The 461373-nt window shown below is 65.9% G+C and carries 389 protein-coding genes, 3 tRNA genes, 2 rRNA genes, 6 pseudogenes and 2 riboswitches (2 of these 402 only partly in view); of the genes and pseudogenes, 193 read left to right on the top strand and 207 right to left on the bottom strand.

Annotated features, from left to right (window positions below; genetic code table 11):
* Both E2E30_RS06255 and E2E30_RS06250 read right to left on the bottom strand, forming a co-directional pair.
* Positions 1-100 carry the 5' end (the start) of a family 43 glycosylhydrolase gene (locus E2E30_RS06255; protein WP_133188237.1) on the bottom strand. The gene continues 1499 nt to the left of window position 1, outside the view, so 100 of the gene's 1599 nt are visible here — the first part of the coding sequence; its start codon is at positions 98-100; its stop codon lies off the left edge, out of view.
* 113 nt (positions 101-213) lie between these two features.
* Positions 214-1905, bottom strand: a complete 1692-nt coding sequence (locus E2E30_RS06250; RefSeq protein ID WP_206365651.1) for a hypothetical protein — start codon at positions 1903-1905, stop codon at positions 214-216.
* Between the two features lie 262 nt (positions 1906-2167).
* On the opposite strand from E2E30_RS06250, the gene E2E30_RS06245 reads away from it, so the two are divergent.
* A complete protein-coding gene (locus E2E30_RS06245) occupies positions 2168-5425 on the top strand; it encodes a TonB-dependent receptor (protein WP_133188235.1) in 3258 nt (1085 codons plus the stop codon).
* Between the two features lie 26 nt (positions 5426-5451).
* Positions 5452-6732, top strand: a complete 1281-nt coding sequence (locus E2E30_RS06240; RefSeq protein WP_133188233.1) for a glycoside hydrolase family 28 protein — start codon at positions 5452-5454, stop codon at positions 6730-6732.
* Positions 6733-6773: 41 nt separating this feature from the next.
* Here E2E30_RS06240 and E2E30_RS20990 read toward each other — a convergent pair whose 3' ends face one another.
* Complete coding sequence (locus E2E30_RS20990; RefSeq protein WP_240699053.1) at positions 6774-6923, bottom strand: hypothetical protein; 150 nt, start codon at positions 6921-6923, stop codon at positions 6774-6776.
* A gap of 291 nt (positions 6924-7214) precedes the next feature.
* Here E2E30_RS20990 and E2E30_RS06230 point away from each other — a divergent pair, with 291 nt between their 5' ends.
* Entirely contained in the window at positions 7215-8681 is a 1467-nt protein-coding gene (locus E2E30_RS06230) for a deoxyribodipyrimidine photo-lyase (RefSeq protein WP_133188229.1), read from the top strand.
* A 337-nt stretch (positions 8682-9018) separates the two neighbouring features.
* Here the strand turns inward: E2E30_RS06230 and E2E30_RS06225 are convergent.
* Positions 9019-9108: transfer RNA gene (locus tag E2E30_RS06225), tRNA-Ser, on the bottom strand.
* A gap of 122 nt (positions 9109-9230) precedes the next feature.
* On the opposite strand from E2E30_RS06225, the gene E2E30_RS06220 reads away from it, so the two are divergent.
* The 11 genes from E2E30_RS06220 to mazG all read left to right on the top strand — a co-directional run bounded on the left by E2E30_RS06220 (position 9231) and on the right by mazG (position 19148).
* The gene (locus E2E30_RS06220) at positions 9231-10277 is read left to right on the top strand and encodes a lytic murein transglycosylase (RefSeq protein ID WP_240699052.1); all 1047 of its coding nucleotides are present in this window, start codon (positions 9231-9233) and stop codon (positions 10275-10277) included.
* Between the two features lie 4 nt (positions 10278-10281).
* The gene (locus tag E2E30_RS06215) at positions 10282-11184 is read left to right on the top strand and encodes an SPOR domain-containing protein (protein ID WP_133188227.1); all 903 of its coding nucleotides are present in this window, start codon (positions 10282-10284) and stop codon (positions 11182-11184) included.
* 18 nt (positions 11185-11202) lie between these two features.
* Complete coding sequence (locus E2E30_RS06210) at positions 11203-12372, top strand: D-alanyl-D-alanine carboxypeptidase family protein (RefSeq protein ID WP_133188225.1); 1170 nt, start codon at positions 11203-11205, stop codon at positions 12370-12372.
* Positions 12369-12995: a dTMP kinase gene (gene tmk / locus E2E30_RS06205; RefSeq protein ID WP_133188223.1), complete on the top strand. Its 627-nt coding sequence runs from the start codon at positions 12369-12371 to the stop codon at positions 12993-12995. The genes E2E30_RS06210 and tmk overlap by 4 nt, the downstream gene beginning before the upstream one ends.
* Positions 12992-13969, top strand: a complete 978-nt coding sequence (locus tag E2E30_RS06200; protein ID WP_133188221.1) for a DNA polymerase III subunit delta' — start codon at positions 12992-12994, stop codon at positions 13967-13969. The genes tmk and E2E30_RS06200 overlap by 4 nt, the downstream gene beginning before the upstream one ends.
* 55 nt (positions 13970-14024) lie before the next feature.
* Positions 14025-15566, top strand: coding sequence for a methionine--tRNA ligase (gene metG, locus E2E30_RS06195; RefSeq protein WP_133188219.1), 1542 nt, complete (start codon positions 14025-14027; stop codon positions 15564-15566).
* Positions 15566-16342 carry a TatD family hydrolase gene (locus tag E2E30_RS06190; protein WP_133188217.1) on the top strand — a complete coding sequence of 259 codons (777 nt, stop codon included), beginning with the start codon at positions 15566-15568 and terminating at the stop codon, positions 16340-16342. The genes metG and E2E30_RS06190 overlap by 1 nt, the downstream gene beginning before the upstream one ends.
* Positions 16339-17103, top strand: coding sequence for an MBL fold metallo-hydrolase (locus tag E2E30_RS06185; protein ID WP_133188215.1), 765 nt, complete (start codon positions 16339-16341; stop codon positions 17101-17103). The genes E2E30_RS06190 and E2E30_RS06185 overlap by 4 nt, the downstream gene beginning before the upstream one ends.
* On the top strand, positions 17100-17282 hold the full coding sequence (locus tag E2E30_RS06180) for a hypothetical protein (RefSeq protein ID WP_133188213.1): 183 nt from the start codon (positions 17100-17102) through the stop codon (positions 17280-17282). Before E2E30_RS06185 ends, E2E30_RS06180 begins: the two co-directional genes overlap by 4 nt.
* 254 nt (positions 17283-17536) lie before the next feature.
* The gene (locus E2E30_RS06175) at positions 17537-18217 is read left to right on the top strand and encodes an RBBP9/YdeN family alpha/beta hydrolase (RefSeq protein ID WP_133188211.1); all 681 of its coding nucleotides are present in this window, start codon (positions 17537-17539) and stop codon (positions 18215-18217) included.
* A 208-nt stretch (positions 18218-18425) separates the two neighbouring features.
* Positions 18426-19148: a nucleoside triphosphate pyrophosphohydrolase gene (mazG, locus tag E2E30_RS06170; protein ID WP_240699094.1), complete on the top strand. Its 723-nt coding sequence runs from the start codon at positions 18426-18428 to the stop codon at positions 19146-19148.
* On the opposite strand, the gene E2E30_RS06165 is transcribed toward mazG, so the two are convergent.
* The 9 genes from E2E30_RS06165 to dusB all read right to left on the bottom strand — a co-directional run bounded on the left by E2E30_RS06165 (position 19126) and on the right by dusB (position 29944).
* Positions 19126-19782, bottom strand: a complete 657-nt coding sequence (locus tag E2E30_RS06165; protein ID WP_133188207.1) for a GNAT family N-acetyltransferase — start codon at positions 19780-19782, stop codon at positions 19126-19128. The genes mazG and E2E30_RS06165 overlap by 23 nt on opposite strands.
* A complete protein-coding gene (hflX, locus tag E2E30_RS06160; protein ID WP_133188205.1) occupies positions 19760-21046 on the bottom strand; it encodes a GTPase HflX in 1287 nt (428 codons plus the stop codon). The genes E2E30_RS06165 and hflX overlap by 23 nt, the downstream gene beginning before the upstream one ends.
* Complete coding sequence (hfq, locus tag E2E30_RS06155; protein ID WP_133188203.1) at positions 21043-21534, bottom strand: RNA chaperone Hfq; 492 nt, start codon at positions 21532-21534, stop codon at positions 21043-21045. The genes hflX and hfq overlap by 4 nt, the downstream gene beginning before the upstream one ends.
* A gap of 149 nt (positions 21535-21683) precedes the next feature.
* Complete coding sequence (locus E2E30_RS06150) at positions 21684-22514, bottom strand: 23S rRNA (adenine(2030)-N(6))-methyltransferase RlmJ (protein ID WP_133188201.1); 831 nt, start codon at positions 22512-22514, stop codon at positions 21684-21686.
* A gap of 253 nt (positions 22515-22767) precedes the next feature.
* The gene (ntrX, locus tag E2E30_RS06145) at positions 22768-24141 is read right to left on the bottom strand and encodes a nitrogen assimilation response regulator NtrX (RefSeq protein WP_133188199.1); all 1374 of its coding nucleotides are present in this window, start codon (positions 24139-24141) and stop codon (positions 22768-22770) included.
* A 3-nt stretch (positions 24142-24144) separates the two neighbouring features.
* The gene (locus E2E30_RS06140; RefSeq protein WP_133188197.1) at positions 24145-26364 is read right to left on the bottom strand and encodes a sensor histidine kinase; all 2220 of its coding nucleotides are present in this window, start codon (positions 26362-26364) and stop codon (positions 24145-24147) included.
* Positions 26365-26469: 105 nt separating this feature from the next.
* A complete protein-coding gene (gene ntrC, locus E2E30_RS06135) occupies positions 26470-27888 on the bottom strand; it encodes a nitrogen regulation protein NR(I) (protein ID WP_133188195.1) in 1419 nt (472 codons plus the stop codon).
* Positions 27885-28967, bottom strand: coding sequence for a two-component system sensor histidine kinase NtrB (locus tag E2E30_RS06130; protein WP_133188193.1), 1083 nt, complete (start codon positions 28965-28967; stop codon positions 27885-27887). Before E2E30_RS06130 ends, ntrC begins: the two co-directional genes overlap by 4 nt.
* Positions 28943-29944, bottom strand: coding sequence for a tRNA dihydrouridine synthase DusB (gene dusB, locus E2E30_RS06125; protein WP_133188191.1), 1002 nt, complete (start codon positions 29942-29944; stop codon positions 28943-28945). Before dusB ends, E2E30_RS06130 begins: the two co-directional genes overlap by 25 nt.
* 111 nt (positions 29945-30055) lie before the next feature.
* On the opposite strand from dusB, the gene ispF reads away from it, so the two are divergent.
* From ispF to E2E30_RS06110, 3 genes are read left to right on the top strand one after another with little or no spacing between them, the layout of a single operon-like run.
* Positions 30056-31303 carry a 2-C-methyl-D-erythritol 2,4-cyclodiphosphate synthase gene (ispF, locus tag E2E30_RS06120; RefSeq protein ID WP_133188189.1) on the top strand — a complete coding sequence of 416 codons (1248 nt, stop codon included), beginning with the start codon at positions 30056-30058 and terminating at the stop codon, positions 31301-31303.
* Positions 31300-31821, top strand: a complete 522-nt coding sequence (locus E2E30_RS06115) for a hypothetical protein (RefSeq protein WP_133188187.1) — start codon at positions 31300-31302, stop codon at positions 31819-31821. Before ispF ends, E2E30_RS06115 begins: the two co-directional genes overlap by 4 nt.
* Positions 31814-32344: a CinA family protein gene (locus E2E30_RS06110; protein ID WP_133188185.1), complete on the top strand. Its 531-nt coding sequence runs from the start codon at positions 31814-31816 to the stop codon at positions 32342-32344. Before E2E30_RS06115 ends, E2E30_RS06110 begins: the two co-directional genes overlap by 8 nt.
* Here E2E30_RS06110 and E2E30_RS06105 read toward each other — a convergent pair.
* Both E2E30_RS06105 and lipA read right to left on the bottom strand, forming a co-directional pair.
* Positions 32284-32763, bottom strand: coding sequence for a type II toxin-antitoxin system RatA family toxin (locus E2E30_RS06105; RefSeq protein ID WP_133188183.1), 480 nt, complete (start codon positions 32761-32763; stop codon positions 32284-32286). The two genes, E2E30_RS06110 and E2E30_RS06105, sit on opposite strands and share 61 nt — an antisense overlap.
* Entirely contained in the window at positions 32763-33683 is a 921-nt protein-coding gene (gene lipA / locus E2E30_RS06100; RefSeq protein ID WP_133188181.1) for a lipoyl synthase, read from the bottom strand. Before lipA ends, E2E30_RS06105 begins: the two co-directional genes overlap by 1 nt.
* A gap of 66 nt (positions 33684-33749) precedes the next feature.
* Here lipA and E2E30_RS06095 point away from each other — a divergent pair, with 66 nt between their 5' ends.
* A complete protein-coding gene (locus tag E2E30_RS06095) occupies positions 33750-34379 on the top strand; it encodes a carbonic anhydrase (protein ID WP_133188179.1) in 630 nt (209 codons plus the stop codon).
* A gap of 45 nt (positions 34380-34424) precedes the next feature.
* Positions 34425-34871, top strand: a complete 447-nt coding sequence (locus tag E2E30_RS06090) for a hypothetical protein (protein ID WP_133188177.1) — start codon at positions 34425-34427, stop codon at positions 34869-34871.
* A gap of 26 nt (positions 34872-34897) precedes the next feature.
* Here E2E30_RS06090 and E2E30_RS06085 read toward each other — a convergent pair whose 3' ends face one another.
* Together E2E30_RS06085 and aspS are read right to left on the bottom strand one after the other, a co-directional pair.
* Positions 34898-35677, bottom strand: coding sequence for a polyphosphate kinase 2 family protein (locus E2E30_RS06085; RefSeq protein ID WP_133188175.1), 780 nt, complete (start codon positions 35675-35677; stop codon positions 34898-34900).
* Between the two features lie 176 nt (positions 35678-35853).
* On the bottom strand, positions 35854-37677 hold the full coding sequence (aspS, locus tag E2E30_RS06080) for an aspartate--tRNA ligase (protein WP_133188173.1): 1824 nt from the start codon (positions 37675-37677) through the stop codon (positions 35854-35856).
* Between the two features lie 173 nt (positions 37678-37850).
* Here aspS and rnd point away from each other — a divergent pair, with 173 nt between their 5' ends.
* Positions 37851-39029, top strand: a complete 1179-nt coding sequence (gene rnd, locus E2E30_RS06075; RefSeq protein WP_133188171.1) for a ribonuclease D — start codon at positions 37851-37853, stop codon at positions 39027-39029.
* A gap of 128 nt (positions 39030-39157) precedes the next feature.
* Here rnd and E2E30_RS06070 read toward each other — a convergent pair whose 3' ends face one another.
* Genes E2E30_RS06070 through E2E30_RS06055 form a run of 4 tightly spaced genes read right to left on the bottom strand, consistent with a single transcriptional unit; the run spans position 39158 to position 44801 of the window.
* Complete coding sequence (locus E2E30_RS06070) at positions 39158-40696, bottom strand: Ppx/GppA family phosphatase (RefSeq protein WP_240699051.1); 1539 nt, start codon at positions 40694-40696, stop codon at positions 39158-39160.
* 4 nt (positions 40697-40700) lie between these two features.
* A complete protein-coding gene (locus tag E2E30_RS06065) occupies positions 40701-42878 on the bottom strand; it encodes an RNA degradosome polyphosphate kinase (protein WP_133188169.1) in 2178 nt (725 codons plus the stop codon).
* Positions 42875-43510, bottom strand: a complete 636-nt coding sequence (locus tag E2E30_RS06060; RefSeq protein WP_133191952.1) for an HdaA/DnaA family protein — start codon at positions 43508-43510, stop codon at positions 42875-42877. The genes E2E30_RS06065 and E2E30_RS06060 overlap by 4 nt, the downstream gene beginning before the upstream one ends.
* Positions 43511-43529: 19 nt before the next feature.
* On the bottom strand, positions 43530-44801 hold the full coding sequence (locus E2E30_RS06055) for a heavy-metal-associated domain-containing protein (RefSeq protein WP_133188167.1): 1272 nt from the start codon (positions 44799-44801) through the stop codon (positions 43530-43532).
* 62 nt (positions 44802-44863) lie between these two features.
* Between E2E30_RS06055 and purM the strand changes: the two genes are divergently transcribed.
* The 4 genes from purM to E2E30_RS06035 all read left to right on the top strand — a co-directional run bounded on the left by purM (position 44864) and on the right by E2E30_RS06035 (position 47663).
* Positions 44864-45973: a phosphoribosylformylglycinamidine cyclo-ligase gene (gene purM / locus E2E30_RS06050; protein WP_133188165.1), complete on the top strand. Its 1110-nt coding sequence runs from the start codon at positions 44864-44866 to the stop codon at positions 45971-45973.
* A 165-nt stretch (positions 45974-46138) separates the two neighbouring features.
* On the top strand, positions 46139-46648 hold the full coding sequence (purN, locus tag E2E30_RS06045; RefSeq protein WP_133191951.1) for a phosphoribosylglycinamide formyltransferase: 510 nt from the start codon (positions 46139-46141) through the stop codon (positions 46646-46648).
* On the top strand, positions 46645-47022 hold the full coding sequence (locus E2E30_RS06040) for an MmcQ/YjbR family DNA-binding protein (protein ID WP_133188163.1): 378 nt from the start codon (positions 46645-46647) through the stop codon (positions 47020-47022). Before purN ends, E2E30_RS06040 begins: the two co-directional genes overlap by 4 nt.
* Positions 47019-47663 (top strand): hypothetical protein, encoded by a 645-nt coding sequence (locus E2E30_RS06035; RefSeq protein ID WP_133188161.1) that lies wholly within the window; start codon positions 47019-47021, stop codon positions 47661-47663. Before E2E30_RS06040 ends, E2E30_RS06035 begins: the two co-directional genes overlap by 4 nt.
* Positions 47664-47681: 18 nt before the next feature.
* On the opposite strand, the gene E2E30_RS06030 is transcribed toward E2E30_RS06035, so the two are convergent.
* From E2E30_RS06030 to E2E30_RS06015, 4 genes are all read right to left on the bottom strand, one after another.
* A complete protein-coding gene (locus E2E30_RS06030) occupies positions 47682-48203 on the bottom strand; it encodes a GNAT family N-acetyltransferase (RefSeq protein ID WP_133188159.1) in 522 nt (173 codons plus the stop codon).
* Positions 48203-48625: a nucleoside-diphosphate kinase gene (gene ndk, locus E2E30_RS06025; protein WP_133188157.1), complete on the bottom strand. Its 423-nt coding sequence runs from the start codon at positions 48623-48625 to the stop codon at positions 48203-48205. The genes E2E30_RS06030 and ndk overlap by 1 nt, the downstream gene beginning before the upstream one ends.
* 77 nt (positions 48626-48702) lie before the next feature.
* Positions 48703-49143 carry a DNA polymerase III subunit chi gene (locus E2E30_RS06020; protein WP_133188155.1) on the bottom strand — a complete coding sequence of 147 codons (441 nt, stop codon included), beginning with the start codon at positions 49141-49143 and terminating at the stop codon, positions 48703-48705.
* A 99-nt stretch (positions 49144-49242) separates the two neighbouring features.
* Positions 49243-50718: a leucyl aminopeptidase gene (locus E2E30_RS06015; protein ID WP_133188153.1), complete on the bottom strand. Its 1476-nt coding sequence runs from the start codon at positions 50716-50718 to the stop codon at positions 49243-49245.
* Between the two features lie 210 nt (positions 50719-50928).
* Here E2E30_RS06015 and E2E30_RS06010 point away from each other — a divergent pair, with 210 nt between their 5' ends.
* The 4 genes from E2E30_RS06010 to rsmA all read left to right on the top strand — a co-directional run bounded on the left by E2E30_RS06010 (position 50929) and on the right by rsmA (position 56512).
* Positions 50929-53166 carry an LPS-assembly protein LptD gene (locus E2E30_RS06010; RefSeq protein ID WP_133188151.1) on the top strand — a complete coding sequence of 746 codons (2238 nt, stop codon included), beginning with the start codon at positions 50929-50931 and terminating at the stop codon, positions 53164-53166.
* A gap of 112 nt (positions 53167-53278) precedes the next feature.
* Entirely contained in the window at positions 53279-54682 is a 1404-nt protein-coding gene (locus E2E30_RS06005) for a peptidylprolyl isomerase (RefSeq protein WP_133188149.1), read from the top strand.
* A 16-nt stretch (positions 54683-54698) separates the two neighbouring features.
* Positions 54699-55694, top strand: coding sequence for a 4-hydroxythreonine-4-phosphate dehydrogenase PdxA (gene pdxA, locus E2E30_RS06000; RefSeq protein ID WP_133188147.1), 996 nt, complete (start codon positions 54699-54701; stop codon positions 55692-55694).
* Positions 55691-56512 carry a 16S rRNA (adenine(1518)-N(6)/adenine(1519)-N(6))-dimethyltransferase RsmA gene (gene rsmA / locus E2E30_RS05995; RefSeq protein WP_133188145.1) on the top strand — a complete coding sequence of 274 codons (822 nt, stop codon included), beginning with the start codon at positions 55691-55693 and terminating at the stop codon, positions 56510-56512. The genes pdxA and rsmA overlap by 4 nt, the downstream gene beginning before the upstream one ends.
* Before the next feature lie 91 nt (positions 56513-56603).
* On the opposite strand, the gene E2E30_RS05990 is transcribed toward rsmA, so the two are convergent.
* The 3 genes from E2E30_RS05990 to guaB all read right to left on the bottom strand — a co-directional run bounded on the left by E2E30_RS05990 (position 56604) and on the right by guaB (position 59917).
* On the bottom strand, positions 56604-57110 hold the full coding sequence (locus tag E2E30_RS05990; protein ID WP_206365650.1) for a tetratricopeptide repeat protein: 507 nt from the start codon (positions 57108-57110) through the stop codon (positions 56604-56606).
* Between the two features lie 34 nt (positions 57111-57144).
* Positions 57145-58317, bottom strand: coding sequence for an RsmB/NOP family class I SAM-dependent RNA methyltransferase (locus tag E2E30_RS05985; RefSeq protein WP_133188141.1), 1173 nt, complete (start codon positions 58315-58317; stop codon positions 57145-57147).
* Positions 58318-58459: 142 nt separating this feature from the next.
* The gene (gene guaB / locus E2E30_RS05980; protein WP_133188139.1) at positions 58460-59917 is read right to left on the bottom strand and encodes an IMP dehydrogenase; all 1458 of its coding nucleotides are present in this window, start codon (positions 59915-59917) and stop codon (positions 58460-58462) included.
* Between the two features lie 599 nt (positions 59918-60516).
* Here guaB and E2E30_RS05975 point away from each other — a divergent pair.
* The 3 genes from E2E30_RS05975 to E2E30_RS05965 all read left to right on the top strand — a co-directional run bounded on the left by E2E30_RS05975 (position 60517) and on the right by E2E30_RS05965 (position 62503).
* On the top strand, positions 60517-60978 hold the full coding sequence (locus E2E30_RS05975; RefSeq protein WP_133188137.1) for a hypothetical protein: 462 nt from the start codon (positions 60517-60519) through the stop codon (positions 60976-60978).
* A gap of 98 nt (positions 60979-61076) precedes the next feature.
* Positions 61077-62057, top strand: coding sequence for an SPFH domain-containing protein (locus E2E30_RS05970; protein WP_133188135.1), 981 nt, complete (start codon positions 61077-61079; stop codon positions 62055-62057).
* The gene (locus E2E30_RS05965; RefSeq protein ID WP_133191950.1) at positions 62057-62503 is read left to right on the top strand and encodes an NfeD family protein; all 447 of its coding nucleotides are present in this window, start codon (positions 62057-62059) and stop codon (positions 62501-62503) included. The genes E2E30_RS05970 and E2E30_RS05965 overlap by 1 nt, the downstream gene beginning before the upstream one ends.
* Positions 62504-62813: 310 nt before the next feature.
* Here the strand turns inward: E2E30_RS05965 and E2E30_RS05960 are convergent, their stop codons facing one another.
* From E2E30_RS05960 to E2E30_RS05945, 4 genes are all read right to left on the bottom strand, one after another.
* Positions 62814-63458 (bottom strand): hypothetical protein, encoded by a 645-nt coding sequence (locus E2E30_RS05960; RefSeq protein ID WP_133188133.1) that lies wholly within the window; start codon positions 63456-63458, stop codon positions 62814-62816.
* Between the two features lie 87 nt (positions 63459-63545).
* A complete protein-coding gene (locus E2E30_RS05955; RefSeq protein ID WP_133188131.1) occupies positions 63546-63860 on the bottom strand; it encodes a hypothetical protein in 315 nt (104 codons plus the stop codon).
* 41 nt (positions 63861-63901) lie between these two features.
* The gene (locus tag E2E30_RS05950; RefSeq protein WP_133188129.1) at positions 63902-64354 is read right to left on the bottom strand and encodes a hypothetical protein; all 453 of its coding nucleotides are present in this window, start codon (positions 64352-64354) and stop codon (positions 63902-63904) included.
* 45 nt (positions 64355-64399) lie between these two features.
* Positions 64400-66007 (bottom strand): phosphoenolpyruvate carboxykinase, encoded by a 1608-nt coding sequence (locus E2E30_RS05945; RefSeq protein ID WP_133188128.1) that lies wholly within the window; start codon positions 66005-66007, stop codon positions 64400-64402.
* 166 nt (positions 66008-66173) lie between these two features.
* Here E2E30_RS05945 and E2E30_RS05940 point away from each other — a divergent pair, with 166 nt between their 5' ends.
* From E2E30_RS05940 to E2E30_RS05910, 7 genes are all read left to right on the top strand, one after another.
* Complete coding sequence (locus E2E30_RS05940) at positions 66174-66881, top strand: response regulator transcription factor (protein WP_133188126.1); 708 nt, start codon at positions 66174-66176, stop codon at positions 66879-66881.
* Positions 66882-66897: 16 nt separating this feature from the next.
* Positions 66898-68466 carry a sensor histidine kinase gene (locus E2E30_RS05935; RefSeq protein WP_165954469.1) on the top strand — a complete coding sequence of 523 codons (1569 nt, stop codon included), beginning with the start codon at positions 66898-66900 and terminating at the stop codon, positions 68464-68466.
* The gene (locus E2E30_RS05930; protein WP_133188122.1) at positions 68463-68885 is read left to right on the top strand and encodes an HPr kinase/phosphorylase; all 423 of its coding nucleotides are present in this window, start codon (positions 68463-68465) and stop codon (positions 68883-68885) included. The genes E2E30_RS05935 and E2E30_RS05930 overlap by 4 nt, the downstream gene beginning before the upstream one ends.
* Positions 68882-69847, top strand: a complete 966-nt coding sequence (rapZ, locus tag E2E30_RS05925; protein WP_133188120.1) for an RNase adapter RapZ — start codon at positions 68882-68884, stop codon at positions 69845-69847. The genes E2E30_RS05930 and rapZ overlap by 4 nt, the downstream gene beginning before the upstream one ends.
* Before the next feature lie 13 nt (positions 69848-69860).
* On the top strand, positions 69861-70268 hold the full coding sequence (locus tag E2E30_RS05920) for a PTS sugar transporter subunit IIA (RefSeq protein ID WP_133188118.1): 408 nt from the start codon (positions 69861-69863) through the stop codon (positions 70266-70268).
* Positions 70268-70540 (top strand): HPr family phosphocarrier protein, encoded by a 273-nt coding sequence (locus E2E30_RS05915; protein ID WP_133188116.1) that lies wholly within the window; start codon positions 70268-70270, stop codon positions 70538-70540. Before E2E30_RS05920 ends, E2E30_RS05915 begins: the two co-directional genes overlap by 1 nt.
* Before the next feature lie 131 nt (positions 70541-70671).
* Positions 70672-71478: a TrmH family RNA methyltransferase gene (locus E2E30_RS05910; RefSeq protein ID WP_133188114.1), complete on the top strand. Its 807-nt coding sequence runs from the start codon at positions 70672-70674 to the stop codon at positions 71476-71478.
* Here the strand turns inward: E2E30_RS05910 and E2E30_RS05905 are convergent.
* Positions 71475-72167 (bottom strand): tetratricopeptide repeat protein, encoded by a 693-nt coding sequence (locus E2E30_RS05905; RefSeq protein WP_133188112.1) that lies wholly within the window; start codon positions 72165-72167, stop codon positions 71475-71477. The two genes, E2E30_RS05910 and E2E30_RS05905, sit on opposite strands and share 4 nt — an antisense overlap.
* A gap of 23 nt (positions 72168-72190) precedes the next feature.
* Complete coding sequence (locus E2E30_RS05900; RefSeq protein WP_133188110.1) at positions 72191-73735, bottom strand: DNA recombination protein RmuC; 1545 nt, start codon at positions 73733-73735, stop codon at positions 72191-72193.
* A 152-nt stretch (positions 73736-73887) separates the two neighbouring features.
* On the opposite strand from E2E30_RS05900, the gene E2E30_RS05895 reads away from it, so the two are divergent.
* The gene (locus E2E30_RS05895) at positions 73888-75549 is read left to right on the top strand and encodes a formate--tetrahydrofolate ligase (protein WP_133188108.1); all 1662 of its coding nucleotides are present in this window, start codon (positions 73888-73890) and stop codon (positions 75547-75549) included.
* Between the two features lie 130 nt (positions 75550-75679).
* Here E2E30_RS05895 and def read toward each other — a convergent pair whose 3' ends face one another.
* Together def and recR are read right to left on the bottom strand one after the other, a co-directional pair.
* A complete protein-coding gene (gene def / locus E2E30_RS05890; RefSeq protein WP_133188106.1) occupies positions 75680-76210 on the bottom strand; it encodes a peptide deformylase in 531 nt (176 codons plus the stop codon).
* A gap of 299 nt (positions 76211-76509) precedes the next feature.
* Positions 76510-77106, bottom strand: coding sequence for a recombination mediator RecR (gene recR / locus E2E30_RS05885; protein WP_133188104.1), 597 nt, complete (start codon positions 77104-77106; stop codon positions 76510-76512).
* A 136-nt stretch (positions 77107-77242) separates the two neighbouring features.
* Between recR and fmt the strand changes: the two genes are divergently transcribed.
* Both fmt and truA read left to right on the top strand, forming a co-directional pair.
* Entirely contained in the window at positions 77243-78220 is a 978-nt protein-coding gene (fmt, locus tag E2E30_RS05880) for a methionyl-tRNA formyltransferase (RefSeq protein ID WP_133188102.1), read from the top strand.
* Positions 78217-78957 (top strand): tRNA pseudouridine(38-40) synthase TruA, encoded by a 741-nt coding sequence (gene truA, locus E2E30_RS05875; protein ID WP_133188100.1) that lies wholly within the window; start codon positions 78217-78219, stop codon positions 78955-78957. The genes fmt and truA overlap by 4 nt, the downstream gene beginning before the upstream one ends.
* Here truA and E2E30_RS05870 read toward each other — a convergent pair.
* The 7 genes from E2E30_RS05870 to E2E30_RS05840 form a co-directional block, all read right to left on the bottom strand.
* Positions 78948-80132 carry a class I SAM-dependent RNA methyltransferase gene (locus E2E30_RS05870; protein ID WP_133188098.1) on the bottom strand — a complete coding sequence of 395 codons (1185 nt, stop codon included), beginning with the start codon at positions 80130-80132 and terminating at the stop codon, positions 78948-78950. The two genes, truA and E2E30_RS05870, sit on opposite strands and share 10 nt — an antisense overlap.
* Entirely contained in the window at positions 80129-81553 is a 1425-nt protein-coding gene (locus E2E30_RS05865) for an NAD(P)H-hydrate dehydratase (protein ID WP_133188096.1), read from the bottom strand. The genes E2E30_RS05870 and E2E30_RS05865 overlap by 4 nt, the downstream gene beginning before the upstream one ends.
* Positions 81550-81930, bottom strand: coding sequence for a hypothetical protein (locus E2E30_RS05860; RefSeq protein ID WP_240699050.1), 381 nt, complete (start codon positions 81928-81930; stop codon positions 81550-81552). The genes E2E30_RS05865 and E2E30_RS05860 overlap by 4 nt, the downstream gene beginning before the upstream one ends.
* Before the next feature lie 7 nt (positions 81931-81937).
* Positions 81938-83659 carry a dihydroxy-acid dehydratase gene (ilvD, locus tag E2E30_RS05855; RefSeq protein WP_133188092.1) on the bottom strand — a complete coding sequence of 574 codons (1722 nt, stop codon included), beginning with the start codon at positions 83657-83659 and terminating at the stop codon, positions 81938-81940.
* 8 nt (positions 83660-83667) lie between these two features.
* On the bottom strand, positions 83668-84402 hold the full coding sequence (locus E2E30_RS05850; RefSeq protein ID WP_133188090.1) for an N-formylglutamate amidohydrolase: 735 nt from the start codon (positions 84400-84402) through the stop codon (positions 83668-83670).
* Positions 84403-84608: 206 nt separating this feature from the next.
* Positions 84609-85433 carry a 4-(cytidine 5'-diphospho)-2-C-methyl-D-erythritol kinase gene (locus tag E2E30_RS05845; protein ID WP_133188088.1) on the bottom strand — a complete coding sequence of 275 codons (825 nt, stop codon included), beginning with the start codon at positions 85431-85433 and terminating at the stop codon, positions 84609-84611.
* A gap of 120 nt (positions 85434-85553) precedes the next feature.
* Positions 85554-87197 (bottom strand): electron transfer flavoprotein-ubiquinone oxidoreductase, encoded by a 1644-nt coding sequence (locus tag E2E30_RS05840; protein ID WP_133191949.1) that lies wholly within the window; start codon positions 87195-87197, stop codon positions 85554-85556.
* A 147-nt stretch (positions 87198-87344) separates the two neighbouring features.
* Here E2E30_RS05840 and E2E30_RS05835 point away from each other — a divergent pair, with 147 nt between their 5' ends.
* Genes E2E30_RS05835 through moaB form a run of 3 tightly spaced genes read left to right on the top strand, consistent with a single transcriptional unit; the run spans position 87345 to position 90413 of the window.
* Positions 87345-88097: a uracil-DNA glycosylase gene (locus tag E2E30_RS05835; protein WP_133188086.1), complete on the top strand. Its 753-nt coding sequence runs from the start codon at positions 87345-87347 to the stop codon at positions 88095-88097.
* The gene (locus E2E30_RS05830; protein WP_133188084.1) at positions 88094-89896 is read left to right on the top strand and encodes a lytic transglycosylase domain-containing protein; all 1803 of its coding nucleotides are present in this window, start codon (positions 88094-88096) and stop codon (positions 89894-89896) included. The genes E2E30_RS05835 and E2E30_RS05830 overlap by 4 nt, the downstream gene beginning before the upstream one ends.
* The gene (gene moaB, locus E2E30_RS05825) at positions 89886-90413 is read left to right on the top strand and encodes a molybdenum cofactor biosynthesis protein B (RefSeq protein ID WP_133188082.1); all 528 of its coding nucleotides are present in this window, start codon (positions 89886-89888) and stop codon (positions 90411-90413) included. The genes E2E30_RS05830 and moaB overlap by 11 nt, the downstream gene beginning before the upstream one ends.
* Positions 90414-90486: 73 nt before the next feature.
* Here moaB and E2E30_RS05820 read toward each other — a convergent pair whose 3' ends face one another.
* Positions 90487-90825 (bottom strand): VOC family protein, encoded by a 339-nt coding sequence (locus E2E30_RS05820; RefSeq protein ID WP_133188080.1) that lies wholly within the window; start codon positions 90823-90825, stop codon positions 90487-90489.
* A 56-nt stretch (positions 90826-90881) separates the two neighbouring features.
* Between E2E30_RS05820 and E2E30_RS05815 the strand changes: the two genes are divergently transcribed.
* A complete protein-coding gene (locus tag E2E30_RS05815; protein ID WP_133188078.1) occupies positions 90882-91955 on the top strand; it encodes a PA0069 family radical SAM protein in 1074 nt (357 codons plus the stop codon).
* On the top strand, positions 91952-92245 hold the full coding sequence (locus E2E30_RS05810) for a DUF167 domain-containing protein (protein ID WP_133188076.1): 294 nt from the start codon (positions 91952-91954) through the stop codon (positions 92243-92245). The genes E2E30_RS05815 and E2E30_RS05810 overlap by 4 nt, the downstream gene beginning before the upstream one ends.
* 163 nt (positions 92246-92408) lie before the next feature.
* Here E2E30_RS05810 and E2E30_RS05805 read toward each other — a convergent pair whose 3' ends face one another.
* The 7 genes from E2E30_RS05805 to E2E30_RS05775 form a co-directional block, all read right to left on the bottom strand.
* A complete protein-coding gene (locus E2E30_RS05805; RefSeq protein WP_133188074.1) occupies positions 92409-93989 on the bottom strand; it encodes a long-chain fatty acid--CoA ligase in 1581 nt (526 codons plus the stop codon).
* A gap of 128 nt (positions 93990-94117) precedes the next feature.
* Positions 94118-97735: a DNA polymerase III subunit alpha gene (gene dnaE / locus E2E30_RS05800; protein WP_133188072.1), complete on the bottom strand. Its 3618-nt coding sequence runs from the start codon at positions 97733-97735 to the stop codon at positions 94118-94120.
* Positions 97736-97962: 227 nt separating this feature from the next.
* The gene (locus E2E30_RS05795; RefSeq protein WP_133188070.1) at positions 97963-98442 is read right to left on the bottom strand and encodes a glutathione peroxidase; all 480 of its coding nucleotides are present in this window, start codon (positions 98440-98442) and stop codon (positions 97963-97965) included.
* Complete coding sequence (locus E2E30_RS05790; protein ID WP_133188068.1) at positions 98439-99038, bottom strand: GNAT family N-acetyltransferase; 600 nt, start codon at positions 99036-99038, stop codon at positions 98439-98441. Before E2E30_RS05790 ends, E2E30_RS05795 begins: the two co-directional genes overlap by 4 nt.
* Entirely contained in the window at positions 99035-99709 is a 675-nt protein-coding gene (locus E2E30_RS05785) for an ABC transporter ATP-binding protein (RefSeq protein ID WP_133188066.1), read from the bottom strand. The genes E2E30_RS05790 and E2E30_RS05785 overlap by 4 nt, the downstream gene beginning before the upstream one ends.
* Entirely contained in the window at positions 99702-100952 is a 1251-nt protein-coding gene (locus E2E30_RS05780) for a lipoprotein-releasing ABC transporter permease subunit (protein ID WP_133188064.1), read from the bottom strand. Before E2E30_RS05780 ends, E2E30_RS05785 begins: the two co-directional genes overlap by 8 nt.
* Before the next feature lie 554 nt (positions 100953-101506).
* On the bottom strand, positions 101507-103987 hold the full coding sequence (locus tag E2E30_RS05775) for a TonB-dependent receptor (protein WP_133188062.1): 2481 nt from the start codon (positions 103985-103987) through the stop codon (positions 101507-101509).
* A gap of 261 nt (positions 103988-104248) precedes the next feature.
* On the opposite strand from E2E30_RS05775, the gene E2E30_RS05770 reads away from it, so the two are divergent.
* Both E2E30_RS05770 and E2E30_RS05765 read left to right on the top strand, forming a co-directional pair.
* The gene (locus E2E30_RS05770; RefSeq protein ID WP_133188060.1) at positions 104249-104719 is read left to right on the top strand and encodes an Hsp20 family protein; all 471 of its coding nucleotides are present in this window, start codon (positions 104249-104251) and stop codon (positions 104717-104719) included.
* Positions 104720-104882: 163 nt separating this feature from the next.
* On the top strand, positions 104883-106031 hold the full coding sequence (locus tag E2E30_RS05765) for an aspartyl/asparaginyl beta-hydroxylase domain-containing protein (RefSeq protein ID WP_133188058.1): 1149 nt from the start codon (positions 104883-104885) through the stop codon (positions 106029-106031).
* A gap of 27 nt (positions 106032-106058) precedes the next feature.
* On the opposite strand, the gene E2E30_RS05760 is transcribed toward E2E30_RS05765, so the two are convergent.
* On the bottom strand, positions 106059-107693 hold the full coding sequence (locus E2E30_RS05760; RefSeq protein ID WP_133188056.1) for a CTP synthase: 1635 nt from the start codon (positions 107691-107693) through the stop codon (positions 106059-106061).
* 107 nt (positions 107694-107800) lie between these two features.
* The gene (secG, locus tag E2E30_RS05755; RefSeq protein ID WP_133188054.1) at positions 107801-108205 is read right to left on the bottom strand and encodes a preprotein translocase subunit SecG; all 405 of its coding nucleotides are present in this window, start codon (positions 108203-108205) and stop codon (positions 107801-107803) included.
* A 247-nt stretch (positions 108206-108452) separates the two neighbouring features.
* On the opposite strand from secG, the gene E2E30_RS05750 reads away from it, so the two are divergent.
* The 8 genes from E2E30_RS05750 (at position 108453) to eda (ending at position 115952) form a co-directional block, all read left to right on the top strand.
* Positions 108453-108788: a MarR family transcriptional regulator gene (locus tag E2E30_RS05750; RefSeq protein ID WP_029625324.1), complete on the top strand. Its 336-nt coding sequence runs from the start codon at positions 108453-108455 to the stop codon at positions 108786-108788.
* Complete coding sequence (locus E2E30_RS20715) at positions 108709-109101, top strand: SH3 domain-containing protein (RefSeq protein WP_165954468.1); 393 nt, start codon at positions 108709-108711, stop codon at positions 109099-109101. The genes E2E30_RS05750 and E2E30_RS20715 overlap by 80 nt, the downstream gene beginning before the upstream one ends.
* Entirely contained in the window at positions 109098-110027 is a 930-nt protein-coding gene (gene argC / locus E2E30_RS05745) for an N-acetyl-gamma-glutamyl-phosphate reductase (protein WP_133188052.1), read from the top strand. Before E2E30_RS20715 ends, argC begins: the two co-directional genes overlap by 4 nt.
* Positions 110028-110098: 71 nt before the next feature.
* Positions 110099-111565, top strand: coding sequence for a glucose-6-phosphate dehydrogenase (gene zwf, locus E2E30_RS05740; RefSeq protein ID WP_133188050.1), 1467 nt, complete (start codon positions 110099-110101; stop codon positions 111563-111565).
* A gap of 178 nt (positions 111566-111743) precedes the next feature.
* Positions 111744-112460, top strand: a complete 717-nt coding sequence (gene pgl, locus E2E30_RS05735) for a 6-phosphogluconolactonase (RefSeq protein ID WP_133188048.1) — start codon at positions 111744-111746, stop codon at positions 112458-112460.
* A gap of 28 nt (positions 112461-112488) precedes the next feature.
* Positions 112489-114309, top strand: coding sequence for a phosphogluconate dehydratase (edd, locus tag E2E30_RS05730; protein ID WP_133188046.1), 1821 nt, complete (start codon positions 112489-112491; stop codon positions 114307-114309).
* 66 nt (positions 114310-114375) lie between these two features.
* Entirely contained in the window at positions 114376-115344 is a 969-nt protein-coding gene (glk, locus tag E2E30_RS05725) for a glucokinase (RefSeq protein ID WP_133188044.1), read from the top strand.
* Positions 115341-115952, top strand: coding sequence for a bifunctional 4-hydroxy-2-oxoglutarate aldolase/2-dehydro-3-deoxy-phosphogluconate aldolase (gene eda, locus E2E30_RS05720; protein ID WP_133188042.1), 612 nt, complete (start codon positions 115341-115343; stop codon positions 115950-115952). Before glk ends, eda begins: the two co-directional genes overlap by 4 nt.
* 160 nt (positions 115953-116112) lie before the next feature.
* Here the strand turns inward: eda and mltG are convergent, their stop codons facing one another.
* The 6 genes from mltG to fabD form a co-directional block, all read right to left on the bottom strand.
* Positions 116113-117078: an endolytic transglycosylase MltG gene (mltG, locus tag E2E30_RS05715; protein ID WP_133188040.1), complete on the bottom strand. Its 966-nt coding sequence runs from the start codon at positions 117076-117078 to the stop codon at positions 116113-116115.
* A gap of 75 nt (positions 117079-117153) precedes the next feature.
* Positions 117154-118413, bottom strand: a complete 1260-nt coding sequence (gene fabF, locus E2E30_RS05710) for a beta-ketoacyl-ACP synthase II (protein ID WP_133188038.1) — start codon at positions 118411-118413, stop codon at positions 117154-117156.
* Between the two features lie 123 nt (positions 118414-118536).
* Complete coding sequence (locus E2E30_RS05705; RefSeq protein WP_010186338.1) at positions 118537-118773, bottom strand: acyl carrier protein; 237 nt, start codon at positions 118771-118773, stop codon at positions 118537-118539.
* 94 nt (positions 118774-118867) lie between these two features.
* Positions 118868-119608 (bottom strand): 3-oxoacyl-[acyl-carrier-protein] reductase, encoded by a 741-nt coding sequence (fabG, locus tag E2E30_RS05700; RefSeq protein ID WP_133188036.1) that lies wholly within the window; start codon positions 119606-119608, stop codon positions 118868-118870.
* Between the two features lie 3 nt (positions 119609-119611).
* Positions 119612-120046 carry a GxxExxY protein gene (locus E2E30_RS05695; protein ID WP_133188034.1) on the bottom strand — a complete coding sequence of 145 codons (435 nt, stop codon included), beginning with the start codon at positions 120044-120046 and terminating at the stop codon, positions 119612-119614.
* A gap of 42 nt (positions 120047-120088) precedes the next feature.
* On the bottom strand, positions 120089-121024 hold the full coding sequence (gene fabD / locus E2E30_RS05690; RefSeq protein WP_133188032.1) for an ACP S-malonyltransferase: 936 nt from the start codon (positions 121022-121024) through the stop codon (positions 120089-120091).
* A gap of 219 nt (positions 121025-121243) precedes the next feature.
* Between fabD and E2E30_RS05685 the strand changes: the two genes are divergently transcribed.
* From E2E30_RS05685 to rplI, 4 genes are all read left to right on the top strand, one after another.
* Complete coding sequence (locus E2E30_RS05685; protein WP_133188030.1) at positions 121244-121615, top strand: RcnB family protein; 372 nt, start codon at positions 121244-121246, stop codon at positions 121613-121615.
* A gap of 186 nt (positions 121616-121801) precedes the next feature.
* Positions 121802-122236 carry a 30S ribosomal protein S6 gene (gene rpsF / locus E2E30_RS05680; protein ID WP_133188028.1) on the top strand — a complete coding sequence of 145 codons (435 nt, stop codon included), beginning with the start codon at positions 121802-121804 and terminating at the stop codon, positions 122234-122236.
* Between the two features lie 14 nt (positions 122237-122250).
* Positions 122251-122475, top strand: coding sequence for a 30S ribosomal protein S18 (gene rpsR / locus E2E30_RS05675; RefSeq protein ID WP_010186331.1), 225 nt, complete (start codon positions 122251-122253; stop codon positions 122473-122475).
* Positions 122476-122487: 12 nt separating this feature from the next.
* Positions 122488-123087 (top strand): 50S ribosomal protein L9, encoded by a 600-nt coding sequence (rplI, locus tag E2E30_RS05670; protein ID WP_133188026.1) that lies wholly within the window; start codon positions 122488-122490, stop codon positions 123085-123087.
* 274 nt (positions 123088-123361) lie between these two features.
* Here the strand turns inward: rplI and E2E30_RS05665 are convergent, their stop codons facing one another.
* Together E2E30_RS05665 and mutL are read right to left on the bottom strand one after the other, a co-directional pair.
* Complete coding sequence (locus tag E2E30_RS05665) at positions 123362-123742, bottom strand: hypothetical protein (protein WP_133188024.1); 381 nt, start codon at positions 123740-123742, stop codon at positions 123362-123364.
* 69 nt (positions 123743-123811) lie between these two features.
* Positions 123812-125647 carry a DNA mismatch repair endonuclease MutL gene (gene mutL, locus E2E30_RS05660; protein WP_133188022.1) on the bottom strand — a complete coding sequence of 612 codons (1836 nt, stop codon included), beginning with the start codon at positions 125645-125647 and terminating at the stop codon, positions 123812-123814.
* A 160-nt stretch (positions 125648-125807) separates the two neighbouring features.
* Between mutL and E2E30_RS05655 the strand changes: the two genes are divergently transcribed.
* From E2E30_RS05655 to E2E30_RS05630, 6 genes are all read left to right on the top strand, one after another.
* Entirely contained in the window at positions 125808-126854 is a 1047-nt protein-coding gene (locus E2E30_RS05655; protein ID WP_010186326.1) for a rod shape-determining protein, read from the top strand.
* A 120-nt stretch (positions 126855-126974) separates the two neighbouring features.
* Positions 126975-127892 (top strand): rod shape-determining protein MreC, encoded by a 918-nt coding sequence (mreC, locus tag E2E30_RS05650; protein WP_133188020.1) that lies wholly within the window; start codon positions 126975-126977, stop codon positions 127890-127892.
* A 7-nt stretch (positions 127893-127899) separates the two neighbouring features.
* Positions 127900-128409, top strand: a complete 510-nt coding sequence (mreD, locus tag E2E30_RS05645) for a rod shape-determining protein MreD (RefSeq protein ID WP_133188018.1) — start codon at positions 127900-127902, stop codon at positions 128407-128409.
* Positions 128410-128486: 77 nt separating this feature from the next.
* On the top strand, positions 128487-130511 hold the full coding sequence (mrdA, locus tag E2E30_RS05640) for a penicillin-binding protein 2 (RefSeq protein WP_443018400.1): 2025 nt from the start codon (positions 128487-128489) through the stop codon (positions 130509-130511).
* Positions 130508-131626, top strand: a complete 1119-nt coding sequence (rodA, locus tag E2E30_RS05635) for a rod shape-determining protein RodA (RefSeq protein ID WP_133188014.1) — start codon at positions 130508-130510, stop codon at positions 131624-131626. Before mrdA ends, rodA begins: the two co-directional genes overlap by 4 nt.
* Before the next feature lie 109 nt (positions 131627-131735).
* Positions 131736-131811, top strand: a tRNA-Lys gene (locus E2E30_RS05630).
* Between the two features lie 384 nt (positions 131812-132195).
* Here E2E30_RS05630 and E2E30_RS05625 read toward each other — a convergent pair.
* The 4 genes and pseudogenes from E2E30_RS05625 to E2E30_RS05610 form a co-directional block, all read right to left on the bottom strand.
* The gene (locus E2E30_RS05625) at positions 132196-133170 is read right to left on the bottom strand and encodes a DUF2891 domain-containing protein (RefSeq protein WP_133188012.1); all 975 of its coding nucleotides are present in this window, start codon (positions 133168-133170) and stop codon (positions 132196-132198) included.
* The gene (locus E2E30_RS05620) at positions 133170-134111 is read right to left on the bottom strand and encodes a DUF979 domain-containing protein (protein ID WP_133188010.1); all 942 of its coding nucleotides are present in this window, start codon (positions 134109-134111) and stop codon (positions 133170-133172) included. The genes E2E30_RS05625 and E2E30_RS05620 overlap by 1 nt, the downstream gene beginning before the upstream one ends.
* Positions 134108-134761 (bottom strand): DUF969 domain-containing protein, encoded by a 654-nt coding sequence (locus tag E2E30_RS05615; RefSeq protein ID WP_133188008.1) that lies wholly within the window; start codon positions 134759-134761, stop codon positions 134108-134110. The genes E2E30_RS05620 and E2E30_RS05615 overlap by 4 nt, the downstream gene beginning before the upstream one ends.
* A pseudogene (locus E2E30_RS05610) lies at positions 134762-135640 on the bottom strand (hydantoinase B/oxoprolinase family protein); the annotation flags it as partial.
* 29 nt (positions 135641-135669) lie between these two features.
* On the opposite strand from E2E30_RS05610, the gene E2E30_RS05605 reads away from it, so the two are divergent.
* Positions 135670-137190, top strand: a complete 1521-nt coding sequence (locus E2E30_RS05605) for a putative bifunctional diguanylate cyclase/phosphodiesterase (RefSeq protein WP_240699049.1) — start codon at positions 135670-135672, stop codon at positions 137188-137190.
* A 240-nt stretch (positions 137191-137430) separates the two neighbouring features.
* On the opposite strand, the gene E2E30_RS05600 is transcribed toward E2E30_RS05605, so the two are convergent.
* The 6 genes from E2E30_RS05600 to E2E30_RS20710 form a co-directional block, all read right to left on the bottom strand.
* Entirely contained in the window at positions 137431-137808 is a 378-nt protein-coding gene (locus tag E2E30_RS05600) for a hypothetical protein (protein WP_133188006.1), read from the bottom strand.
* Positions 137783-138394, bottom strand: coding sequence for a hypothetical protein (locus E2E30_RS05595; protein WP_133188004.1), 612 nt, complete (start codon positions 138392-138394; stop codon positions 137783-137785). Before E2E30_RS05595 ends, E2E30_RS05600 begins: the two co-directional genes overlap by 26 nt.
* Positions 138395-138533: 139 nt before the next feature.
* Complete coding sequence (locus E2E30_RS05590) at positions 138534-139574, bottom strand: DUF2332 domain-containing protein (RefSeq protein ID WP_133188002.1); 1041 nt, start codon at positions 139572-139574, stop codon at positions 138534-138536.
* A gap of 52 nt (positions 139575-139626) precedes the next feature.
* Entirely contained in the window at positions 139627-141477 is a 1851-nt protein-coding gene (locus E2E30_RS05585; RefSeq protein ID WP_133188000.1) for a methyl-accepting chemotaxis protein, read from the bottom strand.
* Between the two features lie 120 nt (positions 141478-141597).
* On the bottom strand, positions 141598-144111 hold the full coding sequence (locus tag E2E30_RS05580; RefSeq protein WP_335925465.1) for a TonB-dependent receptor domain-containing protein: 2514 nt from the start codon (positions 144109-144111) through the stop codon (positions 141598-141600).
* Between the two features lie 320 nt (positions 144112-144431).
* The gene (locus E2E30_RS20710) at positions 144432-144593 is read right to left on the bottom strand and encodes a hypothetical protein (RefSeq protein ID WP_165954467.1); all 162 of its coding nucleotides are present in this window, start codon (positions 144591-144593) and stop codon (positions 144432-144434) included.
* Between the two features lie 145 nt (positions 144594-144738).
* On the opposite strand from E2E30_RS20710, the gene E2E30_RS05575 reads away from it, so the two are divergent.
* Positions 144739-147198 carry a TonB-dependent receptor gene (locus tag E2E30_RS05575; protein ID WP_133187998.1) on the top strand — a complete coding sequence of 820 codons (2460 nt, stop codon included), beginning with the start codon at positions 144739-144741 and terminating at the stop codon, positions 147196-147198.
* A 216-nt stretch (positions 147199-147414) separates the two neighbouring features.
* Here the strand turns inward: E2E30_RS05575 and E2E30_RS05570 are convergent, their stop codons facing one another.
* Positions 147415-147999: a cysteine hydrolase family protein gene (locus E2E30_RS05570; RefSeq protein WP_133187996.1), complete on the bottom strand. Its 585-nt coding sequence runs from the start codon at positions 147997-147999 to the stop codon at positions 147415-147417.
* 76 nt (positions 148000-148075) lie between these two features.
* Between E2E30_RS05570 and E2E30_RS05565 the strand changes: the two genes are divergently transcribed.
* From E2E30_RS05565 to E2E30_RS05545, 5 genes are all read left to right on the top strand, one after another.
* A complete protein-coding gene (locus tag E2E30_RS05565; protein WP_133187994.1) occupies positions 148076-148816 on the top strand; it encodes an NUDIX hydrolase in 741 nt (246 codons plus the stop codon).
* Positions 148813-150117 carry a nicotinate phosphoribosyltransferase gene (gene pncB / locus E2E30_RS05560; RefSeq protein WP_133187992.1) on the top strand — a complete coding sequence of 435 codons (1305 nt, stop codon included), beginning with the start codon at positions 148813-148815 and terminating at the stop codon, positions 150115-150117. Before E2E30_RS05565 ends, pncB begins: the two co-directional genes overlap by 4 nt.
* 299 nt (positions 150118-150416) lie before the next feature.
* Positions 150417-151910 carry a L,D-transpeptidase family protein gene (locus E2E30_RS05555; protein ID WP_133187990.1) on the top strand — a complete coding sequence of 498 codons (1494 nt, stop codon included), beginning with the start codon at positions 150417-150419 and terminating at the stop codon, positions 151908-151910.
* 13 nt (positions 151911-151923) lie between these two features.
* Positions 151924-152274, top strand: coding sequence for a hypothetical protein (locus E2E30_RS05550; RefSeq protein WP_133187988.1), 351 nt, complete (start codon positions 151924-151926; stop codon positions 152272-152274).
* A gap of 152 nt (positions 152275-152426) precedes the next feature.
* Entirely contained in the window at positions 152427-153179 is a 753-nt protein-coding gene (locus E2E30_RS05545) for a 3'-5' exonuclease (RefSeq protein ID WP_133187986.1), read from the top strand.
* Positions 153180-153262: 83 nt separating this feature from the next.
* Here the strand turns inward: E2E30_RS05545 and E2E30_RS05540 are convergent, their stop codons facing one another.
* Complete coding sequence (locus tag E2E30_RS05540; protein ID WP_240699048.1) at positions 153263-154159, bottom strand: serine hydrolase; 897 nt, start codon at positions 154157-154159, stop codon at positions 153263-153265.
* 369 nt (positions 154160-154528) lie between these two features.
* Positions 154529-154936 carry a nuclear transport factor 2 family protein gene (locus tag E2E30_RS05535; protein WP_133187984.1) on the bottom strand — a complete coding sequence of 136 codons (408 nt, stop codon included), beginning with the start codon at positions 154934-154936 and terminating at the stop codon, positions 154529-154531.
* A 113-nt stretch (positions 154937-155049) separates the two neighbouring features.
* Between E2E30_RS05535 and E2E30_RS05530 the strand changes: the two genes are divergently transcribed.
* Together E2E30_RS05530 and E2E30_RS05525 are read left to right on the top strand one after the other, a co-directional pair.
* Positions 155050-156177: a cobalamin-independent methionine synthase II family protein gene (locus tag E2E30_RS05530; protein WP_133187982.1), complete on the top strand. Its 1128-nt coding sequence runs from the start codon at positions 155050-155052 to the stop codon at positions 156175-156177.
* 36 nt (positions 156178-156213) lie between these two features.
* Positions 156214-156957: an IclR family transcriptional regulator gene (locus E2E30_RS05525; RefSeq protein ID WP_133187980.1), complete on the top strand. Its 744-nt coding sequence runs from the start codon at positions 156214-156216 to the stop codon at positions 156955-156957.
* 48 nt (positions 156958-157005) lie between these two features.
* Here E2E30_RS05525 and desA read toward each other — a convergent pair whose 3' ends face one another.
* Complete coding sequence (desA, locus tag E2E30_RS05520; RefSeq protein ID WP_133187978.1) at positions 157006-158403, bottom strand: syringate O-demethylase; 1398 nt, start codon at positions 158401-158403, stop codon at positions 157006-157008.
* A 36-nt stretch (positions 158404-158439) separates the two neighbouring features.
* Complete coding sequence (locus E2E30_RS05515) at positions 158440-159132, bottom strand: alpha/beta fold hydrolase (protein WP_335925464.1); 693 nt, start codon at positions 159130-159132, stop codon at positions 158440-158442.
* A gap of 127 nt (positions 159133-159259) precedes the next feature.
* On the opposite strand from E2E30_RS05515, the gene E2E30_RS05510 reads away from it, so the two are divergent.
* The 5 genes from E2E30_RS05510 (at position 159260) to E2E30_RS05490 (ending at position 164994) form a co-directional block, all read left to right on the top strand.
* Entirely contained in the window at positions 159260-160138 is an 879-nt protein-coding gene (locus E2E30_RS05510; protein ID WP_133187976.1) for a methylenetetrahydrofolate reductase, read from the top strand.
* On the top strand, positions 160131-160979 hold the full coding sequence (purU, locus tag E2E30_RS05505; RefSeq protein ID WP_133187974.1) for a formyltetrahydrofolate deformylase: 849 nt from the start codon (positions 160131-160133) through the stop codon (positions 160977-160979). Before E2E30_RS05510 ends, purU begins: the two co-directional genes overlap by 8 nt.
* A gap of 27 nt (positions 160980-161006) precedes the next feature.
* Entirely contained in the window at positions 161007-161459 is a 453-nt protein-coding gene (ligA, locus tag E2E30_RS05500; protein ID WP_133187972.1) for a protocatechuate 4,5-dioxygenase subunit alpha, read from the top strand.
* Between the two features lies 1 nt (position 161460).
* Entirely contained in the window at positions 161461-162357 is an 897-nt protein-coding gene (locus E2E30_RS05495; protein ID WP_133187970.1) for a class III extradiol dioxygenase subunit beta, read from the top strand.
* Between the two features lie 273 nt (positions 162358-162630).
* On the top strand, positions 162631-164994 hold the full coding sequence (locus E2E30_RS05490; RefSeq protein WP_133187968.1) for a TonB-dependent receptor: 2364 nt from the start codon (positions 162631-162633) through the stop codon (positions 164992-164994).
* Between the two features lie 239 nt (positions 164995-165233).
* Here E2E30_RS05490 and E2E30_RS05485 read toward each other — a convergent pair whose 3' ends face one another.
* The 6 genes from E2E30_RS05485 to E2E30_RS05460 all read right to left on the bottom strand — a co-directional run bounded on the left by E2E30_RS05485 (position 165234) and on the right by E2E30_RS05460 (position 172809).
* The gene (locus E2E30_RS05485; RefSeq protein WP_133187966.1) at positions 165234-166199 is read right to left on the bottom strand and encodes a fumarylacetoacetate hydrolase family protein; all 966 of its coding nucleotides are present in this window, start codon (positions 166197-166199) and stop codon (positions 165234-165236) included.
* A 34-nt stretch (positions 166200-166233) separates the two neighbouring features.
* Positions 166234-167013, bottom strand: a complete 780-nt coding sequence (locus E2E30_RS05480) for a cyclase family protein (protein ID WP_133187964.1) — start codon at positions 167011-167013, stop codon at positions 166234-166236.
* Complete coding sequence (locus E2E30_RS05475; protein ID WP_133187962.1) at positions 167010-168167, bottom strand: alpha/beta hydrolase family protein; 1158 nt, start codon at positions 168165-168167, stop codon at positions 167010-167012. The genes E2E30_RS05480 and E2E30_RS05475 overlap by 4 nt, the downstream gene beginning before the upstream one ends.
* Positions 168168-168170: 3 nt before the next feature.
* Positions 168171-169073 carry a VOC family protein gene (locus E2E30_RS05470; protein WP_133187960.1) on the bottom strand — a complete coding sequence of 301 codons (903 nt, stop codon included), beginning with the start codon at positions 169071-169073 and terminating at the stop codon, positions 168171-168173.
* A gap of 28 nt (positions 169074-169101) precedes the next feature.
* Complete coding sequence (locus E2E30_RS05465; protein WP_133187958.1) at positions 169102-170217, bottom strand: FAD-dependent oxidoreductase; 1116 nt, start codon at positions 170215-170217, stop codon at positions 169102-169104.
* Between the two features lie 162 nt (positions 170218-170379).
* Positions 170380-172809 carry a TonB-dependent receptor gene (locus E2E30_RS05460; RefSeq protein WP_240699047.1) on the bottom strand — a complete coding sequence of 810 codons (2430 nt, stop codon included), beginning with the start codon at positions 172807-172809 and terminating at the stop codon, positions 170380-170382.
* Between the two features lie 129 nt (positions 172810-172938).
* Between E2E30_RS05460 and E2E30_RS05455 the strand changes: the two genes are divergently transcribed.
* The 3 genes from E2E30_RS05455 (at position 172939) to E2E30_RS05445 (ending at position 176549) form a co-directional block, all read left to right on the top strand.
* Complete coding sequence (locus E2E30_RS05455; RefSeq protein ID WP_133187956.1) at positions 172939-173847, top strand: LysR family transcriptional regulator; 909 nt, start codon at positions 172939-172941, stop codon at positions 173845-173847.
* Between the two features lie 415 nt (positions 173848-174262).
* Positions 174263-174661, top strand: coding sequence for a hypothetical protein (locus tag E2E30_RS05450; protein ID WP_133187954.1), 399 nt, complete (start codon positions 174263-174265; stop codon positions 174659-174661).
* A 274-nt stretch (positions 174662-174935) separates the two neighbouring features.
* Entirely contained in the window at positions 174936-176549 is a 1614-nt protein-coding gene (locus E2E30_RS05445) for a M28 family peptidase (RefSeq protein ID WP_133187952.1), read from the top strand.
* 387 nt (positions 176550-176936) lie between these two features.
* On the opposite strand, the gene E2E30_RS05440 is transcribed toward E2E30_RS05445, so the two are convergent.
* A complete protein-coding gene (locus E2E30_RS05440) occupies positions 176937-179279 on the bottom strand; it encodes a glycoside hydrolase family 31 protein (RefSeq protein WP_133187950.1) in 2343 nt (780 codons plus the stop codon).
* Positions 179280-180009: 730 nt separating this feature from the next.
* Here E2E30_RS05440 and E2E30_RS05435 point away from each other — a divergent pair.
* From E2E30_RS05435 to E2E30_RS05415, 5 genes are all read left to right on the top strand, one after another.
* Entirely contained in the window at positions 180010-182262 is a 2253-nt protein-coding gene (locus E2E30_RS05435) for a TonB-dependent receptor (RefSeq protein ID WP_133187948.1), read from the top strand.
* Positions 182263-182334: 72 nt separating this feature from the next.
* Complete coding sequence (locus E2E30_RS05430; RefSeq protein WP_133187946.1) at positions 182335-183675, top strand: alpha/beta hydrolase family protein; 1341 nt, start codon at positions 182335-182337, stop codon at positions 183673-183675.
* Positions 183676-183734: 59 nt separating this feature from the next.
* Positions 183735-184937 carry a mannonate dehydratase gene (gene uxuA, locus E2E30_RS05425; protein WP_133187944.1) on the top strand — a complete coding sequence of 401 codons (1203 nt, stop codon included), beginning with the start codon at positions 183735-183737 and terminating at the stop codon, positions 184935-184937.
* 7 nt (positions 184938-184944) lie between these two features.
* Positions 184945-186843, top strand: a complete 1899-nt coding sequence (locus tag E2E30_RS05420; RefSeq protein ID WP_133191944.1) for a glycoside hydrolase family 2 protein — start codon at positions 184945-184947, stop codon at positions 186841-186843.
* 37 nt (positions 186844-186880) lie between these two features.
* Positions 186881-189418, top strand: a complete 2538-nt coding sequence (locus E2E30_RS05415; RefSeq protein WP_206365648.1) for a beta-glucosidase family protein — start codon at positions 186881-186883, stop codon at positions 189416-189418.
* A 69-nt stretch (positions 189419-189487) separates the two neighbouring features.
* On the opposite strand, the gene E2E30_RS05410 is transcribed toward E2E30_RS05415, so the two are convergent.
* Both E2E30_RS05410 and E2E30_RS05405 read right to left on the bottom strand, forming a co-directional pair.
* Positions 189488-191596, bottom strand: a complete 2109-nt coding sequence (locus tag E2E30_RS05410) for a M3 family metallopeptidase (RefSeq protein WP_133187942.1) — start codon at positions 191594-191596, stop codon at positions 189488-189490.
* A gap of 83 nt (positions 191597-191679) precedes the next feature.
* Positions 191680-193095: a M20/M25/M40 family metallo-hydrolase gene (locus E2E30_RS05405; RefSeq protein ID WP_133187940.1), complete on the bottom strand. Its 1416-nt coding sequence runs from the start codon at positions 193093-193095 to the stop codon at positions 191680-191682.
* A gap of 297 nt (positions 193096-193392) precedes the next feature.
* On the opposite strand from E2E30_RS05405, the gene E2E30_RS05400 reads away from it, so the two are divergent.
* The 6 genes from E2E30_RS05400 to E2E30_RS05375 all read left to right on the top strand — a co-directional run bounded on the left by E2E30_RS05400 (position 193393) and on the right by E2E30_RS05375 (position 198194).
* On the top strand, positions 193393-194580 hold the full coding sequence (locus tag E2E30_RS05400; RefSeq protein WP_133191942.1) for a DUF2252 family protein: 1188 nt from the start codon (positions 193393-193395) through the stop codon (positions 194578-194580).
* Positions 194581-194629: 49 nt separating this feature from the next.
* On the top strand, positions 194630-195124 hold the full coding sequence (locus E2E30_RS05395) for a nucleoside deaminase (RefSeq protein WP_133187938.1): 495 nt from the start codon (positions 194630-194632) through the stop codon (positions 195122-195124).
* Entirely contained in the window at positions 195121-195327 is a 207-nt protein-coding gene (locus E2E30_RS05390) for a helix-hairpin-helix domain-containing protein (RefSeq protein WP_133187936.1), read from the top strand. The genes E2E30_RS05395 and E2E30_RS05390 overlap by 4 nt, the downstream gene beginning before the upstream one ends.
* Positions 195328-195541: 214 nt before the next feature.
* Positions 195542-196933 (top strand): phospholipase D-like domain-containing protein, encoded by a 1392-nt coding sequence (locus E2E30_RS05385; protein WP_133187934.1) that lies wholly within the window; start codon positions 195542-195544, stop codon positions 196931-196933.
* A 118-nt stretch (positions 196934-197051) separates the two neighbouring features.
* The gene (locus tag E2E30_RS05380; RefSeq protein ID WP_133187932.1) at positions 197052-197729 is read left to right on the top strand and encodes a nitroreductase; all 678 of its coding nucleotides are present in this window, start codon (positions 197052-197054) and stop codon (positions 197727-197729) included.
* A 189-nt stretch (positions 197730-197918) separates the two neighbouring features.
* The gene (locus tag E2E30_RS05375) at positions 197919-198194 is read left to right on the top strand and encodes an HU family DNA-binding protein (protein ID WP_133187930.1); all 276 of its coding nucleotides are present in this window, start codon (positions 197919-197921) and stop codon (positions 198192-198194) included.
* 138 nt (positions 198195-198332) lie between these two features.
* On the opposite strand, the gene E2E30_RS05370 is transcribed toward E2E30_RS05375, so the two are convergent.
* The 6 genes from E2E30_RS05370 to E2E30_RS05345 form a co-directional block, all read right to left on the bottom strand.
* A complete protein-coding gene (locus E2E30_RS05370; RefSeq protein WP_133187928.1) occupies positions 198333-200036 on the bottom strand; it encodes a cation acetate symporter in 1704 nt (567 codons plus the stop codon).
* Positions 200033-200359, bottom strand: coding sequence for a DUF485 domain-containing protein (locus E2E30_RS05365; RefSeq protein WP_133187926.1), 327 nt, complete (start codon positions 200357-200359; stop codon positions 200033-200035). The genes E2E30_RS05370 and E2E30_RS05365 overlap by 4 nt, the downstream gene beginning before the upstream one ends.
* A gap of 63 nt (positions 200360-200422) precedes the next feature.
* Positions 200423-201487, bottom strand: coding sequence for a lipocalin-like domain-containing protein (locus E2E30_RS05360; protein WP_133187924.1), 1065 nt, complete (start codon positions 201485-201487; stop codon positions 200423-200425).
* A complete protein-coding gene (locus E2E30_RS05355) occupies positions 201487-204015 on the bottom strand; it encodes an ABC transporter permease (RefSeq protein ID WP_133187922.1) in 2529 nt (842 codons plus the stop codon). The genes E2E30_RS05360 and E2E30_RS05355 overlap by 1 nt, the downstream gene beginning before the upstream one ends.
* Positions 204005-204685 carry an ABC transporter ATP-binding protein gene (locus tag E2E30_RS05350; protein ID WP_133187920.1) on the bottom strand — a complete coding sequence of 227 codons (681 nt, stop codon included), beginning with the start codon at positions 204683-204685 and terminating at the stop codon, positions 204005-204007. The genes E2E30_RS05355 and E2E30_RS05350 overlap by 11 nt, the downstream gene beginning before the upstream one ends.
* A 69-nt stretch (positions 204686-204754) precedes the next feature.
* Positions 204755-207646: a TonB-dependent receptor domain-containing protein gene (locus E2E30_RS05345; RefSeq protein WP_133187918.1), complete on the bottom strand. Its 2892-nt coding sequence runs from the start codon at positions 207644-207646 to the stop codon at positions 204755-204757.
* A gap of 290 nt (positions 207647-207936) precedes the next feature.
* On the opposite strand from E2E30_RS05345, the gene E2E30_RS05340 reads away from it, so the two are divergent.
* On the top strand, positions 207937-209595 hold the full coding sequence (locus E2E30_RS05340; protein WP_133187916.1) for a M28 family metallopeptidase: 1659 nt from the start codon (positions 207937-207939) through the stop codon (positions 209593-209595).
* 173 nt (positions 209596-209768) lie between these two features.
* On the opposite strand, the gene E2E30_RS05335 is transcribed toward E2E30_RS05340, so the two are convergent.
* A complete protein-coding gene (locus E2E30_RS05335; RefSeq protein ID WP_240699046.1) occupies positions 209769-211031 on the bottom strand; it encodes a YihY/virulence factor BrkB family protein in 1263 nt (420 codons plus the stop codon).
* Positions 211032-211332: 301 nt separating this feature from the next.
* Here E2E30_RS05335 and E2E30_RS05330 point away from each other — a divergent pair, with 301 nt between their 5' ends.
* The 14 genes and pseudogenes from E2E30_RS05330 (at position 211333) to E2E30_RS05265 (ending at position 228075) form a co-directional block, all read left to right on the top strand.
* Positions 211333-212271 carry a DUF808 domain-containing protein gene (locus tag E2E30_RS05330; protein ID WP_133187914.1) on the top strand — a complete coding sequence of 313 codons (939 nt, stop codon included), beginning with the start codon at positions 211333-211335 and terminating at the stop codon, positions 212269-212271.
* A gap of 166 nt (positions 212272-212437) precedes the next feature.
* The gene (locus E2E30_RS05325; protein WP_240699045.1) at positions 212438-213499 is read left to right on the top strand and encodes an AI-2E family transporter; all 1062 of its coding nucleotides are present in this window, start codon (positions 212438-212440) and stop codon (positions 213497-213499) included.
* A gap of 122 nt (positions 213500-213621) precedes the next feature.
* Positions 213622-214527, top strand: a complete 906-nt coding sequence (locus tag E2E30_RS05320; RefSeq protein WP_133187912.1) for a diacylglycerol/lipid kinase family protein — start codon at positions 213622-213624, stop codon at positions 214525-214527.
* A 24-nt stretch (positions 214528-214551) separates the two neighbouring features.
* Positions 214552-215079: a peptide-methionine (S)-S-oxide reductase gene (locus E2E30_RS05315; RefSeq protein ID WP_133187910.1), complete on the top strand. Its 528-nt coding sequence runs from the start codon at positions 214552-214554 to the stop codon at positions 215077-215079.
* A 216-nt stretch (positions 215080-215295) separates the two neighbouring features.
* On the top strand, positions 215296-215568 hold the full coding sequence (locus tag E2E30_RS05310; RefSeq protein ID WP_240699044.1) for a hypothetical protein: 273 nt from the start codon (positions 215296-215298) through the stop codon (positions 215566-215568).
* A 125-nt stretch (positions 215569-215693) separates the two neighbouring features.
* Complete coding sequence (locus E2E30_RS05305) at positions 215694-216509, top strand: universal stress protein (protein WP_133187908.1); 816 nt, start codon at positions 215694-215696, stop codon at positions 216507-216509.
* Between the two features lie 86 nt (positions 216510-216595).
* A complete protein-coding gene (locus E2E30_RS05300) occupies positions 216596-219142 on the top strand; it encodes a cation-translocating P-type ATPase (protein WP_133187906.1) in 2547 nt (848 codons plus the stop codon).
* Positions 219143-219285: 143 nt separating this feature from the next.
* On the top strand, positions 219286-219624 hold the full coding sequence (locus E2E30_RS05295) for a hypothetical protein (protein WP_133187904.1): 339 nt from the start codon (positions 219286-219288) through the stop codon (positions 219622-219624).
* A gap of 238 nt (positions 219625-219862) precedes the next feature.
* Positions 219863-221638 (top strand): SLC13 family permease, encoded by a 1776-nt coding sequence (locus E2E30_RS05290; RefSeq protein WP_133187902.1) that lies wholly within the window; start codon positions 219863-219865, stop codon positions 221636-221638.
* A gap of 68 nt (positions 221639-221706) precedes the next feature.
* On the top strand, positions 221707-224433 hold the full coding sequence (locus E2E30_RS05285; protein ID WP_206365647.1) for a hybrid sensor histidine kinase/response regulator: 2727 nt from the start codon (positions 221707-221709) through the stop codon (positions 224431-224433).
* Positions 224433-224705 (top strand): hypothetical protein, encoded by a 273-nt coding sequence (locus E2E30_RS05280; protein ID WP_133187900.1) that lies wholly within the window; start codon positions 224433-224435, stop codon positions 224703-224705. Before E2E30_RS05285 ends, E2E30_RS05280 begins: the two co-directional genes overlap by 1 nt.
* A gap of 114 nt (positions 224706-224819) precedes the next feature.
* Positions 224820-226250 (top strand): phospholipase D-like domain-containing protein, encoded by a 1431-nt coding sequence (locus tag E2E30_RS05275; RefSeq protein WP_133187898.1) that lies wholly within the window; start codon positions 224820-224822, stop codon positions 226248-226250.
* Positions 226251-226402: 152 nt separating this feature from the next.
* Positions 226403-226831: pseudogene (locus tag E2E30_RS05270) on the top strand (MFS transporter); the annotation flags it as partial.
* A 29-nt stretch (positions 226832-226860) separates the two neighbouring features.
* Positions 226861-228075: an SGNH/GDSL hydrolase family protein gene (locus E2E30_RS05265; RefSeq protein ID WP_133187896.1), complete on the top strand. Its 1215-nt coding sequence runs from the start codon at positions 226861-226863 to the stop codon at positions 228073-228075.
* 223 nt (positions 228076-228298) lie between these two features.
* Here the strand turns inward: E2E30_RS05265 and E2E30_RS05260 are convergent, their stop codons facing one another.
* From E2E30_RS05260 to E2E30_RS05225, 8 genes are all read right to left on the bottom strand, one after another.
* Positions 228299-229966 carry a GGDEF and EAL domain-containing protein gene (locus tag E2E30_RS05260; protein WP_133187894.1) on the bottom strand — a complete coding sequence of 556 codons (1668 nt, stop codon included), beginning with the start codon at positions 229964-229966 and terminating at the stop codon, positions 228299-228301.
* A 209-nt stretch (positions 229967-230175) separates the two neighbouring features.
* On the bottom strand, positions 230176-231390 hold the full coding sequence (locus tag E2E30_RS05255) for an MFS transporter (protein WP_133187892.1): 1215 nt from the start codon (positions 231388-231390) through the stop codon (positions 230176-230178).
* Between the two features lie 52 nt (positions 231391-231442).
* Positions 231443-232489 carry a LacI family DNA-binding transcriptional regulator gene (locus tag E2E30_RS05250; RefSeq protein ID WP_206365646.1) on the bottom strand — a complete coding sequence of 349 codons (1047 nt, stop codon included), beginning with the start codon at positions 232487-232489 and terminating at the stop codon, positions 231443-231445.
* A gap of 5 nt (positions 232490-232494) precedes the next feature.
* Positions 232495-233973 carry a tryptophan halogenase family protein gene (locus tag E2E30_RS05245; protein ID WP_133187888.1) on the bottom strand — a complete coding sequence of 493 codons (1479 nt, stop codon included), beginning with the start codon at positions 233971-233973 and terminating at the stop codon, positions 232495-232497.
* Positions 233970-235001, bottom strand: a complete 1032-nt coding sequence (locus E2E30_RS05240; RefSeq protein ID WP_133187886.1) for a cupin-like domain-containing protein — start codon at positions 234999-235001, stop codon at positions 233970-233972. Before E2E30_RS05240 ends, E2E30_RS05245 begins: the two co-directional genes overlap by 4 nt.
* A complete protein-coding gene (locus E2E30_RS05235) occupies positions 234994-235716 on the bottom strand; it encodes a SapC family protein (RefSeq protein WP_133187884.1) in 723 nt (240 codons plus the stop codon). Before E2E30_RS05235 ends, E2E30_RS05240 begins: the two co-directional genes overlap by 8 nt.
* Entirely contained in the window at positions 235716-237239 is a 1524-nt protein-coding gene (locus E2E30_RS05230; protein ID WP_133187882.1) for a tryptophan halogenase family protein, read from the bottom strand. The genes E2E30_RS05235 and E2E30_RS05230 overlap by 1 nt, the downstream gene beginning before the upstream one ends.
* A gap of 106 nt (positions 237240-237345) precedes the next feature.
* Positions 237346-240417 carry a TonB-dependent receptor gene (locus tag E2E30_RS05225; RefSeq protein WP_206365645.1) on the bottom strand — a complete coding sequence of 1024 codons (3072 nt, stop codon included), beginning with the start codon at positions 240415-240417 and terminating at the stop codon, positions 237346-237348.
* Positions 240418-240635: 218 nt separating this feature from the next.
* Here E2E30_RS05225 and E2E30_RS05220 point away from each other — a divergent pair, with 218 nt between their 5' ends.
* Positions 240636-242888 (top strand): beta-glucosidase family protein, encoded by a 2253-nt coding sequence (locus E2E30_RS05220; RefSeq protein ID WP_165954465.1) that lies wholly within the window; start codon positions 240636-240638, stop codon positions 242886-242888.
* Here E2E30_RS05220 and E2E30_RS05215 read toward each other — a convergent pair.
* The 13 genes from E2E30_RS05215 to E2E30_RS05155 all read right to left on the bottom strand — a co-directional run bounded on the left by E2E30_RS05215 (position 242885) and on the right by E2E30_RS05155 (position 255217).
* Complete coding sequence (locus tag E2E30_RS05215; RefSeq protein WP_240699043.1) at positions 242885-243562, bottom strand: DUF6445 family protein; 678 nt, start codon at positions 243560-243562, stop codon at positions 242885-242887. The two genes, E2E30_RS05220 and E2E30_RS05215, sit on opposite strands and share 4 nt — an antisense overlap.
* Positions 243559-244371, bottom strand: coding sequence for a glycoside hydrolase family 16 protein (locus tag E2E30_RS05210; RefSeq protein WP_133187878.1), 813 nt, complete (start codon positions 244369-244371; stop codon positions 243559-243561). Before E2E30_RS05210 ends, E2E30_RS05215 begins: the two co-directional genes overlap by 4 nt.
* A gap of 109 nt (positions 244372-244480) precedes the next feature.
* Positions 244481-245041: a YkgJ family cysteine cluster protein gene (locus tag E2E30_RS05205; protein WP_133187876.1), complete on the bottom strand. Its 561-nt coding sequence runs from the start codon at positions 245039-245041 to the stop codon at positions 244481-244483.
* Positions 245042-245201: 160 nt separating this feature from the next.
* Positions 245202-246878, bottom strand: a complete 1677-nt coding sequence (locus E2E30_RS05200) for a chloride channel protein (protein WP_133187874.1) — start codon at positions 246876-246878, stop codon at positions 245202-245204.
* Between the two features lie 121 nt (positions 246879-246999).
* Entirely contained in the window at positions 247000-247521 is a 522-nt protein-coding gene (locus E2E30_RS05195) for a DUF1993 domain-containing protein (protein WP_133187872.1), read from the bottom strand.
* Positions 247522-247603: 82 nt separating this feature from the next.
* Positions 247604-248782: a 4-hydroxybenzoate 3-monooxygenase gene (pobA, locus tag E2E30_RS05190; RefSeq protein ID WP_133187870.1), complete on the bottom strand. Its 1179-nt coding sequence runs from the start codon at positions 248780-248782 to the stop codon at positions 247604-247606.
* Positions 248779-249720 carry a Gfo/Idh/MocA family oxidoreductase gene (locus E2E30_RS05185; protein WP_133187868.1) on the bottom strand — a complete coding sequence of 314 codons (942 nt, stop codon included), beginning with the start codon at positions 249718-249720 and terminating at the stop codon, positions 248779-248781. Before E2E30_RS05185 ends, pobA begins: the two co-directional genes overlap by 4 nt.
* Positions 249717-250559: a class III extradiol dioxygenase subunit beta gene (locus E2E30_RS05180; protein WP_133187866.1), complete on the bottom strand. Its 843-nt coding sequence runs from the start codon at positions 250557-250559 to the stop codon at positions 249717-249719. Before E2E30_RS05180 ends, E2E30_RS05185 begins: the two co-directional genes overlap by 4 nt.
* Before the next feature lies 1 nt (position 250560).
* The gene (gene ligA, locus E2E30_RS05175) at positions 250561-251031 is read right to left on the bottom strand and encodes a protocatechuate 4,5-dioxygenase subunit alpha (RefSeq protein ID WP_133187864.1); all 471 of its coding nucleotides are present in this window, start codon (positions 251029-251031) and stop codon (positions 250561-250563) included.
* Positions 251028-252059, bottom strand: a complete 1032-nt coding sequence (locus E2E30_RS05170; RefSeq protein ID WP_133187862.1) for an aromatic ring-hydroxylating dioxygenase subunit alpha — start codon at positions 252057-252059, stop codon at positions 251028-251030. Before E2E30_RS05170 ends, ligA (E2E30_RS05175) begins: the two co-directional genes overlap by 4 nt.
* Positions 252056-253081: an amidohydrolase family protein gene (locus tag E2E30_RS05165; RefSeq protein ID WP_133187860.1), complete on the bottom strand. Its 1026-nt coding sequence runs from the start codon at positions 253079-253081 to the stop codon at positions 252056-252058. Before E2E30_RS05165 ends, E2E30_RS05170 begins: the two co-directional genes overlap by 4 nt.
* The gene (locus E2E30_RS05160) at positions 253078-253956 is read right to left on the bottom strand and encodes an NAD(P)-dependent oxidoreductase (protein ID WP_133187858.1); all 879 of its coding nucleotides are present in this window, start codon (positions 253954-253956) and stop codon (positions 253078-253080) included. Before E2E30_RS05160 ends, E2E30_RS05165 begins: the two co-directional genes overlap by 4 nt.
* Positions 253957-254008: 52 nt before the next feature.
* Positions 254009-255217, bottom strand: coding sequence for a LysR family transcriptional regulator (locus tag E2E30_RS05155; RefSeq protein WP_133187856.1), 1209 nt, complete (start codon positions 255215-255217; stop codon positions 254009-254011).
* A 93-nt stretch (positions 255218-255310) separates the two neighbouring features.
* On the opposite strand from E2E30_RS05155, the gene E2E30_RS05150 reads away from it, so the two are divergent.
* The 10 genes from E2E30_RS05150 (at position 255311) to cobJ (ending at position 266960) form a co-directional block, all read left to right on the top strand.
* Complete coding sequence (locus E2E30_RS05150) at positions 255311-255985, top strand: 4-carboxy-4-hydroxy-2-oxoadipate aldolase/oxaloacetate decarboxylase (RefSeq protein ID WP_133187854.1); 675 nt, start codon at positions 255311-255313, stop codon at positions 255983-255985.
* Positions 255978-257045: a 4-oxalomesaconate tautomerase gene (locus tag E2E30_RS05145; RefSeq protein WP_272482942.1), complete on the top strand. Its 1068-nt coding sequence runs from the start codon at positions 255978-255980 to the stop codon at positions 257043-257045. Before E2E30_RS05150 ends, E2E30_RS05145 begins: the two co-directional genes overlap by 8 nt.
* Positions 257042-257920 carry an amidohydrolase family protein gene (locus tag E2E30_RS05140; protein WP_133187852.1) on the top strand — a complete coding sequence of 293 codons (879 nt, stop codon included), beginning with the start codon at positions 257042-257044 and terminating at the stop codon, positions 257918-257920. The genes E2E30_RS05145 and E2E30_RS05140 overlap by 4 nt, the downstream gene beginning before the upstream one ends.
* Positions 257921-257945: 25 nt before the next feature.
* The gene (locus E2E30_RS05135; RefSeq protein WP_133187850.1) at positions 257946-258956 is read left to right on the top strand and encodes an aldo/keto reductase; all 1011 of its coding nucleotides are present in this window, start codon (positions 257946-257948) and stop codon (positions 258954-258956) included.
* Between the two features lie 99 nt (positions 258957-259055).
* Positions 259056-259282: riboswitch (cobalamin riboswitch) on the top strand.
* A 169-nt stretch (positions 259283-259451) separates the two neighbouring features.
* Complete coding sequence (gene cobW / locus E2E30_RS05130; protein ID WP_133187848.1) at positions 259452-260489, top strand: cobalamin biosynthesis protein CobW; 1038 nt, start codon at positions 259452-259454, stop codon at positions 260487-260489.
* Positions 260490-260496: 7 nt separating this feature from the next.
* A complete protein-coding gene (gene cobN / locus E2E30_RS05125) occupies positions 260497-263769 on the top strand; it encodes a cobaltochelatase subunit CobN (RefSeq protein WP_133187839.1) in 3273 nt (1090 codons plus the stop codon).
* Positions 263766-264869: a cobalamin biosynthesis protein CobG gene (locus E2E30_RS05120; protein ID WP_133187837.1), complete on the top strand. Its 1104-nt coding sequence runs from the start codon at positions 263766-263768 to the stop codon at positions 264867-264869. Before cobN ends, E2E30_RS05120 begins: the two co-directional genes overlap by 4 nt.
* Positions 264869-265498 carry a precorrin-8X methylmutase gene (locus tag E2E30_RS05115; protein ID WP_133187835.1) on the top strand — a complete coding sequence of 210 codons (630 nt, stop codon included), beginning with the start codon at positions 264869-264871 and terminating at the stop codon, positions 265496-265498. The genes E2E30_RS05120 and E2E30_RS05115 overlap by 1 nt, the downstream gene beginning before the upstream one ends.
* Positions 265495-266220, top strand: a complete 726-nt coding sequence (cobI, locus tag E2E30_RS05110; RefSeq protein ID WP_133187833.1) for a precorrin-2 C(20)-methyltransferase — start codon at positions 265495-265497, stop codon at positions 266218-266220. Before E2E30_RS05115 ends, cobI begins: the two co-directional genes overlap by 4 nt.
* Entirely contained in the window at positions 266217-266960 is a 744-nt protein-coding gene (gene cobJ, locus E2E30_RS05105; RefSeq protein ID WP_133187831.1) for a precorrin-3B C(17)-methyltransferase, read from the top strand. Before cobI ends, cobJ begins: the two co-directional genes overlap by 4 nt.
* On the opposite strand, the gene E2E30_RS05100 is transcribed toward cobJ, so the two are convergent.
* Complete coding sequence (locus E2E30_RS05100; RefSeq protein WP_133187829.1) at positions 266936-267685, bottom strand: cobalt-precorrin-6A reductase; 750 nt, start codon at positions 267683-267685, stop codon at positions 266936-266938. The genes cobJ and E2E30_RS05100 overlap by 25 nt on opposite strands.
* On the opposite strand from E2E30_RS05100, the gene cbiE reads away from it, so the two are divergent.
* The 8 genes from cbiE to E2E30_RS05060 all read left to right on the top strand — a co-directional run bounded on the left by cbiE (position 267684) and on the right by E2E30_RS05060 (position 275062).
* Complete coding sequence (cbiE, locus tag E2E30_RS05095; protein WP_133187827.1) at positions 267684-268892, top strand: precorrin-6y C5,15-methyltransferase (decarboxylating) subunit CbiE; 1209 nt, start codon at positions 267684-267686, stop codon at positions 268890-268892. The genes E2E30_RS05100 and cbiE overlap by 2 nt on opposite strands.
* The gene (locus tag E2E30_RS05090; RefSeq protein ID WP_133187825.1) at positions 268874-269254 is read left to right on the top strand and encodes a cobalamin biosynthesis protein; all 381 of its coding nucleotides are present in this window, start codon (positions 268874-268876) and stop codon (positions 269252-269254) included. Before cbiE ends, E2E30_RS05090 begins: the two co-directional genes overlap by 19 nt.
* Positions 269251-270036: a precorrin-4 C(11)-methyltransferase gene (gene cobM / locus E2E30_RS05085; protein ID WP_133187823.1), complete on the top strand. Its 786-nt coding sequence runs from the start codon at positions 269251-269253 to the stop codon at positions 270034-270036. The genes E2E30_RS05090 and cobM overlap by 4 nt, the downstream gene beginning before the upstream one ends.
* Positions 270033-271340, top strand: coding sequence for a cobyrinate a,c-diamide synthase (locus tag E2E30_RS05080; protein WP_133187821.1), 1308 nt, complete (start codon positions 270033-270035; stop codon positions 271338-271340). The genes cobM and E2E30_RS05080 overlap by 4 nt, the downstream gene beginning before the upstream one ends.
* Entirely contained in the window at positions 271337-272065 is a 729-nt protein-coding gene (gene cobA / locus E2E30_RS05075; RefSeq protein WP_133187819.1) for a uroporphyrinogen-III C-methyltransferase, read from the top strand. The genes E2E30_RS05080 and cobA overlap by 4 nt, the downstream gene beginning before the upstream one ends.
* The gene (gene cobF, locus E2E30_RS05070; protein ID WP_133187817.1) at positions 272062-272820 is read left to right on the top strand and encodes a precorrin-6A synthase (deacetylating); all 759 of its coding nucleotides are present in this window, start codon (positions 272062-272064) and stop codon (positions 272818-272820) included. Before cobA ends, cobF begins: the two co-directional genes overlap by 4 nt.
* Positions 272817-273458, top strand: coding sequence for a 5,6-dimethylbenzimidazole synthase (gene bluB, locus E2E30_RS05065; RefSeq protein WP_133187815.1), 642 nt, complete (start codon positions 272817-272819; stop codon positions 273456-273458). Before cobF ends, bluB begins: the two co-directional genes overlap by 4 nt.
* A gap of 70 nt (positions 273459-273528) precedes the next feature.
* A riboswitch (cobalamin riboswitch) is annotated at positions 273529-273766 on the top strand.
* A 234-nt stretch (positions 273767-274000) separates the two neighbouring features.
* Positions 274001-275062 (top strand): HoxN/HupN/NixA family nickel/cobalt transporter, encoded by a 1062-nt coding sequence (locus E2E30_RS05060; RefSeq protein WP_133187813.1) that lies wholly within the window; start codon positions 274001-274003, stop codon positions 275060-275062.
* 7 nt (positions 275063-275069) lie between these two features.
* Here the strand turns inward: E2E30_RS05060 and lysA are convergent.
* The 4 genes and pseudogenes from lysA to E2E30_RS05040 all read right to left on the bottom strand — a co-directional run bounded on the left by lysA (position 275070) and on the right by E2E30_RS05040 (position 277492).
* Positions 275070-276360: pseudogene (lysA, locus tag E2E30_RS05055) on the bottom strand (diaminopimelate decarboxylase).
* Positions 276361-276400: 40 nt separating this feature from the next.
* Entirely contained in the window at positions 276401-276661 is a 261-nt protein-coding gene (locus tag E2E30_RS05050) for a hypothetical protein (protein WP_133187811.1), read from the bottom strand.
* Positions 276658-277176 (bottom strand): SAM-dependent methyltransferase, encoded by a 519-nt coding sequence (locus E2E30_RS05045; RefSeq protein ID WP_133187809.1) that lies wholly within the window; start codon positions 277174-277176, stop codon positions 276658-276660. The genes E2E30_RS05050 and E2E30_RS05045 overlap by 4 nt, the downstream gene beginning before the upstream one ends.
* A gap of 43 nt (positions 277177-277219) precedes the next feature.
* Positions 277220-277492 (bottom strand): hypothetical protein, encoded by a 273-nt coding sequence (locus tag E2E30_RS05040; RefSeq protein WP_133187807.1) that lies wholly within the window; start codon positions 277490-277492, stop codon positions 277220-277222.
* Positions 277493-277989: 497 nt separating this feature from the next.
* Here E2E30_RS05040 and E2E30_RS05035 point away from each other — a divergent pair, with 497 nt between their 5' ends.
* The 4 genes from E2E30_RS05035 (at position 277990) to crtI (ending at position 282193) form a co-directional block, all read left to right on the top strand.
* On the top strand, positions 277990-278613 hold the full coding sequence (locus tag E2E30_RS05035; RefSeq protein WP_133191934.1) for a LuxR C-terminal-related transcriptional regulator: 624 nt from the start codon (positions 277990-277992) through the stop codon (positions 278611-278613).
* Between the two features lie 256 nt (positions 278614-278869).
* The gene (locus tag E2E30_RS05030) at positions 278870-279637 is read left to right on the top strand and encodes a bacteriorhodopsin-like (RefSeq protein WP_133187805.1); all 768 of its coding nucleotides are present in this window, start codon (positions 278870-278872) and stop codon (positions 279635-279637) included.
* On the top strand, positions 279627-280574 hold the full coding sequence (locus E2E30_RS05025) for a Brp/Blh family beta-carotene 15,15'-dioxygenase (protein WP_240699041.1): 948 nt from the start codon (positions 279627-279629) through the stop codon (positions 280572-280574). Before E2E30_RS05030 ends, E2E30_RS05025 begins: the two co-directional genes overlap by 11 nt.
* A complete protein-coding gene (gene crtI / locus E2E30_RS05020) occupies positions 280571-282193 on the top strand; it encodes a phytoene desaturase family protein (RefSeq protein ID WP_133187801.1) in 1623 nt (540 codons plus the stop codon). Before E2E30_RS05025 ends, crtI begins: the two co-directional genes overlap by 4 nt.
* Here the strand turns inward: crtI and E2E30_RS05015 are convergent.
* The 3 genes from E2E30_RS05015 to E2E30_RS05005 form a co-directional block, all read right to left on the bottom strand.
* Positions 282190-283119 (bottom strand): NAD(P)/FAD-dependent oxidoreductase, encoded by a 930-nt coding sequence (locus E2E30_RS05015; RefSeq protein ID WP_133187799.1) that lies wholly within the window; start codon positions 283117-283119, stop codon positions 282190-282192. The two genes, crtI and E2E30_RS05015, sit on opposite strands and share 4 nt — an antisense overlap.
* 75 nt (positions 283120-283194) lie before the next feature.
* The gene (locus tag E2E30_RS05010) at positions 283195-283620 is read right to left on the bottom strand and encodes a fasciclin domain-containing protein (RefSeq protein ID WP_133187797.1); all 426 of its coding nucleotides are present in this window, start codon (positions 283618-283620) and stop codon (positions 283195-283197) included.
* Positions 283621-283985: 365 nt separating this feature from the next.
* Complete coding sequence (locus tag E2E30_RS05005; RefSeq protein ID WP_206365644.1) at positions 283986-286025, bottom strand: M3 family metallopeptidase; 2040 nt, start codon at positions 286023-286025, stop codon at positions 283986-283988.
* A gap of 145 nt (positions 286026-286170) precedes the next feature.
* Between E2E30_RS05005 and E2E30_RS05000 the strand changes: the two genes are divergently transcribed.
* Complete coding sequence (locus E2E30_RS05000; protein WP_240699040.1) at positions 286171-287316, top strand: glycosyltransferase; 1146 nt, start codon at positions 286171-286173, stop codon at positions 287314-287316.
* Here the strand turns inward: E2E30_RS05000 and E2E30_RS04995 are convergent.
* From E2E30_RS04995 to E2E30_RS04985, 3 genes are read right to left on the bottom strand one after another with little or no spacing between them, the layout of a single operon-like run.
* Positions 287250-288161: a galactosyltransferase-related protein gene (locus E2E30_RS04995; protein ID WP_133187793.1), complete on the bottom strand. Its 912-nt coding sequence runs from the start codon at positions 288159-288161 to the stop codon at positions 287250-287252. The two genes, E2E30_RS05000 and E2E30_RS04995, sit on opposite strands and share 67 nt — an antisense overlap.
* The gene (locus E2E30_RS04990; RefSeq protein ID WP_133187791.1) at positions 288158-289318 is read right to left on the bottom strand and encodes a glycosyltransferase; all 1161 of its coding nucleotides are present in this window, start codon (positions 289316-289318) and stop codon (positions 288158-288160) included. The genes E2E30_RS04995 and E2E30_RS04990 overlap by 4 nt, the downstream gene beginning before the upstream one ends.
* Complete coding sequence (locus E2E30_RS04985) at positions 289315-291336, bottom strand: HAD-IIB family hydrolase (protein ID WP_133187789.1); 2022 nt, start codon at positions 291334-291336, stop codon at positions 289315-289317. The genes E2E30_RS04990 and E2E30_RS04985 overlap by 4 nt, the downstream gene beginning before the upstream one ends.
* Positions 291337-291699: 363 nt before the next feature.
* Between E2E30_RS04985 and E2E30_RS04980 the strand changes: the two genes are divergently transcribed.
* From E2E30_RS04980 to E2E30_RS04960, 5 genes are all read left to right on the top strand, one after another.
* Positions 291700-292635 (top strand): glycosyltransferase family 2 protein, encoded by a 936-nt coding sequence (locus tag E2E30_RS04980; RefSeq protein WP_133187787.1) that lies wholly within the window; start codon positions 291700-291702, stop codon positions 292633-292635.
* Positions 292632-293843 carry a bifunctional PIG-L family deacetylase/class I SAM-dependent methyltransferase gene (locus E2E30_RS04975; protein WP_133187785.1) on the top strand — a complete coding sequence of 404 codons (1212 nt, stop codon included), beginning with the start codon at positions 292632-292634 and terminating at the stop codon, positions 293841-293843. Before E2E30_RS04980 ends, E2E30_RS04975 begins: the two co-directional genes overlap by 4 nt.
* On the top strand, positions 293840-294802 hold the full coding sequence (locus tag E2E30_RS04970; RefSeq protein ID WP_133187783.1) for a glycosyltransferase: 963 nt from the start codon (positions 293840-293842) through the stop codon (positions 294800-294802). The genes E2E30_RS04975 and E2E30_RS04970 overlap by 4 nt, the downstream gene beginning before the upstream one ends.
* Positions 294795-295859 carry an acyl-CoA dehydrogenase family protein gene (locus E2E30_RS04965; protein ID WP_133187781.1) on the top strand — a complete coding sequence of 355 codons (1065 nt, stop codon included), beginning with the start codon at positions 294795-294797 and terminating at the stop codon, positions 295857-295859. Before E2E30_RS04970 ends, E2E30_RS04965 begins: the two co-directional genes overlap by 8 nt.
* A gap of 260 nt (positions 295860-296119) precedes the next feature.
* Positions 296120-296782: a TenA family protein gene (locus tag E2E30_RS04960; protein ID WP_133187779.1), complete on the top strand. Its 663-nt coding sequence runs from the start codon at positions 296120-296122 to the stop codon at positions 296780-296782.
* Positions 296783-296927: 145 nt separating this feature from the next.
* Here the strand turns inward: E2E30_RS04960 and E2E30_RS04955 are convergent, their stop codons facing one another.
* Both E2E30_RS04955 and E2E30_RS04950 read right to left on the bottom strand, forming a co-directional pair.
* Positions 296928-297320, bottom strand: coding sequence for a DUF1622 domain-containing protein (locus E2E30_RS04955; RefSeq protein WP_133187777.1), 393 nt, complete (start codon positions 297318-297320; stop codon positions 296928-296930).
* A 52-nt stretch (positions 297321-297372) separates the two neighbouring features.
* Complete coding sequence (locus E2E30_RS04950) at positions 297373-298788, bottom strand: helix-turn-helix transcriptional regulator (protein WP_240699039.1); 1416 nt, start codon at positions 298786-298788, stop codon at positions 297373-297375.
* A gap of 229 nt (positions 298789-299017) precedes the next feature.
* Between E2E30_RS04950 and E2E30_RS04945 the strand changes: the two genes are divergently transcribed.
* The 7 genes from E2E30_RS04945 (at position 299018) to E2E30_RS04915 (ending at position 309203) form a co-directional block, all read left to right on the top strand.
* A complete protein-coding gene (locus tag E2E30_RS04945; RefSeq protein WP_133187773.1) occupies positions 299018-299287 on the top strand; it encodes a GlsB/YeaQ/YmgE family stress response membrane protein in 270 nt (89 codons plus the stop codon).
* Positions 299288-299371: 84 nt separating this feature from the next.
* Positions 299372-299680 carry a hypothetical protein gene (locus E2E30_RS04940; protein WP_133187771.1) on the top strand — a complete coding sequence of 103 codons (309 nt, stop codon included), beginning with the start codon at positions 299372-299374 and terminating at the stop codon, positions 299678-299680.
* 23 nt (positions 299681-299703) lie between these two features.
* A complete protein-coding gene (locus E2E30_RS04935; RefSeq protein ID WP_133187769.1) occupies positions 299704-300330 on the top strand; it encodes a general stress protein in 627 nt (208 codons plus the stop codon).
* A 315-nt stretch (positions 300331-300645) separates the two neighbouring features.
* Positions 300646-302367 carry a DUF1800 domain-containing protein gene (locus E2E30_RS04930; RefSeq protein ID WP_240699038.1) on the top strand — a complete coding sequence of 574 codons (1722 nt, stop codon included), beginning with the start codon at positions 300646-300648 and terminating at the stop codon, positions 302365-302367.
* Position 302368: 1 nt separating this feature from the next.
* Positions 302369-303754 carry a DUF1501 domain-containing protein gene (locus tag E2E30_RS04925; RefSeq protein WP_133187765.1) on the top strand — a complete coding sequence of 462 codons (1386 nt, stop codon included), beginning with the start codon at positions 302369-302371 and terminating at the stop codon, positions 303752-303754.
* Between the two features lie 308 nt (positions 303755-304062).
* Positions 304063-305940: an ABC transporter ATP-binding protein gene (locus E2E30_RS04920; protein ID WP_133187763.1), complete on the top strand. Its 1878-nt coding sequence runs from the start codon at positions 304063-304065 to the stop codon at positions 305938-305940.
* A gap of 452 nt (positions 305941-306392) precedes the next feature.
* Positions 306393-309203, top strand: coding sequence for an MHYT domain-containing protein (locus E2E30_RS04915; protein ID WP_165954464.1), 2811 nt, complete (start codon positions 306393-306395; stop codon positions 309201-309203).
* Positions 309204-310091: 888 nt separating this feature from the next.
* Here the strand turns inward: E2E30_RS04915 and E2E30_RS04910 are convergent.
* The 8 genes from E2E30_RS04910 to E2E30_RS04875 all read right to left on the bottom strand — a co-directional run bounded on the left by E2E30_RS04910 (position 310092) and on the right by E2E30_RS04875 (position 317978).
* Positions 310092-312146, bottom strand: a complete 2055-nt coding sequence (locus E2E30_RS04910) for a helix-hairpin-helix domain-containing protein (protein WP_206365643.1) — start codon at positions 312144-312146, stop codon at positions 310092-310094.
* Positions 312143-312898 (bottom strand): PP2C family serine/threonine-protein phosphatase, encoded by a 756-nt coding sequence (locus E2E30_RS04905; protein WP_133187757.1) that lies wholly within the window; start codon positions 312896-312898, stop codon positions 312143-312145. Before E2E30_RS04905 ends, E2E30_RS04910 begins: the two co-directional genes overlap by 4 nt.
* 2 nt (positions 312899-312900) lie before the next feature.
* Complete coding sequence (locus E2E30_RS04900) at positions 312901-313599, bottom strand: vWA domain-containing protein (RefSeq protein WP_133187755.1); 699 nt, start codon at positions 313597-313599, stop codon at positions 312901-312903.
* A gap of 119 nt (positions 313600-313718) precedes the next feature.
* Entirely contained in the window at positions 313719-314408 is a 690-nt protein-coding gene (locus tag E2E30_RS04895) for a hypothetical protein (protein WP_133187753.1), read from the bottom strand.
* A gap of 71 nt (positions 314409-314479) precedes the next feature.
* On the bottom strand, positions 314480-314959 hold the full coding sequence (locus tag E2E30_RS04890) for a hypothetical protein (protein ID WP_133187751.1): 480 nt from the start codon (positions 314957-314959) through the stop codon (positions 314480-314482).
* Positions 314960-315106: 147 nt separating this feature from the next.
* Positions 315107-316828, bottom strand: a complete 1722-nt coding sequence (locus E2E30_RS04885) for a hypothetical protein (RefSeq protein WP_133187749.1) — start codon at positions 316826-316828, stop codon at positions 315107-315109.
* Complete coding sequence (locus tag E2E30_RS04880; protein WP_133187746.1) at positions 316828-317169, bottom strand: hypothetical protein; 342 nt, start codon at positions 317167-317169, stop codon at positions 316828-316830. Before E2E30_RS04880 ends, E2E30_RS04885 begins: the two co-directional genes overlap by 1 nt.
* Entirely contained in the window at positions 317166-317978 is an 813-nt protein-coding gene (locus tag E2E30_RS04875) for a hypothetical protein (protein ID WP_133187744.1), read from the bottom strand. The genes E2E30_RS04880 and E2E30_RS04875 overlap by 4 nt, the downstream gene beginning before the upstream one ends.
* Before the next feature lie 140 nt (positions 317979-318118).
* Here E2E30_RS04875 and E2E30_RS04870 point away from each other — a divergent pair, with 140 nt between their 5' ends.
* The 5 genes from E2E30_RS04870 (at position 318119) to E2E30_RS04850 (ending at position 323463) form a co-directional block, all read left to right on the top strand.
* A complete protein-coding gene (locus E2E30_RS04870; protein ID WP_165954463.1) occupies positions 318119-320830 on the top strand; it encodes a hypothetical protein in 2712 nt (903 codons plus the stop codon).
* 108 nt (positions 320831-320938) lie between these two features.
* On the top strand, positions 320939-321202 hold the full coding sequence (locus tag E2E30_RS04865) for a hypothetical protein (protein ID WP_133187740.1): 264 nt from the start codon (positions 320939-320941) through the stop codon (positions 321200-321202).
* A 46-nt stretch (positions 321203-321248) separates the two neighbouring features.
* The gene (locus tag E2E30_RS04860) at positions 321249-321899 is read left to right on the top strand and encodes a hypothetical protein (RefSeq protein WP_133187738.1); all 651 of its coding nucleotides are present in this window, start codon (positions 321249-321251) and stop codon (positions 321897-321899) included.
* A gap of 98 nt (positions 321900-321997) precedes the next feature.
* Complete coding sequence (locus tag E2E30_RS04855) at positions 321998-322639, top strand: hypothetical protein (protein WP_240699037.1); 642 nt, start codon at positions 321998-322000, stop codon at positions 322637-322639.
* Between the two features lie 110 nt (positions 322640-322749).
* The gene (locus E2E30_RS04850; RefSeq protein ID WP_133187735.1) at positions 322750-323463 is read left to right on the top strand and encodes a MobA/MobL family protein; all 714 of its coding nucleotides are present in this window, start codon (positions 322750-322752) and stop codon (positions 323461-323463) included.
* Positions 323464-323934: 471 nt separating this feature from the next.
* On the opposite strand, the gene E2E30_RS04845 is transcribed toward E2E30_RS04850, so the two are convergent.
* The 14 genes from E2E30_RS04845 to E2E30_RS04780 all read right to left on the bottom strand — a co-directional run bounded on the left by E2E30_RS04845 (position 323935) and on the right by E2E30_RS04780 (position 339961).
* On the bottom strand, positions 323935-324549 hold the full coding sequence (locus E2E30_RS04845; RefSeq protein ID WP_133187733.1) for a CerR family C-terminal domain-containing protein: 615 nt from the start codon (positions 324547-324549) through the stop codon (positions 323935-323937).
* 17 nt (positions 324550-324566) lie between these two features.
* Positions 324567-325223 carry a 3-oxoacid CoA-transferase subunit B gene (locus tag E2E30_RS04840; protein WP_133187731.1) on the bottom strand — a complete coding sequence of 219 codons (657 nt, stop codon included), beginning with the start codon at positions 325221-325223 and terminating at the stop codon, positions 324567-324569.
* Positions 325223-325930 (bottom strand): CoA transferase subunit A, encoded by a 708-nt coding sequence (locus tag E2E30_RS04835; RefSeq protein WP_133187729.1) that lies wholly within the window; start codon positions 325928-325930, stop codon positions 325223-325225. The genes E2E30_RS04840 and E2E30_RS04835 overlap by 1 nt, the downstream gene beginning before the upstream one ends.
* The gene (locus E2E30_RS04830) at positions 325930-326517 is read right to left on the bottom strand and encodes a malonic semialdehyde reductase (protein WP_133187727.1); all 588 of its coding nucleotides are present in this window, start codon (positions 326515-326517) and stop codon (positions 325930-325932) included. The genes E2E30_RS04835 and E2E30_RS04830 overlap by 1 nt, the downstream gene beginning before the upstream one ends.
* A 12-nt stretch (positions 326518-326529) precedes the next feature.
* Positions 326530-327600, bottom strand: coding sequence for a CobW family GTP-binding protein (locus tag E2E30_RS04825; RefSeq protein ID WP_133187725.1), 1071 nt, complete (start codon positions 327598-327600; stop codon positions 326530-326532).
* Positions 327587-328807: an amidohydrolase family protein gene (locus E2E30_RS04820; RefSeq protein ID WP_133187723.1), complete on the bottom strand. Its 1221-nt coding sequence runs from the start codon at positions 328805-328807 to the stop codon at positions 327587-327589. Before E2E30_RS04820 ends, E2E30_RS04825 begins: the two co-directional genes overlap by 14 nt.
* Positions 328808-328823: 16 nt before the next feature.
* The gene (locus tag E2E30_RS04815) at positions 328824-329723 is read right to left on the bottom strand and encodes a VOC family protein (RefSeq protein WP_133187721.1); all 900 of its coding nucleotides are present in this window, start codon (positions 329721-329723) and stop codon (positions 328824-328826) included.
* A 50-nt stretch (positions 329724-329773) separates the two neighbouring features.
* Positions 329774-331489 (bottom strand): acyl-CoA dehydrogenase, encoded by a 1716-nt coding sequence (locus tag E2E30_RS04810; protein ID WP_133187719.1) that lies wholly within the window; start codon positions 331487-331489, stop codon positions 329774-329776.
* A 39-nt stretch (positions 331490-331528) separates the two neighbouring features.
* Positions 331529-332458 carry a 3-keto-5-aminohexanoate cleavage protein gene (locus E2E30_RS04805; RefSeq protein WP_133187717.1) on the bottom strand — a complete coding sequence of 310 codons (930 nt, stop codon included), beginning with the start codon at positions 332456-332458 and terminating at the stop codon, positions 331529-331531.
* An 18-nt stretch (positions 332459-332476) separates the two neighbouring features.
* Complete coding sequence (locus E2E30_RS04800; RefSeq protein WP_133187715.1) at positions 332477-333805, bottom strand: MFS transporter; 1329 nt, start codon at positions 333803-333805, stop codon at positions 332477-332479.
* A 183-nt stretch (positions 333806-333988) separates the two neighbouring features.
* Positions 333989-335338 carry an MFS transporter gene (locus E2E30_RS04795; protein ID WP_165954462.1) on the bottom strand — a complete coding sequence of 450 codons (1350 nt, stop codon included), beginning with the start codon at positions 335336-335338 and terminating at the stop codon, positions 333989-333991.
* A gap of 46 nt (positions 335339-335384) precedes the next feature.
* On the bottom strand, positions 335385-336251 hold the full coding sequence (locus tag E2E30_RS04790; protein WP_133187711.1) for a fumarylacetoacetate hydrolase family protein: 867 nt from the start codon (positions 336249-336251) through the stop codon (positions 335385-335387).
* Positions 336252-336314: 63 nt separating this feature from the next.
* Positions 336315-338780 carry a TonB-dependent receptor gene (locus tag E2E30_RS04785; RefSeq protein WP_133187709.1) on the bottom strand — a complete coding sequence of 822 codons (2466 nt, stop codon included), beginning with the start codon at positions 338778-338780 and terminating at the stop codon, positions 336315-336317.
* A gap of 263 nt (positions 338781-339043) precedes the next feature.
* Positions 339044-339961: a LysR family transcriptional regulator gene (locus tag E2E30_RS04780; RefSeq protein WP_133187707.1), complete on the bottom strand. Its 918-nt coding sequence runs from the start codon at positions 339959-339961 to the stop codon at positions 339044-339046.
* Between the two features lie 188 nt (positions 339962-340149).
* On the opposite strand from E2E30_RS04780, the gene E2E30_RS04775 reads away from it, so the two are divergent.
* From E2E30_RS04775 to E2E30_RS04760, 4 genes are read left to right on the top strand one after another with little or no spacing between them, the layout of a single operon-like run.
* On the top strand, positions 340150-340812 hold the full coding sequence (locus tag E2E30_RS04775) for a nuclear transport factor 2 family protein (protein WP_133187705.1): 663 nt from the start codon (positions 340150-340152) through the stop codon (positions 340810-340812).
* Positions 340813-340864: 52 nt separating this feature from the next.
* Positions 340865-341584 (top strand): MBL fold metallo-hydrolase, encoded by a 720-nt coding sequence (locus tag E2E30_RS04770; RefSeq protein ID WP_165954461.1) that lies wholly within the window; start codon positions 340865-340867, stop codon positions 341582-341584.
* A gap of 3 nt (positions 341585-341587) precedes the next feature.
* Positions 341588-342718, top strand: a complete 1131-nt coding sequence (locus tag E2E30_RS04765) for an FAD-dependent monooxygenase (protein ID WP_133187701.1) — start codon at positions 341588-341590, stop codon at positions 342716-342718.
* The gene (locus E2E30_RS04760) at positions 342718-344319 is read left to right on the top strand and encodes an FAD-dependent oxidoreductase (RefSeq protein WP_133187699.1); all 1602 of its coding nucleotides are present in this window, start codon (positions 342718-342720) and stop codon (positions 344317-344319) included. The genes E2E30_RS04765 and E2E30_RS04760 overlap by 1 nt, the downstream gene beginning before the upstream one ends.
* 226 nt (positions 344320-344545) lie before the next feature.
* On the opposite strand, the gene E2E30_RS04755 is transcribed toward E2E30_RS04760, so the two are convergent.
* A protein-coding gene (locus E2E30_RS04755) for an IS3 family transposase (RefSeq protein WP_133186548.1) occupies positions 344546-345717 on the bottom strand; the annotation gives its coding sequence in 2 pieces (ribosomal slippage) (positions 344546-345453 and positions 345453-345717; 1173 coding nt in all).
* A 643-nt stretch (positions 345718-346360) separates the two neighbouring features.
* Between E2E30_RS04755 and E2E30_RS04750 the strand changes: the two genes are divergently transcribed.
* Positions 346361-347395, top strand: coding sequence for an NAD(P)H-binding protein (locus E2E30_RS04750; RefSeq protein WP_335925463.1), 1035 nt, complete (start codon positions 346361-346363; stop codon positions 347393-347395).
* Between the two features lie 429 nt (positions 347396-347824).
* Here the strand turns inward: E2E30_RS04750 and E2E30_RS20985 are convergent, their stop codons facing one another.
* Complete coding sequence (locus E2E30_RS20985) at positions 347825-348076, bottom strand: DCC1-like thiol-disulfide oxidoreductase family protein (RefSeq protein ID WP_443018379.1); 252 nt, start codon at positions 348074-348076, stop codon at positions 347825-347827.
* Between the two features lie 321 nt (positions 348077-348397).
* Between E2E30_RS20985 and E2E30_RS20705 the strand changes: the two genes are divergently transcribed.
* Positions 348398-348556, top strand: a complete 159-nt coding sequence (locus tag E2E30_RS20705; RefSeq protein WP_165954459.1) for a hypothetical protein — start codon at positions 348398-348400, stop codon at positions 348554-348556.
* A 222-nt stretch (positions 348557-348778) separates the two neighbouring features.
* On the opposite strand, the pseudogene E2E30_RS20980 reads toward E2E30_RS20705, so the two are convergent.
* The 11 genes and pseudogenes from E2E30_RS20980 to E2E30_RS04695 all read right to left on the bottom strand — a co-directional run.
* Positions 348779-349012, bottom strand: a pseudogene (locus E2E30_RS20980) (transposase); the annotation flags it as partial.
* A 205-nt stretch (positions 349013-349217) separates the two neighbouring features.
* Positions 349218-349424: pseudogene (locus E2E30_RS21215) on the bottom strand (transposase); the annotation flags it as partial.
* A gap of 163 nt (positions 349425-349587) precedes the next feature.
* Positions 349588-350817 (bottom strand): annotated as a pseudogene (locus E2E30_RS04735) (IS701 family transposase).
* 237 nt (positions 350818-351054) lie between these two features.
* On the bottom strand, positions 351055-352158 hold the full coding sequence (locus E2E30_RS04730; protein WP_165954457.1) for an alpha/beta hydrolase fold domain-containing protein: 1104 nt from the start codon (positions 352156-352158) through the stop codon (positions 351055-351057).
* Positions 352159-352241: 83 nt separating this feature from the next.
* Positions 352242-353636 (bottom strand): LLM class flavin-dependent oxidoreductase, encoded by a 1395-nt coding sequence (locus E2E30_RS04725; RefSeq protein ID WP_133187691.1) that lies wholly within the window; start codon positions 353634-353636, stop codon positions 352242-352244.
* Positions 353637-353659: 23 nt separating this feature from the next.
* Complete coding sequence (locus tag E2E30_RS04720; protein WP_133187689.1) at positions 353660-355147, bottom strand: carboxylesterase/lipase family protein; 1488 nt, start codon at positions 355145-355147, stop codon at positions 353660-353662.
* The gene (locus tag E2E30_RS04715; protein ID WP_133187687.1) at positions 355141-356013 is read right to left on the bottom strand and encodes an alpha/beta fold hydrolase; all 873 of its coding nucleotides are present in this window, start codon (positions 356011-356013) and stop codon (positions 355141-355143) included. The genes E2E30_RS04720 and E2E30_RS04715 overlap by 7 nt, the downstream gene beginning before the upstream one ends.
* Positions 356010-357443 (bottom strand): MFS transporter, encoded by a 1434-nt coding sequence (locus E2E30_RS04710; RefSeq protein ID WP_133187685.1) that lies wholly within the window; start codon positions 357441-357443, stop codon positions 356010-356012. The genes E2E30_RS04715 and E2E30_RS04710 overlap by 4 nt, the downstream gene beginning before the upstream one ends.
* Positions 357444-357447: 4 nt before the next feature.
* Positions 357448-358569 (bottom strand): class I SAM-dependent methyltransferase, encoded by a 1122-nt coding sequence (locus E2E30_RS04705; RefSeq protein ID WP_133187683.1) that lies wholly within the window; start codon positions 358567-358569, stop codon positions 357448-357450.
* Positions 358570-358572: 3 nt separating this feature from the next.
* Complete coding sequence (locus E2E30_RS04700; RefSeq protein WP_133187681.1) at positions 358573-358848, bottom strand: hypothetical protein; 276 nt, start codon at positions 358846-358848, stop codon at positions 358573-358575.
* Positions 358845-360239, bottom strand: coding sequence for an MFS transporter (locus E2E30_RS04695; protein ID WP_133187679.1), 1395 nt, complete (start codon positions 360237-360239; stop codon positions 358845-358847). Before E2E30_RS04695 ends, E2E30_RS04700 begins: the two co-directional genes overlap by 4 nt.
* Positions 360240-360407: 168 nt before the next feature.
* On the opposite strand from E2E30_RS04695, the gene E2E30_RS04690 reads away from it, so the two are divergent.
* Positions 360408-361700: a M24 family metallopeptidase gene (locus tag E2E30_RS04690; protein ID WP_133187677.1), complete on the top strand. Its 1293-nt coding sequence runs from the start codon at positions 360408-360410 to the stop codon at positions 361698-361700.
* Here the strand turns inward: E2E30_RS04690 and E2E30_RS04685 are convergent.
* Positions 361697-362692, bottom strand: coding sequence for an SMP-30/gluconolactonase/LRE family protein (locus E2E30_RS04685; RefSeq protein ID WP_206365642.1), 996 nt, complete (start codon positions 362690-362692; stop codon positions 361697-361699). The genes E2E30_RS04690 and E2E30_RS04685 overlap by 4 nt on opposite strands.
* A 22-nt stretch (positions 362693-362714) precedes the next feature.
* Positions 362715-363515 carry an alpha/beta fold hydrolase gene (locus E2E30_RS04680; protein WP_165954456.1) on the bottom strand — a complete coding sequence of 267 codons (801 nt, stop codon included), beginning with the start codon at positions 363513-363515 and terminating at the stop codon, positions 362715-362717.
* A 137-nt stretch (positions 363516-363652) separates the two neighbouring features.
* Between E2E30_RS04680 and E2E30_RS04675 the strand changes: the two genes are divergently transcribed.
* Complete coding sequence (locus E2E30_RS04675) at positions 363653-364915, top strand: M24 family metallopeptidase (protein ID WP_133187673.1); 1263 nt, start codon at positions 363653-363655, stop codon at positions 364913-364915.
* A gap of 37 nt (positions 364916-364952) precedes the next feature.
* Here the strand turns inward: E2E30_RS04675 and E2E30_RS04670 are convergent, their stop codons facing one another.
* From E2E30_RS04670 to E2E30_RS04645, 6 genes are all read right to left on the bottom strand, one after another.
* On the bottom strand, positions 364953-365846 hold the full coding sequence (locus E2E30_RS04670; RefSeq protein WP_133187671.1) for an alpha/beta fold hydrolase: 894 nt from the start codon (positions 365844-365846) through the stop codon (positions 364953-364955).
* A gap of 18 nt (positions 365847-365864) precedes the next feature.
* On the bottom strand, positions 365865-367262 hold the full coding sequence (locus E2E30_RS04665; protein WP_165954455.1) for an MFS transporter: 1398 nt from the start codon (positions 367260-367262) through the stop codon (positions 365865-365867).
* A gap of 175 nt (positions 367263-367437) precedes the next feature.
* Positions 367438-369831 carry a TonB-dependent receptor gene (locus E2E30_RS04660; RefSeq protein WP_133187667.1) on the bottom strand — a complete coding sequence of 798 codons (2394 nt, stop codon included), beginning with the start codon at positions 369829-369831 and terminating at the stop codon, positions 367438-367440.
* A 245-nt stretch (positions 369832-370076) separates the two neighbouring features.
* On the bottom strand, positions 370077-371444 hold the full coding sequence (locus E2E30_RS04655) for an FAD-dependent oxidoreductase (RefSeq protein WP_133187665.1): 1368 nt from the start codon (positions 371442-371444) through the stop codon (positions 370077-370079).
* A gap of 10 nt (positions 371445-371454) precedes the next feature.
* Positions 371455-372048 (bottom strand): 3-isopropylmalate dehydratase small subunit, encoded by a 594-nt coding sequence (gene leuD / locus E2E30_RS04650; protein WP_133187663.1) that lies wholly within the window; start codon positions 372046-372048, stop codon positions 371455-371457.
* Positions 372048-373436 carry a 3-isopropylmalate dehydratase large subunit gene (locus E2E30_RS04645; protein WP_240699034.1) on the bottom strand — a complete coding sequence of 463 codons (1389 nt, stop codon included), beginning with the start codon at positions 373434-373436 and terminating at the stop codon, positions 372048-372050. Before E2E30_RS04645 ends, leuD begins: the two co-directional genes overlap by 1 nt.
* A gap of 92 nt (positions 373437-373528) precedes the next feature.
* Here E2E30_RS04645 and E2E30_RS04640 point away from each other — a divergent pair, with 92 nt between their 5' ends.
* Complete coding sequence (locus tag E2E30_RS04640) at positions 373529-374290, top strand: GntR family transcriptional regulator (RefSeq protein WP_133187661.1); 762 nt, start codon at positions 373529-373531, stop codon at positions 374288-374290.
* Between the two features lie 2 nt (positions 374291-374292).
* Here E2E30_RS04640 and E2E30_RS04635 read toward each other — a convergent pair whose 3' ends face one another.
* On the bottom strand, positions 374293-375465 hold the full coding sequence (locus E2E30_RS04635; protein WP_272482941.1) for a CaiB/BaiF CoA transferase family protein: 1173 nt from the start codon (positions 375463-375465) through the stop codon (positions 374293-374295).
* A gap of 85 nt (positions 375466-375550) precedes the next feature.
* Here E2E30_RS04635 and E2E30_RS04630 point away from each other — a divergent pair, with 85 nt between their 5' ends.
* The 5 genes from E2E30_RS04630 to E2E30_RS04610 all read left to right on the top strand — a co-directional run bounded on the left by E2E30_RS04630 (position 375551) and on the right by E2E30_RS04610 (position 379873).
* Positions 375551-376477 (top strand): hydroxymethylglutaryl-CoA lyase, encoded by a 927-nt coding sequence (locus tag E2E30_RS04630; RefSeq protein ID WP_133187657.1) that lies wholly within the window; start codon positions 375551-375553, stop codon positions 376475-376477.
* Positions 376478-376488: 11 nt separating this feature from the next.
* Positions 376489-377178, top strand: a complete 690-nt coding sequence (locus E2E30_RS04625) for an isochorismatase family protein (RefSeq protein WP_206365641.1) — start codon at positions 376489-376491, stop codon at positions 377176-377178.
* Positions 377171-378097 (top strand): polysaccharide deacetylase family protein, encoded by a 927-nt coding sequence (locus E2E30_RS04620; protein ID WP_133187655.1) that lies wholly within the window; start codon positions 377171-377173, stop codon positions 378095-378097. The genes E2E30_RS04625 and E2E30_RS04620 overlap by 8 nt, the downstream gene beginning before the upstream one ends.
* Positions 378094-379014, top strand: coding sequence for a polysaccharide deacetylase family protein (locus tag E2E30_RS04615; protein ID WP_133187653.1), 921 nt, complete (start codon positions 378094-378096; stop codon positions 379012-379014). Before E2E30_RS04620 ends, E2E30_RS04615 begins: the two co-directional genes overlap by 4 nt.
* Before the next feature lie 85 nt (positions 379015-379099).
* Positions 379100-379873, top strand: coding sequence for a helix-turn-helix domain-containing protein (locus E2E30_RS04610; protein WP_133187651.1), 774 nt, complete (start codon positions 379100-379102; stop codon positions 379871-379873).
* Positions 379874-379949: 76 nt separating this feature from the next.
* On the opposite strand, the gene E2E30_RS04605 is transcribed toward E2E30_RS04610, so the two are convergent.
* Both E2E30_RS04605 and E2E30_RS04600 read right to left on the bottom strand, forming a co-directional pair.
* Positions 379950-381152 carry an FAD-dependent oxidoreductase gene (locus E2E30_RS04605; RefSeq protein ID WP_133187649.1) on the bottom strand — a complete coding sequence of 401 codons (1203 nt, stop codon included), beginning with the start codon at positions 381150-381152 and terminating at the stop codon, positions 379950-379952.
* Positions 381153-381193: 41 nt separating this feature from the next.
* The gene (locus E2E30_RS04600) at positions 381194-381484 is read right to left on the bottom strand and encodes a DUF1330 domain-containing protein (RefSeq protein WP_133187647.1); all 291 of its coding nucleotides are present in this window, start codon (positions 381482-381484) and stop codon (positions 381194-381196) included.
* Between the two features lie 2 nt (positions 381485-381486).
* On the opposite strand from E2E30_RS04600, the gene E2E30_RS04595 reads away from it, so the two are divergent.
* The 4 genes from E2E30_RS04595 to E2E30_RS04580 are packed head-to-tail and all read left to right on the top strand — an operon-like array spanning position 381487 to position 384824.
* A complete protein-coding gene (locus tag E2E30_RS04595) occupies positions 381487-382407 on the top strand; it encodes a maleate cis-trans isomerase family protein (RefSeq protein ID WP_206365640.1) in 921 nt (306 codons plus the stop codon).
* Positions 382408-382421: 14 nt separating this feature from the next.
* Positions 382422-383336, top strand: a complete 915-nt coding sequence (locus E2E30_RS04590; RefSeq protein ID WP_133187645.1) for a polysaccharide deacetylase — start codon at positions 382422-382424, stop codon at positions 383334-383336.
* A complete protein-coding gene (locus E2E30_RS04585; RefSeq protein WP_133187643.1) occupies positions 383333-384205 on the top strand; it encodes an isocitrate lyase/PEP mutase family protein in 873 nt (290 codons plus the stop codon). The genes E2E30_RS04590 and E2E30_RS04585 overlap by 4 nt, the downstream gene beginning before the upstream one ends.
* Positions 384195-384824, top strand: a complete 630-nt coding sequence (locus tag E2E30_RS04580) for an isochorismatase family protein (protein WP_133187641.1) — start codon at positions 384195-384197, stop codon at positions 384822-384824. Before E2E30_RS04585 ends, E2E30_RS04580 begins: the two co-directional genes overlap by 11 nt.
* Here E2E30_RS04580 and E2E30_RS04575 read toward each other — a convergent pair.
* Together E2E30_RS04575 and E2E30_RS04570 are read right to left on the bottom strand one after the other, a co-directional pair.
* The gene (locus E2E30_RS04575; protein ID WP_133187639.1) at positions 384799-385068 is read right to left on the bottom strand and encodes a hypothetical protein; all 270 of its coding nucleotides are present in this window, start codon (positions 385066-385068) and stop codon (positions 384799-384801) included. The two genes, E2E30_RS04580 and E2E30_RS04575, sit on opposite strands and share 26 nt — an antisense overlap.
* A complete protein-coding gene (locus E2E30_RS04570) occupies positions 385061-386122 on the bottom strand; it encodes a class I SAM-dependent methyltransferase (protein WP_133187637.1) in 1062 nt (353 codons plus the stop codon). The genes E2E30_RS04575 and E2E30_RS04570 overlap by 8 nt, the downstream gene beginning before the upstream one ends.
* 640 nt (positions 386123-386762) lie before the next feature.
* On the opposite strand from E2E30_RS04570, the gene E2E30_RS04565 reads away from it, so the two are divergent.
* A complete protein-coding gene (locus E2E30_RS04565) occupies positions 386763-387395 on the top strand; it encodes a tyrosine-type recombinase/integrase (protein WP_133187635.1) in 633 nt (210 codons plus the stop codon).
* 178 nt (positions 387396-387573) lie between these two features.
* Here the strand turns inward: E2E30_RS04565 and E2E30_RS04560 are convergent, their stop codons facing one another.
* Positions 387574-388467 carry a LysR family transcriptional regulator gene (locus tag E2E30_RS04560; protein WP_133187633.1) on the bottom strand — a complete coding sequence of 298 codons (894 nt, stop codon included), beginning with the start codon at positions 388465-388467 and terminating at the stop codon, positions 387574-387576.
* A gap of 97 nt (positions 388468-388564) precedes the next feature.
* Between E2E30_RS04560 and E2E30_RS04555 the strand changes: the two genes are divergently transcribed.
* Positions 388565-389299 (top strand): SDR family oxidoreductase, encoded by a 735-nt coding sequence (locus E2E30_RS04555; protein ID WP_133187631.1) that lies wholly within the window; start codon positions 388565-388567, stop codon positions 389297-389299.
* 185 nt (positions 389300-389484) lie between these two features.
* Here the strand turns inward: E2E30_RS04555 and E2E30_RS04550 are convergent, their stop codons facing one another.
* The gene (locus tag E2E30_RS04550; protein WP_133187629.1) at positions 389485-389976 is read right to left on the bottom strand and encodes a hypothetical protein; all 492 of its coding nucleotides are present in this window, start codon (positions 389974-389976) and stop codon (positions 389485-389487) included.
* Between the two features lie 264 nt (positions 389977-390240).
* On the opposite strand from E2E30_RS04550, the gene E2E30_RS04545 reads away from it, so the two are divergent.
* Entirely contained in the window at positions 390241-390873 is a 633-nt protein-coding gene (locus E2E30_RS04545; RefSeq protein WP_133187627.1) for a tyrosine-type recombinase/integrase, read from the top strand.
* 371 nt (positions 390874-391244) lie between these two features.
* On the opposite strand, the gene E2E30_RS04540 is transcribed toward E2E30_RS04545, so the two are convergent.
* From E2E30_RS04540 to E2E30_RS04525, 4 genes are all read right to left on the bottom strand, one after another.
* Positions 391245-392141: an ROK family protein gene (locus E2E30_RS04540; RefSeq protein WP_240699033.1), complete on the bottom strand. Its 897-nt coding sequence runs from the start codon at positions 392139-392141 to the stop codon at positions 391245-391247.
* Between the two features lie 88 nt (positions 392142-392229).
* Complete coding sequence (locus E2E30_RS04535) at positions 392230-393507, bottom strand: ROK family transcriptional regulator (RefSeq protein WP_133187623.1); 1278 nt, start codon at positions 393505-393507, stop codon at positions 392230-392232.
* A gap of 85 nt (positions 393508-393592) precedes the next feature.
* Entirely contained in the window at positions 393593-395125 is a 1533-nt protein-coding gene (locus tag E2E30_RS04530) for a tryptophan halogenase family protein (RefSeq protein WP_133187621.1), read from the bottom strand.
* A gap of 109 nt (positions 395126-395234) precedes the next feature.
* Positions 395235-398408, bottom strand: coding sequence for a TonB-dependent receptor (locus E2E30_RS04525; protein ID WP_133187619.1), 3174 nt, complete (start codon positions 398406-398408; stop codon positions 395235-395237).
* Between the two features lie 459 nt (positions 398409-398867).
* On the opposite strand from E2E30_RS04525, the gene E2E30_RS04520 reads away from it, so the two are divergent.
* The 4 genes from E2E30_RS04520 to E2E30_RS04505 are packed head-to-tail and all read left to right on the top strand — an operon-like array spanning position 398868 to position 405830.
* Complete coding sequence (locus E2E30_RS04520) at positions 398868-402278, top strand: glycosyl hydrolase 2 galactose-binding domain-containing protein (RefSeq protein ID WP_240699032.1); 3411 nt, start codon at positions 398868-398870, stop codon at positions 402276-402278.
* Positions 402275-403597, top strand: coding sequence for a sugar porter family MFS transporter (locus tag E2E30_RS04515; RefSeq protein WP_133187615.1), 1323 nt, complete (start codon positions 402275-402277; stop codon positions 403595-403597). Before E2E30_RS04520 ends, E2E30_RS04515 begins: the two co-directional genes overlap by 4 nt.
* Positions 403597-404349: a GDSL-type esterase/lipase family protein gene (locus E2E30_RS04510; protein WP_133187613.1), complete on the top strand. Its 753-nt coding sequence runs from the start codon at positions 403597-403599 to the stop codon at positions 404347-404349. The genes E2E30_RS04515 and E2E30_RS04510 overlap by 1 nt, the downstream gene beginning before the upstream one ends.
* Entirely contained in the window at positions 404346-405830 is a 1485-nt protein-coding gene (locus tag E2E30_RS04505) for a carboxylesterase/lipase family protein (RefSeq protein WP_133187611.1), read from the top strand. Before E2E30_RS04510 ends, E2E30_RS04505 begins: the two co-directional genes overlap by 4 nt.
* 399 nt (positions 405831-406229) lie before the next feature.
* On the opposite strand, the gene E2E30_RS04500 is transcribed toward E2E30_RS04505, so the two are convergent.
* Entirely contained in the window at positions 406230-406787 is a 558-nt protein-coding gene (locus tag E2E30_RS04500; protein WP_010406400.1) for a rhodanese-like domain-containing protein, read from the bottom strand.
* A gap of 84 nt (positions 406788-406871) precedes the next feature.
* Here E2E30_RS04500 and E2E30_RS04495 point away from each other — a divergent pair, with 84 nt between their 5' ends.
* Positions 406872-407672 (top strand): quinoprotein dehydrogenase-associated SoxYZ-like carrier, encoded by an 801-nt coding sequence (locus E2E30_RS04495; protein ID WP_206365639.1) that lies wholly within the window; start codon positions 406872-406874, stop codon positions 407670-407672.
* Positions 407673-408620 (top strand): quinoprotein relay system zinc metallohydrolase 1, encoded by a 948-nt coding sequence (locus E2E30_RS04490; protein WP_133187609.1) that lies wholly within the window; start codon positions 407673-407675, stop codon positions 408618-408620.
* 102 nt (positions 408621-408722) lie between these two features.
* Here E2E30_RS04490 and acs read toward each other — a convergent pair whose 3' ends face one another.
* The 4 genes from acs to E2E30_RS04470 all read right to left on the bottom strand — a co-directional run bounded on the left by acs (position 408723) and on the right by E2E30_RS04470 (position 415269).
* Entirely contained in the window at positions 408723-410675 is a 1953-nt protein-coding gene (acs, locus tag E2E30_RS04485; protein ID WP_443018378.1) for an acetate--CoA ligase, read from the bottom strand.
* A complete protein-coding gene (locus E2E30_RS04480; RefSeq protein ID WP_133187605.1) occupies positions 410672-412684 on the bottom strand; it encodes a TonB-dependent receptor in 2013 nt (670 codons plus the stop codon). The genes acs and E2E30_RS04480 overlap by 4 nt, the downstream gene beginning before the upstream one ends.
* Positions 412685-412765: 81 nt before the next feature.
* Positions 412766-414181: a porin gene (locus E2E30_RS04475; RefSeq protein ID WP_133187603.1), complete on the bottom strand. Its 1416-nt coding sequence runs from the start codon at positions 414179-414181 to the stop codon at positions 412766-412768.
* Between the two features lie 122 nt (positions 414182-414303).
* Positions 414304-415269 (bottom strand): PQQ-dependent catabolism-associated beta-propeller protein, encoded by a 966-nt coding sequence (locus E2E30_RS04470; protein WP_029622827.1) that lies wholly within the window; start codon positions 415267-415269, stop codon positions 414304-414306.
* 147 nt (positions 415270-415416) lie between these two features.
* Between E2E30_RS04470 and pedF the strand changes: the two genes are divergently transcribed.
* The 4 genes from pedF (at position 415417) to E2E30_RS04450 (ending at position 419378) form a co-directional block, all read left to right on the top strand.
* Positions 415417-415830, top strand: a complete 414-nt coding sequence (gene pedF / locus E2E30_RS04465; protein WP_133191926.1) for a cytochrome c-550 PedF — start codon at positions 415417-415419, stop codon at positions 415828-415830.
* A gap of 3 nt (positions 415831-415833) precedes the next feature.
* On the top strand, positions 415834-416688 hold the full coding sequence (locus tag E2E30_RS04460; protein WP_133187601.1) for a substrate-binding periplasmic protein: 855 nt from the start codon (positions 415834-415836) through the stop codon (positions 416686-416688).
* A 168-nt stretch (positions 416689-416856) separates the two neighbouring features.
* Entirely contained in the window at positions 416857-418605 is a 1749-nt protein-coding gene (locus E2E30_RS04455) for a methanol/ethanol family PQQ-dependent dehydrogenase (protein ID WP_040602088.1), read from the top strand.
* Positions 418606-418736: 131 nt separating this feature from the next.
* A complete protein-coding gene (locus E2E30_RS04450; RefSeq protein WP_029622822.1) occupies positions 418737-419378 on the top strand; it encodes a response regulator in 642 nt (213 codons plus the stop codon).
* 2 nt (positions 419379-419380) lie between these two features.
* On the opposite strand, the gene E2E30_RS04445 is transcribed toward E2E30_RS04450, so the two are convergent.
* The 4 genes from E2E30_RS04445 to adh form a co-directional block, all read right to left on the bottom strand.
* Positions 419381-421636 carry a hybrid sensor histidine kinase/response regulator gene (locus tag E2E30_RS04445; protein WP_133187599.1) on the bottom strand — a complete coding sequence of 752 codons (2256 nt, stop codon included), beginning with the start codon at positions 421634-421636 and terminating at the stop codon, positions 419381-419383.
* Positions 421636-422814, bottom strand: coding sequence for an FIST N-terminal domain-containing protein (locus tag E2E30_RS04440; protein ID WP_010406373.1), 1179 nt, complete (start codon positions 422812-422814; stop codon positions 421636-421638). Before E2E30_RS04440 ends, E2E30_RS04445 begins: the two co-directional genes overlap by 1 nt.
* A 34-nt stretch (positions 422815-422848) precedes the next feature.
* Positions 422849-423196 (bottom strand): DUF779 domain-containing protein, encoded by a 348-nt coding sequence (locus tag E2E30_RS04435; RefSeq protein WP_050810992.1) that lies wholly within the window; start codon positions 423194-423196, stop codon positions 422849-422851.
* Positions 423197-423332: 136 nt separating this feature from the next.
* The gene (gene adh / locus E2E30_RS04430; RefSeq protein ID WP_010406369.1) at positions 423333-424853 is read right to left on the bottom strand and encodes an aldehyde dehydrogenase; all 1521 of its coding nucleotides are present in this window, start codon (positions 424851-424853) and stop codon (positions 423333-423335) included.
* Positions 424854-425049: 196 nt separating this feature from the next.
* Here adh and E2E30_RS04425 point away from each other — a divergent pair, with 196 nt between their 5' ends.
* From E2E30_RS04425 to E2E30_RS04410, 4 genes are all read left to right on the top strand, one after another.
* The gene (locus E2E30_RS04425; RefSeq protein WP_010406366.1) at positions 425050-425529 is read left to right on the top strand and encodes a pseudoazurin; all 480 of its coding nucleotides are present in this window, start codon (positions 425050-425052) and stop codon (positions 425527-425529) included.
* A 1-nt stretch (position 425530) separates the two neighbouring features.
* Complete coding sequence (locus tag E2E30_RS04420) at positions 425531-425830, top strand: EthD family reductase (RefSeq protein ID WP_010406364.1); 300 nt, start codon at positions 425531-425533, stop codon at positions 425828-425830.
* 73 nt (positions 425831-425903) lie between these two features.
* Positions 425904-428396, top strand: coding sequence for a TonB-dependent receptor (locus tag E2E30_RS04415; RefSeq protein WP_133187597.1), 2493 nt, complete (start codon positions 425904-425906; stop codon positions 428394-428396).
* A gap of 52 nt (positions 428397-428448) precedes the next feature.
* Positions 428449-429099 carry a cytochrome b gene (locus E2E30_RS04410; protein WP_165954454.1) on the top strand — a complete coding sequence of 217 codons (651 nt, stop codon included), beginning with the start codon at positions 428449-428451 and terminating at the stop codon, positions 429097-429099.
* 633 nt (positions 429100-429732) lie between these two features.
* Here E2E30_RS04410 and E2E30_RS04400 read toward each other — a convergent pair.
* Positions 429733-430662 (bottom strand): electron transfer flavoprotein subunit alpha/FixB family protein, encoded by a 930-nt coding sequence (locus E2E30_RS04400; protein WP_133187593.1) that lies wholly within the window; start codon positions 430660-430662, stop codon positions 429733-429735.
* Positions 430659-431417 (bottom strand): electron transfer flavoprotein subunit beta/FixA family protein, encoded by a 759-nt coding sequence (locus E2E30_RS04395; protein ID WP_133187591.1) that lies wholly within the window; start codon positions 431415-431417, stop codon positions 430659-430661. Before E2E30_RS04395 ends, E2E30_RS04400 begins: the two co-directional genes overlap by 4 nt.
* A gap of 128 nt (positions 431418-431545) precedes the next feature.
* Between E2E30_RS04395 and E2E30_RS04390 the strand changes: the two genes are divergently transcribed.
* Together E2E30_RS04390 and E2E30_RS04385 are read left to right on the top strand one after the other, a co-directional pair.
* On the top strand, positions 431546-432286 hold the full coding sequence (locus tag E2E30_RS04390) for a FadR/GntR family transcriptional regulator (protein WP_240699030.1): 741 nt from the start codon (positions 431546-431548) through the stop codon (positions 432284-432286).
* A gap of 113 nt (positions 432287-432399) precedes the next feature.
* Complete coding sequence (locus E2E30_RS04385) at positions 432400-433545, top strand: CaiB/BaiF CoA transferase family protein (protein WP_272482940.1); 1146 nt, start codon at positions 432400-432402, stop codon at positions 433543-433545.
* 275 nt (positions 433546-433820) lie between these two features.
* On the opposite strand, the gene E2E30_RS04380 is transcribed toward E2E30_RS04385, so the two are convergent.
* Complete coding sequence (locus E2E30_RS04380; protein WP_133187589.1) at positions 433821-434960, bottom strand: acyl-CoA dehydrogenase family protein; 1140 nt, start codon at positions 434958-434960, stop codon at positions 433821-433823.
* Positions 434961-435109: 149 nt separating this feature from the next.
* Here E2E30_RS04380 and E2E30_RS04375 point away from each other — a divergent pair, with 149 nt between their 5' ends.
* Entirely contained in the window at positions 435110-436336 is a 1227-nt protein-coding gene (locus E2E30_RS04375) for a LysR family transcriptional regulator (protein WP_133187587.1), read from the top strand.
* Here E2E30_RS04375 and E2E30_RS04370 read toward each other — a convergent pair whose 3' ends face one another.
* From E2E30_RS04370 to E2E30_RS04350, 5 genes are all read right to left on the bottom strand, one after another.
* Positions 436337-437818, bottom strand: a complete 1482-nt coding sequence (locus tag E2E30_RS04370) for an aldehyde dehydrogenase family protein (protein ID WP_133187585.1) — start codon at positions 437816-437818, stop codon at positions 436337-436339. It lies immediately after the preceding gene.
* Positions 437819-437838: 20 nt separating this feature from the next.
* Complete coding sequence (locus E2E30_RS04365) at positions 437839-439467, bottom strand: GMC family oxidoreductase (RefSeq protein ID WP_133187583.1); 1629 nt, start codon at positions 439465-439467, stop codon at positions 437839-437841.
* Positions 439464-440801 (bottom strand): MFS transporter, encoded by a 1338-nt coding sequence (locus E2E30_RS04360; protein WP_133187581.1) that lies wholly within the window; start codon positions 440799-440801, stop codon positions 439464-439466. Before E2E30_RS04360 ends, E2E30_RS04365 begins: the two co-directional genes overlap by 4 nt.
* A 250-nt stretch (positions 440802-441051) precedes the next feature.
* A complete protein-coding gene (locus E2E30_RS04355; RefSeq protein ID WP_133187579.1) occupies positions 441052-441984 on the bottom strand; it encodes a PDR/VanB family oxidoreductase in 933 nt (310 codons plus the stop codon).
* A 142-nt stretch (positions 441985-442126) separates the two neighbouring features.
* Positions 442127-443392 carry a Rieske 2Fe-2S domain-containing protein gene (locus E2E30_RS04350; protein WP_240699028.1) on the bottom strand — a complete coding sequence of 422 codons (1266 nt, stop codon included), beginning with the start codon at positions 443390-443392 and terminating at the stop codon, positions 442127-442129.
* Positions 443393-443719: 327 nt separating this feature from the next.
* Between E2E30_RS04350 and E2E30_RS04345 the strand changes: the two genes are divergently transcribed.
* The 3 genes from E2E30_RS04345 (at position 443720) to E2E30_RS04335 (ending at position 448048) form a co-directional block, all read left to right on the top strand.
* Positions 443720-446020, top strand: a complete 2301-nt coding sequence (locus E2E30_RS04345) for a TonB-dependent receptor (protein WP_133187575.1) — start codon at positions 443720-443722, stop codon at positions 446018-446020.
* 50 nt (positions 446021-446070) lie between these two features.
* Positions 446071-446850: an SDR family NAD(P)-dependent oxidoreductase gene (locus E2E30_RS04340; RefSeq protein ID WP_133187573.1), complete on the top strand. Its 780-nt coding sequence runs from the start codon at positions 446071-446073 to the stop codon at positions 446848-446850.
* A 148-nt stretch (positions 446851-446998) separates the two neighbouring features.
* Positions 446999-448048 (top strand): aromatic ring-hydroxylating dioxygenase subunit alpha, encoded by a 1050-nt coding sequence (locus E2E30_RS04335; protein ID WP_133187571.1) that lies wholly within the window; start codon positions 446999-447001, stop codon positions 448046-448048.
* Positions 448049-448324: 276 nt separating this feature from the next.
* On the opposite strand, the gene E2E30_RS04330 is transcribed toward E2E30_RS04335, so the two are convergent.
* The 3 genes from E2E30_RS04330 to E2E30_RS04320 all read right to left on the bottom strand — a co-directional run bounded on the left by E2E30_RS04330 (position 448325) and on the right by E2E30_RS04320 (position 453570).
* Positions 448325-449740, bottom strand: a complete 1416-nt coding sequence (locus E2E30_RS04330; protein WP_133187569.1) for an aldehyde dehydrogenase family protein — start codon at positions 449738-449740, stop codon at positions 448325-448327.
* Positions 449741-449799: 59 nt separating this feature from the next.
* A complete protein-coding gene (locus E2E30_RS04325) occupies positions 449800-452202 on the bottom strand; it encodes a TonB-dependent receptor (protein WP_133187567.1) in 2403 nt (800 codons plus the stop codon).
* 66 nt (positions 452203-452268) lie between these two features.
* A complete protein-coding gene (locus E2E30_RS04320) occupies positions 452269-453570 on the bottom strand; it encodes a cytochrome P450 (RefSeq protein WP_133187565.1) in 1302 nt (433 codons plus the stop codon).
* 125 nt (positions 453571-453695) lie between these two features.
* On the opposite strand from E2E30_RS04320, the gene E2E30_RS04315 reads away from it, so the two are divergent.
* Complete coding sequence (locus tag E2E30_RS04315; RefSeq protein ID WP_240699027.1) at positions 453696-454826, top strand: NAD(P)-dependent alcohol dehydrogenase; 1131 nt, start codon at positions 453696-453698, stop codon at positions 454824-454826.
* On the opposite strand, the gene E2E30_RS04310 is transcribed toward E2E30_RS04315, so the two are convergent.
* The 4 genes from E2E30_RS04310 to E2E30_RS04295 form a co-directional block, all read right to left on the bottom strand.
* A complete protein-coding gene (locus E2E30_RS04310) occupies positions 454765-455628 on the bottom strand; it encodes a MerR family transcriptional regulator (RefSeq protein ID WP_206365637.1) in 864 nt (287 codons plus the stop codon). The two genes, E2E30_RS04315 and E2E30_RS04310, sit on opposite strands and share 62 nt — an antisense overlap.
* A 414-nt stretch (positions 455629-456042) precedes the next feature.
* Positions 456043-456540, bottom strand: a complete 498-nt coding sequence (locus E2E30_RS04305) for a MucR family transcriptional regulator (protein WP_029622811.1) — start codon at positions 456538-456540, stop codon at positions 456043-456045.
* Positions 456541-456722: 182 nt separating this feature from the next.
* Complete coding sequence (locus E2E30_RS04300) at positions 456723-457343, bottom strand: type II toxin-antitoxin system HipA family toxin (protein ID WP_133187563.1); 621 nt, start codon at positions 457341-457343, stop codon at positions 456723-456725.
* Positions 457271-457900, bottom strand: coding sequence for a helix-turn-helix transcriptional regulator (locus E2E30_RS04295; protein WP_165954453.1), 630 nt, complete (start codon positions 457898-457900; stop codon positions 457271-457273). Before E2E30_RS04295 ends, E2E30_RS04300 begins: the two co-directional genes overlap by 73 nt.
* 463 nt (positions 457901-458363) lie before the next feature.
* On the opposite strand from E2E30_RS04295, the gene E2E30_RS21210 reads away from it, so the two are divergent.
* Positions 458364-460082, top strand: coding sequence for a recombinase family protein (locus E2E30_RS21210; protein WP_443018399.1), 1719 nt, complete (start codon positions 458364-458366; stop codon positions 460080-460082).
* On the opposite strand, the gene E2E30_RS04275 is transcribed toward E2E30_RS21210, so the two are convergent.
* The 3 genes from E2E30_RS04275 to E2E30_RS04265 all read right to left on the bottom strand — a co-directional run.
* Positions 460039-460115, bottom strand: a tRNA-Met gene (locus tag E2E30_RS04275). The two genes, E2E30_RS21210 and E2E30_RS04275, sit on opposite strands and share 44 nt — an antisense overlap.
* Before the next feature lie 104 nt (positions 460116-460219).
* A 5S ribosomal RNA gene (gene rrf / locus E2E30_RS04270) occupies positions 460220-460334 on the bottom strand.
* Positions 460335-460519: 185 nt separating this feature from the next.
* A 23S ribosomal RNA gene (locus E2E30_RS04265) occupies positions 460520-461373 on the bottom strand; it runs 1942 nt beyond the window's last position.

The following is a 461373-nucleotide window of genomic DNA, read 5'->3' as shown; positions in this document are numbered from 1 at the left end:
GCGCTCCCGATCCGGGCGGTACGGCGGCGGCCGGTTCGGTGGCCAGGGCAGCGGTGCCGGCCAGCGCCAGACCGAAGGCATCGCGACGGCTGATTTCCATATCGGTGTCCTAAGCGGGATTTGGGTAGGGACAAAGCCACCCCGCCGGCCGGGGCAAGCGGGGTGGAGGCTCCCGGTGGGGACTTTAAACGCGCATGCCGGGAATACCGGCGCTCATGGCTGGGGATTCCAGCCGGCATTGCCGTTCCATTGCGCAAAGACCTTCGCGCGGGTGTCGAGCGAGGACAGATCGGCGGTACTGCTGGCATAGCGCGTTTCGCGCCCGGACAGCGGCAGCGTCGCGCCGCCCGGCGTCAGCGATCCGCTTTCGCGCCAGCCCTCGCGCGCCGTCGGCAACAGATTGGGGACCGGGTTGATGAACCAGCCCGCGGGCGCGATATGTGGGCCCATCTTGACGCCGATATAGGCGACCGAGTCACAATATTGGGTGGCATTGCCCGCCGAGCCGCCGCCGAGCGCGAGCATCGTCGTGCAGAACCCCTGCGCCTGCGTCGAGCCGCCCGAGCGCGCGAGATAGGCCGATCCGTCGGGCACGCCGCCCGCCGCGGTCAGCGCCCCGCCGAGCACGACGAAGCCGGGATAGCCCTTGGCCGCGCGCGACTGGAAGAGGTAGCCGCCCGACCCCGGCGTCGTCGGATCGAAGACAGTGCGAAGTTCGGAATTCTCGATCACTTCGGCGAAGGGATAGCCCCACAGGAAATCGACATCGCCGGTGATCAGGCTGTTGTAGATCCACACCCAGCCTTTCATCTGCAAGGTATCCTGCGTGCCGAGGAAGTTCATGTCGGTGGCGATGAAGCGCGATCCGTTGAGCGTCGCCGAATTGTAGTAGATCACCTCGGCCTGGCTGTTCTGCGTGGCATCCTTCACGTGCGTGTTGGCGAAGGTGAAGTTGCTCAGCTTGAGCAGATCGCCGCCCTCGACCAGCAGCACCGCGCGCCCGCCGCCGAGCGACAGGCGCGTGCCGAGCGTGGCGGCGCCGCCGATGTTGCTGAAGGTGGTGTTCGGGGTCGCGCGGCTGCCGCCGGTGCCGGGATTGAACGCTTCCCAATTGCTGTTGCGCACGATCGTCCCGGCGCGGCTCTCCCCGAGGATCGTCAGATTGCTCACGTTGCGCAGGAACAGTTGCTCGTCATAGGTCCCGTTCTTGAGCGTGATCGTCTTCGGGCTGGCGGCGCTCGGGCACGACAGGCAGCCCGTCGCCATGACATAATCGAGCGCGCCCTGCAGCGAGCGGAAGTCGGCCGGTCCATCGTCGTCGACGATGAGATTGGTGGTCGAGGTCGGCGCGGACTTGGTGCGGAAGGTCCAGGCGGTGGCGCCGCCGATCCCCGGGAAGCTGCCTGCGCCGCCGAACGGGCCGTTGAACACCGACTGGTCGACCTGAACGTAATACGCTGTGTCATACGCCAGCACGCCGTCGTGGAGCTTGATCGTCGCGACATTGCCCGCGACGCTGACGGGCCGATAATAGGTGTAGCGATATTGCGTGAGGCTCGCCACGCCGTTGCCGATCTTGTCGATCTCGGTATTCGCGGCGCCGAGTGCGCTTTGCGTTTCGCCGCCGGCGGTGACGATGTTCGCCGAAGTGTCGATCGTGTCGACCAGCGTTCCGTCGCTGCGATAGACGCGGATCGTGCCCGAGCCGGTGATCACTGGCGGGCCATCGAAGGTCAGCCGTAGCAGCGTGTCCTTGAACGCGGCGGTGTCGCCCGTCGTTGGCGAGACCGTCAGCGGTGCGGCGGTCGCGCTCGGTGCGGGGGTCGGCGTACTGCCGCCATCTTGGCCGCACCCGCCGGTCAACACCAGCATGGCCGTCAGCGACAGCCCGATCCGCACCTTCATTGCCATCTCCCGTATTCGATGCCGGATGGTTCGATCTCCCGCATTCTCAGCTTATCTTGATACCGGTGTCATTACTCGTCAAGGGTCGATACTGACCAATATGGGAGGTAGATCAGACACTTTCGAAGAGTCTACTGAGCGGGATCAATTCGCAGGTGCAAAATTCGTCGATCCAACGCCGCTGACTTATTGACACCGGTGACATCGGCAAATCATAAGAGCCGCCAGGCCGTCCGCAGAGGCGTCAACCGGGGAGAGGGTCATGCTGAAGGTCGATATGCGTCACGGCGCATCGCTTGCTGTCGTCGCGTTCTGCGGGCTTGTCGCTGTCGCTCCCGCGAGCGCCCAGAATGCTCCAGCGACGCCGGATACCGGCCGGGTCGCCGACGACACCGCGCAGGATATCGTCGTCACCGGATTTCGCGCGAGCCTGTCCAACGCGGTCAACCAGAAGCGGCGCGCCAACCAGATCATCGATGCGATCACGGCCGAGGATATCGCCGATTTTCCCGACGCCAACCTCGCCGAATCGATCCAGCGCCTGCCGGGTGTCTCGATCGACCGCGACAATGGCGAAGGGCGCTCGATCACGGTGCGCGGGCTGGGCGGGGACTTCCAGCAGACGCGCTTGAACGGCGCAGACGCGCTGAGCGTCACCGGCGGCGGCAACGATCCCTCGGGGGCCAACCGCACGCGCGGTTTCGATTTCAACACCTTCGCGTCCGAACTGTTCGGCGGCGTGACGATCACCAAGACCACGTCGGCGGCGAACGACGAGGGATCGCTCGGCGCGATCATCGATCTCACCACGGGCCGACCGCTCGCCAACAAGAAGGATCGCTACGCGCTCGGGCTCGAGGGCGAATATCGCGAAAACGGCAAGACGGTGAACCCGCGGCTGACCGCTTTGGTATCGAAGCATATCACCCCGACGCTCGGCATCCTCGGCTCGATCGCCTATCAGGACCAGCGCCAGCAGATCGATTCGTACCAGCGCAGCATCGGGCAGTTCGATTATGCGTATCGCTCGTCGCAGCACAACGGCGTGACGCCCAACACCTATGGCTTCGCGCGGCCGTCGAACCAGGGGACTGGCGCGACATTCGGCTCGGATCCGGCGGCCTATGCGCTGATCACGCCAACCACGCTGATCCCGGCGCTGCCGTCGATCAACCGGCAGGACCTGCACTATAAGCGGCTCGGCGCGACCGCGACGCTGCAGTGGAAACCCACGACGCATACCGAGGTGACGCTCGACGGCGTCTTCTCGAAGTACGACCAGGATTCGACGATCGCGGGGATCACCACGATCGGGCTCAACCGCAACGGCACCAATGCGCGCGCGGCGCAGACTGGCGCCAACGGCCTGCGCGCCGCCGGCACCGCCAACGGCTATGCCGACCGCGTCGCGCTCTATCCGAACTGCACCCCGTCGGCGGCGCTCGACTGCCAGGGGACGCAGGGCAGCGCGACGGTGCTGCCGGGCTACTTCAACAGCCAGAACCCCAACAATCTCAATCCGTTCGATTATTACAACAACCCGGCGTCGCCCGGCTATGTCGCGACCGCCAACCAGACCGGCTTCTACAACGAGCTGATCGGCCGCCCCAACACCAAGATTCGCGCCGCCAACGTCAATGCGGCGGGGCAGGCCGACTATCTCGTGCTCGACGATGTCGACTGGCGCAGCTCGACGCAGCGCGTGTCGGGGACGACCAAGTTCTGGCAGGGGACGCTCAATCTCAAGCAGGATATCGGCGAGCGGCTGCATTTCGTCGGCACCGCAGGCTATTCGCGGTCGGAGTATAAGGGCACGACGCTGCTCGCCGAGTTCAACGCGATCGACAAGGACAATTACGTCTTCGACGGGCGCGGCAGCGGCAAGATGCCCGTGTTCAGCCCCGGCTTCGACGTCGCCAATCCGCAGAACTGGACGCTGGTGAAGGGCCTGTCGACGATCCGCTATCTGACCGACGATATCGTCAACAGCTTCCGCGTCGCGCGAGGTAGCCTGATCTGGGACGTCAACGACCTGTTCAAGGTCCAGGGCGGGCTCACCTACAAGCGCTTCAGCTATTCGAGCTTGCAGGGGCGGCGCAACAGCGACATCGAGGCGATCAATCCGACGCTCGCCGAAGCCAAGCTCGCGATCACGGATCTCGGGCGCTCGTATGATTTCGGTCGTGGCCTCCAGGTCCCGGCGGGGACGCCGACCAGTTTCTACGCCCCTGACATCGACAAGTTCAGCAACGCGTTCGGCATCGATTGCAACTGCATCAACAAATTCGGCGATTTCCGTGCCCAGGCCGATGCGCGCCAGGCCAATCGCGTCACCGAAAACGACCTTTCGGGCTATCTCGAATTCGACTGGGACGGAACGCTGTTCGGCAAGCCGTTCCGCGGCAATGCCGGAACGCGCATCGCCAAGACGATCGTGCGCGGGACAGGGTCGGTCGGCGGCGCCGCCAATGGCGTGGCGGGCGTGCTCGTCACCGCGCGTAACGAATATACCGACTATCTGCCAGCCTTCAACGCGGCGTGGGAGTTCCTCCCCAACACGCTGCTGCGGCTCGCCTCGGCCAAGGTCATCGCGCGACCCCAGCTCGCCGCGCTGACGCCCGGGACGACGTCCTTCCCGACCGGGCTCAACGCGACGACCGCCCCGCAGATCACCGTCGGCAATCCCTATCTCAACCCGTATCGCGCGACCAATTACGACGTCGCGCTCGAACATTATTTCGGTCGCGGCGGGCTGATCTCGGTCGGGTTCTTCATGAAGAATCTCGAAACCTTTCCGCAGCAGATCGCCGGCGAATATGCGCTCCAGTCGATCTACGACGCCGCCACGCTGGAATCGATCTATGCGAGCATCACCAGCCCGACCTTGCTCGCCTACACCCAGCAAGGCGGGGTCTTTGCGGTGCGCCAGTACAATGACGCGCCGGGCGGCAAGATCCGTGGCGTCGAGGTCAACGTCCAGTCGCAATTCTTCTTCCTGCCGGGGTTCCTCAAGAATTTCGGCATCACCGCCAACTACACGCACATCTCGTCGAAGCTCAATTATCTGACGAGCGCACAGCTGGCGACGACGCGCACGCAGACCGGGACCGCGGTCAACGTCTATGCGCAGGGGCCATTCCTCAACACCTCGCCCGACGCGTTCAACGCGACGCTCTATTACGAGGACGCCAAATTCTCGGCGCGCGTCTCGGGCGCGTACCGCACGCAATATGTCACGCGCTTCCCGCTCGCGTCGGGAACGTGCGCGGTCGGCCTGACGACCAACAACGGCGCGGTGTGCAACTCGCCGGTGGTCTCCGATTTCGGCTATCGCGCGAGCCAGTTCAATGTCGATGCGGCGATGTCCTATGCGCTGACCAGCTATGCGCGGCTGACGCTCGAGGGCCGCAACCTGACCAACGCGGCCAGCTATGCGACCGAATATCAGGCCGACCCGGTCGCGCAGAACTACCAAAGCACCGGGCGGGTCATCACCGCCGGCGTGCGGTTCGTCTTCTGATGGTTTCCAGCGTAAAGGACGCAGCGATGCGCTATTCGATTCTTGCCGCGACGAGCCTGATCCTCGCAGCTCCCGCCACCGCACAGGATCGCCGCACGGTGACCGAGCCGCGTCTGCCCGCGACTGCGTGCGAGACGCTGACGCCCAAAGCGGGCAACCGCGCCGCCGAGCTGCAGGCCGCGCTCAAGCGCTGTGCGGGGCAGGCGGTGCGGCTGAGCGCAGGGCGCTACGACAGCGGGCCGCTCGAGCTGCCGATGCGGACGACGCTGTGGCTCGATCGCGCTGCCGTGCTCGCCGCGATCCCCGACCCGGCGCTGTTCGACACTGGCGAGCACGCTTGCGGGAAGATCGACCAGCGCGGCAAGGGGTGTCGCCCGCTGTTGCACATCGCCGATGCGACCGACGTCGCGATCGTGGGCGACGGCACGATCGAGGGCAATGGCGGCCAGCCGATGGCCGGCGGGAGCGAAACCTGGTGGCAGCTCGCGCGCCGCGCGCAGGTCGAGAAGGGCAATCAGAACGTCCCGCGCCTGATCGTCGCCGATCGCGGCCGCAACTTCACGCTGTACCGGGTGCGCCTGGCGAACTCGCCCAATTTCCATGTCGTCGCCAATCGCCTGCAGGGCTTCACCGCGTGGGGCGTGATCGTCGACACGCCCGCCGACGCGCGCAACACCGACGGGATCGATCCCGGCGCGAGCGAGGACGTGACGATCACCAGGACGTTCATCCGCACCGGCGACGACAATGTCGCGATCAAGGCGGGCAAGACCGGCGGCACGCGCTACGTCTCGATCCTCGACAACCATTTCTACTCTGGCCACGGCATGTCGATCGGCAGCGAGACCAATGGCGGCGTCGCGCATGTGTTGGTCAAGGGGCTGACGCTCGACGGCACCACTTCGGGTTTGCGCATCAAGAGCGATGCGAGCCGCGGCGGGCTGGTCGAGGATGTGCATTACGAGGACGTCTGCATTCGCGGCAGCAAACGACCGATCGACATCTACACTGCCTATGACAAGGAGGCGCGCGGCGACCTGATCCCGGTCTATCGCGGCATCGTGCTGCGGCGGGTTTATGGCGATGGCGGGCGGCTGATCGCCAATGGCTATGACGCCGCGCACACGATCGAGCTCGCGCTCGACGACGTGCGGTTCACGGCGATCCCGCGATGGGAAACCGTGCACGCCCGCTTCCTGATCGGCAAAGGCGGCGCGGTGCCCGATCCTACCGGTCAAGCGACCGAGCAGGCTTCCATTGCCGCGCGGTGCGATGCCGCATGGCGTACGTTTCCGGAAAAGCCGTAGCGCAGCGTGATGTCGCGTCGCGGTATTGGCCAAGGGCGTGGTCACTCCTGCCGCGCCGCGCGCTTGTTGTTGCGATCGCCATAGACCCGGCGCAGCGCCGCGACTTGCCAATGAACCGCGGCCGTGGACTGGAAACCCATCGCGGTGTGGCCATAGCCCGATAGGATGCGGAACGTTTCGCAGGTCGACACGCCTCCAGCGCTCGGGGGAAGTGCCGAAACGACGGGATAGGCGATCGGCGTCAGTTCGCGTCTCGGCCGGTGGCGGCAATCAGTCCAGGCGCCTTGGCGAGATCGGTCCGTACCGATCGCGCTTGCTCGGGCGGGGTGCAGCGTGGCCGAAACGTGGAGGCGGGACCTCGGCGATGCGGACGCTTCGAAACGAACGTTCGCTTATTTTGGCGACTATCTTCGCCGCTGGCGCCAGGATGTGCATAACAAGACCGCGTTGGCCACGGGGCATCAACGTGGCCGGAGTTTGTGATGGCACTATCTGGACGGCTTGCTGAACTTTCCGACTGGCACCAGGCACCGCGCGTTCGGCCGCTGAACGACCGATTGCCAGCGCAGGGCGGTCGATACGTCCTGTGCTGGCTCCAGCAGGCGCTGCGCGCTTGCGACAACCCCGTTATCGACGCAGCCGTCCGCCTCGGCAACGCGTTGCACCTGCCGGTGCTGGTCTATCACGGTGTCCGCGAGGACTATCCGTATGCGTCCGACCGGCTGCACCACTTCATCCTGAGAGCGAGCATCGATCTCGCGGAGGGATGTCGCCGGCGCGGGCTGGCTTGCGTCCAGCACGTCGAGCGTGGCGAGCGACGGGAAAAGGGTCTGGTCTACCGGCTGGGTGTCGCGGCGGCGGCGATCGTCGTGGAAGACCAGCCGACCTTCGTTGCGCGGTGGCAGTCGGAACGCGTGGCGGCACGGGTCGATGTGCCCGTTCTTGCGGTGAATGCCGCCTGTCTGGTGCCACCGGCGGTCATCGGCCGCGACGTGCAGGGGCGGACCGCTTTCCTGCGTCGCCATGAGCCAGCGCGGGCCGCTTGGGCGGCCTGGGACGAGGAAATCGCAGACGTTGCCGCGTATACCGGCGCGTTGCCGTTCACGCCTGACACGCTCCGCGCGGACGAGCTGGGCACCCTGATTGCCGGCCTCGACATCGACCATTCGGTCCCGGTCACCCCGATTCATCCAGCGGGTCGGAACGCGGCGGAGGCGCGGCTCACACGCTTGGTCGCAGACGTGCTGCCCGGCTACGCGTCCAACCGGAACGATGCCACGCATCTCGACAGCGCGAGCGGTCTTTCGCCTTATCTGCACTTTGGCGTGCTTGGCCCGCGCGAGGTCATGGCGGCAATGAACGGCGCTGCCGCAGGTGGACAGCACAAGCGCAAGTTCGCCGACGAGTTGCTCGGCTGGCGGGAGTGGTTCCACTATCAAGCGCGGCATCTCGACGCGCCCGAACGGTACGACCGGATCGCCCCCTGGGCGCGCCAGACACTCACCGACCATGCCGGCGACCTCCGCCCCGACCAAGAGACGCTTTCAGCCATGCTGAGGGGCGAGACACGCGACGAGACGTGGAATGCGTGTCAGCGCCAGTTCCTGGCCGAGGGCTGGATGCACAACAACCTGCGGATGTACTGGAGCAAACGCATCATCGCGATGACGCCCAGTCCGGAAGCGGCATGGGCGACCGCTTGCTATCTCAATGATCGCCTGAGCCTCGATGGCCGTGACCCAAGTACCTACGGCAACATCGCCATGATGTTCGCCGGGGCGCCCACGGATCGTGAGGGTCCGGTCTATGGGCGTGTGGCGACGCGGGGTGACGGCTCCACCCGTCATCGGGCGGGCGGGGACGCGTGGCTGGCAACGGCTGCGTCTCGGCCTGTTCCTGTTGTGTCTGTCCCTGAATTTCCACCGGTAGACCCGTATCTCGCGAGCTAGACAGATATCGCTTCGGTCGGCCTAACGGCGTGGACGAGCCGCTGCTTTTAGGCGCCGGGTGAGCGCCGTTCGTATTTGGGCAATGCCCGACGTGGAGCTTGCGAAGCGCGATCAGCGGGTACGGTGAGCCAGGTCGGTTCCACGCCGACGCGGTTGGAAGATCCTGCGCAGTCGCCGTGCCCGCTGCGTCGATCATTTAGTGCAGCCATGGGGAGTGCCACCCGGTGGACGGCACGATTGATGCGGTGTCGCTGCCACCGCCAGATGCCGAGGCAGACAGAACGCCGTAAACACCGGTCCCGATCCAGCACGTGCATCGAAGGTCGACGGTGCGACGTGGCGGAGAGAGTGGGATTCGAACCCACGGTGAGCTTGCACCCACGGCGGTTTTCAAGACCGCTGCCTTAAACCACTCGGCCATCTCTCCGCGCTGTCGCTCGCATAGCGACCCGACGCGGCATCATGCAAGGGCCACCGCGTGCAAGGTTTGTGACGGGCTGCAGGCCTTTGGGGGTTCATGTGCGCGGGCGGCTGTGCCACTGTTGGCTCATGCGGGATAAACATACATTACGGGCGCGGATCGCCCTTGGACTGACGGCGGCTGCGCTCTGCCTCGGGGTCGGCGGCGCCGCCTGCGCGCAGGACGATTCCGGTTTCCAGAGCTATCTGACGACGCTGCGCGCCAAGGCCGAAGCGAAGGGCGTCAGCCGCGCGACGCTCGACGCGGTGATGCCGACGCTGACGCTCAATCCACGCGTGATCGAGCTCGATCGTGCGCAGCCCGGCGCCAATCCCAACGCGGGGATCCCTGATTTCGCGCCGTATCAGGCCCAACATCTGAGCAGCGCGATCATCGCCAACGGCCGCAGCGCCTATCAAGCCGAGCGCTGGCGCTTGCGCCGGATCGAGCAGCAGACCGGCGTTCCCGAATCGATCATGGTCGCGATCTGGGGGCATGAGACGAGCTATGGCCGCGTGATGGGCGGGTTCGACCTGCCGCGCGCGCTCGCCTCGCTCGCCTATGAGGGGCGGCGGCGCGACCTGTTCGCCGACGAGTTCATCGCCTCGATGCAGATGATGGACCGCGGCGTGACGCGCTCGCAACTCGTCGGGAGCTGGGCGGGGGCGACGGGCGGGCCGCAATTCCTGCCGTCGATCTATCTGCGGCTCGCGCGCGACGGCGATGGCGACGGGCGCGCCGATATCTGGTCGAGCCATGCCGATACGCTGGCGTCGATCGGCAATTATTTCGCCAATGCCGGCTGGCGTCCGGGCCAGCCATGGGGGCTGGCGGTATCGGTGCCGGCGAGCTTCGACCGCAGCCAGGTCACCAATCGCTTGCTGTCGCCGCGCTGTCTCAAGGTGTTCGCGCGCCACAGTGGTTGGAAGACGATGGCCGAATGGCGCGCGCTTGGCGTCACGCCCGTGTCGCGCAACTGGCCCGGCGATTCGGTGCTCGCGACGCTGATCGAACCCGATGGCGTCGGGCGGACCGCCTACCTCCTGACCGGGAATTACCGCGTGATCCTCGATTACAACTGCTCGAACTTCTACGCGCTGTCGGTCGGGTTGCTCGCCGACGCGGTCGAGCAATAAGCGCGTGACGCTGTTGCTTGGCTTGGCGCTGTTTGGCGTCGTGGCGTCGCCCGCTACCGTGGCGCAGCGCGATCTGCGTGACCCGACCCTGCCGTCCGACAGCGCGCGGCCGCCGCAGGATCTGCCGCCCGAAGTCGCGCAAGGGGCCGGCCCGCGCGGGACGTCGGGAGAAGCCCGTGAGGACGGCGTCGGCTATGCAAAGCTGCTTACCGCGCCACCCGAAGGGCGCTGGGCGACGGTAGGGATCGGCGTGGGGCATCCGACGCTCGCGCCCGGCACGCCGGTCGAGCTGACCGCGCTCGACAGCGGGCGGACGATCATCGCGTTGGTCGTCGCACAGAGCAGCGGCGCGGTCGTCGCCTTGTCGCCGGGTGCGGCGCAGGCGCTCGGTGTGGGTGATCATGGCGGCATCCGCGTCCGCACCGTCATCGTCTCGCCGCAGGATCTGCGCGCGCTGCAAGCGGGGCAAGCGGCTTCGCCCCGGCTCGACGCGCCGCCGACCTTGCTCGTGGCGCTTCGGCGCAAACTGCCTGCCGAGCGCGTCGCGCCCGCGCCGCGCTCGCCCAGTCGGCCGGCGGCGGTCGGCACGACCCGCCCGGCTCCCGCGCCGCAGCGGAGTGCGCCCGTGAAGCCGCACCCGGCACCCGAGATCGAGGCGCCCGCTCGCGCAAAGCCTGCGCCTACGCCAGCGGCGACGCGCGGCGGCCTCATGGTCCAGGTCGCGGCGCTGTCGTCCGCCGAGCGCGCGGCCGCACTCGCCAAGCAGCTCGGCGGCCGCGTCGTCCCGCTCGGGAAGCTCTACCGCGTCCAGCTTGGCCCCTTCGCCGATTCCGCCGCTGCGCAGCGCGCACGTGACGGCGCCGCACGACGCGGCTATGCTGACGCACGCATTTTCCACACCGACTGAAAAACGAGACCGAACCGCATGTCCTCGCGCCAGAAACTGCTCGCCGCCGCCGTCGTCGCCATCGCCGCGACGTGCCCGGCGGTTGCCGCCCCCGAATTCCAGACCCCCGCGCCGGTCGCCTATCTGCAGGATCTGTCGTCGGGTGCGATCCTGTATCAGAAGGACGCCGATCGCCGCATGCCGCCCGCCTCGATGGCAAAGATGATGACGGTCTATGTCGCGTTCGAGATGATCAAGTCGGGCGAATTTAAGCTCGACCAGAAATTCCCCGTCCGCCCCGAGACGTGGCGCGCGTGGCACTCGCAAGGATCGACGATGTTCCTGTCGTCGGGCGAGGAAGTCAGCGTCGAGGATCTGCTCAAGGGCATCGTCACGCTGTCTGGCAACGACGCCTGCGTCGTGCTCGCCGAGGGCATTTCGGGGACCGAGAGCGCGTTCACCGAGCGGATGAACCGCGCGGCGACCAAGCTCGGCCTGGCGAACAGCCATTTCGGCACGGCTAACGGCTGGCCCGACAATGGCGTGACCTATGTCACAGCGCGCGATCTCGCCAAGCTCGCCTCGGCGACGATCCAGACCTATCCCGATCTCTACAAGCGCTTCTATTCGCTGCGCAGCTTCACCTGGGGCAAGACGCTCGGCGGCGAGAAGCCGATCGATCAGGCCAATCGCGATCCGTTGCTCGGGCGCGTGTCGGGTGCAGATGGCTTGAAGACCGGGCACACCGACGAGGCCGGCTATGGCTTCACCGGGTCGGCGATGCAGAACGGCCGCCGTCTCGTGCTCGTCATGGCGGGGCTCGGCACTTCGGGCCAGCGCGCCGAGGAATCGGTCAAGTTCATGGAATGGGGCTTCCGTGCGTGGCAGGCCAAGCCGATCCTCGCCAAGGGCAAGCAGATCGAGACCGCCGAAGTCCAGCTCGGCAGCGCGAACAGCGTCGGCCTCGTCGCCGCCAACGATCTGAGCGCAACCGTTCCCGCTGGCACGGCAGGCGAGATGAAGCTCAGCGTGCAATATGACGGCCCGATCAAGGCGCCGATCAAGGCTGGCCAGCACATCGCCGATCTCGTCGTGGTGACGCCCGGCATGCCCGCCGAGCGCCTGCCGCTGGTCGCCGCCAACGACGTCAGCGAAGCCGGCTTTTTCGGGCGCGCCTGGGCGGGGCTAATGGGGCTGTTCGGCGGGTGATCGGACGCTTCATCTCGCTTGAGGGCGGGGAGGGGGCGGGCAAGTCGACTCAAGCGAAACGGCTTGCTGCCGCGCTCGCCGAGCGTGGAATCGATGCGCTCGTCACGCGCGAACCCGGCGGCAGCGAGGGCGCGGAGGCGATCCGTGCGCTGCTGATGCAGGGCGATGTCGCGCGCTGGAGCGCGCACAGCGAAGCCTTGCTGTTCGCCGCGGCGCGGGCCGATCATGTCGAGAAGACGATCCGGCCCACGATTGGCGCTGGCCGGTGGGTGATCTGTGACCGGTTCCTCGACAGCAGCCGGGCGTATCAGGGCGTTGCCGGCGGGATCGACGATGCCGCGGTGCTTGCGCTGCACGCTTTCGGTTCGCGTGGACTGCTGCCCGATCGCACGCTCGTGCTCGAGCTGTCGCCCGAGCAGGGGAGCGCGCGCGCCGCGCTGCGCGACGGCGACGCGTCCGATCGCTTCGCGGCTCGGGGCCCTGAGTTCCATGCCGACGTTGCCGCGGCGTTCCGGCGTTTCGCGGCGAACGAGCCCGCGCGCTTCCGTCTGATCGATGCCGCAGCCGGGATCGAAGAGGTCGCCGGCTCGGTCCTCGTGGCGGTCGCGGACTTGCTTCCATGACGCTACCGCTCGGCAATGATGCCGCGCATCACGCGTTCGCTGCCGCAATGGCGAGCGGCGCGCTGCACCATGCCTGGCTGTTCGCCGGCCCCGAGGGGATCGGCAAAGCGACCTTCGCGCGCGCCGCGGCGCTGCGCTTGCTCGCGCAAGGGGCGGGGGCGGACTTGCCGCCCGGTTTCGACGTTCCCGAGAGCGACCCGCAGCGCAAGCTGATCGCCGCGGGCTCGCATCCCGACTATCGCGAACTGACCCGCCAGCCCAAGGACGGCGACAAAACCGGGCTCGATCTGGCGCGGAGTATTCCGATCGCGCAGGTTAGGGCGCTCGGGCCGATGTTCGCGACGCGGCCGTCTATGTCGGGCCGGCGTGTCGTAATTATCGACTCGGTCGATGATCTCGAGCGGCCGGGCGCTTCGAATGCGTTGCTCAAGAATCTCGAAGAGCCGCCGCAGGGGACGATCTTCCTGCTGATCAGCCATGCGCCGGGCCGGTTGCTCCCGACGATCCGGTCGCGCTGCCGCCAGCTGCGTTTCGATCCGCTGGGCGACGCCACCATGACGTCGGTGCTCGAGCATCTGCTGCCGAGCGCCGATCCGGCCGAACTGACCGCGCTCGTCGGCGTCGCGCATGGCTCGCCCGGGCGCGCGCTTGGTTTTGCCGGGCTCGATCTCGCAGCCCTCGACCAGGCACTCGCGGTGATCGCGCGTGAGGGCGACCCGGGCAACGGCCGCCGCGTCCGGCTCGCCAAGTCGCTCGCGCTGAAGGCTGCGCAGAAGCGCTACGAGGCGTTTCTCGACCGGGCACCGGCGTTTATCGCGGCGCATGCTGCCGAGCGCCAGGGCGAACGCCTGCGGATCGCGCTCGACGGGTATGACGCCGCGCGCGAGCTTGCCGCGACCGCGCGCGCGCTGACGCTCGATGCGCAGGCGACCGTCTATGAAATGGCAGGGATCGTCGCCCGGCTCGCCGCGTAACGCTGGCACCGCGGCGAGGCTTCAATATCGCGCGCGGATGCCCTAGGAGGCGCGCATGACCGACCCCTATTACATCACGACCGCGATCAGCTATCCCAACGGCCGCCCGCATATCGGCCACGCCTATGAGGCGATCGCGACCGATGCGATCGCGCGCTATCAGCGCCAGCTGGGGCGTGAAGTCCGCTTCCAGACCGGGACCGACGAACATGGTCTCAAGATGGTCCAGGAAGCGCGCAAGCGCGATCTGACGCCGCGCGCGCTTGCCGATGAAATAAGCGGGTATTTCAAGGCGATGGCCGACGCGCTTGATATCTCGTACGATCGCTTCATCCGCACCAGTGACGAGGATCATTACCGCGCCAGCCAGGCGATCTGGCGCGCGATGGAGGCGGCTGGCGACCTCTATCTCGACCGCTACGAGGGCTGGTACTCGGTCCGCGACGAAGCGTTTTACGACGAGAAGGAACTCGTCGAGGATGAGGGCGGCGCCAAGCTGTCGCCACAGGGAACGCCGGTCGAATGGACCGCCGAGGAGACGTGGTTCTTCAAGCTTTCCAAATACCAGCAGCCGCTGCTCGATTTCTACGCCGCGAACCCGGACTTCATTCGCCCCGAGGCGCGCCGCAACGAGATCCTGCGCTTCGTTGAGGGTGGGCTCTCGGACCTTTCGGTCTCGCGCACCAGCTTCGACTGGGGCGTGCCGGTACCCGGGAGCCCCGGTCACGTCATGTACGTGTGGGTCGACGCGCTGACCAACTATCTGACGGGTGTCGGCTATCCCGACGATGTCGAACTGTACGAGACCTTCTGGCCGGCGCATCTGCACATCATCGGCAAGGATATCGTGCGATTTCATGCCGTGTATTGGCCGGCCTTCCTGATGAGCGCGAACATTCCGCTGCCGCGCGCGGTGTTCGGGCACGGCTTCCTGCTCAACCGTGGCGAGAAGATGTCGAAGTCGGTCGGCAACGTGACCGATCCGATGGAACTGGCGACGCGCTTCGGCGTCGACGCGCTGCGCTATTTCCTGCTGCGCGAAGTCAGCTTCGGGCAGGATGGCAGCTATTCGGAAGAGGCGATCGTCACGCGCTGCAACGCCGATCTCGCCAACAATCTCGGCAATCTCGCCCAGCGTTGCCTGTCGATCATCGCCAAGGCGTGCGGCGGCGTCGTTCCCGCGATGGGCACGCGGACCGCGGCGGAAGACGCGCTGATCGCGAGCGTCGAAGCGGCCGAGACCGGGATGCACACGGCAATGACCGACCTTGCGCTTCACAACGCGCTCGAAGCGGTCTGGTCGGCGGCGCGCGACGCCAACCAGTATTTCGCCGACCAGGCACCGTGGAGCGTACGCAAGACCGATCCCGCGCGCGCCGACACGATCCTGTATCACGCCGCCGAGGCGATCCGCCGGATCGCAATCCTCGCGCGCTGGGCGATCCCGGGCGGTGCCGACAAACTGCTCGACCTGCTTGCGCAAACCCCCGACGCGCGCAGCTTCGAAGCGCTCGGCCATCCGCTCGCGCCGGGGCTGACGCTGCCGGCGCCTGCGGGGGTCTTTCCGCGGCTCGAAGCCCCGGCGGTGGAGGCCTGATGTTCGCCGACAGCCATTGCCACCTCAATTACAAGGGTCTGCTCGAGGGGCAACAGGATGTGCTCGCCCGCGCCCGCGCGCGCGGGGTCCATGCGATGCTCAACATCGCGACGCGCGAGAGCGAGTGGGACGCGGTGATCGCCACGGCCGAGCGCGAAAGCGACGTCTGGGCGACCGTCGGCATCCATCCGCACGAGGCCGACCAGCACCCCGATATCGGCACCGCGCGACTGGTCGAGCGCGCGCAGCACCCCCGCGTCGTCGGGATCGGCGAGAGCGGGCTCGATTACTTCTATGATCACAGTGATCGCGACCGGCAGCGCGCGAGCTTCCGCGCGCACATCGCGGCGGCGCGCGAGACGCAGCTGCCGCTCGTCGTCCACACGCGCGACGCCGAGGACGATACCGCCGAGATCATGCGCGAGGAGATGGGGAAGGGGGCCTATCCCGCCGTCATCCATTGCTTCACCGCGAGCGGGGCGTTCGCCGATATCGCGCTCGAGATCGGCTGCTATATCTCGATCTCGGGGATCGTGACCTTCAAGAACGCCAAGGACCTGCAGGAAACCGCGGCGCGGTTGCCGCTCGAACGGCTGCTGATCGAGACGGATGCGCCGTTCCTCGCGCCAGTGCCGCATCGCGGGAAGACCGGCGAACCCGCGTTCGTTGCCGATACCGCGGCGTTCCTCGCGCAGTTGCGCGGCGAGCCGCTCGATACTCTGGCGGCCGTGACCGCCGAGAATTTTCACGCTTTGTTCACCAAGACGCGCCTATGAAGGTGCGGATCCTCGGTTCGGGAACCTCCTCCGGGGTCCCGCGGATCGGCAACGACTGGGGCGCTTGCGACCCGACCAATCCACGCAACCGCCGGCTGCGCGCGTCGATCTTGATCGAGAGCGCGACGACGCGGATCCTAGTCGATACCGGACCCGACATGCGCGAGCAGTTGCTGGCGGCGGGAGTCGACACGCTCGACGCGGTGATCTGGACGCACGATCATGCCGACCACACGCATGGCATCGACGACCTGCGCCAGGTGTTCCACGCGATGGGGCGCCCGGTCCGTGGGCTTGCGCGGCCTGACCTCAAGGCAATGCTCGAACGCCGCTTCAGCTATGTTTTTCGCGGGCACGACGGGTATCCGCCGACCGTGGTGATCGAGCCACTCCCCGACACGATCACGATCGGCGACATCACGGTCAGCACCGCCGAGCAGCCACATGGACCGTTCGTCTCGGCCGGGCTCCGCTTCGACAGCGCAGCGGGATCGATCGGATATGCGACCGATTTCAGCGCGATGACGCCGGATATGGCGACGCTGTATCAAGGGCTCGACCTTTGGGTAGTCGACGCGCTGCGCCGACGTCCGCATCCGTCGCATGCCGATTTGCCGAGCGTGCTGGGGTGGGTCGAGGCGTTCCGGCCCGGTCACACCGTGCTGACCCACATGGACCAGTCGATGGATTACGCCACGCTCGTCGCCGAACTGCCGCCGGGCGTCGAGCCGGGCTATGACGGATTGGAACGGGTACTGTGAGCGACGGCGCGATGACGATCGTGCTGTATGTCCTCGTGCTGATCCTGCCGCTGAGCGCGCTTGCCGCGCGGCGTCTGCCGATCGGCGATGCGATCAAGATGGCGCTGGCATGGGTGGCGATTTTCGGGGTGCTGCTTATCGTCGTGACGCTTTGGCAGGGTGCGACCACGAGCGCTTGAGCCGGCGCCGACTGTGACGCCATATCGGTGCAGGTTTAACATAATGTATATTATCGGACTCGCAGTTTGCCTAGATCCAGATAGGCCGGATCGGCAAAGTCCAGCTTTAGTCCCCCGAAGAAAGCGGTCTTTGCGGCACCACGCGATAAGCGAGATCATATCCCATCATTGAGATCGGATTTGATGATGCCCCATGCTTACCAAATGCCTGCGTTGGTGCATGCGCCGCGCTCGCCTCATCCTTGGATCGCCGCATGATCCGGCCGGTCCTTCTAACCGTCCCCGGGTTGCTCGGTTCGAGCGACGACCATTGGCAGACGCGCTGGGAGCGCGAACGGCGCGATACGCATCGGATCGATCTCGGCGACTGGGATAATCCCAACCGGACGGTCTGGATGAGCCGGATCGATCAAGCGGTCGCTGCGGCGCGCGGGCCGGTCGTGTTGGTGGCGCACAGCCTGGGTTGCCAGGCTGTGACGTGGTGGGCCAACGCCTCCGGCCCAAGCGGCGCGTCGTCGGTCTTGGGAGCCCTGCTCGTCGCACCGCCCGCGACCGAGCGCGCCGCGCTCGATCCGCGTATCGCGCGCTTCGGGAACGATCCGCGCCGGGCCTTGCCGTTCGTTTCGCTGCTCGTTGCGAGCGAAGACGATCCTTATGCCACGATCGAGGAGTCGCAGGCGCTCGCGCGCAAATGGGGTTCGGGGCTCGTCGATATCGGGCGCGCGGGGCATATCAATGCGCGCTCGGGCCTGGGGAGCTGGCCACAGGGGCAAGCCGCAGCGGAGCTGTTGCGCGACGCGAGGACGGGCAATGTCCGGACCTTGGCACGGCAAGCGCAGACGGTGCTGCTGGATGCCGAGTTCGATGCCACGCGCCCTATCCCCAGCGGATTGGGTCAGGCGTCGAGCCGGGATCGCACGCCGGTTCGTCATTGAGCATCGCGCCTCGAGCCGGTGCGGTTCGGAGCGCGCGGGGAAGAGATCGCCTTCGCCTGCGTCCTGCGATACGGAAGGCCGTGCGCGGGACTCTCGCGTCTGGTTCTAGCCGCGAGTTCGATACCACCATGCATTGCCCCCCTTCCGCTCGGAGTCTCGACATCCGCTTCGACAGGGTTGTGCGGTGATCGCGCGTCTCGTCGCCATCATGGCACGGCTGCGCGATCCGGCGACGGGCTGCGAATGGGACGTCGCGCAGGATTTCGCGAGCATCGCGCCGTATACGATCGAAGAGGCCTATGAAGTCGCCGACGCGATCGCGCGCGACGACATGGCCGATCTCAAGGACGAGCTCGGCGACCTCTTGCTCCAGGTCGTGTTCCACAGCCGGATCGCCGAGGAAGCCGGCCTGTTCGCGCTGCCCGACGTGGTCGCCGCGATCAGCGACAAGATGGAGCGCCGCCATCCGCACATCTTTGGCGATGCCGAAAACGGCGGGCATCAGCGCTGGGAACAGATCAAGGCCGAGGAACGCGCCGCAAAGGGTGCCGGCGGTGCGCTCGACGGCGTCGCGGTCGGCCTGCCTGCGCTGCTCCGCGCGGAAAAACTGCAGAAGCGCGCCGCTCGGACCGGGTTCGACTGGCCGGATACCGAAGGCCCGCGCGCCAAGATCCATGAGGAAATCGCGGAGGTCGAGGCAGCGGCGACGCACGATGAACGGGAGGACGAGATCGGCGACTTGCTGTTCTCGGTCGTGAATTGGGCGCGCAAGCTCGGGGTCGACCCGGAGGCCGCGCTACGCCGCGGCAATGCGAAGTTCGAGCAGCGCTTCAAGGCGATGGAGAGCGCAGCGGGCGATGGTTTCGCGGCGCTGTCGCTCGAAGAGAAGGAAGCGCTGTGGCAGTCGATCAAGCGTACACGGCAGGACTAAGCGCGCTCGCATAGGCACTCTGCACGGTCCAGCCGAGGCTGGTGTAGAGCGCCCTTCCCTGATCGGTCGCGACGAGGATTTCGCGCGAGGCCGCATCCCGCCGCTGTCCGCGTAATGCGCCCATCACCGCATGGCCGAGACCGCGCCGTTGGTGATCGGGACTGGTGACGATCCGGTCATAGGCGAACACCCCCGCCGTCTCGGCCGCATAGCCGCTTGCCGCGAACGTTCCGTCGGGTGCGACGATCGTCGCGGCGATCACGCCGTCGGTCTCATCGACCCTCAGACGATAGCCGGCAGCCAACGGGCGGTGCGTCGGATCGACCGTAGCGGTCATTACCCAGCAGCGCGCCTGAAGCGCCCAGTCGTTCGGCAGAAGCGCCAGCATATCGGCATCGGTCGCGCAAACCTTGATGAACACCTGCGGTCGCCCGATCGTCCGCGCGAGCATCGAAATCTCCCGATCGGCGCGCGCGAAGATGTAGCGGCACCATTCCACGTCGCTGCGCGTATCGACGCGCCAGCCGCCGTGATCGGCGACCGGCGCAGCAACCCCGCGTGCGCAGGAACGCGCCGCGACCCAGCCCGCGATCAGCGCGGGATCGACACCGCTAGCGTTGGGCGAAGCGCTCATAGTCGCGCTCGGCCATCCGGACGTCGTAGATCGCCTGCTCGCCTTCGACCGATTGCGACAGCACGTCGCCATGCGCGTGCAGCCACGCCGCGCCCGCGCCGTCGCCGGCGTCGAGCAGGATCGTATAGCGCCGATGGCTCACGGTCAGCAGCGCGGCAACGGTGTCGAGCAGGCCCGCCACCCCTTCCCCGCTCAGCGCAGAGATCGCCACGACATCCTCGCGCCGCGCGGCCTCGCCGAGCCATTCGGCACGCTCGTCTTCGTCGAGCAAGTCGAGCTTGTTCCACGCTTCGACCCGCGGCACCGACGTATCGACGCCGATGTCGCGCAACACGGTCTCGACATCGTCGCGCTGCACGAGCGTATCGGGATGCGCGATGTCGCGGACGTGGATCAGCAGATCGGCCGAGACCACTTCCTCGAGCGTCGCCTTGAACGCCGCGACGAGCTGGGTCGGCAGTTCGGAGACGAAGCCGACGGTGTCCGAGAGGATCGCCTTGTCGATCCCCGGCAGCGCGATCTGGCGCAGCGTCGGGTCCAGCGTCGCGAAGAGCAGATCCTCGGCCATGACGTCAGCACCCGTCATCCTATTGAAAAGCGTCGATTTTCCGGCGTTGGTATAGCCGACGAGCGCGATCACCGGCCACGGCGCGCGCTGTCGGCGGTCGCGGTGCAGGCCGCGTGTGCGCGACACTTGCTCGAGCTCCTTCTTCAGCCGCGCCATGCGGTCGCGGATCAAGCGCCTGTCGGCCTCGATCTGCGTCTCGCCCGGGCCGCCGAGGAAGCCGAAGCCGCCGCGCTGACGTTCCAGATGGGTCCAGCTCCGCACGAGCCGCCCCGCTTGGTAATCGAGATGCGCGAGCTCGACTTGCAGGCGACCCTCGGCGGTCGCGGCGCGCTCGCCGAAGATTTCGAGGATCAGCCCGGTACGGTCGATCACCTTGGCCGACAGCGCCTTTTCGAGGTTGCGCTGCTGGACCGGCGTGAGGTTTGCGTCGAACACGACCAGCTCGGCCTCGCCCATCCGCACCGTCGCCGCGAGCGCCTCGAGCTGACCTTTGCCGATCAGCGTCGAGGGCTGGAGCGTGCGCACCTTGATCGCGACGCGATCGACCACTTCGACATGGATCGCCATGGCGAGACCGGCGGTTTCCGCCAGCCGCGCCTCGGCGTCGCGCGTCGATGCACCGGTATCGGGATAGACGACGACCGCCTTGGCACCGCGCGCTACGTCGTCGCGGTCACGCTCGAAACCTGTGGTCAATCTTCGTCCGAACTTGCTGTTTCATCAGCCAAATTGAGGGGGTGCGCGGGCTGGATCGTCGAGACCGCATGCTTGTAGACGAGCTGCGCCATGCCGTCGCGCTGGAGCAACATGCAGAACAGGTCGAACGCCGCGATCTGTCCCTGCAGCATCACGCCGTTGACGAGGAACATCGTGACGTTGTCCTCCGACTTGCGCACTGCATTGAGGAAGATTTCCTGCAGCAACGGCTGCTTGCGCTGCGCCTCACCGACCGCATTGACGATCGCGTCGATATCGACGGTGTTCGACGGCATGATCGTCGAAATCGCGTGCTTGTAGATCAGTTGCGACTGACCGTCGCGGCGAAGCAGCACCGAGAAATTGTCGAACCAAGTGACGATGCCCTGGAGCTTGACGCCCTTGACGAGGAACATCGTGATCGGGGTCTTGGTGCGGCGGAGCGCATTGAGGAACAGGTCTTGCAGCGAGGTGTGTTTGTCGGCCATCGGTCGATCCTATGTTTTTGGCGGGTGGTTCCCGCAGTGCGCCGGTTCCGGCGTCGAGATGCGCCTGAGTGACGCTGGACGTGATTTAGGGTGCCGGGGGCGGTTCGTCCAGCGGGTGGGGTTAGAAAGGGGCGGCCGTCGCGTTTCGGTTACGCGCTCAACCACTCGGTCGTGAGCTCGCCGCGATGCCCCTCCGGCGCGAGCACCGCGCGCAAGGCGTCCAGCAAAGGCGGCAACGCCTGCGTGAAGGCGTAGGGCGGATTGACGATAAAAAGGCCCGCGCCATTATAAATGCCGGGCTGATCTTCATCGTACAGCCAATGCTCCATCCCCAGCACTTTCGGGATGCCGAGCTTGCGTACCTGCGCCTTCCACCGCGAATGCGTGGCGCGGTCTTTCAGCGGATACCAGATCACCGTCACACCATGCGCCCATTTGCGGTGAGCGGCAGCGAGCGTTGCCGTGATCCGGTCGCGTTCGTCCAATTGTTCATAGGGCGGATCGACCACCACCACGCCGCGCGCGGTTCGGGGCGGCACCACCGCCAGCCATAGCTCATAGGCGTCGCGCTCGTGCACGGCAGCGGACGTGCCGCGCATCACGCCGCGCAAGGTATAGGCGTCATCGGGATGTTTTTCGTTGAGGATCAGGAAATCCTGCGGGCGCAAAAGCTGCGCGAGAAACCGCGGCGAGCCGGGGTAGAGCTGCGGCTCGGTACCGACATTCACCGCTTGTACGGCGGCGCGGTACGCGTCCAGCAAGGGGTTCTGGTCGGCAAAGGCCCGCAGCACGCCCTGCGCGGATTCGCCAGTGCGTTGGGCCTCGTCGCCGCCAAGGTCGTACAGCCCGCAGCCCGCATGGGTGTCGATCAGCGTCAGCGCGCCCGGTTTTTGCTGCAAGGCCCGCACAAGGGCGATCAACAGGCTGTGCTTGACGACGTCGGCGCTATTGCCGGCATGGAAGGAATGGCGATAATTCATTGCAACTCAAAATCCTGACGATCGGCCTTTAGACGTGCTGCAGGGGGTTGGGTGGAGCACGCGTGGCGAAAGTACCAATCCGGGGCTCGTATAAAGCCGGTTGGAAATCTTCAACGCTCTTCCGGGACGCGCCTCAGACCCGCGTTCGCGATCGTACCAGCGGCGGAGAATTGCGGCGCCGAGCGCTTGAGACTGCCCGATCATCGAGAAGCCGGACGCGACGAGGATTACCGCGTCCGTCCCCGCCCGCCGCTCAATCCTCCCGCACCTCGGTGATCCCCAGCAACTTCAGCTTCCGGTGCAAAGCCGAGCGCTCCATCCCGATGAAGTTCGCCGTCCGCGAGATATTGCCCGAGAAGCGCCGGATCTGCACGCGCAGATACTCGCGCTCGAAGGTCTCGCGCGCCTCGCGCAGCGGCGAGCCCATGATCGCCGTCCCGCTTCCGCCGAGCTCGCCCGGATCGCCGAGGATGTCGGCCGGCAGCATGTCGAGGTCGATCCGCCCGATCCGGTCGCCCGGCGCCATGATGATCGTACGCTCGACCACGTTGCGCAGCTGGCGGACGTTGCCCGGCCATTCGTACGATTGCAGCGCGACCATCGCGTCGGGCGCAACTTCAGGGGTCGGCACGCGGCGTTCGGAAGCGTAATGCGCCATGAAATGGTCGATCAGCGCGGGAATGTCCTCGCGCCGCTCGGCGAGGCCAGGGATCGCGACGGGCACGACGTTCAGGCGATAATAGAGATCCTCGCGGAAGCGCCCTTCCGCGATCTCGTGCGTCAGGTCGCGCGCGGTCGCCGAGACGACGCGGACGTCGACCTTGACGATGCGCTGCCCGCCGACGCGGCTGAAGCTCTGGTCGGTCAGTACGCGCAGGATGCGGCCTTGCGTGGCGAGCGGCATGTCGGCGATCTCGTCGAGGAACAGCGTCCCGCCATGCGCCTGCTCGAGCAGCCCCGAACGGACGAGCTGGCCGGCTTCCTCGGCGCCGAACAGTTCCTCCTCGACGCGTTCGGGCGTCATCCTTGCTGCATTGACGATGACGAACGGCGCATTGGCGCGCTGGCTCCAACCGTGGAGCAGCCGTGCGGCGACTTCCTTGCCGACGCCGGCCGAGCCCATGATCAGCACGCGGCTGCCCGTCGCGGCGACGCGCTTCAACGTCGCGCGCACGCCGTTGATCGCGGCTGAATTTCCGGTGAGATCGTTGTTCTGCCCAACCGATTCGCGCAAAGACGCGATTTCGCGACGCAGGCTCTCGGTCTCGGTCGCGCGCGCGACCATCAGCAGCAGGCGCTCGGCCTCGAACGGCTTTTCGATGAAATCGGCGGCACCGCGGCGGATCGCGGCAACGGCGGTGTCGAGATTGCCATGGCCCGAGATCATCAGCACCGGGATCGACGGATCGCGCCGCTTGATCTCGTCGAGCAGTTCGAGCCCGTCGAGCCGCGAGCCGTGGAGCCAGACGTCGAGCAGGACGAGCGACGGGCGGCGCACCGAGATCGCCTCGAGCGCCGAGTCGCTGTCAGCGGCGACGCGTGCGCCATAGCCTTCGTCTTCGAGGACGCCGGCGACCAGATCGCGAATGTCACGTTCGTCATCGACGACGAGGATGTCGAGGGGCATGGCTCAGGTCCGGTTCTGTAAAAGGGCAGGTGCGGGCGTGTCGGCGATGCCCCCATCGCCTCCATCACCCTGGTCGAGATTGGCGAGCATCGCCGTGTCGAAACGCACGCTAACGATCGTGCCCCCCCCGGGGCGGTCGTCGAAGGCGATCGTGCCGCAATGTTCCTCGACGATCTTCTTGACGATCGCGAGGCCAAGCCCGGTGCCGCGCGCGCGCGTCGTGACATAGGGTTCGACGATGCGGTCGCGATTGGCGGGGAGCCCGATGCCAGTGTCGGCGAGCGTCAGGGTGGCATGCCCCTCGCCTTCGCTCACCGTCATCGCGATTTCGGCGGAGAGCGCGTCGGTATGCGCCTCGACGGCTTCGACCGCGTTCTTGACGATATTGGTCAGCGCCTGGCCGATCTGGCGGCGGTCGCACACGAGGATCGGGCCGGGATCGTCATGCGTCAGCGTGAAGACGATGCCGGGATGCGCGACTTCGTGGAGGAACATCGTCTGGCGCGCGAGATCGACGAGCGATTCCTCGCGGAAGACGGGCTTCGGCATCCGCGCGAACGAGGAGAATTCGTCGACCATCCGGCGCAGATCGCCGACCTGGCGGATGATCGTCTCGGTCAAGCGCGCGAAGGTCGTGTCCTCGGGGTCGATCTGCTTGCCATAGCGGCGCTGGAGCCGCTCGGCGGCGAGCTGGATCGGGGTCAGCGGATTCTTGATCTCATGCGCGATGCGGCGCGCGACGTCGGACCAGGCGGCGCGCCGCTGGTCGAGCAATTGCCCGGTGATATCGTCGAAGGTCAGGATCGGGCCTTCCGCCGCGCGCGTGACCTTGACCGCGAGCGTCCGCGCCTCGCCGCCACCAGCGCCGAGCTCGACGATCGCCTCGCGCTCCTTGCCTTCGACCAAGGCAGCGAGCTCGGGCGAGATCAGGCTGAGCGGCTTGCCCGCGAGCGTATCCTCGGCGCCGTCGAGCAAGGTGACCGCCGAGCGGTTGATCAGCCGGATCGTCCCGTCGGGCGCGACCGAGATGACGCCTGCGGTCACCCCCGACATCACCGCCTCGATCAGCGCGCGGCGGCTTTCGAGCGCGCTGTTCTGCGTCTGCAGGCGGCTGGTCATGCCGTTGAAGGCGTTGGCGAGCGTGCCGACCTCGTCGTCGGTCGTCGGCGTCGGCACACGCGCGCCGAGGTCACCCGCGGCGACGCGGTGCGCGGCGGCGACCAGTTCGCCGACCGGGCGCACGAGGCGATCGGCGACGGCGAGCGCGATCCACACCGCGATCGCGACGATCAGCAGCGAAATGGCGAGCAGAGCGGCGTTGAACTTGAGCTGCAGCGAGCGCGCCTTGACCAGCAGATCACGATAGGTCGCAAGCACTTCGGTGCTGCGGCGCGACTGTTCCTCCATCACCTTGACGTCGGAGATCGCCACACTCAGGAAATACTGGTCTGTCGTTCCCGGGATCGCAGTCAGCGTCTCGATGCGGTTACCTTTGACGGTCGTCACGCTCGGCGTCCCGGCCCGCACCTGGTTGAGATCTGTGACGCTGATCTCGTTGCGCAAGTCGAGCTTATCGGGGTTGATTGCGTAGATCGGCTGAATGTCGTTCTTGGGACTGGCGGAAAAGATGAAGCCGTCGGACAGGCTGCGGAAGTAAATCTGGTAAAAGAAAATGTTTTCGAAAGCCGGTGAACCCGACTTGAACTCAGGATAGCCGGCGATGTCCTGCGCTGCAGTTACGGTAGCTTGCTGCCAGCGCTTGAGCATTTGTTGGTACGACGTCTTAGCGACGCCCGTAGCATTTTCGATCATGTCGCGCGCTTGGTCGGAATACCAGAATTGCACGCCATATTGGAACAGCAGCGAGGCGAAGATCACGACGAGCAAAGTCGGTACCGCGGCGACCATCGAGAAGATCGCGACGAGCCGAACGTGGAGCCGCCCCCGCCCACCAATCGGCGAGCGCGCGGCACGGCGCATCGCGACACGGCGGCCGAGCAGGACGAGCAATGCGACGCCGGGCAGCAAGTTCGAAACGAGCAGCAGCGCGACGACGGCAGGGCTGAGCAGGCTCTGCGAAGCGGCACCGCTCGCGATGACGAAATAGCTTGCGACCGCGATCGCGATTGCACCAGCGACGACCGAAAGCTCGAGCGCGGGTGTCACGCTGATCCACGACCGCGAGGCCGGCACAGACACAGGAGGGGCCGAAGCGTCGCTCATCGTGACATTGCTACAACGCTTGCGTTGCAAGGAAAACACACAAAACTGTAATCCATCGCACTTCGGCCCCCTTCGGGCCCCCTTCCCGGCGTCGTCGAGGGCCGATCAGGGGTCGATTCCAAGCACGTCGAGTCGTTTGCGCAGCGTATTGCGGTTGATCCCGAGCGCCCGCGCGGTGCGCACTTGGTTCTGCCCGTGCCGCGCGAGGAGCGCCTCGATCAGCGGCCGTTCGACCTCGGCGATGATCCGGTCATAGAGCGTTCCGTCGTCGAGTGCTGCAGGTTCCTCGATCGCCAGTCGCTCGATCCGCGCACGGATCGCCGCATCGATGCCGGCGTCGACGTGCGTCGCAATCGACGGCACCGCTCCGCCGAGCGTCGCGCGGACCTCGTCGGCGTCGATTCGCTCGTCGCGCGCGAGCACGGCGACGCGGCGCATCATGTTCTCGAGCTCGCGGACGTTGCCGGGCCAGTCATAGGCTTCGAGCACGGCGATCGCATCGGTATCGAGCTGCTTGCGCGGTAGCCCATCCTCGGCCGCACGGTCGAGGAAATGCCGCGCCAGCAGCGCGATGTCCTGCCGCCGGGCGCGAAGCGCGGGCAGCATCACGGGCACGACATTGAGGCGGTAGAACAGATCTTCGCGGAATTGCCCGCTCGCGACGAGCTGTGCGAGCTCGCGATTGGTCGCTGCAACGATTCGGACGTCCGCCCGAATCGTCCGCGCGCCGCCGACCGTGGTGAACTCGCCCGATTGCAGCACGCGCAGCAGCCGCGTCTGCGCTTCCATCGGCATGTCGCCGATCTCGTCGAGGAACAAAGTGCCGCCCGCAGCCTGCTCGAAGCGCCCGGCCGAGCGCGCCTGCGCGCCGGTAAAGGCGCCGCGTTCATGACCGAACAGCTCGGCCTCGATCAGATCGCGCGGGATCGCCGCCATGTTGAGCGCGATGAACGGCGAGCGGCGGCGCGGGCCCAAATCATGGATCGCGCGCGCGACGAGCTCCTTGCCGGTCCCCGATTCGCCCGAGACGAGTACAGTCAGGTCGTTCGACACGACGCGCGCGATGATGCGGTAGACGTCCTGCATCGCGGGCGATCGCCCGATCAGCGGCAGCGCGCGGTCCTCGGCCTCGATCGGCTCCGCGATGCCGCCCGACCCACGCGACAGCGCGCTCTGCACGGTGCGTGAGAGCGCATCGAGATCGAAGGGCTTGGGCAGATAATCGAACGCGCCGACTTCGGTCGATCGCACCGCCGTCGTCAGCGTGTTCTGCGCCGACAGCACGATGACGGGGAGCCCGGGATGCGCCAGCACGATACGCTCGACCAGATCGAGCCCGTTGCCGTCTGGCAGCTTGACGTCACTGATCAGCACGTCTGGCAAAGCCGTCGCGAGCTGCACCTCGGCCTCGGCGATCGTCGCGGCGGTCAGCACGCGGTGGCCGTCGCGCTTTAGCGCTTGCCCGACGACGGTGCGGATCGCGGCATCGTCGTCGAGAACGAGGATCCGGCCGGTGCGGCTCACGCATCGCCTCGCGGGAGCAGGATGCGGAAGACGGTCATTGGCGGGGCTCCCTCGCGCGCGAACTGGATGATCCCGCCCATGTCGCGCACCAGCTTGTCGACGAGCGCGAGGCCGAGCCCCTGCCCCTCCGGCTTGCCCGAGATGAACGGGTCGAACAGATGTTCGGCAATGTCGGCGGGTGGCCCGGGGCCATTGTCGCTCACGCAGATCTCGATCGGCAAGCGCTGACGCGGCTTTCCGGGGGCGGGCGCGACCGCCATGCCGTGACGATAGGCGGTGGCGAGCGTGATCCGCGCATCGGCCTGTTCGCTCGTCGCCTCGCTCGCATTCTTGAGCAGGTTGAGCACGACCTGGAGGATCGCGTCGCGATCGAGCTGGACCGTGGGGAGCGACGGATCGAACCGCTCCTCGATCGTCACGTGGCGCGCAAAGCCGGCGAGCGCGACGCGGCGCGCATGGCCGAGCAGCGGATAGATGTTCTCGGGCGCGAGCTTCAAGGGCCGCGTATCGGTGAAATCTTGCATCCGGTCGATCAGCGCGGCGATGCGGTCCACCTCGGTGGTGATGAGCGTCGTCAGTTCCTCGGCGCCCTTCCCCTTCGACAGCAATTGCGCCGCGCCGCGAATGCCCGAGAGCGGGTTCTTGATCTCATGCGCGAGCATCGCCGCCGCGCCGATCGCGGCGCGCGCCGCTGCGGCGCGGTCGGCGCTGTGCCCCATCCGGCGCGAGGTGGCGGCATGGTGCAGCGTGATCGTGTGCCAGCCGGGATGATCGGCAACGCGCGTCTCGATATAGTCGACGCGGATCTTGCCGCCGCGCTTGAGCGCGATCTCGGTGTCGAACGCGGCGAGGCCGTGATTGTCGCGGGCGTTTGGCTGGCTCGGCGGGGTCATCACCGAGACGAGCGGATGGCCGAGCATCGCGCGTTCCGAGAGGTTGAGCAACGTCTCGCATTCGGCATTGGCGAAGACGATGCAGCCGGTGTCATCGACGACGAGCACCGCCACGGGCAGCGCCGCAAACAGATCGGCGAAATCTGGTCCCCCGATCGCCTTCACGCGGCGGCGCGGCTGCACCAGGGGGCGTAGAATTCGGCGAGCATCGCCTTGACGACCTTGGGGTCGGGGATCTGGTTGACCTTGTTGCGGAACTCGGCCGAGCCGTGGAGGCCGCGCGTGTACCAGCCGATATGCTTGCGCGCCATGTTGACGCCGGTCTCGTTGCCGTAATGGCTGAGCATCGCTTCGTAATGCTCAGCAATGACGGTGTATTGCTCTTCGATCGAGGGATCTTCGACGCGCCGGCCAGTGGCGAACCATTCCATCACCTGACCGAGCAGCCACGGGCGGCCGTACGATCCGCGGCCGATCATGATGCCGTCGGCGCCCGACTGTTCGAGCGCCGCCTCGGCGTCCTCGATCGAATTGATGTCGCCATTGGCGATCACCGGGATGCTCACCGAGTTCTTGACCGAGCGGATGAACGCCCAGTCGGCATTGCCCTTGTACATCTGGTTGCGCGTGCGACCGTGGACGGTGACGAGCTTGACGCCGAGGTCCTGCGCGATCTGGGCGAGTTCTGGCGCGTTGAGGCTCGCATGGTCCCAGCCCATCCGCATCTTCAGCGTGACGGGAACGCTGACCGCATCGACGACGCCCTTGATGATGGCCCCGGCCATGTCGAGATCGCGCATCAGCGCCGAGCCGGCATCGCCGTTGGTGACCTTGCGCACCGGGCAGCCCATGTTGATGTCGATGATCGCGGCGCCGCGATCTTCGCTGAGCTTGGCCGCCTCGCCCATTTCGTACGGCGTGCAGCCGACCAGCTGCATCGAGACGGGGTTCTCGATCGGCGCCCAGGCGGCCTTTTGCAGCGACTGGCGCGTCTCACGGATCGCGGCCTGGCTCGCCACCATCTCGGTGACGTTGAGCCCCGAACCATAGCGCCGCACCAGCGTGCGGAACGGCATGTCGGTGACGCCCGTCATCGGTGCGAGAATCACCGGCGAGGCGATCGTCACGGGGCCAATCTGGAGCGGGGCGAGGCGCGAAGTCACGGGATAGGGTCTGCCTGAAAAGCGGGCAGCCTATAGGGGAAAGGGCGCGAAGCGGCAAGCATATGCGGCTGGGCTGGCGGGTCGCGCGCGGTTGGGCTAGGCGCTCATCGCATGACGAACCCCCGCACCGCTGCGTTGATCGTCGCCGCCGGAACCGGCGTGCGCTCGGGCAGCCCGATCCCCAAGCAATACGCACCGCTCGGCGGCAAGGCCGTGCTGGCGCACTCTTATGCTGCGCTGTCAGCGCATCCGGCGATCGACCGGGTGATCGTCGTGATCGGGGCCGGGCAGGAAGCTGCGTTGAGCGAGGCTGTGGGCGATGTGGAGTATGTGATCGGCGGCGCTTCGCGGCGGTTGTCGGTGCTCGCCGGCCTGGAAGCGCTCGATCGTCGCCCCGGCGAAGGCCGGGGCCGCCTCGTTTCGACGGACGACGCGAACAACGCAGCGGCCCCGGCCTCCGCCGGGGCGACGGATGGGGTAGCGCGAGTCCTGATCCATGACGCCGCCCGGCCGTTCCTCAGCGCCGCGGTCATCGATCGACTGCTCGCCGCGCTCGATACGCATGACGGCGCCGTACCCGCCCTCCCCGTCGCCGACACGCTCGCCAAGGGCAATGCCGACCTCGGGGAAACCGTGCCGCGCGACTCGCTCCATCGCATCCAGACACCACAGGCCTTTCTCTTTCCAACCGCCCTCGCCGCGCATCGCGGCTGGCCAAATGACGGATCGGGTGACGAACCGACCGACGACGCGCAGATGGTGCGTGCCGCCGGCGGCAGCGTCGCGCTGGTCGCAGGAGACCCCATGCTCGAGAAGATCACCCACCCCGCCGATTTCGCCGCTGCCGAGGACCGCCTCGCCAGCACGCTGCGCACGCGCATGGCGACGGGCTTCGACGTCCATCGGCTCGCGGTCGGCGAGGAGCTCTGGCTTGGCGGCGTGCGGATCCCGCATGACAAGGGCCTGTCGGGACACAGCGACGCCGACGTCGCGCTCCACGCGATCACCGATGCGCTGCTTGGCACGATCGCGGCGGGCGATATCGGCACGCACTTTCCGCCGAGCGACCCGCAGTGGCGCGGTGCCGATTCAGCGCAGTTCCTACAACATGCTGCCTCGCTCATCACCGAGCGCGGCGGGATCATCGATTTCGTCGACCTGACATTGATGTGCGAGGAGCCCAAGATCGGCCCGCACCGCGCCGCGATGCGCGACCGGATCGCAGACCTCTTGCAGCTCGCCACGGATCAGGTCAGCATCAAGGCAACGACGACGGAGCGGCTCGGCTTCACCGGGCGTGGCGAAGGCATTGCGGCGCAGGCGGCGGCGACGGTCCGCGTTCCAGGGGGCAAGAAATGAAGCGATTGCGCACATTCGCGGCACTCTGGATCGGGGCGACCGCGATGGTCGGCGCGCAGGCGGCCCCGACCGACCTGCCATGCCTCACGACGCAAGAAGGGCAGTCGCTCGTCCAGGTCGCGCTGCCCGACGTGCTCGACGCGGTCGGCAAGACGTGTGCGACGGCGCTCCCGGCGACGGCGACGCTGCGCGCGGGGCTCCCCGCGCTGATCGCGCGCTATCGCGCCAATGGCGATGCGGCCTGGGTCGCCGCCAAGCCGGCGATCGGCAAGCTCGGCGGTGAACAGCTGCGTGACATGAACCCCGACGTGCTGCGCCCGCTGATCTCGACGATCATGGGGCCGCTGATCGCCAAGGACATCAAGCCCGGCGACTGCCCGCGGATCGATCGCATCACCGGGCTGCTCGCTCCCCTGCCCGTCGCCAACACCGCCGCGCTGGTGGTCGAACTGTTCCAGCTCGGCACCGACCGCAGCAAGACGCGCGCGCCCTTTTCGATTTGCCCGACCCATGGATAAGATCGATTCGATCCTGCCCGCCGAGCTGGTCGAGGCAGCGCGCAAAGTCGTCACCGCCAATCTCGCGGCCGGACGCCGCGTGACGCTGGCGGAAAGCTGCACCGGCGGGCTCGTCGCGGCGGCGCTGACCGAAATCCCGGGGTCGTCCGAAATGTTCGAGAGCGGTTTCGTGACCTATTCGAACGACGCCAAGCTCGAGATGCTCAACGTCAGCGCCGATGTGCTCGAGACGTTCGGGGCGGTGTCGGTGGCGACCGCGTGGAGCATGGCGCAGGGCGCGCTCGAGGCGACTGGCGCCGACATTGCCGTGGCCATTACCGGCGTCGCGGGGCCAGGCGGTGGGACCGAGAAGAAGCCTGTCGGCACCGTCGTCTTCGCACGCGCCGAACGCGGTGCCGACCCTGGACATGTCGTCGCGGATCGCAAGGATTTCGGCAATCTCGGACGCGGCGGCGTGCGGCTTCAGGCGGCGCTGTGCGCGCTCGAGCTGCTATTGCCACCCGAGGCCGCGGGCGACGCGTAAAGCACCGCCGCGCGGTCCTCGAACGCGCCGATCATCTTGCGCAGTGCGGTGCCGAACACCTGGCCCGCGAGCATTTCGAAGACGCGGTTCTTGAACGCGAAGTCGACGGTGAAGTCGACCGCGCAACCCGCCCCGTCGGGCCGGAACACCCAGTCGTTGCGCAGATATTTGAGCGGCCCGTCGAGATACTCGACATGGATGCGGTTGGGGCGTTCCTTGTCGACCTTCGAGGTGAAGGTCTCGCGCAGGCCCTTGAAGCCGACGATCATGTCGGCGGTAAGCTCGGTCGCGCTGTTCGAGCGGACGCGGATCGCCGAGACCCATGGCAGGAACTCGGCATAACGGCCGACATCGGCGACCAGATCGAACATCTGCTCGGGAGTGTAAGGCAATCGCCGGGTTTCGGAATGACGCGGCATTACCGGACTGCGAACTTTGCCTCACGCGCGGCACGCAGGCGGGCGAAATCGTCGCCGGCGTGATAGCTCGAGCGCGTCAGCGGCGAGCTTGCCACGAGCAGGAAGCCCTTCGCGCGCGCGATCGCTGCATACGCGTCGAACGTAGCTGGCGGGATGAAGTCCATCACCTTGGCGTGGCGCGGGGTGGGCTGGAGATACTGCCCCATCGTCAGGAAGTCGATTTCGGCGCTGCGCATGTCGTCCATCACTTGATGGACTTCGAGCCGCTCCTCGCCGAGTCCGAGCATGACGCCCGACTTGGTGAAGATCCGCGGGTCGTGGCGCTTGACGCTCTCAAGCAAGCGCAGCGATGCGTAGTAGCGGGCACCCGGGCGGATAGTTGTGTAAAGCCGAGGAACGGTCTCGAGATTGTGATTGTAGACGTCGGGGCCGGCCTCGACGATCGACTCGACCGCGGCTTGCGTCTTGTTGCGGAAATCGGGGGTAAGAATTTCGATCGTCGTCATCGGCGTGGTCGCGCGGAGCGCCTGGATCACCTTGACGAACTGCGACGCGCCGCCGTCGGGCAGATCATCCCGATCGACCGAGGTGACGACGATGTGCTGCAACCCCATCTGCGCCGCCGCATCGGCGACGTTCTGGGGCTCGAGTTTGTCGACCGCGCGCGGCATCCCCGTCTTGACGTTGCAGAACGCGCAGGCGCGCGTGCAGGTATCGCCGAGGATCATCACCGTCGCGTGTTTCTTGCTCCAGCATTCGCCGATGTTGGGGCAGGCCGCTTCTTCGCACACGGTCGTCAGGCTCTTCGAGCGCATCAGTTCGCGGGTCGCGGCGAACCCCGCCGAAGTGGGCGCTTTGACCCGCAGCCAGTCGGGCTTGCGTTCACGGGGCGGGCGGGCGAGCGGGGACATCTCGTTCATGGCTGTGCAGATAGCGATTGACGACGCGGCTTGCCACCCCCTCTTCTCCTCCGTTAAAAGCAGCACATGACCGATTTCAGCGACCTCGTCGGCGGGTATCACCGCTTCCGTTCCACCGACTACATCCGTCAGCGCGACCGCTGGGCGGAATTGGCCGAGGGGCAGAGCCCCAAGGTGATGGTGATCGCTTGCTCGGACAGCCGAGTCGATCCAGCGCAGGTATTCGACACGTCGCCGGGCGAGATCTTCGTCGTGCGCAACGTCGCCAATCTGGTGCCGCCGTTCGAGCTCGACGGGTCGCGCCACGGCGTTTCGGCCGCGCTCGAATTCGCGGTGAGCCAGCTCAAGGTCGGCGAGATCGTCGTGATGGGCCACGGATCGTGCGGCGGCGTGAACGCGGCGCTGACACGCGCGTTCGAGGGCAAGGCGCCGGGCGAAGGCGGCTTCATCGCGCATTGGATCGACATGCTCGATTCGGCGCGCGACCGGATCGTCGCCGAGCACGGCACCGGCCCCGCCGCGATCCGCGAGATGGAGCTCGAAACGGTGCGCGTCAGCATCGCCAATCTGCGCACCTTCCCCAACATCCGCGAGGCCGAATCCGCCGGGACGTTGCGGTTGCGCGGCGCCTATTTCGCGATTGCCGACGGCGTGCTGCATGTGATGGACGAAACGGGCGACTTCGCACCCGCGTAAGGTCCGCAATTGCCCGAGTCGTATCGTTCGCGTAGCACATCGCGGATGAGACCCAACACGCTGCGGACCTTGCGCCGCTATCACCATTATCTCGGCCTGTTCTTCGCGCCGATGATCCTGCTGTTCTCGGTCAGCGGTGCGTTGCAAACCTTCCGGCTCCAGGAAGCGCGCGGCTATGGCGGCACGCCGCCGAACTGGATCGTGTGGATCGCCAGCGTCCACAAGGACCAAGGCCCGCCCCGCCCGCCGCGCGCCCAGCAACCCAAGCCCACCGGCGAAGCGGCCAAGCCGCGCGGCGAGGCCGAGCGCGCCGGCCCAAAGCGGCCGTCCCCGCTGCCGCTCAAGATCTTCGTCGTCCTGCTGTCGATCGCCTTGTGCGCCTCGACCATTACGGGCGTCGTGATTGCACTGTCGATCCGCTCGATGCGACGGGTCTCGATCGCAATGCTCGTCGCGGGAACGATCGTCCCGCTCGTCCTGCTATGGATCTGATCGCGCGTCGCTGACGCGCCGGCCCGTCAGGGCTTACGTGCCAGCGCCTTGCGCGCGATCGCCTCGATTTCCGGGTCGAGCTCGGGTGGCGTCATGTCGACATGCGCCTCGAGCCGCTCGGCGATCGCGGTGAGCGCGGCGATGCGGCCGGCTTTTTTGTCGTTGCCGTCGATCACCGTCCACGGCGCCCAGCGCGTATCGGTGCGCTTGAACATGTCGTGCATCGCATCGAGATACGCCGGCCGCTTCTCGCGGTTGCGATAATCGTCGGCGCCGGTCTTCCAGCGCTTCCAGGGATGATCGAGCCGGCTGGCGAGCCGCTCGTCCTGCTCCTTGGTCGAGACATGGACGAACAGCTTGACGATCGTCGTTCCCGAATCGGCTTGCTGCGCCTCGAATTCGTTGATCTCGTCGTAACCGCGCTTCCACTCGGTGTCCTTGGCATAGCCTTCGACGCGCTCGACGAGCACACGGCCGTACCAGCTGCGATCGAACACCGCGATGTCGCCACACGCGGGGAGCTTGGTCCAGAAGCGCCACAGGAAGTGCCGGTCGAGTTCGTCCTGTGTCGGCGCCTTGATCGGCCAGACCTCGAAATTGCGCGGATCCCAGTCGGCGCACAGCCGCTGGATGATGCCGCCCTTGCCCGCCGCATCCCAGCCTTCGAGCAGGACGATCGCGCGCTTGCGGTGGACGATGTGCGCGACCTGGATATGCGACAGGCGCGTCTGGAGCTTTTTGAGCTCGGCATCGTAATCGCCGTCGAACGGTTTGCCCGATTCGTAATCGGAGAGTTGGATCGTCACAGTTCCCTCCCGCTGGCGCGAGGGGTTGGGAGAGAAAATGCGCGGTTCGTTGTCATGGGACGACACTGCCCTCCCCCAGCCCCTCCCGCAAGCGGGAGGGGAGTGTTTACGGGCACAGCCCCCCTCGTGCGGGAGGGGAGCCTTTTTGCGCCAGCCCTTCCCGAAACGAGAGAGCGTTAGGTCGGACGCACCGCTTCGTCTGCGGGCTTCGCGGTCGCGACGCCGGCGGTCGAACGCAGGTTCAACTCCTTGAGCTGCTTGGGCGTCGCGAAGTTGGGCGCGCCCATCATCAGATCCTCGGCCTTCTGCGTCATCGGGAAGGTGATGACCTCGCGGATGTTGGGCTCGTCGGCGAGCAGCATGACGATGCGGTCGACGCCCGGCGCCGAGCCGCCGTGCGGCGGCGCGCCGAACTTGAAGGCGTTGATCATGCCGGCGAAGTTCGTATCGACATCGGCCTGGGTGTAGCCGGCAATCTCGAACGCCTTGTACATGATCTCGGGGCGATGGTTCCGGATCGCGCCCGACGACAGCTCGATGCCGTTGCAGACGATGTCGTACTGGAACGCCAGGATATCGAGCGGGTCCTTGGTCTCGAGCGCTTCCATCTCGCCTTGCGGCATCGAGAAGGGGTTGTGGCTGAAATCGACCTTCTTGGCGTCCTCGTCATATTCGAACATCGGGAAATCGACGATCCAGCAGAACTCGAAGCGCTTGTCGTCGATCAGGCCGAGCTGGTCGGCAACGCGGGTGCGCGCGAGGCCGGCAAGCTTGGCCGCCTGCGCCGCCTTGCCGGCCGCGAAGAAGATGCCGTCGTTAGGGCCGAGGCCGAGCGCCTCGGCGATCGCCTTCATGCCGTCCTGGCCGTGGTTGTTGGCAATCGGGCCGCCGAACACGCCGTCCTTCTGCGTCGCATAGCCGAGGCCGGGGAAGCCTTCGCTCTGCGCCCAGCTGTTCATCTCGTCGAAGAACTTGCGGCTCTTCTCGTGCGTGTTCGGCGCCGCGATCGCGCGGACGACGTCGCCGCCCTCGACCATCGAGGCAAAGCGACCGAAGCCCGAACCCTTGAAGTGCTCGGACACGTCGGTGATGAACAGCGGGTTGCGCAGGTCAGGCTTGTCGTTGCCGTACTTGAGCATCGATTCGCGGTACGGGATGCGCTTGAACGGCAGCGCCGAGACGGTGCGACCCTTGCCCTGCCAGTTGGCGAATTCCTCGAACACGCCGTGGAGCACGGGCTCGATCGCGGCGAAGACGTCGTCCTGCGTGACGTAGCTCATCTCGAAATCGAGCTGGTAGAATTCACCCGGAGACCGATCGGCACGCGCGTCTTCGTCGCGGAAGCACGGTGCGATCTGGAAATAGCGGTCGAAGCCCGCGACCATCAGCAGCTGCTTGAACATCTGCGGCGCCTGCGGGAGCGCGTAGAACTTGCCGGGATGGACGCGGCTGGGGACGAGATAGTCGCGCGCGCCTTCGGGCGAAGAGGCGGTGAGGATCGGCGTCTGGAATTCGGTGAACCCCTGCCCGATCATCCGCTGGCGCAGCGACGAAATGACGTTCGAGCGCAGCAGCACGTTGGCGTGGAGCCGCTCGCGGCGCAGATCGAGATAGCGATATTTGAGGCGGATTTCCTCGGGATATTCGGCCTCGCCGAACACCGGCATCGGCAGCTCATGCGCGACCGACTGGACGACGACGTCGCGCGCGCGGATTTCGATCTCGCCCGAGGGAAGGTTGGCGTTCACCGTCTCGCTCGACCGCGCGACGACCTCGCCGGTGATCGTCACGACCGACTCGGGGCGCAGCTTGTCGAGCACGGCGTGCGCCGGGCTGTCGCTGTCGGTGACGATCTGGGTGATGCCGTAATGGTCGCGCAGATCGACGAACAGCAGATTGCCGTGATCGCGCTTGCGATGGACCCAGCCCGACAGCTTGACCGTGGTGCCGACGTCCGCGGCGCGGAGCTGGGCGCAAGTATGAGTGCGATAAGCGTGCATAGATCTTCTCATGTTCGTCGCCCCGGCGAAGGCCGGGGCCGCTGTGTATCGGAGCGCAACGCGTGACAACGCAGCGGCCCCGGCCTCCGCCGAGGCGGCGGCGAATATGGTCGATGCGCTTCCCTCTACAACCCGCCTTTGTCAAGGCGCGCGACCCTCGCTATGGGGTGGAGATGCATATCCATCCCCTGATCACCGACAGTGCCACCCTCGCCAATCTCTGCGCCCGAATGTCGCAAGCCGATTTCGTCTGCATCGACACCGAGTTCATGCGCGAGAACACCTTCTGGCCGGAACTCTGCCTGATCCAGATCGCCGATGAGAACGAGGCGGCGGCGATCGACCCGCTCGTGCCGGGGCTCGACATGAGCCCGCTGCTCCAGCTGATGGTCAATAACGAGGACGTGCTCAAGGTCTTCCATGCCGGCGGGCAGGACCTCGAGATCGTCTACAACCTCACCGGCACGACGCCGCATCCGCTGTTCGACACCCAGGTAGCAGCGATGGCGCTGGGGCAAGGCGAGCAGGTCGGCTATTCGAACCTCGTCGACGCCTGGCTCGGCATCACGGTCGACAAGGGCGCGCGCTTCACCGACTGGAGCCGCCGTCCGCTCGACGCGCGCCAGATCGAATATGCGATCGGCGACGTGACGCATCTCGCGCGGATCTTCCCGAAGATGCTCGAGCGGCTGCGCAAGACCGGCCGCGGCGCGTGGCTCGACCAGGAGATGGAGCGGCTCGGCGATCCCAAGAATTATGCCAACGATCCCGAGGAAGCCTGGCGCCGGATCAAGGTGCCGAGCCGCAAGCCCGAGGTGCTCGGTCGGCTCAAGGCGCTGGCGCGCTGGCGCGAGATCGAGGCGCGCGGCAAGGATCTGCCACGGGGGCGGATCGTCAAGGACGAGACGATCGCGGATCTGGCGGGCCACGCGCCCAAGCGGCAGGCTGATCTCGCCAAGGTGCGCGGGCTTTCCGCCACATGGGCGCAGAACGATATCGGCGCGCGGTTGATGGCGGCGCTCGAACATGCCGAGCCGATGTCGGCCGACGAACTGCCGTCGCGCGACGACCGCAAGCCGGGCATGGGCAAGGACGGCGCGTTGGTCGCCGACCTGCTCAAGCTGCTGCTCAAGATCCGCTCGAAGGAAATCGACGTCGCCGCGCGGTTGCTGGCTCGGACAGACGATATCGACGCGCTCGCGGCTGGGCAGCGCGAGGGGCTGTCGATCCTGCAGGGCTGGCGGTTCGAGCAGTTCGGGCGCGACGCGCTCGATCTGGTCGAGGGGCGGCTGGCGTTTGCGGTGGTCAACGGCAAGCTCAAGATGACGCGGACCGAGGATATCGCGGTTTAGTCGACGTTCGACGGACTTAACCCCGTCCGTCACCCCGGCCTTGTGCCGGGGTCCACCGTGCCGCGCGTCCTGCGCGTGTTGTGCGCGTATCCCGGTGGACCCCGGGACGAGCCCGGGGTGACGGGAGGCTACTCTACGATCACCGCCTTGCGTCCCAGCGCCGTTGCCAGCGAGGCATGACGCCGCTCGACCGTCTCGCTATATAGCGCGATATCGCTGCTCTTCACGCGCAGCGTCACCGTCTCGCCATCGTCGGCGAGCGACGAGCGCTGGAGCGGTCCGGCCAGCCCGCCGCTCATCCGCTGCCCGAGCCGCATCGCCAGCCCCCAATGCACCGCGCGCTTCAAGTCGAGCGGATCGGCGAGCACCGCGAGCGGCGCGGGCGTGTTGACCCCGCCCCCCAGACTCGTGTGGAGCGCCTGTGCGATCAGCGCACGACCGCGCGCGTCGACCGCGACCCAATTGCCGTGGAGCGCGACTTCGACGCCGCGCTCGGCGCGGAACTCGGGATTGGCGCGCCAGCCGACATCGGCGAGCAAGCACGCCGCGAGCCGCAGTCGCGCCATTTCGGGCCGGTCGCGCGTGAAGAGCGGCGCGATCCAGCGATCGAGCAAGTCGCCATGCTCGGCGAAGCGGCCATGCCGCCGGCCTTCGTCGCGCGTCGCAACGATCAGCGGATCCTGCGCGCGGACGTCCGGGGCTAGCGCGCCGTAGAGCAGTCCTTCGCGCAGCCCGAAGGCCGAGACGATCGTGGTGTCGCTGCCGAGATGTTTGAGCAAAGAAACGAGCAGCGCGGTCCCGTCGCTCAGCGTCGCCGCGCGTGCGGCGGACAGGCCCGGGATCGCGCGCAGCCAGCTCTTGTTGACGTGGCTGATCGTCCGCCCCATCCGCGCGATCGCTTCGGCGGACATCGCATATTCGTGGATCACGGGAAGCGGGTAACTGCCGAGGTGCATGTCGAGCCGTGCGAGCGCGCGCCACGATCCGCCGACGAGATAGAGCGGCAACCCCGCCCCCTTCCCCGTCCAGCCCGCGCGATCGAGCGCACGCGCGACCTCGCGCTGCAACACGCCCGGCCCCTTGTCGCGGATCGCGCCGATGCGCAGGACGCCGAGCGGGAAGGACACGCGCTCGCCGACCTTGCCGCCACGAATGCGGATCAGCTCGAGGCTGCCGCCGCCGAGATCGCCGACGATACCATCGGCCTGCGGGATCGCAGACAACACGCCGTAGCCGGCACCGGTCGCTTCCTGCTCGCCGCTGAGCAATTCGACCTCGAGCCCGAGATCGCGCGCCGCATCGAGCAGAACCTTGCCGTTCGAGGCATCGCGCACAGCCGCAGTCGCGACCGTGCGCAGCCGGGTCACTTCCATCTCGCGCGCGACAGCAGCGAAACGCGCGAGCGCGTCCTTGGCGACCGTGATGCCTGTCTCGGCAATCGCGCCAGTCTCGGCCAGGCCGCGGCCGAGCCCGGCCATCACCTTCTCGTTGAACAAGGTCGCGGGCATTCGCTCAGGCCCTTGATAGACAACCAGGCGGATCGAATTCGATCCGATATCGATGATCGCGGTGCGCGGCTCGGCGGGATCCTGCTCGCGCGCGACGACGCGATTACCGGAGACAGCGTTGTCAGATGACGCCGCCGAGATCCTGGGGGTGGTGTCCATCGGCTTAGCGCCGATTTCGGAGCGAAAGCTTGGGCACCGAACCACTCGCCGCGAGCGAGGCGCCGCGCCCCGACAGCGACGGGTTGGTCATGAAATAGCGATGCAGGTTGAACGGCCGGTCGCCCGGCTGCGTGCGGACGTACGACCCGTCGCCCTGCAGCTCCCAACTCTGTTCGTTGTCGATCAGATTGGCGACCATCACCTGGTCGAGGATCTGCTGGTGGACGGTCTTGTTCTCGATCGGCAGCATATATTCGATCCGGCGATCGAAATTGCGCTGCATCCAGTCGGCGGAGGAAATGAACACCTGCGCGCCGTCATTGGGCAGCATCCCGCCATTGCCGAAGCACCAGATGCGGCTGTGCTCGAGGAAGCGGCCGATCACCGATTTCACGCGGATGTTCTCCGACAGGCCCGGGACACCGGGCTTGAGACAACAGATCCCGCGAATGATGAGGTCGATCTGCACTCCGGCGTCGCTCGCTTCGTAGAGCTTGTCGATCACCGCCGGGTCGACCACCGAGTTCATCTTCGCCCAGATCGCGGCCGGGCGGCCGGCCTTGGCGTTGGCGATCTCGGTATCGATCAGCCGCATCAGCCGCGGGCGCAAGTCGCGCGGCGATAGGCTGATCAGCGCCATGTTCTCGGGTTCGACATAGCCGGTGATGTAATTGAACATCTGCGCGGCATCGAGCCCGAGCCGCGGGTCGGCGGTGAAGAAGCTGAGGTCGGTATACACCTTGGCGGTGATCGGGTGGTAATTGCCCGTCCCGAAATGGCAGTAGGTGCGGTATTGCCCGCTCTCGCGGCGCACCACCATCGAGACCTTGGCGTGCGTCTTCCAGTCGATAAAGCCATAGACGACCTGCACGCCCGCGCGCTCGAGCGCCGAGGCCCAGAGCAGGTTCTGCTCTTCGTCGAAGCGCGCCTTCAATTCGACCACCGCGGTGACCGACTTGCCCGCTTCGGCCGCGGCGATCAGCGCGTTGATGACGGCGGGCTGCTTGCCGGCGCGGTACAGCGTCTGCTTGATCGCGACGACGTCGGGGTCGGCGGCGGCTTGCTTGAGGAAGGCGAGCACCACGTCGAAGGTCTCGTACGGGTGGTGGACGACGATGTCCTTCGCCTTGATCGCGGCGAAGCAGTCGCCACCATATTCGCGAACCCGCTCGGGGAAACGCGGCGAGAAGGGCGGGAATTTGAGATCGGGACGATCCTCGTCGACGATCGCCTCGAGATCGCCGACGCCGAGAAACGCACCGCTCTCGGTGACGAAGCAATCCGCGCCGCCGAGTTCGTCGCGCAGCACCGAGCCAAGCCGCTTGGGCATACCGCTTTCGAGTTCGAGCCGGATGACGCGACCGCGCCGGCGGCGCTTGATCGCGTTGGCGAAGTAGCGAACGAGATCCTCGGCTTCTTCCTCGATCTCGAGATCGCTGTCGCGCAGCACGCGGAACTCGGCGCCGCCGATCACGCGGTAGCCGGGGAAGACAAGCGGGGCGAAACGCTTCACCAGCGATTCGACCGCGATGTAGCGTGCCTTCTCGCCGGGCAGGCGCAGGAACCGCGGCATCGGCGCGGGGATCATGACGAGCTCGCGGATCGGCTGATCGTCCGAGATGCGGACGAGGTCGAACATCACCGCCAGCCCCTTGTTGGGGATGAACGGGAAGGGATGCGCGGGGTCGAGCGCTTGCGGGGTCAGGATCGGGAAGAGCTGCTCGCGGAACTGCGTCTCGAGCCAGGCGAGATCCTCGCCAGACAGCGCCTCGTCGATCGTGCGCGAGCTGAGCACCGCGATGCCCGTCTCGGCGAGCTGGCGCCGGAGATCTCGCCACACGTCGCGCTGGCTCGTCACCAGCGCATCGGCCTCGGCAACGATCGCGGCGAGCTGCTGGCCCGACGTCAGCCCGTCGTTCGACAGCCGCGCGACGTCTTGAAGCTGCTGGCCCTTGAGCCCCGCCACACGCACCATGAAGAATTCGTCGAGGTTCGACCCCGAGATCGACAGGAAGCGGACGCGCTCGAGCAGCGGATGCGCGGTGTTGCACGCTTCCTCGAGCACGCGGCGGTTGAAGGCGAGCCAGGAGAGCTCGCGGTTGAAATAGCGGTCGCTCCCCTCGCTGCCCGCAAACGGATCGTCGTCATGGTCCAGGCTCGCGAGATGGGCTGGGCGGGTCATCGGGTTTCCGTCGATTCGGGGAACAAGTCGGGTGCCGCGCCCGGGATCAGTCCGGCTTCGATCAACGTCACCCGTGCGAGCGGGATAGACAGGCGCTTGTGCCGCGCCAACAGCGCCTGGTCGAGCAGATCGACCGTGCGCAGCAAGCTGATATGGGTGCGTTCCACCCGCAGGACGAGCCATTGAATCACCTCCGGCCGCGCGTCGATACCACGCCTGAGGAACTGACGCTCGAAGATTGCGCGCATCAGCGCCTCGTCGGGATCGCCGATCCGCACCGTCGGGCTCGCGGCAAGCCGCGATCGCAGGTCGGGGAGCTTGATCGACCATTCGGGCGGCGGCGCGTCGGCGACGATCACCACCGGACGGCGATCCTCCTGCGCGCGGTTCCACGCGTGGAAGATGCTCGTCTCGTTCTGCCGCTCGGCATCGTCGATCAACCCGCCGCCGGTCTTGGCGGCGAAGATGCGCGCGAGCAGGCTGCGGCCCGATTTGCGCGGGCCGGTAACGACGACGGCCATCACGGGCCAGGTGCTCCAATGTTCGAGCTGCTGCACCGCCCGCATGTTCGAATCCCCGATCAGGAATTCATCGTCACGCGGATCGGCTGGCCAGTCGAGCGGAAGTGCCATTTGTGCCGGGAGCATCAGATCACCCCGTCGGCGAATCGGTAGGGGTGGGCTGGCTCCCCTGCCCCGCCGAACCGCCGCGGCGGATGCGGAGGGTCGATCCACTCGCGCTCACGCTCCAACCGCGTGATTCGAGCGCGGCGCGCAATACCGCCGGATCGGCGTCATATGCGACGCGCAGCACCGACACGCCGCCGATCGCGAGACTCGTGGTGATCGCCGAGCGAACGCCAGGGATCGCCTGAAGCGCACTCTCGGTTCCCGTGACCGAGCCGGCGGTGGGCGTGTCGACCTGGACCGTGATCGTAACGCCGCTCTTGGTCGCGGCGGGGCCCGGCAAGCCATCGATCCCGAGATCGATCGGGACGACTTCGGTTGGCGTGGCGACCGGCGTCGGCGTGGCGACGGGCGTGACATAGGCGAGGCCGGAATCGCCGCTGAGCCCGCCGCCGCGCAACGCGGCCTGATAGGCTTCGTCGATCCGCTTGACGCCCGCGTCGAGCAAAACAGCGAGTGCGTCGGCGCGGTCGACGCGCAGCGTGAATTGCGTGACGAGCCGATTGTCGGGGCCATGCCGCGCCTCGAACACGCCGATGATCGGCCCGCCGGGCCATTCGCGACGCAGCGTGACCTTGGGCACGAGCACATCGGTCGCGCCATATTGATCGAGCACGACGCGCCACCAGCCACGACCCGGACGTTCGGTCTGGCCGAGGTTGAGCAATAGCGCGTCGGCGCCGGTGCCGGTCGGGCGGACATAATCGACCGCGCTGTTGCCGGTGCGATAGCGGCTCCACGCGTCCTGCCAGGCGGTCTTCTGTTCGAAGCCGGTGGCGACCCCGCCGCTCACTTCGATCGGAATCGTCAGCATCGGCGACGAGCGCGACGCCTCGGCCGAAACGCCGAGGATCGACCCGGCACGCGCCCGGCTGAAGAGCACGCCGAGCTTGGCGACGTAGCGGTTGGGGCCGATCTGTTCGTTCTCGACGACAATCCCCGACACCATCGCGTCGAGCGTACCGTCGGGCAGCGTGCCCCCGCCCCTGCCCATCCGGCGCGACAGCATGTCCCAACCTTTACGCTGCGCGATCCGCCACCCGGCATAGCGCGCGGCTTCGGCGCTCTTGCCGGTGACGTCGATTTGAATGCCGCTCACTTCATAACTGCCCGAGCTGTCGGCGGCGGCGACACCTTGATCGGGATCGTCGACTTGCGCGAGCACCAGCCCACCCGACGCGGTCAGGGCGAGCGCCGCAGCGAACTTTACGGTCGTGGAAAGGCGGCGGATCGTCATGTCGGCGCCCTTTTGGCGAAGGAGGCGTGGAAATCCAAGCAGGATATGGCTAGGCGGGCACGATGAGCGAAACGAACCCGGACACCGAGTCCTACACCTATGCCCAAGCGGGCGTCTCGATTGCCGCTGGCAATGCGCTGGTGCGCGCGATCGCACCGCTCGCCAAGGCGACGCGTCGGCCGGGTGCCGATGCGGAACTTGGCGGCTTTGGCGGTCTGTTCGATCTCAAGGCGGCGGGGTTCGTCGATCCCCTGCTCGTCGCGGCGAATGACGGCGTCGGGACCAAGCTCAAGCTCGCGATCGAGCACAATGCGCATGACGGGGTCGGGATTGATCTCGTCGCGATGTGTGCGAACGATCTGATCGTCCAGGGTGCCGAGCCGCTCTTCTTCCTCGATTATTATGCGACCGCCAAGATCGACCCCGCGGTCGCCGAGCGCGTGATCGCCTCGATCGCCGAGGGCTGTCGCCAGGCGGGCTGCGCACTGATCGGTGGTGAAACGGCCGAGATGCCCGGGATGTACGCCGCCGACGATTATGATCTCGCAGGCTTCTGCGTTGGGGCGGTAGAGCGCGATCGCGTGCTGACCGGCGCTGCGATCGCGCCGGGCGACGTCGTGTTGGGGCTCGCCTCGGCTGGTGTGCATTCGAACGGCTTTTCGCTCGTCCGCCGCCTTGCCGCCGACAAGGGGTGGAAGCTCGACCGGCCGGCGCTGTTCGATGCGGACGTCTTGCTGATCGATGCGTTGATGGCGCCGACGCGGATTTACGTGAAGGCGCTGCTGCCATTGCTGGCGGAGAAGCGGATCAAGGGTCTCGCGCACATCACCGGCGGCGGCTTGCTCGAGAACATCCCGCGCGTGCTGCCCGACGGCACGCATGCGAAGATCGACGCCGATGCCTGGGCGCAGCCGCGGCTGATGGCGTTCCTCCAGGCGCAGGGCAATATCGAGCCCGAGGAAATGGCGCGGACCTTCAATTGCGGGATCGGGATGGTCGCTGTGGTGGCCGCGGACGAGGTCGCGGCGGTGACCGCCGGGCTCGAGGCCGCGGGCGAGACGGTGTTCGCGATCGGGACGATCGAGGCTGGCGTGCGCGGGTGCACGGTTTCGGGCTCGATCGAGACGTGGGGCGGTCGTGCCGATTGGACTGCGACGCATAACCATGGGTGAACGTCGTCTTCCCCCCTCCCGCTTGCGGGAGGGGTCGGGGGTGGGCGCGCGCTATCACCGGCAGCTACCGTCGATTCCGGGTGCCCACCCCCAGCCCCTCCCGCAAACGGGAGGGGGGCAGTGAGCGTCAAGGTCGGCATTCTGCTCTCGGGGCGTGGCTCCAATATGATGGCGCTGGTCGAGGCCGCGCAGGACTATCACGTCGCGCTCGTCGCATCGGACAAGCCCGACGCCGCCGGCATCGCCTGGGCGCGCGAGCGTGGCCTCGCCACCTTCACGCAATCGCCCAAGGGCATCCCGAAGGCCGACTATGAAGCCTCGATCGACGCCGCGCTTGTCGAAGCTGGCGTCGAGATCATCGCGCTCGCCGGCTACATGCGCCTGCTCTCCGACGGCTTCGTCGCGCGCTGGGCGGGCCGGATCATCAACATCCACCCTTCGCTCCTGCCCAAGTACAAAGGCCTCGATACCCACGCCCGTGCGATCGAAGCGGGCGATGCGGTTGCTGGCTGCTCGGTCCATATCGTCACCGAGGAACTCGACGGCGGCGCAGTGCTTGGTCAGGCCGAGGTCGCGATCCTGCCCGGTGACACCCCCGACAGCCTCGCCGCGCGCGTGCTCGAGGCCGAGCATCGCCTTTACCCCCAGGTTCTGGCAGAGTTCGTAAGACGATGAGCCCCGATCCCGAATCCGCCCTCGCCAAGGTCCGCGCACTGGCGCTGGCCTTGCCCGAAACCACAGAGCGCCCGTCGCACGGGGCACCCGGCTTCCTGATCGCCGATGGCAAGTTCTTCGCCTATTTCTGGCATGATCATCACGGCGACGGCGAAACCGTCGTGATCGTCAAGACCACCGGGGTCGACGAGCAGGCGATGCTGATCGAAGCCGATCCCGAGACCTATTTCCGCCCGGCCTATCTCGGCGCATCTGGCTGGGTCGCGATGCGGCTCGATCGTGACGACACCGATTGGGACCGCGTCGGCGACCGGATCGCGATCAGCTGGGAATTGGCCGCGCCACGGCGCTTGCTCGAAGCGGGTGGACGGTGAGCGACCAGCCGCGCGATCCCGAACTGCAAGTCGCCGCGACCGAGGCGGTCGCCAAGGCCGAAGCTGCGGCGACGCGGCGGCGTTGGATCAACCTCGGCGAATTCATCGCGGTCGCCGGGTTGCTCATTGCGGGCGGCAGCCTGTACCTCAACTGGGCCGATCACCGCGCAGACGAAGCCGACAAGCAGGTCGCCTCGATCAAGGCAGCGCGCGAGCAATCACGCTTCGACATCCGCGCGGCGCCAGCCTCGAACGGCACCGCGTTGCTGCTCGCGCACGACGACCGCCATGCGATCCGCGACGCGACCGTTACCTTCCCGACCGCGCTCGGCGTCGGCACCAAGGATACCGTTGCCGATACGATCGATCGCGGTTGGTTCGACCATGCCTTGCTGAAAGCGACCGATGGCGGGCCCGATAAGAAGACCGGGCGACTGCCAGTGCTGATCGCGCTGACCTATTGGGATGGCGACACGCCGCGCAGCACGCGTGGCATCTACGATATCGGGTGGAAGACCGAGGGCGGGTTTCCGTTCGGACGGTCGGTCAAGCTCGAAAGCCTGCGGCTCCACGAACTCGGCGGGACGCAGAAGCGGCTCGATGCGGTCTGGGCGGGTCAGCAGCCGAAGACCAACGACTGACGCCGTTACGGCCGGGGTTCAAAGACCGCGCGCGTAAACCGGGTCGACATGCACCTCGCCGCCGACGACGAAGTCGCGGCTGCCGATGACGCTAAATCCATTGCGTTCGTAAAAGGCACGGGCGCGGGCATTCTGATCCCATACGCCGAGCAACACACGCTTGGCGCCAACCAGGACAGCATCGGCGATCGCCTGCGCCATCAGCGCGGCACCGGTGCCGCTGCCATAGGCCTGTCGCAGCGTGTAGATCCGGCGCAGCTCGATATCGCCGGGCTGCAGCGCAATCGGAAAGTCGGGCGCGGTCAGCACGGCATAGCCGATCGGCGCAAACCCGGGCTCGATCTCCGCGACGGTCACAACCGTCGCGGGATCGGCGAGCCATTTGGCGAACACCGCCGCGCTATTGTTCTTGAGACAATGCGCGACGAGATCGGCGCCGGCGAGCGACGGCGCATAGGTGTCGAGGAACGCCGCGTTGGCGACTAGCGAGAGCAGGTCGGCATCCGCCGGCCCTGCCCGTCGCACGCGCCACTTTGGCATCAGCCGACGATTTCTTCGGGCTTGAAGAAATAGGCAATCTCGATCTCAGCATTCTCGTCCGAATCCGAACCGTGCACGGTGTTGGCTTCGATCGACTCGGCGAGCTCCTTGCGGATCGTGCCGGCCTCGGCGTTCGCCGGGTTGGTTGCGCCCATGATGTCGCGATTGCGCTGCATGGCGTTCTCGCCCTCGAGTACCTGGACGACGACCGGGCCCGAGATCATGAAGCTGACGAGCTCGCCGAAGAACGGACGCTCCTTGTGGACCGCGTAGAAGCCTTCGGCCTGCTCGCGGGTCATTTGGATGCGCTTCGAGGCGATGACGCGAAGGCCTGCTTCCTCGAGCATCTTGGTGACGGCACCGGTGATGTTGCGACGCGTCGCGTCGGGCTTGATGATCGAAAAAGTGCGGTTCGCGGCCATGACCGTGAAGCTCCTGTGTTTGAAAGGCGTTTGGAAAGTCGCGCTCCCCTAGTCGGGCGCCCGGTCGGATGCAAGCCTCAGGCGGCTTGCTCCCACCGGCCGCTGTCATTCTGTTTCCAGTAGCGGCGCTCGATCCCGGAGCGATCGGCGAGCGCTTTCCACGCGGCGCGCGCTTGGGTGATGCGCTCCTCGTCGAAGAAGTGGAAGGCGCGGTCGAAGCCGAGCGCTTCCTCGCGCCACACGCCGTCAGCGAGCGCGATGTTGCGCGCGGCATTGGCGGCGGCGGGGCGGTCGGTGATGAGGATCGGCTGGGCGGCGTCGCTCTCGCCGTCGGCTTGTGCGTGGGGTAAGAAGCTGTCGGGGGCATAGGTCCACAGCAGGCGGTCGAGCGCGCCGCGCTGATCGGCGCTTTCGGCGACGATCAGCAGGCGGCCGCCGGTCTCGACGACGCGCTCGGCGATACGCGGGAGCACGCGTTCCAGCGGTTGCGCGGTGAGGTGGTAGAAGTCGACTTGCATGTTTCTCCCCCTACCTTGCCTTCTTGCTCAGGCGGACCGCAAGCGTTCCAGGTCGTTCCCTCCCCTAGCCCTCCCGCAAGCGGGAGGGGGAATTGCGGCTTATGCTTCGAAGTTATCCGCGACGAACCGGTCGAGCAGACGCACGCCGTACCCGGTCGCGCCCTTGTCGTAGTTCGGGCCGGCCTTGTCGGACCACACCATCCCGGCGATGTCGAGATGCGCCCATTTCACGCCCGGATCGACGAAGCGCTGGATGAACTGCGCGGCAGTGATCGACCCCGCCCCGCGCGGACCGACGTTCTTCATGTCGGCGATCGGCGAGTCGATCAACTTGTTGTACGCCTCGCCCAGCGGGAAGCGCCACAGCAAGTCGCCCGACGCCTTGCCCGCCGCGAGCAGCTGATCGGCGAGCGAGTCATCATTGGCGAAGATGCCGCCATGCTCCGAGCCGAGGCTGATGATCATCGCGCCAGTGAGCGTTGCAAGATCGACGATCGTCTTTGGGCGATGCGTGCGCTGCACCCAAGTGACCGCGTCGCACAGCACCAGACGCCCCTCAGCATCGGTGTTGAGGATCTCGATCGTCTGCCCCGACATCGAGGTGAGCACGTCACCGGGACGGATCGCATCGCCATCGGGCATGTTCTCGACGAGGCCGCACACGCCGATCACATTGGCCTTGGCCTTGCGCCCGGCGATCGCCTTCATCGCGCCGACGACCGCGCCAGCACCACCCATGTCCCACTTCATGTCTTCCATGCCGGGCCCCGGCTTGAGCGAAATGCCCCCGGTGTCGAAAGTGACGCCCTTGCCGACCAGTGCCAGCTCGGGATCACCGACGCCTGCCCCGCTCCATTTCAGTGCGAGCAGCCGCGCGTCCTTGGCCGAACCCTGCGACACGCCGAGCAATGCGCCCATGCCGAGCTCGCGCATCTCGTCCTCGCCAAGCACGGTGACTTCGAGCCCAAGACCCTCGACCTCGGCCAGCACCTTGGCGACGAAGGTTTCGGGATAGATGACGTTTGGCGGCTCGGCGACGAGCGTGCGCGTCAGCTCGAGGCCCTCGGTCAGCGCCTTCTGCTTACTCCACGCGGCATCGGTCGCTTCGGGCGCGCCGTGCAGGACGATCGAGGTCAGTGTCGGCTTCGATTTTTCGGGGAGTTTGGTGCGATAGACGTCGTGACGCCACCCGCGCTGCGCTGCCGCTCCGGCAAAGCGTGCGACCGCGTTCGGGGTGGCGCCCGTTCCGGTGAAATCGACGCTCGCGCTCGTGACGCCCGAGGTGAGCAAGCGAGCGGTCAGCGCACCGCCGGCGCGCTCATAGTCGGGCTCGCTGCCCGCGCCCGTGCCGAGCAGCAACACGCGCCGCACCCCGCCGGCACCGTCGGTAACGAAGGTCTCGACGACGCTCGCCGCCTCGCCCTCGAAGCGGCTCGCGCGGGCCGCGGCCTTGACGAGATCGAGCGCCGCCGCGTCGACGAGCGTAGTCGCGAGCCGGGCAAGCCCGTCCTTCTCGACGGGAAAGGCGATCGCCGCGGCGGACGCCGGCGCGGCGCTGGAAAGTTCGATGTGCATGAAAGCCTCGATGTGGTCTGGTCGTCGAATGAGTCGAATGTCTCTAGGACAGCCAGACGCTGCTGGCAAAGGATCGACCCCAGGAAATCGCCGGGGGAATTCGCCGCAGCACGATTGCAGCGAGGCAAGGTCGATGCGATAGGGCGGGATCGACCAGCGGCATCCGGCGACAGATCGGGCGCTTTCTCGCATCAGGGTGTTAGTTCCGACGTGAAGCGTGCCTCCTTTCTCGCCAGCTGTGTGTTTCCGCTCGTCTGGGCGGCCGCGCCCGCCTTCGCGCAGAATCTGCAGACGCGGACCGTCCCTCCCCCGCCGCCCGCGACGACGCCGAGCACGGGCGAGGACCAAGTCCAGTTCAACGCCACGACGCTGGAATATGACAGCAAGGGCGACATGGTTACCGCCAAGGGCGACGTGCGAATGTACCGCGCCGGCAATCGGTTGCGCGCCGATACGGTGGTATGGGACCGCAAGACCGGCAAGGTCCACGCGGACGGCAATGTCGCGGTGGTCAACCCCGGCGGCGACACCGCCTATGGCGATTCGATCGAGCTGACCGATGCGCTCAAGGACGGCATGGTCGACAACATGCTGCTCGTGCTCGAAAAGGGTGGACGACTGGCTGCACGCAAGGGAACGCGCTCGCTCGACGAGACCGTCGTGCTCGAGGATGCCGCCTACACGCCGTGCGGTGTGACCGATTCGAACAATTGCCCCAAGGAACCGTCGTGGAAGATCACCGCGGTGCGCGTGATCTATCGGCCCGATCGACGCCGGATCTATTACAAGGGCGCGCGAATCAATTTGTTCGGCCTGCCGACGATTCCGTTGCCCGCTTTCTCGAATGCGATCGGCGACGGCAACGACAACGGCCTGCTCGCGCCCGACCTGCGCTACAGCCGTACCAACGGCTTCGAATTCGCGCAGCCCTACCATTTCGCGCTCGGGCCGAACCAAGGGCTTACGGTCACGCCGCGGATCTTCAGCGCCGTGCTGCCGATGCTCAAGGCCGAATATAGCGCGCTCAACACGCTCGGCGCGTACCGCATCGCGGGCTATGTCACCGCGAGCCCGCGCAGCACCGATTTGCTGACCCCGACCCCTGCAGGCACGCCGAATTCGTTCCGCGGCTATCTCGACGGGGTTGCGCGTTTCCAGCTGACCACCGATTGGACGCTCAGCGGTTCCTTGCGCCTGACCACCGACCCGACGTTCCTGCGACGCTATGACATCTCGACCGACGACCGGCTGCGCAGCACCGTGAAGCTTGAGCATATAGACCGGAGCAGCTATTTTTCGGTCGCCGGTTGGTACGTCCAGACGCTCCGCGTCGGCGACCGCCAGGCGCTCCAACCGATCGCGCTGCCTGAGATTGATTATCGCAAGCGGATTCCCGACAGTCTGCTCGGCGGCGTTCTCACCTTCCAGCTCAACACGCTCGGGATCGAGCGCCCGGCGGGCCAGGACACGCAGCGCGCGTTTGCTAGCGCGCAATGGGAATTGCGCAAGCTGACGCCCTGGGGTCAGGAGGTGACCTTCACCGCGCTCGGCCGCGGCGACCTCTACCGTACCAGCGATATCCTCGCGACGAGCGTGGCAAACTATCGCGGCGAATCGGGCGTCAGCGGCCGCCTGATCGGCGCGTTTGCTATCGACGTGAAGTGGCCGTTCATCGGGGCGTTCCTCGGCGGCACGCAGCGCCTCACCCCGCGCGTGCAAATCGTCGGGTCGCCACAGGCTGGTACCACGACGGTTCCGAACGAGGATTCGCGTTCGGTCGATCTCGAGGATACGAACCTCTTTTCGCTCAACCGTTTTCCCGGCCATGACCGCTTCGAGGATTCGGCGCGGGTGACTTACGGGCTTGACTGGGCGGTCGACCTGCCGGGCTTCTCGTTCACGACCAATATCGGGCAGAGCTATCGCCTCAACAGCCGTCCGACCCTGTTTCCCGACGGTACCGGCCTTTCGGGACGCGTATCGGACATCGTCGGGCGGACCGAACTGCGCTTCCATGACTGGGTTTCGGTGATCCACCGCTACCGGCTCGACCAAGGCGACCTCGCGGTCCGCCGCAACGAGCTCGATGCGACCGTCGGTTCGCGCAGCACCTATTTCCTCGTCGGATATTTGCGGCTCAACCGCAACATCGATCGGACGCTGGAGGATCTGCGCGATCGCGAGGAATTGCGGGTCGGCTCGCGCGTACAGATTTCGCGCTTCTGGTCCGTGTTCGGCTCGACGGTGATCGATCTGACCAATCGTGACGAAGATCCGTTGTCGCTCGCCGACGGGTTCGACCCCGTACGGCACCGGCTCGGCGTGCAGTATGAGGATGATTGCCTCAAGCTCGGGGTTACCTGGAAACGGGATTATCAGACCACCGGCGACGTCAAGGCGGGCAATGGCTTCTTGTTGACGCTGGCGTTCAAAAACCTTGGCCGCTAAGCACTGGTTCAGACGGATCGGCGCAGGACCGCGTCCAACGGTTCGGGCCCGGGCCTAGGGCGCGAAGGTTTGGGCTGATCGGGCACGCTGTGCGGGATGGGATTTTGATTACGTGAAGACTGATACAGCAAAGCCGACCCGACTGGGTCGCAGCTTCGGATTTGGCGCAGCGATCATCGCGCTGCTGGCCGCGAGCGGGGGCTCGATCGCGCAGACTGCACCGGCGCCAGCGGGGCCCGAGGCGGCGGCGTCCGACCAAGCCGGCGTGACCGCGCTCGATCTGCCGAAGAACCCGACGATCTTCGGCAAGGTCGATCCGACGATCCGCAAGCCGACCGCGATCGTCAACGGTGCTGTGATCACCGGGACCGATATCGACCAGCGCGTTGCGCTTTTGCTCGCCGCACGCGACCTCAAGCTGTCGGCGCAGGAAATGGCGCAGTACAAGCTCGTCATCGTTCGCCAGCTGATCGACGAAACGCTCGAGATCCAGCAGGCAAAGAGTGCCGACGTCAAAATTGGTCCCGACGAGATCAACAAGAGCTACGACACGGTCGCCCGCAACTTCGGCAAGACGCCAACCGAAATGCGCGCGTATCTGCGGACGATCGGATCGGCCGACCGTTCGCTCAAGCGCCAGATCGAGGCTGAACTGTCGTGGAACCGCTATCTTCGCCGCAAAGTCGACGTCAACGTCGGTGACGAAGAGGTCAATGCGATCATCGACAAGATCAAAAAGCAGCAGGGCTCGACCGAATATCACGTTCGCGAAATCTATCTGAAGGCCGATGCCGACCGTGCGCCCGAGGTGTTCGCGCAAGCGCAGCAAATGATGCAGTCGATCCAGAAGCGCGACAAGGGCGAGGATACGTTCGGCTATTACGCCCGCCTGTCCGACGCCACGACGCGTGCGACCGGCGGCGATCTCGACTGGTTGAGCGAGCAGCAATTGTCGCAGCTTCCGGCGGCGCTGGTGGAGGCGATCAAGTCGATGACGCCCGAGCATCTCGCCGGGCCGATCGAGGTGCCGGGTGGTTTCTCAATCATCTATCTGGTCGATACGCGCAAGATCGGCGTCGCCGATCCGCTCGATGCGCGCCTGACGCTCAAGCAGGTCAGCGAGCGCTTCCCCGAGGGGATCACGCAGGAACAGGCCAACGCCCGCGTCGCCGAGTTCGCCAAGCTCAGCTCGACGATCAAGGGCTGCGGCGAGGTTGCCAAGGTTGCGGCAACGCTCGGCGCGGATGTGGTCGACAACGATTCGGTGCGGATCAAGGATTTGCCGGTCGCGCTGCGCGAGATCATGCTCAAGCTGCAGGTCGGCGAATCGACGCCGCCGTTCGGCTCGGCCAAGGATGGCATCCGTTCGCTCGTGTTGTGCGGTCGTGACGAAGCGGTTGCAAACATTCCGGGAATCGAACAAGTTCGCAGCACGATGGAAAATCAACGCGTTAACTTGCGTGCGAACCAGTTGCTCCGCGATTTGCGGCGTGACGCGATCGTCGAATATCGCTGACCTGGAGGATACCACGATGGTCGCGCCGCTCGCCATATCGATGGGGGATCCGGCGGGCATCGGCCCCGAGGTGATCGCAAAAGCGTGGGCGCGTCGCGTTGAAGCCGGCCTCCCGGCATTCTTCGCGACGGGCGACGCGCGAGCGATCGCAGCGGTGTGGGATGGTCCGGTCACGATCATCGCGCATCCCGAAGCGGCCAATCGCGTCTTCGAGACCGCTTTGCCGGTGCTGACGGTAGAGGACGGCGGTGAGATCGTGCCGGGCTCGCCCGATGTCGAGGGCGCGCGCTGTGCCTTGCGGGCGCTCGAGCTTGCCGCCGGTCTCGTCCGCTCGGGTGCCGCGCGGGCGCTCGTCACCGGGCCGGTGTCGAAGAGCCAGCTCTACCAGATTGGCTTCAATTATCCCGGCCAGACCGAGTTCGTCGCCGAACGCTGCGGCATTGCCGGTGAGAATGCGGTGATGATGCTGGCCGGCCCCGATCTGCGCGTCGTGCCAATCACGACACACGTGCCGCTGGCCGCGGTGAGTGGGCTGTTGTCGATCGAGCTGATCGTCGCCAAGGGCCGTGCGACCGCGCGCGGCTTGGCGCGCAATTTCGGGATCCTCAACCCGCGCATCGCCTTTGCCGGGTTCAACCCACATGCCGGCGAGAGCGGCGCGATCGGGCGCGAGGAGATCGAGCTGATCGCGCCTGCGGTCGCGGCGCTGCGCGACGACGGGATCGACGCGATCGGACCGTTCGCGGCCGACACGCTGTTCCACCCGCGGGCGCGTGCTGGCTATGACGCCGTGCTGTGCTGCTATCACGATCAGGCGCTCGTGCCGATCAAGACGCTCTATTTCGACGAGGGCGTCAATATCACGCTCGGCCTGCCGATTGTGCGGACGTCGCCCGATCACGGCACCGCGTTCGACATAGCCGGGAAGGACCGCGCCGAGCCCGGTGCGACGATCGCCGCGATCCGTCTCGCTGGTGAAGCCGCCGACCGCCGCGCTGCCGCCGACGCGTGACCAAGCCAGAACTGCCGCCGCTGCGCGAGGTAATCGCGCGCCATGGCCTCAACGCAAGCAAGGCGCTGGGGCAGAACTTTCTGCTCGACGCGCAGTTGCTGGCGCGGATCGCACGCATTCCAGGCGACCTGACCGATGCCGAAGTGCTCGAGATCGGCCCGGGGCCGGGCGGGCTGACGCGGGCGCTGCTCGGCGCGGGGGCCCGCGTGACGGCGATCGAGCGCGACCACCGCTGCATCCCCGCGCTCGCCGAACTGGGCGAGGCGTTTCCCGGCAAGCTGCGCGTAATCGAGGGCGATGCGCTCGAGATCGACGGCGCCGGCCTGTTCGAGGGCAAGCCGCATATCGCCTCGAACCTGCCCTATAACATCGGCACGGCGTTGCTGGTGCGCTGGCTGTCGGCCGACTGGGCGCCGTGGTGGCAGAGCCTGACGCTGATGTTCCAGCGCGAGGTTGCCGAACGGATCGTCGCGCCGACCGATGGCGAAGCGTATGGGCGACTGGCGGTGCTGGCACAGTGGCGGAGCAAGGCGACGCTGGCGATGCCGGTGCACCGGTCGGCCTTCACCCCGCCGCCCAAGGTGATGTCGGCGGTGGTGCATATCGTGCCTGCTGAGGCGCCCGACGGCGTGCGCTTCGCGACGCTCGAGCGGCTGACGGCAGCGGCGTTCGGGCAGCGGCGCAAGATGCTGCGGCAGAGCTTGAAGGGCGTGCCGGGTGCGCTTGCGGCGCTCGACGCGGTTGGGATCGAGGCGACGCGGCGGGCGGAGACGGTGAGCGTTGCGGAGTTTGTCGCGCTGGCGAGGGCGCTTTCCTGACAGCGTCGCCCCGGCGGAGGCCGGGGCCGCTCGGTTCGTCGCGCGGCGCTCTGCTACATCCAGCGGCCCCGGCCTTCGCCGGGGCGACGGATTAGTCGGCTTTGGGGAGGGCTGCCGGTACCGTCGCGGCAGCCGTAACGATCGGCGGGCCCTTGGCGATCGATGCCGTCAGCACGGCAATTTCGGGGCACGCGCGCTTGGCGCAGACCAGCTTGACCTTCGCCAGATTCTCGCGCGCGCGGATGACCGCACCCTTGGCGACGAGCGCTTCGCCCTGCCCGCTCAGCGCGGCGACATCGTTGGGATCGAGCGACAGCGCCTCGCGGTAGAGGCGGATCGCCTTGCCCGGCAGGCCGCGCGTCTTGGCGACTTCGGCGAGCCGCACGAACGCGCCACGGTTGCGCGGATCGACCGCGACCGCGCTCTCGAACAGATCGGTCGCCGCGTCGAGATTACCCGCCGCCTGCTGCGCCTGCCCCTTGGCGAGCAGCGCCAGCGAGCGCGCATCGACCGCGTCCTCGGGCCGCTGACCCTGGACCGCGGTCGCAACGGTAACCAGCGTCAGCGCGGCAGCGACGGCGACGGACGTGTAACGCATGAGATACTCCAGCTTCGACACGGCCACAGGGCTATCACGGCGCGATGAGGCGCGCGACAAAAAAGCCGTCGGTCGCGTCATGCGCTGGCGTCAGGCGGACGCCGGGGCCATGCTTGCGCCCGACCGGGAGTTTGAGCGGCTGCGCCTTCCAGCCGGGGTTGGCGGTGAGGAAGTCGGCGACCTGGCCTGCCCCTTCTTCGTCGAGCAGCGAGCAGACGATGTACACCAGCGCGCCGCCCGGCTTGACGAGATTGGCGCCGACTTCGAGCACGTGCTTCTGCGTCTTGACCAGCCGCTCGATCCGGTCGGGCGTGAGCCGCCAGCGCGCCTCGGGGTTGCGGCGCCAGGTGCCGGTGCCCGAGCACGGCGCATCGATCAGCACGCAATCGGCGCTGTGGAGCCAATCGTCGAGCATCTCGACCTCGCGGCCCGGATTGAGCAGGCGCGTCTCGATGATCCCCGAGCGTGCGCGTTCAGCGCGAGGGGCCATGCGCGAAAGGCGCATGCGATCGGTGTCGGTCGCGAGCACTTCGCCCTGCCCTTCCATCACCGCGGCGAGCGCGAGCGTCTTGCCGCCGGCTCCAGCGCATAGGTCGACGATCCGCTGGCCGGGCTTGGCCTTGGCAGCGAGCGTGACGAACTGGCTGCCGGCGTCCTGCACCTCGATCGCGCCGTGATTGTAGGCGGGGAGGTTTTCGACCTGCGTGCCCGACGGGAGGCGCAGGCCGTCGGGCAGGCCGGCGATCGGCTCGGCGCCCTCGATGTCGATCTCTTCGACGATCATGCGGTTGATGCGCGCGTCGAGCGGGGCGCGGCTGATGAGCGCTTCGAACTCTTCATAGCCGAGGTCGGACGAATGCAGGCGGTCGATGATCCACGTCGGCGCGACGCCCGAGGGGGCGGCGGTCTCGTGCTTGCCGATCGGCGCGGGGCCGTGGCCGACGCCGTCGAAGGTCGCGGCGACCTCTGGGTCGGCTTCAGCGACGGCGAGCATCGCGGCGCGGCCCGAGGCTGGGCGCTCGCCGGCTGCGCGGATCGCTGCGTAGACGAGCTCGCGGACGGCGCGGCGGTCCTTGCTGCCGGCGTAGCGGCGCGTGCTGAAGTAGCGCGCGATCAGCGTGTCGGCGGCGGCGCCGCTGTCGCGCGCGCCAGCGATGATCTGGTCGAGCAGCTCGATCGCGGCCTGGGTGCGGGCGGATGGGGTCATATCAAAATTCCAGTCGTCGTCATGCCGGACTTGATCCGGCATCCATGCGGTTTGCTCGCCTCATGCGCCACGTCTCGTCTCGGACGGCGCGCATGGACCCCGGATCAAGTCCGGGGTGACGAAATACGTCTTGCCCGCGCGCTCAGCGCGTGGGGTAGTTCGGGGCTTCGCGCGTGATGTCGACGTCGTGGACGTGGCTTTCCTTGAGGCCGGCACCGGTGATCTGGACGAAGCGCGCGCGCGCCTGCAAGTCGTCGAGCGTCGCCGAACCCGTATAGCCCATCGCCGCGCGGATGCCGCCGACGAGCTGGTGGATCACGTCCTTGGCGGGCCCCTTGAAGGCGACCTGGCCTTCGATCCCCTCGGGGACGAGCTTCATCTGGTCCTTGATGTCGCCCTGAAAATAGCGGTCGGCCGAGCCGCGGCCCATCGCGCCGACCGAGCCCATGCCGCGATACGATTTGTACGCGCGGCCCTGGAACAGGAAGGTCTCGCCCGGCGCTTCCTCGGTGCCCGCGAGCAGCGAGCCGATCATGCACGCCGACGCGCCCGCCGCGAGCGCCTTGGCGAGATCGCCCGAGGTGCGCAGGCCCCCGTCGGCGATGACGGGCACGCCGTGCTTCTGGCCGATCTCGGCGCAGTCCATCACGGCGGTCAGCTGCGGCACGCCGACGCCGGCGACGACGCGCGTGGTGCAGATCGAGCCCGGGCCGATGCCGACCTTGATGCCGTCGGCCCCGGCGTCGATCAGCGCGCGGGTCGCCTCGGCGGTGGCGACGTTGCCGGCAATGACCTGGACCGAATTGCTGAGCTTCTTCACCCGCTCGACCGCGCGCGCGACGTCGCGATTGTGGCCGTGCGCGGTGTCGATCACCACCAGGTCGAGCTCGGCATCGACCAACGCCTCGGTCCGCGCGAAGCCCTTGTCGCCGACCGTGGTCGCGGCAGCCACGCGCAGGCGGCCGGCATCGTCCTTGGTCGCGTTGGGATAGGTGACCGCCTTCTCGATATCCTTGACGGTGATCAGGCCGACGCAACGATATTTGTCGTCGACGACGATCAGTTTCTCGATCCGGCGCTGGTGGAGCAGGCGGCGCGCCTCTTCCTTGCCGACGCCGGTCGAGACGGTCGCAAGGTTCTCGTGCGTCATCAGCTCGGAGACGGGCTGTTGCGCGTTCTCGGCGAAGCGCGTGTCACGGTTGGTGAGGATCCCTACAAGCGTGCCGTCGGCCTCGACCACTGGGATGCCGCTGATCTTGTGGCGCAGCATCAGCGCCTGCGCTTCGGCGAGCGTCGCGGACGGGGCGATCGTGATCGGGTTGACGACCATGCCGCTCTCGAAGCGCTTGACCGCACGGACCGCGGCGACCTGCTCGGGGATCTCCATGTTGCGGTGGAGCACGCCGATACCACCCAATTGCGCCATGACGATCGCCATGTCGGCCTCGGTCACGGTGTCCATCGCCGAGGAGAGGATCGGGATATCGAGCGAGATGCCGCGAGTGACGCGCGTCGCGGTGTTGGTCTGGCTGGGCACGATGTCCGATTCAGCCGGCACGAGCAGGACATCGTCGAAGGTGAGGCCGAGGCGAATGTCCATGAAGATGCCGTTTCCTGCTGCCCCGGGGAGGTCGGGTGGGTGCGAGTCGTGGCGGTCCATGTAAACAACGGCCGCGCGGGGCGCTAGGGGGGCGGTTTGGGATGTGGCGGGTGGGGTGCTGCAGACGGGGGCGCGGCGGAAAGTCGCACGAGAGTCGCACCATCGCGGGTTGATCAAAGCCCCTCCCCTGAAGGGGAGGGGCAAGAAGAAGAAGTTGAACCCTGTGCGACGAACCGTGCCTCGGTTGACTCGATTGACCCCAAGACGTGATGTTTCCTTTTCCGATCGTTTCCGCTCCTGCGCCAATACGGAATGCGGGTGACCTCCCTTTTCGTTCCGCCGCCCGGCGCAGGCCAAGCGAAGGTGTCGCACAGGCGCGAGGATAATAAGCCAGACCGTTCAAACAGCGGATAAGAACATAGCACGAACGTAGCTTGTAGGGAAGACTAAACGGAGCCTTCCGCGAGAATAGCCAACCAACGCTGCATAGCGGTTTGCGGTCCGAGCCGCGTGGTGTCACTATCGCGCCATCAACTCCTGATACGAACAGTGTTCCCGCATCGATCGCGACCTGAATATTTCATATCCGAGGAAACGACATGAAAACGTTGGCGATCACGATGCTCCTCTTGCTCGTTCCTGCATCTTCTTCTGCGGCGGGATCGTCCGCGGGCATGCCGAAACCAATTTTCAGTTGCGGGATCGGCACCAAGCGCGTGTCGGTCAACTTGGTGGGCAGTCAGCTGGTCTATCATTACGGCATGCAGCAAAAAGAGGAGATGTCGATCATCGGCGACCGGCAAAGCGGCAATGTCTTCTGGCTGACACAGCGGATGGCGGGGGTCGAATACCAGCTGCGTTTCAAGAGCGGTGTCTATAGTTACATCGTCTATACCGTCGAAGGAAATGCGATGTCTGGCGCGAGGCCTGCAGCGGGCCTTGTCGTCATGCAGGGCACAAAGACGATTTCGGACAAGAAATGCGCGAAATATGCCGAGTTCCAGCCGAACTTTGATTTCTCTTCGCTGCCGGAAGACTCTCCGGAGTATTCCGCGATGTAACGCGGGCTTGCACAGCAGCCCCCCTACCCCCGCACCCCCAATCTGCTAAAACCCAACAATCGCGCCCGCCCCTTCCGCGGTCGCGCAAGGGGAACCCCATGCCACTCATCATCGCCGGCCTGCTCGTTATCCTCGTCCTGCTCTACCTCATGCTCGGCATGAAGGTCGTCCGCCAAGGCTATCAGTACACGATCGAACGCTTCGGCAAGTTCACCGCGGTCGCGAAACCCGGGCTCACCTTCATCGTGCCGCTGTTCGACCGGGTCGGGCGCAAGGTGAACATGATGGAGCAAGTGCTCGACATTCCGGGGCAGGAGATCATCACCAAGGACAATGCGATGGTCGCGGTCGACGGCGTGGTGTTCTTCCAAGTGCTCGATGCGGCCAAGGCGGCGTATGAGGTGAGCGACCTGTATCTCGCGATCATGCAGCTCGCGACGACGAACCTGCGCACCGTGATGGGCTCGATGGATCTCGACGAGACGCTGTCTAAGCGCGACGAGATCAACACGCGGCTGCTGATGGTGGTCGATCATGCGACCGAGAGCTGGGGCGTCAAGATCACGCGCGTCGAGCTGAAGGACATCCGCCCGCCCGCCGACATCGTCAACGCGATGACGCGCCAGATGAAGGCCGAGCGCGAGAAGCGCGCGACCATTCTCGAGTCCGAAGCGGCCCGCCAGAATGCGATCAACCGCGCCGAAGGGCAGAAACAGTCGCAGATCCTCGAGGCCGAAGGGCGCCGCGAGTCGGCGTTCCGCGACGCCGAGGCGCGCGAGCGCGCGGCCGAGGCCGAAGCGGCGGCGACCAAGGCGGTGTCGGATGCGATCGAGGGCGGCAGCGTCCAGGCGATCAACTATTTCATCGCGCAGAAATATGTCGAGGCGATCGGCAAGTTCGCGACCTCGCCCAATGCCAAGACGATCCTCTTCCCGGTCGAGGCGACGCAGCTGATGGGGACGCTCGGCGGGATCGGCGAGCTGGCGCGCGAGGCGATCGTCGGGTCGCCGTCGGCCTCGCCGGTGGTCAAGCCGCGGCCGCGGCCGGGTCCATTCGAAGCGGAGGAGCCCGCGGCATGATGCTGTTCGGGGTCGTGTGGAGCCTCGGCGCGCTGTGGCTGGCGGCGGCGCTCGCGCTCGTCATCGCCGAGATGCTCGTGCCGGGCTTCTTCCTGGTGTTCCTCGGCGCGGGTGCGGTCGGGACCGGGCTGCTCGTGCTGATCGTGCCGGGGGTGCCGATCGTGCTGCAGGCGTTGGTCTTCGCCGGGCTGACCGCAGGCGCGGTGGCGATCGGGTGGCGCTGGTATCGCGGGCTCGACACGACGCGGGCCGACCCGGCGCTCAACGATCGCGCGGCGCGGTTGATCGGCCGGCGCGTGCTGGTGTGCGAGGCGATCGTCGATGGCGAGGGCCGTGTTACGGTGGGCGACGGGGCTTGGACCGCCATCGGGCCCGATGCGGCGGTTGGCGCCAGCGTGCGGATCGTTGGGGCGGATGGGAGCGTGTTGCGGGTCGAGCTGGGCTGAGCTGACTTTGCTTGGTGCGATTTTCGGGCGCGCGAAGAAGAAGGATGGTTCGCGCGGAGGCGCGGAGGCGCGCGCGAGGGATCGGCGTTCCGCTCATCGATCGGTCGTGCCCGCGAGCGTCACACTCCCTCACCGCTTCGTCATCCCCGCGAAAGCGGGGATCCCGCTGCTTGCTGGCGCGCGAAACAGAAGCGGGATCCTCGCTTTCGCGAGGATGACGGTGGGGGTGTGAGGAGGCGCGATTTCGCTAACTGGGTTACGGGGGTATGGTCGGCCGGGGTCGTAACCCTCGGTATGACGCCGCATGGCGCTACCGCCCGGCGTTGACGCGGTCGATCGTCGGGCGGTCGAACGCCTGGTCCTTGTAACGGCCATTGGCGTCGACCCAGTGCAGGAAGAGATGCGCCGACCAGGCATTGGGGTCGGGCTCGAGCCGGCCGTGGCGGTGGTGGACGCCCTGGTAGAGCACGCCGTCGCCCGGCTGCATCGCGACCGATCCGAACGCGGTCTCGCCGAAATCCGCGCGCACCACCGGCTGCGGGACGGGATCGGCGACGGTCGCGACCGACAGCGGCCACGGCGTTTCGTCGCCATAGGCGATCGTCAGCGAGACGCTGTGCTCGCACGCCGGGCGATCGGTGTGGATGCGGCACACGTCGCCGCGCTGATAGAGCCGGAAATAGGCGTAGGTCGGGAGCAACGCGCAGCCGGTTGCCTGCGCGATCCGCGGGGTTAGCCCCCACAGAAAGGTCAGCATCGGCGGATATTGCAGCGCGTAGATCTCGATCGCGTCCTTGGTCAGCAACGGTCCGCGCGCGGTGAAGCGACGCATCGAGGCGTTGGTGAGCCCCAGATCCTGGCGCATCCGATCGTAGAACGCGTTGAGCACCGCCGGCGGAAACAGGCCGGGGAGCGCGGCATAGCCGTTCGCGCGATACTCGTCGGTTTCGTTCATCTCCAGACGCTTAGCCAATCGCGAGCGGCGATTGAAGCGCAAAGCGGATCGGCCACGCGGCGGCGCGACGCGACCGATCCGAAGAGCTCATTTCTTTCCGAAGAAACCCTCGGCCAAGCCACCGAGCTGGCCGAGCACCCCGCCCTGCCCGGCGAGCTGGCTCGCAAAGCCGGCAAGCGCGCCCTCCCCGCCGAGATGCGCGAGGATCTGTTGGAGCGTGTCGGTCGGCAGGCCGGTGGTCTCGGCTGCGGTCGCGACGGTGTCGCCAGGTGCGGCATGCGCCTGGCCGAGCGCGGCGACCGCCGATTCGATCTGCTCGGGGGTCAGGCCGATCTTCTCGGCGAGGTTCTTCACGTCGACGTTTTGGGTGACTTGGCCGAGCAGGCCGTCGAGCATTCCCATGGGTGCATCCTTGATCGTCAATTTGCGAGACGCACAGCGTATCACGCCACGGGCAGCGGCGCGAGATCGGGCGTGACGAAAGCGCGCCGCGCCGCGACGGAGAAGAGCCGCGCGCGGCTGTAGAAGCGCAGCGGCCAATCGCGCTGCCCCGCGGGGCTGGCGAGCAGCGCATCGACGCTGGTAACGAGCGATTCGGCCGGGTCGCGCGCGGCGAGATGCGCGCGGATGCCGGCGAGATAGGCGCGCGTGATCGTGTCGTGATAGCCCTGGCTGTCGTCATTCACCCCGCCGACGGCTACGTTGTAGCGCGAGATGATCGTCGCGATCTGCGCATCGAGGTCGATGTCGCGCCGGTCGCGGGCGAGCCAGAGCGTTGCGGCGAGATGCGCCTCGTGCGTCCAGTCGGGGCGCGGCAGGCTGCGGTCGAGCAGCCCCTCCCCGACACGCCGGATCGCGGCGTCATCGGGAAAGGGGCGGTAGGGCAAGTCGGTCATCGGATCGGGCTCCAATGCGGTGCCCGATCCGGAGACGCGGGCAGGTCAGGCGGCGGCGGCGACTTTGGGCGCGGATTGTCGGACGCCTTCGTCGACATGCTCGGCGAATTGCGCGAAGTTTTCGACGAACAGATCGACGAGCCTTGCCGCCGTGGCGTCATAGGCCGCCTTGTCGGCCCAGGTCGCGCGCGGATCGAGGATCGCGCTGTCGACGCCGGGCACGGCGACGGGGACCTTGAAGCCGAAGTTCGGATCGGTGCGGAACTCGGCGTCGTTGAGCGAACCGTCGAGCGCTGCATTGAGCAAAGCGCGCGTCGCCTTGATCGGCATGCGGCTGCCGATGCCATATTTGCCGCCGGTCCAGCCGGTGTTGACCAGCCAGCAATCGACCCCGCCCTTGGCGATCCGGCTTTTCAGCAAATTGCCATAGACCGAGGGGTGCCGCGCCATGAACGGGGCGCCGAAGCAAGTCGAGAAGGTCGCGTCGGGCTCGGTCACGCCGATCTCGGTGCCGGCGACGCGCGCGGTGTAGCCTGAGAGGAAGTGGTACATCGCCTGTTCGGGGGTGAGCTTGGCGATCGGGGGCAAGATGCCGTAGGCGTCGGCGGTGAGCATCACGATGTTGCGCGGCACCGGCCCCATGTTCTTTTCGGACGCATTGGGGATGAAGTCGATCGGGTAGGCGCCGCGGCTGTTCTCGGCGAGGCTGGCATCGTCCAAGTCGAGCTGGCGCGTCACCGGGTCCATCACGACGTTTTCTAGGATCGTGCCGAAACGCTTTGTGGTGGCGAAGATTTCGGGCTCGGCGTCGGCCGAGAGGCGGATCATCTTGGCGTAGCAGCCGCCTTCGAAGTTGAAGACCGCGGTGTCGGACCAGCCATGCTCGTCATCGCCGATCAGCGTGCGGCTGGCATCGGCGCTGAGCGTCGTCTTGCCGGTGCCCGACAGGCCGAAGAACACCGCGGTGTCGCCGTCGGGGCCCATATTGGCCGAGCAGTGCATCGGCATCACGCCCGTTGGCGGGAGGAGATAGTTGAGCAGGCTGAACACCGACTTCTTCATCTCGCCGGCATAGCGCGTGCCGCCGATCAGGATGAGCTTGTCGGTGAAATTGACCGCGATCACGGTCTCGCTGCGGCAGCCGTGGCGGGCGGGATCAGCGCGGAAGCTCGGCAGATCGATGATCGTATAGTCGGGGACGAAGCCGCGCAGTTCGCTCTCTTCGGGTCGGACGAGCATCGTGCGGATGAAGCTGTTGTGCCAGGCGAGCTCGTTGATCACGCGGACCTGGACGCGGTGCTCGGGCTGCGAGCCGCCGAACAGATCCTGGACGAACAGATCTTCCTTGTCCCGCAGCGCAGACAGGAAATCGGCCTTGAGGACAGCGAAATGCTCGGGCGACATCGCCTTGTTGCTCTTGCCCCACCACACCGTGCTCTCGGTTTCGGCGTCGCGGACGATGAACTTGTCCTGCGCCGAGCGGCCGGTATGCGCGCCGGTTTCGACCACCAGCGGGCCGTCGGCGGACAATTTGCCTTCACCGCGCGCGATCGCCGACTGGATCAGCCGGGCGGTGACGAGATTCCAGTGCAGATTTGCGCGGGTTTCGATGCCCTGCGATTCAAGGCCGGCGGTGGGTATGCGATCGCTCACTGGGGTTTCTCCTACTGTCCCGTGCGGGTCATTTTGACCTCGCGGTGTTCCGGTCGCGCATATCGAGGCGGGGCGTGCCGGTCAAATCGGTCCGTTCAGCTTCCATTGAGGCTGGGCGGCTAATGGATTAAGCCGCCTGCGAAATGATGAAGGATTGCCCCCGCCGATGACGGCAACGATCGCGCTGGTCGATGACGACCGCAACATCCTCACATCGGTATCGATCGCGCTGCAGGCCGAAGGCTTTGTCACGCGGCTCTATTCCGATGGCGAGACCGCGCTGAAGGCGCTGATCGACAATCCGCCCGATATCGCGATCCTCGACATCAAGATGCCGCGGATGGACGGGCTCGAGCTGCTCCGCCGGCTGCGCGAGAAGAGCATGATCCCGGTGATCTTCCTGACCTCGAAGGATGACGAACTCGACGAGGCGCTGGGCCTGGCGATGGGCGCCGACGATTATATCGCCAAGCCCTTCTCGCAGCGGCTGCTGATCGCGCGGATTCGCGCGATCCTGCGGCGGACCGAGGTCTCGACGAGCGGATCGGCGGGCGAGGAGGCGAGCGCGGAGACGTCGCTCACGCGTGGGCGGCTCGCGATGGATACCGCGCGGCACCGCGTCACCTGGGGCGGCGAAAACGTCGTGCTGACGGTGACCGAGTTCCTGATCCTCGAAACGCTCGCGCAGCGGCCCGGCATCGTCAAGACACGCAACCAGTTGATGGATGCCGCCTATCACGACGACATCTATGTCGACGACCGCACGATCGACAGCCATATCAAGCGCGTCCGGCGGAAATTCCGCCAGGTCGATCCCGAATTCGACGCGATCGAGACGCTGTATGGAGCGGGCTATCGTTTCTCGGAGGACTGACCCCGCGGCGGCGGCGATGCTCGTGCTCGATCCGAGCGACGAGGATGCGCGCGCGCTGTCGTTGCGCTGGTCGGCGCGCGTCTCGCTCACGCCGCGCATCCTGTTCGTCAACGTCTTCGCGCTGGCGATGCTCGCGGGCGGCTTCTTCTACCTCGATTCGTATCGCAGCCGGATCGTCGACGGGCGTGTCACGCAATCGATCCGCGAGGCGCGGCTGATCGCCGAGGCGGTCGTCGCGGTGCCGACCGCGCAGCGCCCCGACCTCGCGGTCAAGCTGGCGCGCGACATGGGGAGCTGGATCCGCATCTACGATGCCGACGCCAAGCTCATTATCGACACGCGCGCGCTGGGCCTGCGCAATTTCGTGCTGCAGGACCCCGACAAGCAGGCGTGGACCCAGGGCGCGGCGCGCTTCCTCGACGCCGGGATCGACACCGTCGTCGGCACGCCGCGCGCGCCGCTCTATCGCGAGCGCAGCAACGGGCTCGCCTGGCCCGACGTGCGCACCGTGCGATCGGCCCCGACCGTCGCGGCGACGGTGTGGCGCGCGCCCGATCGCACCCCCGTCATCACCGCCGCCTCGCCGATGCCCGGCGGCAGCGTGGTGATGACGACCTTCAACGCGCGCGACATCACGCAGACGGTGCGCGTCGAACGCTTCCGCCTCAGCATCGTGCTGTTCGTCGTCGCGATCGTCTCGGTATTGCTGTCGCTGTTCCTCGCGCGCACGATCGTGCGGCCGCTGCGGCGGCTCGCGTGGTCGGCGGTGCGCGTCCGGCTCGGGCGGGCGCGCGAGGTCGTGGTGCCGCGGCTGCCCGAGCGGCGCGACGAGATCGGGATGCTCGCGCGCGCGCTGTCGGACATGAGCCTTGCGCTTCGCGCGCGGATCGACGCGATCGAGGCGTTCGCCGCCGATGTGACGCACGAGATGAAGAACCCGCTCGCGTCGCTGCGCTCGGCGGTCGAGGGGCTGGCGATGGTCAAGGATCCGGCGCTGCAGGAGCGCTTGCTCGCGATCGTGCGCGACGACGTTCACCGGCTCGACCGGCTGATCACCGACATTGCCGAGGCTTCGCGGCTCGACGCGCAATTGAGCCGCGCGAAGTTCGAGCCGGTCGATCTCGGCGCGATGATCGCGGCGCTGATCGACAGTCGCGAAGCGCGCGGCGTCGAACGCGGCATCCGGCTGGAGTTCGACCGGCGGCAAGCCGAGTCGCTCGTCGTGCTGGGCGAAGGCGCGCGGCTCGAGCGGGTGCTCGAAAATGTCATCGAGAACGCGATCTCCTTCTCGCCCGATGGCGGGCTGATCCGGATCGTTGCGCGCCACGAGCCCGACGGCGTGTTCGTCGCGATCGAGGACGAAGGTCCCGGCGTTCCCGAGGAAGCGCGCGAACAGGTGTTCCAGCGCTTCCAGTCGCTGCGCCCGGCGGGCGAGGCGTTCGGCAAGCATTCAGGCCTCGGGCTCGCGATCGCGCGGACGATCGTCGATGCGCACCAAGGCAGCATCGTCGCGACCGAACGCACCAACCGCGCCGCGGGCGCGCGCTTCGTCATCCGCCTGCCCGCCGCGGAAACCGCCGGATGAGCCTGCGCATCCATGCGACGACGATCGCGATCGGGGAGCTCGGCGTGATGCTGATCGGCCCGTCGGGGAGCGGCAAGTCGGACCTTGCGCTGCGGCTGATCGATCGCGGGGCACACCTCGTCAGCGACGACTATACCACGGTCCGCGCGGTCGCGGGCGGGCTCCGCGCGACGGCACCCGACACGATCGCCGGGAAGATCGAGGTGCGCGGGATCGGGATCCGGGCTATGCCGTATATCGACGAGATTGCGGTCGCGCTCGTTATACGGCTTGGAGGTGCGGTCGCGCGGATGCCCGAGCCGAACGAGTCGACCGTCATCGCTGGCGTCGCAGTGTCCGTGGTCGCGCTCGATGCTTTCGCGGCTTCGGCACCGATCAAGGTGGAATTGGCGCTCCGCGACGTTAGAGAGACGCTATGAAACGCGATCCCAAGGATATCCTGCTCGTTACCGGCATGTCGGGCGCGGGGAAATCGACCGTGTTGCGCACGCTCGAGGATCTCGGCTGGGAAGTGGTCGACAATCTCCCGCTGCTGCTGCTCGATCGCTTGCTCAATGCGCCGTTGCCCGAGGGGTTCGAGCGTTCGGCACAGCCGCTCGCGCTCGGCATCGGCGCGCGGACGCGCGATTTCGATCCCGAACGGATCGTCGAACGAATCAAGCAACTGCGCGAAGTCCATGGCTATGACATCGGCACGCTGTTCCTCGATTGCGCGGGGAACGAACTCGAGCGGCGCTATTCGGAGACGCGGCGGCGGCACCCGCTCGCGCTCGACCGGCCGGCGTCGGACGGCATCGCGCGCGAACGCGAATTGCTGTCCCCCTTGCGCGGCTGGGCGAACCGGCTGATCGACACGACGAGCCTCACCGCGAACGAACTCGCGCAGCAAGTGCGCGCGACGTTTTCGGGCGAGCAGCTCGGCGAACGGCTGGGTGAGCCGACGCTTTCGGTGATGTCGTTCGGCTTTGCGCGCGGGTTGCCGCGCAACGCCGATCTGGTGTTCGACATGCGCTTCCTGCGCAATCCACATTGGGTGCCCGAGCTGCGCCCGGGGACCGGGCTCGATGCCGACGTCTCGGCCTATATCGCGCGGGACCCGGCGTATGACGCCGCGCTCGCGCAGATCGAGTCGCTGCTGCTGCTGCTGCTCCCGCGCTACCGCGCCGAGGGAAAATCGTATGTTACGATCGCCTTGGGCTGTACCGGAGGGAGACATCGCTCGGTCCATGTCGCGCAGCGGATCGCCGCGCGGTTGCGCGCCGAGGGATTTTCGCCCACGGTCGCGCACCGCGATCTCGCCGCTGCACCGCAAGACTCACTTGAGGGCGCGCGCGACGGGACGCCCGATGAGATTAGGGACGATGGGGCGCGTGTTGCATGAAGTGGGTGGGACGATGATCGGACTGGTTCTCGTGACCCACGGCCGTTTGGCCGATGAGTTCGTGACGGCGATGGAGCATGTGGTCGGCAAGCAGGAGCATGTCGCCACGGTCAATATCGGCCCCGAGGACGATATGGAGGCGCGCCGCAACGACATCGCCGAGGCGATCGGTCGCGTCGATACCGGGCGCGGGGTGATCCTGCTGACCGACCTGTTCGGTGGGACGCCGTCGAACCTCGCGATTTCGCTGATGGAGCGCGGGCGGATCGAAGTGATCGCCGGCATCAACCTGCCGATGCTGATCCGGCTCGAATCGGCGCGCAAGAAAATGAAGATCGTCGATGCCGTCGCCGCCGCGCGCGAGGCGGGGCGGAAGTATATTTCGGTCGCCTCCGAGGTTCTCGGCGAGGCGGCCGCCTGATGTCGGTCAAGCGTTCGGTGTTGATTACCAACAAGCGCGGGCTGCATGCGCGGGCGAGCGCCAAGTTCGTCACGCTCGCCGCCTCGCAGCCGTGCGAGCTGCAGGTCGAGAAGGATGGCGCCGGGTCGGTGACGGGCACCTCGATCATGGGGCTGATGATGCTCGGCGCGGCGATGGGCGACACGATCTCGATTTCGGCCGAAGGCGAGCATGCCGAGACGGCGGTCGGCGCGCTGTGCGCGCTGGTCGAGGCGAAGTTCGGCGAGGATTGAGCCACCCCTTCCCCCCTCCCGCTTGCGGGAGGGGTCGGGGGTGGGCACGCGCTGTCAGCGTCAGCTACCGTATATGTCGGGTGCCCACCCCCAGCCCCTCCCGCAAGCGGGAGGGGAGTAAGAAGAAGATGATGCCCCGCGAGATCACCGCTTATTCCAACCCGCTGATCAAGCGCATCCGCAGCTTGCGCGAGAAACGCCATCGCCGCGAGGAAGGGCTGTTCCTTGCCGAGGGCCTGCGTATCCTCACCGAAGCGCGCGAGGCCGGGCGTATCCCGCACTATCTCTTCTTCGCCCGCGATAGCGCGGCACATCCACTCGTGCTCGCGCTGGTCGATGCGGTCGAAGCCGCGGGTGGCGAGGCGATCGAGACCGTTCCCGACATTCTCTCCAAGCTCTCGGGCAAGGACAACCCGCAGGCGGTGGTCGGCGTCTTTGCCGAATTCGCGCACGCGCTCGACACGCTCGATCGCGGCGCCGCGGGGATCTGGCTGGTCGCCGAGCGGCTGCGCGACCCGGGCAATCTCGGCACGATCCTTCGCACCGGCGACGCGGTCGGTGCTGGCGGGCTGATCCTGATCGGCGAATGCGTCGATCCCTTCTCGGTCGAGGCGGTGCGCGCGAGCATGGGGGCGCTGTTCACCATGCCCGTCGTCCAGTGCGAGTGGAGCGCGTTCCTGCCGTGGCTTCGCAGCGGGCCGGGGCAGCTCGTCGGCCTGAGTCTCGATACCAGCGTCGATTATCGCTCGGCGCAGTATCAGGCGCCAACCTTTCTGCTCACCGGCAACGAGGCGCAGGGCATGCCCGACGCGTATGCCGCGCAGTGCGACCTGCTGGTCAAGATCCCGATGCTCGGCAAGGCCGACAGCCTCAACGCCGCGGTCGCGACTGCGGTGATGGCGTATGAGGTCCTCGGGCAGCAGGCGGGGCGCGACTAGGTCTTTTTGCGCCGCTGGTCTGCAATATAGCTGAGCTCGCTCTTCGCCTTGGCGTCGTTGGGGTCGAGCTCGAGGCATTTGCGATACAATGCCTCGGACTCGTCGTATTTGCCCTGTTCGGTCAGCGCATAGCCCATGCAGCGCCAGGCAAAGCCGTGCTCGCTCGCAACCGCGTCGGGCGGCGCGAGATCGGCGAGCCCCGCCGCCCTGGTGCACAGATCGAGCATCTTGGGCCAGTTGCGATCGGGCCGGTAGGTCTGGCCGAGTTCGGTCAGGAAGTGCGCGTGCATCGGGGCGAGCGCGACGACGCGCTCGTAGACAGCGCGCGCTTCGGGCAGGCGCTTGAGATCGACCAGCGCGAACCCTTTGACGTATAACGCCGTGCAATAGCCCGGGCCGAACGCGACCGCGTCGTGTTTCTCGGACGCGGCGAGCGCCATATAGGCGAGCGTCTGCGCGGTCGACATGCCGCAATAGATCTTGCGAGTCTCGCCCGAATATGTCGATTGATAGGCTGCGATCACCGGCTCGATCCGGGCGAGCGCCGCGTCAGGATGGCCGTCGAGCACGGCGCGCGACGCGGTGTCGATGGCTTCCTTCTGCACCGCATCGATATCGGGGGACGCGGCCCCACCAGCGGTCGGCGCGCCGATCAGCAGCGCCAGTGCCATCCACGCTGTGCCGCTCATCCGCCGTCCCCGCTCAATGAGGTCTATTCTGACGCCTTTTCATCGGCATGCGTCAAGAGCTTCGAAGTCTCGTCATAGCGTGCGAGCGCTTCGACCGGTGACACATCCTCGAGCTCGCGCGCGCCGGTCTCGATGTTGAGGTCGCGGAACTTGCGGCCCGTCACCATCAATCGGCCGTTAAAAGAGTTCGAGAAGCTGTTGAAATTGTTGACCGCACTGTTGAGCCCGGCGCCGACCTTGCGCAGATCGTCCGCCACCTTGGCAAGCCGGTCGTGCATCTCCTTGCCGAGCCGGCCGATCTCGGCGGCTTCCTTCGCCAGCCGCTCCTGACGCCATACCGCCGCGACGGTGCGGGCGATCGCGATCAGGTTGGTCGGCGTGGCGAGCAGCACGCGCTTTTCGAACGCGAAGTCCCACAGCGTCGGGTCCTGCTCGAGCGCGGCGGAGAGGAAATGCTCGCCGGGGACGAACATGATGACGTAGTCGGGCGCGTCGGCGAACTGGCTCCAATAGGCTTTGTTACCGAGCCCGTTGACGTGCGCGCGCATCGCGGCTGCGTGGAGCGCGAGGCCCTTGGCGCGTTCCTCCTCGTCGACCGCGCCGAATGCGTCCTGGTAAGCGTTGAGCGACACCTTGGCGTCGATCACCAGCGCGCGACCGCCGGGAACCTTGACGATCGCGTCGGGGCGGAGCCGCCCCCCTGCCCGCTCATCGGCGTCGCCACTCGCGACCGAAACTTCGGTCTGGAAATCGGTATGTTCGGACAAGCCGCAGGTTTCGAGCACATTTTTCAATTGCTGCTCGCCCCAGCGGCCGCGCGATTTGGGCGCGTTGCGGAGCGAGTTGACGAGCTTGGCGGCCTCGCTCGAGACCTTCTCCTGGCCGACGCGGAGGCCCTCGATCTGCCCCTTCAACTGGTCGAACGCGCTGACGCGATCGAGCTCGACCTTGGTCACGGCTTCCTCGTAGCGCAGCAGGCGGTCGCTGACGGGCTGGAGCATCGACTTGAGGTTGGCGCCCGCGGTCTCCTCGGACTGGCGGAAGCGTTCGTCGGCGCGCTTGAGGAAGGCGTTCTGCGCGTCGGCCAGCAGCTTGTTCGACACCTCGGCGAATTGCGTCGCGAGCAATTCCTTGGCGTGGAGCAGTTCGGCGATGCGAGTCGCGTGCGCATCGCTCACCATCTTCTCGCGCGCCGCGGTGACCTGGCGGATATCGGCGATGCGGCCCTCATAGGTGTCGCGTTCGGCGCGTTGGCGCGCTTCGCTGGTGGCCTGCATGTCGGCGAGACGATTTTCGAACGCCGCGGTGTGGGTCTTGAGCGCGGTGTTCTCGAGCCGGGCGACATCGCGCTCGTCGCGGATCGTCGCAAGCTCGGCGCGGAGCTGGTCGGCCGCCCGCGCGCGTTCCTCGGCGCTGGCGAGATCGACGATCGCGCGTTTGAAATCGGCCTCGCGCGCGGCCGAATCGGCACGCGCGGCGGCGACCGGCTTGCTGCCGAACACCCAGCCGAGCGCGAGCCCGATCAAAAGCGCGGCTATCGCCACCAGGGCTATCGTCAATCCGGTCATCGTGGGTCTCGCTGGAACATTCTGCGAACCCGTAGCCCGCGCGATCGGGATGGTAAATGGTTGCGCGACAGACCGAATGGCGGCGCGTGAAGGCCCGCCTTCTCGTCCATTCTCCATCTCCCCTTTTCTGAGAGATTTGGTAGGGCCGTTATATGCTCACCGATATCGCGATCTCGCGCGCCGCCACTTTGCAACCCATCGGCGCGATTGCCGCCGCAGCCGGGATCCCGCCCGAGGCGGTCGAGCCGTATGGCCATCACAAGGCGAAGATCGATCTGGCTGCGCTCCCTGCAGCCGTAACACAGGGCAAGCTGATCCTGGTCACCGCGATCAACCCGACGCCGGCGGGCGAAGGCAAATCGACGACGTCGGTGGGGCTCGCCGACGCGCTCAACCGCACCGGGCGCAAGGCGATGCTCGCGCTGCGCGAGCCGTCGCTCGGGCCGTGCTTCGGCACCAAGGGCGGGGCGACCGGCGGTGGCTATGCGCAAGTGGTGCCGATGGAGGACATCAACCTCCACTTCACCGGCGATTTCCATGCGATCACCAGCGCGCACAATCTGCTCGCGGCGATGATCGACAACCATGTCCATTGGGGCAACGCGCTCGACATCGACGTGCGGCGGATCGTGTGGCGGCGCGTGCTCGACATGAACGACCGCGCTTTGCGCGATATCGCGCAATCGCTCGGCGGGCCGGCCAACGGCTATCCGCGCGAGAGCGGGTTCGACATTACTGTCGCCTCCGAGGTGATGGCGATCCTGTGCCTCGCGACCGACCTGCACGATCTCGAAGCGCGGCTCGGGCGGATCGTCGTCGCTTATACGCGCGGCAAGCAGCCGGTGACGGCGCGCGACCTCAAGGCCGATGGTGCGATGGCGGTGCTGCTCGCGCAGGCGATCAAGCCCAACCTCGTCCAGACGCTCGAGGGCACGCCGGCGTTCGTCCATGGCGGGCCGTTCGCCAATATCGCGCATGGGTGCAATTCGGTGATCGCGACGCGCGCGGCCTTGGGGCTGGCCGACTATGTCGTGACCGAGGCGGGCTTCGGCGCGGATTTGGGGGCGGAGAAGTTCTTCGATATCAAGTGCCGCCAGGCCGGGTTGAAGCCCGCCGCGGCGGTGATCGTCGCGACCGTGCGGGCGCTGAAAATGAACGGGGGCGTGGCCAAGGCCGATCTCGGCGCGCCCGATGCCGAGGCGGTGCGACGCGGTGGCGTCAATCTCGCACGGCATATCGAGAATGTCCGCGCGTTCGGGGTGCCGGTGGTGGTGGCGATCAACCGCTTCGACGGTGATACGCCCGAGGAAGTCGCGGTGATCCATGAAATCGCAGAGCACCAGGGCTGCGAGGCGGTGCTGTGCTCGCATTGGGCCGAGGGTGGCGCGGGCGCGGTTGAGCTCGCCGACAAGGTCGCGGCGCTGGCCGAGCATCCGTCGCAATTCGCACCGCTTTATGCCGATGATCTGTCGCTGTTCGACAAGATCAACACCGTCGCGACGCGGATCTACCGTGCCGAGGAAGCGGTTGCCGAGCCGTCGGTGCTGGCGCAGCTCGCGCGGTTCGAGGCGGCGGGGTTCGGGCATCTGCCGGTGTGCATGGCGAAGACGCAGTACAGCTTCTCGACCGATCCGGCCAAGCTCGGCGCGCCGACGGGGCATGTCGTGCCGGTGCGCGAGGTGCGCCTCAGCGCAGGCGCGGGGTTCGTGGTGGCGATCTGCGGAGAGATCATGACGATGCCGGGCCTGCCGCGCGTGCCGGCGGCGGAGGGGATCCGGTTCGGGGCCGGGGGTGAGATCGAGGGGCTGTTCTAGCCTTCTCTCTCTCCCGCTTGCGGGAGAGGGTCGGGGTGAGGGCCGTGCCGCGCACGTTGCGGCTCGTTCCCTCACCCGACCTCGCTGCGCTCTGCCACCCTCTCCCGCAAGCGGGAGAGGGAGTGGGCGATCACGCCGCCTTGCGCATCTTCGTTAGCTTCTTGAGCAGCATGTCGCGCTTGAGCTTCGAGATGTGGTCGATGAACAGCACGCCGTTGAGATGGTCGATCTCGTGCTGCAGCGCGGTTGCGAGCAGGCCGTCAAGGTCGCCCTCCTGGACCGCACCCTGTTCATCGAGCCAGCGGGCGCGGCAACTGGTGGGGCGCTCGACCTCGGCATATTGCTCGGGGATCGACAGGCAGCCTTCGTTGTAGAACGAGGTTTCCTCGCTCACCGATACCAGCTCGGGATTGATGTAGACGAGCGGCTTGCGGACCGGCTTGGCGTCTTCGCCCTCGCCTTCGGTTTCCTGCAGATCGATCACGACGATGCGCTGCTCGATCGCGACCTGCGTCGCGGCGAGGCCGATGCCGCGGGCGTCGTACATCGTGTCGAACATGTCGGCGACGATTTTCCGCACGGCGTCGTCCACCGTTTCGACGGGCTTGGCGACGGCGCGGAGGCCGGGGTGCGGGACTTCGAGGATTTCTAGGACTGCCATTCCCGCGAGCTAGGAAAGGTCGGGGGGCGCGTCAAGGTTTCAGCTGCGGAATGGATTCACGCAAAGGCGCGGAAGCAGAAGAAGATTGGTTCGCGCAGAGGCGCGGAGGACGCGGAGGCGGCGTGCGTGTGGGGTATCGCCCGCGCAGCGGGCAGCCTCAGGATTTGCGGCTGGCGATGACGCGGGCGGCCGCGCGGCGCAATCAGCTCTCCGCGCCTTCGCGTGGATCGCTCACCTGTCTTCTTCTCCGCGTTCTCTGCGCCTCTGCGCGAACCACATCTTCTTGACCGCGTTGCTGCCTAAGCCACCGGCCGCCGCGCACGCAGGGCCTGCGCCAAAGTGCCCTCGTCGAGATAATCGAGCTCGCCGCCGACCGGCAAGCCATGCGCGAGCTGGGTGATGCGGATGGGGAAGCGTTCGATCCGCTCGGCGATGTAATGCGCGGTGGTCTGGCCCTCGAGCGTCGCATTCATCGCGAGCACGACCTCGTCGATCCCGCCATCGGCGATCCGCCGCACGAGCGACTCGATCGCGAGATCCTCGGGCCGCACGCCCTCGAGCGCCGACAGCCGACCGCCGAGCACATGGAACCGCCCCGGGAACAGCCGTGAGCGATCGAGCGCCCACAGGTCAGCGACTTCCTCGACGACGCACAACGCGCGCGCGTCGCGGCGCGGGTCGGCGCATACGGCGCACGGATTGGTCGTGTCGATATTGCCGCAAATCGAGCAGTTTGAAAGGTTTTCCTCGACCGCCATCAAAGCATTGAGCAGCGGCGCGAGTGCCCCCTCGCGTTTCTTGAGCAGATGCAGCACCGCCCGCCGTGCGGATCTCGGGCCGAGGCCGGGCAATTTGGACAGCGCTTGCGTGAGTGCTTCGATTTCGGGAGAGGCCATCGCCAAGAGATAGGGGGCGGAACGGCGTTCGTCACTATCCGTCGCCCCGGCGGAGGCCGGGGTCGATCGAGCGGCCCGCGGCTGGCTCCGGGTGACGGGACTTGCCTTTGCGCAGCCCCGATCGCAAAGCGCGGGCATGCGGATACTCTTCATGGGCACGCCCGATTTCTCGGTCCCGGTGCTGCAGGCGCTGGTCGATGCCGGGCACGACGTCGTCGCGTCGTACAGCCAGCCGCCGCGGCGCGCCGGGCGTGGCAAGGCGCTCACCCCCTCGCCCGTCCAGGCGCGCGCCGAGGCGCTGGGGATCACGGTGCGGACGCCGGTGTCGCTGCGCGATGCCGAAGCGCAGGCCGAGTTCGCGGGTTTTGGCGCGGACATCGCGGTGGTCGCGGCGTACGGGCTGATCCTGCCGCGCGCGGTGCTCGATGCGCCGGCGCACGGATGCCTCAATGTCCATGCCTCGCTGCTGCCGCGCTGGCGCGGGGCGGCGCCGATCCAGCGCGCGATCCTTGCGGGGGATGAGGAGACGGGGGTGTGCATCATGCAGATGGAGGCCGGGCTCGATACCGGGCCGGTGCTGTTGCGCGATACGACGCCGGTCGACGGCAAGACGGCGGGTGCGCTGACCGACGAGCTGAGCGCGATGGGCGCGCGGTTGATGGTGGCGGTGCTCGCCGACCTTGCCGGCTATCCGCCGGTGCCACAGCCCGAGGACGGCGTGACCTATGCCGCCAAGATCGATAAGGCCGAAGCGCGGCTCGATTTCACGCAGAACGCCGCTGCGGTCGAGCGGCAGGTGCGTGGGTTCAATCCGGTGCCGGGGGCGTTCTTCGAGTTTCAGGGCGAGCGGGTTAAGGTGCTTGCGGTGGATATCCGTCATCCCAGCGAAAGCTGGGATCTCCCGGCAACGGGCAGCGCGCCCGACCGGGGAGACCCCAGCTTTCGCTGGGGTGACGGCGGGGGTAGTGCCGGCGTGGTGATCGACGACCGCCTCACCATCGCTTGTGCCGACGGCGCGATCCGGCCGACGCTGCTCCAGCGCGCAGGGCGTGGCGTCATGACCGCCGGCGAACTGCTGCGCGGGTTTGCGATCCCTGCGGGCACGCAGCTTTGACGCGCTTTGCGCTGACCGTCGAATATGACGGTCGCCCGTTCGTCGGCTGGCAGCGGCAGGACAATGGCGCGAGCGTCCAGGCCTCGATCGAACGCGCGGTCCATGCCGTCACCGGCGAGACCGTCGCGGTCCAGGCAGCGGGGCGGACCGATGCCGGTGTCCATGCGCTGGGCATGCGCGCGCATGTCGATGTCGCGCGCGAGATCACCCCGTTCCGGCTTATGGAAGCGCTCAACGCGCTGGTCCGTCCCGATCCGGTCGCGATCGTCGATTGCGAGGTCGTGCCCGACGACTGGCACGCGCGCTTTTCGTGCATTCGGCGGCATTACGAATTCCGCATCGTTACGAGGCGTGCGCCACTGACGGTCGAGCGCGGGCTGGCGTGGCGCGTCCCTGCCCCGCTTGATGCAGCGGCAATGGCCGAGGGGGCGGCGCACCTGGTCGGTCGGCATGACTTCACCACCTTTCGCGCGGCGCACTGCCAGGCCGACAGCCCGGTGCGGACGCTCGATCGGCTCGATGTCGTCGCGGATGGCGATCGGATCAGCGTATTCGCCTCGGCGCGATCGTTCCTGCATCATCAGGTGCGCTCGATGGTCGGGAGCCTGTCGCTCGTTGGTCTCGGCAAATGGTCGCCCGACGACATGGCCGCCGCGCTCGAGGCGCGCGACCGCACCCGGCTCGGGCTCAATGCGCCGCCCGACGGGCTCTACTTCCTCCGCGCGGATTATCCCTGACGGCTGAACCGCGCGGCGAGCTCGGCGTGGGTCGACCAGCGGAACTGGCCGACGGGCTGGATCCAGTCGAGCGTGTAGCCACCTTTTGACAGGATCTCAGCATCGCGCGCGAAGCTGCTGGGATTGCACGAGACATAGGCGATCACCGGCACCTTGGAGCCAGCCAGCTGCGCGATCTGCTCTTTAGCGCCAGCGCGGGGCGGATCGAGTACGATCGCGGCGAAGCGGTCGCACTCGGCCGAGGTCAGCGGGCGGCGGAACAGGTCGCGATGCTCGGCGAACACCGCCCGTCCCGCTTGCGCCGCCCCCGCCTTAAGCGCGAAGATCGCGTCGCGTCCCGCCTCGGCGGCATAGACCTTCCCCGGCAGCGACAGCGCGAAGGTGCCGAGCCCGGCGAACAGATCGGCGCTGATCTTGGCATCGCCAATCGCTTCGCGGACCGCCGCGACGAGCGCCGCCTCGCCCTCCTGCGTCGCTTGGAGGAAGCTGCCAGCGGGGAACGGCACTGCGACACCGCCGAGCGTGATCGTCACCGCCTCGGGCTCCCAGCGCGTCTCCGGCCCGATCCCGTCGTCGATCGCGAAGCGGGCGACACCGTTCGCGCTGCAGAAGGCAGTGATCGCCTCGGCGATCGCGAGGCTGTCGGCGATCGTGCCTTCGATCAGCACGTCGATGCCCTGGTCGAGCTCGGTCAGATGGACGCGCGCGCGGCCCTTCAGAGCGCGGGCGAGCAGTTTGCGCAAGGGGGCGACGAGCGCGAACAAGCGTGGCGTCAGGATCCAGCATTCGCGCAGGTCGACGATCGCGTGGCTCGCTTGCTCGCTGAAGCCGAGCTGGAGCCCCCCGCCCTTCGCCTCGGCATGCAGAGTCGCGCGGCGGCGAGTATGCGAGGGGGAAAGCGCGGGTGGGCGGATCGGGGCGGTCAGCCCCTGCGCGGCGAGCGCGCCGGCGATCCGGTCGGTGAGGAAATCGGCGTAGCTCGCATCGTCGAGATGCTGGAGCTGGCAGCCGCCGCAGACGGGGAAGTGGCGGCATGGCGGGGTCTGGTGGTGCGGACCGGGCACGACCATATTGTCGGCGGTCAGCGTGTCGCCGGGGGCGGCATAGGCAGCGTGGCGGCCGTCGGCGGTGATGCCGTCGCCGCGGGCCGCTACTCGAACGATGACGTCGCTCACAGGGCGCCCCTTACTTTGGAAAGTTCTGCCGCCAGATCATCGGCGAGGAAGGCCGCGCCGAGTCGTCGCGCGGCTTCGGCGTGGAGCCAGACTCCCGCCTCGACCGGGTGGAGCGCGCTGCTTGCGAGCATCGCGCCGATCGTGCCGGCGAGGACGTCGCCGGTGCCGGCGGTCGAGAGCCAAGGATTGGCGTGCGTCGCGGTGCGCGTGCGGCCGTCGGGATAGGCGATTACGGTGTCGGGGCCCTTGAAGACGACGATCGCGCCGGAGCGCGCGGCGGAGGCGCGGGCGGCGTCGATCTTGCTGCCGGTATAGGCGCCGAAGACGGCGTGGAACTCGCCGGCATGCGGGGTGAGTATGACGGGGGCGTCGGCGTCGCGCGCCTTGATCCGATCGAACATTGCGGCGTCGAGTTGGTGGAGTGCGTCGCCGTCGATCACGAGGCGATAGCCGCTCGCCAGCGCGTGCTCGAGCTTTTCGGCGGCGTCCGCGCCTTTGCCGAGCCCGGGGCCGACGATGATCGCGGTCGTCTCATGCTTCTTGCCATCGAGCGTTGCGGCCAATGCCTCGGGCGACCAGGCGCGCTGGACGAGCGCGTGCGGCATGTCGGGCGCCGCGCCGAGCAGCGCAGTGTAGCCGGCGCCGACGTGCATGGCGGCGCTTGCTGCGAGCGCGGCAGCGCCGGGCATCGTGCCGCCGATCACGACGACGAGACCGCGCGAATATTTGTGCATCGCCGGGGTCGGCTGCGCGAGCTTGGGCCGCGCGAGCGTCCAGTCGTGGCTCGCGGTCGCGTCGAGCCCGATATCGAGCACGCGCACCGTGCCGCACAAGGCCGCCGAACGTTGCAGGACATGCGCGGGCTTGAGGGCACCGAGCGCCAGCGTCAGCGCGAAGGGGGGGATCTCCGCTTCCCCGAGTATCGCGCCGGTATCGGTATCGACCCCGCTCGGCACGTCGAGGGTGATCGCGAGATGCGAGTGGCGCGTCAGCGTGGCGAGCAGCGCCGCCGTCTCCGCCGCGAGCGGGCGCGTGAGGCCGGTGCCGAACAGGGCATCGACCAGCACCGCGCCGTGGCTGGCGTCGGGGGCAAGCGCCGCGAAATCCTCGACCGGCCCATCCCATCCGGCGCGTGCGGCCTTTGCGGCCTCTGTCTTCGGGGCGCTCAGCGCGGCCAAGCGGACGTCGAGCCCGTTCGCCTTGAGCAGCCGCGCCGCGACATAACCGTCGCCGCCGTTATTGCCCGGCCCGCACAGCAGCAGGACGGGTGCGCCGCCCGCAAGCCGCCGCACAGCTTCGGCGACGGCCGCGCCGGCACGCTCCATCAGCGCTTCGACGCTGGTGCCGGCATCGATCGCGCGCTGCTCGACGGCGCGCATCGCTTCTGCGCCGACGATCGGCTGCCCGTCGCTTCGGATCATGACGCCGTGGCGGCCTTGCCCTTGACGGTTGCAGGCAGACGATAGCGATCGCCGCCGAGCGCGACTTCGATCTCGCCGCTGCCGATCACGCTGACGACGGCCTTCTCGGCGCCGTCGGCTGCGATCACGCCGCGGCCGTCGCGTGTCACCAGCAAGCGGTGGAAGGCGCCGTCGGGATGGCGCAGCGTCAGCACCAGCCCGTCGGCGCTCTGCGTACGGTCGACCGTGCAGACGCGCGCGAAATCGACAGAGCCACGCTGCGCGCAGACGATATTGCCGCTATCGTCCTGGCGCGCGCGCTGCTCGGCCTCGACCTTGGCGAGCGTCGCCTTGTCGGTCTGCGGCTCGCCGCAAGCCGCGAGCGCGAGGAGCAGCAACGCTGCGCTAGATATCCGCATAGACATGGGTTTCGGCACTGGCTCCTGGGTGCGTGACCGCGCCCCTATACGCCGGGCCGACGGTTTTGGCATAGCGCCACAGCACGCCCGATTGATAATCGTTCACGCGCGCCTGCCACGCCGCTTTCCGCGCGGCGAGGACATCGGCGGGGACATCGAGATCGATCGTGCCGGCCTCGGCGTCGATCCGGATCGAATCGCCATCCTCGATCAGCGCGATCGGACCGCCGTCGGCGGCTTCGGGCCCGACATGGCCGATGCAGAAACCCCGCGTCGCGCCGGAGAAACGGCCGTCGGTGATCAGCGCGATCTTCTCGCCCATGCCGAGACCGTAGAGCGCGGCGGTGGTCGACAGCATTTCGCGCATGCCGGGGCCGCCCTTGGGGCCTTCGTAGCGGATCACGAGCACTTCGCCCTCGTTGATCGAGCGCGCCTCGACCGCGGCGAAGCAATCCTCTTCGCAATCGAACACGCGCGCCGGGCCGGTGAACTGGAGCCGGTGCATGCCCGCAACCTTGACGATCGCGCCATCGGGGGCGAGCGAGCCTCGCAGGCCGACCACGCCGCCGGTCGCCGAAAGCGGCGCCTTGACGTCGTAGATGACCTTCTGGTCGGGGTTCCAGGTGACCTGATCGATATTCTCGCCGAGCGTCTTGCCGGTAACGGTCAGGCAATTGCCGTCGAGGAACCCGCCCGCCAGCATCGTCTTCATCAGCATGTAGACACCGCCCGCCTCGTACATGTCCTTCGCCACATACTTGCCGCCGGGCTTGAGGTCGGCGATGTAAGGCGTTGATTTGAAAGCTTCCGCCACGTCGAACAGGTCGAAGTCGATCCCCGCTTCGTTCGCCATCGCTGGCAGATGCAGCGCGGCGTTGGTCGAGCCGCCGGTCGCCGCGACGACGCGGGCGGCGTTGATGAACGCCTCGCGCGTGCAGATGTCGCGTGGGCGGATGCCCCGCGCGACGAGCTCCATCACCTGGTCGCCCGCTGCGCGCGCGATCTCGTCGCGGCCGCGATAGGGCGCGGGCATCATGTTCGAATTGGGCAGCGACAGGCCGATCGCCTCGCCGACGCACGCCATGGTGTTGGCGGTGAACTGGCCGCCGCACGCGCCGTGGCCGGGGCACGCGACCTTTTCGAGCTCGATCAATTCCTGCAGCGGGCACGAGCCGGCGGCGTATTGCCCGACCGCCTCGAACACGTCGACGACGGTGACGTCCTTGCCGTGATAGCTGCCCGGCAGGATCGAGCCGCCATAGACGAAGATGCTCGGGATATTGAGGCGGAGCATCGCCATCATCATGCCGGGGAGCGATTTGTCGCAGCCGGCAAAGCCGACCAGCGCGTCGTAGCAATGGCCGCGGACCGAGAGTTCGACCGAATCGGCGATCACTTCGCGGCTGACGAGCGAAGATTTCATCCCCTGATGCCCCATCGCGATGCCGTCGGTGACGGTGATCGTGTTGAAGCGCCGCGGCATGCCGCCGCCCGAGATGACGCCCGCCTGCGCGGCATCGGCCTGCGCGTCGAGCGTGGTGTTGCACGGTGCGGAGTTATTGCCGGCGGAGGCAAGCGCGACGAACGGCTTGGCGATATCCTCCTCGGCGATTCCCATCGCGTAATAATAGCTGCGGTGTGGGGCGCGCTCGGGGCCGACGGACACGTGGCGGCTGGGGAGCTTGGATTTGTCGAAGGTGCGAGTCATGCGACAGCCTATTGCGTAGGATGGTCGCTCGACGCAAGTCTGTTGCTGATTTCGCGCAAGATTGGCGCGAGGATGGCGGTCCAACGCCGTACACCCGCGGGGTCGGCTATCAGATCGTTGCGGATTTCGATCGACAGGCTGGGAATATGGTTGCCCTCGCCGTGGCGGTCGAGCGTCGCATTGAGCAGCTGACCCGAATAGGGTTCGTTGTCGCCAGTGACGAGACCCTGCGCTGCGAGCAGCGGTAGCGCTATGTCGGCTGCGCGGCGATCTGTGTTCGACAGGATGCCGATCTCCCACGGGCGGGGCGCACCGTCGCCGTGTTCGAGCCGCGGCGTGAAGCTGTGAATCGCCGCAATGAGCGTGGGCTGCGTCTCGACGATCAGCGCGGCGAGCGCGTCGTGATAGGGCGTATAGAAGCGGGAGATCCGGTCGGTGCGGTCTGCCGTGGCATTTCCGGGAATGGCGTGGCCGTCGCTCGCGAGCGGGATCAGGCCGGGATGGTCGGTCGGACGATTGAGGTCGATCACCAGCCGCGACAGCGTGGCGAGCAAGGCAGGCGTGCCCAGTTCCGCCGCGAGCGATTCGGTAAGCGCGGCGGTGCCGATGTCGATCGCGATATGCTTTTCGAGCAAGGCCAGCGCGATGCCGAGATCGATACCGTCGGGAACCGCGTTCGACGCGTGATCGCAGATCAGCAAGATGCCGCCGGGTTTGCCGGAGAGGATGTGGGGGCGCGTCATAGGGTCACGACCGGGGGGATGACATGGATGTCACCACCCCGGCCGGGGAATGGCGCAAGGCTGAGCCATGGACCATCAACGGGCGCTCCGCAGGGGGGCGGCGGACCCATCTTGCCCTAGCACAGCAAGCGGCGCGCCAATCGCGGTTTTCCGCCGGTTTTGGCGCTGACCCGCGTGCGCCTGTCCCAGAATGACGCGGCGATCCGTCACGCGAGTGTCGTTTCGAGACACCAATAGCCGGGCTGCGCAGCGCGGATCCGCGCGGCGGCGGCGCTGCGCTCGGCGGTGGTGGCGTAAAGCGCGAAGCACGTCGCGCCCGAACCCGACATGCGCGCGAGCAGCGGCGTGCCCTCGGCGAGCAGCGCGAGCACTCCGTCGATTTCGGGCGCGAGCCGGCGGGCGGGGAGCTCGAGGTCGTTGCGCGCGGCGAGCGCCACGTCGAGCACGTCGCCCTCGGGCATCGCGCCGAGATCGACTCCGTCCCACGCCTTGAACACCGCGGCGGTCGACACCGCGACGCCCGGATTGACGAGCAGCACCGGCATCCCGCTCGGGCCGTCGAGCGGGACAAGGCGCTCGCCCCGCCCCTGCCCCAGCGCGGTGCGGCCGAGCAGACACGCCGGAACGTCGGAGCCGAGCGCGGCGGCGATGTCGAACAGCTTGGGGTCGTCGATCGCGATATCATTGGCGCGGGCGAGCGCACGGAGCGCCGCCGCAGCATCGGCCGAGCCGCCGCCGATGCCCGAGGCGACCGGCAAATGCTTGTCGAGCGTGAAGGCGCCGCCCTCCGGCAGATCGAACGCGGCGGCGAAGGCGCGCGCGGCGCCGAGCACGAGATTGTCGCCCTCGCCGCTCAAGCCTTCCGAGAACGGCCCGGTGATCGCCAGCGACAGCGGCCCCGGCGCGAGCGTGACCGTGTCGCCATCGGCGACGAAGGCGAACAGCGTCTCGAGCTCGTGATAGCCGTCGCCCCGCCGCGCGCGGACGTGGAGCGCGAGGTTGATCTTGGCGGGGGCGGTTTCGGTGATCATTCGCTTCGTCCGGTTGAGAGCGCCGCGGCAAAGCCGCGTCGTCGGACGGCGCTGGTGGCGCCGCCGGCCGGGCGCGCCTCGAGGCGCGACGCAGCCTCGCTGCGTCTTGCCCGGCGCGCCTTACATATTGGGGTAGTTGGGGCCCCCGCCCCCTTCGGGCACGACCCAGTTGATGTTCTGCGTCGGGTCCTTGATGTCGCAGGTCTTGCAGTGGACGCAATTCTGCGCGTTGATCACGAACTTGGGATCGCCGGTTTCCTCGCCGACGATCTCGTACACCCCCGCCGGGCAGTAACGCTGCGCGGGCTCGTCATACAGCGGCAGATTGTGCTTCACCGGGACGTCGGGATCCTTGAGCGTCAGATGGACCGGCTGGTCCTCCTCGTGATTGGTGTTCGAGATGAACACCGACGACAGACGATCGAAGGTCAACACGCCGTCAGCCTTGGGATAGACGATCGGCTGGACCTGATCCTTACGCCACAGGCTCTCGTGATCGGGATGATGGTGGAGCGTGAAGGGCACCTTGAGGCCCCAATGCTCGAGCCACATCGTGATCCCGGCAAGCCCAGACCCGACGAAATCGCCGAACTTCTTGACCAGCGGCACGACGTTGCGGACGACCGACAGCTCCTTCTTGACCCAGCTCTGCTCGAACGCCGCGGGATAGGCGGCGAGCTCGTCATGTTCGCGCTGGCTGAGGATCGCCTCGGCGGCGGCCTCGGCGGCGAGCATGCCCGATTTCATCGCGGTATGCGTGCCCTTGATCCGCGGCACGTTGAGGAAACCCGCGCTGTCGCCGATCAGCGCCGCGCCGGGCATCACCAGCTTGGGGATCGACTGCAGCCCGCCATCGCTGATCGCGCGCGCGCCGTAGCTGACGCGCTTGGCGCCCTTGAGCAAAGCCGCGATCTCGGGATGCGTCTTCCAGCGCTGCATCTCCTGGAACGGCGAGAGATACGGATTGGTGTAGTTGAGCCACGTCACGAAGCCGATCGACACCTGGCCATTGGCCTGATGGTAGATCCAGCCGCCGCCGTTCGACCCGTGCGTCTCGCTGAGCGGCCAGCCCTGCGTGTGGATCACGCGGCCCGGCGAATGGAGCGCGGGATCGATGTCCCACAATTCCTTGACGCCGAGGCCGTAGACCTGCGGGTCGCTGTCCTTCGCCAGATCGAAGCTGCGGATCAGCTGCTTCGACAGATGCCCGCGGCAGCCTTCCGAGAAGAAGGTGTATTTCGCGTGGAGCTCGAGACCCGGCGTGTAATCGCCCTTGTGCGAGCCATCGCGTGCGACGCCCATGTCGCCGGTCGCGACGCCCTTAACCGAGCCGTCGTCGTTATAAAGGATTTCGGCGGCGGCAAAGCCGGGGAAGATCTCGACGCCGAGCTCCTCGGCCTTGCCCGCGAGCCAACGGCACAGATTGCCGAGGCTGCCGGTATAGGTCCCCTTGTTTTGCATGAACGACGGCGTGAGGAAATGCGGCAGGTTGCGCTTCCCACCCTTGCTCAGCACCCAGTGGTGGTTTTCGGTGACGGGCACCTCGGCCAGCGGGCAGCCGTCCTCGCGCCAGTTCGGCAGCAATTCGTCGAGGCTCTTGGGATCGATGACCGCGCCCGAAAGGATGTGCGCGCCGACTTCCGAGCCCTTTTCGAGCACGCAGACCGAGAGATCGGCGCCCTTCTCGGCGGCCACCTGTTTCAGCCGGATCGCAGCCGACAGGCCCGAGGGGCCGGCGCCGACGATGACCACATCGTACGGCATGGACTCGCGATGGTTTTCGCCTTCACTCACGGTACTTCTCCATCCGGGGCGCCTTCGCATCGGTCTCGTCGCGCGCGCGGCACTTCCTGTCCTGCTGCGCGTGCCAGCGAATTGACCTTCGCGTCAACATGGTAGCTATAGGCATATATGGGGGCTGACCAAAATATCGACTGGCGGATGGCCGCGGCGAGCGCGCTCGAATGGTGGCGCGACGCCGGCATCGATTCGCTGGTCGACGAAGCACCGCGCGATTGGACCGCTGCCCCGGTCGCCCCTGTCGTCGTCCCCGAGCAGCGCGCACGCGTTGCCGCCGTAGCGGAACCGGTCGTGCTGCCGCTGCCGCGCACGCTCGAAGATTTTCTGACCTGGCGCGCCGGGGACGATGCGCCCGAAGCCGACTGGCGCGGCGATCCGATCGGCGCGTCGGGCGATCCGTCCGCCGACATCATGATTTTGACCGACGTGCCCGATCGCGAAGATGGCGACTCGGGAAGCCTGTTCGGCGGGCCAGTGGGCAAACTGTTCGACCGGATGCTCGCCGCGATCGGGCGGAGTCGCGAATCGGTCTACATCGTGCCGATGTGCAGCAAGCGCCCGACCGCGGGCCGGATCGCGCCCGAGATCGAGCAGCGGATCGTCGAGGTTGCGCGGCATCACGTCGCCCTGGTGAAGCCGATGCGGCTGCTCGTGCTGGGAAATGCGCCGAGCCGTGCGCTGACGGGGATGGACGTCGCACATGCCCGCGGCAGTTTACACCCAATTAACCTAGAAGATGGCATGCCAGCGGTAACGGTCGATGTGGTGGCCAGTTTCCATCCGCGGCTGTTGCTGGAACGCCCGGCCGACAAGGCCCGGGCGTGGAAGGATTTACAAATGTTGATCGCGGGGTTGAGCGCATGAGCGCAAAGCGGGTTCTTCTCACCGCTCTTATCCTGGCGGTGCCGGGCATCGCACAGGCAGCGGGCGAACCGCCGATGGCGTCGGTCCAGACCAGCCAGCGCAGCATCATCCCGACGCAGCTCGACGCCGAACAGCGCGATGCCTATCGCGCGGTGTTCGCCAATATCCGCGCGCAGAAGTGGCAGGATGCGCAGCTCCTCCTGGCCTCGCTCAAGCCGGGGCCGCTCCACGCGATCGCCGAAGCCGAGCTGCTCACCGCCAAGGGATCGCCCAAGGCCGATCTCGACCCGCTGATGAAGCTGCTCGCCGATGCGCCCGAGCTCCCGCAGGCCAAGCAGATCCTGACGATGGCGGCGTCGCGCGGCGGCGTCGGCCTGCCACCCTTGCCCGAGGCGCGTGCGCTGCGCTGGATCGACGGTGCTCCGGCGCGCAAACGCGCCAAGAGCTTCGGCAATGGCGACATGCTCGCGGTCGAGCTGGCACTCAAGATGCAGCCCTTCATCAAGGAAGATCGCGGCTTCGAAGCGCAGCAATTGCTTGAGTCGACCCCCGGCCTGTCGTCGGATTCGATAACCGAATGGCAGCGCAAGATCGCCTGGATGTATTATCTCGCAGGCGATGACAGCAACGCGCGGACGATGGCAGCGCGCGCCGGCACCGGCTCGGGCGATTTCGCGGTCGAGGCCGTCTGGGTCGGCGCGCTCGCTGCATGGCGGCAGCGGGATTGCGCCGCCGCGGGCGATCTCTTCCAGAACGTCGCCGCGCGCGCCAGCGATATCGAGTTGCGCGCCGCCGGCCTCTACTGGACCGCGCGCGCAGACATGCAGTGCGGCCGTCCCGACCGGATCGAGAACCGCCTCAAGAACGCCGCGCAATATCGCGAGACCTTCTACGGCCTGCTCGCGCGCCAGGCGCTCGGCATCAAGGATGCGCCCAACCGCGCGGCGACGCTGTCGGGCGCGAGCGATTGGCAACAGGTCGGGCGCCGCCCCAACGTCCGCGTCGCGGCCGCCTTGGTCGAGATCGGCGAGACCGGACTCGCCGACGCGGTCATCCGCCAGCAGGCGCGGATCGGCGATCCCTCCGAATATCCCGCCTTGGTCCGCGTGGCGGCCGCGCTTGATTTGCCCGCGACGCAGGTGTGGCTGTCGCATAACGGCCCCGTCGGCGCGACGCCGCCGCTTGAGGCGCGCTTCCCCGCGCCGAACTGGGCGCCCGATGGCGGCTGGCGCGTCGACAAGGCTCTGGTGTTCGCGCACACGCTCCAGGAATCGCGCTTCCGCACCGACGTGGTGAGCCCGGCGGGCGCTTACGGCTTGATGCAGGTGATGCCGCGCGCGGCGACCGATATCGCGCGCAAGCAGGGCCGCAGCTTCGACCGCAGCGCACTGTCGCGGCCCGGCACCAATTTCGAAGTCGGCCAGAGCTATCTCGAGCAATTGCGCGACCAGCGGTGCACCGAGGGACTGCTCCCCAAGGTCATCGCTGCCTACAACGCCGGCCCCGGCCCGGTCGAGCTGTGGAACGCGCAGACGCGCGATGGCGGCGATCCGCTGCTTTATATCGAATCGATCCCCTATTGGGAGACGCGTGGCTACGTCACCACCGTGTTGCGCAATTACTGGGTCTATGAAGCGCAAACCGGCAAGCCGGCTTCGGTCAGCCGCGCGGCGCTCGCGCAGGGCATGTGGCCGCGCTTCCCCGGTCTGCCCGGGGCGGCGGCGGTGCGGCTGACCTCGAGCAACGGCTATCGCGCCTCTGCAAGCCTCCCCAACAAGGCGGTCGCCAGTGCCAATTGACGAAGGCGCGACGTTTCTTCCCGTCCGCATTGCCGTTCTCACCGTCTCCGACACACGCGGCCTGGCCGATGATCGCTCTGGCGACACGCTCGTCGCGCGGTTGACTGACGCGGGCCACGTTCTGGCGGCGCGCGAGATCGTCAAGGACGATGCCGACTTGCTCGTGGCGACGCTGCACCGTTGGATCGACGATCCGGCGGTCGACTGCATCATTTCGACCGGCGGCACCGGGGTGACCGGGCGCGACGTTACGCCAGAGGCGATCGAGCGCGTTGCCGACAAGCTGATCCCCGGGTTCGGCGAACTTTTCCGTTGGCTGAGCTTCAAGACGATCGGCACCTCGACCGTCCAGTCGCGTGCATGCGCGTGCGTGACGCGCGGAACGTATATCTTCGCGCTACCGGGTTCGACCGGTGCGGTGAAGGATGGCTGGGACGGCATCCTCGCGAGCCAGCTCGACAGCCGGCACAAGCCCTGCAATTTCGTCGAATTGATGCCGCGCCTGCGCGAACGGTGAGCCTCTCGAAGCGCTGTCCTCCTTCCGCGTATTGAAGGGCCAACACCGCTTCGGCACGCTCAGCAGGATTCCGTCAGCCGTCGTAGCGCGCGACGGCAAGTTCGTGCCCCGAACGATCGCGGAAATGGAAGCGGCGCCCGCCGGGAAAATCGAACGCCGCGCGCGTGATCTCCCCGCCCGCCGCGCGGACCGCAGCCTCGGTCGCTTCGAGATCGTCGACCGCAATCACCGCGAGCGCCGCAGCGGTAGCCTCGGCCGGGTCGGCCTGGAACCCGATCTCGGTATCGCCAGTCGTCGTCGCGGCATAGCTCGGCCCGAAATCGCTGAATTGCCAGCCGAATGCCGCCGAATAGAAAGCCTTGGCGGTCACGGTATCGCGCACCGGAAGCTCGAGATAGTTCAGTCGTGCCATTTCGATTTTCCCGCAATGTTCTTGCTACGTTCTGAAGTGACTGCTACACGCTGTCAATGGCCGACAAACGCCCCCAGCGCGGCGCCACGCTCAATCGCGCGAGCGCGCGGTTCAACCTGCCAGAGCGCGTCGCCGATGGCGACTGGCTCGATGATCGAGACGCGCTCGACGGTGTGCCGCCGCGGCTCCGCACCACGGTGACGGTAGAGCGCGCGCGGACGATCATCAGCCGCAACAGTTCGCCCGACATCGGCTTCGACCGCTCGATCAATCCGTATCGCGGCTGCGAGCATGGCTGCATCTACTGCTTCGCGCGGCCGACCCACGCCTTCCACGATCTCTCGCCAGGGCTCGATTTCGAGAGCAAGCTGTTCGCCAAGCCCGATGCCGCGGCGCTGCTCCGCGGCGAACTCGGCAAGCGCGGCTATGTCGCGCAGCCGATCGCGTTTGGCACCAACACCGATCCGTATCAGCCGATCGAGACCGACTGGCGGATCACGCGCGCCTGCCTCGAGGTCCTTTCCGCGACCAACCACCCGCTGACGATCACCACCAAGTCCGACCGCGTCGTGCGCGATATCGATCTGCTCGCGCCGATGGCGGCGAAGGGGCTGGCGGCGGTGGCGATCTCGCTGACCTCGCTCGACCCGAAGATCGCCATGACGCTCGAGCCGCGCGCGCCTGCCCCGACGCGGCGGCTCGCGGCGGTGCGCGCGCTGGTCGCTGCGGCAATCCCGACGCACGTCTCGATCGCGCCGGTGATCCCGGCGATCACCGATCACGAGATCGAACAGCTGATCGAGCGCGCGGCCGAGGCGGGCGCGCGTTCGGTGTCGTTCATCCCGGTAAGGTTGCCGTGGGAGGTGGCGCCGCTGTTCAAGGCGTGGCTCGACGCGCATTTTCCCGACCGCGCGAGCAAGGTGATGGCGATCATCGCCTCGATCCGCGAGGGGCGTGAGAACGATCCGGGTTTCTTCACGCGGATGCGCGGCAGCGGGCCGTGGGCCGAGCTGCTGCAAACGCGCTTCCAGATCGCGTGTCGCAAACATGGCATGAATGCGACGCGGATTGCGCTACGCAGCGACCTGTTCCGCCCCCCGGCGGGGCCGCAGGGGGATTTGTTCGGATGAGCCGCGCCAAGCATCGCCTGCCCGACCGTGCCGCGGTGCTCGCGCTGGTCGACGCACGCGGGCAGATCGCGGTCCGTGCCACGCCCAATGCGAGCGCGAACGCGGTGGCGCTCCCTGCCGAGGGGGCGGCACGCGTTCTTTCGATCCGGACGACGATCACGCCCGAGGACGGCAAGGCCAACGACGCGATCCTCGGATTGCTCGCCGAGGCGCTCGGCTGCCCCAAGTCGGCGCTGACGCTGGTGCGCGGGGCGACCGCGCGGGATAAGGTCGTGCAGGTCGCGCGCTAGGGCCGTCGCCTCGAACCCTGTAGCTTCCCCGGTGAAGGCCGGGGCCCAGGAGCGATTGCCGAGATCATCGAACACACCGCACGCCTTCGCTCGCTCTACTCCTGGGCCCTGGCCTGCGCCGGGGAAGCGAGACTTAGGGGAGCTCGCGGGCGCAGGCCCAGCTTCACCCCGCCAGCACATGATCCTTGAAGCGGGCGCGCAGCGCGGTCTTTAGGATTTTCCCCGTCGCGGTATGCGGGAGATCATCGACGAACACGATCTCGTCGGGCAGCCACCATTTCGCGACATGCTCGCCCAGGTGCGCCCGAATCTCGGCCGCCTCAACCCTACTGTCGGGCTTGCGCACCACCACCAGCAGCGGGCGCTCGTCCCACTTCGGATGGTAGATGCCGATCGCGGCGGCCTCCGCTACCCCCGGGCAGCCGACCGCGGCATTCTCGAGATCGACCGACGAGATCCACTCGCCGCCCGACTTGATCACGTCCTTGGCGCGATCGGTGATCTGCATCGTGCCGTCGGGGTGGAGCACCGCGACGTCGCCGGTGTCGAACCAGTTATCGGCATCGACCGCGTCCTCCTCCGCACCGAAATAGCGCTGGACGATCCAGGGCCCGCGTACCTGCAATCGGCCCGACGAAACGCCATCGCGCGGCTGCTCCCGGTCATCGTCGTCGAGCACGCGCAGCTCGATCCCGAACGGAATGCTGCCCTGCTTCTGCAGCAGGTCGAGCTGGTCGTCACGCGACAGCTCGTTCCAATTGGCCGGCGGTGCGGCGGCGGTGGCGACGGGGGAGGTCTCGGTCATCCCCCACAGATGGATGACCTTGATCCCCATATCGAGGAAGCGCGCAATCATCGCGCGCGGTGCCGCCGAACCGCCGACGGTGATCGCCTCGAGCGTACGCGGCAGCTCGCCGGTCGTGTCGATATGCTGGAACAAAGCAAGCCACACCGTCGGCACCCCGCCCGCCAGCGTCACGTGCTCGCGGTTCATCAGGCCGCACAGCACCGCGGCATCGTTGACCGCCGAGAAGACGAGCTTGGTGCCCGCGAGCGGCGCGGCGAAGCACAGCCCCCAGGCGGCGGCGTGGAACAGGGGCACGATCGGCAGCACGGTCGACCGCGCGCTGAGCGTCATCACCGCGGGCGAGGCGGCGTGCATCGCGTGGAGCAGCGTCGAGCGGTGGGTGTAGAGCACGCCCTTGGGGTTGCCCGTCGTGCCGCTGGTGTAGCAGAGCATGCACGGCGCGCGCTCGTCGCCCTCGACCCAGGCGTAGGCGCCGGTCTCGGCGTCGAGCAGCGCGTCGAACGCGCCGTCGTCGAAGCAGATATAGTGTTCGATGCTCGTCCACAGCGGCCTGAGGCGGTCGACCAGCGGCTGGAACTGCTTGTCGTAGAGCAGCACGCGGTCCTCGGCATGGTTGGCGATATAGACGAGCTGTTCGTCGAACAGCCGCGGGTTGATGGTGTGGACCACCCCGCCCATCCCGATCGTGCCGTACCAGGCGACCAAGTGCGGCCCGTGGTTCATGCCGAGCGTCGCGACGCGGTCGCCGGGGACGATGCCGAGCCGTTCGAGCGCCTGCGCCAGCCGTTTGGCGTCGTGCGCGACCCCGGCCCAGGTGCTGCGCGTTTCGCTACCATCGGCCCAGCGTGTGACGATCTCGCGCCCGCCATGCTCGCGCGCGGCATGATCGAGCAGTCGCGGCACCCGCAATTCGAAATCCTGCATTCCACCGATCATAGGTCTTGTCCCCTCCCGCTTGCGGGAGGGGCTGGGGGTGGGCGCCCGACATCCTCCCGCGTTATCGTTTATGGAGAGCGCGAGCCCACCCCCAACCCCTCCCGCAAGCGGGAGGGGAGCAAGTCAGCCTACCCAACCAGCGACAGCTGTGCGCCGCTGGTGCGCAGCACCACATTGCCGACATCCTGCAGCGCTTCGATCCGCCCGACAAGCTCGCCGTCGAGCAGGAAGTCGCGGCCGAGCAGGACGCGCGCGGTATTGTCGCCCGAAACCGCGACCGTCGCCCACACTTCGCCGCGCGCGCCACGCGCGTCGCCGAGCAGCGCGGCGAGCGACGCCATGCCGGCGGGCGTATCGATCGTCAGATCGAGGCTGAAGCGCGCATCGTTGGCGAGCGCCTCGAACGGCTGGATCCGCTTGACCGAAACGCGCGGAGTCTCCTCGCCCGGACGGCGATCGAGCTCGACCGTCACCAGCCCGCATCCGCCGTTGCGCGCCGCTTCCTCGAGATCGGCGGCGACCGAATCGTCGAAGCACGTCGCGACGAACTGCCCCGACGGATCCGACAGCGTCGCCATTAAATAGCGTTTGCCACGCGCCGATGTCCGCCAGCGCGCATCCTCGACCAGCGCCGCCATCGTCGCGCCGGTCCGCGTCCCGTCGTCGGGGATGTTGAGCTCGCCCAAGGTCGCAAAGCTGCGCGCGCCGTGCATCTTGGCGAGGTGGCTGTGGCGATCGACCGGATGCGCCGAGAAATAGAAGCCGAAGGCGTCGCGCTCCTGGTCCATCCGCTCGGCAAGCGTCCAGCGCGCCGAGAGCGGGAGCTTGATCGGCGGCTCGGACGCTTCCGCAGTGCCGAACAGACCGCCCTGCCCGCTGGTCTTCTGCTCGTGGATCCGCGCGGCGGTCGCGAGGATCGTCTCGGCGCAAGCGAGAATGCCCGCGCGATTTTCGTTGAGCCCATCGAATGCACCCGCCGCTGCGAGTATTTCGAGCTGGCGCTTGTTCAAAACGCGCGGGTCGATCCGGCGCGCGATGTCGTCGATCGAGTCGAACCGCCCGTTCGCGTCGCGTTCGGCGACGACCTTCTCCATCGCCCCCTCGCCGACCGATTTCAGCGCGGCGAGCGCGTAGCGGACGGCGAGCCCGTCGCCGCTGTCTTCCACCGTGAAGTCGGCTTCGCTGCGCAGAATGCACGGCGGCAGCAGCTTGACGCCAAGCCGTCGCATGTCGTCGACGAAGATGCTGAGCTTGTCGGTCAGCGTGAGATCGAAGCACATCGACGCCGCGAAGAATTCGTGAGGGTGATGCGCCTTGAGCCAAGCGGTCTGGTACGACAGCAACGCGTAGGCGGCGGCGTGCGACTTGTTGAAGCCGTAGCCGGCGAACTTGTCGATCAAGTCGAACAACTCGTTCGCCTTTGCCGCCTGGATACCGTTGATCGTCAGGCACCCCTCGGCGAAATGGGCTCTTTGCGCGTCCATCTCGGCCTGGTTCTTCTTGCCCATCGCGCGGCGCAGCATGTCCGCTTGCCCGAGCGAATAGCCCGCGAGGATCTGTGCGGCCTGCATCACCTGTTCCTGGTAGACGAAGATGCCATAGGTCTCGGACAGGATGCCCTCGAGCAGCGGATGCGGGTACTCGATCGGTTCGAGCCCGTTCTTGCGGCGGCCGAACATCGGGATGTTGTCCATCGGGCCCGGGCGATAGAGCGAGACGAGCGCGATGATGTCACCGAAGTTCGACGGCCGCACCGCCGACAGCGTGCGCCGCATCCCCTCGGATTCGAGCTGGAACACGCCGACCGTGTCGCCCTTCTGGAGCAGCTTGTAGACGCCCTCGTCATCCCATTCGAGCGCATCGAGATCGAGCACGACGCCACGCGCTGCGAGCAGGTCGATCGCTTTTTTCAGCACTGACAGCGTCTTCAGGCCCAAGAAGTCGAACTTCACCAGCCCCGCGCCCTCGACATATTTCATGTCGAACTGCGTGACGGGCATGTCCGAGCGGGGATCGCGATAGAGCGGGACGAGATCGGCGAGCGGGCGATCGCCGATCACCACGCCCGCAGCGTGGGTCGAGCTGTGGCGCGGGAGGCCCTCGAGCTGCATCGCGAGGTCGAGCAGATGGCGGACGTTGCTGTCCGACTTGTACTCGGCGTGGAGCTCGACCACGCCGTCGAGCGCGCGCTTCAGCGTCCACGGATCGGCGGGCAAGTTCGGAATCAGCTTGGCGAGCCGGTCGATCTGGCCATAGCCCATCTGCAGCACGCGCCCGGTGTCCTTGAGCACCGCGCGTGCCTTCAGGCGCCCGAAGGTGATGATCTGCGCGACCTGGTCGCGGCCGTATTTCTCCTGGACGTAGCGGATCACCTCGCCGCGGCGGGTTTCGCAGAAATCGATGTCGAAGTCGGGCATCGACACGCGTTCCGGATTGAGGAAGCGCTCGAACAGCAGCCCCAGCTTGATCGGATCGAGATCGGTGATCGTCAGCGCCCAGGCGACGACCGAGCCTGCGCCCGAACCGCGGCCCGGGCCGACCGGGATGTCGTGGTCCTTCGCCCATTTGATGAAGTCGGCGACGATCAGGAAGTAGCCGGGAAAGCCCATCTGGATGATGACGTCGAGCTCGAAATCGAGCCGAGTGCGGTAGACGGCGCGCCAGTCTTCGGCTCCCCCTTCTTCACCCCCCTCCCGCTTGCGGGAGGGGTTGGGGGTGGGCTCGCGCTCTCCGGCTGCGGTATCGCTTGTAGAGGTCGGGCGCCCACCCCCAGCCCCTCCCGCAGGCGGGAGGGGAGCAGAGACGGCGAGTTCCGCAATCCGATCCAGCCGTCGCTCCAACCCCGCATGCGCGTCTTCGCGCAGCTTCGCCGCTTCCGCCGTCGGATCACCCGCCAAACTCGGCAGGATCGGCTTGCGCTTGGGCGCCGCGACACCGCAGCGCTGCGCGACCACCAGCGTATTGTCGATCGCCTCGGGCAGATCGGCGAACAGCGCGCGCATGTCCTTGGCGGGCTTCATCCACGCATCGGGCGAGCTGCGCACACGGTCTTCGCTGGCAATGTAGGTCGAGCTGGCGATGCACAGCAGGATGTCGTGCGCCTCGCTGAAGCCGGGCTCGGCGAAGCAGCACGGGTTGGTCGCGACGATCGGCAGATCGCGGTCATAGGCGAGGTCGAGCAGCGCGTTCTCGGCCTTGGTTTCGATCTCGTCGCCGCGCCGCGTCAACTCGATATAGAGCCGGTCGGGGAACAGCGTCTCGAGGCGTTCGCAATAGGCCAGCGCGCGGTCAGGCTGATCTTCGGCGAACAGCTTGGCAAGCCCGCCCTCGCGGCCGGCAGTCAGCGCGATAAGGCCGTCGGTGCGCCCCTCGAGTGCCGCGAAATCGACATGCGCGTTGAGTTCGAGCGGGCGATCGAGATGCGCCTGCGAGACGAGCACGCACAGGTTCTGATAGCCGACCTCGTCCTGCGCATAGAGCGCGATCCAGTCGAGCACCGGCGTCATGCCCTCGGGCATCCCGGGGCGACACACGCCGAGCATCGCGCCGATGATCGGCTGCACGCCTGCCGCGCGCGCCGCGTCGGAATAGGCCATCGCGGCATAAAGGCCGTTGCGATCGGTCAGCGCCGCGGCGGGGAAACCGAGTTCCTGCGCGCGCTTGGCGATGGCCTTGGGCTCGATCGCGCCGTCGAGCATGGTGAAGGAGGAGAAGATACGAAGGGGGACGAAACCGGAATGCGACATGGAGATGACTATGGGGGGTGCGCCGGATTCAGGGAAGGCGGTGACTCGCAAAATGCGGTGGATATCGTCGAGGGGAGGATAAGAAGTTTTTTTCGCGCAGAGGCGCAGAGGACGCAGAGCGGAAGACTGAAACGCGCGGCGCGCGCCTACCTGAAACGGGAGGGTCTATCAGTCGCTTGCTAGGAGCGCGCCATCTCTGCGTCCTCCGCGCCTCCGCGCGAACCAATCTACAGCAGCTTCGCGATATCCGCCTCGATATCGGCAGGCTTGGTCGTCGGCGCATAGCGCTCGACGACGCGGCCGTCCTTGCCGACGAGGAACTTGGTGAAGTTCCACTTGATGCCCTGCAGGCCGAGCAGGCCCGGCGCCTGCTTCTTGAGTTCGGTGAATAAGGGATCGGCGTTTGATCCGTTGACGTCGACCTTGGCGAACACCGGGAAGGTCACGTCATACGTCAGCGAGCAGAAGTTGGCGATCTCGGCCGCATCGCCCGGCTCCTGCGCGCCGAACTGGTTGCACGGGAAGCCAAGCACCTCGAAGCCCCGCCCGGCGAACTTGCGATGCAGCGCCTCGAGCCCCTCATATTGCGGCGTAAACCCGCATTTCGAGGCGGTGTTGACGATCAGCAAGACCTTGCCGGCATAAGTGGAGAGATCGACGGGCGAACCATCGGCGGCCTTGACGGTGAGGTCGGTGATCGCGGTCATGCGGATGTCCCTTCGTTGCGCGCGAGCAGGAAGCACAGATTGCGCTCGACGCCTGCCCATTCGCTCGCGATGATCGAATAGACCACAAGATCGCGCACCCGGCCATCCATCACCTGGTGGTTGCGCAAGATCCCGTCACGCTTTGCGCCGAGCCGCTCGATCGCCGCCTGCGAGCGTTTGTTGAACCAGTCGGTGCGGATCTGGACGGCGTTGCAACCCAGGACCTCGAAGGCATGACGCAGCAGCAGCAGCTTGGCCTCGGTATTGACCCCGCTGCGCTGGACCGACTTGGCGTAGAACGTCCCGCCGATTTCGAGCCGCTTATGGCCTGCGCTCATCCGCATGTAGCGCGTGAGCCCAACGACGCGGCCGTCGGGCGTGCACACGGTAAACGGCATCGCCCGCCCGAAGTCGCGTTCCTTGAAGAGCGCCGCCATGAAGGCTTCGGGATCGGTCAGCGTCGAGACGTTGGTGAAGAACAGCTCGCTGATCTTCCCATCCGCCGCCGCCGCGACGATCGCGTCGCGATCCTCAGGCTGCGTCGGGCGGAGCGTGACGTGCCGCCCGACCATCGTCGGCGCGTCGGTCCAGCTCATGCCAGCCGCCCCTCGTGCAGCCGCACGACACGGTCCATCTTGAGCGCCATCCGCTCGTTGTGCGTCGCGACGAGCGCGGCGGTCCCCTCGCCGCGCACCAGCCGCAGGAATTCGGCGAGCACCACGTCGGCGGTCGCCTCGTCGAGATTGCCGGTCGGCTCGTCCGCCAGCACCAGCGCCGGCTGATTGGCGAGCGCGCGCGCGACCGCGACGCGTTGTTGCTCGCCACCCGACAATTGGCTCGGGCGATGCGTCAGGCGGTGGCCGAGGCCGAGCGCGGTTAGCAAGGCGGTCGAGCGCTCGTTGGCCTCTGCGCGCGTCTTGTCGCGGATCATCTGCGGCAGGACGACATTCTCGGTCGCGTTGAAGTCTGGCAGCAAATGGTGGAATTGGTAGACAAAGCCGAGCTTGTCGCGCCGGACGCGCGTGCGACCGTCCGAATTGAGCCGCGCGGTCTCCTCGCCATCGATCAGGATCGAGCCGCCAAAGCCACCCTCGAGCAGCCCGACCGCCTGCAACAGCGTCGACTTGCCCGAGCCCGAGGGGCCGAGCAACGCGACGATCTCGCCCGCACCGACTTGCAGGTCGACGCCGCGCAAGACCTCGATCGTCTGCCCGCCCTGTTCGAAGCTGCGCGTCAGCCCGGTGACGCCGAGGACCGGATTATTCATAACGCAAAACCTGGACGGGATCGGTGCTCGCCGCCTTCAGCGCGGGGTAGAGCGTGGCGAGGAAGCTGAACAGCAGCGCCATCAGCGCAATGACGATGACTTCGACCGGGTCGGTCTTCGAGGGCAGTTCGCTCAGGAAGCGGATCGAGGGATCCCACAGGTTCTGCCCCGTCACGAGCTGGACGAAATCGACGACGCTCTGGCGGAAATAGAGGAAGATGAACCCGAGCATCAGCCCCGCGACGACGCCGAGCGCGCCGATCGTCGTGCCGACCGTCATGAAGATGCGGATCATCCCCCCCCTGCTCGCCCCCATCGTCCGCAGGATCGCGATGTCGCGGGTCTTGGCGCGCACCAGCATGATCAGCGACGACAGAATGTTGAACACCGCAACGAGGATGATGATCGACAGCACGGTGAACATCGCGACGCGCTCGACCGCGAGCGCTTCGAACAGCTGCGCGTTCATCTGCCGCCAGTCCTGGATGACCCCCATCTTGCCGACCTTATTCGCAAGCGGGGCGAGGATCGGCCCGACCTGATCGGCATTGCTCGTTTGCAGCTCGATCATATTGACCGAGTCGCCGAGCATGAGGAGCGTCTGCGCGTCCTCCATCGGCATGATGATATAGGCCTTGTCGTAATCATAGACGCCGATCGTGAAGACCGCGCCGACAGTATATTGCACGATCCGCGGCACCGTGCCGAACGGCGTGGTCTGCCCTTGCGGGCTGATCAGCGAGATCTGGCTGCCGACGACCGCGCCCAATTGGTCGGCGAGTCCCGAGCCGATCGCGATCTGGCCGCTGCCCGGCATCAGCGACGACAGCGAGCCCATCACGACCTTGCTGCCGATCGTCTTGTTCGAGCGGATGTCCGACACGCGCATCCCGCGCACCAGCACGCCTTCGACGCGGCCGTTATAGGTCGCCATCAGCGGCTGTTCGATTAGCGGCGTTGCGCTGGTCACGCCCTTGGTCGTCTCGGCGAGCCCGACGACTTGACGCCAGTCGCGCATCTGGCCGCCATACGCCTGGACGACGGCATGGCCGTTGAGCCCGACGATCTTGTCGAACAGCTCGGCGCGAAAGCCATTCATCACGCTCATCACGATGACGAGCGCGGCGACTCCGAGCATCACGGCGACAAGACTGATACCGGCGACGAGGAAGATGAACCCCTCGCCCTTGCCGGGCAGCAAATAGCGCCGGGCGATCATGCGTTCATAGCGGGAGAGGATCATGGCGAGCGCTCTAGGACGCGGCCGATGCGCTGGCAACCGCTTGCCCCAAGGACGCAGCTGTTGCGCAAGCGCCACAGCCGCGCCGCAATCGGTTCGCAACGGCCACATTCCCCATGACAACCTCCCGACGCGCTCGTAACGCTTTTGTCACTGACACACGGGCAACGGCCGTGGGTTCGGGGACTGGCCTTCAGCGCCGCCGCAGGGCTGGCAGCGAAGGCCTAAATGGGGGCTGACGAGCGATCGTCACGCAGGCGTCCGGGTCGGAAACGGCCCGGACGTTTGCGTTTGGGCGAAGGCGCGTGCGCCACGCGCCGGTCCGCGGGCGCGGATCGCCCAAGCCGGCCGGCGGGTCGCCCTCGTGGCGAACCCGTCCGACGGCGGCTTTGCCGACCGGCGTTTTCTCTACCTTCGCCCCACTGCCCTCACCCCCACCTTGCTGCGCTCGGCCACCAGCATCGTGAAAACAGCGCCCCGCGCTGTTTAGGTCATGCTGGGGGCATGACCGACCCGATGCTCCCGCATGCGGGAGAGGGAAAGGGAGGGAGAGCAACTCAAAACGTCTTGGAAATCGTCCCCCCGAACGTCCGCGGATCGCCCGCTTGCCCGACGATCAACCCCGTACTGCCCGATTGCGTCGACAGCAGCTCGAAGTAATTCCGGTCGAACGCGTTACGCACCCAGGCGTAGACGTTGAAATCCGTCTTGCGATATCCGAGCCGGAAGCTCGAGAGCGCATAGCTCCCAATCCAGGTATACGCCGAGGGCGACGGATTGGACGAGAAGCGCGAGCGATAGCTGCCGTCATACCCGACATAGACCTGCCCGCCCGATCGGCCGACCGGCACATTGTATTCGCCGCCGTACGAGAAGGACCATTTCGAGATCCCCGGCAGCCGCTGCCCCGATATGTCGCACGCCGCCGGGCTGACGCCCCCCGCGACCCCGGCCGCGGTCGCCGGACTGGTCGCGCTGGCGGCGCTCCCGCCCGAAAGCTCGGGCGGGCATGGCGCGTTCTTGAAGTCGACGTATTTCGCGTCGGTATAAGCGCCGTTGCCATAGACCGAGAAACGCCGGCTCGGACGGAAGCTCGAGTCGAACTCGAACCCGCGCGACCGCACCTTGCCGGCATTGGCGAGATACCCGCGGATCACGTTGATCGCATTGTTGTTCACGGTCGCTTGATAATCGGTGATGTCGGTCCAGAAACCGGCGAGGTTGAGCGTCAGCCGACGGTCGAGAAACTGCGTCTTGAGCCCGATCTCATAGGCGTTGACCTTTTCGGGCTTCACGGTCTGCGTCGTCAGGTCGACGCCGGTGCTGGTCGCGTTGAGCGGCAGGCCCGACAGGTTGATCCCGCCCGATTTGAAGCTGCGCGCATAGGAGGCGTAGCCGTGGACGTCCGCCGCAAAGTCGTAAGACAGCGTGAGATCGCCCGACACGTTCCACGCGCTGAACCGCGGGCTGTAATGCTGCGGGGCGAGCGTGTTGATCTGGTTCTGGAAGGTGGTGCGCGCCGCGCCCGCTGGCGTCGCGGCGAGCAGGGCCGCGACGTTCGCACCGGTCGCGACGAAACTGTACTGGCTGTTGGCGATGCTGACGACCGCATCGTAGGTGCCCGATTTCTTGTCGTAATTGACGCGAAGCCCCGGCTGGACGTGGAGCTTGTCGGTCAACGCCCAGTTGAGCTTGCCGAACACGGCGAAGCTCGTGTTGTCGAAGGCGATCGTGTTGCTCGAGGTCAGGCCGTTGAGCACGTTCGGATTGCTGGCGTCGCTGCCCGACAGGAGGAAGCGGCTCGCCGCCGATCCCTGCACCTGCGAACCTTGGGTGCGGATCGTCTGGTGGAACAGGAAGGCGCCGACGGTATAGTCGAGCCGGCTCTTGCCGTTCGAGGCGAGCCGAAACTCCTGCGAGAGCTGCTTTTGCTGCGACGGGTTCTGCGAGATCGTGGTGATCGGCAAGCCGATGAAATCGCGGTCGTTGGCGGGCTGCCAGTCCCAATAGCGCCACGCGCTGACCGAGGTCAGCGTTGCCGGCCCGAGGTCCCAATTGGCGACGAGCGACGCACCGCCGACTTCCTGGCGCGAATTGATGCTGGCATCGAGATCGGTGACGCGGTCGAACGGGTTTGTGCTCGGCGGGGCATAGCCGAACGCGGCCGCAAGCGCGCCATATTGCCGGTTCGCCGCGCGCTGCGTCGTGCCTACCCGCGCGTAATATTGCGCGCAGCAGAGCGGGTTCTGCACGTTGAAATCGCCCGACAGCGTCAGGCTCAGCGTATCGGTCGGCTTGTAGAGCGCCTGGCCGCGGAAGCCGAGATTGCGCTGGCGATGGAGATCGGTCTTGCTCGCGACGTCGTAGATCGTGCCGTCGCGCGTCGTCGCCGAGGTCGACAGACGGATCGCCAGCGTGTCGGTGATCGGGCCCGAAACCGAGGTCTTGAGCTGACCGAAATTGTAATTGCCGACGCTCACTTCGGCGCGGACCTCAGGGGTGAAGCTCGGCGCGCGCGTCGTAATGTTGAGCGCACCCGACGTCGTGTTCTTGCCGTACAGCGTGCCCTGCGGCCCGCGCAGCACCTCGACCCGGTCCACATCGATGAAGTCGAAGGTCGCCGCGCCGACGCGGCCGATATAGACGCCGTCGATATAGAAACCGACGCCCTGCTCGATCCCGTCATTGGTCAAGCCGAACGGCGCGCCGAGCCCGCGGATGTTGATCGCCGAATTGCGCGGGTTGCTCGAATAGAATTGCAGCGAAGGGACTTGCTGCTGCAGCCGGTTGACGTTGAACGTGCCGCTCTCGGCGAGCGATTTGCCGGTCAGCACCGAGAGCGCGATCGGCACGGTCTGCTGCGTTTCGGCGCGGCGCCGGGCGGTGACCAGGATGTCGCCGCTATTCTCCTGCGCTGCCGGCGCGTCCGCCTGGGTGGCAACCACGTGTGCGTCTGCGGCAACGGGCGGATCGGTCACCACGGCGGGACTTCCGAGCGCAGTCGACGCGAGCAGCAGAGCCGGAAAGGAAGCAAGCATGACGGTCCCCTGGTTTCGGGCTTTTCCCGAGTCGCGCCATATGCCCACCAAATGCGGGGACTATCACTCGCGCTCGTTCTTGGGGCCGCGATAGGTGCGCTTTAGCATCGCTTCAAAAACCGCTGCGGGGCCTCTTGAACTCGGTGCGCGGCCAACCAGATTCAGCGAGTGCGGCGCTCTTTGGGAGGCCGCGCCGGGCGGGTCGCGCAGCAGCGGACCCGGCTCGATTTCGACGACACTCGCTTAATCGAAGGAGTCTTTATGCGTACGTTCGATCTGACCCCCTATCGCCGCTCGACCGTCGGCTTCGACCGGCTGTTTGACATGCTCGAGGCCAATGCGCGCCAGGCGAGCGCCGATAATTACCCGCCCTTCAATCTCGAGCGACTCGATGGCGACCGCTATCGCATCACGCTCGCCGTCGCCGGTTTCGGCCGCGACGACATCGAGATCACCGCGCAGCAGAACCTGTTGCAGGTGAAGGGGCGCAAGGAAGCGCAGGACGAGGCGATCGCCGCGTTTCTCCACATCGGCATCGCCAACCGCAACTTCGAGCGCCGCTTCGAACTCGCCGATTTCGTGCGGGTCGAGGATGCTCGGCTCAACGACGGACTGCTGGTGATCGACCTGGTCCGCGAAGTGCCCGAGGCGATGAAGCCCAAGACCATCGCGATCAAGACCGGCGCCCCGCTGGTCGCGGTCGACTCCGCGAGCGACGTCAAGGCGGCATAACGCTCGTTCGAGCGCCCTTACGGCGGTGTCGGGAGCAATCCCGGCGCCGCCGATTGCGCACTCTGGCCGGTTGCGGATCGCAGTGCGCCTGCTAGCCTGACAGGACCGAACCCGGCCGATCAGGAGTCTCCGCCTTGCCGCCTCGACCGCGCGATACCGCCTGATGGCAACGAGCCTCCCGGTCGAGCGCTATCTGAACGAAGGCATCGCGGCGCTGCGCCGCGGCGACGCGACGCGCGGTCGCGCCTTGCTCTCCGCGATCGAAAGTGATCCGCGCGCGCTTTTTCCGCTCGCGTTCGCGTGCGGGGCGTTACGCGACGAAGCCGGTGCCCGACGCGCGCTGCAGCGGCTGCTCGGTCTGCAGCCCGATCACATCCCAGCGTTGATCATGATGGGCGACCTTGCCACGCAAACCGATCAGCGCGGTGCCGCTGCGTATTATCAAGCCGCGATCGCCAATGCGGCGGGGCAGCGCGATGCGCTCCCGCCGGAGCTGCAGGCTGATCTCGAGCGCGCGGCTGGCTTCATCGCCGCGACGTCGCGCGACTATGAAGCGTTCCTGCACGATCATCTGGCGGCGAGCGGCATTCGGCTGAGCCCGGCGACTCGCCGCGTCGAGCACGCGATCGACTTGCTGACGGGCAAGATCGAGATTTTCGTCCAGCGACCGTCGAGCTTCTACTTTCCGGGGCTGCCGCAAATCGGCTTTTTCGATCGCAGCCAGTTCGACTGGCTCCCTGCCCTCGAAGCCGCAACGGGCGATATCCAGGCCGAACTGCACGCGGTGATGGCGCGCGACGGGGATTTTCCACCCTATGTCGCGACGCCGGCCGATCGCCCCCCGCCGCCCAACCCGCTGCGCGACGACGCGAGCTGGGGCGCGTTCCATCTGCTGCGCGCGGGCACGCCGGTCGCGGGCAATGCCGAGCGCTGCCCGGCGACGATGGCGGCGCTCGCCGCGACGCCGATGCCGCGGATCGACCAGCGCGCGCCGATGGCGTTGTTCTCGCTGCTCAAGCCGGGAACGCACATCACCCCGCATCACGGGATGCTCAACACGCGGCTGATCGTGCATCTGCCGCTGATCACCGCGCCCGAGTGCGGCATGCGCGTCGGCGCCGAGACGCGCGGCTGGACGCTCGGCGAAGCGCTGGTATTCGACGACTCGATCGAACACGAAGCCTGGAACCGCGGCGACACGACGCGTGTGGTCCTGCTGTTCGAGATCTGGCGGCCCGAGCTGACCGAACCCGAGCGCGAGGCGCTGAGCGTCCTCTTCGGCGCGGTCGAAGCGTTCGTCGATCAGGGGTGAGCGGATCGCGAACCCCCGACGATCAGCTCAGACGAGCCGCGACTGCTTGACCGCCGCGGCGATGAAGCTCTTGAAAAGGGGATGCGGGTCGAACGGCTTGCTCTTGAGTTCGGGGTGGAACTGCACGCCGACGAACCACGGATGGTCGGGCCGCTCGACGATCTCGGGCAGCGTGCCGTCGGGCGACATGCCGCTGAACACCAGACCGCCCTTTTCGAGCCGCTCGCGATACGCGGTGTTGACCTCGTAGCGGTGACGATGGCGCTCCGAGATATCGGTTTCGCCATAGATGCTCGACACCACGCTGTTGCCTTCGAGCTTCGCCGGATAGGCGCCGAGCCGCATCGTGCCGCCGAGATCGCCGCCATGCTCGCGCTTCTCGATGCCGGCCGCGCTCATCCATTCGGTGATCATGCCCACGACGGGCTCGTCGGTCGCGCCGAACTCGGTCGAGCTCGCGCCGGGGATCCCGGCGAGATCGCGGGCACCTTCGACGCACGCCATCTGCATCCCGAAGCAGATCCCGAAATACGGAATCTCGCGCTCTCGCGCGAAGCGGACGCTGGCGATCTTGCCTTCCGCGCCGCGCGACCCGAACGCCCCTGGGACGAGGATCGCGTGCAGCGGCTCAAGCCGGGCGGTGATGTCGGCGTCGTCGGCCTCGAACAGCTCGGCGTCGATCCACTCGACGTTGACCTTGACCTTGTTGGCGATCCCGCCATGCACCAGCGCCTCGCCGAGCGACTTATAGGCATCCTGAAGCCCGACATATTTGCCGACCACGCCGACGGTGACTTCACCCTCGGGATTGGTCACGCGGTCCATGATGTCGGTCCAGCGCGAAAGATCGGGTGCGCTGCCCGGCAGGATGCCGAAGGCGTTGAGCACCGCGTCGTCGAGGCCTTGCTCGTGATACTGCACCGGCACCGCATAGATGCTCTTGGCGTCGAGCGCCGGGATGACGGCTTCCTTGGGAACGTTGCAGAACAACGCGATCTTCGCGCGGTCGCTGTCGGGCAAAGGCTGCTCGCAGCGGCACACCAGCACGTCGGGCTGGACGCCGAGGGCTGCCAGTTCGCGCACCGAATGTTGCGTCGGCTTGGTCTTCAGCTCGCCGGCCGCCGCGATATACGGCACCAGCGTGACGTGGATGCTGACCGAATTGCCGCGGCCGAGATCGTTGCGGAGCTGGCGGATGGCTTCGATGAAGGGCAGCGACTCGATGTCGCCGACGGTGCCGCCGATCTCGCACAGTACGAAATCGAGATCGTCGGTCTGGTCTTGCGCGAATTCCTTGATCGCGTCGGTGACGTGCGGGATGACCTGAACGGTCGCGCCGAGATAGTCGCCGCGACGCTCGCGCGTGATGATCTGTTGATAGATCCGCCCGCTCGTGACGTTGTCCGACTGGCGCGAGGCGACGCCGGTAAAGCGTTCATAATGCCCGAGATCGAGGTCGGTCTCGGCCCCGTCGTCGGTGACATAGACTTCGCCGTGCTGGTAGGGCGACATCGTGCCGGGATCGACGTTGAGATAGGGATCGAACTTGCGAATCCGCACGCGATAGCCGCGCGCTTGCAGGAGAGCCGCGAGGCTCGCTGCCATGAGACCCTTGCCGAGCGAGGAGACCACGCCGCCGGTGATAAAGATGAACCGCGCCATGGGAGAAAAGGCCTAGCGTCAAACGGGGTGGCGCGGCAAGCGCGCGACTCCGGGAAATGGTGGATATGCGCGACCGATCGAGCCGCGCGCGAAGGGACCCGGTCTGGTTACTGTGCGAGCGGAACCGACGTGTTGCCGACCGGCGCCGCGCTATTCGGCGCGGCCTGCAGCGCACTGCGCGCGCCCGAGGCGAACGGCACGTTGGGATCGCCCGGTGCGACTGGCGCCTGGACCGGCGCGGTGACCGCAGCCGGCTTGGCGCTGGCATCGACCTTGACCGACTTGCCCTGCGCCGCGAGCACCGCGAGCAGGATGCTGAGCGCGATGAATAGACCGCCGAGGATCGAGGTCGCGCGCGTCAGGAAATCCGCTGCCCCGCGCGCCGACATCAAACCGGCCGGGCTCCCACCCATGCCGAGCCCACCGCCCTCGGATCGCTGCATCAGGACGACCGTCACCAGCCCGAGAGCGATGACGAAATGGACCACGAGGAGAAACTGGAACAGAAACATGAAGCGGGCTGATTCCTTGGGGGCGCTTTGACAGCGAAGCCGGGCACATAGGCGAGGTAAGCCGCGCGATCAACCGCGCGCGCAACGACCGTTATCGCAACCTGTCCGTCACATTTCGCTATCGAACTGAAACCTGTGGCTTCCCGGAACGTTAGTGGACCAGGAATATCCCCGCTGGTGGGGGTTACCGAGTTATTTGCGGACACTAGCTGTGGCGATACAGACAGATCATGCGCTTGCCGACTGGATGCATACACTGGTCGATTATGTCCGGTCGGGTGAGCCTGATCTGACCAATCGCCAGATGGCACTTCTGCTGGTAGTGTATCTCAAACCAGGGCCGCATACGGTGCGCGGGCTGGCGGCGATGCTCAACGTCTCTAAACCCGTTGTCACGCGCGCCTTGAACAGGCTCGGTACCCTGGGCTATCTGCGCCGCCAACGGGACGACAATGACAAGCGCAACATCTTTGTTGCGCGTACGTCCGAGGGGGCAAGTTTTCTTGACGATTTCGGCCAATTTATCGGCGACACCACGCCCCAACCCGCACGACAGCGGATCGTCCGGCACGCCGCCGCGTAGGAGCTTTGCGCTCAGCGGGCAGTCGGTCGAGCTCGATCCGCGCACGCACGCCGTGCGCCGCGACCTCGCCGACATCCGCTTGGCCGATCGCGTCTTCGCGCCGCATTATGCTTCGTGCGTGCAACGCATCGTGATCAGCGCTACGGGCCTTCGCGAAGGCGCTGATGCGGAGTCTGCCGTGCTGACCGATCTCAAGACGGGCGATGTGTTCGAAGTGCTCGAATTCGTCAAAGGCCGCGCCTGGGGGCTTGCGCCGGGCGCGGGACTCGTCGGCTATGTCGATGCCGACACGCTGTCCTGGCCTGCCGCATGAGCGTTTCGGTCTTCATCGACGGCGCCGCGGGCACCACCGGTCTCGAAATTCGCGAACGGCTGGCCGGACGCGATGACATCGCGATCGTGCTGCTCGACGAAGCGCGGCGCAAGGACCCGGCGGCGCGCGCCGAGGCGCTGAATGACAGCGACTTCGTGATCCTGTGCTTGCCCGACGACGCCGCGCGCGAGGCGGTTTCGCTCATCGCCAATACCCGCACGCGCGTGATCGACGCCTCGACCGCGTTCCGCGTCGCCGAGGGCTGGACCTACGGCTTTGCCGAGGTCGAGCCCGGCCAGGCAAATGCGATCGCCGAGGCAAAACGCGTCTCCAATCCTGGCTGCTATCCGACGGGTTTTCTCGCGTTGCTGCGTCCGCTCGTCCGCGCCGGGCTGGTGCCGGTCGATTGGGGAATCACCGTCAACGCCGTGTCGGGCTATTCGGGCGGCGGCAAGGCCATGATCGCCGAATATGAGGGCGTGAACCCGCCCCCGGCCACGCGCGCCTATGCGCTTGGACTTGCGCACAAGCATGTGCCCGAGATGCAGAAGCATGCCCGGCTCGAGCATCCGCCGATCTTCACGCCGTCGGTCGCCAACACCTATCGCGGGATGATCGTCGAGGTGCCGCTCGCGCTGTATCGTTTCCCGCGCCGGCCGACCTTGCTCGCGTGCGAAACCGCGTTGCGCGAGGCCTATCCCGAGGGTGGGCTGATCCGAATCGCCGATGGCGATGCGTCCGCAGTGCAGATCGAGGATGACGCCGGCACCGATCGGCTGACGCTGCGCGTCTGCGGCAATGCCGAGACCGGGCAGGCACGGCTGATCGCAACGCTCGACAATCTCGGCAAGGGTGCGGCGGGCGCCGCCGTGCAGAATCTCAACATCATGGCCGGGCTCGATCCGCTCGCCGGCCTCACTGTGTAACGCAAGGTTTCAGCTTGGCGGGGCGCCCGGCGTTCCCTAGGTGATGCCTTCCCCAGGAGCTCGAATTTCGCATGGCCAATCGCACGCCCGTCGGCAAACTCCTTCTGTTCGGCGCGACCGGCGACCTTGCGCAGCGCATGTTGTTGCCCTCGCTCTATGGCCTGCACGCCGACGGCCTCCTCCCCGAAGGGCTGACGATCACCGGCACTGCGCGCTCGGAGAATAGCGACGAGAGCTATCGCAAGTTCGCCAAGGAAGCGCTCGAGAAGTTCGTCCCCAAGGACCGGATGGACGCCAAGGCGATCAAGTCGTTCCTCGAGCGCGTCCAGTACCAGGCGCTCGATGCGACCGACATGGCGCATTACAAGGAACTCGCCGCCAAGGTCGGTGACGTCAGCGGCGGTCTCGCGATCTTCCTGTCGACCGCGCCGTCGCTGTTCGAAGCGGTGATCCGCGGGCTCGACTCGGCGGGCCTCGCCGGCGAGACCGTCCGCATCGGGCTCGAAAAGCCGCTCGGCTACGACCTCGCGTCGAGCCGCGAGATCAACGACACCGTCGCGACCGCCTTCCCCGAGGATCGGACCTTCCGGATCGATCACTATCTCGGCAAGGAGACGGTGCAGAACATCCTCGCCTTGCGCTTCGGCAATTCGTTCTTCGAGCCGGTATGGAACGCGCGCGGCATCGACAATGTCCAGATCACGATTTCCGAGACCGTCGGGCTCGAGGAGCGCGCCGCATATTATGACGGCGCGGGCGCGTTGCGCGACATGGTCGCCAACCACATGCTGCAATTGCTCGCGCTGATCGCGATGGAACCCCCTGCCCGCTTCGACGGCAATGCGATCCGCGACGAGAAGGCCAAGGTCTTCCGCTCGCTGCGCTTGATCGAGCCGCAGGATGCGCCACGCGACACCGTCACCGGCCAGTACGGCGCGGGCGCGAGCGGCGGTGAGATCGTCAAGGGGTATATCGACGAGCTCGAAAAGCCATCGACGACCGAGACCTTCGTCGCGATCAAGGCGCATGTCGATAATTGGCGTTGGCAGGGCGTGCCGTTCTACCTGCGCACCGGCAAGCGCATGCCGACGCGGCGCAGCGAGATTGCGATCCAGTTCAAGCCGGTCCCGCATTCGATGTTCTCGAACCGTGGCGGGTTGCTCCAGCCCAACGTGCTGGTGATCCGGTTGCAGCCCGAGGAATATGTCCAGCTGCTGGTGATGGCAAAGGAGCCCGGCCTCGACCGCGACGGGATTCGTTTGCGCGAAGTGCCGTTGAACCTCAGCCTCGATGCCGAGTTCGCAGGTTCGCGCCGGCGTATCGCCTATGAGCGGTTGCTGCTCGATCTGATCGAGGGCGACCAGACGCTGTTTGTTCGCCGCGACGAGGTCGAGGCGCAATGGACCTGGATCGACGCGATCCGCGCCGGCTGGGTGGCGAACGACATGAAGCCCAAGAGCTATGCCTCGGGCAGCTGGGGCCCGAGCGCCGCGATCGCGCTGACCGAGCGCGACGGTGTGACCTGGCTCGACGAGTAGTTTTATTTCAAAGCCCTCTCCCGCCTTCGCGGGAGAGGGTTGGGTGAGGGCCTTCTTCTCGTCGTCCCTCGAAGCTAGAAGACCCTCACCGACTGCGACTAGGCCGCGCTGAAGAAGCGCGACCAAGTCTCCGTAGCCTCTCCCGCGTGCGGGAGAGGACAAGCAAAGAGAGAAGACAATGAGCGACGAACACGAAATCGAATGGTGGGACTATGAAGACGCCGAGGAGATGGCGGCGGCCGTCGCCGGCGACATCGGCTTCATCATCGACAGCGCGATCGACGCGCGCGGCGCCGCCGTAATCGCGCTATCCGGCGGCAAGACGCCGATCCCGATCTACGCCAAGCTCGCCGCCGCCAAGCACGACTGGAAGCGCGTGACGATCGTCCCCGTCGACGAGCGCATCGTGCCGCTCGGCGATCCGCTGTCGAACGTCACGATGATCGCCAAGGCGTTCCTGCCCAAGGGCGCACGCGTCATGCCGATCGTGCCCACCGCGACCGCCGATTATAAGGCCGCCGGCCGCTCGGCCGATGCGCTGATGCAGGATCTGCACTGGCCGCTCGATTTGTGCCTGCTCGGCGTCGGCGCCGACGGCCACACCGCGTCGATCTTCCCCGGCCCCGATTATGACGAAGCGCTGTCGGGCCCGAACGAGCGCCGCGCGCTCGGCGTGATGCCCGATCCGCTGCCCAAGGAAGCCCCGGTCCCCCGCGTCACGCTCAGCCGCGCCGCGATCGTCTCGGCGCGCGCGTTGATCATCGCGGTAACGGGCGACGCCAAGAAGTCGGTGATCGAGGCCGCGATCAAGCAGGGTCCGTCGTCGAGATATCCGATCGGTCGCGTGCTTGCCGATGCCGAGCTGCCGGTGGATATTCACTGGGCCGCCGAATGATCTCCAACCCCTCCCCGGGAAGATTGTCGTGACCCTCCATTCCGAAATCGCAGCCGTCACAGACCGCATCATCACTCGCTCGAAGCCGACCCGCGACGCCTATCTGTCACTGATCGGCCGGGCGCGCGACACGCATATCGAGCGGCCCGCAATGGGCTGCGCCAACGCCGCGCATGCCTATGCCGGTACCGAGGAGGATCGCCCCGCGCTCACCGCCGGCAAGGCGATGAACATCGGCATCGTCACTTCGTATAACGACATGCTCTCGGCGCACGCGCCGTATTATCGCTACCCCGAGCAGATGAAGATCTGGGCGCGCGAGGCGGGCGCGACCGCGCAGGTCGCCGGCGGCGTGCCCGCGATGTGCGACGGCGTGACGCAGGGCTATGCCGGCATGGAGCTGTCGCTGTTCAGCCGCGACACGATCGCGCTGTCGACCGCCATCGCGCTCAGCCACGGCATGTTCGAGGGCGCGGCGCTGCTCGGCATCTGCGACAAGATCGTGCCGGGCCTGCTGATGGGGGCTTTGCGCTTCGGCCACCTGCCGATGGTGCTGATCCCCGCCGGGCCGATGCCGTCGGGCCTTCCCAACAAGGCCAAGGTCGAAGTTCGCGAAGCCTATGCCGAGGGCAAGGTCGGCCGCGATGCGCTGCTCGAGGCCGAGATCGGCGCTTACCATTCGAAGGGTACCTGCACCTTCTTCGGCACCGCCAATTCGAACCAGATGATGATGGAGATGATGGGCCTGCACATGCCCGGCGCCGCCTTCATCAACCCCGGCACCAAGCTCCGCCAGGAGCTCACGCGCGCTGCCGTCCACCGCGTGACCGAGATCGGCTGGCACGGCGACAGCTATCGTCCGATCGGCCTGTGCGTCGACGAAAAGGCGATCGTCAACGCGGCGATCGGCCTGCTCGCGACCGGCGGCTCGACCAATCACCTGCTGCATTTGCCCGCGATCGCGGCGTGCGCTGGCATCGTGATCGACTGGGAGGATTTCGATCGCCTGTCGAAGGCCGTCCCGCTCGTCGCACGCGTCTATCCCAATGGCGCGGCCGACGTGAACGGCTTCGAGGATGCCGGCGGGATGCCGTACGTCATCCGCGAGCTCGCCGATGCCGGGCTGCTCCACCGCGACCTGATGACCGTCGCGGGCGCGGACATGACCGACTACGGTCGCAAGCCGCGGCTCGACGACGCTGGCACGCTCGGCTGGGTCGATCCCGGCCCGAGCGGCGACGAGACGATCGTGCGCACCCCCGCCGCGCCGTTCGCCCCCGAAGGTGGCTTCCGCATCCTCACCGGCAATCTCGGTCGCGCGTGCATCAAGGTCTCGGCGGTCGAGCGCGATCGCTGGACGATCGAGGCGCCGGCGGCGGTGTTCCATGATCAGGCGGCGGTGCTCGCCGCCTTCCAGGCCGGCGAGCTGACGCGCGACGTCGTCGTGGTGATGCGCTTCCAGGGGCCGCGCGCCAACGGGATGCCCGAGCTGCACAAGCTCACGCCCGCGCTCGGCGTGCTGCAGAACCGGGGTTACCGCGTCGCGCTCGTCACCGACGGCCGCATGTCGGGCGCGAGCGGCAAGGTTCCGGCCGCGATCCATTGCTCGCCCGAGGCACTCGGCGACGGTCCGCTTTCGCGCGTGCGCGACGGCGACATCATCCGGCTCGATGCCGAAGCGGGTGTGCTCGAGGCTTTGGTCGATCCGGTGGAGTGGGCCGCGCGCGTGCCCGCGACCGCGCCGCCCGAGGCCGACGGCATGGGCCGCGAGTTGTTCGGCCTGTTCCGCGCCAATGCGAACGAGGCCGAGCGCGGGGCATCGCCGCTGCTAACGGGTATGGGCTGGTAATTGCCCCACGCCGCGCTGCCGCCAACGCAGCAGCGCGCACGATGCGAGATATTGGAGGGGATTAGAATGGAAGTCGTTTCGGTCGATATCGGCGGCACGCATGCGCGCTTCGCGATTGCGGAGGTCGATACGGGCCGCGTCGTCACGCTCGGCGAGCCGGTCACGCTCAAGACCGCCGAATATGCCGGTTTCCAGACCGCCTGGGAGGCGTTCGGCCAGCAGATCGGCCGCCCGCTGCCGCGTGCCGCCGCGATCGCGGTCGCCTCGCCGATCAGCGGCGACGTGATCAAGCTGACCAACAACCCCTGGGTGATCCGCCCGCCGCTGATCAAGGAACGGCTCCACGTCGACGACTTCGTGCTGATCAACGATTTCGGCGCGGTCGGCCAGGCTGTCGCACAAGTCGATCATGGCGATTTCCTGCATCTGTGCGGTCCCGACATACCCTTCCCCGAGCACGGCGTGATCACCGTCTGCGGGCCCGGCACCGGGCTCGGCGTCGCGCAAGTGCTGCGCACGCCCGAGCGCTATCACGTGCTCGAAACCGAAGGCGGGCATATCGACTTCGCGCCGCTCGATGCGATCGAGGATGCGATGGTGAAGCGGCTGCGCACCGCCTATACGCGTGTGTCGGCCGAGCGCGTCGTCTCGGGCCCCGGCATCGTCGCGATCTACGAGACGCTCGCGCATATCGAGCATCGTTCGATCACGCGGCTCGACGACAAGGCGATCTGGAGTTCGGCGCTCGACGAGGGCGACAGCCTTGCGGTCGCGGCGCTCGATCGCTTCTGCATGGCGCTCGGTGCAGTCGCGGGCGATCTCGCGCTGGCGCATGGCTCGAACGCCGTCGTCATCGCGGGCGGGCTCGGGCTGCGGCTCAAGGACCATATCCGCAAATCGGGCTTTGCCGAACGCTTCACCGCCAAGGGCCGCTTCCAGGGCCGGATGGCGGCGATCCCGGTCAAGCTCATCACCTATCCGCAGCCCGGCCTGTTCGGCGCGGCTGCCGCCTTTGCCCAGGAGCATACGCTATGACGACCATCACCGACATCATGCGCACCAGCGCCGTCATCCCCGTGCTGGTGATCGACGATGCCGCGACCGCGCGCCCGCTTGCCGAGGCGCTCGTCGCTGGCGGCCTGAAGGTGCTCGAAGTCACGCTGCGCACTCCCGCCGCGCTCGAGGCGATCGCCGAGATGAAGAAGGTGCCGGGCGCGATCGTCGGTGCGGGCACCGTCGTCAATCCCGATCAGTTCAAGCAGGCGGTCGATGCCGGCGCCGAGTTCATCGTCTCGCCCGGCCTGACCGAGCGCCTCGCCAAGCCGATCATCGCGAGCGGCGTGCCGTTCCTGCCGGGCATCGCAAATGCCGCCGACATCATGACCGGGCTCGACCTCGGCCTTACCAACTTCAAATTCTTCCCGGCCGAGGCGAATGGCGGGTTGAAGGCACTCAAGGCGCTGGCCGCGCCCTTCTACCAGTGCAGCTTTTGCCCGACCGGCGGCATAACCGAAGCAAGCGCGCCCGAGTGGCTGAGCTTCAAGCCGGTGCTGTGCGTCGGCGGCAGCTGGGTCACGCCCAAGGGCGCGACGATGGAAGAAGTCGAGGCGATCGCGCGGGCTGCGAGCGGGTTGCGCGGGTAAGACCTCCCCACCTTACCGTCACCCCGGCCTTGTGCCGGGGTCCACCGCGATGGGCGATCTGCGCATGCAGGATGTGCGGCCCGGTAGACCCCGGCACAAGGCCGGGGTGACGTCTTGAGTGGCAGAGGGCGATCGTCGACAGGCTCGCGCCGCCCCCCCGCTAGATCCCGTGCGCCGCGCGATACGCGCGCCACTTCACGACATTGGCGTTATGCTGTTCGAGCGTGTCGGCAAACACATGCCCGCCCGACCCGTCCGCCACGAAATACAGCGCGTTCGACTTGGCGGGGTTGAGCACCGCATCGATCGACGCGCGCCCAGGGTTGCAGATCGGCCCGACCGGCAGCCCGACCATCGCATAGGTGTTGTACGCGTTCACCGCATGCACCTCGGAGAGCAGGATCTTGCGTCCGAGCGGACGCCCCTTGGTGATCGGATAGATGATCGTCGGGTCGGCCTGCAGCATCATCCCGCGCTTCAACCGGTTCGAATAGACCGCCGCAACCATCGCACGCTCGCTTGGCTTGCCGGTTTCCTTCTCGACGATCGAGGCGAGGATCAACGCTTGCTCGGGCGTCGTCACGGCGAGCCCCGGCGCGCGCTTCGCCCAGGCGGCGGCGAGGTAGCGTTTGCGTACGTTCTGCATCCGCTTGAGGATGAAGCTGCGCTCGTCGCCGCGCTGAAAGGCATAGCTGTCGGGCAGCACGCTGCCCTCGGGCGGTACCTCGACGCTGCCTTTTAGCTCGGTCGCGCGGTCGAGGGCGTCCTTGACCATTACCGCGGGCCACCCTTCCGGGATCGTCACGAAACGCTGGATCGTCTTGGTGCCCTGCAACACCTTGAGGATATCGGCCTGGCTGAGATGCGCCGGGATGCGATATTCGCCCGCCTTGATCGGCGAGTCCGCCCCGAAGACCTTGGCGAACATGCGGAAACGGCTCGCCGACGCGATCGCGCCCGATTTCTCGAGCTCGACCGAGGCCGCTGCCAGACTGCTGCCCGGCGCGATCTGTACGCTGATCGGACGCGCGAGCGGCCCGCGGCCGCCCCACATCTGCACGACGATCAGCAACACGGCGACCGCCGCCAGGCCGATCAGCAGTCCCAGGCACCCGACCTTGCGCATGGCGCTATCCTTGCTCCGGGTTGAACCGCGCGCCGGCCGCCGCGCGCCGCGTTTGGGCGGACGCACGGCGCGTCGTCACATCGCGCGCAGGACGAGGCTCGCATTCGTCCCGCCGAAGCCGAACGAATTGTTGAGCACCGCCTTGACCGACCGCTTCTTGGCGACATGCGGCACGAGGTCGACGCCCACGCAATTGTCGCTCGGATTGTCGAGGTTGAGCGTCGGCGGGACGATCTGGTCGCGCATCGCGAGGATGCAGAAGATGCTCTCGACTGCGCCCGCGCCGCCGAGCAGATGCCCGATCGCCGACTTGGTCGAGCTCATCGACATCGTCTTGATATTGTCGCCGAACAGGCGGCGCACTGCGTTCAGCTCGAGCTCGTCGCCGAGCGGGGTCGAGGTGCCGTGCGCGTTGATGTAATCGATGTCCGAGAGCTCGAGACCCGACTTGCGCATCGCCATTTCCATCGACCGGAACGCGCCCGAACCCTCGGGGTGCGGCGCGGTGACGTGATAGGCGTCGCCCGACAGGCCATAGCCGATCACCTCGGCATAGATCTTCGCGCCGCGTGCCTTGGCATGCTCATATTCCTCGAGGCAGACGACGCCTGCGCCCTCGCCCATCACGAAGCCGTCGCGGTCCTTGTCGTACGGGCGGCTGCCCTTTTCGGGCGTCGCGTTGAAATTGGTCGAGAGCGCGCGCGCCTGCGAGAAGCCAGCGATGCCCAGCGGGCAGATCGCGCCCTCGGCGCCGCCCGCGAGCATCACGTCGGCATCGTCCATCGCGATCATCCGCGCGGCGTCGCCGATCGAATGCGCGCCGGTCGAGCAAGCGGTGACGACGGCGTGGTTGGGGCCCATCAAGCCGTATTTGATCTGCACCTGGCCGGTGATGAGGTTGATGAGGCGACCATGGACGAAGTGCGGGCTGACGCGACGCGGGCCCTTTTCGTGCAACACGATCGATTCGCTGGCGATTCCCGGCAGGCCGCCGATGCCGGCGCCGATCGAGCAGCCGGCGCGATATTTCTGCTCGAGCGTCATGTCGAGCAGTCCGGCATCCTCGAGCGCCTGGCCGGCGGCATCGATGCCGTAGATGATGAACGGATCGACCTGGCGCTGGACCTTGTGGTCGACGCGCTTGTTGGGGTCGAAGCCATAGGGATGGTCGGCGGGCTTGACCTCGCACGCGATCGTGCAGGCATAATCGGTCGCGTCGAAGCGCGTGATCGTCCCCGCGCCCGATTTCGCCGCGAGGATATTCGCCCAGGCGGTTTCGACATCGGCGCCGAGCGGCGTCACGAGCCCCAGTCCGGTTACGACAACACGCCGCATGGCCATCTCCGTGTAAATTCTAGATCTTCGTAAATGGGAACGGCCCCCCACCCCCGGTCATTGCCCTGGGACGGGGAGCCGTTCCTGTACATCAGCCGTGCGGCCGCGCTAAAAGCGCTAGGCTCAGCTCTTGTGCTCGTCGATGAAGGTGATCGCGTCCTTCACGGTCGTGATCTTCTCGGCGGCATCGTCGGGGATCTCGACTTCGAATTCCTCTTCGAAGGCCATGACGAGCTCGACGATGTCGAGGCTGTCCGCGCCCAGATCGTCGATGAAGCTCGCGTCTTCGGTCACCTTGTCGGCTTCAACGCCGAGATGCTCGACGACGATTTTCTTAACGCGGTCTGCGGTCTCGCTCATGTGTATCGTCCCTCTATCGATGGGGGTGTTGGAATTCCTGAACGCACGTAGAACGCGCGTCCGAGGCTTGCAAGTAGGGACACTCAGATCCCCTTTAGATCATGGCCATGCCGCCGTTGACGTGCAGCGTCTGTCCGGTGACATAGCCCGCCTCGCGGCTCGAGAGATAGACCACTGCCGCGCCGATGTCTGCCCCCGCGCCCATTTTTCCCATGGGAATGCGGGCGTTGAGCGCATCTTTCTGAGCATCGGGCAGCGTTTCGGTCATCGGCGAGGCGATGAAACCGGGCGCGACGCAGTTGACGGTGATGCCGCGGCTGGCGAGCTCCTGCGCGAGCGCCTTCGACATTGCGGTGAGCGCGCCCTTCGACGCGGCATAGTTCGCCTGGCCCGGATTTCCGGTCGTCCCGACGACCGAAGTGATCGACACGATTCGCCCGAAGCGCGCCTTCATCATCGGCCGCGCCGCCGCTCGCGCGAGGCGGAAGGCGGCCTCGAGATTGACGCGGATCACCTGATCCCACTCGTCGTCCTTCATCCGCATCACGAGATTGTCGCGCGTGATGCCGCCATTGTTGACGAGGATGTCGAGCTTGCCGCCAAGCGCCTCGACCGCCGCAGGCACGAGCGCATCGACTGCGGCACCATCCGACAGATCGCACGGCAGCGCGACATGCTCGCCGCCGAGGCTGTCGCGAAACGCCTCGAGCTTGGCGACGTTGGAGCCCGAAACCGCGAGCCGCGCACCCTGCGCGGCAAGCGCCTGAGCGATCGCCGAGCCGATCCCGCCGGAGGCCCCGGTCACGAGCGCGGTCATGCCTGTTAGGTCGAACATCTCTTAATCTCCACGGTTGATTGGTTCGCGCAGAGGCGCAGAGGACGCAGAGGTGTTGTTGTTCACCAATCTGCGTATTCCCTCCTTGAGCGTATCTCCGCCGAAATTGATAAGCAGCCCGACAGGCTGCTTTGTGAGTCTCAGATAGGTCAGCAGTTGCTTTGCATGGACAGGCAGCAATCGCTCGATCGATTTGATTTCGACGACCAATCGCTGATCGACCATCAAGTCGATCTTGAATGCGCCTTCGAACCGCATGCCGTCGAAATCAATGTCGATCGGCTGCTGTCTCGCGACGGCGTATCCCATCTTTGCCAGCCGCCCTGCCATCAAAGCCTCATAGACGCTTTCCATGAGACCGAGACCGGGACCGAGATCGCGATGCAAACGCACCGCAACGTTCAGCACGTCACCACTGATCTCGTCGATGTCCCGCACCTCTTCTCCGCGTCTCCGCGTCTCCGCGTGAACAACCCCTTCTTAAAGCACCTTAACCAAAGCCTCGACATCGTCCATCGTCACCACGCTGACCGCCTCGACATCGCCCGCGATCCGCTTGACCATCGGCGTCAGCACCTTGCCGCCGAATTCGACGAAGCGCTCGACGCCTGCCGCCTGCAGCGCCAGCACCGATTCGCGCCAGCGCACCATGCCGGTCACCTGCTCGACCAGCAGCCGGCGGATGGTATCGGGGTCGCCGACCGGCGCCGCCGTGACATTGGCGAACAGCGGCACGAGCGGGGCATCGATCCGCGCTTCGGCGAGCGCCTTCTCCATCGCATCGGCGGCAGGCTGCATCAGCGGGCAGTGAAACGGCGCCGACACCGGCAGCAAGACCGCGCGCTTTGCGCCCATTTCCTTGGCAAGCGCGATCGCACGCTCGATCGCGCCGCGATGCCCTGAGATCACCACCTGCGACGGATCATTGTCATTGGCGACGGTGCACACCTCGCCTTCGGCCGCCGCCTCGGCAATCGCGCGCGCCTTGTCGACGTCGGCGCCGAGCAGCGCCGCCATCGCGCCGATGCCGACCGGCACCGCCGCCTGCATCGCCTGGCCGCGCAGCTTGAGCAGCTTGGCAGTCGTCGCCAGATCGATCGCTCCCGCGGCGCACAATGCGCTATATTCGCCGAGCGAATGGCCTGCGACATAATCGGCCTTGTCGGCAAGCCGCACGCCGCCCTCCTCTTCCAGCACGCGCAGCGTCGCGATGGCGTTGGCCATGATCGCGGGCTGGGCATTCTCGGTCAGCTGCAGCTGGTCCTCGGGACCATCACACATCAACCGGAAGAGATGCTGACCGAGCGCATCGTCGACTTCCTGGAACACGGCGCGCGCAACCGCACTGGCTTCGGCGAGAGCCTTGCCCATGCCGACCGACTGACTGCCCTGCCCCGGGAAGATAAACGCACGCATCATGATACTCCTTTGCCCGGGCGGTTAGGCGCTCGGCCAAAGCCTCGTCAAGAACCGGGCGGGCAACATCCACGGCAGCGACCAAGCTGAACGGGACCGTTCCGACCGGGACACTTTGCGACCATTTCGGGTTCTGGTCGTCACGGATGCGCGACAAACGCTTCCTAGATTGGGTTCGACGCCGGGAGTTAAGGCGCCGTCCGAAACAAGGAGTTCATCATGAACAAGATCATTCTCGCAGCCCTCGCTGCATCGTCGATTCTGAGCCCGCTTGCCGCAACCGGCGCATCGGCCCAGCAGCGCGACGAGCGCCGCACCACGGTGATCCGTCAGCAGCCCAACGGCCGCACCGTCGTTACAGAGCGTCGCGTCGTCCGGCCGCAGCAAGCTCGTCGCTGGGCGCGCGGCCAGCGCTTCGATCGCCGCTATGCCAACAACTATCAGGAAATCCGCGATTGGCGCCAGTATCGCGGCCGTCGCCTCTACGCCCCGCCGCGCGGCTATCACTGGGTGCGCTCGGGGAACGACGCAGTCCTCGTCGCACTCAGCGGCGGCCTGATCGGCGCTGTGCTTGGCGGTGCGTTCAACTAAGACCCGCGAACCGGCGCGGGAGGCTTGCCTTCCGCGCCGATTTCGCTATGGCACACCGATCGGGGTGGAGAGCGCACGCTTTCCGCCCCGGTTGCTATTGAAGACGCCAATTTACTGAAGATAGCCGGAGGGGCGTCTCGCATGGTGCGGGCGTCAGCGATCGGCCAAGAATGAAAGACGAGACACATGGCTCTATACGAGCACGTGTTCCTTGCGCGCCAGGATCTGGCACAGGCGCAGGTGGACGCTCTGGCGGAAATCGCCACCAAGATTGTCAACGACAACGAAGGTCGGGTCGTCAAGACCGAGAATTGGGGTCTGCGCAGCCTCGCGTACAAGATCGCGAAGAACCGCAAGGCGCATTACGTCATGCTCGAGATCGATGCCCCGGGCAACGTGATCGCCGAGCTGGAGCGCCAGACGCAGATCAACGAAGACATCATCCGCTACATGACCGTCAAGATCGATGCCTCGGAAGAAGGCCCGAGCGTCATGATGCGCAAGTCGGACCGCGACCGTGAGCGTCGTGGTGATCGCGAAGGCGGCCGTGAAGGCCGTGGCGATCGTCCCGACCGTGGTGATCGTGAAGATCGCCCCCGCCGCAGCTTCGACGGCGAATAAGGGAGTTATAGACAATGGCACGCCCATTTTTCCGCCGCCGCAAGTCCTGCCCGTTCTCGGCCAAGGATGCCCCCCGGATCGACTATAAGGACGTCCGGTTGCTCCAGGGCTTCGTCTCCGAGCGTGGCAAGATCGTTCCCAGCCGCATCACTTCGGTGAGCGGCAAGAAGCAGCGTGAGCTCGCCCAGGCGATCAAGCGTTCGCGCCATCTGGGCCTGCTGCCCTACATCGTTAAGTAAGGGGCCCAACAGATGGATATCATCCTGCTGGAACGCGTCGAGAAGCTCGGCAACATCGGCGACGTCGTCAAGGTGAAGGACGGGTTCGCCCGCAACTTCCTCCTGCCGAACAAGAAGGCGCTGCGTTCGAACGAAGCCAACCGCAAGGTCTTCGAGAAGAACCGCGAGAAGATCGTGGCCGACAACGCTGTGAAGCGCACCGAGGCCGAGGTCGAAGCCAAGACGATCGACGGCATCACGCTGACGCTGATCCGTCAGTCGTCGAACACCGGTCAGCTCTACGGTTCGGTCGCGGTTCGCGATTTGATCGACGGGCTCGAGGCCGAAGGCCACAAGGTGCCGAAGTCGGCGATCGTGCTCAACAAGCCGATCAAGGCGATCGGCCTCTATGAGGTCAAGGTTTCGCTCCACCCGGAAGTGGCCGTGACGATCAAGGTCAATATCGCCCGTTCGCCCGAAGAGGCGAAGATGCAGGCCGATGGCGTCAACGTCATGGAAGCCATGTTCGAAAAGGACGAGGCCGGTTTCGTCGAGGATTACGATCCCAACGCCGAGCCTGGCGCGACCGCCGAAGTGTCGAACACTTCGGACGAGGCGACCGCAGAGGCCTAAGCCTTTGCAGCGTCTGTCGACAAAAAAAGGGCCGTCCGGAGCAATCCGGGCGGCCCTTTTCTTGGTCTCCGCCCCGGGGAGAGGGGGCTGGAGCGGAGCGGGTTTAGCCTGTCACCGCGCACGCGCCGACGAGCGCTGCGAACGGGATTAGGGCGAGGACAACCGGGAGAACTTTGGCCATTGGGCGAATCGCTTTGCTGAACTGTTTTGCAGGGGTTGCCTCTAGAATGCGCGACCCCGGCAAAGGTTCAGCTTTTGGAAAGCTTTCTTGCTTTCACCCTGGTGTCGAGGCGCCGCCGGGCTCGACACCCGACAGCACCCAGCGCAACGCCTCGTCATAGGTCGAAGTGAAGCGGGTGAAGGGCTGCGAGAAGATCCGGCGGACCTGCAGCCGCGCGAGCATCGCGCCCGTGACGATCGCGATCGCGCGGACGCGCTGCATCTTCGTCAGATGTTCGCCCATCGCGGCGATCATCTCCTGCGACTGGATCGGACACTGCGCGATGTCGAGGATCAGCGCATAGCTTGCCAGGCGCGCCTCCGTGATCTGCGCGATCGGCTCGGACACGAGCCGCGCACTATCGGCAACATCGAGCATCGCGCGCATCTCGATCTTGACCAGCGCATGACCGCGATCGACCGTGATCTTGTACATCCTCGCCTCCGGGGCGAGCGGTAGCAGACTAAGCGTTGAAAAGCGGTTGATGCGCGGCGGGCCGACCCGCTATTTGCGGCCGAACAGCTTCTCGATATCGCCATGCGCGAGCTTCACCCAGGTCGGCCGTCCGTGGTTGCACTGCCCAGAATGCGGGGTGACTTCCATTTCGCGGAGGAGCGCGTTCATCTCGGCAACCGACAGGATCCGCCCGGCGCGGACCGAGCCGTGGCACGCCATCGTCGCTGCGACATGGTCGAGCCGTTCGCGCAGCGACAGCGCCTCGTCGAACGCGGCGAGTTCGTCGGCGAGATCGGTGACGAGCCCGGTCACGTCGCTCTGCCCGAGCATCGCGGGCACGCCGCGCACCAGCATCGCATGCGGGCCGAAGCGGTCGAGATCGAGGCCGAATTCGCTGAGCTCGGCCGCGCGCGCTTCGAGCCGATCGCACGCGGGTTCGTCGAGTTCGATCACTTCGGGGAGGAGCAGCGCCTGCGAGGAGACGCCGCCGCTCGCCATCGCCTTGCGCATGCGTTCGAGCACGAGCCGTTCGTGCGCGGCGTGCTGATCGACGAGGATCAGCCCGTCTGGGCTTTCGGCGACGATATAGGTTTTCGCGACTTGGCCGCGGGCGACGCCGAGCGGGAAGTCGATCGTTTCGGGCGGTGGTGCGTAGGCGGGTTCGGCGCGCGCCTGCGGCGGCGGGGTGAAGACACTGCGGCGCTCGTTGAGCGCGTACGAACGCTGATCCAGTGAAAGCCGCTCCCCTTCAGGGGAGGGGTTGGGGGTGGGGACGGCTGACCAAAAAGCAGGCGCCTCGTCTTGTGGCACACGGCCCCACCCCAACCCCTCCCCTGAAGGGGAAGGGCTTTGCTCTTGCGTCCAGGCAGCTAGCGCGCTTTCGGGGGCCGACTGGCTGCGATGTCCCGCCTCGTCCAAGGCCCGCCGCAAGCCACTGACGATCAGTCCGCGCACCATCGCCGGATCACGAAACCGCACCTCTGTCTTCGCCGGATGGACGTTGACATCGACCGCGTCGGGCGGAACGTCGAGAAACAGCGCCACCACGGCATGCCGGTCGCGCGGCATCATCTCGGCATACGCCCCGCGAATCGCGCCGATCAGCAGCCGATCCTTCACCGGCCGCCCGTTGACGAACAGATATTGATGGTCCGCGACGCCGCGGTTGAAGGTCGGCAGCCCGGCGATCCCGCCCAGCCCGATCCCCTCGCGGACGAAATCGATCCCCACCCCATTGTCGACCAGCCCGCGATCGGTCAGCGCAGCGACGCGGTCGGGGAGCGTCTCGCCGCCGGTCACGCCGAGCGAGCGCCGCCCGTCATGCTCGACCGAGAAGCCGATATCGGGCCGCGCCATCGCGAGCCGCTTGACCACGTCGAGGCACGCGGCGAATTCGCTGCGCGGCGAGCGCAGGAACTTGCGCCGCGCGGGTACGCGCCCGAAGAGGCCCTCGACACGCACGCGCGTCCCCGGGGGAATCGCCGCCGGTCCTTCCGATACGACCACGCCATTGTCGACCACCCGCGCCCAGCCCTCTTCACCGCGCACGCGGCTCTCGAGTGTCATCCGCGCGACGCTCGCGATCGAGGGCAACGCCTCGCCGCGAAAACCGAGCGTGCTGACGTTTTCGATTGCCTCGTCGGGAAGCTTCGAAGTGGCGTGCCGCTCGAGCGCGAGCGCCATGTCTTCGGGCGTCATGCCGCAGCCGTCGTCGGTTACCTCGACAAGGTCGGTTCCCCCGCCCGCCAGGCGCACAGCGATGCGCGTCGCGCCGGCGTCGACCGCATTTTCGACCAGCTCCTTCAACGCGCTGGCGGGCCTTTCGACCACTTCACCGGCAGCGATACGATTGACGAGATGTTCGGGCAGGCGGCGTATTGACATGGTGCAGGCTCTAGCCCAATCGCAGGCCTCCCGCGACCCGCATTCCACCACGTATCAGAGCGGTTTCACCGCCGCGCTGAACGCCTTGGTTGTAAGCGACGTCACGATATTGTGCGACCTGTCGGCAGTTCACTAAGTCCGGCGTGAAACGGAACGATCCATGGGCTTTTTCTCGAATCTCTTCCGCTTTTCCTCCCATGACATGGCGATCGATCTGGGGACCGCCAACACGGTGGTCTATCTGCGCGGCAAGGGCATCGTGCTCAACGAACCGTCGGTCGTCGCGGTCGAAACCTTGAACGGGGTCAAGCGCGTCAAGGCCGTCGGCGACGACGCCAAGCTGATGATGGGCAAGACCCCCGACAGCATCCAGGCGATCCGCCCCTTACGCGACGGCGTCATCGCCGACATCGACGTCGCCGAGCAGATGATCAAGCACTTCATCCACAAGGTGCATGGCGGGCAACGCCGCTTCATGCGCTGGCCGCAGATCGTGATCTGCGTGCCGTCGGGGTCGACCTCGGTCGAGCGCCGCGCGATCCGCGATGCCGCGTCGAACGCCGGTGCCAGCCAGGTCTGGCTGATCGAGGAGCCGATGGCCGCCGCGATCGGCGCCGACATGCCCGTCACCGAGCCGATCGGCTCGATGGTCGTCGACATTGGCGGCGGCACGACCGAAGTCGCCGTGCTTTCGCTGCGCGGCCTTGCTTACACCACTTCGGTGCGCGTCGGCGGCGACAAGATGGACGAGGCGATCGTCTCCTACGTCCGTCGCAACCATAACCTCCTGATCGGCGATGCGACCGCCGAGCGGATCAAGCAGGAAGTCGGCGTCGCCAAGCCGCCGGCGGACGGCATCGGTCTGACGATCCACGTCAAGGGCCGCGATCTCGTCAACGGCGTTCCCAAGGAAATCCAGATCAACCAGGGCCAGATCGCCGAAGCGCTCTCCGAGCCCGTCGGCCAGATCGTCGAGGGCGTCCGCATCGCGCTCGAGAACACTGCGCCCGAGCTCGCCGCCGACATCGTAGACCAGGGCATCGTGCTCACCGGTGGCGGCGCGCTGCTCAAGGGCATCGACGAAGTGCTGCGCGACGAGACCGGCCTGCCCGTCACGATCGCCGACGACCCCCTCACCTGCGTCGCGCTCGGCACCGGCCGCGCGCTCGAGGATCCGGTCTATCGCGGTGTCCTCCACAGCGCGTGACGCGGTGAAGTGAGCGCTTGCGCGGCCTGGGCCGAGGGATTGACCCTACTCAGGGCGCAGCACATCGCGTAAGGCGAAACAAGGTTTTTACTGGCCCTCGGGCTTTTTGATGGGGGTATGATGGCGCCGCCTCGCAATCGGCGTCCGGGGTTTTCGCGGCGGGCGCAATACAGCCTTTTTGCAGGATATGTCGTCGCCGTAGCGGGGTCGCTCGTCGGGGCGGTGCTGCTTGCCTTGTCGACTTTGGACCCCGTCGCCTTTGCAGCACTGCGCGCGAGCGTTGCCGAAGTGAGCACCCCGCTGTCCTCGGGACTGGCGGGCATCGGCCGCGGGATCGGCGCGATTCCCGGCGGGATCGGCAGCTATTTCGCGGTGCACGATCAGAACGCCGCGCTGCGCAAGCAGCTTGCCGCGCAGCATGTGCTGTTCCTGCGCGCGCGCTCGCTCTCCTATGAGAACCGCCGCCTGCTCGCCTTGCTCCAAGTCCGCGAGCGGGTATCGGATCCCGTCGTCACCGCGCGGCTCGTCAGCTCGTCGGCGTCGAGCACGCGCCGCGTTGCCGTGCTCAACGCTGGATCGTGGCAGGGCGTCGCAAGCGGCCAGCCGGTGCGCGGGCCCGAGGGGCTGATCGGCCGTGTGCTCGAGTCCGGGCCGAACAGCGCGCGCGTGCTCTTGCTGAGCGACCCGGAAAGCGTCGTGCCGGTGCGTCGCACGCGCGACGGCGTGCCCGCGCTCGCGACCGGACGCGGCGACGGGCTGATCGACGTCAAGTCGGTCGCTTCGGCGACGACCGATTTCGCGCCGGGCGATGTGTTCGTGACCTCGGGAACAGGCGGCATCTATCCGCCCGACGTCCCCGTCGCGCGCGTCCTGCGACGTGGACGAGATGCCTCGATCGCGCGCGCGTTCACGCAGGCCGATACGGTCGATTATGCGCTCGTCCAGCGCGCTTTCATGCCGCCCGCGCCGCCGATCCCAGTCCCCGCGCCGCAGCCCAAGGCGACGGCCACGCCGCGGCCGCCCAAGAAGAAGCCGTGAGCGCGCGATGAGGCAAGCCCGCGGCCCCTTCGACGAGGTCCCCGACCAGAGCTTCCGCCGGTTCGTGCCCGCGATGACCGTCGCGATCGGCTCGGCGCTGACGCTGTGGCCGATGGTCGCAAGTTTCCCGGTGCTGCCGCCGTTCGGCTTGTTGATGCTGCTCGGTTGGCGGCTCACGAAACCCGAGAGCCTGCGCATCTGGGCGCCGCTGCCGCTCGGTTTCTTCGATGATCTGCTCAGCGGGCAACCGCTCGGCAACGCGATGCTGTTCTGGACGTTGTGCCTGTTCATGATCGACCTGATCGACCAGCGCATCGTCTATCGCGATTTTTGGCAGGACTGGCTGATCGCGGCGGGCGCGATCGCCTTCTGCCTGCTCCTCGGGCGTCTGGTCGCATCGCCGATCGGCGCGCATGTCGATACCGGGCTGATGCTGCAGATCGCGGTGTCGATCCTGTTGTTCCCGCTGGTGGTCCGGCTGTGCACGCTGCTCGGCGACGACGAGGAGGAGATGTGAGCGGCGGCGCCTTTCGCCCGAGCGGCCGCGTCGCGACCGAGGCGGCGCAAAGCTACAGCTTCTCGCGGCGCACCGTGATGCTCGGCGCGGCGCAGGGCGTGTTCGGCCTTGCGCTCGCCGGGCGGATGACGTGGCTCGCGGTGGTCGAGAACGAGCAATATACGCTCAAGTCGGAGAGCAACCGCGTCAACATGACGCTGGTGCCGCCGCGCCGCGGCTGGATCGTCGATCGCCACGGCGCGCCGATCGCCAACAACCGCACCGATTTCCGCGTCGACATCATCCCCGACCGGCTCGAGAACAAGGACCATGTCCTCGCGCTGCTGCGCGACCTGCTCAAGCTGCCGCCCGAGGAAATGGACCGGCTCGTCGCCGATCTCGAACATGCCGCTGGGTTCCAGCCCGTTCAGGTCGCCGAAAATCTCGACTGGGAGCGCTTTGCCGCGGTCAGCGTGCGGTTGCCCGAGCTGCCCGGCGTCGCCCCGACGCGCGGCTTCTCGCGCAGCTATCCCGCAGGCGCGGCGGTCGCGCATCTGACAGGCTATGTCGGCGCGGCTTCGGCCGAACAATATAAGCAGACGCGCGACCAACTGATGGTCACGCCGGGCTTCAAGCTCGGCAAGGACGGCCTCGAAAAGACGCTCGAGAAGCAGCTGCGCGGCGTCGCCGGGCAGAAGCGTGTCGAGGTCACTGCGCGCGGCAAGCTCGTCGCAGAGCTCGCCACCAGGCCCGATCAGCCCGGTGCGAACGCGCGCCTGACGATCGATGCCGGGCTGCAGGACTATGCCGCACGCCGGCTCGGCACGCAGTCGGGCTCGGTGGTGGTGATCGACTGCCTCACGGGCGAGATGCTCGCGATGGTGTCGATGCCAGCCTATGATCCCAACAATTTCTCCGACGGGATCAGCCATCTCGAATGGAAGATGCTGTCGGAAAACGACCACGTGCCCTTGATGAACAAAGTGCTGCAGGGGCTCTACCCGCCGGGCTCGACCGTCAAGCCGATGAACGGGCTCGCGCTGCTCGGTGCGGGCGTGCCGGCGTCGGACCGCGTCGTCTGCTCGGGCGCGCTGCGCGTCGGCACGGGCGTGTTCCATTGCCACAAGAAGAGCGGGCACGGCGCGCTCGATCTCAAGAACGCGATCATGCAGAGCTGCGACATCTATTTCTACGAGATGATCCGCCGGCTCGGCTACGATCATGTCGCCCCGGTCGCGCGGTCGCTCGGGCTCGGGCAGAAGTTCGAGCTGCCGTTCAACAGCCAGCGCTATGGCACCGTCCCCGATACGGCGTGGAAGCTGCGCCGCTACAAGCAGCAATGGACCGTCGCCGATTCGCTCAATGCGTCGATCGGCCAGGGCTATGTGCTCTCCAATCCGCTTCAGCTCGCGGTGATGGCGTCGCGGCTCGCCTCGGGTCGCGCGCTCCAGCCGAGCATCCTTGCGGCGGATGTCCGCCACGGCGCCCCTGCCCTGCCGTTCGCGCCCGAGCATCTCGATACGATCCACCAGGCGATGTGGGGCGTGGTCAATGGCGGCGGGACCGGCGGCGCGGCGCGGATGCTCATTCCGGGCGTCGCGCTTGCGGGCAAGACGGGGACCGCGCAGGTCCGCCGGATCACCATGGCCGAGCGCGCGGGCGGCGTGCTCAAGAATGGCCAACTTCCCTTCAAGATGCGCGATCACGCGCTGTTCCAGGGCTTCGCGCCGCACGACAAGCCGCGCTACGCGATCGCCGTCGTGCTCGAACATGGCGGCCATACCGTGCGCAATCTCGATACGCCCGCGATCGCACGCGACATCATGACATATCTGTTCGATCGCGATCGCGCGATGACGTCGCTGATCGAGGGCGAGGCGACTTGGGGTGGCGACATCCGCACGCGCATGGCGGCCGAGACCGCGGCCTACCGCGCCGCCGCCAACGCGCCGCCGCTCGCGGTCGGCGCGCAGACCGAATTCGGTGCGAGCGCCCCGACCGACGCGCCCGCGGTGCAAGCCGCCGCGGCGGCCGACGTCGCGACCGCAGAAGAGCTCGCCAACACCGCCGCGCACGGCAACACCGTCGCCGAGGACGGCACCACCGAGCGGGATGTCCCATGAGCGGTCTGAGTTTCGTCCCTGCCCCGCTCGCGCAATTGCCGTGGAAGATTCTGCTGCTCGTCCTCGCGATCGGCTGTTTCGATTCGCTCGTGCTCTATTCGGCGGCGGGCGGCAGCATTCGCCCCTGGGCGCTGTCGCAAGGCATCCGCTTCTTCGTCTTCCTCAGCGGCGCGATCGTGCTGTCGCGCATCCCTGAGCGGGTGTGGAGCAATGCCGCGCTCCCTGCTTATGGCGCGCTGTGCGTGATGCTCGTGCTCGTCGAACTCGTCGGTGCGATCCGCGGCGGCGGACAGCGCTGGCTCGATCTCGGGATCGGCTTCCGGCTCCAGCCGTCCGAGCTGATGAAGCCGTGCATCGTGCTGACCTGCGCCAAATTCTACGATCTGCTGCCGCCCAACGAGACGCGGCGCTTCGGCGCGATCTGGCCCGCGGCGCTGCTGATCCTGGTTCCTGCGGCGCTGGTGATGAAGCAACCCGACCTCGGTACCGCATTGATGATCATGATCGGCGGCATCACCGTGATGTTCCTCGCAGGCGTGCCGCTCCGCCTGTTCATCGGCGGCGCGCTCGCGCTCGGCGCGGCGGTTCCGCTCGCGGTCAATTTCGTGCTGCACGGCTATCAGCGCAACCGCATCCTGGTGTTTCTCGACCCCGAAAGCGATCCGCTCGGGATCGGCTACCATATCAGCCAGTCGAAGATCGCGATCGGATCGGGCGGGATCTTCGGCAAAGGCTTCCTCAACGGTACGCAAAGCCATCTCGATTACCTGCCCGAGGGGCATACCGATTTCGCGCTCGCGACGATGATGGAGGAATGGGGGCTGGTCGGCGGCGTGTTGCTGATCATCGCGTTCCTCGTGATCGTGCAATGGGGTCTGTCGACCGCGATGCAGGCGCAATCGCGCTTCGCCAAGCTGACCGCGGCCGGGCTTGCCGCGACGATCTTCTATTATGTTTCGATCAACATGGCGATGGTGATGGGGATGGCGCCGGTGGTCGGCGTGCCGCTGCCGCTGATCAGCAACGGCGGATCGAGCCAGATGACCTTCATGCTGTGCCTCGGGATTCTGATGTCGATCGACCGGACCAATCGCCGTTCGCCGGTGCGCTGGTAGTTTTTTTGCCGCTCTGCACAAAAAGGGTTTGCATCGCGCGGCGACGCTGCTAATCGACCGCCTCCCGCAGCGGTCGCGCCACCAAGCGCCTCGCAGATCGCCGCGATATGGACGCATAGCTCAGTTGGTAGAGCAGCTGACTCTTAATCAGCGGGTCCTTGGTTCGAGCCCAAGTGCGTCCACCATACCTTCATAACGTTAGAGTGATCGGGTGGAGTTGTTTTACCTCGCGGGGTAACGCCACGGGTAACATTTAGGTGTGCAGGTCAGTCGGTTGCGATTGCGGTGGCTGAAGACCAATCGGACCCAATGGCGGACGTCCCGCGCCGCGTCAGCGCTCCCCAAAACCGGCCGTTCGTTCAGATCGGGAGTTTGGAGCGATATACTAGGGGCGTCGGACCACAAGATAGTCGGTCACCCAGCGCATATTAGTTTAGCACGATTGCGCTACATTTTCGGCTGGATAAAGCTGATCTCCGGCAATCCTCTCCCAAGCAGCGCAAGCAGCGGGTTTTACCGCCGTTCCGTTTTACCGGTTTGCGCATCGCGTCGTCGATCAAACCGTTGCGTCAGTCCGTCATCGCAAGAAGCGCGAACGTCGCTAGCCAATGCTCACCCATATAATCGTCCGCGAGATGGGGCAGCGCGGCTTGGAGGTGTGCGTGGGCGATCACGCGGGCCGACGTTGGCTCGGGCAGATCGTCGGCGAGGCGCTGCCAGCACCAAGCCCGCGCGAGGTTCAGGCCGTCGAGATGGGCGAGGCGACCGTCGCTGCGATCGGTGACGACGGCCGGCGTGCGCAAGCAAGCGGTCGGTGCGCCGTAGGGATGCGGCAGGAAGGCGCCGAGCCACGCCAGAAAATCCGCGCCGAGCACGTCCTGCATCAAGACCGCTTCACACAAAGTCGCGGACAGGAAGTCCTCGCCGCTCGGCTCCCATGGGTGCGCCGCGCGGTCCGCACCGAACCAAAGTCTTGATCGCGCCTCGATCACCCCGACAAGGGCCGCGTCATGCGTTCGCGCCCACCGCAACGCGTGAATCAGCGCGAAGGCCGTACTGTCATGCTTGCCGCTACGCACGGGATACAAGAGCTTGGGCAAATAGGCGGCAAAGCGCGCGGCGAAGGCCCGCGCAAGCGGCTCCAGCGCCGCGGCCCATGGCCGATCGGGGCGCAACGCGAGCTCGTCATGCAACGCCAGCAGCCAGCCCCAGCCGTACGGGCGTTCGAACCCGCCGGTCATCGGTCGATCGAGATAGGCGACCTCGCCCGCCACGCGGTGCGGCACCAGCATCCGATCCGCCAACGCTTCGATCGCGGCTGCCTGGTCCATCGTAGGGAACAGGCGGGCGAGCCGCATCACTTGCCACCAGCCATGGACGCAACTGTGCCAATCGAAGCTCCCATGGAAGATCGGGTGCAGCGTCGCGGGGAGCGCGAGATCGGCCGGGCCGTTGAGGACCTGATCGAGCTTGTAAGGCCATTCGCGCGTCAAATGGCCAAGCGTCAGCGTGGCGAACCGCTCGGCGGTGGCAGCATCGAGCATCAGCGAAATCCCAGCCAGTAGAGCAATGCGATATTGACTACCAAGAGCGGCAGCGCGGTCGGCACCTGCGCGCGGATCACCGCGCCCTTGTCTTTCAGGTCGAGCAGGGCGGCGGGCACAAGATTGAAGTTCGCCGCCATCGGCGTCATCAGCGTGCCGCAAAACCCGGCGAGCATGCCGATTGCGGCGATGACTGCCGGGTCGCCGTGATGGCGGCCGATCAGCAGCGGCATCGCGACCGCCGCGAACATCACCGGAAAGGCCGCGAAGGCATTGCCCATCACCATCGTGAAGGCCGCCATGCCAAGCGCGTAGACGAGCACCGCGCCGATCAAGCTGCCCTCGGGGATCGCGGCGCCGGCAATACCGCCGACGACGTGCCCAACACCGGCGAGCGCGAACACCGCGCCGAGGCTCGCCAGCATTTGCGGCAGCACCGCCGCCCAGCCGACACCATCCATCAGCCGCAGCCCCTCGGCAAACGGCGTGGCGGGGCTCGGCCGGAACCAGGCGTACCCGATCGCCAGCGCGAGCAGGACGCCGCACGTGAGGGCCACCAGCGTGATTTGCTTGGGATCGACCAGCGCGGGCATGGCCTTGAAGGCAAGGGTGCCCAGCATAGCCGTCGCGGGAATGACCAGAGCGGGCAGGAACAGCCGATTGCCGCGCGTGGTCGCGTCCGCCTGTCGCTCGACCGCGCCGGTGGTGCCGCGCGCGCCGCGTCCCATCGCTCCAGTGCCCGCGATTGCGACGAGGCCAAGGACGAGGACACCATTCCCGATATCGCCGATCCGGTCACCGATTGTGAAGCTGACCGCAAGCAAGGCGTAGAAACAGGCGCTGCCGAACCGCTTCGGATTGCTGCGATCGGTCGCGCTCAGCCATGCGAACATCGCGAACATCAGCCCGGCAACGGTGTAGATGAAATTCGTGCCGATCATGTGCCACGCGCCAGGCGGCGGTCGAGCCACCACAGGCGGCCCCCATGGATCATCAGCGCCGCGACCGCCGTCGGGATCGCCCAGAGCGACAGATGCAGCGGCTGGATGACGATGCCATAGCCCTCCAGCACTCCCTTCATCAGCAAGATCGATCCAATTGCAATGAAGATATCCTCGCCGAAGAACAGTCCGATATTGTCGGTCGCGGCGGCCAGCGCGGGGATCGCGTCGCCGCCCGGCGCGACGCCTTGCCGCTCCGCCGCCGCCTCGGCCATCGGCGCGACCAGCGGGCGTACGCTCTGCGCCGGTCCGGCGATCGAGGTCAGGCCAAGCGCGGACGTGATCTGCCGGAACACGAGATAGCCGATCAGCAACCGCCCGACCGTCGCGCCCCGCAATGCCGCGATCACGCCGCGCGCGCGCTCCTGCAGGCCATGGCGTTCGAGCAGGCCGATGACGGGCAAGACGATATAAATCGCGCTGACGAAGCGGTTGGCGTTGAACGCCTTGCCGAACGCAGCGAGGATCGCGAGCGGAGCGATTCCCGCGGCAAGGCCGGTGACCAGTGCCGAGACCGCCACGACCAGCAACGGGTTGAAGCGCAACAGGAAGCCCGCGACGATCACCGCGATCCCGGCCAGAACAAGCATTCAATCGCCTCCGAATCCGCCGCCGCCAGGCGTTTCGATGACGAACACGTCTCCCGCCCGCATGTCCACCTTTGCCGTCGATCCGAGGCGATCGATCGATCCGTCGCTGCGCTCGACGCGCGCAGTGCCCACGGCGCCCGCCGACCCGCCATGCAGTCCGAACGGCGGCACGCGGCGGCGATTGGCGAGGATGCAGGCGGTCATATCGGACAGGAACCGAACGCGCCGCAGCCCCCCGTCACCGCCTTTATGCGCCCCTGCACCGCCCGAACCCGGGCGGATCGCGAACGCTTCGAGCAGCACCGGAAAGCGCGTCTCGAAGATTTCGGGGTCGGTCAGGCGGCTGTTGGTCATGTGCGTCTGGATCACCGCCGTGCCGTCATAGCCCGGGCCGGCCCCCGATCCTCCGGCGATCGTCTCGTAGTATTGGTAGGTGGCGTCGCCAAAGGTGAAGTTGTTCATCGTCCCCTGGCTCGCCGCCATTGCCCCCAGCGCCCCGAATAGCGCGTCGGTGACGACCTGGCTGGTCTCGACATTGCCTGCCACCACAGCCGCCGGGAAGCGCGGATTGAGCATCGACCCTTCCGGCACGCGGATCGTCACGCCGCGCAGGCAGCCATCGTTGAGCGGCACCTCGGTGTCGATCAGCACGCGCAGGACGTATAGCACAGCGGCGCGAACGATAGAGACCGGCGCGTTAAAGTTGTTCGGCCGCTGCTCGCTGGTTCCGGCGAAGTCGATCGTCATGGTCCTGCTTGCGCGATCGATCCAGATGGCGACCCTGACGACCGCACCGTCGTCCATCGCATAGGTGAAAGCGCCATCGTCCAGCCGGGCGATCAGGCGGCGCGCCGCGGCATCGGCATTGGCCTGAACATGAGGCGCTGTCCGGCCACGTACCGGGTACCTTGACTGGTAGCTTCGTCAGTTCGCTGCTGCCCGGCCTCGATGTCTCCAGCCTGCCGGAGCGCGAGGAGCGGGAGCTGAACCTTATCGGCGTCGACGGACTGGAAATCCCGGTCCGCGTCCTGCGGCGTGTGGTAGCCGTCGGACACAAGATCCAGACCGTGATCGCGGTCCGGGATCAACGCGAGCGCCTGAAGACCGAAGCCAAGCTGCAGCTGCTCGCGTTTAGCGATCCCTTGACCGGCCTTGCCAACCGTACCCGGTTTTTCGATCTTCTCGCCGTCCACACAGCGTCGCGGCGCGAGCGCGATCAGGGCGGAGCCGTGCTGATGCTCAATCTTGATCGCTTCAAAGCAGTCAATGATGCGCTGGGCCACGCCGCGGGCGACATCGTGCTGCGGATGGTCGCCGACCGCCTGCAATCGACCCTGCGCGCGGACGATGTGCTGGCTCGCCTGGGGGGCGACGAATTCGCGATTTTGCAGATCAACGCCGAGGAGGCCAATGCAGCAGCCGCGTTGGCCGCGCGCATCGTCAAGATCGTCGCGGCAAACCCCTTCCTGCTCGATGGGCAACCACTTCATCTCGGCGCCAGTATCGGGATCGCGATCGCCCCGGACGACGGCGACGATCCCGCGGAGTTGATGCACAACGCAGATCTCGCCCTGCACGCCGCCAAGGCAGACGGCAGGGGTACCGTCCACCGTTACGATGTCTCGCTCGACGCGAAGATGCGGGAGCGTCGCGCGATCGAGACCGGGTTGCGGCGCGCGCTAAATGAACGGCAGCTCGAACTGCATTACCAGCCGTTGGCGGACGCCACGAGCGGCCGCATTCGGTCGGTCGAGGCGCTCGTGCGCTGGAACCACCCGGACCGTGGCCTGGTGCTCCCGTTCGACTTCATCGGCATCGCCGAGGAGACAGGTCTCATCGTGCCGCTGGGGAATTGGGTCTTGAACACGGCGTGTGCGGAGGCCGCGACATGGCCGGATGAGATCGGCGTCGCGGTCAATCTGTCACCTGCCCAATTTCGCGAGCGCTCGCTTGTTCCCTTGGTCGTCGCAGCGCTGCATTCCGCCGGGCTCTCGCCTGAACGCCTCGAGCTGGAGATTACCGAGAGCGTCTTGCTGTCCGAAGAAGACGGGACGCTCGAGACGTTGAACGAGCTCAGAGCCCTCGGCGTGCACGTCTCCATCGATGATTTTGGGACCGGGTATTCGTCGCTGAGCTATCTGCGGAAATTCCCCTTCGACCGGATCAAGATCGACCAGTCTTTCGTGCGCCAATTGCCGTATGACGCGGAGAGCGCGGCGATCGTTCGGGCGATCATCACGATGGCCAAGTGCCTCGGCATGTCGACGACGGTCGAAGGGGTCGAGACGGCAGAACAGTTTGATTTCTCGGTTGCGGCTGGCTGCGACACGATCCAGGGCTACATCATCAGCCGCCCCCTCGATCGAGCAGGTCTGGCGACGCTTTTTGCGACGATGCGCAACGCTCCCCACCCGTTGGTGATCGCCTGATTCGCCATTTCTGAAACCAAACGTCGACGATTCTTCGAAGCGATCGAATATGCGACGCTCGTACCGGTCGACTGGTCCGCCCATCATTGGCTGCTGGAGCCGCCGGCGATATCCCGCCCGCCGACGCCGACGAGCACTCTTATGCGACAGCCGGCACCAACGCTGGGGCGGCAAAACGCACACCCCAGCACCTGCGCGAAATGGGGCGCGGTTCACGTCGACACCGGAACCCGCTTCCGGTTACGCCGCCAAAGCTTGCGGGGCGGATACCGTATCTTGGGCGACCGTGATCCGTACCGTCACCTGCCAGCTTCGCTTGGATGGCTTCAGCGGACCAAGGCGTATGACGCGCCGGGTTGCCGCAAGCACGGTGTCGGAGCGCTGTCGCATCCCCGATCGACCGCGCTGCAGCAGATGGAGCGCGCGCCAGCAGACGACCACGCAGCCGACACTTGCGGCGTCTGCCACGCCGGTGGTGGTTTGCCGCACCCGATCCAGCGCGGCCGAGATGCGCGAGCGATGCTGGAATACCGCCAGATCGACATTGCGCCACGCGACTTGAAAGCCGTCGGGAACGCACTTCCACTGTGCGTCAGGCGCCGTCGATGATCGAATCATGTCGCGGCAGCATCGGCTGCATCGCGTAAACCGGAAGCCCTGGTTCTCGAGCGATGTGCTTGCGACGACGTGGCCCGACAGAGCGCAAAGAAATTTCATGGCCGTTTCCTTTGGGATTGCTGGCAGCAGCCAGGTCGAGATGAAGCGTGGCGAGCAGGCGCAACTCGTCGTGTTGGCCCGACAGGATCTGTTCCAGATCCCAGATTTCGAAACTGTCGCCCATGCCCACGACAAGCGCGCGATGCGCTTCTTTGTGGCGCGGATTCAGCCACGGCGCGATGGCGATCTGCCCCTTACCGTTGAGCCACGCGGGTGCAGCGAACCCGAGATCGCGCCGCAAATCGGCGAGCTGGTCCGTCTGAGAGATCCCGCCCTCGGCAATGCGGCGGCGCTGGAAACGTCCCACGCGCCCCTCGATGCCGCTTTCATCATCGACGACGAGATGATCCGCTGTCGCGTGCAGGCAGACGAAGAGAGCATCGTTCGCTTTGCGGGACGTTATGGTGATGCAGAATGATACCGGAAGCGTAACATTTCCCTGCGCACTGATGTCGCATATCGCACTGCCCACGAACAACCGACTCATATAATTCCTCCCAATCTGATGAATTAATTAACCATAAAATTTACTTTTCCTGAATATTGTAGAATTACTGTCGGTATAAAATATATTCGGGAGCGATACTCGATTTGATCTGCCCCTCGAGGGCACACGAGCTGGCGCTTCACGTCCGCCAGTCGATCCACTCGCCATAAGCATGACACGTCGCCAACAGGCGCGTCTGACCACCCGGCCAGCACGTCAGGCACAGGTGCACTTCGTCGCGCAGCGGCGCCCATTCAAAACTGATCCACGCCAAAGGCCTGTCGACGCTGGCCCGCGCACCGGCCTGGCTGATCGTGCTCGTGACGAGATGTCGGTCCCGTTCGGTAAGATATTGCAACACCATCGAATGAAAGATCACACGACACTGCCCGGCGGCGTGCTCGTCCTCCAGCCGCGCGGCCAGCCAGGGCACGGCATTGGCTTGGTCGATATGCGGCGGATGGCGCAGCGCCAGCGCCAGCGCGGATTTCAGCCGCTGCGCGCGATGCGGCTGGTCGGCCCACACATAGGACAGCAACCGATCCCGCGTGCCCGGATCGCTCGTCTTGAGCGGATTGAGATCCACACCGCGTGCCGTGACGACTTCGATCGGCGCCCAAGGCGGGTCCCCGCCCGACCATGTCGGCGCAATCTGGACCGAGCAGCCGCCGGCTCCGGCCGAAATGCCCCCGAGCCGGTAGGCATAATGGCCGAGGTTGAGATTGAGGCCGCAACTCGAGCCGATCTCGAGCAATTCGAACGGCAGGCCGAATTGCTGTCGCACCACCATGAGCGCCGCGGCGATCGCGGCGGATCGCCCGACTTCGTTGGTCTGGGGCGTGTCCAGCATCGACGTCGCGATGACATCGTCCGAGGCCGCCATCGCAGCGCCGATAGACCCGTCAAAATCGTCATGCTGCTGGGTATAAAGCGCGCTGAGCGCCGGCTGTCGGCCGGCCCGGGCGATCGCATGGAGCGCGGCGTTGAACCGCATCGCCACCGCGTCGCGACCGCAGTCGCCGGGCCAGTGGCGGATCAGCGCCGCCGTGCGCGGTGCGCGGGCCAACTGGCGCTCGCCGGCTTCGAGCACCGCCGCCACGAACGGCGACCCCAAGGTGCGGGCAACCTCGGCATACCGCCACAACGGCCCGCGTTCGGGCGATGACGCACTGCTGTTCATATCGGTTCCCTGGCGGCGCCACGGTGGGCGAAGGCGTGACGCGAGACCGAGATCAGAAGGACTGCCAATCGTCCGCCCCGGCCGCGGGACGGACCAACTTGGCCACCGCCGCCGCCGGCAGCTGCTTCAGCGGTCCGTCGAAGCGCGCCCGACTAGAGTGTTTGACAGCGCTCGCCGCATTGCTGCCGACATTGAAACGCGCCGCGTGCTCGGACAGGCCATTGACTTCGGTGGCGAGGTTGCGCGCCGCAGCCGATGTCTCCTCGACCATCGCCGCATTTTGCTGCGTCGCGTGGTCCATCGTCGAGATCGCCGCGCTGATTTGCGTAATCGCACTGGACTGCGCCTGGTTGTCGGTCGCGATTGCACCGAGCAGCTGGTTCACGTCGCTCACGCCCGTCGTAATGTCGGCCAGCGCGGCATCGACTTTATGCACGGCCTCGACCGCGGTGACGATGTCGGTCTGGGTGGCGCTCAACTGATCGCGCGCGCGACCGGCTTCCTCCTCGGCGCGCATCGCCAAGGCCGAGACGAGATCGGCGACGACGGCGAAACCGCGGCCAGCGTCCCCCGCCCGCCCGGCCTCGACCGCGGCGTTCATCGCCAGCACACGCGTCTGGAACGCGATCTTGTCGAGCCCCTCGATCACGCTGTCGATCCCCTTGGCGCTCTCGGAGACCCGGCTCATCGCCTGCACCGCGTGATCGGCGGTGGAGCGACCGTCGGCCACGCTGGCCATCGTGCCGTTCGCGCGTTCGGCGGTGCGGTTGGCGGCCTCGGCGGTATTCTTCAGGCGGCCGTCCATCTGGATGACGGCAGCCGACGTTTCTTCGAGGTTCGCAGCGTTGCTTTCGGTCCGGCGGGCAAGATCCTCCGATGCCTGCGCGATCTCGACAGACCCGGTGCGGATTGAGCTGGTCGATTCCCGCACCGAGGAGATCAGTTCGCGCAACGCGATCACCGCCGCGTTGAAATTGGTTTTCACCGCAGCATACGTGCTCGGGAAGTCGCGCGTGATCTCGGCGGTGAGATTACCCTCTGCGACCTCCGACAAGTGCGCAGAGACGGTGTCGACCACCATCTGCTGTTCCGCCTCGGCGCGCGCGGCGTCCCGGTCGGCGGCTTCCTTGGCGACCGCTGCATCGCGAAACACGAGCACGGCCCGCGCCATGTCGCCCAATTCGTCGCTCCGGTCGAGATCGGGGACCGCAAGATCGTTCTTGCCCGCGGCGAGATCCGCCATCGTCTTGGTCAGCCGCGATACCGGCTGCGCAATCAATCGGCTGAGCACGAAAGCGAGCGCGACGGCGATCGCGATCAACGCGATTCCGCCAATCACCAGCACGGTCACGGCAGACGAAATTGCGCTCTGCTGGCTGGCGGAATTCTTCTCGATCAGCGCGGCTTCCGCATCGCGAATATCGCGCAACGGCAGAACGGCGGCGGTCGTCAGCACCGCTTTGCCCGCTGCACGAACGTAAGCCTCGGCACGCTCACGCTGGCCTGCCTTGACGAGCGCGATCAGACGGTCACCCCAGGCCTTGCGCCAGTCGAGCGTCGCCGCGCGCGATTTGAGCAGCGCGGCACGCAGCGCCGGTTCGGTCAGCAGCGTTTCAAGCTCGCCCGACGCAGCGTCGTAATCGCTCTGCCCTTCCGTATAGGATTTGAGGTAGGTCGGATCGGCTGTGACGAGAAAACCGCGCAACTGGCTGTTCTGGCGCAGCACCGAAGTTTCGAGCGTCAACGTCTTGGCATGAATATTCTGGCTGAGATTGTTGCCGTCGGACGCGTTCCGGATTGCCGTGATGTTTGTGAAGAACACCCCCATCATCGCTGCTGCCGAGATACAGACGATCAAAAACGAGAGCGCCAGCTTTCTCGGGATCTTCATGGATTTGAACATCTAAGGACTTTCTGTGGGAAGTGGACCAGCCGATCGGGAAACAGCGCCGCCGCCGTTGACGCCGGCGTCCGTCGTGCAAGCAGGGCAGCCGCGACGCGCTGCGCCGCGGTTGCCAGCAGATCAGAAGGCCATGCTAAGGGCGGCCGAAATGGTCCGGCCATTGGTCGAGCGAGCCGATCCGATGCCGTTCACGGGCACCGACCCCTGCGTGACTTCGATCAAGCCGATCTTGTCGAACATGTTGTTGACGTTCACCATCACCTGCACACGCTCGGTCGGCCGCACCTGTAGGAACGTATTGACCACGGTATAGGCGGGCATCACGAGCTGATTGGTATCCTGGGTAAAGCTCTTGGTATTCCCGACCAGGTTGAAGCCGACCGTAAAGCGCTTGGTTTCGAACTGAGGCGTCGCCTGAAAGATGAAGTTGGGCTGGTGACGGGGGATATTGCCGTTCACAGTGGCCACCAGATAATCCTTGACGATCTGGGCATGCGTGTAGGTCGTGCCCGCTGCAATGCTGAACGGCCCGCGACGGAAGCTTGCTTCTGCTTCCACACCATAAGCGCGATAGTCGCGGAGCACCTGAAGGCCGGTACCCGCCTGGACATTGTGGTCGGTCGTGTCGGCAAGGAAGCCGGTCACGTTGATGTTCAGGCCCGCTTTGCGGAACTTCACGCCGATTTCGCTCTGCTTGACGGTGTCGTAGCCATCGCTCGAATTCGGCATGCTGCCGTCGACGGCGCTGACTGCCGCGGTGAACAGGATCTTGTCGGCATTGGCGCGCGCGCCGCGGCTGTAGCGCGCCCAGACGGCGAGCGGGTCGGAGACGCGGAAGTTAACACCGGTCGAATAGCTCAGATAATTATAGTTGTAATGGACCGGGGCCGGCCGCGTGAGCGGGAGGAACCCGGTCTTGCCTTCGGCGACTGAAATCTTGCCGTCGCCGTTGAAGTCGAACGACGTGAGACCGGTGCGACCACCGCCAAGCCCAAAGCCGAAGATGTTGCCGCGAACCTTGCCCATATCGTAGCGCAGGCTGCCGCCGATCGCGAGCTTGCCGATGTGATAGTTCAACGAGCCATACGGCGCGGTGATGTCATAATCGACGTCGAAGCTGCGGCGATAGGTGTCGCCCACGGCGCTCAGGTTATAGGATACGAAGCCGTCCTGGGTGACTGGCACGCCCGCTGCGGTGGTGACGTTGATCAACGCCGCATCGCCGCCGCCGACAACCTCCTGGAGGATGTTGGTGTAGAGCCAGTCGGTCTTGATCGTCTGCAACGCCTTGTAAACGCCGCCCGTCACCGTGAAATCACCCTTGCCCAGCTTCCAGCTCCGGTTCGCGCGGAAATCGTTGGTGAAGTTGTTGAGCGAATTGACGTCGATCTGCGGCATGTACAGCTGCTGCAGCAAGCCGTTGCCGTTGAGCGCCGCCGGGTTCGTGATGATCTGGCCGGCCTTTGGACCCGTTGCGTAGCTCAGCGTCGAGCCGGCGCCGCCGATCGACGTTGCGATATCAGCGGCGGTTCCGACCGCTGCAGGCTGGACGCGGAGTGCGCTTCCCGAGACGTTCGAATAGCGGAGTCGATTGCTGATCGACCAGCCAGCCACGTCGAACTGCGCTTCGAAGCCGATCGACTTTGCCATGGCATGCAAGCCGTTGCTCACCGGATCGTGGATCGGCTGGTTATTGCCGTCCAGCGAGATCAGGCTCGCATTGTACCGCGACAACGTCGCATCCTTGCGCACGTCGAAATTGGCGAAGTTCTCGTAGTTCGGCTTGTCGTTGGTACCGGTGATCTTGATGGGCACTGGCATATACTGTGGCGAGCGATCGTCGAGATACTTGCCGTAGAGACGGATGAAGCCGTTTGCGAATTGCTTGGTCACGTTGAACTTGATCTGACCGCCCTTGTAGCCGTCAAACCCGATCGCACGGGGTCCTTCGCCGACGCGGTAGAAACCACCGAAGTGGAAGCGCACGGTGTCGGTCAGCTTCGCGCCATAGTCGAAATCGACGCGATGCGCACCGTAATCCAGGCCCGTGCTCAACTGAACCGCGCCGCCTTCGACCTCGCCCGTCTTGGAGATCAGATTGATGACGCCGCCGGGCGAGTTTGATGCGAAGGTTGATGCGGAGCCGCCGCGGATCGCCTCGACCGCCGCGAGATTGAAGTCGGCACGGATGAAGATGTCCGAAGACACGTTGAAGACGTCGCCGAACTCGAGGACCGGCAGGCCGTCTTCCTCGAGCTGCAAATACTTCGAGCCGCCAGACGCCAGCGGCAAGCCGCGGATCGTGTAGTTGGAATTGCCCTCGCCGGTCGATGCTTCGGTGCGGATGCCGGGAATGTTGCGCAGGATCTCAGCGAGCGAGCGCGCGCCCAGCTTTTGGATGTCGTCTGCGCGCAGTGCGCTTGTCGACGTTGCGCTGTCGAGGCGGTCGCGGCCCTTGGCCACGCCAGTGGAGAAGACTTCCTTGTCGGCGGCCTTGTCCAGCGAAGCTTCGGCGACCGCCGTCTCGGCGGCTGACGAAGCTTTGGCATTCGCGGGCAACGGCGCCGCATAGGCAACAGCAGGAAGCATCAGCGCCAGCGGCGCGACGGTGAACAGCAGGCGATTGTGCTTCAACGTAATATCCATTCGAAGGGCAAGCGCCCGCTGAACCCGCATTTGACGGCAGATTCGGACGCGTTTTTGATGTGGCTCAACAATGTTCGAAGACGTCCGGCACGCCTGGGAGTGCTCGTCTTTGCATTGTAGAGCGCACGGCTCGCTCGCGGCTTTTTTGCGCGGCTTTTTCGCGATTTTTCTCTAGGCGGTGCATCGTGTGCTCGCCGGGCCGCACCAGCGAGCGTGCGCAACCGGCAGGATGCCCGCCTTTCCTCCAGCAGTAGCCAGCGACCGACCATTGGTGTCGCGCAGGACCGTCGGTGACGCGACGAGCGGGTTTAACCCCGTCGGTTGCTCCTCGAGTTCTCGATGGCCCGGCGCCGCGCCGCATCGGACACCTCCAGAGCAAAAAGTCTGGCGGTCCACGCGTCATAGGTCACGCTCGCTTCGGCGTTCTCCGGGATGCCGATCCGCGCTTCCGAAAACGGCTTCCGCTTCATCTGTCCGCACCTGCTGCGGGGTCGGACTCCCGCTCCGAATGGATAAGAAGCGGGGTCACGTCACCCGCGAGATGGGGAAACCACAAATATATCCCGCCACCACAACGCACTGGCGGATGACCCTCCTAGAATAAGGATATGCACAGTGCGGGTGGTGAAACTCGTGCGGGTAAATCAGGGTATTTTCATGACGCGATTCTTTAATTCGGTCTGCCATCTTGCGATCGTGGCTTCCGGCTTTGCAAGTGTACAGGCGCATGCCGAAGCGCAGGCCTCGAAAATCTTTGCAGCTCCGGTCAAGCTTGCTGCAACCGAGCCTGGGGTTGTGGATGACGGACCTGGGGGACTGATGGTCGCCGCGCAAAAACGGTCCGAGCCGCTGGAAAAGGTGCCGGTCGCGATCACCGTCGTCCACAGTGATGCGATGACACGACTGTCAACCAACACCATCCAGGATACACAAAAGCTCATCGCGGCGTTGACGTACGTCAAGAGTGCTACCAGCCTCAATTCCGCATTGTTTCTGCGCGGGCTTGGTACGGCCAGCGGTTCGATTGCCGTCGAACCGAGTGTGACCACCGTGGTCGACGGCGTCGTACTTGCGCGTGCCGGTGAAAGCTTCGGCGATCTGTATGACTTGGACCGGATCGAGGTCCTGCGTGGGCCACAGGGTACGCTGTTCGGCAAGAATGCGTCTGCTGGAGCGCTCAACATCGTCACCAGGGAGCCCGGCAAGACGTTTGGTGGCTATGGCGAGGTAGGCGCATTCGAGGGCGGAGAATATAAGACAAAGGCCAGCATCGGTGGCCCGATCGGCGACACTTGGCGCGCCGGTGTCAGCGGGTTCTACAGCGACTATAAAGGCAATATCTCGGACAAGACCCTCGGCGGAAAGATCAATGGCTACGCCCATTATGGCGCGCGTGCGATGGTGATCGGCGATGTCACGGAGAAGCTGCACGTCAAGCTGATCGCCGACTATCGCCGGGCCGACGACGATTGCTGCGGGTTCGTCATCGGCGCGCTCAACCCCACCCCATCGGACTCCCAGGCGGCGCTGCAAAGCATTCTAGCCCCTGCACTCGGCGGCGCTACCCGGCAAAGCGTTCAGATGACGCCCAACCGGACCATGGAGGTGACCTATGGCGCCTCTCTGCAGGCCGATCTGACCGTTGGCGCGCATACCCTGACGTCGATCACGTCGGCGCGCCAGTGGAACAACACGGAAGTCCGCAACGGCGATTGGGTCGACCAGCTTTACCTCAACGTGCCGCTGATCCGCGATCTGGGTCCGCAACGCTCGAAGACGTTCACGCAGGAACTGCGCCTCACCTCGCCCACTGGTGGCTTCGTCGATTACGTGGTCGGCGCATTCTATTACCAGGCGTTGGCAGACCGCACCTACACGCGCTCCAACACGTATTGCACCGCTACGACGGCCCTGAAGCAGGCGAACGGCCTCACCCCGTGTCCGACCGATCAGTCGACGATCCTCAACCCTGTCGGGGTCGCTGCATTCGGCTCGAAGTTCTACAACGCAGCCGGATACGGGCAGGCGAACTGGCATTTCACCCCGCGGTTTCACGCTGTCACGGGCCTGCGCTACACGTACGACAAGGTCGAAGCCTATCATACGCGTACCAACAACTATAGCGGCAATACATTTCCTGGTGTCGGCGTCCCGGCCGGGATCGGCAGCAATTTCGATGCCAATGTCGCCACCGGTGGGGTGTTCAACGGCACGCCGTGGACTGGCAAGACCAGTGCCAAGAATCTCTCGGGCAAGGCGGCGCTGCAATATTACGTGACGCCTGGCAATATGCTCTACGGAAGTTTCGGGCTTGGCTACAAGGGCCCCGCGTTCAATACCTTTTTCAACATGAGCGCCGGCAATACCGCGCCGATCGCGCCAGAAACCTCAAAGGCGTACGAGCTGGGGCTGAAGAGCAACTTCAATAACGGGCGACTCATCTTTTATGTCGATGGATTTTACACCAAGGTCAAAAACTACCAGGCAAATTACCCGACCCTATTCAATGGTGCGGTTATCTCCACGATCATCAATGCCGGCGATGTCTCGACGCGCGGAGCAGAGGTCGGACTGCTGTACCGGCCAAATCGCCAACTGACCATCAGCGGCGGGTACAGCTATACCGACGCCAAGGTGGACCAGTTTCTCGTGCCGCCGGCAGCGCAGGCAGCCAACACCATCACCTCCGGTACGCCACTGGCCTTTGCCCCGAAGAACAAGGGGAATTTCGGGGCAACCTATACCGCGCTGCCCAGGAATCTGCCGTTCGCGCTGGAATTCAGCGGGCTGGTGTCTTACACCGACAGCCAGGTTTCGAGCTTGTCGCCGAGAAATACCCCTGCCCAGATGGTGGCATTCGAGAACCTCACGCTCAGGGCCCACACCCAAGTCGATATCACCTTGGCGGCGGTTGATCTGGCCAAGCGCTATCGCCTCGGGCTCGTCGTCACCAACTTGCTCAACGCCCACTATGCCTCGACCGTCACTGCCGGCGGGCCGGGCGGTTCGTACCTGTATCAGATCGCGCGCGATTCCGATCGCTACTTGGGAGTTATTCTGCGCCGCAATTTCTGATCGAGCGCGTGGCTTGGCCCCCGTACATTCTGGGAATACAGAGTGCGGCACGCTTTCGTAGACCGGTTGCGCGCGGGTTTCCCGCGCGCGATCCGGGGGGCAAATGCACGCGATATCTGACCGATGTGCGCAAGCTCGGCCTTGCTTTTGGCGATCGATGCTGACGACGCCAGCGGCCTCGCCGGATTGCTCGCCTCAGTCCCCTAACCGCGAACCCTACCGAACTTGCGGTCGCCGAACGGTATTGGCAAAATCCTCCGCGATAACGGCCTCGATTTGACGATCTATCCCACGGGTCAGGTTGGCTGGCACGGTGCACGCGAAACCGCGGTCGACCAAGCCGTTCAGCGCCCAACGCACGCAATAATCGGCAGCCACGCCGATCACCGTGACGCGCGTGGTGCCGGCTGCTTTCAAAGCCGCGAAGAAGCGATCGCGTTGGATGGCCGCCCCATCGTTCGGCACGATCATCAGGTCATCCTCTGCCCACATGTCGAACACGCCCTTCTCCAGCCGATACTGCGGGATCGCGGGGTCGATCAGGCTCGCATCGATCATGTTGGCCCAGCCCGGCGTGTCGCGGATGCAGTGGATCGGGAACAGTGCCGCTTCGGCGGTCGCCGGATAGGTATCGGCATAGTGCGTATCGAAGGTGAACAGCACCCCGGCGGTCTCAGCAGGATCGAGCGTGGCAAGCCACGCGTGCATCGGCGCGACGAGCGCCTCGGCACCGGGCACGGGCAGCGCGCCATCGGGGCGCATGAAATCGACCTGTGTATCCACGACGATCACGAATTGCATATCGGGCTCCCAATACTGCACTTTACATATATTCTCATGGCATATAAGTAAAGCGCGATCAGCATATAAGGCCGCGATGACCAGCTCCGATCCCTCGCCCGATTACGATCCGACGCAATATGATCGGCCATCGGTCACGGTCGATCTGGTGCTGCTCGGGCTCGCCGGCGGCGAACTCTCGGTACTGCTGAAACGCCGCACGGCCGCGCCGCAAGAAGGGCGCTGGGCGTTGCCCGGTGGGTTCGTGCGGATCGACGAAACGCTCGAGGCAGCGGCGAACCGCGTCTTGCGCGAAAAGATCGGGCTTACCGGCGTGTCGCTGGAGCAGCTCTACACGTTCGGCGCGATCGACCGTGATCCGCGCATGCGGATCATCAGCGTCGCGTATATGGCGCTGTTCGATGCAGCGAGCTTCGCTCGGGGGATGGCCTCGGGCAAGAACCTCGGCACGGCGAGTTTCGCCGCGGACGGCCGGATGCGCGATGCTGCCGGCACTCCCCTGCCCCTCGCCTTCGACCACGCGACGATTCTGGGCGTCGCGCGCGAGCGGCTGCGCGGCAAGATCGACTATTCGGATATCGGCTTCGGCTTGTTGCCCGAGCGGTTCACGCTGCGGCAGTTACAGGATGTCCACGAGGCGATCCTGTCGGTCCGGCTCAACAAGCCCGCGTTTCGCCGGCGCATGCTCGACCGCGGCTGGCTGGTGCCGACCGGCGAGCGCGAGCCCGACGCCTCGCATCGGCCCGCCGAACTCTTTCGTTACCGCGGCGCGCCGCCGACACCGACGGCGCCCGCAAGAGCTGGGAGGCACGCATGACCTTCACCGACATCGCGACGCGCACATACGACCATAGCTGGCGGCTCGATCCGATCGTGCGCAGCCTGCTCGACACCGATTTCTACAAGCTGCTGATGGTGCAGATGATCCGCCGCCAGCACCCCGATGTCGACGTGACCTTCGCGCTGATCAATCGCAGCCGCGTCGTTCGCTTGGCCGATGCGATCGACGCGCACGAACTGCGCGCCCAGCTCGATCACGCGCGCACGCTGCGCTTCTCCAAGAAGGAACTGATCTGGCTGGCGGGCAACAGCTTCTACGGCGAAGCGCGGATCTTCGCGCCCGACTTCATCGCCTGGCTCGGCGATTTCCGGCTGCCGGAATATGAATTGCGCACGGTCGACGGGCAGTTCGAGCTGCATTTCTCCGGGCCGTGGACGCACGCGACGATGTGGGAGATTCCGGCGCTCGCAATCATCAACGAACTGCGCTCGCGCGCTGCGATGCGCGACAAGGGCCGCTTCGCGCTCGACGTGCTCTACGCGCGTGCCAAGGCACGGCTGTGGAACAAGGTCGAGCGGCTGCAGCAGCTCCCCGATCTCGTGCTTTCCGATTTCGGCACACGCCGGCGGCACGGCTTTCTGTGGCAACGCTGGTGCGTCGACGCGCTCAAGGAAGGGTTGGGCAGTCGCTTCGTCGGCACCTCGAACGTACTGCTGGCGATGGATGCCGATCTCGAGGCGATCGGCACCAACGCGCACGAGCTGCCGATGGTCGCCGCAGCGCTCGCGAGCGACGATGCGGAACTCGCCCGCGCGCCCTATCGCGTGCTGGAGGAATGGCAGGCAAGCTATGGCGGCAACCTGCTGATCGCGCTGCCCGACGCGTTCGGCACCACCGCCTTCCTCGCCAATGCGCCCGACTGGGTCGCCGACTGGACCGGTTTCCGCCCGGACAGCGCGCCGCCGATCGCGGGCGGCGAGCAAATCATCGCCTGGTGGCAGCAGCACGGCCGCGATCCGCGCGAGAAACTGCTGATCTTTTCGGATGGCATGGACATCGACATGATCGAAGCGACCTATCGCCATTTCCACGGCCGCGTCCGCACCAGCTTCGGCTGGGGCACCAACCTGACCAACGATTTTCGCGGCTGCGATCCGGACGGTGACGCGGCGCTCGCGCCGATTTCGCTGGTCTGCAAGGTGGTCAGCGCGAACGGCCGGCCAGCGGTCAAGCTCTCCGACAATCCGGCCAAGGCGACCGGCGATCCGGCGGAGATCGCGCGCTATCTGCGCGTGTTCGGCGCCGCCGGCCGGACCGAAACCGCGGTGCACGTCTGACCCTTCCCCATGTGCCAGGGCAGGACGATCCGATACCCACCCAGACCCAGGCCGCGATCGACGGGAAGGTCTGGCCGCATTTCACAGCGTGCGTCGCACAAAGAGCGGCGTGTGCGCGCAGACCAAAAGCACGGCGCTGACCGAACGTCATCCAACCGCCGTACGGGCGCAGCGAATGCGCCCCGTGGGGGATCCGACGCATCAGACCGTTGCATTGCAAGCGACGTATCGGGCCTCGAGAACGCGAAGACGCCAGATAACCGATGCAGTCGCCGACAACGCCGTGTAGGACAGCGCGCATGACACAGACGCATCGCCAAACCCGTACTCTGAACCGCCGTAAGTCGAGCACGACGCGCTACCTCGCTCTGTCGGCGTTACTCGTTGCAGCGCCCGCCATGGCACAGGATGCGCGCCCGAGCACCGATCTGCCGATGTCGTCGCCGGTCGTGCAGCCAGCGCCCTCCACGCCGCTGCCGCAACTCAGTCCGGCTCAAGCGAGTACCCTTGCGGCTCTGCTTCAGAAAGACATCGTTGCGCAGGGTCTCGCCGATTCACAATCGATCGACCCGGTCGACAACGACCGTCTTGTCCGCGCCGCGCTGGATCATGCCCATGCCGTTCATGCCGGCCGCCTTGCGGAAGCCGATTTCGATCAGAATTGGGCGATGCGGCCTGCCGTCTATGACCCGCTACCGGCCTTCAAGAATGCGGTCGAGCACGATCGTCTGGCCGCATGGATCGCTTCGCTGCCGCCGCCCTATGCAGGCTACGATGCACTGGTCGCTGCGCTTGCGCGGTACCGGACGATCGCGGCGGCGGGTGGCTGGGAGCCGCTGAGCGCAGGCGCCGATCTGACGCTCGGCAACACCGGCCCGCGCGTCGCCGCGCTGCGTAAGCGGCTGGCGCTCGAAGATCCGCAAGTGACGTCGTCGGAGGACCGCTTCGACGCCGCGCTGCTCGACGCGGTCCGTCGCGCGCAACGGCGCTACGGGCTCAATCCGACGGGTATCGTCGCCGCACAGACGCTCACCGCGCTCAACGTGCCCGTCGATGCGCGGCTTCGCCAGATCAAGGCGAACATGGAGCGCTGGCGCTGGTTGCCCGCAGAACTCGCCAAGAACCGCGTCCAAGTGAATATCGCCGCGGCGGTGCTGACGCTGTTCGACGGCGACGCCCCGGTCATGTCGATGAAGGCAGTGACCGGGCGCCCCGGGGCCGAGACGCCGATGCTGACCTCGCAGATCCACAGCATCGTGCTCAACCCGCCGTGGAACGTGCCGTCGACGATCGCGGGGCGCGAACTGTGGCCCAAGGAGAAGGCCCACCCCGGCTATCTGGCGCAGCACGGCTTCCGAGTGATCGACACCGGCGATGGCGGCAAGCGGCTCCAGCAATCCTCGGACCATAGCGCGCTGGGGAAGTACAAGTTCGATTTTGCCAACCCGTTCGCCGTCTACCTGCACGACACGCCCGCCCAGGCGGGTTTCGCGCGCTTCGACCGCTTGGCCAGCCATGGGTGCGTCCGTCTCGAAAAGCCCGGCGACCTTGCCAAGCGACTGCTCGAGGGCACGCCCGAATGGCCGGCGGACACGATCGATGCGACGGTCACCGCGGGCAAGACGGTGCGCGCAAAACTGGCGGCACCCGTTGCGGTGTATCTGCTGTACTGGACGGCGTTTGCGAACGCGGACGGGCAGGTCGGTTTCCGGAACGACCCCTATGGCTGGGACGGGACGCTGGCGACCAAGATTGCGGCACGGTCCGCGCGCCAGGCGATTGCGGCGCGCTGAGGAGATGACACCAATGACCCACAAATTCCCCCTCGCGCTTACGGCAATCCTGTTGATCGCCGGTCTCGGCGCGTGTTCGCAATCGACCGAGGCGCCGACGCGCGACGAGCAGTCCACCGAGACGCCCGCAGAACCGGCCGACGAAGCGACACCGACGGCACCCGAGACGCGCGCGCCCGAGCCCGAACCTACCCCGACCGCCGCCACCAACCTGACGGCCGCGCTGCCGGAAAAGGCCCCCGCAGCGGCGGCGCCGGACGAACAGTTGATGGACGACGCCTCGGCCACGGGTATGACGGCACGCACGACGCGCAGCGATCAGACGAACCAGGCTGCTCCGGCTGAGCAGACCCCGAACGACTAGAGCAGAGGGCTATGTAGCGGCGAGCCGGTTGCGGACAGTTTCCGACTTCAGCCTGGCGAGCCGCGCATCAGATGCGCGGCCAACTCAACGCGACCCTCAGACGTGGATGCCGCGGTGATTGGATGACGCGGTGATGCCCCTATATTCCAATCATGTCTCTTCGCGTGCGCGTCATCGATCTGGAAACCACTGGCTCGCGTCCCCCGGCGCACGGCGTGTGCGAAATCGGCTGGCAAGACGTCGCGCTTGGGGCTGACGGGCAATGGTCCGTGACAAACGAACGCGGCGCTAGCTTCGTCAATCCCGGGCGGCCGATCCCTCCGGTGACGATGGCGGTGCACCACATCGTCGACGCGGATGTCGCCGCTGCGGGGTATTGGCAGGACGTCGCGCCCGCCATTCTGAAGCCCGAAGGCGGCGTCGTCGCGCTGGCCGCGCATCGTGCGACTTTCGAACAGCGATTTTGCACCCCGCACGTGTCGGGCGGCGCGCGGTGGATCTGCACCTGGAAGTGTGCGCTGCGGCTATGGCCGGGATCGCCGAGCTTCTCCAATCAAGTCCTGCGATACTGGCGGATGCCGCACGGGCTGGTCCGCGAGATTGGCTTGCCGGTCCACCGCGCGTTGCCCGATGCCTATGTGAGCGCGCATCACCTTCGCGACATGCTGAATGCGGCCTCGATCGAACAGTTGCTTGCCTGGAGCGCCGAGCCGGGGCTTCTGCCGCGGGTCGTCGCCGGGCCCGAGCGTGGGCGTGCCTGGAGCGACCTCTCGGCCGATGCGCTCGAACAGTTCGCACGCGATCGAGACGAAGACGTCCGGTTCACCGCGCAGACCGAAGTGCGTCGCCGGGGAGGATACAGCCAGCCCGAGCCCGACCGCCCTGTGCAAGGCAAGCTATTCTGACGCCGCTACGCGTTGAAGTTCAATGCTCCCAGCGCTGTTTACCCGACAGCTGAAGGAGGAAGAGCCCAATCGAGGGGCGCTGCTCACCGCATCCGCAGGAAGTACGACAGCGCGGTGCGTGCGCTATCCGCGAAGCGATCATAGATGACGCGGGCGACAGCAGCGATGACAGGCTGGCGATCGCGTCCTCCGCGAGCGAACACGGCGACGGCCACGCGGTGGCCATCGGGCATGGTAATGAACCCCACGTCATTCGTGACACCGTCGAGCGTACCCGTCTTGTCCTCCACCGGAGTACCAGCGGGCAGCATCGCGCGGATGCGGCGCGTGCCCGTCTCGCAGCGCCGCATCAACTCGAACAGAAACGCGCGGCTTTGCGCCGTCAACACCGCGCCACTGTCGAGCTTGTGCAACAGCGCGACCATGGCGACCGGCGTGGCGACATCCTTGATGTCGGCCAGGTGACCACGCTCTCGAAGCAGCTGGTCGATCGTCCGGTCGACCCGGATGCCGATGATGTTCTGCGACGAGAGCCACTGCTGGACGGCAGCCGGACCACCGACCGCGGCCAGCAGCTGGTCCGCCGCTTGATTGTTACTGCGCACGATCATCAGTTCCAGGACTTTCGCGGCGGGCCGGCCGACAATCATGTCGCTGAGGCTGCGTCGGCCCTGATCGATCTCGGCGAGATAGGTGGCTGCGATGGCGAGCTTGACCGTGCTCGCCATCGGAAACGGCGTGTCACCGTTGATGGCAACGATCGAACCGTCGCGAAGGTCGAGTGCCGCAATGCCATATTCCCCCGGCTTTGCCGCGACCAGCATGCTCAACTGGCGCTCGAGCCCGATAAGCTCAGGCGAGCTGGCGGCTGCAGGGGCCGGAACGAGAAGGCTTGCGGCGAGCCCGGAACACAGCAGGTGGGAAAGCGGAAATACGCGCATCGATCGTCCTTGAACCTTGGCCTTGAAAGGCGGGCTCATGCTGAACTGGGAAAACTCTGTCCCATCCTATTGCATGTCGGCGACGAGCGGCCAACCACTGCGTGCACGTTACGCGGCGCGAGGCTTGGCGTCACCGACGCCGCGATGCTCAGCGCGCTGTGGAACGAAAGAGCGACAGCGTGGTCCAGCTCGGCGTCACGCTCCCGCCCGTCATGCGTGACGAACTTCCTGTGCCACTCGCACCGGGCGTGCGCGAGTTCGAGAGGCGGCGCACGGTGACCGATCGTGCCGGTATGCAGATCGTGTCGAGCGATGCGTCCGAGGCGGTAATCGCGATCGGCAGCGGCCAGTACCGCTTCTCCACCGCCTGGGGGCGCGACCAGATCGGCCCAGCGCCCGGACATCGCTTCAGGCGAAGGTCAGCGATCCGCGACGTTCGGCGAAACGCCACCCCTCGCCCGCCACCCGGACGAAACGATCGGTGAAACCGCCGACCAGCGGCGGCGCGTCGGGCGCGGTAAACAGAAGCATCGTGCTCGTCGCGGTGGCGGTGTCGCGATCGATCACCGCGACGACGATCGTCCCCGTCAGATGTCGCGTGACGCGAGCCGGACGCGCCTCGAACGCGGCAAGGATCGCGGAACGCCCGATGACCGGCGCATCGGGCGCGGTCGGGCGAGTCATGCTGCCATCCTCGGCGTAGAGCGCGGCGACATCGGCCCATCGTGCTGCATCGTTGAGCGCCGCGTACAGATTGATCAATCGCGCGCAATCCGCCTCGATCTCACGGCGTTCGGTTGCCGAAACCATGGTCATGACAGCATCTCTCCAATCCCGGCATCCGCGCCCATTTCGTAAGTTCGCATATACGATCTGTACATCAATGCGAAACGCAATCATGGTCGCCCGAACGCATGAGAGGAAGCTTTATGGCGATCGCCACCACCCATGTCGGCAGCTTGCCGCGTGGCCCCGAACTCACCCCCCTCCTCCTCGCCCGCGATCGTGGTGAGCCGTATGACGCCGATGCGTTCGACCACGTCGTGCAGACCGCAGTCGATGCGGCGGTCGCGGCACAAGTCGCGGCGGGGGTAACGATCGTGAGCGACGGCAAGCTCGGCAAGGTCGGCTATTCGACCTACATGATCGAGCGGCTGTCGGGTTTTGGCGGGCATAGCGAACGCATGTCGGCGCTCGACCTCGCGCCGCTGCCCGAGCTTCGCAGCAAACTCGCGCACATCATGGGCTCGCAGGACTTCACGCGCGCATCGTGCATCGGCGAAGTCAAATTGGTGAACCTGCAGCCGGTCGAGGACGACATCCGCCGCTTCCGCACCGCGCTCGATCGCCACGGCGAGGGCACGCGCGCCTTCATGAATGCGGCGTCGCCCGGGCTGATCACCGCGTTCCAGAAGAACGCCTTTTATCCGAGCCACGAGGCCTATCTCGCCGATCTGGTGAGCGCGATGCAGCCCGAATATGCAGCGATCGTCGATGCCGGGTTCGAGCTCCAGCTCGATTGCCCCGATCTCGCAATGTCGCGCCACACCGGCTATCAGGAAATGGACGAAGCGCAGTTTCTCGCGACGATCGAGGCCAATGTCGAGGCGCTCAACGCCGCGACTGCCGACATCGCGCCCGAGAAGATGCGGATGCACGTCTGCTGGGGCAATTACGAAGGCCCGCACGATCACGACATCCCGCTCGAGCGGATCATCGATATCGTGCTCAAGGCGCGCCCGGCGACGATCCTGTTCGAGGCGGCCAATCCGCGCCACGAGCATGAATGGATCGTCTGGCGCGACGCGGCGCTGCCCGATCACAAGATCCTGGCGCCAGGCTTTATCGACACTTGCTCCAACTATCTCGAGACCCCCGAGCTGATCGCCCAGCGGATCGAGCGCTTCGCCGCGATCGTCGGCGCGGACCGCGTCGTTGCGAGCACCGATTGCGGCTTCGGGACGTTTGCCGGGTATGGCAAGATCGATCCCGCCGTCACCTGGGCAAAGCTGCGTAATCTGCGCGCCGGCGCGGATCTGGCGGCCGTGCGGTTGTGAGGTGGCAGGCTGCGGCGGACGAGCTATAGCGCGGCGATGGTAGAGATCGCGACCCCCGTCAAATCGGCGCTCCGCACGCTCGACATCATCGAATATGTCGTCGCGCGCGATCGCCCGGTGGTCGCGCAGGAAATCGCCGCGGCGCTGGTGATCCCCGTTAGCAGCCTGTCCTATCTGCTCACCACGCTCGCGGATCGCGGGTACCTCGCGCGCGAGGGCCGGCGCTATACGCCGGGCCCGGGTCTGGCGCGGTTGCAGACGCGCGCGAACGGCTTTGCGCTCGCCGACCGCGTCGCCCCGCTGGTGCGCGCCCTGCGCGTCCAGCTCAACGAGACGGTTTCGTTCTTCGTGCGCAAGGGCTGGGAGGTCGAGGCGCTGGCGACCGAGACCAGCGACCATGCCCTGCGCTATGCAGTGGCGACCGGCGCGCGCACCCCGTTGCACAGCTTTGCGGCGGGCAAGGCGATCCTCGCCGCGCTGCCGGAGGACGAGTTCGAGGTCTATCTCGGCGAGGTCGACCGCGCCGCCTTCACGCCTGCGACGATCACCGCGCCCGATCGCCTGCGCGCCGAGATCGCCGAAATCCGCCGCACGGGCAACGCGCGGACGCGCGAGGAGCATACGCCGGGGATCCAGGGGCTCGGACGCGCACTGATCGTCGGGGACGATCTGCTCGGCGCGTTCAGCGTCGCCATCCCCAACGTGCGCTTCGACGCGGTGGTCGAGGCGCGCGTTGCGGACTTGCTCAAGCGGACCGTCGCGTTGCTTGAAGCCGCCTGACGACACCGCTCTTTGGGGAGCGCCGGAGCCCGGCCCTCCCCGCAAGGCTCAGGCCGGCTGGCGGTTGCGCCAGCTCTCGGCATAGCTGTCGCGCGCGACTTCCGAATAGGGCGCCGGGCTGACGATCGCCTTGATTTCGGTCTGCACATGGCGCTCGACCGTCGGCTTGCGCGTGCCGCCATCGGGCTCGCCCCACAGCAGCGTCACTTCGGTGCCGGGCTCGGCCATGTTGGCATCGACCATCGCGAGCGTCAGCATCCGACCCTCGTTCGCGCTATAGCCGATCCAGGTCGACAGCCCGACGAGCTTGCCGTCCTTGAGCACCTGATCGTACGGATGCATCGCATAGACCGCCGACGGGAAGTCGATGTACTTGGCGCGCTTGTCCTTGGCGAATTGCGAGCTGATCACGCGCATCACGTCTTCGGTGTCGAGCGCGAGCGTCACCTTCTTGCGATGCGGCTGCCCGGCCATCGCCTCGAGCGCCTCGCGACCGATGAAGTCATGGTCGAATTTGACGAACGGGCCGTATCCCAAATCCCACGGCGTCAGATAATAGCCCTCGACGCTGTCGGGGACATAGCTGCCACCGATAGACGCCTTCGCCTCGTAGGAGTTGGTCTTGAGCCATTCGCGAAACGCCTGCGTGCCGGCGCCGGAATAGGTCGCGGGCAGCGGCGACGGGATCCAGCCCGACTCGATCGTGTTCGACGCGTAGGTCCGGCCACCGACGAGCGCGAGCCCGAAGTCCTTGCCCGCTTCGATCAGCGCGTTGCGCACGGTGTCGTAATCGGCCCACGGACCGAACAGTTCGTAGCCCGGTTGCCCGGCCATGCCGTGCCGCAGCGCGCGCACTTCGGCGCCCGCGATCGTGAGCCGCGCCATGTGGAAGAATTTGAGCTCGGGCGGGGTCTGGCCCATTGCCTTTTCGAGCGTCTGCATCGCGTTCGGGCCCTGGAGCTGGAAGCGGTAGCTCCGGCGCGTTTCGGGGTCGGGCCGCGCCGCGGTACGCTCGTCGCGCGAGACGGTGACGTCCCAATCGCCCGTCGCAGCATGGAATTCGACCCATTCGATCACCGGCGCGCGGCCGACCAGATTGAACGCATTCTGATCGAGATAGAACAGGATCACGTCGCCGATGACATAGCCCTCGGGCGTGACGGGCACGAACTGCTTGGCGCGATCGGGGACGAAGCCCTTGAAGCTGTTGACGCCGAGATGGTTGAGCATCGCCAGCGCGTCGGGGCCCTCGACCGAGAGATCGACCATGTGGAACGACTGGTTGAACAGCACGCAGGTCTTCGACCAGGCCTGCTGCTCGGCGCGCCAGTTGGAATATTCGGCGGGGACGCCGGGATAGGCATTGGGTCCGGTCTGCTGGTTGCGCAGCAGCGTGACGATATCGCCGCTCGTATCGAGCATCTGTTGCAGGGTCGTTTCAGTCATCGGGCTCTCCTTGTGCTGTAGCGGTTTCGACGGGCGTCAGAGCGGGTTTGGCGTCGCGCTGAGCCAGTCGGCGATTGCGGAATTGAGCGCGTCGGGCGCTTCGGCCGGCAGCATGTGTCCGGCGCCATCGACCACGACGAGGCGGGCGTGCGGGATCGCCGCCGCCATCGCCGCGTGCTGCGCGGGCGGGCTCCAGCGGTCTTCGCTGCCGCACGCGACGAGGACCGGGCAGGCGAGCTGCGGCAGCAGCGTCTCGACCTCGGGCCGCGCGAGCAAGGCCGCGATCTGCGCTTCGAACTGCGCCAGCCCGGCCTCGATGCACATCGCGCGGAGCGGCAGCAGCAACGCGGTATCGCTCTTGCGCGACGGTGCCACCATCGGCGGCAGCCAGGCGTCGACCAACGCGGCCATGCCGTGCAGGCGCCCGACATCGCGCAGCGCGTGGCGCTTTTCGGGTTCGCTCGGCAGCGGCAGATGGACGCCGGTGCTGACCAGCGCGAGCCGTGTCACGCGACCTGGCGCACGCCGCACCACTTCGAGCGCGATCCGCGCGCCCATCGAATGGCCGAGCACCGCAAAGCGCGCGGGTGCCAAGGCGAGCACCCGCTCCGCCATCGCGCCGAGCGTCGCCAGATCGCCATAGTCCGGCGCTGCGACGGCGTCCGCGAAGGCTGCGCGCTGCGCCGCAAAGATGCGCGCATCGCACATCAGACCCGGCAGGAGCAGCAACGGCTCGCTGGGAAACGGTAAGGATGAGTTCGCGTCCATGAAGATTTCATCTATCCGAACCAACGCCATTCGGCTAGGCCAATTTGCCACAGTGCGAGGCACAATCGCGCTCGACCGGAGAGGACGAATGACGACCATTCCCGCCATCCATCCCGCCTGGACGCGGGCGCCGACCGGAATGACCGACGGCTATTCGCTCGAGATGACCGCCAAGGATCGCCCCGCGCTGCGCGAGGCGGCGGACCGCATCGCGCCCGATACGCCCGTCGCAATCACCTTCCTCCCCGGCGAGACGATCGACGCGCGGATCGCGGCTGCCGTCGAAGTGCGCACGCTCGGATTCGAACCGATGCCGCATCTGTCGGCGCGTCGCATCGCGTCGCTCGACGAACTCTCCGCGACCGTCGAACGGACCGTCGCCGAAGCGGGCGTCCGCCGCATGTTTCTCGTCGCCGGGGATCCGCCAACCCCGGTCGGCCCGTTCGCCGATACGATGGCGCTGCTCCAGACCGGGTTGTTCGAGCGCAACGGCATCACCGCGATCGGCATTGCCGGGCATCCCGAAGGGCATCCGGCGATGGATTCGGCGACGTGCCTTGCGGTGCTCAAGGCCAAGCGCGACGAGATCGCTGCGCGCGGCATGGCGACGCTGATCGTCACGCAATTCGGGTTCGATCCCGACCCGTTCATCACATGGCTCGAAGACCTGCGCGCGAACGGGATCGATTCGCCAGTGCGGATCGGTGTGCCGGGCCCTGCCGGGATCAAGACGCTGCTGCGCTTTGCCGCGCATTGCGGCGTCGGCGCCTCGGTTTCGGCGCTTGGCAAATACGGGATCTCGCTGACCAAATTGCTCGGCTCGACCGGCCCCGACGCGCTGGTCGATCGGCTCGCGGAACGGCTGACACCGGAGCACGGCCCGGTGCGGCTGCATTTCTATCCGTTCGGCGGGCTCGTCCGCGCGGTCGATTGGATCAAGGCTTATGAAGGGCGCGCCCATGATTGAGACGCTGACGCTTCGCCTCTCCTGCCCCGACCGCCCCGGTCTGGTCGCGCAGGTCGCCGGGTTTCTGGCCAGTGCAGGCGGCAACATCACCGACGCACAGCAGTTCGACGACCGGCTCACCGGCCGCTTCTTCATGCGCGTCGTGTTCGAGATCGAGCGCGATGTGGACACGCTGCGCCGCGCGTTCGCGCCGCTCGCCGCCGCGATCGACGCCGAATGGACGCTGCGCAGCACGCAGGAGCGCCAGCGCGTGCTGCTGCTGGTGTCGAAGTTCGACCATTGCCTCGGCGATCTGCTCTATCGCTACCGCATCGGCGAGCTGGCGATGGACGTGGTCGGGATCGTCTCGAACCACCCGCAGCGCGCGCTCCACATCAGCATGATCGGCGATATCCCGTTCCACCATCTGCCCGTCACGCAGCAGACCAAGGCGGCGCAGGAAGCGCAGATCAAGCAGATCGTCACCGACACCGGCGCCGACTTGATCGTGCTGGCGCGCTACATGCAGATCCTGTCGGACGATCTGGCGGGGTTCCTGTCGGGGCGCTGCATCAACATTCACCACAGCTTCCTGCCTGGCTTCAAGGGCGCCAAGCCGTATCACCAGGCGCACGAGCGCGGCGTCAAGATGATCGGTGCGACCGCGCATTACGTCACCGCCGATCTCGACGAGGGCCCGATCATCGCGCAGGACGCCGAGTTCATCACGCACGCCGATCTGCCCGACGATCTCGTCCGCAAGGGGCGCGATATCGAACGCCGCGTGCTCGCGCAGGCGGTGGGCTATCATCTGCAGGACCGCGTGCTGCTCAACGGCGCGCGCACCGTCGTCTTCCGGTGACCGCATGACATTCAAGGAGCGTTGACGATGACCGCACCCGTGCCGCCCAGCGGCGACATCCACGCCTATCTCGCCGAGTTCGAGGATATTCCGGGCACGCGCGTCTTCACCGCACGGCGCGCCCGCCAGGGCTATAACCTCAACCAGTGCGCGATGAGCCTGATGAAGGACGAGAACCGCGCGCGCTTCCGCGCCGACGAGAGCGCCTATCTCGATGCCTGGAACATCACGCCCGAGCAGAAGGACGCGCTGCTCAAGCGCGATTACAACCGGCTGCTCGATTTGGGCGGCAACGTCTATTTCCTCGCCAAGGTGTTCGCGACCGACGGCATCGGCTTCGCCCAGGCGGTGTCGTCGATGACCGACCTCAATTTCGAGGACTATACCAAGATGATGCTCGCGGGCGGGCGCTCGCCGGTCGGCAATCGCAGCATCAAGGCAAATTCGGGCGACGAGACCGCCCCGACGGAGACGAACTGACATGGCGCGCATCACCGCAGGCATTGCCACCAGCCACGTGCCGCTGCTCGGCGTCGCATCCGACCAAGGCAAGGATCGCGACGCCTATTTCGGCCCGATCTTCGCTGGCTATGACTGGACGCGCGCGTGGCAGCAGGCCGAGAAGCCCGACGTCGTGATCCTGATCTATAACGACCACGCCTCGGCGTTCGACATGAAGATCATCCCGACCTTCGCGATCGGCTGCGGCGAGCGTTATGCCTCGGCCGACGAAGGCTGGGGCGCGCGCCCGGTGCCCGATGTCGAGGGGCATCCCGATCTCGCCTGGCACATCGCGCAGAGCCTCGTGCTCGACGAGTTCGACATGACGATCATCAACGAGATGGATGTCGACCACGGCCTCACCGTCCCGCTGACGATGATGTACGGCAAGCCCGTGGCATGGCCGACCAAGGTCATCCCGCTCGCGGTCAATGTCGTCACCTACCCGCCCCCCTCGGGCAACCGCTGCTGGGCGCTGGGCGAGGCGATCCGCCGTGCGGTCGAAAGTTATGGCGAGGATCTCAACGTCCAGATCTGGGGCACCGGCGGGATGAGCCACCAGTTGCAGGGCCCTCGCGCCGGCCTGATCAACCGCGAATGGGACAATCGCTTCCTCGACGGGCTGACGGGCGAAGGCGACGATCTGCGGCGGATCCCGCACCTCGAATATCTGCGCGAGACGGGGTCCGAGGGGATCGAAATGGTGATGTGGCTGGTGATGCGCGGTGCGCTCGGCAAGCGCACGCGCGCGTTGCACCGCCACTATCACGTGCCGTGCAGCAATACCGCGATCGGCCACCTCGTTCTGCGCCCCGACAATGGCGAAGGGCTCGACATAACGGACGACGGAGCGGACCTGGCAACCGCAGCCGCCTAACGGGAGTATTGGTCGGACGGCGCGTTCGCTGCTGGAAACGCCTGCCGCGACCACGTCTGCGTGACACGCAAAGCGCGATAGGCTGCGCCGCCCGCGTCGCGCCGCGCGTTTTCGATAAGGGCCCGCGAATACACAGGATTTGTACGTGCGGCAGCCTCCGATAATTACCAGGGCTGATCGATCGCGATTATTATAAGCAGTTATTCAAATCGCACAAAGTCGCATATCCTTTGAGGACGGTTGTCGGAAGAACGGCCCAAAAGGAGAGAAAGCATGAGAACAGCGCGATGGATCTTGCGGTGCGCCCTGCTGGGCAGCGCGACGGCAGCACAGGCCCAGGTGTCATCCCCGCCCCCCGCCAAGACGCAAGCGAGCGCCCCCGCCGAAGCCGGGTTGCAGGACATCATCGTCACCGCGCAGCGCCGCTCGGAAAATCTGCAGCGCGCCGCGGTCGCGATCAGCGCCGTGTCGGGCGACACGCTCGCCAGCGCCGGCATCACGCGCCCGACCGAGCTGACCTCGGTCGTCCCATCGCTCCAGGTCGCGCCCGCGGCGGGCCCGTACGCGCTGTTCTATCTGCGCGGCGTCGGCAATTTCAACGGCAACGCGCTGTCGGATTCGGCGGTCGCGTTCAATTTCAACGGCGTCTATGTCGGCCGCCCGAGCTCGACCACGGGCTTCTTCTACGATCTCGAGCGGGTCGAAGTGGTCAAGGGCCCACAGGGCACGCTCTACGGCCGCAACGCCACCGGCGGCGCGATCAACGTCATCCCCAAGCGCCCCGATTTCGACAAAGCAAGCGCCGAGGGCAATGTCGAATACGGCAATTACAACGCGCTGCGGCTCGATGCCGCGGTCAACGTTCCGCTCGGCGAGAATGTCGCGCTGCGCGCCGCGGGCATCTATGTCCGCCACGACGCCTATATGAAGGACGGCACCGACAATCAGAAGGACGGCGGTGGCCGCGTTTCGCTCCGGCTGCGTCCGACCAACACGCTGTCGATCAACCTCACCGCCGATTATTTCCGCCAGCGCGGCCGCGGCACCGGCGCGACTCCGCTCGGGCTCAACCCCGACAATCGCGACGGTTTCTTCTCGCCCGCGGGCCAGGCGTTCGTCAACGGACAGGTTGATCAGGTGCTGGGCCGCACGATGGTCGCGCAGACGACGCCGCAGTTCCTCAACAACAGCTATTGGGGCGTGTCGTCGACGATCGAGCTCAACACGCCCGCCGGCACGATCACCGTCATCCCGGCCTATCGCGAGGGCAAGCTCGATTATCTGTCCTACTCGCCGGGGTTCTACATACGCCAGGTCGAGAAGGACAAGCAGACCAGCCTCGAGGCGCGGATCGCGTCGGACGAGACGCATCCGCTGCGCTACATCGCCGGGCTGTTCTACTATGACGAGAGCAACCACGTCCCCGGCAGCTATATCAACCAGCAAGCGAGCGTGAACTCGAACGTCGCCGACCAGCGCACCAAGAGCATGGCGGTGTTCGGGCGGCTGACCTATGCGATCGCGCCGACGTTCCGCGTCACCGCGGGCGCGCGCTACACCACCGAGGACAAGTCGCTCGATGGCTTTACCACAGCGGCGCTGCGGCTCTGCACGCGTCCGAGCAGCTTCTTCCCGACCTATGTCGCGGGCTGCCCGACCGCGCAGCCGATCGCGGTGTCGACGGCGATCCCGTCGGTCGTGCCGACGCCCAATTTCAACCCGTTCATCGATGGTACGATCACCACGCTCGCGGCCGGCACCTATCAGGGATTGAAGGCCAAGCGCGCCTCGTTCGATCGCATCACCTATCGCGCGGCGGCGGACTGGGAAATCACGCCGCGCAACCTGGTCTATGCGAGCTACGAGACCGGCTTCAAGTCGGGCGGCTTCTTCCAGACGGTCGATCGCGGCGTGTTCCGCCCCGAGCGGATCGGCGCCTGGACGCTGGGGTCGAAGAACCGCTTCTTCGACAATCGCCTCCAGCTCAACCTCGAGGCGTTCTACTGGCGCTACCACGACCAGCAGATCAGCCATGTCGTCGCCGACTCGTCGGGCAGCCAGATCCTCGCGACCGAGAATGTCGGCCAGGCGACCTTCAAGGGGGTCGAGGTCGAAGGGCGCCTGCTCGTCACGCGCTCGACGCAGCTGACCGCCGACGCGCAATATCTCGACGCGCGCTACGATTCGTTCGTCTACAGCGCGCCCAACAACAATGGCGGGCGCGACAATGGCACGGCTTGCGCCACGCGCGGGACGCCGGGCGCGACCTATGTCATCGATTGCTCGGGCCGCCGCCCGCCCAACGCGCCTGAGTGGACGATCAACCTCGGTGCCGAGCAGACGGTAAGGCTGGCGAACGACGGGAAGATCGTCGGCAACGTCCGCGCGCATTACCAGAGCCGTACGCTGACCGGCCTCGAGTTCACGCAGGTCGAGTATCAGAACGCGTATTGGACCGCCGACGCACAGGTCACCTACACCGCGCCGGGGAGCCGCTATTCGATCGGGCTGTTCGTCAACAATGCGTTCGACAAGACCGTGCTGGCGCTCGCGAGCCCGGTGCCGTTCACGTCCTATTACGCCGGCGCGCTCCGCCCGCCGCGGACCTTCGGCGTGCGAGCCGGGGTGAAGTTCTGAGGGCCGCGTCTGGTGCCCCGCTGGTGCGGGGCGCCCGACGATTGCGGGGCTTTGCTCGCATCTAGTTGGGCGCTTCCCCGGCGAAGGCCGGGGTCCAGTCGCGAAGGTGGTCGTCTTCGGGCACTGCCGCTGCCATCAGCCGGCCACGACTGGGCCCCGGCCTTCGCCGGGGAAGCGCGGCTGTGGTGACGCTGCGGATATTTCCGCGAGCGGAAATCATGGTTCGATAAGCTAGGGCCTCAGCCCTTGACCACGCGCTGGTCTATCACGCCGAACAGCGGTGCGCCATCGACGCCGCGGGCTTCCATTCGCACCCGGTCGCCGAAGCGCATGAAGCCGGTCACCGGGGCGCCCTGCTCGATCATCTCGATCGCGCGACGCTCGGCGATGCACGACGATCCGACCTCGCGATAGTCGACATTGGCGACCGTCCCCGATCCGATGATCGTCCCCGCCGGCAGCGCGCGCGTGCGCGCGGCGTGCGCGACCAGCTCGGGAAAGCTCACCGCCATCGCGTCGCCGCGCGCGCGACCGAAGGGCTCCCCGTTCCATTGCACCTCGAGCGGAAGACACACGCGCCCCTCCGCCCATGCCGCGCCCAGCGCGTCGGGTGTCACCGCGACGGGCGCCATGCTGCAGGCAGGCTTGGCCTGGACCCACCCGAACCCGGTCTTCATCTCGGGGCCAGCCAGCGTGCGCAGCGACCAGTCGTTGATCTGCACCACCAGCCGGATCAGCGCGGCGGCATCCGCGGCGCTCGTGCCCATCGGCACGGCGGCGGTGATAACGCCGAACTCGCCCTCGAAATCGATGCCATGCGCTTCATCCGGCAGCGGCACGTCGGCGGTCGGCGCGAGGAAGCAGTGCGACATGCCCTGGTACATCAGCGGCAGCTCGGTCTCGATCGGCGGTGCGTTGTACGCGCGCTGCATCAGCACGCCGTGGTTCGGGAAAGCCGACCCATCGAGCCACTGCCACGCGCGCGGCAACGGTGCCTCGAGCGCTTCGCCGGCCAGCGGGTCACCCCCGCCCGCGGCAAGCTCATCGGCAAGCGCCCGCAGCGCCGGCTCGACCGCGTCCCAACGTTCGAGCGCATCCTGCAGCGTCGGCGCGATCGCCTCGGCACCGGCATAACGCTCGCCATCGGGCGAGACGATCACGAGGCGACCGTCGGGCCGCCCATTGGCAAGCGTGGCGAGCTTCATCGAAAACAATCCTGTGTTGGTAGGAGCCGCCCGGTCAGTCTTCGAAGATCGCGACCGCGCGGGTCCAGCCGGCCGAGCCGGCCTTCACCTTGTGCGGGAAACACGACACGGTGTAGCCGGTCGCGGGCAACGCCTCGAGATTGTGGAGTTTCTCGAGATGGCAATAGCCGATGTCCGCGCCCGCCTTATGGCCTTCCCAGATCAGCGAGGTATCGCCCGTCTCGGCGACGCGCTTTGCGGTGTGGACGAACGGCGCATCCCACGACCAGGCATCGGTGCCGGTCACGCGCACACCGCGCGAGGTGAGGTACATCGTTGCTTCATAGCCCATGCCGCAGCCCTTGCTGACATAATCGGGCTGCCCCAGCGCCGCGCCTGCGGCGGTGTTGACAAGCACGATGTCGAGCGGTTGCAGGTCGTGCCCGATGCGCTTGAGCTCGGCCTCGACATCCGCCGCGGTCGCGACATAGCCGTCCTCGAAATGACGGAAGTCGAGCTTGACGCCCGGACGGAAGCACCAGTCGAGCGGCACTTCGTCGATCGTGATCGCGCGCTCGCCGCCGTTCATCGTCGGATGAAAATGCCATGGCGCGTCGAGATGCGTGCCGTTGTGCGTCGTCATCTTGACCGTTTCCGCAGCGGCAAACCCCTTGCCGCCGCGCAACTGCTCCGACGTCAGGCCCGGGAAGAAGACCTGCATCCCCGCGGTCGTCTCGTCATGCGTCTCGTAGGTGATCTCCGGCCGCATGAAGGGCGGATCGGTGATGACATCATTGTCGAGCGTGATCGACAGATCGACGAAGCGGCGTGTCATCCGAGCTTACCTCCCAACGTATCGGCGAACCAATCGGCGATATAATCCTTGCCGAACGCCATATTATCGGCGCCGACATGCTCGACCCCGCCTTCGCGCTCGGTGAAGATCTTGAGCTCGCGCTTGGCGGCGTTGGTCAGCTGGTCGTAGCTCTTGTGGGCATATTCGAGCCCGATCTGGCGGTCCTTCTCGCCGTGCGTGACGAGGAACGGCACCTTGATCCGCTCCATCACGCCGTCGAGCGTCATGCCCTTCGATTTCTCGAGGAAATCGTCCATGTCGCTCGCGCCGAACACCCAGTGCACATGCCCCCAATAATGCGGCACGGGATTCTCGCCTTCGCGGCGCAGGCGCTTCTGCTGGACCTCGGCCCAGTCGTGATTGGCGCCCCACACCGCGCCCGCGGCAAAGCGCGGCTCGAACGCGACGGCGCGCGGCGTGTAATAACCGCCGAGCGAAATGCCGGTCATGCCGATCCGCTTGGGGTCGACCTCGGGCTGCGTCTCGAGCCAGTCGACCCAGGCCGACGCCCAGCGCTCGCTCTCATGCGTTGCTGGAAGGCTCTGCAGCCGCAACGCTTCGCCGGTGCCGGGCTGGTCGACGCTCAGCGTCGAGATGCCGCGTTTGGCCAGCGCCTGCGGCAGCCCCGAAAAATAGAGGAGCTCCTTGGTGCTGTCGAGGCCGTTGCAATAGATCACCGTCGGCCCGTTCGCGGCACCCGGCGCGCGAGTCCAGATCGCCGACAAGGTCTTGCCCTCGTACGCGATCTCGACGCGCTCGGCCGATTCCCCGGCGAAGCGCGTGCCCTTCTCGAAGCTGTCGAGCTGGCGCGCATAGGTCTCGGCCTTGCCGGGATGCCCGTGCCCCTGCATCCGCTCGGCCACCGCGAAATAGAGGCTCGCGCGCTTGAGCTTCTCGCCCGCCGAGAAGAGCCGCCCACGCGCCTCGTCTTCGTCGGCGAGGCCGCTCAGCCGCTCGGCCATCGCCACCCACTGCGCCATGAAGGCGGGCGTGCCGGCATCCTCGCCGCGTTCGGCCGCATCGAGCAACGGGGCGCACATGTCGACGATCTCGCCAATCTTGGCGCCGCTCTCGAGCGCGATCGCGAGCGACAGGTTCCAGACATAGTTCGGGAAATATTGGAAAAGTGCCATGGTTCAGACTGCCACTGGCTGGAAGAGACCCTTGTCGGGTGCAGGCTTTGGCATCGTCTGCGGGCCACCGATGCCGGTGCCCCACTGGTCCATCGTATTCGGCCCAGCCTCGTGCACCGTCGCTTGGTGCGTCTCGAAATCGACCGCCTCGACCTCGGCGGTATATTCGACCGCGAAGCCGTTGGGCGTGGTGAAATAGCTGAAGGTGTTGTTCCCCGCAGTGTGGCGGCCTGGCCCCCACTTGATGTCGACGTCCTTCTTCCGCAGCCGCGAAACGCCGCGCATCATGTCGTCGATCGACGCGACCTCATAGGCGACGTGGTTGAGGCACGGCGGCCCCGGCAGGAAGGCGAGCCGGTGATGGCAGCTGTTGCAGCGCAGGAACGCCATGAAATCGCCGAGCCAGTCGCTGAGCTTGAAGCCGAGCACGTCGATGAAGAACTGCACCGCCGCCTTATGGTCGGGCGAATGCAGCACGATGTGGCTGATGTTGCGCGGGATGCCTTCCCATTTGACGATATCGCGCTTGTCGCCACGCGCGACGCCCGCCGACACTTCGAACGGCAGACCATCGGGCGAGAAGAAGCGGAAGCCATAGCCGCCGCCGAAGCTCTCGAGCGTCTTGGGCGCGAAGATGATCTTGCAGCCAGCGTCGACGACGCGCTGGTGGAGCGCTGCGACATCGGCATCGGTCTCGGTCGCGAGCGCGATCACGTCGATGCGATTGTCCTCGGCTTCGCGCAGCCGCACGACGTACAGCTCCTCGTCGCCATGCGTGGCGAGATAGGTCATCCCGTCCTGCTCGGCGACGGTCTTGAGGCCCCATTTTTCGGTGTAGAATTCGCGCTCGGCCGGCAAGTCGACGACGCCATATCCGACATAGCGGATCTCGGTAACACGGCTCATAGTCATATCCTCACGCAGAGCGGCACACTCAGATCGGTTGCGCCGTCAGTTGAAACATTTCGAAAGTGGCCGCCGCCTGGTCGACCATCGGCCCACGACCCAGCTGCCCGTCACAAATCGCGATCGACGCGCGCACAATGTAGGCACAGCGGTCAAACCGCCGCGCGCGATATGCGGCAAACGCCGTCTCCGGATCGGCAGCGCGCGACAGTTCCTCGGCGAGCACGAGCGAATCCTCGATCGCCATGCCGGCGCCCTGGCCGAGATGCGGCGTCGTCGCGTGGACCGCGTCGCCGAGCAGGACGACCCGCCCCTTGTGCCACGGCCCCTCAACCAGCAACCATTCGAGCGGACGATAGACCACGCCATCGTCGTCGGTGATCTGCGCTGCCAGCGCCGCGATCTCGGGCGATGCGCCAGAAAGCTTGTCGCGCATCGCACTGGCGAGTTCGCTCCGCTCGTAGCGCCGGTTATCGGGCTCGGGCGTCGTCACGAACATGTACATCAGGTCGTCGGACAGCGGGACCAGCCCGATCCCGAGCGGCCCCTGAAAGGCGTGCAGGCTGGTGACCTCGGCAGGGCGCGGGAAATTGTAGCGCCACACGCCTTGGCCGGTGAAAAGCGGGGCTGGCGCATCGGGAAACAGTGCGGCGCGCGTCTGCGAGTAGACGCCGTCCGCACCAATTACGAGATCGTAGCGTGCGTTTGTCCCGTCGGAGAAATAGGCGGTGACACCGGCACCGTCATCATCGAGTCGCTCGGGCGTAACGCCAAGTCGGATCGTGGTGCCAGCCTCGATCGCGCGCTTGCCGAGCACATCGTGCAGCGCGCGCCTCCCGATCCCGAGATTGGCGGGCTGGCCATCGACCAATTTGTGGCTTGGAATGGTCGCGGCATGGCGGCCGTTGGGGAGGTAGATGTCGACGCTGTCGAACGGAAAGCCCGCGCCGATATAATCCTGCAGGATCCCGAGCGCGTCGACCGCGCGCAGCACATTGGCCTGCTGGATGATTCCGACACCGTAAACCGACCACGTCGGATCGCGCTCGACGAGATCGACCGCAAAACCGCGCTTGCGCAGCGCGATCGCCGCCGTGAGGCCGCCGATACCGCCACCGACGATCAAAATAGTGGCGTTTTCCATCAGCAACTACGGGCCGTTTTAGGCTTCGACGCGATCATTTTTCTCTCTCCTCGCCGCGACCATATCGGGCTGAACGTATATGTAAATCTACTTATATTGATCCTGTTCTATCAATATAATTGATAGGTTGGGCAGAGGGCGCTGCCCCCTGCCCGTCCCGCGTTAGAACCGAAACTGCGCAGACAGACCGATCGTCCGAACCGAATCGAGCCCGAATTGCTGGGTGTAGGACAACATCGGCGTCGCCTGTCCGCGCGCATTGCGGGCATTGGCGTCGCCCGAATCCACGCCGATCGCGGTCGGCGTGATCTTGTTCGTGCAATTCTTGCAGAACAGCGCGATGCGCAGCGCCTTGCCGACCTTCGCACCGACACTTGCTCCGAAGATATCGACCGCGTTGAACGTTGCACCGGGTGCCTGGCTCACGACGTAGTTGATGCTCGAGCGGTGATACCAATTGCCTTCGATGAAGGGTGCCACCGGCCCTTCGGTCGGCACTTCGTACATCGCCTGGAAGCTCGAGGTGAAGGCCGGCGCCGCGGGGAGGCGAAGGCCCGACGCATCGAAGGTCTGGACCGTCGCGGAGCAGCCGCGCGTGGTCTGCGTGGGATAGCATTGTGCGCCGGCAAAACTGTCGAACTTGGACGACAGGAACGACGCGCTCTCGTTGATGCTGAATCCGGCGAACGGACGCAGCCCGACCGCCACTTCGACCCCCTTCGACTTCACCTTCGCCGCATTCTGGACCAGGAACGACACCGTCACGGGATTGAACGCCTGGACCTGGAAATTGTTGAACTTGGTGTAGAATGCCGAGACGTTGACGGTCAGACGACGGTCGAGGAAGCTCGTCTTCACGCCGATCTCGCCGGTGTTCGACGTCTCGCCCCGCACGATGACGTTCGAGGTCGCGGTCGGGAAGGAATCGTTGAAACCCGGCCCCTTATAGCCGCGCCCGTAAAAGCCATAGGCTATGATCGTCGGGGTCGCCTGGTACTGCGCGCCCGCCTTCCAGCTGAAATCGGTGTTGCCATAGCTCGCGGAGAACGTCCCGCGCGGACCGCCCAGTGCGGAGTAATAGTTGAGCTGGTTTTGCGCGGTGGTGAAGTCGATATCGTCGCGAGTCACACGCCCGCCGGCAAACGCGGTCAACCCGGTGGCGATCGTATAGGTCAACTGCCCGAATGCCGCATAGCTCTTGGTCCGCAGCACGTAATTGGCGTCGCTGCCGATCTGCGACACGTTGCTGACGGTGCAGCGCGGAGTCGTGCCGACGATCGCGCCGACGCAGAACGGCGAACCCGCGGCGACGAAGTCGGGCGTGTAGCTGTTGCCGCCGAGGTTGCGGCGAAGGCTGAGATCAGACTGGAAATAATACAGGCCAGCCTGGCCGCTCAGCCGACCCGAGGACGGCAATGCGAGCCGCAGTTCGTTCGAATATTGATTATATTTCGCGTGCGATTCGTTGCGGTTAAGCCCGTTCGCCGACAGGTAATCGGTGTCGAAATTCTGGTCCTGCTTATAATACCGCCACGCAAACAAATTGCTCAATTCCCAGCCGCTGGCGAAGCTGTAGGTCGCCTTGGCCTGCGCGCCACCCGTCGCGAGATCGCGATACTGGTCGCCATCGCCACCGAATTTCAGATTGTTCGGACCCGCGACGATTCCGTCGGCGGCGAGCGGCCCATTGTTGAGGCTGGTCGGCGAGACCTGACGATAGGTGACGTCGGCTATCCCCGCGATGCCGTGGCTCTCGTTATAATCGCCGATCAGATAGAAGGACAACGCGTCGGTCGCTTGCCAGAAATACTTGCCCTTGAGCGAGAAGGAGCGCGCGTTGAGATCATGCCGGGTGCCGTTCCGCGGCGTGCCGACATAGGTCGTGCCGGGCTCCTGGTACGAATAGAGCATGTTCAAGCGCAACGCCGAGGTCGCGCTGACCGGGATGTTGAGCGTCTCGCGGGCGATGATGCCAGGTGCCGTGCGGCGGATGCCCGGCGTGGCGCGCGAGGCGAATTCGACGTCGGTCGCGCTGGAAACGACACCAAGCACCGGACGCGCGGTGACGATGTTGATCAATCCAGCCGAGGCATTCTTGCCGAACAGCAGGCCCTGCGGCCCGTTGAGCACTTCGACCCGCGTCAGATCGTTGAGCAGCGGCGTATTGAGGATCGGTCGACCGAGATTGACCTCGTCGATCGCGGTCGCGACGCTGCTGTCGATCGTGCCGGCAAAGGCGAGCGTGCCGACGCCGCGAACCGAGAAGGTGTTGTCGATGCCGACCTGCAGTGTCGGTGCGGCGCGCGAGATCTGGGTGAGATCGTTGAGGTTGCGCGACGTCAGCGTCTCGGCCGACAAGGCGGTCAGGCTGACCGGAACGCGCTGCAGGCTTTCGCTGCGCCGCTGGGCGGTGACGATGATGTCGCCGGCTGCCGTCGCGTTCTGCTCGGCTTCGGCGCTGGCGATCGTGGAAGGGGTCGCCGATGCTTCGGGGGCAGAGCCTGCCGGCGGCGTCGACGTGGCATTTTGCGCATAGGCCGGTGCTACGAACAGCGGCATCGCGGCAAGCAAAAGTGCTGCTTTGAGTTTCATGACCTCTCCTGTCTTGACCATTTTCTTATAAGATTGGTCTAACTGGTCAGGCCATTTTGCTCAAATTGATTGTTTTTCTCGCAAACGATTTGTACGATTTGTCGTCTGCAGATCAGGAGAGGATGCAACGTGCGGTTCAAGGGTCTCGATCTCAACCTTTTCGTCGCGTTCGAGGCGTTGATGGAAACGCACAATACCGCGCTGGCGGGCGAGCGGCTGGGGCTCAGCCAGCCTGCCGCCAGCGCCGCGCTGGCGCGGTTGCGCGACTATTTCGGCGACCCGTTGCTGCTGGTGAAGGGACGACGGATGTATCCGACTCCCTTTGCCGAAATGCTGCTTCCCAAGATCCGGCAATGCCTGCGCGAGGCCGAAGGCGTCATCACGACGTCGGCGCAGTTCGACCCGGCGACGGCCGATCGCCTGTTTCGCCTGATGGTTTCCGATTATATCCTGGCCTCGGTGATGGCACCGCTGCTCGAAGATCTCGCAACGCGCGCGCCGCATCTGCGCTTCAGCTTCATCCAGGTGTCCGAGACTGCTGGCGAACACTTGCGCCATGCCGAGATCGACTTGCTGATCACGCCGGTCGAATTCGCAGTGGCGGGTATTCCGACCGAACCCTTGTGTGAAGAGACGTATGTGGTCGCCGGCTGGGGACAGCACCCGATCTTCACGGGCGACATCACGACCGAGGACGTGTTCCGCTACGGCCATGTCTCCGTGTCGATCGGCGGTCCGCGCGGCTATACCGTCGGCGACCGGCGGCTCGATCTGCTGGCGCACCGGCGGGTGATCGAAGTGTCGACGGCATCGTTCTCGGTCGTGCCGTACCTTCTGGTCGGCACGACGCGGCTGAGCCTGATGCACGAGCGGCTGGCGCGGATCTCCGCAAAGAGCTTCGATATCCAATATCGATCCCTGCCCTTCGCGTTCGAGCCGCTCCGCGAACTGGTGCAGATCCACGAGACTCGTGTGGCCGATCCGGGCGTCCGCTGGCTGATCGAGCAGATCCGCGCGCAGGCGGCGCGGATCGACTGAGCGACCGCGCCGCTGCGGTTGCGTTGCCGCGGGTTGGACCACGAACGTCGAGACGGCCGCCACCCGCTACAAGCGGGCGGCGAAAGTGCGGACGCCGGCGCTGCCCGCGACGATCAGTATTTGACGCTCAATCCCGTGCCACAGGGGCGCGGCGACGCCATCGTCGACGCACACCGCGCGGGTGCTGACCGATCGCCCGATCCGTCGGTGGGGCTGCGCGTCAACGCGGCGCTGTGTCCGTGCTTGCCCGATGCTCGGCGCCTCTACCGGAATAGAGTCCCGCGCATTCGAGGCCGCGAGGCATCGGCGCTGGAGCTCGCTCGTCTTCGAGATGAACAGACGTTGCAAAGCGAGTTCAGGATTGGTTCGGGCGCGACTCACTAGACCGTCTTCTTCACTTGAAAGGAGACGTACGATGTTGAAGCAAAAGTTCGCACTCACCGCCCTTGCGGCTGCCGCGATCCTGCCAATGGCCGTTGCAGCACCAGCACAGGCGCAGCGCTACGGCTACAATGATCGTGCGCAATACGAGCGCAATTACGATTACGACCGCGGGCAGTATCAGCGCAGCGATACCGGCGGCTATACCGACGGCCGGGTGTATCGCGGCTATGCGCGCCGCAATTACCAGGATTGCCGCCGGTCGAGCGGCACGACCGGCCTGATCGCCGGGGGCGCTGGCGGTGCGGTGCTGGGTTCGGTGCTCGGCGGCGGGACGCTTGGCACCATCCTCGGCGCGGTTGGTGGCGGCCTGCTCGGCAAAAGCCTCGACCAGAAGCACGATCGTTCGCAAAACTATCGCAACGGTTGCTGATCGCGACAGCGCGGCCGGTCGCACGACCGGCCGCGCGATCGCCATCGCCGCTATAGTGGTCAGCGTCACCGCGCTCGCCAATCCGATCGGCCAATCCCGCAAAATGGTGCGGAGTACGCGAGCGCCGGAGCCCTCCACGGTGCGGATGGTGCGCGCCCCGTGCGCATAGATCGCCCCGCGCACTTGCGCCGAAAGGGGTTTCGCCGAGCCGATCGCAGCATGGCAGATCGAATGATGGTTGCCAGAACGGCATGGCTCATCCCAAGATGCCAGCATGCTCATATCGCTCGTCGCTCTCGCCGCCGCTGTCGTCACCCCGATCTCGGCCGACCGGATCAAAGCCGATGTCCGGACCCTGTCGTCCGATGCGTTCCTGGGTCGCGGACCGGGCGAGGCTGGCGAAGACAAGACGATCGACCACATCGCCCGACAATTCGCCGCAGCCGGACTGGAACCTGCGGGTGAGCATGGCGGCTGGTATCAAGACGTGCCGCTCATCAGGCTTGATCGACAAGCCGGGGCGACGCTCGCGCTGACGGTCGGGAAATGGCACCGGTCTCTGGCGCTCGGTCGCGATGCGACCTTGTCGCTCCGCAACCCTGGCGAAACGACGCTCGCACATGCGCCGCTGGTGTTCGCGGGCTACGGGGTCGTCAACGCAAAGCTCGGTTGGGACGCCTATGCCGGCATCGACATGCGCGGCAAGATCGCCGTCGTCCTGGCCAATGACCCGGACTTTGAGGCGGGCCGCGATCTCGGCTTCGAAGGTCGTCGGCTCGCCTTCGAAGGACGCGTGGGCGAGAAGTTCGCAGCCGCTGCCAAGGCGGGCGCTGCCGGCGTCCTCGTGATCCACGAGGATGCGGCCGCCAGCTATCCGTTCCTGCAAGTGGCAAGCGGCGACGCTTTGCCGGCAATGGTCATCGCACCGCTCCCGCCCTCACCTGGCTTCAGGCTGTCGGGCTGGCTGCGCGGCGATGTCGCTGCGCTGATGCTCAGCCACGCAGGGCTCGATCTGGCGACCCTCAAGGCACGCGCGCGCGACCCAAGGTTCCGCGCCTTCCCGCTCGGCGACGGCAGCGTGGCAGCACAGGGCAGCCTGAAGGCGACGCCGATCGTCAGCCATAATGTCATCGGTAGAGTGCGCGGGACACGTCGGCCGGACGAAACCGTCCTCTACGGTGCGCATTGGGACGCAAACGGGCAGAACGGCCCGGTCGCGGGCGACGGCATCCGAAACGGCGCCGTCGACAATGCGACGGGCACAGCCGAGTTGATCGAGGTCGCCCGCGCTTTCGCGCGCGGGCCACGGCCGGCGCGTAGCGTGGTCTTTGCGGCCTGGACCGCGGAAGAGAAAGGGCTGCTGGGGTCCGAGTATTACGCCGCGCACCCGGTCTATCCCCTCGCCACCACCGCGGCGGTTATCAACCTCGATCCGCACGTGGTGCTGCCCGCGGCAAAGGACATCGAGTTGATCGGCGGTGGCCGCGTTTCGCTCGAGGCCGATCTGCGCCGCATTGCCGGGGCCCAGGCGCTCAGCGTCATCGACGAACCTGCGATCGAGGCCGGCTGGTACTTCCGATCCGACCAATTTTCCTTCGCCCGGCGGGGCGTGCCCGCCGTCACCTTCCGTGCCGGTCGCGATCTCGTCAACGGTGGCACGGCGACGGGCGCAGCGATCGTGGCCGACTACAATGCAAAGCGCTATCACCAGCCGAGCGACGCGTTTGATCCGGCATGGAGCTTTGCGGGCACCGTCCAGGAGGCGACCGTCGCCTATGATCTCGGCCTCGAGGTTGCGAACGCATCCGCCTGGCCGACGTGGAACACCGGTGCCGAATATGGAGCGCTTCGTGCCGCGACGGACGGCGACCGGAAGGCGGGTCGCTAAGCCGGGCACCGATCGGCAGGCATCGCCGGCAACACGGCCTGACCGGGTAGCCACGCCCGCCCGTCAGATCGCGCAACCGCGCGTCATTGGCTCGATCGTCATCGGCACGCGATTCTTGGTCTCGAACAGCACCATCGCCGCATAGCGCCCGCAGGCCTCGACCCCAACGCCCCGGTCCAGCTCGGGCCGGTGCTGCCGTCACCCCCTGCAGCACGACGTGTCGCGCAAGCGCCGCAATCCGCGCAGGCGCCCGCAGGTCCGCCAGATCGACCCAGCCGACCGGTGCGGTCTCCGCCTCATTCTCGTCCAGCGTGCCGCTCAGGCACGGCGTCGCACCGCCGCCACGACCATGGGGTGGCGCATGAGATCGAAAGCGGGCTCCGGACGTTAGCGCCCGATCACCTTGACCAGCATGCCCGGATCCTGCCCGCTCGGCAGCTTGCCCGACGCGCTCAACCGGCCGACGGCATCGTCCCAGCGCAATGTCGCGGTGCCGCCGCCCTTGCGATAGGCGTTGCTCACGCCGTCATCGTCGTACAGCGTGAAGCTGGTCGAGCGGCCGGGATAGACGCGGATGCTCCCGAGCGGCTGGCGCGTCGCGGTGCTCGGGATTTGCACCCCCATCGGCACGATCGATCCGGCGCGGACGAACAACGGGATCGTGTCGATCGGTGCGGCGGCGGTGATCGTCTGGCCGCCGGTATGCCGCTCGTTGGTCCAGTAATCGTACCAGTCGGCGCCTGCCGGCAGATAGACCGATCGGCTCGTCGCGCCCTGCTCGGTCACGGGTGCGACGAGGAAGGCGGGGCCGAACATATATTCGTCGCCCATGTCGTTGACCTTGGGGTCGTTCGGGAAATCCATGAACAGCGCGCGCATGAACGGCGCGCCGCTCTCATGGGTGTGATGCGCCATCGCATAGAGATACGGCACCAGCGCGTAGCGCAGCTTCAGATAGTGCGCGAGCACCGGCTCGGCCGCCTTGCCATACTCCCAGATCGCGGTGGCGGGCCGCTGGCCGTGGATGCGCAGCGTCGGAGTGAAGGTGTTGTACTCGAACCAGCGCACGAACAGCTCGGGGTAATCGGCATAGCTCGGCGCCATCGCGGTCGCGCCGGCGGGATCGAGCAGCACGGGGTGCTCGGCTTTGGGGCCAGTCGGATACTGCCAGCCGCCGGTGTCGCTGCTCCAATAGGCCATGCCCGACGCGGTGAAGTTGAGCCCGGTCGGCACTTGGCGCTTGAGCGCTTCCCACGTCGCCTGGACGTCGGATGACCAGAACAGGCAGCCGTTGCGCTGCGTGCCGAGATAGGCGGCGCGGCACAGGATCAGGTTGCGGAAATCGGGCCGGTCCTTGGCCGATCCATCGGCGACGCTGGCGGTGTGCACGAGCGGGAAGAGATTGTGATAGCGATCGCCCGAGCCGATCGCGAACTGATGGCCGTCGGGGACGAGGTCGGGCTCGGTCTCGTCGAGCCAGAACCAGTCGAAGCCCTGCGAGGCGATATTGTCGCGGATGCGATCCCAGAACCAGCCGCGCGCATCGGTGTTGGTGCTGTCGAGCAGAGCGCCCGCGCGATCCGAGCGGATCGGCAGCCCATCGACGACGCTGCCGTCGGAATCGTGCAGCAGCCAGCCCTTGGCGGCGAGCATGTTGAAGTAGCGCGACTCCTTCTCGAACCGCGGCCACACGCTGATGATGCTGCGCAGGCCAAGCCCCTTGAGCTTGGCGTTCATCCCCTTGGGGTCGGGGAAGATGGTGCGATCGATGTCGAGCTGCCCCATCCGGGTCCAGTAGAACCAGTCGAGCACCATCACGTCGAGCGGATAGCCGCGGCTGCGATAGCCTTGCGCCACGCCGAGCAGTTCGGCCTGGCTCTCGTAACGCGCCTTGCTCTGGATAAGCCCGAACGCGGCCTTGGGCGGGAGCGGCGTCCTTCCGGTTAGCCGGGCATAACCGGCATAAAGTTCGTCGGTGGTTGCGCCGGTGATGACGAAGAACGATACGCGCTCGCCGACCTCGGATTGCCAGTGCGTGCTGTTGTGCAGCCCGGGCGACACCGTCGTCGCCGACGGGTTGTCCCACACGATGCCATAGCCCTTGTTGGTCACCATGAACGGCACGCAGACCGTCTCGCCCGCGGGGGCATCGTAATTGTGGCGGCAGTCGATCGTGCGGCCGCGCAGGTCGAGCTTGCCTTCCTGGTTCTGGCCGAGCCCGTAATAATGCTCGTCGAGCGGGGCGGTGAAGCTCGCGCCGATCTTGAAGGTCTTTTCGCCCGCAACGGTGTGCGGCGCCATTTCCCACCCGGTCATCTGCGTGATGCGGTGTCCGTCGGCGCCGTTCACGCTGATCGACACCGGCGGCAGCGACGGCGCGAAATAGCGCTCCATCTGGCTCGGCGCCTTGGGCCAGGGCTGCGCATCGACGGTGAGCGACAGCGCAGACGAGGCGAACACGTCGCCCGATGCGTCGGCGCGGTGGCTCCACCCCGATGCGTCGGGCGTGGCATTCGGGCCAGGCCCGGGCGCGGCAGCGGCGAGATCGCGGTCGAGCGCGATCGTCACGCGCACGATGTTGGGAGCATAGGGTTCGATCGCCACGCGACTGCCGTTACGGTCGATCGAGGCGAGCGGGCCGGCGTGCGCTGCGGCGAGCGGGATAAGGGCGATGACGGCGCCGCCGGCCCATTTGGCGAGTGCGCGTTTGTGTGCCGATATCCTTGCCATGTCGCGGATCCCCTGTGTCGCTGCGCGAGGCCGAAGCACGTGCGCCGCTTAGTCCGTTGCGTTCGCTACACTACATCGCTCCGCCGACACCGACGACCGTGCGATGCGACCATAGCCCTGATGACCATCTGCGGCGTGCCAATGGTGGTGGCAACCGCTTCGATGGTCGTTGATCGGGTGCTCCCGGCGCGTGCCCCCCACCGACGGCGAGACCGCAAGTCACGACCTCACGCTCACACCAACGCAGCCAAGGCCATGGTGAGGGCATGGAGGTCACCGACTGGCACCTCTTCGACTGCCTAGCCAGCTCGCTCCGCGCGGGACGAGACGAACGGCCCTTTCGGCGCACCCCAATAGATTGTCCCAAAGCCGCTCGGTAGTCGCTGACTACCGTCCAGAATCGATGAAGCAACCGACACTCGACTCGGCGGTCGTTGTGTCCCTCGTCTGCCTAAAGTCTGCAATCGCGACAATTGGTCTGTTCAAATTTGTCCAGGCCACCATCGGAAAATATCGTCTCCGACGACAAGAAAATCCTGAGTTTGCCTATAAAGCATGCACATAGCTGGACATACCATGATACTTGGCAACCCCTTGCATGTGGTCAGGCCATTTGATAGCTTTCGCTTCTAACGGGTCCGCAAACACCAAAGAAGTTGCGGTCCGATTTGGGGGGGACACCATGACGATCCTGTGCAATTCCGTGTGCCGTAACGCGTTGATCGCTGTAATGCTCGTCGGGGCCACGCCCGCTCTGGCACAAATCGCCGCGCCGGGCGCACTAACCCAACCATCGCAAAGCGCCCCAGGTGGCCCGACCAGTACCGTCGCACCCGACCCTGACAGCGCAACCGACATCATCGTCACCGCCAACAAACGCGCCGAGAACGTGCAGGACGTGCCGCTCGCGGTTTCGGTTCTGCAGCCTGCGCAGCTCCAGGCAGCGGGCGTACGCGAGTTTCAGGATCTTGGCCGAGTCGCCCCGTCGCTCGTCGTCCGCCCCGCCGAGCATCCGGTCAACGCCAATGTCTCGCTGCGCGGCGTTGGCACCTTCGCGTTCGGGATCGGCGTCGAGCCGAGCGTCGCCGTGCTGGTCGACGAAGTCCCGCTCGCATTCCAGGCACGCGCCTTTTCCGATCTGCCCGATGTTGAGCGGATCGAAGTGCTGCGCGGGCCACAGAGCACGCTTTACGGCAAGGCGGCGTCGGCCGGCCTGATCAATATCATCACCCGCAACCCGACACCCACCTTCCACGCCCGCGCCAACGCGCTGGTGACGAGCGATCAGGAATATGGCGGCAATTTCAGCCTGTCGGGGCCGATCAGCCCCGAGCTGGGCTACGTCTTTTCGGGCAGCTACAACTACTACGACGGCAACGTCCGTAACGTCTTCAACGGCAAGGACGTCAATGGCCGCCGCACGTTCAACACGCGCGGCAAGCTGCGCTGGAAGCCGAGCGACGACATCGCCATCACGCTGTCGGCCAACTATCTCAACGGCAAGACCGACGTCGGTCGTCCCTTCATCCGCGTCGCGCCCAACGCGCTGTTCCGCAACACTGCGGGGCTGACGCCAGCGGTGGTCTTCCCGGGCTTCACGCCGAGCACGCAGAACGACAAGATCAGCAACAATTACAACGCACGTACCAATTACGAAGGGTACGGCGGCTATCTGCGTGGCGAATTCGGGCTTGGCGATCTGACGCTGGTGTCGATTACCTCGTACGACAAGTTCCAGCTCAACGACTTCCTCGATCAGGACGATACCGCGCTGGCCGTGCCGATCGGCAGCAACGTCCAGATCGGCACGTTCAATTCGAAGCTGGTGACGCAGGAACTGCGGCTGCAGTCGCCGGGCGACAAGCCGTTCCGCTACACGATAGGCGCCTATTTCGCGAAGGTCGACTTCAACCGCCCGTTCTATCGCGGTCCGGCCTTCTCGCTCGCCAATTGGTACGCCACGTCGGCCTCGCGCCAGCTTGCGGGCTTCGTCCAGGCCGATTGGGAATTCCTGCCCAAGGCGACGCTGACCGGCGGGCTGCGTGTCCAGAACGAGAAGATCAACTACACCTTCCGCGACATCCAGAACGGCAATGCGTTCTTCAGCGGCGGTGCGGAAGATACCGCCGAGACGCACCGCGTCAGCCTGCGCTACGAATTCACGCCCGACGTGAGCGTGTTCGGTACCTATTCGACCGGGTACAAAGGCCAGACCTACGATCTGACCACCGGCTTCAACGCAAACCGTGCGCTCGCCGGGCCGATCAAGCCCGAGACCTCGCGCGACTTCGAATTGGGCCTGCGGACGCAGTTCCTCAATCGCCGCGTGACGCTCAACGCCACGGTGTTCGATACCAACTTCACCAACCTCCAGGCACAGGGCATCGAGACGCTGCCCGACGGCACGCAGAACTTCCGCCTCGCCAACGTCGGCAAGCTCAACACGCGCGGTGTCGAGGTCGAGAGCACGGCGCGGATCGGCCACGACGTGTCGATCAATGCCGCCGCGACCTATCTCGATGCGCGGATCAAGTCGTTCCCGGTCGCGCAATGCTATATCGGGCAGACCGCGGCGCAGGGCTGCACCGGCACGCCGGCACGCCAAAATCTGGCCGGCGCGCGCGCGGCGCAGGCGCCCGAATGGAAGCTGTCGGCCGGGGCGGATTATTCGCCGGCAATCGGCGATACGCTGCGCGGCGTGGCGCAGATCAACTGGCAATATACCAGCACGGTCAACTACTCGCTGTCGCAGGATCCCGAGACCATCCAGAAGGCGTACAGCATCTTCAACATCGGCCTCGGCATCCGCGATGCCAACCGCCGCTGGGAACTGGTCGGCTTCGTCAACAATCTGTTCGACAAGCAATATTTCCCGGCACTGGTGAACACGGCGGGCAATTTCGGTGGTGCGCAGGCAACGCAGGCGATTTTGCCACGCGATTTCCGGCGTTATGGCGGGGTGCGGCTCGCGCTGAACTTCTGAAGGTCTGCGGGGGGCGGCCGTTGCCGCCCCCCGCCCGCGTTGCTGGCATCGAACTTGATCAGGGACCGTATGATGCAGCACAAGCTCAAGATCGCGCTCGCCGCGTGTGGCGCCGGGGCGCTCCTTACCAGCGCCGCCCCGGCCCAACGGGCACCTGCCGGAGAGGCGTCGGCGCAGACCGCGCAGGCTCGGCCCGGCATCGATGCGCCCGAACTCGCGCGGCTTGGCGCGCATCCGGTCGGGGTCGCGGACGTGGAGTTCGTCCAACCGGCACAGGCCGATCCGCTGACGGGCACAGCGGCACCGACGGTGGCTGACCGGCATCTCCCGCTCAAAATCTGGTATCCCGCCGCAGCAGCCGGACGCGGCACGCTCTATCGCACCGGCCTACCGGGCGAAGACGGCCGCGACGTCGTCTTTACCGTTGCGGGCATCGCCACCCCAGGCGCTAAGGCCGCGGTCGGCCGCTTTCCGCTCGTCATCCTCGCGCACGGCTACAGCAACACCCCCGAAGTGCTGTCCTGGCTCGGCGAGAACCTCGCGAGCAAGGGGTATCTCGTCGTCACCCCGGCGTTTCGCGATCCCTCGATCACGATCCGCACCGCGGCTGCCGCCGCCGGCCCGATCACGCGGCGCCCGCTCGACATCGCTTTCGTCGCGGCCGAGGCGCAGCGGCGCGCGACCGCCGGGCAAGGCCTGTTCGCCGGCGCCGACCCGACGCGGACCGCGCTGATCGGCTACTCGATGGGCGGTTACGGCGTGTTGACCGCGGCGGGCGCCCCGCTCGATCCAGGGCTCGCGGCCGCCACGCGCGGCGTGCTCGCGCCGTATGTCGCGGGGGCCCGCGCGGCCGACACGCTCAAGGTCGCCAACCTGAAAGCCGTGGTGGCGATTTCGCCGGCAAGCGTGATCCGGGGCACGCCGCTATGGGCCAAACCCGGCGTCGGCGCGCTCACGGCCCCGACGCTGTTCATCGTCGGCAGCCAGGACCGCACCGTCGGCTATGCGCCTGGCGTGCGCACGCTGTTCGACGATGCCGTCCACGCGCCGCGCTATCTGCTCACCTTTCGCGAGGCCGGCCACAGCATCGGGTTGATCGCCGCGCCACCGGCGATGCAGCGCAGCTTCTGGGACAAGGACTGGTTCGAGGATGCGGTGTGGCGCAAGGACCGGCTGCTCGCGGTCGAAGCGCATTTCATCACCGCGTTCCTCGACCGCTACGTCAAGGACGACGCCGCTAAGGCCAGCTATCTCGACGGGCTGGTGCCCAATTCGAACGATGGCGTCTGGGCCGGCCTGACGCCCGGCCGCCACACCGAATACAGCCCCGGGCCGCCGGCCGCGACGCTGTGGAAGGGTTTCCAGCCGGGCAAGGCGGCGGGCATGAGCTTCGAATTCAAACCCGCAGGGTAGGCAAACACGATGAGGGCCACGCCGCACATCGGTGCAACGGCTCGGGAGCTAGTGCCTTCATGTTGATGACACAGACGATGCGCTGGTTCGGCCCCAAGGATCCGGTCTCGCTCCGCGATATCCGCCAGGCCGGCGCGAGCGAAGTGGTGACCGCCCTCCACGAGATCGCGAATGGCGATGTCTGGCCGCGCGCCGCGATCGCCGCGCGCAAGACGATGATCGAACAAGCCGGGCTTGGCTGGAGTGTCGTCGAAAGCGTGCCGGTGCACGAGGTAATCAAGACGCGCGGGCCCGACTGCGACCGCCTGATCGCGCACTATTGCGAGAGCCTGCGCAATCTCGCGGCGTGCGGGATCACGGTCGTCACGTACAATTTCATGCCGCTGCTCGACTGGACTCGCACCGATCTGGCCTGGGCGATGCCCGATGGCGCGCTGGCGCTGCGCTTCGAGCTCGAGGCGGTCGCGGCCTATGACATCCACATCCTGCGCCGTCCCGGTGCCGCTGCCGATTATGCGCCCGCGCTGGTCGAGGCCGCGGCCCGCCGCTTCGCGGCGATGGACGACACGGCGCGCACCGCGCTGGCGCAGACGATCGTTGCCGGGCTGCCGGGCAGCGAGGAGAGCTTCACCGAGGCCGAATTCCTCGCGGCGATCGACACCTATGCCGAGATCGGCCCCGACCGGTTGCGCGCCAACCATCTCGCCTTTCTCGAAGCCGTCTGCCCCGTCGCCGAAGAGGTCGACGTGCAGCTGGTCGTCCATCCCGACGACCCGCCCTTCCCGATCTTCGGCCTGCCGCGCACGGTCAGCACCGAGGCGGACGTCGCCGACCTGTTCGCGCGCGTGCCGAGCCGCGCCAACGGGCTGTGCTTCTGCGCGGGATCGTTCGGGGTTCGCGCGGACAATGATCTGCCCGGCATGGTCGATCGGCTCGGCGACCGGATCGGCTTCCTCCATTTGCGATCGGTCCAGCGCGAGCCCGATGGTGCCTTCCACGAAGCCCCGCACCTCGAAGGCGATGCCAACATGGCGGCGATCGTCGGCGCGGTGCACCGGCTGCAGCAACGGCTCGGACGCTCGATCCCGATGCGCCCCGATCACGGGCACCAGATGCTCGACGATCTGACCAAGCGCACCAACCCGGGCTATTCGCTGCTCGGCCGGATGCGCGGGCTCGCCGAATTGCGCGGGCTCGAACGCGGCATCGCCTTCGCGCGCGCCGACGCCGCAAATCCACAGATCACCACAGAGGAACGCTGACGTGCAGATGACTCGCAAGATTCGGTATTTGGTGGCGGCGCTGCTCGTCGGAGCGGCGCCGGTCGCGGCGCAGGAGGTTGCCCCGCAGCCGCTGACGCTGGCGACGGTCAAGACCAGTCCGCTGCTCGCCTCGGCCGACATGCGCGACGGGGTCGATCTGTCGGGGCCGTGGCATTATTCGATCGACCCGTTCCGCTCGGGGCTTGCCGGCTTCCACGGCGAAGTGCCGGGGCTGTCGCAGCAACGCTATCTCGATCTCGACGTCGGCAAGGCGATGCGCGACGACAATCGCGCGCTGTTCGAGTTCGATTTGCCGCACTCGCCCGTCACCACCCTGCCCTCGTCCTGGCTCACCGAGGCACCAGAGCTGCGCCATTATCAGGGGCTGATGTGGTATCAGCGCAGCTTCCCCGCGCCGGCGCAGCGCAAGGGGCGCAGCTTCCTCCGCTTCGGCGCCGCCAATTATGCGACCGTCGTCTATCTCAACGGCAAGCCGCTCGGGCGCCATGAAGGCGGCTTCACGCCCTTCGCGTTCGACGTCACCGGACTGCTGCGTGACGGCGACAACCAGATCACCGTCGGAGTCGATTCCCAAGCGACCGCGGCCACCGTGCCGCCGCCCGTCACCGACTGGGAGAATTACGGCGGCATCACGCGCGCCGTGCGGCTGATCTCGACGCCCGACACCTATGTCGACGACGCCTGGGTGCGCATGACGCGCGACGGCAAGCTGGCGGTGGAAGCGCATCTGCGTGGTCCGCAAGCCGGCGACCAGCCGCTCCATCTGCGCATCGCCAAGCTCGGGCTCGATCTGGCGGGCCGCACCGACGCGAAGGGCGATTGGCGCGCGACCGTCGCCGCGCCGCGCGCGCTGATCCGCTGGTCGCCCGAACGCCCGCAGCTTTATGACGTGACGATCGCCGCCGGGACCGACACGTGGCGCGATCGGATCGGCTTCCGCACGATCGAAGTGCGCGGCAGCGACATCCTGCTCAACGGAAAAGCCATCTTCCTGCGCGGCATCTCGCTCCACGAGGAGGAGATCGGCACCGAGCCGACCCGCGCCATCACGCAGGCGGCGGCACGTGCGCTGCTCGGCGAGATCAAGGACGGGTTGCACGGCAACTATGTCCGGCTGTCGCACTATCCGCATTCCGAGGTGATGACGCGGATGGCCGACGAGATGGGCCTGATCGTGTGGAGCGAGGTGCCGGTCTATTGGCTCGTTGCCTGGTCCAACCCCGACACGCTGGCGACCGCGCGCAACATGGTGGCGGAAAACATCCTGCGCGACCGCAACCGCGCCTCGATCGCGATCTGGAGCGTCGCCAACGAAACCCCGGTGACCGATGCGCGCAACACCTTCCTGCGCACGCTCGTCAGCGACGTACGCGCGCTCGACGACACGCGGCTTGTCAGCGCGGCGCTGCTGGTCGAACGCTCGCAGGGCCCGACCGGACCGGTGATGACGATGGCCGATCCGCTCGCCGACGTGCTCGATGTGCTCGCGATCAACACCTATAACGGCTGGTACACGCCCGACCGGCTCGCCGACGTGCCCGGCATCAGCTGGCGCGTGCCGGCCGGCAAGCCGCTGGTCTTTTCCGAATTCGGCGCCGATGCCCGCGCCGGCTTCCACGACATCGGTGCCGCGCCGCAGAAATTCTCCGAGGAATTCCAGGCCGACTTCTATCGCGCGACGCTGGCGATGGCCGATCGCGTGCCGACGCTGCGCGGCATGTCGCCGTGGATCCTCAAGGATTTCCGCTCGCCGCGGCGGCAGAATCCCGACTTCCAGCAAGGCTGGAACCGCAAGGGGCTGATCTCGGAGACGGGCGAGCGCAAGCAGGCGTTCGGCGTGCTGGCGACCTATTACGACGCCAAGGCGACACCCCGCGCGAAGTGACGAGGCCGCGCAAAGCGGCCCTACAGGAGAGCAGAGCATGACCATCCGCACCGCGCGCATCGCCCATTTCGCAGGAGTGGCGGCGCTGGCGCTGGGCCTCCCCGGCCCGACGTACGCTGCGACGCCACACCCGTGGATGGCGCGCGCCACGGTTGCAAAACAAGCCGCCGCGCGCGCGGATGCGGCCAAGGAGGCGATCGCCCGGTCGCGTGCGCGTCAGCTCGTCGCGGCGATGACGCTCGCGCAGAAGCTCCAGCAATTGACCGGCAGCGAACCGTCGGTCCTCCCCGAACTGCCCGAATGCTTCGGCGCGCGCCACGTCACGGGGATTGCCGCGCTCGCCATCCCGACCTTTCGCATCACCAACGGCCCGGTCGGGGTCGGCCAGAACGATTGCGTCTCGCGCGACGTCGAAAAGGCGCGCGCAGTTCCGGGCGCACCGTTCTTTCTCCCGTACTCGCACCCGAGCTCGGCGCATGCGACCGCTCTCCCGTCGGGCATGGCGGTGGCGGCATCGTTCGACCCGCGCGTCGCGGCCGACTTTGGCGGCGTCATCGCGACCGAGATGAACAACCTTGCGCTGCACGTCTTCGAAGCGCCGGGGATGAACCTCGCGCGCTTGCCGATCCTCGGCCGCAACTTCGAATATTTCGGCGAGGATCCGTATCTCGCCGGCACGATGGCGGTCGCCGAGACCAAGGCGGTGCAGTCGGCCGGAATCATCGCGATGGCGAAGCATTTCGTCGCCAACGAGCAGGAAACCAACCGCATGACGATCCGCGAGACCGTCGACGACCAAGTCCTGCGCGAACTGTATCTGCTCCCGTTCGAAATGAGCGTGAAGGACGGCAAGGTCGCCGCGATCATGTGTTCGTACAATTATCTCAACGGTCTGCAGGCATGCGCCAACAAGGCGATGCTGACGGGCGTGTTGCGCGACGACTGGAACTTCAGCGGCTACGTCCAGACCGATTTCTTCGCGCTGAAGAACACGGTGCCGTCGCTCGAAGCAGGCACCGATCACGAAATGCCGACGCCGCTCTATTGGTCGCCCGACAAGATCAGCGCGGCACTCGGCAAACACAGTCTGGCGATCGGCCAGATCGATACCGCGCTCGAACGGCGCTATACGCAGATGTTCAAGGCTGGGATCTTCGACCGCAAGCTCGTCCAGACGCCGATCGATTTCGTCGCGGGCGGGAAAGCCGCGCGGGCGATCGGCACGCGCGCGGCGGTGCTGCTGCAGAATAACGGCGCATTGCCGCTGTCGCCGACCGCGCGCAGCATCGCGCTCGTCGGCAAGGCGTCGCAACCCTATGCGCAGCAAGCGATCGCCGGCGGCTCGATCCTCGGCAAGGCGATGGGTGCGGGCGGCGGGAGCTCCGACGTGGTGCCAGACTATACCGTGTCCCCGCTCGACGGCATCCGCACTTCGCTGCGCGAGCTCGGGCGCGGCGACGCGGTGGTCAAGCTGGTGCTGATCGACGATGCCAATGCCAGCGCGACGATCGACGGGGTTTCGGTCCCGTTCGCCAAGGCGCTCGAGACGATCGGCGCGTCGGACTCGGTGGTCGTGATGGCCGGCACCAATGCCGAGGAAGGCGCCGATCGCGCGACCTTTGTCGACAAGGAAGGGCACCAGCTGGCGGCAGCGGCGGCGACGGGCCTGTCGCTCGACTGGTACGTCGCCAAGCCGAGCGCGATCGCCACGACCGATCCCGCGGGCAATACCGCCAAGTCGAGCCAGACCGGGGCGATGCTGCAGGCGATCCTCGCTGCGCGCTCGACCACCGGCGTCGCGATGCCGGCAAAGACCGTGCTCGTGCTCAAGGACAATGCCAGCGTCGCGATGGACCCGGCGTTGCTCGGGAGCAAAGGCCCCGCGATCCTCGAAACGTGGTTTCCCGGCCAGGAAGACGGCAACATCGTCGCCGATCTGCTGTTTGGCCGGGTCGATCCGGTCGGCCGGCTGCCGGTCACCTTCCCCGTCGCGGGTAAGGGATTTCTCGACGAAATCACCGCCGGTCAATTCCCCGGCGTGCGCGATGCAGGCGGAGCGTTCCAGGCCGTCCAATATAGCGAGAAGCTCGCCATCGGCTATCGCTGGTACGACGCCAATCCGCTCGGGAAATGCGCGCCGGTCGGCGGGGCGAACCCCTGCGTGGCGTTCGCGTTCGGCCACGGCTTGTCCTACACCCGCTTCGCGACATCGGCACCGAAGCTCGCTGCCGACGCTGGGACGGGCCGCTACCGCGTCTCGCTCAGCGTCAGGAACACCGGGCAGCGTTCGGGGTCCGAGGTCGTCCAGGCGTATGTCTCGCTCCCCGAGAGTGCGGATCGGCTGGGCATCAAACAGCCGCCGAAGCGTCTCGTCGGGTTCGGGCGCGTCACGGTCGCGCCCGGCGCGACGCAGCGCGTGACGATCACGATCGATCCCGCCGCCAGCCATCATCCGCTCGGCGTCTGGAACAGCGCGGAGCATCGCTGGGTGATCGCGTCGGGTCGCTACACGGTGTGGGTCGGCACGTCGGCGTCGCCGGCCAGCCTCGTCGAAGCGGGCCAGTTCGTTCGATAGGCCCCGGCGCGTGCCCGCTCGGAAGTCGGCGGTCGCTCGCCGGCGGCGGTCGGCCGCCGGCGATGCCGCTTAGGGGGTCTTCGGGTCGAGGCCATGCTTGCGCAGCAGCGGCGCGACTTGCGGGTCGTGTCCCGTCATCGCGCGGAACATGACCGAGTAGTCCTCGGTATGGCCGCGCGACAGCACCAGATCGCGGATGCGCTGTCCGTTCGCGCGCGTCATCCCGCCATGCTGGACGAACCAGTCGTAGACATTCTGCTGGATCATGTCGGTCCACAGATAGGCGTAATAGCCCGCCGCATAGCCCGAGCCCCAGATGTGCGCAAAATAGCTGGAGCGATAGCGCGGCGGCACATGCGCCACGTCGAGCCCGGTCGCGCCGAGCGCCTTGGCCTCGAACGCATCGACGTCGCCCGGCACCGCGGTCGCCGGGACCGAATGCCACGCCATGTCGAGTTGCGCCGCGGCCAGCGTCTCGCCGAAGCTGTAGCCCTGGTTGAAGGTCTCGGCGCGCTTGATCTTGTCGACCAGCGGCTGCGGCATCGCCGCCCCGGTCTGATAATGGTGCGCGTAATGCGCGAGCACGCGCGGCTCGAGCGCCCAATGCTCGTTGAACTGCGACGGGAATTCGACGAAATCGCGCGCCACCGCGGTGCCCGACAGCGTCGGATAGGTCTGGTTCGCGAACAGCCCGTGCAACCCGTGGCCGAATTCGTGGAACATCGTCCGCACGTCGCTGAACGTCACCAGCCCCGGCTGGCCGGCCGCCGGCTTGGTGAAATTGGCGGTGTTCGAGATAACCGGCTTGGTTCCGAAGATCTTCGCCTGCCGAACGAAGCTGTTCATCCAGGCGCCACCCGACTTGTTGTCGCGCTTCCAGTAATCGAAATAGGCGAGCCCGAGCGGCTTGCCGTTTTCCTCGAACACTTCGTAGACGCGAATGTCGGGATGATAGGTCGGAATGTCGCTGCGCCGCTTGAAGGTCAGCCCATAAAGCTGGTTGGCGGCGTAGAAGATCCCGTTTTCGAGCACGTTCCAGATCTCGAGATACGGCTTGGTCTCGTTGAGATCGAGGTCGAACTTCGCCTTGCGGACCTTCTCGGCGTACAATTCCCAATCCCACGGCTCGAGCTTGAAGCCCCCCTTCTCCGCGTCGATCGCTTGCTGAAGCTCGCCGACCTGGGCGGCCTGCGCAGCAGCGGTCGGAGCATCGAGCGCATCGAGGAAGCCGCGCGCGGTGTCGGCGGTCTTGGCCATCTGCTCCGCCAGCGAATAATCCGCCCAGGTCTTGTAACCGAGCAGATTGGCCTTGCGCGTGCGCAGCGCGATCAGCTGGAGGATCGCGGCGCGGGTGTCGTTGGCGTCGCCCTTTTGCGTGCGCGTCCAGCTCTGGTCGAACAGCGCCTTGCGCGTCGTGCGGTCGCTCAGCGCCTCGAGCGCGGGCTGGCCCGTCGTGTTCTGGAGCGGCAGGAGATACTTACCCGGCAGCTTGCGCTCGGCGGCGTCGCGCGCTGCCGACTGGACCTCGCCCGGCGACATCCCGGCGAGCTTGGCCGGATCATCGACCACCAGCGCCCCGGCCTTGGTGCCCGCCAGCAAGCGCTGGCGGAACGCGATGCCGGCCATCGAGATCTGCTTGTTGAGATCGCGCAGCGTGGTTTGATCGGCCGCCGACAATTGCGCGCCGGCGCGCACGAAATTCTTGTAATATTCCTCGACCAGCATCGCTTGCTCGGCGTCCAGCTTGAGCGACGCCTTGCGGTCGTACAAATTCTTGACGCGGGCAAACAGCTTGGGATCGAGGAAGATCGTGTCGCCATAGGCGGCGAGCTTCGGTGCCAGGACGGCTTGCGCGGCCTGCAGCGTCGGATTGGTGTTCGCCTGCGCGACTTGACCGAACGCAGCTTGCGCGCGCGCCAGCATCTGCCCCTGCCGTTCCATCGCGACGATCGTGTTGTCGAAGGTCGGCGCGGCGGGATTGTCGGCGATGGCGCGCACTTCGACGAGGCTTTCGGCGATCCCCTGCTCGATCGCCGGCTGGTAATCGCCGTCCCGGATCTTGTCGAACGGCGGCGCCTGATACGGCAGCGAGCTGCGCTGCGCGAAGGGATTTTCGGCCTGGGCGGGCGCGAAGCCGATCACCGCGGCAACGGTAGCAAGCAGGAAAACATGGCGCATCTTCAGTCCTTTCGGGATGCGGCGAGCCTAGCGAAGGCAGCCGCAGCGTGTCGACCCCGGGCGATCATCCCGCCCGGCGTTGCTCAGCCGGCATAGGCCTTGATCAGATCGAACAGGTAATCGCGCCCCGAATAGACCGCCTTGACGATCGCGCGCTCGTTGAGGCCGTGCGTGCCGTTGCCGTCGGGGTCGCCGTACGTGCCCGGCGGGCCATAGACCGGGATGCCGATCGCCTCGAAGAAGATGCCGTCGGTCGCGCCGGTCGACATCATCGGGCTGAGCGGCACGCCGGGATAGTATTTGGCAAGCAGCGTCCGCGCGGGCTCGACGATTTTCGGGTCTAGCGGCACCGGCTTGGCGACTGGCCCGCGGCTGTCGGTCTGTTTTACGGTGAGTGCGGGATCGGCGATCACGGCAGCGATCTGGTCGCGCACCGCGTCGGGCGAAACGCCGGGGAAGATCCGGCAATTGATGTTCGCGCCGGCACGCTGTGGCAGCGCGTTATTGGCATGGCCACCGTCGAGCAGCGTCGCGACGCAGGTCGTGCGCAGCATCGAATGATAGCTCTTGTCGGTGTCGACCGTTGCCAGCGCCGCAGTATCGGCGGGATTGGCGGCGAGCGCGATCATCGCACGCCCCATCGCGTCGCCGCGCGCTGCGCCGGCGGTACGGAAATAGGCCTTGGTCGTGTCGGTCATCATCACGGGAAAATCATAGGCGCGCAGCCGGATCATCGCGTCGGACAGCTGGTAGATCGCGTTTTCCTTGACCGGGGCCGAGCTGTGCCCGCCCGGATTGGTCGCCTCGACGCGGTAGTTGATCGCGGTCTTCTCGCCGACGTGCAGCGTCGAGATGACGAGCTTGCCATGCCCGTCGCTGCGCCCGCCACCGCCTTCGTTGAGCGCGAATTCGGCAGCGATCAGCTCGGGCTTGTTCGCCGCGAGCCACGACGCACCGTTGAATGCCCAGCTCGTCTCTTCGCCACACGTCAAGGCAAGCTTGATCGTGCGCTTGGGCTGGTATCCCTGCTGCTTGAAGCGGATCAGGCTGTCGACCCAGATCGCGTCGAGCGCCTTCATATCGGCGGTGCCGCGGCCATAGAAATAGCCGTTTTCCTCGATCAGCGTGTACGGATCGCGCACCCAATCCTCGCGCTTGGCGACGACCACGTCGATATGGCCGAGCAGCAGCATCGGCTTCACGCTCTTCGAGCTGCCGGGATAGACGACGACTAGCCCGCCTTCCTTGGGATGATCGGGGACCGAAAAGGGCGTGATCTGTGCGTCGGCGAAGCCCGCCGCCTTGAAACGCGCCGCAACCTTGCCGGCGAGCGCGGTGCAGCTGCCCGTCGTGATGCTGGTGTCGGTTTCGACCATTTCCTTGTAGAGCGCGCGGAACGCCTGCTGGTCGGGCCGCAGCGTTTGCGCCGCGCCGGGCTGCGCCGCAAACAGGCTCGTCAGCGTCGCCAGACCGATGGCGATCGTCGCGGCATTCTTCATCGTGCTTCCCCGTGTCTGGCGTCCCTTGGCGCACACTATGCGCAGACAAAGGGCAATCGGGAAGCCTTGGCGGAGCGATCTTTTACGCGGGCGCGGATCGGTCCGCGGCGGTGTCCCCCCGTCCCCGCGGCGTTTCGATGCCGAAGCTGCGGCCTGGCTGCATCGCCCCGCTCGACGCGCGCGTCGCGGACCGATTTCTGACGATTTCCCCGGCGTCCCAACACTTCCGCAACACTGCGTTACAAATGCGGCCGATGCGCGTTGATGCGATCGCCACTCACCGAGGTCCGCCTGACGATGCCCCTGCCTACCGACCGTACCGCCGTTCTCGAAGCCACACGCACACTGAAGATGGCGCGCTCGGCGCACGCCTATGTTCGCGGAAACACCGCCAAATTCTACGAATGGCTCGCGGGCTCGCCTGCCGCGCGCCGCGTGCCCGAAGGTCCGGCGATCTGGATTTGCGGCGACTGCCATCTCGGCAATCTCGGCCCCCTCGCCAATGGCGACGGGCGAGTCGAGATCCAGATCCGCGACTTGGATCAGGCCGTCATCGGCAATCCCGCGCATGATCTCATCCGGCTTGGCCTGTCCCTGGCGACTGCTGCGCGCGGGTCGGATCTGCCCGGCGTCACCACCGCCCGGATGATGGAAGAAATGATCGATGGCTATGCCGCCGCCATTCACGATCCGACCAGCGGCGACCCGGGCGTCGAGCCCGAGGTCGTCCGCAGCATCAAGCGTGCGGCGCTGGGCCGGCGCTGGCGGCATCTCGCCAAGGAGCGGCTCGAAGCGATCGAGCCGCGCATCCCGCTCGGCAAGAAGTTCTGGGCGCTGGCGGCAGACGAGCGTGCCGCGCTCGAACAGCTCTTCGCCGATCCTGCCGTCGCGCACCTCATCTTGTCGATGAAGGGCAAGCCCGCCGATCGCGAAGTGCGCCTGGTCGATGCCGCATATTGGATGAAGGGCTGCAGTTCGCTCGGGCTGCTCCGCTATGCCGCGATCGTCGGGATGAAGACGAGCAAGGGGCGCTGGTCGTACGCGCTGGTCGATTTGAAGGAAGCAACCGCGCCGATCGCACCCGCCGCCGCCGACGCGGCCATGCCAGCGGACAATGGCGACCGCGTCGTCGCCGCGGCGCGCGCGCTCTCGCCGCATCTGGGCACCCGGATGAAGGCGGTTCGCATGCTCGGCCGGTCGCTGTTCATCCGCGAACTGGCGCCGCAGGATCTCAAGCTCGAGGTCGACCAGTTCAACCATGCAGAAGCCGTTCGCTCGGCGCGCTATCTCGCCTTCGTCGTCGGCAAGGCGCACGCCCGGCAAATGGACAGCGCGACGCGCGAGGCGTGGATCACCGTGCTCGAGGCCGACCGTCGCGGTGCGATCGACACGCCGTCGTGGCTCTGGGAAAGCGTCGTATCGCTCGCTGGCAGCCATGAGGCGGGCTATCTCGACCATTGCCGTCGCTATGCGCTCGCCGCCTGACGCGTCGATTTCGCGCGATGTGCGTTGCGCCTTCACCAAGGAGATTCCGATGCACGCGAATGACGATGAGATGTATATGCGCATGGCGATCGAGGTCGCGCGGTCGAAGGGTTCGGACCCGTCAACCTCGCCGCTCGGGTGCGTAATCGTGCTTGATGGCAAGGTCATCGCAGCCGAGCGCAACCAGACGCACGAACTGCCCGATGCGACCGCACATGCGGAAATGATGGCGATCCGCCGAGCCTGCGAAGACACGGGCGAACTCGAACTGCGCGGCGCGACGCTGTATTCGACGCTGCAGCCGTGCGGCATGTGCACGATGGCCTCGATCTGGTCGAAGGTCGGGCGCGTCGTCTTCGGGGCGGGCCGGGACGATGTCCACCCGATGTATTTCGAGGCGCGCCACGTCGATACGCTGGGCTTCATCCAAGATGCCTATCGCGACGACATCACGATCGAGGGCGGCTGCCTCGCCGACGAATGCGCTACCCTCTATTACGGACCCGACGCGACCCTCCCCGAGGACGAGCAGGCAAATCTATGAGCACGGTGCCCCTCATCGACGTGAATACCGCCAGCGCCCAGGAACTCGACCAAGTGCCGGGATTGCAAGGCCACGGATTCGAGATCGTGCGCTATCGCGGCGAGCGTGGTCGATTTACCGATCTGCGCCAACTCGACGAGGTGCCGGGCCTCACCGGCAAGGCCGATGCAAGCAAGCCGGCTCTGACGGTTGGCGGCGACTGAATCGCCGTAGCCGACAGCGATTCAGCCCGGCATTTCTGAGCGAGCTGCCACAAGACCTTTAGGGCTGCGTGACGCGAGTCTGATAAGAAGCGATTGCGTGTGGAGCCGACCTTGGCCAATCAGCCTTTGGACGGATCGTTACACGACGCAATTGGGAAGACATCGCGTGGGCTTGGACAACAACGCATTCTGGCGCGTCGCTGAGGCAACCCGGATGAGCGTGCTCATCGACGCCGACGACTATTTCAAGAACGCCCGGCTGGCGATGCTTCAGGCGCGTCGTCGGATCATGCTGATCGGCTGGGATTTCGACGCACGCATCCACCTCGTCGGATCTGACCGTGAAGCCGGCGAGCCGGAGGCGGTCGGCGACTTCATCTATTGGCTCGCCGAGCGCAATCCCGAGCTCGAGATCTTCCTGCTGCGGTGGGACGTCGGCGCGCTCAAGACGCTCGTGCGCGGCTCGAACATCCTCACGCTGGCGCGGTGGATGCAGCATCCGCGGATCCATACCAAGCTCGACAGTTTCCACCCGACCGGCGGTTCGCACCACCAGAAGATCGTCGTGATCGACGATTGTTTCGCATTCTGCGGCGGGATCGACATGACGAGCGAGCGGTGGGACACGCGGCATCACCGCGATGTCGAGCCACGCCGTGTGCTGGCCAATGGCAAACCCTATACGCCCTGGCACGATGCGACGACCGCGTTGCAGGGCCCCGTTGCGGCGGCGCTGGGCGAGCTCGCCCGCGATCGCTGGGAACATGCCGGCGGGCACCCGCTCGACCCGGTCGAGGCGGCCGATACGCCGGGGCGCTGCTGGCCCAAGGGGCTGGCAACCGAGTTCGAGCAGGTTCAGGTCGGGATTGCCCGAACTTCGCCCGACATGCCCGACTGCCCAGAAATTCGCGAGATCGAGCATTTGTTCGTCGCGCAGATCGCTTCGGCAAAGGTCTCGATCTATGCCGAAAGCCAGTATTTCGCGTCGCGCAAGATCGCCGAGGCAATCGCAGCGCGGCTGGCCGAAGCCGACGGTCCCGAAATCGTGATCATCAATCCCGAGCACGCCCAGGGCTGGCTCGAGCCACTCGCGATGGACACGGCGCGCGCGCGCCTCGTCGCTGCGCTGAAGCAGCGCGACCCCCACGGCCGGCTCCGGCTGTACCATCCGTTCACCGAGAAGGGCACGCCGATCTATGTCCACGCCAAGGTGATGATCGTCGATGGGCGTATGCTCCGGATCGGATCAGCGAACATGAACAATCGCTCGCTTGGCCTCGACACCGAATGCGACGTGACGATCGACGCCGGCGACGAAGGCGCCGATGCCATTCGCGCGATCCGCGATGGCCTCATCGCGGAGCATCTCGGCGTGTCAGTCGCCACGGTTGCCGCGCAGATCGACTCGAGCGGCTCGCTGATCGCGACGATCGAGGCGCTGCGCGGCACGGGCCGATCGCTGCGGCCGTACGAAATCCCCGATCTCAGCGAGGTCGAAGCTTGGCTCGCCGACAATGAGGTGCTCGACCCAGAAAACCCGTCCGAAATCTTCGAAAGCGTCGCCAAGCGCGGACTTTTTCGTCGGCTTCGCCATCCGTTCGGGTGATGGGGCATGCGGTTTCCCGGCTGGCGCTTCCCGTACCTGGGGCTTCGGCCCTGCTTGCAGCGTGGCGCGAGATCTTAGCGCGTGACGCGGCGTCGCCATCCCCCGAAAAGGAGCTCCCATGGACTTTGACGATGTGATCCTCGGACGGCGCAGCATCCGCGGCTATCGCCCCGACCCGGTGCCGCGCGCGCTGATCGAGGAGATCCTGACGCTGGCGATGCGTGCGCCCTCGTCGATGAACACCCAGCCGTATCATTTCTACGTCATCGGCGGCAGCGCGCTCGATGCGATCCGCGCCGGCAACACCGAACGGATGATGGCAGGCATCCCGCAATCGCGCGAATTCCGCACCGGGACCGCGTTCGCCGGCCCGCATCGCGATCGCCAGATCGGCGTCGCCAAGCAGCTCTTCGCCGCGATGGGCATCGCTCGCGACGACAAAGATGCGCGGCAGGACTGGGTGATGCGCGGCTTTCGGCAGTTCGACGCGCCGATTTGCGTCATCATCACCTACGATCGCGACCTCGCGGAAAGCGACGACACCGCGTTCGACTGTGGCGCTGTCGCGACCGCGCTGGTCAACGCCGCCTGGTCGCGCGGGCTCGGCACGGTGATCAACAGTCAGGGGATCATGCAATCGCCGGTCGTTCGCGAACATGCCGGGATCCCCGACGATCAGGTCATCATGAAGAGCATCGCTCTGGGCTGGCCCGACGCCGAATTCCCCGCGAACGCCGTCGTCTCCGAGCGCCGATCGGTCGCGGACGCCGCGGTTTTCGTCGGATTCGGGGAGTGAGCCGCGCTCGGCCGGCCGCGGCGCCCACGGCCCGCAGTTAACCCCGCATTTGCGGTCTTTGCGCCTCGCATCCACCGATTTTGCGCACAAACCGCACCGAATCCGGGCGCTGTCCGTCACACACCCACTGGTCATGGCGCGGATCGCTCGTTAGGGCGCCGGCTCCCTTTCTTCTGCAGGACATGTCTCATGAACAATGCCGACCTGAACGAAAAAATCGCCACCGCACACGGCATCCCCAAGACCGACGCCAAGGCGATCGTCGATAGCGTCTTCGCAGCGATCACCGAAGCGGCGCAGGCCGGTGAAGAAATCGCGCTTGCCGGGTTCGGCAAGTTCAAGGTCAAGGACAGCCCCGCACGCGAAGGCCGCAACCCTTCGAACGGCGAGACGATCCAGATCGCAGCGTCGAAGAAGCTCGGCTTCGCGCCCGCCAAGGCGCTCAAGGATGCGCTGAACGGCTGATCCATCGGCGCGCATCGGGACCCGACCGGATCCCGATGCGCGAATGGGCTGCAAGTCGCGGCGGCACCACGCTCCGCGACTTGCAGCACCCCCGCTTGCGCACCGCTCGCTACCAAACCGGCGGCGCGTCCCTTCCGCTCAGTGCGCGACCGAGTCGTGGACGCCGATGCCGGTTTCGGACCGCAGGCGCTGCGCTGGATAAGCCGCCCGGTCGATCGCCGCGCGCGGTGATCGGTCGAGCGTCGAAATCAACCAGATCGCGAAGAACCCGGCCGGCACCGAGAACAACGCCGGCGAGCTGTACGGGAAGATCGCGTGATCGAACCCGAACACCGCCACCCAGATCACCGGCGACACGACCGTCAGGCCGAACGCCGCGAGCAGGCCGATCGCGCCGCCCCATGCCGCGCCCTTGGTGGTGCAGCCCTTCCACAGCAGCGACATCACCAGCACCGGGAAGTTGCCTGACGCGGCGAGCGCGAAGGCGAGGCTGACCATGAACGCGACGTTCTGCTTTTCGAACACGACGCCGAGGATGATCGCCGAGATCCCGAGCAGGATCGTCGTGATCCGCGACACGCGCAATTCCTTGACCGGATCGGCATCGCCCTTGCGGAGCACGCTCGCATAGATGTCGTGCGAGATCGCCGACGCCGCCGATAGCGTCAGCCCCGCCACCACCGCGAGGATCGTCGCGAAAGCGACCGCCGAGATGAAGCCGAGGAACAGATTCCCGCCGATCGCATGCGCGAGGTGCATCACCGCCATGTTGTTGCCGCCGCGCAAGAGCCCGTCCACGCCGACATAGTCCGGGTTGAACGAGATCATCACGATCGCGCCGAATCCGAGGACGAAGGTGAGCGCGTAGAAATAGCCGATCCAGACGGTCGCCCACATGATCGACTTGCGCGCCTCGCGCGCGTCGGGAACGGTGAAGAAGCGCATCAGGATGTGCGGCAGCCCGGCAGTGCCGAGCATCAGCGCAAAGCCGAACGACAGCGCCGAGATCGGATCCTTGATGAATCCGCCCGGCCCCATGATCGCACGCCCCTTGGCCGCCGCATCGGCGGGCGAAAGGCCGCTTTCGAGTGCCAACCGCGTCTTGATCGCGACGGCGCGGGCGAACAGCGTCTCGAACGAGAAGCCTACATGCGCCATCACGCCGAGCACGAGGAAGCTCGCACCGCATAGCAGCATCACCGCCTTGATGATCTGCACCCACGACGTCGCGCGCATCCCGCCGAACAGGACGTAGATCATCATCAACCCGCCGACGACGGTGATCGCATAGAGATACGGCAGACCGAACAGCAGCTGGACGAGCTGCCCCGCCCCGACCATCTGCGCGATGAGATAGAAGGAGACGACGAGCAGCGTGCTCAGCGCCGCAAAGCTGCGCACCGGGCCCTGGAGGAAGCGGTACGAGGCGACGTCGGCGAAGGTGAATTGGCCGAGGTTGCGCAGCTTCTCGGCCACCAGGAACAACACGATCGGCCAGCCGACGAGGAAGCCGATCGCGTAGATCAGCCCGTCATAGCCATCGTTGAAGATCTGCGACGTGATCCCCAGAAACGACGCCGCCGAGCAATAGTCCCCCGCCATCGCCAGGCCGTTCTGGAAGCCGGTGATGCCGCCGCCGGTATAGAAATCGGAGACCGTCCGAGTCCGCCGGGCCGCCGCGCCGGTGATGAACAGCGTGATCCCGACAAACCCTGCGAACATCAGGATCGCGGTCCAGTTCGTCGGCTGGCGCTGGATCGCGCCGCCGATCGCCGCGGTCGCGCCGGTCGTCCAGCCGAGCAACGCAAGCAGGCCGGCGGTCCACCACAGGTTGCGCGTCACGCGGCGACGCTCGCGAGCAGCTCGGCGAGCCGTGCGTCGTATTCGCCGTTCGCGCGCCGGACATAGACCGCGCAAATCGCCACCGTGCCGATCAACATCGCCGCGCCGAGCACCACCGCGAGGCTGATCGTTCCGCCGCCGATCGGCTGCGCCATCAGCGGCTTGTCGAACGCGATCAGCGAAATGAAGCTGCTATAGACGATCACGGTGATCGCAGTGAGCGTCCACGAAAAGCGCTGCCGGTCGCGCACGAGCGCGGCGTATCGCGGGTCGGCGGCAATGCGCGCTTCGAGCGCGGCGTCGGATTGGGGTGATGGGGGCATGGCGCATCATCCACAAGGATGCGGCGCTTGGCAACGCACCTTAAGGCGTAAACCGCCAAGACGTCACATCTTCAGTGCGCGGTCATAGCCCGTCAGCTCGAGATAGCCGCGCCCGCCCGTCGTCCGCACCGCGCCCTCCCAATAGACCGGCAGACCGCTGCGCCGCGCGTCGAGTTCCTGCGCCGCGAACAGCGGGGTGAGCGGCCAGCGGTGCACGCCGTCGGGCAACCGCACGCTGAGCTCCTGCGCCACCGGATAGACCGCGCCCGTCACCGGGCTGCGCCACCGTGCCACCGGGCGGAACGCCACGTCGCCCGGCGCGAGTACGACCGTCGTGCCGTCGGCGCGGCGCAGCGATCCCCCCGCCCATAGCGTGCCGCCCGTCTTGCGCCGGATGCGGAACGCCATCAGCGCGCTGCCGTCGTCGAAGTTGAGGCCGGTCCAGTCCCAGCCCTGCGCCTCGCCCTGCAGATAGTTGGACGACCATTCGCGATCGAGCCACGCCTCGCCGGTCACCGCGACCGACTTGTCGCCGCGCCGCACCTGGCCCGAGACCTTGAGGTGCGGGATCGAATAATAATAGCTCGCTGCACCAGGTTCCGGGCCCTTCCGGCTATAGCCCCCCGCGCCCTGCGGCAGCGGCGGCTGGGTCGGCGCGAAGGCGAGCGCAAGCGCGAAGTCGCGCGCAGCCACCTGCGTCGCCCAATGCCCGTCGGCGCTCCGGCGCAGCCGCCAGTCGCGGATCGTGACATCGGCATCGGCGGGGCTTGCACCTGCAAGGCCAAACCCGGCGCGGGCGGAGCGCTCGCCGTGGAGCAAGCGCCCGATCCGCGGGTCGGACAGCGCGGCATGCGCGAAGAGCACTTGCCCGGCGGCAAAGCGGCTCGGATTGGCCGGATCGACCGGCGGCCGCGTGCGGAAGAACGTGACCTGGAAGCCGAGATCGGCGCCGTCGGCGGTGCGCAGCCAGCCCGTGACGTACCACCATTCGGTGCGGAACTGCGGATGCGCACCGTGATCGCGCGGGAAGCGCAGCGTGATGCCGGGCTTGACCACGGGATAGGGCGCCGGCGCGGACGCGGTCAGGCTCGCCGCGGCGAGGATTGCCATGAACGGGGAGACGCGCATCACCAATCCTCCCGTACCGATTGCACCGCGCTGCGCGAGGTCGCGCGTCGCCCTGCCAGCAGCGCGGTCACCGCCGCCGCCCCGGTGAGCGCGGCGGCCACAGCGACCAGCGTCCCGACGGGCACGCGCGTCGCCATCGTCCAGTTGAACGATTGCGGGTTGATGACATGGATCAGCACCTGCGACAGCACGAGGCCGAGCCCGATCCCCGCCAGCGCACCCGTCAGCCCGACGATCGCCCCCTCGGTCGCGAGCATCGCCCCGAGCTGACGCCGCGTGAGGCCGAGATGGCGGAGCATCCCGAACTCGCGTTCGCGCGCCAGCGTCTGCGCCGACATCGTCGCCGCCACGCCCGCCAGCCCGACCAGGATCGCAATCGCCTCGAGCAGATAGGTCACGGCAAAGCTCCGGTCGAACAGCGTCAGCGCGAAGCGGCGCAGCGTCGCCGGCTGCGTGATGTCGACTTGATCGCTGAGCGCCGGGCTCAGCCGCGCGCGCAGCCGTTGCGTAACCGCCGCGGCGTCGCTGCCCGGCTCGAGTGTGACCGACGCCTCGTCGCGCCCTGTGTCACCGGTCAAGCGCTGATACGCCGCCGCATCGATCAGCACCGCCCCGCCTTGGCGGGCATAGTCGCGCCACACTCCCGCGACCGCAAAGCGCGTGCCACCGCCGATCGGCAAGCGGATCACGGCGCCGGGGTGCCAGCCGTAAAGCCGCTCCGCCGGTTCCGACACCCATATCGGTGGAACACCCGCCGGAAGTGCGTCGGCGCGCGCGATCAGCACCAACTGCCGATCCCCGGCGTCGGGCCTTGGCCGCGCGACAAGCGCGATCGGGGGACGATCGGGCGCGATCGTCAGCTGGAGCTGTCGCCCGAAGGCGAGACGCGCAACGCCCGGCGTCGCGGCGAGCGTCGCGCGCGTTGCGGGGTCGAAGCTCGCGCCGGCATTGGTGCGCATGTAGAGATCGGCGCTGAGCACATCGCCGAGCCAGTCGTCGACCGCGCCGCGGAAGCTCGTCACCATCGTCGCCATCGCGATCATCAGCGCAGTCGAGGCGACGATGCCGCACAGCGCGGTGGCGGCCTCGCCCGGCGCACCGTGCAAATGCCGGATCGCGAGCTGGCGCGGGACGGTTCCGATCGCGCGCGCGGCGAGCGGCGCGAGCAGCGCGCGGGCGAACCACGGCACCCCCGCTATGCCCCCGGCGAGCAACAGCGCCATCCCGACAAAGCCGAATAGCGGCAAGTGCGCGATAGGCGGCAGCAGCGACACCGCGCCCCCCGTCAGCAGCAACAGCGCGGCGGGCCACCACGCCACGCGCTGCCGCGGATCGAGCACATCGCCGGCGTTCTTGAGCGCCGCGGCAGGCGCCGCGCGCGCCGCCAGCCGCGCCGGCACCGCGCTCCCGACGATCGCCGCAAGCAGGCCGATCGCGAAAAAGCCGAGCGCGGCCCAGGGCTGGAACACCACCCCTGCCCCGGCCCCGCGAAAATAGCCGGCGCCCAGATCGCCGCCGAGCCACTGCACCGCGGCCCAGGCGAGGCCATAGCCTGCCGCCAGCCCGAGGCCCGATCCGATCACGCCGATCGCCACGCCCTCGGCGACGACCGCGGCGATCACCCCGCCGCGCGGCATGCCGAGCGTGCGCAGCAGTGCGAACGCGCGCTGGCGTCTGACGACCGACAGCGACTGCGCCGAATAGACGAGGAACCCGCCGGTCAGCAGCGCAACGAGCGCGAGCATGTCGAGATTGACGCGGTACGCGCGCGACAGCGCGTCGCCCTGCGAACTCTGCGCCTGCGCGGACGAGACGACGGTGTCGCCCGGCAGGAGCTTGGCGAGCGCACCTTCCGCCGCGGCGCGATCCGCCACCGCCACGTCGAGCCGATCGAGCCGACCGATCCGGTCGAACTTCCACTGCGCGGCGGCGATGTCGACCACCGCGACCGCGCTGCCGTCGGCCACTCCCGGCAGCGTTCCCGCAATCCGCAGCGGGACCGCGCGTCCGTTCGCCTCGACCGTGACGACCGCACCCAGTCTTGCCCCGCTCCGCTCGAGCGCAGTGCGCGACAGGAACACGCTCGCTTCGTCGAAGACATCGCCGCCGACCCCATTCGCCGCTTGCGTACCAACCCCGATCAGCGTCGGCGTCACCGCTGCGGCGCGGAGAATGTCGAGCCCGAGCAGCGTCATGCGTGCCGTCCCGATCCGCGCGTCGAGCTGGACGACCGGACTTGCGTCCACGACGCCCGTCGCGCTGGCGACGCGCGGGTAGAGACGTTCGTCGAAGCCGAGCCGGCTCGTCGCCTTGACACTCAGGTCGGCGCTGCCATTGACCCCGCGTACCGCGCTGTCGAACGACGCCAGCGCCGAACCATTGACGAGGTGCACCGCAAAGCCGAGCGCAACCCCCACCGCGATCGCCAGCGCGGTGACGAGGAAACGCGCCGGGTGAAAGCGCCACTCGCCGCCGATCAGCCAGCCGAGCGCCAGCCGTCCCGACCACAGGCCGGGCTCAGCGCGCACGCGCGACCAGCCCCTCGGCGGTGAGCGTCAGCACGCGGTCGGCGATCGCAGCAGTGGCATCGGAATGCGTGACCATCACCGCCGCCGCGCCGCGGTCTCGCGCAGCATTGGCGAAGAGCGTCAGGACGCGCGAAGCGGTCTCGGGATCGAGGTTGCCGGTCGGCTCGTCGGCGAGGATCAGTGCCGGGCGGTGGACGAACGCACGCGCGATCGCGACGCGCTGCAACTCTCCCCCCGACAGATCGCGTGCATAGCCTTCGCCGCGCCCGCCAAGCCCGACCGCGACGAGCATCGCCTCCGCCTCGGCCTGCGCCGCCGCGCCGTCAGCCGACACCAACGCGAGCGGCAAGGCGACGTTCTGGCGCAAGGTCAGATAGGGCAGGATGTGGAAGGCCTGGAAGACGAAGCCGATCCGCTCGCGCCGCAACCGCGTGCGCGCCGTCTCCCCAAGTGTGCCGAGCACGACACCCTCGATCGTCACTTCGCCGGACTCGGCATCGTCGAGCCCGGCGAGGATATTGAGCAACGTCGATTTGCCGACCCCCGATTCGCCGGTGATCGCGACGATCTCCCCCGCCGCCACCTCGAGATCGAGCGCATGAAACAGCGATCGCGGTCCGGGAACGCTTTTCGCGAGCGCGCGCACCGTCAGCAGAACAGGATGGGCCATCCGCCCTTGTCGCCGCTTGCCAGGGCGGCGACAAGGTCAATCCTGTTCGGTCAGTCGTCGAACCGAGACTCAGAAGCCGTACGACAGCCGCAGATAGCCGAACTGGCCGGGGACATCGTAGGTCGTCGCATCGAAGTTCGCGCCGTCGCACGTGATGCAGACCGGCGGCTGCTTGTTGAAGACGTTGTTCACGCCGGCAACGAGCTTGAACTTCTGCATCCACGCGGGCGACAGATACAGCTGGATATCGCCGTAGAAGGTCGGCGCCATCCGGTGCTTGGTCGCATTGTTCTCGGTCACCGCGCTGATGTAGCGACCGGTGAACGACGCCCCGAACGCAGGCGTCGCAAAATCGACCGTCGCATTGAGCTTGAAGCGCGGGAACGCCTGATCGACCGAGAGGCAGCGCTCTTTCCCGACGCATTGCTGCAGGCCGGTCGGCAGCAGCGCGTCATACTTCAGCAGGTACGCGGCGTTGACGCTGAGCCCGGCCGTTCCGCCGTGGATCTGCGGCGTGCGGTAGAGGAACGTGCCGTCGAGCCCGTCGGTCTTGATCGAGTTGAGGTTCTGCAAGACAGCCCCCACCGATGCGATCGTGCCCACGGTCGTGCGCTTGACGAGCGCACAGCTCGCCGCATCGGCATTGAACGCGCAACGCGACAGGATCAGCGACGCGGGCGCCGAGTCGATCGCGTTGCTCAAGCTGATCGCGTAGTAATTGACCTCGAGGCTGAGCACGCTGGCGATGCCGCCCCGCGCCCAGGACGGGCTGTACACCCCGCCCGCGGTCCAGGTCACCGCGGTCTCGGGCTTGAGCTTGACGTTACCCCCGGAGAACACGCCGATCTGCCCGGCGGGCTCGGCATAGCTGCCGTTTGCGGGCACGCCGTTGGCGATGCAGTTCGCCTTGACGGTAGCGTTCGTCTGGAACGATCCGCCGAGCCCGCTGGTGCACGGATCCTGGATCGTCTGGTCGGATCGCGACGCGCCGGCGTAGAGCTCGCCGATGCTCGGTGCGCGAAGGCTCTCGGCATAGCCGCCGCGCAACAGCAGGTCTGCCGTCGGCTTCCACAAGCCCGATGCGGTGAACACGGTGTTGCTGCCGAAGGTCGAATAGTTCGAATGGCGCACCGCACCGTCGAATTCGAGCTTCTGGAAGAACGGCGTGTTGGAGAGGATCGGCACGCGCAGCTCGCCGTAAATCTCATCGACGTTGAAGCGGCCGCGGCTTGGCTGAGTCGGGACGTCGGCGCCTAGCCCGGCAACGATCACGGGATCAGGATCGTAGCTCGCGCCTTGGTCGCGATGCTCATAGCCGATCGCCACGCCGACATCGCCCGCAGGGAGCGTGAACAGCGCACCCGACAGATTGGCGCTGAAATCGTTGAGCTCCTGCTGGCTCTTGTCGCGCTGGTCGAAGGTCACGAAGGACAGCATCGCCGGGGTGATCGACCCCGCCCCGCCGACCGCGGCGCCGCCGAAGATGTTGAACGGTACGCACGCCCCGGTGCATTGCGACACCGGCCCGAGCGCTTGCGCGAGCTTGGCGGCGTTGACGTTGCCGGTGAAGAGCTGGTGCGCGTCGTTGAGCCCGTAAACCGCGTTCGCGTCCCAGAACCATTTATGGTCGCCAATGTGGAACGAGCCGTCGAGCGTCACCGTGCCCGAGAAGGTATCGACGTCCTGTGTGAAGACGCGCTGGCCGCCCTCGACGAAACGCCGGTTGATCGCAACGTAGTTCGCCGGGCGCCCCGACGGCGTACCGTCTAGGTTGACGCCCGATGAAAGCGTGACGCCGAACGGGTTGAACGGGTTGCTCGCATCGACCGAGATCCGGTCGAGCAGATTGCCGTTGCCAGCCCCCGGTCCGATCACGAGTGGAAGGAACGCCGCTTGGGTCCGCGAATGCCGGTGGTTGTACACCAACTTGACGCGCATGTTGACCGCATCGCTCAGCGCCTGCTTGAAATTGAGGAAGCCGCCGTAGCGCTCGGACGGCGTCAGCAGATAGTTGAACGGCGCGAAGTTGAAGCGGTCGGCATCGGTGAAGGTCTTGAAATCGGAAAGTGTCGCGGTGCGGCCAATCACCGGCGCCTTGAGCGTCAGGTTCTGGCCAAGCACCCGGTAGCGTCCGAGTGGCGGCGAACCGCTGCATCCCACCCCGCCGCTCGCGGCAAAGGCCGGGTCGGCGCAGGAGACGGCACCCGCCGACGGAAATTGCGAAATCGCGCGGTTGGCGGTGCTGACCGCTTCCTGCTTGGTGTAATAGCCGCCGAGCACGACCGACGTCCCGCTTTCGGGCTTCTGGATGCCGTAGCTCAGCTCGTAATTCTGCGTGTGGCCGTCGCCCTGGCGGAAGGTGCCGAACTGGGCGTTGGCCCGCAGACCCTTCTGGTTCTGCTTGGTGATGATGTTGACCACACCCGCCACAGCATCGGTGCCGTAGAGCGGCGAAGCGCCCGATTGGAGCACTTCGATCCGCTCGATCGAATTCATCGGGATTTCATTGAGATCGACCGACGCCGGGATGCCCCCCGCTGACGATCCGTTGACGTAGCGCAGGCCATCGACGAGCACGAGCGTCCGCTTCGCGCCGAGATAGCGCAAGTCGATCTCCGCCGCGCCCGAGCTCACGCCGGTGCCATCGGGCGGGCCGCCGATATTGCCGGCATTGTTGACCTTGGTGTTGAGACCACCGCCCGCGCTCGGCAAGCGTTGCAGCACGTCGGCGACCGAACTGAGGCCGGTCCGCGCGATCGCGGTCTGATCGACGGTGATGACCGGCTTGTCCTGGTCGAGCGGACTGCGGCGGATGCGCGATCCGGTGACGACGATGTCCTGATCGGACGCCGACGCTGCGCTGTCCGGCACGGTCTGCGCCGATGCCGGTCCGACCGCCAGCCCCGCAGCGAGTGCGAGCATGGCACCACTTGCATAGTATCGCGACGTCAACTTTTGCATGATTCGATCCCCCGCTTGTCGTCTTCGCGACATCCTCTCCGGATCTATGCGACGAAACTGAAACAATCTGTCGTGGGGTGGCAAGGCGCAATCTGCCCGTATCGGCCTTTTCGCCCGATATTGTGATAAATGAGAGACAGTCGTTACGGGTGGTGACTCTGGCGAAGGTCATACCGGCGCAGCGCGCGCTTCCTCTGTCCCGTGCAACGCGGATCCGTTCTTGTCGGTACGGCGCATACGGTCGAGCGTCGCGCAGTTGCGCTGCGAGAGGCGCGCGATACAGTGCGGCGATGTCGCTCCGCACCCTCGCTTTGCTCGCCGCGCTCCTCGCGAGCGCCACCCCCGCTTTTGCCAAGCAGACAATCGACCCCGCCCGCTTGACCGAAACGGTCAAGACGCTCGCGTCGGACACGTTCGAGGGCCGCGCGCCCGGGACCGCGGGGGAAGACCGGACGGTCGGCTATCTCATCGCGCGCTTCCAGGCGCTTGGTCTCGAGCCCGGTGGGCCCAACGGACAATGGGTGCAGACGGTGCCGTTGCTTCACACACGGCTTGGAACGCCGAGCGTGCTGCGCTTCAACACCCCCAAGGCAGCGGTCGCACTCGAACAATCGCATTCGGTCTATGTCTCGACCATCCGCCCCGACGATGTCTCCACGATCGCCAAGGCCCCGCTGGTCTTCGTCGGCTACGGCGTCACCGCGCCCGAGCGTGGCTGGGACGATTTCAAGGGCGTCGACGTGAAGGGCAAGGTGCTCGTGTTCCTCGTCAACGATCCCGATTTCGCCGCCAAGCCGGGCGATCCTGCGGCGGGCAAGTTCGGCGACCGCACGATGACCTATTACGGGCGCTGGACCTACAAGTTCGAGGAAGCCGCGCGGCGCGGAGCGATCGGTGCGCTGATCGTGCATGAGACCGCAGGCGCCGGATATGGCTGGAACGTCGTTATCAGCCCGGGCGGCGAGAATTACGACATCGCGCGCAAGCCCGAGGACGTTACCAGCCTACGCTTGCAAGGCTGGATCGCCGGCGATGCCGCCAGCGCGCTCTTCACCGCGGCAGGGCTAGATCTCGCCGCGCTCGAAGTCACCGCCCGAACCCCGGGTTTCCGACCGGTGCCGCTGCCCGGCGTGACGCTCGATGCGAGCATCCCCGTCACCCACGAGCGGGTCGACAGCCACAACGTGCTCGCGCGGATCGCCGGGACGAAGCGCCCGCAGGAAAGCGTGATGTTCGGGGCGCACTGGGATGCGTACGGCAAGGGTCCGCCCGATGCGCAGGGCCGCGTCTATCGCGCCGGCGCCAACGACGATGCGCTCGGCGTCGCCGGGCTGCTCGAGATCGCCCGGTCGATCAAGGCGGGCCCTGCGCCCGATCGCAGCGTCGTGTTCGCCGCCTGGACCGCCGAGGAGCGCGGGTTGCTCGGGTCCGAATATTACGCCACCCACCCCGTCTTCCCGCTCGAAACCACCGTCGCCAACCTCGCGATCGACATCCTCCAGACCGCGGGGGCCGGCAACGACGTGGTGCTGGTCGGCAAGGGGCAGGATACGCTCGAAGACGATATGGCGCGCGTCGCGGCGACGCAGGGCCGCCGCATCACGCCAGAAGGCTTGCCCGAACGCGGGCTGTTCTACCGCGCCGACCACTTCTCCTTCGCCAAGCGCGGCGTGCCGGTGTTGCTCATGATGGGAATTGCCGGAGCGACCGACCTCAAGCAAGGCGGCGTCAAGGCCGGCCAAGCGTGGATCGATGCCTATACCGGGCAATGCTATCACCAGGCCTGCGACCAGTGGAGCCCCGACTGGAACCTCGCCGGTGCGGTGCAGGACATCGGCTTGATCGGTCAGATCGGCGACGAACTCGCCCACACCTCGCGCTGGCCACGCTGGAAGGACGGATCCGAGTTCAAGGCGGTGCGCGATCGAAGCGAAACGCTGCGGCGCTGAGCCAGCACGTCCGCGTTCCGGTGATCTGCGGTATTAGCCGTCCGTATTCGGCTGCCGCATCGGACAGTCGGGTCAGCCACCCAGTCCCGAGCCCCGGGGTTCATCAATATCGACGCTAATCGATTTCCTTGCCCGGTTCGCGAGCGGGCCAAAGTGATGCGGCGATAAGGCGGTTATCGATCGCTCACCGGGGATTGCGGCGGGTCCGGCTCGCGCGAACGGGCTGCCGGGCGTTCGCGCAAAGCCCACATCGTCGCCGCGGTAACACCGATCACGGCCACACCCGACACCCCACGCCCCCGCCGCAACAAAGCGAGCCCGAGCGTTGCCGCGACCGATGGCACCCATCCGACTTTCGGCAGGCCGATCATCTGTGCCGCGAGCACCGCGCCACGGCTCGCGACCACGTCTCCGACCCCGCTCGGTTTGGTAGTCGTCAGGCCCCCGGGCGATGCATCGGGGATACCGTCATCGGCGACATGATCGGCGACCCAGGCGCCTCGCGCCCCGAGTGGCGCATCGGCGGTGGTCGTATCCGTGGCGGTCTGATGCTCGAGCTCGGCATTGAGCTCGGCTCCGAACAACAGGATGTAGCTCGAGAGATAGAGCCAGGTCAGCGTCACCACGACCGTACCGAGCGAGCCGTAGGTCGCATTGTAATTGCCGAAATTGGCGACGTAGACGCCGAAACCGACCGTCAGCGCCAGCCACATCAGCGCCGCGAACAGCGAACCCGGCGTCAACCACATCCAGCGCGCATTCTGCCGCGACGGGCCATAGCGGTACAGCGTAGCCGCCGCGCCCGCCCCGGCCAGCGTCAGCAGTAAATAAGCGACGAGCTTGCCGAGCACGACGACCGCATCGGGCGCCTGCGGAAGCAGCGCCTGGAGATAGCCGAGCGCCGCGACCGCGACCAGCGCCAGGATCGCCACAAGCACGGCGGCGGCGGTGATGCCGAGCGCCAGCACATTGAGCCGTACGAAACCGCGTGCTTCCTGCTCCTCATACACGACATTGAGCGCGGTGATCACGGCGCCCGCCCCATTGCGCGCGCCAAACAGCGCGAGACCGACCGCGAGCAACAAGCCGAAGCCCTTCTTGCCGTCGGACGTCTTGACGACGTTCATCAGCTGTTCGCCGATCAGCTTGGCAACTTCGGCGGGCATGACCGCCATCAACTGCTTCATGTTGTGCATCACGGTCGAAGGCTCGGCGGCAATGCCATAGATCAGTACGATCGCGCCGAGCAGCGGCACGAGCGCGAGAAAGCCGTAAAAGGCGACGCCAGCGGCGATCAGACCAATATTGTCGGTCCCCGTTTCGGCCCAGGTGCGCTTTGCGACGCTGAGCCAGGCCTTTGGTGGCATCTGCCACGGGGTGGTGGCGTCATGCCCTTGCGCGTTCAATAGCTCTGCCCGTTTCCAGCGCCCGATCATGTGACGCGGTGCCTGAACACCTGCCTTCCACTAGCGTTCCCGCGGGCCACTCGGAGCCACAATTTCGGCACGCTTCCCGACAGCTTTGTGTTTCCGCACCATTGCTGGCGCGTTACATTGCATGTCTGCGCGACGACGAAGCGTGTTGCCGCGTTGAGCCACCGTACCTCGATCGGTTAGCACCGCCTGAGCTGCCGTCTCGCCCACCGTTACCTCACCTTGGTTTTGCCCCGCCCCGAACATCCGCGCGTTCGCGGACCGACAACCACTCGACAATCACCCGACAATAACAGGGAATACCATGCCGTCAGGACTCGTAGCACTGCTCGACGATGTCGCCGCGATCACCAAGCTCGCCGCCGCGTCGCTCGACGACGTCGCCGCCGCAACGGGCAAGGCCGGCAGCAAGGCGATGGGCGTGATCGTCGACGATGCCGCGGTGACGCCGCGCTACGTCGCGGGCTTCACCGCCAAGCGCGAATTGCCGATCATCGGCAAGATCGCGCTCGGGTCGCTACGCAACAAATTGCTGATCCTGCTTCCGGCGGCGCTGCTGCTGAGCGCCTTCGCGCCGTGGCTGGTGACCCCGCTGTTGATGCTCGGCGGCGCGTATCTGTGTTACGAGGGGACCGAGAAAGTCGTCGAGGCGATCTTCGGCGGACATGCGGCGGAAGCCGCACCGGTGGAAGGCGACGCCGCGACGCTGGAGGCGCAGAAAGTGTCGGGCGCGATCCGCACCGACTTGATCCTGTCGGCCGAAATCATGGCGATCGCGCTCGCCGAAGTGGCGTCCTCGCCGATCATCACTCAGGGGATCGTGCTGGCGCTGGTCAGCGTCGCGATCACGCTCGGGGTTTACGGTGTGGTCGCGCTGATCGTGAAGATGGACGATATCGGCCTGTTCCTGGCGAGACGGGAGGGCGCAGTTTCCCGCGCGGTCGGCCGCGGATTGGTGATCGGCATGCCGATATTGATGCGCGTCCTGGCGATCATCGGCACGGCGGCGATGATCTGGGTCGGCGGCGGCATCCTTGTGCATGGGCTCGAGACCTTCGGGGTGAGCGGCCCGGCGCATGTCAGCCACGCCTTCAGCACGGCCGCGGCCGCGCTGCCGGCGATCGGCGGCGTGGCGAGCTGGACCGCGGGCGCTGCCTTCGCGGCGGTGGTCGGCCTTGTCGTCGGCGGCGCGATCGTGCTCGGGCATTCTGCGGTGACGCGGCTGCGCGGCGGGCACGCATAGATCGCCCGGCGGTTTTTTGCGGAGCGATCCGCACCGTTGCGCGTTACGGCCCCGCAACGGCAAGTTTCGTCGCCTTGCCACCGCTGTGCACCGGCTAACATCTTTGGAGGACCAGACAATCGCGATCGATCGACAGCGCGTTGAAAACGGCGGGCTTATCCTTTTTGTGACCGCGATCTCGGTCGGACTGGTACTGGTCGTGTCGAGCTTCCTCGGCGCGCTGCTGTGGTCCGCGCTTGCCGCGATCCTGTTCCAGCCCCTCTACCAGCGCTTGCTTGGCTATTGGCCGGGACGCCGCAATCGCGCCGCCCTGGTCGCGCTGCTGATCATCACCGTCGCGATCGTGCTGCCGGCGCTGATCGTGAGCAGCATGGTCGTCGACCAGGCAGCGGGCGTCTATACCCAGATCCGCTCGGGCCAGATCAACATCGCGTCCTATTTCGAAAAGATCCACGACGCCTTGCCGATCCGCCTCCAGCAGATGCTCGACAGCGCCGGCTTCGGCAGCTTCGAGCGCGTGCAGACCCAAGTCGTCGATGCGGTGAGCAACAGCGCGAGCCTGCTTGCCGGGCGCGCGCTCTCGATCGGCGCAAACGCCGCGGCGTTCCTGCTCGCATTCGGCGTCGGACTGTACGTCACCTTCTTCCTGCTGCGCGACGGCGAGCGGCTCGGCCCCGCGATCGTCCGCGGCCTTCCGCTGGAGCAGAGCGTCGCGACCCGGATCGCCGACCAGTTCGTTTCGGTCGCACGGGCGACGATCAAGGGCTCGGTCGTCGTCGCTTTGGTGCAAGGTGCGCTCGGCGCCGCGACCTTCTGGATCGTCGGGCTGCCTGCGGCCTTGTTGTGGGGCGTGTTGATGGCGATCGTCGCGCTGCTGCCCGCGATCGGGCCGACGATCATCTGGGCGCCGGTGGCGGTCTACCTGCTGGCCACGAGTGCATATTGGCAGGCCGGCGTGGTCGTCGCGTCTGGCATGCTGGTGATCGGCCTGGCCGACAACATTCTGCGGCCGATGCTGGTCGGGCGCGACACCGGTATTCCCGATTGGCTCGTCCTGGTGACGACGCTGGGCGGCGTCGAGCTGGTCGGCCTCAGCGGGATCGTCGTCGGCCCGATCGCTGGCGCGCTGTTCATCACGGGCTGGAGCATCCTGACCGAAAAGCGCTTGGGCGATCCAGCCGGAACCGACGGCGCGCCAATTCGCGACGATGCCCGCGCCCGCTCCTGACGACGACCGTGCTGGCACGAAGCGACCGCGGAAAGCCCGGAGATGCCGTTGGCGTCGAACACCGTCGTTCCAACACGCCGTGCTGCGCGGCATCCAAACCGTTCCATGAGAGTTGTCATGCGATGACCCCAGCCCCCCTCCCCCGCGCCGCGGCCCTGATCGTCAACGCGCATTCGCGGAGCGGGCGCGATCTCTTCGTCGAGGCGAAGGCCAAGCTCGAAGCCGCGGGGATGACGCTGACCGAAGCCCATGCGGTCGAGGACCCCGACGCGCTCGCCGAAACGGTCCGTCGCGCGGTGGCGAACGGCGCGCCGATGGTGATCGTCGGCGGGGGCGATGGCACCTTGTCAGGGACGATCGACGAACTGATCGGACAGAATTGCGTCTTCGCGGTCCTGCCACTCGGCACCGCCAACAGCTTTGCGCGCACGCTCGAGCTGCCGCTCGATCTCGACGGCGCGATCGCGGTGATTGCCGATGGCATGCGTCGGCGCGTCGATCTGGGGATGATCGACGGCGACTATTTCGTCAACGGCGCTTCGATCGGCCTGCCTGCCTTGATCGGGCAGACCGTGCCGCATGCGCTGAAGCGCTACCTCGGACGTGTCGGATATCTCCTCTGGGCATTACGCTGCTCGATCCGCTTCCGCGCGTTCCGGCTGATGATCGACGACGGGATCGTCGAGCGGCGGATGTGGTCGACCGAGGTCCGCATTCTCAACGGATGCTATCATGGTGGTGTCGAACTGTCCGACAACGCAAATCTGGAAAGCGGCGAGATCGTCATCCAGGCGGTCGTCGGTCGCAGCCGCGCACGCCTTGCCGCCGACTGGTACGCCAAATTCTTCCGGCTGCGTGACCGGCAGGCGCACACGCGCGAATTTCGCGGCTGCACCTTCCGCATCGAGACGACGCCGCGGATGAAGATCTCGATCGACGGCGAAGTCCTCGCCAAGACCCCAGTCGTTGCCAAGATCGATGCGCAGGCTGTCGAGATTGCGGTGCCGCGCGGCGTTGCATCCGTCTGATCCGGTCGGCGCTGAGAACCCACCGTGGAAACGATCGGCTTTGGCGGCGGCTGTCATTGGTGCACCGAGGGCGTATTTCAGGCGCTGCGCGGGGTCGCACAGGTCGACCAGGGCTTCATTCGGTCGGAAGCCCCGTGGGAGGCCGCGGCGGAAGGCGTGATCGTCGGCTTCGATCCGGCAATCATCAGCTTGGCGACGCTCATCGAGGTCCATCTCAGGACGCATTCGGCCAACGGGATCTACTCGCCGGGCGGCCGCTATCGCAGCGCGGTCTATGTTTTCACAGCGGAGCAGCGCGCAGTGGCCGAGCTTGCAATCGATCAGTTCGCCAGCGCTTCGCGAGAGGCTCCTCGAACGCTGGTGCTTGCCTTTGTCGGCTTCGAACCGTCGGAGGCGCGCTATCGCAATTATTATCGGACCGATCCGCAGAGGCCGTTTTGCCGCCGCTATATCGACCCCAAGCTCGATTTCATCCGGCGTCAATTCGCCGACAACGCGCTTCCTGAAGCAGCGGCGGCGAAGGCAGACCTGGCTCCGCCGCGAACCGAATAAGGCGATCGTCGTCAGTTCGTCACGCTAGGCGCGAAGCAGCACAATCGCGCCTGGCGGCAGACCTGTGTCTGGCGAGTTCCGCCATCTTGTGGCGGCTCGCACCGACAGCGGCTTTGCCCCCGCTGCGCTTCCAGGTGTATTACTCGCATGGCACACGACTTGCAGAGCGACCAGTACGCGGCGCCAAGGACGGCCGCCGCAACCGGGAGCTTGGATATGACGGGTATCACAACGATCACGCTTCTTGCCGCTGCGGTATTGCTGACGGGTCAGCCACCCGCGGCCATCGCACGGTCGGGCGCCACGACGACCGAGGACTACCGCGTGCGGTATGACGCGCGGCGCGACGTCTATTGCATCCGCTTCTTTGCCGATCCGCCCGCTGCCGATCCGCATCCTGGTCCATCGATCGACACGTGCCAGTCCCGCGACGCCTGGGCGCGCGAGGACGTTCGCATCGACCGGCTGCCGCCGTCTGAGCCGTCGTGATCGCAGTCGCCTCCGACCCAGCCCGGCCACATGGCTTGCGCGCTGGGCGGACGATCGTCCGTAGAGTCACGTAGAGCGACAGCGCCCCGTCCGGCGCAATATGGCGCCTCCAACGGGGGGCGACCATGATCAAGACACTTCTCGCGATTGTCGAAGGGCCCGCCCGGAAATCGGGTTTCATCGACACGGTTCTGGCACTCGCCGCGTTCCGGCAAGCGCATGTCATCTTCGACGTCCTGACCGCGGCCCCGCTACTGTCGGAACAGCTTGCGCCGCTCGGAACGCTCTACACCTTGCCCGGGCAGATCCGGCAGCTCGCGCAATCGCACGCCGATAGCGTCCGCGCGATGCTGCCGCCGGGCGCGCCTGCCGAAGTCGTCTCGCATTTCGACGATGTCGGCTGGATCCCGGGCGACGTCCGCGCGACAGCCCCGCTTGCCGATCTCGTCGTCTTTGGCCCCGCCGAAACCTGGTCGATCGACTGGCTGCGGCGCCGCACGATCGAGACGATCCTGCTGTCGTCGGGCTCGCCGCTGCTGCTGCTGCCATCGGGGCGGTCGCTTCGCGCGATCGACCATGCGGTGTTCGGGTGGAAGCCGGGTCCTGCGGCGATGCGCAGCTTGCACCATCTGATCCATCTCGCCGCGCCCGGCGCCCGCATCGACGTTGTCTCGGTCAAGCATGGCCTCGACGACCTCGCCGAGACCGACCTCGCACCGGTCGTCACGCTGCTCGAGCGGCATGGTTTTTCCGTCACGGGCCATGCGCTCGATCGCTCGGAGCGCGCGCACGACACGCTCACCGGCTTCGCCCTCGAACATGGGGCCGATCTGCTTGCGGTGGGTGGCTTCGGACACGCCCGCGTCCGTGAAATCCTGCTCGGCGGGGTGACGCGCAGCCTGATCGCCGACCCGCGCCTCCCCGTCCTGATGGCGCATTGAATGCGGCACGCAGCGTACGTCACGATCACGGGACGCGGGCAGACCATCCGCTCCGGCGACTCCCACGCTTCACGGCGCCAGACGCGATGACCGTCCGACCACGCCACCCCGGCCTTTCAACGGCCGCTGCGGCCGAGCACCTGGCGAGCGACGGCCCCAATGCGCTGCAAAGCGCTGGACGGCGATCGATGCTCCGCATCGCGCTCGACGTGTTCCGCGAGCCGATGCTCGCCCTGTTGCTCGCGGGCGGCGTCGCCTATCTGCTGCTCGGCGACCTCACCGAAGCGCTGATCCTGCTCGCCTTCGCGACCTTCTCGATCGTCGTGACGGTGGTCCAGGAGACCCGCACCGAACACGTGCTCGACGCGCTGCGCGACCTGTCCGCGCCGCGCGCGCTCGTCATCCGCGACGGGGTGCGGGTCCGGATCGCAGGCCGCGACGTGGTGCGCGACGATCTGCTCGTGCTCGAACAGGGCGATCGCGTCGCCGCCGACGCGATGCTGGTCGAGGCCGCCGATCTGCAGGCCGATGAATCGCTGCTGACGGGGGAGTCGCTGCCCGTCGACAAGGTCGCCGGCAGCGAGCAGGATACGGGCGCGGCGCGGCGTCCGGGCGGCGACGACCAGCCCTATGTCTATTCGGGTTCGCTGGTGACGCGCGGCAGCGGCATCGCGCGCGTGCTGGCCACCGGGCCGCGCAGCGAGATCGGCAAGATCGGCCAGTCGCTCGCCACGCTCGAGACCGAAGCGCCGCGGCTGCGGCGCGAGACGACGCGGATCGTCACGTGGTGCGGGATCGGCGGCGGCGCGGTCGCGCTGCTCGTCGTGCTGCTGTACGGGCTGCTGCGCGGCGGCTGGATCGACGCGGCGCTCGCCGGGATCGCGATCGGCATGTCGATGCTGCCCGAGGAATTCCCCGTCGTGCTGACGGTGTTTCTCGCGATGGGGGCTTGGCGGATCGGAGCGGTCGGCGTGCTCACGCGGCGCGCCGCAGCGATCGAGACGCTCGGATCGGCCACCGTGCTGTGCACCGACAAGACCGGCACGCTGACCGAGAACCGGATGTCACTGACCGAGCTCTGGCTGCCGTCGGGCGAAACGTTCGCACTGCAGCCCGATCTCGCGGTCGGCGCGGCGTATCATGATCTCCTCGCCACCGCCGCACTCGCCAGCGCGGCCGAGCCGACCGATCCGATGGAGTTGGCGTTGCACAGCGCCCGCGCGGCGAACGCGACGACCGCGTCGCGGCCCACAGGCGCCTTGGTCCATGCCTATGCGCTGCGACCCGATTTGCTGGCGATGTCGAACGTCTGGGCGGATGGCGATGCCTTGACGATTGCGGCCAAGGGCGCGCCCGAGGCTATTGCTCGCCTGTGTCATCTGTCGGCAGCCGAACTGGCGGCGATGACGGCCGCTGTCGAGGCGATGGCGGTGCGCGGCATCCGCGTGCTTGCCGTCGCGCGCGCGACGCCGAAAGACCGGGATTGGGCCGCGACCCAAGGCGACTATGCCTATGCGTTGACCGGCCTTGTCGGCCTTGCCGACCCGATCCGCGCGAGTGTTCCCGACGCGGTCGCCGAGTGTCGCCGTGCGGGGATCCGCGTCGTGATGATTACCGGCGACTATGCCGCGACCGCGCGCTCGATTGCGCGCCAGGCCGGAATTGCCGAAGGCGACGTGCTGACCGGCGACGATCTGGCGGCGCTCGACGACGCGGCGTTGGCGGAGCGCCTGAAGTCGGTGACGGTGTTCGCGCGCATCATGCCCGAACAGAAGCTGCGGATCGTCGAGGCGTTCAAGGCGGCAGGCGAAATCGTCGCGATGACCGGTGACGGGGTCAACGACGCGCCCTCGCTCAAGGCCGCGCATATCGGCGTCGCGATGGGCAAGCGCGGCACCGACGTCGCGCGCGAAGCGGCGGCGATCGTGCTGATCGAGGACGATTTCGGATCGATCGTGCAATCGGTACGGCTCGGCCGGCGGATCTACGACAATCTCCGCAAAGCGATGGCGTTCATCTTCGCGGTGCACGTGCCGATCGCCGGGCTTGCGCTGCTGCCGCTGTTCGCCGGGCTGCCGATCCTGTTCGGGCCAATCCACATCGCCTTGCTCGAAATGGTGATCGATCCGGTCTGCGCCCTGGTGTTCGAGGCCGAGCGCGACGAGGCCAACATCATGCGGCGCCCCCCGCGCGATCCCGCCGAAGCGTTGTTCTCGCTGCCGATGATCGTGTGGAGCGTCTTTCAGGGCGGGCTGGCGTTCGCGATGCTCGGAACAGTCTTTCTGGTCGAGCACCGCTCGGGAATGGGCGAGTTCGAACTGCGCGCGCTGATCTTCTTCGCGCTGATCGCCGAGATCGTCGCGCTGATCCTGGTCAACCGCTCGTTCGGCGCTTCGCTGCGCGATGCCCTGACGCGGCACAACGCCGCACTCCGCTATGTCGCGGGCGCGATCGTCGCGGTGACGGGTTTGATCCTGTTCCTGCCAAGCGCGCAGGCGCTGCTCAAGTTCGGATCGATCGGGTGGCGCGACATGGCGCTGGCGCTCGGCCTGGGCTTGCTCCTGCTGGTCTTGCTCGAGGCGTGCAAACCCTTCGTGCGCTCGGTTACGGCGCGGCTGGCGGCGCGGGCATGACCGGGCGCCCCGCAGCCGCAAGCTGACGGACCGCTGATCGCTCCGGACCGAGTATTCGCACTCGGTATCGATCCAGCGCTGGTGTAGGGGAACCGAGCGCGCCGCCCATGACGGGGGGCGCAGGCACGGATCCAGAGAGACGCATGGCTCGCAAGCACTCGAAACACGGCGGTTACGAAGACCCGATGGGCGAGGAAGAAACGGTTGAGGTGGCACCGCCGTGCTGGCTCTGCGGTCGTCCGACCGGCAAGACCATCGTCTGGCACCATCCCGTCCCCAAAAGCCGCGGCGGTCGCGATGTCGTGCCGATGCACCCGATCTGCCAGCAGACGGTGACGGCCAACTTCACCAATTCCGAACTCGAGCGGCACGGCATGAACGCCGAGGCATTGCTCGCCGAACCTGCGGTGCGCAAGTTCGTCGATTGGGTCGCAAAGAAGGATCCCGATTTCACCGCCGGCACGACGAAGAAGCAGCGCTGACGGGGGATCGTTGCAAGGCGGCCGGACCTGCAGCGCGCGTCGGACCGGACCACCAGCTCGGCGCGCGATGCCGCTGGTACACGGCTAGCCCCTGCGATGGCGCGCCAAATTGCCCGCCTGTCGGTGTTTTGGGAGGCGCCAACGGAGCGGAAGGAACGCGGGCGCGTTCAACCACGATGACCATCGAACACCCATCGGCCACGGCCAAGGCAAACCCGCTGGCCGGGATGCGGCCGCGATGACCTACGCTCAGGGTCTGTCCTTCGCCGTGATCGGCGGCGCGGTGGCGATGTTCGTGTGGGGCCGGTTTCGCTACGATCTCATCGCGCTGGTCGCCTTGCTGATCGGCATCGCGACCGGCGACGTCCCCGTCAAACAGGCGTTCAGCGGGTTCACCAGCGATGTGGTCGTGATCATCGCCTCGGCCCTGATCGTCAGCGCCGCGATCGCGCGCTCGGGCGTGATCGAATGGGCGGTGCGACCGCTGATGGGGCGGCTGCACAGCACCGCGACGCAAGTGCCCGCGCTCGCTGGGACGACCGCCTTGCTGTCGATGCTGACCAAGAATGTCGGTGCGCTTGCGATCATGATGCCGGTCGCGCTGCGGATCGGCCGCAAGACCGAGACCTCGGCATCGTCGCTGTTGATGCCGATGGCGTTCATGTCGCTGCTCGGCGGCCTGGTCACGTTGGTCGGCACATCGACCAACATCATCGTCAGCCAGGTGCGGCAGGACACGCTCGGCAAACCCTTCCAGATGTACGATTTCGCGCCGGTCGGGCTCGTGCTGACCGCGCTCGGCTTCGTCTTCGTGAGCTTCGGCTGGCGGCTGCTGCCACGCGACCGCCAGGGACGCGGCGGGTTGGACAGCATCGCCGCCGAAGCCTCTTATGCAACCGAAGCGAAGGTCCCCGAAAGCCTTCCCGAAGGCATCGCGACCGTCGCCGACCTGGGTCTTGCCGATGCGGGGGTGAAGCTGCGCGGGATCGTCGGGAGCGATGGTCGTCCGCATGCGGCTTCCGACGACGCCACGCTGACGCCGGGCACCAGCCTGGTGCTCGAGGGCGATGACGAAGCGCTCGACCGGCTGTTCGCGCGCGTCCCGCTCGAGCAAGCGCGCGACGTCAAGCAATTGTCGAAGGATGAGCCCAACGAGGAAATGCGCACCGTCGAGGCGGTGATTCAGCCAGGCTCGTCGCTGATCGGCGATTCCGCCGAACGCGCGCGGCTGCAGGACCGGCACGGCGTCCAGTTGCTGGGGGTCGGCCGCAGCGATGCGCGGATCACCGAGCGCTTGCGCGACATTCAGCTTCGCGCGGGCGATGTGTTGGTGCTGCGGGCCGGCGAGAACACCCTGCCCGAGACGATGACCGAGCTCGGGCTGCTCCCGCTGGTCGAACGGATGGTCAAGCTCGGCGACCGACGCCGGCGCTATGTCCCGGTAATGATCCTCGCCGTGGCGATGGTTCTGGTCGCGCTCAAGATCGTGCCGGTGGTCGGCGCGTTTTTCGGGGCGGCAGTGCTGATGATCGTGGTCGGGGCGCTGTCGACGCGCGAGGCCTATGGCGCGCTCGAGCCCGAAGTGCTGGTTTTGATCGGCGCGTTGACCCCGCTCAGCGAAGCCGTGCAGCATAGCGGCGGCACCGGCCTGATCGCGCATGCGCTGTCGGCGATGTTGCTCGGCATCCCGGCGATGCTCGCGCTCGGCGTCATCATGGTCGCGGCGATGGCCTGCTCGCCTTTCCTGCACAACGCGCCGACGGTCCTGGTGCTCGCGCCGATCGCGGTCGGCGTGGCGAGCGGCCTGCACCTCAACCCCGACCCGTTCCTGATGGCGGTGGCGACCGGCGCCGGCTGCGATTTCCTCACCCCGATCGGGCACCAGTGCAACACGCTCGTCATGGGCCCCGGTGGCTATCGCTTCGGGGATTATTGGAAGCTCGGCCTGCCCTTGTCCGTACTGGTGATCCTGGTCGGGACGCCGCTGATCGCGTGGGTGTGGCATCTGGGCTAGCGCACGGTACGAACCGCCGAAACCCGCGGATTTGTTGACACATGCCGACCGCGTTGCAAAGGGTTGCCATGCCTAGCCCTCAGAGTCGCACCGTCTCGCTCCCGTCCGAGCTTGAGCAGTTCATCGAGGAGCGCGTCGCGCTCGGCGCTTACGCCACTGCCGACGCGGTCATAAGCGACGCGATCGCGCGGCTGCGCGACGAGCGGTCAGTCGACACGAAGGCAACCGCCCCATGGCTGATCGGCGGCGGAAGCTGCGGTGCGATGATCCGTGAGCGCGACTGGTCGCCGACTCCGCTCGGCGGCCTCGCCAGCTGGCCGGGATCGCTGCGCGCGACGGTCAACAACATCGTCAATTCGCCCGTCGCCAAGGTGCTGATGTGGGGCAGCGAGCACGTCATGCTCTATAACGATGCGTATAGCGTGATCGCCGGCGACAACCATCCGCGCGCGCTCGGCGGCACGGTGCGCGAGATCTGGCCCGAGATCTGGGACTTCAACAAAGCGATATTGGCGACCGGGTTCCGCGGCGAAGTCCAGTCGCTCCCCGACCAGTCGATGGTGCTCAATCGCTACGGGAAACCCGAAACGGCGGTGTTCGACCTGTTCTACACCCCCGTCTATGACGATCACGGCGCCGTCGGCGGGGTGATGTGTACCGTCCTCGAGAATACCGAGAAGGTCGCGGCGCAACGCCTGCTCGCATGGCGCGAAGCCGAGCTGCGCACCGTCACCGACGCGATGCCGATCCTGATCTCGTATATCGATCGCGACCTGATCTATCGCTTCGCCAACAGCTATTACGAAACCTGGACCGGCCGGCCACGCAGCGAGATCATCGGCCGGTCGATCCGCGAGGTGATGGGCAACAAACTCTACCTCCGGCGCGCGCCGATGATCGCGCGCGCGCTCGCTGGCGAGGATATCACCGTCGACGACGTGATGCCGCATACCGACGGCCCACGGCGCGCGGAGATCCGCTATATCCCGCGCATCGAGGCCGACGGGTCGGTGCCGGGCTTCCACGTGATGGTGTTCGACATCGAGGAGCGCGTCCGCCGGGCCGAGGCACTCGAGCGCGAAGCCGCGCATCGCGCGCGCGCCGAGGGGCAACTGCGCCACCTCAACGAAACGCTCGAAGCGCGCGTCATCCAGGAAATCGAGGAGCGTCGCCAGACCGAGGCGGTGCTCGCCCAGTCGCAGAAGATGGAGACGATCGGCAAGCTCACCGGCGGCGTGGCGCACGATTTCAACAATCTGCTGCAAGTCGTCTCGGGCAATCTGCAGCTGCTCGCCTTCGACGTCGCGGGCAACGCGCGCGCCGAGAAGCGCGTGACCAATGCGATGGCGGGCGTGTCGCGCGGTGCCAAGCTTGCGGCGCAACTGCTCGCCTTCGGCCGCCGCCAGGCGCTCGAGCCCAAGGTCGTCAATGTCACCCGCTTCGTGCGCGGGATGGACGACATGCTGCGCCGCGCGATCGGCGAGGGCATCGAGATCGAGACGATCGTCGGCGGCGGGCTGTGGAACACCTTCGTCGATCCGGCGCAGATCGAGAATGCCTTGCTCAACCTCGCGATCAACGCGCGCGACGCGATGGACGGCCAGGGCAAGCTGACGATCGAGCTCGGCAATGCCAGCCTCGACGATGCATACGCCCGGACGCATGCCGAGGTGACACCCGGCCAATATGTCATGCTCGCGGTCAGCGACACCGGTACCGGGATGTCACCCGACATCATCGACAAGGTGTTCGAGCCGTTCTTCTCGACCAAGAGCGAGGGCAAGGGATCGGGGCTTGGGCTGTCGATGGTCTACGGCCTCGTCAAACAGTCGGGCGGCCACGTGAAGATCTATTCGGAGCTCGGCGAAGGCACGACGATCAAGCTGTATCTTCCGCGCGCGATGGCGTCGGAAGATCTCGAGGTCGCGGCGACCGCGGGGCCGATCGTCGGCGGGACCGAGACCGTCCTGGTGGTCGAGGACGATGACGAAGTCCGCGCGACGGTGGTCGAGATGCTCGGCGAGCTTGGCTATCAAGTGCTCAAGGCGGTCGATGCCGGCAGTGCGCTGAGCGTGATCGAGAGCGGCATTCCGATCGACATGCTGTTCACCGACGTCGTCATGCCTGGCCAGCTGAAGAGCCCCGAGCTCGCGCGCCGCGCGCGCGAGCGGCTGCCCGATCTCGCGGTGCTGTTCACCTCGGGCTATACCGAGAACTCGATCGTCCATGGCGGCAAGCTCGATGCCGGGATCAACTTGCTGTCGAAGCCCTACACGCGCGAGGCGCTCGCCCGGAAATTCGAGCAAATGCTCGCCGGCCAGCGCGCGCGGCGCGGGATCGCCGAGCCCGGTGCAACCCCGCTGCCGCCCGCCGATCCGGCCTCATCGGCCCGGCCGATGGTGTTGCTCGTCGAGGACGACGCGATGATCCGCGCCGACACCGCAGCGATGCTCGAGGCAAGCGGCGTCGGCGTCGTCGAGGCGGCGAGCGCCGAGGACGCGGCGATGGCGCTGCAGACCGCCGCGATCGACGTGCTGGTGACCGACGTCAATCTGCCGGGCATGTCGGGGCCCGAGCTCGCGTCGCGCGCGCGGACGCTGCGGCCGACGGTCGGGATCGTGTTCGCTACCGGCGATGCCGAAGCCGTGGCGGGGCTCGAGGACGCGCGAACGATCGTGCTCGCCAAGCCGTATGACGCGGATGCTCTCAAACGTGCGGTGCGCGTGGCACTGGGCAGGCCCGAGCTCGTCGCGCTCGACGCCCCCGCTGCGGCGGAGCGCACCACGACGGACTAATGGTTGCGGCCCTCGATTGCCGGCGCGCTGATCGCGACCGACCGGCATGGCGCGCAGACCATCGAAGGAACCCCGCGGCGGTCGACACGCTGTGTGCGGAGATCCTGTGCGATCAACGGCACCAGGCCATCACGGTGTTGCGCGTCGCAACGGCGACGTCGTGGCGGTTCGGTGTCTGGTCGCTCGCCGATGCAAAGCGATCGCGCGAGATTCATCGTCTGGTCGATCTGATGCAGCGGCTTGTGGCCGCGCCCGACCTTGCCATGCGCTGAGCGGCGCACGCCTGTCGACGAGGGCGCGAGGACGCCGCTGACAGCGCCCCGCGATACCGCTAGCGAAAGGCGTCCGCCGCGCCGATGTCGGCGCGTGGCGAATGCGGGTGAAGCATGATCGATTTCAAGACGGCGCTCTGGTTGACGCTCGGCGCGCTGCATCTCGCGGTGATCGTGCGTGCGATCCTGCTCGAGGGCCGCGACGCCTATGCGCGCGCGGCGTGGCTGCTGCTGCTGATTGCGTTGCCGGGGATCGGGACAATGCTCTATCTGCTGTTCGGCGAGCCGTGGATCTCCACCGCGTTCAAGCAGCGCGCCCGCGCGGCGTACACGACGCTGTTGCCTTACGCGCCGTTGGCGCCGACGCCGATGCTGTCTCCCGCGATGGAAGGCGCCTTCCGGACGTGCGAAGCGACGAGCCGGTGGCCGGTGGCAACGGGCAATACGGCGCAAGTCGCATCGGGCGCGGATGCGGCGATCACCGCGATCGTCGCCGATATCGATGCCGCGACGCGGACGGTCCATTTGTCCTTCTACATCTGGCTCGGCGATAGCAACGGCACCAAGGTCGTCGACGCCGTATGCCGCGCCGCGCGCCGCGGCGTCGCATGCCGGATCGTCGCCGACGCGATCGGCTCGCGCGCGCTGATCCGCTCGCGACAATGGACTGCGATGCGCGACGCCGGTGCGCACGTCTACGCGTCGCTGCCCGTCCCGCTCGGGCTTGGCGTGCTTTCCGGGCATCGCACCGACTTGCGCAACCACCGCAAGATCATCGTCGTCGATGGCGGGATCACGTGGTGTGGCAGCCAGAACTGCGCCGACCCGGCCTTCCTCCCAAAGCGCCACTTCGCGCCGTGGGTCGACATCCTGATCCGCTACGAAGGCCCCGTCGCGCGCCAGGCCGAACTGATCTTCGCCTCGGCGTGGATGGCCGAGACCGGCGAGGACATGCGCCATGTGCTCGCAGCCGCCCCGCCTGCGCCGCGCGCCGGCGGCTTCCCGGCGATCGCGGTCGGCACCGGCCCGCTGTCGCCCCATGCGACGATGACCAACATCTTCGTCGCGGTGCTCGCGGCGGCGCGCGAGCAAGCGGTGATCACCACCCCGTATTTCGCGCCCGACCCGCCCTTGCTCAACGCGATCATCGCGGCCGCGCGGCGCGGGGTGCAAGTCACGATCGTCTTTCCGCAGCGCAACGACAGTCGCATCGTCGGCGCGATCAGCCGCGCCTATTACCCGGTGCTGGCGCGCGCGGGCGTGCATATCCACGAGTTTCGCGGCGGCCTGCTCCATGCCAAGACGCTCGTCGTCGACGAGGCGCTTGGGCTCGTCGGCTCGGCCAACATGGACCGCCGCAGCCTCGACCTCAATTTCGAGAACAACGTGCTGTTCGAATCGCCCGCACTGGCGGCCGAGGTCGGCGCGCAGCAACGCCGCTGGCTCGCCGCTGCGACCGAGATCGATCATGGTGGCGTCGCCCAGCGATCGCTCCCCCGCCGCTTCGTCGACAATCTGCTGACGATGGCCGCGCCGCTGTTCTGACGGCGCCCGAGCAGGAATCAGGGCGAAACGATGCGCGCCTTCACCCGCTCGAGCCCGACAGTGTCGTCGAGCCGCCAGATCCTAACGGTAGGCGCCCGGGCACGGTGCGCCGGGAACACCGCCTCGACGATGCGAAGATTGTGTTCGACGGCGGCGGGTGGCTGTCGTCGCGGCTGTTGCTGCGCGGCTGGCAGACGGGCCGTGCGCGCAACACCGCGAAGTTTGCCTGCGCGCTGCTCGCTCAGCCGATCGCGTTGGCCGCGCAGGCGCCCAGTATGTGGGTCGCGGTGCTGTCAATCGGCCTCGCGTGCGCGGCGCATCAGGGCTTCTCGGTCAGCGTGTATGCGCTGCCGGGCGACCTGTTCCCGCGCGATCGCGCCGGGTTGGTGATCGGGCTTGGCGCGCTGTCGGGTGCGGTCGGCGGGATGATCATGGCGAAGTTCGCCGGGACCATCCTCGATATGCTCGGCAGCTAGCAGCCGATCTTCCTCATCGCCTCGTGCGCGTATAGCGTGGCGTTGAGCGTGATCCCCTTGCTCGTTCCGCGCTATTCGCCGGTTGCAGCGGAGCGGACCGGGTGACCGCCACTGACCAACGGGGAGACCGCTCGATGCTCATTCGCTCGCTTACGGCGTTGCTCGCGCTGAGCGTGCCCGCGCTCGCCACCGCCGCTCCGGCCTGCACCGCAAGCTGGAGCGCGAGCTGGGCCTCGTCGCAGCGCGATGCCGACCCGGCCGAGACCGGCATCGCCGCCAAGCTGCGCGATGCGACGCTGCGCCAGACGGTCCGGCTCTCGCGCGGCGGCAAGCGCGTGCGGATCCATCTGTCGAACCTCGTCGGGACCGCCCCGCTGACGATCGACTCGGCGCACGTGGCGCTGGCCGAGGCAAGCGGTTCGCCGCGCATCCGCGCCGGCAGCGACCATGCCGTCACGTTCGGCGGCCAATCCCAAATCAGCATACCGGCCGGCGCCGACTACGTTTCCGATCCGATCGCGCTCGAAGCTCCCGATCGCGCGACCCTGTCGATCAGCCTCCATCTGCCCGAAGCGCCCTCCGCGGTGACCAGCCACCCGGGCTCACGCACCAGCAGCTACATCGCAGCGGGCAACCATAGCGGCGACACCACGCTCGTCGGCGACCGCGTCGAGCATTGGTATTTCGCATCGGGTGTCGATGTCGCCGGCTGCGGCAGGACGATCGTCGCACTCGGCGATTCGATCACCGACGGGCACGGCGCCACCACCGACCGCGACGATCGCTGGACCGACGTGCTCGCGGCGCGGCTCCCCGCCGGATCGGGGCTGTCGCTCGTCAACCACGGGATCGGCGGCAATCGCGTGCTGCGCGACGGGCTCGGCCCCAACGCGCTCGCCCGGCTCGACCGCGACGTGCTCGCGCAAGCCGGCGTGCGCTATCTGATCGTGCTCGAGGGGGTCAACGATCTCGGCGTTCTCACGCGCGACCATCCGGTGTCCGCGGCCGAGCATGCCGCACTCGTCGCCGAGCTCGAGCAAGGCTATCGCCAGATCGTCGCGCGCGCGCATGCCCATGGGATCAAGGTCATTGGCGCGACGATCCTGCCCGATGGCGGATCGGCCTATTATCATCCCGGCACAGCGGGCGAAGCCGATCGCCTCGCCGTGAACGCCTGGATCCGGACGTCGGGCGTGTTCGACGCAGTGGTCGATTTCGACGCGGTGATGCGCGATCCCGCCGATCCCGCCCGGCTGGCGGCGGCATTCGACTCGGGCGATGGGCTGCACCCATCGGCCAAGGGCTATGCCCGGATGGGCCAGGCGATCCCGCTCGCGCTGTTTCGCTGAGCCGATGCCGCGTCGCCGCGGGCACCGTGGCGTCGAGCATCTCCGCGACCTTGCGGCCAAGCGCGGTTGCGTCGCGCAGCACGCAGGCGATGCCGACCGCCGTCCGGCATCGCTGTCAAATCGCGCGCCAAACGACACCGTCGGCAGCGATCCCGACGGTCGGCGCCGCGCGGACTGCGGAGCCTGGGTCCGCTTCTTTCCACCGCGATATCCGCCGACGAAATCAGTCGCGGTGCAGCCAGCGCCTGTGGCGAGCGCGTTTAGCCTCATAGAGCGCGGCATCGGCGCGACGCCACGCCGCATTGAAGCGCTCGACCGCAGTTGCGCCATCGTCCGCCTCGTTCGTCACCGCCCCTACGCTCGCGCTGATCGATACCGTGACGCCCGCGCTCACCATGGCGTGATTGAGCGCTGTCTCGATCCGCTCGGCGACGGCTGCGACGCGGTCATCGGTCGATTCGGGCAACAGCACTGCGAATTCGTCGCCGCCGAGCCGGGCGACATGATCGGTCGGCCGAACCGCATGGCGCAGGCGCTCAGCGACCTCGACCAGCACGGCATCCCCAACCGAATGGCCGAAGCTGTCGTTGATCGACTTGAAGCGATCCAGATCGATCGCCAGCACGCCGAGCGGCAGGCGCAATGCGGGGTCGGCAAGGCATTGGTCTAGGCCCCGCCGATTGAGCAGCCCCGTCAAGGGATCGGTTCCCGCTTCGGCTTCGGCCTTGAGTTGGCGCTCACGGTCTTCCGAGACGTCGATCGTCACGCCGACGATGCGAAGCGGGCTGCCGTCGGGCGCGCGCAGCAAGCGGCGGTCGCACCGCATCCAGCGCGGCCCTGCAATGGTCTGCAACGCATATTCGACCGACGTCTCGTCGATCGTCCCGTCGAGCAACGCCTGCACCGACGCCGCCTCGCGCGTCGGGGGCAGGATTCGCTCGGCGTAATCCGCGAGATCGGAGGAGGCACCCGTATCGCTGCCAGTGACGAAACGCTGGAACGACGGCGACATCTCGAAACGCATGCTTTCGACATCGATATGCCAGAAGCCACCGCGCACCGCTTCCATCGCCAGCATCAGCCGCGCGGTGATCTCCTGCTGCTCGCGTTCGGCCGTGCGGCGTTCCGAAACGTCTTCGATCTGCGCGATGAGCCGCACCGGGACGGCGCCGTCCAGCCCCCGCACCGCGGAGACGGCAAGCGTCGTGTGGACGACCTCGCCATCGCCGCGCAGATAGCGCTTGTCCATGCGATAGCCGGCGCGCCGTCCGGCGACCAACTGGCGGAATTGGCGATCGTCAGCCGCGACGTCATCGGGATGCGTGATCGCACGGAAATCGGTTCCGGTCAGCGCTTCGCTCGACCGGCCCAGCATCGTCGCGAAGGCCTCGTTGACGCGCTCCATCCGCCCATCGACGTTGATGACGACCATCCCGATCGGGGCATGATCGAAGGCATCGTCGAACATGCCTTCGGTCTCGACGATCCGCGCCTCGAGATCTTCACGAACGCTGATGTCGGTAACGAGCGCGACGACGCCAAGCACGCACCCGGCCGGATCGATATCGGGAACGTAGCTGCCTTGTACGCGGCGCGCATTGTTCCCGTCGAACAGCGTATATTCGGCTGTGACCGTCTTGCCCTGAAGCGCTGCCTCGAGCCGCATCTCCACGCTTTGATAGTTCGCCTCGCCGACGATCTCGCGGCACGTCCGGCCGATGATCTGCGCGGGCTTAAGGCCGCGCCACGTCGCATACGTCGCATTGGCGTAGCGATACCGCAGGTCGGGTCCGAAATAGGCGACGAGCCCCGGCAACATATCCAGCAGGCGGGAAGCGGTCGGCAGCAGCGTTTGCGTGGGCCATATCGTATCGAGGTCGAACTTGCTCATACCGTTGCATAGAGCCTGTTTCCTTAACTGATCGTACTCGTGCTGGATGCCGACGGCGCTTGCCAGCGCGGTGCGCGAGCGACGCCGCGAGCAGCGGTAGGATCATCGCGGGTCGGTCGAGCGACAAGACCTTCGAGTGACGGGTGGGCGTGCGCTACGCCAGGATCACTACCGAACGCTGCCAGCGGCCGGCCGGATCGCGCTGCGCGTCATTTGCGTCCCTTGACCCCGAGCATCGCGATGCCCCCAGCCAGCGACAAGGCGGCAAGCGTCAGCAGCAGCGGAGCGAAGGACTGCGGGGTCGCCAGCCCCCAGGCCAATGCCGGCCCGATCAGCACTGGTGCCGTGTTCGACAGGTTGATCAGCCCCAGATCGCGTCCGCGCCGTCGTGGGTTTGGCAACAATTGCATGACGAAGCCGATCTGCAGCGTCAGAAAGACCGACCAGCCGATCGAATACAGGCCGAAGCCGATCGCCGCGACGGCCCATCCCTGCGCGACCGCCATCACCACCAGCCCCGTCGCATCGAGCAGCGCCGCCGCGACGAGGAAGGGTTTGCGGCGTCCGATCCGGTCCGACCAGCGGCCGAGCACGAGCGCGATCGGCAACGGCACGATATTGGCGGCGAGGATCAGCCCGCCGACCTCGACCGGTACGGTGGCGCGCGCGGACGGCGCGACGAATTGCTCCATGAAGAACAGCAGGTAGGCAAACAGCACATTGCCCGCGATCTGGACGAGCAGTCGCGCAATCCAGGCAAGCCCGAGGTCGCGTGAGGACGCCGCGACGGTCCGATCGCCGGGCTGCGCGGTCGGTCTGGCGGACGTCGCCAGCAGCGGGATCAGGCACAGCGTCGCGATCACCCCGATCGCCGCGAGGCGGAGCCCCAGTCCCGGCGCGGTCCAGGCGATCAACAGCGGGCCGATGGCTGCGGCGAACGGCTGCGCGGCGCCAAGCAAGCCGCTCATCACGCCCTTCTGCCGATCGAGGCTCTCCTCGGCCAGCAACGCGACGAGCGGCGCGAGCGCGGCGTTGAGCGCCACCTGAAACACCATCACCGCGACGACGAGCATTTCAGGCGTGCGCGCGACCGCGATGCCGGCGTACGAAGCGAGCGTCGCGATCAGCCCCGCCGCGATCCACGGCCGCCGCCCACCGCCGCGTTCAAGCGCGCGGTCGCTCAGCCAGCCGAAGACGATCCCCGACACGCTCGCCATCACCGCCCCGGCGATCAGCGCCGTCGCGAGCACGCCGAACCGCGCGTCCCCCGCGATCTGCTCGACCCGCAGCGGCAGCAGCAGCGTCAGCAGCGGGAGATAGGCAACGACGCATCCGGCATAGCCGAGCGCACCCAGCACCGGAACCAGCAGGGTCGATCGCGCGGCGCGGCGAGCGGAGAAGAAGCGGTCCTGATACACGGTCATACGCGCGACGCTTAGGACGTAGCACCCACCACGGCCAAGCGTTTGAACGCGGTCAGCGGCGCGGTGCGGTCGATTGCCGCAGTTCGAGCTTCGCCGACACGATGATCGGCTGCTCGGGTGCCTCGCGTCCCGCAAGCTCGCCGATAATGAGTTCGACCGCGCGCGCGGCCAGATCGGCGATCGGCTGGTCGATCGCGGTGAGCGGCGGATGCGTGAAGCGGACGATCGGGGTGTTGTCGAAGCTGATCAGCGACACATCGTGCGGCACCGCGATCCCGCGCTCGCGGCACAGTTCGAGCGTGGCAAGCGACATCTGATCGTTGCTGGCGATGATTGCGGTCGCCGGCTCGGCCGCGTCGAGCAATGCCGCCGCTGCGGCCCGGCCCGACGCATAGCCGAAATCGCCGCGGGCGAGTAGATCGTCGGCAAGCCCCGCCGCCGCCATCGCCGCGCGCCAGCCGTCGATGCGCCACCCGCTCAACGTGTATTCGGAAGGGCCGGCGATGAAGCCGATCCGCTGATGACCAAGGGCAATCAGGTGCTTCGTCGCCAGCTGTGCCGCGCGCTCGTCATCCATCGTCAGCGCGAAACCCGCGCCTGCGCGCCGCGAGCCGATCCGCGCGAAGCTGATCCGCTGCGCCTCGAGCAAGTCGATGATCAGCGGATTTTCCGAATGCGGCGGCGTCAGGATCACGCCGTCGGGCTGGAGCGCGGCGATCGCCCCCATCAGCTCGCGCGCGATATGGTCGCTATGCGTGTCGACCAGCTCGACGATCATGCGATAGCCGTAGGTCGCGCAAGTCAACATGCCGCCGAGCAGCATTTGGTCGACCCAGTCGGTTCCCTCACGCGCACGCCAGTCGGCGATCGTACGCTCGCGGTCGTTGAGCGCGACGATCAGATACGAGCGCGAACCGCCCATCCGCTGCGCCGCGATCGAGGGGACGTAGCCGAGCCGGTCGATCGCTTCCTGCACCCGCGCCACCATCTCGGGCCGAACGCCGGCCTCCTTGTTGACGACACGGCTGACGGTTTGCAGCGACACCCCTGCATCCGCCGCGACATGCTTGATCGTGACGGCCTGCCGTCTGCGCGCCATTCCGCTCAGCCGCCGCAATATTGCGCGACATAGTCGGCATGCGCCGGCAACCCGGCGACGGTGCGGGCGACATTCTCGCGCAGCGTCCCCAGAAACCGCGCCAGTTCTTCATCGGGCAATTTGTCTGCGATCGGGTGATAGGCGGCAGGCTCGATCCCCTGCCCCAGCATCACTTGCACCCAGCTATTCTCGGCGAACAGTTCCTCGTTGCGACGGAACACACGGCCGGTCTCGCGGAACAAGGCGATCTTCTGTGCCAGGCTCTCGGGCACCTCCATCGCCGCACATTGCCGCCAGAACGGGGAGTCGCGGCGGTTGGTCGCCTTGTAGTGGAGGATCAGGAAGTCGCGGATCTGCTCCATGTCGGCGAATTGCTGGTCGTTGAATTCGGCCACGTCGCGCGGCGAGATCGCGCCGCCCGGCATCATCCGGATCAGCCGCAGGATCGCGCGCTGGATGAGATGGATGCTGGTCGATTCGAGCGGCTCCATGAACCCGCCCGACAGCCCGATCGCGACGACGTTGCGGTGCCATTGCCGGCGCCGCGCGCCGGTCACGAAGCGGATGTTGTTCGGCTCGGTCAGCACCGTGCCCTCGACATTGCCGAGCAGGCGCTCGAGCGCGGCGTCGCGGTCGAGGTAGCGGCTGCAATAGACAATGCCGTTGCCGGTGCGATGCTGCAGCGGGATGCGCCACTGCCAGCCCGCATCGTGCGCCATCGCGCGCGTATAGGGTACAGGCGGCCGGACGTTCTCCGTCTGCACCGCGATCGCCGAGTCACACGGCAGAAAGTGGCTCCAGTCGTCATAGCCGGCGTGCAACGCCTGCTCGATCAGCAGCGCGCGAAAGCCGGTACAGTCGAGGAACAGGTCACCCTCGACGACCACGCCCGATTCCAGATGCAGCGCGGCGACGTCGCCGGTCTCGCCATCGAGCGCGACGCGCGCGATCTTGCCTTCGATCCGCCGCGTGCCGTCACCCTCGGCCATCCGTCGCAGGAATTGGGCGTAGAGCGACGAATCGAGCTGATAGGCGTAGTTCATCCGCTCGTCGGGGAGATGCGCGAACTTGCCCTCCATCGCGGCGACCAGCTCGAGGCAATAGGCGTCGTAGGACGCATCATGCCCGCGCTCGCGGCCGTTCATCCAGAAATGCTGGAAGCCGGCCGACCAATGGTCCTGCCCGGTCGTCCCGAACGAGTGGAAATACCGGTCGGTCCCGTCCTTCCAGCCATCGAACAGGATGCCGAGCTTGAAGGTCGCCTGCGTCGCGCGCATGAAATCGGCCTCGCCGATGCCGAGCAGCCGATTGTAGGTGACGAGCGGCGGGATCGTCGATTCCCCCACCCCGACCGTCCCGATCGCATCGGATTCGATCAGCGTCACTTCGGCGGTGCGGCCCATCGTCCGCGCGATCGCGGCGGCGGCCATCCAGCCCGCGGTTCCGCCCCCGGCAACGACGATACGGCGTGGGCTGGCGATCATTGGCTGAGGTTCCTGAGCAGGAAGGCGCGGATGTGGTCGGCGCTTTCCGGGGTGAGCGGGGCGAGGATGCTGCGACCCGCCTCGGGGATATGCGCGGTCACGTCGTCGCCGTTGGTGAAGACGTAATACTCGAACAGGTCGCGCCAATGCTGTTTCTGGTCGGCGGGCAAGTCGCGGATCGCGAGCAGCGCATGGTTGAGCGCGTCCTGCGGCGAGCCCATCCAGCGCGGCGTCTCGCGCCACCAATAGTTCACCAGCACATTGAAATCGGCGAGCCCCTCGACGTGATGCCACCACAGCGCGGGGATATAGAGCGCATCGCCAGCTTCGAGTTCGGCGACCTGGGCGTGCGCGAGCGCGTCGGGGAAACGCGGGTGCAGCTGCGCGTCGGGCGCGTGGAAATCGACCATGCTGATCGCGCGCCCCGCAGGCGTATTGTCGATCGGCCCGAGATGGAGATTACGGAACTGCTCGCGCGGGAACAGCGTGAAACGCCGCCGCCCCACGCCCACGCACGCCAGATTGTTGGGCAGATCGTTATGCGCGGCGATCCGCGTCTTTGTGCCGATCCAGATGCTTGCAAGACACGTCCGATCGCCGAGATCGACATGGTTCGCCTCATACAGACCCTTGAAGAACTGGTGCATGTCGATCGAGGCGAGATAGACCGGCGGCGCCCCCGCCTTGCCTTCGATCGCGTCGATCCGCCCGAAGATGTCGGGCAGCTTGGCGCGCAGCGTGCGGAAATTCATCGCCATCGCCGTATCGTAGAACAGCCGGCCATCGCCGCCGGGCTCGCCGATCGCGACGGTGAAGGCGGTGTCGCGGTGGTGGCGCAGCAGATAAGCGCGCGCGTCGCGCGACGAGCGGCGCCCCGCCTCGACCAGCGGCCAGTCCTTGACCAGCCCGCGCACGACGAACGGCGCATCGGCCGCGCGCAGCCGTGCGTCGAGCTCGGCCGCGTCGGCGACCTCGACCTCGGGCACGGACGCGAGATCCTGGAAGACGCCGGGGACGGCTTCAGCCACGCAGGTCGCCCCGTCGGCTCTTGCGCTCGACCAGCTCGGCGACGTTGGCGAGCGAGGCGAGCGCCATGAACACTGGTAGCAGATACCCGTCGGCGTGGAGTTCCCCCAGCGCCACGGCGTCGAGCTGCTGCAGCCGTTCCTCGGCGATTCCGTGATAGCCGACCAGCCGGTTGGTGCTGCCGTCGGCGAGCGTGATCTCGAGCGTCAGCGGCTCGAGCAATTCGTGGCGCGCGAGCGCAGCAAAGAAGCCTTCGCTCGCTTGCCAGCCGGCATCGAGCTCGCCGAGCTGCTCGGCGATCGTCTCGAGATACGGCGTCGCCCGGCCGAGATCGTCGAACACGCGCACACCCTCGCCGCCGGTCGCGACGCGCGGATGGTCGAGGTCGAGATGGATTTGCTTGTCGCCACCCTCGGTCGCGGGATGCCCGATCAGGAAGGGCTGGATCTCGAGCGCGAGCGGACGGTAGCGGGCTTCCCACCGCTCGCCAGCGAGGAACAGGTTCTCGCCGGGTTCGAACCCGAACATCGCGAGCGCCTGGAAACGATCGCGCTGTGGGGTAAGACGAAACAGGATCGGATATTCGTTCTGCACGCGCCGAAACTCGCTCGGCACGATCAGGCACGACATCACCGCGTCGCCAAGCGCGGCACTACGCTCGGAGGTGATGCGGAGCGTTCGGTGATCGTCGCTGGTGAGCAGGACGTGGTTGGCCATCAGTTCATATGCTCCATAGCGATCGGTTGAGATGCCGCCCGGCACGCGTCGAGATACGCGCGGATCGGCGGCAGCGTGGCGACCATGCCGCGCGTGCGCTGGGCGATCGAGCCGAACGACGGTAGCGGACCGCCACGCAGCGGGCCGGGATCGGGGACCCGTGCCCCCATGCCGTACAGGATATACTGATAGCTCGCCGCCGGAAACAGCTCGTCGACCATCGGCAGATCGGCGCGCGTCGGCGGCCGGTGCTGCCACAACGCGAGCAGTTCGGCGAGCCGCGGCGGAATTGACGCCGGATCGCGGTGGTCCTGCCAATACCGCCCTTCGCGTCGGCTGAGCACGTAGTGCAGCTTGAGGAATTCGACGATCCGGTCCCAGCGATAGCGGAACAGCGTGTTGAAGCGCGCCGCCGTCAGCGGGAGGGTTGCGTGCGTCGGCCAGTCGTCGAGCAGCGCGTCGAGCGCCAGCTCGATCGTAACGATCGCCGACGCCTCGAGCGGCTCGAGGAACCCCGCCGAGAGCCCGATCGCGAGGCAATTGCCGGTCCAGAAGCGGTCGCGGTGGCCCGAGCGGAAGGTCAGCCGGCGCGGCGTGATCGGTTCGGCGCTGCCAAGATATGCGCTCAGCGTTTCCAGCGCGGCGTCGTCGCTCATGTGCGCGGAGGAATAGACACAGCCGACACCGCGCCTGGTGGGCAAGCCAATGTCCCAGATCCAGCCCGCCGCGTGGGCGGTCGCGTCGGTCTGCGCGGCGATCGGGCTGTCGGCGGCGACCGGCACCTGCACCGCCAGCGCGCGGTCGTTGAACAGCACGTCGCTGCGGTCGATGAACGGCACGTCGCCCACGAGCAGCGCGGCGTGGCCGGTGCAATCGAGGAACAGATCGCCTGTGACGGCGTCGGTGTCGCGGGTATTTACGGCGACCACCTCGCCCGTCTCCGTGCGATCGACACCGATCACATGATCGCGCACGTGCCGTACGCCGAGCCGTTCTGTCGCATGCCGCATCAGCAAAGCCGCGAGCTTGCCCGCATCGAGATGATAGCCATAGTTCAGCGCGCCCGCATAATCGGGCATCGATCGCTGGCGTGGCGCGAGGCACTGTCCCGCAACCTGCGATTGCGGCGTGACCACGTCGGCGAACGCGGCACCCGCGGCTTCGGCCTGCCACGCGGCGACGAGCGCGCGCGCGTCGGCTTCCAGGGGCGGCGTGAAGGGATGGAAGTAAACGTCGTCCGCCGCGCCGGTCGCCCAGCCGTGGAAGCGCGAGCCATGCTTGAACGAAGCATCGCAGGCGAGCAGGAATTCGGCCTCGCCGATCCCGATCCGCTCGAGCGTCGCGCGCATCGTCGGCCACGTCCCCTCGCCCACCCCGATCGTCGCAACGTCGGGAGATTCGACGAGGGTCACCGTGATCGGATGCGCCGCCAAGGGCCGCGCCGCCGCGGCGATACGACACGCGGCAAGCCAACCGGCGGTACCGCCGCCGACGATGACGACTTTAGAGATGGCCGTATCCAATTGGCCCGTCCTGTTGCGGGGTCCGTACTCGGGCCCGGTTCGCTGACGCTTGTGCCGCGTGGCCCCGGAAAACGCCACCCTCGCATCGCGAGGGTGGCACCGGTTGCTAGAAGGAGATTCGCGCCCCCGCCGAATAGCGTGGATCCTGCTTGGTCACGAACGTGACATTGCGGTCCGAGCGGAGATGGCCGCTGCGATTCTCGCTGTTGACGTTGATCCCCTCGACGAACACCGAGATGTTCTTGGTGATCGCGTAGCTCGCGCTGACGTCGAGCTGGCCGTAGGTATTGATGTAGGTCGGGTTGACGCCGGCCCCCGCCAAATACCCCTTGCGCCAGTTATACGCGGCGCGCGCCTGCAGCCCGTTCTTGTCGTAGAACAGCACTGCGTTGGCGCTGTCCGAAAGACCCGTGATCGCGAACTGCGAAGCGCTCGACGGCAGGCGGTTGTTATAGTTCTGATTGCCGCGAACGATCGTGTAATTGAGGATCGTACCAAACCCGGTGTTCCAGAAATTATGCTGGATCGCGAATTCGAAGCCATCCACACTGGCGGTCTGCGCGCTGTTGAATGGCGTCGTAATCACGAAGTTGATCAGCGGATCGTTCGCCTGCGCGACGATCGTCCCGTTGACCACGCCGCCCGGATAATTGGTGCCGATATAGTCGCGGATTTGCTGGAAACTCGCATTCGCCCCCAAAGCATTGAGCGCGGCCTGATAGCGCGGTCCGTTCTGCGTCACGCCATTGAACGTCGTCGTCGGCGAGGTGATACCCGGGATCGTCTGGTTGACCACGGTGTTGCCGATATAGTTCGACACGTTCTTATGGAAATAGCCGACCGAGACGTAGCTCTCCTTGGTATAATACCATTCTGCCGACAGATCGATGTTCTTCGATTTGTACGGGATCAGATTAGGATTGCCGACCGAACCGAAACCGCCGCCGACACGGAACAGCGTGTCGAGCCGCCGACCGCCCTGCAGGCTGCCATAGTCCGCACGAGTGATGGTGTGGCTGTACGACGCCCGCAGCTTGATCGTGTCGGTCGGCTCGATGTCGAAATCGACCGACGGCAGCCAGTTTTGATAACTGCCTTTGTAAGTGGTGGTGGTCGTCCCGTTTATCAGGATGTTGAACTCGTTCTGCGAGTTCTGCCGCGCGCCCGATGGGTTCGGCACGAGCGCGGTCGCGCTGACGTCGGTCGTTTCGTAGCGCACGCCACCGATGATGTGGCCGGGCACCGAGAACACGTCGAACTTGCCGTTGAACTGGAAGTACGGCGCAATCGTCTTCTCGCGGACGCGCGAATCGGTGGTGTACGGGAGCAGGCACTGGCCGGCCCCGCCACAGATCTTGTACGCCTGGTCGAGCAGCTTGACGACGCTCGGCAGGTCGAACGTGTAGAACGACTTGACGATGTCCGCAGAATTCGCGCCGCTGATCCCGGAGAACTTGTCGGGAATGCTGGTCAGCGTGAACAAGCTGTCGGGCAGCAATGCCGCCGCCGCCGCGCGTTGCGCCGCGCTGTCGCCGCCGGTTCCGCCCCACGTGTCGTTCTGCAACACGCTATAGGCCGAGCGGACCTTGTTGTCGGTGTATTGCACGCCCCAGTCGAGGCTTTCGAGGAAGCCGTGGCTGTGATCGTAATGCCCCTTCAGCTGGATCTGGTTGATCTCGTCGCGGAAGTAGGAATTGCGGAAGGCGTTGCCGGTCGGGACGATGTTCGCGGCATTGAGCGGATCGATGCCCGAATACATGTTGTACGAGATGACAGGCAGCTGGTTCTGGAAGTTGATCGTCTGGTTCTGGACACCGAACACCGCGGTGCCGACCGAGTTGCTGTTGCCGTACGGGCTGTTGGGCTTCGACGTCGCGGTCGAGTGATTGACGTCGAGCACGACGGTGACCCCGCCCGGCCCCTTCCAAGTGAGGTTGCCGCCGATCGCCTTGTTCTCGCTGCGCGCCGACGTCTGCGACGCCGAATACGCCAGATCCTTGGTCTCGCCCGCGCCGAACCGCTCGGTGTAGAAGTTCGGGCCCGCGACAGGGCCGTTGGTCCACGAGCTCGACGTGTCGTTGTGGTTGTACCAGATGCCGACGCTGTTATCGCGAATGTCCACGGTGTTGCGCGAATAGGTATAGTCGAACGTCGCGGTCAGGGTGTCGGTCGGCTTGAACTGGAGAACCGCCTGCCCGTTGATGCGCTGGCGCTTGCCGTTGACGACGTCGTAGCCCGCGTTCTGCGGCACCTGATAGACGTCGGTCGCGCCCGGGCGATTGGCGATGTTGGCGGCGCGCGGGTCGCCTGGTTGCGCGAGCGAACCCCAATTGTTCTCGGCACCGAGATAGCCATCGCGGAAGCCGACATTGGCCTGGTTCGCGCTGAAGCGCCGCTCCTGGAACGAACCGAGGATGAGCACGCCGATACGATCGTCGGCGAAGGTGTCGGAGAAGATGCCCGAAACTTCGGGCGTCACGTCCTTGCCGCCATTCTGCGACGTGTCGACCACACCGCGCGCCGACAGCGAGCCGCGCATCCCGGGCTTGTCGAAGGGACGCGGGGTGCGAATGTTGATCGTCGAACCGATGCCGCCCGACGGAACGCTTGCGCGGCCCGACTTGTAGACTTCGAGCGCGGCGACGCCCTCCGAAGCGAGATTCGCGAAATCGAACGAGCGCGAGACCGGTGCGCTGTTGCCGTCGCCGATCGTCGAGGTCGCGAGCTGGCGGCCGTTAAGCGTGACGAGATTGTACTCGGGGCCGAAGCCGCGGACGGTGACGAACTGGCCTTCGCCGTTCGAACGGTCGATCGACACGCCAGTGATGCGCTGGAGCGATTCGGCCAGGTTGGTGTCGGGGAACTTGCCGATATCCTCGGCCGAGATCGCGTCGACAATGCCCTGCGCGTTGCGCTTGAGGTTGATCGAGCTGCGGAGCGAGGCGCGGATGCCGGTGACGACGATATCGCCGCTCGCATCGGTCCCGTCTGCGGTCGCGGTGCTCTGCGTCGTCGCGGTGCCGGTCGGCGCGTCCTGCGTGGTCGACGGACCGGTGTTGCCCATCGTCGATGCCGCGTCCTGCGCAACGGCCATCATCGGATAGCCCGCGAGCGCGAGCGTCGATACGCCAAGCGCCAAACGCGTCGCCAAACGGCTGCTAAAGCCCCCCATCATCATCCTCCCTGAGTAGCGGCGCGTTACCCCTGCGCCCTCTTGATTTGAGAACGTTCACTTGTTCCGCAGCAAGGCGATTGTCAAGTCGACGAACTGGCGGAAACGGGTGGTTGTGAACGTTCCCGGGATGTGCTGTCTAGGCACTGCAGGCGGCGGCACTGCCACGCGGGGTAGCCCGCGTCGGCGAGGGCAGCGCGCCAAGATCTGGGAGGATTTCTGAAATGGCGAAGACGATTCACCGCTGGCTGCTGGGCGCAACGCTGCTTTCCGGCATCGCCTGCACGTCGCCCGTCGTCGCGCGCCAATCGCCCGCGAAAGCTGCGGCGCAGGACGCGCGCGCGCGTGCGGCGGCGATCGTTGCCAAAATGACACTCGACGAGAAAATCGCGCTCGTTCACGGACTCTTCCCGCCAATGGCCAAGGGCAAGACGCCAAACGAGCTGATTCCGTCGGCCGGCCATATCGATGGCATTCCGCATCTGGGTGTTCCGCTGATTCGCGAAAGCGACGCCTCGCTTGGCGTCGCCAACCAGATCGAACAGCGCAAGGGCGACGTCGCGACCGCCCTCCCCTCGAGCCTGGCGACCGCGGCCACCTTCGATCCGGCGATCGCGCGGGCCGGCGGCGCGATGATCGGCGCCGAAGCGCGCGCCAAGCGCTTCACCGTGCTGCTTGCAGGCGGGGTCAATCTGACACGCGATCCGTGGAACGGCCGCAACTTCGAATATCTCGGCGAGGATCCGCTGCTTTCGGGCATGCTCGCGGGCGCCCACATCGCTGGCGTCCAGTCGAACCACATCGTTTCGACGGTCAAGCATTTCGCCCTCAATTCGCAGGAAACCGGCCGGACCGTCGTCGACGCCAGGATTGGCGAGGCGGCGCTGCGGATGAGCGACTTGCTCGCCTTCCAGATCGCGATCGAGACGGGCAAGCCCGGCTCGGTGATGTGCGCGTACAACAAGGTCAATGGCGACTGGGCGTGCGAGAATGCGCATCTGATGAACGACGTGCTCAAGCGCGACTGGGGCTATCGCGGCTGGGTGATGAGCGATTGGGGCGCGGTGCATTCGACCGCCAAGGCGGCGAACGCCGGGCTCGATCAGGAATCCGGGCAGGAACTCGATCGCGCCATCTATTTCGGTGATCCGCTCAAGACCGATATCGCCGCCGGCCGCGTGCCGATGGCCCGGCTCGACGACATGGTGATCCGCTATCTGACCGGGCTGATCGAGACCGGCGCCTATGATGCGCCCGCCGATACCGCGCAGCCGATCTCGTACGACGCGCATGCCGAAGTCGCACAGCGCGCCGCCGAAGCCGGGATCGTCCTGCTCAAGAACGAGGGCAACCTCCTGCCGCTTTCCCGCACCGCGAAGCGCGTCGTGCTGATCGGCGGGCGTGCCGATGTCGGCGTCCTGTCGGGCGGAGGATCGAGCCAGGTGCGTTCGGTCGGCGGCGCGCCGGTCGAGATCCCGCTCACCAGCGGTGCCGCGTCGTCGTTTGCGCGCATCACCTGGCACGCCTCCTCGCCGCTGCTCGCGATCCGCGCGGCGATGCCGCAAGCGCAGGTCACGTGGATCGATGGCCGCGACCCGGTCGCCGCCGCTGCCGCCGCCAAGGCTGCCGACGTCGCAATCGTGTTCGCGACGCAATGGGCGACCGAGGCGCAGGACGTCGCCGACCTGTCGCTGCCCGACCGGCAGGACGACGTGATCGCCGCGGTCGCCGCCGCGCAGCCCAGGACGATCGCGGTGATGGAGACCGGCGGCCCCGTGCTGATGCCGTGGTTGTCGGCGGTGCCAGCAGTCGTCCAGGCCTGGTATCCCGGCCAGCGTGGCGGCCCCGCCATCGCCAACATCCTTACCGGTCGCGTCAATCCATCGGGTCGCTTGCCGATCACCTTCCCCGCCAGTGCAAGCCAGGCACCGCGCGCCGCTCCCGTCGGGCTCGACCGCCTGACGAGCGCCGAGGCGCAGGCCGCCGCAGACCCCGGCCATGCCAGCGACCATCAACTGGCGAGCTTCCCGATCGACTACACCGAAGGTGCCGATGTCGGGTATCGCTGGTACGAAAAGACGCGGGCCACGCCGCTCTTCGCGTTCGGATACGGGCTCAGCTACACGCGCTTCGCCTATCGCAACCCGGTGGTGACGGGCGGCGCCACGCTCAGCATCAGCTTCGAGGTCGTCAATACCGGACGAGTCGCGGGCGCCGACGTGCCGCAGATGTACGTTACGCGCGACGGCACCGCGGTGCCGATGCGGCTCGCGGCATTCCAGCGCGTGACGCTGAAGCCGGGCGAGGCAAAGCGCGTCACGCTCGTCGCCGAGCCGCGGATCCTCGCGGATTACGATCCGGCGCTGCCCGGCTGGCGGGTCGCGGGTGGCCGCTACCGGGTGGCACTGGCGCATGATGCGACCGATCGCGCGCTTGTTTCGACCGCGAACGTGACCGCGGCGACGATGAAACCCTAACCGACCGACAGAAAAGCGGTGACCGTCAGCCTCCCGTCCGCGGGATCGCCCGACAGCAATGCGTCGGGCGCGATCGCGCCGCTGTGGAGCAGATAGCTCGGGTAGACGAGCGCGCGGTTGTAGCGCGCCTCGATTTCGAGGGTGCGCTCGAACAGCGGCGTGTCGCCCGTGACATAGCGCGCGGGCGGCACGCCGCCGTGGCGGAGCTCGGCCTCGAGCTGGCCGAAGAAGATCGGTGCGCGTTCGTCGTCGATCGTCTCGAACCCGGTCGAGCGATGCCGGAAGAAGGCGGTTCCGTCGGCATGGTGCGGGGCGAGATAGTGGACCAGCGCGATCCGGTCGGCGCCGAACGCGTCGCAATGCGGCAAGCGCTGGCGGATATCGAGCGCTGCGGGCGGCGTCGTGACGATCGAGAAGCTCGCGTCGATCAGGTCGACCGCACCGCCGCGCCCGAGCACCGGGCCGAGCACGCCCGCCAACACCGCGAGGTGCGTGGGCACATACGCCGGCGGAAGCGCCGCGCGGATACCCGGGTAATGCTGCGCGGCAGGACCAAAGCTCGCCGCGATCGCGGCCGCGCGCAACGCATCAGGCTCGGCGGAAAAGCCGTCGATCACCACCACCGGCTGCGCCTCGCGCCCGACGCGGTGGACGGTGATCGCGGGTTCGCTCACGGTGCGCGCCAGTAGCGGACGTAGTCGACCGACATGCGCTGCGGCAGCGCGGCATCGTCGATCCCCTTGACCCCGCCCCAATCGCCACCGACCGCGAGATTGAGGATCAGCCGATACGGCACGGTGAACGGCCAGGCGGCATGTCCGCCCGGCTGATCGTCGACAACGCGCATATAGCCATGGCCGTCGACGCCGATCGTGATCGAATGGGGCTGCCAGTCGAGTTGATACCGATGATAGGCGGAGCACGCACTGGCAATGCGGGTTTCGGCGCCGCGCTGCGTACCGCGTACATGGTTGAACGCCCCGCTATGCACCGTGGCATGCACCACGCGTGGCTGCCAGCCGACCATCTCCATCAGGTCGATCTCCCCCATGTCGGGCCACGTTCCGCTCTGTGGCAGCAACCAGATCGCGGGCCAGGTGCCGCGCCCGCACGGCAGCTTGGCGCGCACTTCGTAAAAACCGTAGCCGAGCGACTCGCGGCTGACGAGCTTGGCCGAGCTGTATGCCTGCCCACCCCAGTCGGGCTCGGCGCGCAGCGCCTCACGCCGCGCCTCGATCACCAGCGCCCCGTGCTCGATCCGCGCATTCTCGCGCCGGTCGGCGGCGTAATATTGCTTCTCGTGATTGGCCCAGCCTTGCGTGTTGCGCTCGGTGTCGAAACGCCAGCGGGTCTGGTCGATCTTTTGGTTGAACTCGTCCGCCCAGACCGGCGGCGCCACGCGCGCGCGCATCGGCACGTCGACCGAATAGTTGGTCGCGGCCAGGCTGACCGCCTGTGCCAGCAGGATCGCTACAGCCGTCATCGTGTCACCTCGTCCAGCACAGATCGAGCTCCCGTCGTCGTGTCTGCAAGCCCTTTAAAGCGCGGAGGCGACTGAAACCAGCGCAGCGGCGAGGGTCACGCGCGCGCGACTAAGCGTCGGATGCGAAAACGCCGTAGCGCTCGCGCCAGGCGACGACTTCGTCGTGGAGTTCGGCAGGCGCGGGGTCGCCCGAGAGGACGAAGCCGGCAATTTCGGCCTCGGGGTGCATCAACATCTTCTCGGACCCGTCGCTGAACCAGACGGGGACCAACCGATCGCACACGCTGTCGAGCACCGCGGCGGCCATGCCGTTTTCGATCGCCTTGCTCCCCTCGAGCGCGCGGACGGTGATCGACACGCCTTCGAGGCAGTTTTGCGGGTGCTGGACGAAGGTGAGCGAGACGAGCAGGCCCGATCGGTCGGGCCGCGCGTCCTCGGGCATGCGCGCGACGCGCCGCCACGCGCAGAACCAGGTGCGGCAGATGCGGGGGCGTACGGCGTGGATGCCGCATCCTTGCGTCGTAAGGTGAACGCACGGCGTACCCGCGGGCTTTGCGAACTCGGGCGTGTTGACCGTGAGAACGGTGCAACACGCGGTGCAATCGCCACACGCGCGGTCGGCGAGGACCGGGCCGAGCAACGTGGTTTCCAAGTCGGGGTCTGTCTCCACACGGCGGGAGTGCCGCACGACGGCGTACGCCGTCAACCATCGTCGGTCGGCGAGGATCTATTCCGCAAAGCGGTGCGCGCAGCTTGAGCGGGCGTCGGCAATTGCGCGCGTCCGTCCTCCGCCCGGGTACGCGCGCGCGCGCGGGGCCAGGGCGGCAGGGCTAGCGTTCGCCGAACAGCTCGCGCTGTGTCTTTTCGAGCTCCTCGGCATAGCGCCGCCGGACGAACGATTCCGAGAGGATGCCGAGCACCGCGCGATCGTCGTCGAGGACGGCGAGTTCGTCGGCGCCCGATGCGTCGAAGCGCCGCATCACCTCGGCAATGTCCATTCCCGGCGTCAGCGCCGCGTCGACGTTGATCGCGAGCTGGCCGACCGCGGCGTGGGTATCGAGGCCCTCGGCATAGGCTGCCGGCGTCTGGACGATGCCGGCGTAATGCGTCGCGCCATCGACCAGCACGGTACGGCTCGACGATCCGAGCGGGACATGGCTGCGGAACGTGCCAAGCGGCGTGTCCGCCGCCACCACCGCGACGCCGCGCCGCATCATCTGCCCCGCGGTCAAGGTCTTGACCCACCCGACGTCGCGCGCGCTCTTGATCGTCTCGCCGCGCAGATGCAGCCGCCAGGTCGAGAAGCTGTAGCCGAACGTCTCGCGCACGATCGTCGAGGAGACCAGCGCAGCCGCCAGCACCGCGCCGGTCAGCGCGAAATCCTGCGTCGCCTGCAGCACGACCATGGCCATCGTCATCGGCCCGCCGACCACCGCGACCGCGAGCGCTGCCATCCCGACGAGCGCGGCATTGCGCGGATCGACGACATCGTGACCGATCGCCAGCGCCAATCCACCTGCGAACAGATGACCGACCAGCGTGCCGAGAAACAGCGACGCGAAGAACAGCCCACCGCGGAAACCGAAGCCGAGCGACACGATCGACGCCGCGCATTTCACCAGCAACACCATCAGGATGAGCGTCAGCGGCGCACCGAGCGCGAGATCGGCATGGAGCGCGCCATGCCCCGCCGACAACGCCTGCGGCGAGAGCATCGCGATCGGGATCAGCAACAGGCCGCCGATCGCCGGCCGTGCCCAATCGAACAGCGGCAAGCGCCGCGTGCCCGCCTCGACCAAAGCCACCGCGCGCATCAGCACGATCCCGAGCCCCGCGCAGATCGCGCCGAGCCCGGCATAGATGAGGTAATGATGCGTCTCGGTCGGCATCGTCGCAGCGTCGATGACATAGGGCTGCGCGCCCAGGCCTTGCGCGACCAAGGTGCCCGCGAGCGCCGCCGCGACCACCGGCGCGAGCGCCGACGGCGTGTACGCACCGATCACGATCTCGAACGCGTAGAAGGCGCCGGCCAGCGGCGCCCCGAACGCGGCGCCGATCGCCGCCCCCGTGCCAGCGCCGACAAGATTACGCAGATCGGCACGCCGCAGATTGAACGCCCCGCCCGCGAGCGACGCCAGCGCGCCGCCGAGCTGGGCGTAAGCCGCCTCGAGCCCGACCGACGCACCAAATCCGTTCGAAATCACCGTCTGGCCCGAAATCACCAGGCTGTCGCCGAGCGTCATCCGCCCGCCATGGAGCGCATTCGCCTCGACCGCGTCGACCAACCGCCGCCGCCGCGCGCGCACGCCCCAGGAAAAGGCCGCGAGCACCAGCCCGCCGACCGGAAGCACCAGCAACGCAGCCAGCGGCAGGGACGGTACGGCGCTGAGCCGCTGGCCCGGCGGCAGCCCGAACAGGATCCGCTGGATCGTCCGCGCCATCGTCCCCTGGACGACGCTCAGCAGACCGGCCCCCGCCCCCACGATCGTCGCGAGTACGATGAACATCGCTTCGCTCGCGCGCACGCGGCGGCGAAACCATTTCAAGAGGGCTACGGCGCGCAGGGGATGTCCTTATCGACGGGATCGACCCGCGCCGACGGCCTGCGCCGTCGCGGGTCGATCAGGCTTAGCGCTTCAGGCGCGGGATGCCGATGAAGTCGCGCTTACCAAGCTTGACGCCCTGCGCGCGCAGGATGGCGTACGCGGTAGTGGCATGAAAATAGAAGTTCGGCTGCGAGAAGGAGAGCAGGAAATTGGCGCCCGTGAACGGCATCCGCGTCTCGCCGAACGCGAACTCGGTATCGCTGTCGGCCAGCGCATCGAACTCCGCACGGTCGATCGCCTTGAGGCTCGCGATGGCGTCCTGCACGACGCCGTGCAGGCTCGCAAAGTCGGTCGGCCAGGGCTTCATATCCGGGGAGAAAGTGCCCGCGCGGACGCCGTCGATCCCGCCGATCGAATGCGCCGCGCACGACTTAACCTGATAGCCGAACGGCAGCATGTCGGGCGCGAGGCGGGCATCGATCAGCTCGGCCTCGGACGTCCCCTGCTCGGCACAGAACGCCGCGGCCTTGTCGAGCAGCGCGTCGATCGCCCCGAGGATCTGAAGGTTGGACGGCACCACGGCATCGTATAGCGAAAAGGTCATCGTCCGGCTCCCATTGCGGTCGGCGCCTTATGCAGCGTCGGGCGCTGCGGGTCCACGTCCGTTCTTGACCCGGTTCAACCTCTTATAATGGCAGGCCAACGTAATTCTCCGCGACCGCCGTCTGCATCGCGGTCGAGCTGGCGAGGTAAGCGAGTTCGGCCGATTGCATGCGGTGTTCGAACGGGCCGTCCTCGGGGAAGCGGTGCATCAGCTTGGTCAGGAACCAGCTGAAGCGCTCGGCCTTCCAGATCCGTGCCAGCGCCTTGGCCTGATAGCCGTCGAGCCCGCTATCGTCGCCGCGGCGGTAATGCGCGATCATCGCCTGGCTGAGATAGGCGACGTCGGACGCCGCGAGGTTGAGCCCCTTCGCCCCGGTCGGCGGCACGATGTGCGCGGAATCGCCTGCCAGAAACAGCCGGCCGTAGCGCATCGTCTCGAACACATAGGAGCGCAGCGGCGCGATCGACATTTCGAGCGCGGGCCCGCGCGTCACCGGCCCGGCGGCGAGCGGCGCGAAACGCGCCTCGAGCTCGTCCCACAACCGCGCCTCGGGCCAGTGCTCGATCCGGTCGGTCAGCGGCACCTGGATGTAATAGCGGCTGCGCGTCGGCGAGCGCATCGAGGCGAGCGCGAAGCCCTTGGGGCCGTTGGCGTAGATCAGTTCGGGATGGCACGGCGGCACGTCGGCGAGGATGCCGAGCCAGCCGAACGGATAGACGCGTTCGAATTCGCGCCGCTCGGCCATCGGGATCGCTTTGCGCGACGGGCCGTGAAAGCCGTCGCAGCCGGCGATGAAATCGGCCTCGATCCGCTGTTCGACGCCGTCGACGCTGAAGGTCACCGCCGCCCGGTCGTCTGTCAGATCATGCAGCGCGACATCCGAAGCACCATAGACGATCTCGATACCACGCGCCGGCGCCGCATCCATCAGGTCGCGCGTCACCTCGGTCTGGCCGTAGACCGTGACCCGCTTGCCGGTCAGCGCGGCGATGTCGATGCGGATCAGATGTTCGCCATCGGCGAGGTTGAAGCCGTCTTCGACCATCCCCTCGGCGGTCAGTCGCGCGCCGAGCCCGAGCTGGTGGAGCAGATCGGTCGTGCCGCGTTCGAGCACCCCGGCGCGGATTCGCCCGAGAACGTAATCGGGCGTCTGGCGCTCGATCACGATCACATCGATCCCCTCGGCGCGCAGCAGATGCGCGAGCAGCAGCCCGGCAGGCCCCGCGCCGATCACCGCGACCTGCGTGCGGCGCGTGCTCATGCCGCCAGCTGACGCTCGAGCTGGTCGAGAATGCGGTAGCACGGCATCACCTGCGCGACGCTCGCATTGGGCTCGCGCCCCTCGCGGATCGCCGCGACGAATTCGCGGTCCTGCAGCTCGATGCCGTTGCTCGACACCGCCACGCCCGACAGGTCGATCGGCTCCTCGCGCCCCGTCACGAGATCGTCGTAGCGCGCGATCCAGGTGCCGTTGTCGCAGATGTAGCGGAAGAAGGTGCCGAGCGGCCCGTCATTGTTGAAGCTTAGCGACAGCGTACAGATCGCGCCGCTCTCGGCCTTCAGCTGGATCGACATGTCCATCGCGATGCCGAGCTCGGGATGGAGCGGCCCGGCGATCGCATTGGCCTGGACGATCGGCCCCGCCTGATAGGCGAACAGGTCGACGGTGTGCGCGGCGTGGTGCCAGAGCAGATGGTCCGTCCAGCTGCGCGCCTCGCCCTTGGCGTTCATGTTCTTGCGGCGGAAGAAATAGGTCTGCACGTCCATCTGCTGGACCGCGAGGTCGCCCGCGACGATCTTGTCGTGGATGAACTGATGCGACGGGTTGAAGCGCCGCGTATGGCCGACCATCGCGACGAGGCCGGTCTCTTCGGCCTTCGCCAGCACGGATTCACCGTCGGCGAGGCTGTCGCATAAAGGAATCTCGACCTGGACATGCTTGCCCGCCGCCATGCACTGGATTGCCTGCTCAGCATGCATTTGCGTCGGCGTCGCAAGGATCACCGCATCGAGCCCGGGCTGTTCGAGCGCTTCGCTTAGTTCGGTGCAGGCATGGTGCACGCCATATTTGGCGGCGACCGCCTGGGTCGGCTCGAGCCGGCGGCCGACGATCGAAACGACCTCGACTCCGTCGATCTTCTGCAGGGCGTCGAGATGCTTTTCCCCGAAAGCGCCGGCACCGGCGAGGGCGATCTTCATGGCAGTGGCTCCAGAACGATATGGCCGACGGCGGTGTTCGACGCCGGAACGTGATAATGACGGTGCAGTTCGCGCACCTTGGGCCCTAGCGCGCCGCGCATGATGAGCCACATGACGAGTTCGATCCCCTCGCTCCCTGCTTCGCGCAGATAGTCGATGTGCGGCATGTGCCGCAAAGCGGCCGGGTCGGCGGTGAGCTTGTCGAGGAAGGCGGTGTCCCATGCCTTGTTGATCAGCCCGGCGCGCGGGCCCTGGAGCTGGTGGCTCATCCCGCCGGTGCCCCAGATCTGCACATTCAGATCCTCCGGGTAGCTCGCGACCGCCCGCGCGATCGCCTCGCCGAGCAGCCAGCAGCGGTTGCCCGACGGCGGCGGATAGGTGACGACATTGACCGCGATCGGCACGACCTTGACCGGCCAGGCATCGACCTGCCCGAACATCAGCGACATCGGCACGGTCAGCCCGTGGTCGACCGCCATCGCGTTGATGATCGTCATGTCGAATTCGTCGAGGATGCAGCTCTGCGCGATGTGCCAGGCGAGATCGGCATGGCCCTGCACTTCGGGCACCGGGCGCGGGCCCCAGCCCTCGTCGGCGATCGGAAAGCTCTCGGCACAGCCGATCGCGAAGGTCGGGATGAAGGTCATGTCGAACGCCGAGGCGTGATCGTTATAGACCAGGATCACGACGTCGGGCTTGGTGTCGCGCTCATAGGCCCGCGCGAACTCGTAGCCGGCGAACACCGGCTGCCAATAGGGCTCGTCTGCCTTGCCATTGTCGAGCGCGGCGCCGACCGCGGGGATGTGGCTGGTCGTGATGCCGGCGGTGATGCGGGCCATGTCAGTTCTCCGCCGTCGGTGCGTTGGGGATTTCGGAGGCGATCTCGGCCACCTCGGCGAGCGCTGCCTGCTCGGCATGCGAGCGCAGGCCCTCGGGCGAGCGCCCGCCGCCGAGCATCATCGCGGCATATTCCTCCTGGCTCATGCCGGTCATCGTACCGGCGGCATATTGGAAGCTCTTGCCGTCGGTGGAGAAGATCTTCGCCAGGAAATAGATGTTGCCGCCCGCGTCGAGCATCGCATTGTAATCGCGCGCCAGCACGGCGGCTTTCTGCGCGTCGGTGAGCGGCCAGGCATCGAGATAGGCGCGCTCGTCGGCCTTGAACCTTTCGCGATTTCCGGCCTGCATCAGGCTGAACGCGAACTGGTTGAGGTGAAAACCCTTGCGCGCACGCGCCGCGGTGTAGACGCGCGTGCCGGGGATCGTCTCCAGCTCGGCGAGATAGGCGTGGATGCCGCGTGGTGCCGTCATGCCCTTGCCGCCTCGGCGGCGATCAGGCGGCGGATGATCTGCCGCGCGCGCGTGCCGCCCTCGTCGATATTGTAGGCGTTGAGCTTGAGATCGGGGTTGAGCGCGATCGCGCGCTGCTGCGCCTCGAGGATTTCCTTGTCCTCCAGGAACACGCCGCCCTGCGCGCGCTTGAAGCGCGCGGTGAAGCCGGGATCGTCCTGGTCGAAGCTGCGCGCCATGCCCCAGAAATAGTGCATCGTGCCGTCGCTCTCGGGGGTCATGCAATCGACCACCATCCCGCGCACGCCCTGGTCATGGCTCTCGAGTGTCGCGCCCGCGCCGACCGGCGCGACGCCGACGTCGATCATCACCGAGGAGGGCGCGAGGAATTCGCAGATCTGCCAGCGGTCGACCGGCCCCGGCTGCTTGAGCGCGCCGCGCCAGAAGGGCGGCGCATCGACGCCCGGCATCCAGCGCGCGACATAGGCGCGGTCGCCCTCGACGCGGGTCTGGAGCGGCGCCTCCATCAGTTCGGGCTGGCCGATCGAGCCCGAATGGACGTGCGTCTCGTGCGTCAGGTCCATGAGGTTGTCGATCATCAACCGGTAATCCGCCGCGACATGATAATAGCCGCCGTCGAAGGTCCAGCCCGGCGTCGAGCATGGCCACAGATCGGGGATGAGCGCTTCGTCGGCGCGGGCTTTGTCGCCGACCCACAGCCAGACGAAGCGATGCTTCTCGGCGACGACATAGGTTTCGGCACAGACGCGCGTGTTCACGCGGTCGGTCTTGAGCGGCATTTCCTCGGCGACACCGTCGGGGCCGAGTTTCAGCCCGTGATATTTGCAGCGGATCGAGTCGCCCTCGCGGATCCCCATCGACAGCGGCAGCAAACGATGCGGGCAGGCATCGCGCATCGCCACCACCTGCCGGTCGAGCTTGCGATAGAGCATGATCGGCACGCCGCAAATCGTGCGCGCGAGCGGCGTATGGTCGACTTCGCTGTCCCAGCCGGCGACGTACCAGGCGTTGGTGACCCAGGTGCTCACAGTCCGCGCTCCTTCAATTTGGCATCGAGCCGTGGGAAGACGCGGCGCGCATTGCCCGCAAAGATCGCCGCGCGATCCGCCTCGGGGATGGCGAGCGCGTCGACATAGCGCTTGGTGTCGTCGAAATAGTGCCCGGTCTGCGGATCGATCCCGCGCACCGCGCCGACCATCTCGCTGCCGAACAGGATGTTCTTGCTGTCGATGACTTCGGCCAGCAGGTTCACGCCGGGCTGGTGATAGACGCAGGTGTCGAAGAACACGTTGTTCATAAGATGCGTCGCGAGATCGGGCTGCTTGAGCATGTCGGCGAGCCCGCGATAGCGCCCCCAATGATACGGCACCGCGCCGCCGCCGTGCGGGATGATGAAACGCAACGTGGGGAAATCGCGGAACAGGTCGCCCTGGATCAGCTGCATGAAGGCGATCGTGTCGGCGGCGATGTAATAGGCGCCGGTCGCGTGCATCGCCGGATTGCACGATCCCGAGACGTGAATCATCGCGGGCACGTCGAGCTCGACCATCTTCTCGTAGAAGGGATACCAGAAGCGGTCGGTCAGCGGCGGCGCGGTGAAGTGGCCACCGCCGGGATCGGGATTGAGGTTGCAGCCGATGAAGCCAAGCTCGGTAACGCAGCGCTCGAGTTCGGCGATCGAGCCCGCCATGTCGGCCTGCGGGTTCTGCGGCAGCATGCACACGCCGACGAAGGTTTCCGGGTACAGGTCGCAGACGCGCGCGATCAGGTCGTTCGACACCTGCGCCCATTGCAGCGCGATGCTCTCGTCGCCGACGTGCGGCGCCATCGTCGAGGCGCGCGGGCTGAAGATCGTCATGTCGGCGCCGCGCTCGCGGATCAGCTTGAGCTGGTTCGCCTCGATCGTCGCGCGGATCTCGTCGTCGCTGATAGCGGGGTAGGCCGGGACCGGAGTGCCCGCCTTGAACGCCGCGGTCTGTTCGGCGCGCCAGGCATCATGCTGAGGTGGGGCCGTGGTGTAATGGCCATGGCAGTCGATCACGAGGGTCATGCGGCATATCCGACAGCAGGAGAAAGCCGCGCGTTGAGGAGCGCGAGCGTGGAATCGAGGGTATCGGTGGGGACGACGCCGAGTGCGCCGATCGCGCGCTGGCGCTCGGTGGTGGCACGCGCCATCGCCGCGCCGGTGCCGAGGCCGTCGAGCGTCTTGACGACTTCGGCCATTTCCTCGGCGCGGCGGCCGCCATGGACGATCATCCGTTCGAGATTGTAGGCGCCGCGCTCGGCCCAGGGCCGCGCGCGTTCGCTCGCGTCGAGCGAGGCGAGCACTTCGTCGCGCACCCCGGCAGCCTCGGCGGCGAGCAGGCATTCGGCGGTGAGCGCCTCGAGCCCCTTGACCATCACCGAGCGGATCATCTTGATCGCACTCGCCGCGCCGATGCAATCGCCGACGATGCGGACGTTGGTGAAGCCGATCGTGGTCAATGCTTCGGCGCCCGCTTCGGCATGGGGGCCGGCCACAAGCAGCGGCACCTTGCGGCCGAGCGGATGCACCGGCGCCATCACCGCGACATCGACATAGCGGCCGCCGGCCTGTTCGATCGCCTGCGCGGCGTGGCGCTTGGTTTCGGGGGCGACCGAGTTGAGGTCGCAGAACAGCGCGCCGGGAGCGATCGAACGCGCGGTTTCTTCGGCGGCAGCGCGCGCTTGGTCGGCGGTGACGAGCGACAGGATCACCGCCCTGCCCTCGACCGCCTCGCGGTTGGTCATCACGGCTTCTGCATGCAGCGTGGCGAAGTCCGCTAGTTTGGCGGCGCGCGTCGCGGGATAGGCGAGCTCGCGGTCATATCCCGATGCCGCGAGGCCACCGGCGAAGGCCATCGCCGCCTCTCCAAAACCGATGAAACTGGGATCTTGCGTCGCCATGCAGCCGTGGTGGCAAAGCCGCGCCCGCCCCGCCAATCACAATTGCACGCTGCTATCGGTTTTCCGGAAGTCTCGTTTCTCCGACCGCTGCATGGAGCAGCTGGAGGAAATGCTCCTGCTCGGGCGTGGGCCGCCAATTCTGGCGCACGGTAAGCCCGATCGTCCGAACGGCGTGGTCGATCGGAGCCCCGATCTGAGACAGCACGCCGGTCGCGAGCTCGGGCGCGACCTGGTCGGGCGACAGCAGCGTCAGGAAATCGCTGTCGCGCAGCACGCCGCGGATCACCATCACCGATCCGCATTCGATCGGCGCTTCGGGCACCGCGCCGTCGGTAAACAGGCTCTGCCACAGCGTGCGCAAGGGCGATCCATTCGGGGCGGCGATCCACGGATAGCGCAGCAGGTCGGCGGGTTCGGGCGTGCGGCCGGCGAGCGGATGATCGACACGCCCGACGATCACCAGCCGATCCTCGAACAACGGCGTCTGCTCGAGCCCGGCAGGCGCGACGTCGCGCAAGGCGCCGATCATAACGTCGATCTCGCCATCGAGCAGCGGCTCGACAAGTTCGCGCCACGATCCCTCGCGCACGTCGACAGTAACCCGCGCCTCGCTCCGCGCGAACACCGCGATCGCGTGCGGCAGGACGAGCGCGCGGCACAAGGGCATCGCGCCGATCGCTATCCGCTCGGCAGCCCCCTCTGGCAGCGCCTCGACCAGCCCGGCGGCGAGTTCGAGCACCGCCAGCCGCGCGCCGCGCGCAAGGCGTCGCCCCGCATGCGTCAACGCCACGCCGCGCCCGCGCCGCTCGACCAAAGGCACGCCGTACAGACTTTCGAGATCGCGCACGGCTCGGTGCACCGCCGGCTGCGACTGCCCCTGCTGGAGCGCCGCCGCCGCGAAGCTGCCGGCATTCGCCAAGGCGAGGTACGCGCGCAACTGCGTCGCGGTGATCAGCCGTTCGGGCCGCGCGAACCCCCGCGCCCCGCTGCGCGCACTCGCCCGCGACGCCTCGGCGAGCCGCGCATAGGCGGCGCGGATCCGCACCACCAGCGCAGCGCCGGGGGCGGTCGCGCTCACGCCGTCGGCGCGGCGATCGAGCAAGGCGACGCCGAGCTGCCGCTCGACCTTGGCGATCCCCTGCGTCAGCGCCGGCTGCGACAGATTCTCCGCCTCGGCCGCAAGGCTGATGCTGCCGAGCTCGGTCGCGGTCGCCAAGGCATGAAGGTGCCGGAGATTAAGGTCGAGCGGATCCTGCGCCATACCCTCTCATAGTATAATCTTATGGCCGTGCACGAGATTTGATTTGGGGGTTTCGGCCGCGCCGGGCACTCCGACGCCGCAAGGAGAGTGAGCATGGCCGGACGCGTGGTACGCGAGATTTCGCGAGTGGAGCAGAGCGTGATCGATGGTCTCGCCCATGCCGGCGTGGCGACGGTGCACGAGGCGCAAGGGCGCATCGGCCTGCTCGCGCACTATATGCGGCCGATCTATTCGGGTGCGCGGATCGCCGGATCGGCGGTCACCATCTCGTCGCCGTCGGGCGACAATTGGATGCTCCACGTCGCGATCGAGCAATTGAAGGACGGCGACATCCTCGTTCTCGCGCCGACCTCGCCGTGCGTCGACGGCTATTTCGGCGACCTGCTGGCGACCAGCGCGATGGCACGCGGGTGTCGCGGGCTGGTGATCGACGCGGGCGTGCGCGACGTCCGCGACCTCAAGGAGATGGGCTTCCCGGTCTGGTCGAAGGCGGTGTTCGCGCAAGGCACGATCAAGGCGACGCTCGGTTCGGTCAACGTGCCGATCGTCTGCGCGGGCGCGGCGATCGAGGCGGGCGACGTGATCGTCGCCGATGACGACGGCGTCTGCGTGGTCAAACGCGCCGATGCGCCCGCGGTGCTCGAAGCGGCGCGCAAGCGCGAGGCGAACGAGGAATCGAAGCGCCAGCGGCTCGCGGCGGGCGAGCTCGGGCTCGACATCTACGAAATGCGCGGCAAGCTCGAAGCGCTGGGGTTGCGCTATGAGTGACCCCGCCACTGCGGGCGTGCGCTGCATGTGGATACGCGGCGGCACGTCGAAGGGCGCGTTCTTCCTCGCCGACGACCTGCCCGCAGATCCAGCGGCGCGCGATGCGTTGCTGCTGCGGATCATGGGTTCGCCCGATCCGCGCCAGATCGACGGCATGGGCGGCGCCGATCCGCTGACCTCGAAGGTCGCGGTCGTCTCGAAATCGGCGCGCGAGGGCGTCGACGTCGACTATCTCTTCCTCCAGGTGTTCGTCGACCAGCCGCTCGTCAGCGACAGTCAGAATTGCGGCAACATGCTCGCCGGCGTCGGCCCCTTCGCGGTCGAGCGCGGGCTCGTCACGCCGAGCGGCGACGAAACCCGCGTCGCGATCTTCATGGAGAATACGGAACAGGTCGCCGTGGCCACGCTGCAGACGCCGGACGGCCGCGTGCGCTACGACGGGGATGCCGCGATCAGCGGCGTCCCCGGCACCGCCGCGCCGATCTCGCTCGCGTTTCGCGATACCGCCGGATCGTCGTGCGGCGCGCTGCTGCCGACCGGCAACGGCGTCGACACGATCGACGGCGTGGCGGTCACGCTGATCGACAACGGCATGCCCTGCGTCGTCTTCGCCGCCACCGATGTCGGCGTTACCGGCTATGAAGATCGGGAAACGCTCGACGCGAACGACACGATGAAGACGAAGATCGAGGCGATCCGCTTGAAGGCGGGCCCCCTGATGAACCTCGGCGACGTCACCGAAAAGTCGGTCCCCAAGATGATGCTCGTCGCAGCCCCCAAGGATGGCGGCGCGATCGCGGTGCGCTCGCTCATCCCGCACCGTGTCCATGCCTCGATCGGCGTGCTCGGTGCGGTCAGCGTCGCGACCGCGTGCCTGATCGAGGGCTCGCCCGCCGCCGCGCTCGCCCACGTGCCTGAGGGCAACGCCAAGACGCTCGGCGTCGAGCATCCGAGCGGCGTCACCGAATGCGTCGTGACGATCGACGCCGGCGGCCAGCCGGTCGAGGCGGGCATGCTTCGCACCGCGCGCAAATTGATGGACGGAGAGGTTTTCGCATGAGCCGCACCAAGACCTGGGTCGACCAGCCGAGCACGCCCGCCTACGCCCCGCCCCCCGGCGCGATCGACGCGCACGTCCACGTCTTCGGACCCGAGGCCGACTTCCCGTTCAGCCCCAAGGCGAAATATCACCCCGAAGACGCCACGCCCGAAATGCTGTTCGCGCTCCGTGACCAGCTCGGCTTCGCGCGCAACGTGATCGTCCAGGCGAGCTGCCACGGCACCGACAACGCAGCCACCCTCAACGCGATCGCCAAGTCCGACGGATTAGCGCGCGGCGTTGCAGTGGTCAGCCCCGACATCGACGATGCCGAACTGCAGAGGCTCCACGACGGCGGCATCCGCGGCGTGCGCTTCAACTTCCTCAAGCGCCTCGTCGACGATGCGCCCAAGGACAAGTTCCTCGACATCGCGCGCCGCATCGCCCCGCTCGGCTGGCACGTCGTCGTCTATTTCGAGGCCGATATCCTCGAGGAGCTCGAGCCCTTCCTCGCCGCGATCCCGACGACGATCGTGGTCGATCACCTCGGCCGCCCCGACATCGCGCAGGGCCCCGGCGGCGCCGACATCACGCGCTTCGTGCAGCTGCTCGACGACCACCCCAACATCTGGACCAAAGTGTCGGGCGCCGAACGCCTCTCACCGCAGGGCCCGCCGTTCGACGATTTCGTCGCGGTGATCCGCCCGGTGGTCGAGCGCTTCCCCGACCGCGTGCTGTGGGGCACCGACTGGCCGCACCCCAATATGGAGCATCGCATCCCCGACGACGGCACGCTGGTCGATGTCATCCCGCGAATCGCTCCGACTGCCGAGTTGCAGCGCAAGCTTCTGGTCGACAATCCGATGCGGCTGTATTGGCCCGAGGAATTGAGCTGACCCGCCCGTTGCATTCGGAGCTGCCATGACCTTGCCGACCCGCACGATCGGCCCGTTCACCGTCTCGGCGATCGGGCTCGGCTGCATGAACCTCAGCCATGCTTACGGCGTGCCACCGAGCGCGGAGGACGGCACGCGGTTGCTCAACGCGGCGCTCGATCTCGGCTACACGCTGCTCGACACCGCGGCGCTCTATGGCGGCGGCGAGAACGAGCGGCTGATCGGGCGCGCGGTGATGCATCGCCGCGCCGAATTCACGCTGTCCTCGAAATGCGTGCTCGACTTGGTCGACGGCAAACGCATCCTCGACGCAACGCCAGCCGCGATCACGCGCACGCTCGACGGCGCGCTGGGGCGGCTCGGGACCGACCATATCGACCTCTATTACATGCACCGCCTCGACCGGAAGGTGCCGATCGAGGAGTCGGTCGGCGCGTTGGTGCGGGCGAAGGAAGCGGGCAAGATCGGCGCGATCGGGCTGTCGGAAATGTCCGCGGAGACGATCCGCCGTGCGCACGCGGTCCATCCGATCGGGGCGGTGCAGTCCGAATATTCGCCCGCAGTGCGCAATCCCGAAGTCGCCGTGCTCGATACCTGCGCCGAGCTCGACATCGCGCTCGTCGCTTTCTCGCCGGTGGCGCGTGGGCTGCTCGCGGGCGCGGTCCACGACGACAGCTATGCCGAGGGTGACATCCGCCGCCCGATGCCGCGCTTCGTCGAGCCGCTGCTGTCGCAGAATCTGAAAACCGTCGCGGACTTCGACGCGCTTGCCGCGCAAGCGGGGCTGACACCGGCGCAACTCGCGCTCGGCTGGGTGCTGGCGCAGCGGCCGTTCACCGTGCCGATTCCGGGGACGACCAGTCTGGCGCATCTCGCCGAAAATCTCGCCGCGGCAGAACGCCCGCTCGCCGCCGATCTGGTCGCTGCGGTCGACCGTCTTTTTCCGGCGGGGGCGCTCAAGGGCGCACGCTATCCCGCGGCGATGCAAGCGCAGATCGATACCGAAACCCTGCCGGGCGAAGAGCTCGCGGCCTAGGCAGGGCGTATCCCGGCGGCCGATGATCGCCAGCCGCGCGAATGACCGATTGGCAATCCGTCGCGCCCGAGCTACAACCATGATCGGGAAGCGTTTTCGCGTCCCGATGATCGCGCCGGTGCCCCGCGAGGGGCTTGAATGGGAATGCGGTGCGGGGTTCGCCCCAAATCCGCGGCTGTCCCTGCAACTGTGAGCGGTGAGCGACGGCGTCAGGCTCCACTCAGGAGCAGCCACTGGGATACCGCATCCAGCGATGCGCTCCTGGGAAGGCGATGCCCGAGCTTTGACCCGCAAGCCAGGAGACCTGCCGGCGATAAGGTCGCTCTTGCTTCGGCCCAGGGGATGGCTGCGGCACGGTTCTCCGTCTGAGCGACGAACCTGTGTGGCTGGGGCCGCATCGGTGTGCGCTTGCGGGGGGCTTTCGGCGCCCATCGAAGGCGTGCGCCGACCGACATGAGGTCCCCGCCGGTCGTTGCCAGAGCCGTGGGAATCCCGATGTCCGATCTTACGAAAATCCCCGTTACCATCGTCACCGGCTTTCTCGGCGCGGGCAAGACGACGCTCATCAGCCACCTGATCCGCCAGTCGGGCGGTCGCCGGCTCGCGGTGATCGTCAACGAATTCGGCACGCTCGGCGTCGACGGCGATATCCTCAAGGGCTGTGCGATCCCCGATTGCCCGGCGGAGAATATCGTCGAACTGGCGAATGGCTGCATCTGCTGCACCGTCGCCGACGATTTCATCCCGACCGTCGAGACCCTGCTCGCGCTCGACCCGCGACCCGACCATATCCTGATCGAAACCTCGGGGCTCGCTTTACCCAAGCCGCTGCTCAAGGCATTCGACTGGCCGGCGATCCGCTCGCGAATCACCGTCGACGGTGTCATCGCGCTCGCCGATGCCGAGGCGGTCGCCGCCGGCCGCTTCGCCCCCGATCTCGCGGCACTCGATGCGCAGCGCGCCGCCGATCCCAGCATCGACCATGAGACCCCGCTGTCCGAAGTGTTCGAGGATCAGCTCGCCTGCGCCGATATGGTACTCCTCACCAAGTGCGACCTCGCCGGTGCCGAGGGCATCGCTGCGGCGCGCGCGGTGATCGCCGCCGAGACGCCGCGCGCGCTGCCCGTGCTCGAACTGATCGACGGCGTGGTCGATCCGCGCATCGTGCTCGGCATCGGGGCGGCGGCAGAGGACGATATCGCTGCGCGCCCGTCGCATCATGACGGCGAAGACGATCACGAGCATGACGATTTCGACAGCATCGTGCTCGACTTCGGCGAGATCGCCGCTCCCGACGACCTCGCCGCGCGGATCGAGGCGCTCGGCGGCGGTGGCGACGTGCTGCGCGTGAAGGGCTATGCCGCGGTTGCGGGCAAGCCGATGCGGCTCCTGGTCCAGGCCGTCGGCGCGCGTGTCCGCACGCATTACGACCGGCCGTGGCGGAGCGATGAACCCCGCGCCACGCGCCTGGTGGTGATCGCCGAGCGCGACCGGCTCGACCCCGCAGCGATCCGGGCGGCGCTGCAGGGCTGACGCTGCGATGCATGTCATCTTCCGCGAAACCCACGGGTTGGAGGAGAGCGCATCGCCGCGCGATCTGGGGCAGGACGCCGCCGATCTCGTGATCTTGTCGTTCTCCGACAGCGATCTCGGCGCGTTCGCGGCCGGGTGGCGCAGCGCCGTGGCGGATGCGGGCGATGCCGCGCTGCCGAGCGTACGGCTCGCCAATCTCGCCGAGCTGACGCACCCGCTGTCGGTCGACACCTATGTCGAGCGCACCTTGGCGGGCGCGAAGGGCATCCTGATCCGGCTGATCGGCGGCGCGGCCTATTGGTCCTATGGGTTGCAACAGGTCGCGGCGCTGGCGCGGCGCGAGGGAATCGCGCTGGCGGTGATCCCGGCCGATGGACGCCGCGACGAACGGCTCGAGGCCGCGTCGACGGTGCCGGTCTCGACGCTGCATCGGCTCGCGCAGCTGTGCGATATCGGCGGCGCGGCGGCGGCGCAGGCGGCGCTTGCGCAATTCGCGCTGGCGTCAGGCTGCTATGTCCGGCCGGTCCACGGCGCACGCGCGATCGCGCCGGTCGGGGGGTGGCAAGCCGGGCGCGGCATCGTCTGTCCCGCGGCGTTCGCGCTCACCGCGACGCGGCCGCGGATCCTGATCATCTTCTACCGATCGTACCTCACCGCCGCCGATCTCGACCCGATCGCCGCGCTGCAAGCTAGGTTCGAGGCGCGCGGCTGCGACGTCTTCGCGCTGTTCGCGCCGTCGCTCAAGGACCCGGAAGCGAGCGGCTGGATGCGGCGCTGGGTAGCGAGCCTCGCGCCTGCCGCGATCGTCAACGCGACCGCGTTCTCGGCGCGCGAAGACACCGGCACCACCCCGCTCGATGGGGCGGGCGTGCCGGTGTTCCAGGTCGCGCTCGCCACATCGGATCGCGCGGCCTGGGCAGGCGCGCAGCGCGGGCTGTCGCCGGTCGATCTGGCGATGCACGTCGTGCTGCCCGAAGTCGATGGCCGCCTGTTCGCGGGCGTTGCGAGCTTCAAGGACGACGCGCCGTTCGATCCCGACCTGCAATTCGCGCGCCGCGAACATCGCGCCGATCCCGCGCGGATCACCGCGATCGTGGCGCGGGTCCTCGGCTGGATCTCGCTCGCCCAGACTCCGGTGGGGGAGCGACGGCTCGCGATCGTCGTCTCGACCTATCCGGGCAAGGTGCACCAGATGGCGCACGCGGTCGGCCTCGACGCGGTCGCCTCGGTCGCAGCGATGCTGGAGGATCTCGCTGGAGCCGGCTATGCGACCGGACCCGGCCCCGCCGATCTGCCCGTCCTGCTCGCGACGCAGACGCTCGACTGGCCAGTCGCGGACTATCGTGCGGCATTGCTCGGTTTGCCGACGACGTTGCGCGAGGATCTCTTCGCCGCGTGGGGCGATCCCGAGGACGACCCTACCGTCAGCGAGGGCCAGTTCCGCTTCGCCGCCCATGCCAGCGGCGAGAGCATCGTCGCGCTGCAACCCGAACGCGGGTGTCCCGCGCTCCGGTCGGACGAATATCACGATGTGTCGCGCTGCCCGCGCCACGGCTACGTCGCCTTCTACCTCTGGCTGCAGGCGCGGAGCACGCACGCGCTGGTCCATGTCGGCGCGCACGGCACGCTCGAATGGCTGCCGGGCAAGGCGGTTGCGCTGTCGGACGCCTGCTGGCCCGAGGCGCTGACCGGCGCGCTGCCCGTGATCTACCCGTTCATCGTCAACGATCCCGGCGAAGCGGCGCAGGCCAAGCGCCGGATCGGCGCGGTGACGATCGGGCATGTTCCCCCGCCGCTCGCGCGCAGCGGAGGCGGCGCGGGGCTCGGTCGGCTCGAGGCGTTGCTCGACGAATTCTCCAACGCCGACGGCCTCGATCCACCACGGCGCGCCCGGCTGCGCGGCGACATCCGCGACGAGGCGCGCGCGCTCGGGCTCGACGGGGTGCTCGGCCTCGACGCGGCGCGCTCGGATGCCGAGGCGATCACCCGGATCGACACCTTCGTCTGCGACGTCAAGGACAGCCAGTTCGGCGACGGGCTCCACGTCTTCGGTCGCGAGCACCAAGGTGCGGCGGAGCGCGACGGGCTGCTCGCCGCGCTCGATGGGCGACGCGTGGCGGCGGGGCCATCGGGCTCGCCGTGGCGCGGGCGAAGCGACGTGCTGCCGACCGGACGCAACCTCTACACCACCGATCCGCGCGCGGTGCCGTCGCGCTCGGCGCACGCGCAGGGCGTGCGGCTCGCCGACGAGCTGGTCCGTCGTCACCTGCAGGATCAAGGCGATTATCCGCGCGCGCTCGTCATCGACCTGTGGGGATCGGCGACGATGCGCACCGCGGGCGAGGAGTTCGCGATGGCGCTCCATCTGCTCGGCGCAGAGCCGGTGTGGGACACGGGGTCGGAGCGCGTGACCGGGGTCGAGATCCTGCCGCTGCTGCTGCTCGACCGGCCGCGGATCGATGTCACGCTGCGCATATCGGGCCTGTTTCGCGACTCCTTCCCGACGCTGTGCGCGATGTTCGGCCAGGCGGTGCGCGCGATCGCCGCGCGCGACGAGCCGGCCGATCGCAACCCGTTCGTGGGCGCACCGGCCGCTTCGCGCGTGTTCGGTCCCGCGCCCGGTCGTTATGGCGTCGGCCTGGGCGACAGCGTCGACACCTACACGCCCGAGGCGCGCCGATCCGCGGGGGAAGCGTGGCTCGCCGCCTCGTCGCACGCGTTCGATGGCCTGGCTGAACACGCGGATTCTGCCGGGATCCGCGCGCGGGTCGCTGCGGCCGATCTGTTCGTCCATGTCCAGGATCTGCCCGAAACCGACCTGCTGCTCGCCGCCGATTATGCCGCCCACGAAGCCGGCTTCGCCGCCGCGCAGGCGGTGACGGGCGGGAATGCGACCGCCTACCACCTCGACGCGACCGATCCCGACCGCCCGCGCGCGCGGCCGCTTCCCGAAGAAATCGCGCGCGTCGTCCGCGCGCGCGCCGCACATCCTGGCTGGATCGCCGGGATGATGCGCCACGGCTATCGCGGTGCGGCCGAGATCGCGGCGACGCTCGATCATCTCGGCAGCTTCGCGCATCTCGCGGGCGCGGTGACGCCTGAGTCGTTCGACCTCTATTTCGACGCGACGCTGGCGCGCGACGATGTTCGCGCGTTCATCGCGGAGGCCAACCCGGGCGCGCTCGCGGCGATGGAGGCGCGGTTTGCGGCGTTACGCACGGCGGGCCTGTGGCAGACGCGGCGCAATTCGATCCTCGCACAGCTGGACGGCGCGGCATGAGCGCGGTGCGTGGCTGGTGCCCGACCGCGTGGCGGCCGATGGCGGCGGGGGACGGCCTGCTGGTGCGGATGCGGCCGCGGCTCGGGCGGCTCGACCGTGACCAGATACTCGGCCTGTGCGCGGCGGCGGTGCGGTATGGCAACGGCCAGATCGACGTGACCAACCGCGCCAATCTGCAGATTCGCGGGGCTACCGACTCCAGTTGGGAAGCGCTTGTCGCCGCGCTGGTGAACCTGGCTTTGGTCGATCCCGATCCACAACGCGAAGCCCGCCGGGCGATCCTCGTCGCGCCCAACTGGCAAACAGGCGACGACACGTATCGCATCGCGACCGAACTCGAAGCGCGCCTCGCAGAACTTCCCGAGTTGCCGGGCAAGGTAGGCTTCGCAATCGACGCTGGTGCCGCACCGATCCTGACGACCGCGCCCGCCGACTTTCGCATCGAACGCGCCGCCACAGGCCGTCTGATCCTGCGAGCGGAAGGCCGCGAAACCGGCGTTGCAATCCCAACGGGCGGCGAAGTCGATGCGCTGATCGCGCTCGCCACATGGTTCGTCGCCACCGGCGGCGCAGAGGCCGGTCGGATGGCGCGCCATACCGCACCGCTCCCCGACTGGGCCGCCGGCGACGACCACCCAACCTTGCCCGCACTCCCGATCGCCCCTGGCCGCCATCCGCTCGGCGCCGGGCAGCCGCTTCCGTTCGGCCGAATCGATGCCGACACCTTTATCGCAATGCTCGCCACCTTCCCCGCCAGCGCCGTCCGCACCACCCCGTGGCGCCTCCTGCTGATCGAAGGCGCGGAGCATGTCCCCGCGCCCGACCCGCTCGCCGCGACCGACGCCTGTGTCGGCGCACCCGCCTGCCCGCAAGCCAGCGTCGCGACGCGTGACCTCGCCGCCCGGCTCGCCCCGTTCGTCGCCGGGCATCTCCACGTCTCGGGGTGCCCCAAGGGCTGCGCGCGCGCGGCCCCCGCCGCCGTCGTGCTGACCGGCCGCGACGGGCGTTACGACCTCGCGTTCGACGCCCGCGCCGGGTCGCCGCCGGTGCGCGCAGGGCTCGCCGTGCGCCAGATTCTCGACCATTTCGGAGCCGCCTGATGCCGCATGTCTATGAGACCGATGGCGCCGCAATCTATCGCCAGTCGTTCGCCACGATCCGCGCCGAAGCCGCGCTGTCGCGCTTCGACCGCGACGAGGAACCCGTCGCGGTACGGATGATCCACGCCGCCGGGCTGGTCGAGCTCGCAGCCCACATCCGCTTCTCGCCTGGCTTCGCCAGCGTCGCGCGGACGGCGCTTCAAGCCGGCGCGCCGATCCTGTGCGACGCGCGCATGGTCACCGAAGGGATCACCCGCGCCCGCCTCCCCGCCGACAATCCCGTGATCTGTACGCTCCACGCGCCCGAGACGCCCGAGCTCGCCCGCGCGATGGGCAACACGCGCTCGGCCGCCGCGCTCGAACTGTGGCGCCCGCATCTCGCCGGCGCGCTGGTCGCGATCGGCAACGCGCCGACGGCTTTGTTCCATTTGCTCAACATGCTCGAAGACCCGGCGTGCCCGCGCCCTGCCGCGATCATCGGCTGTCCGGTCGGCTTTGTCGGCGCGATGGAGTCGAAGGCGGCGTTATGGGCCGAACAGCCGGTGCCGTGCGTCATCGTCGAGGGGCGGATGGGCGGCAGCGCGATCACCGTCGCCGCGATCAATGCGCTGGCGAGCCGCACCGAATGACCTGCGGCACCATCCACGGCGTCGGCCTCGGCCCCGGCGCGCAGGATCTGATGAGCGTGCGCGCCGATCGGCTGGTACGCGGCGCAGCGCATATCGCCTTCTTCCGCAAGGCCGGGCGCCCCGGCCATGCGCGCCGCATCGTCGAGGGGATGCTGCGCGACGACGCGGTCGAATTCGCGATGGAATATCCCGTCACCACCGAGATCCCGCTCGCCGACCCGCGCTACAACGCCCAGCTGAGCGGCTTCTATGCCGAGTGCGCCCGACACCTCGCGACGCTGGCGCAAGGCGGCGCGGATGTCGTCGTGTTGTGCGAGGGCGATCCGTTCTTCTACGGATCGTTCATGCACCTCCACAGCCGCCTGACCGGACTCGTGCCCGTCCAGGTCGTCCCCGGCATCACCGGCATGTCGGGCGCGTGGACCGCGAGCGCGCGACCGATCACCTGGGGCGACGACGTGCTGACCGTGCTGACCGCGACGATGCCCGAAGACGAACTCGCGCGGCGCATCCGCGATACCGACGCGCTGGTGGTGATGAAGATCGGCCGCCACCTCGGTAAATTGCGTCGCGCCGTCGCCGCTGCGGGGCGCGAGGATGCCGCCTGGATGGTCGAACATGCCGCGATGCCCGACCAGCGCATCACGCGGCTGGTCGATGCGGGCGCGGTCGCCCCCTATTTCGCGATCCTGCTGATCCACGGGCAAGGGCGTCGGCCGTGACCGGCTGGCTCGCCATCGCCGGGCTCGGGCCCGGCGACGCGGCGCTGGTGACGCCCGAGGTGAGCGCGGCGCTCGCCGCGGCGACCGATGTGATCGGCTACATCCCCTATGTCGCGCGCGTTGCGCCGCGCGACGGGCTGACGCTGCATCCGTCGGACAATCGCGTCGAGCTCGAGCGCGCGCGGCACGCGCTCGAGCTCGCGCTCGCCGGGCATCGCGTCGTAGTCGTGTCGTCGGGCGATCCCGGCGTGTTCGCGATGGCAGCGGCGGTGTTCGAGGCGATCGAGCAGGGCGCACCCGAATGGCGGACGGTCGACGTCCGCGTGCTTCCCGGCATTACCGCGATGCTCGCCGCCGCCGCGCGCGCCGGCGCGCCGCTCGGGCACGATTTCTGCGCGATCAACCTCTCGGACAATCTCAAGCCGCAGGCGATCATCGATCACCGCGTGCGGCTCGCGGCGGAGGCCGATTTCGCGATCGCCTTCTACAATCCGCGCTCGAAGGCGCGGCCCGACGGGTTGGTTTCGGCGCTGGCGATCCTTCGCGAGACCTGTGCCGACGCGCGCCCGGTGCTGTTCGCGCGCGCCGTCTCGACGCCCGACGAGCAGCTCGATGTCATCGCGCTGCCAGAGGCTCGCGCGGAGATGGCCGACATGCGCACGGTGGTCATCGTCGGCTCGAGCCGCACGCGCATGATCCCCGGAACGCGCTTCCTCTACACGCCGCGGTCGGCGGCATGACCGATCCAGGCCAGGACTGCGGCGACGTCATGGACCTCGATCCGTTGGGGCAACGGCGGGCGATCGATCATCACGATCGGCACGCCGAGGCTGCGCGCGGCGATCAGCTTCGCCTGCGCGCCGGTGCCGCCGGCATCCTTGCAGACGATCAGATCGATCGCGTTCTCCCGCAGCAGCGCGACATCGCCAGCGACCGTGAACGGCCCGCGATCCACCACCAGGCCGTAATCGGGCAACCCAACGGGCTCGGACGGGGTATCGACGAAGCGGAGCAAGTAACGATGCTGCGGTTGCGCCGCGAAGGCCGCGACATGCATCCGCCCAAGCGCAAGCATCACGTTTCGGGGCGGACCGGCAAGGGCGGCGACCACCGCGGGAATATCGGCGACGCGGATCCAGCGGTCGCCATCCTCTTCGACCCAACCGGGACGGCTCAGCGCGATATGCGGAACGCCCGCTTGCGCCGCTCCAGTGATCGCGTTCGCGCTCATCTGCGCGGCGAAGGGATGCGTCGCATCGACCAGATGCGTGACCCGAGCTTCGCGCAGCCACGCCACCAAGCCAGCGACGCCGCCGAAACCGCCGACCCGCACCGCCACCGGTTGCGGCTTCGGGCTGGCGACGCGCCCGGCATAGCTCAGCGTCGCGGGCACGCCGCGTTCGGCGAGCGCGGTCGCGAGGGCGCTGGCTTCGGTCGTGCCGCCAAGGATCAGGACGTGCGTCATGGCTGAGGGTGTCGGCAATCCGTGGCTGACGATCGTCGGGATCGGCGAGGATGGACCCGCAGGCCTGTCCGCCGCAAGCCGTGATGCGATCGCCCAGGCCGATTGGCTGACGGGCGCGGCGCGGCACCTCGCCTTGCTTCCCGATCCCGGATGCGAAACGGCGTGCTGGCCGGTCCCCTTCGCAGACGGCATCGCGCCGGTGCTGGCGCGGCGCGGGAGCCGGGTGGTGATGCTCGTCTCGGGCGATCCGTTCTGGTTCGGCGCGGGGTCGGTCGTCACGCGGCAGCTGGCGCCGCACGAATGGGTGGCGCACCCTGCCCCGTCGAGCTTCGCGCTTGCCGCCGCGCGGCTCGGCTGGGCGATCGAGGAGACGCAGTGCCTCGGCCTCCACGCCGCGCCATTCCAGCGGCTGCGCCAACATCTCGCGCCCGGTAGCCGCGCGATCGTCACCGTCCGCGATGGCGGAGCGGTCGCCGGGTTGGCGGACTATCTGACCGGGAGCGGCTTCGGCGAGAGCGCGCTGTGGATCCTCGAGGCGCTCGGCGGTCCGCGCGAGCGCATTCGTCAGACCAGCGCAGCTTCAGACGCGTTCGCCGACATCCAGCATCCGGTCGCTGTCGCGATCGAGGTCGCTGGCGAGGGCGCGGTACTGCCAGGCGCCAGCGGCCGACCCGACGCCTGGTTTGCGCATGACGGGCAGATCACCAAGCAACCGATCCGCGCGCTTACCCTCTCGGCGCTCGCTCCGCGTCCGGGGGAATTGCTGTGGGACATCGGCGCTGGATCGGGGTCGATCGCAATCGAATGGCTGCTCTGCGCCGCATCGATGCGCGCGCTGGCGTTCGAAGCCGACCCGACCCGCGCCGCCCGCGCGCGCGACAATGCCGCCGCGCTCGGCGTGGATCGGCTGCGGGTGATCGAGGGTCGCGTGCCCGGCACGCTTGCCGACCAGCTGATCCCCGACGCGGTTGTGATCGGCGGCGGGCTGTCCGAAGCCTTGCTAATATGGCTCGGGGGTCACCTGCCAGCCGGAACGCGGCTCGTTGCCAACGCCGTCACGCTCGAGTCCGAGGCGCTGCTATCACATTGGCAGAGCGACAAAGGCGGCGACCTGTTGCGGATCGAGCTCGCGCGCGCTGCCCCGATCGGAACGCGACGCGGTTGGCGTTCGAACTATCCGATCGTGCAATGGAGCGTGACGCTGTGATCGTCGCAGGCTTCGGGTATCGCACCGGTGCGCAGGCGGACTCGCTGAGCGCTGCGTTCGATCTGGCGCGCGCCGGGCACCCGCCCGTCACCGCGCTCGCTGCACCAGCCGACAAGACCGCGCTGCTCGCCGCGCTCGCCGAGACCCTCGACATCCCCCTGATCGCCGTTGCACCGCCAGCATTGCGCGCGACGCCGACCCCGACCCAATCCCCCGCCAGCCTCGCCGCGCGCGGTGCGGGCAGCGTCGCCGAAGCCGCCGCGCTCGCCGCCGCAGGCCCCGGCGCACGCCTGATCGCGCATCGCCATATCTCCCCCGACCGCATGGCCAGTTGCGCCATCGCCGAAAGATTCGATCCATGACCGTCCATTTCATCGGCGCCGGCCCCGGCGCACCCGACCTGCTGACGCTGCGCGGGCGCGACCGCATCGCCGGGTCGCCGGTTTGCCTCTATGCCGGGTCGCTCGTCCCGCAGGCGCTGCTCGACCATTGCCCACCGGGCGCGCGGATCGTGAACACCGCGCCGCTGTCGCTCGACGCGATCGTCGCCGAGATCGCGGTGGCGGATGCGGCGGGCCAGGACGTCGCGCGGCTCCATTCGGGCGATCTGTCGATCTGGTCGGCGATGGGCGAGCAACTCCGCCGCCTGCGTGCGCTCGACATTCCGTTCACGATCACGCCGGGCGTCCCCGCCTTCGCCGCCGCCGCGGCCGCGCTCGAGGCCGAGCTGACGCTGCCCGGCCTGACGCAATCGGTCGTGCTGACGCGCACCCCCGGCCGCGCAAGCACGATGCCGCCCGCCGAGCGCCTCACCACCTTCGCCACCACCGGCGCGACGCTCGCGATCCATTTGTCGATCCACGCGCTCGACCGTGTGGTCGCCGACCTCATCCCCGCTTACGGGCCGGAGTGCCCGGTCGCGATCGTCTGGCGCGCGAGCTGGCCCGACGAGCGGATCGTCCGCGCGACGCTCGCGACGATCGCGGCGGCGGCGGCAGATGGCCCAGAACGCACCGCGCTGATCCTTGTCGGCCGCGTGCTCGCGGCGGACGATTTCATCGAAAGCAGCCTCTACGCTCCCGGCTACGACCGCCGCTTCCGCCCGCAAAGCGCCACCTCCCCCTTCAGCGAGTCCGCGACATGACCCCCGGCCTGATGATCGCCGCGCCCGCCTCGGGCACCGGCAAGACGACGGTGATGCTCGGCCTGCTGCGCGCGCTGCGCGACCACGGGCTCGCCGTCCAGCCGTTCAAGAGCGGCCCCGATTATATCGACCCCGCCTTTCACCATGCGGCGAGCGGCCGACGATCGTTCAACCTCGACAGTTGGGCGATGCCCGAGGCGATGCTCCACAGCCTCGCTACCAGCGCGTGCGACGCCGATCTCGTGCTGGCCGAGGGATCGATGGGGCTGTTCGACGGAGTCGCGGCGGCGGGCGCGACGGGCAACGGCGCCAGCGCCGACATAGCGCGGCGGATGGGATGGCCGGTGGTGCTCGTCATCGACGTGTCGGGCCAAGCGCAATCCGCCGCCGCGACCGCGCTCGGCTTCGCGCGCTACGATCCCGATCTGCGGATCGCGGGCGTGATCCTCAACCGCGTGGCGAGCCCGCGCCACGACCGGCTCGCGCGCAGCGGGATGGCGGCGGCAGGCATCCGCGTGTTCGGCGCGCTGCCGCGGCGGAGCGACCTCACGCTCCCCGAACGGCATCTGGGTTTGGTGCAGGCCGGCGAACATGCCGATCTCGACGCGCGCATCGCACAGTACGCGACCTTCCTGCGCGAGCATGTCGACCTCGCCGCATTGCGCGAGGCCGCATCAGCTAAACCTCACATCGCGTCCGAAGAATGGCGTTTCGCACCCCCCGCACAGCGCATCGCGCTCGCACAGGACGCGGCGTTCTCATTTACTTACCCGCATATCCTCGATGCGTGGCGTAACGCGGGCGCGGAGATCCTGCCCTTCTCGCCACTCGCCGACGAGGCGCCCAACGCCAGCGCAGACCTCGTCTGGCTGCCCGGCGGCTACCCCGAGCTCCACGCCGGCCGCCTCGCCGCCGCTTCGACCTTCCAAGCCGGCCTCGCCGAGCATGCCCGCACCCGCGCGATCCATGGCGAGTGCGGCGGCTATATGGCACTCGGCGAGGCGCTGATCGACGCCGACGGGACCAGCCACCGGATGGCGGGGCTGCTCGGCCTCGTCACGAGCTATGCGAAACGCAAGATGCATCTCGGCTATCGCCATGCCACGCTGCGCGCGCCGATGGCGGGGCTGCCCGGCGGCACTATGCTGCGTGGCCACGAATTCCATTATTCGACGATCCTCGACCAGCCCGACGCCGCGCTCGCGCATGTCGTCGATGCCGAGGGCAATGCCGTCGCCGAATCCGGATCGTATCGCGGGCGCGTCTCGGGCACCTTCTTCCACCTGATCGCGCCCGCGCAGTGAGCGGCTTCGTCTCCTTCGTCGGATCGGGCCCGGGCGATCCCGAACTGCTGACGCTCAAAGCCGTCGCGCGGCTGCAGGCGGCCGATGTCGTGCTGTTCGACGATCTCTCGTCGGGTCCGCTGCTCGGCCATATCCGCCCCGGCGCCGAGCTCGTCGCGGTCGGCAAGCGCGCCGGTCGCGCCTCCCCGAGCCAGGCGCATGTTTCCCAACTGCTCGTCGATCATGCCGCGACCGGCGCGCGCGTCGTCCGGCTCAAGTCGGGCGACCCGGCGCTCTTCGGTCGGCTCGAAGAAGAGATCGTCGCGCTTCGTACCGCCGGGATCGCCTTCGAGATCGTCCCCGGCGTCACCTCCGCCTCGGCCGCCGCCGCCGCTGCGGCGATCCCGCTGACGCGGCGGCTCAGCGCGCGGCGGGTGCAGTTCGTCACCGGGCATGACGTCACCGGCGGCCTGCCCGGCGCGCTCAACATGGCCGCGCTCGCCTATGCCGAGGCGACGACGGTGATCTTCATGCCCAAGCGGACCTTCGCCGCGCTCGTCGCGCGCCTCGTCGAGCACGGCCTGCCGCCGACCACCCCCGCCCTGCTCGCGGAAAATGTCGGGCATCCCGATCAGCGGCTGCTCCGCTCGACGATCGCAGCGCTGGCGGAGAGCCTTGCTACCGACATCGGCACCGCGCCGGCGCTGATCCTTTACGGCCCGCTGATGGAGGAGGAGGCACCGTGATCGACCTCGATCTGATCGGCATCGGCACGGGCAATCCCGATCACCTCACCCGCCAGGCCGAGGCGGCGATGAATGCCGCCGACCTGATCCTGCTCCCACGCAAGGGCGACGCGAAGTCGGACCTGATCGACCTGCGCCGCACGCTGTGCGCCACCGCGCTGAATCAGCCGGTGCGGATCGTCGAGTTCGACCTGCCGGTTCGCGCCGCGACTGGTGAATACCTTGCAGCCGTGGGCGACTGGCACGATGCGATCGCCGCGACCTGGGCGGCGCAGATCGCCGAGCACCTGCCGCATGGCGGTCGGCTCGCTTTGCTCGTCTGGGGCGATCCCTCGCTCTACGACAGCACGCTGCGCATCGCCGAGCGGCTGCGCGCCGACGGCATGGCGCTGCATGTCCGGGTGATCCCCGGCATCACCAGCCTGCAGGCGCTGACCGCCGCGCATGCGATCCCGCTCAACACACTCGGCGCGCCGGTGGTCATCACCACTGGTCGCCGGCTGCGCGATCGTGGCTGGCCCGAGGGGGCGGACAGCGTCGCGGTGATGCTCGACGGCGATTGCGCTTTTACCACGCTGCAGCCGGAGGGCGTCGCAATCTGGTGGGGCGCCTATCTCGGCACGCCGCACGAGGCGCTGACCGCCGGCTCGCTTGTCGACGTCGCCGAGGAAATCGTGGAGCGCCGCGCGGCGTTGCGGGCCGAGCATGGCTGGATCATGGACATCTACCTGATGCGCCGGACAGGGCAGCCATGACGCCACCGGTCTTCGATGCCGCGTTCATCGCGCGCCTGGACGACCTGTTCCGCTGGCGGCGCGACGTCCGGCATTTCGATACGCGGCCGATCCCCGAGCGCGGTCTGCAAGACCTGATCGCGACGGTCGCCCTGGCGCCGTCGGTCGGCAATGCGCAGCCCTGGCGGATCGTCCGCATCCGCTCGCAGGCGTTGCGCGGCCGTCTTGCCGAGCATGTCGATACGGCCAGCCACGCCGCGGCCGATCGCATTGCCGATCCGGCCCGCCGCGCGCACTATTCCACGCTGAAGCTCCACGGCCTGCGCGAGGCCCCCGAGATCCTGGCGGTGCTCAACGCGCTCGATCCGCAGGCCGGCCACGGCCTCGGCCGCGCGACGATCGCCGCGACCTTGCGCGACTCCACCGTAACCGCGATCCATACGCTCTGGCTCGCGGCCCATGCGCGCGGCTACGGTCTCGGCTGGGTGTCAATCCTCGATGCAGAGGCGGTGACGGCGATGCTCGACGTGCCGGCGACCTGGTCGTTCGTCGCGCTGCTGTGCCTCGGCACGCCGCTCGCCCCCTCGGACATTCCCGAGCTCGAACGCCGCGACTGGCAGGCGCGCGAACCGCTCGCCGATCGCCTCTTCGAGCGCTGACGATGCGCGCTTGCCCGCGCGCGGTCGTTTCGATACGTCCTCCATCGAGGCGAACGGTTCCCAGGATCGCCCGTCTCGTGACTACGCTGGTGTCCCGAAAGGGGCTTAAAAGGGAACGCGGTGAGGGGGTTACCCCGAAGCCGAGGCTGTCCCTGCAACTGTAAGCGGCGAGCGCGCTGCACATCGCCCGCGTCTGTGCGACGGGGGCAGCCACTGGGACGGACACGCTTGCGTGATCGCCCTGGGAAGGCCGTGCAGCGTGGCGGTGACCCGTGAGCCAGGAGACCTGCCGGCGTGGGTCGCTCTTGCCTTGGTCCAGGGGATGGCCGCGGCACGGTGAAGCCCGTCGAGCGACGAAGGTGCGGGGGGCCGCACGAGCAGGCGTGCCGGTCGCGATGGCGTCCGGGCGGCACGACTGTCGCCGTCGATACGGAAGGCCCGCCGGTTTCGTCCGACGCCGGGGGACGTTTCATGCGATTTCGATCGTTCTGCGCCGATCGGGTACCGGCCGCGCATCACTCCAGCGCGCAGCGGGCGGCCCGATGACCGGGCTCCAGCCAAGCCGCAAACGGCGTTTGCGGGCGCGCATCATCGCGCTGTTCGCGCTGCTTCTCGCGGCGAATATCGGCGCGTGGATCTGGGCCGGCAGCTTGTTCCACGCCGCCCCTGCCATGCTCGGCACCGCGCTGCTCGCCTGGACGCTGGGGCTGCGCCACGCGGTCGATGCCGATCACATCGCCGCGATCGACAACGTCACGCGCAAGCTGATGCAGGACGGCACGCGGCCGATCAGCGTCGGCCTGTGGTTCGCGATCGGGCATAGCGCGGTGATCCTGATCGCCTCGGTCGCGATCGCCGCCACCGCCAACGCGCTCGCGCAGTTCGAGACGCTCAAGGCGGCTGGCAGCGTCATCGCGACGATCTTCTCCGCCGGCTTCCTGTTCGCGATCGCGGCGATCAACCTCGTCATCCTCCGCTCGGTGTGGAAGACCTTTCGCCACGTGCGCGACGGCGGCAGCTACGACGCCGACGATCTCGACGTGCTGCTCGCCGGCAAAGGCCCCCTCTCCCGCCTGTTCCGGCCTCTGTTCCGGTTGATCACGAGGCCGTGGCACATGGCGCCGCTCGGCTTCCTGTTCGGCCTCGGCTTCGACACCGCGACCGAAGTCGCGATCCTCGGCCTCTCGACCGCGCAGGCAGCACACGGTTTCTCGTTTGCCGCGGTGCTGGTGTTCCCGGCGCTGTTCGCGGTCGGGATGGCGCTGGTCGATACCGCCGACGCCATCCTCATGCTCGGCGCGTATGAATGGGCGTTCGTCCGCCCGATCCGCAAACTCTATTACAACGTCACGATCACCGCGGTCTCGGCACTGGTGGCGGTGATGATCGGCGGGATCGAGACCGCCGCCCTGCTGGCTGACAAGCTCAACCTGTCGGGCGGGATCTGGGACGTGGCGACCGGGCTCGGCAGCCACCTCAATCTGCTCGGCTTCTGGATCATCGGATTGTTCGCGAGCGCCTGGATCGTCAGCTTCCTGATCTATCGCTGGATGCGCTTCGACGAGATCGCGGTCCACGAGCCGCCCCCCGCGCTCGCCCCGTAGCGAGGCGTCAGGCGGCCTTGCGCGGGGCCGCCTCGACCTCCGCCATCCAGTGCGGGATATGCTGTACGGCGAGCATCGCTTCGGGCGCGATCCGCTCGGCGACGACCGCGAAGCGATCGCCATCGACGAGCACTTCGGGCACTAGCGCGGCAATTGTAGGTCGACGCCATCGTCGCGCCATACGCCCCGGCGGTGCGGAACACGGCGAGGTCGCCCGCCGCCACCGCATCGATCTCGCGCCCCATCGCGAAGGTGTCACCACTTTCGCAGACCGGGCCGGCAATGTTGGCGGTCATCCGCTGCCCGCTCGGCCGGACTGCTACGAAGTCGTGGAACGCGTCATAGAGCGCAGGCCGCGCAAGATCGTTCATCGCAGCGTCGACGATGACATAGGGGTCGACCGCGCCCGGCTTCACCCACAGCACTTCGGTCAGCAGCACGCCCGCGTCGCCGGCGATGAAGCGGCCAGGCTCGAACAGCAGCGTCACATCCCAGCCGCGCGTCACGCGCGCCACCATCGCGCCGTACGCCGCCGGGCTCGGCATCACGTCGCCCGGCCGATACGGAAGGCCAAGGCCGCCCCCGAGATCGACATGCGTGATCGTATGCCCCGCCGCGCGCAGCCCGGCCACAAGCTCGCCGACACGTGCGTAAGCGGCTTCGAGCGGCGCCAGATCCGTCAGCTGGCTGCCGATATGGATCGCGATCCCGCGCAAATCGAGGCCGTCGCGCCCGGCGAGACGCGCATAGATCGCCGCCGCATCGTCCAGCGCGACACCGAACTTGTTCTGCTTGCGGCCGGTCGAGATCTTCGCGTGGGTACGCGCGTCGACATCAGGGTTCACGCGCAGCACGGCGGGGGCGCGCAGGCCGCGCGCTGCCGCCATCGCGGCGAGGACCACGCCTTCCGCTTCGAGCTCGAGGTTGAACTGCCCGATCCCGGCGTCGAGCGCGGCGGCGAGTTCACGACGGGATTTCCCCACCCCCGAAAAGACGATGCTCTCAGCCGGCATTCCTGCGGCGAGTGCATGCAGCATCTCGCCCGCCGAAACGATATCGGCGCCATAGCCTTCCGCGGCGAGCAGCTTCAGCACGGCGAGGTTGGGATTGGCCTTCACCGCAAAGGCAAGCTGCTTGCGCGGCACGGACGCCAGCCCGGCGCGGAACGCGCGCGCGGAAGTGCGGAGCGCGGCGGTCGAATAGACATAGGCCGGGGTGCCGACCGCGGCGGCGATCGCCGGCAGAGCGACGTCCTCGACATGGAGGACGCCGTCGCGACAGTCGAAAGGAAGAGGCATAGGAGTCCGTTCCGGAAAGGATCGTGTAAAGACGCGTGGATCAAGCGTTGCTGTCGTCGGTCCGCTTGTGGCGTCGGGCCCGAATCGCCTGCGCGAGCAGGCGGTGTCGGCTGCGCTCGACGCGGAGCGCAGCGGGGACGCGCTTGCCCTGGACGATCAGGACGAGGCCGGTGAGCGTCAGCACGAACGCCACCAGGCTTGCCGCGCTATGCGTGCCATCGCCATCCGCCACGCGGACCGTAGTGGCGACGACGACAAGCGCGACGCCGAGCCCGCGCCACAGGAGATCGCGATGCGTCATGCCGCGATCCGTGGCGACGGGTGATCCGCGATGACCGCGTGGCCGGCGCACAGCGCGGTCCGCTCGGCGCGGACTGCGGCTTCGCCGTGCGTCCCCTCGCAGCCGTGCCACAGCACGATGTCGGCCGGAAAATCGCATTCCGCGCACAAGGCAGCCACGGGATCGCCGCGTTCGAAGACGATCCCGATCGCCGGGTCGCGGACTGCCGCCGCGGCCACCCTGGCGCGCCCGATCAGCGTCGGGGCGGCGTCGATGCCGCGCGCCTCGATCGCGGTGAAGCCGAGCGCGCGCGCGAACCGCACCGCGCACAGCAGCAGCGTCCCCGCCCCGCAATCGACATCGACGATCCGCACGCTGCAGCGCTTGGCGGCGCGCAAGGCGGCGAGCGTCGCTGCAACCTCGGGCCAGCGCGTGTCGCGGCAGCGCGGGCGGCGCGGGGCAGCGACGATGCGTTTGCGGGCACTGCGGTGAAGGCAGGACGGGCCATCGATCGTATGTTCGGCAGCATAGGTCATTGCTGTGCACCCGAAAGCGCATTGCGGCGGGAGATCGGGCGCATCAGGCGGCCTTCCGATGATCGCGCGCGGTTTCCCACGGTTGAATCGGCGCAAAGGAAATCGTCGCGACCAGCGGAGACGCCGCCATCTCGATCACAGCGCCCGCAAAGGCATGCAGCTCGCTGCGCGCAAAACCGATCGCCGCGGCACGCGACACGAAGCGGCCTTCGAGCGCGCCGCCGCTATCCTGCACCAGCCAATGGCCGGCGCGATCCTGTCCAACTTTCAAAACCGGGCGCGCTTGGTCGGGCTCCGGGTTGAGTGATGCTGTCATGTCTCGACTTCCTCATGCGGATCATCCCAGAAACCGAAACCGCCGAAGCGACGCTCGAGAGCGGATGTCCTTGTAGAAAGCCAAATAGCGACTGCGCGCATAAAGGCGCGAGACTGTTTGGGCGGCAAACGCGTAGAATCCGCGTAATCCCCGCCGCATGCTTGCATCCGTCGAAGCTCGCACGGGCTGCTAGTCTCGTCCCATGGCACGGAGCCACGAACACGGATTTTGCGTGTCAGGATCGCATGATCGCGCGGGTCTGCGGCGGGTTCGTTGCCGTGGGCTGCCCCCCAAGGCAGCCTCGGTCCGAGGATGACGATCCGGAGCTCTGAAAATCCTGCATCGGGCCGAGAATGGCTGACGACATCAGGGAAACCGCGTCGAATGATCGCTCCGATCAGTGTGATCGGAAAATGGACCGAGATAGGGCACAAAGTGCGTGGCTTATCCTCCTGTCGGCGGTAGAACAGCCCACAGGAAATGGGCGCACACTCGGGATGGCACAAACGTTGGAACTCCCGTCTGCCCCGAACCGCCACATCCGTCTTGTCAAAGATAGCCCGATTCCGTCGGTGATCAGTGATCCGCGGTTGCCCGACAATCCGATCGTCGCCTGCAACGATGCGTTCTGCGATTTGACCGGATATCCGGCAGATCTCGTCGTCGGACGCAACTGCCGTTTCCTCTCCGGCCCCGCGACCGAACCCTGGCTGACCGAGGAAATCCGGCGCGGGGTGCGCGAGCATCGCCCCGTGCTCGTCGAAATCCTCAACTACAAGCGCAGCGGCCAGCCATTCCGCAATGCCGTGCTCGTCGCGCCGATCTATGACGAGCAGGACGCGTTGCTGTATTTCCTCGGATCGCAACTCGAGATCGACGCCGGCGCGGCAAGCCCATCGAGCATGCGCCGTATCCGCGCGGCGGAAATGGTCAAGGCGCTGTCGCCGCGGCAGGGCCAGGTGCTCAAGCTCGTCGCGAACGGCCTGCTCAACAAGCAGATCGCGGCCGAACTCAATCTGGCCGAAAAGACGGTCAAGATGCACCGTGCCATTCTGATGGATCGCCTGGGGTTGAACACGACCGCAGATCTTATCCGCCTCGCTGTCGAGGCTGGCCTGTAATACCGCGTTACCCCGGTACGGCACAAAGCCCGTATCGCCGCCGCTACCGGCTCATTCTAGGAAAGTGGGGTCGCCACAGCGGCATTGCCGCACCCGTTCAGCCATTCGGTGTGCGGTCAGGGTTACCCTCGCCCGTGTGGTGCTGCTGTGGCGACAAATCTGGAGATGAAGGGGCGCTCCGCCACGACTGAGCGGCATCCTGAATCCCCCCCTGCCCGGCGCATCCGTGCCGCGTACCCTTGCGACGGAGATTCCGATGGATATCGTCACGCCCTTTCAATTCTCGCTCGTCTACAATGCGTTCTCGTTCACCTTCGCGGCGATGGGCGCCGCCACCGCATTCCTCTGGCTCAGCCGTGGGCAAGTCGCGCCGGCCTATCGTACCGCGCTGACCATTTCGGGGCTCGTCACCGGAATCGCCGCCTATCACTATTTCCGGATCTTCGAGAGCTGGAACGAAGCCTATACCTTCAAGGACGGCATCGTCACCGCGACGGGCTACGCGTTCAACGATGCGTATCGCTACGTCGACTGGCTGTTGACCGTGCCGCTGCTGCTGATCGAACTCGTGCTTGTGATGCGGCTGTCGCGCGAGGAGACGTCGTCCAAGGCGATCCGCCTCGGCTCGGCGGCGGCGCTGATGATCATCCTCGGCTATCCCGGTGAGATCGCCAGCGACATCCCGACCCGCGCGATCTGGGGGACGCTGTCGGCGATCCCGTTCGTCTACATCGTGTGGGAATTGTTCAGCGGCCTCGGCGCCTCAATCAAGCAGCAGCCTGCCAGCGCACAAGGTCTGGTCCGCAAGGCGCGCCTGCTGACCTTCGCGTCGTGGGGTTTCTACCCGATTGTCTACATGGCACCGTATGCCGGGCTGACCGGCGGCAACGTCACCACGACGATCCAGATCGGGTATACGATCGCCGATATCGTCGCCAAGGCCGGCCTCGGCATCCTGATTTTCCTGATCGCGGTCCGCAAGTCGGAAGCCGAAGCCGACGGGCATAAGGGCTATGCTGCCTGATCGCATGACGGCGCTTGCCCACCCGCACCCGCCATCGACTCGCCGTGCCCCTCCCGGGCGCGGCGATGTCGTGTATCCAGCCTATTGGGTCGCGGCGGCCGGACTGATCGGGATGACGCTGATGGGCGTTCCGCTCACACAACCCGCCGCCGCGCTGGTCTTTATCGGGGGCGGGCTACCGCACGGGGCCTATGACATCGCGCTGTTGCGTCGATCGGTCGCACTCGACCGTGCGGGGCTCTGGCTCGCAATCGGCGGATATGTGGCGATCGCCGTGCTGATGGTCGCGCTGTGGATGACGCTGCCGCTGGTCGCTCTTGTGGTGTTCCTGGCGGTCGCATCGGTCCATTTCGGCGAGGATTGGCCGATGCTCGAAGAGCCGCTGCTGCGGTTTGCCGCGGGCGCCGCGGTGATCGCGGCGGCGACGCTTGGTCATCCCGCCGAGGTGTCGGCGCTGTTCGTCGCGATGAGCGATCCGCGCGCGGCGGTCATTGCGCAAATCATCACCGCCGCAGCGCCGGTCGCGCTGCTCGTCACCGGAGTCGGCGTCGCGCTTGCGTGGCGCGATGGCAGCCGCCACTGGGCTGCGGCGATGAGTCTGTGCCTTGTCCTGCTCGTCATCCTCCCGCCCGTCACGGGCTTCGCGCTGTTTTTCGTCTTCCTCCACTCGCCGCGGCACTTGGCGCAGACCCGTTCGGCCTTACATGACATGACACTAGGGCGCTGGATCGGGACTGGCGCTTTGCTCTCCGGCCTCGCGATCCTTGGCTGGTGGGGCCTGCGTGGCTTCGTTCCGTCCCGCGTCGACGCGAGCCTGGTCGCGCAGGCGTTTCAACTGCTAGCGTCGGTGGCGGTACCGCATCTGTTGCTCTCGCGCTGGATCGAAAGACGGCTTATCGCCGTGCCTTACTCTCACGAAAAGACATCGACCCCATGACCCGTCGTACTGCGATCGTAATTGGCTCCGGCATTGGCGGCATCGCGTGCGCGATCCGCTTGCAGAGCCTCGGCTTCGACACCAGGATCGTCGAACAGCTCGATGATGTCGGGGGCCGCGCCTATGTCCGGCGCGCCGAGGGCTTCACCTTCGACATGGGGCCGACCGTGCTGACCGTGCCGCATTTCATCGAGGAACTGTTCTCGCTCGAACGCGATCACGCGATGCTGGCGCAACCCGACTTTCCCGCCGACGTGCTTGCCGAAAAGCGGATTCTCGAAGGTGTCAGCGGTGGGCCCAACACCAGCCGCTATCTCGAGATCGTTCCCGTCCTGCCCTTCTACCGGATCTATTTCGACGACGGCACTTTCTTCGATTACGACGCCGACCCGGTCAACGTCCGCGCGCAGATTGCGCAGCTCGCGCCAGAGGATCTCGACGGCTACGAACGCTTCCACGAAGCCGCGCGTGCGATCTTCCAGCGTGGCTTCCTCGAGCTCGGCTACACTTATTTCGGCAGCCTTGGCTCGATGCTCGGCGTCGTGCCCGACTTGCTCAAGCTCGGCGCGGTCCAGCCGCTGTTCTCGCTCATCAGCAAATATTTCAAGAGCGACAAGATGCGGCAGGTGTTCAGCTTCGAGCCGCTGCTGATCGGCGGCAACCCGCTGAAGGTGCCCGCGATCTATGCGATGATCCATTTCGTCGAAAAGACCTGGGGCGTGCATTTCGCGATGGGCGGCACCGGCGCGCTGGTGAAGGCGATGGTGACCAAGTTCGAGGAGCTCGGCGGGACGGTACAGCTCAACGCCGAGGTTGCGCGGATCGACGTCGAGAAGCGCGGCAGCAAACGCGTCGCGACCGGCGTGACGCTGGCGTCGGGCGAGCGGCTCGCCGCCGATCTCGTCGTCTCCAATGGGGATTACGCGACGACCTATCTCAAGCTGATCGACAAGGCGCATCGGCGGATCAATCGCGACGCGGTGGTCAAGTTCCGCAAGCAAAGCATGTCGCTGATGGTGATCTATTTCGGCTATCAGAAGCGCGACGGCGATCCCGACCTGCGCCACCACAACATCATCCTCGGCCCGCGCTACGAGGAACTGCTGACCGACATTTTCGAGCGCAAGATCCTCGCGGAAGACTTCTCGCAATATCTCCACATCCCGACGATGACCGACCCCAGCCTCGCGCCGCCAGGGCATCACGCGGCCTATACGCTGATCCCCGTCCCCAACACGCTCGGCGATGTCGACTGGGACGTGGTGGGCGAGGCCTTCGCGCAGAAGGTGCTGACCTTCCTCGACGAGCGCGGCTACATCCCCGACCTCGGCGAGCGGCTGGTCTATCAGAGCTTCGTCACGCCCGACTATTTCGAGCAAGTGCTCGGCGCGTATGCGGGCAACGGCTTCGGGGTCGAGCCGCGGCTGACGCAGACGGCTTTCTTCCGCCCGCACAATCGCAGCGAGGATATCACCAACCTCTATCTCGTCGGCCAGGGCACGCAGCCGGGCGGCGGGACGCCGTCGGTGATGATGTCCGCGAAGATGACAGCACGCGAGATCGCGCGCGATTACGCGATCGATCCGGCGATCATCGCGGGCGTCCCGGCGGCGCGCTAGGCTGGGCCGATCCGGTCGGCGAGCATCCGGCCGGACAGCCACGCGCTTTCGATCCGCGGCGCGAGCAGCCAGTCGCCGACCGCGCCGATGCGCTTGGCGGGATTCCACAGCGCCCCGTGCTGTGTCGCCTTGACGCGCGCATAGCGCCAGCGGTGACCGATCCGGACGGTGGGCGGGGGCAGTGCGCGCGTGGCTTGGTCCGCCAGCGCGGCGAGCAAAGCGTCTACGACGCTCTCGGCCGCATCCTCGAGATGTAGGCGGGACCAGTCCGGCGTCGCCTGGAGCACCCAGGCTTCCCCAGCGCCGCGTCCGGGCTTGGCGCTGTTGCGGGCCGCCCAGCCAAGGATGCCGGTGTCGCGGAGAATGTCGGTTGCTATCGCGATCGGTTCGTCGAACGCCACCATCGCGGTCCAGCACGGTGCCGACGGGCAGGCCTGCGCCATCGCCGCCATCGCGGGATCATGCGCGACCAGCAGCGGTGCTGCCTGCTCGGCAGGCGTCGCGATTACGACGGCGTCGAACGCCATGTCCGAAACCGGGTCGAGCTTCCAGACCGCGCCGTCCTGGCGGATCGTGTCGACCTTGGTGGTCCAGTGGACGTCCAACCGTTCGGCGATGGCCTTGACCACCGCGCTCATCCCGGGCGTTCCGACCCAGGCATCGTCCCCCGCGCTCGGCCATGCCGCCGTGACGTTCGCGGCGGCCCACTGCGCGACTTGCGCGGCAAAGGCGGAGTCGCGTGCCGTGAAATATTGCGCGCCGTGGTCGAAGGCGACGTCGCCGTCGGGTCCCGGCGCGCGCCGCGTCGCCATCCGCCCGCCGGGCCCGCGCCCTTTGTCGAACATCAGGACGGTGTGGCCGCGGGCCTGCAGCGTTTCAGCGCAGGACGCTCCTGCGATCCCTGCGCCGACGATGGCGATCTTCATTCGAGTTCCCGTCCGATAGGCACGACGTGTGACACCGGCGGCGCTATAAAGACCAAGCGCCGCCGGTGTCGACGGTCAGGCCTTGGGCAAGATCACGGCGTCGATGACGTGAATCACGCCATTCGTGCACTCGATGTCGGCAGTGACGACCTTCGCGCCGTCGACGGTCACGCCATTCGTTCCATCGACATGGACGGTCGCACCGCCGGCAGTGGCCGGGTCGAGCACCTGGCCGGCGACATCAGCCGCCATCACCTTGCCGGGAACGACGTGGAGGAGGAGGATCGCGGTCAGCTGGTCCTTGTTCTCGGGCTTGACGAGCGTCTCGACGGTCCCTGCGGGCAGGGCTGCGAACGCGTCGTCCGACGGCGCGAACACGGTGAAGGGGCCGGCCCCTTTCAGCGTCTCGACAAGGCCTGCAGCAGTCACTGCGGCGACCAGGGTCGAGAAGGAACCCGCAGCAACGGCGGTATCGACGATATCGTGGCGTGGATCGGTCATTATGGAATCCTTTGGCTGGGCCGGTGTCGCGCCTGAAGTCAGCGCATACCGCCTCTTGCGAGTTGGTATCGCTGCGCCCCGACGCGACGTCGCCTTCCCATAGTGACAGCGGACTCCCAATACGGGCTTTGGCCCACCTTGGCGTTCACCCCTACGAGATTGCCCCGCATATGCGATCCCGCCGTCCCCTTGATGCTGCTGCGTTGGGTGAAGGGGCGGTCACGCGGTGCAATCCGTACGCCCCTGTAACACGCCGAGTGCGCGATGCCGCGCGCATCGCGTTCCCGCTCAGGAGAATTAGCTCTCGACCGCGGCCTTGCTGAGATTCTCGAGCGTAGCCGATCCGCCGATCGGCAACGGTGCGATCAGCAGTCGGTGTGCATCGCCAGGCCATGACGGACGAGGATTGCCTGCGGGTCCGCATCGCGACCGCGGAAGGCGCGGAAGCTGTCTGCGGCTGGACGACTCGCACCGCGCGAAAGCACCTCTTCGCGAAACAGAGCGGCGGTGGCGCGGTCGACCAATCCTGCCTCCGCAAAACGCTGGAACCCGTCCGCCGCAAGCACTTCCGCCCACAGATAGCTGTAATAGCCCGATGCATAGCCGCCGGCGAAGATATGGGTGAAGCCGTGCGGGAAGCGGTGCCATGCCGGTGGGCGGACCACCGCGACCTCGTCGCGCACCGCCTCGATCACCTCCATCGGGTCGCTGCCCAGCGTGCCCAGATGCAGCAGCAGGTCGAACAGCGCGAATTCCACCTGGCGGACGACGAACATGCCCGACAAGAACCGGCGCGCCGCCACCAGCCTGTCGAACACCCCGTCTGGCAACGGCGCACCGGTTTGGTGATGGCCCGACATGCCGCTCAGCACGTCGCGGTCCCAGGCGAAATCCTCCATCAACTGGCTCGGCAGCTCGATCGCGTCCCATTCGAACCCGTTGGTGCCGGCAATGCTGGGACGATCGACGCGCGTGAACAAATGGTGCAGGCAATGCCCGGTCTCGTGCAGGAAGGTGACCACTTCCCGGTGGGTGAGCAGCGAAGGGCTTGCCTCGGTTTTCGGTGCGAAGTTGCAGACGAGATAGGCGACCGGCACCTGTCGTCTGTTGCCATCCTTCAGCCGCGGACGCGCCTGCGCCATCCACGCGCCGCCGCGCTTGCCGCTGCGAGCGTGCAAGTCGACATAGATCCCGGCGATGACCGCGCCATCCTCGTCCGTCACGTCGTAATAGCAGGCATCGGGATGATAGACGGGCACGTCGGCGCGCGCGATCATGCGGATGCCGAACAGACGATCGAGCAGCCGCTGCCAGCCGGCGATGACGCGTTCGACCGGAAAATAAGCGCGCACCGCCTGCTCGTCGACGGCATAGCGCGCGGCGCGCAGCCGATCCGAGACATAGGCCAGATCCCACGGTTGAAGCGCCGCGGTCCCCAGATGGTCGGCGGCGTACTCCGCCAGCTCGGCATATTCGCGGGTCGCGGCAGGCTTCGCCCGGCGACCGAGATCGCGGAGAAAGGCCAGCACCGCGACGGCGTCGGGCGCCATCTTGGTGGCCAGCGACCACGCGACCGGATCAGTGAAGCCGAGCAACCGCGCACCCTCGCGCCGCAGTTCCAGGATCGCCGCGATCCGGCTCGAATTGTCGAACTGCCCCGCATGCGGTCCCTGATCCGATGCGCGCGTGCCAAATGCGGTATACACCCGCTCGCGCAGGCCGCGGTCCTCGGCGAACGTCAGGACGGCGTTCACGCTCGGCATCTGGAGCGTCACGACCCATCCGGGCAGTCCGCGCGCGGCGGCCGCGGCCGCGAACATCGCCGTGTCGGCCTCCGAAATGCCGGCCAACACGGCCGCATCCTCGACATGCTCGAACCAGGCGTCGGTCGCATCGAGCACGGCGTTGCCGAATGCGGTCGACAGGTGCGACAATTCGACCGAGATCGCCGCGAAGCGCGCGCGCTCCGCTGCCTCCAACGCGACGCCTGCCAGGGCGAAATCGCGGATCCTGTGCTCGACGGCGGCGCGGTCAGGGTCTGCCAGCGCCGCGAATTCCGATGTTGTGGCGAGCGCGACCAGCACCGCATACACCGCCTGGTTCTGCATCACCTGGAGGCTGTTTTCGACCAACCTTTCCTGCCCGGCCACGAAAGCGGCGCGCAGTTCGGGCGTGTCGGCGACAGCGTGCAGGTGCGAAACCGCAGACCAGACCGCCGTGATCGCAGTGTCTGCCCGCTCGAGCGGCAACCATGCCTCGGCAAAGCTGCGCGGCTGCGTCGCAACGATCCGCGCAACCACCGCGCGATGGTCGGCGATGACCTTGTCGAGCGCGGGCGCAACGTGCTCCGGCCGGATATCGCCGAAACGCGGCAGGTCCAGCGTGTCGAGCAGAGGGTTCGTCATCGTTTTATCCACTTCAGGTTTCAAACCATCAACGCGGTATTGGCGCCGTCGGCGGCAATCGCACGGGCATTATTTTCGGCTACGAGGGGCTCGGCTGCCAGCTACGCTGGTGGGCACCAAAGCTCGATTGGGGTGTTTCGACCTGATGACCATCTCCGAGCCCATCGACGCAAAGCGTGCCGCCAAACACGGACGTGCGCCCTTGCGGATCGCCGTTATCGCGCATCTTCGTCATCCGATTGCAATGCCGTTCATGGGCGGCATGGAAGCGCATTGTCATCAGCTCGTCACGGCGCTGGTCGCACGCGGCCATGATGTCACGCTGTTCGCCAGCGGCGACAGCGACCCTGCGCTGCCGCTTCACCCCATCGCCGAACGCCATTACGAGGCCGTGCTGCCGTGGGCGCAATGGCACGGAACACGCGACCTCACCGCATTCCAAGACGTCGCCTTCGGTCACGCCTGGGACGAGATCGCCGGAGGGGACTTCGATATCGTTCACAACAACACGATGCACCCGACGTTGCACGTGCTCGCCAAGCGCGATCGCAAACCGATGGTGACGTCGCTCCACGTCCCTCCTTTCGCGGGCCTCGCCGACTCGATCGCGGCCAATATTGCAGCCTGGATGCTTCAGACGACCACGTCTCGGGCGCATCTGGCAACGTGGTGGACCACCCCGCCCGACACAGCCTCGGTCGTCCATAACGGCATCGACACCGCACGCTGGCAATTCCGCTCGACCGGCAACGGTCGGGCGGTCTGGGCGGGGCGCATAACGCCGAACAAGGGCACCGCCGTCGCGCTCGAGGCGGCGCGTCTGGCCGGCATAGGCCTGGACGTGATCGGGCCGATCGACTGCATGGATTACTTCACCGATCACGTCGCACCGCTGCTCGACGAGGCCCGGGTCTATCACGGCCATCTGGGCGGCGAGGCGTTGGTCGATGCGATCGGCGCGGCATCGGTCTTGCTCTCGACCCCGATGTGGGACGAACCGTTCGGCCTGATCGCCGCGGAAGCGCTCGCGTGCGGCGTCCCCGTCGCAGCGCTCGATCGCGGGGCGATGCGCGAAGTCGTGGGCGATTGCGGCGCGCTCGCGACCGACGCCGCGACGCTTGCCAAGGCTATCGGTCGCGCCCGAGCGTTTCCGCGTGCCGCATGCCGGGAACGCGTGACACGCGAGTTCTCGCTGACATCGATGCTCGACGGGTATGAAGCCGCCTATGCCGCCGCGATCGCGGGCGCGCGCGCCTCGAGCTGCGCCAGCACGACCGAGGTGCTCGCATAGGGCTGGTCGGCCTGCTGGCGGGTCAGCGCCAGATCGTCCTCGCCGACTTCCCGCAAACGAACATGCTCGCCGTCGCGCAGCGTGATCAAGCCCATCAGCGTGAACGCCTTGAGCCAATGCTCCATCGTGAAATGCCCCCATTTGTCGCGGAAGCGCGCGGCGTTGGCGATCACGCTGTCGATATGGTGGACGGGCGGCATGTGGTGCGGGTGGTATTGATGATAGACTCGCGCGCCGCGCACCCAGTTGATCGGCACGCCCGCGGTCATCGCGACGCGCCCGAAATCGGTGTCCTCCCCGCCGTAACCGACATAGCGTTCATCGAAGCCGCCGAGTGCGACGAACGTCGCACGCCGCATCGCGAAGTTGAGCGACCAGAAACAGCGATAGTCGGTGCAATCGCCCAGTGCCTCGACCGGTGGCCCCGCCCGGTCCGAATGCTTGACCCCGATCGCGGCGAACCGGTCGAAATCGAGCCCCTCTGCGGTGGCGCCCGACGGCAGGTACAACACCTCCCCCATCAGCACGGCATCGACCGATCGCAACTGCGTGCCATAGTCCGCGACGAGCGAAGGCTCGGGAATGCAGTCGACGTCAAGAAAGATCAGATTCTCGCCATGCGCGGCCTGGGCGGCGGCATTCCGCGCCGATGCCAACGGGATGCCGTCGGCCCCCATCAGGATCTGCCGCACCGGAAACCGCGTCTCGGGCAAGTCATACGCCTCGTTTTGCATCACCGCGATCACCAACTCGTCGGGCGTTTGCGTCTGCAGATCGAGGGCACGGACGACGTTGACCAAATGCGCCGAGCGACCATGGGCGAGCGTACAGATCGAGACGGTCATGACAGGCTTTCACAAAGGAGCTGATCGACAGGGGCGAGTTCGGGCGATGCGGCAACCCGGGGCGGCGTCCAGGCCGAGTCCGCGACGCGCGACAGCCATGCGGCGACATCCCGTGCCGCAGTGGCGTCGTAGAGCGCGCGTTGCCGCGACAGGTCGAGCGACGCAGCGTGCGCCCAGGCCTGGGTCCAGGCGCCGACATGCGACGGCCAATGCTCGAGCATGGTCGCCGTGCCGGCTTGATCGAGCATCCGCGCTTTCCACAGCTGTTCGTCGAAATAGCGCCATTCGGGCACGACGATCCACGGGCGCCCGACCGCCGCTATCATATGGACCGTCGTATTGCCGGCCGAGGAGACGACGCGATCCGCGGCCGCGATATACAGCGCGGGCGTATCGACCCACCCGAGATGCCGGAGGTTGCCGGGCGCCGTCGCGTGCCACTCGTGTTCGACCGACCCGATCGTCAGCCAGAGCACGTTCGGCTCGGCCCGCGCGCCAAGCGTGAGCGGGGTCGCGGGCGTGCCGGTACCCCCGCCCCCGGCGATCACGACGACGATCTCGGCATCGAGCGGCAGGCCAAGCGCAGTCCGCGCAGCGTCGCGCTCGATCGTGTCGACCGCAACCCCAACGCCCGGCGCATAGTGCGTCTTTGCGAGCATCCACGCCGGCCGCCCCGGCTGTTCGAGCGTCGGCGCATAGGGTGCCAAGATCCCCAGCGCCGATTCATACGCCGCCATATGCCCCGGATCGTTACGGTCGCCGTGCTGGAGGACGCTTATGCACGGAACCGACGCGATCCGGGCGAGCTGCGCGAGTTCGGCCGATACGTCGGTGATGAACAGTGCAGGCTGGGCGGTATCGAACCACGACGCGATGACCGCGACAGCGTGCGTGATGCTCTTCCAGCCGAGCGGCGCGCAATGGAGGTTCGCGGGCGTCGGTGCGTTTGCCAGACCGGCCGGCTCGTCGCCGACCGCTTCGAACAGCGACGGGATCGTGCGCACCGTGACGTTCGCAGCAAGCGGCGGGAAGATGTCGGCGCGCGCCGAGAACAGCACTACCGGACGGTCAGCGGGCAAGGCATTGACGATCGCCGCGGCGCGTTCGGCATGGCCGCGCCCCTGATGATGGACGAAATAGCCGATCGGCCGCGTCATGCCGCGCGCGCCATGGCAAAGGCGCGCATACCCTCGACGACGCCGGCGGCATGCGCGCGGCGTGCGAGGTAGATCGTCGGACGCCCGATCAGTTCGGCAAGCTCGGTGCTGTAATTGGCGACGAGGATGCCGTTCTGGCACTGCGCGAGCATATCGAGATCGTTGCCGCTATCGCCGGCGGCATAGACCTGATCGGGCGCGACGCCCAAGGCGAGCGCCGTCCATTGCATCGCGGCACCCTTGCCAGCGCGCGTCGGAACGATGTCGAGCAACCGCCCGTGACTGTGGATCACGCGCACCGGCAGATCGGCGACCGCGCTGCGGATGGCAGCGACCACTGCGGGCTCCTCGGCGAAATAGCTGCGCTTGTGGCGGCGTTGCTCGACCGCCGGCTGGCGCTCGACGCCTGCAAGACCCGAGACGCGCGCATCGATCGCCGCCGGATCCCAGCCGCGATCGATGTGCGCGGCATAGTCGGCGTCCGCGACGAGCCGCGCACCGTGACGCCAGTAGATTTCAGCGCCGACCGAGGTGATCAGGACGTCGGGCGCGGGTTGCCCCCATTCGCCGAGCAAGCGCTCGGCTTCCTGCAGCGATCGCCCGGTCGCAACCCCGAAGGCGAGGTTGGGTTCAGCCTCGAGATACGCCGCCATGCCGAGCGCTCCGACGGTGCACCCCGTCAGCGTATTGTCGATATCGCAGAGCAATAAGCGCGAGGGGCGCGGTTTCGCCGGGGCGACTGCGGCGAGACCCTCGACGATGGCGACGAACCGCGCCGCATAGCCATGCCAGTCGAGCGCCCGCGCATTTACGCGTCCGGCGCTCGACGCCCGCGCCCATGCCACCTCGTCGTCGAGCAATGTGGTGATCGCAGCCGCGAAGCTCGCAGGATCGCGCGGATCGGCGACCAAGCCGTGGCCCAGTCGCGCGACGATGTCGGCAGGACCGCCGTGACACGTCGCCACCACCGGCAGACCGTGCAGCGCGGCTTCGGTCAGCGTCAGTCCGTAAGGTTCGGTCAGCGCGGGATTGACGAAGATGCCCCGCGTTTCGCGGGCAAGCGCGTAGAGCGCGGCAACATCGTCGGCGGTATGGCGCTTGGGCAGCGCCAGCGTCCCGTAAAGATCGTGGCGGTCGAGTCCGGCCAGCAGGCCCGCGATCACGCTGCGCTGTTCATCCTCGCCGGTGTGGGGGCCGTCGCGCAGACCCGCAACGATCACCAGATTGGCGCGATCGCGTAGCCCGGCATCGCCCGCGAAAAGGTCGATCAGCCCGCCGAGGTTCTTTTTCGCGACGGGCCGCGCGATCGCGAGGATCATCGGCTTGTCGGGATCGCGCAGGAACGGCGCGATCAACGCGCGGGCGCGGGTCAAATCGCTTGGCGTGGTATGCGCGAGCCCGGCCCCGGGCGGGACACAATGGATCTTTGCGGGGCACGCCGCGGGATACGCCATCAGCTGCCGCTCGGCTTCGTCGCGCGAGGATGCAATGATCGCATCGGCGGCAGCGATCGCGCGGTTCTCGTCGGCGATCCGGGGCGCGATCGCCTCGCTAAGCCCCGTCGCATGGTTCGCCTTGTCGATGCCGAGCGAGTGCGCGGTGTAAAGGAACGGGATGCCGAACCGATCGCGAACCGCCGCAGCGACGTCGGCCGCGTCGGCGAAATGGGCATGGATCACATCGGGGCGCCGCTCGAGCGTCGCGATGTGCGCGATCAACGCCGCGGCGAAAGCGGGACGATCGGCCGCCGCAGCGCCCTTGCAGAGGTATTGCCGATCGGCGGTTCCGATGCGACGGATCGCGAGTTTTTCGGTGATCGGCTCGAACGGGACCGCATAGGCCGCGCCCAGAATCCCGTCTTCGATCAAGCGCGTGACGATCTCGACCCGGTTGACATCGCCGCGTTGCGCCAACGCCTGGGCGGCCCCCAGCGCATAGGTAATATGTCCACCGGTATCTTCGGTCAGGCCGAATTCGATGGGCGGGCCTTTAAGGCACCCGCCAAGGGCAATCGACATGATGAACAAGGGACGCAAAACCTCAAGTCACGGGATAGGTGCCCCTGCCGGAGCCGACCCCATTAACGCAGGGTTCATGGTGAGGTTGCGCATGCGAACCCCAATTGCCCTGGATTTTATATTGATTTGCATCAGCGCGAAGGCTCCTACTCTTTAGTGGGCGGGTATTTCGACGCATGACATCGCCCTGCACTCACGGCCTGAGGCGTCGAATCCGCGAGACACGCGTTCAGCGGTGATGTGGAGGTCGAGAATGCGCGCAGAAAATAAAATACCCAGCGGACCTGGGCAGAGTGGCATCGTCGAAATCGGGCACGATTGGATCCTTCGGACCGCTCTCATTTTCCCCGCGTCAGGTCGCCCATGCAAAGTCTCATAGCGATCCCGACCTACCAGCGCGCGCATCAGATCGTGCGTGCCGTCGAAGCGGCGTTGGCGCAATCGCAGCACGACGTCGGCGTCGTCGTGATCGACGATGGATCGACCGATGAAACCCAAGCCGCGTGTGCGCAGTGGTTCGGCCATCCCCGCTTCGGCTACATCAAGCTCGACCGGAACCTCGGCACGGCGGCTGCCAAGAATGTCGCGCTTGCGCTGTTCGCGTTCGATGCGATCACCTTCCACGATTCCGACGACATTCCGCATATCGACAAGCTGCTCCGCCAACAGCGCACGCTCGCGCGCACCGGTCTCGTGGCTGCCGATTGCGCGCCCTGGCATCTTGCAGGCGGCGGCCAGGTTGCGGATGCGCCGGCCGAACTCGACTTGGTGCTGACCGCACATCGCTTCGTCTCCGCGGATGGTCGCGCGGCGCGCATCGCCCGCACGCTGTCGCTGGTCGAGGATTTCTTTCCCAATCTGCAATTCTCCGCAGGGCCGCCCGGCGACTGGGTGTTGATCAACAGCGGGCTGTTTCGGCGTGATCTGTTCACCCGGATCGGCGGCTATGCCGAGAGCGTCGAGGAAGATCGCGACCTGCGAAACCGCGCGCTGATGGCTGGCGCGCATATCTGGTTCATCGACGATGTCCTGCTCGACAAATACGAGCAACCCGATAGCCTGACCGCAGCCACCGCGACGGGCTATGCGAGTGCCCGGCGCAGGGACGATCGCACGGCCTTGTGGCAGACGATCGCCGACTGGCGTCCGGGAACCACGCCCGCCCCAGTCCCGATCGATCTCGCCGACCTAGGCATTGCGTTTGCGTCTCTGCCGCAACCCCTAATCGTAGCCACCGACATCGCGCTGACGCCAGCGACGCGCGTCCGGCTCGACGCCATCGTGGCGGAACTCGCATGAGCCAGTCGCTGCTCGTCATAGCGCCGCATGCAGACGACGAAATCCTGGGCGCGGGGGCGATCATGGCGCGCGCCGCGCAGGCCGGTGCGCGGGTTGCCGTCATCGTCGCGACCGACGGCGCGGCGTCCGACCCCGGGCGCGACGCCACGACCTTGGCGAGCCTGCGGCGCGAAGAATGCCGGGCCGGGCTCGAGCGCATGCTGGGATATGTCCCCCCGCTCCTCTTCCTCGACCAACCCGATGGCGGCCTGTCGAGCACCGCAATCCCCCGCCCCCAGATGGCCGCGCTCGCGGCATTTGTCGCAGACGCTGCGCCGGATACGATTCTCGTCACCGATCCTGCCGACGGGCACCCAGATCACAAGGCCGCGTTCGGCCTCGCCAGCCGCATCATCGGCTCGGGTACCGGCCGGGTGCTTCAAGTGATGCCGGTGAGCCAGCGAGTCGATCGCCGGTTCGACCCGACTGGCTATGACGCCACCCCGGTCGGGGATTTCGCCGCGCGCAAGCGGGCAGCCCTCGCCTGTCACCGGAGCCAGCTCGACCCGGTTGCGGGATTTTCGCTCGCGCCCGACATTTGCGACGCGTTCACCACGGTCGAATATGTGCGGACCGCCTATGACCGCCTCGACCGGAGCAACGACGCGATCCCTGCCGCGCATTTCGATTCGCTGTTCACGCAGTCGCCCGACCCGTGGCGCTATGACAGCGAGCCCTATGAGCGCGATCGTTTCCAGCGGACGGTCGCCGCGCTGTCCGGGCGCCGGTATCGCTCCGCGCTCGAACTGGGCTGCGCGAACGGCGCGCTGACCGAACAGCTCGCGCCGCTGTGCGACCGGTTGCTCGCGACCGACGCTTCGCTGGCCGCACTCAGCGCGGCACGCGATCGCATCGGCGCGCGCGCGAACGTCGTGCTCGAGCAGCGGACGATGCCGCAGGACATGCCCGACGCGCGCTTCGACCTGATCGTCGCGAGCGACATGCTGTATTATCTCGGCCTCGACGGCGTTGTCGCGCTGATGGCCGCAATCGAACGGTCGGCCACGCCCGATGCGCGCGTCTTTTTGGCCAGCTATCTCGGCGAGACCGAGACCATCATAACCGGCGAGATGGCCGCCGAGATCGCGATCGCGCATCTTCCCGGCTGGACGCGGATCCACGCCGAACGCACCGATCGACTCAGGATCGACGTGATGGCCCGGGTATGATCAGCGATATCGTCGCCATCGCGATACCCGCTTACGATGAAGCCGACCGGATCGGGCGATGCCTCGACTCGCTCGCCGCGCAGGACGATCCCGGGCCGATCGTCGCGGTCGTCGTCGCCAACAATTGCAGCGATGCGACCGCCGCGATCGCGCGCGCGCCGCGCGCGATCCAAGTCCATGTCATCGAGCACGCCTTCGCCGATCACGAACGCGGCGCGGGTGCCGCGCGGCGCATGGCGATGGCGCAGGCTGCGCAGCTTGGGACGATCGTGCTCACCACCGATGCCGACTGCGTTGCCGATCGCGACTGGGTCCGCGCGCATCGCGCGGCCTTTGCGGGCGGCGCCGATGCGGTGGCGGGGCGGGTCAGCGCGGACTGGTCGGAATTGTCGCTCCACCCCGCCCCCGCGCTGCGGATCGGCGAGCTCGAATGGACCTATCTCGGCCTGATCGCCGAGGCCGAGCCGCTGTTCGATCCGCTCGTGCACGACCCCGCCCCCCGCCACGCCCAACGCTGCGGCGCAAATCTTGGCATAACGCGCGCGATGCTCGAGCGGGTCGGCGGGGTGCCCGCGCTGGCGACCGGCGAAGACCGCGCGCTGCTGTCCGCGGTCGAGCTGGCGGATGGTCGCATCCGCCACGATCGCGCGCCGCATGTCACGGCCTCGGCTCGCTTGGTCGGACGCGCCGGCGGTGGCATGGCCGACGCGTTGCGCCTGCGGCTGGCGGCCGACTATCTGTGTGATGACCAGCTCGCGCCTGCCGATGCGCTGGTTGCGATGTGGCGAGCGCGTCATGCCGCACGCGCCACATGGCGGGCCGATGCGACGGATCGATCGACCTTCGGCGCCGCGTGGGCGGCGACCGTGCGCAAATCGCATATCGCCCCCCGGCTGCGCCCGGCCGACCTCCCTGCCGAAATCGACCGCCTGCGCGACTGGATAGCCTCGAATGCCTGAGACGATATTGGCCGATGATCTGCTCGCGGCGATCCGCGCTGGCGACGAAGCGCTCGATCGCGGTGAGCGCGGACCGACGCGCGAACTCGCGCTGCTCGCCGACGCCGGTTTGCTCTCGGCGCCCTTACCGGCGGATCGTGGTGGCCGCGGTTGGGGAACGAGCGCGCCAGGCGCAGAGCCGATGCTCGCGTTGTTGGCGACGCTGGGCGGCGCCAGCCTCCCGCTTGCGCGGATCTATGAAGGGCATGTCAACGCGATCAAGCTCGTCCTGCGCCATGGGGACCGGAGCCAGCAGGACCGGGTCTGCGATGCGGTCGTCGCGGGCGCGATCCTCGGCGTCTGGGGTGCGGAGCGCGATCAACCGGTCAGCATCGACGCCGACGGGCTGCTGACGGGGGTCAAGACGTTCGCCTCGGGGCTCGGCGACGTGACGCTCGCCATCGTCACCGCGCGAGTCGCCGATGGGCTGCGGATGGTGCTGACCGACGCCACCGATCCCGCGCGCGGCGAAATCCTCGATTGGGACGTCGACGGCATGGTCGGCAGCCAGTCGGGCCGGTTCGAGTGTACGGGGCTCCCGGCGGGGCCGGCAGACTGCCTCGGCGCGGTCGATGCGCTGTTCATCGAGCCCGATTTCAACGGCGGAGTGTGGCGATTGTGCGCTTGCTATGCGGGCGCGATGGAGCGGTTGGCGCGCTTGACCTCCTACCAGGTGGACCGGACAGGCAGTCGCGGCGACCCGCTCGCCGCGCATCGGCTCGGGCATCTGGCGATGGAGGCGAAGGGCGCCGCATTGTGGGCCCGCGCCGCCTGCCTCGCGGTGGAAACCCTGCAAGCGCCCCCGGGCGAGGCGGTGGCGACCACCTTGTTCGCGCGCGAAGCGATCGAGCAAGCCGCAACGCGCCTGCTGGCGCTGGTCGAGCGCATCAACGGCACCGCGATGCATCGCCGCGGCAGCGAGATCGGTCGGCTGTCGCGCGATCTTCGCCTGTATCTCCGCCAGGCCGATCTCGACGGCAAACTACGCGTCGCGACGGCGGATTGGTTCGTCGCTTAGCCAAAATCGAGCTGCCGGTCGGGCCTCGGCGCGGTCGGGATACCGGTCACGGTGCCCTACGAGAGACCAGCCGAAAAAGTTCGATGACGGACTCGAGGCAGCCTTGCCAAGCGTGCACTAGCCGCGGCCCGCGCCGCTATACGAACCTGCGCTATGACGGGAATGTCCCGGCGCGCCCCGGTCTGCTGCCGCAATCGGCGAGTGACGGCGGGCGCATCAGCCTGCATGGCGGTTGCAAGACTTTCAGGGAGGATCCTACGATGAGCTTTTGCGACGCGGTATGGGAAGACGTTGCCCCGCTGCGACAGTCCATCCTCGCGCAGCCGTTCCTCGCAGAACTCGCCGACGGATCGCTCGCGCCCGACAGCTTTCGGCATTACATCGTGCAGGACAGCCTGTATCTGGCCGAGTACGCACGCGTCCTGGCGATCGCCGCGGCGCGGGCGCCCAGTGCTGCGGCTCGGCTCGAATTTTCCGACGGCGCCAAGGTTGCGGTGCAGGTCGAGGAAATCCTGCACCAGACTTTCTTCGGACACTTCGATATCACTCCCGCGATGGTGGCCATGAGCGAGCCAAGCCCGGTCTGTCTCGGCTATACCGGATACCTTGCGAGCCTCGCTGCCACGCGGAGCTACGAGGAACTGATCGCCGGGATCCTGCCTTGCTTTTCGGTGTATTGGGAGGTTGGATGCGCGATCAAATCGATCGCCGGATCGCCCAACCCGTACGAGGCGTGGATCACCACCTATGCCGACCCCGGGTTCGGCGAAGCAACGCGTCGGGTCAGCGCTTTGGTGGACCACGCCGCAAGCCTTGCGACGCCATCGGTCCGCGCGGCAATGGCCAAGGCTTTTCGTACGGCCACCCGCTACGAATGGATGTTCTGGGATTCCGCCTATCGGCAGCTCGACTGGCCGATATAGCATCTCGATTACGCGCGCCCCTTGGCGTCGATACGCCCTTCACCCCGTCGGAGTCTGTTGGCTGACCCCGACCATCTGCCAGCGCTCGGCCGCGTAATCTGCTGTTCTACGGTTCGCTGCGTGCGAAATCGACCCGCCAAAGTGCTTAGCCGGGCGAGGTAGGGCCTTCCCGCTCGCTCCGGTCGCGGCCGGCGCGCTGCCAAGGCCAGCAGCCTTCGATCTCGGTCTCGAGCGAGAAGCTGAGAAAGGTCCGGATCACGATGATGCCGCCGAGCAGCGCGACGCTCTGGACGGTGAGCGGTGCGGTGATCGTCGAGATGATGTCCGCTCCGACCAGCAACTCGAGCCCGAGCAGGATCCCGCGACCGAGGTTGGACCTGCAGTCCTGATAGGCGGCCTGCCACTGGCCACTGCGCGCTCCCGATCGCACGAACAGGACCGCCGCCAGCGCGACCCCGCCGATGATGATTCCGACGCCGACGAGTTCGAGCAGCTTGGCGAGCTGATCGACGAAGGCGTGCGCCCCAGCGGTGTTCATCCCATACCTCCGCGCGGGTTCAAGTCGCGCCTTTCGAAAGACCGCGTCGCGCTCACCCTTCGATGCCCCGTTCGCGTGCCCAGACGATCGCCGCACTGCGGCGGTTGACGCCGATCTTCGCGTACAACCGCGCCACATGGTTACGCACCGTGTTGCGCGACAGCGCGAGCTTTTCCGCAATGCCGCTATCGTCGACGCCCTGGCAGATCAGTTCGAGCACCTCTCGCTCGCGTGGGCTGATATCGGCAGCATCCTTTTTCACCAGTGCCGCGCCGCGCGGGCCTCGCAGCGTCGCCAGCTTGTCCATGATCGAGCGACTGAGCCAATTGGCGTCCTTCATCACCGCCTCGATCGCCTCGACCAGTTCCAGCTCGCTTCGCCGGCGGGCGCTGATGTCCTGGTAGAGCCAGAGCACGCACTCGTCGCTGCGCACGCTGATCCGTTCGGCCGAGACGATGCAGTCGACCGGCTCGCCGTCCTTGCCGATCACGCGGACGTCATGCCCGCGAAAGCCGCTGCGCGACACGATCTCCGCCTCCAGCCCCTCGCGCTGCGCGGCGTCGTTCCAGAGCTGCAGATCGTCCGCGACCTTGCCGATGGCATCGTGCCCGGAATAACCGGTCAGGCGCCGGAACGCGTCGTTGACGTTGATGATGCGATAGTCGTCGCCCTTCGTCACCACCATCGCGACGGGCGCCATGTCGAACACCGTCGCGAAATGCTGCTCGCTGGTCTCCAGTGCACGCTCCGCCCGGCGACGCGGCTCGAGATCGGCGAAGGTGAACAGCAGGCACGGGTCGTTTTCGACCTCGATCGGCTGACCGGCAAGGATGACGAGCTTGGTCGATCCGTCGGCGAGCGGCAGCTCGGCCTCGAGCTGCGGGATGACCTTGCCCGCCGCGACGCAGTCCTTGACGTGGTCGCGCCGATCGACGTTGGCCAGCAGGTCGAGCTCGAACAGGCTGCGACCGACGATGTCGCCGCGATGATAGCCGCCGAGATCCAGGAAGCCCTGATTGACCCGGACATAGCGCTGGTCCGACACGCGGACGATGATCGCGGGCGCGGGATTGGCCTGGAACATCGCCTCGAAGCGGTCCTCCGCGTCGAAGCGCTCCGACACGTCGTGGATGACCAGCGCAAGGCAGTCGGGTTCGCCGCCATCGTCGTCCATCGCGACGTCGCGCACCTGATGGACCCAGCGCGGGGTGTTGCTGCCGAGCGGCGCGACCTCGACGATCAGGTCGGGGAAGCTCTCGCCCGCGAGCAAGCGCACGAGCGGATATTCGCGGCGCGGCAGGCGGCGCTGGTCGCGGTAGCGCAGGCAGAAGCGCTGCGCATAATCGTCCGCCGTGGCGCCCAGATCCTCGACCCTGTCGACGCCGTGCATTTCCAGCGCAGCGGCATTGGCGCTGAGGACGACGCCGGTCGGGTCCATCAGAATGACGCCGGCGAGCAGACTTTCCATCAACTGCTCGAGATGATGGAGCGTGGGACCGTGAACGGGGCGATTTGTGCGAGAGATCATCGTGTCGAAGCGCAAGACAGCGCTGCAAGTTCCCTCTCCAGCGCGGCAATATACCAATCGTGCTGATGCGAAACAACCAATCCGAGCCGTGGCCGCGGATGGCGGAACCGGAACATCGACGCCTTCCCCTTGGTTTTAGTCGCCTTACCAAAACTGGAGGGCTTTACCTATGAACCTTATCATTCTTCTCGTCGTCGGCGGCCTCATCGGCTGGGTTGCCAGCATGATCATGCGGACCGACGGCCAACAGGGGATCATCCTCAACGTCGTCGTCGGGATCGTCGGCGCGCTGCTCGCCGGCTTCGTCATCACCCCGCTCATCGGCGGCGCGTCGATCATGGATGGCGCCATCAATATCCAGTCGATCCTGGTGTCGCTGCTCGGCGCGGTCGTGTTGCTTGCGATCGTCAACCTTCTTCGTCGCGGCACCGTTCGCTGAGGGACAACGCGGCGATCCGGCTCCGGATCGCCGCGGCATTTTTAGGATCGCGGTGCAGTCGGTACCGATCAGAGGAGAGCAATCGTGAAGCGTATCATTTTGGCCGCCGCCGCAGTCGCGGCATTGTCGTCGAGCGCGTTCGCGCAGTCCGGGCATCCCGGATCGCACAACCCAGCCATCAAGGACAGCGACGTCGGTCATGTCGCGACCCCGGCAAGCGGCAGCAATTCGTTCACCGAAGCGCAGGCCCGCGGTCGGATCGCCAAGGCTGGCTATGCCGGCGTCTCGAAGCTGGCGAAGGACCGCGACGGCGTCTGGCGTGGCGTGGCGATGCGCCATGGCAAGCGGGTGCAAGTCGGGCTCGACTATAAGGGCAACGTTACAACCCGCTAAGCGACACCTTCAGGAGAGACATCATGACCAAGACCATCACCCGCCTGTTTGATAGCTATGCCGACGCGACCAACGCGGTGAACGAACTCGAACGGCTCGGCGTCCCGCACGACCACCTCAGCATCATCGCCAACTCGCGCGACCATACCGACCGTGACGGCACGACCGGCATCGACGACGTCAATGACGACGGTGACGTGACGCGTGGCGCCTCGACCGGCGCGCTGCTGGGCGGCGCGGGCGGCTTGCTCGCTGGCCTCGGTCTGCTCGCAATCCCAGGCCTGGGTCCGATCGTGGCGGCGGGCTGGCTCGCGTCCACTGCGGTCGGCGCTGGCATCGGCGCGGCCGGTGGCGCAGCAACCGGTGGGGTCGTCGGGGCGCTGAAGGAAGCGGGCCATACCGAGGAAGAGGCAAACGTCTATTCCGAGGGCGTACGCCGCGGCGGCACTTTGGTCAGCGCGCGAGTCGACGATGCGCTCGCAGCCGATGCCGAGGCGGTGCTCGAGCGCAACAAGTCGGTCGAGGCCACCACGCGCGGCGCCGCCTATCGCCAGTCGGGCTGGAACAGCTTCGACGACACGGCGCCCGCCTACACCGACGACGACGTTGCGGCCGAGCGCGCGCGCTACGGCAACACGTCGAGCCTCTGATCGCGCAGACGGTCCGTCCTTTAGGGGACGGACCGTACTTGCAGCACCAAGCCCCAGGCATGGCCTCTCGGTCGTCCTGAGCAGCGTCCCGCTACCAGTCCGCCCCCTCACCCTGTTGGGGCGTTTGAAGCTGGTCTGCCTTGCCTCGGCCTCTGACCCGCGATCAAATATGACGTTTTTCGTTGCATCGCGCAGTCGAGATCAAGTGACGTGGCGCCACAACCGCCGTTAGGCCTGTCATGATCTTTCGAGCGCATGGCACTTGCGCGAACCCGCATTCCAGGCGCAAGGAAAGGTCGTGGTGGGGTGATGGTAATGCGAATTTCGGACACCGTGTTGTTGCCGCGCCCTAGCGACGATCGCGTTGCGGATGCTGATTTCGACTCAGGTGGCATCGATCGATCGTTTCTCCTCAAGGCGATCGGCGCGCTGACCCCCGCCGTCGCGCTGGCGGCATGTGGCGGCGATGGCAGCTCCAGCGCATCCAGCAGCAGCCCGCCGCCACCGATCGTGGTGGCGCAAGCCATCACGTCCAGCCAGGCGAGCCGCTTTCTAGCGCAATCAACGATGGGTGCGACGCGCGCCATGATCACCGAGGTCGTGTCGTCCGGTTTCGATGGCTGGTTGACTGCACAGTTCGCGCGAGCCCGGACGACGACGCATTGGGACTGGCTGGTCGCAAACGGCTACAACGCCGCCGCCAACATCAATAGCCAAACCGGCTTCGATCCGACGATGTGGCGTGGGATGATTTCCGACCCCGACCAGCTGCGCCAGCGCGTCGGCATGGCGCTGCTCGACATGCTGGTGGTCGGCATCGACGGGGTGAACGTCAACTGGAAGGCATTTGCGACGGCCGCCTATGTCGACGTGCTGCTCGACAACGCCTTCAGCACGTATCGCCAGATCCTTGGCGCGATCACCACCAATCCCGCGATGGGATCGTTCCTCACCTTCCTCGGTAATCGCAAGGCCAATGCGACGACGGGATCGCAGCCCGACGAGAATTACGCGCGCGAGCTGATGCAGCTGTTCACGCTGGGGCTCTACCAGCTCAACATGGACGGCAGCATCAAGACCGCGAACGGTGCCCCGCTCGAGACCTATACTCAAGCCGACGTCTCGGGCCTCGCGCGCGTGTTCACCGGCCTCTCGCTCGCCTCGAGCAGCACGACCACGCCCGATGTCTACCGAGCCCCGCTGGTGATGAACGCGGCGCTCAACGAGACCGGGAGCGCCAGCTTTCTCGGCACCAGCGTGTCGGGTGGCGGCATGGCGGCGGTCAACACCGCGCTCGACACGATCTTCGCGCATCCCAACGTACCGCCCTTCGTCTCGAAGCAGCTCATCCAGCGATTGGTCACGAGCAATCCCTCGCCGGGCTATATCGGGCGCGTGGCGGGAGTGTTCGCCGACAACGGCAAGGGCGTGCGCGGCGACATGCAAGCGGTGCTCCGCGCGATCCTGCTCGATACCGAGGCGCGCAGCGACGCCACGCTGAGTGCGACTGCGGCGGGCAAATTGCGCGAACCCGTGCTGCGACTGACGAGCTGGGCGCGCGCTTATGGGGTCACATCGCCGTCTGCCGCCTGGGCGATCGGCGACACGTCGAGCACGACGACGCGGCTCGGCCAGGCGATGGGGCGCAGCCAGACGGTCTTCAACTGGTTCCGCCCCGGCTACACCCCGCCCGACACCGCGATCGCCACCGCCGGGCTCGTTGCGCCCGAGTTCCAGATCACCAACGAACAGTCCGTCGTCGCCTATGTCAATTTCATGCAGACGCTCGTCGCCAGCGGGATCGGCGACGTAAAGGCCGACTATACCGATATCCTGACCAAGGCATCGGATAGCGCAGCGCTGGTCGACGAGGTCAACACGGTGCTGGCGGCGGGGCAATTGTCCGCGACCACCATCGCTTCGATCAAGAGCGCGGTGGATAGCGTCGCGGCGAGCGCGACCAACGGAGCGAGCACCCGTGTTCAGATCGCGATCCTCCTGGCGCTTGCGTCGCCCGATTATCTGACGGTGAAGTGACATGAGCGTTTTCGATCACGATGAGTCACGGCGCGCATTCCTTCGCCGGTCGGCGCAATTGGGGCTGGCGGGCGTCGCGACACCGTTCGTGACCAGCCTTGGCGCGATCGGCGAAGCGGCAGCAGCGACGGCGGGCGACTACAAGGCGCTGGTCTGCATCTTCCTGTACGGCGGCAACGATTACGCCAACACGCTGCCGCCCTACGACGCGGAGAGCTATGCGCTCTATCAGGCGCAGCGCTCGAACATCGCACACGCCCGCGATGCGCTCGCGGCGACCGCGCTCAGCCCGACCAACAGCCTCGGCGGGCGGCAATATGCGATGGCGCCGACGATGGCGTCGCTGCTCCCGGGGTTCAACGCCGGCAAGATGGCGGTCGCGCTCAACGTCGGCACGCTCGTCCAGCCGACGACCAAGGCGCAGTACAGCGCCGCCTCGGTCCGGCTGCCGCCGAAATTGTTCAGCCACAACGACCAGCAAAGCTATTTCCAGGCATCGAGCCCCGAAGGCGCGACCTCGGGCTGGGGCGGGCGGATGGGCGATCTGTTCGAAAGCGGCAACGGCACCGCGACGCTGACGTGCATCAATGCCAGCGGCAATGCGGTGTACCTCGCCGGCAAACAGGCGATCCAATATGCGATCGGCACGGGTGGCCCGACCGCGCTGATCAACAATGCGACGAGCCTCTACGGCTCGACCACCGCCGCATCGACGCTGCGCACGCTGATGACCGCGTCCTCGGGCAACATCCTCGCCAACGAACACGGCAAGGTGAGCGCGCGGGCGCTCAACCTCTACAGCCAGGTCTCGAGCGCGCTGGCGAGCGCACCCGCGGCGAACTTCCCGCTCTTTCCGACGACCAACGCGCTCGCGCTGCAATTGCGCATCGTCGCGCAGATGATCTCGGTGTCGCAAACGCTGAGCGCCAAACGGCAAGTGTTCTTCGTTTCGCTCGGCGGCTTCGACATGCACCAGAACCTCGCCACCGCGCATCCGACACAGATCGGGCTCGTCGCCGATGCGATGCGCGCTTTTTACGACACGACCGTCGCGCTTGGCGTGTCCAACCAAGTGACTGCCTTCACCGCGAGCGATTTCGGCCGCACGCTCGTGTCGAACACCAGCGGTGCCGATCATGGCTGGGGCTCGATGCACTTCGTCATGGGCGGCGCGGTCAACGGCCGGAAGATCTACGGCACCCCGCCGGCGATCGGCAACGGCACCGCCGACGATGTCGGACAAGGCCGCCTGCTGCCGACGATCTCGGTCGATCAATATGCCGCGACGCTAGCGAGCTGGTTCGGCGTGTCGGCCGGCGCCATGCCGACGGTGTTGCCGAACATCGGCAATTACAATCCGTCGTCCTGGAATCTCGGTTTCGTCTGATCTCAGCGTAGGAGTCGCGGCGTCATCGTGGAGCGAATGCCTGCCAATTGACCCACAAGCCGTCTCTCCCGGCTGCATTTCCGAGCAAACTTTAGACACGCATGCATCAGTCGCGCACGCCGGTCCCTTCGACGAGCAGGTGTCGGCGCCGTTCGGCTCGGATCGAACTGCTCGCAGCATCGAGAGGGAAACTTCGAGTACCCCTGCCAACCCAGGTACCGATTGTGTATCGGGTGCGTATGCAGATGACCTTATCCCCTTCCCGACCCCGGTACGAAGCGGCCAGTATGTCGTCCCGGAAGGGTTGAATGGCGCTCGGCGTCAGACAGGGTCGTGGCGGTGTTCCGCCCCGGCCGACCAGCTGGCGCGAGCGGCTCGGTGCGTTGCGCAACCTGCCACCGTTCCTTGCAATGGTGTGGGACAGCAGTTGGCAGCTGACCGCCACGACCGTGGCCGTACGGTTGGTGCGTGCGTTGCTTCCGGTGGCGACGCTGTTTGTCGGCAAGCTCATCATCGACGAGGTCGTGCATTTAAGTCACCTCGCAGTTCGCCCCGATAGCCTCGCGGGTTGGCTGGGCTCCGGTCTGCTCGGCCGGCTCGAGGTGCTGCTCCTGGTCGAGTTCGCTCTGGCGGTCGCCTCCGATCTCCTCGGCCGCGCCGTCTCGCTGGTCGACGGGCTGCTCTCCGACCGTGTCAGCAACGACGCGAGCGTACGGCTGATGGAGCACGCCGCCACCCTCGATCTCGCCGACTTTGAAGACGCAGCCTTCCAGGACCGCATGGATCGCGCGCGCATGCAGGCGAGCGGGCGCATGTCGCTGATGGGGCAGCTGTTCGGACAGGTACAAGACATCGTCACGGTATTGAGCTTCGCCGCCGGCCTGGTCGTCTATGCGCCGTGGCTGATCGTCCTGCTCGCCATCGCGCTGGTACCCTCGTTCCTCGGCGAGGCGCACTTCAACGCGCTGAGTTACGCGCTCAGCTACGTCCGCACGCCGCAACGCCGCGAGCTCGATTATGTCCGCCAGGTCGCGGCAAGCGCGGACACGGCCAAGGAGGTCAAGATCTTCGGCCTCAGCCCGTTCCTGATCGACCGGTATCGCACCATCTCACGCGACACCTACCAGGCGAGCAGACGGTTGGCGCTGCGCCGCGCAGTCTGGGGCTCCGGCTTCGCAGCCCTCGGTACGATCGCCTATTACGCCGCCTACGCCTACATCGCCTGGCGCGCGGTGAGCGGGGTCATCACGATCGGCGACCTCACCTTCCTCGCTGCCTCGTTCCTGCGGCTTCGTGGGCTATTGGAAAACTTGCTCACCGGCTTTTCCTCGACCGCTGGGCAGGCATTGTACATCGACGACCTGTTCTCCTTCTTGCGGACCGAGCCGGGCATCCGCTCGCCCGCGGGAGCGCTGCCGTTCCCGGATCCGGTCCGGCAAGGCTTCGTCTTCGAGGATGTGGGCTTCCGCTATGCAGGTGCCGAACGATGGGCGGTGCGGCATCTGTCGTTCACGTTAGCTCCGGGTGAGGTGCTGGCGTTGGTCGGCGAGAACGGGGCTGGCAAGACCACCCTCGTGAAGCTGCTCTCGCGGCTCTATGATCCTGTAGAGGGCCGCGTCCTGCTCGATGGACGCGACCTGCGCGACTACGACCTCGACGGCCTGCGCGCCGCGATCGGCGTGATCTTCCAGGACTTCGTACGCTATAATCTGCCCGCCGCCGACAACATCGCGGTCGGCCGTATCGAAGCGCGTGGCAATCGCGAGCGGATCGAGGCTGCGGCATCCGCCGCGCTCGCCGACGGTGTGGTTGCCAACCTGCCGAACGGCTACGACCAGATGATCGGCAAGCGGTTCCAGGGCGGCGTCGACCTGTCGGGCGGCGAGTGGCAGAAGATGGCGATCGCCCGCGCCTACATGCGCGACGCCCAGGTGTTGATTCTTGACGAGCCCACGGCGGCGCTTGATGCGAGAGCGGAGTATGAGGTGTTCCAACGGTTCCGCGAGTTGAGCGCCGGACGCTCGGCCGTGCTGATCTCGCACCGCTTCTCCAGCGTGCGAATGGCGGATCGGATCCTCGTCCTCAGCAACGGTCGTGTCGAGGCATCCGGGACCCATGGCGATCTGCTCGCTGCCGGCGGCCGCTATGCCGAGTTGTTCGAACTCCAGGCCGCGGGCTATCGGTGACGGGCACCTGCCCGAATTGCAGTACTCGGCAATCCGCGTTGGCGGCACCTTGAACCTTATGCGCTGAATGGGGCGCGGCGGCCTATGTCCTCCTCCCTCACGCGGGCGATCGAAATTGCGTTGCGGGCGACAGTGCCGAACGGCTCGTCCGACTCCGACAGCACAGCCTTCCCGTTCGTGACTGCGCCCCACGGCGGCGGTTGCCGAATGCGCACTCCCGAAATGCGTTTCCTCCTCTGCGGGTTTTATCGAGAAACCACGGCGACTTGATCTTTCTTGGCCAGTTCGGTTTCTAGTTTTGCAAGCTCGGTTTGGGCTCGGTCGGAGTTACGCTACGGCAGCCGCGACACATCGGGGTGAACGGGCGAACCATGCGCCCCTCCTCACGCAGATCCGCTGCGCGCGGCCGCGCCGGAGTTGCGAACGTCAGTTCTCTGTGGAAATGTCGCTTCATGACCATGACCGGGGTTCACGACCCATATCTCGTCTCCCTGTCGATCGTGATCGCGATTATCGGATCGTTCACCGCGCTCAGTCTCGCGAGCCGGATCCGGCGCTCGAGCGGCCGTTCCCGCGCCGCCTGGCTCGCGGCGGCTGCGGCTGCGCTGGGGGGCGGGATCTGGTCGATGCACTTCGTCGCGATGCTCGCATTCAGCATGCCCGGCATGTTGATGCGCTACGAGCTCGCCCCGACCCTGCTCTCGCTATGTCTCGCGATCGGGTTCACCGGCGCTGGCCTGGCGATCGTCGATTGGCAGCGCGCGTCGGTTTCCAAAATGCTCGCGGCAGGCCTGTTGATCGGCACTGGCGTCGCTTCGATGCACTATCTTGGGATGGCGGCGATGCGTATGCCCGCGACCCTGCGCTACGACACGCGATGGGTTGCCGTTTCCGTTGCGATCGCGATCGTCGCTGCGACATTGGCCGTCTGGCTGGCGGGTCGCGATCAGCGATCGGGCGGCCGCGCGGGAGCCTCGGTCGTCATGGGGTTCGCCATCGCCGGCATGCATTACGTCGGAATGTACGCAGCGACGTTCACGCGGTCGCGCGGCGTCGGCGAGGCGAACGGGCTTGCGAGCCTGGGACAGGCGTACCTGGCGACCGCGATCGGCTTGGTCACGCTGTTCGTTCTGCTGCTCGGCCTGGCGGCGGTTTGGGTCGAGCACCTCTTGCGGACAAGCGCCGAGCGCGAGGAACGCCTGCACTTCTTCAGCGAGTTGAACGACCGGCTGCTCCGGTCGTCAGACGCATGGCATGCGATGAGCGCCGCCTCGGAATTGCTCGGGCGCAAGCTGAGCGCATCGCGCTGCGCCTACGCAGACGTCGATCGCGACGGCGACCGGTTCTGGATCCGGAGCGACTATACCGCGCCGGGACAGGAAAGTTCGGTCGGGGCATACAGTCTCGACCTGTTCGGGCCCCGCGCATCGCAGAACCTTCGCGCCGGGGAGGCGGTCGTCTTGCGCGATATCGCCCGCGAACTTGAGCCCGGCGGTGGGCGCGAGATGTTCCAGGGCATCTCGATCGACGCGATCATCTGCTGCCCGCTGATCGGCGGCGACGGTCAGCTTTCGGCTATAATGGCGGTGCATCAGGACCACCCGCGCGATTGGACCGCAAACGAGATCCTGCTCGTCAAGGAGGTGGTCGAGCGGTGCTGGGCGCATGTCGGGCGGATCGGCGCGGAGGCGCGGCTGCGGGAAAGCGAGGAGCGCCTGCGGCTCGCGGTCGACAATGCCGAGATCGGCTTCTGGGATCTGGACGTCGTCAACGACGCCTTGGTCTGGCCCGCGCGCACCAAGGCGATGTTCGGCATCTCTCCCGACGTTCCGGTCACGCTGACGGACTTTTACGAAGGCTTGCACCCCGAAGATCGCGAACCGACCGCCGTCGCGTTCACCGCGGCGATCGATCCCGGCCAGCGCGCGCTCTACGACGTGGAGTATCGCACGGTCGGCAAGGAGGACGGGATCGTCCGCTGGATCGCCGCCAAGGGTCGCGGCGTCTTCGACGAAACGGGGCGCTGCCTCCGCGTCGCGGGCACGGTCGTCGAGATCACGGGGCGTAAGCGGGCCGAGGAAGCACTGCGCGAGCTCAACGCGACGCTGGAAGCCCGCATAGCGACGGCGCTCAAAGACCGCGAGGAAGTGCAAGAGGCGCTGCGCCAGAGCCAGAAGATGGAAAGCATGGGTCAGCTGACCGGCGGCGTGGCGCATGATTTCAACAACCTGCTCACGCCGATCATCGGCAGCTTGGACCTGCTCCAGCGCAAGGGCGTCGGCGGGGAACGCGAGCAGCGTCTGATCGCGGGCGCGATGCAATCGGCGGAGCGCGCGAAGATCCTCGTTCAGCGATTGTTGGCGTTTGCGCGGCGTCAGCCGCTCCAACCCGTGGCGGTCGACATCGGCAAGCTCGTGAGCGGGATGGGCGAGCTCATATCGAGCACCACCGGCCCCCAAGTCCATGTGGTGATCGACGCAGGCGCCGACCTACCCTGCGCGCGCGCCGACCATAACCAGCTCGAAATGGCCATCCTAAACCTCTCGGTCAACGCGCGCGACGCGATGCCGGATGGCGGCACGTTGCGCCTGTCGGCGAGCACCGCGGCCATTGGGCAAGGCCACCGCTCTGGTCTCAACCCCGACCGCTATCTCTGCATTGCAATCTCGGACACCGGATCCGGAATGGACGAGGCAACGCTCGCGCGCGCGACCGAGCCATTCTTTTCCACCAAGGGTGTGGGCAAAGGGACCGGCCTGGGCTTGTCGATGGTCCACGGACTGGCCTCGCAGCTCGGCGGCGCGCTCACGCTGCACAGTCAGACCGGCGTCGGCACGACCGTCGAGCTGTGGCTACCGGTGAGCGCCGGGGAAACACCGGTCGAGATGGCCGTCGAAAAGATCGTTTCGCACGTCGCCACCGGCACCGCACTGGTCGTCGATGACGAGGATTTGGTGCGCATGACCACCGCGGACATGCTGATCGATCTGGGATATCACGTCATCGAGGCAAGCTCGGGCGAGGGAGCGATGCGGTTGATCGGCGCGGGCGTTCGATTCGATGTGCTCGTGACCGACCATCTGATGCCGGGGATGACCGGCACCGACCTCGCTTACGCCGTGCGCGACCTGTCCCCGGAGCGCCCAGTGCTCATCGTCTCGGGTTACGCGGAAACAGCCGGGATCGACGCCACCCTTCCGCGGCTGACGAAACCATTCCGTAGGGACGACCTGGCAGCGGCCTTGAGCCAGTTGAGAAACTGAAACGGGCGGCGCGGCCCCAGGACGACATCCACGTGGTCCCGAAGCTGCGCAACCCCGGCCACTTGTCTCGCTCTCGTTTTGCGCCGAACTGACCGCGTCCTGCTGCTCGGGCTTCATCCGGTCGGTGTCAGCGACTGCCGACGGGGGATGGGCTTCGGGTTCGCAGACGGGATTGCGCTGGACGTTCTCGTACAGAGCCAGGTCATGCGCAGCCAATGTGACCGCGGACGTTGATCGCAGCTAAACTCCGTCACCTCGCGCTGGAATTTGCGCGCGAACTTGCGCTGTCGCATTTCACCGTGCGGTTCCAAAACCTTCTGTATCCTGGTGTCCACGAAACCGGCACCACCTGAGCGCGGGTCCCGGCCCTGCTGCAATGTCAGCTTGGCTCCCCCGCCGCGATGCCACGCAACCGCGAGGCCAAGCCTCGGATAGCGACCGGGCGACAGCCGCTTCTTGTCATTGTCCAATACGTAAATCGCCAGAGCTTCGAGCGGTTCGGGCAGACGAACGCATAGAGGCTGTCGCTGAGTGCCATGGGGATATCTCCTGCATGGATGCAGCATTGGATCCTCAAAATATCCCAAGAAACTCAACGTCATTGGCCAAAAACGCGGCCAAGCGCGCGCGGCGAGCGGCGAGCGGCGAGCGGCGACGGATTGGCGACAAGCCACGGAAAGCAGACACAAAAAAACCGCCTCGGGCTAACCGGAGACGGTTTGATATGTGGGTGTGGTTGCGGGGACCTGCACTGAACGGTGTGCCACTTCCGCAGTCATCGAGATCTAGAGGCATGGCGCTGCGGAACTATCTGCCTCTCGGTTAGCGACCCGCCATGGACTGCCTCAACTTCGCCTGTCGCAGCGGCGATCGACGGAGATCGTGCGACTATGGTCGACCACCCCTGCCCGGCGCCGCTCGCACGCCCTTGCAGCTGGGATAGGCACTGCATCCATAATGGAAGGCTTTTCCGCCGTTGGCACCGCCCCACCGCTTGACCATAGGGCCACCACAGCAAGGGCAGATTTTTCCCGGCTTTGCACTGCCGCCGCCCTTTTTGCTTTTCCGGCTTTTCGTAATCGTGGCTGAAGCAGGCTGTTGAATCATCCGATTGGCCGGCGAAAGCGCTGTAGGCGCGCTCCCAATCAAAGCTACATCGGCCTTCGCCTGATCTCGCGCACGCAGGGCTGCCGCCAGTGCCGTATCAGTGCGCGAAGCACGCTCGTACACTAGATCTATCGTGTTTTTGAGCTCAGCAAGCCCGATTCGAACGGACCGTTCAAGCGCGACACGATGATTGACAACCTTCGCTGCCGCCTCAATCCTAATCTCTTCCAGCCGCCGCGCGGACCTCCTGATCTCCTTCTCGGCCGCCACTGAAAGGCCGTCACGCCATAGCAGGAGCGCGAGGATGCGCTTTTCTCCGACCCCGGTGATAGCCGCAAGACGATCACGCGCAAGATCTGCGACGTTGACGACATCATGACGGGCAAGCGTGACGATAAGCGCAGCACCGACACCGGGCACGCGGCTTCCCGTCAATGGATGTCCAGCGAGTACCCCAGTCACCCGCAATTGGACGCTTTGTGCTACGGCAATGCTCAACAGAAACGCTCGACGGTTCTCGAAACGCTCAAGCTTTGCAACGCTGCCCTTCACCTGTTCCAACAGCCGGGTGACTTCCCAGACGCCGATCTGCATCCGCCATCGCGCAAGTGCGCGCTCGGCCTTGAGAATCGCGTCCTGTCGCTTATCGAGCAGTTCGGCTACGTCACCGCTTTGTTTGAGGGAGTTACCACCACCGGCAAGACTGACCGCTGCCTTGCTCGGCTCAGGCCGGCGCTCGTACCAGGGTGGCTCAATCCCCTCCCCGGCGTGCCGTTTGGCCCGACCTACCATATTCGCGACGTCAGCACGCAGGCGTTCGATCACAGGGTCCGGGACAGGCACAATCACGCTTTTCTGTTGAGCGAACATCGTCCGCCCGGTCGCACGCTCGATCCGACACCAAGGGCACTGCATCGATACCGGCGCCATGATATGGTCAGTCCGCACCGGGCAGGGGATCAATCCGGCTTCTAGGTCTGACAAGGCTCTGACCCACTCGGCCGCGGGTGGCCGCGTGTTTCCGACAGGGAGGAATGCCCGCTCGAACAGGTGCCGAACGCCACGTGGCAGATCGCCTAGCAACAGACTATTGGGTGGCGGCTTGGCTCCGACGTCGGCGAGATGCGAAAAAACGAAACGTCCGTCGCGGATCGCTTGGTTGAGAGCGACTTGGCGCCCGCGGGATACGCCGGAAAAGGGGTGCCACCCGAGCATGAGAAGCTGGAACACTATCGTGGCAAGTCCAAAATCGTCGTGATTAGGAGTCCGATCGACACCGCCAAAGGCCACTCCCTGTAATTCAGGCGGCGTATATTCGACCATGCCGACCCGGCAACGATGGCTGCCAATCTGAAAACTGTCTGCGTCGATCAGCTTGACGGTACCGCGCTGGGATACGAGAATTCCGGAACTGTTGATATCGCCGATGACAATGCCGGCACCGTGGATGCTCGCCACCACACGAGCGAGATTGACGGCGACGCGCACGAGAAATGGCCAATCAGCATGCGCAAAAAATTGGCGGCGGGACGACGCTCCGAGGAGCTCATGGATCGGTTGGTGACCTGTCACCTGTGCCATGACAAAGCCAGCGAACCTGCCATCTTCGTGACGAACAATATCTTGGGGAAACGCCGCATCAGGACAGGCGGCAACCGCAGGGGACGCGATCATCGCGCTAATTTTTGCCTCCCGTATCGCATCAGGCTGGATGTACAGTTTGGCCGCACGACCCGAGCCATCGGCGAGGGCATAGATCTCGCCCTCGCCGCCCCGGCCAATGCGTGGGCCTAACAGGAGCAACTTTCCCGCCGAAGTCAGCCGGAGCGGCATCATCGCATCACGGCCAACACCAACGTCTTGTCGTCGGTTGTACGGGCATTGACGGCATCGGCATCGAGAAAGCGACCAAGTGCATCCGACAGGGGTTTGCAGGGGCCGGGGGCGGTTGCGGCGATCATCCCGCCGAATAGCCGGTCGAAAAACGGCGGATGGGCAACTGCTGCACTGAAGTCGAGAGCCAGGCGCTCGAGCCCATCGGTCATGACGGCAAGCCGATCGATCGTCCAGCCGCGTAAGCTACCGATCCGAAGCTGCGGATCGGTGTCGGTGACGAAAAACGTTTCTGCCGCAAATTCGCCGCCCTGGGGCCAGCTCAGTACAACAAGCGAATTTGGGACAGTCAAGCCGGCGACGACCGCACCGTCACCGATATGTGCGGTGAGGACTTCCTCTCCATCACTGATCGCCAGCACGAGCGTATTGGCGAAGTCGCCAGCAGCGACGCCTAAGCGGTCCGCAGCGACGATAATGGAAAGGCGCGCTTCGGCGACCCAGAGGTCGATCAGCAACGGGGTGGGGAGCAAAGCATGCGCGGTGACCCATGCCTTTGCCCGCTGCGAGATGGTACGAGCAGAAATGACCGCACCGTAGCGACCGTGGAACGTGCTTCCTGCCCCGTCGCAGGCAACAGCGATAAGGACGCCGCCATCGGCCGCGACGACGCGAACGGCATCCTGTCGATGACCATCAGCGTCACGGTGCGCCGTGCCGCACCGTGACGCAGCCGCCCAAGCCCAGCCTGCCATCGTCAGACGATCGTTGCCCAGCCGGCGGGCCCGGCGGGATTGGCGAGCGCAACGGGCGTGCCGGCGGTCGAGCGCGACACCGCCGACAGCGAGCTCGACAACCAGCGGAACATGTCCTCGAAGCGTAGGCCGCGCAACATCACGGGCTCCGCGACCGAGATGCGCGCGAGCGTGTCCATGGCGGCGCCATCGACCCCGACGGCGAAGAAACTGAACTTGCGGCGCTCCTCGCCCTGCTGCACCCGTTGCGCTGCCTTTTCCCACCGGTCGGTTGGTAAACCATCGGTGATGAGGAAGGCCATCGGTCGGTACGGCGTGACGCCATTGGACCGATACTGCGCTTGCCGACTAGCGAGCAGATCTATGCCGAGTTCGATCGCAGCACCCATCGGCGTTCCACCGTTGGCTTTCAGCGGCTGTGGATGAAACGCCTCGGCGGATACGAATTCCTGTACCACTTCCGCAGTCTCACCAAATTTGATCACCGCGACATCGACCCGCTTGGCCGACAGCCGATCCGCGCGCAACGCTTCGGCAAAGGCGAGCAGGCCGGCGTTGAGCGCAGCGATCGCCTCACCCTTCATCGATCCGGACGTGTCGAGCAGCAGCAGGCAGGCCGCGCGGGGCTCGGGATTGTCGGCGAACTCCATGTCGCCGAACGGCTGCTGGTCGTCGGACACGTGATGCGAAAAGTCGTCCATGATGGCCTATCCTCCTAGCTTTTGGATAGCGCCAGAAATGCGGCGCCACCTTCTGCTGGGGGAAGTAAGCCAAATAAAACTTCCCGTCAAGTATTCGGCGTCTTGAGGACCCGAGAAGGTTAGTGTTTGCGGATTGCCGTTTCCATCACCTTCATGAAGCCAGGCTCATCAGAAGCGTTTTCGATATCCCTGATGAGAGAAATCCGCCCGATGTCGTCCATCAGGCGCCGGTTGCTGACCCAGCGCCACATCGCCGCAGCCGCGGTCGACACGTCGATGACCAGCCGGGCGCCGGCGGACGCAAGGCGATCTGCCCACAAGTCAGCCATGCGCTCACGTTCGATGAGGTACATTACTCGCCTGGCATCCTGATCCGGATCGTTAGCCGGAAGGGCATCGCGGATCTCGCCGGGGAGCAGGACGGCCATCAGGTCCTTGCGTCCTGCTTCAAGTCGATCGGGTTCAGCCAAACGCGCGGCGATCGCGCGCAGAAAGCTACTTTCGTTATTTCGAATTAGCGCGATCGCGAGACCGGGCGGCAGGTGCGTGTCGATGAGCAGCAGGGCCACTATCAGGCGGCAGCATTGGCGCAGCGTGTAGCCGCGGCGAAGCGACGGATCCTCGCGCAGCGAAGATGGCCAATCGTAGCGGGCGAGTTGCTTCAGCCGTGATCTCAGCCGGCTGCGCACGTCGTCGGTGAGATCGGGATACAGATCGAAGCGTGTGTCGCGTGGATCGGCTGTGAGGACGATATAGGCCAAGTCCTCGAGATATGCAGATGACAGGCGGGGCACGTCGGGTTCGGTCATGCCCCGTGATACCGGGTGCAACAGTCAGATGGAAGCCGCGCTACCGTTCAACCATGCATCACGCTGGCAGCTCAGAAGGTCGACCAGACCGGTGTGACGTCGACGACGAGCCAGCTGTCGCCAGTGTCGCTGATTGCGTTGATTAGGAGATCCTCCATGCCGGTCATCGGGTCGGCGAGATGGCGCAGCGGCAGGCCGACCAAGCCCACGGCGATAGTTGACGGCACTTGCCCTGGGCACGAGAAAAGGCATCGGCGCGGCGATAGTTCGCGATATTGCCAGGCCGGCGCGTTCCTCGTCGCCTGCTCGATGGTAATGAGGAGGTATCGTGACCGGCGCGCGATCTGGACGACGATGATACCGCTTGCTTCCTCGATGCGGCGAAGCAAGGCATGGCCCTTGCGCAGTATCGCGCTTGCCTTGCCGTCCACGAGGGCGTCGATCGCGAGATCGATCTCGCCGGGTGTGAGGTTTGCCTGCCGGAGCAAGCTCAGGGCAGGTTTGGAGATGTGGCGCGTCATTACGGCGCGCGGCGACATGCGGTCAGTCATCGCCGATCCGATCGGCAGCTCCCGGCATGCGCCGCCATTGTCTTAAGATCTGCAGGCCACTGGACGGGAAGCGTGCACGACGCTGGGCTCCCGCTCTGTCTTTATCCGGACACCGCTGCCACGCGGCTTGCATCTCGAACATCTTAATCATGCGTCCCGCTCACCGGTTTTGTGGTCGTTCGCGCCGCCTTCCGTCTCCTGTTCGATGTGGACAACCCGAAGGGCCGTGACACGATCGCGGAGCCACGCGCCAGATCCGTTCTTGCGGTGTCCCTGCAGAACGAAATGGAGGAGCGGGTCCGACGTCAGCGGCGTCATCGCGGGCAACAGCGCTGCCAGCGTCGAAGCGGTAAGGTCGTCAGTCGCTTCGCCGCTTGCCGAGACCTTGTTCTCAATCTCGCGAAGCATGCGCCGCAATGCCGCTATGCGTGCGAGAATCGATGGCTTCCACACGGCCGGCAGCGCATCGATCAACCCGCCGTGCGCGCCGCCTCGAAAATCGCGCACGATCCGCCGGCTCCAGTCATGGTGACGATCCCGGTCGAGCCAATGCCCGGGCAAAAACCGTGCTCCGCCGACGGGCGTGCCTGCGGGCGGAAGATAGACGTCGATGAGTCCGCCAGTTTCATTGGCGCGCCGGAACCGTGCCTCGCCCTTCTCGATGTCTTTTTCCTTCTGTCCTCGTGATCGTGCCGGACCACGCAGGGACTGGCTCTTTGCCCCCGGGACAACATGTGGCGCAACGTTGGTGAGCAAAGTCACGAAGAGTGTCCAGAAAGCGTCGTATTGCGCCGGGCGACTTCCCTTATCCGTACGGCTATTGCTCAGCTTTGTCGTTTGCTGTGCGATCTCGATCAATCCAACGGTTGCGGTATCGAGCAGATCGAGGCCCATGTAACGAGCAAGCGCGATCGGCATCGTCTTGCCTCCCTTGTTTGGTCGCATGGACCGCGCGTTCTTCAGCATGCTTGCGAGGCGCTTGTGACTTTCCGGAAACCGTTGCGCTTTGAGGGTGTCCTCACGGCCCGCGAGCATGGCGAGCAGTTTGTCATCGAAGTCGATGCTGCTGGGTCCTGCCGCGACCTGCCAGAGCAGGGTCTCGACGTGGAATGGCGTGTCGGCGAGAACGGCGTCGAGCGCCTCATTGTCCAGCGAGGTGGACGACGTTTCGCCGAGCAGCAGGCGAACGAGTTCCCGGCTGTTGGGAGGGTTGCGACCCGTTGCCGACGATCCGTCAGCCAGATCTCCGGCAAGCGCGGCAACGATCCCACGCAGCCGCTCGAGCTCGGCGAGGATCAGCAGTGCACCGAGCAGCCCGCGCGCAAGCCGCGGATAACGCGGATGTGGCGCAGCAATTTCCGGCCGTCGTGCAATCGCCAGATCAAACTCGAGGCTTAGCAGTACCGCATAGGTTGTCGCATCGCGATCCCGCACGGCAAGGCAATCGTCGGCGACATCGCCGACCCGAAAACCGAAGAAACGATGGAAAGCATCATCGACCGCGGGAGCTACCGTCCCTTCCTCTCCGCCGCCGCCGAACCCGGTGCGTTTGGCGAAGAACACCATCAGCGCCTTCTTCGTTTCGGGGAGACGGAAAAGCCGAGGCGGGACGGTCGCCTCGCCTGCGGCCAGCGCCGCCTGAAGCGCCGGGCTGAAGGCAAGCCGGCCAAGACGCACGCCGGCAGGCAGCGTAGCGGATGCGGCGTCGGTGCTGGCTGCCCTCGCAAGATCGACATCGACCCCAAGCCTCGCGGCCAAAGCGGCCGCCTCAAGATGAGCAGCGCCGTCACCTTCCCTGAGCAGATCCGGTCGACCTTCAATCGCTCGATCCAGCGCCAGCCGTTCGATCAGCGCGGGCAGTCCCTTCATCAGCGCACCTCCTCATTACTTGGCAGATGGCCATCTGCCTGCAACGCTTCAATTTCCACGACCCACTGATCCCGCGCCGCCTCGAACTCGCGCGTCCGACGCGCTATAAGCGCCGCTTCGATCGGGGCAAGTTCGACGAGAACCCGCGCGCGCTCATCGACTAGTCGTCCAGCCTGCACAAGCAGCGTTTCCAGCTGCTCGGCGGGCGCACGCTGGACCTGCTTCTTCAATCGAACGATGTCGATGTCGGCGCGACCGAGCGCCTCGAGCAGGGCGTTGTGCTTTTCAGCGAGATCGCCCCCGGCGACCTCGCCGGACAGGGATTGGGTGTTGCCGCTCATCGCTTTCCCTTTCGATATTTGAGGATGGCGCCGTGCGCCGACAACCAATCGGCCGCCTCACCGCAGGTCCGGCACTCCGGCAGTTCGATTCCGAGGCCATCGGCCGTATCCAGGATCGTCCAACGTTGCCGCCGGGTAACGGGCGCGTCGCGCCAACCACGATCGGCACTGGCCGCTTCGCGATCGGCAAATCTGCGGCAGTGTTCAGCGTAAGCCGCGGCCCCCCGGTTGAACGCCGACACTCGCCCGATACGATCGAGATCGGCAAAGCCCTCGCGCAGGCCAGGCAACAGTCGCCCTCCAAGCGTGCGACCCCGGCCTGGCACGATGCGCAGGCGCTCCAGCATTACAGGCGTCCCGAGTGCGCACAGCCCGGCGAGCGCTGGCGCATGCGTATAGCGCAGGCCATAGCCGTGGAACTGGCTGCCGAGCACGAACCGGGCGGCGTCCCCCGCGCTGCACCCCAGCGGCGGCTCGGCGCGATCCCGACGCGCCGCGATCATCCGCCGCCCCACTGCCTCGCAGTCGCCGCGGTGCCGATCGAGCGCCCGGTACAGGATACGCATCGCATAGCGATCGGCTGAATCTCCTGCCGCTTCCTCGACCCAGCGCGTCGCGTCCTCGAAGGGTACGGCCAGCAGCCCGGCCAGTGCGGTAGCGTCGTCCGCCGCCATACCGACCGCGACCGCCAGACCGCCAAGCGTATAGTAGCTACGATGAGGATGGCCGAGGAGCGGCGCATCCCATCGCGGCAGGGCGGCCTTACGCGCGTGGAGTACACGGTCTTTCGAGGCGGGTTGCGTCGTCATCCAGGGCATGATGCCCGGCTGAAGATCTTCTGCCCTTGGTAATGGCTGAATTTAAACGCGCGGCAGCCATTACCATGGGCGCACCCAGAAATCAGAGGCACGACCTTCGCACCAGTTGTTCAGTCAATTTTGGGGGTGGGATGCGAGATAAGCGTTTCTACGAAACGCAAGCGCGGCGACCCAGTCGCCGATCCCACCCCCCTGCCCCCCTTCCTGCCCAAATCTCGAAACCTGCGTTCAACATCGGCGACGTCCTCATCGACGCGACGCCCGAGCGCCTTCGCCAGCAGTTCGGCCGCTGCGAGGATGCCGAGCGCGCTATGTTGCGCGACATGCGGATCGAGCAAAACCGGTTGGCCGCGATAACGCGCAGCGACCGCGCAATGCGCCGTCACATCATCGCCATTGCGAAGCTGGAGCGTGAACTGGAAGGGGTGACGATTCGGCTAACGGCCCGTGTTCATGAGAAGAAAAAGCCGGTGCCGGCGAACCGTAGAAAGCGTGAGGATATACCGCCGACACGGCGCCTTCCCCGGATGGGCATCGTCATCCTCGACCGCGCTGGTCGGCGCGGAATCTTAGTCCAGATGACCTCGGTCGGCGCTAACGATACGCGGTATCGGCCAGGCTGCGCTCGTCTCCATCTGAACTACATCTGGGCGGAAAATGCCGTAGAACGCCTCTCGTCGGGCGGTCTGTCACGCTGCTCGAACATGGGGCCGACGCCCGAACTCGTGGCGGCCGCCATGGACCTCAAGGAGGATGTCGCGCGCGCCAGCCGCGCCAACGCCAATATCGAAATACGGGTCATCGTGCGCTTGCCCAAGGACATCAGTGCGGACGCGCGCTTCAGCATCGTACACCAAGTGTGCGAGGAATTTTTTGGTCGTCACGGCCTGCCATATGCGGCAGCTGTCCATCCGCCCGATCCACATAGCGACGAGCGCAATTACCATGCTCATATTCAAGCCGGGTTCCGGCCGATGCGCTATGCTGGGGGATCTGATTGGGAGGTCGCGACCGAGCTTCGCACCGACCTTTCCAGACCGATCGGCATACGCCTCCTTCGCGCCGTGGTTGCAGACACAATGACCCAGGTCAGCCGTGAGGAAGGGCGGCATCACATTTATACTTCGCTGTCGATGCAGGAACGCGGGTTGTCGCTGAAACCGACGAAGAAGGTCGGTCGCGAGCAGACCGAAGCCTATCGGCGCGGCGAGTATGTCGGGGTCGTGGAAGAGAATATCCGCATCATCGCCGACAACCTCAAACGGTATGCTGCGCTGCGCCTTCGGTGGTTTAAGGAAAAGCTTGCGATGACCCCGCGGCCGATCGAAGTCACCGTGCCGGTTCTCAAAAGCGAGGTCCTCGAAGCCGCCTCACGCCCAATCGAATTGGCCGGCCCGACCGCAAAAAAGCGGCGGGCGCTGGCGCGCCCCGACATCGTTGCCATCCCGGTTTCAAAGAGCATAAACGGTGCTCGCCGCGCTCTGCCGCGCCCCGCTATTGAGAGACAATCCGACCGCATCAAACGAACGCCGGGCTTGGCCGAGGCGACTCCCCCCCGCCCCTTCTTTGACGCAAAGCATAGCCTGGCCACTCTTGACACGGGATCCAGTGGCTTGGCCGAGACAAAGGCGGCCGTGCGTGCGCCCGCGCGCACACAGGTGCCCCGCCCATCGACACCAATAGTCCCATTCGACATCGAACTGGACGGCGCCAGCAGGTCGAATACCGGGCGCAAGATGGCAGGTCCCACGGTTCCCGCTCCGCCTGCGCAGCGGCCCGACGATGCAGGGATGCGTGATGGGATGCTGCTCATCCAGTTGCGACAAGCTCAGCAGAAGGAGCGAGCAAAACTCGCCGTGCGGCGAAAAAATCTTCTCGACCGATCGCTCTTCCACCAAGGCGATCACGGGAATCCAACACCGGAATATGCGGCGTTCCTGCTCGCGATACGAGAGGATCCGACGGTCCTGCGCTGGGAGCTCGATACAAAAGGAAGACGTCATACGCCCGCTTTTGCGCGTGGTGACCAAGCGTTCGCCGACCGCTTCGCGCTGTACATGCAGCACCCCGCAGTTCGCAGCCAGGTTGGGGAGCTTCTGAAGACCGTTTACGAACCTGGCGCAGCGTGGCCAAGCGAGATTTCCAACGGCATGTGGCGCTACGAAGCAGGCAGATATGGTGCGCGTGGCGCAGCGGCGGCGCGTGCTGGATGGACGCAGGGGGACGCGCTTTTCCGGCAAATGATCGCCCCATCAGACACCTCGCCGATACTCAGCCAGGTCGATAATATTGTCGTTCCCGACATCCGCCAAGTGATTAGCTGGAGAGATGCAAACCTTCTGCGTCTTCTACATCCTGGAGCCCAGCAAATGCTCACCATCGCATACCGCGAACAGCAGGAAGAGCGGGTCGAATGTCTCGCGTCTGTCGCGCAGAGCGTGACGGAGATCGAACGCAAGCTGGCACCCGCAGGCGGCGGGTCCGTACGAGCAGCGGTGGTCCCGGTTACCATGCCAGCATCCCTTAAGGCGATGTTCTCACGCTGGCAGGACGAGGCCGACTTTTACCTCGACACGGCGCCGAACAGCGAAGCCGGAAAGGCAGCAGTGACGCGCAAGAAACGTTGCGACGATCTTCACCTGCGCGCCTTGCAAGCGGCGCAGGATTTCGGCGATCACCCGGCCGTCTTGCGTGAACTGATCGACCGCGCAGCGGCTGCAAAGCCTAGTACGAAACGCGCCGAACACGTCAAAAAGGATCAGAAGCGGTCATCTGGTTCCGCTTTTTCAAAAACCTCCCGTACGCGGGGAAACCTGCGGCCGCGTGGCAGAACTAAACATTAGATCCAGCGACGGCCAAGGGTTGGTTGGCCTCGTCGCACCGGTCGCGCGGCCACACGATGGACCAACGGGTGTGCGGACCAGATCAGCCCTACGATAAGGAAAAGTAAGATGCGCAACACCTGCGTAGCCGCCGGTCTTGAGCCTGCAAAACCAGCAGCAGCAACGAAAAGGCGCAGCCGCACCGGGCATCAGCCCGTCGCGAAGATTTCAAGAGAAGGCGAAGTGAAGGATCCAGGGGAAAGGAAAAGGAAGGTGGCGAAAGTCAGCTTCGCCCCAGGGTTCTTCCACCGTCTCGTGTCGCTCGAAGACGGTGTCCGCTGCTCCATTCGGAGCGATCACGCAATGTGCATGCCGTCGACCTCGTCGCCCTGACCGGTGATGCGGCGCGCGGCATCGCGCGCCATCGGGACCATCCCTCATGAACGCATCTCATGTTATCACTGCCGTCTGTTTTGCCCGGCTCGACGTCGGCCACGAACTCGAAAATTCGAACCCGCAGCTCATCGGTGCGGCGACGTTCAGCGGCTCTGTCCAGGGTGGCATCGTCACCTTCGCGCTCCATACAGCCGTACTCACCGCGAAGGACCCGGGCGAAGGCTTGATCGCCTGGCTCGAGACGCGGCTTGGCGATGACCGCACCACACTCGCGGGCTTCGAGCTAAAGGAAAGTGTCCATTTACTCGAGACTTTGCCGAGCGCGCGCTCGTCCGCTGCCGTACGCAATCTGGGCGGCCGCGGCAGGACCATCATCGATATGGGCGCCGATAAGAATGGCGAACCGATCACGCTCGGCGAGTGCTGTGCGGAGCTGTCCATCCCGTGCGCGACGCCCGATCCTGCCCGCGACTTTATTGGCTGGTGCACCGGTCGCTGCGAGAAGATCGTCGACACGTTGCAACTTGATGTAATCGCCGTGTGGCGCCTCGCCATGCACCAGATCGCGGCGAGGTCGAGCCTCGGCTTCCGGGTCCACGAGGTCATCGAGGGGCACCTCGCCACCTGGCTGCGCGCAGCCGATTTTCCCGCTGCGGCTATCCATCTGGAAGCGCTCCCTTCGGCCCAGTCCTGACCAACCGGCGAGGCCGCATCGGCGCCGTTTAAACGCGGCGCAATCATCGCGCAGCATCCCGTCACGCCCCTGTCATTTACTCAAAAAAGGAGACTATCATGCTTCTCGACACCAACGAACCTCGTGGCTTCGAACCTATCGCCACCGCTATCGTCCTGCGAACCGTCGCGACCTGTTATCAGATGTGCCACCATCCCGACGATCGTGCCCTGATCGGGGTCGGCCTGTTCACGGTCACGCCCCAGGACGATGGGTATCGGTTCGCCAGCCATGGACAGGTCCTGCGCGATGGCGACATGCCCGCACTGCTCGACTGGCTGGAACAGCGGATACCTCAGTCGGGCGCCATCATCAGCTGGGACAGTTGGTGGCCGGTGACGCGGCGCCTTGCAGCATTGATAGACCCGGCTCTTCACCCCCGCACAGTTGCCGCGATTGCAGACCCGGATGGCCGTTGGCGTGACCTGCCACGATCGATGACGTGGCACATGGAACAGGCCCCAGTACCCGCAATGCCGTGCCTCTGTGGCCCCGCCCCGCATCCGGACTGCGTGCCTGAGCTTCCAGCAGCCTTGCTACCCGATCCCGCAGAGGCGGAGCACACGATGATGCGGGAAGCAGCGAGGGGTTGGGCCTGTTGGGCGAACAGCTTTGGCGACTTCGACGATCATGAGCATCCTGCCCGCCGTGCGCTTGCGGCGTTTCGTGAGCATGCGGGCGAGGTCCGACAAGCCGGCTGATCGTCAAGCGCCGAGCTCGCCATCTCCCAAATCAGAAATCCGCCGAGCGTGCCGGGGCTGGCCCTGGTGCAGGGCTTCGGCACAGCATACGCTACTCAAGGAGTATTTACATGAACGCCATGACAAATTTTCCGTTGCACGATCGCCGCCCCGTCAGCATCCGGCCTGTCTCGAAAGCAGGCTGGCACCAAATGAGCGGTGATCGCCGCTGCACACATGCCAGTGCGATGGCCAACTACCTCTACATCACGCGCGGGGTCGGGGCCGACGCCCGCGGTCAAATCGACTACAGCCACCGCGACGACCTCGTCGCTCACGGGCTCGAGCTTCCAGCAAATCATTCCTGCTGGGCGGAAGAACCTGGCCGCATCTGGCGCGAACTCGACGAATCTACGGCTCACCTTGCCGACGACGAAGTTCGCGCATGGCATGTCGTCGTGACGCTCCCTGCCAATGAATACCCTGAGATCTGGATCGCCATGACCCGCGATTATGCTCTCCGCAGTATTGCTGCCCATGGTCCCGCGGTCGCATGGTCGATCCACGCCAGGACACATGCTGGCAGTCAAGCAACCGTTCCACCGCATGCGCACCTCCTCGTCACCACGCGCGTCTGGCGTCATGAAGCGCGGCAGGGTCAAACCGTACCCGTTTGGTGTGGCCCCGCGGCGCGCGCCAGGTTGCATGCGAACTGGCTCGCAAAGCTCCCCCAGTCGATGCGCGCCGCCGCCGTCAGTCCGTATAGCGCCGAGCAGTACGTACCCGCGCGGCTCGACTTTTCGGCCCTTGGGGGCCTCATGGCTGCGCAAACGAGCAAAATCTAACCGAGTTAAAGTTTGGCACCATCTCCCTCAACTGATCTCGCCCAGCGCCGTTTCGCGAGCGGAAAGGTTGCCCCAAAAGTCGATACTTACAGACCCTTCAGCATTCCCAAACTTCGGCCGCGAGTTCGTGTCGCGAGCGCGCCGGAACGGCTTGATTTGGGACGTAGCAGCCATTTCAGCCGGGCGGATCGAACGGCCGCAACTGCCGAATGCGGTCGTTCGCGGACCGAGGTAATCATCGATATACATCTAGGCGGGCGGCCCGCTCGATACGGCGCATACAGACTATACGAAATGTTGCTTCAATTGGACTTGTCGGAACGATCCGATCTCGCAACGTGGCTCAGCCATTTTGTGAAATCAGTCCTATCGCTAATTAGATTGTGCGGCACATTACTGTCGGATGCGCGCAGTCCGAGAGCCAAGCAAGCGACCGCCCGATCGGCTCATCGAGGCTGTAAATGGGCGTCGCTAGCGGACCGACATTCTGATTGCGAGCTGATCAAGGATTGCGTTCGTGTTGTCGGCCACGCGACGTTTGATACTCGTCATGCTTTCCTCGTCCATCGTGGGGCGCTCCAGAACTCGAAGTAGGGTAGCTCGTGTGCTACGGAGCGCAGTTACATGACCGAACAACAGCGCGGCGGTCAGGCGAGCCACATCGGGAGCCGCTCCCGTCGACAGTTCAACCAATGCCGCAAGTCGCGAAATCGACTGGCCGATTGCCTCGTTGTAGAAGCAAGTAAACGCCTCGCTCGGCCGCAACTGTTCGCGGATGATAAACAGTGACCATCCCTCGGACTGATCGCTTAACATTTTATCAGCAAGGCGATTTAGAATTGCGTGTATCTTCCACCGCGCATTATCTTGCCCGTCAGACAAATCGCCAACAGCTAAAACCTCTCGCATACTACGGGCGATATGTTCGGCAGCAGCGAGGTAGAGACCTCGCTTACCCCCAAAATGATACGTGATCGCCGACATTGCCGTACCCGCCGCCTTAGCAATTGAGCGTGTGCTAGCGCCGTCGAGGCCTTTCTCCCCGAATTCACGGATCGCGATATCGAGAAGTGCTGCCCGGCTCACTTGAGTTGCGCCTCGGTTTAAGTACGGCCGATTGCGCCCTCGACGCGGAAATGTGCTGTTGTTTTTGCAGCGATTTCAGCGATCGTGACGCCGGGCGCCATTTCGATTAACTCAAAAGGCGTTACGGGATCTGGACGCTGAAAAACAGCGAGATCGGTGACGATCATTCCAACGGCATTTCTGCCGGTCAGTGGTAGCGTGCACGCGGGGATGAACTTCGGGTCGCCGTTCTTGGAAGTGTGCTCCATCACGACGATGATCTTCTTCACGCCGGCGACCAGATCCATGGCGCCGCCCATGCCCTTGATCATCTTGCCCGGAATCATCCAGTTGGCGATGTCGCCATTCTCGGCGACTTCCATCGCGCCGAGCACGGTCAGGTCGATATGCCCGCCGCGGATCATTGCGAAGCTGTCTGCGCTCGAGAAATACACCGAGGACGGCAGCTCGCTGATCGTCTGCTTGCCTGCGTTGATCAGATCGGGATCCTCCTCCCCCGCATAGGGAAACGGCCCGATCCCGAGCATGCCGTTTTCCGACTGCAGCGTCACCGTCATCCCGTCGGGGATGTTGTTGGCGACCAGCGTCGGGATGCCGATGCCGAGGTTGACGTAATATCCGTCGCGCAGCTCCTTCGCTGCCCGCGCGGCCATCTGGTTGCGATCCCAAGCCATTATGCTGCCTCTCTCGTGCGGACCATGCGGAACTCGATCTTCTTGTCGTAGGGCGCGCCCAGGATCATCCGGTTGACGTAGATGCCGGGCAGGTGGATCGCGTCGGGATCGAGCGAGCCGACCGGCACGATCTCCTCGACTTCGGCGACGCAGATCTTCCCCGCCGTTGCCATCGGCTGGTTGAAGTTGCGCGCGGTCTTGCGGAAGATTAGATTGCCGGTCTCGTCTGCCTTCCACCCCTTGATGATCGACAGGTCGGCGCGGATCCCGCGCTCGAGGATATAGTCCTCGCCGTCGAAGACCTTCACTTCCTTGCCCTCGGCGACGAGCGTGCCGACGCCGGTCTTGGTGTAAAAGCCCGGGATTCCGGCCCCGCCCGCGCGGCAGCGTTCGGCGAGCGTACCCTGCGGGCAGAATTCGACCTCGAGTTCACCCGAAAGATATTGCCGCTCGAACTCCTTATTCTCGCCGACATAGGACGAGATCATCTTGCGGACCTGACGGCTGCGCAGCAGCTTGCCGAGGCCTTCATTGTCGATCCCCGCATTGTTGCTGGCGATCGTCAGATCACGGGTGCCCGCTGCCTGGATTGCGTCGATCAGCCGCTCGGGGACCCCGCAAAGCCCGAAACCGCCCGCGCAGATCGTCATTCCGTCGAGCAGCAGGCCTTCAAGCGCGGATGCGGGGTCAGGATAAAGCTTCTCCATTACAAAATGCTCGCCACGTCTTCAAAGCTTAATCTTGGCAAGCGGTCGAAAACTTTGGCGGCGTCGCCGTGTCCAATACCGCAGATGAAATTCACTCGTACCGAGCTCTCTGCGAAAAAGTCGGCATTGACGCGCGCAGGGTCGAACCCAGACATCGGTCCGACGTCGAGGCCAACTGCGCGTAGTGCAAGCATGAAGTACGCAGCCTGCAGCGACCCGTTGCGAAAAGCAGTCGAATCTACAAGCGCGGTATTGCCGACAAACATTTCCTGCGCGTTGGGCCTGTGCGGAAATGTTCGAGGTAACTCCTTGTAAAACTCTAAATCATACGCGATAATCGCCACGACCGGCGCCGACATAACCTTTTCAACGTTGGTCGGCGAAAGCGCCGGCTTGAGCCGTTCTTTTGCTGCCGTTGATCGCAAAAATACCACCCGCATCGGCTGCGTGTTCATTGACGTGGGGCCCCACTTGGCGACTTCATAGGCCGCCGCAAGTTCATCATCGCTGACCTGCTCCGCGTTCCATCCGTTCTGGGATCGAGCTTCAGCAAATAGTTGTTTTAGGATCGTCTCGCCTGAGCTCATTTTCAATTCCTATTAATGTGCGTGAGACTGCAATCGTGCTCGACCTTGCTCTTGCAGATCAGCCCGCGGGGCGTCGTCGGTCGTTAGGTCACCGAGGTAGTCAGCCTTTGATTGGCATCCCGCAAAATTTCGGCGCATTCGCTCCTGGTCTAAGTTACGACCGATGACGACGAGCTTAGATTGTCGGAAAGTTGCTTCGTTCAGGAAGTCGCCATCCATGATCCGGTGTACCGACTGAAACACGAAGGGCTGGTCTTCGCCGGTAACGTTCAGGATCCCCTTGACCCGCATGACGTCTTCGCCTTGCAAGGCGATCACGCTGTCGATCCAGCGCAGGAACCGATCGAGGTCGATCGGGCGTTCGACTTCCATGCTTATGCTTTGGATGCCACTCGTGTGTCGGGCGCGATTCTCGCCAAAGCCCGGCACCCGCTCGACCACGCGACGGAGATCGAACGCGTTGCGGCCGATGACCTCGGATGCCGGTAACGCTGCTCTCACCGTGCGCCGGATCGACGCAAACGGATTCAGCGCGCGAACCTCGCTTTCGACGCTTTCGACCTCACGCGAGAGGAGCAAATCGGTTTTGTTGAGCAGGATTAGGTCGGCGGCTGCGATCTGCGCGGCAATTTCGGGGGCTTGCCCGATCTGTCGGCAAAAATGGCGGGCGTCGATGACGGTCACTACCGCATCGAGACGGACTCGCGCCGCGACGTCCGGATCCATGTAAAATGTCTGGATCACGGGGCCGGGGTCGGCGAGCCCCGTAGTCTCGATCAAAATCGCATCATACGCCACGCCGCGCGTCAGGATCGATTCTAGAGCCCGCAGCAGGTCGCCGCGAACGTTGCAGCAGATGCAACCGTTCGCGAGCGTCACGATTTCCTCCCGCGCTTCCAGGACCAGGTCGCCATCGATGCCGAGTTCGGCAAATTCGTTGACAATAACCGCGTAGCGGCGCGACCCCGATTCCAACAAGATGCGGTTCAGCAACGTCGTCTTGCCGGCGCCCAGGAACCCGGTGACGACCGTCACGGGGATGGGCTGCACGCCCGTCGGGTACGCCGGATCAACTCCGGTCAACGACGACCTCCCCGTTCAAGATCGTATGCGTCAGCTTCCGCAGGTTGCCAATTGAGGCCAAGGGGTCATCGGCCACCAGAATGAGGTCGGCGCGCTTGCCCGGTGCGACCGTGCCGATATCTGCGCGATCAAGGTGGCCCGCGGCGTTGCTGGTCGCGGCGACCAGAACCTGCTGCGGGGTTAAGCCTGCCGCTTCCAACAGTTCGGCCTCCTCGATCGTGTTCTGTCCGAATGCCCCCCGCCCGCAGAAGCTGTCGCTGCCCAGCACCATGGTCACTCCGGCATCCGCCATCAGCTTCGTGTTCGGGCGCGTGTGCGGGTGGACGGCGTCATGGATCCAGAGGGTCGAGGCGTAGGTCGCCTTGCGTTCGATCATCAGATCGATGAGCGCCTTATCCGTAATCGGCTCGACCGTGACACCGTGCTCCAGTCCGTCGGCGCCGGCCTCCAGTGCCTCGATGGCGGCATCTTGCTGCACCGTATGAACGGTGACACGCAAGCCGTGCTCGTGTGCCGCCTCGATGCCGGCACGAAGTATCTTGGTAGGAAGCCGAACAAGCTCGACTGCGTTGGGGAAAACCGGGTTCTTCCACAGATACTTCGGCGAGCCGGGGCACCAGCATCCGCCCTCGGATAGCAGCTTGATCGCGTCGACTCCGCGATCCGCCAGGTGGTGCACGAGGTCGCGCATCATTTCGGGACTGTCGACTTCACCGGTGGCGCGGGCACGGAACCAGGGGTTGCCCCCGAAAATCGTCGAAGCCGGGTGACCGTCCCGGCCGGTCAGGCCATTGCCAGTGGTGAGCATTTGCGGCCCGCGTAGCGTTCCCGCGGCCAGCTTGGCGCGCAGTTCGAGCACCTCGGTCGTCGGGTCGCCAACCGATTTGATGGTCGTCACACCGCAAGCGAGAAACTGCTGCAACAAGACGGGTGCCGTATTCTCCACGAACTCGGCGAGTGAGTCTGGATCCGTCACAACCGTGAAATCGAAAAAGTGCAGGTGGGTGTCGATGAGGCCCGGCATCATCCATCCGCCCTTGCCCTCGATGTCGCGCCGCCCCTGCAAGGGAGCTTCGGACACGGCGCCGATAGCGCCACCGTGCAAGCCGACATCACGCAAGCCTGGCAAGGCTTCCTTTCCGTCAAAAACCCGGACGCGGCGAATGACGATGTCGAAGGGTTCGGCGCTATTTGCGAGGTTGGTCATCGTGTCGCTCCCGCGGCTATTGCGGCATGCCAAAGGCGACTGCGGCGAGGTCGAATTCGTAGCGCGTATCCCAGCGGCTCATTGACGTGACCGGCCAATGCTTAGGACGCTGCGGACGATCGCCGTGCCACGGGCGCGGCTCGCAATAGCCGAGTTCCGGCACGAAGACGTCCATGTCGTTGTACAGCTCGATCAGGGCGTTGTCGGCGCCGTAGTGATAGGACGCGATGTTGTGGCCCGCGGTATGGCGAGCTGGGCCCCACAATGTCGGGATTTGCCGCTCCGCCAGCAGGTCCGCGGCGCGAATTTGATGCTCTCGACCAACCAGTTCGAAGGCGAGATGATGCATCGTTGCGATCGGTGCGGAAATGACGTTGAGTACGTGATGATCGCGGTTGCACGTAACGAAGGTGACAAAGTCTTCAAACCAGTCGGTGGTCGAAAAGCCCAGTGCTCCGGTGACGAATTCCAGCAAGCGCGGAGCGTCGGTCGACAGGATGGCGACGTGGCCCATGCGCAGTGGTGCGAGGCCCGTGCCGTTGAAGCCGGCATTTGCCAGTTTCATCTCAGGCAACAGATGGAAGGTGTGCCCACCGATGTCGGTAACCTCGACAAGCACGGGAACGCCCGGTCGCGCATCGTGCTTGACCTGAGGGGCCAGCCCCATCCCACCGAGGCGCTTGATGAGATCGTCGATCGTCTCGTCGCCACTGACCTGCAGGCCGATCGCGCTGAGACCGGGTTGAGCCGCCTGGTGCAGCGCTACCGAGTGGTGATCCAGCCCCAACCCGAGATAGGCCGAGGTGCCGGTCGCCTCGGTCACATTCAGGCCCATTACGTCACGGTAGTAGGTCGACGCGTTTGCGAGAGAAGGTGTCGCGAGATCGACGTAAGCAAGGCGAAAGGTGGTGGGCATGATTTAGGCTCCCGGCAACGTTAAAATGAGGAAGATCTGGGTGTAGGTCTTCATGCCGCAAATGCCTCGGCGTCGACGGAATACAGGACCGCGGCATTGGCGGTCGCCGCAGCCTTGAGACCCAGCGCCTCGGGCACGATCTGCGCGACGTAAAAGGCGCAGGCGGCGCGCTTCATCCTCCCGAAATCGTCGTCGCCCGTTGCCAGCGCGCCCGAGCGCTCCATCAGCCAGCCGCACGTCGCGACCGACAGCATCGTGAGGAAGGGATAGCTCGCAGCGAGCTTGTCGTCGACGTCGAGGCGCGCCATGCTGCGGCCGATCTCATCGCATGCGTCGATTAGCGTCACTAGCCCGGCATCCTTCGCCTCGGCCTTCATGTCGGCGATCAGCTGCGCGAAGACGCCGCCTTTGGCCATGGAGAGCTTGCGGCCCACCAGATCGGCCGCCTGAATGCCGTTGGTGCCCTCGTAGATCGGGGTGATGCGTGCATCGCGGAAGAATTGCGCGGCGCCGGTCTCCTCGACATAGCCCATCCCGCCATGCACCTGGATGCCGAGGCTGGCGACCTCGTTGCCGAGATCGGTGCCGTGTGCCTTGGCGAGCGGGGTGAGGATGTCGAGCCGCTCTTGCGCGCCTGCTTCGCCGAGCGCTGCGCGATCGACCTGCGCGGCGGCGTAATAGACGAGCGCACGTGCCGCCTGGGTCTGTGCCTTCATCCGCAGCAGCATGCGACGCACGTCGGGATGCTCGACGATCCTGACCGACGTTTTGTCGGGCGAGCCGGCGCGCGCAGACTGGACGCGGTCGAGCGCATAGGCCACCGCCGCCTGCGTGGCGGCTTCCGCGACCTGCACCCCCTGCAAGCCGACGTTGAGCCGCGCATTGTTCATCATCGTGAACATCGCGCGGATGCCGCCATATTCAGCGCCGATCAGTTCGCCGATGCAATCGTCATGGTCGCCGAAGCTCAGCACGCAGGTCGGCGAAGCATGCAGCCCCATCTTGTGCTCGATCGAAACGACGCGGACGTCGTTAAAGTCGCCCGGCGTACCGTCCTCGTTCAGCCGATATTTGGGCACAAGGAATAGCGAAATGCCCTTGGTCCCGGCCGGCGCGCCCGGTGTACGCGCGAGCACGAGGTGCACGATGTTCGGCGTCATGTCGTGATCGCCAAACGAGATGTAGATCTTGGTGCCCTTGATGCTCCACTTGCCCTCGTCAAGCGGCTTGGCGGTGCTGCGCAGCGCGCCGACGTCGGAGCCGGCCTGCGGCTCGGTGAGGTTCATCGTGCCGGTCCATTCGCCGGTCGCAAGATGCGGCAGGTACAGCGCCTGCTGCTCAGGGGATCCGTGATGCGCCAGCGCCTCGATCGCGCCGACGGTCAACGTCGGGCACAATGCGAAGCCCATGTTGGCGGAGCCCAGCGTGTCGAGCACCGCGGTCTGGATCACGAACGGCAGCCCCTGCCCGCCGAACGCCTCGGGCACGCCGATTGTCCCCCAGCCGCCCTCGACATAGTCGTGATAGGCCTGCTTGAAGCCCTCCGGCATGACGACACCCTCAGGCGTCCACTTCGCGCCGACGGTATCGCCGGTGCGCAGCAGCGGCGCCCATTCGCCCGCCGCCAATTGCCCGACGCCTTCGAGCACCGCATCGACAACATCGTCGCTCGCCGCGGCAAAGCGCTCGGTCGCGGCCATGTCGGCGATTTGAACAATGTGGTCGAGTACGAAGCGCATGTCGGCAGTGGCGGGCGTGAATGGCATGCTGTGCTTTCTAGTAAACTAAAGTAGATCCGAGAGCTGTCAGAAGCCGACGCGGTCGCTGCCCTTCAGCTCTAAGATCTCGCGTGCCTCGTCCGGTGTCGCCACTTCGAGGCCCAGACCTTCGATGATCTTGCGCACCTGCGTTACTTGAGCCGCGTTAGTCTCCGCGAGCTTACCGGCACCGAGCCACAGCGAGTCTTCCAAACCGACGCGGACATTCCCTCCCATCGCCGCTGCCATCGCCGCAATCGGCATCTGGCTGCGTCCGGCTCCCAGCACGGACCAGCGATATTGATCGCCGAACAGGCGGTCCGCCGTGCGCTTCATGTGCATCACTTCGTCTGGATGCGAGCCAATGCCGCCGAGAAGGCCGAACACTGTCTGGATGAAAAGCGGGCCCTTAACGAGGCCCTCAGTATAAAAGTAATGAAGATTGTGCAAATGACTGGTATCGTAGCACTCGAACTCGTAGCGTGCGCCAGTTTCGTTCAGCGTCTCAAGAGCATATTGGATATCGGCAAAAGTGTTCTTGAACACGATGTCCCGCGTGCTTTCCAGCATCGCAGGCTCCCACTCATGCTGAAACTCTTTGAAGCGCTTGAGCATCGGGAACAGCCCGAAGTTCATCGATCCCATGTTGAGGCTCGCTACTTCCGGCTTCCACGCAGTTGCCGGCCGCAGTCGCTCCTCGCGCGTCATCCCCGGTGCGCCGCCGGTCGTCAAGTTACACACCACATCCGAACGTTGCTTGATGCTGCGCAGGAACGGCTCGAACAGTTCAGGCGACTGATCCGGCCGCCCGTTTTGCGGATTGCGGGCGTGTAAGTGGACGATTGCCGCACCGGCTTCCGCTGCCCCAACTGCCGCGTCGGCAATCTGCTCGGCCGTGACGGGGAGATAAGGAGACATAGAGGGAGTGTGAATCCCTCCTGTCACTGCGCATGTGATGATTACCTTGCGAGCGGGCACGTGCTTCTCCTGAGATGATTAGATTTTGTTCGCGTAGGTGGATCGATGGCGAAAGGTGGCGATCAGCGCAGCGGCGATTAACGGTGCCAGAGCGAAGCTGATCGAAACGCCGGCGCGAGTCATGCCATGCGCGAACATAAGACCAGCGATCGCCGGACCTGCGGCGCTGCCGATTCGGAGCCCGCCCATAACGAGGCCGACGCCTGCGGCGCGCATCGCCGGTGGAAAGGCGTCGGCAGTGATGGCGAACAGCGTTCCTGCCGTACCCGCGAGGCAAAGTCCAAGCGCGCCGGCAGACACGATAAAGAACGGAAGAGAGGGCGGCACGAGACCGACGGCAACTAGAGCTACGGCGGCGCCGGTCATCGCAATCGCCGATAGTTTTGTCAGCGCGAAGCGTGATGCGAAGGCAGCAAATGTCACTCCGCCGATAAGGCTCAGCACGCCTGACAGAGCGGACACCAAGCTGCCCTGCGCCGGAGTGAAGCCGGCATCGACGACCATTTGCGGGAGCCAGCTCAGGACATAATAGGAAGCGCTCGCGACCAGAGTCCCCGTTGCCATCAGCCGCAGGAGGACGCCCCGCATCTCTCGTGCGAACAAAGGTCGATAGAGTCCCCGTGCGCGCGCAATAGCGGGCGGTAGGCTCGGCTCGCCGGGATGGCCCAAGCGGGCCATCACACGATTGAGGCGGTTTAGCGAATTGGATCGACGCCCTGACGCGAGGAACGCCGGAGATTCAGGTAAGGCCAGAGCCACTAAGATGAATAGCAAGACGCCGCAGATGGTGCCAGCGAGGAACACCCAATGCCAACTTGCATTTTTCAAGATCTGCGATGCTCCCAGACCGCCGATGATGCTGCCGATCGGCGTACCAAGCGTAGCGATGGCAGCGACCGCTAGAGGGCGTCGACGTTTGTTTGAGAATTCCGCCGAGATAAGGGTCATCATTGCAATCATCGCGCCGATGCCCACGCCGGTCAGTACGCGGGCGGCGGCCAAGACCGGCACCGACCCCGCCGCCGCCGAAACCGCCGTGCCAAATGTCATCAGCACGAGCGCGCCGAGAATGACTGGCTTGCGGCCGTACACGTCGCCTAACGGCGAAAGACCAAACGCACCGATCGCCATCCCGGCGAGGCCGCTTGCCAAAAGAAGGCCGATTGCGTCCTTCCCGATATGCCAATCGCGTCCCAGCGCCGGAGCGATAAATGCCATCGATAGCACGTCAAAGCCATCCAAGGCCGAAAGCAGCATCGCGATTGCCAGCACCCACAGCTGTCCACGCCGTATGGGGTAATGGTCGAGCGGATTGGCGCCTGTCGCCCTTGATTGCGCGGATGTCATGTACACGCTCCTAAACGGTCGCCGTCGCGTTTGTTGGGCTTGTTATGGCCGATCAACATAGCGCTGCCCGCCCTGATGGAGACCGGCGACCACCGTCGGCCGCCACCGTCTTTCGCCACTGCCATCGGTTTCCTCGCGAAAACGCCAGGAAGCCAGGTTCGAAACGGAACACTGCGCACCGCTCTATGCTTCCCCAAGTGCGACTGGAACTCGAGTCGCCGTATTCGATCGCGTGCGCATCGAGGCGACCAGATATGCGCCTAGCAGCGGACCGATCGCGAAGATGATTGATACGCCAGCGCGTGTCATGCCGTGCGCAAACATCACGCCAGCGAGCGTCGGTCCGGCCGCACTTGCGATCCGCATCACGCCCATGACGAACCCCATGCCAGACGCCCGTAAACTAGGCGGGAAGGTTTCGGCCAAAATCGCGTAGAGCAGCCCCGTCGTGCCGGCGAGGCAGAAGCTGAGCACCCCTGCCGATATCACGAACAGCGGAATTGACGGCGGGACGACGCCAACTGCCGATAGCGCAAGAGCAGCGCCCGTCATCGCGATGGCGGCAACGTTAGTAGACCGAAAACGTGACGCGAACGCGGCAAACCCGATGCCGCCGACAAAGCCCAGCATTCCTGAGAGCGCGGAAACGAAACTACCCTGTGCAGGGGTAAAGCCTGAGTCCACCACAATCTGAGGCAGCCAAGTAAGGATATAATAGGATGACGTAGCGATGAGAATCGAGATCACAGTTAGGCGCGTAACAGTCCCTCTCATCTCGGTCGCAAAGAGGGCGCGATAAGATCTCCGCCCACGATCTGACGTCGAGGGCAGCGTCGAGACGGTCGGCTGACCAAGGCTAGACAGCACCCGATTCAGTGTCTCGAGCGCATCGGGTGCCCGGCGGGTGGCCAGGAAGGCCGGAGATTCGGGCAATGTGAGGGAGACGATGACGAAGAGCACGACCCCGGCGATTGAGCCGGTCAGAAACACCCAATGCCAGGTTGCCGCTTTCAGTATTATCGAGGAAGCGAGCCCACCCAAAATACCTCCAATGGGGAACCCCATCGTCGCAACGCCTGCAATTGCGATCGAGCGTCGATGTACGTTGGTGAATTCTGCGGAAATCAGCGTCGTCATCGCGACCATCAGGCCGATGCCAATTCCAGTAAGAAACCGGGCAGCCGCGAGCATTGTCGCCGATCCTGCCGCAGCACTCACGCCGGCGCCGATCGTCAGCAGGGCAACGGCACCGAGAACCATCGCGCGTCTGCCGTGTTTGTCCGCCAGTGGAGACAACGCGACGGCGCCAACCGCCATCCCTGCCAGACTACTCGACAGCAACAGCCCAAGCACGTCCTTTTTAAGATGCCACTCGCGCCCGAGTACCGGCGCTACAAACGACATGGACAAGGCGTCGAACCCATCTAGCGCCGCGAGCAACAAAGCAATAACAAGCACCAAGACTTGGCGCGGACGCATTCGAAGGTCATCCAAGGGATTGTCCGATGTCCCGTTGACTGACGAGGTCGTCACGTAACGCTTCGTATATGCACGAGGTCCAGAAATGACAGTGGCCACGTCACTGTCCGCCGACTCGATTCTCGATTGCGCCAATTCCTTCGATTTCACAGCGGACGACATCGCCCTGCTTCAGGAAGCGCGGCGGCTGCATCCCGATACCGACACCTGACGGCGTACCCGTCGCCAGAAGGTCACCAGGATTGAGCGTGAATGCAGTCGAGAGGTACGAGATCTGTTGCCAAACGTTGTACACCAGTTCGCTCGTATTGGCGTCCTGGCGAACCTCTCCGTTTACAAGGCAGCGAAGTTGGAGCGCGTGCGGGTTGAGGATTTCGTCCGCCGTGACGATCCACGGGCCGATCGGCCCGTGCGTGTCGAACGATTTGCCTAGGGTGAACGTCGGCGATCGCTTCTGCCAATCACGTGCCGACACATCGTTTGCGACGACGTAGCCAAAAACATAGTCTTTGGCCTGATCTTCCGTCACGCCCTTTGCCGCGCGCCCGATTACCACGCCGAGCTCGGCTTCATAATCCAGCTGTTCGGTTACGCCTGGATCGATCTCATCGAACGGGCCGGACAGGCAGCTAGTCTGCTTGTTGAACCAGAATTGGCTATCCGGTGTCGGCTGTCCAAGGCGCTTGGCCTCTGCGATGTGCTTGGCGTAGTTCATACCGATTGCGAGATATTTGCCCGGTCGCTCAAGCGGAGCGAGCAACCGAAGGCCGGCCAGGTCGATAGCTCCTTCTCCCACACCCGCAAGCTCGCGCACCTTGGAAAGTGCCGCTTCGCCTCCTTCAATGATCGAGAGCATCGTCGGGAAGTCGTGTGCAAGCGACGTCAAAGGCACGACCTTATCTTCATGCCCGCTTTGCAGGACGCCAAGTCCAGCCCCACCCTCGGCCGCATATCGCAGTAACTTCATGTTCTATCCTCGATGCTGACTTAATCGAATTCGGTCGCGTCAACGCTCAGCTTTTGTTCGGCGTCAAAACTTCGTCGATAACCGCAACCCGTAGGTCCGCGGCGGCGCAACGATATTGATGATGAGATTCGTCGCCGGCACCGGAGTACCGTAGATCTGATAACGGCTGTTCGTGATGTTACGGACATAGGCTCCAATGATGTACTTTCCATCTTTCGCGCCAAACGAAAGGGAAGCATTTGTCACCCAGCTATGACTTACATACTCCTGTGCGATATACTCGAAACCCGTATATCGACCGGATCGGTACTGCGTGTCTGCATCGAGAACGACCTGATAGTCCCCGAACGGTATGACTTGCTGTCCACCAAGGTTGACAGTCCACTTCGGCGAATTGAGAGACGGCCTGCCCGAGCAATTTACCGAGAAGAGCGTCCCAGACGCCTGTACTCCGCATCCGCTAAACGGGGGAGCAGGCGACAGGTAGCCGAAGCTGTTATACTTCGCGTCGAGATACTGCACATTCGCGCTAAGCGTCGTTGTCGGAGTCACCAAAGCGCGGGCTTCGACTTCGACACCCTTGATCGTGGATCGCCCGACATTAGCGGTCAGAACGCCCAGTCGTCCTGTCGGATCGATCCCGAGATACGTGAGCTGCTGGTCGCGGTATTTCCAGTAAAAGGCCTCGAGGTTGAGCTGTAGCTTGTTATCAAGAAAGCGGTTTTTGGACCCGACCGTAAAGGCGGTAATATTCTCCGGGCTATAGGTGCTTGCGGCATTGAACCCGCCTGCCCGATAGCCGGTTTCGACACTGGCATACAGAAGCGACCGTGGGCCTGCGTCGATCTCGATCGCGCCTCGATAGGTGACCTTGCTTGTGTCCAGCGAGCCACTGGGAAAGCTGTCGGCGCGAGCCTCCAACACACCCGGCGCAACCACATTGCGACCGCCGCTGACGGCGGGCGCATTGGGTTGTTGCGCGAAGGTCGGGGTGTAGGGAAGCAGTGGGGCGGTCGGGCAGCCCGTTGGTAGGACGCAAACGATTGCGAGCGTACGGAAGTCGTTGTCGAAGAAGCGCTTGTGATCCTCGGTGTATCGAGCGCCCCCCGTGAATCGCAGCCAATCGGTTGCATGGAGTGTTAGTCGCCCATAAGCAGAGGGAGAGTGCGTCGTGAAATTGCTCTTCTGGAAATTAGCAACCGAACCCGCCGAATTGTGAATGTCATCCTTGATACCCTCACTGAAGTAATAGGCTCCAACGATATATTCGATCAAGCCCCCGCCGTTGCTTACAAGGCGGGTTTCAATCGAATACTGATTGGCCTCTTGGGTATTGCCGATCTCTTGACCGGACTCGGTATTCAGATTGTCTTTCCGCGCGTGCCGCCATGCGGGCACGACACTGAACGTGCCAATTGGAGTTCGCCAATCAACATGATACGCGATTCCATAAACATCGTTGTGCTGGAACGGTCGAACGGCGAGAGGATCAAGAAGGCGGCCGGCAATGGAGCCCGCCGTGCCGTTCGCCGTTCGGTAAGCCTGCGCTGCAGTCGTGAAAAGGCCTTCGTCGTTCGGAAGATTGGAGGGGGTAACTACATACTGCCCCGTGCCCGGATTGAAGGCATATTTGCCCACATAACTGGACCCGCCTCCGATTCCCCGCTGTTGGGCATAGTCGCCTTCGATCCGTACCGTAAGGTTGGGCGTCAGGGCCACTTTCAGCTGCGCACGCACTCCCGCTGAGTCATCGGTTTGTGTCCCGTCATTCAAATAGCCGTCGTGGCGCGTATATGTGCCGGACAATCTTAAACCCGCGTTTTCGCCTAGGCCGATGTTCACTGCGCCTTCGGCTTGAACCTCGTTGTAGTTTCCGTAGCTCGCCGAAGCGTATCCCGAGTTCTCGCCATAGCGAGGTTGGACCGGCAGAATGTTGATCGCACCCGCGGTTGCATTCCGACCGTACAAAGTCCCCTGTGGACCTTTCAGTACCTCGACCCGCTCGAGGTCGTAGAAGGTTCCGAAGGTTGCGCTCGAGCGCCCGACATAGACACCGTCAAAATTGTAGGCGGCGGCGGGATCAGAGCTTGCGATGAAAGAGAAATTACCAACGCCGCGGATGAAGATCAGGTTGCCCTGGCCACCACCGGCGACGACTAGGGATGGGACGAGTTTGCCCAAGGTATCGATGCCGCGAACACCTGAATTGAGCAGATCCGCCCCCGAAACCACCGCCACCGGCACCGCCGCCTTCTGAAGGTTCTCGCCGCGCTGTTGGGCGGTAACGATGATGTCCTGGAGGCCATCCTGTTCCGCATAAGACTGCGACGCCTGCGATTGCCCCACCTGAGACGGGCCCTGCGGCGATGTTGTCGAAGATGTAGAGCCAGCCGCTCCCGGAGCTGCAGTCGTCGTCTGATCTGACTGCGGGACCTCGACTTGGCCTGGCTTAGATTGGGCGGTGGCTGCAGCCGGAAAAGCCACGATTGCGGCCGAAAGCATCAGCCAAGTCTTGCGCGAAACGGTCATATCCCCTCCTCTTTCGCCACTTTTTGCGGCTTGTTACGCCGACCGCTCCGAACAAAGCGGTCCGTCAGCGGCTTGTCGCGCTGGTCGGAGGTTACCCTCAACCTAGCAATTGCACCGCCCGATGATCCGCGTCATGCAATCCTGCCGCAAAGGGGCAAAGATGGCATTTACCGCACGTTGTTACCTGTAGGGTATAGGGCACGCGCTGATGTTCGTATCAAACGACGTTTGAAGGAGCATTAGATTAAGCCACGCCGGCTCGGTCAATGGGCCTTGCGCAATTTATGCGCATAGGTCGACGCTGCCCTATTGGCGAGATCGTTGAGGAACTCGGCAGCGGGCGTAAGAGGAATATTCGCCCGGCGCACCGCGCAGATTCGCGGCGCTTTCGATATCTCGCCGACAGGAATACGTTCCATCATACCGGTCGCATTGACGAGTTCCATCCACTGCTGGGCTACTGGTGCAAGCAAATCGGATGTGGCGACAACCACGGCGAGGTTCATCGCTGAGGACGCCTGCATTACGATCCGGGGGGGCGGCAGGCCGGCTGCCGCGAAGACGCTATTGACCTCGTTGTCGCTGTCGATCGTCATCGGGGTTGTTACCCAGGAAGCGCCGGCCAGATCCGCAAGGGTCGTCGCGGAGCGCAGCGGGTGATCCCGTCTGGCAATAATGATCCGCTCGTTTTCGAACAGCGTCTCGATCAGCAACGCCGGATCGACAAATCCCGTGGCAACCGGCCCATAGTACAACTCGACGAGGCCGTCCCGTATCTCGGTCTCCAACATCGGTAGTGAGCCCTCGACAAGCTTTATTCTGATGTTGGGATATTTAACGTGAAAATGGCTGACAATCGTCGGCACCATCGCTATGAGCGCAGCGCTCGAACAGCCGACGGTAATCGTACCGCGGTCTTCGCCTTTCAAATGCTCCATCTCTTCCAATGTTCGTGCGAACTCGGCTTGGATACCCCGAGCGCGGCGAACGAAAACTTCTCCCGCTCGCGTAAGCGTCATTCCGAACTTGTTCCGCTCGAACAAGATGATGCCGAGTTCTTGCTCGAGTTCTTTAATGCTGCGCGACACGGCGGGCTGCGCAAGCCCGAGGTGCTTAGCGCCCGCGCGCAGGCTTCCGCGGTCGACGACAGCGACTACGTTTCGCAGGTGGTGCAGCTTCATTAGGCGTCCGATAGCTGATGGCCAGTCACACACCTTACCCTATACCCAGCCGGTAACAACCTTGCGCAATTCGCATCTCCTAGCGAGGTGCCTCAATGAGTATGTACGGGGGAATAGGTACGCGCCGGTGACTATGGTCAAAACGATCATGCGCCGACACGATGAAAGCCTCGGGAGGGTGGCCGGTAATGACGCACACGAGCGAACAAACTGCCGATTGGGATGAGGATCAGCGCTCGGCTAATACCGAGCAGGACCGGTCCGAAATCCGCGATCTGCTTCAGAACTGGATCATCTGGCGTGATGCTGGCGATTGGGATCGGTTTGCGACCGTTTGGCATGACGACGGACGCATGGTCGCTACCTGGTTCCGGGCGAACGCTGCTGACTTCATCGCCGGGTGCCGAAAAGCCTTCGACGCTGGAATGATTGGTCTTCATTCGCTGGGTGGCACCAGCATCGATCTTCAGGGGGACCGCGCCGTCGCTCAGTCGAAAATGCAGATAGTGCAGCGAGGCGACCTTGACGGCGTCGAAGTGGATGTGACGTGCCTGGGCCGGTTCGTCGATGCCTTCGAAAAGCGCAATGGGCGCTGGGGGTTGGTGCTCCGCCAGCCGGTCTATGAACTGGACCGCATGACGCCGGTAAGCCCTGCCGCCGTAATTTCATTGGATGAAAAACTGCTACGGTCGTTTCCCATTGGATATCGTCACCTTGCCTATCTTCAGACCATACTGGGGTTCACGGTCGACAAGGGATTACCTGGGACAAGGGGCCCGGCGATCGAAGCGCTGACGAAGCGAATGAAGCAATGGCTTGATGGCGCGGACGCCACCTGCCTCGACTCATGAGCGCCTGGCATCCAGCCCTTTCCGCGCCCTTTTTCAAGCGAGGATCGGCATCATGGCATTGAAGCAACTGACCGATGAAATTTCTCTCATCCCGGGGCTCGTGAACGTCTACATCCTTCAGACCGACGACGGCCTTGCAGTCTTGGACACTGGATTTCCAGGTAGCACTAAGAAAATCCTTGCGGGTGTGCGTGCACTGGGCCGGACGCCAACTGACGTGCGACACATCATTCTCACTCATTGTCATCCCGATCACATCGGCAACGCCGCGGCGCTTAAACGCGACACGGGCGCGATCGTTTGGGCCCACCCGATCGACGCACCGATGATTGAGGCCGGCACCACAATGCGCCCGCCAATGACGCCATCCCCGGGCCTGCGAAACCTTCTTCTTGGCAAGCTTCTCGCTGGCCGCGTTAGTCAGGTGGAGCCCACCAAGGTCGACCGCTTGCTTGAGGATGGTGACAGCCCACCTTTTGCGCCCGACATGACGGTGATCCACGTACCGGGCCATTGTGCCGGGCAGATCGCCCTTTTCTGGCGGCGCCATGGGGGCGTCCTGTTCACCGCAGACGCTTGCATCAATCGCGGTGGGCTCAAGTTGGCGATCGGGACCGAAGACCCTCAGCTCGCGCTGGCTAGCCTCGCCAAGCTCGCCACATTCGACTTCGACAAGGTGCTGGTCATGCACGGCAACCCGATCATGGCCGATGGCAGCGAGCAGTTCCGCCGCACCGAATTCGACACTTTTCCAAAAAAAAGAGAGATTTGACCTATGGCTTGTATCGCAACGGCGCTTGTCGTCGGCGGCAGTATTGCAGGGATGAACGCAGCGATTGCGTTGGCTCAGCAGGGCGTCAAGGTCGACGTGATCGAATTGGCCGCCGAGCCGCTTGGAGCATCGCTGGCGTTCTCTGGCCGGGCGGCGATGGCGCTGGTGGATCTGGGTATCTACGATGAGGTTCGTGCGACAGGCAGGCCGGACGAACCTGGCAGCACAGCCGTCTCGATCCGCAGCGCGGCGACGGGAGAGATCATCAACCCGGGCCCACAGCGGCCGTCATGGCCTGGCGCCGTCCCGGCCGTGGGGGTGTACCGCCCGGAGTTCCTGCGGATCGCGCACGAAGCGGCCGATCGATTGGGCGTCCGAGTTCGAAAAGGGGTGGGTTACGAAACAATCCAAGATGGTGCGGACGGTGTGACCGTTTCGTTCAGCGATGGCGAGACCGGGACATACGATCTGCTCGTTGCGGCAGACGGCATCGGCTCCAAAATTCGCAGTATGGTCTTCCCCGAAGCACTCAAGCCCGAGTTTGCCGGACAGCTCAGCATCCGCTGGATGGCACCGGGTGGGCCGGTGCAGGACGAGGGCTGGTATGCGTCCTCGGTAGGCCGCCTCGGCTTCTATTATCTACCGCAGGGCGTGGTCTATGTGGCCGCCGTCATCAATCTGCCGGAGTGGCGTTGGTTCTCCGGCGAAGAAGTGCGGACAACATTCACAGCGCTACTCGACTCGATGACAGCGCCGGCAATCAAGGAATTGCGCAGTCGCCTGAACGAAAGCTCGGAACTGATCGGTCGACCGTTCGAGTGGCTCCTGCTGCCGGACTCATGGTACAAGGGCCGAATACTTCTGATCGGAGATGCCGCGCACGCGACCAGCGCTCATATGGGTATGGGCGGCGGCATGGCGCTGGAGGATGCGGTCGTGCTCGGCCAATCGGTCGCCGCTGCAGCGACCCTTCCCGAGGCGCTCGACGCCTTCATGAAGCGCCGTTTCGATCGTGTAAAACTGGTGGTCGACACGAGTGTCGGGCTTGGACGAATGGAGCAGCAGCAGGCGCCCCCCGCCGAAAATGTGGCATTGCTCACAAAGGCGTTTGCTTCGCTTGGGCAGCCCTACTGATGACCGACGTTATCGACACCGATGTGCTGATTATCGGCGCGGGCCCAGTCGGGCTCGCCGCTGCGATCGAGCTCGGCTTGCGCGGCGTCCGCGTCTTGTTGGTCGAGCGGAATGCTCGCGTCGGCGTGGCACCGCGCGCCAAGACAAGCAATGTACGGACCCGGACGCACTTGCGCCGGTGGGGCATTGCCGATGCGCTAGCGGCCGAAGCGCCGTTCGGGATCGACTATCCGAACGACATGGTCTTCGTCACACGCTTGGCCGGACACGAACTCGCCCGCTTTTCCGACGCGTTCAACGCGTCACCCGATCGTTCGTACCTCTACCCCGAGCACGCACAGTGGGTGCCGCAATACACGCTCGAGAAGATTATGCTGGCAAAGGCGCGCTCGCTTCCATGCGTGGAGGTGCGGTTCGACACCAGCTTTGTGACGGCCGCACAGGACGAGAAAGGCGTTACGGCCAGCCTGCAGTCCTCGGCAGGCGAATCACTTTCGATTACGGCCCGCTATCTTATCGGTGCCGATGGCGCGCGCAGCAAAGTTAGGGACCTTATTGGTGCAAAAATGGAAGGTCGGTACGGGCTTTCGCATCACTACAACATCATCTTCCGCGCGCCCGGTCTGTCGCAAGCGCACGCCCACGGACCTGCTGTGATCTACTGGCAGATCGGCAAGGACGGGTTCAGCGCGATCGGCCCGATGGACAAGGATGACGTCTGGGCTTTCATGCCGGGCGGCACGAAGGCCGGTGAAACGCTTACCGACGAGCAAGCCGCGACACTCATTCGTGAAAGAACCGGTCTCGACCTGCCGTACGAGATCCTGAGCGCCGATGCCTGGACAGCGAGCGAGCTCCTTGCCGATCGCTACGCGGACCGGCGCATCATTCTGGCGGGGGATGCCTGCCACCTCCATCCGCCCGCGGGCGGATATGGCATGAACATGGGAGTCGGCGACGGCGTCGACTTAGGCTGGAAAATAGCTGCGACCCTTCAAGGATGGGGCGGCCCCAATTTGGTTGCGAGCTACGAGACTGAGCGTCGCCCGGTTCACCGTGCGGTGATCGACGAGGCCATGGCAAATTACGCGATCTATGTCGCGCCGCCGCCCGCCGAAATCGAAGACGATACGCCTGAAGGTGACGCGATCCGTGCCAAGGCCGGAGCAGGCATCGCCGCGTCCAAAGGGCGGGAATTCAACACGCTCGGGACCGTGCTCGGCCTCTGCTATGCGAATTCGCCCATTATCGTCGAGGAACATGGTGCTCGAGGCGAGCACAACAGCGAAGTTTACCGTCCCGAAGCGCGACCGGGCTGCCTGGCTCCGCATGCATGGCTTCCCGATGGCCGCTCTTTGTACGACCTGTTCGGCGCCGGATTTTCGCTGGTCGTGGCCGATGATGCCTCGCAATCCGAAATCGACAAAGCCCTCGCCGACAGCCTCGACCTCGGGATACCCTTAGCAGTGGTTCGCCCCGATGGAGTGCCAGTCAGAACCCTTTACGATGCTGGTCTGACGCTCGTCCGGCCAGATCAGCATGTCGCGTGGCGCGGCGAAAGCTGGACCGGCGATCTGGAGCGTTCCACCGGTCAGGCCTAATCCGTGACGGTGGCGTCGGGAGTATGACCTGATATGCGATGATAGCACCTCCAGCGGCACTCCTAATTCTTCCGGAGGAAGCAGCGGCGGTCCACGAGCTGGCGACCAACTCCCTTACGTATGGCGCATTATGGTCGCCAACTGGTACGCTCGACATCGCATGCTCCTCGGAAGAAACCGACGCCGTTGTCGTGACCTGCCCCCGTCGAGTGGCCCGGGTTGATTGTTAGTGGATTATGCTCGCCGCCGCCATATCCGGGCGGAGGGGGAGCGAAGCGGAGCCGGAGGCCAGATACGGCGGTGAAGCCGTTTCCGGGGCCGGCGGTCGGTAGCCGAGGCTGCTGTGTGGACGGACCGTGTTGTAATGTCGGCGCCATGCCTCGATCAGCACCCTTGCCTCGGCGAGGCTGTAAAAGATTTCGCCATTGAGCAGTTCGTCGCGAAGCGACCCGTTGAAGCTCTCATTATAGCCATTCTCCCATGGTGATCCCGGCGCGATGTAGAGCGTCTTCACGCCGATCTGGCCGAGCCATTGCTGCACGGCATTGGCGATAAATTCGGCGCCATTGTCCGACCGGATATGTGCCGGCGGGCCCCGTGCGATGAACAGGTCCGCCAGTGCGGCGAGCACATCTTCATGTTTGAGCTGACGAGCAACAACCAGCGCCAGGCACTCCCGACTGGCCTCGTCGATGATGGTCAGGATACGGAACTTGCGACCATCATGCGTGCGGCCTTCGACGAAGTCGTACGCCCACACATGCCCCGGATATTCCGGTCGAAGCCGGATGCACGATCCGTCGTTCAACCAAAGCCGTCCACGCTTTGGCTGACGTTGCGGGACTTTGAGCCCTTCGCGCCGCCAGATCCGCTCGACCCGTTTATGGTTCACCGTCCAGCCCGCATGGCAGAGCAACGCTGTCACCCGGCGATAGCCGTAGCGACCATATTGCTTCGCCAGCGCGATAATGTCTTCCGATAGCGCCTGTTCGTCATCCGCCCCGCGCGGCACCTTGCGCTGCGTCGATCGATGCTGGCCCAGCACCCGGCAGATCCGTCGCTCGGACACCGGAAGCTTTCGTTGCACATGATCGATACAGCGCCTTCGCCGCGCGGGGCTCAGAAGTTTCCCCGGGCTGCCTCCTGCAAAATCAGCTTGTCCAGCGTCAGGTCCGAGATCGCCCTTCGAAGCCGAAGGTTCTCCCTCTCCAGATCCTTCATGCGCCGGGCCTGGTCAGTCTTCAGACCGCCATACTCCTTGCGCCAGCGATAATATGTCTGCTCGCTGACCGCGATCCGCCGACATGCTTCCGCAGTCGATGACCCCTGTGCCAGCACAATCTCAACTTCACGCAGCTTCCCGATGATCTCTTCCGGCTTGTGCTTCTTGCTCGGCATTCGTCGTCCCTTTCGTGGTCCAGACTATCATAATCTCTGGGCCACTCAGCGGGGGGCAGATCAGTCGTTTGGACGGAACGTGGCGGCCCTCCCGTCGCCGAACCCGCCGGCGTCGGAGGCTACGGTATCACGCAGCATGTCTGCTCAGCGGGGCGGTTCAATCGCCTACAATTGGTCTCTCGGCGGCGTCGTCGTTACGCTGCGTATGCGAAAAGATCGACTGATGCGCTGACTTTCACGTTTAGCGGCATTGCGTAACCGGATCTTGGTGCCATTCGCCCCCGTGAGCGACGACGTTCATGCAAAGATCAGCGCCACGAAATATTGCCGAGAACCAAGTGCCGCCATCCTCTTTGAAGCTGACCGGCAGCTTTCGGCGTGAGCTGACGTGCCGAGCGCGGGATCGGAACGGCCTATTTTGGTCGACATCTGCCGCTGCAGCGACGACCCAAAAACCGACGCTCGGACGGAACTGCTCGCTTGCCGATAGCTGCCGTTCGTTCACGTTAGAGATTCTGCTTTGTTTCGCTGCTTGCTGCAGGCACTTTAAGCTACCGGTTTCGAAGTCGGCGCTATGGCGCGCCCGGTTTCGCCGCGGTTTTGTGGGATGCTGACGCTAGCTGAGGATAACGGGCGCGCTCGGATGGCAATGGAGACGGAGACCCAGACATCCCGTGCAGCCGGGTCCACGACACGGCGACGTGTCTGTTTGCTCGGTGCGACCGGTACGATCGGTCGCGCGACTGCCGCAGCCCTCGTGCGGCAAGGGCACGATGTGGTCGCGTTCGTCCGAGCCAAAAGCGGCGACCGACGTCTTGCTTCAGCAGACCACGCCCGCTCGTTTGAGGGCGTGTTGGTGAAGATAGTGGACTTCGCCGACCCCGCATTGCTGTCTCACGCCGGGTTTGGCGGCGAGCGGTTCGACGCAGTGGTGTCGTGCATGGCGTCGCGCACGGGAGAGCCCAACGACGCTTGGGCGATCGATCACCGCGCACACCTGAACGCCCTGGTGGCGGCGCAGCAGGTCGGCGTCACCCACTTCGTGCTGCTGTCCGCCATTTGCGTGCAAAAGCCGCTTCTTGCTTTCCCGAATGCCAAGCTGGCATTCGAGGCGGCGTTGATCGAATCGGGCCTGCGCTATTCGATTGTGCGGCCCACCGCCTATTTCAAATCCCTGTCGGGCCAGATCGAACGCGTGCGCAAGGGGCGGCCCTTTCTGATCTTCGGAGACGGCACTCTGACGGCCTGCAAGCCGATCAGCGACGACGATCTGGGCACCTATATCGCTGCGTGCCTGGAGGTCGAGGAGCGCTGGAACCGGATACTGCCGATCGGTGGCTCGGGCGAGGCGATCACGCCAAGGCAGCAGGGCGAGGCGCTATTCGCGCTGCTCGACCGCAGGCCCCAGTTTCGCTCGGTGCCCGTCGGGTTGCTCGACGGTATTGTCGCAGGCCTATCCGCCGTTGGCCGCATTGCCCCGCCGCTCGCCGCCAAGGCCGAGCTGGCTCGGATCGGGCGCTATTATGCGACCGAATCCATGCTGGTCCTGGACCCCGCGACCGGGCGATACGACGCCGCGGCCACACCATCGACCGGCAGCCAGACCCTGTTCGACTATTACCGGGCAGTATTGGTTGGCGAGGCCGCGCCAGAACGTGGCGATCACGCCGTGTTCTGAAAAGATGTTGAGAAAGAACCCTTTGCCTTGATGTGGGGCGCGGTGATCCGTGAGAAGATCGTCGGCTAAACATCGAGCGGTACCGCTTGTGGCCGAACGAAGAATCTGCCTCCGGATGATCTTTGCCTGGACGCACACCGAAGCGCGCCTTCAGGAGAAGCGCGGTGGTGCTCGTCTTGCGCTGCACGAACACTCAGTCGGCCGGCGGTATGTGCCACGCAGTCTGATCGGCGGTTATGTCCATGCCCTGTCGCGCAGTATCTCTGCAAAGTCTCGATCGCCGAAATCGTACGGACCCGCTTTGGTCATCTCACCGATCACGACGTCGCTCATGCGAACAAGTCGAGGGCGGTGATCGGCGATCGGCGATTGCACCGGGCCCGACGGATCTGGCCGCCAAGGCGGCGTTAAGCACGTGATCGCGCAGCCTCATCCCGCTACCACCCGCGCTAGGCGTTGAAGGCGGGGTCGGACGCGCGGGAAACCGCGATAGCCGCGTTCCAGCAGCATCTGCACCCACGGTTGCCGCGCCGGCAGCCCGAGCGGGCGGAGCAGCGGGATCGCCCGCCACATCGCTGCGAAGGCCGCCGCGCTTGACAGCATGACACCGTCTTCCCACGCATGGAACCGCGCGAGCAGATCTGCTTGGTAAATCGACACGCGCGGCCACGGAAAGCACACCGCTGCCCGGTTCTGGAAGCAGCACCTGGTCGACCTGCTCCGACGCACTGAATAGGCATTGATGCCACATGACCCATTCCCGGTTACTCTCGCTGGCCTTGCCGCTTCCCGAAAGCAGTCGCTCATTAATGTAGCGGATCGACTGCTTTGGTCGCTTCCGCCCGGCGCTCGGATTGGCCTGTGTCGGGACGTAGCTGTCACTAAAATAGTCGCGTGAGAACGGCGGGATCGGATAAAAGCAGACGCCCTAGGCGTCAGCCTGCAGACGGCAAATGCTCGGATGTAGCCGCCACGGATCGACCTTTAGGGTTCGGCACTGGCATGTTCGCCAATCGTCCGCATGACATGATCTCGGTGATCCTGGCTGAAAATGTGTTCGGCAAGGATTATGTCAGCGCCGTCCGGCGCAGCGGCGGTCTCGCGCACGGCGATGCCAGTCAGCGACCGTATCCTACACCGCGCGGATCACGCACGGCGTGAGCCTCGGGCTCGGCCTAGGCTACAACAATCATCCGACGCCGACCTCCTACACCGAGAGAACCGGTCACGCCCTGACGACGATCGGCAATCTGGTCGTCACCTATTAAGCATCGTGGACAAAGGGTAGCCATAGCTTGATTGAAGCGAGCGTGACGAAGCCGAGGTATGACTCCTTAATTTTTGTCGTATCGGGTGGCAACGCGGCGCCAGTTCTTGAGCTTGCTAAAGGCGCTCGACGAGATTGTGCCAGCGGTATTTGATGCGATCGTGCGGAATGGGGATGCGGCGATTGCTCTTGGTGGGAATGACCGCTTCAACACCCGCCGCGGCAAGCTCCGTGCGGATAGCATCTGCGTCGTAGCCCTTGTCCGCGAGCAGCGCCTCGATGCGGTCGCCGAGCATCCGGAACAACGGGCCAAAGCCCTTCACATCGTTGGTCTGCCCCGGCGTCAAGACGAAGCCGAGCGGTCGTTAGTGTCCGTCGCAGCGGGCGTGGAGTTTTGTAGTGAAGCCGCCGCGCGACCGGCCAAGCCCCTGGGCCGCTTGATCCCCTTTTTAGGTCGACGGCGCAATGATGCGCCCGGACCACCGTGCTGTCGATCATGTCGGCGCCGGTATCGCGCTCCACCATCTCGGCCAGCGTCTCCAGCAGGGCGTCGAACACCAAGGTCTCGACCCAGCGACGGTAGCGCCGGAACACGCTGTTCCACTTGCGGTACTCATCCGGCAGCAAGCGCCACTGCGCCCCTGACCGCGCCATCCACATCATGCCTTCAAAATAGCGCCAGTTGTCGCTCGCGGGCCGACATCCGCGGCCATGTTCGGGTGGAAGCAGCGACCCGATCAGCGCCCATTCTTCGTCCGACACCCCAATACGCTCGCCCAACACCCGCCTCCGAAAGGCAGCCTTGAATCAACCGGCGAGTCTCAGGTCAAGCTTTGTCCACGATGCCTAGCACTACTTTGGCAGATCGGATGTTGGAGGCGGATCGAGCGGCTCATGGCAATGCGGGCAGCGTGTAGGCGGAGGTCTAGCGAAGAGGTTGAGGATAGCCTGCCGCACGGCCGGCATGCTCGGCTGCGGCGGCGGTCCCCCGGAAGGCGTATGCGATCATCGTCATCAAGGCATGTCGGTGTAGCCCTGTCCAGGATCGCCCTTCGAAGTGGTCGAGGCCAAGCTCTTCCTTCAGCTGCTGGTGGGCCTGCTCGCAGATCCACCGCGCCTTGATGGCACCCGCCAGCATCCTGATCGGCGTATTGGCGGGTAGGTTCTATAGATAGTATTTGCGCTCGCCGGTCGAGCGATGCTCCCCCACCAGCCAGACTTCTTCACCCGGCAGATGTTGGTTGCCCATGTCGCGGATGCGCTGGGTCGGACCATCGGCGACGCGAACGCGCACCGCCGCGAAGCGTGCTGTCAGCCGTCCCTTCGTGCCCCGTCGCCAACTGACCGATCTCCATGGCTGCTCGGCCAGCAGTTTCTCGGCGGCCACGGACTTGCTGTCGGGGATGTGGTGCTGCCGCGGGCGACCGTGCCCTGAGACCGGGAAGATCATGGCAACATCGGCCGCGTAAGCCTTCTGACGGTAGGGGATACCGACCGCCCATGAGAGACCTCGCTCGCTCAGCGCCTGACGGAACGGCGCGCTCATGCCGTATCCGGCATCTGCCAGCACACAGCCGAAGCGCACGCCTGCGGCCCGCACCCTGTCGATCTCTTCGATGGCGATCTCCGGCTTGGTCAGGGCGATCAGTCGGTTGGCAGGCACCTTCGCCTTTGCCATGCGCTCCGGATCGCTGGTCCAGCTTTCGGGCAGGAACAAGCGAAGGCCAACCATCACCGGCACCTCGCGTGATGCCAGCGTCACCGAGACCAGCGTCTGACAGTTCGCGTTCTTGCCGAGCGAAGATGCATATTGCGGCGCCACGCCGACGGAGTGTCGGCCCTTCTTCGGCATCGCCGTATCATCGATGACGAGGAACGCGTCGGTGCCACCAACCACCCGGTCGGCCTCCTTCAGCAGCGCGGCTTCGAGCGGAGCGCTGTCCCATATCCCCGCTGCTACGAAATGATGAAGCTGATCGTAGCCGGCTTCGCCGCCCCGGGCGGCCATCGGCTGCACGCTCTTGCGGTCGCCAGGACCAATCAGACCGGCGATGTACTGCGGGCACATCTTGCGCCGCGCTGGGTGTGACAGCCCCGCCAAAAACGGCTCAAGCCATCGCTCCAGATCGGTCCGCCAGCTCTCGTCCACCGCCATCGTCGTACGTCCGTCAGCCTACACTGACAAACAGGAATCAACGACGATTCAAGCTGGTTCCTTCAACCTGCCAAAGTAGTGCTAGCTTTGGAAAAGCAATTGGGACAGGTTGTGGGTACGACGGTACAATCCACGGACGGAGGGCGCGACTTGCCGCCCCGGTTGTCCCGTGAGCGGTTCATCTGCCGGAAAGAAGGGATCGCGACTTCGCGCCCATTCCTTTTCGTCCGGGCGCGGTTATCTCTTTCGCGCGCCCAGATGCTTGTCGAAAAAGCGCCAAATGATATCATAGGTCTCGCGCGCCTCCGGGCTCCCCGCAAAGGCGTTGAACTGGCCGTGGCCGATCCCTTCCAACACCAGCAATTGCGTGTCCACGCCGGCCTGGAGAAGCTGGACGTTGGTGACCAGCGCGTTGCTCATCGCGATATCGCGCGTGCCCGTCACGATCAGCGTCGGCGGGAATTGCGCCAGCACCTGCGGGAACAGACCGGGCGTGACGAGCGGATCGTTCGCATCCACTCCGGCGAGATAGAAACGCGGCGCGCCCTTCTTGGCGTCGTTGGGGTTGGCCTGCGGCGGGATCGCGTTGAGCAGCGAGCCGAGCGCGCCCGAATCGCCGCCGAACCAGAAACCGGGCATCGCGCCCGAACAGAAGATGCCGATCGCGCCGGGCCGCGGCAGGCCCTTCTTCTGTAACCACGCGACCGCCTGCGCGGTCAGCGTGCCGCCAGCCGAGCAACCATAGATCCCGATATTTTCGGAACGATAGGTTTCGAGCAGCTTGCGATAGACCGCCTCGACATCCTCGCTCGCCGCCGGGAACAGATATTCGGGCGACAGACGGTAATCGACCGCGACCACCTTGATCCGCCCACGCGCCGCGAGCGGCACCGATTCCGCCTGGCCGCCGAACTTGGCCCCGGCGCTGAAGCCGCCACCGTGCAGGTTGATCAGCACGCGCGCGGCATTTTCCGGCGCGATGCCGGTCTTCGGCACAACCACGTCGGTGTGGACGCCGTTCATGACGACGGCGGTGATGTCCGACGGCGCCAGCGCGAGCCAGCGGTCGAGCGTCGCTTTCTGCCCCTTGTCGGATGCGGCACGCGCGCTCGCGACGCCGGTTTCCGCCGCCGACGGCGGTGGCCCCTGCTGCAACCTGGCCGCGAATTGCGCGCGGGCATCGGCGCTGAGCAAGTTCGACGGCGGCACGCGCACGCCGTCGGCGTGGATCGTCCCGTCGGCGTCGAGCGTCAGCGTCGCATGCTTCGCTTCCTGAGCCTGCACCGCGCCGCTCGCCAGCCCGGCCAGCAGCGCCAGCCCCATCCATTTTCCGCCGCGCATCGCCTGTCCCCTTGTCCGAACCGGCAGAATGCGCCCGCCCGATCGACCGGCAACGATCGGCGCGGTAAATGGCCGACTGGCGGTCAGTCGGGTTGCCATATCTCGGGTTCGACGTGCAGCTCGGGCTGCGCTTCGTAGCGGCTCGCCGGGCGCGCCAGCCCGAGATGGTCGCGCAACGTCTCGCCGGCATAGTCCGTCCGGAACAGGCCGCGCTGCTGCAGAATCGGCACGACCCCGTCGACGAACGCGTCGAGACTGCCCGGCAGGAACGGCGCGGTGATGACGAACCCGTCGGCCGCGCCATTTTCGAACCAGGTCTGCAGATGATCGGCGACTTGTTCGGGCGTGCCGACCAGGCCCGAGCTGGTGCGCACCGCGGCGATCTTGCGCGCGAGCTCGATGATCGACCGCCCCTCCGCCATCGCCAGCACTTTCGCGCGCGTCGATTTGGACGACTCGGTCTCCAGAATTTCCGGCAACGGGCCGTCCGGGTCGAGACCGTGCAGATCGACCGCGCCGCCGAGCGCCAGTTCCAGCATGCTGATCGCGACGTCGGGATGGATCAGGGCGGCGAGCTCGGCGACGATTTCGTGCGCGCGCGCTTCGGTCTCGGCGACGATCGGCTGGATCGAGGGCAGCAGCTTGCAATCGGCGGGATCGCGGCCGAAGCCCGCCACCTTGGTCTTGAACGCGGCGTAGAAATCCTGCGAGCTTGCCATGTCCGGGTTCGACATGAACACGACATCGGCGCAGCGCGCGGCAAGATCCTGCCCGGCGTCGGACGCACCGGCCTGGACGATGACCGGATGCCCCTGCGGCGACCGCGCCGTGGTCAGCGGACCGGACACCGAGAAGAATTTGCCCTGGTGTGCGAGGCCGTGGAGCTTGTCGGGATCGAAGAATCGGCCGTCGGCTTTGTCGACCAGGAAGGCGTCGTCGTCCCAGCTGTCCCACAGGCCGCGCGCCACATCGACGAATTCCTCGGCGCGGGCATAGCGTTCGGCATGGCCGTAATGCGCCTCGCGCCCGAAATTGCGCGCCTCGTTGCGCGTCGTCGAGGTGACGACGTTCCACCCGGCGCGCCCGTGGCTGATATGATCGAGGCTGGCGAGGCGTCGCGCCGCGGCATAAGGCTCGTTATAGCTGGTCGACAGCGTCGCGATCAGGCCGATCCGGCTGGTCACCATCGACAAAGCCGACAGCAGCACCAGCGGATCCATCCGCGACACGTCGTTGCGACTGTGCACGTCGCGCCCGACCACCGTGCGGAAGCCCTGCGCATCGGAATAGAACACCGCGTCGAACTTCGCCTTCTCCGCCGTCTGGACGACCTGCGTATGGAAGGCGACGTCGTGCATCCGCCCCGGATCGGCGCCCGGATGCCGCCAGCCAGCGACATGCGCGCCGGTGAACATCGGGAACAGCATCAGATGCATCTGGCGCTTGGGCGCCACTGTTGCGGGTTGGTTGGGCGACATCGTCGGTCTCCTGAAAGCGCGTGCTATTGCGTCGGCATGGTCGGGCCGGGCACGAAATACGCGAGCCGGCGCGCGAGATAGCGGTCGTGCCAGTCGAGCAGCGTTCCGCGATATCCCACCGCGAGGGCGGGCGATTGCTGCAGGCGCATCATCACGTCGTCGCCCGCCGCATAGCGCCGCCACGGCGGCGCGCCCGGGCAGGACGGCACACCGACGCGCGCAAACGCGACCCAGCAGGCATGGACATAGCGCGCGACCGCCTCCGCGCGATCGGGCGCCGCGCCCAGCGTCTCGAAGACATAGGGAATCTCGCCGCCATGCGGCGAGGCGCCATAATCGAACTGGTAGAGATAGACCGGCATGTCCGACGCCGCCCGCGCCGCCAGGAAGCGCGCCGGGCCGAGCATGCGCGCGTCGGCGAAGAGGCGATGCGCGAGCTTTTCGTCGTCGTGCTCCCCGCCGTACAACGCGCGCAACTCGGCCACTTCCCGGGCGTTGTACCAATCGAGCACCGACCGGTAGGGCACGAAACCCAGCAGCGAATCCTCGCCGCTATTGGCGCCGATCATGATCGGCACGCGCAGTTGCGCATGCGCGTCATAAACCTTCGCAGCCGGCGCCGGGACCAGCCGCAAGTCGATGATCGGCCCCGGCCCCGCGCCGGCGACCGCGATTGCCGACACCGGCAGCGCGCGCAATTGCGCCACGCTCGCGCTGGCGCCAGCGAGCCCGGCGCGCGTCGCGATCGTCACACCGCGTGCCTCGCGTTGCGCGCGATCCTCCATCGTCAGCCCGGCACCGCCCGACTCGATGATCGCCTTGGCGAACAGCCCCCGCGCACGCTGAAGCGCTGTCAGCAGCAACACCGCGCTACCGCCCGCGCTTTCGCCGAACACCGTGACATTCGACGGATCCCCGCCGAAGCGCGCGATGTTGCGCTGAACCCATTCGAGCGCGGCGATCTGGTCTTCCAGGCCGTAATTGCCGAGCGGTTTTTCGCCGCTGGCAGCGCTCAGCGCGGGATGCGCGAAGAAGCCGAGCCCGCCGAGGCGATAATTGAAGGTAACCAGCACCACGCCGTCGCGTGCGAAGGCGTGGCCTTCGAACAATGGGTCAGAGCCTTCGCCGGTGAGATAGGCACCGCCATAGATCCACACCATCACCGGCGCTTTCTTGGCGGCCCTGGGCACCCAGACGTTGAGCGTGAGGCAATCCTCGCTTTGCTCGGTGCCGCCGCGCGCCAGTCCGATCGCCTGGATGCAGCGCGGCCCGAACGCAGTGGCATTGCGAACCCCGGCCCATGGCGCGGGCCGCGCGGGGGAGGTCCAGCGCAGCGCGCCGACCGGCGGGACGGCGAAAGGGATTCCCTTGAACACCGCGCCCTCGGCGGTGACGACACCCCGAAGCTCGCCGCTGTCGATCGTCGTCACCGGATCGCTCGCCCAGCCCGGTGACAGGGCCGCAGCGGCGAACAGGATTGCGGTCGCGTAAATCGAAAGAGCTTTCAGCATGGCGAAGCCCTCGCGGCGAGGGGTGCCGGCACGTCGGCCAGGAACGCGACGATCGCCGCCGCTTTGTCGCCCACCAGCGGGCCGACCTGCGCGATGCGCGCCTGCGGCACGAGCGCAGCATAGTCGCCGACCTGCGCGACGATCCTCGGCAGTTCGGTCGCGCCGAGCAGGAATTGCGTCGGCGCGCCGATCAGCGGCAAGCGCTGGGTCGCGCGATAGGCGAACGCGGCGCGATACGATTTGTGATAGCTGGTCAGCCCCTTGAGCACCTCCACCGTCGACGCATGGAGTTGCTCCGCCGAAGGCACCGCCCGCGTCATCAAACGGTGCGCCAGGTCGCGCGCATAATGCGGAAAGTGCAGCGCCTGATCGCGCACGAACTGGAACGCCCAGGTGAATTGCCGTCCATAATCGTCGGGCGCCATAGCGGGTGCGTAGTGCGCTGCCAGTTCGGCCCGCATCGCCGGCGAATATTCGATGATCCCGTCCAGCACCAGGCGCGACACGCGCTCGCCATGCGCGGCGGCGACTTCGCAGGCAGTGCGGGCGCCAGTGTGGCTTCCATGGAGATCGACCCGGTCGAGGCCCATTGTCGCCAGCAAGCGCACGAGCGCGTCGGCGAAATAGGCGGTGTCGGGCGCGTCGGGCAGCGGCGGCGCAGAATCGCCGTTGCCGCACGTGTCGGGCGCGATGATGCGCCGGCCATCGACCGCATGGATCGCGCGCATCAGCTCTTCCAGGCCGCGCGACGAGCCGGGCGACGCGTGCAGCATCACCACCGGCGGGACGTCCGCGCGCCCGGCGATATGGCGGACGTGGATCAGCCCTTCCTCGAGCCGGACGAAGCTGCGGTCGATCTCGCTCATTCGGCATCCGCCTCGGCCAGCGCCAGCTTGCGCGGCGCGATCATCGAATGGCCGGCGTCGTGCGGCAGGCGCACGATCCAGCGCAGCGACAGCAACGACAGCGCCGCGACGACCAGGAATGCCTGCGCGATAACCGTCGCATCCAGCGTCGCCGCGCCGGCGAGACGTTGCAGCAGCTGCACCGTCACCACCGAAAGCGCGATGCCGAAGCTCATCGCCAATTGCTGGCTGACGCTGGCGATCGTGCTGGCCGCCGCGAACTCGGCCTTGTCGAGGTCGACATAGCCGATCGCGTTGAGCGCCATCAATTGCAGCGAGCGCAGCAGCCCGGACGCGAACAGCAGCACCAGGATCACGACATGCGGCGTATCCGCGCGGAACGCCGCACACACCGCGATCGACACGGCGATCAGCCAGGTATTGGCCAGCAGGAAACGCCGGAAGCCGAACCAGCGCAATACGCTGTTGATCGCCGGGCGGCTGAGGATCGATCCGATCGCGCCGGCGAAGATCAGCCCGCCCGCCCCGACCGCGTTCAGCCCGAAGCCGATCTGGAACAGCATCGCCAGCAGATAGGGCGACGCGCTGGCCAGCATCCGCGGAAACACCCCGCCGATGCTGGAAATGCGCGCGGTGGCGACTTGCAACGACGCCAAATCGAGCACCGGCTTTGCCGTACGGCGCGCATGAACGACATAGCCGAGCGCACAGGCCGCGCCGCCGACGATGACCAGCATTATCAGCCATGGCGGGAGATCGGCGCGCGTCGTCGCGGCGATGCCGAAGGTGATGCCCGCCAGCGCGGGGACGATCAGCAGCGTCCCCTTCACGTCGAGCGGATGCGCCGCCTCGCTGCGGATTTCCGGCACGAAACGCCACACCAGCGCCATTCCAACGATCGCCACCGGCACGTTGGCGAAGAACAGCCAGCGCCACGAAGCGAGCGTGACGATCAGTCCGCCGATCGGCGGCCCGATCACCGGCCCCAGCATCACCGGCAAGGTCAGCGCTGACATCGCGCGCACGAAATCGGCCTTGTCGACCGAGCGCAGCACGATGATCCGCCCGACCGGCAGCAGCAGCGCGCCCGCAGAGCCCTCCACCACGCGCGCGGCCAGCAACACGGGCAAGCCCGTCGACAGACCGCAGGCGAGCGCGCTCGCGCCGAAACCGCCGACAGCAAGCAGGAACATCGCGCGCGCGCCGAACCGGTCGGCGACCCAGGCGCACAAAGGAAGGATCGCCGTGGCGCCGATCAGATAGGCGGTGACGACGATGTTGAGCGACAGCACCGGCACGCCGAACGCCGCCGCCATGCGCGGCAGCGCGACCGACACCGCGCTGGTGTCGAACGCCTGCATGAAGGCCGCGCAGCCGACCACCGTCGCCGCGATCAGGGATCCGGGGCGTTGCACCGCGTCCGCGCTCATCGGTTCAGGGCCGCGTGCCCGAGACGACGAACCAGGATCGGAACACGCCCTTGCTTTCGCCGCAGAACCCGCCGCCGCCGCGCTGAGGTTGCGAGGTCGCGTCCTGGAAACCGGCCGCCACCTCGGCAAAGCCGGCGGCGCGCAGCATCGCGTCGAAATCGACGCTGATCGCCGCCTTCCACGCCGGCTCGTTATTGTAATCCATCTCGATCTGCCCGCGGATCTTGCCCCACAGATCGAGTTCCTCATAGCGCTGCGGCACTTCGAGATGGACCGCCACGCCGCCCGGGCGCAGCAGCCGCAAGCTCTCGGCGAGAATATTGGCCATCGCCGCTTCGGACGTCTCGTGCATCAGCACGCAGGAGTAAACGAGGTCGAAGCTGCCGTCGGCGAAGCGGGTGTGCTCGGCATCGTCCTGCGCGAAATGGATCGCCACGCCGAGATGTTCGGCGCGCGCATGGGCGTAGCGCAGCATCGACGCGCCGACATCGACCGCATGCAGCTCGGCATCGGGAAAGGCCTGCGCCACCGGCACCGCACTCGCCCCGACGCCGCACCCGAGCTCGAGGATCCGCGCCGGCTCGAAACCCGGATAACGCGCGAAGATATGCGCGGCGACGGTGTGGCCGCGCACGTCGTTCATCTGCCCGCCATTGCGGCCGAGCATGTAAACCGCCCCGCCCTGGTCCATCACCGCGCCCTGCCCGACGCCGCCATCGTCGAGGCCGTAGCCGCCCGGCATGAGGTGCACGTCGCGATCGGCGAGATAGCGCGGTACGACGAAATCGGGCGCGAGCGTCACGCTGCCGCGCGGTGCGGGCAACGCAGCCGTCTCGGCGAGCGCCGCGGATTGCCGCGCGACGCTGGCGCCGACCGCGTCCCACAGCATTTCCTGCGACGTCCGCCGCACGCTCGCCCACGCGCGAAAACCCGATTGGGCGTGCAGGCCGGCATAGACCGTCTCGACTCGCGCATTGTTCTGCGCGCCCGGGTCGAGCGCCGCCGCCGCGGCGCGGTGCACCGGCTCGACCTCCTCGGTCAGCCACACTTTCAGGTCGCGCACGAACAATTGCTCGGCGGTCTCGTCGTGCGTCGCATGCGGTTGCATCGGGTGCGCGGCGGCCATGGCTCAGGCTCCTTCGGACGTTTTCAACGGACGGAAGACACGCGAAATAAGCCGGCGCCGCAGCGTATCGCGCCGCGCGGTCTGCTGCGGCGTGGGCACGAACGCCTCGATCGCCGCGGCATCGAACAGGCCGGCGGCCGCCGCGAGCTGCTCGACCGTGTCGAGCCGCTCGCGCGTGACGGCGAGTTCGGCGGCGAGCGCGGCGATCATCGCCAGCAGCCGGTCTTCCTCGGGCATCTGGCCGGGGATCGGCAGCCGCCGTCTTGCCGGGCCGGTCATGCCGCCACCGCGCGACGCGCGCGCAGCGTCATCGTCTTTTCCTCGAGCGGGTAGAACACCATGATCGCCATGCTGGCGAGCAGGAACAGCGTCGAGAACACCGAATAGCACAAGGTGATGCCCAGCACCGCGCGCGGGCTCTGCACCATCACCGTGCCGGCATGCGCCTGGACATAGCCGAACAGGCCGAGCGCGATGCCGGTCAGCGACGCGCCGATCGCCTGGCCGAGCTTCTCGACCATGATGTAGATGCCGGCGAAGCTGCCCTCGATCCGCAAACCGCTCCGGCGATATTGATATTCGATCGTATCGGGCAGCATCGACTGGCTGATCATCACGATCCCGCCATTGCCGAGCCCGGCGAGCAGCCCGATCGTGATAATCACCGCGGGCGGCGTGCCCGGCCCGAACGGCAGCCAAGACAGCCAGACGAAAGCGGTGAAAACCCCGCCCGCCAGGAACGCCTGCCGCTTGCCGTACCGCCGTGCCGCCCACAGCCAGAAGGGTTGCGCGACCACCGTGCCGATCGTCAGCGTGGCATAAATCGTCGCGAGCCACGCGTCGGACATTTCCAGCCGGCGCTGGACGAAGAAAGCGGCCGAGGCGGTGTGCAGCGCCGCCGCGCTGAGCAGCATCAGCTTGCTCGCCTGCAGCACGACGAACGGCCGGTTCTTCGAGGCCTGGCGCAATTGCTGGAGATAGGGGACGTGCGACGTCGCCTCGACTTCGCGCATCCGCGCTTGCGAGGTCATCAGGAAGCAAGCGAACAGCACCGCGAACAGCAGCAACCCCATCACGATGCCCATCGCGCGATGCCCGACCAACCCGCCGCCGAAATAGGCGATCAAGGCAGCGGTGGCCGATCCGCCGACGAGATTGCCGAGCGAGCCGTTGACGACGCGGAACGACATCAGCTTGGAGCGTTCGTGCGGATCGTCGGTCATTTCCGCCGGCATCGCCATATAGGGCACCGCGAAGATCGCGTAGGAGGTGGCATGCAGGATCAGCAGCCCGGCGAGCATTGCGATGCCCCCCGCCCGGCTCGCCACCACCGGCGCGTTGAAGGCGAGCATGAAGGTCAGCCCGCACGCGAACGCTCCCGCCAGCAGGAACGGCCGCCGCCGTCCGATCCGGCTGCGCGCGCGATCGCTCAGCGCGCCGAAGATCGGGTCGGCCACGCCGTCATAGATTTTGGCGAGCGCGAAGATCGTGCCGGCCAGCGCCGGCGGCATCGCCATGTAATCGGTCATGAAGCGCAGCAGCAGATAGCTGCCGACCATGAACGCGGTTAGCCCGAGCGTGCCGAGCCCCCAGCCGAATTGCAGCGCAAGCGGCAGCCGCGCCGCGGTCGGCGGCGGGAAGAACTGGGACCGGGACGAAGCGATGGACATGGAACGGGCCTTTTGCAGGTCGCAGGGATTAGCACATCGGGGTCGGGCGTGAGCGTGTCAGGCAGCGCGGCCGGACTATCCGCCAGATGGGCAGATTGCGCCGCCACGGCGCGGCTTGCCCGGCGGTGGGTCTAGGCAGATAGCGTATCCAGCTATTCGAGGCCTGCCATGCTGCTCAATCGCGACCGCGCCAATGCCGTTATGGACCGCCACGGGCTCGACGGGCTGGTCGCGGCCTTCCCCGAGAACATCTATTATCTCTCCGATTATTGGGGGCCGATGTTCCTGATGTCGCGCAACTACACGCTCTACGCGCTGCTGCCGCGCGACGAGACCGCGCCCGCCGCGCTCATCATCCCCGGCACCGGCGTCTATCATCTCGAGCACAAGCCGACCTGGATGCCCAATGTCGCGACCTTCATCACGCGCATTCCGCCCAAGGCGATCCCGGCGCGCGACTATGAATTCTCGACCGAGGAAATTGACGAGGGTGGCGACCAGGCGGTGACCGCGGACTCGATCAAGGACGCGCCGCTCACCCCCTACCCGACTCGCCCGGGCGCCGAACTGGGGCCACGCGACCACCAATTGCTCGATCGCTACGCAATGCACCGCGGTGGCGCGCAGACGACGGCAACGCGCGCGCTCGCCGGCGCGATCCGTACCGCGGGACTCGAAAAGGGGCGGCTCGGCTTCGACGATCCGCGCGTGCTCGGCTGGCTCGGCGCGATCGGGCTGGAGGAATTGAGCGGGGTCGACGCGCTCAACGTCTTCAAGGAAATCCGCATGGTGAAGAGCGCGGACGAGATCGAGCTGCTCAAGATCGCCGGGCGGATGAGCGAGACCGCGCTCAACGCGGTGGTCGACCGGATGCACGTCGGCATGCCGCTGGAGGACATCCACCGCATCCACGCGCTCGCCATGGCCGAGCAAGGCGGCCGCTCCGAATGGATCATCGCCAATATTCGCGGCCTGGCGACCGGCGAGATCGAGCCGAACGAGCTGATCAAACTCGATTCGGTCGGGTCATGGCAGCAATATCGTGGCGATGTCGGCCGCTCGGTGTTCTTCGGCGAGCCGACCGCGGAAATGCTCCATCGCTTCACCGCGGTCGATCGCGCGTTGCAGATCGCGTACGAGAACATCCGCCCCGGCAAGACCTTCAAGGAGATCGTCGATCTCACGTTGAAGACCGTCCATGACGAGGGCTTTCCCGGTTTCGTCATCGCCGGCCCGCATTCGGTCGGGCTCGAACATACCGACCATCCGGTGTCGATCGGCGACCAGATGCCAGGCCACCATCCGCTCGCGTTCGAGGAGAATATGGTGTTCACGCTCGACATGCCGTACCATGAATTCGGCTGGGGAACGACGCATGTCGAGGACATGATGATCGTCCGCAAGGACGGCTGCGAGCCGATCACCTCGATGGATACGTCGCTGCGAGTGAAGACGATCTAGGCCGCAAACACCGGCTTGAGCCCCGCGCGCGGCCATTTCAGCGCGACCACGCGGCCGGTGCTCGACAGCGCCACGTACAAGGTCCGCCGGTCGGCGCCACCAAACGCCATCGCGGTCACCACCGGGTCGGGCAGCTTGACCGTTTCGATCACTTCGCCTGCCGGATTGACCGTCAGGATTGCACCCTGCCGCACAGCCGCGAGCAGCAGATTCCCGCTTTCCTCGACCACGATATTGTCGATCGACATGTCGCCACCGAGACTCGCGAAGAGCCGCGTCTTGGGCACGCCGCCGACCATCTTAACTTGCCCCGGCCCGGTCAGCGTATAAGCGAGGATCTGCCGCTTCTCCGACAAAGCGACATACAAGGTGCGCCGATCCGCACCGAGCGCGATGCCGTTGGGGGTGAGTAACGGATAGGCGATCTCGCGCAGCGCGCTGCCGTCGGGCATGCCCCAATAGAGACCGCCGTGATCGCGCGTACGTGCATAGCCCTTGCCGGTGTCGGTGAACCAGAAGCCGCCCCACGCATCGAACACGATGTCGTTGGGCCCCTTCAGCCGATTGTTGCCGACCGCGTCGTACAGCGTGCGGAATGCCCCCGTCTTCAGGTCGACGCGCTGGATCGAGCCGCCGAGATAGGTCGGCGGCACGCCCGCCACCGTCGTGCGACCATCCGCCTCGTGAAACGCGAGGCCGCCGTCATTGGCGATATAGGCCGCGCCGTCGGGCCCGATCGCGCAGCCATTGGGGCCACCGCCGAGCGCGGCGACGGTCGTCACGCGCCCATCGGGCCACGCCCGGCTGAGCTTGCCGCGCGCGATCTCGACGAACAGCACGCTGCCGTCGCGCAACGTCGCCGGCCCCTCGGGGAAACCCAGCCCCGCTGCGACCACGCGAAAGTCCGCGCCATCCGCCGCCGGCAGGCGCACTGGCAGTGCCGCGGCCGCGGCGCCGAGCGCACCGAGGCGGATCATCGTACGACGGTTCATCGGCTTTGCTCCAAACGAAAAATCATGCGGCGTCGCCGTCGAGAAAGGACGCGACTTCCGCGGCGACCCGATCGGGCACCGCCTGTAACATGGCATAGCCCAGGCACGCGATCGGGCGGATCCGGCCATTGGGCAGAAGCGCCAGCGCGCCCGCCCCGTCGCCGTGAATGCCCTCGGGCTGGAGAACTAGGGTCGGCTGCGCAATGCGCGGCAGGGTGTCGGCCAGCGCATAGTCCGCCACCGCCAGTTCGCCCCAGATCGCGTTCGCGCCGCCGCGATAATATTCGTTGAACGCGTCGCAACGCCGCGCGAACGGCACCGGCATCGGCCGCGCCATGGTGCGCTGCCACTCGCGCTGCAGATGCGATCCGTCCGGCTGCGGCGCGACCGGCCAGGCATTGTCGACGAAACCGCAGCGCTGCGCGGCATCAAACAGCGGCGGACCGGCCAGCACGACGCGGCGGACGAGATCGGGCCGCGTGGCCGCCAGCTCCGACGCGATCGCCGCACCGGTGAACAGCCCCATCACGTCGATCCGGGGGTAACCCAGCGCCGCCGCGACCGCTCCGATCCAGCGCGCATAAGCCGGCACGTCGGGCCGCACAGCCGGCCGGAAGGATTCGCCGAAGCCGGGCGTATCCACCGCGACGGCGGTTCGCCCGAACAACGGCAGGATCTCGGCATAGGTCAGGCTCGAGGCCGGGCTCTGGTGCAGGCACAGCAGCGGCACTTGCCCCGCCGAGCCGGCGACCCGGCGCACATGCACTTGCCCGTCGGTCAGATCGACGAAAGCGCGGCGGAGAATTGGCGGAAAGGCGGTCACGCCGCACACGGTGCCCCTGCCCCGGCGCTTGCCCTAGCCGGTGCTGGAATCTGTCCGGCCAGCGACCATTTGCGCGCTTGCTCTGGCGCGCGCGCCGCATCGGCAGAACATCGCCGACGCCATATCAGGAGACGATCATGCTGCTCAACAAAGAACGCGCCTACGCCGTGATGGACCGCGAGGGCCTCGACGGCTTGATCGCGGTGGCGCCGATCAACGTCCGCTATCTGTCGGATTATTTCGGCGCGCTGATGCGGATGAACCGCCTGTTCTACAATTATGCGGTGCTCCCGCGCGATCCGGCGATGCCGGCCGCCCTGATCGTCACCGGGGTCGAGCATCTGCGCTTCTTTCACCGCCCGGAATCGACCTGGATGCCAAGCATCCAGAGCTATGTGCACCCGATCTACCAAGATCGCCGCGATTTCGACCCCGATGTCGAGGATGCCGAGCATATCGAATATGGCATGAAATGGCCGATCCGCTACGACAGCCTGTCGCCGACCGACACCGAATATCTGAAATATATGGAAGGCAATAAGGGCACTGCGTCGGTCAACGCGACCTATGCGCTGAAGAAGGCGCTGGTAGAGGCCGGCCTGTCGGGCGGCGTGGTCGGGTCGGACGATCCGCGCGTCGGCCCCTGGCTTAACGAGATCGGCCTGCCCGATCTCAAGATCCGCGACGCCTATACCACCTTCCGCGATATCCGCATGATCAAGACCCCCGACGAAATCGCGATCATGCGCAACGTCGCTTCGATCAACGAGGAAGCGCTCAACGAGACGATTGCCAACATCCGCGTCGGCATGAAACGCACCGACCTCGAGATCATCTACAATACCGAGCTCGCCAAGCGCGGCGCGCGCGGCATCTACCTGGCGACCGGGCAGAACGGCACCAACCAGAATCTCGGCACCGTGCTGGAGGGTGAATCGATCACCTTCGACGGGCTGTGCGATTATCAGAACTATCTCGGCGATCTCGGCCGCATCGCGGTCTGCGGCGAGCCCAAGCCCGAACTGGTCCGGCGCGCGCACGCGCTCGAGGTCGGCTGCGCGCGCGTGCTCGAAGTGGTCAAGCCCGGCGTCACCGGCAAGGAAGTGTCCGAAGCGGTGATCGACGCGGTGCGCGGCGCCGGGTTCGAAGGCTTCTTCTTCGCCACGCCGCACTCGATCGGGCTCGAACATTCCGACCACAAGATCCCGGTCGGCCCGGTGCTGCCGGGCGGCAATGGCGAATTCGTGTTCGAGGAGAACATGATCTTCTCGCTCGACATGCCCTATTACGAAATCGGCTGGGGCAATCTGCACGTCGAGGACCAGATCCTGGTCACCAAGGACGGCGTCGAGCCGCTGACGAGCTGCGACGTGTCGCTCCGGATCTTGCCGGGCGCATGATCATCCGGTCCTCGGCGCGAGCCGGGGACCATCGCCCTTACCGCGGCAGCGCGAGCGTGTAATCGGCCAGCGCGTCGGCCCATTCCTTCGGGTCCTGGTAATCCGCAGTCATTCCGGCCCAGCTGATCTCCTTCAGCGTGAACGCCGGATGATCCCGCTTGGCCTCCAGCGACACGTTGAGAAGCTGGTCGCCCGGATAGGTCAGCAGCAGCACCGGCCCGGTCAGCCGTGCGAGCGCGGGCCGCAGCGGATAGCTGAAGATCGCCTGATGGCCCCACAGATAATGCGGCCCGGCCTGGAAGAATTGCAGGATGCCGGTCTGGATCGCCTCGTCGGACAGACCGCCATTCTTCTTCGCCAGCGCCGCAATCTCGTTCCAGCGCGCCACCAGGGTCGCGCCGCCGGGCCGCGCCGTCCGGTCGAATTCGGGCTCGGCCAGCGCTTCCTTCTGCGCCTCGCCCTCGAACACCGGCGGACCGTCCAGCACGACTGCCGCGGTGCGCGTCGGGTGCCGCAAGGCAAAGGCGGTGACCAGGGTCGCGCCGGTATTCGCGCCGACCATCACCGCCTTGCGAGCCTTGAAATGGTCCAGGATCGGCAGCAGGTCGTCGGCATAGTCTTCGGCACTGGGTTGCGCCGCGGGGGAATCGGACAGGCCATAGCCCGGCAGATCGACCGCGATCGAACGGATGCCGCGCGCCGCGAGCCACGGCTGCGCCTTCGAAAATTCGATCGAGGACCACACCATCTTGTGCACCAGCACCACGGTCGGTCCGTTCGCCGGGCCGGCCACGCGGACGTGCACCTGCCCCCAGCGGCCATCGACATAAGCGCGGTAGCTGGTCGCCTCCGGGCGCGTGCCGGGGCTGGCGTCTCCCGCTGCGGACAGTGTCGCCAGGCCAAGGGCAATCGCAATCGTCACAACACGCATCGGGGACTCCTTTTTTTATTATCGGGCCTGCAGTAATTGCGTCCGCCGCAGCATCTTGTCGTCGAGCGGATAGGCCAGCATCAGCAGCCAGCTCAGCAGGATCAGGCTGGCCGGAATGAGCGAGGCCCCGCCGTACAGCGCGAGCATCGCCGAATGCGGCTGGACCACCAATTTGCCCTGCAAGCTCGGCAGGAAGCCCGATGCCGACAGGATGACGCCGATGATGCCGGCACCGAGCGCATAGCCCAGCTTCTCGACGATCGAATAGACGCTGGAGAACACGCCCTCGCGCCGCAACCCGGTGCGCAGCCGGTCATATTCCATCACGTCGGGCAGCATCGCGACGCTCAGCAGCGTCGTGCCCGCCGCTGCCACGCCATTGGCGGCGCCGCGAAGCAAGATGCCGGTCATGGTGATGTTCACGTCGGTGAAGAACCAGCTGACATAGACGACCCCGAGCATGGCGGTGGCGAGCAGATAGGCCGGTCGCTTGCCGATCCGCCGGCCGAGCGCGACCCAGAGCGGGATCGCCACGACCGCGACGACATTCTGTATCAGCGTCAGATTGACCAGACCGGCATAGCCGACCTTCACGACATTGAGCAGGAACAGCACCTTGGTCGTGCTGATCATCGCGATCGCGACATATTGCGACAGCTTGATCGCCATCAGCAGGACGAACGGCCGGTTCGAGGTCAGCGTCGAGACAAGTTCGCGGCGCGAGATGCGCGCCTTGGGCGTGGCCGGCATCATCCGCGCGTTGCGCGTGCCGAAGAAGCTGATCATCATCGTACCGCTGAGCAGCACGCCGGCGACCACGCCCATCACCGCATAGCCGAGCGACCCGCCGCCGAACCAGCCGATCAGCGCCGCCGCCCCGGCCGAGGCGGCGAGCTGCCCGACGCTGATGAAGAAGGTGCGGAACGACAGCAGTCGCGTGCGCTCGTGATAGCCGTCGGTCATCTCCCCGGCCATCGCCATATAGGGCACCGAGAAGAGCGAATAGCCGGTCGAATAGACGACCAGCGCAAGGCCCATCCACAGCGCGAGCGGCGTACCGGTCAGTTTGGGCGGAATGAAGATCATCAGGAACGAAATGCCCGAGACCGCGGCGCCGAACAGCAGATAGGGGCGCCGCCGGCCGATCCGAGTGCGGGTGCGGTCGCTCGCCGCGCCGATCGCGACGTCGGCGCCGATGTCGTACAGCTTGGAAAAGGTCAGCAACAAGCCGGCGACCGCGGCGGATTGCCCAAGCACGGTCGTCATCATCGCCGGAAACAGCACGGTCACCACGTTCAGCAGGATCGCGATGCCGAACGATCCGATGCCGAACCCCACGCATAACGGCAGCGGCAGCCGACTCTCCGGCGACGAGGGCGGCAACACCTTGGCTTCTGCGGTCAGCGCTACGCTCATCATGATCTCCACCGGCGCGGGAAGGGTATCACAGCTCGACTTCGCACCTACGGACGCTGCCCCACTATCCACCGCTCGGATAGAATGGTGCGCGTGGCCGATCCGCTCGAAAAAATTGCCCCCGTATCCTGACGATACGAGGGCAGTGGCATTCAGTTCGTCGGTCGCGTCGCGATCAGTATTTGAAGCCGACGCGCACCCCGACCGCGCGGCGCTCGGGCGGCGCGAGGACGATCAGGCTGGACCCCTGTGCCGCGCTGGCATTGGGGTTCGTGTTGCGCAAGATGTTGGTCGGCGTCTTGTCGTCGCTCAGGTTGCGGACGAACAGTTCGACCGAATAGACGCTGTTATGCGCGCCGACCGCGAGGTGGAAAACGTCCGACGGCGCGGTGTAGGCGACGTTGGCTGCGGTCTCGTATTGCTTGCCGGTGAAGAGATACTGCCCGCGCGCATAGCCGGTCCACGCGTCGTTGATCGGCGTCTCGTAGGTCGCGTTGAGGCTGAACGTATGCTGTGGATAGCGCTCCATCGAATTGCCGACCGGGTTGAGTACGCCGGTGATCGCGAGGCATTCGGTGCAGCTGGTGTACAAGATCTTGGTGTGCGCCCAGTCATAGGTGGCATCCAGCGACAGGTGCGAATTGACTCGCGCCGTCGCCTGCAATTCGACGCCCCACAGATCGGTGCTGCCGGCCGGCAGGATGAACGTGTTGGTCTGGGTAGTGGTGCCGACCGAATAGGCGATGTTCTGGCTGATCTGGCGCCCGCGCCACTGGCTGAAATAGGCCGCCGCGAGGAGCGTGATCCGGCGATTGAAGAAATTGCCTTTTAGGCCGCCTTCGTAGCTGGTCAGCTTTTCTTCGGGAACGTTGAGCGGCACCGGGAACTGTGCGAGGATCTGTTGCTTCGCACTGGCGCTCACCGTCGTCAGGCCGCCGTTGAAGGTGCCGGGACGCCGCCCTTCCGAATAAGACGCGTAGAGATTGAGGTTCCGGCGCACGTCGTAGCTCAGGATGACGCGCGGCGTGAAGGACTTGAAGGTGTTGTCGAGATGCGTGTTCGAGAAATCGATATCCTGGCGCACCTTGTCCCATTGATAGCGCCCCTCGGCGCTGATCGAGAGCCCGCTGACGATATCGTAGTTGATCGACCCGAACAGGCCGAGCGTGTTGGCGCGGCCGACGGTGTAGCGGCTGAGCTCGGCGATCGGCGTGACGTTGGTCGGACGATAGGCGCGGCCGACGAAGGTGTTGCTCGAATAGAGGTAGTTGACGCCGGCCAGGAAGCTGAAACCGCTCATCTTGGGCGATTGCAGGCGGACTTCGGCCGAGGTGTTGCGGTCGTTGTTCGGAATGAACACGGTCGACGAATAACCGGTGCCATCATTGCCGCGATTGTAGGTGTCGGTGATCGCACCCCATTCGTTGTGGCTCTTGCCGAACGCGCCCGACAGCGTGTAGCCGCCGAGCGCCCAGTCGATCAGCAAATTGGCCTGGTAGGCGCGGCGTTCGAGCCCGAGATGGTCGATCAGGTCCTGCGAGACCGCCGACTGTCCCTGCGCCAGCTGGAGCGCGGCGAGCGGCGGGGTGTTGTTCTGCGACAGGCGGTTGGCCGGCACGCTGCCGATACGGCCGCAGACATAGTTGAGGCCGTTCACTTGCCGCCCGCTGCCGCCCAGGTTGCAATTGTAATCCGCCTCGGTCAGCGCCGCCTGCGCCGACGGGCCGTCACTGTCCTTCCACGCCGCATAATACCCGCGGATCTTGAGATTGTCGGTCGGCTTGGCGAGGAACGAGGCCGAGATCGACTTGGTCTGCTCGTCGCCGAGCCGCCCGGTGCCGTTGTAATTCTCATACTCGCCCTTCTTGTCGTAGAGGCGGCCGGACACGCGGATCGCGAGTTTGTCCTTGATGATCGGGATCTCGACCGCACCGTTGATCTCGGCCTTGTCGCGCGAGGTGTAGGAGGCGCTGCCCGACGACGACAATTCGGTCAGCGACGGCTGCTTGGTGATGAAATTGATCGCACCCGCGAAGGTCGCGCGTCCGAAATAGGCGCTTTGCGGGCCGTTAACGACCTCAACACGCTCGACGTTGTTCAGCCCCGGGATCGACCCGGTCGGGATCGCCACGCCGTCGACGAACACCGTGACCGGCACCGACATACCGCGGATGGTGAAGTTCACGAACCCGCGATCGTTCCGGTTCGCGCCCGTATTTTGGTAGCGCAGGCCGGGCACGTTGCCGTTGAGACTGTTGAGATCGGTGATGTTGCGGTTGGCGAGCGTCGCGCCGCTGATCGCGGTGATCGCGATCGGCACGTCGATGATGCTTTCCCCGCGCTTGCGGGCGGTGACGACGATATCGCCGTTCACTGCCGGTTCGGCCGGCGCGACGACCGGGTCGGGGGCGACGACCGGGTCCGGCGCGGACGCCGCGACGGCAACGGGTGCGGTCGGATCGGCGGCGAGCGCCTTGGCCGAAACCGGGCTGACGGACATCGTGACCGCTGCCGCCAGCGCGAGGCTGGACGAAACGGTCTTGAGAGCGAGCAGGCGCGCGTCTGTCATAAAATTTTCCCTTTTCGACGATATCGCCCCAGCGGTCGGTCTATGCCGGTGGTCCGGTCTGGAAGCGTTGCAAGCCACAGTTCTTGTCGAACCCGCTTTTTTCGCCAGCCGAACATGAATTCTGTCCACCAGTCGATAAGTATCGCGCCGGCTTCGCCACGCTCCGGTGCGCCCGACGGCTCGCATCGGTCACCGTTACGCATTGAGAACCAAAGATATTGTTACGGTGTCGACGGGCGATTGCGCTATCGAAGTAAAATAGCCGCCGCGCGTCCGGAAAGCTTGCCGAAGGTGGTCGCGGTCAGCAGGCCGTTGCCCGCCATATAGCCGTCGGCCCCGCCGCCCGACACGCCACGCGCCGCGCCGCCCCCGGCGAACAGGTTCGGCAACACCACGCCCGCGGAATCGAGCACGCGCGCATCGCCATCGACGATCAGTCCGCCCTGGGTGTGGAACAGCGCGCCCGTCACCTTGGCGGCATAATAATGCTCCGACAGCGGCGCCTTGCCGGTGAAATCGCGCCCGAACGGATCGGTCGCGGCGCCGCCGACGAAGCCGGCGACCGCGGCGATCGTCGCGGCGAGCGCCGCTTCGGGCAATTTCGCGACACGCGCCAATTCCTCTACCGTCGGCGCATCGACCACCGCGCCCGCGCGCAGCGCATCGCGATAATCGTCGAAATCGAGCATCAGCCGGTGCAGCCGCGCATCGAAGATCGACCAGGCGACATGCCCGGGCTGGGCATTCACGCGCGCGGCCTGCTCGGAATAGCCGGTCGCCTCGTTGGAGAAGCGCAACCCGTCGCAATTGACCTGGAAACCGCCCTCCATGATCAGCGGCCACAGGATCGGCACGCCGTGTCCGGCGGCGAGCCCGCCATGCCCCTGATAGGCGCTCATGTCGGCCATGCCGGCACCCAGCGTCGCGCCCCAGCGCACCGCATCGCCGGTATTGCCGGGATGGCCGTGATACACCGCCTCGGCCATTTCGGGGATCCAGCGCGCGACCAGTTCGGCATTGCCGCCAAAGCCCGAGCAAGCGAGGATGAGCGCGTCGCAGCCGATCCGCTCGATCGCGCCATCGGGCCGCTCGATCGTCACGCCGGTCACGCGATTTCCGATCGCGGAAAGCTCGGTCACGCGCGCATCGCTCAGGATCATCACGCCGGCGCGGACCGCCGCGGCCTCGAGCGCGGCCATTAATTCGCCGCCGGTGCGGTTGGGCGTGCCGTACATCCGCTGCACGCTGTGGCCGGGGTAGAGGAAGCCGCCGATCAGATCGAGCGGCACGCCGTGCGTGTCGCGCAGCCAGGCGATCGTCTCGGCCGATTCATCCGCCAGCCGCCGCGCGATGCCGGCATCGGTCGCGCCCTTGGTCTTGGCGAGGATGTCGGCGGCGAACAGCGCCGGGTCGTCGACGATTCCCGCCGCCGCCTGTTCGGGTGTGCCCGCCGCCGGGATCAGGCCGGTCGACATCGCCGTGCTGCCGAGCGGAGTCGAATCGCGCTCGATCACCAGCACCTCGATTCCGGCATCGGCCGCCGCCAGCGCCGCGCACAGCCCGGTGCCGCCCGCGCCGACGATCACCAGCGGCATATGGTGGGAATCGCTCATCGTCACATCCTCACAGATAGATCCACGGCCGCAGCAAGCGGTCGGCCGTGCGGAACGCGTCGATCGCCGGGCGATCGCGCAGGGTCAGGTCGATCGCGTCGAGGCCGCCGAGCAGCATCGCCTTGGCTTCCGCATCGATCGCGAAGCCGTGCGCGGTGCCCGCCGCATCGGTCACCGTCTGCGCCGCCAGGTCGATCGTCAACGGTTGCGGCGCCGCGGCCAGGGCCGCCGCGTCGAGCGCCACCGGCACGATCCCGTTGCGCACGCAATTGCCGCGGAAGATCGGGTTGAACGACGCCGCAATGATCGCGCGGAAGCCATATTCGGCCAGCGCCCAGGCGGCATGTTCGCGGCTCGACCCGCAGCCGAAATTCGCGCCGCCCAGCAGGATCGTCGCTCCGGCGAAAGCGGGATCGTTGAGCACGAAGGCGGGATCGGGATCGCGCCCGCCGAGCGTCCGGTAGCGCCAGCCCGCGAACAGGCCGTCGGCGAGGCCGGTCTTGGCGACCGACGTCATTTCGCGCGACGGGATGATCGCATCGGTATCCACATTGTCGCGCAGCAGCGGCACCGCGACCGAACTCAGCGTGTCGAACCGCTCCATCACAAGGCCGCCGGATCGGCGATGCGCCCGGCGATCGCGGACGCCGCGACCGTCTCGGGCGAGGCGAGGTGCGAGCGCGTCCCCGGCCCCTGCCTGCTCTCGAAATTGCGGTTGGTGGAACTGATGACGCGTTCGCGCGCGCCGAAACTCTCGCCGCCCGCAAAGAAGCACATCGAGCAGCCCGCCTCGCGCCACTCGAACCCGGCATCGCGGAAAACGCGGTCGAGCCCTTCCGCCTCGGCCGCCGCGCGCACCGCGCTCGAGCCCGGAACGCAGATCGCGCGGACCCCCGGCGCGACGTGGCGGCCGCGCAGGATCGCGGCGGCGCGGCGCAAGTCGGACAGCCGGCCATTGGTGCACGATCCGATAAAGGCCGCTCCAATCGGTTGGCCAAGCAACGCCGCGCCCGGCGCCAGATCCATATAATCGCGCGCGCGCACCGCTGCGTCGCCGGTATCGCCGGGCACGCTGCCTTCGATCGGCACCGCCTGCTGCGGGCTCGTGCCCCAGGTCACCATCGGCCGCACGTCGCCGGCATCGATCCGCAGCTCGCGGTCGAACGTCGCGTCCGGGTCGCCCGCCAATGCGCGCCACTGCGCGATCGCATCGTCCCATGCGGCGCCCTTCGGCGCATAGGAGCGGCCCTGCAGATACGCGAAGGTCGTTTCGTCGGGCGCGATGATCGCCGAGAAAGCGGCGAATTCGGTCGCCATGTTGCACAAGGTCAGTCGCGCCTCGACGTCGAGCGCGCGCACCGCGGCGCCGGCATATTCGACGATATGGCCGCTGCCGCCGGCCGAGCCGAAGGTGGCGAGCAGATGCAGCGCCAGATCCTTTGCGGTGACGCCGGCGCCGAGCACGCCGTCGATCGTCACGCGCATCGTCCTGGGTCGCTTCACGCGCAACGTCGACGTCGCCAAAGCATGCTCCGCCTCGGTCGATCCGATCCCCCAGGCGAGCGCGCCGAGCGCCCCTTGCGAACAGGTATGGCTATCGGGGCAGACCAATGTCGCCCCCGGCAGGACGATGCCGAGTTCGGGCGAGATGACATGGACGATGCCCTGCCGCGCATCGCCGAGATCGAACAAAGTGATCCCCGCCGCGTGCGTCGCCGCACGCGTCGCGGTGATGAAGGCGGTGCCGGTCGGCATCGTCGTGGCACCGGTCCGCCCGGGCAGCGTGTCTACGATGTGGTCCATCGTCGCGAACGCCTGGCGCGGCGCATCGACCGGACGGCCCATCGCCGCCAGGCTTTCCAGCGCGACGCTGCCGGTGCGTTCGTGCAGCAGCACGCGGTCGATCAGCACCAGCGCCGTCTCGGCGTCGATCGCCATGATGGCGTGCGCGTCCCAGATCTTGTCGAATATCGTGCGCGGGGTCATGACCATTGCCGCGTCCTGGACGCGGCCGTGCCGCGCGGCCAGCGCCGGTTGCGAATGATCCGCTTGGCGGAGAGCCCCGATTGCGGCACGGGAGCGCAATGGCGGGACCTTCGGCACTCCATCGCGACGACGCGCTTCCGCTCTATCAGCAGATCTTTCTCGCCTTGCGCGACGAAATCCTGTCGGGCCGCCGGCCGCTCGGCGAGAATCTGCCGACCGAGCACGATCTTTCCGCGCTCTACGGCGTCTCGCGCATCACCGCGCGCCGCGCGCTCGACGAGCTCGCCGGGCATGGCCTGGTCGAGCGTCGCCGCCGGATCGGCACGCGCGTCATCTTCCGCGCGCCCGCGACGCCGATCGAGGCGAATATCGACCAGGCGATCGAATCGCTCATCGCCTTCGGTCGCGACACGCAAGTCCGCGTCGTCGCCTTGGCGGAGGAGCCCGCCGCGGATCACATCGCGCCGCGGCTCGGCCTCGCGCCGGGCGCCGCGACGTTGCGCGCCTTGCGCGTGCGCTATCTCGACGATGCGCCGCTCGGCGCGATCGAAAGCCATGTGCCGCTGCATCTCTCGGCCGGGCTCACGCGCGAACGGCTCACCGAGACGCCGTTGCTCGAAATCCTGCGCGAATCGGGGCACGCCATTGGCGGCGGCACGCAGACGATCGCCGCGATCGCCGCCGACCCGGCGCGCGCCGCTTTGCTCGGCACCGAGCCGCGCGCGCCGCTGATCCGGATCGAGCGCGTCGTCCATGATCTGGCGGGCAAGCCGCTGCTGCTGACGATCGCCGAATATCGCGGCGACCGCTATCGCCTCGCGCTCGATCTCCACGGCGCGGCGCGGCCAGCCGCCGACTGAGCTCACGGCGCGGTCAACGCCGTGATGACGTCCTCGTCATATCCCAGGTCGCGCAGGATCGCGGCGCCGTCGGCCCCGGCCTCGGGAATGTCGCGGCGCAGCGGCGCACGCTCACCGTCGAACTCGATCGGCAACCCCGGCAAACGCGTCGCCGCGCCGCCCGGCACCGTCACGTCCATCAACCCGCCCGATGCGGTGAGGTGCGGATCGTCGAACAGTTCGTCGGGCCGGGCGATCGGTGCGAACGGCAGCCCGACCGTCTCCAGCTTCGCGACCAGCGCAGCGCGGTCCATCGCCGCGAACAGTGCGCGCACGTGCGGCAGGATCGCGTCGCGCGCGAGCACGCGCGCGTTGTTTTTGGCGAGCGCCGGATCGGCGCCGAGTTCGTCGAGCCCGAATGCCGCGCAAAAGGCGACCCACTGCCCGTCGCTGACCACGCCGACGAACAATTGCTCGCCTTCGTTGGCGGTCTCGAACACGTCGTAGATCGCCCAAGCCGAGATCCGCACCGGCATCGGCTGCGCCGCCTGGCCGGTCACCGCCATCTGCGCCATATGCTGGCCGACAAGGAATGCGGTGGTCTCGAACAAGGCGCATTTCACTTCGCCGCCGCGTCCGGTGCGATGGCGCCGTTCCAGCGCCGCGAGCACGCCGATCACGCCGAACATGCCGCCGGTAATGTCGATCACCGATGCGCCGGCGCGCAGCGGTCGGCCGGGTGGGCCGGTCATGTACGCGAGGCCGCCCATCATCTGCGTCACTTCGTCGAGCGCGGTGCGCTTTTCATACGGGCCCTTCAGAAAGCCCTTGGCGGCGCAGTGGATCAGTCCGGGATTGTCCTGCGACAGCGCCGCATAGCCGAGGCCGAGCCGGTCGAGCGTGCCCGGCCGGAAATTCTCGACCACAATATCGGCGCCCGCGCACAGCCGCTTGGCGACGGTGAGGCCGGCCTCGCTTTTCAGGTCGAGGCAGATGCTGCGCTTGTTGCGGTTGAACATCGGGAAATAGCCCGCGCCCGAGCCGAGCAGCCGCCGCGTCGCGTCGCCGCCGTGCGGCTCGACCTTGATCACGTCGGCGCCGAGATCGGCGAGGATCACCCCCACCGACGGCCCCATCACCATGTGGGTGAATTCGATCACCGTGATCCCCGCCAGCGGCAACGCGTCCTGATCCACTCGAACTTCCTTAAATGACGGGCCTAGACAGGCGCGGATCAATTGATATATGACTATGACAATTAAGCCAAGCGAGGTTTGCGCGATGACCGACATTCTGATCAGCGAAGTCGGTCCGCGCGACGGGTTGCAGAGCATTTCGCGGATCATGCCGCTGGCTGCGAAAAAGGCCTGGATCGCCGCCGAAGCCGCCGCCGGCGTGCGCGAGATCGAAGTCGGTAGCTTCGTACCGGCAAAGCTCCTGCCGCAACTCGCCGACACGGCCGAAGTCGTCGCCTTCGCCAAGACGATCCCCGGCCTGACGGTGGCGGTGCTCGTCCCCAATGCGCGCGGCGCGGCGGCGGCGATCGCGGCGGGCGCGGACAAGCTGACCCTGCCGCTCTCGGTGTCGGAAACGCACAGCCTCGCCAATCTTCGCAAGACCCACGTGCAGGTGCTCGACGAGGCAAGAGCGATCGCCGCGATGATCGCCGCGTTGTCGGCCGGCGCGCGGCCGCATTTCGAGGGCAGCCTGTCGACGGTATTCGGCTGCACGCTGGAAGGCGCGATTCCCGACGCGCAGATCGCGCGGCTGGCAGAGGGGCTGATGGAGGCCGGATGCGACGAAGTCGGCCTGTCCGACACGACCGGCTTCGCCGACCCCAGCGCCGTCCGCCGCCTGATCGCGCTGGTGCAGAGCATCGCCGGGCCGCACGCGCTGACCGGCATTCACCTGCACAATACGCGCGGGCTCGGCCTTGCCAACGTGCTGGCCGCGCTCGATTGCGGGCTGACGACCTTCGACGCGTCGCTCGGCGGATTGGGCGGCTGCCCGTTCGCTCCGGGCGCGTCGGGCAATATCGTGACCGAGGACCTGGCGTTCATGCTCGAGGCGATGGGGCTGAAGACCGGCATCGATCTCGAAAAACTAACCGCTGTGCGATCAATTCTGGCCGAAGCGCTGCCAGGCGAGCCACTTTATGGCTTCTTGCCCGATGCGGGGCTGCCGCTCGGCTTTCGACAAGTGGCGTAAGGAAGACGGACATGGCGACGATCGGCACGAAGATGATCTCGGACGGAAAGACGGCTCGGCAGCTGTTCGACGAGGTCATGGCCAATCCGGCGCGCAGCAAGTTCGGCTTCGGCACCAAGCTGGCGATCGTCAACGTCGATTTCCAGAACGCCTATACCCGCATCGACGAGTTCAAGACCGCGTACGAAACCGATCCGCGCCAGATCGAGCACGTCAACACGATCTCGCATCTCGCGCGCGGCAAGGGGCTGCCGGTGATCTGGACGCACGTCGCCTATATGGGCAACGCCGCCGACGCCGGCATCTGGGGAACGCGCACCAACACGCCCGACAGCCTGCAGAACATCAAATATGGCAGCCGCCGTCACGATTTCGACGAACGCTGCGAAATCGACCCGTCGATCGACGTGATCTACGACAAGCGCATGCCGTCGGCGTTTTTCGAAACGCCGCTGCAGAGCCTGCTGGTGTGGCACAAGGTCGATACGCTGGTGATCACCGGCGGCTCGACCAGCGGCTGCGTGCGCGCGACCGCAGTGGAATCGCTCAGCCGCGGCTATCGCACGATCGTCCCGATCGAGACCTGCGCCGACAAGCATGAGAGCTACCACTTTTCCAATCTCACCGATCTCCAGCTGAAATATGCCGATGTCGAACCGGTGCAGACGGTGGTCGACTGGCTGGAAGCGTACGATGCTTGAAGGCGCCGCCGACCCCGGTCTGTACGACTTCCGGCCGTATCGCGACCGGGCGAAGATCGCATGGCCCGACGGCAAGACCGTCGCGGTGTGGGTCTCGCCCAATCTCGAATATTATGAGCTCGATCCGGCGGCGAACCCGCACCGCAAGAGCTGGACCAAACCGCATCCCGACGTGGTCGGATACGGCCACCGCGACTATGCCAATCGCGTCGGCCATTGGCGGATGGCGGACGTGATGACCAAGCACGGCTTTCCCGGCTCGGTCAGCCTGTCGGTGGCACTGTGCGACCATATTCCCGAAGTCGTCGCCGACGCCAATGCGCGTGGCTGGGAGTTCTTCAGCCACGGCATCTACAACACCCGCTACAGCTACGGCATGGACGAGCACCAGGAACGCGCGATCATCGAGGATTCGATCGCGACCGTCCGCGCGGCGACCGGGCAGACGATCAAGGGCTGGCTCGCCCCGGCGCTGACGCATACCCCGCGCACGCTCGACCTGATCGCCGAATATGGCCTGACCTATACGTGCGATCTCTATCACGACGACCAGCCGGGGCCGGTGCACGTCACGGGCGGCAAGCTGATCTCGATGCCCTACAGCCTCGAAGTCAACGATCATTACGGCTTCTTCGTCTACAACATGTCGCCGCGCGATTATGCCGATACGCTGATCCGGCAGTTCGAACGGCTCGCCGCGGAAGGCGCGGAGTCGGGCACCGTGATGTGCATCCCGCTGCACAGCTATCTGATCGGCCAGCCGCACCGGATCGGCGCGTTCGAGGAAGTGCTGCGCCACATCGCCGCCGACGGTCGCGCGTGGATCACGCGCAGCGGCGACATAGCCGAGCATTTCCTCGCGAACGACTATGACGCGGCCACGGCAGATGCGGCGCGCTACGCGGAATCCGGCCGATGACGCTCGATCCCAGGTATCTCATCTACCCCAGGCGCGCACGCGGCATGGATCATGACCTCTATCCATGGTCCAACCTGTTCGAACGCCCGCCGATCGCGTGGCCCGGCGGCAAGACGGTCGCGATTCCGATCGTCGTCAGTCTCGAATGGTTTCCGATCGTGCCGAGCGACACGCCGTTCCGCGCGACCGGGCATATGCAGACCGCCTATCCCGACTATCGCCACTACACCTCGCGCGAATATGGCACGCGAGTCGGCTTCTATCGCTTGCTCGACGCGTTCGCGAAGGCGGGATTCCGGGTGTCGGTCGCGACCAACGCGGCGATCGCCGAGCGCTATCCGTCGATCGTCCGCGACATCGTCGCCGCCGGCCATGAGATCGTCGCGCATTCGACCGACATGAACGGCACGATCGCCAGCGGCTTGCCCGAAGCCGACGAACGCGCGCTGATCGCGACGTCGCTCGACACGTTCGAACGCGTGTCCGGCACGCGCCCCCGCGGCTGGCTGTCGATCGCGCGCTCGCAAAGCTTCGCCACGCCGCGATTGCTGGCCGAGGCGGGCGTCGCCTACATGCTCGACTGGGTGAATGACGAACTGCCCTATGCGATGGCGACACCGTCCGGTTCGATCGTCAACCTGCCGCTCAATCACGAAGTGTCGGACCGGCAGATCATCACGGTGCAGCAGCAATCGGCCGACAGTTATGCCGAGCAGATCCTCGATGCGCTTGCGTGGCTGACGACCGAGGCGGCGCGCACCGGGGCCGGCCGCATGCTCCCGCTGCACCTGACGCCGTACATCATGGGACTGCCCTATCGGATCGGTGCGTTCGAAGGCTTGCTCGAGCGGCTGGTGGCGCAGCGCGAGGCCTGGATCGCGCCGGCGGGGGACATCGTGGAAGCTGCGAAAATCTGAATTTGATCGAGTCCCACATTTTTGATCGCCAGGCGGATACATCGCGCGTATCTTTGTCCCTCGCCTCGTTGGAGCCGCTGTAGCAATGGAAAAAGGCGTACCCATCCGGTCCCTGTCCCGCGGCCTTGCCGTGCTGCAGGCGATCAACCGCGGCTCTTCGCTTTCGATGATGGAAATCGCACGGTCGTCCGAAGTGCCCTATCCGACCGCCTGTCGGATCGTGCAGACCTTGCTCCACGAGGGCGTCATCGAACGCGAGCCGGCGCGCAAACGCTACCGGCCGACCGCGCTGGTGCAGACGCTGGCGCACGGCTTTCAGGGCGACGCGCACCTCGTCATGGCGGCGCGGCCGCATATCGTCGATCTGACGCGGCGAGTCGGCTGGCCGATCTCGCTTGCCACGCATGTCGGCCACACCATGGTGATCCGCGATTCGACCCACGCGCTGACCGCCTTGACCTTCAACAATTACTATCCGGGTTTTTCGCTGCCCGTGCTCGAATGCGCGGCCGGCCTCGCCTATCTGTCGCACATCAGCGCGGAGGAGCGCACGCATCTGCTCGAGGCGCTGAAACTGCTGCCGAAGCGCGCCAACATGCACGCGATCGATCTGCTGGAGAATGGCACGCTGGCGGCGGACACGTTGCGCGACGGCTATGCGACGCGCGGCTTCAACCGCTTCACGCACAATCCCGGCAAGACCTCGTCGATCGCCGTGCCGGTCCTGACCAAGGATAAGGGTGTCGCCGGCACGCTGACGCTGGCGTTCTTCTCGTCCTCCACCAAGATGGAGGACGCGATCGCGCAATTCGTCGAGCCGTTGCTCACCACGGCGCGAACGATCGGGCAGGAAATCTAGCGGAGGGTGAGATACATCTCCGTCATCCCCGCGGACGACGGGTCGGTCCCGCGCTGGAACCGACCCGAATGCGCGATCAGGCGATTTCCGTCTCGCGCTCCAGACTGGTAAACATTGCCTGGCGCAACAGATAGGCGCGGCGCTGGTCGTCATCGCGCATCAACGCCTCCATCCGCCGCTCGGTATCCGACTTGCCGTCGCCGTTGGCACCTTCCATCGCCTGCTTGTTCTGGATCGTCTGCGCCTGGACGAATTCGGATGCCACGATACGGCGCTGCCGGTCGTAGCGGTCGAGCAACGCATCGGCATCGGCCCCGCCGTTCAGCACATCGCCGAGCTTTTCGGTCAGGTTCCACGCGTCGTGGATGCCCGAATTCATGCCGAACCCGCCAAGCGGATTGTTGAGATGCGCCGCGTCGCCGACCAGCAGGACGCGACCATGGCGGAAGCGCTTCGCCACGCGCTGGTGCACGCGGTACAGCGTGCGGTGATAGGTTTCGATCGTGTCGGCGCTTCCCGTCAGACCGGCGAACACCTTGTCCTTGTACGCGTCGGACAGGAGGATCGAATCGTCGATCGACTCGGGCGCGGGGACCAGCAACCGCCACAGCGTCGGGACGCGCAGCAGCACGCACCATTCCTCGGCATCGGCGATGTAATTGACCTGCGCCAGGTCGACGAAATGCCGTTCGATCGGATAATCGGTCGACAGCGTGAGGAACCGTTCGGGCCAGGTAAAGCCTTCGAACTCGACCCCGGTCCATTTGCGCACCATCGAATTGGCGCCGTCGGCACCGATCAGATAGTCGCATCGATAGGTCTCGACCGCGACCGGGCTTTCGACGAAGACGGTGACGCCGTCGGCATCCTGTTCGTACCCCAGGATCCGCCGGTTGAAGAGCGTCTGGCCGTGCGCATGCTCGGCAAGCTTGGTCGAGAGCATCCGCGCGAGCTTGTATTGCTCGCATTGCAGCCGGAACGGATATTCGGTGACGTCGGCGATCTCGCCGAGGTCGAGTTCGATCACGCTGCCGCTGCGGCGGTTGCGATATTGGTAGAGCGGTGCCTTCAGCCCGTCGGCGATCAGCGCATCGACGATGCCGAGGTCGCGCATCATTTCCAGGCTCGGCGGATGGAAGGTCGAGGCACGCATGTCCTCGGGGCAATCGGCCTGCGATTCGAGCAGGATCGTATCGATCCCCATCTCGGCCAGGCGATAGGCCGCGACGGCGCCTACCGGGCCCGCCCCGGCGACGATCACACGGGTTCTGTTTGTCATGGCGGTTCTCGAATTATTAGGCAGAGGAAGAGCGGGCAGGCTCAGGCGACCTCGATCAGCCGCATCACGATCTCGGCCGCACCGACGCGATGCGCCGCCGCGGCGAGATATTCGGGTGAGGCGAGATAGGCGCGCGCCGCGGCGGCATCGGGATAGCGGCTGACGACGACGCGTTCGCCGATTAGCCCCTCGCCCTCCAGCACTTCGCCGACCGGTCCCTTAACCACCGCCTCGCCGCCGAAGCGCTCGCTCAGCCCCGCGATTCCCTTTGCATATAGCGCGAACCGGTCCGGATCGGTGATCCGCACGGTCGCGACGACATAGGCCGCCATTGATGATGTTCCTTATCCCTGTTCTTGCGGCCAACCTATCGCTGCCCCGCCGCCCTGCCCGGCGGCTTGGCGAAAATGTCCGCCTGTCGAGAAGAGTGGCGCGCGCCGATGGCCCGGCGCATGGCGCGCGCTACCAGACGGCGCGACACAGCAAGGAGCAGCGCGTGGTCGATTCCCTCGGGTCCAGAATGAAATTCGCCGTCGTCGCCCCCTCGACCAACACCAGCGTCGAGCCCGAATATGCGGCCATGCAACCGCGCGGCGTCACCAACCATTTCAGCCGCATCGCGATTCCGGACACCAAGGTGACCGACGACGACAGCTTCATGGTGATGCTCAATACGATCCGCGATTCGACCTTCGATGCGGTCGACGTGTCGATGTCGATGGATCCCGGCTGCGTCATCATGGGCATGTCGGCCGAGACCTTCTGGGACGGCGCCGAGGGTGCCGATCGCCTCCACAAGAAGATGCTCGAGCGCACCGGCGGCGTGCCGGTCATCATGGGTTCGACTGCGGTCGATTCGGCGATCAAGGCGTATGAGAGCGAAGTCGGGGCGATCCGCAAGATTGGCATCCTCACGCCTTACGCGCCGGTCGGTGACGCCAATGTCAAGAAGTTCTTCGAGGATCAGGGCTATGAGGTGGTCCATATCGTCGGCCTCAAATCGCCCTCGCCGATGATGATCGCGCACGAGGACAAGCAGAAGCTGAAGCGCACCGCGATCGCGGTGTCGGAAGGCGTCGACGCGATCATCCAGGCCGGCACCAACCTCGCCTTTGCCGAGGTTGCGGCGATCGCCGAATTCTGGCTGGAAAAGCCGGTCATCGCGATCAACACCGCCACCTATTGGCATGCGCTGCGCACGATGGGCATCAACGACCAGATGGACGGGTTCGGCACGCTGCTGAGCAAATATTGAGAAGGATAGCGAGCATGGAATACCCTTACGTTCCCCTCCCCGAGCGCCAGCCGCTCGTCTGGCCGAACGGCGCGCGCGTCGCGCTGATCCTGACCTTCAACCTGGAAACCTGGGATCTCACCAAGGATACCGACAAGCCGTATTACGCCGGCGGCCCGTCGATCCTGCCCGACATCCTGCCCGGCAACGTGCCCGATTTCCCGAACTATACCTGGCGCGAATATGGCCAGCGAGTCGGCATCTGGCGGCTGTTCGAGCTGTTCGACCAGCTCGGCGCCAAGGCGAGCTGCACCACCAATGCCGTCACCTTCGAACGCCGCAGCGCGATGACCGACGCGGTGCTGAAGCGCGGCTGGGAATTGCTGACGCATAACTGGGAGCAAGGCGAATTGCTCAGCAACTTCGCGGGCGACCCGGCGAAGGAGCGTGAGATCGTAATGCGGACGCTCGACGCGTTCGAGAAATATACCGGCCGCAAGTCGAAGGGCTGGCTGTCGTCGTCGTTGCGCGGCACGCTGCAGACCGCCGACATTCTCGCCGAATATGGCGCGACCTTCTACTGCGACATCATGAACGACGATCAGCCCTATCTGCTGAAGACGCCGCACGGCCCGATCGTCTCGGTGCCCTATTCCAACGAAATCAACGACTTCACGTTCATCACGCGCAAGAACTTTACCACCGACCAGTTCGCCCAGGCGCTGATCGAGGAGCTCGACGTGCTGTACGAGGAAGGCGCGGTGACGGGTCGCATCATGAACGTCGGTCTCCACCCGCACGTCTCGGGCCGCGCGCACCGGATCCGCGCGATCCGCGAGTTCATTGAACATGCCAAGTCGCTGCCCGGCGTGTGGTGGGCGACGCGCGAGGAGATTGCCGACTGGTATCTCCAGAACCACGAAAGCCATATTCCGGGCCAGCTCGGATGAGCCACGTCGCGGCCCTGCGCGCATTGGTCGCGCCGGGCGCCGACGGGCGGCGGACGCTCGCCTCGGTGCCGGGATGCTGGGACGGCCTCACCGCCTTGCTGATCGAGCAGGCCGGGTTCGGCGCCGCTTTCCTCACCGGCGGCGGACTGTCGATGACCAAGCTCGGCCGGCCCGATCTGGGCCTCGTGACGATGAGCGAACTGGTCGATACGGTCGCGGTGATCCGCGATCGTGTCGCGATTCCGCTGATCGTCGATGGCGACACCGGCTTCGGCAACGCGCTCAACATGGCGCGCACCGTGCGGATGGTCGAACGTGCCGGCGCGTCGGCGATTCAGATCGAGGATCAGGGCTTTCCCAAGCGGTGCGGCCATATGGCGGGCAAGACCGTGGTGCCGCTCGCCGAGGCGGTCGGCAAGGTGAAGGCCGCGCTTGACGCGCGGCACGACATGCTGGTGATCGCGCGGACCGACGCGGTGGGCGTCGAGGGGATCACGGCTGCGTTGGACCGGGCGGACGGCTATCGCGAAGCCGGCGCCGACCTGATCTTCGTCGAAGGCCCGCGCACGCTGGCCGAGACCCAGGCGGTGGCCGACCGTTTCGCGCAGCGCGTCCCGCTGGTCCACAATCTCGTCGAGGGCGGAGCCAGCGCCACCGACAGCGGCGCGGAACTTGCGGCGATGGGCTTTGCGCTCGCGCTCCACCCGCTCCTGTTGCTGCACGGCTTCGTCCGCCACGCACCCTATTGGCTGGCCTCGGTCCAGGCGCACCGTTCGACGAGCGGTCTCGACATCGCGACGCTCGGCGACGTCAATCGCATCACCGGTGCCGACGCGCTGATCGCACAAGGCGACCTTTATGCAGGATGATCTCGACCAGGATTACGCGGCCGCGGGCTTTGGTGGCCGGCTTGCCTTCGGCAAGGCGCCCGCGCTGCTGATCGTCGACGTGGTGATGGCCTATCTCGACCCGACCTCGCCGCTCTACGCCGGGGTCGAGGATGCGCTCGCCTCCAACGAGCGCCTCGTCGCCGCGGCGCGCGATGCGGGCGTGCCTGTGATCTTCACCAACATCGCCTATCAACCCGGCGGCATCGACGGCGGCCAGTTCTACCGCAAGGTGCCGGCATTGAAGGCGTTCGCGCGCGGATCGGGCAACGGCGCCTTTCCGCCGATGCTGCAGCCGAAGGCGACCGAATTGGTGCTGACCAAGCAATATCCGTCGGCCTTTTTCGGCACGCCGCTGGCTTCGACGCTACACACGCTGGGGATCGATACGCTGCTGATCACCGGATTCTCGACTTCGGGCTGTGTCCGCGCCAGCGCGCTCGACGCGCTGTGCCACGGCTTCGCCCCGTTCGTGGTCCGCGACGCGTGCGGCGATCGCGATCGGCGTCCGCACGAACAGAATCTGTTCGATATGGCCGCCAAGATGGCCGAAGTCGTCGGCGAGGACGAAGCGATCAGCCTGATCCGCCAGCGCCGATAGCGTCCGCCACGAGTGCGATCAGCCGGTCGCGCTCGGTATCTAGCCGCCGCTGCAACGCGACATCGGGCTCGAACGCGTCGATCGCCGTCGCAAGGTCGATACCGCGCGCGGCGAGCACCGCTTCGGTGACGATCTGACGATCCCGCAGCACCCAAATTTCGCGGGCCAGCGCGAGGACTGCGCTAGCGACGCCGTCGATCTGCGCGGGCTTCAGGATTCGCCGGGCGGGGGTCGTGTCACCCATGCGACGATTCCGGCTTGCGCCCATAGACCACGTACGGATTGCCCATCGGCGGGATCGCGCAGGTCCGCACGTCGACGAACCCGGCCCGCCGCGCCGCCGCCGCCAGGTCGATCTGCGCCGACGATCGCCAGAACGGTTCCCCGCCCCATTTCGCGGTCCAGTCGAAGCGCCACGCCGCGAGCCGGTCGAGATCGGCGTACCGCGGCACGTCGGTCATCAACAGGTCACCGCCCGGTGCCAGCACGCGAAACGCTTCCTCGAACCATCGCGTGATGATCTTCGGCGGCAGTTCGTGATGAATAGCATAGGATGTCACCAGATCGACGCTCTCGTTGGCGAACCCACTCTCCTCACCGACGCCGACCCGCAAGTCCCACGCATGGCCCAGCGCGTTGCCGACGCGACGGGCCTGTTCGAGCATTCGCAACGATGGATCGAGCCCAACGATCGTGGCATCGGGAAAGCGCTCGGCCAGTGCGACGGTATAATGGCCGCTCGACGTGCCCCATTCGAGAATGCGGGCGTGATCGTGCCGCGGCAGTTCTTCGAGGACGCGGCGTCGCTGCGCGTAAACGTCGCCCGGGAAAACGCGTGCGACATAGCGACGGTGAACCAGTTCGCCGTGGACATAGCCATTATGCGCATTGCCGTCCCAGCCGCCGGTCGTGCGGTGGAACCATACCGCCGACCAATAGCGCGGCGCAACGAAGGCAGGGTCCGCCACGATCGTCGTGAGGCCCGACGCCAACGCCTCGAGCTTGGGCACCATCGTATCGGCGACTTCGTCGAACGCCTGCTCGCACACCCGGCCATGCTCGCGCGCGCTCCAGTCGGTTAGCAACGCTCGTGTCGCATAAAGGGGCTGATCGTCGAGCGTGCTGTCGATCAGATCGTGCCGCGCATCCATCTCTTCCGGCAGCGTGGATGCGGTGACGCCGCGCTCGGCAAGCTTCGCCTCGAGCGCAACCTGCATCCGACCGGCCGCCTGACGCACGCCGACCTCGAAATCGATAAGCGCGCGGCCACGCTGGGCGAGAGTGCAGTCCATCGTCATAGTGGTCGTCCACCCGAAACAAGCCTGTTCCCTAGCCGGAGTAGCACGAACTGCACGAACTGCTGCGAAAATGACCGGTTGGCGGTCACGATCGGCGGCGCGCCGATCGGGGGCCCCGGTTAACGCCCAATTACATACCCAGTCATCGCGCGCGTACGATCTGGTCCACGCTTGGCAGCCTCGTTTCCGCGCCGCCGGAAGAGCGCACGCTGACCGACCTGGTGTTGCTTTTGCAGTCGAACGCGCTGCGTACGGAGTTGTGGGGCCTACACGCTCGATGGTCCTTCTGGGCGGCTGCTAGACGTGGCGGAACAGCATTTCGCCTTCGACGACGTCCAGTGCTTCAAGACCGAGGGGTTGATGGGCTAGGGTGGATTCCCGGCCGTCCAGAGTGCGGAAGCCGAATGGCGGATTCGAGCAAAAGCTGCCAGTCACTTGAACAACGCCGAATGGCGTAAGTTGGGTCGGGATCTGCCGCGGGGGAAACGACCCACTTTCGGCCGCTCAGCGACTGCGAGGCGCCGCCCGAACTTGCCGCTCGTTCAGCATCACCGACGGACGATCAACCACAATTCCGAACCGTCGGTTTACCGCGCCTGCGTACGCTAGATTGGCTGATCCGGCCCGATGGAGATGGTCGATGGGTCACTCGTCAATGGACCCCGCCTTTCACGAACTTCGGCCTTGGAATGAAGGCCGGCTTATCGGTGCGAAGCGGGCGCTTAAACAGCAACAGGTCTGGGCTATTCGCTTCTGGCTCGACCAGCATAGACGACTGCGCGACCGAGCGCTGTTCGACTTCGCCATCGACAGCAAGCTGCGCGGCTGTGACGTGGTCACGGTGCGGATCGGCGATGTAGTTTCCGGCGGGCGCGTCCGTGACCGCGCCATCGTGGTTCAGCAGAAGACTAAACGACCGGTCCAGTTCGAGCTGATGGACACGGCACGAAAGACGATGCGGGCATGGTTGGAGCGACGCGGCGGGACACTGAACGACTTCGTCTTCCCGAGCCGAAACGACTACATGGCGCACATGAGCACGCGACAATATGCCCGCCTAGTGCACGAGTGGGTGGTCGGTATCGGCCTTCCGCCGCAGGATTACGGGACGCACTCGCTTCGGCGCACGAAAGCATCGATTATCTACAAGGCGACTGGCAACCTCCGCGCCGTTCAGATCCTTCTGGGTCATGCCAAGATCGACAGCACGGTTCGCTACTTGGGCGTTGACGTGGAGGACGCTTTAGAACTGGCCGAACGGACTGAGGTCTGAGCGGACCCAGTTCCGGTCATATACGCCGCCTTCCCCGCCTCCCAACTTCCGAAACTCGTTAGCATTTGCACTTAAACAGGGCGCATATAGCCTCCAACAGCTTGCCGTCCATTCGTGTTAATTGGCGCCGATCAATCGCGACATCGGATACCGCGCAGAACCGTGGTGGCACCTATTCTTAAAGATCGACCGATGCGAAAATGCCTATAGCCCAATCAAGAAAAACCCGGACACGCGGTGAGAGCTGTCGGTTCTGCGGATAGAGCGCCACGAGCGGCGTCGGCGAAGGTGGATAGTCGGCCAGCACCTCGGTCAACGTGCCAGCAGCAAAATCGTCGACGAAGCGATAACGCGGGGCCTGGATAAGCCCCATGCCCAGCCGGGCAAGCTCCCCCATCGCATCGGCACCGCCGACCGTAACGCGGCTGGGCAAGGTGACGTAGTCGAGCCGGCCCTCGACCGTAAATTCCAGGGGGATGATCTCGCCGGTTCGCGATGACAGATAGCCGATCATTCGATGACCTTGGAGATCGGCGGGTGTCGCTGGGACGCCGTGGCGCGCGAGATATGCCGGACTCGCGCACGTCATCTCGTTCAGCGTGGCAACACGACGCATGATCAAGCCGCTTTCAGTTGGCTCGCCTGCACGGACGACGCAATCCACGCCTTCGCGCACGAGATCGACGAGGCGATCCCCTTCGCCGATATGAAGATCGATCCGCGGGTAACGGTCAAGGAACGCGGGAATGTGCGGGATCAAGAACCGCCGCGCGATCATCGCATGGACGTCGATCCGAAGCAGCCCACGCGGCTCGGCATCCTGAAACGCGCCCTCCGCCTCTTCGATATCGGCCAGGATCGCGATGCAGCGACGATAATAGGCGTCGCCATCGAGCGTCGGGGTCACGATCCGTGTCGTGCGTTCCAGCAGGCGCACGCCCAACTGGGCTTCCAGCTGCTTGATGCCCTCCGTCGCAGTCGAGCGCGACATATCGAGATCGGTTGCCGCCGCCGTGAAACTGCGACGTTCGACAACCCGTACGAGCAGCCGCATGGCTTCGAGGCGATCCATGCCCATTGTTCGCCATATCCGAATGGACTTGGCAAGACCTGACTGATTATCCCGGCCACACGACCGTCTACATACCCGTCTCAGAAGGAGACGGATCATGACGGAACGTAAAGTTGCACTGGTTACCGGGGGATCGAAGGGCATCGGCGCTGCCATCGCGAAGCGCCTTGCGGCCGACGGCATGGCCGTGATCGTAAACTACGCGCGCGGTCACGAGGATGCTCAGGACGTTGTGACCGAGATCGCCGCGTCAGGCGGCGAAGCGATCGCGGTACAGGCAGATGTCAGCACGCCGGGCGGGATACCATCGCTGTTCGACGCTGCGGAACGCACATTCGGCGGGCTCGATATCCTGGTCAACAATGCGGGTGTGGCCATCTTCGCGCCGATTGCCGACGTCAGCGACGCCGATTTCGATCACCAGCTTGCCGTCAATATCGCTGGCGTCTTCCGCGGGATGCGAGAAGGTGCGCGTCGCTTGCGCGATGGAGGTCGGATCATCAGCTTCTCGACCAGCGTCGTCGGCGCTCTACTTCCCCGGTACGGCGTCTACACCGCGACGAAGGCTGCGGTCGAGGCCATGACGAGTATCCTCGCCAAGGAACTGGGCATGCGTGGCATTACCGTGAACGCGGTCGCGCCTGGGCCGACGGCAACGGCCTTGTTCATGAACGGCAAGTCGGAGGCCGTGGTGCAATCGATGATCGACGCCAATCCGCTGAAGCGGCTTGGCCAGCCGGACGACATAGCGTCGGTCGTAGCATTTCTAGCCAGCCCCGATGGTGGCTGGGTCAATGGTCAGACGATCCGCGCCAATGGCGGTTTCGTCTGATCAGGTTCTAGGCGCGTCCGCAGCTACGGGCGCTCGTTTCGTGGCCGACAGGGGGCGCTCGTTTTTCTTGCGTGCCCTGCCTCCAAGCCAAGGCTGGTACGGGTTCCTAACGCGTTGTTCCTGTTAGCAGATCCCCACGCCGGCAACATGGGCAAGTTGGGCTAAACAGGGCCAATGTCCCGCGATCAGCTGGGGCCGCCGTCTAAATCACCGACGCATTGCACGTCGGGCCTCGCTTTCGCCATGCGTCGCAATTCCCCGGTCCGCGCCACGATGCCCGGAAAGATCGTATCGGGGTTGGCCGTGTAGGTACGCAGAAGTTGCAAGGCCCAGGCATAATGCCGCGCGCCGACTTCGCAGCTGCTGCTGCCGCCATCGCCATCGCCCCATATTTTGCGCCATCCAGCCCGGCCGTCGCGCTTTAGGATGGCCTGGAAGGTGCCGACCGGCCCTGCGCCGCGAACATAGGCAATCGTACCCGGGCCCGCCGAAAGGACGCGAAACGCGCGGAAGGTGAAACGCGATTGCGCGCTATCGTCGCCCGCGTGGAGCGTCTTGACGATCGCGGTGCGTTCCGGGCTTCCGGGAGCAGGCGTATGGACCGCGAGCGGCGCAGCCAGCGCCGCTGTCGCCAACGCGAGCAGTGGCGCGATGCCCGCTGTGAAGTAACCTGTCATATCAATCGCGCAATGCGATAGATTCGCTGATCGCGCCAGCCATCCGCTCCGTCGATACGGAGGCCCCGCCAAACCAGCCGTGCTGCCCTAATTGCACAAGCAACTGGCGGCTGGACGACCCACTTTCGGCCGCTCAGCGGCTGCGAGGCGCCGTCCGAAACCTGCCGCTCGTTCACATCACCGACGGACGATCAACCACATTTCCGAACCGTCGGTTTACCGCGCCTGGGTACGCTCGATTGGTTGATCCGATGGAGATGGTCGATGGGTCACTCGTCGATGGACCCCGCGTTTCACGAACTTCGTGCTTGGAATGAAGGCCGGCTAATCGGCGCGAAGCGGGCGCTGAAACAGCAACAGGTCTGGGCTATTCGCTTCTGGCTCGACCAGCATAGACGACTGCGCGACCGAGCGCTGTTCGACTTCGCCATCGACAGCAAGCTGCGCGGCTGTGACGTGGTCACGGTGCGGATCGGCGATGTAGTTTCCGGCGGGCGCGTCCGTGACCGCCCCGTCGTCGGTCAGCAGAAGACGAAACGACCGGTCCAGTTCGAGCTGATGGACACGGCACGAAAGACGATGCGGGCATGGTTGGAGCGACGCGGCGGGACACGGAACGACTTCGTATTCCCGAGCCGAAACGACTACATGGCCCATGTGAGCACGCGGCAATATGCCCGCCTCGTGCACGAGTGGGTGGTCGGCATCGGTCTTCCGGCTCAGGATTACGGGACGCACTCGCTTCGGCGCACGAAAACATCGATCATCTACAAGGCGACTGGCAACCTTCGCGCCGTTCAGATCCTTCTTGGCCATGCCAAGATCGACAGCACGGTGCGCTACTCGGGCGTTGACGTGGAGGACGCTTTGGAACTGGCCGAACGCACTGAGGTCTGAGCGGACCCAGTATCGGAGAGTGAGAAGGCCCTGTCCGCTCCCCAAAACCCGCCGTCTGTTCATGACCCTTTTTGGCGCAGTTTCAGCTCTAGGCTGTCCGTTTGGTCCGCGGGAAACTATAGCCAAGTTTGCGTGGAACGCTCGAGCTTTCCCAACACGATAGTGGCGTCCGGATGTTCTGCCTTTCAGGCGCGCGCTCGTTCAATCACGCGTCTGCCACTGCTGCGTCCCCTAGGTGCCGGATCAATCAAGGAACGTTCAATCGGCTTTCGGAAACGCCGCTCTAAAGGGGGAACATGTGCCGGCGATTATGACGCTATCGGGACTGGCCCGTATCTATCAAGGTCCGGTTCGACGCGATGTCGCGGTTATCAGCGTCCCCACAGCCGCGCCGCACCGCGCACTCCCGACGCATCGCCCCATCGTGCCGGAACAATGCGCCCCTCCCACACCCCGCCAAATACATGCGCGCGGACGATATCGGGCAAAGCAGGATAGATTTCGGTGACGTTCGACATGCCGCCCGCAACCACGAACACATCAGGATCGACGATATTCACGATCATCGCTATCGCCCGCCCGAGCCGGCTGACATAGGCATCAAGGGCCGCCACCGCGAGCGGATCGGCCTCTCGCGCCGCGGCCACAATGGCGGGGCAATCTAGCCCCTCGCCGCCGCGCGCGGCGTAATCCTTGCGAAGCCCCGTCCCGGAAATCAGCATGTCGAGGCACCCGGCTTGGCCGCACCAACAGGCCGGGCCTGGAAATTCCTCGGCGGTCATCCACGGCAACGGAACATGGCCCCATTCGCCGCCGATCCCATTTGCACCCTCGACGATCTGCCCGTCGACCACGAGACCGCCGCCCACGCCGGTACCGATGATGACGGCAAAGGCCGTGCGGGCGCCAACCGCCGCGCCGTCGACGGCTTCGGACAGCGCCATGCAATTGGCATCGTTGGCGATGCGCAGTTCGCGCCCGATCGCATGCTCGAGGTCGTAGCGAAAGGTGCGACCGTTAAGATAGGTCGAATTTGCGTTGCGCATCAGCCCCGACCGCGGGTCGACCGACCCCGGCGTGCCGATCCCGATCGTTCCCGTCGCACCGGCGTCGCGTTCGACCGCAGCGATCAGATCGCGCACGTCGCGGATCGCCGCATCGTAGCTGCCGGGATTGGGGATCCGGGTCCGCACGACATACTGCCCCGCCGCATCGAGCGCAGCCGCTTCGATCTTGGTCCCGCCGAAATCGACGCCGATCTGGATCACCACTTAAATGCCTTCCAAGGGTCCGCCGCGCTGTCCGGCGCGACATATCGCACCGGGCAACCCTGCCCCGCCAATAAACAAAGTCAATTTATATAATCGCCGCTTTGCTCTTGATCAGGATCGAATCCGAGGGAAGGATCCGATCGAGAAACGGCAAGATCGCCGCCCCAACGGCAGGGGCATCGCGCGACAGCGTAGCGCGCGCCATCGGCGCCAGCGCGGGGATGTTGGGCGCCATTGCGCGCAGCTTGCGATTGCTCGCCTCCGCGAGCCGGTCGAGGATCTCGTCAGGCAGGCGCCCGCCAATCAACACCACCGCCGGATTGATCAGGCAATTGACCGCCGTCAGCGGGGGTATCAGCGCGTCAGTCGCATCGTCGATCCATCCGTCGATATACGGCTTGGCGGCGTCCGGAAACGCGATCGTCGGATCGACCCCGTCGAGCGACACGCCCGCGCGCTCGATCCTGGCGGACAGCGCCGACAGCGAGACGACATCCTGCAACACCTGCCCGCCGGGATCGTAGCGGTGCAGCGGAAGGAAGCCGATCTCTCCGCTGCGCGCGTTGGCGCCGCGGTAATATGCACCGTCGATCACGAGACCGCCGCCGAGGCCGGCGCTGACGAGGATGTAGAAAAAGCTTTCATGGTCGAGCCCGCCGCCGAACTGCGCCTCGCCGATCGCCGCGGCAGCGGCGTCGTTGTCGACATGGATCGACAAGGGCACGATCGCGCCGAGTAGCGCGGGCAGATCGACCTCGCTCCAGCGCTCGTAATTCGCAGGGCGGTGCGGCAGGGCAACCCGGCCGAGATCGTCGGGCACGGCGACGCCCATGCCGAGGATGCGGTCCTCGCGGAGCGCGCCGCTGCGCTGGATCTCGCCGAGCCCCTCGCGGACGATCGCGACGACATCGTCGGGCATCGCGAACGCGATCTGCCGCGTCAGCCGTGACCGAACAGTTCCCGCAAGATCGAGCGATACGAGCGTGACGTGATCGCGGTCGACGTTGAGACCGATCGCGAAACAGCCGTCGGGGTTGATCCGCAAGCGCGTAGCGGGCTGGCCGCGCCCGCCCGTACGCCGGCCCGACTCGACGACCAGATCGCTCTCGAACAAGCGGGCGGTGATGTTGGCGATGGTCGGGGCGGTCAGCCCGGTCATCGCCGCAATCTCGGTACGCGTGATGTCGGGGTTCTTGCGGATCACCTGGAGGACAACGCGCTGATTATAGTCGCCGGCGCGCACGAGGTTGGTCCCCGACAGGCTGGTGCCGAGCCGCGCGGCGCGGTCGCTCGCGGTCACGCCTGGTCCCGCCGGGGTGAAGTCCGAAAGATCCAAAATTCCGTCCGCTCCCTGCACCATCATATCCTCGTTGCCCGAGCGCCGCACCCTCGCGGTCGCCAGCCCCCGCCCACCCCTGCGTGCGCCTCTAGGGGCGCTGCGCAGGCGATCATGCCGACGCTACAGCATAAGCCTTCAGGAAGGCATCATGCGGTTCCGCCAGCGCGACCGCCTTGCCGATCGACTCCCGCATCCGCGCTAGCGCTGATTGCAGATCGGGAATCGAGAAATAATCGGCCGCAGGATCGTACGTCCGCGCCGCGATTTCGAAACCGGCATACATCGAAAGCCAGCTCGGATCCTGGAACGATTCCCATTCGTACCGGACCAGATGCCCGCGCGCACGGAACAGCCGGAGCTTGTTGGCCAACGCCTCGGGCAAGGCGGTGTCGCGACATTGATCCCACATCGGCTCGCCACGCCGATCGTTCGCCCAATAGTGCAGCAGCAGGAAATCGCGAATCCGCTCGTATTCGAGCGTCGTTGAGCGATTGTATTCGCTCGCCAGTGCTGGGTCGAAGTCGCGATCCGGGAAAAGCGCGAGCAGCTTTTCGACGCCGGTCTGGATCAGCGTGATGCTGGTCGATTCGAGCGGCTCCATGAACCCCGCGGCCAGCCCGAACCCGACGCAGTTCCCGCGCCAGAAGTCGCGCCGATGCCCGGTGCGGAAGCGGATCAGATTGGGCTCGGCGAGCGGTGCCCCCTCGATCCGCGAGCGCAGCGTGGCAACCGCCTCGTCGTCGGACAAATGCCGGCTGGCATAGACCAGCCCGTTGCCGACGCGGTGCTGGAGCGGAATGCGCCATTGCCAGCCCTGTGCGAAGGCCGTGCTGCGCGTAAACGGCGTCAGCGGCCCTGCGCGTTCGCACGGCATCGCCACCGCGCGATCGCACGGCAGTAGATTGCTCCAATCCTCATAGCCGCTGCCGAGCGCTGCCCCGAGCAGCAACGAGCGGAAGCCCGTGCAATCGATGAACAGGTCACCGTCGATCGCCTTGCCGCAATTGGTGTCAACGCCGTCGATCAGCCCGGTCTGCGCGTTGATCCGGACGGTGCTGATCGTCGCGTCGACCCGCGTGACGCCATCCGAAACGGCGCGAGTCGCCAGAAACTTGGCGAACAGCCCGGCATCGAAATGCACCGCCCAGTCGAAGAACAGCAGGTCGTGGACCGGCCGATCGGTCGGCAGCATGAAGACGTTCTGCTTCGCCATCGCGGTTGCCAGGCAATAGTCGGCGAGCTCGACCGGTTCGCCCGCCGCGCGCAGTTTCTGCCAATAGTGATGGAATGCGACGCCGCGCGAGCGCATCCCGTACAGCCCAAACGGATGGAAAAAGCTGTGCCCCGGCCGCTTCCAATCCGCGAACTCGATGCCGAGCTTAACCGTGCCGTGCGACGCCGCCATCACCTCGCGTTCGGTCACCCCGATCTCGCGGAAGAAATCGCGGATGCCGGGCACGGTCGCCTCGCCGACACCGACGGTGCCGATCGCGCTCGATTCGACGACCGTGATCGCGACCGGCTGCTTTTCGAGCCGGCGCGCGAGCATCGCCGCGGCCATCCACCCTGCGGTCCCGCCGCCGACGATGACGATCGAGCGGATCGCTCGCTCGCCGTGGATCCTCTCGCTCTGTCCGGTCATGCGATCTTCCCATAGCGCTGCCTGCGCCCAGGCGTTCCGCCCGCACCCGGCATCCGGTCGCACCTGTCGGAGCGAACGGGTGTCGGGGCGGTCGGGTACGGTGCCAGCGTCAGAACTTGACGCGGACGCCGCCGGTGAAACGCCGTTCGTAGATGTTGTTGTACGCCTTCGCATCGGGGAAGGTCAGGTAATATTTCTCATACTCGCCCGTCAGGTTCGAGCCCTGCGCGTAGAAGGTGAAGTGCGAATTGATGTCGTAGCTGAGCGATGCATCGACGTAGTTGGTCGGCTGCTGGTACAGTTCGAGCCCGCTGATCCCGCTGAAATCCGACTGCACCGCCCGCTTTGAGCGATAGTTCCAGGCGACGCGCGCCTGCAGATGCCCGTCCTGATAGAAGCCGGCGAGGTTGGTCTGGATCTTCGAATTGTCCTGGAACGGGATCGACGCGCCCGCGAGATCGGTCTGCCCCGAATTCGATGGCGAATAGGTGATGTTCGCGTCGATGCCGAAGTTCGACAACACGTGCGGCATGAAGCCCAAGTCGCTGAACGACTGCTTCCAGCCCGCCTCGAGCCCCTTGAGCGTGCCGCCACGTCCTTGCACCGGCGTCGTGATGAACACGGTGCGACCGCGCACGACGCCATCATTGTCGGGCAGGTCAGTGCGCGTCACCGTGCCCGACTGAATGAAGCTGGCGACATCGATGTAGAAGGCGCCGAGGCTCAGCAAGCTGCTCCGCCCGATATAATATTCGAGCGAACCCTCGACATTGGTGGCACGCCACGGATCGAGCTGCGGGTTGCCGTTCGAGCTGCCGCCGGTCACGCGGAACACCGGCGACCCGGCATTGGTGGTGTCGATCGCATAGGTCGGGTTGAGACCCCCGCCCCACTGGTTGAGATCGAGCAGCGTCATCGTCTGGCTGAACGCGACACGCAGCTTGAGATTGCGCGAGAAATCGAACGCCATGTTGAACGCCGGCAGCACATCGGTGAAGTTGCGCTTGGTCTCGACGATCCCGTTGCTGAGGTTCGCCAGACCATAAGGCTGCGGCGAACCGGTGACGAACTGGACGATATCGAGCTTGGTGTTGATGATCTTTGCGCCGGCGTTGCCCGACACGGGGATCCCGAAGATCTCGCCCTTCACGTTCATCTGCAGATAGCCCGAGATCTGCTTCACGCCGACGTTGAACGACGCACCGGGGTTCTGCACCTCGACATTGCCCGGGTAGAAGCTGTTCTGGAACGCCAGAGCATTGTCCATCGCGCCAGGGTTGAGGACATAGATCCCCGGCAGGCCCACGCCCGGCAGCGTGTATTGCTTCACCTGGCCGTTGAAGATTGCGTTGTTGGCATTGCGGACGACGCCGGCGGTGTAAGCGGCGCCGACCGGGCCCGCCGAGCAGCTCGGATCGTTCAGCGGAACGTCGAACGCCTTCCACTTGACGAGACACCCGCCCGCCTTGGAGGCCTGCCCCGCATAGAGCGGCGCGGCGCGATCGAATTCGAAATCGGTCACCGAGCGTTCGCTGTAGCGCGCGCCTGCGCTGAGGCTGACCGACTCGTTGGCTTCGTATGACACATCGCCGCGGATCAGCTTGAGATCCCCGTTGCGGCGGTAATTCCCTTCCGACGAGGTCGTCTTCATCGAATAATTGTTGATGTTGCCGAGCAGCGAGGTGAGCTGCGATGGCAGCGTGAAGACCGGCTGGCTGCCGGAAAAATTGACCGTCGCCGGTAGCGATGCGGCGCCCGCGATCGTGTTGACCGCATACCCGCCGGGGTTGAACGCGACGTTTCCGCTCGGATAGCGACCGATGCCGCCCGGCTGCCACTGCGCGCCGTTGCTGACGCTGAACTGCAGATAGCTCTGGTCGTAATCCTGCGAAGCCTTGCCGTAGATCCCGCGCAGGCTGGCCTTCAGACCGCTGCCGTTGTCGTACTTCAGCTCGGCATTGTAGTTCTGCGATTGCGACTTGTAGTGATCGTTCTGCGAATAGGAATCGAAATTGCCGAGGTCGTAATTGTAGACCTGGGTCGAATAGAGATTGTAGCTGTGCGGGATGCCGTTCGCGGTCTGCGTGATCGTCGCGCCGGTATTGCGCGAGGCGCCAGGGGTCGCTTCGCCCGCCTGCCAGTTGACGTTTTGCAGCTGGATGCCAGCGGTGCGGTCATGTTCGTTCTGGCGCGTGAAGAAGGCGTCGGCGACGAGCGTCAGCTGATCGCTGATTTCCCATTGCGCCGACGCGTTGACGCCGATCCGCTCGCGCTCGTTGATCTTGTTCCACGCGGTGAACGCCTGCGGCGTCATGAAGATGTCGTTCGACGTGCCGTTGCCGTTGACGTCGCGACCGGTGCCGACGATCGTCCCGTGCGGCCGGTTCGCGGGCGAGAAGCCGTTGGTCGTGTTGACGTCGCCGCTCGGATTGGCCGCGGTGTTGAACTGCTCGTTGTGCAGCCCGACGCCGTACCCTTCCTGGATGCCGTTGTGCGAGTTCGACAGATGCAGGTTGGAATAGGTGCCCGACACGAGCACGCCGAAGCGCTCGCCGTGATAGCCGACCAGCCCGTTGAAGCTCTTGTCGAGCTCCTTCGACTTGTCGCCATACGACCCTTCCGCCGCTGCAGCGAGCGTGAGGCCGCGCTTGAGGTCCATCGGACGCCGCGTGCGCAGGTTTACCGTACCGGTGATGCCGGCGTTGAGCAGGTCCGCGGTGCTCGACTTGATGACGTCGGCGCCGGCGAACAGCTGCGAAGGGATATCGTTGAAGTTTGGCTGGATCGTCGTGATCGACTGTGCGCCGAGATAGGCCTCGCCGTTGAGCAGCGTCGTCACCTGCGGCAGGCCGCGGATGTTGATCGCAGCGCCCTCGCCCGCGTCGCGACGGATCTGGACACCCGGGATACGCTGGAGCGAATCCGAAATCGTCACGTCGGGCAGCTTGCCGATATCCTCGGCGGAAATCGAGTCGGTCACAGATCCGGCGGAGCGCTTCAGGTTCACCGCGCGCTGCTGCGCACCGCGAATGCCGGTCACGACGATGTCCGGAGTCGCGGCGCTGTCGTCGGCGGCGGATGCCGGTGCGGCGACGGGGTCGGACGCGGCGCTATTCTGGTCGGCGGTCGCAGCCGATGGCGATGCGGCTTGCGCGGCTGGCGCAGTCGCGAGCACACCTTGCGTCGTTCCGCTCTGCTGTGCCGACGCGGCGGTGCCGGTCAGCAAGGCCGAGCCGGATACGGCGATCAACAAGGTCGCCTTATGCCCAAATTTCAATTTCATTCCCCAATCCTCTCCAGCCCTGCGTCGGCGGCCCGCGGCCTTGTCACGTTCCACGGGATGAAGAGAATGTGCGGTCCAGGCAGTGCCTGTCCCCTCCCCCAAAACCGCGTTCGCGACTTGCCGTCGTCTCCGATGCGCGACAAATCCACCAAGTCCGCGCGCACGTCAACGATTAAATAATGCAATTTGGCATTTTATATTGTTCGACTTCGTAACGGTTTTGACGTCCCAAAGCCTTTCGTTGCGCCAGCTGCGGAACGATGATTTTCAAGGCATTCCCTCCGGCAAAGGCCTCACTGGCCAACTGTGCGCGCCCATCGCTACGGGACCCTGACACTCGAAAAGCACTCGGGATGCCCGCTGCCGAAATAAACAAATTTGATTTGGCAATCTACCGCCGCTGTGCTTTTGGTCGCGGCAAGCCGACGTGATCGGCATCCTGGGAGGCGATCGATGGGCATGGTACGGATAAGCGCGACAGTGATCGCTCTGCTGGCGACCGCCGCAACGGCGCGCGCACAAACCTATGGACCGATCAACGCCAACCTGCCTGCGGGCGGCGATGCGATCGTGAGCCGGATAGGCGGTGCCGACGCCCTGGCGATCGCCACGCCTACCTGGACGCTGTCGGCGTGGATCGAGCCCAGCGCGCTTCCTACCGGGAGTGCGCTGATCGGCGGATTCGGCGATCCCGGCACTGGCCCGCGCCGCTTTCTCGCGCTCGACGGCGGGAAGCCGAGCCTTGTCACCGAGGCTGGCACGCTCGTCTCCCCCGCGCGGCTCGGCTCCGCTTCCTGGCATCATGTCGCGGCCAGCTTCGACGGGACGACCGCCCGGCTGTTCGTCGATGGCAAGCCAGTCGCGCAGCGCAAAATGGCGACGGCGGCGGCGGCGGTGTCGCCGGTGCTGACGCTCGCCCCGCGGGCGAACGCGCCGGTCTTTGCCGGACGTGTCGCGAACTTCGCGCTGGTCGCAGGGGCAGCGGACGCAGCTACGATCGCAGCCGCCGCTGCGCGCGCGCCCGACCCCGCGCTCATCGCCTTCCAGCAGGGCAGCCCGACCTGGCCGGTCCAGGTCCACCAGATGTATGGCCAGACCGCACCGCAGGACGCGGCGACGCTACCGACGTCGAAGGCTCCGTTCGATACGCCGGTCGCGAAGCCGGTATCGACCGCGGCGGCGATCGTCGCGACCGGTCCGGGGCAATGGGACGTCAACGGCTGGCAACTGGCCGAGGCGCCGAAAGTCGTCGCCCCCGGCACGACGCTCAGCCGCGCCGGGTTCGACACGAAGGGCTGGTACGCCGCGACCGTCCCCGGCACCGTGCTGACCACGCTGGTCGATCGTGGCGTCTATCCCGACCCGGCGCACGGGCTCAACAATCTGGCGATCCCCGAAACGCTGGCGCGGCAGGAATATTGGTATCGCACCGAATTCGACGTTCCGGCCGAGGCCGCGGGCAAGCACCAGCAGCTGACCTTCAAGGGCGTCAACTATGCCGCCGAAGTCTGGCTCAACGGCCAGGTGATCGGCACGATGAAGGGCGCCTTCATCCGCGGCCAGTTCGACGTGACCGGCAAGCTGCTCCCCGGCCGCAACGCGATCGCGGTCAAGGTCTCGCCCCCACCGCATCCCGGCATCGCGCAGGAGGAATCGCTGACTGCGGGCGTCGGCGAGAATGGCGGGATGATGATGCTCGACGGCCCGACCTTCGGCGCGGCCGAAGGGTGGGACTGGATCCCGAGCATCCGCGACCGCAACACCGGCCTGTGGCAGGGCGTCATACTCGCGGCGACCGGCGCGGCGACGCTCGGCGATGCGCAGGTCGTCACCACGCTGCCGCGCGCCGATACCAGCCTCGCCGATGTCGAGATCACCGTGCCCGTCGCCAACGCGTCGGCGCAGCCGGTCACGACCGTCGTGCGCGCCGCGTTCGACGACGTCGCGGTCGAGAAGACGGTGACGCTCGCCCCCGGACAGACCAGCCATGTCGTGCTGCGTCCGTCCGAGTTCCCGCAATTATCCGTCCGCAACCCCAAACTGTGGTGGCCGAACGGTTATGGCGCGCCCGCGCTCCACATGCTGACGCTGACCAGCAGCGTCGCCGGCCAGCCGAGCGACACCCGCACGCTGCGCTTCGGCATGCGCCAGGTCACATACGACATCTCGCTGATGGACCAGAAGGGCGAGCTCGAACGCGTCGGGATTGATCTGTCGAAGGCGCGCGCGCTCGGCCAGCAGATCGTCGACGGCAGTCACACGGGCATCCACAAGGTCAAGGACGGCTGGGCGGCGTCGTTGGTGCCGGGCGCGGAAAGCTCGCCCGCGGTACGGCGGATCAAGGATGAGGACGGCCTGACGCCGTATCTCGTAATTCGCGTCAACGGCGTGCGGATCGCGGCACGCGGCGGCAATATCGGCATGGACGACTTCATGAAGCGCGTCGATCGCGCGCGGCTGGAGCCGTTCTTCCGGCTCCACCAGGATGCGCACATGAACATCATCCGCAACTGGGTCGGGCAGAACACCGAGGACAGTTTCTACGATCTCGCCGACGAATACGGCCTGATGATCCTCAACGATTTCTGGGAATCGACGCAGGACTATAACATCGAGGCGCAGGACACCGCGCTGTTCCTAAAAAACGCGACCGACGTGGTGAAGCGCTATCGCAACCACCCCTCGATCGTAGTGTGGTTCGGCCGCAACGAGGGTGTGCCGCAGCCGATCCTCAACGAAGGCCTGCAGGCACTGATCCACAAGGAGGACGGCACGCGGATCTACATGGGCTCGTCAAATCGCGTGAATCTGCAGAACAGCGGGCCGTACAATTGGCGTCCCCCGGTCGAATATTTCACCGAGCACGCCAAGGGTTTCTCGGTCGAGAGCGGCACGCCGTCGCTGCCGACGCTCGAGGCGTGGAAGCGTGCGATCCCCGAGCCCGATCGCTGGCCGATCAGCGACAGCTGGGCGTATCATGACTGGCACCAGACCGGGAACGGCGCGGTGACGAGCTATATGAACGCGCTCGCGACGCGCTTCGGCCCCGGAACCAGCCTCGAGGATTTCGAGCGCAAGGCGCAGATGATGCAGTATGAATCCTACCGCGCGATCTTCGAGGGCATGAACGCCGGGCTGTGGACGCAGAATAGCGGCCGGATGCTGTGGATGACGCAGCCGGCGTGGCCGTCGTCGGCATGGCAGATGTTCTCGTCGGATTACGACACGCAGGCGTCGTTCTACGGCGTCAAGAAGGCGTCCGAACCGGTCCACGTCCAGATGAACCTGCCCGATTACAACGTGATGCTGGTCAACAACCGCGTCGGCGATCTGCGCGGGGTGACGGTTTCGGCCAAGGTCGTCAGCCTTGACAACCGCGTGCTCGCCGAAAAGCGTACCACGCTGACGGCGACCGGTGAGACCGCCAACACGGCGTTCACGCTCGACCTCGCGCCGATCCTCGCCAAGGGCGTCGCATTGGTTCGACTCGAGGCGCGCGACGCGGCGGGCAAGGTCCTGTCGACCAACCTCTACTGGCAGGCCGCCACCGACCCGCAGTTCCAGGCGCTCAATGCGCTCGCCCCAGTCACGCTGCAGACCCAAGCGAGCAGCCGGGTCGATGGCGCCGAGACGGTCGCGACGGTCACGCTCACCAATTCGAGCCAGACCCCGGGGATCGAAACCAAGCTGACCGTCCTGAACGCGGACGGCAGCCAGGTCCTGCCAGCCTATTTCACCGACAATTACGTCTCGCTGCTGCCCGGCGAAAGCCGCACGGTCGAGATCCGCTACCCGACCGCCAAGGCTGCCACCCCGAGCGTCACGCTGCGCGGCTGGAACGTCGCCGCATCGAGCACGGCACTGCGGTGAGCGGCCGCGGCGTCCTGGCGGCGAGCATCGGCACCGCCGCGCTCGCCGGGCTGTTGTTCGGGTTCGACACCGCGGTGATCGCGGGCGTCACCGGCGACCTCACGCGGATCTACCGCCTGACCCCTGAAACGCTCGGGGTCACGGTGTCCGCGGCGCTGTGGGGAACGCTGATCGGTGCGCTGTTCACCGGCAAGCCGGGAGATCGCTATGGCAGCCGCCGTGTGCTCGGCCTGCTCGGCATATTGTATGTTCTCGCCGGGCTCGGCTGCGCCCTGGTCACCGATTGGACCGCGTTCCTCGCCTTCCGCTTCGCCTGCGGGCTGGCGATCGGCGGGTCCTCGGTGCTCGCACCGGTCTATATCGCCGAGATCGCCCCGCCTGCCCGGCGTGGGATGCTAGTCGGGCTGTTCCAGCTCGCGATCGTCACCGGGATCCTAGTCGCCTATCTCAGCAATGCGGTTGTCGGATCGCTCGTCAGCGAGGCGGCATGGCGCTGGAAGCTTGGCGTCACCGCCGCGCCCGCGATCCTGTTCCTGGTCCTGCTCGCGCGCATTCCGGACAGCCCGCGCTGGCTGATCCTGTCGGGCCGACTGGACGATGCGCGCACCGCGATGACGCGGATCGGCCTGAGCGCGGACGAGGCGTCCGCCGAGCTTGCGTCGGTCGAGAACGCGCTGCGGCAGGATGCGCCGGGCGAGACGCTGTCGTGGCGCAAGCATCGCAGGCCGATCCTGCTGGCGGTCGCGACCGCGATGTTCAACCAGCTCGCCGGGATCAACGCGGTCCTTTATTATCTCAACGACATCTTCGCCAAAGCCGGCAGCTTTTCACCCGATCGGCAGGCGATCCTGATCGGCGCGGCCAATCTGCTGTTCACGCTGGTGGGCATGGCGCTTATCGATCGCGTCGGGCGGCGGACGCTGCTCGCCGCAGGCGCGGCGGGGATGACGGTCTGCCTGTCGGTCGCCGCGCTGGTGCTGTTCGGACGGATCGGCAACGCCGCGCTGCTGCCCGCCTTGGTCGGCTTCATCGCCTTCTTCGCGACCAGCCAGGGCGCGGTCATCTGGGTCTATCTGTCGGAGATCTTCCCGAGCGCGGTGCGGGCGCGCGGCAGCGGTCTGGGGGCGAGTACGCACTGGCTGATGAACGCCGCCATCGCCGGAGTGTTTCCGGTGCTCGTCGCGTGGTCGGCGGGCGCGCCGTTCGTGATCTTCGCGGTTGCGATGGCGGTGCAATGCGTCGTCGTGCTGCTGTTCTTCCCCGAAACCAAGGGCGTCGCGCTCGATGCGATGCACGCCCGGATGATGGAGTCCCGCTGATGCGCCACGCCATGATATTGCTGTCCGTGCTACTGCCTTTGGCCACGGCCGCAAACGCGCAAACGCCTGCAGATGCCAAGGCCCGCCAGGCGCAGGAAGCCGAACAGCGATTGCATGAGGATTGGGCGTGGCTCGGCCGCTACCAGCCCGCCAATGCGGCGCTCGCCCCCTCTGCAACAGGCCAGCGCGTCGTCTTCATCGGCGATTCGATCACCCAGGGGTGGTTCGACAAGGTCCCGAGCTTCTTCGGCCCCGACCGTGTCGATCGCGGCATCGGCGGCCAGACCACGCCGCAGATGGTGCTGCGCTTCCACCAGGACGTGATCGACCTGCATCCGGCCGCGGTCCAGATCATGGGCGGCACCAACGACATCGCCAGCAACACCGGCCCGATGACGCTCGAGCAGACGCAGGCCAACATCATCATGATGTGCGATCTCGCGCGCGCGAACGGGACTCGCGTGATCCTCGCGTCGATCCCACCCGCGGCCAATTTCCCGTGGCGCCCGGGGCTCGAGGTTTCGTCGAAGATCGAGCGGATGAATGCCTGGCTCAAGCGCTACGCCGCCCAGATCGGCGCGACTTATGCCGATTACTGGAGCGCGCTCCACGACGGCCAGGCGCAGCGCGCCGCCTTCACCGTCGACGGGGTTCACCCCAACGAAGCCGGCTATGCCGCGATGGCGCCGGTGGCCGAGGCCGCGATCCGCGATGCGCTCGCCCGCCCTGCCCCGGTCGGCCTGCCGCGGTGAGCCTGTTGCTGGCGCTGGCGCTGGCAGCCGCCGGTCCAATCGTGACAACCGACGACGGCCCGGTCCGCGGCGAAGCGATCGCGGGCGGCGGGGCGGTGTTCCGCGGAATCCGCTATGGCGCACCGCCGACCGGCGCTTTGCGCTGGCGGCCGCCGGTCCGCCCCCGCCCTTGGACGCAGCCCGTCGCGGCGGTCGCCGACCATGCCGCCTGCCCGCAATCCGACTATGGCACGTGGAACCGGGCGGCGGCGCGCAGCGGCGCGGAGGACTGCCTGTTCGTCGACGTCCGCACCCCGCTCCTGTCGCGCGTTGCCAGGCTTCCAGTGATGGTGTGGATCCACGGCGGCGGCAATCGCGGCGGGGCCGCCGGCGGCACCGTCGAGAGCCGCATCACCGAACACCGGATCGTGCTCGTCAGCATTCAGTATCGCCTGGGCGCACTCGGTTTCCTCAGTCACCCGGCCCTTAGCGCCGAGGCTGGTGGGCATTCGGGCAATTACGCGCTGCTCGATCAACAGCTCGCGCTCCGGTGGGTCCAGCGGAACATCGCGCGGTTCGGCGGCGATCCGCGACGAGTGACGATCGCTGGAGAATCGGCCGGCGCGCAAGACGTCGCGTTGCAACAACTATCTCCGCTCGCGCACGGGCTGTTCCATGCTGCGATCCAGGAAAGCGGGACCGCGGGGTTCGGCGTGCCGCCGCGCAGTCTCGCGCAGAACGAAGCGGTCGGCGCGTTGTTCGCCCAGGCGGCGGGCCTCGCCCGTGACCCTACAGCGGCTCAGCTGCGCGCGCTTCCGGTCGAACGCATTCTTGCAGCGCAAGAAGCGGTCGTCGTGCCGGGCCTCGACGATAATAGCTTCATCTGGCTGCAGGCGGTGGTCGATGGTCGCGTGTTGACCGATACGCCGGCGCGCCTGCTCGCGCGCGGGCGACCCAATCCCGTGCCGTTGATCATCGGCACCAATGCCCGCGAACTGCCGCTGCACGGTGACCTCTCCGCAGCGCGCGCGATCGCCACAGGCGCGTTCGGGGATACCGCCGGCGTCGCACTCGCTTATTATGGGCTCGGTCCGGGGCAGGTTCCGCGGTCCGACCCGCGGCTGGGTGACGCGCCCCTGCAGCTCGCCACCGACTTGACGTTCCGTTGCCCGACGAACGTAGTCGCCAAGGCCGTGGCCACGCGCGGCGGTTCGGTTTGGCGGTACACGTATGATTATACGCCACCAGACGGTGCGGCAGTGACCCACGGAAGCGAATTGCGCAGCGTGTTCGCATCGCCAAATACGGGCCTGGAGGCTGCAGCGCCCCCGCTGCAGACCTATTGGATTAATTTTGTCCGAACGCGAAATCCCAACAGCGCGGGTGTTGCGTATTGGCCGCGATCCAGACCGACCCGGTCGATCGAAATCGCCTTCGCCTCTGCGGGAACGCTCACCCGCGATGCATTTCGATTGCCGTGTTCCTGGCGCCATGCGCCATAGGTGCATCGAAAGGCTGCCCCAATCTTATGGCGTCCAACCTCGCTCCCATTACGCCAGTCAGCTAGAGTGATCCGAAATCCCACGGACACCGCTGTCCTGCTCATGGCGATCGCCCAAGCTGTCGACCTCAATCCGCGCTCGACGAACTCCGGTGCTTTCGGGCCGTCAACACTGGCGAACACGTGCGACAGGGGATCGAGCTCGCACCCCCGGCGCGCGCTCGGAGTTGCCGCTCTGCCACATGAAGGAACGCCCGTTTACACAGGTCGCGTTCCGATATCGGACAGACCGCTATCCACCCAAATCCGACACCGAGATGTGACGCGTAAAGATACCCTCCTCTCAACTCTTTTTGCGAACCTCGTCGTCGTTTCGAAGGCCTACAAAAGGAAGAACAGCTCATCGTTCCGGCACCACCGGCTTAACGCCCCACCCCGCATCTTTCCAACCGTCTAGTCCGTCAGCGAACCACCGGATGTCGGGCAGGCCCGCGCGGTGGAGCCGAAGCGCTGCGTTCCAGCTCATCCAGCAATCCGCTTGGCAGAACACGATGATCGGGCGGTTGGGGTGCCGCGCCGCCAATCGCCGCACGCCGACCACAAACGCGCGCTCGACGTCACGCTGGATGGCCCCCCGCCCGCTCTCGGCAAACCAATGCGCGCGGGGAATCGAAGAATGTAGTTCGGCGAGGGCCCATCGCCCATTCTTGGCGTCGCGCTGCGCACCGGGTGCCGGATTAACGTCGATGAAGATCGCACCCGCACGCCACAGCGCGCGGGCCTGTGCGACATCGACGCGTGCGACGCCTTCGGGGACCGACCCTACCACGCCGCGATAGTGGCTAACCCTATAGCCCGTGACGGGGTCAACCACCGGCGCCTCATCAACATGTCGGGTATCGGACTGCGCCGTGGCGGAGACGGGTACCATCATCGCCAGCGCGAACATCATCGTCATTCGCATCCGACCGACTCCGCTTGATCCAAAGTCGCATGGTAGCAGACGCCGAGGCGCTGCTAAGATGTGCTTTGGGAGAAGATCATGTTCGTATCGTCGACACCCTGGTTGGGGGTCATAGTCTTGGCGCTAGCACCGGTGTCGGCGCACGCCGCCTTGCCCGCCGATCCGCTCGGCTCGCCCATGTGGCAGCGTCTGGGCACCACCCTGTTCGGCAGCGATCCCGTCCGCTTCGACGACCGCGTACGGGTGGACTTCCCGGAAATCGCCGAAGACCAGAGCAGCTTTCCCGTTACCGTCGACGCGCGCGGCATTAAGGGCGTGAAGCGCATCCTGCTGTTCGCCGATCTTAACCCGATCCCGCTGGCGATTGACTATGCGCCGCAAGGCGCGCGCGCGTTTCTCGGCACGCGGATCAAACTCGACCAGCGCACCCCGGTCCGCGGCGCGGTGCAATTGGAGGATGGTAGCTGGCTGGTGAGTGGCGGCTGGGTCGATGCCGCGGGCGGTGGCTGCTCGGCGCCACCGGCGAGCCGCGTCAAGGGCGACTGGGCCGAACATCTCGGCCAAGTCCGCGGCATCGCGGTGCGCGAGCGCGACGGTACGCACATCCGGCTTGCCTTCCGACATCCGATGGATACCGGCTTCGTCACGAATATCCCGACTTATAATCTCGATACGGTCGCGCTGAGCGGGGCGGGCAGCAAATCGTATGGGACGATGCGAATCGAGGCGTCGGTTGCGGAAGACCCGACGATCTCGGTGATCGCCGATACGGCGGCGGGCGAGCCGATCGTCCTGCGCGGCAGCGATACCAACGGCATCCGCTACGATGGGTCGCTTGCGGTGCACGACGCCGCGCCCGCGCTGGCCGCCGTCGGCTAGATGATCAATCGCCGGATCGCACTGGCGGGACTGCTCGGCGCCATCGCGCTGCCCGTCCGGGCGCAACCGCTCGCCTATAGGATCACGCCCGAGAAGATCGCCGAGGGGTTGTGGGTCGTGCGCGGCGTCGATGCACCGATCGCAATGGCCAATGGCGGCGCGATCGCCAACATAACGATCCTCGCGACCGAGGCTGGGACTGTGCTGGTCGATTGCGGCCCGTCGCTTCGTTACGGCAACGCGCTCAGGCACGCGGCCGAGGCGCTGACCGGCAAGCCCGTGGTTCGCCTCTATCTGACGCACCTGCACCCCGACCACATCTATGCTGCCGCCGCCTTCGCCCCTGGGATCGTCGCGGCGACGCCCCAGCTGGCGACGCTGCTCAAAAGCGAGGGTGCGGGCTTTTCGGACGGGATGTACCGGCTGCTCGGCGATTGGATGCGCGGGACCGAATTCACCCCACCCGGCACGATCCTGGCTGCCGATCACGAGACGTTCGGGACGCGGCGGCTGCGACTGCTGCCGCTGGCGGGGCACAGCCCGGCCGACCTCGCGATCCTCGACGAAGCTAGCGGCACGCTCATCGCGGGCGACCTCGTCTTCCATGATCGCGCGCCGTCCACCCCGCATGCCGATCTGGCGAAATGGCATACCGCGCTGAAAACGCTTGCAGCGCTAGGTCACAAGTGCGTCGTGCCAGGGCATGGCCCGATCGATCCCACCCCCACCGCTGCGATCGATCAAACGCGCGACTGGCTCGACTGGGTGACCGCGACGCTGCGCGCGGCAGTTGCCGCCGGCGAGGACAATGTCGCGGCGGGCAATGTCGCGATCCCGGCGCGTTTCGCGACGCTGCAGTCCGCGCGCTACGAGCTGCAGCGCTCGGTCTCGCATTTCTATCCGGCCCTCGAGGCGGAACTTATGCCGCGGATCGACGCCAAGCGCTGACGCTTTGCGCGGTGCTGTTGCGGACGCCGCAACCCTGGCTTGCAAGCGCAGCGTCAGGGGCTTTGGATCCCCGATTTCGCGAGGAAACAGGAGCGATGCCAATCATCCGACGCGGTTGGCGATCAGATCGTCGACCACTGCCGGGTCCGCCAGCGTGCTCGTGTCGCCGAGCGCGGCAAAGTCACCCTCGGCGATCTTGCGCAGGATCCGGCGCATGATCTTGCCCGACCGCGTCTTGGGCAGGCCGGGAGTGAATTGGATCGCATCGGGCGTCGCGATCGGGCCGATCTCGGCGCGTACCCAGGCGACCAAATCCTTGCGCAACGCAGCAGTCGGCACTTCGCCAGCGTTGAGCGTGACATAGGCGTAGATCCCCTGCCCCTTGATGTCGTGCGCGAAGCCGACCACCGCCGCTTCGACGACTGACCGGTGCAACACGAGCGCCGACTCGACTTCGGCAGTCCCCATGCGATGGCCCGAGACATTGATGACATCGTCGACGCGTCCGGTGATCCACCAATAGCCGTCAGTGTCGCGCCGCGCGCCGTCGCCGGTGAAATAGACGCCGGGGTAGGCCGAGAAATAGGTCTGGAAGAAGCGCGCATGGTCGCCCCAGACGGTCCGCATCTGCCCCGGCCAGCTGCGCGCGATAACGAGATTGCCCTCGGTCGCGCCCTCGAGCACTACCCCCGCCGCATCGACCAGCGCCGGCTCGACCCCGAAGAAGGGAAAGCTCGCGGCGCCCGGCTTGAGCGGGGTTGCGCCGGGGAGCGGCGTGATCATGTGGCCGCCGGTCTCGGTCTGCCACCATGTATCGACGATCGGGCAGCGCCCATCGCCCACCACTTCATGATACCAACGCCACGCCTCGGGATTAATGGGCTCGCCAACCGACCCGAGCAGGCGGAGCGAGGCGCGGCTGGTCTGCATGACGAAACCGTCGCCCTCGCGCATCAGCGCGCGCAGCGCGGTCGGAGCGGTGTAGAGCTGCGTCACTTGGTGGCGATCGACCACCTGCCACATCCGCGCCGGGGTCGGCCAGTTAGGAACGCCTTCATACATCAGCGTGGTGACGCCATTCGCGAGCGGGCCGTAAACGATATAGCTGTGCCCAGTGACCCAGCCGACGTCGGCGGCGCACCAATAGGTATCGCCGTCGCGGCAATCGAACACGCAGGCATGCGTGTAGGCCGCCCAGAGCAAGTAACCGCCGGTGGTATGAAGCACGCCCTTGGGCGCGCCGGTGGATCCCGACGTGTAGAGCAAGAACAGCGGATCTTCGGCATTCATCGGTTCGGGCGGGCAGTCGCCCCCGACCAGCGCCGCGGCATCGTGATACCAGATGTCGCGCCCGTCCTGCATCGCGACCGGTCCGCCGGTCGCGCGCACCACGATTACCGTGTCGAGGCAAGTGATCAGCCTGGCGGCGGCATCGACATTGGCCTTGAGCGAGACGCATTTACCGCCGCGACACCCCTCGTCGGCGGTGATAACGAGACGACTATCGCAATCGGTGATCCGCCCGGCCAGCGCCTCGGGCGAAAAGCCGCCGAACACGATCGAATGAATCGCGCCGATGCGTGTGCACGCCAGCATCGCGAACGCGGCCTCGGGGATCATCGGAAGATACAACGTGACTCGGTCGCCCCTGCGCACACCCTGCGCCTTGAGCACGTTGGCGAAACGGCACACTTCAGCATGGAGCTCGGTGAAGGTGATGCGGCGTGCCGGCCGGTCGGGGGCGTCAGGCTCCCACAAAATCGCGACCTGATCACCGCGCGTCGCGAGATGCCGGTCGATGCAATTAGCCGAGACGTTGAGCACGCCATCGGCAAACCAGCGCACGCCGAAATCGGCCTCGTGAAAACTGCTCTGATCGGCGACGCTCGGCGGAGTGAACCATTCGAGCCTTTCCGCCTGTTCGAGCCAGAAGCGATCCGCGTCGTCGAGCGAGCGGACATAGTCGGCCGCATAGCGCTCCGCGCTGATCGTCGCGCTGTCCGCCCAGCTCGCCGGTACGGGATAGATATCTGACGTCACGTCGGTCGTCCTCATCGCAGGCGCACGCCGATCCACAGCGTCCGCGGAGTGCCAAAATCGATCGATCCGGCCGAATTGCGGGTAATCACCGTCTCGTCGAAAAGATTTTCGCCGCGCAGGACGACCCCCACGCGCTGGCCGACGGGCAGCGTGAGCACCCCGTCGAGCGTCGTTGCAGGCGGGAGCACGTCGGTCTGCAAGTCATCCTCATACTGCTTCCCGACATGGCGCGCTGTGAGCGCCGCGGCGAAGCCGTGCGGCGATGCCCAGGCAAGCGTCGCGCTGCCGCTGCGTCGCGGGCTCTGCGCCGGGACGAAGCCATCGAGCTGTCGCGACGCGCCCGAGGCGTGGACCCGGCTGTCGCTGAAGGCATAGGAGCCGTCGAAGGAGAAGCGGCCGCGCGCGGCATGCGCGGTAAGCTCAATCCCCTTGGCGACGATCGTATCGACGTTGCGGCGCTGACGCAGATTGGGTGCGATCGTAACGTTGGCGATCGCGCCGTCCAGCCGGTTGTAGAAGGCGGTGACCCCGAACGTGACGCCGGCGACCGGCTTGAGATCGAGCCCGCCCTCGGCCCCGCGCAACCGCTCGAGCCCGAGCGCGGCATTGGCCTGCGTCGTGATCGGAAAGACGACGAACGGCCGATAGAGTTCGTTGAGCGTCGGCAAGCGAAAGCCGGTATAGCCCGCCGCGCGCAGCGCCACGGCGTCGCTCGCGTGGAACAGCGCGCCCGCACGCCCGGTGCCCTCGAACCCATCACGGTCGGGATAGCGCGTGTCGGTGGTTGTCGCGCCCGCCGCGGTGGTTTCGCGGAAAAACCCCCTGGTAATCGTCCAGCGATCGCCCCGCACGCCCGCGGTCAGCACGAGCCGCCCGAGCGTCCAGTCATCCTCGACGAACAGCCCGGTCGTGCTGGTGTGCCCCCCGGCATTGCGCCGGGTGGTGACCGCCCCGCTCGCGGCATAGGCATTCTCGTAGAGCTGGCCGTCGCCGAGCCGGGCGTCGGCGCCGATGCGCAGCACATGGTCCGGCCCGACCGGCGGCCGGAGCTCGATCTTGCCGCCGACTCCGGTCGCCGGGGTGTTACGCTGGTCGAGCGTGAGCCTGAAGCTCGTCGCGCTGATCACGCGGTTGGAGAAATTGCGCGCCTGGACATAAGCGAGCGCGTCGATCGCCCAGGCACCGCGGTGGATCAGTCGCACGCTGGCATCCTCGCCTGCGCTGCTGCTGTCCGCGCCGGCGAAGCGGAGCGAGCGAGCGTCGCGATACAGCAGGCCGCGCGCCTGGATCTCGGTTTGCGCATCGATCGGCACGACCGCACGAAGGCTCGCCGATCCATCGCGGTAGCGCGCGCGGACGGTCGCGGGAGTGAACTGACCTGGGGGCGTGGTGTAGAAGCCGTCGCCGCGTTCGAACTTGCCCGATAGACTTACGAACCCGCTGCCGGCGTCGGGGCTGACGCTGCCCGACGCCACGACCGCGGCATTGCTGCCATAGAATAGCTCGCCCGCCACCGGCGGCAGGTCGGCGCGCGTCGCGCTGGCCAGCTCGATCGTTCCCGCCACCGCGCCCGCGCCGAACGCACCTGCCCCCCCGCCGCGGGTGACGCGCACCCCTGCGAGCCGATCGACCGCCAGCGCGTTGAACGGGATATAGCCGAAGAACGGATCCGCCAGCGGAACGCCGTCGAGCAGCACCAGCGCGCGGCTCGACGCGTTGCCGCCAAGTGCGCGCAACGTCACGCCCTGCGCCGAAGGGTTGGCTGATCGACTGTCCGATCGGCGGAACTGCTGGAACCCCGCCACGTCGAGCAGGACGTCCTCGACCCGCCCCGTCGCGTCCCCCGTCAAACGCGCACGACCGATCGTCACCGAGCCATAGGCCGGCACCCCGGGCGGCAGCGGCAGCGGCTGGCCGAGCACCACGATATCGGCCTGGCCTGCCGGGGGCACGGGGCCTTGCTGCGCGAGCGCCGAAAAGGGCACGGCCAGCGTCAACAGCGGCAGGAGTGATGGGCAACGCATAGCCAAGCCGGAGCTTTCACAAAAGAGCGCGGTGGCACGGGCAGCCCGGTTGGACCACCCCGCCACCGCGTGGTTGCAAGATCAGAAGAACAGGATCGACCCGACCGACACGGTGTTCGATCTGGCCGCGTTCGGGCCCTGCGCCTCGGCCTCGGTGTGGGTATATTCGGCGAGCAGCGTCACCCAGCTCGTCAGGCCGTAGCGCACCTGTCCGACCCAGCTGCTGTTCTTGTCGAGCAGCGTCGGGTTGATTTCACCGCGCGCCAGATCGAGCTTGCTCTGGCCATAACTCGCGGCGACCGTGACCTTGTCGAAGGTCAGGCTCGCTTGCCCGTAGAAGCCGCTGCTGTCGCGCTTGCGCCCCAGCGCATCGGTTGAAAAGACGAAGAGACCGGTCGTTCCGAGCCCGGAGCCGCCATAATAGTATCCGAGCACGTTAAGCGGCCCATAGCCGAGCTTCCCCCCGACATCGAAGCCGCTGCCGGTATAGCTTGGCGTACCGGCAAAGCCGTCATGCCGTTGGGAAATGCCCGATGCCCACAGGTGCCCGGTGAAGGCGTCGGCCTTGAAGTCGTAGGTCAGCTTACCCTGGAAGCCGGGCGTCCCATTGATTTCGAGTCCGCCGGTCAGCGTGGATAGCGGCTGGAACACACCGATCGAGGCCTGGAAGCCGCCGAACTTGGGCGTCGTATAGGTGATCTGCGGCTGGAAGTCGGTGTAGATATAGCCGATCCCGATCCGCCCGAGCGAGGTGTTCGACGGCCCCGCATTGCTCCCCGGCGTGCCGACCGACAGCAAGGTGATGTCGTTGAGGATCGCATCCGACCCGAACAGCCCGATGTCGCGCCCGAGCTTGAGCGTGCCGAGGTGCGGCTTGCCGATCGTCATGTAGGTCTGCCGGGCATCGATCCCCGATGTTGCCAGCGCAACCGGCGCGCCAGCCGCATTCGCGCCATTGCCGCCGTAGGAATTGCTGTTGATGCCAGGATAGAAACCGAAGTGCGCGGCAATGTCCCAGCCGCCCTGGTTGGTCGAAACGTCGAGGCCGAAGATGCCCGGCAACAGGCCGTTGCGGATTGCCGAGCTGTTCTGCGTGCCGGTACTGGCGAGGCCACCCACGACGGTGGTGCCAGCGAGGCGCTTATCGGGCGAATCATGCGTGTAGAAGGCGTTGACCGATCCCGAGAACTTTACTGTCACCCCGCCGACGTCCATGCCGATCCCGCTGCTCGTCATCCGCACCAGGCGCTTGTCGTCGAGCTGCGCCGCCGCTGCGGTCTGCGGCTCGGCGCTCGGGTTGGTCGCGACCGCGGCGGGTTGCGCAACGGGCGCCTTGCGCGCGACGAGGTCGTCATATTCGGCCTGCGTCAGAATGCCCTTTTCCTTCAGCCGCAGCAGCAGTGCGCTGGTCGTGTCGTCCTGCGCGAAAGCGGGCGTGGCGCCCGCCAGCAGTGCGACCGCGCAGACCGCCTGTAGCAATTTCGTGGTGCCCCTCATGGATATCCTCCCCGTTGGCGGCCCGCCTTTCGCGGTACCTTGCGTGCCGAGGCTGGGCCCAGCACCGCCTTCGGGGAATTGGACTTTGGTTGGTAGTGGCGGAGCTTGCCGGGGGCGTCGGATCAGGGCGCGACGACGACGCCCCACGGTGCGCGCCCTGCGGCAAGGGTCGCGATCACGGTCCCGGTCGCGAGATCGACCACCGAGACATTGTCCGAAAGTCCATTGGCCGAAAAGACGCGGCGCCCCGCGGCATCGATCGCAGTGTGCCACACCCGCCGCCCGACCGGGACATAGCCGGTCACCGTCGCGCTCGCGACGTCGACGATCGCGAGCGTGTCGGCGCGCCCCAGCGCGACCACCGCTTGCTTCGCGTCGGGGGTGAAGCGGATCCCGACCGGCATGATCTTGTCCTTGAACACGCCCGGCGGCGCAAAGGCGATCGTCTTGCTCACCGCATGGCTGGTCGTGTCGAGGATCTGCACTCCGCCGCCGATTTCCGAACTGACCCACAGCGCCTTGCCGTCAGCGGTGAATTCGGCGTGGCGCGGCCGCATGCCGACCGCGGTCTGCGCAATGTCCCTGTGGCTGGCGAGATCGATCCAATGCACCGAATCATCGGTTTCCGAGGTCGAAACGACCGTCTTGCCGTCGGGGCTGACCGCCATTCCCTCGGGCTCGACGCCGACATCGACTTGCCAGGCGACGACATGCTTGGCGACATCGATCGCGGTGACCGCGGCGTCGCGTTCGTTCGCCGCGAACAGCGTCGTGCCGTCGGGCGACAGTGCGAACTGCTCAGGGTCCTCGCCCGAGGGGAGATCGGCGACGACCTTGCCAGTCGCGCGGTCGATGACCTGGACGGCATTGTCGTCGCTCGCGCAGACATAGAGGAACTTGCCGTCGCGCGAGAGCACGATACCGCGCGGGCGTTTGCCGATCGGCCAGGTCGCTGTGACCTTGAGGCTCGCCGCGTCGATCACAGTGATGCTGTTCCCTTTCTCGTTGGAAACGTAGACCGTCTCGGCGTGGGCGGCCCCTGCAAAGGCGAGGGCGCAAAGGAATGACGAGAGAAGATGAGCACGCATGCATAGTGTCTAATCCAACCGCGCGCGGCCGCATGCTGTACCTAAGTGCAATAGGGTGCGGCGCTCGCCCCCGCCTACATCTCCGACTCAATCGCGAAGACCGCGAGTGTCGTGGAGAGTAAGCCGATGAAAACCCCAAACCTGTCGATGCTCGCCTTGTTCGCGGCGACCGGACTCGCCGCCGCTTCGATCGGCAATGCGGTCTTCGCGCATGGCAATGTCCTGCCGCAACCGGTCGACACCACCGCCTTGCCTGACATTGGCGAGGCATGGCTCGTCAAGAACCCCTATCGCGGCAATGCGACGGCGATCAAGATCGGGGAATCCGCCTACGGCCAGAACTGCGCGCGCTGCCACGGTCTGGAAGCGATGTCGGGCGGGATCGCGCCCGACCTGCGGTATCTCGACGTCGCCGAGGCGGGCGACGAGTGGTTCATCGATCGCTACCAGCATGGCTCGGCGCGCGACGGCAAAGTCTACATGCCGCCGCTCGGCGACGTGCTCGGGCAGAAAGCCGGCTGGGCGATCCGCTCGTGGCTCGACACCAAGCATCAGGATTGAGCGATGCCCGCAGGGTTCACGCGACGCGCTATCCTTGGTGGCATCGGAGCAGCGGCCACTCTGCCGATGGGAGCGCTGCGCGCCGCCTCGCTCGAGAAGATCCGGAGCGCCGGCGTACTGCGCATCGCGGTGTATCGCGATTTTGCGCCATGGGCGTGGGATGACGGCGGGACGCTGCGCGGGATCGACGTCGAGCTCGGCACCTCGATCGCCCAAAGGCTGGGCGTGAAGGCCGAATTCCGCGATTTCCTGGCGGGCGACGATGTCGACGACGACCTGCGCAACATGGTGTGGAAGGGACCTGCCACCGGCGGAATGCTGTCCGACATCATGATGCACGCGCCGTTCGACCGCACCTTTGCACTGCGCAACGATCGCGTCGTGATCGTCGCGCCTTACTATCGCGAGAGCTTCGCGATCGGCTGCAGCCGCGACCTCGACTGCGAGGACCCGCCGGTCCAGTTCAAGGGACACAAGATCGCTGTCGAGCTCAACAGCATCCCCGATTTCTATATGAGCGGCCAATTCGGTGGCGCGCTGCGCAGCGACGTCGTCCATATGACGAGTGGCATGGTCGCGCTCGACTCGGTTCGCGACGGCAAGAGCGACTTGGCGATGGCGACGCGCGCGCAGGTCGAGCATGCGCTGTCGAAGGGCGGCGATGTGCTCGTCGCGCGCAAGGGCCCGATCCCCGCGCTGACCAGCCCCGGCTGGGACATCGGCCTGGCAGTGAAGGACGACAGCCGCGATCTCGGCGATCGGCTCGAGACCCTGCTGCCCGAAATGATCACCGACAAGACCGTTCCGGCGATCTTCGCGCGCTACGGCGTGACGCTGCGTGCGCCGCTCGCATCGTGATGCCGCAGCCGGCTAGGTCCAAGGTCCAATTGGCGTGCGCAAACGCCGTGATAGCGTGAAGCGATCGAACTGCACCAGCAGCCGAGCGCGCCGCAGACGGCGACCGCAAAAGAACAACCAGGGGAGAAGATGATGAAGCGCATTTTGCGACAGACGTCGATTTTCGCGATGGGGAGCGCGCTGCTCGCGGCGCCGCTCGTTGCTGCACCCGACGCCGTACCGGCAGCGCCTGCTGCGACCGGCACGGCGGCCGGGCCAACCGACGCAGACCTAATGAACGATGCCAATACTCCGGGCGACGTCCTCACTTATGGCATGGGGCCGCGGGCGCAGCGCTTCAGCACGATCACCACGATCAATGCCGGCAACGTCGCAAAGCTCGTACCCGCTTTCTCCGCCTCGCTCGGAGGCGAGAAACAGCGCGGCCAGGAATCGCAGCCGCTGGTCTATGACGGGACGATCTACGTCACTGGCTCCTATTCGCGCGTTTTCGCCTACGATGCCAAGACCGGCGAGGAAAAGTGGGAATATGACGCGCGGCTGCCCGACGCGATCGTGCCGTGCTGCGACGTCGTCAATCGCGGCGCGGCGATCTATGGCGACAAGATCATCTTCGGTACACTCGACGCGCGGCTCGTCGCGCTCAACCGCAACACCGGCAAGGTGATCTGGAATAAGCAGATCGCAGACTACAAGGCAGGCTACAGCTTCACCGCCGCGCCGATGATCGTCCACGGCAAGATCATCGTCGGCAATTCGGGTGGCGAATTCGGCGTGATCGGCGAGATCCAGGCACGCGACGTCAACACCGGCGAGCTGGTCTGGACGCGCCCGACGATCGAGGGGAACATGGGTACCCTCAACGGCAAGGACAGCGGGATGACCGGCAAGCTCAATGCGAGTTGGCAGGGCGACCAGTACAAGCAGGGCGGCGGCGCGACCTGGCTTGGCGGGACCTACGATCCCGACACCAACCTGATCTACATGGGCACCGGCAACCCCGCGCCGTGGAACAGCCATTTGCGCCCCGGCGACAATCTCTACACCGCCTCGACGCTCGGCATCGATCCCGACACCGGTCAGATCAAATGGCACTATCAGACGACGCCGCACGACGGCTGGGATTTTGACGGCGTCAACGAGCTGATCCCGTTCGACGCGATGCGCGGCGGCAAGATGATGAAGCTGGGCGCCAAGGCAGACCGCAACGGCTATTTCTTCATTCTTGACCGCACCAATGGCAAAATGCTGCAGGCGACGCCGTTTGTCTCGAAGACCACGTGGGCGACCGGGTACAATCTGAAGACCGGTCGGCCCAATTTCGTCGACGCCAACCGTCCCGGCGCGCCGAGTGCGGAAAAGGGCACGACGGTTTTCTCGGCCCCGGCCTTCCTCGGAGCCAAGAACTGGATGCCGATGTCGTACAGCCAGCAGACAGGCATGTTCTACGTGCCGAGCAACGAATGGGGCATGGACATCTGGAATGAGCCGATCGCCTATAAGAAGGGTGCAGCGTTCCTCGGCGCCGGCTTCACGATCAAGCCGCTCTACGAGGATCATATCGGCGTGCTCCGCGCGATCGACCCGGCGACCGGCAAGATCGCCTGGGAATATAATAACAAGGCGCCCTTGTGGGGCGGCGTGCTGAGCACCGCGGGCAACCTCGTCTTCACTGGCACACCCGAGGGGTATCTGAAAGCGTTCGACGCCAAGACTGGCAAGGAGCTGTGGAAGTTCAACACCGGCTCCGGCGTTGTCGGCACGCCGATCACCTGGGAGACCGATGGCGAGCAATATGTCGCGGTGATGTCAGGCTGGGGCGGCGCGGTGCCGCTGTGGGGCGGCGAAGTCGCCAAGGCCGTGCAGCACATCAATCAGGGTGGTGCGCTCTGGGTATTCAAGCTGCCCAAATCGTGAGCGGGCCGGCTCTATCGACGATCGACGGGAGCCGTGCGGCGGGGGTGGCGATTGCCGCCCCCGTTTCGCTTTCGCGGGCTTTGGGGCTACGCTCCGCGAGCGGAACGGCGCAACAGGGGGATCTGGATTACGTGGAACGCGTGCTCATCGCCGACGACCATCCGATGGTGCGCGATGGCCTGCGTACCGTCATCGCGGTGGCGTTCGATCAATGCGAACTGTTCGAGGCCTCGTCGCTCGACGAAGCTAGCGCGGTGATCGCGCGCGAAGGCGATTTCGATCTGGTGCTGCTCGATCTCAACATGCCCGGCGCAGTCGGCTTTTCCGGGCTGATCGCGTTGCGCGAACGCTTTCCCTCGGTGCCCGTGGTGATCGTCTCGGCGGCGCAGGAGCGCGGGCTCGCGCGCAGCGCGCTGGCGGCCGGCGCTGCCGGATTCATTCCCAAGTCACTGCGGCGCAGCGCGATCGTCGATGCGCTCAAGACCGTACTCGCGGGCAATTTCTACGCGCCCGAGATGGACGAGGTCGAGTCGGCCGAGACGCTCGAGGATGCCGACATCCAGCACCGCATCGACAGCCTGACGCCGCAGCAGAAGGTCGTGCTGCGACTCGTCGTCGCCGGCAAGCTCAACAAGCAGATCGCCTATGAGCTCGATGTCTCGATGACGACGGTCAAGGCGCACGTCTCCGCGGTCCTCGGCAAGCTCAAGGTGTTCAGCCGTACGCAGGCGGTGATCCTCGTCAACAAGGTGAAATTCGGCACCGACGCCTGACGCTACTGCGTGAGCCGCGTGATCAGCGCGCGCAGCTGCGCGGGCTTCACCGGTTTCTGCAGCACGTGGAAGCCGGCCGCCGCGAGAAGATCACGCAGCTCGGGGGTGCGGTCGGCGGTAATGACAATCGCGGGGATCGACGCGCCGGTCGCGGCACGCACTCCGGCGATCGCGTCGATGCCGGTCTGCCCGTCGTCAAGATGATAATCCGCGATGATGAGGTTCGGCCGCAGTGTGTTCGCCTGCGCCTGGCCCGCACCGAGATCGCGCGCGCTGAGCACGGTGCAGCCCCAGCCTTCGAGCAAAACGGCCATACCCTCGAGGATCAGCGTCTCATTGTCGATCACCAGTACGACCTGATCGGTGAGCGGCCCACTACGCGACGGCGCAGCGGCGTGCGACACGCGCGGCGTTGACGTGCCGACCGGCACACACACGCCGAAGCGCGACCCTTCGCCGAGCGCCGAGCGGACGCTAAGCGCATGTCCGAGCATGCGCGCCGCGCGCTGGACGATCGCGAGCCCCAGACCCATCCCGCGATCGCGCCCGTGGTCACCAATCCGCCGGAACTCCTCGAAGATTTCGACATGATGCTCGGGCGCGATGCCGGGTCCGGTGTCGATCACTTCGACGTGCAGCATCTCCCCCTCGGCACGCACCGCTACGTCGACCGAACCAGCGTGGGTGTAGCGCAGTGCGTTGCCGATCAAATTCTGCAGGATCCGCCGCAGGAGGCGCGGGTCGGAGCGCACCCAGAATGCGCCGTCGTCGATTCGCAGCACGAGCCGCCGTTCACGCGCAACGGGTGCGAATTCGGCCTTCATGCTTCGCAGCATCTCGTCGAGCGCAAAATCGACCGGTTCGGCAACGATCGCGCCGGCATCGAGGCGGGAGATTTCGAGCAGCGATTCGAGCAGATCCTCGACCGAGTCGAGCGCCGACCCGGCCTGCCGGACGAGCGCGCGGGTCGGCAGCGCGAGCCGCCGGTCGCCGAGCGCTGCGACAAATAGCCGCGCCGCGTTGAGCGGCTGCAGAAGATCGTGGCTCGCCGCCGCGAGGAAGCGGGTCTTGGAAATATTGGCCTGCTCGGCCGCGGTCTTGGCGTCGCGCAACGCCGCCTCGACCGCGAGGCGCTCGGCATTCTCGCGGCTGAGCTCACGATTTACCGCGTTGATGTCGGCGGTGCGTTCCTCGACACGGCGTTCGAGCGTCTCATTGGTCTCGCGCAGCCGGTCGGCGGCGCGCAGGCTTTCGGTGATGTCGCCAAAGCTCATCACCATCCCGCCATCGGGCATGCGCGCGCGGTGGACCTCGACGACCTTGCCGCTGCGGTGGTGGCGGCGCGACACTGCATCGCGAATACCGCTCTCGAGCCAGGCGAGCGGCTCGTCCGGCTCCATCGGCCCGTTGAGCTCGGCGCAACCGGCGACCAGACCATCATGCGTGGCGACAATCGCGATCCCGTCGGCGGGCAGGCCGATCACCGCGAGCAGGGGATTGTTCCATGCGACCAGCCGGCGATCGGCATCATAGACGCACACGCCCTGCGGGATCGTATCGAGCGTCGCCTGGAGGATCGCGCTCTTCTGCGCGAGTTCGCGCGCGCGAAGCCGTGCATCCTCGGCTTTCACCTCGGTGATGTCGGTATAGACGCCGACTATGCCGCCCTCGCTGGTGCGCAGTTCGTTGATCTGGATCCAGCGTCCGTCGGCAAGCGCGTGGACGTGCCCGCCGCTGGCCACCATTCGCTGCGCCATCCGCTCAGACACCCATCGGTCGCGCGCGACCATCGCGCCGAGCGTCGTGCCGTCCTTGCCGATCATGTCGGTGATCGCGGAGAAGCTGATGCCGGGCACGATCCGGTCGGCGATCTTGGGCCACAGTCCGAGATAGGTCTGGTTGCACAGCACCAGCCGGTCATCGGCGTCGAAGATCGCGAAGCCTTCGTTGATGCTCTCGATCGCGTCGCGCAGGCGGCGTTGCGCATCGTCTGCCGTTTCCTTGGCAATGCCGAGTGCGGCGTTGCTGCGCGCAAGCGCACCCAGCGCCTGTTCGAGGTCGGCGGTGCGCTCGCGCACCTTGCCTTCGAGCGAGATCGCGGTCTCGAACAGCGAGAAGGCGTTGCCCTGGAGATCGGTCGAGCGCTCGACACGGTCGATCAGCGCGGTGTTGATGCGCTTGAGTTTGACGATCTCGGCTTCGAGCGCGGCGATCTGTCCGGCATCGTGGCTGTCGGGCAAGGCGATGCGCGTCGCCATCACCGGCCCCAGCCAATCGCCAGACCGCTGAAGGTCTGGTTGACGTGAAGCGCATGGAACTGCTCGCCATAGGTGTTGAAGCCGGTCACGCGATGTTCGACGAACATGCGCGAGACCTCGCGCGTCAACTGCCGCTGCTCGGCCTCGATCTTGTTGAGCACGCAATCGAACCCGACGATCCGGTCGATCCCGCCGACGGCGCTTTCGAGCCCATCGAACAGGCTGTCGAGGCCGTCCAGGATATTGCGGGCCTCGCCCAGCGTCAGCACGACGCCCTCGTCGATCGCGCAATAGAAGGTCAGGCTTCCGTCCGGGTTGGCCGACTGGATCGAGCGGACGTAGTATTCGCCGCCCGCGCGCACCATTAGCGGGTGCGAGGCAAAGACAGAGGGGCCGAGCTGGTCCACGGTCGTCCCGGTCAGCCGCGCATACTCCTCCGCCGCCGGCTCGGCGTTGATCTCGGTGACGACGCGCCCGACCGGATCGGCGCCGGTGATCACCATCTTGACCTGTCCGGGGGCGTAATGTTGCGATCGGAACACCTGCATCGGCCGGGCCGACGACAGGATCGCGACAAGCGCAGCATCGCGGCGGAACGCGCCGTCCTGGAAAATGAACGTCTCCTTGAAGTCGAGCCCGTCGCCCGACGAGCCGCCTATCAGCGGAATGTCGCCGAGCGCGTCCTGCACGGTGACGGTGAGCATCTCCTCGCGATGCGACAACCCGTCGACGAGAAAGATCGCGGCGCGCGACACGATCGAGCCGAACGTGTCCGAAGCCGCGACTGACGCGGCGACGAGCTCGCGCACCACGCTCTGCGCGCTCCTCGCATCGAAGGTATCAAGATGGTCGAAGCGGACCGCGGTAAGCGTGAAATCGCTCGCCGGGAAGCCGATCGCGGTGATCGTCCCCTCCGCGCTACCCTCGGGCGTGATTTCGCCCGACGAGGTGCATCCCACCACGCACAGGCCTTCGCTGCGCCGATTGATCGCCTCGGCCAGCGCGTCGAGTGCATAGCAGCTCGAACTGAAGATCAGCACGCCGGCCAGCGTGGTCGGATCGAGGTCGGCGAACAACGCCTGCGCGGCCGCGTCGGGATCGGCCAGCCGCGTCGCGGCGGTACGGACCGGGGAACGAGACCGTACAGGCAAAGGGGCGTCGAGCATAAGCGGCATCATGCCATGCCTGCACCGACGCGTCGATTGTCACAGATCATCCGACGCCCCGCACCGGCTCGCCCGCCGCGTCGAGCGCATCGACCTCGGCGTCGCTGAACACCCGGCTGCGGATGATGAAGCGCACGCCCTCGGGGCCTTCGAGCGAAAAGCCGGCGCCACGACCGAGCACGACGTCGATCGTCACCTGCGTATGCCGCCAATAGGCGAACTGCGCGGCACCGATCCACACCGGCACGTTGTCCGCGATCCGCCCGAGCAGGATGTCCTGCGTGCCGACGTGAAACTCGTCCGCGGGGTAGCACATGGGCGCCGAGCCATCGCAGCATCCGCCTGATTGGTGGAACATCAACGGCCCGTGGATCGCGCTCAGCCGATCGATCATGGCGATCGCGGCGTCGGTCGCGAGGATGCGGGCGGGTGGGGGCACGACGGGCTCCTGAAACGCAAAAGCCGGCGGGTCCGAAGACCCGCCGCGACCGACGGCAAAGGGGGCCAACCGCCGAGATTTGTATGAGATATTAGAAAAATCCCATCGGCTTCGCGCTATAGCTCACAAGCAAATTCTTGGTCTGCTGGTAATGATCGAGCATCATGCGGTGGTTTTCGCGCCCTATGCCCGACTGCTTGTACCCGCCGAACGCCGCATGCGCCGGATAGAGGTGATAGCAATTGGTCCACACCCGTCCCGCCTGAATCCCGCGGCCCATGCGATAGGCCCGCGTCCCATCGCGCGTCCACACGCCGGCGCCGAGGCCGTAGAGCGTATCGTTGGCAATCGCGAGCGCATCGGCATCGTCCTTGAACGGCGTCACCGCGACGACCGGGCCGAAAATCTCCTCCTGGAATACGCGCATCTTATTGTTGCCCGAAATGATCGTCGGCTTGACGTAATAGCCGCCACCCAGTTCGTCGCCATGCTGCGCTCGTTCGCCGCCGGTCAGGATCTTGGCACCTTCGCCGCGCGCGATGTCGAAATAGGACAGGATCTTCTCAAGCTGGTCGTTCGATGCCTGCGCACCGATCATCGTCGAGGGATCGAGCGGGTTGCCCATGACGATCTTCTCGACGCGCGCGACCGCCTTCTCCATGAAGCGGTCATAGATGCTCTCGTGCACCAGCGCCCGGCTCGGGCAGGTGCACACCTCACCCTGGTTGAGCGCGAACATCGCAAAGCCCTCGAGCGCCTTGTCGAGGAAATCGTCGTCCTGATCCATCACGTCGGCAAAGAAGATGTTGGGCGATTTGCCGCCAAGTTCGAGCGTGACGGGGATGAGGTTCTCGGTCGCATATTGCATGATCAGCCGACCGGTCGTGGTTTCGCCGGTAAAGGCAATCTTGGCGATGCGGGGGGATTGCGCGAGCGGCTTGCCCGCCTCGACGCCGAAACCGTTGACGACATTGAGCACGCCCGGCGGCAGCAGGTCGCCAATCACGTCCATTAGCACCATAATTGACATCGGCGTTTGCTCGGCGGGCTTGAGCACGATGCAATTGCCCGCGGCGAGCGCGGGGGCGAGCTTCCACACCGCCATCAGGATCGGGAAGTTCCACGGAATGATCTGTCCCACCACGCCCAGCGGCTCGTGATAATGGTAGGCAACCGTATCGTGATCGATCTCGGAAATGCCGCCTTCCTGGGCACGAATACAGCCGGCGAAATAGCGGAAATGGTCGATCGCCAGCGGAATGTCGGCGGCGGTCGTCTCGCGGATCGGCTTGCCGTTGTCGATCGTCTCGACCATCGCGATCAGCGGGAGATTTGCCTCGATCCGGTCGGCGATCTTGTTGAGGATCACCGCGCGCTCGGCATAGGAGGTTTGGCCCCAGGCGTCCTTCGCCTTGTGCGCGGCGTCTAGCGCGAGATCGATATCTTCTTTGGTCCCGCGCGCGACCTGGCACACCGTCTGGCCGGTCACCGGCGAGGGATTATCGAAATAGCGGCCCTGCACCGGCGCGACCCACTGGCCCCCGATGTAATTTTCGTAGGTCGCGCGAATCGCGACCTTGCCTGTCAAACCTTCGAGCGCCTGGTGCAGCATTGTCTCTCTCCTGGATGTGAGCCCGGTGGCCGGCGCCTGCGCGGGCTTGTCAGCGCTGACTGTGCCCAAAATCCGAGGACGCGCCATTGCACCAAAGGGCTATTTGCGGTCGATCGGTCTGCTTCCATGCTCGCCCCCGATACCAAAGTGTCCGCTGCCGAGGCCGAGCGCCCGCGCGGGACGATGCGAGGAGAAGATGATGTCGAGAGTGATCGCCGCCGCTTTGTGTCTGACAGCAGTCCTCGGGGGAACCGGCGCGATCGCCGGCGCGCCCAAGACTAATCCCGCCAAGACGCCCGCCAAGACGATTGTCGTCGAAATGAAGGATAGCGGCACGGAGGGCGCGATGGTGTTTGTCCCCGCCTTTATTAAGGCTAATCTAGGCGACACGGTCCGCTTCGTGCCGACCAGCTTGGCGCACAATGCCGAGCTGATCCCGGCAATGCTGCCGACCGGTGTCTCGCCGAGTAAGGGGGCGATGGGCAAGCAGTTCGACCTCATGGTCACCACGCCCGGCATCTACGGGATCAAATGCGCCCCACACTATTCAATGGGAATGGTCGCCGTAGTGCAGGCCGGCGATGGTCCGTCCGTCAATCTGGCCGCCGCACGCGCGGCCAAACTGCCGCCCTTCGCAATGAAGCGGATGGCGGGCTATCTCGCGAAGGCGCGCTGACATGACCACCTTGCTCGTCACCTATCCCCGCGCCGAAGGCGCGACCTTCGACGTCGACTATTATCTCGGCGCGCACCTGCCGCTCGTGCGCGAAAGCTGGGTGCGCTACGGATTGACCAGCGCGACCGCCCTCATCCCGGAAGAACCGGCCCCGGCCTATGCAGCGGTCGCAATGCTTGAATTCAGCGACGGCGCGGCGCTCGACGCCGCGCTGGCCTCGCCCGAGGCGGGCGCGGTGTTCGGCGACGTCGCCAAATTCACCGACATCGCCCCCGTGCCGCTCCGCTGCACCGCCCGGTGATCGACCGGCCAGTCACTAGATCAAGCGGCGCCGATCGCCCTCGGTCGCGCCGCGCAGCATAGCGGCGGGAGACATGCAAGTGGCGCAGCTCTTCTGGCGGGCGGGTGTGGCGAGTGCTGCGCTCGTCCTGCCGCTCGCCGCCTCGGCGCAGGAGCAGAGCGGCCCCGACATTGTCGTCACCGCCACCCCGCTGCTTGATGTCGGCGAGGGCGCGCTGCGCTATCCGGCGCAGACCGTCAGCGACGAACAACTCCAGCACGCGCACGCCACTGACCTCACAGAATATCTCAAAAGGTTCAGCGGCGGGGTGTTCGTCAACGAGACGCAGGGCAACCCACTCCAACCCGACATCAATTATCGCGGCTTCACCGCCTCTCCGCTGCTTGGCACACCGCAGGGTCTGTCGGTCTTCATGGACGGCGTTCGGCTCAACCAGCCGTTCGGCGATATCGTCAGCTGGGACCTCATCCCGAAATCGGCGATCCGCTCGGTCAGCCTCGTGCCGGGGTCGAACCCGTTGTTCGGACGCAACGCGCTCGGCGGCGCGCTGTCGATCCGCACCAAGGACGGAACCTCCGACCCAGGCTATCTGCTCGAGATCGGCACCGGGTCATTAGCCCGGCGCACGCTCGAGGCGCAGGCCGGCGGCGCGATCCGCGGCGGGTTTGATTGGTTCGTCAGCGGCGACGCCTTTCGCGAGCGCGGTTGGCGGGCCTTTTCGGCGTCGCGCGCCTATCAGGGTTTCGGCAAGCTGGGCTGGTCCAATGCGACCACGCAGGCACACCTGTCGGCCAGCTATGCCGACACCGATCTCAACGGCAACGGCTTGCAGGAGCAGCGCCTCCTCGACGCCGATCGGCGCAGCGTCTACACCCAGCCCGACACGACGCGGAATCGCTCGGTACTGGTCAATCTCACTGCAAAGCACAGCCTATCGTCTGTGCTGTCGCTGTCGGGCAACGCCTATTGGCGGCGGATCAAGACCCGAACCTACAATGGCGACGTCAACGACACTGCGCTCGGCGAGAACCTCTACCAACCCAGTACCGTCGAACGCGCCGCCCTGACTGCGGCAGGCGTTACCGGCTTTCCTCTGAGCGGCGAGACGCAGGCCAACACGCCCTTCCCGCGCTATCGCTGCATTGCCGAGGCACTGCTCGACACCGAGCCCAACGAAAAATGCAACGGCCTGATCAACCGCTCGACGACCGACCAGCGCGAGTGGGGCGCGAGCGCTGAGGCGACACTCATCGCGCCCTTGCTGGGGCTGCACCAGACGCTCACCATCGGCGCGAGCTATTCAGACAGCCAGGCCAATTTCGCGCAATCCGCGCAATTCGCGTATCTCACCGCCGACCGTGGCGTGGTCGGCGTCACTGGGCCGGGAGCCTATGCCGACGGAAGCCAGCAATCCGAAAACGCGTTCGACGCGCGGGTCGATCTCCACGGCGGAACCACCAACCTTGGGCTTTATGGTACCGAGTCGCTGATGCTGGCGCACACGCTGCGAGTCGATCTGTCGGCGCGCTACGATCGTACCCGTGTCGGCAACCGCGATCGGATTACGCCACGTGCGGGTACCGGCTCGCTGACAGGCAACCACCGTTTCGCCGCTTTCAATCCTGCGGTCGCGATCGCATGGATGCCGTCGACACGGCTCGGCTTCGACGCCGCGATCGCGCAGAGCAGCCGCGCGCCCTCGGCGATCGAGCTCGGCTGCTCCGATCCCGCGAGCCCGTGCCGCTTGCCCAATGCGCTGGCGGGCGACCCGCCGCTTGACCAGGTTCGTGCGACCACGTTCGAGGCAGGCGTCCATGGTAGCATACAGGGCGGCGTGCGCCGATCCGTCACCTGGCGGATCGGCGCCTTTCGTACCGACAGCCGCAAGGATATCCTGTTCGTCGCGAACGATGCTTCCGGCTTCGGCTATTTCCGCAATTTTGGACGCACGCGACGGCAAGGCTTGGATCTGGACGCGACCGCTACGCTCGGCACGGTCCGGCTATCGGGTCACTACACTTGGCTTGACGCGACCTATCGCAGCAGCGAGCGTGTCGGCGGATCGGGCAACAGCAGCAACAATGGCGCCGCCGCGGGCTTCGATGGGACGATCGCGATCGCCAAAAGTGACCGCATCCCGTTGATCCCGCGTTCAATCGCCAAGGCGGCCCTTGGCTGGGATCCGATCAGACGCGTGACGCTCGACCTCGACATGATCGCGGTGTCGGGCGTTATAGCGCGCGGCAACGAGAACGGTGCGCATGCGCCTGACGGCGTCTATTATTTGGGCGCCGGCCGCACGCGGCCTTATGGGGTCTTCAATTTAGGCGCCGAATGGCGCGTGACGAAAGTCGCTACGCTCACCGTCCAGCTCAACAATCTGTTCGACAAGGCTTACGCCACCGCAGCGCAGCTCGCCGCGACAGCGTTCGACGGCAGCGGTCGCTTCGTCGCCCGTCCCTTTGCCGCACCGGTGATTGACGGTGAGCGGCCATTGGTATCCTCGACCTTCTATGCGCCGGGGGCGCCGCGCTCGGTCTCATTGAGCATGCGGCTTCGATTATGAACAGATGGGCAGCCGGCCCCAGAACTGGCGGCAGTGTGAAAGGAGGACAGAGATGGCACCATCGGATCCGAGCGCATGTGCGCGGCTGCGCTATTCGACCGTAGCAATTGTGCTGCATTGGGCGATCGCGCTCCTTATCGTCTATAATCTGACCTCCGGACTTCTGCACGACGTGCTGCCCGGCGCCGTTTTCCGGTTCCATGTTTTGGCCGGCATAACGATCCTGGTCTTGAGCGTCGCCCGCCTGCTCTGGCGGCTGACGCATCGCCCGCCGCCCTTGCTGGCTGCCCGAGCGTGGGAACGACGCACGGCTCACGGAGTCCATGCCCTGCTCTACGCCGCGATCCTGATCCTCCCCTTTTCAGGATGGGCGCTCGTTTCGGCTAAGCCCCCTATGGGTTCAGCGGGAGCGGCATGGAATGCAGAGCATCCTGTCGGCGAAGCATCGCGCGCAAAACATCCCCGCGGTCCGACAATGGTGTGGGGGATGGTTCCGCTTCCCTTGCTGTCGCCGATCGCTGCGATCGGGCGGACCTCGCAAGGCGTGCCTGCGCAGCGCGCATTGCGCGCGCGGATCGCGACGTTCCACCAGCTCGGGGGCTGGGTCATGCTAGCGCTGCTCCTCCTCCACGTGGCGGGGGCGTTTAAGCATCAATGGGTCGATCGCCAGCGGGCGCTTGCTCGCATGGGGATCGGGCGTTGACGCACTTACGATCGTTGAAATTTGGAACCCGCGTAAAAGTCCAAGCATGCAAACGCCAAAGTGCAATTTGTAGCTCCAATCACAACATCCGATCGGACTCTTCGGAAGACGTTACTGCGGCAACGCTTAACGAACGTACGCTGGCAACAGGCGTTTGATACCTCGCAACCTAGATGACGGAACCTCCGTTTATGCCGCTCTTCGCCAGAAAGCGGCCATGCCGCTTCCCGCCCGAGTTACCTCGAGAGCAGACCGCCCACTGACCGCCCAATGCGGTCGGTCAAATTGCGAGCAATCAACCAATCTTCGCCGTCAGACGCCCCTGCCGCCCCCTGCTCCGCCACTAGGTTTCGATTGTAGGTGAACGGCATGCGCGGCGACGTCCACTGCAATGTATCCATGATACCGGCAAGGCTGGCTGGCAGGCAGTCTGGCCGAGAAAAACCTTGATGTGTCGATCGGCGCCCAAAAGGGACCCATTTCTGCAGCGGCACAAACTTTCGAGAACGCGAAAGAATATGATCTTTAAGGGCGTCCCGATCGGCGTTGATCGTCGCTAAAATCTCATTTTAATTTTCTTTGCAGCTACTTAACCACATATTGGTGGGGTCCGGGTTTGTTGCCTATCCACAATCACAGCTTGCCGGTCAGCTCCGGCACCACTTTGAACAGGTCACCGACCAGGCCGAGATCCGCAACCTGGAAGATCGGCGCGTCTTCGTCCTTGTTGATCGCGACGATGACCTTCGAGTCCTTCATGCCAGCGAGATGCTGGATGGCACCCGAAATGCCGACCGCGACATAGACTTCCGGCGCGACGATCTTGCCCGTCTGGCCGACCTGATAGTCGTTGGGTGCATAGCCCGCATCGACCGCAGCGCGCGACGCGCCGACGCCCGCGCCGAGCTTGTCGGCGAGCGGATCGATCAGCTCGTGGAACTTGTCGCTCGACCCGAGTGCACGACCGCCCGAGACGATGATCTTGGCCGAGGTCAGCTCTGGACGCTCAGACGCTGCGATTTCCGAGCCGACATAGCTCGACACGCCGGCGTCGCCGGTGGTCTCGACCGCCTCGATCGTGCCCGAACCGCCTTCGGTGGCGACCTTTTCGAACGCGGTGCCGCGGACCGAGATGACCTTCTTCGCGTCCTTGGTCTGGACCGTTGCGATCGCGTTGCCGGCGTAGATCGGACGCGTGAAGGTGTCCTCGCTCTCGACCGACAGGATGTCCGAAATCTGCATCACGTCGAGCAGCGCTGCGACGCGTGGCGCGATGTTCTTGCCGTTGGTCGTGGCGGGCACGAGGAACGCGTCGTGCGATTCCATCAGCTTGGCGACGAGCGGCGCGACGTTCTCGGCGAGCGCATGCGCATAGGCCGCGTCGTCGGCGACATGGACCTTGCCGACGCCGGCGATCTTGGTGGCCGCCTCGGCAACTGCGCCGACGCCCTGACCGGCGACGAGCAGATGGACTTCACCGAGCTTGGAGGCCGCGGTGACGGTGGAGAGGGTGGCATCCTTTACGGACGTGCCATCATGTTCGACCCAGACGAGCGTCTTCACTTTGCGACTCCCATGGACTTGAGCTTGGCGACGAGTTCATCGACGTCGGCGACCTTGACGCCGGCCGAACGCTTGGCGGGCTCGACCACCTTCAGCGTGGTGAGGCGCGGCGACACGTCGACGCCGTAATCGGCGGCGGTCTTCTGTGCGAGCGGCTTCGACTTGGCCTTCATGATGTTGGGCAGCGAAGCGTAGCGTGGCTCGTTGAGGCGCAGGTCGACGGTGATGATCGCGGGGAGCTTCAACGTCTCGGTCTCCGAGCCGCCATCGACTTCGCGCGTCACGGTGACGCTGTCGGCGCTGAGCTCGACCTTCGAGGCGAAGGTCGCCTGGCCGACGCCGAGCAACCCTGCCAGCATCTGGCCGGTCTGGTTGTTGTCGTCATCGATCGCCTGCTTGCCGAGGATGACCAGATCCGGCTTTTCTTCCTCGACGATCTTGGCGAGCAGCTTGGCGACGCCGAGCGGCTCGACCTTGTCTTCAGTGACGATCAGGATCGCGCGGTCGGCGCCCATCGCGAGCGCGGTGCGCAGCGTTTCCTGTGCCTTTTGCTCGCCGATCGACACGACGACAATCTCGGTGACGCCCCCGCCTCGACTTGGGTCCTTCAAGCGGATCGCTTCTTCGACAGCGATCTCGTCGAACGGGTTCATGCTCATCTTGACGTTGGCGAGGTCGACCCCGCTTCCGTCCGCCTTCACGCGGGGCTTCACGTTGTAATCAAGCACGCGCTTGACGGGGACAACTACCTTCATCAGCTTCTCCTGTAATGGTCAGACCATTATAATATTTGATGAAGACGTCAACCCATGGCTCGTAAAGATTGCCGCCGACGCTTGTCGCTTATACGTGCTGGAAAGCGCGTCAGAAGGCCCTCCGTAACATGATAAAAACCAGCACCGCCCCTTCCCCTGCCTTTGCCCCGGTCAAGACCCAGCGCGCGTTCGAAGTCATCTGCGAGCAGATTCGCGGCGAACTCGCCGCCGGAACGCTCAAAACAGGCGACAAATTGCCCGCAGAGCGCGATCTCGCCACGCAATTTCAGGTCAGTCGGAGCGCACTTCGCGAAGCACTTCGCAGCCTCGAGGTTGCCGGTATCATTCGTAACGTGAAGGGCGCGCGCGGCGGCGCGTTCATCCAGTCTGCCGAACCCGATCGAATCGTCCAGGCAATGCAGGATTACGTCCATCTTGGCAGCGTGACGCTCGAGGAACTGACCGAGGCGCGCATCGCGCTGCAGGACGTGATCGTTCGCCTTGCCTGCGTTCGCGCGACCGAGCAGGATCTGCAGGACCTTGAGGCGATCGCCGAAAAGACCAAACGCGTCACCGGCGTCGAGGAACGCTACCAATGCGCGGTCGAATATTATGAAGTGCTCGCGCGCGCGACCAAGAACCGCATCTTCGGGATCTTCGTCGATTCGCTATCGGCGATCCTGCACCAGTTTGTTCAGGGGCCCGAATACGAAACATTGCAAGAAACGCTGATTCAGTCGCGCCTGCAATTGGTCAAGCATCTGCGCGCACGCGACGCGGACGCTGCCGCCGAGGAGATGCGCAAGCATCTCGGACGCCTGCACCGTCACGTCCGCAAAAACATCAAGGGGCCACTCGCAGGCGGCTAGGCCCAGATTGACACTCGGCCGGTCGACACCGTAGTTAGGTCTGACCATTAGATATATGTCCGGGAGCCAGGATCATCCATACCGCGACTCACAAGCCCGATGCGCTCGCGGGCGTGCGCGTGCTCGATTTCACTGCGGTGATGGCAGGCCCGTTCGCGACGCGAATGCTCGCCGATCTCGGCGCCGACGTGCTGAAGGTGGAGTCGCTCGAAGGGGACCAGGTCCGCGCCCGCCCGCCGATGCGTGACGGGCGCAGCGCCTATTTCGGCCATCTCAACGCGGGGAAGCGCAGCATCGCCCTCAACCTCAAGGCGCCGGAGGCGATCGCGATCATCCGAGAGCTTGTTGCCGAGTACGACATTCTGGTCGAGAATTTTCGCCCCGGCGTGATGCAGCGCTTTGGGCTCGATTATGAAAGCGTCGCCGCGATCAACCCGCGGCTGATCTATTGCTCGATCTCGGGCTATGGTCAAACCGGGCCGAAGGCGCAGAATCCCGCATATGCCCCGGTAATCCACGCCGCGAGCGGCTTCGACATCGTCAACATGCGCTATCAGGACGGCGCCGACCGCCCTGCGACCGGCGGCATCTTCGTCGCCGACGTGTTGGGCGGGACGTATGCCTTTGCCGCGATCCAGACCGCGCTCTACCAGCGTGAGAAGACGGGCGAGGGACAGATGATCGACGTCTCGATGATGGAGGCGATGGTCGGCATGCTGGTGTTCGAGACGCAGGAGGCGCAATTCCCCGGCGGCAACAAGCGCCCGCTCTACACCCCGCTCAAGACCACCGACGGCTTCGTCATGGTGGCGCCGACCAGCCCGCGCAATTTCGAGCAATTGTGCGACGCGACCGGCCATCCCGAATGGCGCGACGATCCGCGCTTCCGCACCAATGCCGACCGCAACGCCAACTGGCCCGCGCTGCTCGGGCTGGCCGAAGTGTGGACGCTGCAGCACAGCGCCGCCGAGGCCGAGCGTATCCTGGCTGAACACGGCGTGCCGTGTGCGCAATATCGCGACGTGCCGGCAGTGCTCGAGGATCCGCAGTTGCAGAGCCGCGCGGCGTTTAAGCGGATCGAAGACGGCAGCGGGAGCTTTCTTGTGACAAACCCGCCGTTCCGCATGTCGGGCGCGCGCGTCGAGGTTCGCAATCTCGTCGCCGGGCTCGGCGAGCATGGCGCGGACGTGTTGCGCGACGAGTTGCGGATGGATGCGGAGCGAGTCGCCACGCTAAAGGCGACGGGGACGTTAAAGTGAGCAGATAAGATCGGCGTTGAAGAGCAGTAAAAACCTTCTCCCGAGGGAGAAAGATGCTGCGGCTTTCAGCTTCCTGACGTGTCGAGGTCGGATGAGGGGACACCCTCGGTTTGAGAGCCTAATCCCTTCACCCAGCGCCGACTAGCGCCCGCTGAAGGAGCGGAGCCAAGTTTGTGCAACCCGTGGGGGGCACAATCGTACTCCGCACGATCAAGGACAGCGCGGTGAGCAGTCCGACCCCACACTCCCGAAGGAAGCAGGGGACCGGCCTCACACTAGCGCAGCAATTCCCGCGCAATCGTGTTACGCTGGATCTCCGACGATCCCTCATAGATCCGCGTGATGCGGATATCGCGATACAGCCGTTCGATCGCATACCCGCGGCAATAGCCCGCGCCGCCGAAGATCTGCAGCGCGGTGTCGACCGTACGGCTGCCCGCCTCGGTCGCGAAAAGCTTCGCCATCGACGCCAGTTCGCGCTTCTTCTCGCCGCGATCGTAGCGCCAGCAGGCGTCGAGCAGCATCAGCCGCGCGGCACGCATTTCGGTCGCCATCGTAGCGATGTAGTGCCGGATCGCCTGGAAATCGGCGATTACCCCGCCGAACGCCGGGCGCGTCTTGGCCTGATCGATTGCCAGTTCGATCGCATATTCCCCCATGCCGACCGCAGTCGCGCCGACGTTTAGCCGGCCTTCGTTGAGCCCCTCGAGCGCATAATGAAACGCCATGCCTTCCTCGCCAACCAGCGCGTCGGCCGGGACTTGGCAGTCGCTGAACGAGAGTTCGTACACGCCCGGCGTCGCAGTCCCCATCAGCGGGATCGTGCCATCGACCGAATAGCCCGGGGTTTGCGCATTCATAAGGAACGCGGAAATGCCGCCCTTCGCGCCCTTGGCCTTGTCGGTATAGGCATAGACGATCAATTCCTTGGCAGTCTTGCCGTTGGAGATATACGTCTTGCTCCCGTTGATCACCCAGCCATCGGAATTGCGCACCGCGGTGGTGCGCATCGAACCAAGGTCAGAACCGCAATGCGGCTCGGTCAGCCCAAACGCAATCGGTATCTCGCCGCTGATCATCCCCGGGATCAGCCGCGCCTTTTGCTCGGGCGAGCCGTGATTGAGGATGTTCTTGGCACCGGGGCCCATTAGCGGCCGCAGCTCGGTCCAGAATTGCGGGGGAAGCCGACCGAGCTCGATCTGCACAACGCACTGCGCCAGCGCGCCCATGCCCAAGCCGCCGAATTCCTCGGGGAACGGCAGCGCAAAATAGCCATTGTCGAGCAGCGTCTCGCGCACGATCGGCGGGACGATTCCGGTTTCCTGGAACTCGCGCTCATATTGCAGCAAATCGGCGACGATCGTCTTGGTCACGTCGACGAATTCGGTGATCTCTTCGGGCAGTTCGAAATCCATGGCTGAGCTCCTCAGGCTATGACAGTGCCGTATTCTCTCAATGGTCCTACCTTTAAATATTTATCATGTCCATGCGAAAATTCGCGATGCTGCGCCATGCCGCGCGGCCTGCTTTGCCGATCCGCCATACAAGCTGCTAGGACGACGCGATGGCTGCCAACCCGTTCGACCTCAACCTGCGCCACTTGCGCGCCGTGCTCGCGATCCAGGAGAATGGCAGCATCAGCGCGGCCGCCGAAATCGTCAGCCTGTCGCAACCCGCGCTGACGCAAGGGCTGGCCAAGCTCGAACGCCAGCTTGGCTATGCGCTGTTCGAACGCCGTTCGGGCGGCATGGTGACGACACCGGTCGGCGTGATCGTTGCCGAGCGCGTGCGCGCCGCGATCGACCATCTCGCGGCCGGCGCGAAAGGGCTTACGCGCGTGTTCGCCAATCCCGACCGGCTGATGACGATGACGCAGCTGCGCGCGTTCCTCGCCCTGGCCGAAGCGGGCAGCTTCATTGCCGCGGCGCAGAATACGGGCCTGTCGCACACTGCGGTGCATCGCGCGGTCGGCGATCTCGAACAGATGATCGGCGGCGAACTGGTCGAGAGGCGCGGGCGCGGCGTTTGGCTCAACCCTGCGGGCAAGAAGCTCGCGCGTGGCACCCGCCTGGCGATCGGCGAGATTGCCGCGGCGATTGCCGATCTCGGCTTCGAGGCCTCGGGCGAACTGATCGCGTTCGGCGCGCTGCCGCTGTCGCGCCCGTTCCTCGTACCCGCGGCGATGGCGAAGATGGCGGCCGAACTGCCCTTGGCGCGCTTCGAGGTGATCGAAGGCAGCTGGCGCGAGCTGGTCGAACCGCTGCGCGACGGCCGGATCGACCTGATCGTCGGCGCGCTCCGGCCGTTCGACGTGACCGATCTCTATCAACTGCCGCTCTACGAGGATCGGCTGGTAATCGCGGTAGGCAGCCAGCATCCGCTCGCCGGGCCCGAGATGCCCTCGCTCGAGACGCTGGCATCCTATCCGTGGATCGTTGCCCCCGCGAACACGCCGCTGCGCGCGCAATGGGAGAAATTGTTCGAGGGCCGCGCACTGCCGCCGACGCCGATCGAGTGCGGATCGGTGATGATCATCGGCCGCCTGCTGACCGATGGCAATTTTCTGACCTTGCTCTCGCCCGACCAGGTCGCGCTGCAGATCCGCAGCGGCCTGCTCGCACGCGTCGGCGCGCCGCTTGAGGACAGCAAGCGCTTGATCGGCATCACAACGCGGCGCAGCTGGCGCCCGACGGCGGTGCAGCGACGTTTCATCGAGAAAGTCGAGGAGGTGGCGGCGACGATCAAATCGACCGAAGCCGATCCCGATCGCCGTGGATCGAGCTGGGTCTGATCAGTCGAGCTTGATCCACACAGCCTTGGTTTCGAGATAATCGTCGATGTGATGCATCCCCGACTCGCGCCCGAAGCCGCTCATCCCATAGCCACCGAATGGCACGCCGGGATCGAGCATCTGGTAGCAATTGACCCACACCGACCCGGCACGAATGCCGCGCGCCATCTTGTGCGCGGTGGCCAGATCGCGCGTCCATACGCCGCTCGCCAGGCCGAACTCGGTGGCGTTGGCGCGCGCAAGGACTTCCTCGATCGTGTCGAAGCTGAACGCCGACAGCACAGGACCGAAGATTTCCTCGCGCGCAATCGTCATGTCGTCCGTGACGTCGTCGAAGATCGTCGGCTCGAGGAAGAAGCCTGCATCATAAGCGCCGCCGGTCATCCGTTCGCCGCCGACGAGGGCGGTCGCGCCCTCGCTCTTACCCTTCTCCATATAGCCGAGGATGATCTCCATCTGCCGGGACGACACCACCGGGCCGATCTGGGTTTCGGGGTCGAGCGGATCGCCGACGCGGATTGTCTTGGTATAGGCGGCGAGCCGTTCCATGAACTCCTCGCGGATCGAAGATTGTACGAACAGCCGCGTGCCCGCGCTGCAGATCTGCCCCGCATTGGCGAACACCGCCGTGGCCGCCGCCGGCACTGCCTTGTCGAGATCGGCATCGGCGAACACGATGTTGGGCGACTTTCCGCCGAGCTCGACGGTGACGCGCTTCATCGTCGCGGCGGCGGCATGGAGTATCTTCTCGCCCACCCCGGTCGAGCCAGTGAAGGCGATCTTGTCGACACCGGGATGGCTGGCAAGGGCGGCGCCCGCGGCGCCCTGCCCGGTCAGCACGTTGATAACGCCTTCGGGCACCCCGGCCTCGATGCACATTTCAGCGAAGCGAAGCGCGGAGAGCGGCGACTGCTCGGCGGGCTTCATCACCAGAGTGCAGCCGGTGGCGAGCACCGGCCCGGCCTTCCAGACCGACATGCCGGCCGGACCATTCCACGGATTGATCGCTGCGACGACGCCGATCGGTTCCTTCAGCGTGTGCGACAGCACGTCGCCCATCGCCGAATTGGGCAAGGTTTCGCCATGAATCGTGGTGATCTGCCCAGCATAATAGCGCAGCAGCGCCGCCGCGCGCGCGCCGCCGAGCATCGAGCGCGACAACGGCGCCCCGATATCGAGCGTGTCGAGCATCGCCAGCTCGTAATATTTCGCTTCGACGATATCGGCGAGGCGCAGGATGATGCGCTGGCGCTCGGCCGGCTTCATCGTGCGCCATGGCCCCACGAACGCCGCGCGCGCCGCGGCGACCGCGCGATCGACATCTTCCTGCTCGCCATCGGCGACCATCGCCAGCAACGTGCCTGTCGCAGGATTGCGCGTTTCGAAGCGCTTGCCCGAGGCGGCGGGGACGCGCTTACCGCCGATCATCATGTCCTGGTCGAGCTGGTCGAGAAAGGCCGGGCGGACGAAGGTCTGGGTCATCGGGACTGCTCCTATGCCGCTCAAGCGGCGATGTTCGAGGTGACGGCATCCTCAAGGATGAACTGCGCGGCACGCTGCGCAATCATCATCGTCGGCGCACTGGTATTGCCGCTGACGATGCTCGGCATGACCGAGGCATCGACGACGCGTAGGCCGGCAATGCCGCGCACCCGCAAGCGGTGGTCGAGCACCGCCATCGGGTCGCCATCGGCACCCATCCGGCAGGTGCCGGTCGGGTGATAGGCGGTGTTGACCATAGCGCGCAGCGCCGCTTCCAACTGCGCGTCGGTCTGCACCGCCAGCCCCGGCTCGATCTCCGCGCCGGTCATCGCGGCAAAGGCGGGCTGCTGGGTGATCCGCCGCGCCTCGCTGAAGCCGCGCATCAGCGTGTCGAGATCCTCGCGATAGGCGAAGAAGTTGGGATCGATGATCGGCTTGTCGGCCGGATCGGCGCTGGCGAGCCGCACCGAACCCGTGCTGCGCGGGCGGAGCAACTGGATTAGGATCATATAGCCATGCTTTGACGGGATCGTCCGCGCATTGGACTTGAGCCCAACGAGGAAGGTCATCTGCACGTCAGGGCGGACGAGCTCGGGCAAGGTCCGCACGAAGCCGCCCGCCTCGGCGACGTTCGACGCGAGCATGCCATCGCGTCTGAACAGATAGCGCAGCGGGCTGGCGATCATCCGCGGCCAGCTCCGCTTTGACATGGCATAGGATTCGCCCGACGGATTTTCCATAGCGATATGGACGGTCGGATGGTCCTGCAGGTTCGCACCGACGCCGGGCAGCGGGTGGACGACCGGTATGCCGTGTTCGCGCAGATGGTCCTCCGGACCAATGCCCGAAAGCATCAGCAATTGCGGCGAATTGATCGCGCCGCCGCACAGGATCACCTCGCGTGTCGCGTCAAGCGTGCTGATCGCCCCGGCCCGCTCGATCTCGATCCCCGTCGCGCGGCCGCGATCGACCAATATGCGCCGCACCAGCGTCTCGTCGAACACGGTGAGGTTCGGCCGCTTCAACGCCGGGTGGAGGAAGGCGCGCGCGCTGCTCAGCCGCGTGCCGTTGCGCTGGTTGAGGTCGTAGCGGCCGAAACCGTCCTGCACCGGGCCGGCGAAATCGTCATTCGGGCGGTGGCCCGCTTCCTCGGTCGCCGCGAGGAAGGCAGGCGTGAGTGGGTTAATCGAACGCGGCTTCTGCACGTCGAGCTCGCCCCCGACACCGTGGCGCGAGCTCGTGCCACCGGCATAATTCTCGAAGCTCTTGAACGCCGGCAGCACCGCGTCATACGTCCAGCCCTCGACGCCGCTTGCCGCCCAGCCATCATAATCCTCGCGCTGGCCCCGGATATAGACCGAGCCGTTAATCGAGCTCGACCCGCCGAACAGCTTGCCGCGCGGAAAATTGATCGTGCGTCCGCCGACCGCAGCGTTGCCCGTCAGATGGTGCTGCCAATTATATTTGGCATGCGGCAGCAGGAAGATGTTGCCGACCGGGATCGCGGTCTTGAGGTTGGCCGGGAAGCCGCGGTCCGACGGCCCCGCCTCGATCAAGGCGACCTGCTTCGACGGATCGGCCGACAGGCGGTTGGCCATCAGGCTGCCGGCCGAGCCGGAGCCGATCACGATATAATCGAACCGCGTCACGCATATGTCTCCCGTCGCGTTACGCGCGCGTCCGCCGGGCTGACCCGGGGAACATGACCGCGCACCGCAAAAAATCCGATTGCATTGACCAACATCAAGATGGACAGCACCCCGAAGAAGCCGAAATTGCCCACGCCGATCAGCCACGATCCGGAAAACGCGCTGAGGATCGCCCCCAACCGCCCGAACGCGCCCATAAGCCCGAGCCCGCGCCCACGGACCGCGGTCGGGAAGGCATGCGCGCCAACCGCGAACATCGCCGATTGCGCCGCGCTGGCGAACAGACCGAGCGCACACAGGCCGGCGAGCAGCGCCGATTCGTTGCGTCCGCCGGCGATCGGCAGGAGCGCGAGCGTCGCGCAGGCGGCGGTACCGACCAGCGCCATCGCGATCAGCGGGACGCGCGATCCGAAACGGATGATCGCGAACGACGCGAGCATCGCCCCGATCGTCCCGCCGAGGTTGAACGCGGTAAGTCCGAGGCTTGCGGTGGGCAGCGTGAAGTCGAGGCTGACCAGCAAGGTCGGCGCCCAGTTGAACATGAGATAGATCATGAACATCCCCGACAGCATCGCCACCGACAGCGCGACGCTGTCACGCAGCAGCGGCGTCTGCACCAGCGTGCGCATCGGCACGAACGCGGCCGGCGCCTGACCGGCCGCCTGCGCGAGCTGGATGCGGTCAGGGGTGGGATGGCCGATGCGGCGCAGCATGGCGCTCAACTCATGCTGGCGCTCGGGCCGTTCGGCGAGGAAACGCGGCGATTCGGGCAGGAAGCGGTAAAGCACCATGCCGAACAGCAGCGTGATTGCCCCGCCGATATAGAACAACCAGCGCCAACCCAGCCCCGGCAGGATCAGCGAGGCGGCAACGCCGCCGATGATCCCGCCGATCGAGACGCACACGACGCCAAAGGTCACCGCGACGCTGCGCCACCGCACCGGGGTGAATTCGGCGATCATCGCCGTCGCGGTGCCCGGCACGCCACCCAGCCCGATCCCCGCCAGCATCTTGAACGCCGCGATCTGCACCAGCGACTGCGAGAAACCGGTCGCAAATGTGGCGATACCGAACAGGCCTACACCGAAGATCAGCGCGTTGCGCCGCCCGAAGCGATCGCTTAGCCAGCCCGAAGCGAGCGTACCGATTGCCATGCCGACGAATCCAAGCGCGAAGACTGTACCGAGCACCTGCCGCCCCATGCCCCATTCCTTTATCAAAGACGGCGCGGCGAGGCCGAGCATCTGATTGTCGAGCCCGTCAAGGATGACGGTCGCCGCGATCATCAACACCGACCAGACTTGGAAGGACGATAACGGCAGCGCGTCCAGCATGCCGCCCGAAGCCTGAGGTTCATTTGCAGCAACCAAGACCATTACTCTCCATTTTGGCGAACGTCCGCACGGGCGTTCGAGCCGCATAGCGGACCTTCTAAACGAGGTCCGTCTATGGCGAAGACACTATAATCTACATTGGACCGACCAATGCTTGTTTGGCGGTTCACGAGCTATAAGGATCGCACCCATATCATTCGATAATCGGGCACGAGATAAAATTGGCCGCTTTACAATGTTGCCGTATTCGTCAGATATCGAGCACCAGATTGACGGTCTTGGATCCCGAGCAGCAAACCATTACCGCGGTGTTGGCGGCCTTTTCGTCCTCGGTCAGGAAATGGTCGCGATGGTCGGGAACGCCGGCGAGCACCTTGACCTCGCACGTACCGCACACACCCTCCGAACAGGCGAAGCCGACATTGACCCCGGCGCTAAGCAGCGCGTCGAGCATGGTCTCACCTTCCTCGACCGCGATGGTCTTGCCGCTCTTGCGCAGTTCGAGCGTGTAGCCACCCTCGACCGCAAGCTCAGTCTCGGCTGAGAAATACTCGATATGGGCGTGCCCCTTAGGGCGATCCGCGCAGATCGCGACAAACGCGTCGAGCATGCCGGTCGGACCACAGCAATAGAGATGCGCGTCAGCCGGCGCTTTGGCGACGACGCCCGCGAGATCGAGCCGAACCACGCCCGGCTCGCCGTCGAACACCAGTTCGGTCTGTGCGTAGCCTTCGACGCGATCGACATAGGCGGCGCGGTGGCGGTTGGCGGCAACATAGTGCAATTCCCATGTCTTGCCGAGCGCTTCGAGCCGCGCGATCATCGGCAGCATCGGCGTGACGCCGATCCCGCCAGCGATCATCACGGTGTGCGAAGCCGATTCGTCCATAGGAAAATTGTTCTTCGGCGCTGATACTTCGATGATCTCGCCGACCCGCCAATTCTCATGGATATGCTTCGATCCGCCGCGACCATCGATCGCATGATGCACCGCGATCTCATAATACGGCGTCGTGGCGGGATCGTTGACCAGCGAATAGCTGCGCGCAAGCCCCGAGGCCAGCTGCACGTCGATATGCGCGCCCGGATCGAAGCGTGGCAGCACCTCGTCCGGCATCGGCTCGAGGATGTACGAATTAATTCCGTCGGCTTCCCAGCGGATGGTGCGAAGGCGGGTGCGCATCAGCGGATCTTTCCGCAGAACGAGGGCAAGGCTTGAAGCGCGATGGATCCGCACTCCAACGACTGGCGAGAAAGGGTAATCACGTGGGCAAACCTTACACAATGAGGGAGGCCGGCGCATGGATCGCGCTGGCCAACGCACCTTACTCGGCGGGCTCGGGCTCCTTGGCGCCCCAGCGCACCGCGGTCTCGAGCTGCGCCTGATAGGCGTCGGTCAGCGATACGGCCGGGTCATGCAGGAACGAGCCCGCGCGCGCGCGGTAGAATAGGTCGGGATTGGCAACACCCGGCGCAGGTGTGCCCTTGTCGCGCAGCGCACGTGCCGCAAGCAGCACGCGGCGCCGCGTGCGGGCGATCATCTGGTCGGTCGGCGCGAGATTTTCGAAGCTGTGGTCGGTGATCGGCCCCATGCTCTCGGTCACCGCCTGGTCCTGCATGGTAATGTTGGGAATGCCGGTAAACTGCACGCCGGTACGCTGCTCCTCGCGGTCGATCGCCCAGTCGTTATGGATACTGTCGGCCGAGCGCCAGCGCCCGTACCAGTCGGTGGTGTTGGGGACGTATTTGATCGTGTCGTAGAGCGGCGTGCCGTCCTTGAGTGTTGAGGTATAGGCCGGATTGCCAGCATCGGTGCCGCCGGTGATGTCGAACAGCATCGAATGTTCGTCGTCGATCGGCACCCAGGCGCGCGCGATTGCCCGGGTGGCGAAGCGGTTGTTGGGCGTCTGCGTCCAGAATGGGAACATGTAGTGCGCGACGCGCCACGACATCTGGCCGTCGTCGTTCGGGCGGAACGCGCCGTACATCACGCCCCAGTCGGACTGCTGTACTTCATATTCGGGTGAGCGATTGAGCACCGTGGGGCGCATCGGATGATCCTCATCGAGATCGTCGAGCGTCAGCGATCCCACGTGCAGAAAGCCGACATGGCTCGTGTCGATGTCCCCTTCGAGCGCCTGGAGCCAGTTGCAATCGCGCTGCAGACACCAGATCTCGGGATCGGCGATCATCGTCGCCTCGATGTCGGGCATCGGCGGCGGACTGTCCTGATTGGCCCCCATATAGACCCAGATCAGGCCGTTGCGCTCCTGCGTCTTGTACGCCTTGGCGTGGACTTTTTCTTTGAAGTCCTGGCGGGCGGGGACGCTCGGCATGTCGACGCACTTGCCGTCGACGTCGAATTTCCAGCCGTGATAAACGCAGCGAATGCCATTCTGCTCGTTGCGGCCGATGAACAGCGAGGCGCAGCGATGGGGACAGCGATGATCCATGATGCCAACGCGTCCTGAGCTGTCGCGGAAGGCGATAAGCTTCTCGCACATGATCATCAGGCGCAGCGGATCGCCATCGGGGACCACTTCGGAGGAGAGCGCGGCCGGCATCCAATATTGGCGCATAAACTCGCCCATGACCGTTCCAGGGCCGACGCGGGTCAGATCAATGCTATCATTGGACTGCATTTCAGCGTTTTCCTCACCATTATGTGCCGCCGCTATGCGGGTGGCATCGCGTGGCTGTGCGCCGCTGTCGACACCGCCTTTCGATGCAGCTGCACCTATTCATCTCTGTTTCGGCGGTTAGAGGGTGGCTGGCCACGCACCCAATTGGAACTTTACGAAATCCATTCAGAAACCGGGATAATGCTTTTAGCCCTATTGCCTATTAGGGATATTTGCCGTCTTCAGGCCGCGAAGCAGGCGGCACAGCCTGCTCGTTTCTAGGGGAGGGCCCAGACCATGCGTACGAAATATCTCACCTCTTCCGCGCTCGTCGCAATCGCCGCCTTTGGCGCGATTCCCGTGGCGGCACAGCAAGTTACACCCGTTCCTGCGGCCGCGCGGGAAGTCCCGCCCTCCCCCGTCGCCGCGCCAACGGCAGCCGACGCCGCGCCTGCTGCGGTCGCGACACCAGGGGTAGAGGGTGACATCATCGTCACCGCGCAGCGTCGCGAATCGACCGTGCGCCAGGTGCCGTTCTCGATCGCAGCATTCAGCGGCGACCAGTTGCGCAGCCAACAGGTGTTCAGCCCGGCCGCGTTGACGCAGACCGTACCTGGCATCACGATCAACACCTCGGACAAGTCGTTGTCGATCGTCGCGATCCGCGGCAACGTCTCGACGTTCCGCACCGCGACGCTCGACACGCCGGTCGCCTTCTTCCTCGACGACGTCTATTACATCGCCAACAACGACCTCAACGCCAACTTCTATGACACAAGCCGCGTCGAGGTGCTGCGCGGGCCGCAGGGCACGCTGTTCGGCCGGAACGTAGTGGGTGGCGCGATCTCGGTGTTCACCAACAATCCCGCCTTCAAGACCGATTATGCCGCCTCGATCACAGGCGGCAACGCCGGCTATCTGCGCACCGAAGGCATGGTCAACGGCGTCGTGCTAGAGGACAAGCTCGCCGCGCGCATCGCCTTCAGCACCGAGCGTTCGGACGGCCTAATCAAGACGCCCAACCAGCCCGGCAATTTCGGCGAAGTCGACAGCGAGAGCGTACGCGGCAAATTGCTATTCACCCCCACCCCGACGCTCAAGATCGTCGCCAGCGCCGATTATTCGCACAGCACCGGCAATGGCGGTTCGGTCCAACTGATGGTCGGCGGCAATGGCGCGATCCCGGCGACCTTCGGCAATTATCGCCAGGAGAAGTGGGTTAACAATGATTACGCTCGCGCGCCCTTCTCGCAGCGGTTGCGCGGCGGCTATCTGCGCGGCGACCTCGACCTATTCGGCGGCGCGCTGACCTCGATCAGCGGGTATCGCCTCAACGACAGCTCGAGCTTCCTCGACAATCTGCCGACCGGCACCGTCCAGCCGGTGTTCGGCCTCGGCCAGAGCGTACGCAATCGCAGCTTCACGCAGGAGGTGCGCTTCGCGTCGGGCGCCAACCGCCTATCCTATGTCGTCGGCGCCTATTTCCTGTCGGCGGACGTCGCAACCAAGAACATCTTCGATTACAGCCCGCTGCCGGGTTCCTCGATCGGCGGGGCGATCCCGCCCAATCCGAGGGTAACCAACATTACCCGCCAGCAGAGCGGCCATATCCGCAGCCTTGCGGCGTTCGGCGAATTCACCTTTGCGCTGACCGACCGCTTCTCGCTCGCCGCCGGCGGCCGCTACACCAGCGATCGCAAGTCGGTGGTGTACGACGCCTTCTCGACCACGAATACCGGACCGATCGCGGTGTTCGCCTTCCCGGGCACCGTCCACGCGGCCGGAGAGCAGACCTGGAACGCGTTCACCCCGCGCTTCACCGCGAAGTGGAAGCCGATCGACGAGGTCAATCTGTATGCAACCTATGTGAAGGGCTTCAAGAGCGGCGGCTTCGTCGACAATGCCTATCTCAACCCGACCATCCCGCTGAACCCTGAGAAGGCGACCAATATCGAGATCGGCGCCAAGTCGCGTTTCCTCGACAACAAGATCGATATCAACGTCTCGGTGTTCCGCCAGGAAACCAAAAACCTGCAGAACTTCTCGGGCGCGGGCGGTCTGGCGCACACCTATAACGGTACCTCGCTCGCCAAAGGCCTGGAACTCGAATCCGTCGTGCGCTTCACCAACAATTTGCGCATGAACCTCAATTACTCGCACATCGTCGGCACCTACACGTCGCTCAAGGATCCCGCGGTAGTCGCCAATTATTCCGGCAATCCTATCAAATATACTCCGCGCGACGCGGTGATCGTCGGTGGCAGTTACAAGCACGATCTGACCAATGGCGCGCTGACGCTGCAGAGCGACTTCAACTTCTCGACCCGCGTCCACACCGACGACGCAAATACGCTGCCGCTCTATGGCAACATCTACGATGCGACCAAGGGACGCACGCTCAACACCCGCCTCACCTACGACTCCGCCGATGGCCGTTGGAGCGTAGGCCTGTGGGCGAAGAACGTCCTGAACCGTTACCAGGTGGTGCTCGCCGACGACATCACCAGCTTCCTCGTGGCGCCGGGCAACAATCGCTACTGGAAGGTGTTCACCAACACCCCGCGCACCTTCGGCGCAACGCTCTCGTTCAAGAAATAAGTCCTCGGGCAGGCCGTCACCAAGGCCTGCCCTTTTTTCGTGGAGTTCCCATGTCCGACGCGATCGTGCTTCCTGCCAATGGCAGCTTCTCCTTTGCCGGACGAACCGCGCTGGTAACGGGCGCGGGCAATGGCTGCGGCGAAGCGATCGCCCGAGAAATCCACGCCGGCGGCGGCAAGGTCGCGGTCAGCGACGTCAATCTCGAAGCGGCTATGCGGGTCGTGGAGTCGCTTGATCCGTTGGGCGAGACCGCGGTCGCGGTGGTGCTCGACGTACGCAAAAAGGGCGACTTCCTGGCCGCGCGCGACCGGCTGGCGGGACTGTGGGGAAATATCGACATAGTCGTGAATAACGCCGGCTACGCCAAGCGCACCCCCACGCAGGATATCACACCCGATGAGTTCGACGAGATCGTCGCGATCAACATGCGCAGCGTGTTCCTCAGTTGCCAGATCTTTTCTGAGCATATGAAGTCCAACGGCTATGGCCGGATTGTCAACATCACCTCGCTCGCCGGGCAGAATGGCGGTACCGTCGCCTCGCCGCATTATGCTGCATCCAAGGCGGGCGCGATCATGCTCACCAAATATTTCGCACGCTATGTAGCCGATAGCGGCGTGACGGTGAATGCGATCTCGCCCGGCCCGATCGATACGGCCAAGGCGCGCCTGTCGCCCGAGCAGATCGCGCGCGTCGAAGGTGAAGTGCCGATCGGTCGCTTCATGCAATTGCAGGAAATCGCTGCCGCCGCCGCCTTGCTGGCGTCCGATCGCGGCGGCTTCTTCGTCGGGGCGACACTCGACATGAACGGCGGGCTGTACCTGCGGTAATCCCGGTTATCGAATGGTCGCTTTGCTTTTCGATTGGCAGAAACGCGCGCCGCATCACACTATCGAATCAATAGCCGGACGTCTGCAGCGATAGTTCGGCACGGCGTCCGGCCCATGCACCGGCGCGCCGAGAGCCTGGAGAGTGCAAATGTTTCTACGCGATATCTGGTACGTCGCCGCCTTCTCGACCGATGTTGCGCCGGGCAAGCATCTGGGCCGCAAATATCTTGGCGAGGCGGTTGTGCTGTTCCGTACCGAATCGGGTGAGATTGCCGCGCTTGAAGACCGCTGCAGCCACCGCGCGATGCCGTTGAGCTCGGGCCATGTCGATGGCGAGGTGATCCGCTGCTGCTACCACGGCGTCGAGTTTGACAAGGCCGGCGCCTGCACACGCATCCCCAACCAGGCGCGGATCCCCACCGCCGCCAACGTCCGCGCCTATCCGGTGGTCGAGCGCGACCAGTTAATCTGGATCTGGATGGGCGAAGCCGCCGAGGCGGATCCTTCGAAGATCATATCCAATCCAGAACATAACGACCCGAAATGGTCGTGGCGGCCGAACTATTTTCACGTGAAGGCCGACTGGCAGCTACTGGTCGACAATATCATGGATTTGACCCACGTGCCCTACATCCATGCCAACACGATCGGCGGGAATCCCGACCAGCATTACGGCGCCGACACCAAGGTTGAGACCGACGGCAAGAAGATCACTCTGATCCGCCACATGCCCAATTCGGTGCCGCCCAAATCTTATATCGACGCCGGCGGCTTCAAGGGCCGTGTGGATCGATGGCAGGAAGTACGGTTCGAGCCGGAAATGGGCTTGGTGCTGCGCGTAAACGCCGGCGGCTGCGAGGTCGGCAGCGGCGCGTACGAGGGCAAGCGCGATAGCGGCTTCATGCTCGCCAACAATCATCTGGTGACGCCCGAGACGGAGACCAGCACGCATTACATGTGGACTATCTGCACAACCGCACCGAAGGAAAGCGGCGTTCCCGAAGTGCTGTTTGACCAATTCTACGACACGATCAAGGAAGACGAGGATACACTGGAACTCCAGCAGCAGCGGATCAACGACATGCCGGGGCGCAGCTTTGTCGGCATCGCCAGCGACGGCGCGGTCAACCAGACGCGGCGCCTGCTCGAGGCGATGCACGGGCGCGAGCAGCAAGGAACGGCGTCGGTCGCGGCATGACCGGGTGCGGTCGGTATGGCGCTGCCATGCCGACCGCAAGGGACGGCTTCCGCTGAAACGACGCGATGGATGTTGGAGCATAGTGCGGATGGATTGAACCCTCTCGGTCACCCGCTAAAGCGAGGATGCCGCGGCCTTGACCCACACCAGAAGTAGAAGCTTTGCCCTCGCTTTCGCGAAAGTGACGGGTTGGGCCGAAAGCCATTATTCGTCAGATGATAAGTCCCGACCGCCGGCTCAGCCCAGGCTGCGCCAGCGATGTCGGTTCAGCGCCTCTCACGCTGGCAGCGGCAGCCGCGCTACGTTAATGATCTTGGCCTGAGTGAATTCCTTCATCCCGTCGAGCCCCTGCTCGCGGCCGATACCAGATTGCTTGGCGCCGCCGAACGGAATGTCGAACGGCATGTCGAGATGCTTGTTGACCCACACCGTGCCCGATTGGATGCGCATCGCGACTTCCAGCCCGCGTTCGGGATTGCTAGTCCAGATCGTGCCGCCTAGCCCGAATTCACTGTCGTTGGCGCGGTCGATCACCTCGTCGAGCGAGTCATAGGCGAGCACCGGGAAGACCGGCCCGAACTGCTCCTCGCGCACCAGCCGCGCATCCTCTGGCAAATCGCGGATCACGGTCGGCGCGATGAAATATCCCTCGCGGCCGAGCCGTTCGCCACCGACCACCACCGTCCCCTGCATCTTGGCGTCGTCGATCAGTTCGAGCACCTTCTCATATTGCTGCCGGTTCTGCAGCGGGCCGACTTGCGCGCCCTGGTTGAGACCGTCATCGACCACCGCGGCGGCGCCGAGCCGCGCAAATTCGGCGCACAGATCGTCCATCATCGCGCGCGGCGCATAGACGCGCTTGACCGCGAGACACACTTGCCCAGCATTGATCATCGCTGCGTCGAACACCGGGCGGGCGACGGCCTTGACGTCGGCATCGTCGAGGATGATCGCGGCGTCATTGCCGCCCAGCTCGAGCGTCAGCCGCTTGAGCGTACCCGCAGCGCTCGCCATCACGCGCTTTCCCGTCGCGGTCGAGCCGGTGAAGCTCACCTTGTCGACATCGGCATGGTTGGTCAGCGCGGCGCCCAGATCGTTGGCGTCGATGATGATGTTGAGCACGCCCGGCGGCAAGATATCGGCGGCGAGTTCGCCCAGCAGGGCGGTGGTCAACGGCGTCGAGGGCGCGGGCTTGGCGACCATCGTATTGCCGATCGCCAGCGCCGGGGCGAGCTTGAGCATCAGCAGGATCACCGGGAAGTTCCACGGCGTGATCGCGGCGATGACGCCAAGCGGTGTGCGCTGTTCGAGGATCTTTTCCGCGGCGGTCTCGCGGATCATTTCGAGCGGCAGTTCCTGCGCGCCGAAATAGCGCAGCGCGGCGATCGATCCGCCGATCTCGAACTGCGCCTGCGGCGTCGGCTTGCCCTGTTCGCGCGTCAGCAAATTGCAGAATTCCTCCTGGCGCGCCTCCATCGCGTCGGCCAGCTTTTCGAGGCAGGCACGGCGCTCGGCATGCGGGCGCGCGGCCCATATGGGAAACGCCGCTTTCGCCGCGGCGACGGCGGCATCGAGTTGCGCTTCGTCGGCGCGCGCGCAGGTTTCGAAGACGCGCCCGGTCGCGGGATCGATCACGTCGAGCGTCGCCGCGCCTTCGGTCAGCTGGCCGTCGATCAGAAGCTTGTACGCCATTGAAAATGTCCTTGAAGAAAAAGGGGCGCCCGCCATGCGAAACCGGGCGCCCAGGGGGCTCAGAGTCGGGCCGAGAGCGACACGCCGAAAGTCCGCGGCCGGCCGGCGAAGCGGACGGTCGTGTCGGTAATGCGCGTCGCATTGGTCCAGTAATATGTGTCGAACAGGTTCCGCACGAACACCGTCACGCGGTATTTCTTCCCGCCGATGCTCGCACCTGCGCGCAGGTCGACCAACGCATAGCTGTCGATGTCGAGCCCACCCAGTGCGGTCAGCGCCGCAGACGGAGTCAGCGTCGCGTCGCCGAGCACCGCCTTGGTCGCGCTCTGATAGCTCACGCTCCCGCCGATGAAGGGCGCGATGCCGTCGCCGGCTTTCCATTCATATTGCGCATCGGCCACGCCCTGGAATTTTGGGGTGTAGGGGAAGGCCGACCCGCTGAAGTCGCGCACATTCCCATAGCTGTCATAGTTGGAAAAGCTGCGGCGGATCTTGGTGTCGATATACGTGCCGGCGAGACTGACGTTGAACCCACGCACCGGCGCCAGATCAAGCTGGATCTCGGCGCCCTTGACCGAAGATTTGGGCACGTTGACCAGCGCCTCGAGCGGGCCGAACACATCGGGCGTCGCGACGACGCGGCCCTTGAGCTGCTTGTCGCTATAATCGTAATAGAAAACCGCCGCGTTGAGCTGGGCGCGGCGACCGAGCGTCGCCTTCACGCCGGCCTCATAGGCGAGCACCGATTCTTGCGTGACCGGCCTCAGCTGGTTGGCATCGCTCGCCGACAGGATCGGGAAGCTGCCCGATTTGTAGCCGCGGCTGGCCGAGACATAGAGCAACAGGTCGCGGCTCGGCTTGTAGTCGATCCCGGCGCGCCACGAGATATTGTCCTGGCTCAGCCGGTTACGGACCTCGCCAACGGTGAGCGTCGCCGAATTGATCGTGACGCAGCTGTTCGCCGGGATCGCGATCGGGGCGAGCCCTGCCCCGCCGCGAATGAAGTTGAGCAGGTTCTGGATCCCCTGCCCAAGCGCAAAGCCGCGATCTGCGGTGCACCCGGCATAGTCGATCGAGGTGTCGGTATAGCGGATTCCGCCGTGGAGCGTGACCTTGTCCCCGAGCTTGTAATCGACATTGGCAAACGCCGCCTTCGTGCTGAACGTCTGGTTACTATACTGCGCGTAGACGAAAAACGGCACCGGGCTGAGCCCGGCATCGACCAGCTGATAGGCCGAGGTCGCATCGTTATACGGGCCGGCATTGTCCTGCTGGAATACCTTCTCGCGCGCGTAATTGCCGCCGACGATATAGGTCAGCCGGTCGCCGATTTTGCCCTCGAGCCGCAGCTCCTGCGAGAACGAGGTGATCGTGCCGACCGTGTTGTAGAAATAGTCGCGCGACGCCACGCCGTCGGGATCGACATCGGTATCGTGATGGTAGCGCGAATAAGCGGTGATCGAGACCAGGCGCAGCTGATCCGCCACGTCGACATTGGCGTGTAGAGACGCCTGGTAGAACCAATTGTCGCGCTTGGGCTCCTGCCCCGGCGACCAATCGGCCGCGCGATCATTGGCGGGCGCGACTGGATAGGTCGCGAGCGCACCGAGCCGCGCAGGGTTGCCTAGCGGCACCACGCCGATCAGCTGCGCCGCCTGTCCGTCGCTCTTGTCGATAAAGCCGTTGAGGTTTAGCTCGAACGAAACTTTGTCGGTCGGCTTGAAGTCGAGCAGCAAGCGCCCGGTCGAGAAGTTGCTGTCGCCGAGCTTGGCATCGCGCGTGTAGCTGCGCTGCCATGCGCCGCCCTGCTCCGTGCGGGCGGAGATGCGCGCGGTCAGCGTGTCCGACAGCGGGCCGCTGATGAATCCACCAAGATCGACCTTGCCGAAATTGTCGACGCCGGCATCGAGCCCGGCTTTCAACACGTTGGTCGGCTTGGCCGCGATATAGTTGATCGCGCCGCCAGTCGCGTTCGAGCCGAACAAGGTGCCCTGCGGCCCTTTCAGCACTTCCACCCGCTCGAGATCAAGCGTCGCGCCGCGTGTCAGGATCGAAAAGGGCAGCGGCACTTGGTCGAGATACACGCCGACGGTCGGCTTCGCGCCGAGGCTGGTATCGTAGAAACCGATGCCGCGCAGCGTGAAGACCGGCGTGGCATAGGCGCTCTCGGTATAGCTGAAGCCGGGCACGACCTTGGCGAGATCGGCGACATCCTTGACACCCTGGCGCGCCAATTTGTCACCCGATGCCGCGGTGATCGACATTGGGACGTCGTTCAGCACCTGCTCGCGCTTTTGCGCGGTGACGATGATGTCCTGCAGCCCCCCGTCATCGGCCGACGGCGTTGCGGGTGCCGGGCCCCGCGCCACAGGCGCGGTCTGGGCACTTGCGCCGCTAGCAAGGCTCAAGGCAAGTGCCGCAAACGAAACGCCGGTTACCGCGAAAACGCTGTTACTTTTCATGACACTCTCCTGGATTGGCCGATGCTTGTGCTCGACCTTTGGTATTTTAAGCGTCGACGCGCCGGCTCACTTTTTCTTGAAGCGGATCGGCAATTTCTTGTAGCCGCCAACGAAATTGGTCTCGACGAGCTTGGGATTGCCGGCGAGTTCGACCGACTCCAGATGCGGCATCAGTTCCTCGAACAGGATGCGCATCTCGAGCTTGGCGAGATGCTGGCCAAGGCACATGTGCGGCCCGAAGCCAAAGGCGACATGCTTGGCCGAAGAGCGCCGCAGGTCGAAAGTGTCGGAGTCGCTAAAGACTTCCTCGTCGCGATTGCCGGAGGGATAGCACAGCATCAGCCGATCTTGAGCGTAGACGGTCTGCTCGCGCACCACCGTGTCGCTGACCGAACTGCGCATGAAATGCTTGACCGGACACGCCCAGCGCAGCGCTTCGTCGATCATCGGGCTGATCAGCGCCGGGTCGGCCTTCACCATGTCAAACTGTCCGGGGAAGGTTGCCATGCCGTGCATTCCGCCGGCCGCGGTCGACGAGGTTGTGTCGTGTCCGGCCGTGGCAATCGCGACATAATAACCATTGGCCTCCTCGCGCGGAATCGGCTGGCCGTTCACGCTCGAATTGGCGATGACCGAGAGTAGATCATCGGTCGGATTTCGGCGACGTTCGGCGCTGAGATCGTCGAAATAGCTGTAGAAATCCTGCAGTGAGGCGTACCACATTTTGGCCGCGGCGACCGGATCGTTCACCATTTCGGGACGCTGTTCCTCGGGATCGTGCACCCCGAAGAATTCCTGCGTCAGCTTGAGCATCTGCGGCTCGTCTTCGCTCGGCACGCCGAACAGGCTCATGATAACGCGCAGCGGGTAATGCAGCGCGAAATCCTGCATAAAATCGCACTCGCCATCAAAGCTCAGCAGGTGATCGACCGACTGACGCGCCAGTACGCGGATCTGCTGCTCGAGCTTGGCGATCCGGCCCGGGAGGAACCAGCCCGACGTGACCGAGCGGAATGCCGCATGCTCGGGTGCGTCCATGTACGTCAGCGAGGAAATGACGCGCAGCGAGCCACCGTTGATCGAGCGGGTGAAGGCGTCGCCAGCCTGACTGGTCAGCACCGCGTTATGGTCGCCGCTGTGAAACTGCTTCGCTTCGAGCTCGATTTTTCGGATGTCGGCATATTTGCTGACCAGCCAGATCGAATCATAGCCTTCGACTTCGGCGACACCGAGCGGCATGTTTTCGCGCAGCCACTTCAGCGCGGGATAGATGACATCGTCGCTGGCATAGGATTTGGGCGAGACCACGATCTGCGCGATTTCGTCCGGAATTTTCGGACGCGTGTCTGCCTGTAGAATCGTCGCCATATCGCCTCATCCTCTCGACACCGGTGCTGATGCACTGCCACTCAACGAACCGATTTTACGTGTTGCGTTGACGCGATACGTAATTCAATTTGAGGAGGTGTCAAAGCAAATATGCGGACCTATTAATGGTCCGACCTATCTCGGAGAGTAAAAACATGAAAATCACTGCTGCCGTCGTCCGCACCGCCGGAGCGCCCTTCACGATCGAAGCGCTTGAGCTCGAATCGCCACGCGCCGACGAGGTCCTGGTGCGAATAGTCGCGACTGGCCTGTGTCACACCGACCTCGTCGTCCGCGATCAGTTGCTGCCAACCCCATTGCCGGCCGTCCTGGGCCATGAAGGGTCTGGCGTGATCGAGGCGGTCGGTGCCGATGTGCACGATCTCGCGCCCGGGGATCACGTCGTACTTGGCTTCGCGGCGTGCCGCGAGTGCCAGCCCTGCGTTGCCGGCGAACCCAGCTATTGCGCGCATTTCGCGGGGCTCAATTTCGGCGGTTCGCGACCCGACGGGTCGAAAGCGCTCGCCGATGTCGATGGTGCGGTCTCCAGCCATTTTTTCGGGCAATCGTCCTTTGCAAGCCATGCGCTGGTCGCGGCGAAGAATGTCGTGAAGGTCGCCACGTCTGCGCCGCTGGCTTTACTGGGGCCGCTCGGTTGCGGCATCATGACCGGCGCGGGCACGGTGCTCAACACGCTCGATGTCGGCCCGCAGGACGTGGTGCTTGTCAGTGGCGGCGGCCCGGTTGGCCTCAGCGGCGTCATGGCGGCCGCCGCGGCGGGCGCGCAAACGATCATCCTGGTCGATCCGCTGGCCAGTCGCCGGGACTTCGCGCTGACGCTCGGGGCGACCCATGTCGTGGATCCCACCGCCGGCGCGGTGGAGGGTCAGGTCCGGGCGATCGTGCCCGGCGGCGCGACACGGATCCTCGAGACATCGGGCAACATGACGGCGATCGAGCAAGCGGTCGCCGTGCTCGGCAGCCGCGGCAAGCTAGCAATGGTCGGCGTGCCCAAAGCGCTCGACGCGACCGTGACCGTCGCCGCGCTTCCGCTCGTGTCGCTCGGCGCCTCGATTTGCGGTGTCACCGAGGGCGATGCCGATCCCCGCACCTTCATCCCCCGGCTAATCGCATTGTATGAGGAAGGTCGCTTCCCCTTCGACCGGATGATCACCGAATATCCGATCGCCCAAATCAACCAAGCGGTCGAGGATCAATACGCCGGGCGCTGCGTGAAAGCCGTGCTGACGATGTAGCAGAGGCCGAACCGGGCAGCGCGAGCGCAGTCGCGTCCGGCTGCCCGGTACGGATGTTCTTCATGAATTCCTTGCGGCGGAGCAGGCCGAAGAAGTTGAGCATCAATGGCAAGGCGCGTTCGATCATCGCTGCGGCCGCGTCTTCCGCGATCAGCCCCTCGGTGCGATCGAGGAAGGTTCGCGCTTCCCAGCCAGCGACGAACCGCGCGGCCTCGACATAGAAATCGAGCATCTTCGGACTGAAATCGAGGTCTTCGAGGAAACCCTGTTGGCGCATCTCGCCCCAGATCGACACCAATTCCGCGTCGGTGATCGAGACCGCTTCGCCGGCCGAATCCGGGACAATTTCGATCGCGCCAAAGGCGGCGAGAGAGCGTGCGTCCCGCCGGGCGTGACGATACCGCCCGGCAAGCGTGGCCAGCGGCACGAGATGTTCGTCCAGTCCGACGCGCGCGGCGACCAGCTGTTCGAGATGCGAAAAAGCGTTTGCGTTGACGCGTTGATCCGGCGGATCGCCGTTCATCATCGCGCGGATTTGCGGAAGCGTGAGGCGGCTGTCCTGCTGCAGTTGCCGCACCGCGGCAATTGCCTTCACATGCTCTTCGCCATAGTCGGCGACGGTCTTGCGCGGTCGCGTCGGCTGAGGAATGACCTCGTGCCGAAGATAGACGCGGATTGTCTCGCGGTGGACACCCGTCCGAAGTTCCAATTCCCGCATCTTCATGGTGATGCTACAGCACGGTAGCCAGCCGCGTAGCAAGCCACCGCGGCTGAAACTTCGGACAACGCAATCGGCAGGCATGCTTGCGAGTCGTGATTTTGGTTGTCCAATGTAGGAGCCTTTCGAAATGCCGCGGGATATTCAGCTAACTTCAACGTGCGCCTCAAAGCACTCGCAACACCGTCGACTTCACGCAAGCCTACCCTCTTCGGACATGACGATCATCGTTCAGAAATGATCGCCGGCACTGACGTCAAATTGTCAGTCCAACGCCGACGCGTTGCGTTCCTGCCAGTTGCAGCGTTCGAATCTACTGTGGTTTAACGAAGGGCTCGTATCGGCTGTCAGGTGCCCCAAAGCGGACTAGCGGCTTTCCACTCAGAATTTGCCATCTTTCACGATCTTTAGTGCGCGGCGGATTCCCCGGGCGATGAACGGTTCGGAAGATAGCTTGGACGATGGCGAACATGACCGGCACGCTCGCCGCCTGCCGCTTCAATCCGGCTCGACGACTTTCGCGGGCCGACCACGCTTCGGTACTGGTGCGAGGTCAGCGGCCTTGGCGGGAGCTTTCTGACCCGGCTTTCGGCCAAGACCGATCTTCTTCGCCATGTCACGGCGCATTGCCGAGTAGGACGGTGCAGTCATGGGATAATCAGTCTTTAAGCCATACCGCGTTCGATATTCGGCGGGCGTGAGACCGTTGGTGGAGAGATGCCGCGTCAGCGTCTTATAGGGCTTGCCGTCGATCATTGAAATAATGACATCAGGATTTGCCAGCGACTTTCGTGAAGTGACTGCGCCGGTAAATTCCGGAGCGGCTTCCTCGGCAGAAGCTTCCGCCGGTGCGGATGAGAGGCCGATCAATGCGTCATGCATCGACTTCAAGAATGCTGGGACATCATCCGCCGACGTGCGGGTATTCGGGTTGGACAGCCATGCCATCGTTAATTCGGTAGCGAGTTTAACGGTGTTTGCAGTTTCATCAGTCAATGCGGATTTCCTTCCAAGCGGGCTTTTAGCGCGTACTTCGTAAATTCACCCTGAGCATCATTGGTGCCAAGTGCGTGAAAAATATAAATCTGCGACAATCAATTTAAGCTAAAAAAAGGCTGCTCAGCTATCTCCATCGATCTCACACAATACAAACCTTTTACACCTCAACCAACGCTAAGTCATGCCAGTACCGCTCGCGCGGCCGCCCGCTCCCCGTGCTCGAAGGCCTCCGCAAAACTTTCTAGGTCGGCACCGGTCATGCCAAGCGCACGCCCCTCATCCTTCCAGCCCGCGACAGCCTGCTCAATCGGCGCCAGCATTTCCATGGCGGGCGGAAGCGTAATGCGAAAGTACGGCAACACCGACATGAAAGCGTCGATAGTCGCCTCGGGGCCAACCTCTTCCGAAACCCAGGTTTTTAATTCGCGCAGTCGCTCTGGAAACGGGGTGATATCGAACGCCGGCGCCAGCCGCCACAGGCCACGATCAACGTGGAGGAAGCCGTGGTTCATCAGATGATCGTCGACGTTGGTGATCAGGATCGAGAAAGCGATCCTCCGCCATAGCTCTTCGATATCGGCCGTAGGAGCACTCCCGTGCACACGTAGCGCATCAACGATCTCGGTATAGGCGTGCTCCTGTGCGTCGCCGGGCTCCGCACCGATCATCGTCGCCGCCGAAACGTACATCAACCGCCCGCCCCCTGCGGGTCGATCAAACCGCCGGATTAGCGCGATCGCGTCGCCGTCGCTCTCGACCAGGCGGGCGTCAGCCGCGTCGATCCCGGCGCGGCGGGCCATATCGCCTGCAGGTACGAGTTGCGGACTACCAGCACTGGCACTTGCTCCCCATCCACCGTTCGCTGCTCGAAGCGGAACAGGCGGGATCGTGGCGCCTGCGCGCGCTCGAGCCTGGACAGCAACGCGATCGAGACGCCGGCGGCCCTTGCGACCTCTTTTAAGGTAACTTCCGATGCCAAGCGGATAGCTCTGATCCGCTCTCCGAATGCAATAATCAAACTTCCTTCGACACCCTCGACGAATTCCCGAATTCGGTCAGGCACCTGCTCCGGAGTGACCGGCAGCAGTCGTTCGACCCCCGGCATCTCGTCGATGAAGAACTGCCCGTCCCATTGAGGCCCGGCCGGATGCGCGACGTGCTCCCAACCGAGTTCAAGGGCGTCAAGCAACAGGTCTAGTGTCGTGGGCCCTGGCCACGCCGCACCACGCTCAATGTCGGAGAGTGTCTGCCGGCTGACACCGACCTTGGCCGCGATCTGAGCTTGGGTACCGTACTGATCGTCGCCAAGCCTCCCTTGGCGTCGATCCTGAAGAAATTTGCCAAGATCGTCACGCAACCGTCCTGCACCCCTTGGTAGGAGCATCCGGGCTAACGGGGCGCGGCGGCGCGACATGTCAGCATTTTGACATTTCTCATGGTCCGACACAAATACTTTGTCGGCTTTTTGCGTGGAGGCGACCGCGAGTTCCTAAAACCGATGAATGCTCCAGCATCAAGCCGCAACAACCGTACCTGATCCTGCACGGGTGTCCGAGGGAGTCACATCAATTCGGCTGGCTAACATCGACGATCTGTTACTGACATTGCTTGCGAAACGCCTGGCGCGCGCACTCATGCTCGATCAGGATCGCAGTGACGAACCGCTCAATGTCGAAAATTCAGACTAGTGCATCGATGATTAGCGATTTTAGCAGCCGACCGACATCAGGGGAACCGAGTGGCCAGCGGTTGATTCCCCGAAGAGTCGTCAGGATCATCGCGTCGGTACCCAGCGGCGCAGCACCTACTAGGAGACTATCGTGAGCGAACCAGCCATCGCCTATGGCCGCAAGAGCTTCGATGACCCGGACGAGCGCACGTCTTCCGTCGATGACCAGCACCTCTTCGCCGAAGCATATGCGCGCTCGCATGGCTTCGATCTGCTCGGCTTCTACGGCGATGACGGGATCACGGGCGCGACGATGGAGCGGCCAGGGCTGCAGGCGGCGCTCAAGGTGCTCGCTTCGGGGAAGATCAGGATCCTCATCATCGAAGACGTCGACCGGCTCGGGCGCGACGCTGAGCACATCCACCACATGGTGAAGCTGTTCCGGCTGTATCAGGTGACGGTCCATACGGTTTCAACCGGTCGCATCGACGACCTCGTATTCGCCTTCAAAGCCATTATCGGTGAACAGCAGCGAATGCGCATCGCCTATACGACACGCCGCGGCCTAAAGGGCAAGGCGCGCCGCGGCGGCGTGACCGGCGGGAAAGTTCTGGGTTACCGACGCGAGATAACCGCACAGGACGCAGGCGGGCGCGACGTTGACCGGCTGGCGATCGACGATCCGCAGTCCGAGCTGGTGCAGCGCATCTTCAACCTTTATTCCGAGGGACAGAGCCTGAAGCAGATTTGCGCGATCTTGAACCGGGATGGCATCCCCTCCCCTCGCGCCCGAGAGCGTGGAAAATACAACGCCGGCGTCTGGAACCCGACGACGCTGTCGGGCGACCCGAGCCTCGGCGAGGGCATCCTCAACAACGAGCTTTATATCGGGCGCCGCATCTTTAACCGTCGGATCTGGGTCGAGGTCCCCAATGACAATCGCGGCTTTTCGCGCCGCCCGCGCCTCAACCCCGAAACGGAGTGGATCATCAATGATCAGCCCGAGTTGCGCATCATCGACCAGGCACTGTGGGATGCGGTGAAGATCCGTCAGAAAGAAGCGCGCGCCGCGCGCGATGCGAAGTACAAGCTGACGGGCAATCCGCTGGCGGGCGCAAAGCGCCCTGCCCACCTACTGTCCGGGCTCGTCACATGCGGAGCTTGCGAGGCGCCCTTCCTCGCGACCGGTGCCGGCCGTTGGCGCTGCAAGGGTCATCGCACCGGGACCTGCACCAACGGGTCTATCACGGCGCGGGAACTCGAGGAGCGCGCATTGGCCGGGATCCGCGACCGGCTTCTGACCCCGGAAATCATTCGTCGCTTTGCCGCGAAGCTCCAGACGGAGCTCGAGGCGATGCATCGCGCCAACCATGCAGATCACCATCACGTAGAAGGCGAGCTCGTCGAGACGCGCCGGCGCATCGCCAAGCTCGTGTCGCGTATCGAGGAAGACGACGATGCGCCGCGCGCATTGACCGTCCGTTTGAAGGAACTTGAGACGATCGAGGCAGGTTTGGAGATTGCTCTGGTCAAAGCACCTGAGCCGACGGTCGTGCGGCTGCCGGCGAACTATGAAGTCGTCTATAGCCGAGCGGTCGCCGAGCTCGAGACACATCTGTCCTCAAGCGATGGCGCAGTCGCTAGGCAAGCGATCCGACCACTCATCGAGAAGATCGTTGTGCAGCCCGGCAGCGCGCGCGGCGGGAAGCGTCGCCCGATTCAGCTTTACGGCGACCTGTACCGAATGCTGGCGTTCGCGCAGAGTGCTTGCGCCCCAAACGCACAAAAGCCCCGTCCGGTGAGGGACGGGGCTTTTGTGATACCGTTGGTTGCGGGGACAGGATTTGAACCTGTGACCTTCAGGTTATGAGCCTGACGAGCTACCGGGCTGCTCCACCCCGCGACAGGGATTTTGTATGTTTTGCTCGCGAGCGCGAGTGGGTTTTAGATGACATGTAAATGGGTTCTCATGAGAGACACGAACGTTTTGTGTTCACCGGCTTCAATGCCTGGCGACGACCTACTCTTCCATCGCTTAAGCGATAGTACCATCGGCGCAGTCAGGTTTCACGGCCGAGTTCGGGATGGGATCGGGTGGGGCACTGACGCTATAGCCACCAAGCAATGGAGCCGGTGAACAGCAAAAAGTTCGGGTTCTTTCGGGGGGCCCAGCTTGCGCTGGGCTCCCAAAATCGATGTCCGTGCATACCTATGTGATGATGTAGTTTGTTCAATCAGGCGTTGCATTTGATCATCCGCCATCGGTGACGTGCTGGTTTACCCAGGATTGTCATTGATGGTGGGACTCTCAAGCGCGAATAGAGCAATTAGTATCGGTTAGCTCCATGGATTACTCCACTTCTACATCCGATCTATCAACGTCATGGTCTCTGACGGCTCTATGAAATCTTATCTCGAGGGAGGCTTCCCGCTTAGATGCTTTCAGCGGTTATCCCGTCCATACATAGCTACCCTGCTGCGCTCTTGGCAGAACGACAGGTACACCAGAGGTATGTTCAACCCGGTCCTCTCGTACTAGGGTCAACTCCTCTCAAATTTCGACGCCCACGGCAGATAGGGACCAAACTGTCTCGCGACGTTCTGAACCCAGCTCACGTACCACTTTAATTGGCGAACAGCCAAACCCTTGGGACCTGCTCCAGCCCCAGGATGTGATGAGCCGACATCGAGGTGCCAAACAACCCCGTCGATATGAGCTCTTGGGGGTTATCAGCCTGTTATCCCCGGCGTACCTTTTATCCGTTGAGCGATGGCCCTTCCACGAGGGACCACCGGATCACTATGACCGACTTTCGTCTCTGCTCGACTTGTCAGTCTCGCAGTCAGGCGGGCTTATGCCATTGCACTCTAACAGACGGTTTCCAACCGTCCTGAGCCCACCATTGCGCGCCTCCGTTACTCTTTAGGAGGCGACCGCCCCAGTCAAACTACCCGCCACAGAGGGTCCCTGATCCAGTTTCATGGATCGAGGTTAGACATCAGAAACAAACAGGGTGGTATTTCACCTATGGCTCCACGTCAGCTGGCGCCAACGCTTCATAGCCTCCCACCTATGCTACACAGTTTCTTCCTAATGCCACTCTGAAGCTGCAGTAAAGGTGCACGGGGTCTTTCCGTCTAACCGCGGGAACCCCGCATCT

The sequence above is a fragment of the Sphingomonas sp. AAP5 genome (assembly GCF_004354345.1).
Lineage (GTDB): Bacteria > Pseudomonadota > Alphaproteobacteria > Sphingomonadales > Sphingomonadaceae > Sphingomonas > Sphingomonas glacialis.
This window is presented reverse-complemented; position numbering and strand designations above follow the sequence as displayed.

What these genes read in the sequence shown, in the direction of transcription:
- lipA (WP_133188181.1), bottom strand. Translation starts at nt 33,683, where the DNA reads ATGAACGAGATGTCCCCGCTCGCCCGCCCGCCCCGTGAACGCAAGCCC.
- E2E30_RS05335 (WP_240699046.1), bottom strand. Translation starts at nt 211,031, where the DNA reads ATGATCGGGCGCTGGAAACGGGCAGAGCTATTGAACGCGCAAGGGCAT.
- E2E30_RS04610 (WP_133187651.1), top strand. Translation starts at nt 379,100, where the DNA reads ATGGAAAAAGGCGTACCCATCCGGTCCCTGTCCCGCGGCCTTGCCGTG.
- E2E30_RS05600 (WP_133188006.1), bottom strand. Translation starts at nt 137,808, where the DNA reads ATGATTCGATCATCGACGGCGCCTGACGCACAGTGGAAGTGCGTTCCC.
- E2E30_RS05155 (WP_133187856.1), bottom strand. Translation starts at nt 255,217, where the DNA reads ATGGCGCAGGATCCGCTCGACCTTAATCTCCGGCACCTTCATGCCTTG.
- E2E30_RS04550 (WP_133187629.1), bottom strand. Translation starts at nt 389,976, where the DNA reads ATGACAGGTTACTTCACAGCGGGCATCGCGCCACTGCTCGCGTTGGCG.
- E2E30_RS05430 (WP_133187946.1), top strand. Translation starts at nt 182,335, where the DNA reads ATGCAGCACAAGCTCAAGATCGCGCTCGCCGCGTGTGGCGCCGGGGCG.
- E2E30_RS04710 (WP_133187685.1), bottom strand. Translation starts at nt 357,443, where the DNA reads ATGAGCGCGGACGCGGTGCAACGCCCCGGATCCCTGATCGCGGCGACG.
- E2E30_RS05795 (WP_133188070.1), bottom strand. Translation starts at nt 98,442, where the DNA reads ATGACCGCGATCACCGACCTCACCGTCAAGGCCGCCGATGGTTCGCCC.
- E2E30_RS05510 (WP_133187976.1), top strand. Translation starts at nt 159,260, where the DNA reads ATGACGACCATTCCCGCCATCCATCCCGCCTGGACGCGGGCGCCGACC.
- E2E30_RS05395 (WP_133187938.1), top strand. Translation starts at nt 194,630, where the DNA reads ATGCACGCGAATGACGATGAGATGTATATGCGCATGGCGATCGAGGTC.
- E2E30_RS06175 (WP_133188211.1), top strand. Translation starts at nt 17,537, where the DNA reads ATGATCCGGCCGGTCCTTCTAACCGTCCCCGGGTTGCTCGGTTCGAGC.
- E2E30_RS04730 (WP_165954457.1), bottom strand. Translation starts at nt 352,158, where the DNA reads ATGCGCGGCGGAAAATGGATGGGGCTGGCGCTGCTGGCCGGGCTGGCG.
- E2E30_RS04835 (WP_133187729.1), bottom strand. Translation starts at nt 325,930, where the DNA reads ATGGAGAAGCTTTATCCTGACCCCGCATCCGCGCTTGAAGGCCTGCTG.
- E2E30_RS05025 (WP_240699041.1), top strand. Translation starts at nt 279,627, where the DNA reads ATGCTGCCTGATCGCATGACGGCGCTTGCCCACCCGCACCCGCCATCG.
- E2E30_RS05665 (WP_133188024.1), bottom strand. Translation starts at nt 123,742, where the DNA reads ATGTACAAGATCACGGTCGATCGCGGTCATGCGCTGGTCAAGATCGAG.
- aspS (WP_133188173.1), bottom strand. Translation starts at nt 37,677, where the DNA reads ATGCACGCTTATCGCACTCATACTTGCGCCCAGCTCCGCGCCGCGGAC.
- crtI (WP_133187801.1), top strand. Translation starts at nt 280,571, where the DNA reads ATGACCCGTCGTACTGCGATCGTAATTGGCTCCGGCATTGGCGGCATC.
- E2E30_RS04960 (WP_133187779.1), top strand. Translation starts at nt 296,120, where the DNA reads ATGAGCTTTTGCGACGCGGTATGGGAAGACGTTGCCCCGCTGCGACAG.
- secG (WP_133188054.1), bottom strand. Translation starts at nt 108,205, where the DNA reads ATGTTTCTGTTCCAGTTTCTCCTCGTGGTCCATTTCGTCATCGCTCTC.
- E2E30_RS04750 (WP_335925463.1), top strand. Translation starts at nt 346,361, where the DNA reads ATGGCAATGGAGACGGAGACCCAGACATCCCGTGCAGCCGGGTCCACG.
- E2E30_RS05895 (WP_133188108.1), top strand. Translation starts at nt 73,888, where the DNA reads ATGCTCACCGATATCGCGATCTCGCGCGCCGCCACTTTGCAACCCATC.
- pobA (WP_133187870.1), bottom strand. Translation starts at nt 248,782, where the DNA reads ATGAGCACGCGCCGCACGCAGGTCGCGGTGATCGGCGCGGGGCCTGCC.
- E2E30_RS04980 (WP_133187787.1), top strand. Translation starts at nt 291,700, where the DNA reads ATGCAAAGTCTCATAGCGATCCCGACCTACCAGCGCGCGCATCAGATC.
- E2E30_RS06070 (WP_240699051.1), bottom strand. Translation starts at nt 40,696, where the DNA reads ATGGACACCACCCCCAGGATCTCGGCGGCGTCATCTGACAACGCTGTC.
- E2E30_RS06015 (WP_133188153.1), bottom strand. Translation starts at nt 50,718, where the DNA reads ATGCACATCGAACTTTCCAGCGCCGCGCCGGCGTCCGCCGCGGCGATC.
- E2E30_RS04355 (WP_133187579.1), bottom strand. Translation starts at nt 441,984, where the DNA reads ATGCGCACCCGCCTTCGCACCATCCGCTGGGAAGCCGACGGAATTAAT.
- E2E30_RS05320 (WP_133187912.1), top strand. Translation starts at nt 213,622, where the DNA reads ATGACCCCAGCCCCCCTCCCCCGCGCCGCGGCCCTGATCGTCAACGCG.
- E2E30_RS05480 (WP_133187964.1), bottom strand. Translation starts at nt 167,013, where the DNA reads ATGACACGCCGCTTCGTCGATCTGTCGATCACGCTCGACAATGATGTC.
- E2E30_RS04705 (WP_133187683.1), bottom strand. Translation starts at nt 358,569, where the DNA reads ATGGCCGCCGCGCACCCGATGCAACCGCATGCGACGCACGACGAGACC.
- E2E30_RS04340 (WP_133187573.1), top strand. Translation starts at nt 446,071, where the DNA reads ATGTCCGACGCGATCGTGCTTCCTGCCAATGGCAGCTTCTCCTTTGCC.
- E2E30_RS04905 (WP_133187757.1), bottom strand. Translation starts at nt 312,898, where the DNA reads ATGGCAGGCTGGGCTTGGGCGGCTGCGTCACGGTGCGGCACGGCGCAC.
- pdxA (WP_133188147.1), top strand. Translation starts at nt 54,699, where the DNA reads ATGGTCGCGCCGCTCGCCATATCGATGGGGGATCCGGCGGGCATCGGC.
- E2E30_RS04460 (WP_133187601.1), top strand. Translation starts at nt 415,834, where the DNA reads ATGCCCGCAGGGTTCACGCGACGCGCTATCCTTGGTGGCATCGGAGCA.
- E2E30_RS04875 (WP_133187744.1), bottom strand. Translation starts at nt 317,978, where the DNA reads ATGACGACGCAACCCGCCTCGAAAGACCGTGTACTCCACGCGCGTAAG.
- E2E30_RS04475 (WP_133187603.1), bottom strand. Translation starts at nt 414,181, where the DNA reads ATGAGGGGCACCACGAAATTGCTACAGGCGGTCTGCGCGGTCGCACTG.
- E2E30_RS04690 (WP_133187677.1), top strand. Translation starts at nt 360,408, where the DNA reads ATGCTGCTCAATCGCGACCGCGCCAATGCCGTTATGGACCGCCACGGG.
- E2E30_RS04555 (WP_133187631.1), top strand. Translation starts at nt 388,565, where the DNA reads ATGACGGAACGTAAAGTTGCACTGGTTACCGGGGGATCGAAGGGCATC.
- E2E30_RS05775 (WP_133188062.1), bottom strand. Translation starts at nt 103,987, where the DNA reads ATGCTTGCTTCCTTTCCGGCTCTGCTGCTCGCGTCGACTGCGCTCGGA.
- glk (WP_133188044.1), top strand. Translation starts at nt 114,376, where the DNA reads ATGGAAGTCGTTTCGGTCGATATCGGCGGCACGCATGCGCGCTTCGCG.
- E2E30_RS05375 (WP_133187930.1), top strand. Translation starts at nt 197,919, where the DNA reads ATGAACAATGCCGACCTGAACGAAAAAATCGCCACCGCACACGGCATC.
- E2E30_RS04630 (WP_133187657.1), top strand. Translation starts at nt 375,551, where the DNA reads ATGACCGACATTCTGATCAGCGAAGTCGGTCCGCGCGACGGGTTGCAG.
- E2E30_RS05050 (WP_133187811.1), bottom strand. Translation starts at nt 276,661, where the DNA reads ATGACGCATCGCGATCTCCTGTGGCGCGGGCTCGGCGTCGCGCTTGTC.
- rpsF (WP_133188028.1), top strand. Translation starts at nt 121,802, where the DNA reads ATGGCTCTATACGAGCACGTGTTCCTTGCGCGCCAGGATCTGGCACAG.
- E2E30_RS04760 (WP_133187699.1), top strand. Translation starts at nt 342,718, where the DNA reads ATGACCGACGTTATCGACACCGATGTGCTGATTATCGGCGCGGGCCCA.
- E2E30_RS05530 (WP_133187982.1), top strand. Translation starts at nt 155,050, where the DNA reads ATGGCGATCGCCACCACCCATGTCGGCAGCTTGCCGCGTGGCCCCGAA.
- E2E30_RS05165 (WP_133187860.1), bottom strand. Translation starts at nt 253,081, where the DNA reads ATGACCCTCGTGATCGACTGCCATGGCCATTACACCACGGCCCCACCT.
- E2E30_RS04300 (WP_133187563.1), bottom strand. Translation starts at nt 457,343, where the DNA reads ATGGCCCGCCGCGCCGGGATCGACGCGGCTGACGCCCGCCTGGTCGAG.
- E2E30_RS04500 (WP_010406400.1), bottom strand. Translation starts at nt 406,787, where the DNA reads ATGACGATGATGTTCGCGCTGGCGATGATGGTACCCGTCTCCGCCACG.
- E2E30_RS04565 (WP_133187635.1), top strand. Translation starts at nt 386,763, where the DNA reads ATGGGTCACTCGTCAATGGACCCCGCCTTTCACGAACTTCGGCCTTGG.
- E2E30_RS05090 (WP_133187825.1), top strand. Translation starts at nt 268,874, where the DNA reads ATGGAGCGTGACGCTGTGATCGTCGCAGGCTTCGGGTATCGCACCGGT.
- argC (WP_133188052.1), top strand. Translation starts at nt 109,098, where the DNA reads ATGAGCGTTTCGGTCTTCATCGACGGCGCCGCGGGCACCACCGGTCTC.
- E2E30_RS04995 (WP_133187793.1), bottom strand. Translation starts at nt 288,161, where the DNA reads ATGACCGTCTCGATCTGTACGCTCGCCCATGGTCGCTCGGCGCATTTG.
- E2E30_RS05595 (WP_133188004.1), bottom strand. Translation starts at nt 138,394, where the DNA reads ATGAGTCGGTTGTTCGTGGGCAGTGCGATATGCGACATCAGTGCGCAG.
- E2E30_RS04480 (WP_133187605.1), bottom strand. Translation starts at nt 412,684, where the DNA reads ATGCGTTGCCCATCACTCCTGCCGCTGTTGACGCTGGCCGTGCCCTTT.
- E2E30_RS04590 (WP_133187645.1), top strand. Translation starts at nt 382,422, where the DNA reads ATGGAATACCCTTACGTTCCCCTCCCCGAGCGCCAGCCGCTCGTCTGG.
- E2E30_RS05015 (WP_133187799.1), bottom strand. Translation starts at nt 283,119, where the DNA reads ATGAAGATCGCCATCGTCGGCGCAGGGATCGCAGGAGCGTCCTGCGCT.
- E2E30_RS04320 (WP_133187565.1), bottom strand. Translation starts at nt 453,570, where the DNA reads ATGGCGACGATTCTACAGGCAGACACGCGTCCGAAAATTCCGGACGAA.
- E2E30_RS04525 (WP_133187619.1), bottom strand. Translation starts at nt 398,408, where the DNA reads ATGAAATTGAAATTTGGGCATAAGGCGACCTTGTTGATCGCCGTATCC.
- E2E30_RS04395 (WP_133187591.1), bottom strand. Translation starts at nt 431,417, where the DNA reads ATGAAGGTAGTTGTCCCCGTCAAGCGCGTGCTTGATTACAACGTGAAG.
- E2E30_RS05910 (WP_133188114.1), top strand. Translation starts at nt 70,672, where the DNA reads ATGCCCCGCGAGATCACCGCTTATTCCAACCCGCTGATCAAGCGCATC.
- E2E30_RS04455 (WP_040602088.1), top strand. Translation starts at nt 416,857, where the DNA reads ATGGGGAGCGCGCTGCTCGCGGCGCCGCTCGTTGCTGCACCCGACGCC.
- leuD (WP_133187663.1), bottom strand. Translation starts at nt 372,048, where the DNA reads ATGGAGCGGTTCGACACGCTGAGTTCGGTCGCGGTGCCGCTGCTGCGC.
- E2E30_RS06230 (WP_133188229.1), top strand. Translation starts at nt 7,215, where the DNA reads ATGGCACTATCTGGACGGCTTGCTGAACTTTCCGACTGGCACCAGGCA.
- E2E30_RS04470 (WP_029622827.1), bottom strand. Translation starts at nt 415,269, where the DNA reads ATGCGTGCTCATCTTCTCTCGTCATTCCTTTGCGCCCTCGCCTTTGCA.
- E2E30_RS05440 (WP_133187950.1), bottom strand. Translation starts at nt 179,279, where the DNA reads ATGGCAAGGATATCGGCACACAAACGCGCACTCGCCAAATGGGCCGGC.
- E2E30_RS05920 (WP_133188118.1), top strand. Translation starts at nt 69,861, where the DNA reads ATGATCGGACTGGTTCTCGTGACCCACGGCCGTTTGGCCGATGAGTTC.
- E2E30_RS05970 (WP_133188135.1), top strand. Translation starts at nt 61,077, where the DNA reads ATGCCACTCATCATCGCCGGCCTGCTCGTTATCCTCGTCCTGCTCTAC.
- purN (WP_133191951.1), top strand. Translation starts at nt 46,139, where the DNA reads ATGATGGCGCTGGTCGAGGCCGCGCAGGACTATCACGTCGCGCTCGTC.
- E2E30_RS04700 (WP_133187681.1), bottom strand. Translation starts at nt 358,848, where the DNA reads ATGACCGGCCCGGCAAGACGGCGGCTGCCGATCCCCGGCCAGATGCCC.
- E2E30_RS04600 (WP_133187647.1), bottom strand. Translation starts at nt 381,484, where the DNA reads ATGGCGGCCTATGTCGTCGCGACCGTGCGGATCACCGATCCGGACCGG.
- E2E30_RS06210 (WP_133188225.1), top strand. Translation starts at nt 11,203, where the DNA reads ATGTCCTCGCGCCAGAAACTGCTCGCCGCCGCCGTCGTCGCCATCGCC.
- E2E30_RS05390 (WP_133187936.1), top strand. Translation starts at nt 195,121, where the DNA reads ATGAGCACGGTGCCCCTCATCGACGTGAATACCGCCAGCGCCCAGGAA.
- E2E30_RS06150 (WP_133188201.1), bottom strand. Translation starts at nt 22,514, where the DNA reads ATGAATTATCGCCATTCCTTCCATGCCGGCAATAGCGCCGACGTCGTC.
- E2E30_RS05985 (WP_133188141.1), bottom strand. Translation starts at nt 58,317, where the DNA reads ATGACCCCATCCGCCCGCACCCAGGCCGCGATCGAGCTGCTCGACCAG.
- E2E30_RS20710 (WP_165954467.1), bottom strand. Translation starts at nt 144,593, where the DNA reads ATGAAGCGGAAGCCGTTTTCGGAAGCGCGGATCGGCATCCCGGAGAAC.
- E2E30_RS05565 (WP_133187994.1), top strand. Translation starts at nt 148,076, where the DNA reads ATGACCAGCTCCGATCCCTCGCCCGATTACGATCCGACGCAATATGAT.
- E2E30_RS04345 (WP_133187575.1), top strand. Translation starts at nt 443,720, where the DNA reads ATGCGTACGAAATATCTCACCTCTTCCGCGCTCGTCGCAATCGCCGCC.
- E2E30_RS05350 (WP_133187920.1), bottom strand. Translation starts at nt 204,685, where the DNA reads ATGGCCCATCCTGTTCTGCTGACGGTGCGCGCGCTCGCGAAAAGCGTT.
- E2E30_RS05060 (WP_133187813.1), top strand. Translation starts at nt 274,001, where the DNA reads ATGACCGGGCTCCAGCCAAGCCGCAAACGGCGTTTGCGGGCGCGCATC.
- E2E30_RS05570 (WP_133187996.1), bottom strand. Translation starts at nt 147,999, where the DNA reads ATGCAATTCGTGATCGTCGTGGATACACAGGTCGATTTCATGCGCCCC.
- mreC (WP_133188020.1), top strand. Translation starts at nt 126,975, where the DNA reads ATGGCGCCGCCTCGCAATCGGCGTCCGGGGTTTTCGCGGCGGGCGCAA.
- E2E30_RS06220 (WP_240699052.1), top strand. Translation starts at nt 9,231, where the DNA reads ATGCGGGATAAACATACATTACGGGCGCGGATCGCCCTTGGACTGACG.
- E2E30_RS05815 (WP_133188078.1), top strand. Translation starts at nt 90,882, where the DNA reads ATGGCCGACAAACGCCCCCAGCGCGGCGCCACGCTCAATCGCGCGAGC.
- E2E30_RS04615 (WP_133187653.1), top strand. Translation starts at nt 378,094, where the DNA reads ATGACGCTCGATCCCAGGTATCTCATCTACCCCAGGCGCGCACGCGGC.
- E2E30_RS04990 (WP_133187791.1), bottom strand. Translation starts at nt 289,318, where the DNA reads ATGACGCGGCCGATCGGCTATTTCGTCCATCATCAGGGGCGCGGCCAT.
- E2E30_RS05000 (WP_240699040.1), top strand. Translation starts at nt 286,171, where the DNA reads ATGACCATCTCCGAGCCCATCGACGCAAAGCGTGCCGCCAAACACGGA.
- E2E30_RS05450 (WP_133187954.1), top strand. Translation starts at nt 174,263, where the DNA reads ATGTTGAAGCAAAAGTTCGCACTCACCGCCCTTGCGGCTGCCGCGATC.
- E2E30_RS05550 (WP_133187988.1), top strand. Translation starts at nt 151,924, where the DNA reads ATGACCCACAAATTCCCCCTCGCGCTTACGGCAATCCTGTTGATCGCC.
- E2E30_RS06065 (WP_133188169.1), bottom strand. Translation starts at nt 42,878, where the DNA reads ATGACCCGCCCAGCCCATCTCGCGAGCCTGGACCATGACGACGATCCG.
- E2E30_RS05765 (WP_133188058.1), top strand. Translation starts at nt 104,883, where the DNA reads ATGGCAACGAGCCTCCCGGTCGAGCGCTATCTGAACGAAGGCATCGCG.
- E2E30_RS05265 (WP_133187896.1), top strand. Translation starts at nt 226,861, where the DNA reads ATGCTCATTCGCTCGCTTACGGCGTTGCTCGCGCTGAGCGTGCCCGCG.
- E2E30_RS05685 (WP_133188030.1), top strand. Translation starts at nt 121,244, where the DNA reads ATGAACAAGATCATTCTCGCAGCCCTCGCTGCATCGTCGATTCTGAGC.
- E2E30_RS04785 (WP_133187709.1), bottom strand. Translation starts at nt 338,780, where the DNA reads ATGACCGTTTCGCGCAAGACTTGGCTGATGCTTTCGGCCGCAATCGTG.
- E2E30_RS05585 (WP_133188000.1), bottom strand. Translation starts at nt 141,477, where the DNA reads ATGTTCAAATCCATGAAGATCCCGAGAAAGCTGGCGCTCTCGTTTTTG.
- E2E30_RS04560 (WP_133187633.1), bottom strand. Translation starts at nt 388,467, where the DNA reads ATGGATCGCCTCGAAGCCATGCGGCTGCTCGTACGGGTTGTCGAACGT.
- E2E30_RS06190 (WP_133188217.1), top strand. Translation starts at nt 15,566, where the DNA reads ATGTTCGCCGACAGCCATTGCCACCTCAATTACAAGGGTCTGCTCGAG.
- E2E30_RS05405 (WP_133187940.1), bottom strand. Translation starts at nt 193,095, where the DNA reads ATGAAGAATGCCGCGACGATCGCCATCGGTCTGGCGACGCTGACGAGC.
- guaB (WP_133188139.1), bottom strand. Translation starts at nt 59,917, where the DNA reads ATGGACATTCGCCTCGGCCTCACCTTCGACGATGTCCTGCTCGTGCCG.
- E2E30_RS04720 (WP_133187689.1), bottom strand. Translation starts at nt 355,147, where the DNA reads ATGCTGAAAGCTCTTTCGATTTACGCGACCGCAATCCTGTTCGCCGCT.
- def (WP_133188106.1), bottom strand. Translation starts at nt 76,210, where the DNA reads ATGGCAGTCCTAGAAATCCTCGAAGTCCCGCACCCCGGCCTCCGCGCC.
- E2E30_RS04945 (WP_133187773.1), top strand. Translation starts at nt 299,018, where the DNA reads ATGAACCTTATCATTCTTCTCGTCGTCGGCGGCCTCATCGGCTGGGTT.
- E2E30_RS04935 (WP_133187769.1), top strand. Translation starts at nt 299,704, where the DNA reads ATGACCAAGACCATCACCCGCCTGTTTGATAGCTATGCCGACGCGACC.
- E2E30_RS05285 (WP_206365647.1), top strand. Translation starts at nt 221,707, where the DNA reads ATGCCTAGCCCTCAGAGTCGCACCGTCTCGCTCCCGTCCGAGCTTGAG.
- hfq (WP_133188203.1), bottom strand. Translation starts at nt 21,534, where the DNA reads ATGGCCGACAAACACACCTCGCTGCAAGACCTGTTCCTCAATGCGCTC.
- E2E30_RS04860 (WP_133187738.1), top strand. Translation starts at nt 321,249, where the DNA reads ATGAACGCATCTCATGTTATCACTGCCGTCTGTTTTGCCCGGCTCGAC.
- E2E30_RS05620 (WP_133188010.1), bottom strand. Translation starts at nt 134,111, where the DNA reads ATGATCGGCACGAATTTCATCTACACCGTTGCCGGGCTGATGTTCGCG.
- purM (WP_133188165.1), top strand. Translation starts at nt 44,864, where the DNA reads ATGAGCGAAACGAACCCGGACACCGAGTCCTACACCTATGCCCAAGCG.
- E2E30_RS04965 (WP_133187781.1), top strand. Translation starts at nt 294,795, where the DNA reads ATGCCTGAGACGATATTGGCCGATGATCTGCTCGCGGCGATCCGCGCT.
- E2E30_RS04915 (WP_165954464.1), top strand. Translation starts at nt 306,393, where the DNA reads ATGACCATGACCGGGGTTCACGACCCATATCTCGTCTCCCTGTCGATC.
- E2E30_RS05810 (WP_133188076.1), top strand. Translation starts at nt 91,952, where the DNA reads ATGAGCCGCGCCAAGCATCGCCTGCCCGACCGTGCCGCGGTGCTCGCG.
- E2E30_RS04420 (WP_010406364.1), top strand. Translation starts at nt 425,531, where the DNA reads ATGACCACCTTGCTCGTCACCTATCCCCGCGCCGAAGGCGCGACCTTC.
- E2E30_RS06245 (WP_133188235.1), top strand. Translation starts at nt 2,168, where the DNA reads ATGCTGAAGGTCGATATGCGTCACGGCGCATCGCTTGCTGTCGTCGCG.
- E2E30_RS04665 (WP_165954455.1), bottom strand. Translation starts at nt 367,262, where the DNA reads ATGAGCGTAGCGCTGACCGCAGAAGCCAAGGTGTTGCCGCCCTCGTCG.
- E2E30_RS04725 (WP_133187691.1), bottom strand. Translation starts at nt 353,636, where the DNA reads ATGTCGCCCAACCAACCCGCAACAGTGGCGCCCAAGCGCCAGATGCAT.
- E2E30_RS04410 (WP_165954454.1), top strand. Translation starts at nt 428,449, where the DNA reads ATGGCACCATCGGATCCGAGCGCATGTGCGCGGCTGCGCTATTCGACC.
- E2E30_RS05005 (WP_206365644.1), bottom strand. Translation starts at nt 286,025, where the DNA reads ATGACGAACCCTCTGCTCGACACGCTGGACCTGCCGCGTTTCGGCGAT.
- E2E30_RS05150 (WP_133187854.1), top strand. Translation starts at nt 255,311, where the DNA reads ATGGCCGGACGCGTGGTACGCGAGATTTCGCGAGTGGAGCAGAGCGTG.
- E2E30_RS06105 (WP_133188183.1), bottom strand. Translation starts at nt 32,763, where the DNA reads ATGCCGCGTCATTCCGAAACCCGGCGATTGCCTTACACTCCCGAGCAG.
- E2E30_RS05305 (WP_133187908.1), top strand. Translation starts at nt 215,694, where the DNA reads ATGATCAAGACACTTCTCGCGATTGTCGAAGGGCCCGCCCGGAAATCG.
- E2E30_RS05625 (WP_133188012.1), bottom strand. Translation starts at nt 133,170, where the DNA reads ATGCTCGATGCTGCCACCGCCGAGCGGTTCGCCACGCTGACGCTTGGC.
- E2E30_RS04925 (WP_133187765.1), top strand. Translation starts at nt 302,369, where the DNA reads ATGAGCGTTTTCGATCACGATGAGTCACGGCGCGCATTCCTTCGCCGG.
- bluB (WP_133187815.1), top strand. Translation starts at nt 272,817, where the DNA reads ATGACGCCACCGGTCTTCGATGCCGCGTTCATCGCGCGCCTGGACGAC.
- E2E30_RS05210 (WP_133187878.1), bottom strand. Translation starts at nt 244,371, where the DNA reads ATGACGGCTGTAGCGATCCTGCTGGCACAGGCGGTCAGCCTGGCCGCG.
- E2E30_RS04370 (WP_133187585.1), bottom strand. Translation starts at nt 437,818, where the DNA reads ATGACCCAGACCTTCGTCCGCCCGGCCTTTCTCGACCAGCTCGACCAG.
- E2E30_RS04605 (WP_133187649.1), bottom strand. Translation starts at nt 381,152, where the DNA reads ATGACAAACAGAACCCGTGTGATCGTCGCCGGGGCGGGCCCGGTAGGC.
- E2E30_RS05340 (WP_133187916.1), top strand. Translation starts at nt 207,937, where the DNA reads ATGTCGCTCCGCACCCTCGCTTTGCTCGCCGCGCTCCTCGCGAGCGCC.
- E2E30_RS05460 (WP_240699047.1), bottom strand. Translation starts at nt 172,809, where the DNA reads ATGAAACTCAAAGCAGCACTTTTGCTTGCCGCGATGCCGCTGTTCGTA.
- E2E30_RS05360 (WP_133187924.1), bottom strand. Translation starts at nt 201,487, where the DNA reads ATGCGCGTCTCCCCGTTCATGGCAATCCTCGCCGCGGCGAGCCTGACC.
- E2E30_RS05905 (WP_133188112.1), bottom strand. Translation starts at nt 72,167, where the DNA reads ATGAGCGGCACAGCGTGGATGGCACTGGCGCTGCTGATCGGCGCGCCG.
- E2E30_RS04850 (WP_133187735.1), top strand. Translation starts at nt 322,750, where the DNA reads ATGAACGCCATGACAAATTTTCCGTTGCACGATCGCCGCCCCGTCAGC.
- E2E30_RS05195 (WP_133187872.1), bottom strand. Translation starts at nt 247,521, where the DNA reads ATGACCTTTTCGCTATACGATGCCGTGGTGCCGTCCAACCTTCAGATC.
- E2E30_RS05820 (WP_133188080.1), bottom strand. Translation starts at nt 90,825, where the DNA reads ATGGCACGACTGAACTATCTCGAGCTTCCGGTGCGCGATACCGTGACC.
- E2E30_RS04775 (WP_133187705.1), top strand. Translation starts at nt 340,150, where the DNA reads ATGACGCACACGAGCGAACAAACTGCCGATTGGGATGAGGATCAGCGC.
- purU (WP_133187974.1), top strand. Translation starts at nt 160,131, where the DNA reads ATGATTGAGACGCTGACGCTTCGCCTCTCCTGCCCCGACCGCCCCGGT.
- E2E30_RS04390 (WP_240699030.1), top strand. Translation starts at nt 431,546, where the DNA reads ATGATAAAAACCAGCACCGCCCCTTCCCCTGCCTTTGCCCCGGTCAAG.
- mltG (WP_133188040.1), bottom strand. Translation starts at nt 117,078, where the DNA reads ATGCGCAAGGTCGGGTGCCTGGGACTGCTGATCGGCCTGGCGGCGGTC.
- E2E30_RS04930 (WP_240699038.1), top strand. Translation starts at nt 300,646, where the DNA reads ATGCGAATTTCGGACACCGTGTTGTTGCCGCGCCCTAGCGACGATCGC.
- E2E30_RS04625 (WP_206365641.1), top strand. Translation starts at nt 376,489, where the DNA reads ATGGCGACGATCGGCACGAAGATGATCTCGGACGGAAAGACGGCTCGG.
- E2E30_RS05935 (WP_165954469.1), top strand. Translation starts at nt 66,898, where the DNA reads ATGCTCGTGCTCGATCCGAGCGACGAGGATGCGCGCGCGCTGTCGTTG.
- E2E30_RS04790 (WP_133187711.1), bottom strand. Translation starts at nt 336,251, where the DNA reads ATGAAGTTACTGCGATATGCGGCCGAGGGTGGGGCTGGACTTGGCGTC.
- E2E30_RS05475 (WP_133187962.1), bottom strand. Translation starts at nt 168,167, where the DNA reads ATGGCACTTTTCCAATATTTCCCGAACTATGTCTGGAACCTGTCGCTC.
- E2E30_RS05975 (WP_133188137.1), top strand. Translation starts at nt 60,517, where the DNA reads ATGAAAACGTTGGCGATCACGATGCTCCTCTTGCTCGTTCCTGCATCT.
- E2E30_RS06165 (WP_133188207.1), bottom strand. Translation starts at nt 19,782, where the DNA reads ATGAGCGCTTCGCCCAACGCTAGCGGTGTCGATCCCGCGCTGATCGCG.
- E2E30_RS06060 (WP_133191952.1), bottom strand. Translation starts at nt 43,510, where the DNA reads ATGGCACTTCCGCTCGACTGGCCAGCCGATCCGCGTGACGATGAATTC.
- E2E30_RS04330 (WP_133187569.1), bottom strand. Translation starts at nt 449,740, where the DNA reads ATGGCGTACAAGCTTCTGATCGACGGCCAGCTGACCGAAGGCGCGGCG.
- cbiE (WP_133187827.1), top strand. Translation starts at nt 267,684, where the DNA reads ATGGCTGAGGGTGTCGGCAATCCGTGGCTGACGATCGTCGGGATCGGC.
- E2E30_RS04975 (WP_133187785.1), top strand. Translation starts at nt 292,632, where the DNA reads ATGAGCCAGTCGCTGCTCGTCATAGCGCCGCATGCAGACGACGAAATC.
- E2E30_RS04435 (WP_050810992.1), bottom strand. Translation starts at nt 423,196, where the DNA reads ATGATCGATCGGCTGAGCGCGATCCACGGGCCGTTGATGTTCCACCAA.
- E2E30_RS05705 (WP_010186338.1), bottom strand. Translation starts at nt 118,773, where the DNA reads ATGAGCGAGACCGCAGACCGCGTTAAGAAAATCGTCGTCGAGCATCTC.
- E2E30_RS05760 (WP_133188056.1), bottom strand. Translation starts at nt 107,693, where the DNA reads ATGGCGCGGTTCATCTTTATCACCGGCGGCGTGGTCTCCTCGCTCGGC.
- E2E30_RS05040 (WP_133187807.1), bottom strand. Translation starts at nt 277,492, where the DNA reads ATGACAGCATCACTCAACCCGGAGCCCGACCAAGCGCGCCCGGTTTTG.
- rpsR (WP_010186331.1), top strand. Translation starts at nt 122,251, where the DNA reads ATGGCACGCCCATTTTTCCGCCGCCGCAAGTCCTGCCCGTTCTCGGCC.
- E2E30_RS05275 (WP_133187898.1), top strand. Translation starts at nt 224,820, where the DNA reads ATGATCGATTTCAAGACGGCGCTCTGGTTGACGCTCGGCGCGCTGCAT.
- E2E30_RS05590 (WP_133188002.1), bottom strand. Translation starts at nt 139,574, where the DNA reads ATGAACAGCAGTGCGTCATCGCCCGAACGCGGGCCGTTGTGGCGGTAT.
- E2E30_RS05260 (WP_133187894.1), bottom strand. Translation starts at nt 229,966, where the DNA reads ATGAGCAAGTTCGACCTCGATACGATATGGCCCACGCAAACGCTGCTG.
- E2E30_RS04685 (WP_206365642.1), bottom strand. Translation starts at nt 362,692, where the DNA reads ATGAACCGTCGTACGATGATCCGCCTCGGTGCGCTCGGCGCCGCGGCC.
- E2E30_RS04510 (WP_133187613.1), top strand. Translation starts at nt 403,597, where the DNA reads ATGCGCCACGCCATGATATTGCTGTCCGTGCTACTGCCTTTGGCCACG.
- E2E30_RS05225 (WP_206365645.1), bottom strand. Translation starts at nt 240,417, where the DNA reads ATGATGATGGGGGGCTTTAGCAGCCGTTTGGCGACGCGTTTGGCGCTT.
- mutL (WP_133188022.1), bottom strand. Translation starts at nt 125,647, where the DNA reads ATGTCAATACGCCGCCTGCCCGAACATCTCGTCAATCGTATCGCTGCC.
- E2E30_RS04640 (WP_133187661.1), top strand. Translation starts at nt 373,529, where the DNA reads ATGGCGGGACCTTCGGCACTCCATCGCGACGACGCGCTTCCGCTCTAT.
- E2E30_RS05845 (WP_133188088.1), bottom strand. Translation starts at nt 85,433, where the DNA reads ATGATCACCGAAACCGCCCCCGCCAAGATCAACCTCGCGCTCCACGTC.
- E2E30_RS05010 (WP_133187797.1), bottom strand. Translation starts at nt 283,620, where the DNA reads ATGACCGATCCACGCCACGATATCGTCGATACCGCCGTTGCTGCGGGT.
- E2E30_RS04530 (WP_133187621.1), bottom strand. Translation starts at nt 395,125, where the DNA reads ATGACCGGACAGAGCGAGAGGATCCACGGCGAGCGAGCGATCCGCTCG.
- recR (WP_133188104.1), bottom strand. Translation starts at nt 77,106, where the DNA reads ATGGCCTCTCCCGAAATCGAAGCACTCACGCAAGCGCTGTCCAAATTG.
- E2E30_RS04335 (WP_133187571.1), top strand. Translation starts at nt 446,999, where the DNA reads ATGTTTCTACGCGATATCTGGTACGTCGCCGCCTTCTCGACCGATGTT.
- E2E30_RS04715 (WP_133187687.1), bottom strand. Translation starts at nt 356,013, where the DNA reads ATGAGCGAGATCGACCGCAGCTTCGTCCGGCTCGAGGAAGGGCTGATC.
- E2E30_RS05490 (WP_133187968.1), top strand. Translation starts at nt 162,631, where the DNA reads ATGAGAACAGCGCGATGGATCTTGCGGTGCGCCCTGCTGGGCAGCGCG.
- E2E30_RS04800 (WP_133187715.1), bottom strand. Translation starts at nt 333,805, where the DNA reads ATGACATCCGCGCAATCAAGGGCGACAGGCGCCAATCCGCTCGACCAT.
- E2E30_RS05465 (WP_133187958.1), bottom strand. Translation starts at nt 170,217, where the DNA reads ATGGAAAACGCCACTATTTTGATCGTCGGTGGCGGTATCGGCGGCCTC.
- E2E30_RS04885 (WP_133187749.1), bottom strand. Translation starts at nt 316,828, where the DNA reads ATGAAGGGACTGCCCGCGCTGATCGAACGGCTGGCGCTGGATCGAGCG.
- E2E30_RS05950 (WP_133188129.1), bottom strand. Translation starts at nt 64,354, where the DNA reads ATGACCGACTTGCCCTACCGCCCCTTTCCCGATGACGCCGCGATCCGG.
- ndk (WP_133188157.1), bottom strand. Translation starts at nt 48,625, where the DNA reads ATGGCCGCGAACCGCACTTTTTCGATCATCAAGCCCGACGCGACGCGT.
- E2E30_RS06250 (WP_206365651.1), bottom strand. Translation starts at nt 1,905, where the DNA reads ATGAAGGTGCGGATCGGGCTGTCGCTGACGGCCATGCTGGTGTTGACC.
- E2E30_RS05615 (WP_133188008.1), bottom strand. Translation starts at nt 134,761, where the DNA reads ATGCTTGTTCTGGCCGGGATCGCGGTGATCGTCGCGGGCTTCCTGTTG.
- E2E30_RS06110 (WP_133188185.1), top strand. Translation starts at nt 31,814, where the DNA reads ATGGATAAGATCGATTCGATCCTGCCCGCCGAGCTGGTCGAGGCAGCG.
- E2E30_RS06095 (WP_133188179.1), top strand. Translation starts at nt 33,750, where the DNA reads ATGACCGATTTCAGCGACCTCGTCGGCGGGTATCACCGCTTCCGTTCC.
- E2E30_RS04810 (WP_133187719.1), bottom strand. Translation starts at nt 331,489, where the DNA reads ATGCCATTCACGCCCGCCACTGCCGACATGCGCTTCGTACTCGACCAC.
- E2E30_RS05750 (WP_029625324.1), top strand. Translation starts at nt 108,453, where the DNA reads ATGCATACACTGGTCGATTATGTCCGGTCGGGTGAGCCTGATCTGACC.
- E2E30_RS05045 (WP_133187809.1), bottom strand. Translation starts at nt 277,176, where the DNA reads ATGACCTATGCTGCCGAACATACGATCGATGGCCCGTCCTGCCTTCAC.
- E2E30_RS04815 (WP_133187721.1), bottom strand. Translation starts at nt 329,723, where the DNA reads ATGCCCACCACCTTTCGCCTTGCTTACGTCGATCTCGCGACACCTTCT.
- E2E30_RS04380 (WP_133187589.1), bottom strand. Translation starts at nt 434,960, where the DNA reads ATGGATTTCGAACTGCCCGAAGAGATCACCGAATTCGTCGACGTGACC.
- E2E30_RS05280 (WP_133187900.1), top strand. Translation starts at nt 224,433, where the DNA reads ATGGTTGCGGCCCTCGATTGCCGGCGCGCTGATCGCGACCGACCGGCA.
- E2E30_RS04620 (WP_133187655.1), top strand. Translation starts at nt 377,171, where the DNA reads ATGCTTGAAGGCGCCGCCGACCCCGGTCTGTACGACTTCCGGCCGTAT.
- E2E30_RS05435 (WP_133187948.1), top strand. Translation starts at nt 180,010, where the DNA reads ATGCTCGTCGGGGCCACGCCCGCTCTGGCACAAATCGCCGCGCCGGGC.
- E2E30_RS05080 (WP_133187821.1), top strand. Translation starts at nt 270,033, where the DNA reads ATGACCCCCGGCCTGATGATCGCCGCGCCCGCCTCGGGCACCGGCAAG.
- zwf (WP_133188050.1), top strand. Translation starts at nt 110,099, where the DNA reads ATGGCCAATCGCACGCCCGTCGGCAAACTCCTTCTGTTCGGCGCGACC.
- fabG (WP_133188036.1), bottom strand. Translation starts at nt 119,608, where the DNA reads ATGTTCGACCTAACAGGCATGACCGCGCTCGTGACCGGGGCCTCCGGC.
- cobN (WP_133187839.1), top strand. Translation starts at nt 260,497, where the DNA reads ATGCATGTCATCTTCCGCGAAACCCACGGGTTGGAGGAGAGCGCATCG.
- E2E30_RS04325 (WP_133187567.1), bottom strand. Translation starts at nt 452,202, where the DNA reads ATGAAAAGTAACAGCGTTTTCGCGGTAACCGGCGTTTCGTTTGCGGCA.
- E2E30_RS04900 (WP_133187755.1), bottom strand. Translation starts at nt 313,599, where the DNA reads ATGGACGACTTTTCGCATCACGTGTCCGACGACCAGCAGCCGTTCGGC.
- E2E30_RS05420 (WP_133191944.1), top strand. Translation starts at nt 184,945, where the DNA reads ATGACTCGCAAGATTCGGTATTTGGTGGCGGCGCTGCTCGTCGGAGCG.
- E2E30_RS04645 (WP_240699034.1), bottom strand. Translation starts at nt 373,436, where the DNA reads ATGGTCATGACCCCGCGCACGATATTCGACAAGATCTGGGACGCGCAC.
- ntrX (WP_133188199.1), bottom strand. Translation starts at nt 24,141, where the DNA reads ATGCCCCTCGACATCCTCGTCGTCGATGACGAACGTGACATTCGCGAT.
- mazG (WP_240699094.1), top strand. Translation starts at nt 18,426, where the DNA reads ATGGCACGGCTGCGCGATCCGGCGACGGGCTGCGAATGGGACGTCGCG.
- E2E30_RS04350 (WP_240699028.1), bottom strand. Translation starts at nt 443,392, where the DNA reads ATGGGCGAGTTTATGCGCCAATATTGGATGCCGGCCGCGCTCTCCTCC.
- E2E30_RS05120 (WP_133187837.1), top strand. Translation starts at nt 263,766, where the DNA reads ATGAGCGCGGTGCGTGGCTGGTGCCCGACCGCGTGGCGGCCGATGGCG.
- E2E30_RS05250 (WP_206365646.1), bottom strand. Translation starts at nt 232,489, where the DNA reads ATGGCGCGCAGACGGCAGGCCGTCACGATCAAGCATGTCGCGGCGGAT.
- E2E30_RS05940 (WP_133188126.1), top strand. Translation starts at nt 66,174, where the DNA reads ATGACGGCAACGATCGCGCTGGTCGATGACGACCGCAACATCCTCACA.
- E2E30_RS05030 (WP_133187805.1), top strand. Translation starts at nt 278,870, where the DNA reads ATGGATATCGTCACGCCCTTTCAATTCTCGCTCGTCTACAATGCGTTC.
- E2E30_RS05200 (WP_133187874.1), bottom strand. Translation starts at nt 246,878, where the DNA reads ATGTTCATCGTACTCGCGACGATCGTGGGGGCGGGGGCCGGTCTGCTG.
- pgl (WP_133188048.1), top strand. Translation starts at nt 111,744, where the DNA reads ATGAGCGACGAACACGAAATCGAATGGTGGGACTATGAAGACGCCGAG.
- E2E30_RS05495 (WP_133187970.1), top strand. Translation starts at nt 161,461, where the DNA reads ATGGCGCGCATCACCGCAGGCATTGCCACCAGCCACGTGCCGCTGCTC.
- mrdA (WP_443018400.1), top strand. Translation starts at nt 128,487, where the DNA reads ATGCTCGGCGCGGCGCAGGGCGTGTTCGGCCTTGCGCTCGCCGGGCGG.
- E2E30_RS06115 (WP_133188187.1), top strand. Translation starts at nt 31,300, where the DNA reads ATGAAGCGATTGCGCACATTCGCGGCACTCTGGATCGGGGCGACCGCG.
- rnd (WP_133188171.1), top strand. Translation starts at nt 37,851, where the DNA reads ATGCATATCCATCCCCTGATCACCGACAGTGCCACCCTCGCCAATCTC.
- uxuA (WP_133187944.1), top strand. Translation starts at nt 183,735, where the DNA reads ATGTTGATGACACAGACGATGCGCTGGTTCGGCCCCAAGGATCCGGTC.
- E2E30_RS04670 (WP_133187671.1), bottom strand. Translation starts at nt 365,846, where the DNA reads ATGCGTGTTGTGACGATTGCGATTGCCCTTGGCCTGGCGACACTGTCC.
- E2E30_RS05655 (WP_010186326.1), top strand. Translation starts at nt 125,808, where the DNA reads ATGGGCTTTTTCTCGAATCTCTTCCGCTTTTCCTCCCATGACATGGCG.
- E2E30_RS04580 (WP_133187641.1), top strand. Translation starts at nt 384,195, where the DNA reads ATGCAGGATGATCTCGACCAGGATTACGCGGCCGCGGGCTTTGGTGGC.
- E2E30_RS04765 (WP_133187701.1), top strand. Translation starts at nt 341,588, where the DNA reads ATGGCTTGTATCGCAACGGCGCTTGTCGTCGGCGGCAGTATTGCAGGG.
- ligA (WP_133187972.1), top strand. Translation starts at nt 161,007, where the DNA reads ATGACCGCACCCGTGCCGCCCAGCGGCGACATCCACGCCTATCTCGCC.
- E2E30_RS05385 (WP_133187934.1), top strand. Translation starts at nt 195,542, where the DNA reads ATGAGCGTGCTCATCGACGCCGACGACTATTTCAAGAACGCCCGGCTG.
- E2E30_RS04910 (WP_206365643.1), bottom strand. Translation starts at nt 312,146, where the DNA reads ATGATGCCGCTCCGGCTGACTTCGGCGGGAAAGTTGCTCCTGTTAGGC.
- pedF (WP_133191926.1), top strand. Translation starts at nt 415,417, where the DNA reads ATGCTCGCCTTGTTCGCGGCGACCGGACTCGCCGCCGCTTCGATCGGC.
- fmt (WP_133188102.1), top strand. Translation starts at nt 77,243, where the DNA reads ATGCGGATACTCTTCATGGGCACGCCCGATTTCTCGGTCCCGGTGCTG.
- E2E30_RS04655 (WP_133187665.1), bottom strand. Translation starts at nt 371,444, where the DNA reads ATGAGCGATTCCCACCATATGCCGCTGGTGATCGTCGGCGCGGGCGGC.
- E2E30_RS05965 (WP_133191950.1), top strand. Translation starts at nt 62,057, where the DNA reads ATGCTGTTCGGGGTCGTGTGGAGCCTCGGCGCGCTGTGGCTGGCGGCG.
- ligA (WP_133187864.1), bottom strand. Translation starts at nt 251,031, where the DNA reads ATGACGGCACCACGCGGCATCCACGCCTATCTCGCCGAGCTGGAGACG.
- E2E30_RS04415 (WP_133187597.1), top strand. Translation starts at nt 425,904, where the DNA reads ATGCAAGTGGCGCAGCTCTTCTGGCGGGCGGGTGTGGCGAGTGCTGCG.
- E2E30_RS05400 (WP_133191942.1), top strand. Translation starts at nt 193,393, where the DNA reads ATGCCCCTGCCTACCGACCGTACCGCCGTTCTCGAAGCCACACGCACA.
- E2E30_RS05805 (WP_133188074.1), bottom strand. Translation starts at nt 93,989, where the DNA reads ATGATCGGTGGAATGCAGGATTTCGAATTGCGGGTGCCGCGACTGCTC.
- E2E30_RS06040 (WP_133188163.1), top strand. Translation starts at nt 46,645, where the DNA reads ATGAGCCCCGATCCCGAATCCGCCCTCGCCAAGGTCCGCGCACTGGCG.
- E2E30_RS04660 (WP_133187667.1), bottom strand. Translation starts at nt 369,831, where the DNA reads ATGACAGACGCGCGCCTGCTCGCTCTCAAGACCGTTTCGTCCAGCCTC.
- adh (WP_010406369.1), bottom strand. Translation starts at nt 424,853, where the DNA reads ATGCTGCACCAGGCGCTCGAAGGTTTGACAGGCAAGGTCGCGATTCGC.
- E2E30_RS05180 (WP_133187866.1), bottom strand. Translation starts at nt 250,559, where the DNA reads ATGGCCCGCATCACCGCCGGCATCACGACCAGCCACATCCCCGCGGTC.
- dnaE (WP_133188072.1), bottom strand. Translation starts at nt 97,735, where the DNA reads ATGTCGCATTCCGGTTTCGTCCCCCTTCGTATCTTCTCCTCCTTCACC.
- E2E30_RS05345 (WP_133187918.1), bottom strand. Translation starts at nt 207,646, where the DNA reads ATGCAAAAGTTGACGTCGCGATACTATGCAAGTGGTGCCATGCTCGCA.
- E2E30_RS04890 (WP_133187751.1), bottom strand. Translation starts at nt 314,959, where the DNA reads ATGACTGACCGCATGTCGCCGCGCGCCGTAATGACGCGCCACATCTCC.
- E2E30_RS04445 (WP_133187599.1), bottom strand. Translation starts at nt 421,636, where the DNA reads ATGGCGACGCGCATCGCCTTGCCCGACAGCCACGATGCCGGACAGATC.
- E2E30_RS05100 (WP_133187829.1), bottom strand. Translation starts at nt 267,685, where the DNA reads ATGACGCACGTCCTGATCCTTGGCGGCACGACCGAAGCCAGCGCCCTC.
- E2E30_RS04675 (WP_133187673.1), top strand. Translation starts at nt 363,653, where the DNA reads ATGCTGCTCAACAAAGAACGCGCCTACGCCGTGATGGACCGCGAGGGC.
- E2E30_RS05780 (WP_133188064.1), bottom strand. Translation starts at nt 100,952, where the DNA reads ATGATCCTCTCCCGCTATGAACGCATGATCGCCCGGCGCTATTTGCTG.
- E2E30_RS05840 (WP_133191949.1), bottom strand. Translation starts at nt 87,197, where the DNA reads ATGCCGTACGATGTGGTCATCGTCGGCGCCGGCCCCTCGGGCCTGTCG.
- E2E30_RS04585 (WP_133187643.1), top strand. Translation starts at nt 383,333, where the DNA reads ATGAGCCACGTCGCGGCCCTGCGCGCATTGGTCGCGCCGGGCGCCGAC.
- E2E30_RS06020 (WP_133188155.1), bottom strand. Translation starts at nt 49,143, where the DNA reads ATGCAAGTCGACTTCTACCACCTCACCGCGCAACCGCTGGAACGCGTG.
- E2E30_RS05410 (WP_133187942.1), bottom strand. Translation starts at nt 191,596, where the DNA reads ATGCGCCATGTTTTCCTGCTTGCTACCGTTGCCGCGGTGATCGGCTTC.
- E2E30_RS05930 (WP_133188122.1), top strand. Translation starts at nt 68,463, where the DNA reads ATGAGCCTGCGCATCCATGCGACGACGATCGCGATCGGGGAGCTCGGC.
- E2E30_RS05445 (WP_133187952.1), top strand. Translation starts at nt 174,936, where the DNA reads ATGCTCATATCGCTCGTCGCTCTCGCCGCCGCTGTCGTCACCCCGATC.
- rodA (WP_133188014.1), top strand. Translation starts at nt 130,508, where the DNA reads ATGAGCGGTCTGAGTTTCGTCCCTGCCCCGCTCGCGCAATTGCCGTGG.
- E2E30_RS05555 (WP_133187990.1), top strand. Translation starts at nt 150,417, where the DNA reads ATGACACAGACGCATCGCCAAACCCGTACTCTGAACCGCCGTAAGTCG.
- E2E30_RS04840 (WP_133187731.1), bottom strand. Translation starts at nt 325,223, where the DNA reads ATGGCTTGGGATCGCAACCAGATGGCCGCGCGGGCAGCGAAGGAGCTG.
- E2E30_RS06185 (WP_133188215.1), top strand. Translation starts at nt 16,339, where the DNA reads ATGAAGGTGCGGATCCTCGGTTCGGGAACCTCCTCCGGGGTCCCGCGG.
- E2E30_RS05135 (WP_133187850.1), top strand. Translation starts at nt 257,946, where the DNA reads ATGACCTTGCCGACCCGCACGATCGGCCCGTTCACCGTCTCGGCGATC.
- E2E30_RS04570 (WP_133187637.1), bottom strand. Translation starts at nt 386,122, where the DNA reads ATGACGATGGACTGCACTCTCGCCCAGCGTGGCCGCGCGCTTATCGAT.
- E2E30_RS04970 (WP_133187783.1), top strand. Translation starts at nt 293,840, where the DNA reads ATGATCAGCGATATCGTCGCCATCGCGATACCCGCTTACGATGAAGCC.
- E2E30_RS04695 (WP_133187679.1), bottom strand. Translation starts at nt 360,239, where the DNA reads ATGTCCATCGCTTCGTCCCGGTCCCAGTTCTTCCCGCCGCCGACCGCG.
- E2E30_RS05145 (WP_272482942.1), top strand. Translation starts at nt 255,978, where the DNA reads ATGAGTGACCCCGCCACTGCGGGCGTGCGCTGCATGTGGATACGCGGC.
- E2E30_RS05365 (WP_133187926.1), bottom strand. Translation starts at nt 200,359, where the DNA reads ATGCCCCCATCACCCCAATCCGACGCCGCGCTCGAAGCGCGCATTGCC.
- E2E30_RS04520 (WP_240699032.1), top strand. Translation starts at nt 398,868, where the DNA reads ATGGTACGGATAAGCGCGACAGTGATCGCTCTGCTGGCGACCGCCGCA.
- rplI (WP_133188026.1), top strand. Translation starts at nt 122,488, where the DNA reads ATGGATATCATCCTGCTGGAACGCGTCGAGAAGCTCGGCAACATCGGC.
- E2E30_RS05140 (WP_133187852.1), top strand. Translation starts at nt 257,042, where the DNA reads ATGAGCCGCACCAAGACCTGGGTCGACCAGCCGAGCACGCCCGCCTAC.
- E2E30_RS05830 (WP_133188084.1), top strand. Translation starts at nt 88,094, where the DNA reads ATGAGCGCAAAGCGGGTTCTTCTCACCGCTCTTATCCTGGCGGTGCCG.
- E2E30_RS04315 (WP_240699027.1), top strand. Translation starts at nt 453,696, where the DNA reads ATGGTCCGACCTATCTCGGAGAGTAAAAACATGAAAATCACTGCTGCC.
- E2E30_RS05540 (WP_240699048.1), bottom strand. Translation starts at nt 154,159, where the DNA reads ATGAGCCCGCCTTTCAAGGCCAAGGTTCAAGGACGATCGATGCGCGTA.
- E2E30_RS04880 (WP_133187746.1), bottom strand. Translation starts at nt 317,169, where the DNA reads ATGAGCGGCAACACCCAATCCCTGTCCGGCGAGGTCGCCGGGGGCGAT.
- E2E30_RS04495 (WP_206365639.1), top strand. Translation starts at nt 406,872, where the DNA reads ATGTTCGTATCGTCGACACCCTGGTTGGGGGTCATAGTCTTGGCGCTA.
- E2E30_RS05310 (WP_240699044.1), top strand. Translation starts at nt 215,296, where the DNA reads ATGACGGGTATCACAACGATCACGCTTCTTGCCGCTGCGGTATTGCTG.
- E2E30_RS05785 (WP_133188066.1), bottom strand. Translation starts at nt 99,709, where the DNA reads ATGAATAATCCGGTCCTCGGCGTCACCGGGCTGACGCGCAGCTTCGAA.
- E2E30_RS06090 (WP_133188177.1), top strand. Translation starts at nt 34,425, where the DNA reads ATGAGACCCAACACGCTGCGGACCTTGCGCCGCTATCACCATTATCTC.
- E2E30_RS04820 (WP_133187723.1), bottom strand. Translation starts at nt 328,807, where the DNA reads ATGACCAACCTCGCAAATAGCGCCGAACCCTTCGACATCGTCATTCGC.
- E2E30_RS05470 (WP_133187960.1), bottom strand. Translation starts at nt 169,073, where the DNA reads ATGAGCCGTGTTACCGAGATCCGCTATGTCGGATATGGCGTCGTCGAC.
- E2E30_RS04985 (WP_133187789.1), bottom strand. Translation starts at nt 291,336, where the DNA reads ATGTCGATTGCCCTTGGCGGGTGCCTTAAAGGCCCGCCCATCGAATTC.
- E2E30_RS05990 (WP_206365650.1), bottom strand. Translation starts at nt 57,110, where the DNA reads ATGCGTTACACGTCCGTCGCCGTCGCTGCCGCGCTGACGCTGGTTACC.
- E2E30_RS05380 (WP_133187932.1), top strand. Translation starts at nt 197,052, where the DNA reads ATGGACTTTGACGATGTGATCCTCGGACGGCGCAGCATCCGCGGCTAT.
- E2E30_RS04955 (WP_133187777.1), bottom strand. Translation starts at nt 297,320, where the DNA reads ATGAACACCGCTGGGGCGCACGCCTTCGTCGATCAGCTCGCCAAGCTG.
- E2E30_RS04425 (WP_010406366.1), top strand. Translation starts at nt 425,050, where the DNA reads ATGATGTCGAGAGTGATCGCCGCCGCTTTGTGTCTGACAGCAGTCCTC.
- E2E30_RS05245 (WP_133187888.1), bottom strand. Translation starts at nt 233,973, where the DNA reads ATGATCGCCAGCCCACGCCGTATCGTCGTTGCCGGGGGCGGAACCGCG.
- E2E30_RS05955 (WP_133188131.1), bottom strand. Translation starts at nt 63,860, where the DNA reads ATGGGAATGCTCGACGGCCTGCTCGGCCAAGTCACCCAAAACGTCGAC.
- E2E30_RS04950 (WP_240699039.1), bottom strand. Translation starts at nt 298,788, where the DNA reads ATGGAAAGTCTGCTCGCCGGCGTCATTCTGATGGACCCGACCGGCGTC.
- E2E30_RS05915 (WP_133188116.1), top strand. Translation starts at nt 70,268, where the DNA reads ATGTCGGTCAAGCGTTCGGTGTTGATTACCAACAAGCGCGGGCTGCAT.
- fabF (WP_133188038.1), bottom strand. Translation starts at nt 118,413, where the DNA reads ATGCGGCGTGTTGTCGTAACCGGACTGGGGCTCGTGACGCCGCTCGGC.
- E2E30_RS04920 (WP_133187763.1), top strand. Translation starts at nt 304,063, where the DNA reads ATGGCGCTCGGCGTCAGACAGGGTCGTGGCGGTGTTCCGCCCCGGCCG.
- E2E30_RS05035 (WP_133191934.1), top strand. Translation starts at nt 277,990, where the DNA reads ATGGCACAAACGTTGGAACTCCCGTCTGCCCCGAACCGCCACATCCGT.
- E2E30_RS05185 (WP_133187868.1), bottom strand. Translation starts at nt 249,720, where the DNA reads ATGAAGATCGCCCTCGCCGGTGCCGGCGCTTTCGGGGAAAAGCATCTC.
- E2E30_RS05255 (WP_133187892.1), bottom strand. Translation starts at nt 231,390, where the DNA reads ATGACCGTGTATCAGGACCGCTTCTTCTCCGCTCGCCGCGCCGCGCGA.
- E2E30_RS06030 (WP_133188159.1), bottom strand. Translation starts at nt 48,203, where the DNA reads ATGCCAAAGTGGCGCGTGCGACGGGCAGGGCCGGCGGATGCCGACCTG.
- E2E30_RS05850 (WP_133188090.1), bottom strand. Translation starts at nt 84,402, where the DNA reads ATGACGCGCCCCCACATCCTCTCCGGCAAACCCGGCGGCATCTTGCTG.
- E2E30_RS05300 (WP_133187906.1), top strand. Translation starts at nt 216,596, where the DNA reads ATGACCGTCCGACCACGCCACCCCGGCCTTTCAACGGCCGCTGCGGCC.
- E2E30_RS05535 (WP_133187984.1), bottom strand. Translation starts at nt 154,936, where the DNA reads ATGACCATGGTTTCGGCAACCGAACGCCGTGAGATCGAGGCGGATTGC.
- E2E30_RS05790 (WP_133188068.1), bottom strand. Translation starts at nt 99,038, where the DNA reads ATGAGCTGGACCGACGCGCCGACGATGGTCGGGCGGCACGTCACGCTC.
- fabD (WP_133188032.1), bottom strand. Translation starts at nt 121,024, where the DNA reads ATGCGTGCGTTTATCTTCCCGGGGCAGGGCAGTCAGTCGGTCGGCATG.
- E2E30_RS05115 (WP_133187835.1), top strand. Translation starts at nt 264,869, where the DNA reads ATGCCGCATGTCTATGAGACCGATGGCGCCGCAATCTATCGCCAGTCG.
- eda (WP_133188042.1), top strand. Translation starts at nt 115,341, where the DNA reads ATGACGACCATCACCGACATCATGCGCACCAGCGCCGTCATCCCCGTG.
- E2E30_RS05160 (WP_133187858.1), bottom strand. Translation starts at nt 253,956, where the DNA reads ATGGCGACGCAAGATCCCAGTTTCATCGGTTTTGGAGAGGCGGCGATG.
- E2E30_RS04575 (WP_133187639.1), bottom strand. Translation starts at nt 385,068, where the DNA reads ATGGGTGACACGACCCCCGCCCGGCGAATCCTGAAGCCCGCGCAGATC.
- acs (WP_443018378.1), bottom strand. Translation starts at nt 410,675, where the DNA reads ATGAGGACGACCGACGTGACGTCAGATATCTATCCCGTACCGGCGAGC.
- ispF (WP_133188189.1), top strand. Translation starts at nt 30,056, where the DNA reads ATGACGAACCCCCGCACCGCTGCGTTGATCGTCGCCGCCGGAACCGGC.
- E2E30_RS05900 (WP_133188110.1), bottom strand. Translation starts at nt 73,735, where the DNA reads ATGACCGGATTGACGATAGCCCTGGTGGCGATAGCCGCGCTTTTGATC.
- E2E30_RS04770 (WP_165954461.1), top strand. Translation starts at nt 340,865, where the DNA reads ATGGCATTGAAGCAACTGACCGATGAAATTTCTCTCATCCCGGGGCTC.
- E2E30_RS04535 (WP_133187623.1), bottom strand. Translation starts at nt 393,507, where the DNA reads ATGATGGTGCAGGGAGCGGACGGAATTTTGGATCTTTCGGACTTCACC.
- E2E30_RS05525 (WP_133187980.1), top strand. Translation starts at nt 156,214, where the DNA reads ATGGTAGAGATCGCGACCCCCGTCAAATCGGCGCTCCGCACGCTCGAC.
- rapZ (WP_133188120.1), top strand. Translation starts at nt 68,882, where the DNA reads ATGAAACGCGATCCCAAGGATATCCTGCTCGTTACCGGCATGTCGGGC.
- E2E30_RS05330 (WP_133187914.1), top strand. Translation starts at nt 211,333, where the DNA reads ATGCCGTCAGGACTCGTAGCACTGCTCGACGATGTCGCCGCGATCACC.
- E2E30_RS06200 (WP_133188221.1), top strand. Translation starts at nt 12,992, where the DNA reads ATGACGCTACCGCTCGGCAATGATGCCGCGCATCACGCGTTCGCTGCC.
- E2E30_RS04865 (WP_133187740.1), top strand. Translation starts at nt 320,939, where the DNA reads ATGCGCAACACCTGCGTAGCCGCCGGTCTTGAGCCTGCAAAACCAGCA.
- E2E30_RS04310 (WP_206365637.1), bottom strand. Translation starts at nt 455,628, where the DNA reads ATGCCTGCCGATTGCGTTGTCCGAAGTTTCAGCCGCGGTGGCTTGCTA.
- pncB (WP_133187992.1), top strand. Translation starts at nt 148,813, where the DNA reads ATGACCTTCACCGACATCGCGACGCGCACATACGACCATAGCTGGCGG.
- E2E30_RS04855 (WP_240699037.1), top strand. Translation starts at nt 321,998, where the DNA reads ATGCTTCTCGACACCAACGAACCTCGTGGCTTCGAACCTATCGCCACC.
- E2E30_RS05220 (WP_165954465.1), top strand. Translation starts at nt 240,636, where the DNA reads ATGGCGAAGACGATTCACCGCTGGCTGCTGGGCGCAACGCTGCTTTCC.
- E2E30_RS05960 (WP_133188133.1), bottom strand. Translation starts at nt 63,458, where the DNA reads ATGAACGAAACCGACGAGTATCGCGCGAACGGCTATGCCGCGCTCCCC.
- E2E30_RS04440 (WP_010406373.1), bottom strand. Translation starts at nt 422,814, where the DNA reads ATGATGCCGCTTATGCTCGACGCCCCTTTGCCTGTACGGTCTCGTTCC.
- E2E30_RS06240 (WP_133188233.1), top strand. Translation starts at nt 5,452, where the DNA reads ATGCGCTATTCGATTCTTGCCGCGACGAGCCTGATCCTCGCAGCTCCC.
- E2E30_RS05545 (WP_133187986.1), top strand. Translation starts at nt 152,427, where the DNA reads ATGTCTCTTCGCGTGCGCGTCATCGATCTGGAAACCACTGGCTCGCGT.
- E2E30_RS04595 (WP_206365640.1), top strand. Translation starts at nt 381,487, where the DNA reads ATGATGTTCCTTATCCCTGTTCTTGCGGCCAACCTATCGCTGCCCCGC.
- cobI (WP_133187833.1), top strand. Translation starts at nt 265,495, where the DNA reads ATGACCTGCGGCACCATCCACGGCGTCGGCCTCGGCCCCGGCGCGCAG.
- E2E30_RS04375 (WP_133187587.1), top strand. Translation starts at nt 435,110, where the DNA reads ATGGCTGCCAACCCGTTCGACCTCAACCTGCGCCACTTGCGCGCCGTG.
- E2E30_RS05415 (WP_206365648.1), top strand. Translation starts at nt 186,881, where the DNA reads ATGACCATCCGCACCGCGCGCATCGCCCATTTCGCAGGAGTGGCGGCG.
- E2E30_RS04490 (WP_133187609.1), top strand. Translation starts at nt 407,673, where the DNA reads ATGATCAATCGCCGGATCGCACTGGCGGGACTGCTCGGCGCCATCGCG.
- E2E30_RS06055 (WP_133188167.1), bottom strand. Translation starts at nt 44,801, where the DNA reads ATGACGATCCGCCGCCTTTCCACGACCGTAAAGTTCGCTGCGGCGCTC.
- metG (WP_133188219.1), top strand. Translation starts at nt 14,025, where the DNA reads ATGACCGACCCCTATTACATCACGACCGCGATCAGCTATCCCAACGGC.
- E2E30_RS05290 (WP_133187902.1), top strand. Translation starts at nt 219,863, where the DNA reads ATGACCTACGCTCAGGGTCTGTCCTTCGCCGTGATCGGCGGCGCGGTG.
- E2E30_RS05835 (WP_133188086.1), top strand. Translation starts at nt 87,345, where the DNA reads ATGGGGGCTGACCAAAATATCGACTGGCGGATGGCCGCGGCGAGCGCG.
- E2E30_RS04870 (WP_165954463.1), top strand. Translation starts at nt 318,119, where the DNA reads ATGCGAGATAAGCGTTTCTACGAAACGCAAGCGCGGCGACCCAGTCGC.
- E2E30_RS20705 (WP_165954459.1), top strand. Translation starts at nt 348,398, where the DNA reads ATGTTCGCCAATCGTCCGCATGACATGATCTCGGTGATCCTGGCTGAA.
- E2E30_RS04545 (WP_133187627.1), top strand. Translation starts at nt 390,241, where the DNA reads ATGGGTCACTCGTCGATGGACCCCGCGTTTCACGAACTTCGTGCTTGG.
- cobM (WP_133187823.1), top strand. Translation starts at nt 269,251, where the DNA reads ATGACCGTCCATTTCATCGGCGCCGGCCCCGGCGCACCCGACCTGCTG.
- mreD (WP_133188018.1), top strand. Translation starts at nt 127,900, where the DNA reads ATGAGGCAAGCCCGCGGCCCCTTCGACGAGGTCCCCGACCAGAGCTTC.
- E2E30_RS04830 (WP_133187727.1), bottom strand. Translation starts at nt 326,517, where the DNA reads ATGAGCTCAGGCGAGACGATCCTAAAACAACTATTTGCTGAAGCTCGA.
- cobW (WP_133187848.1), top strand. Translation starts at nt 259,452, where the DNA reads ATGTCCGATCTTACGAAAATCCCCGTTACCATCGTCACCGGCTTTCTC.
- E2E30_RS04360 (WP_133187581.1), bottom strand. Translation starts at nt 440,801, where the DNA reads ATGCTGGACGCGCTGCCGTTATCGTCCTTCCAAGTCTGGTCGGTGTTG.
- E2E30_RS06140 (WP_133188197.1), bottom strand. Translation starts at nt 26,364, where the DNA reads ATGAGCGACGCTTCGGCCCCTCCTGTGTCTGTGCCGGCCTCGCGGTCG.
- E2E30_RS05295 (WP_133187904.1), top strand. Translation starts at nt 219,286, where the DNA reads ATGGCTCGCAAGCACTCGAAACACGGCGGTTACGAAGACCCGATGGGC.
- E2E30_RS05770 (WP_133188060.1), top strand. Translation starts at nt 104,249, where the DNA reads ATGCGTACGTTCGATCTGACCCCCTATCGCCGCTCGACCGTCGGCTTC.
- desA (WP_133187978.1), bottom strand. Translation starts at nt 158,403, where the DNA reads ATGACTGAAACGACCCTGCAACAGATGCTCGATACGAGCGGCGATATC.
- ilvD (WP_133188092.1), bottom strand. Translation starts at nt 83,659, where the DNA reads ATGACTCGCACCTTCGACAAATCCAAGCTCCCCAGCCGCCACGTGTCC.
- E2E30_RS05865 (WP_133188096.1), bottom strand. Translation starts at nt 81,553, where the DNA reads ATGATCCGAAGCGACGGGCAGCCGATCGTCGGCGCAGAAGCGATGCGC.
- E2E30_RS05235 (WP_133187884.1), bottom strand. Translation starts at nt 235,716, where the DNA reads ATGGCCAACCACGTCCTGCTCACCAGCGACGATCACCGAACGCTCCGC.
- E2E30_RS05485 (WP_133187966.1), bottom strand. Translation starts at nt 166,199, where the DNA reads ATGAAGCTCGCCACGCTTGCCAATGGGCGGCCCGACGGTCGCCTCGTG.
- E2E30_RS04780 (WP_133187707.1), bottom strand. Translation starts at nt 339,961, where the DNA reads ATGAAGCTGCACCACCTGCGAAACGTAGTCGCTGTCGTCGACCGCGGA.
- E2E30_RS04895 (WP_133187753.1), bottom strand. Translation starts at nt 314,408, where the DNA reads ATGACCGAACCCGACGTGCCCCGCCTGTCATCTGCATATCTCGAGGAC.